The sequence below is a fragment of the Hyphomicrobium sp. genome, assembly GCF_047600905.1.
In the GTDB taxonomy this organism is placed as follows: Bacteria; Pseudomonadota; Alphaproteobacteria; order Rhizobiales; family Hyphomicrobiaceae; genus Hyphomicrobium_B.
In genome coordinates, this window is record NZ_JASGKD010000001.1 from 1,702,705 (window position 1) to 2,164,077 (window position 461,373).

Annotated in this window: 402 protein-coding genes, 8 tRNA genes, 10 pseudogenes and 6 riboswitches (2 of these 426 cut by a window edge); of the genes and pseudogenes, 169 read left to right on the forward strand and 251 right to left on the reverse strand. The window is 59.2% G+C overall.

What is annotated here, in order from left to right; genetic code table 11:
- From QM780_RS08365 to QM780_RS08385, 5 genes are all read left to right on the forward strand, one after another.
- A protein-coding gene (locus QM780_RS08365) for an efflux RND transporter periplasmic adaptor subunit (RefSeq protein ID WP_415070014.1) crosses the window boundary here: on the forward strand, positions 1–279 show its final stretch. 1,041 nt of this gene lie to the left of the window's left edge; the window shows 279 of its 1,320 coding nt (coding positions 1,042–1,320); its start codon lies off the left edge, out of view; it ends in the stop codon at positions 277–279.
- Positions 276–3,425, forward strand: a complete 3,150-nt coding sequence (locus QM780_RS08370; RefSeq protein WP_415070016.1) for an efflux RND transporter permease subunit — start codon at positions 276–278, stop codon at positions 3,423–3,425. The genes QM780_RS08365 and QM780_RS08370 overlap by 4 nt, the downstream gene beginning before the upstream one ends.
- A gap of 4 nt (positions 3,426–3,429) precedes the next feature.
- Positions 3,430–6,552 (forward strand): efflux RND transporter permease subunit, encoded by a 3,123-nt coding sequence (locus QM780_RS08375; protein ID WP_415070017.1) that lies wholly within the window; start codon positions 3,430–3,432, stop codon positions 6,550–6,552.
- Positions 6,497–7,951: a glucosyl transferase gene (locus tag QM780_RS08380; protein ID WP_415070018.1), complete on the forward strand. Its 1,455-nt coding sequence runs from the start codon at positions 6,497–6,499 to the stop codon at positions 7,949–7,951. The genes QM780_RS08375 and QM780_RS08380 overlap by 56 nt, the downstream gene beginning before the upstream one ends.
- Before the next feature lie 99 nt (positions 7,952–8,050).
- Complete coding sequence (locus QM780_RS08385) at positions 8,051–8,815, forward strand: family 16 glycosylhydrolase (RefSeq protein WP_415070019.1); 765 nt, start codon at positions 8,051–8,053, stop codon at positions 8,813–8,815.
- Positions 8,816–8,817: 2 nt separating this feature from the next.
- Here QM780_RS08385 and QM780_RS08390 read toward each other — a convergent pair whose 3' ends face one another.
- From QM780_RS08390 to QM780_RS08400, 3 genes are all read right to left on the reverse strand, one after another.
- Positions 8,818–10,395, reverse strand: coding sequence for a glycosyltransferase family 2 protein (locus QM780_RS08390; RefSeq protein WP_415070020.1), 1,578 nt, complete (start codon positions 10,393–10,395; stop codon positions 8,818–8,820).
- A 45-nt stretch (positions 10,396–10,440) separates the two neighbouring features.
- On the reverse strand, positions 10,441–11,205 hold the full coding sequence (locus QM780_RS08395) for a LuxR C-terminal-related transcriptional regulator (protein WP_415070021.1): 765 nt from the start codon (positions 11,203–11,205) through the stop codon (positions 10,441–10,443).
- A gap of 450 nt (positions 11,206–11,655) precedes the next feature.
- The gene (locus tag QM780_RS08400; RefSeq protein ID WP_415070023.1) at positions 11,656–12,435 is read right to left on the reverse strand and encodes a sugar transferase; all 780 of its coding nucleotides are present in this window, start codon (positions 12,433–12,435) and stop codon (positions 11,656–11,658) included.
- A gap of 418 nt (positions 12,436–12,853) precedes the next feature.
- Between QM780_RS08400 and QM780_RS08405 the strand changes: the two genes are divergently transcribed.
- The 5 genes from QM780_RS08405 to QM780_RS08425 all read left to right on the forward strand — a co-directional run bounded on the left by QM780_RS08405 (position 12,854) and on the right by QM780_RS08425 (position 17,445).
- Positions 12,854–13,906 (forward strand): NAD-dependent epimerase/dehydratase family protein, encoded by a 1,053-nt coding sequence (locus tag QM780_RS08405; protein ID WP_415070024.1) that lies wholly within the window; start codon positions 12,854–12,856, stop codon positions 13,904–13,906.
- 91 nt (positions 13,907–13,997) lie between these two features.
- A complete protein-coding gene (gene rfbC, locus QM780_RS08410) occupies positions 13,998–14,564 on the forward strand; it encodes a dTDP-4-dehydrorhamnose 3,5-epimerase (protein ID WP_415070025.1) in 567 nt (188 codons plus the stop codon).
- Positions 14,565–14,601: 37 nt separating this feature from the next.
- Positions 14,602–15,924 (forward strand): NAD(P)H-dependent oxidoreductase, encoded by a 1,323-nt coding sequence (locus tag QM780_RS08415; RefSeq protein ID WP_415070026.1) that lies wholly within the window; start codon positions 14,602–14,604, stop codon positions 15,922–15,924.
- 43 nt (positions 15,925–15,967) lie between these two features.
- A complete protein-coding gene (locus QM780_RS08420) occupies positions 15,968–16,783 on the forward strand; it encodes a glucose-1-phosphate cytidylyltransferase (protein WP_415070027.1) in 816 nt (271 codons plus the stop codon).
- A complete protein-coding gene (locus tag QM780_RS08425) occupies positions 16,780–17,445 on the forward strand; it encodes a PIG-L deacetylase family protein (RefSeq protein ID WP_415070028.1) in 666 nt (221 codons plus the stop codon). The genes QM780_RS08420 and QM780_RS08425 overlap by 4 nt, the downstream gene beginning before the upstream one ends.
- A gap of 43 nt (positions 17,446–17,488) precedes the next feature.
- Here QM780_RS08425 and QM780_RS08430 read toward each other — a convergent pair whose 3' ends face one another.
- A complete protein-coding gene (locus QM780_RS08430) occupies positions 17,489–19,342 on the reverse strand; it encodes a GumC family protein (protein ID WP_415071991.1) in 1,854 nt (617 codons plus the stop codon).
- A 293-nt stretch (positions 19,343–19,635) separates the two neighbouring features.
- On the opposite strand from QM780_RS08430, the gene QM780_RS08435 reads away from it, so the two are divergent.
- The gene (locus QM780_RS08435; protein WP_415070029.1) at positions 19,636–20,592 is read left to right on the forward strand and encodes a glycosyltransferase family A protein; all 957 of its coding nucleotides are present in this window, start codon (positions 19,636–19,638) and stop codon (positions 20,590–20,592) included.
- 27 nt (positions 20,593–20,619) lie between these two features.
- Here the strand turns inward: QM780_RS08435 and QM780_RS08440 are convergent, their stop codons facing one another.
- From QM780_RS08440 to QM780_RS08450, 3 genes are all read right to left on the reverse strand, one after another.
- Positions 20,620–21,858: a polysaccharide pyruvyl transferase family protein gene (locus QM780_RS08440; protein WP_415070030.1), complete on the reverse strand. Its 1,239-nt coding sequence runs from the start codon at positions 21,856–21,858 to the stop codon at positions 20,620–20,622.
- Between the two features lie 82 nt (positions 21,859–21,940).
- Entirely contained in the window at positions 21,941–23,212 is a 1,272-nt protein-coding gene (locus QM780_RS08445) for an O-antigen ligase family protein (RefSeq protein WP_415070031.1), read from the reverse strand.
- 48 nt (positions 23,213–23,260) lie between these two features.
- Positions 23,261–24,334 (reverse strand): glycosyltransferase, encoded by a 1,074-nt coding sequence (locus QM780_RS08450; protein WP_415070032.1) that lies wholly within the window; start codon positions 24,332–24,334, stop codon positions 23,261–23,263.
- Between the two features lie 212 nt (positions 24,335–24,546).
- Between QM780_RS08450 and QM780_RS08455 the strand changes: the two genes are divergently transcribed.
- Genes QM780_RS08455 through QM780_RS08465 form a run of 3 tightly spaced genes read left to right on the forward strand, consistent with a single transcriptional unit; the run spans position 24,547 to position 27,394 of the window.
- The gene (locus QM780_RS08455; RefSeq protein WP_415070033.1) at positions 24,547–25,587 is read left to right on the forward strand and encodes a hypothetical protein; all 1,041 of its coding nucleotides are present in this window, start codon (positions 24,547–24,549) and stop codon (positions 25,585–25,587) included.
- 35 nt (positions 25,588–25,622) lie between these two features.
- Positions 25,623–26,315, forward strand: a complete 693-nt coding sequence (locus QM780_RS08460) for a class I SAM-dependent methyltransferase (protein WP_415070034.1) — start codon at positions 25,623–25,625, stop codon at positions 26,313–26,315.
- A gap of 26 nt (positions 26,316–26,341) precedes the next feature.
- Positions 26,342–27,394, forward strand: coding sequence for a glycosyltransferase family 2 protein (locus QM780_RS08465; protein ID WP_415070035.1), 1,053 nt, complete (start codon positions 26,342–26,344; stop codon positions 27,392–27,394).
- Positions 27,395–27,469: 75 nt separating this feature from the next.
- Here the strand turns inward: QM780_RS08465 and QM780_RS08470 are convergent, their stop codons facing one another.
- The 6 genes from QM780_RS08470 to QM780_RS08495 form a co-directional block, all read right to left on the reverse strand.
- Positions 27,470–28,942 (reverse strand): lipopolysaccharide biosynthesis protein, encoded by a 1,473-nt coding sequence (locus tag QM780_RS08470; RefSeq protein WP_415070037.1) that lies wholly within the window; start codon positions 28,940–28,942, stop codon positions 27,470–27,472.
- Between the two features lie 45 nt (positions 28,943–28,987).
- A complete protein-coding gene (locus QM780_RS08475) occupies positions 28,988–29,971 on the reverse strand; it encodes a glycosyltransferase family 2 protein (RefSeq protein ID WP_415070038.1) in 984 nt (327 codons plus the stop codon).
- Positions 29,972–30,358: 387 nt separating this feature from the next.
- Complete coding sequence (locus tag QM780_RS08480; RefSeq protein WP_415070039.1) at positions 30,359–31,996, reverse strand: polysaccharide biosynthesis/export family protein; 1,638 nt, start codon at positions 31,994–31,996, stop codon at positions 30,359–30,361.
- A 304-nt stretch (positions 31,997–32,300) separates the two neighbouring features.
- The gene (locus QM780_RS08485; RefSeq protein WP_415070040.1) at positions 32,301–33,317 is read right to left on the reverse strand and encodes a glycosyltransferase family 2 protein; all 1,017 of its coding nucleotides are present in this window, start codon (positions 33,315–33,317) and stop codon (positions 32,301–32,303) included.
- Between the two features lie 421 nt (positions 33,318–33,738).
- Positions 33,739–34,764 carry a glycosyltransferase gene (locus QM780_RS08490; RefSeq protein ID WP_415070041.1) on the reverse strand — a complete coding sequence of 342 codons (1,026 nt, stop codon included), beginning with the start codon at positions 34,762–34,764 and terminating at the stop codon, positions 33,739–33,741.
- A gap of 105 nt (positions 34,765–34,869) precedes the next feature.
- Positions 34,870–35,988 (reverse strand): NAD(P)/FAD-dependent oxidoreductase, encoded by a 1,119-nt coding sequence (locus QM780_RS08495; protein WP_415070042.1) that lies wholly within the window; start codon positions 35,986–35,988, stop codon positions 34,870–34,872.
- A gap of 394 nt (positions 35,989–36,382) precedes the next feature.
- Here QM780_RS08495 and QM780_RS08500 point away from each other — a divergent pair, with 394 nt between their 5' ends.
- From QM780_RS08500 to QM780_RS08535, 8 genes are all read left to right on the forward strand, one after another.
- Positions 36,383–37,204 (forward strand): Stf0 family sulfotransferase, encoded by an 822-nt coding sequence (locus QM780_RS08500; protein ID WP_415070043.1) that lies wholly within the window; start codon positions 36,383–36,385, stop codon positions 37,202–37,204.
- Between the two features lie 229 nt (positions 37,205–37,433).
- Complete coding sequence (locus QM780_RS08505; protein ID WP_415070044.1) at positions 37,434–38,912, forward strand: hypothetical protein; 1,479 nt, start codon at positions 37,434–37,436, stop codon at positions 38,910–38,912.
- Positions 38,913–38,937: 25 nt separating this feature from the next.
- Entirely contained in the window at positions 38,938–40,155 is a 1,218-nt protein-coding gene (locus tag QM780_RS08510) for a glycosyltransferase family 2 protein (RefSeq protein WP_415070045.1), read from the forward strand.
- A gap of 1 nt (position 40,156) precedes the next feature.
- Complete coding sequence (locus QM780_RS08515) at positions 40,157–40,633, forward strand: GtrA family protein (RefSeq protein WP_415070046.1); 477 nt, start codon at positions 40,157–40,159, stop codon at positions 40,631–40,633.
- A 989-nt stretch (positions 40,634–41,622) separates the two neighbouring features.
- Positions 41,623–42,576, forward strand: a complete 954-nt coding sequence (locus QM780_RS08520; RefSeq protein WP_415070047.1) for a GNAT family N-acetyltransferase — start codon at positions 41,623–41,625, stop codon at positions 42,574–42,576.
- Complete coding sequence (locus QM780_RS08525) at positions 42,573–44,276, forward strand: thiamine pyrophosphate-binding protein (RefSeq protein ID WP_415070048.1); 1,704 nt, start codon at positions 42,573–42,575, stop codon at positions 44,274–44,276. Before QM780_RS08520 ends, QM780_RS08525 begins: the two co-directional genes overlap by 4 nt.
- A 218-nt stretch (positions 44,277–44,494) precedes the next feature.
- Positions 44,495–45,748, forward strand: a complete 1,254-nt coding sequence (locus QM780_RS08530) for a hypothetical protein (RefSeq protein ID WP_415070050.1) — start codon at positions 44,495–44,497, stop codon at positions 45,746–45,748.
- Positions 45,749–46,082: 334 nt separating this feature from the next.
- The gene (locus QM780_RS08535) at positions 46,083–47,000 is read left to right on the forward strand and encodes a hypothetical protein (protein WP_415070051.1); all 918 of its coding nucleotides are present in this window, start codon (positions 46,083–46,085) and stop codon (positions 46,998–47,000) included.
- Between the two features lie 123 nt (positions 47,001–47,123).
- Here the strand turns inward: QM780_RS08535 and QM780_RS08540 are convergent, their stop codons facing one another.
- Positions 47,124–48,188 (reverse strand): hypothetical protein, encoded by a 1,065-nt coding sequence (locus QM780_RS08540; protein ID WP_415070052.1) that lies wholly within the window; start codon positions 48,186–48,188, stop codon positions 47,124–47,126.
- A 597-nt stretch (positions 48,189–48,785) separates the two neighbouring features.
- Between QM780_RS08540 and QM780_RS08545 the strand changes: the two genes are divergently transcribed.
- The 3 genes and pseudogenes from QM780_RS08545 to QM780_RS08555 form a co-directional block, all read left to right on the forward strand.
- On the forward strand, positions 48,786–49,517 hold the full coding sequence (locus tag QM780_RS08545; RefSeq protein ID WP_415070053.1) for a hypothetical protein: 732 nt from the start codon (positions 48,786–48,788) through the stop codon (positions 49,515–49,517).
- Positions 49,514–50,116 carry a class I SAM-dependent methyltransferase gene (locus QM780_RS08550; protein WP_415070054.1) on the forward strand — a complete coding sequence of 201 codons (603 nt, stop codon included), beginning with the start codon at positions 49,514–49,516 and terminating at the stop codon, positions 50,114–50,116. The genes QM780_RS08545 and QM780_RS08550 overlap by 4 nt, the downstream gene beginning before the upstream one ends.
- Positions 50,117–50,437: 321 nt before the next feature.
- Positions 50,438–51,138 (forward strand): annotated as a pseudogene (locus tag QM780_RS08555) (transposase); the annotation flags it as partial.
- A gap of 27 nt (positions 51,139–51,165) precedes the next feature.
- Here the strand turns inward: QM780_RS08555 and QM780_RS08560 are convergent.
- Positions 51,166–51,240: transfer RNA gene (locus QM780_RS08560), tRNA-Gln, on the reverse strand.
- 282 nt (positions 51,241–51,522) lie between these two features.
- Between QM780_RS08560 and QM780_RS08565 the strand changes: the two genes are divergently transcribed.
- Positions 51,523–51,599 (forward strand) — tRNA-Pro (locus tag QM780_RS08565).
- A 144-nt stretch (positions 51,600–51,743) separates the two neighbouring features.
- On the opposite strand, the gene QM780_RS08570 is transcribed toward QM780_RS08565, so the two are convergent.
- From QM780_RS08570 to QM780_RS08585, 4 genes are all read right to left on the reverse strand, one after another.
- Positions 51,744–52,724, reverse strand: a complete 981-nt coding sequence (locus tag QM780_RS08570) for a glycosyltransferase (protein ID WP_415070055.1) — start codon at positions 52,722–52,724, stop codon at positions 51,744–51,746.
- A 318-nt stretch (positions 52,725–53,042) separates the two neighbouring features.
- Positions 53,043–55,070 carry a sialate O-acetylesterase gene (locus tag QM780_RS08575; protein ID WP_415070056.1) on the reverse strand — a complete coding sequence of 676 codons (2,028 nt, stop codon included), beginning with the start codon at positions 55,068–55,070 and terminating at the stop codon, positions 53,043–53,045.
- Complete coding sequence (locus QM780_RS08580) at positions 55,070–55,393, reverse strand: hypothetical protein (RefSeq protein ID WP_415070057.1); 324 nt, start codon at positions 55,391–55,393, stop codon at positions 55,070–55,072. Before QM780_RS08580 ends, QM780_RS08575 begins: the two co-directional genes overlap by 1 nt.
- A gap of 16 nt (positions 55,394–55,409) precedes the next feature.
- Positions 55,410–56,183 carry a DUF2793 domain-containing protein gene (locus QM780_RS08585; RefSeq protein WP_415070058.1) on the reverse strand — a complete coding sequence of 258 codons (774 nt, stop codon included), beginning with the start codon at positions 56,181–56,183 and terminating at the stop codon, positions 55,410–55,412.
- 200 nt (positions 56,184–56,383) lie between these two features.
- Between QM780_RS08585 and QM780_RS08590 the strand changes: the two genes are divergently transcribed.
- Positions 56,384–57,391 carry an NAD-dependent epimerase gene (locus tag QM780_RS08590; RefSeq protein WP_415070059.1) on the forward strand — a complete coding sequence of 336 codons (1,008 nt, stop codon included), beginning with the start codon at positions 56,384–56,386 and terminating at the stop codon, positions 57,389–57,391.
- Positions 57,392–57,503: 112 nt separating this feature from the next.
- Here the strand turns inward: QM780_RS08590 and QM780_RS08595 are convergent, their stop codons facing one another.
- Complete coding sequence (locus tag QM780_RS08595; protein ID WP_415070060.1) at positions 57,504–58,286, reverse strand: SDR family NAD(P)-dependent oxidoreductase; 783 nt, start codon at positions 58,284–58,286, stop codon at positions 57,504–57,506.
- Between the two features lie 167 nt (positions 58,287–58,453).
- Between QM780_RS08595 and QM780_RS08600 the strand changes: the two genes are divergently transcribed.
- The 3 genes from QM780_RS08600 to QM780_RS08610 all read left to right on the forward strand — a co-directional run bounded on the left by QM780_RS08600 (position 58,454) and on the right by QM780_RS08610 (position 61,619).
- Positions 58,454–59,359: an AraC family transcriptional regulator N-terminal domain-containing protein gene (locus QM780_RS08600; RefSeq protein ID WP_415070061.1), complete on the forward strand. Its 906-nt coding sequence runs from the start codon at positions 58,454–58,456 to the stop codon at positions 59,357–59,359.
- On the forward strand, positions 59,359–60,621 hold the full coding sequence (locus QM780_RS08605; protein WP_415070062.1) for an FAD-dependent oxidoreductase: 1,263 nt from the start codon (positions 59,359–59,361) through the stop codon (positions 60,619–60,621). Before QM780_RS08600 ends, QM780_RS08605 begins: the two co-directional genes overlap by 1 nt.
- An 89-nt stretch (positions 60,622–60,710) precedes the next feature.
- Complete coding sequence (locus QM780_RS08610; protein ID WP_415070063.1) at positions 60,711–61,619, forward strand: MBL fold metallo-hydrolase; 909 nt, start codon at positions 60,711–60,713, stop codon at positions 61,617–61,619.
- Positions 61,620–61,701: 82 nt separating this feature from the next.
- Here QM780_RS08610 and QM780_RS08615 read toward each other — a convergent pair.
- Together QM780_RS08615 and pdxH are read right to left on the reverse strand one after the other, a co-directional pair.
- A pseudogene (locus QM780_RS08615) lies at positions 61,702–62,505 on the reverse strand (DUF1499 domain-containing protein); the annotation flags it as partial.
- Between the two features lie 67 nt (positions 62,506–62,572).
- Positions 62,573–63,229: a pyridoxamine 5'-phosphate oxidase gene (gene pdxH / locus QM780_RS08620; protein WP_415070064.1), complete on the reverse strand. Its 657-nt coding sequence runs from the start codon at positions 63,227–63,229 to the stop codon at positions 62,573–62,575.
- 157 nt (positions 63,230–63,386) lie between these two features.
- On the opposite strand from pdxH, the gene QM780_RS08625 reads away from it, so the two are divergent.
- The gene (locus QM780_RS08625; RefSeq protein WP_415070065.1) at positions 63,387–63,848 is read left to right on the forward strand and encodes a hypothetical protein; all 462 of its coding nucleotides are present in this window, start codon (positions 63,387–63,389) and stop codon (positions 63,846–63,848) included.
- Positions 63,849–64,124: 276 nt separating this feature from the next.
- Here the strand turns inward: QM780_RS08625 and QM780_RS08630 are convergent, their stop codons facing one another.
- The 5 genes from QM780_RS08630 to QM780_RS08650 form a co-directional block, all read right to left on the reverse strand.
- On the reverse strand, positions 64,125–64,400 hold the full coding sequence (locus QM780_RS08630) for a hypothetical protein (RefSeq protein WP_415070066.1): 276 nt from the start codon (positions 64,398–64,400) through the stop codon (positions 64,125–64,127).
- 25 nt (positions 64,401–64,425) lie between these two features.
- A complete protein-coding gene (locus QM780_RS08635) occupies positions 64,426–65,067 on the reverse strand; it encodes a hypothetical protein (protein ID WP_415070067.1) in 642 nt (213 codons plus the stop codon).
- On the reverse strand, positions 65,064–66,329 hold the full coding sequence (locus tag QM780_RS08640; protein ID WP_415070069.1) for a ParA family protein: 1,266 nt from the start codon (positions 66,327–66,329) through the stop codon (positions 65,064–65,066). The genes QM780_RS08635 and QM780_RS08640 overlap by 4 nt, the downstream gene beginning before the upstream one ends.
- A 238-nt stretch (positions 66,330–66,567) precedes the next feature.
- Positions 66,568–66,708: a hypothetical protein gene (locus QM780_RS08645; protein WP_415070070.1), complete on the reverse strand. Its 141-nt coding sequence runs from the start codon at positions 66,706–66,708 to the stop codon at positions 66,568–66,570.
- Between the two features lie 932 nt (positions 66,709–67,640).
- Positions 67,641–69,080, reverse strand: a complete 1,440-nt coding sequence (locus QM780_RS08650; protein WP_415070071.1) for an ATP-dependent nuclease — start codon at positions 69,078–69,080, stop codon at positions 67,641–67,643.
- 222 nt (positions 69,081–69,302) lie between these two features.
- On the opposite strand from QM780_RS08650, the gene QM780_RS08655 reads away from it, so the two are divergent.
- A complete protein-coding gene (locus QM780_RS08655) occupies positions 69,303–70,190 on the forward strand; it encodes an IS1 family transposase (RefSeq protein ID WP_415070072.1) in 888 nt (295 codons plus the stop codon).
- Positions 70,191–70,205: 15 nt separating this feature from the next.
- On the opposite strand, the gene QM780_RS08660 is transcribed toward QM780_RS08655, so the two are convergent.
- Positions 70,206–70,973 (reverse strand): hypothetical protein, encoded by a 768-nt coding sequence (locus QM780_RS08660; RefSeq protein WP_415070073.1) that lies wholly within the window; start codon positions 70,971–70,973, stop codon positions 70,206–70,208.
- A 228-nt stretch (positions 70,974–71,201) separates the two neighbouring features.
- Here QM780_RS08660 and lexA point away from each other — a divergent pair, with 228 nt between their 5' ends.
- Positions 71,202–71,939: a transcriptional repressor LexA gene (lexA, locus tag QM780_RS08665; protein WP_415070074.1), complete on the forward strand. Its 738-nt coding sequence runs from the start codon at positions 71,202–71,204 to the stop codon at positions 71,937–71,939.
- Positions 71,940–71,962: 23 nt separating this feature from the next.
- Here the strand turns inward: lexA and QM780_RS08670 are convergent, their stop codons facing one another.
- A complete protein-coding gene (locus tag QM780_RS08670) occupies positions 71,963–74,239 on the reverse strand; it encodes a ComEC/Rec2 family competence protein (protein WP_415070075.1) in 2,277 nt (758 codons plus the stop codon).
- Between the two features lie 180 nt (positions 74,240–74,419).
- On the opposite strand from QM780_RS08670, the gene gltX reads away from it, so the two are divergent.
- Positions 74,420–75,949: a glutamate--tRNA ligase gene (gene gltX / locus QM780_RS08675; RefSeq protein ID WP_415070076.1), complete on the forward strand. Its 1,530-nt coding sequence runs from the start codon at positions 74,420–74,422 to the stop codon at positions 75,947–75,949.
- Positions 75,950–76,135: 186 nt separating this feature from the next.
- Positions 76,136–77,446 carry a citrate synthase gene (gltA, locus tag QM780_RS08680; protein ID WP_415070077.1) on the forward strand — a complete coding sequence of 437 codons (1,311 nt, stop codon included), beginning with the start codon at positions 76,136–76,138 and terminating at the stop codon, positions 77,444–77,446.
- On the opposite strand, the gene lpxB is transcribed toward gltA, so the two are convergent.
- The 42 genes and pseudogenes from lpxB to QM780_RS08890 all read right to left on the reverse strand — a co-directional run bounded on the left by lpxB (position 77,443) and on the right by QM780_RS08890 (position 122,133).
- A complete protein-coding gene (gene lpxB, locus QM780_RS08685; RefSeq protein WP_415071992.1) occupies positions 77,443–78,615 on the reverse strand; it encodes a lipid-A-disaccharide synthase in 1,173 nt (390 codons plus the stop codon). The two genes, gltA and lpxB, sit on opposite strands and share 4 nt — an antisense overlap.
- A 483-nt stretch (positions 78,616–79,098) precedes the next feature.
- Positions 79,099–79,908 (reverse strand): annotated as a pseudogene (locus QM780_RS08690) (LpxI family protein); the annotation flags it as partial.
- A gap of 10 nt (positions 79,909–79,918) precedes the next feature.
- Positions 79,919–80,725 (reverse strand): acyl-ACP--UDP-N-acetylglucosamine O-acyltransferase, encoded by an 807-nt coding sequence (gene lpxA / locus QM780_RS08695; protein ID WP_415070078.1) that lies wholly within the window; start codon positions 80,723–80,725, stop codon positions 79,919–79,921.
- A complete protein-coding gene (gene fabZ, locus QM780_RS08700; RefSeq protein WP_415070079.1) occupies positions 80,718–81,221 on the reverse strand; it encodes a 3-hydroxyacyl-ACP dehydratase FabZ in 504 nt (167 codons plus the stop codon). Before fabZ ends, lpxA begins: the two co-directional genes overlap by 8 nt.
- Before the next feature lie 57 nt (positions 81,222–81,278).
- Entirely contained in the window at positions 81,279–82,340 is a 1,062-nt protein-coding gene (gene lpxD / locus QM780_RS08705) for a UDP-3-O-(3-hydroxymyristoyl)glucosamine N-acyltransferase (protein ID WP_415070080.1), read from the reverse strand.
- 192 nt (positions 82,341–82,532) lie between these two features.
- Positions 82,533–82,901, reverse strand: a complete 369-nt coding sequence (locus QM780_RS08710; protein ID WP_415071993.1) for a BamA/TamA family outer membrane protein — start codon at positions 82,899–82,901, stop codon at positions 82,533–82,535.
- Positions 82,786–84,936: pseudogene (bamA, locus tag QM780_RS08715) on the reverse strand (outer membrane protein assembly factor BamA); the annotation flags it as partial. The gene QM780_RS08710 and the pseudogene bamA, both read right to left, overlap by 116 nt.
- Positions 84,937–85,228: 292 nt before the next feature.
- The gene (gene rseP, locus QM780_RS08720) at positions 85,229–86,365 is read right to left on the reverse strand and encodes an RIP metalloprotease RseP (protein WP_415070081.1); all 1,137 of its coding nucleotides are present in this window, start codon (positions 86,363–86,365) and stop codon (positions 85,229–85,231) included.
- A gap of 63 nt (positions 86,366–86,428) precedes the next feature.
- Positions 86,429–87,673, reverse strand: a complete 1,245-nt coding sequence (locus tag QM780_RS08725; protein ID WP_415070082.1) for a 1-deoxy-D-xylulose-5-phosphate reductoisomerase — start codon at positions 87,671–87,673, stop codon at positions 86,429–86,431.
- A gap of 4 nt (positions 87,674–87,677) precedes the next feature.
- Entirely contained in the window at positions 87,678–88,550 is an 873-nt protein-coding gene (locus QM780_RS08730) for a phosphatidate cytidylyltransferase (RefSeq protein WP_415070083.1), read from the reverse strand.
- Between the two features lie 8 nt (positions 88,551–88,558).
- On the reverse strand, positions 88,559–89,317 hold the full coding sequence (locus QM780_RS08735; RefSeq protein WP_415070084.1) for an isoprenyl transferase: 759 nt from the start codon (positions 89,315–89,317) through the stop codon (positions 88,559–88,561).
- Between the two features lie 73 nt (positions 89,318–89,390).
- Positions 89,391–89,954: a ribosome recycling factor gene (gene frr, locus QM780_RS08740; protein WP_415070085.1), complete on the reverse strand. Its 564-nt coding sequence runs from the start codon at positions 89,952–89,954 to the stop codon at positions 89,391–89,393.
- Between the two features lie 81 nt (positions 89,955–90,035).
- Positions 90,036–90,767: a UMP kinase gene (gene pyrH, locus QM780_RS08745; RefSeq protein ID WP_415070086.1), complete on the reverse strand. Its 732-nt coding sequence runs from the start codon at positions 90,765–90,767 to the stop codon at positions 90,036–90,038.
- Between the two features lie 242 nt (positions 90,768–91,009).
- Entirely contained in the window at positions 91,010–91,936 is a 927-nt protein-coding gene (tsf, locus tag QM780_RS08750; RefSeq protein ID WP_415070087.1) for a translation elongation factor Ts, read from the reverse strand.
- A gap of 107 nt (positions 91,937–92,043) precedes the next feature.
- On the reverse strand, positions 92,044–93,033 hold the full coding sequence (locus QM780_RS08755; RefSeq protein WP_415070088.1) for a 30S ribosomal protein S2: 990 nt from the start codon (positions 93,031–93,033) through the stop codon (positions 92,044–92,046).
- Between the two features lie 377 nt (positions 93,034–93,410).
- The gene (locus tag QM780_RS08760) at positions 93,411–93,776 is read right to left on the reverse strand and encodes a hypothetical protein (RefSeq protein ID WP_415070089.1); all 366 of its coding nucleotides are present in this window, start codon (positions 93,774–93,776) and stop codon (positions 93,411–93,413) included.
- A gap of 104 nt (positions 93,777–93,880) precedes the next feature.
- Positions 93,881–94,123 (reverse strand): hypothetical protein, encoded by a 243-nt coding sequence (locus tag QM780_RS08765; RefSeq protein WP_415070090.1) that lies wholly within the window; start codon positions 94,121–94,123, stop codon positions 93,881–93,883.
- 137 nt (positions 94,124–94,260) lie between these two features.
- A complete protein-coding gene (dnaE, locus tag QM780_RS08770) occupies positions 94,261–97,902 on the reverse strand; it encodes a DNA polymerase III subunit alpha (RefSeq protein ID WP_415070091.1) in 3,642 nt (1,213 codons plus the stop codon).
- Between the two features lie 175 nt (positions 97,903–98,077).
- Positions 98,078–98,791, reverse strand: coding sequence for an ABC transporter ATP-binding protein (locus QM780_RS08775; protein WP_415070092.1), 714 nt, complete (start codon positions 98,789–98,791; stop codon positions 98,078–98,080).
- A gap of 5 nt (positions 98,792–98,796) precedes the next feature.
- On the reverse strand, positions 98,797–100,071 hold the full coding sequence (locus QM780_RS08780) for a lipoprotein-releasing ABC transporter permease subunit (protein ID WP_415071994.1): 1,275 nt from the start codon (positions 100,069–100,071) through the stop codon (positions 98,797–98,799).
- A 130-nt stretch (positions 100,072–100,201) separates the two neighbouring features.
- Positions 100,202–101,734, reverse strand: a complete 1,533-nt coding sequence (gene proS, locus QM780_RS08785) for a proline--tRNA ligase (RefSeq protein WP_415070093.1) — start codon at positions 101,732–101,734, stop codon at positions 100,202–100,204.
- Between the two features lie 254 nt (positions 101,735–101,988).
- Positions 101,989–102,213: a DUF1467 family protein gene (locus QM780_RS08790; protein ID WP_415070094.1), complete on the reverse strand. Its 225-nt coding sequence runs from the start codon at positions 102,211–102,213 to the stop codon at positions 101,989–101,991.
- 38 nt (positions 102,214–102,251) lie between these two features.
- Entirely contained in the window at positions 102,252–102,656 is a 405-nt protein-coding gene (gene mce / locus QM780_RS08795) for a methylmalonyl-CoA epimerase (RefSeq protein WP_415070095.1), read from the reverse strand.
- Between the two features lie 47 nt (positions 102,657–102,703).
- Positions 102,704–104,416 (reverse strand): ribonuclease J, encoded by a 1,713-nt coding sequence (locus tag QM780_RS08800; protein WP_415070096.1) that lies wholly within the window; start codon positions 104,414–104,416, stop codon positions 102,704–102,706.
- Positions 104,413–105,243: a biotin--[acetyl-CoA-carboxylase] ligase gene (locus tag QM780_RS08805; protein WP_415070097.1), complete on the reverse strand. Its 831-nt coding sequence runs from the start codon at positions 105,241–105,243 to the stop codon at positions 104,413–104,415. Before QM780_RS08805 ends, QM780_RS08800 begins: the two co-directional genes overlap by 4 nt.
- Entirely contained in the window at positions 105,194–106,657 is a 1,464-nt protein-coding gene (gene nuoN, locus QM780_RS08810) for an NADH-quinone oxidoreductase subunit NuoN (RefSeq protein WP_415070098.1), read from the reverse strand. The genes QM780_RS08805 and nuoN overlap by 50 nt, the downstream gene beginning before the upstream one ends.
- Positions 106,654–108,153 (reverse strand): NADH-quinone oxidoreductase subunit M, encoded by a 1,500-nt coding sequence (locus QM780_RS08815; protein ID WP_415070099.1) that lies wholly within the window; start codon positions 108,151–108,153, stop codon positions 106,654–106,656. The genes nuoN and QM780_RS08815 overlap by 4 nt, the downstream gene beginning before the upstream one ends.
- Positions 108,150–110,108, reverse strand: coding sequence for an NADH-quinone oxidoreductase subunit L (gene nuoL / locus QM780_RS08820; RefSeq protein ID WP_415070100.1), 1,959 nt, complete (start codon positions 110,106–110,108; stop codon positions 108,150–108,152). The genes QM780_RS08815 and nuoL overlap by 4 nt, the downstream gene beginning before the upstream one ends.
- Before the next feature lie 162 nt (positions 110,109–110,270).
- Positions 110,271–110,579, reverse strand: coding sequence for an NADH-quinone oxidoreductase subunit NuoK (nuoK, locus tag QM780_RS08825; protein ID WP_415070101.1), 309 nt, complete (start codon positions 110,577–110,579; stop codon positions 110,271–110,273).
- Complete coding sequence (locus tag QM780_RS08830; protein ID WP_415070102.1) at positions 110,576–111,226, reverse strand: NADH-quinone oxidoreductase subunit J; 651 nt, start codon at positions 111,224–111,226, stop codon at positions 110,576–110,578. The genes nuoK and QM780_RS08830 overlap by 4 nt, the downstream gene beginning before the upstream one ends.
- Before the next feature lie 10 nt (positions 111,227–111,236).
- Positions 111,237–111,725: an NADH-quinone oxidoreductase subunit NuoI gene (gene nuoI, locus QM780_RS08835; protein ID WP_415070103.1), complete on the reverse strand. Its 489-nt coding sequence runs from the start codon at positions 111,723–111,725 to the stop codon at positions 111,237–111,239.
- Positions 111,722–112,768, reverse strand: coding sequence for an NADH-quinone oxidoreductase subunit NuoH (gene nuoH / locus QM780_RS08840; protein ID WP_415071995.1), 1,047 nt, complete (start codon positions 112,766–112,768; stop codon positions 111,722–111,724). The genes nuoI and nuoH overlap by 4 nt, the downstream gene beginning before the upstream one ends.
- Before the next feature lie 166 nt (positions 112,769–112,934).
- Positions 112,935–115,031 (reverse strand): NADH-quinone oxidoreductase subunit NuoG, encoded by a 2,097-nt coding sequence (nuoG, locus tag QM780_RS08845; RefSeq protein ID WP_415070104.1) that lies wholly within the window; start codon positions 115,029–115,031, stop codon positions 112,935–112,937.
- Positions 115,032–115,046: 15 nt separating this feature from the next.
- A complete protein-coding gene (gene nuoF / locus QM780_RS08850; RefSeq protein WP_415070105.1) occupies positions 115,047–116,333 on the reverse strand; it encodes an NADH-quinone oxidoreductase subunit NuoF in 1,287 nt (428 codons plus the stop codon).
- Positions 116,334–116,338: 5 nt separating this feature from the next.
- The gene (nuoE, locus tag QM780_RS08855; protein WP_415070106.1) at positions 116,339–117,550 is read right to left on the reverse strand and encodes an NADH-quinone oxidoreductase subunit NuoE; all 1,212 of its coding nucleotides are present in this window, start codon (positions 117,548–117,550) and stop codon (positions 116,339–116,341) included.
- Between the two features lie 230 nt (positions 117,551–117,780).
- Positions 117,781–118,248, reverse strand: coding sequence for a hypothetical protein (locus QM780_RS08860; RefSeq protein ID WP_415070107.1), 468 nt, complete (start codon positions 118,246–118,248; stop codon positions 117,781–117,783).
- A 112-nt stretch (positions 118,249–118,360) separates the two neighbouring features.
- Positions 118,361–119,551, reverse strand: a complete 1,191-nt coding sequence (locus tag QM780_RS08865; protein ID WP_415070108.1) for an NADH-quinone oxidoreductase subunit D — start codon at positions 119,549–119,551, stop codon at positions 118,361–118,363.
- A gap of 2 nt (positions 119,552–119,553) precedes the next feature.
- On the reverse strand, positions 119,554–120,003 hold the full coding sequence (locus tag QM780_RS08870; protein WP_415070109.1) for a thioesterase family protein: 450 nt from the start codon (positions 120,001–120,003) through the stop codon (positions 119,554–119,556).
- Positions 120,004–120,013: 10 nt separating this feature from the next.
- A complete protein-coding gene (locus QM780_RS08875) occupies positions 120,014–120,343 on the reverse strand; it encodes a hypothetical protein (RefSeq protein ID WP_415070110.1) in 330 nt (109 codons plus the stop codon).
- 170 nt (positions 120,344–120,513) lie between these two features.
- On the reverse strand, positions 120,514–121,116 hold the full coding sequence (locus QM780_RS08880; protein WP_415070111.1) for an NADH-quinone oxidoreductase subunit C: 603 nt from the start codon (positions 121,114–121,116) through the stop codon (positions 120,514–120,516).
- A gap of 73 nt (positions 121,117–121,189) precedes the next feature.
- Positions 121,190–121,777 (reverse strand): NuoB/complex I 20 kDa subunit family protein, encoded by a 588-nt coding sequence (locus QM780_RS08885; RefSeq protein ID WP_415070112.1) that lies wholly within the window; start codon positions 121,775–121,777, stop codon positions 121,190–121,192.
- The gene (locus tag QM780_RS08890; protein WP_415070114.1) at positions 121,768–122,133 is read right to left on the reverse strand and encodes an NADH-quinone oxidoreductase subunit A; all 366 of its coding nucleotides are present in this window, start codon (positions 122,131–122,133) and stop codon (positions 121,768–121,770) included. Before QM780_RS08890 ends, QM780_RS08885 begins: the two co-directional genes overlap by 10 nt.
- 510 nt (positions 122,134–122,643) lie before the next feature.
- Here QM780_RS08890 and QM780_RS08895 point away from each other — a divergent pair.
- Complete coding sequence (locus QM780_RS08895) at positions 122,644–122,988, forward strand: hypothetical protein (protein ID WP_415070115.1); 345 nt, start codon at positions 122,644–122,646, stop codon at positions 122,986–122,988.
- A 181-nt stretch (positions 122,989–123,169) separates the two neighbouring features.
- Positions 123,170–124,381: a DUF2778 domain-containing protein gene (locus tag QM780_RS08900; RefSeq protein ID WP_415070116.1), complete on the forward strand. Its 1,212-nt coding sequence runs from the start codon at positions 123,170–123,172 to the stop codon at positions 124,379–124,381.
- Positions 124,382–124,396: 15 nt separating this feature from the next.
- On the opposite strand, the gene QM780_RS08905 is transcribed toward QM780_RS08900, so the two are convergent.
- On the reverse strand, positions 124,397–125,287 hold the full coding sequence (locus tag QM780_RS08905) for a bestrophin family protein (RefSeq protein WP_415070117.1): 891 nt from the start codon (positions 125,285–125,287) through the stop codon (positions 124,397–124,399).
- 194 nt (positions 125,288–125,481) lie between these two features.
- Here QM780_RS08905 and QM780_RS08910 point away from each other — a divergent pair, with 194 nt between their 5' ends.
- Entirely contained in the window at positions 125,482–125,787 is a 306-nt protein-coding gene (locus tag QM780_RS08910) for a hypothetical protein (RefSeq protein WP_415070118.1), read from the forward strand.
- A gap of 66 nt (positions 125,788–125,853) precedes the next feature.
- Here the strand turns inward: QM780_RS08910 and QM780_RS08915 are convergent, their stop codons facing one another.
- Positions 125,854–126,516: a transglutaminase-like cysteine peptidase gene (locus tag QM780_RS08915; protein ID WP_415070119.1), complete on the reverse strand. Its 663-nt coding sequence runs from the start codon at positions 126,514–126,516 to the stop codon at positions 125,854–125,856.
- Positions 126,517–126,669: 153 nt separating this feature from the next.
- On the reverse strand, positions 126,670–128,253 hold the full coding sequence (locus QM780_RS08920; RefSeq protein WP_415070120.1) for a Na+/H+ antiporter: 1,584 nt from the start codon (positions 128,251–128,253) through the stop codon (positions 126,670–126,672).
- A gap of 114 nt (positions 128,254–128,367) precedes the next feature.
- Between QM780_RS08920 and QM780_RS08925 the strand changes: the two genes are divergently transcribed.
- On the forward strand, positions 128,368–129,108 hold the full coding sequence (locus QM780_RS08925; protein ID WP_415070121.1) for a HugZ family protein: 741 nt from the start codon (positions 128,368–128,370) through the stop codon (positions 129,106–129,108).
- Between the two features lie 27 nt (positions 129,109–129,135).
- On the opposite strand, the gene QM780_RS08930 is transcribed toward QM780_RS08925, so the two are convergent.
- Positions 129,136–129,735, reverse strand: a complete 600-nt coding sequence (locus tag QM780_RS08930; protein WP_415070122.1) for a MarR family winged helix-turn-helix transcriptional regulator — start codon at positions 129,733–129,735, stop codon at positions 129,136–129,138.
- 238 nt (positions 129,736–129,973) lie between these two features.
- Here QM780_RS08930 and QM780_RS08935 point away from each other — a divergent pair, with 238 nt between their 5' ends.
- Positions 129,974–131,875 carry a putative bifunctional diguanylate cyclase/phosphodiesterase gene (locus tag QM780_RS08935; RefSeq protein ID WP_415070123.1) on the forward strand — a complete coding sequence of 634 codons (1,902 nt, stop codon included), beginning with the start codon at positions 129,974–129,976 and terminating at the stop codon, positions 131,873–131,875.
- On the opposite strand, the gene QM780_RS08940 is transcribed toward QM780_RS08935, so the two are convergent.
- Positions 131,872–133,587, reverse strand: a complete 1,716-nt coding sequence (locus QM780_RS08940; protein WP_415070124.1) for a methyl-accepting chemotaxis protein — start codon at positions 133,585–133,587, stop codon at positions 131,872–131,874. The genes QM780_RS08935 and QM780_RS08940 overlap by 4 nt on opposite strands.
- A 482-nt stretch (positions 133,588–134,069) precedes the next feature.
- On the opposite strand from QM780_RS08940, the gene QM780_RS08945 reads away from it, so the two are divergent.
- Entirely contained in the window at positions 134,070–135,221 is a 1,152-nt protein-coding gene (locus QM780_RS08945; RefSeq protein WP_415070125.1) for a hypothetical protein, read from the forward strand.
- Positions 135,222–135,592: 371 nt separating this feature from the next.
- Here the strand turns inward: QM780_RS08945 and QM780_RS08950 are convergent, their stop codons facing one another.
- The 5 genes from QM780_RS08950 to QM780_RS08970 form a co-directional block, all read right to left on the reverse strand.
- Positions 135,593–136,063, reverse strand: coding sequence for a tyrosine-type recombinase/integrase (locus tag QM780_RS08950; protein WP_415070126.1), 471 nt, complete (start codon positions 136,061–136,063; stop codon positions 135,593–135,595).
- A 120-nt stretch (positions 136,064–136,183) separates the two neighbouring features.
- Positions 136,184–136,852, reverse strand: coding sequence for a type 1 glutamine amidotransferase (locus QM780_RS08955; protein WP_415070127.1), 669 nt, complete (start codon positions 136,850–136,852; stop codon positions 136,184–136,186).
- Positions 136,853–136,890: 38 nt separating this feature from the next.
- Entirely contained in the window at positions 136,891–137,829 is a 939-nt protein-coding gene (locus tag QM780_RS08960) for a carbon-nitrogen hydrolase family protein (protein ID WP_415070128.1), read from the reverse strand.
- Between the two features lie 46 nt (positions 137,830–137,875).
- Positions 137,876–139,411, reverse strand: a complete 1,536-nt coding sequence (locus tag QM780_RS08965; RefSeq protein WP_415070129.1) for a glutamine synthetase family protein — start codon at positions 139,409–139,411, stop codon at positions 137,876–137,878.
- A 3-nt stretch (positions 139,412–139,414) separates the two neighbouring features.
- Complete coding sequence (locus QM780_RS08970) at positions 139,415–141,010, reverse strand: APC family permease (protein WP_415070130.1); 1,596 nt, start codon at positions 141,008–141,010, stop codon at positions 139,415–139,417.
- A gap of 305 nt (positions 141,011–141,315) precedes the next feature.
- Here QM780_RS08970 and QM780_RS08975 point away from each other — a divergent pair, with 305 nt between their 5' ends.
- Entirely contained in the window at positions 141,316–142,185 is an 870-nt protein-coding gene (locus tag QM780_RS08975; RefSeq protein ID WP_415070131.1) for a MurR/RpiR family transcriptional regulator, read from the forward strand.
- A gap of 518 nt (positions 142,186–142,703) precedes the next feature.
- Here QM780_RS08975 and QM780_RS08980 read toward each other — a convergent pair.
- Genes QM780_RS08980 through kdpF form a run of 6 tightly spaced genes read right to left on the reverse strand, consistent with a single transcriptional unit; the run spans position 142,704 to position 150,590 of the window.
- A complete protein-coding gene (locus QM780_RS08980) occupies positions 142,704–143,396 on the reverse strand; it encodes a response regulator (RefSeq protein WP_415070132.1) in 693 nt (230 codons plus the stop codon).
- Positions 143,393–146,110, reverse strand: a complete 2,718-nt coding sequence (locus QM780_RS08985) for a DUF4118 domain-containing protein (protein ID WP_415070133.1) — start codon at positions 146,108–146,110, stop codon at positions 143,393–143,395. The genes QM780_RS08980 and QM780_RS08985 overlap by 4 nt, the downstream gene beginning before the upstream one ends.
- A gap of 3 nt (positions 146,111–146,113) precedes the next feature.
- Positions 146,114–146,692, reverse strand: a complete 579-nt coding sequence (gene kdpC, locus QM780_RS08990) for a potassium-transporting ATPase subunit KdpC (protein ID WP_415070134.1) — start codon at positions 146,690–146,692, stop codon at positions 146,114–146,116.
- A gap of 15 nt (positions 146,693–146,707) precedes the next feature.
- Positions 146,708–148,759: a potassium-transporting ATPase subunit KdpB gene (gene kdpB / locus QM780_RS08995; RefSeq protein ID WP_415070136.1), complete on the reverse strand. Its 2,052-nt coding sequence runs from the start codon at positions 148,757–148,759 to the stop codon at positions 146,708–146,710.
- A gap of 10 nt (positions 148,760–148,769) precedes the next feature.
- The gene (gene kdpA, locus QM780_RS09000) at positions 148,770–150,479 is read right to left on the reverse strand and encodes a potassium-transporting ATPase subunit KdpA (RefSeq protein ID WP_415070137.1); all 1,710 of its coding nucleotides are present in this window, start codon (positions 150,477–150,479) and stop codon (positions 148,770–148,772) included.
- A 24-nt stretch (positions 150,480–150,503) separates the two neighbouring features.
- Positions 150,504–150,590, reverse strand: coding sequence for a K(+)-transporting ATPase subunit F (gene kdpF, locus QM780_RS09005; RefSeq protein ID WP_415071996.1), 87 nt, complete (start codon positions 150,588–150,590; stop codon positions 150,504–150,506).
- Between the two features lie 668 nt (positions 150,591–151,258).
- Between kdpF and QM780_RS09010 the strand changes: the two genes are divergently transcribed.
- The 5 genes and pseudogenes from QM780_RS09010 to QM780_RS09030 form a co-directional block, all read left to right on the forward strand.
- Positions 151,259–152,191 carry a transporter gene (locus QM780_RS09010; RefSeq protein ID WP_415070138.1) on the forward strand — a complete coding sequence of 311 codons (933 nt, stop codon included), beginning with the start codon at positions 151,259–151,261 and terminating at the stop codon, positions 152,189–152,191.
- A 363-nt stretch (positions 152,192–152,554) separates the two neighbouring features.
- On the forward strand, positions 152,555–153,478 hold the full coding sequence (locus QM780_RS09015) for a formylglycine-generating enzyme family protein (protein ID WP_415071997.1): 924 nt from the start codon (positions 152,555–152,557) through the stop codon (positions 153,476–153,478).
- Positions 153,479–153,501: 23 nt separating this feature from the next.
- Positions 153,502–154,578, forward strand: coding sequence for a DUF3300 domain-containing protein (locus QM780_RS09020; RefSeq protein WP_415070139.1), 1,077 nt, complete (start codon positions 153,502–153,504; stop codon positions 154,576–154,578).
- A gap of 134 nt (positions 154,579–154,712) precedes the next feature.
- On the forward strand, positions 154,713–156,350 hold the full coding sequence (locus tag QM780_RS09025; protein WP_415070140.1) for an arylsulfatase: 1,638 nt from the start codon (positions 154,713–154,715) through the stop codon (positions 156,348–156,350).
- Positions 156,351–156,419: 69 nt separating this feature from the next.
- Positions 156,420–157,411: pseudogene (locus QM780_RS09030) on the forward strand (HAD family hydrolase); the annotation flags it as partial.
- Between the two features lie 638 nt (positions 157,412–158,049).
- On the opposite strand, the gene QM780_RS09035 reads toward QM780_RS09030, so the two are convergent.
- The 8 genes from QM780_RS09035 to tig all read right to left on the reverse strand — a co-directional run bounded on the left by QM780_RS09035 (position 158,050) and on the right by tig (position 166,037).
- A tRNA-Asp gene (locus QM780_RS09035) sits at positions 158,050–158,126 on the reverse strand.
- Positions 158,127–158,250: 124 nt separating this feature from the next.
- A complete protein-coding gene (locus tag QM780_RS09040; RefSeq protein ID WP_415070141.1) occupies positions 158,251–158,757 on the reverse strand; it encodes a DUF1993 domain-containing protein in 507 nt (168 codons plus the stop codon).
- A gap of 166 nt (positions 158,758–158,923) precedes the next feature.
- A tRNA-Val gene (locus QM780_RS09045) sits at positions 158,924–158,998 on the reverse strand.
- A gap of 93 nt (positions 158,999–159,091) precedes the next feature.
- Entirely contained in the window at positions 159,092–159,370 is a 279-nt protein-coding gene (locus QM780_RS09050; protein WP_013948531.1) for an HU family DNA-binding protein, read from the reverse strand.
- A 251-nt stretch (positions 159,371–159,621) separates the two neighbouring features.
- Positions 159,622–162,048, reverse strand: a complete 2,427-nt coding sequence (gene lon, locus QM780_RS09055) for an endopeptidase La (RefSeq protein ID WP_415070142.1) — start codon at positions 162,046–162,048, stop codon at positions 159,622–159,624.
- A gap of 279 nt (positions 162,049–162,327) precedes the next feature.
- The gene (clpX, locus tag QM780_RS09060; protein WP_415070143.1) at positions 162,328–163,578 is read right to left on the reverse strand and encodes an ATP-dependent Clp protease ATP-binding subunit ClpX; all 1,251 of its coding nucleotides are present in this window, start codon (positions 163,576–163,578) and stop codon (positions 162,328–162,330) included.
- A 346-nt stretch (positions 163,579–163,924) separates the two neighbouring features.
- Positions 163,925–164,578, reverse strand: a complete 654-nt coding sequence (locus tag QM780_RS09065; protein ID WP_415070144.1) for an ATP-dependent Clp protease proteolytic subunit — start codon at positions 164,576–164,578, stop codon at positions 163,925–163,927.
- A 100-nt stretch (positions 164,579–164,678) separates the two neighbouring features.
- Positions 164,679–166,037 (reverse strand): trigger factor, encoded by a 1,359-nt coding sequence (gene tig, locus QM780_RS09070; protein ID WP_415070145.1) that lies wholly within the window; start codon positions 166,035–166,037, stop codon positions 164,679–164,681.
- A 496-nt stretch (positions 166,038–166,533) separates the two neighbouring features.
- Between tig and fdnG the strand changes: the two genes are divergently transcribed.
- From fdnG to selD, 5 genes are all read left to right on the forward strand, one after another.
- Positions 166,534–169,605, forward strand: coding sequence for a formate dehydrogenase-N subunit alpha (gene fdnG / locus QM780_RS09075; protein WP_415070146.1), 3,072 nt, complete (start codon positions 166,534–166,536; stop codon positions 169,603–169,605).
- 11 nt (positions 169,606–169,616) lie between these two features.
- Positions 169,617–170,561 (forward strand): formate dehydrogenase subunit beta, encoded by a 945-nt coding sequence (fdxH, locus tag QM780_RS09080; RefSeq protein ID WP_415070147.1) that lies wholly within the window; start codon positions 169,617–169,619, stop codon positions 170,559–170,561.
- Entirely contained in the window at positions 170,558–171,229 is a 672-nt protein-coding gene (locus QM780_RS09085; protein ID WP_415070148.1) for a formate dehydrogenase subunit gamma, read from the forward strand. The genes fdxH and QM780_RS09085 overlap by 4 nt, the downstream gene beginning before the upstream one ends.
- A gap of 7 nt (positions 171,230–171,236) precedes the next feature.
- A complete protein-coding gene (fdhE, locus tag QM780_RS09090) occupies positions 171,237–172,169 on the forward strand; it encodes a formate dehydrogenase accessory protein FdhE (RefSeq protein ID WP_415070149.1) in 933 nt (310 codons plus the stop codon).
- Between the two features lie 121 nt (positions 172,170–172,290).
- Positions 172,291–173,337 (forward strand): selenide, water dikinase SelD, encoded by a 1,047-nt coding sequence (selD, locus tag QM780_RS09095; protein ID WP_415070150.1) that lies wholly within the window; start codon positions 172,291–172,293, stop codon positions 173,335–173,337.
- Positions 173,338–173,375: 38 nt separating this feature from the next.
- Here the strand turns inward: selD and QM780_RS09100 are convergent.
- The 10 genes and pseudogenes from QM780_RS09100 to QM780_RS09145 form a co-directional block, all read right to left on the reverse strand.
- Positions 173,376–173,471 (reverse strand) — tRNA-Sec (locus QM780_RS09100).
- A 120-nt stretch (positions 173,472–173,591) separates the two neighbouring features.
- Positions 173,592–175,421, reverse strand: a pseudogene (gene selB, locus QM780_RS09105) (selenocysteine-specific translation elongation factor); the annotation flags it as partial.
- 33 nt (positions 175,422–175,454) lie between these two features.
- Positions 175,455–176,888 carry an L-seryl-tRNA(Sec) selenium transferase gene (gene selA, locus QM780_RS09110; protein ID WP_415070151.1) on the reverse strand — a complete coding sequence of 478 codons (1,434 nt, stop codon included), beginning with the start codon at positions 176,886–176,888 and terminating at the stop codon, positions 175,455–175,457.
- Between the two features lie 89 nt (positions 176,889–176,977).
- Positions 176,978–177,307 carry a hypothetical protein gene (locus QM780_RS09115; protein ID WP_415070152.1) on the reverse strand — a complete coding sequence of 110 codons (330 nt, stop codon included), beginning with the start codon at positions 177,305–177,307 and terminating at the stop codon, positions 176,978–176,980.
- 100 nt (positions 177,308–177,407) lie between these two features.
- Complete coding sequence (locus QM780_RS09120) at positions 177,408–178,430, reverse strand: lysylphosphatidylglycerol synthase domain-containing protein (RefSeq protein ID WP_415070153.1); 1,023 nt, start codon at positions 178,428–178,430, stop codon at positions 177,408–177,410.
- Positions 178,430–179,632, reverse strand: coding sequence for a bacteriohopanetetrol glucosamine biosynthesis glycosyltransferase HpnI (gene hpnI, locus QM780_RS09125; RefSeq protein WP_415070154.1), 1,203 nt, complete (start codon positions 179,630–179,632; stop codon positions 178,430–178,432). Before hpnI ends, QM780_RS09120 begins: the two co-directional genes overlap by 1 nt.
- Positions 179,633–179,727: 95 nt before the next feature.
- Positions 179,728–179,937: a hypothetical protein gene (locus tag QM780_RS09130; protein WP_415070155.1), complete on the reverse strand. Its 210-nt coding sequence runs from the start codon at positions 179,935–179,937 to the stop codon at positions 179,728–179,730.
- A 145-nt stretch (positions 179,938–180,082) separates the two neighbouring features.
- Positions 180,083–180,541: pseudogene (locus QM780_RS09135) on the reverse strand (ChbG/HpnK family deacetylase); the annotation flags it as partial.
- 49 nt (positions 180,542–180,590) lie between these two features.
- A complete protein-coding gene (locus QM780_RS09140) occupies positions 180,591–181,892 on the reverse strand; it encodes a protoporphyrinogen/coproporphyrinogen oxidase (protein WP_415070156.1) in 1,302 nt (433 codons plus the stop codon).
- Between the two features lie 212 nt (positions 181,893–182,104).
- A tRNA-Leu gene (locus QM780_RS09145) sits at positions 182,105–182,189 on the reverse strand.
- A gap of 238 nt (positions 182,190–182,427) precedes the next feature.
- On the opposite strand from QM780_RS09145, the gene sseA reads away from it, so the two are divergent.
- Entirely contained in the window at positions 182,428–183,291 is an 864-nt protein-coding gene (gene sseA / locus QM780_RS09150; protein ID WP_415070157.1) for a 3-mercaptopyruvate sulfurtransferase, read from the forward strand.
- Between the two features lie 58 nt (positions 183,292–183,349).
- Here the strand turns inward: sseA and QM780_RS09155 are convergent, their stop codons facing one another.
- Positions 183,350–183,931, reverse strand: coding sequence for a glutathione peroxidase (locus QM780_RS09155; protein ID WP_415070158.1), 582 nt, complete (start codon positions 183,929–183,931; stop codon positions 183,350–183,352).
- Positions 183,932–184,129: 198 nt separating this feature from the next.
- Here QM780_RS09155 and QM780_RS09160 point away from each other — a divergent pair, with 198 nt between their 5' ends.
- The 11 genes from QM780_RS09160 (at position 184,130) to QM780_RS09210 (ending at position 193,451) form a co-directional block, all read left to right on the forward strand.
- The gene (locus QM780_RS09160; protein ID WP_415070159.1) at positions 184,130–184,408 is read left to right on the forward strand and encodes a hypothetical protein; all 279 of its coding nucleotides are present in this window, start codon (positions 184,130–184,132) and stop codon (positions 184,406–184,408) included.
- 257 nt (positions 184,409–184,665) lie between these two features.
- A complete protein-coding gene (locus QM780_RS09165; RefSeq protein ID WP_415070160.1) occupies positions 184,666–185,748 on the forward strand; it encodes an HlyD family secretion protein in 1,083 nt (360 codons plus the stop codon).
- A gap of 317 nt (positions 185,749–186,065) precedes the next feature.
- Complete coding sequence (locus QM780_RS09170) at positions 186,066–186,284, forward strand: hypothetical protein (RefSeq protein ID WP_415070161.1); 219 nt, start codon at positions 186,066–186,068, stop codon at positions 186,282–186,284.
- Positions 186,285–186,307: 23 nt separating this feature from the next.
- Positions 186,308–186,730, forward strand: a complete 423-nt coding sequence (locus QM780_RS09175) for a hypothetical protein (RefSeq protein WP_415070162.1) — start codon at positions 186,308–186,310, stop codon at positions 186,728–186,730.
- Positions 186,731–186,890: 160 nt separating this feature from the next.
- A complete protein-coding gene (locus QM780_RS09180; RefSeq protein WP_415070163.1) occupies positions 186,891–187,409 on the forward strand; it encodes a hypothetical protein in 519 nt (172 codons plus the stop codon).
- Between the two features lie 109 nt (positions 187,410–187,518).
- Complete coding sequence (locus tag QM780_RS09185) at positions 187,519–188,733, forward strand: ABC transporter permease (RefSeq protein ID WP_415070164.1); 1,215 nt, start codon at positions 187,519–187,521, stop codon at positions 188,731–188,733.
- Between the two features lie 21 nt (positions 188,734–188,754).
- A complete protein-coding gene (locus tag QM780_RS09190; RefSeq protein ID WP_415070165.1) occupies positions 188,755–189,495 on the forward strand; it encodes an ABC transporter ATP-binding protein in 741 nt (246 codons plus the stop codon).
- 163 nt (positions 189,496–189,658) lie between these two features.
- Entirely contained in the window at positions 189,659–190,510 is an 852-nt protein-coding gene (fabI, locus tag QM780_RS09195) for an enoyl-ACP reductase FabI (protein WP_415070166.1), read from the forward strand.
- Positions 190,507–191,124 carry a histidine phosphatase family protein gene (locus QM780_RS09200; protein WP_415070167.1) on the forward strand — a complete coding sequence of 206 codons (618 nt, stop codon included), beginning with the start codon at positions 190,507–190,509 and terminating at the stop codon, positions 191,122–191,124. Before fabI ends, QM780_RS09200 begins: the two co-directional genes overlap by 4 nt.
- 516 nt (positions 191,125–191,640) lie before the next feature.
- Positions 191,641–192,729, forward strand: coding sequence for a chorismate synthase (gene aroC, locus QM780_RS09205; protein ID WP_415070168.1), 1,089 nt, complete (start codon positions 191,641–191,643; stop codon positions 192,727–192,729).
- Positions 192,730–192,770: 41 nt separating this feature from the next.
- A complete protein-coding gene (locus tag QM780_RS09210) occupies positions 192,771–193,451 on the forward strand; it encodes an NAD-dependent deacylase (protein WP_415070169.1) in 681 nt (226 codons plus the stop codon).
- On the opposite strand, the gene QM780_RS09215 is transcribed toward QM780_RS09210, so the two are convergent.
- From QM780_RS09215 to QM780_RS09250, 8 genes are all read right to left on the reverse strand, one after another.
- Entirely contained in the window at positions 193,448–194,680 is a 1,233-nt protein-coding gene (locus QM780_RS09215) for a class I SAM-dependent RNA methyltransferase (RefSeq protein ID WP_415070170.1), read from the reverse strand. The two genes, QM780_RS09210 and QM780_RS09215, sit on opposite strands and share 4 nt — an antisense overlap.
- Positions 194,673–195,404, reverse strand: coding sequence for a TlyA family RNA methyltransferase (locus QM780_RS09220; RefSeq protein ID WP_415070171.1), 732 nt, complete (start codon positions 195,402–195,404; stop codon positions 194,673–194,675). The genes QM780_RS09215 and QM780_RS09220 overlap by 8 nt, the downstream gene beginning before the upstream one ends.
- Complete coding sequence (dxs, locus tag QM780_RS09225) at positions 195,404–197,311, reverse strand: 1-deoxy-D-xylulose-5-phosphate synthase (RefSeq protein ID WP_415070172.1); 1,908 nt, start codon at positions 197,309–197,311, stop codon at positions 195,404–195,406. Before dxs ends, QM780_RS09220 begins: the two co-directional genes overlap by 1 nt.
- Positions 197,312–197,466: 155 nt before the next feature.
- Positions 197,467–197,751: an exodeoxyribonuclease VII small subunit gene (locus tag QM780_RS09230; protein ID WP_415070173.1), complete on the reverse strand. Its 285-nt coding sequence runs from the start codon at positions 197,749–197,751 to the stop codon at positions 197,467–197,469.
- A gap of 49 nt (positions 197,752–197,800) precedes the next feature.
- On the reverse strand, positions 197,801–198,745 hold the full coding sequence (locus QM780_RS09235; RefSeq protein ID WP_415070174.1) for a histone deacetylase family protein: 945 nt from the start codon (positions 198,743–198,745) through the stop codon (positions 197,801–197,803).
- A 26-nt stretch (positions 198,746–198,771) separates the two neighbouring features.
- Positions 198,772–199,656, reverse strand: a complete 885-nt coding sequence (locus tag QM780_RS09240; RefSeq protein WP_415070175.1) for an SDR family oxidoreductase — start codon at positions 199,654–199,656, stop codon at positions 198,772–198,774.
- Between the two features lie 168 nt (positions 199,657–199,824).
- Positions 199,825–200,598: a crotonase/enoyl-CoA hydratase family protein gene (locus QM780_RS09245; protein ID WP_415070176.1), complete on the reverse strand. Its 774-nt coding sequence runs from the start codon at positions 200,596–200,598 to the stop codon at positions 199,825–199,827.
- A complete protein-coding gene (locus QM780_RS09250) occupies positions 200,595–202,367 on the reverse strand; it encodes an acyl-CoA dehydrogenase (protein WP_415070177.1) in 1,773 nt (590 codons plus the stop codon). The genes QM780_RS09245 and QM780_RS09250 overlap by 4 nt, the downstream gene beginning before the upstream one ends.
- A gap of 70 nt (positions 202,368–202,437) precedes the next feature.
- Between QM780_RS09250 and QM780_RS09255 the strand changes: the two genes are divergently transcribed.
- Entirely contained in the window at positions 202,438–203,412 is a 975-nt protein-coding gene (locus QM780_RS09255; protein ID WP_415070178.1) for an L-threonylcarbamoyladenylate synthase, read from the forward strand.
- 11 nt (positions 203,413–203,423) lie between these two features.
- Here QM780_RS09255 and QM780_RS09260 read toward each other — a convergent pair whose 3' ends face one another.
- From QM780_RS09260 to QM780_RS09270, 3 genes are all read right to left on the reverse strand, one after another.
- Positions 203,424–203,612 (reverse strand): hypothetical protein, encoded by a 189-nt coding sequence (locus QM780_RS09260; protein ID WP_415070179.1) that lies wholly within the window; start codon positions 203,610–203,612, stop codon positions 203,424–203,426.
- 126 nt (positions 203,613–203,738) lie between these two features.
- A complete protein-coding gene (locus QM780_RS09265; protein WP_415070180.1) occupies positions 203,739–205,454 on the reverse strand; it encodes a Clp protease in 1,716 nt (571 codons plus the stop codon).
- Between the two features lie 179 nt (positions 205,455–205,633).
- Entirely contained in the window at positions 205,634–206,320 is a 687-nt protein-coding gene (locus QM780_RS09270) for an SOS response-associated peptidase (protein WP_415070181.1), read from the reverse strand.
- A 107-nt stretch (positions 206,321–206,427) separates the two neighbouring features.
- Here QM780_RS09270 and QM780_RS09275 point away from each other — a divergent pair, with 107 nt between their 5' ends.
- Both QM780_RS09275 and QM780_RS09280 read left to right on the forward strand, forming a co-directional pair.
- On the forward strand, positions 206,428–206,823 hold the full coding sequence (locus tag QM780_RS09275; protein ID WP_415070182.1) for a TIGR02301 family protein: 396 nt from the start codon (positions 206,428–206,430) through the stop codon (positions 206,821–206,823).
- A 171-nt stretch (positions 206,824–206,994) separates the two neighbouring features.
- Entirely contained in the window at positions 206,995–207,240 is a 246-nt protein-coding gene (locus QM780_RS09280) for a hypothetical protein (protein WP_013948581.1), read from the forward strand.
- 25 nt (positions 207,241–207,265) lie between these two features.
- On the opposite strand, the gene QM780_RS09285 is transcribed toward QM780_RS09280, so the two are convergent.
- On the reverse strand, positions 207,266–207,925 hold the full coding sequence (locus tag QM780_RS09285; RefSeq protein WP_415070183.1) for a LysE family translocator: 660 nt from the start codon (positions 207,923–207,925) through the stop codon (positions 207,266–207,268).
- A gap of 14 nt (positions 207,926–207,939) precedes the next feature.
- Here QM780_RS09285 and QM780_RS09290 point away from each other — a divergent pair, with 14 nt between their 5' ends.
- The gene (locus tag QM780_RS09290) at positions 207,940–208,623 is read left to right on the forward strand and encodes a hypothetical protein (RefSeq protein ID WP_415070184.1); all 684 of its coding nucleotides are present in this window, start codon (positions 207,940–207,942) and stop codon (positions 208,621–208,623) included.
- Between the two features lie 125 nt (positions 208,624–208,748).
- Entirely contained in the window at positions 208,749–209,507 is a 759-nt protein-coding gene (locus tag QM780_RS09295) for a L,D-transpeptidase (RefSeq protein ID WP_415070185.1), read from the forward strand.
- A 5-nt stretch (positions 209,508–209,512) separates the two neighbouring features.
- Here QM780_RS09295 and QM780_RS09300 read toward each other — a convergent pair whose 3' ends face one another.
- Positions 209,513–210,847 carry a dihydroorotase gene (locus QM780_RS09300; RefSeq protein WP_415070186.1) on the reverse strand — a complete coding sequence of 445 codons (1,335 nt, stop codon included), beginning with the start codon at positions 210,845–210,847 and terminating at the stop codon, positions 209,513–209,515.
- An 82-nt stretch (positions 210,848–210,929) separates the two neighbouring features.
- On the opposite strand from QM780_RS09300, the gene QM780_RS09305 reads away from it, so the two are divergent.
- The 8 genes from QM780_RS09305 to QM780_RS09340 all read left to right on the forward strand — a co-directional run bounded on the left by QM780_RS09305 (position 210,930) and on the right by QM780_RS09340 (position 218,355).
- Complete coding sequence (locus QM780_RS09305; RefSeq protein ID WP_415070187.1) at positions 210,930–211,844, forward strand: YgfZ/GcvT domain-containing protein; 915 nt, start codon at positions 210,930–210,932, stop codon at positions 211,842–211,844.
- On the forward strand, positions 211,841–212,446 hold the full coding sequence (locus tag QM780_RS09310; RefSeq protein ID WP_415070188.1) for a DNA-3-methyladenine glycosylase I: 606 nt from the start codon (positions 211,841–211,843) through the stop codon (positions 212,444–212,446). Before QM780_RS09305 ends, QM780_RS09310 begins: the two co-directional genes overlap by 4 nt.
- 38 nt (positions 212,447–212,484) lie before the next feature.
- Positions 212,485–213,051, forward strand: a complete 567-nt coding sequence (locus tag QM780_RS09315; RefSeq protein WP_415070189.1) for a hydrolase — start codon at positions 212,485–212,487, stop codon at positions 213,049–213,051.
- Between the two features lie 108 nt (positions 213,052–213,159).
- Complete coding sequence (locus QM780_RS09320) at positions 213,160–214,212, forward strand: NUDIX hydrolase (protein WP_415070190.1); 1,053 nt, start codon at positions 213,160–213,162, stop codon at positions 214,210–214,212.
- A gap of 187 nt (positions 214,213–214,399) precedes the next feature.
- Positions 214,400–215,458 (forward strand): quinolinate synthase NadA, encoded by a 1,059-nt coding sequence (nadA, locus tag QM780_RS09325; protein WP_415070191.1) that lies wholly within the window; start codon positions 214,400–214,402, stop codon positions 215,456–215,458.
- 36 nt (positions 215,459–215,494) lie between these two features.
- A complete protein-coding gene (locus QM780_RS09330) occupies positions 215,495–217,153 on the forward strand; it encodes an L-aspartate oxidase (RefSeq protein WP_415070192.1) in 1,659 nt (552 codons plus the stop codon).
- A gap of 18 nt (positions 217,154–217,171) precedes the next feature.
- Positions 217,172–218,041, forward strand: coding sequence for a carboxylating nicotinate-nucleotide diphosphorylase (gene nadC / locus QM780_RS09335; RefSeq protein ID WP_415071998.1), 870 nt, complete (start codon positions 217,172–217,174; stop codon positions 218,039–218,041).
- 86 nt (positions 218,042–218,127) lie between these two features.
- Complete coding sequence (locus QM780_RS09340) at positions 218,128–218,355, forward strand: hypothetical protein (protein ID WP_415070193.1); 228 nt, start codon at positions 218,128–218,130, stop codon at positions 218,353–218,355.
- Here QM780_RS09340 and ppdK read toward each other — a convergent pair.
- Complete coding sequence (ppdK, locus tag QM780_RS09345; protein ID WP_415070194.1) at positions 218,352–221,063, reverse strand: pyruvate, phosphate dikinase; 2,712 nt, start codon at positions 221,061–221,063, stop codon at positions 218,352–218,354. The genes QM780_RS09340 and ppdK overlap by 4 nt on opposite strands.
- A gap of 146 nt (positions 221,064–221,209) precedes the next feature.
- On the opposite strand from ppdK, the gene QM780_RS09350 reads away from it, so the two are divergent.
- Both QM780_RS09350 and QM780_RS09355 read left to right on the forward strand, forming a co-directional pair.
- Positions 221,210–222,613 carry a dipeptidase gene (locus tag QM780_RS09350; protein WP_415070195.1) on the forward strand — a complete coding sequence of 468 codons (1,404 nt, stop codon included), beginning with the start codon at positions 221,210–221,212 and terminating at the stop codon, positions 222,611–222,613.
- 56 nt (positions 222,614–222,669) lie between these two features.
- A complete protein-coding gene (locus QM780_RS09355; RefSeq protein ID WP_415070196.1) occupies positions 222,670–223,659 on the forward strand; it encodes a ribonuclease T2 family protein in 990 nt (329 codons plus the stop codon).
- Between the two features lie 24 nt (positions 223,660–223,683).
- Here QM780_RS09355 and QM780_RS09360 read toward each other — a convergent pair whose 3' ends face one another.
- Positions 223,684–224,307, reverse strand: coding sequence for a hypothetical protein (locus QM780_RS09360; protein WP_415070197.1), 624 nt, complete (start codon positions 224,305–224,307; stop codon positions 223,684–223,686).
- A 338-nt stretch (positions 224,308–224,645) separates the two neighbouring features.
- Positions 224,646–225,407, reverse strand: a complete 762-nt coding sequence (locus QM780_RS09365; protein WP_415070198.1) for a TorF family putative porin — start codon at positions 225,405–225,407, stop codon at positions 224,646–224,648.
- Between the two features lie 399 nt (positions 225,408–225,806).
- Here QM780_RS09365 and QM780_RS09370 point away from each other — a divergent pair, with 399 nt between their 5' ends.
- From QM780_RS09370 to QM780_RS09385, 4 genes are all read left to right on the forward strand, one after another.
- Positions 225,807–226,529, forward strand: a complete 723-nt coding sequence (locus tag QM780_RS09370; protein WP_415070199.1) for an SDR family oxidoreductase — start codon at positions 225,807–225,809, stop codon at positions 226,527–226,529.
- Positions 226,530–226,735: 206 nt separating this feature from the next.
- Positions 226,736–228,118 carry a glucosaminidase domain-containing protein gene (locus QM780_RS09375; RefSeq protein ID WP_415070200.1) on the forward strand — a complete coding sequence of 461 codons (1,383 nt, stop codon included), beginning with the start codon at positions 226,736–226,738 and terminating at the stop codon, positions 228,116–228,118.
- A gap of 31 nt (positions 228,119–228,149) precedes the next feature.
- Positions 228,150–228,581 carry a glucosaminidase domain-containing protein gene (locus QM780_RS09380; protein ID WP_415070201.1) on the forward strand — a complete coding sequence of 144 codons (432 nt, stop codon included), beginning with the start codon at positions 228,150–228,152 and terminating at the stop codon, positions 228,579–228,581.
- A 33-nt stretch (positions 228,582–228,614) separates the two neighbouring features.
- Positions 228,615–229,562 carry a hypothetical protein gene (locus QM780_RS09385; RefSeq protein ID WP_415070202.1) on the forward strand — a complete coding sequence of 316 codons (948 nt, stop codon included), beginning with the start codon at positions 228,615–228,617 and terminating at the stop codon, positions 229,560–229,562.
- A gap of 10 nt (positions 229,563–229,572) precedes the next feature.
- Here QM780_RS09385 and QM780_RS09390 read toward each other — a convergent pair whose 3' ends face one another.
- Positions 229,573–230,601: a hypothetical protein gene (locus QM780_RS09390; protein WP_415070203.1), complete on the reverse strand. Its 1,029-nt coding sequence runs from the start codon at positions 230,599–230,601 to the stop codon at positions 229,573–229,575.
- Between the two features lie 135 nt (positions 230,602–230,736).
- On the opposite strand from QM780_RS09390, the gene uvrC reads away from it, so the two are divergent.
- The 6 genes from uvrC (at position 230,737) to QM780_RS09420 (ending at position 238,395) form a co-directional block, all read left to right on the forward strand.
- A complete protein-coding gene (uvrC, locus tag QM780_RS09395) occupies positions 230,737–232,728 on the forward strand; it encodes an excinuclease ABC subunit UvrC (protein ID WP_415070204.1) in 1,992 nt (663 codons plus the stop codon).
- A gap of 120 nt (positions 232,729–232,848) precedes the next feature.
- On the forward strand, positions 232,849–235,515 hold the full coding sequence (locus QM780_RS09400) for a mechanosensitive ion channel family protein (RefSeq protein ID WP_415070205.1): 2,667 nt from the start codon (positions 232,849–232,851) through the stop codon (positions 235,513–235,515).
- Between the two features lie 91 nt (positions 235,516–235,606).
- Positions 235,607–236,194 (forward strand): CDP-diacylglycerol--glycerol-3-phosphate 3-phosphatidyltransferase, encoded by a 588-nt coding sequence (pgsA, locus tag QM780_RS09405; RefSeq protein WP_415071999.1) that lies wholly within the window; start codon positions 235,607–235,609, stop codon positions 236,192–236,194.
- A 7-nt stretch (positions 236,195–236,201) separates the two neighbouring features.
- Positions 236,202–236,480 (forward strand): molybdopterin converting factor subunit 1, encoded by a 279-nt coding sequence (gene moaD, locus QM780_RS09410; protein WP_415070206.1) that lies wholly within the window; start codon positions 236,202–236,204, stop codon positions 236,478–236,480.
- 4 nt (positions 236,481–236,484) lie between these two features.
- Positions 236,485–236,955, forward strand: coding sequence for a molybdenum cofactor biosynthesis protein MoaE (locus tag QM780_RS09415; protein ID WP_415070207.1), 471 nt, complete (start codon positions 236,485–236,487; stop codon positions 236,953–236,955).
- A gap of 165 nt (positions 236,956–237,120) precedes the next feature.
- On the forward strand, positions 237,121–238,395 hold the full coding sequence (locus QM780_RS09420) for an N-acetylmuramoyl-L-alanine amidase (protein ID WP_415070208.1): 1,275 nt from the start codon (positions 237,121–237,123) through the stop codon (positions 238,393–238,395).
- 576 nt (positions 238,396–238,971) lie between these two features.
- Here QM780_RS09420 and QM780_RS09425 read toward each other — a convergent pair.
- The 3 genes from QM780_RS09425 to QM780_RS09435 form a co-directional block, all read right to left on the reverse strand.
- Positions 238,972–239,889, reverse strand: a complete 918-nt coding sequence (locus tag QM780_RS09425) for a diacylglycerol/lipid kinase family protein (protein WP_415070209.1) — start codon at positions 239,887–239,889, stop codon at positions 238,972–238,974.
- A 133-nt stretch (positions 239,890–240,022) separates the two neighbouring features.
- Positions 240,023–240,931, reverse strand: coding sequence for an RNA polymerase sigma factor RpoH (rpoH, locus tag QM780_RS09430; RefSeq protein ID WP_415070210.1), 909 nt, complete (start codon positions 240,929–240,931; stop codon positions 240,023–240,025).
- A 186-nt stretch (positions 240,932–241,117) separates the two neighbouring features.
- A complete protein-coding gene (locus QM780_RS09435; protein ID WP_415070211.1) occupies positions 241,118–242,164 on the reverse strand; it encodes an RluA family pseudouridine synthase in 1,047 nt (348 codons plus the stop codon).
- A gap of 27 nt (positions 242,165–242,191) precedes the next feature.
- On the opposite strand from QM780_RS09435, the gene QM780_RS09440 reads away from it, so the two are divergent.
- The 10 genes from QM780_RS09440 (at position 242,192) to QM780_RS09485 (ending at position 251,095) form a co-directional block, all read left to right on the forward strand.
- Positions 242,192–242,566 (forward strand): hypothetical protein, encoded by a 375-nt coding sequence (locus QM780_RS09440; RefSeq protein ID WP_415070212.1) that lies wholly within the window; start codon positions 242,192–242,194, stop codon positions 242,564–242,566.
- A 153-nt stretch (positions 242,567–242,719) separates the two neighbouring features.
- A tRNA-Glu gene (locus QM780_RS09445) sits at positions 242,720–242,795 on the forward strand.
- Positions 242,796–243,124: 329 nt separating this feature from the next.
- Positions 243,125–243,574: a hypothetical protein gene (locus QM780_RS09450; protein WP_415070213.1), complete on the forward strand. Its 450-nt coding sequence runs from the start codon at positions 243,125–243,127 to the stop codon at positions 243,572–243,574.
- A gap of 22 nt (positions 243,575–243,596) precedes the next feature.
- Entirely contained in the window at positions 243,597–244,178 is a 582-nt protein-coding gene (locus QM780_RS09455) for a TetR/AcrR family transcriptional regulator (protein WP_415070214.1), read from the forward strand.
- 171 nt (positions 244,179–244,349) lie between these two features.
- Positions 244,350–245,768 carry an NAD-dependent succinate-semialdehyde dehydrogenase gene (locus QM780_RS09460; protein ID WP_415070215.1) on the forward strand — a complete coding sequence of 473 codons (1,419 nt, stop codon included), beginning with the start codon at positions 244,350–244,352 and terminating at the stop codon, positions 245,766–245,768.
- Positions 245,769–245,911: 143 nt separating this feature from the next.
- Positions 245,912–246,619 carry a cysteine hydrolase gene (locus QM780_RS09465; RefSeq protein WP_415070216.1) on the forward strand — a complete coding sequence of 236 codons (708 nt, stop codon included), beginning with the start codon at positions 245,912–245,914 and terminating at the stop codon, positions 246,617–246,619.
- A gap of 10 nt (positions 246,620–246,629) precedes the next feature.
- On the forward strand, positions 246,630–247,496 hold the full coding sequence (locus QM780_RS09470) for an alpha/beta fold hydrolase (RefSeq protein ID WP_415070217.1): 867 nt from the start codon (positions 246,630–246,632) through the stop codon (positions 247,494–247,496).
- Between the two features lie 385 nt (positions 247,497–247,881).
- The gene (locus QM780_RS09475; protein ID WP_415070218.1) at positions 247,882–248,430 is read left to right on the forward strand and encodes a winged helix-turn-helix transcriptional regulator; all 549 of its coding nucleotides are present in this window, start codon (positions 247,882–247,884) and stop codon (positions 248,428–248,430) included.
- A complete protein-coding gene (locus QM780_RS09480; RefSeq protein WP_415070219.1) occupies positions 248,427–249,533 on the forward strand; it encodes an HlyD family secretion protein in 1,107 nt (368 codons plus the stop codon). Before QM780_RS09475 ends, QM780_RS09480 begins: the two co-directional genes overlap by 4 nt.
- Positions 249,530–251,095, forward strand: a complete 1,566-nt coding sequence (locus tag QM780_RS09485; RefSeq protein WP_415070220.1) for a DHA2 family efflux MFS transporter permease subunit — start codon at positions 249,530–249,532, stop codon at positions 251,093–251,095. The genes QM780_RS09480 and QM780_RS09485 overlap by 4 nt, the downstream gene beginning before the upstream one ends.
- A gap of 76 nt (positions 251,096–251,171) precedes the next feature.
- Here QM780_RS09485 and QM780_RS09490 read toward each other — a convergent pair whose 3' ends face one another.
- Positions 251,172–251,741, reverse strand: coding sequence for an aldehyde dehydrogenase family protein (locus QM780_RS09490; protein WP_415070221.1), 570 nt, complete (start codon positions 251,739–251,741; stop codon positions 251,172–251,174).
- A 70-nt stretch (positions 251,742–251,811) separates the two neighbouring features.
- Between QM780_RS09490 and QM780_RS09495 the strand changes: the two genes are divergently transcribed.
- Positions 251,812–252,006, forward strand: coding sequence for a hypothetical protein (locus QM780_RS09495; RefSeq protein WP_415070222.1), 195 nt, complete (start codon positions 251,812–251,814; stop codon positions 252,004–252,006).
- Positions 252,007–252,154: 148 nt separating this feature from the next.
- Here the strand turns inward: QM780_RS09495 and QM780_RS09500 are convergent, their stop codons facing one another.
- From QM780_RS09500 to QM780_RS09515, 4 genes are all read right to left on the reverse strand, one after another.
- On the reverse strand, positions 252,155–253,276 hold the full coding sequence (locus tag QM780_RS09500; RefSeq protein ID WP_415070223.1) for an ABC-type transport auxiliary lipoprotein family protein: 1,122 nt from the start codon (positions 253,274–253,276) through the stop codon (positions 252,155–252,157).
- Positions 253,277–253,285: 9 nt separating this feature from the next.
- Entirely contained in the window at positions 253,286–254,077 is a 792-nt protein-coding gene (locus QM780_RS09505) for an ABC transporter ATP-binding protein (RefSeq protein ID WP_415070224.1), read from the reverse strand.
- A gap of 5 nt (positions 254,078–254,082) precedes the next feature.
- A complete protein-coding gene (locus QM780_RS09510; RefSeq protein WP_415070225.1) occupies positions 254,083–255,231 on the reverse strand; it encodes an MlaE family lipid ABC transporter permease subunit in 1,149 nt (382 codons plus the stop codon).
- A 207-nt stretch (positions 255,232–255,438) separates the two neighbouring features.
- Positions 255,439–256,038: a flavodoxin domain-containing protein gene (locus QM780_RS09515; RefSeq protein ID WP_415070226.1), complete on the reverse strand. Its 600-nt coding sequence runs from the start codon at positions 256,036–256,038 to the stop codon at positions 255,439–255,441.
- Between the two features lie 129 nt (positions 256,039–256,167).
- Here QM780_RS09515 and QM780_RS09520 point away from each other — a divergent pair, with 129 nt between their 5' ends.
- Entirely contained in the window at positions 256,168–257,205 is a 1,038-nt protein-coding gene (locus tag QM780_RS09520) for a zinc-dependent alcohol dehydrogenase family protein (RefSeq protein ID WP_415070227.1), read from the forward strand.
- A gap of 40 nt (positions 257,206–257,245) precedes the next feature.
- Here QM780_RS09520 and QM780_RS09525 read toward each other — a convergent pair whose 3' ends face one another.
- The 5 genes from QM780_RS09525 to QM780_RS09545 all read right to left on the reverse strand — a co-directional run bounded on the left by QM780_RS09525 (position 257,246) and on the right by QM780_RS09545 (position 266,111).
- Positions 257,246–258,370, reverse strand: coding sequence for an ABC transporter permease (locus tag QM780_RS09525; RefSeq protein ID WP_415070228.1), 1,125 nt, complete (start codon positions 258,368–258,370; stop codon positions 257,246–257,248).
- Between the two features lie 4 nt (positions 258,371–258,374).
- Positions 258,375–261,131: a ribosome-associated ATPase/putative transporter RbbA gene (gene rbbA, locus QM780_RS09530; RefSeq protein WP_415070229.1), complete on the reverse strand. Its 2,757-nt coding sequence runs from the start codon at positions 261,129–261,131 to the stop codon at positions 258,375–258,377.
- Positions 261,128–262,237 (reverse strand): HlyD family secretion protein, encoded by a 1,110-nt coding sequence (locus tag QM780_RS09535; RefSeq protein WP_415070230.1) that lies wholly within the window; start codon positions 262,235–262,237, stop codon positions 261,128–261,130. Before QM780_RS09535 ends, rbbA begins: the two co-directional genes overlap by 4 nt.
- 188 nt (positions 262,238–262,425) lie before the next feature.
- Complete coding sequence (locus QM780_RS09540) at positions 262,426–264,108, reverse strand: hypothetical protein (RefSeq protein WP_415070231.1); 1,683 nt, start codon at positions 264,106–264,108, stop codon at positions 262,426–262,428.
- Between the two features lie 125 nt (positions 264,109–264,233).
- Entirely contained in the window at positions 264,234–266,111 is a 1,878-nt protein-coding gene (locus QM780_RS09545) for a multiheme c-type cytochrome (RefSeq protein ID WP_415070232.1), read from the reverse strand.
- 570 nt (positions 266,112–266,681) lie between these two features.
- Between QM780_RS09545 and QM780_RS09550 the strand changes: the two genes are divergently transcribed.
- From QM780_RS09550 to QM780_RS09575, 6 genes and pseudogenes are all read left to right on the forward strand, one after another.
- A complete protein-coding gene (locus QM780_RS09550) occupies positions 266,682–267,752 on the forward strand; it encodes a 2Fe-2S iron-sulfur cluster-binding protein (RefSeq protein ID WP_415070233.1) in 1,071 nt (356 codons plus the stop codon).
- Position 267,753: 1 nt separating this feature from the next.
- A pseudogene (locus QM780_RS09555) lies at positions 267,754–268,074 on the forward strand (multiheme c-type cytochrome); the annotation flags it as partial.
- A gap of 178 nt (positions 268,075–268,252) precedes the next feature.
- Positions 268,253–268,825, forward strand: a complete 573-nt coding sequence (locus tag QM780_RS09560; protein ID WP_415072085.1) for a hypothetical protein — start codon at positions 268,253–268,255, stop codon at positions 268,823–268,825.
- Between the two features lie 56 nt (positions 268,826–268,881).
- On the forward strand, positions 268,882–269,787 hold the full coding sequence (locus QM780_RS09565) for a hypothetical protein (protein ID WP_415070234.1): 906 nt from the start codon (positions 268,882–268,884) through the stop codon (positions 269,785–269,787).
- Between the two features lie 8 nt (positions 269,788–269,795).
- On the forward strand, positions 269,796–272,108 hold the full coding sequence (locus QM780_RS09570) for a cytochrome c3 family protein (RefSeq protein WP_415070235.1): 2,313 nt from the start codon (positions 269,796–269,798) through the stop codon (positions 272,106–272,108).
- 190 nt (positions 272,109–272,298) lie between these two features.
- On the forward strand, positions 272,299–273,204 hold the full coding sequence (locus QM780_RS09575; RefSeq protein ID WP_415070236.1) for a tetratricopeptide repeat protein: 906 nt from the start codon (positions 272,299–272,301) through the stop codon (positions 273,202–273,204).
- A 102-nt stretch (positions 273,205–273,306) separates the two neighbouring features.
- Here QM780_RS09575 and QM780_RS09580 read toward each other — a convergent pair whose 3' ends face one another.
- The 3 genes from QM780_RS09580 to QM780_RS09590 all read right to left on the reverse strand — a co-directional run bounded on the left by QM780_RS09580 (position 273,307) and on the right by QM780_RS09590 (position 276,316).
- Entirely contained in the window at positions 273,307–273,498 is a 192-nt protein-coding gene (locus QM780_RS09580) for a hypothetical protein (protein WP_415070237.1), read from the reverse strand.
- Positions 273,499–273,565: 67 nt separating this feature from the next.
- Positions 273,566–274,978, reverse strand: a complete 1,413-nt coding sequence (locus QM780_RS09585; RefSeq protein ID WP_415070238.1) for an ammonium transporter — start codon at positions 274,976–274,978, stop codon at positions 273,566–273,568.
- Positions 274,979–275,290: 312 nt separating this feature from the next.
- On the reverse strand, positions 275,291–276,316 hold the full coding sequence (locus tag QM780_RS09590) for an SH3 domain-containing protein (RefSeq protein WP_415070239.1): 1,026 nt from the start codon (positions 276,314–276,316) through the stop codon (positions 275,291–275,293).
- A gap of 259 nt (positions 276,317–276,575) precedes the next feature.
- Here QM780_RS09590 and QM780_RS09595 point away from each other — a divergent pair, with 259 nt between their 5' ends.
- Both QM780_RS09595 and QM780_RS09600 read left to right on the forward strand, forming a co-directional pair.
- A complete protein-coding gene (locus QM780_RS09595; RefSeq protein WP_415070240.1) occupies positions 276,576–277,475 on the forward strand; it encodes a polysaccharide deacetylase family protein in 900 nt (299 codons plus the stop codon).
- Between the two features lie 224 nt (positions 277,476–277,699).
- Entirely contained in the window at positions 277,700–278,116 is a 417-nt protein-coding gene (locus QM780_RS09600; RefSeq protein ID WP_415070241.1) for a nuclear transport factor 2 family protein, read from the forward strand.
- A gap of 21 nt (positions 278,117–278,137) precedes the next feature.
- Here the strand turns inward: QM780_RS09600 and QM780_RS09605 are convergent, their stop codons facing one another.
- Together QM780_RS09605 and QM780_RS09610 are read right to left on the reverse strand one after the other, a co-directional pair.
- On the reverse strand, positions 278,138–279,871 hold the full coding sequence (locus QM780_RS09605; RefSeq protein ID WP_415070243.1) for a cytochrome c biogenesis protein DipZ: 1,734 nt from the start codon (positions 279,869–279,871) through the stop codon (positions 278,138–278,140).
- 237 nt (positions 279,872–280,108) lie between these two features.
- A complete protein-coding gene (locus QM780_RS09610) occupies positions 280,109–281,146 on the reverse strand; it encodes a glutamine synthetase beta-grasp domain-containing protein (protein WP_415070245.1) in 1,038 nt (345 codons plus the stop codon).
- A gap of 139 nt (positions 281,147–281,285) precedes the next feature.
- Here QM780_RS09610 and QM780_RS09615 point away from each other — a divergent pair, with 139 nt between their 5' ends.
- Both QM780_RS09615 and QM780_RS09620 read left to right on the forward strand, forming a co-directional pair.
- Positions 281,286–281,552: a hypothetical protein gene (locus QM780_RS09615; RefSeq protein WP_415070246.1), complete on the forward strand. Its 267-nt coding sequence runs from the start codon at positions 281,286–281,288 to the stop codon at positions 281,550–281,552.
- 78 nt (positions 281,553–281,630) lie between these two features.
- A complete protein-coding gene (locus tag QM780_RS09620) occupies positions 281,631–281,831 on the forward strand; it encodes a DUF2735 domain-containing protein (RefSeq protein ID WP_415070247.1) in 201 nt (66 codons plus the stop codon).
- 227 nt (positions 281,832–282,058) lie between these two features.
- Here QM780_RS09620 and QM780_RS09625 read toward each other — a convergent pair whose 3' ends face one another.
- Both QM780_RS09625 and QM780_RS09630 read right to left on the reverse strand, forming a co-directional pair.
- Complete coding sequence (locus tag QM780_RS09625; protein WP_415070248.1) at positions 282,059–282,988, reverse strand: glutaminase; 930 nt, start codon at positions 282,986–282,988, stop codon at positions 282,059–282,061.
- Positions 282,989–283,144: 156 nt separating this feature from the next.
- The gene (locus QM780_RS09630; RefSeq protein ID WP_415070249.1) at positions 283,145–283,585 is read right to left on the reverse strand and encodes a c-type cytochrome; all 441 of its coding nucleotides are present in this window, start codon (positions 283,583–283,585) and stop codon (positions 283,145–283,147) included.
- A 189-nt stretch (positions 283,586–283,774) separates the two neighbouring features.
- On the opposite strand from QM780_RS09630, the gene QM780_RS09635 reads away from it, so the two are divergent.
- Positions 283,775–284,035: a hypothetical protein gene (locus QM780_RS09635; RefSeq protein ID WP_415070250.1), complete on the forward strand. Its 261-nt coding sequence runs from the start codon at positions 283,775–283,777 to the stop codon at positions 284,033–284,035.
- An 11-nt stretch (positions 284,036–284,046) separates the two neighbouring features.
- Here the strand turns inward: QM780_RS09635 and QM780_RS09640 are convergent, their stop codons facing one another.
- Positions 284,047–285,705 (reverse strand): alpha/beta hydrolase, encoded by a 1,659-nt coding sequence (locus QM780_RS09640; RefSeq protein WP_415070251.1) that lies wholly within the window; start codon positions 285,703–285,705, stop codon positions 284,047–284,049.
- 161 nt (positions 285,706–285,866) lie between these two features.
- Here QM780_RS09640 and meaB point away from each other — a divergent pair, with 161 nt between their 5' ends.
- The gene (meaB, locus tag QM780_RS09645; protein WP_415072000.1) at positions 285,867–286,868 is read left to right on the forward strand and encodes a methylmalonyl Co-A mutase-associated GTPase MeaB; all 1,002 of its coding nucleotides are present in this window, start codon (positions 285,867–285,869) and stop codon (positions 286,866–286,868) included.
- Positions 286,869–286,932: 64 nt separating this feature from the next.
- Here the strand turns inward: meaB and QM780_RS09650 are convergent, their stop codons facing one another.
- The 4 genes from QM780_RS09650 to QM780_RS09665 all read right to left on the reverse strand — a co-directional run bounded on the left by QM780_RS09650 (position 286,933) and on the right by QM780_RS09665 (position 291,458).
- A complete protein-coding gene (locus tag QM780_RS09650) occupies positions 286,933–287,487 on the reverse strand; it encodes a hypothetical protein (protein WP_415070252.1) in 555 nt (184 codons plus the stop codon).
- A 213-nt stretch (positions 287,488–287,700) separates the two neighbouring features.
- Positions 287,701–288,819 carry an alpha/beta hydrolase gene (locus QM780_RS09655; protein ID WP_415070254.1) on the reverse strand — a complete coding sequence of 373 codons (1,119 nt, stop codon included), beginning with the start codon at positions 288,817–288,819 and terminating at the stop codon, positions 287,701–287,703.
- 147 nt (positions 288,820–288,966) lie between these two features.
- Entirely contained in the window at positions 288,967–289,707 is a 741-nt protein-coding gene (locus QM780_RS09660) for a Crp/Fnr family transcriptional regulator (protein WP_415070255.1), read from the reverse strand.
- Positions 289,708–290,102: 395 nt separating this feature from the next.
- Positions 290,103–291,458: a sugar transferase gene (locus QM780_RS09665; protein ID WP_415070256.1), complete on the reverse strand. Its 1,356-nt coding sequence runs from the start codon at positions 291,456–291,458 to the stop codon at positions 290,103–290,105.
- Between the two features lie 380 nt (positions 291,459–291,838).
- Here QM780_RS09665 and QM780_RS09670 point away from each other — a divergent pair, with 380 nt between their 5' ends.
- The gene (locus QM780_RS09670; RefSeq protein WP_415070257.1) at positions 291,839–292,213 is read left to right on the forward strand and encodes a PilZ domain-containing protein; all 375 of its coding nucleotides are present in this window, start codon (positions 291,839–291,841) and stop codon (positions 292,211–292,213) included.
- Between the two features lie 6 nt (positions 292,214–292,219).
- Complete coding sequence (locus QM780_RS09675; protein WP_415070258.1) at positions 292,220–293,764, forward strand: tetratricopeptide repeat protein; 1,545 nt, start codon at positions 292,220–292,222, stop codon at positions 293,762–293,764.
- An 18-nt stretch (positions 293,765–293,782) separates the two neighbouring features.
- Here QM780_RS09675 and QM780_RS09680 read toward each other — a convergent pair whose 3' ends face one another.
- From QM780_RS09680 to QM780_RS09720, 9 genes are all read right to left on the reverse strand, one after another.
- The gene (locus QM780_RS09680; protein ID WP_415070259.1) at positions 293,783–294,559 is read right to left on the reverse strand and encodes a glycosyltransferase family 2 protein; all 777 of its coding nucleotides are present in this window, start codon (positions 294,557–294,559) and stop codon (positions 293,783–293,785) included.
- Between the two features lie 6 nt (positions 294,560–294,565).
- A complete protein-coding gene (locus QM780_RS09685) occupies positions 294,566–295,810 on the reverse strand; it encodes a class I SAM-dependent methyltransferase (RefSeq protein ID WP_415070261.1) in 1,245 nt (414 codons plus the stop codon).
- The gene (locus QM780_RS09690; protein ID WP_415070263.1) at positions 295,807–296,700 is read right to left on the reverse strand and encodes an NAD-dependent epimerase/dehydratase family protein; all 894 of its coding nucleotides are present in this window, start codon (positions 296,698–296,700) and stop codon (positions 295,807–295,809) included. The genes QM780_RS09685 and QM780_RS09690 overlap by 4 nt, the downstream gene beginning before the upstream one ends.
- An 84-nt stretch (positions 296,701–296,784) precedes the next feature.
- Positions 296,785–297,702 (reverse strand): LysR substrate-binding domain-containing protein, encoded by a 918-nt coding sequence (locus QM780_RS09695; RefSeq protein WP_415070264.1) that lies wholly within the window; start codon positions 297,700–297,702, stop codon positions 296,785–296,787.
- 16 nt (positions 297,703–297,718) lie between these two features.
- Positions 297,719–298,798, reverse strand: coding sequence for a YeiH family protein (locus QM780_RS09700; RefSeq protein ID WP_415070265.1), 1,080 nt, complete (start codon positions 298,796–298,798; stop codon positions 297,719–297,721).
- Positions 298,799–298,956: 158 nt separating this feature from the next.
- On the reverse strand, positions 298,957–299,973 hold the full coding sequence (locus QM780_RS09705) for a cation diffusion facilitator family transporter (RefSeq protein WP_415072001.1): 1,017 nt from the start codon (positions 299,971–299,973) through the stop codon (positions 298,957–298,959).
- A 109-nt stretch (positions 299,974–300,082) separates the two neighbouring features.
- Positions 300,083–301,495 carry a hypothetical protein gene (locus QM780_RS09710; protein ID WP_415070266.1) on the reverse strand — a complete coding sequence of 471 codons (1,413 nt, stop codon included), beginning with the start codon at positions 301,493–301,495 and terminating at the stop codon, positions 300,083–300,085.
- A gap of 121 nt (positions 301,496–301,616) precedes the next feature.
- The gene (locus tag QM780_RS09715) at positions 301,617–302,504 is read right to left on the reverse strand and encodes a DUF1134 domain-containing protein (RefSeq protein WP_415070267.1); all 888 of its coding nucleotides are present in this window, start codon (positions 302,502–302,504) and stop codon (positions 301,617–301,619) included.
- Between the two features lie 151 nt (positions 302,505–302,655).
- On the reverse strand, positions 302,656–303,507 hold the full coding sequence (locus QM780_RS09720; RefSeq protein ID WP_415070269.1) for a 3'(2'),5'-bisphosphate nucleotidase CysQ family protein: 852 nt from the start codon (positions 303,505–303,507) through the stop codon (positions 302,656–302,658).
- Between the two features lie 282 nt (positions 303,508–303,789).
- Between QM780_RS09720 and QM780_RS09725 the strand changes: the two genes are divergently transcribed.
- Both QM780_RS09725 and QM780_RS09730 read left to right on the forward strand, forming a co-directional pair.
- Positions 303,790–304,437 carry a histidine phosphotransferase family protein gene (locus tag QM780_RS09725; RefSeq protein ID WP_415070271.1) on the forward strand — a complete coding sequence of 216 codons (648 nt, stop codon included), beginning with the start codon at positions 303,790–303,792 and terminating at the stop codon, positions 304,435–304,437.
- 144 nt (positions 304,438–304,581) lie between these two features.
- Entirely contained in the window at positions 304,582–304,950 is a 369-nt protein-coding gene (locus QM780_RS09730) for a response regulator (protein WP_415070272.1), read from the forward strand.
- Between the two features lie 51 nt (positions 304,951–305,001).
- On the opposite strand, the gene QM780_RS09735 is transcribed toward QM780_RS09730, so the two are convergent.
- Both QM780_RS09735 and QM780_RS09740 read right to left on the reverse strand, forming a co-directional pair.
- A complete protein-coding gene (locus QM780_RS09735) occupies positions 305,002–305,688 on the reverse strand; it encodes a hypothetical protein (protein ID WP_415070273.1) in 687 nt (228 codons plus the stop codon).
- Between the two features lie 185 nt (positions 305,689–305,873).
- A complete protein-coding gene (locus QM780_RS09740) occupies positions 305,874–306,170 on the reverse strand; it encodes a hypothetical protein (protein ID WP_415070275.1) in 297 nt (98 codons plus the stop codon).
- A 294-nt stretch (positions 306,171–306,464) separates the two neighbouring features.
- Between QM780_RS09740 and QM780_RS09745 the strand changes: the two genes are divergently transcribed.
- Positions 306,465–306,749 (forward strand): hypothetical protein, encoded by a 285-nt coding sequence (locus tag QM780_RS09745; protein WP_415070277.1) that lies wholly within the window; start codon positions 306,465–306,467, stop codon positions 306,747–306,749.
- Between the two features lie 276 nt (positions 306,750–307,025).
- Here QM780_RS09745 and QM780_RS09750 read toward each other — a convergent pair whose 3' ends face one another.
- From QM780_RS09750 to QM780_RS09785, 8 genes are all read right to left on the reverse strand, one after another.
- Complete coding sequence (locus QM780_RS09750; protein WP_013948788.1) at positions 307,026–307,241, reverse strand: cold-shock protein; 216 nt, start codon at positions 307,239–307,241, stop codon at positions 307,026–307,028.
- 239 nt (positions 307,242–307,480) lie between these two features.
- The gene (locus tag QM780_RS09755; protein WP_415070278.1) at positions 307,481–308,323 is read right to left on the reverse strand and encodes a 23S rRNA (adenine(2030)-N(6))-methyltransferase RlmJ; all 843 of its coding nucleotides are present in this window, start codon (positions 308,321–308,323) and stop codon (positions 307,481–307,483) included.
- Between the two features lie 43 nt (positions 308,324–308,366).
- The gene (locus QM780_RS09760; protein WP_415070280.1) at positions 308,367–308,813 is read right to left on the reverse strand and encodes a DNA polymerase III subunit chi; all 447 of its coding nucleotides are present in this window, start codon (positions 308,811–308,813) and stop codon (positions 308,367–308,369) included.
- Between the two features lie 204 nt (positions 308,814–309,017).
- Entirely contained in the window at positions 309,018–310,421 is a 1,404-nt protein-coding gene (der, locus tag QM780_RS09765; protein ID WP_415070281.1) for a ribosome biogenesis GTPase Der, read from the reverse strand.
- Between the two features lie 84 nt (positions 310,422–310,505).
- Complete coding sequence (locus QM780_RS09770; protein ID WP_415070283.1) at positions 310,506–311,852, reverse strand: PQQ-binding-like beta-propeller repeat protein; 1,347 nt, start codon at positions 311,850–311,852, stop codon at positions 310,506–310,508.
- 29 nt (positions 311,853–311,881) lie between these two features.
- The gene (locus tag QM780_RS09775) at positions 311,882–312,664 is read right to left on the reverse strand and encodes a tetratricopeptide repeat protein (RefSeq protein ID WP_415070284.1); all 783 of its coding nucleotides are present in this window, start codon (positions 312,662–312,664) and stop codon (positions 311,882–311,884) included.
- Between the two features lie 170 nt (positions 312,665–312,834).
- Positions 312,835–313,716 (reverse strand): 3-methyl-2-oxobutanoate hydroxymethyltransferase, encoded by an 882-nt coding sequence (gene panB / locus QM780_RS09780; RefSeq protein WP_415070286.1) that lies wholly within the window; start codon positions 313,714–313,716, stop codon positions 312,835–312,837.
- A gap of 94 nt (positions 313,717–313,810) precedes the next feature.
- Positions 313,811–314,311, reverse strand: coding sequence for a hypothetical protein (locus tag QM780_RS09785; protein ID WP_415070287.1), 501 nt, complete (start codon positions 314,309–314,311; stop codon positions 313,811–313,813).
- Here QM780_RS09785 and QM780_RS09790 point away from each other — a divergent pair.
- The 4 genes from QM780_RS09790 (at position 314,298) to QM780_RS09805 (ending at position 317,801) form a co-directional block, all read left to right on the forward strand.
- Positions 314,298–315,506 (forward strand): L,D-transpeptidase family protein, encoded by a 1,209-nt coding sequence (locus tag QM780_RS09790; RefSeq protein WP_415072002.1) that lies wholly within the window; start codon positions 314,298–314,300, stop codon positions 315,504–315,506. The two genes, QM780_RS09785 and QM780_RS09790, sit on opposite strands and share 14 nt — an antisense overlap.
- Positions 315,487–315,828, forward strand: coding sequence for a hypothetical protein (locus QM780_RS09795; RefSeq protein WP_415070288.1), 342 nt, complete (start codon positions 315,487–315,489; stop codon positions 315,826–315,828). The genes QM780_RS09790 and QM780_RS09795 overlap by 20 nt, the downstream gene beginning before the upstream one ends.
- A gap of 264 nt (positions 315,829–316,092) precedes the next feature.
- Complete coding sequence (locus tag QM780_RS09800; protein ID WP_415070289.1) at positions 316,093–317,136, forward strand: sialidase family protein; 1,044 nt, start codon at positions 316,093–316,095, stop codon at positions 317,134–317,136.
- Complete coding sequence (locus tag QM780_RS09805) at positions 317,133–317,801, forward strand: hypothetical protein (protein WP_415070291.1); 669 nt, start codon at positions 317,133–317,135, stop codon at positions 317,799–317,801. The genes QM780_RS09800 and QM780_RS09805 overlap by 4 nt, the downstream gene beginning before the upstream one ends.
- Here the strand turns inward: QM780_RS09805 and QM780_RS09810 are convergent.
- The 4 genes from QM780_RS09810 to QM780_RS09825 form a co-directional block, all read right to left on the reverse strand.
- Positions 317,759–318,352, reverse strand: coding sequence for an NnrU family protein (locus QM780_RS09810; RefSeq protein WP_415070292.1), 594 nt, complete (start codon positions 318,350–318,352; stop codon positions 317,759–317,761). The genes QM780_RS09805 and QM780_RS09810 overlap by 43 nt on opposite strands.
- 73 nt (positions 318,353–318,425) lie before the next feature.
- The gene (locus tag QM780_RS09815) at positions 318,426–319,364 is read right to left on the reverse strand and encodes a 50S ribosomal protein L11 methyltransferase (protein ID WP_415070293.1); all 939 of its coding nucleotides are present in this window, start codon (positions 319,362–319,364) and stop codon (positions 318,426–318,428) included.
- 2 nt (positions 319,365–319,366) lie between these two features.
- On the reverse strand, positions 319,367–320,191 hold the full coding sequence (locus QM780_RS09820; protein WP_415070295.1) for a TrmH family RNA methyltransferase: 825 nt from the start codon (positions 320,189–320,191) through the stop codon (positions 319,367–319,369).
- Entirely contained in the window at positions 320,188–321,195 is a 1,008-nt protein-coding gene (locus QM780_RS09825; RefSeq protein WP_415070297.1) for a class I SAM-dependent methyltransferase, read from the reverse strand. Before QM780_RS09825 ends, QM780_RS09820 begins: the two co-directional genes overlap by 4 nt.
- A 345-nt stretch (positions 321,196–321,540) precedes the next feature.
- Here QM780_RS09825 and QM780_RS09830 point away from each other — a divergent pair, with 345 nt between their 5' ends.
- On the forward strand, positions 321,541–321,885 hold the full coding sequence (locus QM780_RS09830; RefSeq protein ID WP_415070298.1) for a hypothetical protein: 345 nt from the start codon (positions 321,541–321,543) through the stop codon (positions 321,883–321,885).
- A 39-nt stretch (positions 321,886–321,924) separates the two neighbouring features.
- Here the strand turns inward: QM780_RS09830 and prfB are convergent.
- The 3 genes from prfB to QM780_RS09845 form a co-directional block, all read right to left on the reverse strand.
- Positions 321,925–323,059, reverse strand: a protein-coding gene (gene prfB, locus QM780_RS09835; protein WP_415070299.1) for a peptide chain release factor 2 whose coding sequence is annotated in 2 segments (ribosomal slippage) — positions 321,925–322,989 and positions 322,991–323,059 — 1,134 coding nt in all. Because the reading frame shifts where the segments join, the coding sequence is not laid out codon by codon here.
- A gap of 127 nt (positions 323,060–323,186) precedes the next feature.
- On the reverse strand, positions 323,187–325,772 hold the full coding sequence (locus QM780_RS09840) for a penicillin-binding protein 1A (protein WP_415070300.1): 2,586 nt from the start codon (positions 325,770–325,772) through the stop codon (positions 323,187–323,189).
- 154 nt (positions 325,773–325,926) lie between these two features.
- Positions 325,927–327,165: an N-acetylmuramoyl-L-alanine amidase gene (locus QM780_RS09845; protein ID WP_415070302.1), complete on the reverse strand. Its 1,239-nt coding sequence runs from the start codon at positions 327,163–327,165 to the stop codon at positions 325,927–325,929.
- Between the two features lie 792 nt (positions 327,166–327,957).
- On the opposite strand from QM780_RS09845, the gene QM780_RS09850 reads away from it, so the two are divergent.
- From QM780_RS09850 to QM780_RS09885, 8 genes are all read left to right on the forward strand, one after another.
- The gene (locus tag QM780_RS09850) at positions 327,958–330,984 is read left to right on the forward strand and encodes an Rne/Rng family ribonuclease (RefSeq protein WP_415070303.1); all 3,027 of its coding nucleotides are present in this window, start codon (positions 327,958–327,960) and stop codon (positions 330,982–330,984) included.
- Between the two features lie 257 nt (positions 330,985–331,241).
- Positions 331,242–332,651 carry a M48 family metalloprotease gene (locus QM780_RS09855; RefSeq protein ID WP_415070304.1) on the forward strand — a complete coding sequence of 470 codons (1,410 nt, stop codon included), beginning with the start codon at positions 331,242–331,244 and terminating at the stop codon, positions 332,649–332,651.
- Positions 332,652–332,687: 36 nt separating this feature from the next.
- Entirely contained in the window at positions 332,688–333,545 is an 858-nt protein-coding gene (locus QM780_RS09860; RefSeq protein ID WP_415070305.1) for a DsbA family protein, read from the forward strand.
- Positions 333,546–333,708: 163 nt separating this feature from the next.
- Positions 333,709–334,164: a type II 3-dehydroquinate dehydratase gene (gene aroQ / locus QM780_RS09865; RefSeq protein ID WP_415070307.1), complete on the forward strand. Its 456-nt coding sequence runs from the start codon at positions 333,709–333,711 to the stop codon at positions 334,162–334,164.
- Positions 334,165–334,227: 63 nt separating this feature from the next.
- Positions 334,228–334,716 (forward strand): acetyl-CoA carboxylase biotin carboxyl carrier protein, encoded by a 489-nt coding sequence (accB, locus tag QM780_RS09870; protein ID WP_415070308.1) that lies wholly within the window; start codon positions 334,228–334,230, stop codon positions 334,714–334,716.
- A gap of 41 nt (positions 334,717–334,757) precedes the next feature.
- Positions 334,758–336,098 carry an acetyl-CoA carboxylase biotin carboxylase subunit gene (accC, locus tag QM780_RS09875; protein WP_415070309.1) on the forward strand — a complete coding sequence of 447 codons (1,341 nt, stop codon included), beginning with the start codon at positions 334,758–334,760 and terminating at the stop codon, positions 336,096–336,098.
- Positions 336,099–336,158: 60 nt separating this feature from the next.
- Positions 336,159–336,830, forward strand: coding sequence for a leucyl/phenylalanyl-tRNA--protein transferase (aat, locus tag QM780_RS09880; protein WP_415070311.1), 672 nt, complete (start codon positions 336,159–336,161; stop codon positions 336,828–336,830).
- Positions 336,831–336,977: 147 nt separating this feature from the next.
- Positions 336,978–337,223 (forward strand): hypothetical protein, encoded by a 246-nt coding sequence (locus QM780_RS09885; protein ID WP_415070312.1) that lies wholly within the window; start codon positions 336,978–336,980, stop codon positions 337,221–337,223.
- A 58-nt stretch (positions 337,224–337,281) separates the two neighbouring features.
- On the opposite strand, the gene QM780_RS09890 is transcribed toward QM780_RS09885, so the two are convergent.
- Both QM780_RS09890 and guaA read right to left on the reverse strand, forming a co-directional pair.
- The gene (locus tag QM780_RS09890) at positions 337,282–338,577 is read right to left on the reverse strand and encodes an MFS transporter (protein WP_415070314.1); all 1,296 of its coding nucleotides are present in this window, start codon (positions 338,575–338,577) and stop codon (positions 337,282–337,284) included.
- Positions 338,568–340,115, reverse strand: coding sequence for a glutamine-hydrolyzing GMP synthase (gene guaA / locus QM780_RS09895; RefSeq protein WP_415070315.1), 1,548 nt, complete (start codon positions 340,113–340,115; stop codon positions 338,568–338,570). The genes QM780_RS09890 and guaA overlap by 10 nt, the downstream gene beginning before the upstream one ends.
- Before the next feature lie 160 nt (positions 340,116–340,275).
- On the opposite strand from guaA, the gene QM780_RS09900 reads away from it, so the two are divergent.
- Positions 340,276–340,674: an SET domain-containing protein gene (locus QM780_RS09900; RefSeq protein WP_415070316.1), complete on the forward strand. Its 399-nt coding sequence runs from the start codon at positions 340,276–340,278 to the stop codon at positions 340,672–340,674.
- Between the two features lie 8 nt (positions 340,675–340,682).
- Here QM780_RS09900 and QM780_RS09905 read toward each other — a convergent pair whose 3' ends face one another.
- From QM780_RS09905 to QM780_RS09930, 6 genes are all read right to left on the reverse strand, one after another.
- On the reverse strand, positions 340,683–341,270 hold the full coding sequence (locus QM780_RS09905; protein ID WP_415070318.1) for an SET domain-containing protein: 588 nt from the start codon (positions 341,268–341,270) through the stop codon (positions 340,683–340,685).
- Between the two features lie 302 nt (positions 341,271–341,572).
- Positions 341,573–342,865 carry an RsmB/NOP family class I SAM-dependent RNA methyltransferase gene (locus QM780_RS09910; protein WP_415070320.1) on the reverse strand — a complete coding sequence of 431 codons (1,293 nt, stop codon included), beginning with the start codon at positions 342,863–342,865 and terminating at the stop codon, positions 341,573–341,575.
- A 12-nt stretch (positions 342,866–342,877) separates the two neighbouring features.
- Complete coding sequence (locus QM780_RS09915) at positions 342,878–343,300, reverse strand: MAPEG family protein (protein ID WP_415070321.1); 423 nt, start codon at positions 343,298–343,300, stop codon at positions 342,878–342,880.
- Between the two features lie 44 nt (positions 343,301–343,344).
- A complete protein-coding gene (gene guaB / locus QM780_RS09920) occupies positions 343,345–344,859 on the reverse strand; it encodes an IMP dehydrogenase (protein ID WP_415070322.1) in 1,515 nt (504 codons plus the stop codon).
- 322 nt (positions 344,860–345,181) lie between these two features.
- Positions 345,182–345,919 (reverse strand): RlmE family RNA methyltransferase, encoded by a 738-nt coding sequence (locus QM780_RS09925; RefSeq protein WP_415070323.1) that lies wholly within the window; start codon positions 345,917–345,919, stop codon positions 345,182–345,184.
- On the reverse strand, positions 345,916–347,241 hold the full coding sequence (locus QM780_RS09930) for a Ppx/GppA phosphatase family protein (protein ID WP_415070324.1): 1,326 nt from the start codon (positions 347,239–347,241) through the stop codon (positions 345,916–345,918). Before QM780_RS09930 ends, QM780_RS09925 begins: the two co-directional genes overlap by 4 nt.
- Before the next feature lie 197 nt (positions 347,242–347,438).
- Here QM780_RS09930 and QM780_RS09935 point away from each other — a divergent pair, with 197 nt between their 5' ends.
- Positions 347,439–348,218 (forward strand): M15 family metallopeptidase, encoded by a 780-nt coding sequence (locus tag QM780_RS09935; protein WP_415070325.1) that lies wholly within the window; start codon positions 347,439–347,441, stop codon positions 348,216–348,218.
- 168 nt (positions 348,219–348,386) lie between these two features.
- Positions 348,387–348,460 (forward strand) — tRNA-Gln (locus tag QM780_RS09940).
- Between the two features lie 190 nt (positions 348,461–348,650).
- Here the strand turns inward: QM780_RS09940 and QM780_RS09945 are convergent.
- The 8 genes and pseudogenes from QM780_RS09945 to QM780_RS09980 form a co-directional block, all read right to left on the reverse strand.
- Complete coding sequence (locus tag QM780_RS09945) at positions 348,651–350,366, reverse strand: recombinase family protein (protein ID WP_415070326.1); 1,716 nt, start codon at positions 350,364–350,366, stop codon at positions 348,651–348,653.
- Positions 350,363–350,806: a DUF2924 domain-containing protein gene (locus QM780_RS09950; protein WP_415070327.1), complete on the reverse strand. Its 444-nt coding sequence runs from the start codon at positions 350,804–350,806 to the stop codon at positions 350,363–350,365. Before QM780_RS09950 ends, QM780_RS09945 begins: the two co-directional genes overlap by 4 nt.
- Position 350,807: 1 nt before the next feature.
- Positions 350,808–351,167, reverse strand: coding sequence for a DUF3489 domain-containing protein (locus tag QM780_RS09955; protein WP_415070328.1), 360 nt, complete (start codon positions 351,165–351,167; stop codon positions 350,808–350,810).
- Positions 351,168–351,692: 525 nt separating this feature from the next.
- Positions 351,693–352,243 (reverse strand): annotated as a pseudogene (locus tag QM780_RS09960) (IS110 family transposase); the annotation flags it as partial.
- 210 nt (positions 352,244–352,453) lie between these two features.
- Complete coding sequence (locus tag QM780_RS09965; protein ID WP_415070329.1) at positions 352,454–353,815, reverse strand: hypothetical protein; 1,362 nt, start codon at positions 353,813–353,815, stop codon at positions 352,454–352,456.
- The gene (locus tag QM780_RS09970) at positions 353,812–355,719 is read right to left on the reverse strand and encodes an Hsp70 family protein (RefSeq protein ID WP_415070330.1); all 1,908 of its coding nucleotides are present in this window, start codon (positions 355,717–355,719) and stop codon (positions 353,812–353,814) included. Before QM780_RS09970 ends, QM780_RS09965 begins: the two co-directional genes overlap by 4 nt.
- 233 nt (positions 355,720–355,952) lie before the next feature.
- Complete coding sequence (locus tag QM780_RS09975; RefSeq protein ID WP_415070331.1) at positions 355,953–356,291, reverse strand: hypothetical protein; 339 nt, start codon at positions 356,289–356,291, stop codon at positions 355,953–355,955.
- A complete protein-coding gene (locus QM780_RS09980; RefSeq protein WP_415070332.1) occupies positions 356,291–356,686 on the reverse strand; it encodes a hypothetical protein in 396 nt (131 codons plus the stop codon). Before QM780_RS09980 ends, QM780_RS09975 begins: the two co-directional genes overlap by 1 nt.
- A gap of 2 nt (positions 356,687–356,688) precedes the next feature.
- Between QM780_RS09980 and QM780_RS09985 the strand changes: the two genes are divergently transcribed.
- A complete protein-coding gene (locus tag QM780_RS09985; protein WP_415070333.1) occupies positions 356,689–357,390 on the forward strand; it encodes a type 1 glutamine amidotransferase domain-containing protein in 702 nt (233 codons plus the stop codon).
- Here the strand turns inward: QM780_RS09985 and QM780_RS09990 are convergent.
- Positions 357,387–357,872: a MerR family transcriptional regulator gene (locus QM780_RS09990; protein WP_415070334.1), complete on the reverse strand. Its 486-nt coding sequence runs from the start codon at positions 357,870–357,872 to the stop codon at positions 357,387–357,389. The genes QM780_RS09985 and QM780_RS09990 overlap by 4 nt on opposite strands.
- Here QM780_RS09990 and QM780_RS09995 point away from each other — a divergent pair.
- The 3 genes from QM780_RS09995 to QM780_RS10005 are packed head-to-tail and all read left to right on the forward strand — an operon-like array spanning position 357,831 to position 360,761.
- A complete protein-coding gene (locus QM780_RS09995; protein ID WP_415070335.1) occupies positions 357,831–358,883 on the forward strand; it encodes an acetoacetate decarboxylase in 1,053 nt (350 codons plus the stop codon). The genes QM780_RS09990 and QM780_RS09995 overlap by 42 nt on opposite strands.
- 24 nt (positions 358,884–358,907) lie before the next feature.
- A complete protein-coding gene (locus tag QM780_RS10000; protein WP_415070336.1) occupies positions 358,908–359,744 on the forward strand; it encodes an alpha/beta fold hydrolase in 837 nt (278 codons plus the stop codon).
- A gap of 3 nt (positions 359,745–359,747) precedes the next feature.
- Positions 359,748–360,761: an NADP-dependent oxidoreductase gene (locus QM780_RS10005; RefSeq protein ID WP_415070337.1), complete on the forward strand. Its 1,014-nt coding sequence runs from the start codon at positions 359,748–359,750 to the stop codon at positions 360,759–360,761.
- Between the two features lie 86 nt (positions 360,762–360,847).
- Here the strand turns inward: QM780_RS10005 and QM780_RS10010 are convergent, their stop codons facing one another.
- Positions 360,848–362,392, reverse strand: coding sequence for a PepSY-associated TM helix domain-containing protein (locus QM780_RS10010; RefSeq protein WP_415070338.1), 1,545 nt, complete (start codon positions 362,390–362,392; stop codon positions 360,848–360,850).
- Entirely contained in the window at positions 362,392–362,961 is a 570-nt protein-coding gene (locus tag QM780_RS10015) for a hypothetical protein (RefSeq protein WP_415070339.1), read from the reverse strand. Before QM780_RS10015 ends, QM780_RS10010 begins: the two co-directional genes overlap by 1 nt.
- Positions 362,962–363,182: 221 nt before the next feature.
- Here QM780_RS10015 and QM780_RS10020 point away from each other — a divergent pair, with 221 nt between their 5' ends.
- From QM780_RS10020 to QM780_RS10035, 4 genes are all read left to right on the forward strand, one after another.
- The gene (locus QM780_RS10020; protein WP_415070340.1) at positions 363,183–365,495 is read left to right on the forward strand and encodes a TonB-dependent siderophore receptor; all 2,313 of its coding nucleotides are present in this window, start codon (positions 363,183–363,185) and stop codon (positions 365,493–365,495) included.
- A 463-nt stretch (positions 365,496–365,958) separates the two neighbouring features.
- Positions 365,959–366,411 carry a PadR family transcriptional regulator gene (locus QM780_RS10025; RefSeq protein ID WP_415070341.1) on the forward strand — a complete coding sequence of 151 codons (453 nt, stop codon included), beginning with the start codon at positions 365,959–365,961 and terminating at the stop codon, positions 366,409–366,411.
- Entirely contained in the window at positions 366,411–367,112 is a 702-nt protein-coding gene (locus QM780_RS10030; protein ID WP_415070342.1) for an O-methyltransferase, read from the forward strand. Before QM780_RS10025 ends, QM780_RS10030 begins: the two co-directional genes overlap by 1 nt.
- Before the next feature lie 14 nt (positions 367,113–367,126).
- Positions 367,127–367,624, forward strand: a complete 498-nt coding sequence (locus QM780_RS10035; protein WP_415070343.1) for a DUF4405 domain-containing protein — start codon at positions 367,127–367,129, stop codon at positions 367,622–367,624.
- 187 nt (positions 367,625–367,811) lie between these two features.
- Here the strand turns inward: QM780_RS10035 and QM780_RS10040 are convergent, their stop codons facing one another.
- The 3 genes from QM780_RS10040 to QM780_RS10050 all read right to left on the reverse strand — a co-directional run bounded on the left by QM780_RS10040 (position 367,812) and on the right by QM780_RS10050 (position 370,162).
- Positions 367,812–368,411 (reverse strand): glutathione S-transferase family protein, encoded by a 600-nt coding sequence (locus tag QM780_RS10040; protein WP_415070344.1) that lies wholly within the window; start codon positions 368,409–368,411, stop codon positions 367,812–367,814.
- Between the two features lie 79 nt (positions 368,412–368,490).
- Complete coding sequence (locus QM780_RS10045) at positions 368,491–369,948, reverse strand: flavin monoamine oxidase family protein (RefSeq protein ID WP_415070345.1); 1,458 nt, start codon at positions 369,946–369,948, stop codon at positions 368,491–368,493.
- 13 nt (positions 369,949–369,961) lie between these two features.
- Positions 369,962–370,162 carry a hypothetical protein gene (locus QM780_RS10050; protein ID WP_415070346.1) on the reverse strand — a complete coding sequence of 67 codons (201 nt, stop codon included), beginning with the start codon at positions 370,160–370,162 and terminating at the stop codon, positions 369,962–369,964.
- 244 nt (positions 370,163–370,406) lie between these two features.
- Between QM780_RS10050 and QM780_RS10055 the strand changes: the two genes are divergently transcribed.
- Entirely contained in the window at positions 370,407–371,591 is a 1,185-nt protein-coding gene (locus tag QM780_RS10055) for a LysR family transcriptional regulator (RefSeq protein WP_415070347.1), read from the forward strand.
- A 208-nt stretch (positions 371,592–371,799) separates the two neighbouring features.
- Here QM780_RS10055 and QM780_RS10060 read toward each other — a convergent pair whose 3' ends face one another.
- The 3 genes from QM780_RS10060 to QM780_RS10070 all read right to left on the reverse strand — a co-directional run bounded on the left by QM780_RS10060 (position 371,800) and on the right by QM780_RS10070 (position 375,547).
- Positions 371,800–372,822, reverse strand: a complete 1,023-nt coding sequence (locus QM780_RS10060) for an HAD family hydrolase (RefSeq protein ID WP_415070348.1) — start codon at positions 372,820–372,822, stop codon at positions 371,800–371,802.
- A gap of 83 nt (positions 372,823–372,905) precedes the next feature.
- On the reverse strand, positions 372,906–374,549 hold the full coding sequence (locus QM780_RS10065) for an arylsulfatase (RefSeq protein ID WP_415070349.1): 1,644 nt from the start codon (positions 374,547–374,549) through the stop codon (positions 372,906–372,908).
- A gap of 83 nt (positions 374,550–374,632) precedes the next feature.
- Complete coding sequence (locus tag QM780_RS10070; RefSeq protein ID WP_415070350.1) at positions 374,633–375,547, reverse strand: formylglycine-generating enzyme family protein; 915 nt, start codon at positions 375,545–375,547, stop codon at positions 374,633–374,635.
- A 177-nt stretch (positions 375,548–375,724) separates the two neighbouring features.
- Between QM780_RS10070 and QM780_RS10075 the strand changes: the two genes are divergently transcribed.
- Positions 375,725–376,390, forward strand: a complete 666-nt coding sequence (locus QM780_RS10075; RefSeq protein WP_415070351.1) for a Crp/Fnr family transcriptional regulator — start codon at positions 375,725–375,727, stop codon at positions 376,388–376,390.
- 6 nt (positions 376,391–376,396) lie between these two features.
- On the opposite strand, the gene QM780_RS10080 is transcribed toward QM780_RS10075, so the two are convergent.
- The 5 genes and pseudogenes from QM780_RS10080 to QM780_RS10100 form a co-directional block, all read right to left on the reverse strand.
- A complete protein-coding gene (locus QM780_RS10080; RefSeq protein ID WP_415070352.1) occupies positions 376,397–377,287 on the reverse strand; it encodes a bile acid:sodium symporter family protein in 891 nt (296 codons plus the stop codon).
- A gap of 100 nt (positions 377,288–377,387) precedes the next feature.
- Positions 377,388–378,419 (reverse strand): DUF1254 domain-containing protein, encoded by a 1,032-nt coding sequence (locus QM780_RS10085; protein ID WP_415070353.1) that lies wholly within the window; start codon positions 378,417–378,419, stop codon positions 377,388–377,390.
- Positions 378,420–378,440: 21 nt separating this feature from the next.
- Positions 378,441–379,114: pseudogene (locus tag QM780_RS10090) on the reverse strand (DUF1214 domain-containing protein).
- Between the two features lie 93 nt (positions 379,115–379,207).
- Positions 379,208–379,909 carry a DUF1254 domain-containing protein gene (locus QM780_RS10095; RefSeq protein WP_415070354.1) on the reverse strand — a complete coding sequence of 234 codons (702 nt, stop codon included), beginning with the start codon at positions 379,907–379,909 and terminating at the stop codon, positions 379,208–379,210.
- A 189-nt stretch (positions 379,910–380,098) separates the two neighbouring features.
- On the reverse strand, positions 380,099–380,740 hold the full coding sequence (locus tag QM780_RS10100; RefSeq protein ID WP_415070355.1) for a cation transporter: 642 nt from the start codon (positions 380,738–380,740) through the stop codon (positions 380,099–380,101).
- 73 nt (positions 380,741–380,813) lie between these two features.
- Here QM780_RS10100 and QM780_RS10105 point away from each other — a divergent pair, with 73 nt between their 5' ends.
- The gene (locus QM780_RS10105) at positions 380,814–381,221 is read left to right on the forward strand and encodes a MerR family transcriptional regulator (RefSeq protein WP_415070356.1); all 408 of its coding nucleotides are present in this window, start codon (positions 380,814–380,816) and stop codon (positions 381,219–381,221) included.
- A gap of 119 nt (positions 381,222–381,340) precedes the next feature.
- On the opposite strand, the gene QM780_RS10110 is transcribed toward QM780_RS10105, so the two are convergent.
- Both QM780_RS10110 and QM780_RS10115 read right to left on the reverse strand, forming a co-directional pair.
- Positions 381,341–382,318 (reverse strand): inorganic phosphate transporter, encoded by a 978-nt coding sequence (locus QM780_RS10110; RefSeq protein WP_415070357.1) that lies wholly within the window; start codon positions 382,316–382,318, stop codon positions 381,341–381,343.
- Positions 382,319–382,320: 2 nt separating this feature from the next.
- Positions 382,321–382,965 (reverse strand): DUF47 domain-containing protein, encoded by a 645-nt coding sequence (locus tag QM780_RS10115; RefSeq protein WP_415070358.1) that lies wholly within the window; start codon positions 382,963–382,965, stop codon positions 382,321–382,323.
- Positions 382,966–383,456: 491 nt separating this feature from the next.
- Between QM780_RS10115 and QM780_RS10120 the strand changes: the two genes are divergently transcribed.
- Positions 383,457–383,759, forward strand: a complete 303-nt coding sequence (locus tag QM780_RS10120) for a DUF930 domain-containing protein (RefSeq protein ID WP_415070359.1) — start codon at positions 383,457–383,459, stop codon at positions 383,757–383,759.
- A 62-nt stretch (positions 383,760–383,821) separates the two neighbouring features.
- On the opposite strand, the gene QM780_RS10125 is transcribed toward QM780_RS10120, so the two are convergent.
- The 3 genes from QM780_RS10125 to QM780_RS10135 all read right to left on the reverse strand — a co-directional run bounded on the left by QM780_RS10125 (position 383,822) and on the right by QM780_RS10135 (position 386,171).
- Positions 383,822–385,093 carry a sensor histidine kinase gene (locus QM780_RS10125; RefSeq protein WP_415070360.1) on the reverse strand — a complete coding sequence of 424 codons (1,272 nt, stop codon included), beginning with the start codon at positions 385,091–385,093 and terminating at the stop codon, positions 383,822–383,824.
- A gap of 89 nt (positions 385,094–385,182) precedes the next feature.
- Positions 385,183–385,848: a response regulator transcription factor gene (locus tag QM780_RS10130; protein WP_415070361.1), complete on the reverse strand. Its 666-nt coding sequence runs from the start codon at positions 385,846–385,848 to the stop codon at positions 385,183–385,185.
- Complete coding sequence (locus tag QM780_RS10135; RefSeq protein WP_415070362.1) at positions 385,848–386,171, reverse strand: PepSY domain-containing protein; 324 nt, start codon at positions 386,169–386,171, stop codon at positions 385,848–385,850. Before QM780_RS10135 ends, QM780_RS10130 begins: the two co-directional genes overlap by 1 nt.
- A gap of 141 nt (positions 386,172–386,312) precedes the next feature.
- On the opposite strand from QM780_RS10135, the gene QM780_RS10140 reads away from it, so the two are divergent.
- Complete coding sequence (locus tag QM780_RS10140) at positions 386,313–386,597, forward strand: PepSY domain-containing protein (protein WP_415070363.1); 285 nt, start codon at positions 386,313–386,315, stop codon at positions 386,595–386,597.
- Between the two features lie 57 nt (positions 386,598–386,654).
- On the opposite strand, the gene QM780_RS10145 is transcribed toward QM780_RS10140, so the two are convergent.
- Together QM780_RS10145 and QM780_RS10150 are read right to left on the reverse strand one after the other, a co-directional pair.
- The gene (locus tag QM780_RS10145; protein WP_415070364.1) at positions 386,655–388,331 is read right to left on the reverse strand and encodes a Na/Pi cotransporter family protein; all 1,677 of its coding nucleotides are present in this window, start codon (positions 388,329–388,331) and stop codon (positions 386,655–386,657) included.
- A 552-nt stretch (positions 388,332–388,883) separates the two neighbouring features.
- A complete protein-coding gene (locus QM780_RS10150; protein ID WP_415070365.1) occupies positions 388,884–389,771 on the reverse strand; it encodes an SPFH domain-containing protein in 888 nt (295 codons plus the stop codon).
- A 285-nt stretch (positions 389,772–390,056) separates the two neighbouring features.
- On the opposite strand from QM780_RS10150, the gene QM780_RS10155 reads away from it, so the two are divergent.
- Entirely contained in the window at positions 390,057–390,566 is a 510-nt protein-coding gene (locus QM780_RS10155; RefSeq protein ID WP_415070366.1) for a DUF1036 domain-containing protein, read from the forward strand.
- A 12-nt stretch (positions 390,567–390,578) separates the two neighbouring features.
- On the opposite strand, the gene QM780_RS10160 is transcribed toward QM780_RS10155, so the two are convergent.
- Positions 390,579–391,028 (reverse strand): hypothetical protein, encoded by a 450-nt coding sequence (locus QM780_RS10160; protein ID WP_415070367.1) that lies wholly within the window; start codon positions 391,026–391,028, stop codon positions 390,579–390,581.
- A 269-nt stretch (positions 391,029–391,297) separates the two neighbouring features.
- On the opposite strand from QM780_RS10160, the gene QM780_RS10165 reads away from it, so the two are divergent.
- The 6 genes from QM780_RS10165 to crcB all read left to right on the forward strand — a co-directional run bounded on the left by QM780_RS10165 (position 391,298) and on the right by crcB (position 397,676).
- Positions 391,298–392,098: a MotA/TolQ/ExbB proton channel family protein gene (locus tag QM780_RS10165; RefSeq protein WP_415070368.1), complete on the forward strand. Its 801-nt coding sequence runs from the start codon at positions 391,298–391,300 to the stop codon at positions 392,096–392,098.
- Positions 392,095–393,477, forward strand: a complete 1,383-nt coding sequence (locus QM780_RS10170; RefSeq protein WP_415070369.1) for a hypothetical protein — start codon at positions 392,095–392,097, stop codon at positions 393,475–393,477. Before QM780_RS10165 ends, QM780_RS10170 begins: the two co-directional genes overlap by 4 nt.
- 186 nt (positions 393,478–393,663) lie before the next feature.
- Positions 393,664–394,851: a tetratricopeptide repeat protein gene (locus tag QM780_RS10175; protein WP_415070370.1), complete on the forward strand. Its 1,188-nt coding sequence runs from the start codon at positions 393,664–393,666 to the stop codon at positions 394,849–394,851.
- A 482-nt stretch (positions 394,852–395,333) separates the two neighbouring features.
- Positions 395,334–396,143 carry a tetratricopeptide repeat protein gene (locus tag QM780_RS10180; protein ID WP_415070371.1) on the forward strand — a complete coding sequence of 270 codons (810 nt, stop codon included), beginning with the start codon at positions 395,334–395,336 and terminating at the stop codon, positions 396,141–396,143.
- 358 nt (positions 396,144–396,501) lie between these two features.
- Positions 396,502–396,564, forward strand: a riboswitch (Fluoride riboswitch).
- A 31-nt stretch (positions 396,565–396,595) separates the two neighbouring features.
- A complete protein-coding gene (locus tag QM780_RS10185; RefSeq protein WP_415070372.1) occupies positions 396,596–396,898 on the forward strand; it encodes a hypothetical protein in 303 nt (100 codons plus the stop codon).
- A gap of 255 nt (positions 396,899–397,153) precedes the next feature.
- Positions 397,154–397,213, forward strand: a riboswitch (Fluoride riboswitch).
- A gap of 31 nt (positions 397,214–397,244) precedes the next feature.
- Positions 397,245–397,676, forward strand: a complete 432-nt coding sequence (gene crcB / locus QM780_RS10190; protein WP_415070373.1) for a fluoride efflux transporter CrcB — start codon at positions 397,245–397,247, stop codon at positions 397,674–397,676.
- Positions 397,677–397,680: 4 nt separating this feature from the next.
- On the opposite strand, the gene QM780_RS10195 is transcribed toward crcB, so the two are convergent.
- The 4 genes from QM780_RS10195 to QM780_RS10210 all read right to left on the reverse strand — a co-directional run bounded on the left by QM780_RS10195 (position 397,681) and on the right by QM780_RS10210 (position 402,968).
- The gene (locus QM780_RS10195) at positions 397,681–397,953 is read right to left on the reverse strand and encodes a hypothetical protein (RefSeq protein WP_415070374.1); all 273 of its coding nucleotides are present in this window, start codon (positions 397,951–397,953) and stop codon (positions 397,681–397,683) included.
- 159 nt (positions 397,954–398,112) lie between these two features.
- Complete coding sequence (locus QM780_RS10200; protein ID WP_415070375.1) at positions 398,113–399,933, reverse strand: methanol/ethanol family PQQ-dependent dehydrogenase; 1,821 nt, start codon at positions 399,931–399,933, stop codon at positions 398,113–398,115.
- 232 nt (positions 399,934–400,165) lie between these two features.
- A riboswitch (Fluoride riboswitch) is annotated at positions 400,166–400,228 on the reverse strand.
- Positions 400,229–400,396: 168 nt separating this feature from the next.
- Entirely contained in the window at positions 400,397–401,044 is a 648-nt protein-coding gene (locus tag QM780_RS10205; protein ID WP_415070376.1) for a c-type cytochrome, methanol metabolism-related, read from the reverse strand.
- Between the two features lie 106 nt (positions 401,045–401,150).
- Positions 401,151–402,968: a methanol/ethanol family PQQ-dependent dehydrogenase gene (locus QM780_RS10210; protein WP_415070377.1), complete on the reverse strand. Its 1,818-nt coding sequence runs from the start codon at positions 402,966–402,968 to the stop codon at positions 401,151–401,153.
- Positions 402,969–403,192: 224 nt separating this feature from the next.
- A riboswitch (Fluoride riboswitch) is annotated at positions 403,193–403,255 on the reverse strand.
- A 153-nt stretch (positions 403,256–403,408) separates the two neighbouring features.
- Positions 403,409–403,471, forward strand: a riboswitch (Fluoride riboswitch).
- 140 nt (positions 403,472–403,611) lie between these two features.
- Here QM780_RS10210 and QM780_RS10215 point away from each other — a divergent pair.
- Both QM780_RS10215 and eno read left to right on the forward strand, forming a co-directional pair.
- Positions 403,612–404,871, forward strand: coding sequence for a class I SAM-dependent methyltransferase (locus tag QM780_RS10215; protein WP_415070378.1), 1,260 nt, complete (start codon positions 403,612–403,614; stop codon positions 404,869–404,871).
- A 32-nt stretch (positions 404,872–404,903) separates the two neighbouring features.
- On the forward strand, positions 404,904–406,199 hold the full coding sequence (gene eno / locus QM780_RS10220; RefSeq protein WP_415070379.1) for a phosphopyruvate hydratase: 1,296 nt from the start codon (positions 404,904–404,906) through the stop codon (positions 406,197–406,199).
- Here the strand turns inward: eno and ppa are convergent.
- On the reverse strand, positions 406,196–406,738 hold the full coding sequence (ppa, locus tag QM780_RS10225) for an inorganic diphosphatase (protein WP_415072003.1): 543 nt from the start codon (positions 406,736–406,738) through the stop codon (positions 406,196–406,198). The genes eno and ppa overlap by 4 nt on opposite strands.
- A 73-nt stretch (positions 406,739–406,811) precedes the next feature.
- Positions 406,812–406,872: riboswitch (Fluoride riboswitch) on the reverse strand.
- A 240-nt stretch (positions 406,873–407,112) separates the two neighbouring features.
- Here ppa and QM780_RS10230 point away from each other — a divergent pair.
- A complete protein-coding gene (locus tag QM780_RS10230) occupies positions 407,113–407,250 on the forward strand; it encodes a hypothetical protein (RefSeq protein ID WP_415070380.1) in 138 nt (45 codons plus the stop codon).
- Positions 407,251–407,416: 166 nt separating this feature from the next.
- On the opposite strand, the gene QM780_RS10235 is transcribed toward QM780_RS10230, so the two are convergent.
- From QM780_RS10235 to ssuD (QM780_RS10285), 11 genes are all read right to left on the reverse strand, one after another.
- Complete coding sequence (locus tag QM780_RS10235; RefSeq protein WP_415070381.1) at positions 407,417–407,629, reverse strand: helix-turn-helix domain-containing protein; 213 nt, start codon at positions 407,627–407,629, stop codon at positions 407,417–407,419.
- Positions 407,630–408,360: 731 nt separating this feature from the next.
- Positions 408,361–409,776: a phage terminase large subunit gene (terL, locus tag QM780_RS10240; RefSeq protein WP_415070382.1), complete on the reverse strand. Its 1,416-nt coding sequence runs from the start codon at positions 409,774–409,776 to the stop codon at positions 408,361–408,363.
- The gene (locus tag QM780_RS10245) at positions 409,773–410,144 is read right to left on the reverse strand and encodes a DUF5681 domain-containing protein (protein WP_415070383.1); all 372 of its coding nucleotides are present in this window, start codon (positions 410,142–410,144) and stop codon (positions 409,773–409,775) included. The genes terL and QM780_RS10245 overlap by 4 nt, the downstream gene beginning before the upstream one ends.
- The gene (locus QM780_RS10250; protein WP_415072004.1) at positions 410,141–411,526 is read right to left on the reverse strand and encodes a site-specific DNA-methyltransferase; all 1,386 of its coding nucleotides are present in this window, start codon (positions 411,524–411,526) and stop codon (positions 410,141–410,143) included. Before QM780_RS10250 ends, QM780_RS10245 begins: the two co-directional genes overlap by 4 nt.
- Positions 411,527–412,206: 680 nt before the next feature.
- Positions 412,207–412,533 (reverse strand): DUF2924 domain-containing protein, encoded by a 327-nt coding sequence (locus tag QM780_RS10255; protein WP_415070384.1) that lies wholly within the window; start codon positions 412,531–412,533, stop codon positions 412,207–412,209.
- Position 412,534: 1 nt separating this feature from the next.
- Positions 412,535–412,744, reverse strand: coding sequence for a DUF3489 domain-containing protein (locus QM780_RS10260; RefSeq protein WP_415070385.1), 210 nt, complete (start codon positions 412,742–412,744; stop codon positions 412,535–412,537).
- A complete protein-coding gene (locus tag QM780_RS10265; RefSeq protein ID WP_415070386.1) occupies positions 412,741–412,890 on the reverse strand; it encodes a hypothetical protein in 150 nt (49 codons plus the stop codon). Before QM780_RS10265 ends, QM780_RS10260 begins: the two co-directional genes overlap by 4 nt.
- A gap of 498 nt (positions 412,891–413,388) precedes the next feature.
- Positions 413,389–414,774: an FAD/NAD(P)-binding protein gene (locus QM780_RS10270; protein WP_415070387.1), complete on the reverse strand. Its 1,386-nt coding sequence runs from the start codon at positions 414,772–414,774 to the stop codon at positions 413,389–413,391.
- A 23-nt stretch (positions 414,775–414,797) separates the two neighbouring features.
- Complete coding sequence (locus QM780_RS10275; protein WP_415070388.1) at positions 414,798–415,601, reverse strand: ABC transporter ATP-binding protein; 804 nt, start codon at positions 415,599–415,601, stop codon at positions 414,798–414,800.
- Positions 415,602–415,631: 30 nt separating this feature from the next.
- Positions 415,632–416,207: an ABC transporter permease subunit gene (locus QM780_RS10280; protein WP_415070389.1), complete on the reverse strand. Its 576-nt coding sequence runs from the start codon at positions 416,205–416,207 to the stop codon at positions 415,632–415,634.
- 219 nt (positions 416,208–416,426) lie between these two features.
- Entirely contained in the window at positions 416,427–417,593 is a 1,167-nt protein-coding gene (gene ssuD / locus QM780_RS10285) for an FMNH2-dependent alkanesulfonate monooxygenase (protein ID WP_415070390.1), read from the reverse strand.
- A 265-nt stretch (positions 417,594–417,858) separates the two neighbouring features.
- On the opposite strand from ssuD (QM780_RS10285), the gene QM780_RS10290 reads away from it, so the two are divergent.
- From QM780_RS10290 to QM780_RS10300, 3 genes are all read left to right on the forward strand, one after another.
- On the forward strand, positions 417,859–418,836 hold the full coding sequence (locus tag QM780_RS10290) for an aliphatic sulfonate ABC transporter substrate-binding protein (RefSeq protein ID WP_415070391.1): 978 nt from the start codon (positions 417,859–417,861) through the stop codon (positions 418,834–418,836).
- A 635-nt stretch (positions 418,837–419,471) separates the two neighbouring features.
- Positions 419,472–420,545, forward strand: coding sequence for an AAA family ATPase (locus QM780_RS10295; protein ID WP_415070392.1), 1,074 nt, complete (start codon positions 419,472–419,474; stop codon positions 420,543–420,545).
- On the forward strand, positions 420,542–420,976 hold the full coding sequence (locus QM780_RS10300; protein ID WP_415070393.1) for a hypothetical protein: 435 nt from the start codon (positions 420,542–420,544) through the stop codon (positions 420,974–420,976). The genes QM780_RS10295 and QM780_RS10300 overlap by 4 nt, the downstream gene beginning before the upstream one ends.
- A gap of 718 nt (positions 420,977–421,694) precedes the next feature.
- On the opposite strand, the gene QM780_RS10305 is transcribed toward QM780_RS10300, so the two are convergent.
- The 6 genes from QM780_RS10305 to QM780_RS10330 all read right to left on the reverse strand — a co-directional run bounded on the left by QM780_RS10305 (position 421,695) and on the right by QM780_RS10330 (position 427,469).
- Entirely contained in the window at positions 421,695–421,967 is a 273-nt protein-coding gene (locus QM780_RS10305; protein WP_415070394.1) for a DUF4242 domain-containing protein, read from the reverse strand.
- Between the two features lie 142 nt (positions 421,968–422,109).
- Positions 422,110–423,618: an aldehyde dehydrogenase family protein gene (locus QM780_RS10310; protein WP_415070395.1), complete on the reverse strand. Its 1,509-nt coding sequence runs from the start codon at positions 423,616–423,618 to the stop codon at positions 422,110–422,112.
- A gap of 252 nt (positions 423,619–423,870) precedes the next feature.
- On the reverse strand, positions 423,871–424,170 hold the full coding sequence (locus QM780_RS10315) for an EthD family reductase (RefSeq protein WP_415070396.1): 300 nt from the start codon (positions 424,168–424,170) through the stop codon (positions 423,871–423,873).
- Positions 424,167–424,700, reverse strand: coding sequence for a flavin reductase family protein (locus tag QM780_RS10320; RefSeq protein WP_415070397.1), 534 nt, complete (start codon positions 424,698–424,700; stop codon positions 424,167–424,169). The genes QM780_RS10315 and QM780_RS10320 overlap by 4 nt, the downstream gene beginning before the upstream one ends.
- Positions 424,684–426,393 carry an amidohydrolase gene (locus tag QM780_RS10325; RefSeq protein ID WP_415070398.1) on the reverse strand — a complete coding sequence of 570 codons (1,710 nt, stop codon included), beginning with the start codon at positions 426,391–426,393 and terminating at the stop codon, positions 424,684–424,686. The genes QM780_RS10320 and QM780_RS10325 overlap by 17 nt, the downstream gene beginning before the upstream one ends.
- Positions 426,390–427,469, reverse strand: coding sequence for an LLM class flavin-dependent oxidoreductase (locus QM780_RS10330; protein ID WP_415070399.1), 1,080 nt, complete (start codon positions 427,467–427,469; stop codon positions 426,390–426,392). The genes QM780_RS10325 and QM780_RS10330 overlap by 4 nt, the downstream gene beginning before the upstream one ends.
- A gap of 158 nt (positions 427,470–427,627) precedes the next feature.
- Between QM780_RS10330 and QM780_RS10335 the strand changes: the two genes are divergently transcribed.
- The 8 genes from QM780_RS10335 (at position 427,628) to QM780_RS10370 (ending at position 438,977) form a co-directional block, all read left to right on the forward strand.
- Positions 427,628–428,635 carry an Lrp/AsnC family transcriptional regulator gene (locus QM780_RS10335; protein ID WP_415070400.1) on the forward strand — a complete coding sequence of 336 codons (1,008 nt, stop codon included), beginning with the start codon at positions 427,628–427,630 and terminating at the stop codon, positions 428,633–428,635.
- Between the two features lie 104 nt (positions 428,636–428,739).
- Positions 428,740–430,023 carry an MFS transporter gene (locus tag QM780_RS10340; RefSeq protein ID WP_415070401.1) on the forward strand — a complete coding sequence of 428 codons (1,284 nt, stop codon included), beginning with the start codon at positions 428,740–428,742 and terminating at the stop codon, positions 430,021–430,023.
- Between the two features lie 156 nt (positions 430,024–430,179).
- Positions 430,180–431,574: a cytosine permease gene (locus QM780_RS10345; protein ID WP_415070402.1), complete on the forward strand. Its 1,395-nt coding sequence runs from the start codon at positions 430,180–430,182 to the stop codon at positions 431,572–431,574.
- A gap of 672 nt (positions 431,575–432,246) precedes the next feature.
- A complete protein-coding gene (locus QM780_RS10350; protein WP_415070403.1) occupies positions 432,247–433,410 on the forward strand; it encodes an ABC transporter substrate-binding protein in 1,164 nt (387 codons plus the stop codon).
- Positions 433,411–433,416: 6 nt separating this feature from the next.
- Positions 433,417–434,409, forward strand: coding sequence for an ABC transporter ATP-binding protein (locus tag QM780_RS10355; protein ID WP_415070404.1), 993 nt, complete (start codon positions 433,417–433,419; stop codon positions 434,407–434,409).
- Positions 434,406–435,299, forward strand: a complete 894-nt coding sequence (locus tag QM780_RS10360; protein WP_415070405.1) for an ABC transporter permease — start codon at positions 434,406–434,408, stop codon at positions 435,297–435,299. Before QM780_RS10355 ends, QM780_RS10360 begins: the two co-directional genes overlap by 4 nt.
- Positions 435,292–436,107 (forward strand): ABC transporter permease, encoded by an 816-nt coding sequence (locus QM780_RS10365; RefSeq protein ID WP_415070406.1) that lies wholly within the window; start codon positions 435,292–435,294, stop codon positions 436,105–436,107. The genes QM780_RS10360 and QM780_RS10365 overlap by 8 nt, the downstream gene beginning before the upstream one ends.
- 1,382 nt (positions 436,108–437,489) lie before the next feature.
- Positions 437,490–438,977, forward strand: coding sequence for a L,D-transpeptidase (locus QM780_RS10370; RefSeq protein WP_415070407.1), 1,488 nt, complete (start codon positions 437,490–437,492; stop codon positions 438,975–438,977).
- Between the two features lie 485 nt (positions 438,978–439,462).
- Here QM780_RS10370 and QM780_RS10375 read toward each other — a convergent pair whose 3' ends face one another.
- The 9 genes from QM780_RS10375 to QM780_RS10415 form a co-directional block, all read right to left on the reverse strand.
- The gene (locus QM780_RS10375; protein ID WP_415070408.1) at positions 439,463–439,993 is read right to left on the reverse strand and encodes a hypothetical protein; all 531 of its coding nucleotides are present in this window, start codon (positions 439,991–439,993) and stop codon (positions 439,463–439,465) included.
- A gap of 173 nt (positions 439,994–440,166) precedes the next feature.
- Positions 440,167–441,570 (reverse strand): FAD/NAD(P)-binding protein, encoded by a 1,404-nt coding sequence (locus tag QM780_RS10380; RefSeq protein WP_415070409.1) that lies wholly within the window; start codon positions 441,568–441,570, stop codon positions 440,167–440,169.
- The gene (gene ssuD / locus QM780_RS10385; protein ID WP_415070410.1) at positions 441,567–442,778 is read right to left on the reverse strand and encodes an FMNH2-dependent alkanesulfonate monooxygenase; all 1,212 of its coding nucleotides are present in this window, start codon (positions 442,776–442,778) and stop codon (positions 441,567–441,569) included. Before ssuD (QM780_RS10385) ends, QM780_RS10380 begins: the two co-directional genes overlap by 4 nt.
- A gap of 9 nt (positions 442,779–442,787) precedes the next feature.
- Positions 442,788–444,011, reverse strand: coding sequence for an aminomethyltransferase family protein (locus QM780_RS10390; RefSeq protein ID WP_415070411.1), 1,224 nt, complete (start codon positions 444,009–444,011; stop codon positions 442,788–442,790).
- A 59-nt stretch (positions 444,012–444,070) separates the two neighbouring features.
- Positions 444,071–445,579, reverse strand: a complete 1,509-nt coding sequence (locus tag QM780_RS10395) for an APC family permease (RefSeq protein WP_415070412.1) — start codon at positions 445,577–445,579, stop codon at positions 444,071–444,073.
- A gap of 69 nt (positions 445,580–445,648) precedes the next feature.
- A complete protein-coding gene (locus QM780_RS10400; RefSeq protein WP_415072005.1) occupies positions 445,649–446,884 on the reverse strand; it encodes an SfnB family sulfur acquisition oxidoreductase in 1,236 nt (411 codons plus the stop codon).
- 82 nt (positions 446,885–446,966) lie between these two features.
- The gene (sfnG, locus tag QM780_RS10405) at positions 446,967–448,085 is read right to left on the reverse strand and encodes a dimethylsulfone monooxygenase SfnG (RefSeq protein WP_415070413.1); all 1,119 of its coding nucleotides are present in this window, start codon (positions 448,083–448,085) and stop codon (positions 446,967–446,969) included.
- Positions 448,086–448,118: 33 nt separating this feature from the next.
- Positions 448,119–448,706: an FMN reductase gene (gene msuE / locus QM780_RS10410; RefSeq protein ID WP_415070414.1), complete on the reverse strand. Its 588-nt coding sequence runs from the start codon at positions 448,704–448,706 to the stop codon at positions 448,119–448,121.
- Between the two features lie 194 nt (positions 448,707–448,900).
- Entirely contained in the window at positions 448,901–450,022 is a 1,122-nt protein-coding gene (locus QM780_RS10415) for a helix-turn-helix transcriptional regulator (protein ID WP_415070415.1), read from the reverse strand.
- Between the two features lie 345 nt (positions 450,023–450,367).
- On the opposite strand from QM780_RS10415, the gene QM780_RS10420 reads away from it, so the two are divergent.
- Complete coding sequence (locus tag QM780_RS10420; RefSeq protein WP_415070416.1) at positions 450,368–451,690, forward strand: hypothetical protein; 1,323 nt, start codon at positions 450,368–450,370, stop codon at positions 451,688–451,690.
- Positions 451,691–451,856: 166 nt separating this feature from the next.
- On the opposite strand, the gene QM780_RS10425 is transcribed toward QM780_RS10420, so the two are convergent.
- The 8 genes from QM780_RS10425 to QM780_RS10460 all read right to left on the reverse strand — a co-directional run.
- Positions 451,857–452,681 carry an alpha/beta fold hydrolase gene (locus QM780_RS10425; RefSeq protein ID WP_415070417.1) on the reverse strand — a complete coding sequence of 275 codons (825 nt, stop codon included), beginning with the start codon at positions 452,679–452,681 and terminating at the stop codon, positions 451,857–451,859.
- Positions 452,682–452,713: 32 nt separating this feature from the next.
- Positions 452,714–453,793, reverse strand: coding sequence for a dimethylsulfone monooxygenase SfnG (sfnG, locus tag QM780_RS10430; RefSeq protein ID WP_415070418.1), 1,080 nt, complete (start codon positions 453,791–453,793; stop codon positions 452,714–452,716).
- 17 nt (positions 453,794–453,810) lie between these two features.
- Positions 453,811–455,184 (reverse strand): glutamine synthetase family protein, encoded by a 1,374-nt coding sequence (locus tag QM780_RS10435; protein WP_415070419.1) that lies wholly within the window; start codon positions 455,182–455,184, stop codon positions 453,811–453,813.
- Between the two features lie 4 nt (positions 455,185–455,188).
- Positions 455,189–456,457: an SfnB family sulfur acquisition oxidoreductase gene (locus tag QM780_RS10440; RefSeq protein ID WP_415070420.1), complete on the reverse strand. Its 1,269-nt coding sequence runs from the start codon at positions 456,455–456,457 to the stop codon at positions 455,189–455,191.
- Between the two features lie 54 nt (positions 456,458–456,511).
- Positions 456,512–457,756: an SfnB family sulfur acquisition oxidoreductase gene (locus QM780_RS10445; RefSeq protein WP_415070421.1), complete on the reverse strand. Its 1,245-nt coding sequence runs from the start codon at positions 457,754–457,756 to the stop codon at positions 456,512–456,514.
- A 59-nt stretch (positions 457,757–457,815) separates the two neighbouring features.
- On the reverse strand, positions 457,816–459,273 hold the full coding sequence (locus QM780_RS10450; RefSeq protein ID WP_415070422.1) for an APC family permease: 1,458 nt from the start codon (positions 459,271–459,273) through the stop codon (positions 457,816–457,818).
- A 904-nt stretch (positions 459,274–460,177) separates the two neighbouring features.
- Positions 460,178–460,603: a MarR family winged helix-turn-helix transcriptional regulator gene (locus QM780_RS10455; protein ID WP_415072006.1), complete on the reverse strand. Its 426-nt coding sequence runs from the start codon at positions 460,601–460,603 to the stop codon at positions 460,178–460,180.
- A 168-nt stretch (positions 460,604–460,771) separates the two neighbouring features.
- A protein-coding gene (locus tag QM780_RS10460) for a leucyl aminopeptidase (protein WP_415070423.1) crosses the window boundary here: on the reverse strand, positions 460,772–461,373 show its 3' portion. The gene runs 427 nt beyond the window's last position; only the last 602 of its 1,029 coding nucleotides appear in the window; the start codon falls outside the window, past its right edge — the gene reads right to left on this strand; the stop codon is at positions 460,772–460,774.

Below are 461,373 nucleotides of genomic sequence, written 5' to 3' on the forward strand. Positions count from 1 at the left end.
GCCGTCATTGCCGATGGCGTGACGCCGGGCGAGAAAGTCGTGACAAGCGGCTTCGCCCGTCTGAAGGAGGGCTCGACCGTCTCGATCAGCGACGGGACGTCGGCACCTGGATCGCAAAAGCCGCGGCCGGATAAATCCGCCGATGGCAAGAAGTCCGCTTCGGCCAACGGCACCGATCCGTCGGCACAGGCACCGACCGAGGCCGCGCTGGTCACCGGCTCGACCACGAACGAGCGCAAGCATCATTCCCACCATCGGGACAACGGCGCATCGCCATGAGTGTTTCCCGGCCCTTCATCGAGCGGCCGATCGCGACATCCCTGCTCGCGATCGCAACCATCCTCGGTGGCATCCTCGGTTATCTGGCGCTGCCGATCTCATCGCTGCCGCAGGTCGATTTTCCGACGGTTGAGGTGACGACCGAACTGCCGGGCGCCAGCCCGGAGACGATGTCGACGCTGGTGACGGCGTCGCTCGAGCGCCAATTCGGGCAGATACAGTCGCTGGCGTCGATGTCATCGACCAGCTCGTTTGGCTTGAGCCGGATCACGCTGCAGTTCGCGCTCGATCGCGATATCGACGCCGCCGCGCAGGACGTGCAGGCGGCGATCAACGCGGCGGGCTCGACGCTGCCTAAGAGTTTGCCCTATCCGCCGACCTATTCGAAGGTCAATCCGGCGGATACGCCGATCGTCACCCTGGCGCTGACGTCGGACACGCAGTCGCTCAGGTCGCTATCGGATCTCGCCGATACGCTCCTTGCCCAGCGGCTGGCTTCGGTATCGGGTGTCGGTCACGTCTCGATCGAAGGCGGCATCAAGCCTGCGGTGCGCGTCGAAGCGGATGTGTCGCGGCTCGCGAGCTACGGCCTCAGCATGGCAGACCTCAGCGCCGCCATCGCAAGCGCCAACGTCTCCGGTCCCAAAGGCTCGATCGACGGGCCGAAGCAATCCTATACGATCGCCGCCAACGATCAGATCGATCAGTCCAAGATCTACGAAGACGTCATCATCGCCTACCGCAATGATGCGCCGGTGCGCATCAAGGACGTCGCCAAGGTGAGCGACGGCCTCGAAAACACGCGCGTCGGCGGCTGGTACAAGGGCAAACCTGCCGTCATCGTTGATGTGCAAAGGCAGCCTGGCGCCAACGTCATCGAGACGGTCAATCGCATCAAGGCGGAGCTGCCTCAGGTCGAGCGGTCGATGCCCGCCGGCGTCAACCTGCAGATTGTCAGCGACCGCACCGGCACGATCGAAGCTTCGGTCCATGACGTGCAGTTCACACTCGTCTTGAGCGTCGGGCTGGTCGTCATGGTCGTGCTGCTGTTCCTGCGCTCGATACGCGCGACGATCATCGCCGGCGTGGCGCTTCCGGTTTCGCTGATCGCCACGTTTGGCGTTATGTACTTCTGCGGCTTTAGCCTCGACAACCTGTCGCTGATGGCGCTGACGATCGGAACCGGCTTCGTGGTCGACGATGCCATCGTGATGATCGAGAACGTCGTGCGCCACATCGAGAAGGGCGAGAAGCCGATGAAGGCCGCCCTCGAAGGCGCGCGCGAAATCGGCTTCACCGTGATATCGCTCACCCTGTCGTTGATCGCGGTCTTCATTCCGCTGCTGTTCATGACGGGCCTTGTGGGCCGCATGTTCCGGGAGTTCGCATTGACGCTGACGATCGCGGTCGTCGTCTCGGCGGTCGTGTCGCTGACGCTGACGCCGATGATGTGCTCGAAGCTTCTGCGCGGCGGTCACGACGAGAAATCCGGCGTGATCGGCCGTTTCATCGAGAGCGTTATTCGCGCCTACGATCGCTCGCTCGAATTCGTGTTCCGGCATCAGGGCGCGACGCTGCTGGTTGCGGTTCTGACGCTCGCAGTCACGATCTGGCTCTACATCATCATTCCGAAGGGCTTCCTGCCCGACCAGGACACCGGAGCGATCACTGCGGTGGTTGAAGGCGCGCCGCAGATTTCCTTCGACGAGATGACGAAAGTGCAGAAGGACGTCGCAGCGATCGCCGCGAGCGATCCGGATGTCGCGGGCGTCGCCTCGATCGTCGGCATCGGGCAGCTCAACGCCACTCAGAACGCGGGCAGCCTCAAGATCATGCTGAAGCCGCGCGACGAACGCGAGGCCAACGTCGTGGAGATTATCCAGCGGCTGAAACACGCGGTCAGAGCCGTGCCCGGCACGATGGTCTATTTCCAGCCGGTGCAGGACGTCCAGATTTCGACGCAGACGAGCCGCGCGCGTTATCAGTACACGCTCACCAGCACAGACGCCGACGAAGTCGCCGAATGGTCGAGGAAAATGACGGATGCGCTGAAGGCATCGCCATTCTTGCGCGACGTCGCGACCGAGGAAGTCGACGGGGGGCTGATCGCCCGGATCGATGTCGACCGCGTCACGGCCGGCCGCCTCGGCGTGACGATGCAGGCGATCAACGATGCGCTGAGCAACGCTTTCGGCCAGCGGCAGGTCTCCACCATCTATGAGCAGGCGAACCAATATCGCGTCGTTCTCGAAGCCGCGCCGCAGTATCGCAGCGATCCCTCGCGCCTCAACCGGCTCTACGTTGCATCAACGACCGCGGGAACGCCGGTGCTCCTGACGGCCGTGGCGACGATTAAGTACGGGACGGCGCCCCTCGCAATCAGCCATCAGGACCAATTTCCGGCAATCACGATCAGTTTCAACCTGGCGCCCAAGGCGTCATTGAGCGACGCATTGGCTGCGATCGACACCGCCAAAAAAGAAATCGACCTGCCGGCGACGGTGGCTGGAACGTTCTACGGGGACGCCGCGGAATTCTCGAAATCGCTGAAGAACGAGCCGTGGCTTATCCTAGCGGCGATCGTCACGATCTACATCGTGCTTGGAGTCCTTTATGAGAGCCTCATTCATCCGTTCACAATTCTGACGACGTTGCCGTCGGCGGGTATCGGCGCGGCGCTGGCTCTTGAACTGACCGGCAACGACCTGTCGTTCGTCGCCTTGATCGGCATCATCCTGCTGATGGGCATCGTCAAGAAGAACGCCATTATGATGATCGACTTCGCGCTCGATGCGGAGCGCGAGCGTGGGCTGTCGCCGAGGGATTCGATCAAGGAGGCGGCTCTGCTGCGCTTCCGCCCGATCATGATGACGACGCTCGCCGCGCTGTTCGGCGCGCTGCCTCTGGCTCTCGAGAGCGGAACGGGATCGGAGCTCCGAAATCCACTTGGCATCACGATCGTCGGCGGCCTGCTGCTCAGTCAGTTGCTGACGCTTTACACGACGCCGGTCATCTATCTGGCGATGGAGCGTCTCAGAGCGCGGCTCGGCGGCGCGCGGGCGCTTGATGAGCATGGCGAACCCATCACCGTAATGCCGGAGCGCCCTGCTTCCGCAGCGCCGGGCAACCGTGAGGCGGCGGAGTAGACGCATGAACGTCTCACGCATCTTCATCGAACGGCCGATTGGAACGGCGCTTCTGGCGATCGGATTGTTCCTGGTCGGCGCCGTTGCCTATATGGTCCTCCCGGTCGCGAGCATGCCGTCGATCGAGTTTCCGACCATTCGTATCATGGCCTCGCGTCCCGGCGCCGATCCGTCGACGATGGCGGCCAGCGTCGCCTCGCCGCTCGAACGCAGGCTCGGCGAGATCGCCGGCGTCACCGAAATGACATCGACGAGTTCGCTTGGATCGACGTCGATCTCGATGCAGTTCGATCTCAACCGTAACGCCGATGGTGCGGCGCGCGACGTGCAGGCTGCGCTGAATGCCGCGACGGCGGACCTTCCCGGCGATCTGCCGCAAGTGCCGACCTACCGGAAATACAATCCTTCCGGCGCACCGATTCTCATTCTGGCGCTCACGTCCAAGACGATGACGACGAGCGACATCTACGATACGGCGGACACGATCATCGGCCAGCGGATCTCGCAGGTCGAGGGCGTTGCGGACGTGACAGTCAGCGGCGCGGATCAGCCGGCAACGCGAATCCAGATCGATCCGGCGCTCGTCGCGTCGATGGGCATCAGCTTCGATGACGTCAAGAATGCCGTTTCGGCGGCCAATGACCTGTCGCCGATCGGCTCGATCGACACGGCAAGCCAGACGATCGTCCTGCAATCCAATGCGCAGATGACGGACCCTGAAGACTACGAGGATATCGTCGTCAAGAACCTGCCGAACGGTAATGTCGTCAAGGTCGGCGACGTCGCCAAGGTCGTGAGGGCGACGCGCAACGCACGTTCGATCGCGCGCTTCGGCATGGACCCGGCCGTCCTGCTCATCATCACCAAGACGGCAGAGGCCAACGTCATCGACACGGTCGACCGGGTGAAGGCCATTCTACCTCAGCTCAGGGAATGGATCCCGGCGGGCATCGACATTTCCATTCTCACCGATCGGACGACGACGATCCGCGCGTCCGTCCACGACATGCAGTACACGCTCGCATTGACGATCCTGCTGGTGATGTCGGTGGTGTTCGTGTTTCTCCGGCGATCGACGCCGACCATTGCCGCCGGCATTACCGTTCCGCTTTCACTTGCCGGAACATGCGCGGCGATGTGGGTCGCCGGATTCTCGATCAATAACCTGACGCTGATGGCGCTTGCGGTGGCCGTCGGCTTCGTCGTCGATGATGCGATTGTGATGATCGAGAACGTCTACCGGAATATGGAAAAAGGCATGAAGCCGATGGCGGCGGCGCTGGAAGGCTCGCACCAGATCGGCTTCACTGTCATCTCGATCTCGGTGTCGCTCATCGCAGCGTTCATCCCCGTGCTGTTCATGACCGGAATTGTCGGACGGCTTCTGCACGAGTTCGCAATGACGCTGACGTTTGCGATCGTCATTTCCGCGATCGTGTCGCTGACGGTCACGCCGATGATCTGCGCGCATTTCATCAAGGCCGGGGCGGAAGAGCATCGCAATCTCGCCGACCGGATGTTCGAAGGTATTCTGAACCTCGTCGTGCGGGCATATGCCTTCACCCTCAGGATCGCGTTGCGCAATCAGCTGATCATGCTGACGATCTTCATCGCGACCATCGTTCTGACCGTGCACTTCTACGCGGTGCTGCCGAAGGGCTACCTGCCCGAGGACGACACAGGGCTCATCATCGCTGCCACGGAAGCGAACGCGGACGTCTCCTTCGCTGAGATGAAACAGCTTCAGGACGAGGCACTGAAGGTCATTCTGGCGGACCCGGCTGTCGACAACATCGGCTCGTCCGTCGGTGCGGGCGGTCCCAACCCGACGCAAAATCAGGGCCGCATGTTCATCAGCCTGAAGCCGGTCAATGAGCGCGGCAACGTGCCGACCGCTGAGGTGATCGACCGGCTACGCAAGCCGCTCGGAAAAATCGTCGGACTTGCGACACGATTGATGCCGTCGCGCGATATCCGCGCCGGTGCGCGTTCGGGCAAGGCCGATTATCAATATACGCTCTGGTCTTTGAGCGATGATGATCTTTACACCTGGGCGCCGAAGGCGCTGGCCGCAGTACGCGCCATTCCCGGCGTCGTGGATGTGAGTTCCGACCGCGAGGCCGGCGGCCTGCAGCTCAACGTCAACATCAATCGTGACGTCGCTTCGCGCATGAATGTGGCGATTGCCGACATCGACAACGCCTTGTCGAATGCGTTTGCCCAAACCCAGTTTTCGACCATCTATACCGACCGCAATCAATACAAGGTCGTCATCGAAGCCGATCCTAAACTGCAGCGTCAGCCGGAGGATCTAAAGCGGATCTACGTTCCGACGATCGACAGGTCGATGCAGGTCCCGCTTTCAAGTCTCGTCACGCTGACACAGAGCGTCGCGCCGCTGGTGGTCAACCATCAGGGACCGTTCCCGGCCGTGACGATCAACTACAGTCTGAAGCCCGGCGTCAGCATGGACACCAGCCTGCAAGCGATCGACACAGCGTTGCAGAAACTGCACATGCCGGATTCGATCCGAGGCGAACCGGCGGGCGACGCCAAGGCGTTCGTAGAGCAAGCGCGGATGCAGTCGCTGCTGATCGTCGCCGCGCTGATTTCGATCTACATCGTGCTCGGCGTTCTCTACGAAAGCCTCGCGCATCCGCTGACCATCATCTCGACGCTGCCATCGGCGGGGCTCGGCGCACTGCTCGCGCTGCAGATGGCGAGCATGGACCTGTCGGTGATCGCGCTGATCGGCGTCATCCTGCTCATCGGCATCGTCAAGAAGAACGGCATCATGCTGGTCGACTTCGCCATCCATGCCGAGCGCGAGCAGGGCCTCTCGCCCTATGACGCGATTTATGATGCGTGCCTGCAGCGATTCCGGCCCATTCTGATGACGACGCTGGCGGCGCTGCTCGGAGCCATCCCGCTTGCGGTTGCGATCGGGCCCGGCTCAGAGTTGCGTCGCCCACTCGGCATCACGATCATCGGCGGCCTCGTCGTGTCGCAGATCCTGACGCTTTACACGACCCCGGTGATTTATTTGATGCTGGAAAGGGTGAAGGGGCGGTTTGGCAGGGCTGGACCGACGGCACAGATTCCGGCCGCTCCAGCACGGTCGCAGTAAGCAAAACCAAACATATCATTTCGCGCGCCTGGCCTCCGCGCTAGAGTGGAGGTCGCAACGTTCATTCACAAATTCGAAGTATATGGACGCGCTAGCACAGCCCTATCGCAATCCTGGTTCTTCGCGAAATTCCCTCGACGCCCGGAACGCACAAATGAGCGTTGATCAAGCCCAGACAACAGACAGTTCGCCTTCAGACCGACTTGAAGCCGGCGGGATCGCGCTACAACCATTGCAGATTGCGTTTTTCGGTCACGACTGGACGGAAAGCACTATCAGGAAGCGAGTTGATGCGTTCGAACGGCGGAATGCGCGCGTCTCCGGCTTCATGTTTTCCCGCGACCATGACAAGGCTGCCGCGGCGCCGTTCTGGCCCAATATCGATCTCGGCAAGACGCGCGACGGCAATTACGGACGCAGGCTTATTCAATTGCTGGCGGCGTTTCGCACGATCTGGTGCAACCGAGATCGTTTGCGTGCTGCCGATATCATCTATGCCCGCAACATCGACATGCTGTTTATTGCTTTCGTTGCGAAACATTTATGCTGGTCAAAGGCGCCGCTCGTCTATGAAGCTCTCGATGTTCATCCCGCTTTTACGAGGCCTGGGCTCTTCGGACGAATGCTCAGGTTTTCGGAACGCCGACTTCTTTCTTCGATCTCACTTCTGGTTGTCAGCTCACCGACCTTCATGGAGCGCTATTTCGAGCCAGTTCAAGGTTATGCCGGATCGTGGTTTCTCCTTGAGAACAAGGTGTCCTCAGCGCCGGAAATGTCCGCATCTCGTCGACGGGGTGATGGCGCGCCATGGATCATCGGCTGGTTTGGCGTACTGAGATGTCGTCGCAGCCTCCGCGCGCTTCAAGAACTTGCCGCCCGGCCCTCAAGCAATGTCGCCGTTCATATTCGTGGACTTCCGTCCGAGACTGACGGCATTACCAAGAACGTCCTCGAACGAGTGGCCAAGGAAACACCTAACGTGCACTATTACGGAACCTATCAAAACCCGAAGGATCTCGTTGAAATCTACGGCGCGGTCGATTTGACGTGGGCGGTAGATTTCAGTGCGAGCGGAGCCAACTCCGACTGGCTAATTCCAAACCGTCTTTACGAGGGCGGACTGCACGGCATCCCCGCCCTGGCGCGAATGGACACAGCGACCGGCAATATCGTCGCCAACGATGGCCGGGGCTGGGCCTTGGCTGAGCCATTCGAAGACTCGCTTGAGGCTTTTTTCGCTACGCTCAATCTCACTGACTACGATGCAATGGCCGAGCAGGTCAGATCGAAGCCGCGGTCGGCATTCGTCGATACCCTAGATACTAACCGATTGCTTCAGAAATTAGCGCAGATTTGTCGCCGCGACGATGCCCGGCCAAACTGCGACTATGGCCCGTGAGTGCTGAGCGTTAGGGACCATTCCATGCTCCAATCCTTCGTGCGAATTGGCCATTTCTCAAGAATGCTCGGGCGGGGGTGCGTTTTTGGCACCGTGGCTATGGCAGCGGTAGGTATTTCGTGCCTAACCGCTAACGCGCGAGCCGACGAACAAACAGGAAAGTCGTTCGTCGAACGCTTCGACCGGCTGAGCCGCAGTTTCTGGTACGTTGCCGACGGCTGGGCAAACGGCGATTGGCAGGCGTGTACCTTTTCAGACAACAACGTTGCCATCGCGGACGGCGCCTTGAGCGTCGAATTGAAGGCGCAGAAGCTCAAGGACCGCGACTATTCCTGTGCATCGGTCCAATCGACACAGGTATTCGGATACGGAACATATGAAGCCCGGATGCAGTCGGCTGCGGCGTCGGGCACCGTCAGCGCGTTTTTCGCTTACGCCGGCGGTCCGCCGCTCAATCAGCCCGGAGATGAAATCGACTTTGAAGTCCTCGGGCGCGATACCAACAAGGTGCAGCTCAATTATTTCGTCGACGCAAAGCCGCAGGGACCGCAGTTGGTCGACGTAGGCTCCGATTCATCCAAAGGCATGAACGATTATGCCTTCGAGTGGGCTCCGAACGCGCTTCGCTGGTACATCAACGGCAAGCTGGTGAGAGAAGTCATAAAGTCAGACAACATGCCGTTTCCAACGCACAAAATGCGCATCTTCCTGATGATCTGGAACAGCATGACTTTGACGGATTGGCTGGGTCCGTTCAAAGCGCAGTCGGAAACGCTCGCCGCGCGCTTCGCATGGGTCGCCTTCACCAAGGCCGGCGAGAGCTGCCAGTTTCCCGAATCCCTCCTTTGCAAATTGAAACGGTAGCTTCAGCGATAGCGAGATTTGGAATACTCGGCGTAGTTTCGACCGAACGCGCCGGCGAGGTATCCGGCGCCTCTACAGATCGTGAATGCGCTGGCAACGAGACGATGTGCCCGCCCGGGCGTCGCCAACGTCCAGATGATGCGCAAAGCGCCGTAGCCGAGTCGGAGCAAGCCCTTCCCGATATTTTTCAACATCGCCGATGGCCCGCCGGTTCGCAAATTGATCAAGCGCGCTTCCGTTATGCCGGTGCGATACCACCGTCGGAATAGCCAGGGTGGGTGCATGCGCGCAGCCGGGATCGCATCCCAGACGTAGGCGCTCTCGCACCAAGCAATCTTCTGCCCTTTGTCGAGGAGCTGAGCGATGAGGTGCGTGTCTTCGCCGCCTGTCTCGTTGAAAGCGTCGTCGAAGCGGATATCGAATTTCTGCAGCCGAGTGATGTCAACCAACACGTTCGCCGATGATGCGTCGGTGACGAACCGACTGAGCACGGCTGGCCGGTACGTGTAACACTCCACAGGCAGCCAGCTCGGTGGAGGCGCCGCAAACGCCGGCAGGCTCGGTCCTGCAACCATCGCCGCGCCGGTGCAATCCATGGCCTCGTCGAGTTTTTGTAGCCAATCGCCCGACGCCATCTCATCGTCGTCGATGAAGGCAAGACGCGTTGCACCGATGCTGACCGCTTCGGCGATGGCCGCGTTCCGGGCATTCGACAATCCCTTTCGCGGTTCTCCGACATATCGAAACTCAAAGCGTGGACAGTAGGCTTGTCCGATGCGAGCGGCGGATCCGTTGGGTGAGTTGTCGACGACGATCACGGAAACATCGGCATCGACGCGGCCCGCAAGCCGCTGCCGGCCGATCGATGCAAGCACACGTTTCAGTCCACCCAGTCGATTGTAGGTGCAGATCCCAACCGCGAGTTTCGAATTCGAATGCGCAGGGAGGGGAATGAAAGGTGCGATCGCTTCTGGCGTCAACGTTTCCAGAGCGGAGGCGGCGATGAGACGGTCGGCCTTGCCGAAGCAGGACTGCAAAACGTTTTGAAGTTCACGAAAAACTTGGGCCGGAGAGCTTGCGTCGCCTGCCAGGTGTTTGGCGCGGATAGCAACGCGCTGCGGATCCCGCTGCAGCGCCTTACGCAATGTTTCGACATCTGGAATGTCGTAGAGATGCGGGAGCTGCGATCCATTTTCGCCGATGATGATATCGGCGCCGAGCGATTCGGCGCAATCGATCGCGGCAGAGCTCCATACTGTCGCCGCAGCATCGTCGGAGCGAAGAAAGACGCACCAGTCTTTGTCCGTTTGTACGAAATCCGAAATTGGCTTCGATTCATCATCAAGCAACGCGAGGCGAGGAGTGCCCGCGGCTGCTTGGATGGCAGCCGCTGAATCGGTCCGATTAGATGCGTCCGAGACGACGACCGTTGCCGATGTCTTATTCTGAGCGAGAACGGCCCGGGCCGCATCAAGCGTACCACCTGCGGACAACCGTGCCAGAATGAAAACCGTGACAGCGAACGGTCGCGTTCTTCCCTCGGTCACCTCTGGTATCGGATCCGTTTGAAGAACGTTCATCTGATCTGCTTAACCAAGAACGAGAACCGCTCCAGTCCTCGCCGATTAATTCTGAGCGCCCAACAATTCGGAGGCCAAATAGGCGACCTCGGTCCGGTTTTTTGCGTTGAGCTTCTTCATGATATTGCGCACATGAACCTTTACGGTGCTCTCACACATGTTGAGTTCATAGGCGATAATTTTATTGGCTTTGCCTTTCCGCAATGCGTCGATTACGGCAATTTGCCGACGGGTGAATATTCCTTCCCAATTCTTTCCCGTTCGCGGCATTTCTTCCGAAAGCTGCTTCGCGGCCATCCATGGATAAATCGGAAAATATTGGCCGCCCGCCATGACCAGTCGCAGGGCATGCCCGGCCAACTCCAAGGAGATATCGGTCGGCATGAAGCCTTTGGCGCCATTTTCCATCATAGTCATGATGAACGAGCCATCGTCTGAATCGGACATGACGACCAAGGGATCATTGCAGCCCGACGTCGCCAACTGATTGAGCTGAGAGGCGGTTTCGGCAGCACTCATTCCCATGGCGCACAGCACGACGATTGCCTCTCCGGAACGGCTATCGCGCGCCAAATAGTCACGGACGCTCGCCAAACCGATACAGCCGAAGTTCACGATGTTCGAAAAGCTAGAAACGATGCAATTGCGAACGAACCCTCGTGGCTCGATCACGATTAAAAGACGTTCAATTGACGGAGTTAATGGAGAAGCGTCACCCGAATTGGAATTAACTAATCCAATTTTCGGAGGATCGGTCGCCGTCAGCGCAAAACCGGCGACTGCCTCGGTTTGTTGAAAAGGAGTACTCATATTTACACACTCTCCGTTTCAATACATCTATCGACGAGCGGGACTAACCCAGAGGTAAGTAACATCACTTTAGAGTTACAGGTAATTTTTTGTTTGTTTACATCTTATTCTTTGGGACCGCAAATGGGAGGATCTTGCAATATTAATGTCACACCCCTCCGACTTACGTTTGCCGGCCGCTGCATTCACCCCGGGCCTAATTTTGGTGCTTTTTGGATTTGGGAGCGCACCGAATGAGAGATATGCAAGTCGCAGGCCAATAATCCGCCGACCCGATTTCAGACGCTTGAAGGCGCGAACTCGTCGCCGAAGTGCCCCGTCGTTAATCAAGCTGGACAGAAAATTAACTCTGAACTTATGCGTTAACTATAAATGCCATAGTCAAAATGAACGGCAAAGGAACGACACAGGGATGTCCCCTTGCCTCGAGGCGGTTTCGACAGCCGCCTATCAAGCTGCTTGTTCAATTTTCAAAACGGCGGGGAGCGTGCGCACGAGAATAGAGATGTCGCGTGCAAATGACCATTTTCTGAGATACTCAGAATCCAGTTGGACCCGTTCCTCGTAGCTTGCCAGACTGCGGCCACTGATCTGCCAGAGGCCGGTTACACCCGGTCGCGCACCGCAATAATCGTGAGCAAGCTCGCCGTAGCGTTCTAATTCTTCGACGACAACCGGGCGCGGTCCCACGCAGCTCATGTCACCCCGAAGGATGTTGAAGAGCTGGGGCAATTCATCGAGGCTCGTCTTGCGGAGGAAATAGCCCAACTCGGTGACGCGCGGGTCGCGGGTGAGTTTGCGGGTGCGGCGCCATTCCTCGGCGGCGAGGGGGTTATCTTTCAGATACTGCTCAAGCACAGCGTCGCCGTCCGTCACCATCGTCCGGAACTTCAGGCAATCAAAGCTCCGGCCGCCATAGCCGACACGGCGGTGGCGATAGATGACCGGTCCGCCGGTCGCCAAACGCAACGAGACTGCAATCAGACAGAGAAGTGGCGAGAGAGCCACGACCGCAGCTAGCGCAACTAGCAAATCAAACGCACGTTTGAGATGTCCGCCGATTGGCTTGGAATATTTACCGCTGCCGGATTGCAGCAGTCCGAGAAGAAAAGCCTTTGACCCGAACTTCCGATCTAACAGGCGTGGTTCCGATCGCCGCTCCGAAACGACTACAGGACCACCGCCGGTCTGTTCAACGGTCGAGCCTCCAAACGAAGAGAACACCGACATAAATTACAACGCCCCGCTACGCGTAAAATCGAACTCATTGTTACGGCTTTTTTTACTATTTGGGCACTGCACAAAAAAGCCAAGCGAGACAAAAGATGTAAGTCCGATGATTGCATCGCGGCCCTAAGCCGAAGGTATTACGATGGCTGCCGTCACGCTTCGTGTTTTAGCTGCATATCATCGAAGGCACGCGGAATGCATTGGGCGCCAGTCATATATGTCGCGGATTTTTTTCAGAGGTGCTGGTGAGCAACGTCGTTCTTTGTCAAAGATGACCGCGATATTTAGATACGTTCCATTCAATTTGATGAATCGCCAAATTCGATCGCCCTTTTCGGCAATTATTAGGGTTTAGCGGGCACCAACGATCAACCAGGTAGGAGCGCCATCAATCGGCGATCGCGTAGGGAGAAGAATTATGAAAGTGCTGGTGACCGGACATCAGGGATATATCGGCACGGTCATGGTGCCTATGCTTCTGAAGGCGGGGCACGAAGTCTCGGGTTGTGACAGTTACCTTTACGAGCGTTGCACGTTCGAGACCGGAGGCTCGATTGCCGAAGTTCCCGCCATCCGGAAAGACGTCCGCGATTTAACCGTCGCTGATTTAGCGGGATTCGATGCGGTCATTCATCTTGCCGCGCTGTCGAACGATCCGCTCGGCAATATCAATCGCGATCTCACCTTCTCCATTAACCATCGTGGCAGCGTTCATGTTGCAAAGGTCGCCAAAGAAGCCGGTGTAAAGCGCTTTCTTTTGGCGTCCTCGTGCAGCAATTATGGCCAAGCGGGGGATGATTTCGTCGATGAGAACGCACCACTCAATCCGGTGACGGCTTACGGCGAGTCGAAAGTGCTCGCTGAAAGAGATATCAAGCTCCTCGCCGGCGACGGCTTCTGCCCGACATACATGCGTCCGGCGACGGCTTATGGGCTCTCGCCGCGCATGCGCTTCGACATCGTTCTGAATAATCTTGTCGCTTGGGCCGTGACTCGCGGGCTGATCTACCTCAAATCCGACGGCACCCCCTGGCGGCCGATCGCGCATATTGAAGACATTTCCCGCGCGTTCATCGCTGCGCTCGAAGCGCCGGAAGAAGTTGTCTTCAATCAGGCGTTCAACGTCGGTCAAACGGCCCATAATTACCGGATTTCTCAAATCGCTGATATCGTGGCGGAGGTCGTACCCAATTGCCGCGTCGATTATGCCGAAGATGCCGGGCCCGATACGCGCTGCTATCGCGCGAGTTTCGAGAAGATCGCTATGGCGCTTCCGAAGTTCAAACCGCAATGGGACGCGCCGAAGGGTGCTGAACAGGTGTATGATGCGTATAAGCGTGCAGGCCTGACACTCGAGGAATTTGAGGGCCCGCGTTACCAGAGAATTGCCCACATCCGGCAATTGCTGGCCCAGGGCATCCTGGATGAAAATCTACGCGTTAAAAGTCCCGCGGCGGATCTTGTTTCCTAAGCTCGTCAAGGACTGTCCCATTTGGCGCGTTCCCTGCAAAGCAGGAACGTGTCAACAGCGTTTTCCATATTGATTACATTCAGAGCGGATCATGAAATTCACGGAAACCAAGCTTCGAGGGGCATTCGTGATTGACCTCGAGCGGCGAGAGGATTCGCGGGGCTTTTTCGCCCGCGCTTTCTGTCAGCGGGAATTCGAGCAACACGGTCTCAAAACCACGATCGCGCAAGCGAACATCGCTTCAAACCTGAAGGCAGGCACGCTTAGAGGCATGCATTTTCAATATCCACCCGCGGCCGAAACGAAGCTCGTCAGGTGCACGAGAGGGGCAATCGTCGACATCATCGTCGATCTGAGGCCTGAGAGTCCGACATTTCTCGATCATATCGCAGTCGAGCTGAACGAAGAAAACCAAAGCGCTCTCTATGTCCCGGAGCGCTTCGCACATGGTTATCAGGTTCTCAGAGACAACACCGATACAAGTTATCAGGTTGGCGAATTTTATTCGCCGGAAAACGAGAGCGGTTTGATGTATAATGATCCGAGATTTGGATTGAAATGGCCATTACCGGTCTGCGTGATTTCGGAAAAGGATCAGAAATTTCTCTCCTTCGATGAGGTCGAGCAGGTTTTGCGGCAGCGAATGACCGTAAATTAATAGCCAAGCTTTTGTTTGTACCCGTGGGTGAAATCATATGTTTCTCGTAGACAGCGCGCTCAAGCGCAGAGCATCAGAGGGCCGTCCCATCCGCGTCGGTATCGTCGGCGCCGGGTTCATGTGTCAGGGCCTCACAAATCAAATTAATAACAGCGTTCCCGGAATGCGGGTCGTTGCGATCTCCAACCGCAAACTGGAACGGGCGGCGGATGTTTTCCGTTACGCGGGTATCGATGCCACCATGGCCGACAGCCAACGTCGGCTCGACGACACCATCGCGTTGGGATTGGCGGCGGCCACGGATGATCCGATGCTGTTGTGCCGCTCACCGCATATCGACGTCATCGTTGAGGCGACGGGGGCTGTGGATTTCGGGGCGCACGTCATCATCGAAGCGTTCAAGCATGGCAAGGACGTCGTGCTGATGAACGCCGAAGTCGATGCCACGATCGGGCCAATCCTGCAGGTCTATGCCAAAAAGTACGGCGTCATCCTGTCCGCCTGCGACGGCGACGAGCCGGGCGTTCAGCTCAACCTTTATCGCTGGGTCACCGGCCTTGGCCTGACGCCTCGCGTGATCGGCAACGTCAAAGGGCTTCAGGATCCCTATCGCAATCCGACGACGCAAAAAGGTTTTGCCGAGAAGTGGGGTCAGAACGCCGCGATGGTGACGAGCTTCGCGGACGGCTCCAAAATAAGCTTCGAGCAGACGATCGTCGCGAACGCCACCGGTTTTAAAGTCAAATCGAGAGGCATGTCGCGCGGCCTAGAGTACCGGGGCGACGTCATGCAGATCGGCCAGCTCTACGATATCGACGAGTTGAGAGAGATCGGTGGAATCATCGACTACGTCGTCGGGACACCGTTAACGAAAGTTTACGTTCTCGCCGAACATACCGATCCCAAGCAGAGGCACTATCTCGAACTTTATAAAATGGGGCCAGGTCCTCTCTACTCCTTCTTCGTCCCCTATCACCTCGTGCATTTCGAGGTCCCCAATGCGATCGCTCGGGTCGCGCTGTTTCGAGATTCCCTGGCGCCGCCGATCGGCGGCCCGGTGGTCGAGGTCTGCGCCGTCGCCAAGACCGACCTGAAGGCCGGGACCGTCCTCGACAATTACGGGATGTATATGACGTATGGGGAAGCCGTTAACGCCGATGAAATGTCCTCGCAGCGTTATCTCCCCGAAGGGCTGGTGGAAGGCTGCAAGCTTAAGCGGGATATTCCGAAGGATGCGGTGCTGACCTACGACGACGTTGAACTTCCTGGCAACCGGTTTGCGGATAAGCTTCGTGCGGAACAGTACGTGCATTTCCGTGGAGAGGGCTGGCTCGACCAACTCTTGAAAGTAACGGCTTAGAGAAAAAATGCCCGACCACGGTCTGAGTGCTTAGGAGACCAGAATGAAAGTGGTTCTGTTTTGCGGTGGCCTTGGGACTCGGATACGGGAATATTCCGAGAGCGTCCCCAAACCCATGATCCCCGTCGGCCAGCAGCCGATCATGTGGCATCTCATGCAGTACTATAGCCGGTTCGGGCACCGCGACTTCATTCTGTGCCTCGGCTACAAGGCAAACATCATCAAGGAATTCTTTCTTAACTATCGCCCGCAGATTTATGCGGACTGCAGGGTTTCCCACCACGGCTCGGAAATCGAATATCTCAGTCAGCTGCCGGAAGACTGGCGGATTTCTCTCATCGATACTGGCATTTGGCGCAATATTGGCGAGCGCTTATGGGCGGTGCGCTCATACGTCGAGAAGGATGAAATTTTCCTCGCCAACTACAGCGATGGGCTGAGCAACGTCAATCTCGACGACATGATCGACCGGTTCAAGAAAAGCGGCAAGGCCGCCTGCTTTCTGGCCGTCCGCCCTCCGCTTACATTCCACCTCGTCGACATGACGCCCGAGGGTCGCGTGAAGCAACTTCGCCCTTCGGATGCGTCCGACATCTGGATCAACGGCGGTTTCTTCCTGATGCGGCCTTCCGTGTTCGAATATATGCGACCGGGCGAAGAACTGGTGATGAAGCCGTTCGAGCGTCTTATCGAAGCCGACCAGTTGCTTGCTTTCAAACACGAGGGATTCTGGCGCGCGATGGATACGCTCAAGGATCGCCAGGTCCTCGAGGATATGGTCGAGAAAGGATCCATGCCTTGGGCTGAGGTCCCGGAAACGAAGGCAGCCAAGGAGCAGATTCTGGTTCTCGGCGAATGAGGGGGATGACTTTCGCCGGTGAGGGCAGAAAACTCACCGTCCTGTGCATCGGCGCGCATTCCGACGATATCGAAATCGGCGTGGGCGGAACTATTTTATCGTGGCTTCGCTCTGGCGCCGAAATCGACGTGACTTGGTGCGTCGCAAGCGCGCCCGGTGTTCGCCGGCAAGAGGCCGAGGCCTCGGCACGTGATTTTCTCGACGGCGCCAAGTCGTGCAGGCTTGAACTCGCCGAATTCAAAGACGGTTTCTTTCCGTATCAAGGCGCAGAGATCAAGGCCTGGTTTGAAGCCATCAAAGCTCGCAGCGGCACGCCGGACGTCGTCTTTACGCATCGCCGTGACGACGCTCATCAGGATCACCGCGAGGTGTGCAAACTGACGTGGAATACGTTTCGCGATCACGTGATCTTCGAATACGAAATTCCGAAGTGGGACGGTGACCTCGGCCACCCCAATTTCTATGTCCCGGTCGAGGCGAAGTCGCTCGAACGCAAAATCGAACTTCTGGACAAGCACTTCGGCACGCAGCGTTCCAAGGATTGGTTCGATGCCGAGACGTTCCGTGGTCTTGCTCGCCTTCGGGGCATGGAGTGCCGTGCTCCCGAACGCTATGCGGAAGGTTTCGTTGCCCGTAAACTTTACTTCGCGGCGGCGCGCTGAGGCGGCGGATTAGACTTCCGTCAACAAACCTTCGCCGATTAAATCAAAGCCCGGAAATGGCGGCGCCGAGGAGTGGCCGGTTCGCAATGCGAAGATCGGCCGCGATATTTATCAACTCCGGCAGCTTCGTCTTGCGCGCCCTGCTGACGAGGACCATGCCGTCGACGACCGTCGATAGGCGATCTCCGGGATCGGCAAGCGGCAGATGGACGAGGATCAGATCGCACTCGGCGCGCAAGGAATCGATGATCGCACGAAGCCGCACGGTTCCCTCGGCCGCACCGATCAATGGAATCTTCGGAGCGGCGATGATGTAGCTGAGATTGGGCGAACCCTTGGCCGGGATGACGGCTTCGGCAACGCCGATTTTTCCTGCAAGCAAATCCTGAAGCGAACGGTAATTCGTAATCCCCAGCGCGGCTGCTAAATTCGAGTTGGCAGTGTCGACCTCAATCAGCAAAGTCCGGTTGCCGGCGCGAGCATTTAAAAGGGCGATATTGCTTGCGATGATTCCGCTGGATGAACCGGCACCGGCATCTTGGATTCCGATGACGCGGATGTTCTGGGGTTGCGCAACTTCCTTCAACGCCAGGGTTATGCCGATCAATTCCTGCGCGATGGCCGAATTGGGCTCCTGTTCCACAATTCGACAGAGGGCGGACGCCCGGCGTTGAGGAGTGGAGAACGGTCCTCTAAGGAATCTCTTCAGGCGCGGCGCACTCGCGAGCAACCCACCCTCGCCCACCGCGCCGAGCAACGGTACGCCAAGTCCGGTTCGGACTTGACGCGAGGAGCGCACCGTTGGATCGAACGCGGCACGCGCCAGCGCAATTCCAAATCCGAGGAAGGTACCCAATACAGCGGCGGCGGCAATGCTGAGCAATCGCTTCGGACTACTTTTCGTTGTCGGCGGCTCGGCACGGCTGATGACTCGAGCATTCGTGCCTGGATAAGACTGCTTCTGCACAGTTTCGGTATAGATCTGCAGGAAGCTCTCATAAATCCGCCGATAGGTCTGGGCGCGCAATTCAAGCTCTTCGAGCGTGGTCTGCGCCGGCGCGGGTTCGGCCTGGGTCGGCGATTTCTTGACGTCGGGGCCGGCTTTGGGCGCGGCGCCCGCATCCGGCAGTTCCAAGCCGAGCGGATCGTCGGGCTTCACAGTAGAACGATCCGTGCGATCAACGAGACGGTAATCGCGCTTCGCTTTGAATTCCTGAACGTCGATTGCCAATTCATTCATCAGGCGGCGAAGATCTTCGATGCGGCCCTCAAGCCAGCGGCCGCCTTGGCGGGCAATATTGGCGCGAACGTCGAGCACGTCCTGCACGTAGGCGTCGCCAATCGCATTGGCGACGTCGGCCGCCTCTTTCGGATTTCCGGCTCGATAGGAAAGTTCGAGAACGTAAGAGGTCCCCACGCGTCTTACGTCGAGGCCGTTCTGAATCATTGCAATTTCGGCACGCCGTTGAGCGTCGACTTCGCTCTGGCTTTTCTGAAGGGGCGTTCCGAAGAATAGCCGATAGAGCCAGCTGTGTTCGATTTCAGCCTGATCCGGTTTATTGGACGCCCCGATGGCATCAGGCAACTGATGCAACGCCGCAAGGTGATCCAGCGCCTTGCCAACGACCTGCTCTGAATTCAGAACCGCGATCTGGCTTTCGATCTGCGGCGTATCCATCGCAACCAGCGTTCCGGTATTCGACAGCGTCAGGTTTGCCTGCTGCTGTCCCGGCTCGATGAGCAGCTGCGCGGAGGCTGTGTATTTTGGCGAGGCAGTGAACGCGTAGATTACCGCGAGCAGCATCATCACAAGGACGGTGATCGCGACCGTTGGCCAATAATACCGGATAAAAACCGCGACATCATTTGCGGTCAGCGGCTCGCTCGGCTGCGGCACCGACAATGAAATTTCTGCATTTGTCTCATCACGAACGCCGTCCACCACGATTTTACGGATCCCAATAGAAGCCAGAGGAGTGAATCTAGCGTAGCTTAAACTATAATCTGTAGATATTTGATGTTTAGCTAAGCCGTTTTTATAGTCGAAAAATGAAACTAGCCTAAGATGAATTCTCCGTGGACGGCATCCTCGGCATGGAAATTACCTTTAAGAAATTATGCATAAATGGGCTTTATCGGGTGCGGGCCAAGTCGATCGAGCATATATAACGAAAAAGCAGGTCTCACGGCATGGCTCAGGTAGACGTTGTCATTACATGCTATCAATACGCGCGTTATTTGCGGGATTGCGTGTCGAGCGTTCTGGCGCAGGATTTGCGCGACATTCGTGTTTTGATCATCGACAACGCCTCGACTGATGGTAGCGCTGACATCGCGCGCGCATTGGGTAAGGAAGATAGCCGAGTCAGTGTCGTTGCGCGCGAGAAGAATCTTGGACGGCATGCTAGTCTGAATGAAGGAATAGACTGGGCAGAGTCGAAGTATTTCATGCTTCTTGACGCTGATGATCTCCTTGCACCGGGAGCGCTTCGTCGCGCCGCAGTGGTGATGGATCAAAATCCCGATGTAAGTTTCGCTTATGGCACCGAGCACAATATGTCGTTTGGTCCCGACGTCATACCCTCTATTCCAGATCAATCGTCTCTCGCGGTCTGGGAAATTCTGGCTGGGAAGAAGTACATTTCCGACTTGTGCGATGGTGTCCTTCGCTACATCGCCCCGACCACAGTCATTAGACGAACATCTAGTCAGAAGGCTGTGGGGCATCATCGAACCGACCTGGGTTACACTGACGATCTTGAAATGTTTTTGCGCTTGGCAACCGTAGGCGGCGTTGCGCGCACAAACGCCATACAAGGAATTCGCCGAACTCATCCGCAGCAACTCTCGACCGATCTCGCAGGGGCAATGATCCACAAGTACGAAGAAGACGAAGCCGCCTTCGACAGCTTCTTCGTCCACGAAGGGGCGACGCTTGACAATGTTCACGATCTCAGGCGTAGAGCCAAGCATACCCTATCCAATCGAGCTTATTGGTCTGGTATTTCACACGCCCGACGAGGACGTCTCAAAGAAAGCTGGGAATTGCTACACTTCGCTGTAGCGCGCCGGCCGATATCGGCGGTTGTCCCGCCCGTCTACGAACTATTTCAGACGGATCGCCTTTTCAAGAAATCCAAGACCTAAGCGAACCGTCGAAATTCATGCTCTGGTTTAGATTTTGCCTGGTGCTGCTGGCAAAGCCTCAATCACCTTCTCGTCGCCGGCAAGAAATTTAGCTTCTAGAATTGCCTCCTGGCGCTTGAGTTCGGCCTTAATGAACTCGACCCTGCGGCGCATCCCCGGAAGATAGTTCTCTTTGTGAGCTTCGAGTTTTTTAAACTGATTGATCAGTAAATCGACATCGAGCGACTCGACGTCCTGGAAATATTCTCCCAATCCCGCGCCCTCAAGGAGATGCAGATGCTTGCCGGAGTATCCCGTTGCGATAACGGGCACCCCGACCTTGATCGCGCATACGACATTGTGAAAGCGGGTTACAACCGCTATGTCCGTGGTCATTGTCTGGCGCATCAGAGAATCGAGAGAAACAGCGTATTCCGCAATAATCCGCTCGTTCTGAACGAACTGCGGCCGCTGACGTTCGATGGCCTTTATAGTGTCATCTATCGCAATCTGGTCACTGGCTTGACCGGTCAAAAGTCGAACGTTGTAACCATTATCGAGCAGCCAGATCGCAAAGGTCGAAACTTTTTCAATATAGGTCTCGTATATTTTCTCATCGATACAATACCAGCCGCGATAATCCATGAGACCGATTCCTATAACCGGCACGCGATTGCCGACTTCGGCCTTTGGCGGTGTGGGATCCGGAAGGCCAAATGCTATGTCGCCAAATACCAAATCGTGTTTCGCGTTCAAGCCGATCTTCGTCATAAAGTCTTTCAACTCTTGGTTCCGAAACGATCGATACGTAGCCAAGCTTGCGGCTGCGGTTAGCATCCGTCTATTGCCTGCTTTACGGATGGGACCGGCGCCGATGCTGACGAAGCCAAACTTCGTGCGGGTTATTCTCGCTGCCAAGCACCACAAAAACAGAGAAAGCGGGTCACGCCAGGGACTGTCCCCGTAGTCCTCCAGAATGCCCGTGCCGGGTACTAATATGACGTCGAATTGGCTCGCCTGGCGAAGAATCCAAATGCAAAGATCGATGGCGCGCGGCAGCCTCAATAGAAGCGGATCGAGAATTCGGTATATTCGGTTGGTCCTCCCTGGAGGGCGAATAGGAAGACCGCCGATCTGAAAATCACGGCCGGTCTTGACCGGGTTTCCGCATATACATGTAAATTCCGCGTCCGGGACCACACGGCGCAGAAAATTCAACATCGCTTGCAACGAGCCATCGTTGCCGATGTTTCCCACCCCGAACAAGCCGTAAAGACCGATCCTCATTGCCCTCTTCCACGCTACCCTATCCACAGCAGCTTTGATCGACTTTAGCACCAAAAACGCACTGTGTTTTGATACAATTCCTCTATCTTGGTTTAGTGGTGATCGGCTTGCCCATTTTTACGCCGCTGGTTACCGCCGCTGCCAAGGAAAAGAACAGTTGGAATTCGTTATTGTAAAAAATTGGATACTCAGAGAACCCCAAGATCGTAACGTAAATGGTAAATACCAGAGGCCACGCGCCGAGCGGAGATTTGTTGATCCAAAAATAACACCAGGATCGCCAGAAAAGAACGGCAAGGGATGCGACAAAAAGAGAGAGCCCAAGTGCGCCAACGTCAACCAGCCTATCCAAATATATATTGTGGAATGAAACCAATATCTGACCTGTCATAATCCAGATGGATGTCGCCGCCGTTTCGGTCGAATTCCAGAAAGCGTAATAACCAACTCCGAGCCAGGGATATTGCTCGAACGACTTATACGCCTCATTCCAGAGTTCCGTGCGGCCGGTCAGCGTCGCATCTTTTCCGAGCGCGTTCAAAATTGTTGCCGACACGTCATAATTTCCAAGAAGCAGGACTGCGACGGCGCCACAACCAAGGATGAGAGACAAGCCGGAAATGAATGCTGACCAACGGCGGCTCGACGTCAGGATCCAACACGCGGTCATGATCGCGGATACCATGGCGATCATGACCTTTCCGGTCCCGGACTCGGACGCCGCGACACCCATCAATGCGACCAGAGCCCCGGTAGCGGCCAGGGGACGTCGCCAACCGTCGGCGAACAGCAAAACGCCGGTGAAGTAAAGAAGGCAGGCGTGCATCGATAAGGTGTTTTTATGGAGATACAGTCCAGCCGCTTCACCAACAGCATTGAAAGCCCCAGGATATTTTATCGCTACGAGCCCAAGCGACAGAACCTGAATAATAAGGGCGAAGCAAAAGATGAAGATCAGCGTTTTCTTCAGACCTAAGCGCTCTGCAAGAAGAAAACCGACCAGATAGTTCATCAACAACAACCAAGCCGAATACGCACTTAGGCCAGGTTCGATAGACCAAAAGGCCGAGCAGATCGCGAATAACGGCGCCAACAGAAAAATTGCGTTCCGCCGCACAAGCGCGAGGTAAACCTCAAAATTCTGACTCGCCGCCAAAATAAGAAAGACGTAGGCGATCGACCATGACAACCCGGTTGTAGACGGGACGAATTCCAAACCGATGCGGGAGATGCTGCACAAAAACGCAAAGAAGGCGACAGGCAAAGCATATTTGGTGAGAAGGCCTTCGACGACGGCTCCGACCGATCGTTTGCGAGAAGCCCGTTTCACCGTCATTTCAACCGACGTTGCCATTTAGGAATTTAGCTCATTCTTGTTTTTTTGACGGTTCGGCAATAGCCCTTAGTCCGTTTTTAATTCTCGATACGCCTTCAGATACGTGTCCGCGGATCGAGCCAACGATAGTGTTTCAGAGATGTACTGGCGTGGTTGGTAGGAGCCTCGCTTCGACAAGAATTCTTTCAGCACACGCGGAAACTCATCGCGCTTGAACTTCTCGCCGCATCGGCTGTCGAAATAAGGAACGGCGCTGATCACTAGGTCGTCGGTCAAAAATTCTCGCTGGCGTGGATCAACAAGAACGCCTTCGTCCCATGCTAGGACGGGAATATTCGATGCTAACGCCTCTTGATATGCCAGTCCCTGGGTCTCGTGTTCGCAAAGGAAAAGCAGCGCGCGTGATTGACGCAGGCCTGACATGAAGTCGCTATGTTTGTGCTCCCCATATCGCAATATTTGGAAACTCAAGTTGGCAGCTTCCAGACGCGCAACAACATCGTCGAGCAAAGCAGGAACCACAACGTCTCGATTCCAGCGGATTTTGTCGTAAATCAGAAAATCGATGGTCTTGGGGTACCCCGAAATATCTGGATATGCTTCAGTATCAATTCCGACGGGCCATACCATCATTCTAGTCCGACACCCCCATTGGTCGGGATAATAGAGTCCGGCCGCCCAGTCCGATGGCTGTATAAGCTTTCTTATATCCAGACCTTTAATTCGCGAGACCACCTCGTCGGGATACCCATAATCACCCGGCCCGAAGATGATCGGGTTGGGGAGCCGAACATTTTCTAAAACAGATGGGTAGCCTGCAAGCCCAATCGGGTAACGCGGGTTTTGCATTGCCAAATTGAAATCGTTAACGCGGACGTCGCAACCCGCACGGTGCAGAGCGCGTTCCAAGAGCTGAAAGGCCGTGTAGAATCCCGTATTGATCTGAACACCCTTGGCGTACCTGTAAGCCGTTCGAGCCACGCTGCGGGTATTTGAATAGAGCTTTCCCCATCGACCAGGGCGGGCCTTGATTTCAAAACCGTCATAAAACAGCAGCACCAATTCGCCGTATGGTCCGTTTACCGTCGTTCCAGCCGCCTTACCGGCATCGGGTTTCTGAACTTCTAAATTCATATTCATTCGACATTTATCTCTAAGGACGCACAAGCGGCTTTAATAGAAGCGATCGGCTAGACTAGTCCGAAGGACTCCTCAGGTAAATTTAACGCAACTTGTTCAGTATAGATCACGTTCGAGAGCCTGCCGCAGGTTCAAGACTGCATGTTGCGACCCTAAGATGACTGACTCGTTCCTAATCGACCGGGCTCGCCGGGTGTAGCCGAGATATTTTCATGAACAGTGAACTGGTGGCGTGTATTGCGGAAGACCGGCAGAATTTCGAACCGGCATTGCGCATCCTTGTGGCCAGTCTGGCACGGCATTCGCCCGGAATGCGGCTTGAGCTCTTTTGCCCGAACGCCAGTGCCGCCTTTTCACAATGGCTAACGAAGTATCCGCAGGCCAACTTGACGAAGGCAAGTCCTGGCGGGATCGAGTGGCGCAAATACGACATTAAGCCCCATGCGTTGCTTGAACTGCTGAAGGGCGGGTTCGATAATGTCTTATGGATCGATTCAGATATATTGCTGGCTCGTGATTGCCGCATGCTCTTCGCTGGTCTCTCCCGTGAAACGATAGTTGTTAGCGAAGAGGCTTTATCCGGTGGCCGTTCGGATGACGACGGGATCCGCGCCCGGCTCTGGGGGATGGAAGTCGGGAGGATCCTGCCGCTTGCCGCGAATACTTCAGTCGTGCGCGCGACCGGCGCGCACATCCCGCTGCTGGAGCGATGGGCTGAGCTTCTCGCCAGCCCGACCTACCGTAATGCGCAGGATCGTCTCTGGGCAGAACGAGAAATACACACCATGGGCGACCAAGAGGTTTTGACGGCTGTTCTCGCAGGTTCTCAATTCAGCGATGTACCCGTGAAGTTCCTCAAGCGCGGACCAGACATCATCCAATTCTTTGGAATTAATGGTTACACTGTCTCCGAGCGGCTAAGACATCTGGTTCAGGGAATGCCGCCATTCGTGCATTCGCAGGGTTTCCGGCCTTGGCTTTCATCGACTACCGAGAACGGCTTTCCAGCACGCATTCGCATGCTCAATAACGAGCTCTCTCCCTACACCGCACTTGCTCGATCTTATTCTGGCGTTCTCGAAGATACGACATGGCTTCATCCGAAGTCGACTGCCGCGGCGGTTCTTACGATATTCGGAGGTTGGCATGCGCCGTTAGTTGGGTTGCCCATAGCATTGGTAGCCGATGCCGCTAGAACCCTCAAATGCTTGCGGTCCAGCCGAATGAACGAGGTCAAAATTGCGGCGAGTTGATCCAGCCATCCATAAGGACAATTGGGGGACGGACTATGGACATTGAAGCACATCGACTGAATGCCGCCCAATTGTCGGGGGGCATTTCAAACTCCAGTATTTACGCTGCAGCTCTGAGCGCGGCAAAAGCGCAGGGCGGCGAAATTCGCAACATTCTGGATTACGGCTCCGGCGCGGGGCGCTTCATTCCCATCCTCGCCTCAACATTTCCTAGGGCCACCATTGCGGGCGCCGATATCATGGAGCGACCTGATGGACTTTCGGCGGCGGCGAATTGGATTAGAGGCGATCTAAATTATACTCTCCCAGCAGCAGCGAACAGTTTCGACCTTGTCTTTGCCGTCGAAGTGATCGAACACCTAGAGAACCCCAGACAGATGCTCCGGGACATCAATCGCATGCTCACTCCCGGCGGCGTTGCTGTCTTGACAACGCCCAATCCCGGAAGCCTTCGTTCGCTCCTGACCTTTGTCGCGCGCGGTCACCATGCCAATTTCGACGATTCGAATTATCCCGCGCATATTACCGTCATGACTGCGGTCGATTTCAAACGCGCCGGCAATGAAACGGGCTTTGAGCCACCGCAGTTCTTCTACACCAATGTCGGCTGCGTGCCGAAGCTACTGAAGCTGAAATGGCAAGACGTTCCGGGAGTCGGTGGTCTGTTCCGAGGCAAGTTCTTTAGCGACAATTACGGCGCCGTATTGCGCAAGCCGGTCATCTGTTGAAATTTGGCCGATTGAAGATGGGATCGATGGGTGCACCGAATGTCAGCGTTATCATTACGAACTTCAACTATGCAGGGTTTCTGAAGCGCAGTATCGGTAGCGCGTTGCGACAGAACTATGGCGGACACATCGAGATCGTCGTTGTCGACGACAAATCGACGGACAATTCGCGCGAGGTGATCGCAAGCTTCGGCGACCAGATCATTGGCGTTTTAAAGGACGTCAATGGAGGCCATGGCGGTGCGTTCAATAGCGGATTTGCCGCGAGCAAGGGCGATCTCGTGCTCTTTCTCGATGCCGACGACTATATCTACCCGGATGCAATTTCGACCATCGTGGCTGCGATGCGCCCCGAGGCGGCGCAGTATCAATATCGATTGGATCTCGTAGATGGCCAAGGGACAAAGCTCGAAACCTATCCGCCTCCCGAAACCAGAATGCAAGACGGTGATGTCCGTCGCGAGCTTGGTGCTCGCGGAAGGTTCGCGACGACGGTGACGAGCGGCCTAGCTTTTCCGCGTTGGTGCCTAGAGCAAATACTACCGATGCCCCCGGAGGATTTTCGGCAAGGGGGAGACGGTTTTCTGGTCACGGTTGCGCCGCTCTATGGCGATGTCATCACAGTACCTGGCGTGCTAGGCGCCTATTGCCAGCACGGCGGCAATCATTCGCAGTTTGAACTCGCCGTCGCCAAGCGTGCCCGCTGGCGGCTGTTCCATGACGAGATGCGTTTCAAAGCCTTGAGACTGCATGCCTCGAAGCTCGATATTCCCATCGCCGAGTCGCCGGGCCTCGCGGACGTCGCGCACTTGACCGAGCGTCTCGCGTCGCTCCAGCTAGAACCCAAGCTTCATCCCTATAAGGACGATACGGCGGCAAAACTGTCGCGATTCGGCCTTGTCGCCCTGCGAGAGGCGCCGCTTTCTCCGAAACGGCGGCAGATTATGCTCGTCTGGTGGTGGGTCGTTACACACGTGCCTCGTTCGGTAGCGGGTTCGATCATTACCTGGACGCTTGCGGCGGCATCACGGCCCGCGATCATAAAACGGACGGCGCAACTCTTGCGACGGCTGGGATAGCTGCGGGTCGCGCCAGTGGTTCGCTAAGATGTGTGATGGCCAAGTTCGGCGGCAACGCGCGGAATCGAAGCAGGGCTAACTCTTCCGCTCGGCCGGCACCCTCGTGATGATGGCTCTCTGCACCGCTGTAGCGGCTCGCTCAATTTCCGAATGAATCGGATGATTGGTCAACCTGACCGCCAGCAGCCAGCAGAGACCGCCAGCAATTCCTGCAATAATGAATTCCGGAACGCCGATCTGATCGGTTCCGCCCGACAATACCGCGATGGTAGCGGGCGCTATCGCGACAAAAATCGCAACAATGGCGCTTCGCTTCATGCTCGAAAACAATTCCGACCATTTGAAGCCGATGCGGCGGCGAACCATGAACATCGATAAAGCGACGCTATAGAGAAGCTGCGGAAAGAAACTCCATGCGACGGCGTGGACTCCATACAGCGAAGCGACTACCTGAATTGTGACTGTCACGGGGACGACGAGGAGCGCAAGAATGACGGTATCGCGAATGGCACCGACGGCAATCAATGTCGGATTGGGAAGGCTCATCGCAAAACTCAAAAGGTAGGCTCCTGCGATGATACGAACGAGCGGAACCGCGGACGTCCATTGGCTTCCCAGCAATATGTAAACCAGGGGATGAGCGAGGATGATGATACCGAAAAGACAGGGCCAGAGGATAACCGTCAGATATTCAATGCCGATCAAGAAGCTTTCCTTGATCTCATGACCGTCGCGGACTTTCTTGGCCAATGCTGGCAGCAGCACTGGCGTGACGCCCGCCAGGATCGTTCGTTCCGGCAGTCTGCTGACCGTGATCGCACGGTGGTAAAGGCCGAGGCCCTGCGTTCCGAGCGTCTTGCCGAGGACTAGCACCGGCGCAGCCTCGGACAAGCTCATCAGAATATTCTTGGCGGTGTCGAAGATGCCGTAGTTGGTGATACGTCGCCAATCCGTCAGGCTGAAGCGATAGACCGGAAAGCTCGGCCCCCAGAGAATGCAGAGGGTCAGGTAGACGAGGCTGCTCGTCAATTGCGCCCACGCGAAGCTCATATAGCTGAATCCGAGCGAAGCCAGTGTTATCGTCATCGCGCTGTTCAAGATCGTGGTCACCGAACTCATCAGCGCGAGGCGACCGAACTTGAGGTCCCTCTTCATCAGCGCGATGACCGGCGATCCAAATACGCTTAAAAAAACGCATACGGACGTTACACGCAGGTAGTTTACCATGCCGGGCGAGTTGTAGAAGTCCGCGATAGCTCCCGCTGCCAAAAACAGAAGAATGGCGATTGGAAATGCGATGAACAGCATTATGGTGAAAACGGCTTGAGCCCGTTGCGGCGTCACATCGTCGACCTGGACGAGATAAGTGCCGCCGCCGAATTCCCGGAAAATATCGACCAGCGCGAACGCTGTGAAGCCTATAATCGCCACGCCGAAGTCGGCAGGCGTCAACAGACGTGCGGTGACAAGCGTAGTCAAGAAGTTGACCAGCAGAACGCCGTAGCGCTCGGTCGAAGACAGGAAAAATCCTCGGCGAATGTCGCTCATCGTCCCTGCTCTCTCACCGCGCACGCGTCCATCGTTTCCTGTTTCTCACACGCGAGGAGGCGCATATGCCCGTCTAATGCCTGTCAAGTCGAGAAACGTATTGCGAATTACCCTGACGAACCGAAGGCCGAGCTCTGTTGCCCGAAAGCCGACAACGCGATGCAGCCGGCCAAGGAGCCCGTTGTGAGGAATCCGAAATTCGGGATCGAGCCGCTTCACTCTGTCCATAATCTTACAGGCCTCGGCGAGATGGGTGGCGGCGACGCGATGCGCTACCGGCCACAGCGCGTTGGCGAGCGCCTTCTTGCGGCGCGCCGTCAGTTCGCCTGACTGCTGCAGCAGCGTTTCGGCCTTAGTCAGCATTTGAATGTCTTGCCAGTTGGTCACGTCGCTAATCAGTCCGCGCTGAAATTGAATGCGGTCGCGCTCATGATGGCGGTGAATGAGACAGGGAATATCGACATTCGCGACCACCGGCCCTTTGAGGGCAACTTCGATCACGAACATTCGGTCGTCGCGGAAGGCGAATTCGGGACGATGTGCGATGCCGTCGAGAAAAGCTTTGCGGAACAAGTAAGCTGAATAATGCGAGCTGTCGCATTCACCGATCTGTTGCGAAACGAAATCACTGCACTTTGTCCATGGAACCGTGTGATCGGCATTTTCTCTTACGTAGCGCGCAATGTAGCCTGCCGCGACAACATCGGCTGAAGTACGGCGTGCCTCGGCCACTTGTGCTGCGTTAGCCCCTGGAGCCAAAATATCGTCAGAGTCCAGGAAGCGCACGAACTCGCCGCTCGCGATCGCGAATCCGTGATTGACCGCGTATGCCTTGCCCCAGTTCGATTGTCGCAAGGCGATGACGTTCAACTGCTTTTGCAGCCACTCCCAGGTTCCGTCTGTGCTGCCATCGTCAACAACGATGATTTCGATCGCAAGGCCATCGTCCGTATTCCGGCATGATTCAATGGCTTCAGGCAATGCCCAAAGACGATTGAAAGTCGGAATGATGATCGAGACATCTGCCATTGACTCGTGTGCTCCAATGCCGTCCGAACATCGCAAACTTTTCCGGACCCATCGCACTTGGCGAGTAGGCTCGCCATACTAGCCCGTGATGGCTAAAACGCGCGTTAAGTTTCGCAGGCTGCCGTTTCAAAAAGGATGCGTCAAACAACGTCGTACTAAATGCCAATATCCATGTGGCAGCGACGCAATTCCGAACGGGCGTCGACCTCAGGCTTGTGGTCGCGATATATGTGCGAAGGCGTGACTCGGGTATTTGACCGCGTGCCCCAAGTCTTAACGATCCCTTAAATGTAAGCGCTCGGCCGAGCGGCCTGCGGGCACCGCAAAAAACAATTGTGCGGAGCCCGGCGGGCTCCGCACAATATCTTGCGCGATTTATTCATGCCGCTAGGGCTGTAAGACGCTGTCCGCCCGGATCCGCTCGATCGACGCGTGATCGGGCGCGGGAAGCTGCGGCACAACCGGAGTCGGATTGGACGCGCGCGTTGCCGAGGCGTCTGGAGCGGAAGGCGGCATCTGCGAGCGTAGCATCGCATCCAGGGCCTGGCCGTCGGAGCCCGTTGAAGCTGGCATGGTCATTTCGACTTTGATCGTGTCGCCGGGGGCGAGAAGCGTGTTCTCGTCGGCATCGATGTCGATCACGCCGCCATGGATCTGGCGTGCGATCGTGTAATGGATCTTCAGATCCGACGCTGAGCCGTCCTTACCAGATGCCCCCCCAGCAGCTGAAACGAGACGAAGCGGCGACGCAATGGCCTGAGACTTGGTCTCGGCGAGCAAGCGCTCGTTGACGGTCATTTCCTGACCGATCTGCTCAAGGCGTGCTTCGGTGGTCTGAAGCTCGACTGTCGCATCGTTGTCGCGCTTGTTCTGATATTCTATGCGCGAAATTTTGGTGCGGCTGACCTCTTGCTGTGCCCGCGTGCGATCGCTTTCGACGCGCAGCTTTTCGCCGTCGAGCTCCGCCAAATTGCGCTGCAGACCAAGAACGCGCGGCTGCGTTGCGAGACCCTTATCGCTCAGCTGCTTTATGCCATCGTATTCAGAGCGGAGAATATCCATCTGTCTCTGCTGAACGACGACGCGCTTATCTAAGGTTTTGACTTCCTGCTCAAGCGAGTCCTGCAGCTGGTCGAGAGCGAGGAGCTGAGTTTCGTTGGCACGGCGACGCAAATCGAAAACGCTCTGTTCCTTCGCCATCACCGACGAGGTGAATTCAATCGCCCACGGCGCGCTGACGTTCTGCAACTCGACCGGGAACGCGATACGATCGGCGCCGCTCAACTCGGCTTCGAGGCGCGCTTTGCGTGCGAGAAGCCGCTGGCGTTCCTGCTCGAGCCCCTGATAGGTGCCGACGGTCGACACGAACTCTCTTTCAAGACGAAGGCCGGCAAGCGCCGAATTGCGGAACAGACCGCCGCCGAGGCTGATGCCCTGCAGGACGTTCATGCCGGCGGTAAAGGGAAATTCACCGGCCTTTTCGACAGCGCCCGTTACGTAGATCGGACGGAAGTCCGTCACTTCGACAGTGGTGTCGGGCTGGGTCGCGAGGTTCAGCCGGTTCATCAACTGACGCGAGATGATCGTGCCGAGTTCTTCGGTCGTGTAGCCTTCGGCAGGGACGGAGCCGACGAGCGGCATCGAGATCTTGCCGGCCGGATCGACCGTGTAAACTTGGTTGAGAGCGTTCCAGCTATAGACCTCGTCGCGCGACGGGCGCCACTCGAAGACCTGAACGCGAACGCGATCGCGCACGCCGAGCCGATAGTCGTTGGTGGTGTCGGCGATGTTCGCCTTGCCGTTGATCACCGGCTTCACCGGGCGCGTATCTGCGAGAACCCGGGTAACGGGAAAGACAGCAGCAATCGCGAGCATCGCCGCAATGCTCAGTTGCAGACTCGACAAAGCGCGAGGCGTGTCCCGAGACACGTTCAGTCTCTCCCGGAGGCGCGCGACCAAACCGCGCTCCTGGCGTTCGCCGCTATGAAATGCATACAGCGGCCGATAACCGAACTGACGTTTCATGACTCTAAACCTTCTCCGCATCCGATCCCAGAATCTCGCTTCGTTCCAGTTCAGCACGTTGACCGTTCGAAATTAGAACGCGACCGGCACCGATGAACCAACATTCGAGGGTATTCCGAATTTCAATCCTGAGAGACCTCTCCGGGCTTCCAAGTGTACCATGGCGCTGGAAAATCCCTACCAATCCAAAGGTTGGGTCGCCGAGGAAGTAGTTGACCAGCGCTTAATCTACGAAAGGGGTAGCGCCGGTATTAGAAGAGCGTAGTGTCTCTTTCGCTTCAGTGCAGCAATTCGCATGCCAGTGCTAAGCTTCTCCGCTCCGTAGTCTTAACGATCTTTCGCTCTTTGTTTCGAAAGCGCGGCGCAGAAAGCCTGCCGCCCAGCTCAGGTGCATGATGACTGCCGCCAGGCCCGCAAGCGCGAGTTCCGGCTGGCGGAAACGGAATGCCAGAAACACGCCCCAAGTCAGGCAAAGCGCCAGATATCCTGCTGGCGGCAGGAGCGCGATCGCTCCGACGAACGGCCACGCGACGGTGGCCAAGACGAACGTCAGGAGGATGACGACCGGGAGAACCTGACGCAATTTGGGGCGCATCCCGTGCTTGACGAGTGTATTCGCGCGTCCCCACCCGTGACGGTAGTATTGTTTCGCCAATGATGAGAACGAGGAGCGCGGGAAGTAATCGATGATCGAGCGGCTATCGAGATAGATACGGCCACCCGACTGCGCCAGACGGGCATCGAACTCGGCGTCCTCGTTGAAGGGTGCGCTTTCGTCGTAGCCGCCAAGCGAGCGAAAAGTCGCCCGGTCGAACGCGGCGTGATGGCCATGGTCGACGTAGCCGGACTGGGACGCTCCGCGATGTCGCGAGCCGCCATTGCCCAACTTGCTATTCTGGGCGGCAGCGATCGCCTTCTGCACCGGCGTTTTACCGACCGCGCGCATCGAGACCACGACCGACGAACTGGCGGCCGAACCTAGAGCATCGACGCAATTCTCCACGAAACCTGGAGGATAGACGGCGTGACAATCAGCCCGCAGCAATATTGCGGTTCTGGGATCGCAGATTTCGGCGCCGATATTCATCGCGGCAGACTGCGTGCGCCGGGGATTATGAATGAATTTCACGCGCGAATTGGATGCTACGATGCCTTCAACGATGCGGCGGGTACAGTCCGTGCTGCCGCCGTCAAGCACCAAGAGTTCGAAATCCACCGTATCGTCGGCGGGCAGCAGCGATCGTATCGCCTCGGCGATATAATGCTCCTCGTTGAGGGCCGGCATGACGATGGTCGTGAATTGCGAAGGAGACGCCTGCAACGACGATTACCTCAACTGCTGAACGCCAACGCGATGCCCGGCGCGCCAGGCTACCGCATCCCGCCCATCCTGCCCCGGATATGCGTCCGGGAGAATGAAAGCTTTCGCCGCAACCGTTTTCGCCGCCCTACTACAATCGACGGATCCGTCCGGTACCAAAACCGATCAAGTTTAAATGCGAGCTAAGATTTCGCCGCGACACTACAGCCAGCGATCGACATCGGACAGCATGGTTAATTCTCTGGTCTTGCAGCGTCCAGGCCATCAGGCCGGTAACGATGCAACTGCGGTGCCCTCGGCTAGATCTTTGGATTGTGGAGCATGCGTGTGTCGCGGGCTGCGTCAGCGGTGAAGGCCTATCACCGAGCCATTGCGTCAATTGCAAATCTCGGACGCTATTCACGAGAGAGGCGTATTTGTCTTAAGCGCCGCGACCAGGAGTGGCGATGAAAAGCAAATCTTTCAGCGCTCCCCTTGCCTGGAACCGATTATCCGGCACTGTTATATATTTCTGATCGCTTAGATTTCGCAGCCATTGTCCAAATTCACCGATGCGTGACCCAGCGCGGTATAGAGTGTTGCGCGCTTGTTGGTGGGCGACCACGGCATCCCAATACGCTTCGGCGCGCGAGCGATCGAAAAGTGTTTGAGCAGACAAGGGAGACGAAGCAAGTAGGTCGACCAACGCGCGCTGCTCTTTTGCCGAGCGCAGATAGATGTCCGATTCTACGATTACTTTTTGACGGGTCTTGTAATGCGAATTGCGACGGGGGGCCCCAAATAAATTGCCGCCGTGCTGGCGATAATTTACGAGCGGCGCCGCGATTTCAGCGGTGACGCCTGTCAAGTTGGCAAGGAAGAAGATCCAACGATCATGCGCGAGTTTTATGTCCCTGACCATATAATCAATCCCGCGTGCATCCGGAGATACAAGTTCAAGCAGGATGCGATCGAATACCATGGAGAAACCAAAGAACAGGCCCCACGGACCGTATGATAGCGGCGGACGCATTGCATTGCCTTCGATTCCTTGATGGAAACCGCCGATCACGGTGCCGTCAGCACTGACTAGATCGGCTCCGTGAACCGCGAGCCTTACTCCCGGTCGGGTCAAAGCTTCTTGACACCGCTCTATCTTATCAGGCCGCCAAACATCATCTTGATCGCAAAAAGCGATCCACTCGCCCGATGCAAAGGACGCCGCTTGTAGAAAATTCTCGCCAAAGCCCAGGTTGACCGGATTTTGACGAACTTTTATCGGGATCTGGCTTCGAGCAGAGAAGTCGTCGACTATGGATAATGTGTCATCGACAGATCCGTCATCCGAAACGATGATCTCGCAAGGAAGGATGGTTTGCTCAAACAGACTATTCAGTTGTTCTCTTATATAGAGATCGCCGTTATAGGTTCCGAGCACGACTGATGTCCGTGGACGCTTATGCTCCATGCTTTCCCCATAAAATAACGAGAATGGTGCGCGCCAATTGTGATGCGCATTGGAGCGTTTTTTTTGCGCGCAAGCTAGCTTATCGCGACGATCAAGACAGAAATTTCAATCGAGTAATTGCGCCGTGTACACCGCAATTGCCAGCGACGACGTCAGGCCGGGGCTTTCGATGCCGTAGAGCGCGACGAAGCCCGGGATACCGTGCTTGTCCTCGCCGTGAATTTCGAAGTCGGCGGCGGGAGCGCCCTCGGCATAGATCTTAGGGCGAATGCCCGTGTAGGCCGGCATCAGGGCATCTTCGGGAAGCGTCGGCCAATAGCGCTTGATTTCTCGGGCGAAGGCTTTGCGGCGCCCGTCGGGATCGACGAAGGCGTAGTCGAGGTTGTCCTGCCAGTAGATGTCGGGGCCGAAACGGGCGGCGCCGGACATATCGAGCGTCAAGTGCACGCCCAGCGCATCCGGCGACGGCATCGGATAGATCAGATGCTTGAACGGCGCTTTCGCCGCGAGCGAGAAATAATGTCCCTTGGCCGGAAAGAGCCCCGGCACGACGTAATCCGGGTTCGGGGTCGCGATCATACGGCCGATGCCCGAGGCGCCGAGGCCCGCGGCGTTGACGAGCCGCGCCGACGTCAGTTCCGAAACGTCGCCGCCGGAGCGAATAATGAGACGAAATTCGTTTCCGACCTCGACCGATATGCCGGTCACTTCGGAATTGAATGCGATCTGGCCGCCGGCGTTGAGCACGCGGGCTTCGAGCGCCGCCATGAATGCATGACCATCGATGATACCGGTCGACGGCGATAATGTTGCAGCGACACAGTGGACGTCGGGTTCGAGCTTGCGAACCTCATTCGACGTCAACCGCCTGAGATCGGGGACGCCGTTCTTGACAGCTTTGGCTTCGATCGCGGCGAGCTGAGCGACTTCGGTTTCCGTCGTCGCGACGAGGAGCTTGCCGCAGCGGTTGACCGGCACGTTATGCTTTACGGCGAAAGCATAGAGGCGTTCGCGGCCTTCCACGCACAGTTTGGCGCGCAAAGAACCTTCCGGATAGTAGATGCCGGCATGAATGACTTCGGAATTGCGCGAGGACGTCTCGGTTCCGAATGTGCGGTGGCGTTCGACGACGAGAACTTCTTGCCCGCGCTCGGCGAGTTCGGCGGCAATCGCCAATCCGACGACGCCGGCGCCGATGACCACCGTTTCGATATCGACTGACATATTTCCAACGGCTGTGCGTGCCGCCCTCCCCGGGCAACCTCAGGTGGTTCGCGCGAGATTGCAAACGGCTTTCGCAGCTATCGTGAAAGAGCGGCGCAATCCGTTGCGCAGGCTGATCGCGGCGGACCCGGAGAGCTCATCATTTCCGGCTGGCATCCGGATGGGAATTTTTCTCGTCAGAACATGGCGTCGCGTGGATGTTTTGTCCCCAGAAAACGCCGCGCGCCTTGACTCCCGAGGTAGGCAAATGGAACGATGTATTTATAGCCTTGGCCATCCCCCGAAGGCTCTAGGCGGTGGGGAGTTCATCCGATTTGCGCACCGGGCGGGGGGGAAGCCGTCACGCAGGCATTCCGGCAACGGGTTCATCAGCGAGCAGAGTATGAATTTGCATTTGACGAAGTCAAAATTTTCGCTTTGGCCACGACAAAAAGGGGGCAATACGTCGGGGAACGCGCCAAAGATCGACAATCGCCGGAAGCACGTTGAACGGAACGGTCAGCAACGGGGTTACGCCGTCTGCACGCTGCCGCGCTCCGGCAGCAACTTTTTTTGCGATATCCTGACAACCACGGGCGTGCTGGGCAATCCGCGCGAGTTCTTCAATACCGAGGCGCGCCGCATGTATGACGATCCGACCTATCCGGAGGATCGTTTCGCGCAGATCGAGCGGATCCTGACGATGGGCGCGACGGATAACGGCGTCTACGCGATGAAGATATTTCCCGGGCTTCACGATCTGATTGCCCCGACGCTGCGGTGGACCGTCGAGCTGCCCAATCTCTCCTTCGTTCGCTTTCGGCGCGAGGACGTATTGGGGCAGGCGATCTCGTGGGTGCGGTCCGGCCAAACGCGGCAATTTCGCTCGAGCGAGCCAGTCGTCGGAGAGACGCATTACGATGGCCCGGCGATCGCAGGGTACGTCCGCAAAATCTGTCAGCGCAATGCACGTTGGGAGATGTATTTCACCCGAACGGGAATTCAGCCGCTCGATGTTTCCTACGAAGGCTTCATGGCCGACCCGACGGGAACGGTGCAGAAAATTGCGTCGCTGATGAACGTCGAATTCAACGACACGATCGATTTGTCAAAATCCCGGTTCAAGAAGCAGAGAACCGACGAAAACGCCGTCTGGCGCGAGCGGTTCATTTCCGAATACGGCGACCGGGACGACATCGATCCCTTCTGGGAGCCCGCCGATCAAGCGAGAGGGTGATTTGCGAAGGTACGCCACAGGCTACCGGCGTTGACGACGAATATGGCTTGGGCACGGACTGGATGGTCCGGATCCCGCCTTCGAAGTTCTGCTTCCCGTGCTACTACTTTTGACCGAGTAGCTTTTAGCCAATCACGGCAAATTAGGGGGCTTGAACAAAAAACTCCTTTTTAGAATATGTCAGCATGCGGACTCTCTATTGCATCCAAAGCCATTTCAAAGAGAGGCCATGAGAGACTTTTCCGGTGAGAATTTCTCTCGCCAGCTTTCTTTTGCTCTGGCGATGGCGCTATTGGGATCGGCCACGATATTAGCCGTGGTAAGACCGCTAATCGAAGCGGACGCGTGGGAATATCACCTTCCCTTCAGCGCGCGCCTGTGGGACCTTGGCGGTGGAAAAGCGAGCTTCCATCTCAACGCCAAAACCGAGGCAAGATGGGACGGTTTTCCCCTTGCATGGGAATGGGTTCAAGGACTGTTCTGGGCCGCGACCAGTTCATTGCGAGCTACGATTGTTCCTCAGCTAGTTCTATGCTTCGCCTATTTCGCGTACGTAAGACACGTTCTGAATTTTCCGATATTTTGGAATATTCTCGGCTTTTTCGCGTGTCCGATGTTATTCATACATTTTGAATCGACGTATTTCGATTTACCCGCCGGGTTATGCCTTGCCATCGGTTTTTTTGCGTTATTTGCAGTATTACGAGATCTACGGCTTGGAATCTTTAGCCGGATGCACGCGTCGGTGGCGCTCGCAAGTCTTGGATTGGCAGGAAATATCAAATTTCAATCGCTGCTGAGTTGTTATCTCATTATTGGAATTGCAGCGCTGTTTTATTTATTCAATAACGGCCTTAATCGTGGATATCGAGGATACTTTTTGGGATTGCTAGCGGCTTGTACCGTTCTAGCGAGCACTTCAGTAGCATCTAATTTCGTCCGGCATCAAAATCCCTTTTATCCAGCGCAGATCCAACTTGGAAATGCCGTCGTGTTTTCCGGCCCCGAAAACGTCAAGGCGGAATCTCCCTCACCAACATATCAAATATTCCACAAGGTCGTAACGTTGCCCGGACCGATAAATTTCTTCCTGTCGATAACGGAGTTCGATTGGGCTCTCCGTGGAGTCGTTCCATCGTACACGATAGATAGTTGGGGCGGCGACATCCCACAGCGCGGCGGCCCTGGACGCACAGGCGGTTGGGGGTCACTTTTTGCAACGTTGAATTTTTTTATCATCGTCCTTCAAATTTTTATGACTTCGAAAAAAGAGGACGAACGTCAACACCAATTGGCATTGGCGTGTCTACTACTAATCGTCGGAACCTCATTCTTTCCGATTGCCCACGAGCTGCGATATTGGCTTTGCATCCCGCTCATTATGGTGCCGGTGAATCTCAAATTCCTCTACGAACGATTGAACGGGCCAATAACGCTCTCGGCCCTCGGCGCGATGACTGCCTACGGCGTAATGCAAGTACTTTCGTCTCCATTTTCGCACGTTGTCCTCGGTACAGGAAACTTCTCGCAAGAAGCGCCGGCACCACTTATCGCGGCGCTACAAAAGACCGGGCGCTATTGCGCTCCGTACGGCGATTACATTTTTCGTTTTAGCGAAGCAGTGACGGGCCGTCCGGGCCTATTGTCAAACGATCCTAAAGACTGCGAGCAATTACCCCAAGGAAATCGGATGAAGTTCACACAATAACGCATTTGTCTCGAAGGCTGTTTTTATGTCGATAGATAATGCCGCGCATGGAATTGAGGTAGAATTAGAGAGTGATCCCGGCCAGCGAATTGTCGAGCTGACGATTTTAATGCCGTGCCTCAATGAACGCGAGACGATCGTAGGATGCATTGAGGAGGCGATAGGTTTCCTCAAGAAATCCTCAATCGAAGGAGAGATTTTAATCGCTGATAACGGAAGCGTCGATGGTTCAATTGATGCGGCTATCGCCGCTGGCGCACGCGTCGTCTCAGTCCCTGATAAGGGATACGGGGCTGCCCTCATGGGAGGAATTGGTGCCTCGCGCGGAAAGTTTATCATTATGGGCGATGCAGACGGGAGTTATGATTTTGGGAACCTCGAACCGTTCGTCGAAAAACTTCGGCAGGGCTACATCCTTGTGATGGGCAACCGCTTTCGCGGCGGTATCGAGCCGGGTGCTATGCCCTTCCTTCATCGTTATCTCGGAAATCCTGTGTTGAGTTTTCTCGGCGGAATGTTCTTTCAAATTCCGATCAAGGACTTTCATTGCGGTTTGCGGGGCTTTTCGAAGAGCGCTATCCAAAGTTTGGGACTACGAACCACTGGGATGGAATTCGCATCGGAGATGGTCGTAAAGTCGGCGCTTGAAAATTTCAGTATCGCAGAAGTTCCAACCACACTCCGCCCGGACGGCCGAAGCCGGGCCCCACATCTCAGAACTTGGAGGGACGGCTGGCGTCATCTCAAGTTTCTGCTGACGTATAGTCCAAAGTGGTTGTTTTTCTATCCTGGCATTCTTCTGACAATCATGGGTGCCATGCTTGGTGGCGTACTCTTCCGCGGACCTTGGCACATTGGCAGCTTCTTGACTTTAGATCTGAACGCCTTTCTCGGCGCATGTTTGATTTCCATCATCGGCACACAAATGATTATGTTCGGGGCGTTAGCGCGATATTTCGCTACTAAGTCGGGCGTTTTACCTCGTGGCCCCCGAAGCGATTTGATTGTCACCTGGTGCCAAACCGACCGTTTAGCAATCGCTGCGCTTTGCCTCGTCATTTTTGGCTGTGCCTCTCTGGGCGCGGCGGTCATGAAATGGTCTGCCGTAGATTTTGGCGTGTTAACGGATCCGCTAGTGCCAAGGCTGGTTGCGGCGGGGCTTACGTTCGCAGTTGTCGGCATCCAAACTTTATTCGCGTCGTTTCTGTTTGGCATTCTCAACATTCCGATGCGAGCGCAATAGAATGACAGGCGGCTTCCTTTCAGACAGTGACTCCACTTGCTCAAAGATGCTGCGCTTTTTGATTGTCGGTGCCGCCGCAACATGTCTTTACGTCGTTCTCTCGTCGGTTTTGGTCGCAGCACTTCCGGAGCACAAGTTAATCATCAGTATTGGAGTTTATGCGGCTGCAATACCGATCGCATTCTGGGGGCAACGAGATTTCGCGTTTCGGAGCGCCGGCCCGATGGTCACCGAATTCACCAAATATGCAGCCCTTCAACTTCTTGCGATCGGAATAAGCTCGCTACTTCTCCATCGCCTCATCACGGATAGTTTTTTTATGAATCTTTTAGTCTTCACTCTCACGGCGATCGCCGCAACCGGAGTCAACTTCCTGGTTTGCCATTCACTTATATTCCTACCGCAGGCGCACACGGAAGATCGAAATCGCGATAAGCGTTTGCGGATCTTTGCTTGGCAGAGATCGGATCGGAAATGAGAATGCGATGACATGGCTGGATAAAATACTGCAGCGCTTGCATTTTAGGATGGTAGCGCCTTTTCTGCCATCTGGAGTGATGTCGTCGACATCGGTGGCTCAACCGGTTCGCATTGCATGGCCAGACCTCGGTGAGAGACGCTTGGGGATCGATCCAACGCTTCCGGCTGGCGGGACGGATGGGAGGCATCAATTGGTACGGGATTTTTCCCGGACGACATGCAAGGCGTCGCGCCGTTAAACGATATTATGATACTCGCTGAACTTGAGCATTTTCCGAGCACTTCATATCGAAGCATCGCTGAAGGTTGTTTCCGTTTTCTTCGGCTTGGAGGCTGGCTTGTGATCACTGCGCCATCTCCGATTGTCGATGATATTCTTGCCGTCTTACTGAGATTGCGTTTGGTCGAGGGAATGTCGCTCGAAGAGCATCATGGATATGATGTTCGAGAGACCGATCAAATTTTTTTCCTCCTAGATTTGTTTTAAAATCCCATTGGACGTTTCAGTTGCGCCTCAATAATGTCTTTTGAACGGGCGCGTATTTAAGGTGCCAAGGGAAAAATTTTCGCCCGACAAACGGGCAACGGGAAAATCCGATGTGCTTTGGGCGATGTGCAACCGAGAAAATCGCAAGGCAGTTGTCATCGATCGATTGTTAAGCGACGCGTACGGTCAATCTCATGTCGCCGCCAAGTCTCGATCAGGACCTGGGCAACAGACGACATCGACGAGTACGAAATTGACTTTATTTACCCCGACCACGATCAGCTTTCCCGATCGATTTTGGGCCGAGAGCCTCCCGCGAACAAAAAAAATATGACAGAACTTGGTCTCGGCTTAGCTTAATTCCAAGAGAGGGCTTCGCGCGAAAGCGCACGCGAGCATGCTGAATGGAGTCAAAGTACCTTTGCGAGATATTATCTGAGGCGTCGTATGCCGAGTGGCTGAAACTTTTGGTATCCTCGTCGGAGGGATCAATTTACGCCATGCCGAAGTATCTCTCGGCTTTGAGCGAAGCCACCGGCGGAACTTTCAAAATACTTGGCGTTCGGTATGGAGATGAACTCGTCGGCGGAGTCGCCCTCTATGAGGAGAGGACGAGGCTAGGAAGTTTTATATATCCGCGACCTCTCATTTACTACAACGGTATCATTCTACGTCGATATGACACCCGCTATCCGTCTGAACGAACCGCCCGACAGCTCAAAATTCTTCAAGCCATCCAATCTTCGATCGCACAAATGGGCTATGCTCAGCTTATTCTCGCAAGCCCTAGCTCGTTATCGGACATGCGATCGTTTCTCGCTGCGGGTTGGAAGGTCTATCCCCGCTATTCCTATGTCGTCGACATTCGAGACCTTGATGTCGCTTGGAATCGTATAGATCAAAATCTGCGGCGGTTGGTGAAACGCTGCGAGCGCGAAAGCATGAACTTCAACGATCACGGCAGCTTTGATGCATTTCTCGATCTTCATGCGTCGATTATGACTCGCCGCAGTCATGGACTTTACTTGCCGCCGAACTGCTTTCGAGAATTCTACCGCAAACTTAACGATGCCTCGCTATGTGATCTCCATGAAGCGCGTTCGCCATCAGGTGAGGTCATTGCCAGCCAACTTGTTCTTCTCGGCGGAAATTCCGTATGCCACATTGCGGCTGCAGCAACCGCCAAAGAACACCAGAGCACTGGAGTCACGGCGTTTCTTCGGTGGCGATCTTTTCAGGTACTTTCGCGACTGGGCTATAGTGCTGTTGACCTTACTGATGCCGGTCTCAATAGCGTCGCTCACTTCAAGAGCCAGCTTGGGGGAGACCTCGAGACTACCCTTGTTTTGGAAGCCCCTCGTACCGCCGTCTCCCGCACGCTTTCAAAAGTGAAATCTTTGTTCGATCAAACAAAGACGACACTTCGCTTTTTAGTTCGGAGCCAGACGCAATGAGAACAGGTGCTGATGATCTTTGCTCGGCGCTCGTCTCACATGGCATTACACACGTCTTTGGAATTCCAGGCAGCCAAAATCTGGCGCTTTATGATTCTCTGCGCCGTAGCGGAATTCAGTCAATCCTGACAACCAACGAGTTGGCGGCAGGCTTCATGGCGCATGGATTCTACCGTGCTTCGGGCCGAATAGCTCCTCTGATAACTATTCCTGGTCCAGGTTTCACCTGGTCGCTCACGCCAATCGCAGAATCGCTACAGGATTCTGTTGCTCTCCTTCATATAGTTGGTCGTGCGCCTGGTACGGACCACCGACATTTTTTTCAAGCGATAGACCAGAAGGCTGTCGCCGCTCCGCTTGTCAAAGATACGTTTCTCATCGACGACCCTGCAAATATTTTTCCAACGGTGGCGAAGGCCATAGATCTTGCAACCACGGGCGAGCCCGGGCCGGTGATGATCGAGTGGCTGCCCTCCGCACTTGACGCCTCAACCACTTCGAACGCTCAAAAATCTGTTTCCGGTCATGATAACGAGCTATCACTTGATGTGACCGAAGCGGTCTCCGCGTTAATCGCTTCGACACGTCCGATATTGCTTGTGGGCCAGGGCGCGGCTAGCGCGGCTGATGCCCTCACCAAGCTTGCCGAAGCGCTTAGATCACCGGTTTGCAGCACGGCATCGGGACGCGGAATAATTCCCGAGGATCATCCGCTTGCCGTTTGTTTCGATGGCGAGCGCAACAACATCGATGTGCTCAACGAGCTGCTCGACAGCTGCGATCTGATCCTGGTTCTGGGCTGCAAGCTCGGCTCTGCCGGCACCATCAGTTTCCAGATGCGTCTTCCGCGCGAGCGAATCATTCGCGTCGATATGAGTGCGGAAAATATAGCCACTACCTCTCCGTCAAAGCTGTCGTACGTAGATAGTATTTCTAACTTTGTGGCAGGCGTTCTGCCGCAAATTTCCAACGCCTCATCGAAGCTAGCGAGTGCTTGGACGACTGAGGAGATATCCGAATGGGCGAAGCGAATTAGACAGCCCGCGCCCACCGCCGAACCGGTGGTACGCGGAATTTCGCCGGGTACAATCAAGCATTTTATCGGCGCGCTAAGGAAAGTGCTTCCGCGAAACGCCATCGTTTGCACCGACACTGGCTTCCATCAACAAATGATCAGGCGCCATTTTGATGTTCTCGCGCCGGCGGGCTTGCTCTTTCCAAGCGATTATCAATCGATGGGATTCGGTTTGCCGGTGGCAATCGGCGCAAAACTTGCGGTACCCGAACGACAGGTCATCGCGGTAATAGGCGACGGGTCCTTCGCCATGTCGGGCCTTGAAATTCTCACTGCTGTCCGAGAAGGGATTGCCCTTACCGTTATCGTGTTCAATGATGGGTATCTCGGACGCATCCGCTTAGAACAGCTGTCCGCGAACGGCTGGACCAACAGCGTCACTCTCCTCAATCCCAACTTCGAAGACTTTGCCGGCGCAGTCGGTGCACGCTACGCTCTCGTTGAGGGCAATGCCGAAACAGTCCTCCGAAAAGCCATCTCGAATGCCGGTGTTACAATCATAGAAGTAAGGCTCGGTGATAGTGCGCGCTTCGCATCCGTTCGTGCGCAAGCAATGATGCGCAAATCGCAAAGAGGCGCTAAAGTTCTAAAATTTTTGCGCAAACTTGCGCGATGGATCAGATAAGCCACCCCGGCATCAGCCATTAGCAATAGATCGTTTGACCTATCTGGCTATGATTTGCTCTCGTAATCGTATGGCAAAACGCTGATAATCCTATTTTATCGAATTGCTCATGAATTGCCTTCATATGGGTAGAAGAACGCTTCCGAGAACCGCTGCAAACCGCTGCGTCACGTTTCGCTCCAACTAAAAAAATCCCCCAACACACATGGATCGGCTCGATGACCACGATGCCATTAGCGCTCCTAGCTAACGCCGATTGGCTTGGAACGCTTGCAGCGGTCAGAAGCCTTGGCGCCCGCGGCGTATCTGTTGCCGTCGCCGGGCAAAGATTTTTATCAATTGCCCGTTGGTCGCGATATGCGTCCGAGTCGGTTTATTGTCCCACCCTCGGGAAGGCTGAACCCTTCCTCGAATGGCTCCTCTCCTTTGGAGCCGAACATCCCGGATCCGTGCTTTATCCAACAAGCGATGAAATCGCTTGGCTCGTGGCATGCCATGCGACAGAACTCGCGCGTTATTATAAACTCTATACGCCCTCACTCTCATCGTTACTTGCACTTCTCGACAAAGCCAGTTTGGCATCGAACGCTAAACGCGTTGGCCTAGACGTTCCTGATACGTATGCGCCGTGCGATAAATTCAAGATCGACGATATTGCGCACGATATCCAGTACCCCGTTTACATCAAACCTCGGGCTCAGATCTTTGGGGGTTTAGGCAAGGGCATTCGTGCAGACAATTGCACTGAACTGCGTGCTGCATGGGAACGGCGGTGCTCTGAAACAGCCTACGACCCAACAGTTCTGGATCAAGCGCCTAGCATCCGCTTGCCAATGTTGCAGCGTTGTTGTCCAGGCGAACGCATTTATACGGTCGACGGCTTCGTTGATGAGACAGGCGAAGTTAGTGCTATGCTCGCATGCGTGAAGGTGCTTCAGCGACCCCGCGGCAAAGGGCCTGGCATTATCTTCGAGCACGCACCCCTGGATCCCGAAATAGAGCAGGGTTTGCTAAGATTGTTCAGGGATACCGGATTTTACGGCGTTTTCGATGCGGAGTTTCTGGAAGTAGACGGGAAAAGGCTCCTGATCGATTTGAACCCGCGCTTCTATAACCATATGGCGTTTGAAAGCGATCGCGGGTTGGACTTGCCGTGGCTCGCATACCTTGCGGCGACGGGCAATCGCGAAGCGCTGAAGGGCGAAATCGTAAAATTTAGAAATTCTCCGATATCCAAAAACGCTTATGTTCATCCCCTTGCAACACGCCTATTGCTCGCGGTGCAGAGACTGGGTGGACGAATGTCTTCTGAGCAGTATGCGCGATGGAAAAGACAAATACGAAGTTATGGTGAGGGTGCCACCAACCCAGTTTGGACTTCAGATGACCCGATCCCGGCCTTTGTCGAATGCGCTTCAGAAATGCAGGGATTACGATATCCGCGATCGTATTTCAGAGACCTCTTGACCTGAAACGTTGGCGTGCCTTGCGGCTCCATCAGGCGCCCGCGTTTTAGGGTACTTCCCCGGCGAGATGTCGCCTTCGGCGCCTGCATCCCCTCAAAACCGGCCATCCTCCTGCAGACCCGGGCCGGCGAGCGCCGGGAGCATCAGCCCCCTTCCCTCCTCAAGCCTCGGTCACGGCTCTGGGATTTATGGCGGCGCACGATGCCGGCCCCCGACTAAAGGAGGCTTTTGTCATTTACTTTGAATAGCTCAAATTCATGACGATCGCAGTCGCGGCCGGACGACGAAGCAAATGGCATGATACTCTGCGAGGTTGTACTCTGGGAAAGGAGCACCAGGCATGACCGACAGCAAGCCTTCTCCGAAGGGCGACGTCACTAAGGACTGGCAAGCGACGCAGGGGCAGAAATCCGCTGCCACGCGCCTCCGGATCTTTGCTGCACTCGCGTGGGCTGTAGCCATTGGCGGCGAGATCTTGGGGATCATCTTACTTCGCCAGCACAAGTTCGATCACGGGAACATGCCGCTGCTGATCGGCCTTCTGGTCGGGATCGCGGTCTTCGCTATCGCCGGCAGCATGTTGTGGAAGGCCGCGAACCAGCACGACCCGGCCCGAGAATCCGACAAGGCGCGCTTCTTCTTCCAGAATCAGCTCGGCGCGATCGTCACGGTGATCGCGTTTCTCCCGCTGATTTTTCTGATCTTCAACGACAAGGACCTCGACCCTCAGAGCAAGAAGATCGCTGGCGGCGTCGGTGCCGTCCTCGCCCTGATCGCGACGATGATGGGGGTCAGCCTCAAGCCTCCGTCAGTCGAGCAGTACACTCAGGACATGAACGCTTGCGCTACCCAGATCAAGGCGGGACAGCCCACCACGGCCTGTTCGCCCGATGTCGCCGCCCAGGCGCAAGATATCGCCAAGGACTCTGCAGCGGTGGCGGACGCTACGAAGGACGCGGATCATCCCGCTGGTCAGGACGTCGTGTACTGGATCGCGCCGGAAAACGGCGCCAAGAAATCCGAGACGCCGCATGTTTTCCATCTGTGCGAACACGTCAGTCCGCTGAAGGATAAGACAGTCAATCACGGCACCGTGACGGAGGCTTACGCGCAAAATGCCGTCCGCATCACGAAGCAGATCGAGATGGAACAGAAGCAGTGCGGGTTTTCCGGCTCGCCGTCAGCTACGCCTTCTGCTGAACCTGCGCCTTCTGCTGTGCCTGCGCCTTCGCCTCCTGCTGCGCCTGCGTCTCCATGATGAGTGTCGCGGACAATCCGAGTTCACCGGCCAAGACATTCCGAGTCTGTCTGTGGTCGCGTCGCTCCGGACGCCGAGCGCCTGTATGTGAAGCGCACTGCAAGCAGCGGCTGCAGGCGGCCATTAAACGGCAGTCACGCGCCACGCATCATCGAGTTGGGCAAAAGCCGCCCCCGGATCGAAACCGTCGTCAATGCCTCTGAAGTGGCGAACGAGGCGGCCAATGCCATAAATGCCTGCGACAGGCAGCCCGCTGAGCGCAGAGACGCCGAAGCCGAGCGCCCGGAGAAGTCGGCCGCCCCATGAACGGGAGGCGAGCCACGGCATTGGCTCATCGACAATTTTCGCGTATTTGGCGGCCGTCAGTAGGTAGGGTGAAGTCTCCATCCGCATGTACTGCAGATAGCTTCTAAGGTCGCGAATCGAGGGCGCCATCTTCGCGCGCTTCCACGGCTTTTCGACTTGCGGATGAACGAGCGCCGCGGGCCAGACCAGATTGCGCAGCCGCTCTTCGAAAAGATATCCGGGAGGTCCGAAGTCCTGGATTATATGCTGCCCACGTCGCAAGATCTTCACCGGAACGCTTGCGAACTGCGGCGAGCAGAGGAGTGCGGTCAGCACGTCCTGGTCGCCGAGCAAGTGGAAGGGCCGATCCGCGGTCGGAAGCGACTGAGCGTTGCGATAGATGGGGTTGTCGAGCGCTTCGCACCACGCCTCGATCAGGGCGCGATGGATATTCGTAACGCGGACGACACCGGTATTCAGCGTGAAGGGCAATCGCCGTGCGGGCTCGAAACCCCAGGCTTGCGCGCGAAAACCTTCATCGCGATACTTGCCGTAAATCGCGTCTTCCGTCGTGACGAGATCATGCGCGTCCAGCGGCCCGAGCAGCTCGCGGAAATCGGAGCACACCAAAATATCGGAATCGATCCACCAGACGTCGGCATGTCCGGCATCGAGAAGCGAGCGCAACGCAAAGGCTTTAACGTTCCAACCGCGGGCATACGGAACGCCCTCGACGTGAAGCGTCACCTTCGGAAAACGCGCAAGCCAGCTTCTGAAGGATGCATCGACGGGAGGAAAGAAGAGCGCGATGGGAAGGTCGGGTGCGTGGCGGGCGAGGCTGGCGATGCAGAGCTTAATCGGGACGATTTCGCTGCGCCTGTCTTCAGCTATGCACGCGATCACGTCGAGGCGTCCTTTCGCTTTTTCGTTGGCACGGCAAAATACAAATACAAATATTCCGCAGGCAGTGCAATGACGGGGCTTGCTCACCTAATGGCGTACAAGCCAGGCAGAATTAACGACTAAATTCAAAGCGCACGAATATTGCGTTGCGATTGGGTGGCGAACTCATAAAGGATACCCAGATCATCTGGAACGTGATTCAAACTCTGCGTAGGAGATTAAATCATGGGCCGCTACGATCTTACCGACTTCGAGTGGCGTGTATTCGCGCTTTGCTGACGACTGTCCGTCGTCAGAGCTTTCGGGACAGTGGGACGTTTGATCTAAGAGAGTAAGCGGCTCATTTGGTTGAAGTGTGAACCGGCGCAATTTTGACCCGCCTCTGAAGATCATTCCGCTGCAATCGTCGAATACCGAACGCCGCTGCTCACGGAGCTACGACTTCTAACTACGATACGTCGCGAGTACAGACAGATGAAGCTCCCAATCAGGAACGCCCCCAGGCAAGCAGGAGGTTCACCAAAAACAAATTCAAAAGGGACATTGAGATTGTCCTATTGAGCAATGTATGTTCTCTTTAATAGAAATTTTCTTATAATGATTCCAGGCGCGATCGATTTGGTGCTGGCTGGGCGCATGACAATATCTTCTGGTATTGACGAAGAACAACTGCCGGCCGCGCTCGATCCGACGATTTTAATGTCGTACCTCAATGAGACCAAAACAAATGTTGGTTGCATCCTGGAGCCGTCCTCGTTTCTGAAGAGGGCTTCTATCAATTGGGAAATCGACGGCTCTCAAGCGGCTGCCCGCGAGGTCGGTGCGCGTGTCTTCACGGTAAATTCAGGCTGCGGTTGCAGCGTTCCTTTTCGGAATTCTTGGCATACCCATGCGGGGTGTGAAAGGATCAGCGGCGGCAGATCTTTGTCGGACGGCGCGCCGCGACAAAAGATATTTCGATTTTTACTAGTTAAGCCCTTCGCGACAGGAGATTACGTGTTGCTGTCCGTGGTTCTTGTCGCATTTTTCCTCGCCCATAAGTCGGCTATTGGCGTCGGAATTTATGCCGCAATAATTCGTCTCGCATTTTTCGTCCAGAGCGAATTTGCCTTCCGAAACGGTAGCTCATTCCTGCTTGAACTTGTAAAACATATCGGCTTGCAATGTCTCGCAATCGGTCTCAGCACTGATCTCCTGCGCTATCTTATCGCCGATACCATATTCGCGAATTTGCTGATCTTCACGTCCATCGCGTTGCTTGCGGCTCCGGGAACCTTCTTGATCCATTATTTCGTCATCTTCAGCCAGCGACAGGGATCGATCACATGAACTTAATGGCTGCCACACACAAACTGGCGGTCCTTGACCGGCGCGTCAGGGTGCTCGCCGACCAGTTGGCCGATATCATCCCCTCAGGCTCGTCTATATTGGACGTCGGTTGCGGAGATGGCAGCGTCGATAGATTAATCCTCGAAAAGCGCCCCGATTTGGCGATCGAGGGCATCGACATTATGATCCGTCCGAAGACGAGCATACCAGTCAAAGCTTTTGACGGACAACGCATTCCGCACGACGATAATACTTTCGATTACGGTATGTTGGTTGACGTTTTACACCATACCAATGACCCTGGTCTTATTCTTCAAGAAGTATTGCGAGTTTCGCGCTCTGGTATAATCATCAAAGACCATCTTGCAGATGACGTCCTGGCCCGACCGACGCTGCGCTTTATGGATTGGGTCGGCAACGCTCCTCATGGAGTCGTTCTCCCCTACAATTATTTGGGTAAAGCAGAGTGGCAAGAACTATTCCACAAATTGGCTGTTAAGTCGGTCGTCTGGGAAGACAAGCTGGCTATCTATCCTGCGCCCTTCACGCTGATATTCGACAGGGGTCTTCACTTTATCACCCGGCTTGAGAAGCGATGACTCTGTCGCATTTTCCCGACCTGTCGCCGTCTGTCGCTCCCTAGTGCTTTTGTACACGCGGGCGTAATCGATCAATATTGTTTTCGAAAACTGTGTTTGCGATGACGTTGCCCTTCGGAGAAGGCTTGCTGTCGGTCATGCATGGTGCTCCTTTCCCGACGTACAACCTCGCAGATTATCATGCCATCTACTTCGGCCGGCTGCGACCGCGATCGTCGTGAATTTGAGCCATTCAAAGTAAATGACCAAAGCCTCTGACCTTGCCCCTCCTGAGGTACCCGATTTGAGGTAGAGACCGTCAATCCGAGAAGGAGACGGATAATGCGTAAGGGCAGGTTTTCGGAAGATCAGATCATCGCGATCCTGCGGGAGTAGAAAGCCGGTATGGCGACCGCCGAAGTTTGTCGCCGGCACGGGATTTCGTTGGCGACGTTTTACGCCTGGAAGTCTAAGTACGGAGGTCTCGATGTGTCAGAGGCCAAGCGGCTGAGGACCCTCGATAACCGCAAGCTGAAAAAGCTGTTGGCCGAGCAGTTGCTCGACAATGCTACCCTCAAAGAGCTGCTGACACCCCCCCCCCGCGAGGATAACCGCCGTGAGCTGGGCGATCGAAGAGAAGGACTACTCGCAACACCGTGCGTGCGCCTGATCGGGCTCGCGCCGAAGGTCTATCGCTATCGGCGGGGAAGTGATGACGGTGTGCTGCGCACGCGCTTGAAAGCCTTGGCGGCTCAACGCCGCCGGTTCGGCTACCGACGTCTGCACCTGCTGCTGCGACGGGAAGGCTTCACCGTGAACCACAAAAAGCTCTTTCTCATCTACGGGAGGAAAGTCTTGTCAACCGCAAGCGCGCGCTTGGCATACGAGCTCCAGCAGCCGTGCCGCAAGGCAGGAACCAGCACTGGTCGCTGGACTTCGTCTCGGACGCGTTCGCAGACAGGCGCCGGTCCCGCGTCCTGACCGTCGTCGATGACTTCACGCGCGAGTGCGTGGCTCTGGTGGCAGACACCTCGCTGTCGGGCACCGCGTCGCCCGCGAGCTGAAAACTATGGCTGGGATGGGAGGGTTCGAACCTCCGAATGGCGGAATCAAAATCCGCTGCCTTACCACTTGGCTACATCCCACCAGTGCGCCGGAACGACGGCGGGCAACCGTCGAAGGAGCGGCACCATAGTCAGTCGATCGCGGCCCGGCAATGGCGGGCGGCAATTCGCGCCTGTGGCTTCCACAGACGGCTCCCGGGCGAAGCGCCACTCCGGCGGGGGCTTTGCATTGTTGCATGAAGAACCACGAAAATTCGCGGCCCGGAGACGCTTGCGGTATGAGAACGAGGTCGCTATAACGCGCCTCTCCCAGGCCCTCCACAGGTCGCCGGGAGAAGCCTATAATCCGGGCTGACGGTCGGGCGGAGCGTAGCGCAGCCTGGTAGCGCACTTGCTTCGGGAGCAAGGGGTCGGAGGTTCGAATCCTCTCGCTCCGACCAGTCTTTTCAATGGGTTAACGGCCCTCTCTCACGCATTTTTTGAGATATGAAAAAACCTGTGGCCCGCCTCGCGTCGCGGAAACGCCGGAGACTGCCACGGGTTTCCTACCCTTGAGGTCGGTCGCCGCGTAGCGCTCGCGACTATTAGCCAGCGAATTCGTTTGGACGGAGCGCATCACCCTTCAGTACCTTGCGCAATATTTCATCCGTGCGGCGCGCGACAGCATCAAGGCTTAATTTATCGATATAGTCTTGGTGGGCTTGTTGCGTAATTCGTTCACGTAAGGTTGCATCGGAGAGCAGGAGATCGATGCACTCGGCGAACTCGTCCGGGCTAGATGCCAAGAAGCCGTTCTTGCCATGCCTGAAGAACATCGGGTGCTCGGCGCAGTTCGAAGCGATTGTTGCCACGCAGCAGTTCAGATAGCCCAACACTTTGCCGAATGACTTTCCAGCACTGAACTGGGATTGCGCCGGCATTAGCGGCGCAAGTCCAATTGACACTTGCTCGAGCGTGTCGAGGTACTTCTCGTAAGATAGAAAGCCAAAGGTTCGAGTCTGGATCCCCCTATCTGCAAGAGAGGACACTAGCGATAGATTGGAATCGCCATCCTTTACTCCAAAGAGCCAGAACTCCCAGTCCTTACTTTTCACTCGATCAAGCGCTGACTGAATAAGAGCGTGTTCTTCCGGATAGTCGCTTGCGCTCGATATTGCCCACGCAACGACCGGTCGATCAGGTTTTTGCATTGGTACCCCCGACCGTGGACGGGAACCGGTCCAAACGATATCGACCGCGGGGTTGTACTGGCGCGCGTACTCCGCCACGTGCCTACTGCCCGCGATCACACAGGCCGATTCCCTCATACATTCGATCACTCCCTCGCGCTGCGCCGGGTCGATAAAATCAGCATCATCGATATCGAAGACACACTTTGCTCCCGGATAAAAGCGTGGCCGATTCAATGGGTGGTGGCTCTTTTGCAGAACGATGACATCCGGCTGCTCTAGCTTCATCAGCCGCTGTCGTTGGCCAAGTTCGAGTTGCTTGGGAATAACAATCGAACGCCAGCCAAAGTCTCGAAGCTGTTGCGCGACAGCGTATCCCCTCAAACCCGATGCCATGCCATTGTTGCCGTCGCCTACGGAGAAGGCGATTCGTGGAATCCGGCTATCCTGCCGCAAACGATCGAGGTGTACACCGACTTCACGGAGCCTATGTCCGACCCATGACCACACCAAACTTGCTCTCTCTCTGAACGCCCACCTGCGGGGCTCTTCCCATCATAGGGAAGTTGATACCTCTCGCATATATCGAGCATCGTTGGACCGAGCAGCAATTTCTAAAAACGAACCATCATATTCGGCTGGCAAAGATCGCGGACGTGATTAGCCTCGGGAATTGCCGCGACGTTTCTGACCATACGTCGAAGGCTGCACCGCCTAACGGAACGACACCGCGCAGACGGTGAGGCGCGTTCCTGACGTGTTTTCCGTGACGGTGACGTTCGAGGCGCTGGTCGCCGCAGCGACGTTGGAAGCGTCCGCCGCCACCGCCTTGCCGCCGCCGATGCCGTAGTTGGCCCGCTCGACAAATGTCTCCGTGCCGGAAAGCGCGAGCGTGGACGCTGCCGTGCCGGTCGCCGCAACGGCAAGAATAAAGCCGCCTGCCGAGGTCGTCAGGTTGACATCCAAGGTTGTCCCGGCCGTGCTTGAGCCGTTGCGCTGCGCATCGACGGCCGTCGATGAACTGAGCGTCGTATCATCGACCGTCCAGGCGATAACCTCAGGCGTGAAATAGATCGTGCCGGGGAACTGAATATCGACGTTTGCCGTCGTCCCAGTCGGGACGATTGCCGTGTACCACGAGACGACGTTCGTGCTCGAAGGTGTCGGGAAGTCCGATCGGACCGTCGTTACAGCGATGCCGCCGATGGTTATCGAAGTCGGTGCTGACGTGCCATTGGCACCGGTAATTGCGAAGATGACGCGGCGATTGGCGTCCGCCGTTCCGAGCGGTACGTTCGTGGCGCGGTAGAGATTGCTGCCCTGATTGGCTGTTTGAACGTGGCCCTTGTAAGAGGGCGTCGGCAAAGAGACCGAGCCCGCCGCCGTCAGAGTGTCGGGCGAGGAATAGTTGAGCGGTGAGGCGAGCGTGCTGTTGTCAACGACAGCGCCGGATATATCCGGGCTCACGCCGTACTGGTAGCGCACGAGAAGACTTAGGTTTGATGCAACGGCGGAATGCGTCAGATCGATATGCGTCGCATCGACACGAGCAGCCGAGCTCGGGGTGATCGAGGTTGCCCAATTGTCGCTACTGACTTCAAAGCCGGTGATGCCGCTCGTCGGCGTGAAGTCCGTTCCCATCGAATGGGCAAGCGTGACGCGCGTGACCGTCGTGCTCTGCCGGGACACGCCGGTAATAAACCAAGGCGGCGCGGTCGAGACGCTGCCGAGCAACTTCAGGATCGAGCGGGCGTAGCGCTTGCCCGAGCGCCCGTAGCTCGTCGCGTCCATATGCAGGCCGTCAGCGAGCGTCGCATCCATGTTCGAGTGCGAATAGTACATATTGGCATAAGCGCTGTTGACGGTGCGCTGCACGCCCATTTCAGCAGCCCAGTTCGCGCTACCGGAGCCGTCGTCTGTCGTATGCCGTGCGAGGCTCGAACAGAGAAGCGGCATCTGCGCTTTCGTGCGACCCGTCGCAGTCGCCAGCGCGCCGTGGATCGTGTCGAGATTGGCTTGCCAAGTGGTGTAGCCACCGGCGCCGTCGCCCTCGCCCTGGTGGAAACAGATGAACTCCGCATCGCCGCCCGCTGCCGCAAGTCTTGCTGCAAGCGTTTCGTAAAGCCCATAGGGGCCGCCCGGTATCAATGCGTTGATCCCGACGCCTGCCTGTCCGCCCCAAACGAGGCCAACGGGAACGCTTAAGGCAGTGTTGAGGTCGTTCATCAGATTGCGGATGCCGTTGCCGCCTGAGATCGTCGTTCCCCAGGTCGCGGTGTCGCCGTCGTAGACTTTCGTCTGCGCATTCGCCGATGGCGGGCTCCCCGAGGTTCCGACATGACCGAGCCAATTCGATTGCCCGTAACCGATCAGGACCATGCCGACGAAGAACGAGGTTGCGAGCGTGGCGGTCTTCGCCTTCAAGACGCTGTCGCGGACTTTGAGGTAATAGGCGCCGCCTTGTGGGACGGTGACGGTGCCTGAGAAGTGTCCGCCGGTGGGCGCGGCATCGAGCGTCGTCCAATCGACGACGACGCTGTTGTCAGCGGATTTGAGCACCTGCACCTGAATGGCGGTCGCGGTGAAGCTGCCGTAATAGCCCGAGACCGGCATGGCCTTGCTGGTCTGCCCGATATCGCGCTGAAAAATCTTCTGATCGGGGATGCCATCGAGAAAAATGCCGTCGATGGTTACTACTATTCCCCTTTTCCGGCTCATGAACCCGCCGACGCTCTTGATCATCAGGCCGTCACCACTGCGGCCTTGTCGCCGTCCTTGACGTAGAAATATTCGACGGCGCCGGCAGGGATCAGAAACCGCTCAGTATCCGTAGAAGCATTCGGGGCGCTGCCGAAGCTGACGTAAATCTGGGTGTCGGTCGCGACGCGACAGCAGGGCTGGTGGTTGGCGTTGAACTGCGTGCCGTCGGCGGTCTTGGTCGTCGCCGTGCTCGTCGCCGAGGGCGTGATGTCCTGGCAGTTGACAGGCGTCTTCAGCATCGCGGGCGCGCTCGTTGCGCTCTGATTGTTGAGCACGTATCCGAACGCTATCTGTGTCTTGGCCAAAGTGGCTTCTCCTTCGTCAGGTCAATGTGAATGTCTTGGTGGTGCCGCCGATGTGCATCTTGATGTTTGCGCCGTCGAACCAGATGTCGCCGTCGGCGGGCGAAGCGGGCGCGGTTGTGGTTGCGATATTGAAAAGACCGCTGGCGAGCTTGGCGTTACCGGTGTTGCGGTCGATGTGGATTGCTTCATGCCAGGCCGAGCCGTCGGGGCTGACCTTGAAGCGGAAGTCATCGTCGCCCGTCAGCCCCATTTCGGCACGGCCGGAATAGTTGGTTTGGTAGAGCGCACTCGCGGTGTCGCCTGACGCGCGCTTGTTGATCTTCTGCTGATGACCGTTGCCGTCGTTGTCGAACAGGCTTGCCGGGCTTTTCAGCGAAAGGCGATTTGTTGTGTCGGCCGTCGCGTTGACGCCGACGTGCGCGAGGTTGTCGAGGTCGGTGATCGGGCCGCCGCCCGCGAAAGGCGCCCATGCTCCGGCCGAATAGACCTGCAGCTCGTGGCTATCGGCGACCCAGGCGATCCAGCCTTCGTTCGGTTCATAAAACGCCCAGGCGCCGTCCTGGAACGCGGCTATTTTATCGCTTTGCCCGGCCCAGTCGCCGATAGCAGCGGCGGCGACGATATAGCGGGCACCGTCAGCCGGCGTTAATGGCGGCGCGGCGAGCGTGCTGCTCTCGACGGCAAGCTGAACGAGGCAGTCGAGGGCCCGGATCGCCTCGTTGTGCGTGACGTGCTTCTGGGCCTGGGCGGCCAGAATGAAGGGCAGTGCGAGGTTCGGCGTATCGTTCATAATCACGCAACATCCGCAGCAAACCTCCCGGGAATGAAAATACGGCCGCCCGGATGAGCGGGGATAAGTTTTTTGAAATTTATTTTGGGGAGCGGTGCGAAGGGCGTTCCGTCGTGCGCGATTGACACCATCGGCGGAGCGACTAAACCCGGACTGTCGTCTTTGACTGAGGCCGAAAATCCGGGACGGGGGCTGCCGCAATGAAATTTCTGGTGACGGGCGCCGCCGGGTTCATCGGCTTCTACACCGCGCTTCGCCTGCTCGAGCGCGGCGACGAAGTGGTCGGCATCGATAACCTCAATGACTATTACGACCCTGCTTTAAAGAAAGCGCGTCTGGTCAATCTCGGCGGCCGTGCGAAATTTTCCTTCCAGCGACTGGATATTTCCGAGCGCGGCGCCATGGCGGAATTATTCCGCGTGCAGCGCTTCGACAAGGTCATTCATCTGGCGGCGCAGGCGGGCGTCCGCTACGCGCTACATAATCCGCACGCCTATATCGAAACGAACATCGTTGGCACGCAGAACGTTCTGGAAGGCTGCCGCCATACGGGCGTTTCGCATCTGGTGATGGCGTCGTCGAGTTCGGTTTACGGCGCCAACACGAAGATGCCGTTCAGCGTGCACGACAACGTCGATCATCCGGTCAGTCTCTACGCTGCGACGAAGAAGGCGAACGAGCTTGCGGCGCATTCCTACGCGCACCTGTATCGCCTGCCGATCACGGCGCTCCGGTTTTTTACCGTCTACGGTCCGTGGGGCCGGCCGGACATGGCGTACTTCTCGTTCACGAAGAAAATTCTCGCGGGCGAGCCGATCGAAGTGTTCAACGGCGGCAAGCACGCGCGTGATTTTACCTACGTCGACGACATCGTCGAAGGTGTGGTGCGGGTCGCCGACAGGATTGCGGCGCCCGATCCGAATTGGAACGGCGACAAGCCGGACCCCGCCACCTCGTCGGCGCCGTACCGGGTCTACAACATCGGCAACAACAATGCGGTCGGGCTCATGGATTTCATCGCCACGATCGAGAAGGCGACGGGCCGCGAGGCGAAGAAGACGTTCCTGCCGATGCAGCCCGGCGACGTCGAAAAAACCTATGCCGATATCGACGATCTCGCGCGCGATGTCGGCTTTAGGCCATCGACACCGCTTGATGTCGGCATCACGCGCTTCGTCAGTTGGTATCGGTCGTATTACGGGGTTTGATCAATTGCCGTCATGCCGACGAAGGTCGGCACCCAGACAATTATCAGCATTCGGATACTTGACTGGATCCCGGCCAGCGCCGGGATGACGATGTTTACGATTGAGGCTCGCCTCAAAGATTCATGCCGCCGGAGACTTCGAGGCGCTGGCCGGTCATCCAGCGATTCTCGTCCGACAGCAGCACCGCGATCATCGGACCGATGTCGTCGGGCACGCCGACGCGGCCCATGGCGGTGACGGAAGCGACCATCTTGTTCAATTCGGGATTGTCGCGAATGCGGCCGCCGCCGAAGTCGGTCTCGATGGCGCCTGGCGCGACGACGTTGACGGCGATGCGGCGCGGCCCGAGTTCCTTCGCCATGTAGCGCGTCATCGTCTCAACAGCGCCCTTCAACGATCCGTAGACGGCATAGCCCGGCATCGAGAAGCGGGCGAGGCCCGATGAGATGTTGACGATGCGCCCGCCGTCCTTGATCAGCGGCAGCAGTTTCTGGGTCAGGAAGAACATGCCCTTGAGGTGCACGTTCACGAGTGCGTCGAAATCGTCTTCTTTCATGTCCGCGATCGAGCCCGGCGCCGACATGCCGGCATTGTTGACGAGATAATCAAAAGTCTCGCGGCCCCAGGTCTCTTTCAGAGCTCGCTTCACCTCGGCGGCGAAGGCATCGAACGTCGAGGTTTTGCCGGCATCGAGTTGCAGCGGCACGGCCTTACGGCCCAGCGCCTGGATCTCGGCGACGGCGGCATCCGCTTCTGCCCGATTTGAGTGATAGGTGATGATCGAATCTATGCCATGCTTGGCGGCGCTCACGGCGGTGTTGCGGCCGAGCCCGCGGCTACCGCCGGTGATGATCGCGATTTTCTGCTCTGGTTTTGCTGCGTTTTCCTGGCCCATGACGTGCTCCAACGTAAAAATTCCGATGCGCAGGATGTAGGAGACGATGCTTTCCGCTTGAATGCCGGAACTCTCGAATTTCTTGCCTAATCCTCCAAAGCGGATTGGAGGCGGCCCGACGACAGCCTATTATCAACCCGCGCAGCAAACCCTTTCGGAGTTGCACGATGCAGCCGGACCTGATCGCCGCTCTCAACGCTTACGCCGATGCCAACGGCGGAGGCGAAGGCGTTTTCGAAACTCCAATCCCCGGCTTCGGCTTCATGCGCACAGCGCACGAAACGCTGCCGAAGCACATCGTCTACCGCCCCTCGCTCTGCATCGTGGCGCAGGGCGAGAAGCAGGTGATCTTCGGCGAGGCGCTGATGACCTATCGCGAAGGTCAAGCGTTGATCGTCAACGTCGAAATTCCGGCCGTCGGCCGCGTGACGAAAGCCAGCCGCGAGAAGCCGATGATCGGGCTCGTGCTCGAACTCGACGGCGGCATCATGCGCACGGTGATGGAAGACCTCGACCATCCGCCGGTGCCCAACGACGACGTCGGGCTCGGCGCGTTCGTTGCCGATTTCGGCGGCGCGCTGGCCGATTGCGTCGTCCGTCTCGTCCGGCTGCTGGCGACGCCGACAGCCATCCCCGTGCTCTATCCGACGATCATGCGCGAAATTTCATTCTGGCTGCTGACCGGCCCGCACGGCGACGACGTTTCGAAGGTCGTTCGTCCGAGCAGCCGCACGCGACGGATTTCCGAGGCGATCCAGATTTTGCGCAACAACTTCACGCATCAGCTTCGCATCGACGATCTCGCAGCGGCGGCGCATATGAGCCCGTCGTCGTTCCATCAGCATTTCAAAACACTGACTTCGATGACGCCGCTGCAATACCAAAAACAGCTCAGGCTTCTTCGAGCGCGCCAGCTGATGACCGACGATAACGTTCACGTCTCGGATGCGGCCTATCAGGTCGGCTATGAAAGCGCGTCGCAGTTCAGCCGCGAATATTCACGGATGTTCGGGGTGCCCCCAAAGCGCGATGCGATGGAGTTGAAGGCAATGCCGCAGGAGCCCGCCCTCTGATGGCTCAGGATGCTTCACCAGCTTCCGCTCCGAGCTCGATAACGGAGCCAGATATAGCGACGGCGTGCGCTATCGTCGGTGCAGGACCGGCGGGGCTGATGCTTGGCCTCCTGCTGGCGCGCGCCGGCATCGACGTGACGGTGATCGAGAAGCACGGCGATTTCCTGCGCGATTTTCGCGGCGACACGATTCATCCCTCGACACTCGAAGTGATGCACGAGCTGGGACTGGCGGACGAGCTTTTGAAGCTACCCCACACGGAAGCGCGCTCGCTGCACGCCGAGATCGGCGGCAAAGACATCACCATCGCCGATTTCTCGTGGCTGCCGACCAAGAACCGTTTCATCGTGTTCATGCCGCAGTGGGACTTTTTGAATTTCCTCGCGCGCGAGGCCGGACGCTATCCAAATTTCCGGTTGCTGATGCGGACCGAGGTGACGGATCTGATTACCGACGACGGCAGGATCGCGGGCCTTCGCGCGTCCTCTCCCGATGGGCCGATCACGATCCGCTCCTCGCTTATCGTCGGTGCCGATGGGCGCAACTCGGTCACACGCCGCCTCGCCGGGCTCGATGTTGAAAGCTTCGGCATCCCGAGCGAAGTGCTTTGGATGAAGTTTTCGCATTCGACCGACGATCCGCCTTATGTGATGGGGCACGCGGGTCCGAGACAGGGCTTCGTGATGATCGATCGCGGCAATTACTGGCAATGCGGATATATCGTGCGCCAGGGCACGTACGCCGACATCAAGGCAGGCGGCATCGAGGCGTTCAAAAGCATGGTCGCGGCGGTGTCGCCGCTGCCTGCCGATCGCGTGCAGGAGCTTCACTCATTCGACGACGTGCATCTGTTGAGCATCCGCATCGACCGGCTGAAGCGCTGGTGGCGGCCGGGGCTACTGTGCATCGGGGATGCCGCGCATGCGATGTCGCCGATCGGCGGCGTCGGGGTGAACCTCGCGATCCAGGATGCGGTGGCGGCGGCCAACATTCTCGCCGCGCCGCTGATGCGCGGGACTGCGTCCGACGACGATCTGGCCGCTTTCGAGAAGCGGCGGACGTTCCCGACCAAAGCGACGCAGAAAATTCAGCTGATGATGCGCAGCGAGAAACGCAAGCGTGAGGCGAACGAGACAACGCGCTCGGGCCCACCGGGTTTCATCAAGGGCATCGCGCGCTGGCCGATCCTCGCGCATGTTGCCGGTCGCCTGATCGGGCTCGGCTTCCGGCCGGAGCACGTGCGGATTAAAACGCGCGGTTAACCTGCGTCGAATTTCCGGATATTCGTCGTTCGCCGAGGTTTCCTATAACGGGCGTCGATCAACGAGGGCTTGGCGAAGGCATCTGGGGCTTGGACTCGCTCAAATTCAAGACCGACATGGCGTTCACCTATGGCGAACCGTCGCCGATGGGGCCCGGGATCGTGCGCCTCGTCGCGCCGAACCCGAGCCCGCTGACGCACAGGGGCACCAACACCTATCTCGTCGGCTCGACGTCGCTTGCCGTCATCGATGCGGGGCCGGAAAGCGATGAGCATCTGTCGGCGATCCTCAAAGCGGCTGGGTCGCGTCCGATCACGCACATCATCTCGACACACGCGCATCGCGATCACGTCGACGGCATCGCCAAGCTGCAGGCGGCGACGGGCGCCGTCACGGTCGCCTATCCGCGCGATCCGGACGCCAGTCGTGTAGCGCTGGAAAATTCGCCGTCGGGGCGGTACTTCGTCGATTACGATTATGCGCCCGACATTGCGGCCTATGGTGGCGATACGATCGAGGGCGCGGACTGGGCGCTGACCGCAATCCACACACCCGGACACGCGCCCGACCACCTGTGCTTCGCGCTCGAAGGCCGCCGCGTGGTGTTCTCAGGCGATCATGTGATGGCGTGGAACACCACCGTGATCGCGCCGCCCGAAGGACGGATGGCGGACTATCAGGCATCGCTCGAAATTCTTCTCGATCGCAACGATGATGTGTTCCTGCCGGGGCATGGCGACCGGCTCAACGATCCGCAGCGGACGGTGCGCGCATATCTGCTGCACCGGAACTGGCGCGAGAAATCGGTGCTCGATGCGTTGACTTCGGGCGCGACGACTATTCGTCGAATTGTGCCCCAGGTTTATCGCGACCTCGCGCCCCAGCTGATCCCTGCCGCGACGCTTTCCGTTCAAGCTCACGTCGAATATTTGATCGAGAAAGGTTTGGTCGCTTCCGATCTGCCTTTGACCCCTGACCGCGACCTTTCTCCGCTTTGAGCTTGGCCTTGCGGGCTGCCGCCGCTTCCTTGTCGGGATCGGGTACGGAGGCTTCGAAGCGGGCCGCCACTTCCTTCAGGATGGTGCGAACGTGCTCGGCGTTGCGGCCGAAATCGTTCCAGCCGTAGCGCGAGGCGGAACGGACATCGACGCGGGTGTTCTTGTCCTCATCGAGGACACGGATGACGATGTCGTCGACAAGGCCGAGAATTTGCGTGTGCTCGGAGAACTCGATGAAGCCTGGTGAATCGTCTTCGTCGTCGGGCGGGACTTCGAGCGTCGGCTTCATCTTCAATTTGTGGACGGCCTGCAGCACGAGTTCGTACGTGTCGTCGGCCGGGCGCGGGATGAGCAGGCTTTTGAGATCAGGGTAGTCCTGGCGCTGCAGAAGCGAGAAGCGGTCGCCATCATAAGCAACCGCATTGGATTCGGGGCCGCGCAGATCCTTGGCCGCGGTGAACTCCGGCGGCTCGGCGAGATCGGTGGTGACGTCGTAGAGGGCGGGATAGCGCAAGCTCATCGCCCAGACGGCCGCGGGCACGGCGAGGACGCCCAGCGCGACGATCGCGCCGCAGAACACGCGTGCAGCGCCCTGGCGGCCTGTCACCCAGATATCGAGGCCGGCGATCAGCGCCATGACGAGGGCCAGCACCGCACCCGCAATCAGCAAGTAGCCGATCGTCAGCGCCACCGGCGTCTGCACCAGCGAAACCCGGTGCAGCCCGGCAGTGACGACGCCGGCAACGGCGGCGAAAATGGCGATGCGGCTCGTCCACTTGGCGAGGAACGACGGCGGCTGATCGGCGGCGTAATAGATCCGCGACGAGCGATAGCGATCGCGCGGCCGCCTTGCCGGGCGGCGTTCGTCGATGCGATCCATCACCATTCGTGCCTCAAGGCTCCCCGTCGTTTCCGCCTTGTCTACCCCAAGTCGCGCCTTTTTGTGATGCGCTTTAGGGATAGAGACGGGTTTTGTGCCAGGAGTCGCGCGGCGCGTCGCGGCGGAAAACGATGCGATCGTGCAGGCGGAACGGCCGACTGTGCCAGAATTCGATCTCGACGGGGAGGACACGGAACCCCGACCAGTAGGCCGGGCGCGGGATCTCCTCGTTGGGGAATTTCGCTTCGAAATGCTGGACCTTGGCTTCGAGCACATCGCGCGACGACAGCGGCCGCGACTGGTGCGAAGCCCAAGCGCCGATGCGGCTTAGCCTCGGCCGCGATGCATAATAGGCGTCGGCCTCGCCGTGGGACGCCAGCGAAACGGGACCGCGCACCCGCACTTGCCGCTCCAGACTTTTCCAATGGAACAGCAGCGCCGCTTTCGGATTGGCGAGCAGCTCGCGGCCCTTGGCGCTTTCGAAGTTGGTATAAAAAACGAAGCCGCGATCGGACGCTTCCGGCGGATCGACATTTTTCAGAAGCACGACGCGGACGTTCGGCATGCCGCTGGCATCGACGGTTGCGACCGACATGGCGTTGGGGTCGTTCAATTCGCTGTGTTCGGCTTCCGCCATCCAGGTGGCGAACAGCTCAAAGGGATCGGTCGCGCCGGTGAAGTCCGGAGCGTTTTCCGGCGCGGTGGCCGGTGCATTTTCAGTATTGCTCATGTTGCGTGCTCAACGCTTGATTTTAATTGTGGTTGCCGCCTCGTCCGGGGACACGCGGAACTCGGTCTTTAGTCCAAATTAACCATACTAGGACACAGTGATCATGGTCGCCTCGTCAGGCGACGTGTGTGTCAGTCGCGTCAGGGTCAGTCGAGTGATGTCTTCAAATCCGTGTTTTTTCCCCTTAGCCGCGGCCGGCGCAACAGCATTCGCGCTGGTTGCGGCCATTTTCGTCCCGACGAGCGCCGTTCTGGCGGCCGAACACGCGTTCGACCACGGCGCCTGCGCCGACACCTGCCTCAAGCCTAGCGCGACGAGCGCCGATCCGAAATTGCCCGACGTCAAGGACGCCCGGGGTATCCTCGATGAGAGCGACGAATATGCGGCGCTCGAGAGCATTCAATTCGCGCTGACCGAAGTCGCGGACGGCTCCAGCTATGTCTGGCGTCGCGATCATGGCCGGCTGTCGGGCGTCGTGAAGCCGGTGTCGTCGTTCAAGGACACGCACGGAAGCGTGTGCCGCCATGCCGTCGTCGTCCTCAGCGGACTCGCGACGACGAAGAGCACTGAAATTGTCGCCTGCCGTCTGGCCACCGGCATCTGGCAGGTCGAAAGCTGAATTACCCAAACGATCCTCTCCCAGACCAATGAAAAAGGCGGCCGCGAGCCGCCTTTTTTATTGGCGCATGTGGATCCGCTGCGGGGGTCGGCTGCAAACGCGGGGTGTGGTCAGGCACACTTGAGACTTCGGCGCGGCTGTGGAGCCCGTGACTGCCCTTTCCGTCATCCCGACGCAGGCCGGGATCCAGGCAAAACTCTATCGGGAGCACGCTGAAACTCGTCTGGGTGCCGGCCTTCGCCGGCATGACGGTGAGAAGCAGGAGAGCGCGCGACGCTAGAGGATCACGAAGCTCAGGGCGAAGGCGGCGATGGCTGAGAGTGCGAAGCCGAGTGCGAGTTCCGGTCTCGTGCCGCGGATCGTGAGAATGATGGCGGGCAGCACGAACACCAGCCAGATCGCGGCGAGGATCAGCGTCACGCTATCGACGGCGATGTTGGTGATCGCGTTGCTGCGCCCCGGCTGGTGGAAGACAGCGATGTAGAACAGCGCCACTAGCGTCTCGACGGCGACGAGGATGGCAGTAAGGGGGCGGAGTGGCGACGAATTCATCCCGGCCGCCTAACATGAAATCTTACTACCCGGCAATCCGACCCGCTGTAGCGGCTGCTTTTGCTCGACTTGTCATCAGTGCCTGATGCCGCGCCCAGATTTTTTTTAAGGCTGCGGATTTCGATTTCGTGCTTGCAAACGAAAAATGCTTTGCCAAGGCAATGTACTCGTTAGTGCCCAAATTGGGATCGGTTTCGAGCGCCCGAAATGCGGACGTAAATCCAGCATCATCTCCGAGAGCCTGTTCCAACGAGCGAAGATGTAATTGTACTAAATCAGATCTTGGTACGCTAATTTCATGGGCGTTGGATCGCTGCTTCGATATCTTCGCCTTTGCGGTCAAGTCGTCGGGATTGACGACTTCGAGCCGATTGAGAGAAGCAGCAAGTTGCCGGATCTCTTTAACGACTGGCGGTTTTCCTAGTGGCTTCAGAAATAAAGCTATCTCTTCGCAGAGCGCCGATATTTGTTGGACGCTTATCGTTTCCGATCCACCCGAGCAGTTGGTAAGTTTGTCGAGCTTTTTACCGAGCTGCGCAACAGACAGTTCCGGCGCAATCCCGAGCAACTTTTCAAAGTTGACTACTGCTTGTGGTGGGAAGCCGCCGCCAAAGCGATATAGCCCTTCGAGATGCTTTAGAGCGTCAGCTAACTCTATGCACTTCATTCTGCAGCCACCGGGAGAACGAGTTGCAAATCACGCGCGAAGGACGGAACACGAGGAACACAAATCTGAGCAGCTACATGTTCTGCAAGCGTTACAATTGCTTGCTTAGCATTTGCGGCGGGTTGTGAGCCTTGAAGCGAAAAGTATGCGATGCCCTCCTCGGAATTGCGAACCATCGCCACAGTCTGAGGAATAAATGTTTGGCTGGGCAGGAACCCGCATTTTAAATTGCGCAAATTTATCTGGTCCTGAATTTCATTCCGAACGCCGAGCCACGCGTTCTGCTGTGCGGCGTGTCTGCTCGCTACAATTCCGACGTAGCTCAAGTATGGGCAGATACCCGACGCCTTGAGCCCTTCGATCTGATCGCAGAAGGAAACCACTGACTCGCCAGACGGGTGATCCAGGAGAGTGGGAATAAGCACGTGCGAACTCGCGCATAGCGCCTGTATCGTGCCCGCGGTGAGTCTTGGCGGGCAATCAATTATCACAAGATCAAAATTTTCTCGCACCGCTTCCGAATGGAGCAACTTGGCCAAATTGTACCGCATTTCGCTGGGCTGATACGATCGGCCCATGAGCAAATCAGCGAATTTCCTACGTAGATCCCGATGATCCTTATTTTTCTTGTTGAGCAACCACTCAACTAACAATCTATTGTCGGCTTGAGCTAGATCGTAGTGGGCCGTCACCACTTTGAGGCGTGGCTCTACCGGACTCTTTTTGCAAGCTTGCAAAAAGGTGCTGGGAGCAACATCGCCACTCAGAGCAAGTGTCGCCACAGAATCGGTTCCCTTTGGTGGCAGCCACGTCTGACCATCCGGAAATACCATCGACGACAATGAACCCTGGTAATCAAGATCGATTAGGAGGACTCGCTTTTGCCAATTTTCGTCATGGGATAAATGTGCGGCGATGTTTGCTGCGATAGTTGTTTTACCAACCCCGCCTTTCAAATTTGCAATTGCGAGTATTCGAGATCCAAGAACATTATTTTTGTAGTTTTCCGGCGGCGTGATGGGACGCAGCGTCCAAACGCCCTTTCCTTCCCGTGCGCCATCGGGAGTTTGTGTTTGGCCTACTGCCCCAAGCGCCCTTTGCCTGCTTCGCCAGAAATCCCGTGCCTGCAATAATTTGCCTCCGCACCATGCGAGGGACGGCCAAATTATTGCTGACCCTATGATAGCTAGAGCGAATGTCGCTGTTTCGTGGCCGATATGTTCTGCAAGCTTCTGCCAAACGGCCTGAATGAACTCAGTCATAAATACGCCCCACACAATTTACGCCTACCAAAATGCGTTAACTATGCGCAGAGCAGATCGTCTGTATAGGCCCTGCCGGCAGATTTGATCGCGCGCTGCACCGCAAATTGCGGTTGCTTTGATGGCGCACGGCGCCTCCACCGCTGCGGCCTGCCGCCGTTGCGCACGCGAGTTGCGTCGTTCTTTGAAATTGATCTCGGCTGGTTCGGGATGACGAAGAGCGGATTGCGCGTCCGTGCTATCGGCCGCGCCAGCTGTCATGAAAGCCCGGCGCGCCGAGGCGGCGCGTCATGTGACCGCCGGTCATCGCATCGGTGATCAGGCCGCCGATGACGGTGACGATGATGCCGATGACGATCTGCGAAAATAAACCCCTCATGGCGCGACGATGCCCGACCCCGACGGCAAAAGTTTGTGCTCACTGCGTCGAGGAACTGATCGGTTCTGTCTTTTCCGTCGGTGTTTGTTGGTAGTGTCTCAGTTTGAAAAATAAATGAATTGACGCTGAGGTACGGTCGGCCTGATCCCGTGCTATGCTTAGCGCTAGGTAGAGGGGAAGGGTCCGGCGTCCGAAAGGTCGCTTCCAGAGGCCGTAAGGCTGACCGAGCCCAGGGACTTGGGCACCGTCTGGGGAAACAGGATCAGGCCCAGACCTTGCCTCTACTGCAGCCGTCCTCGGGCATGCTTAGCGCTATGGATGACCGGACTAAAGAGACTATATTCGGTGGCGAGGCCCCGAGTTGGCCCGATCTGGGTATTACCGGAACTGGTTCGAGGTGGCCTGCGCGCTTCGATATGAAGGTGCGTATTGTGCGCACAACGAGATGAACCCGTTTCGGCGCGAAGTTTTGGATCGGCTATGCAATGTTGCGCGGGTGCCCGGCGGAGAACTCGGAGGCTGCAATGCCCAAAGAGACGTGCCCTGAATGTGGTGCGGAGTACGAGGTAACTTGGCTCAGTGCGACGGTTCGCGACCGCGATTACTTTGATTGCCAGGACTGGGGACACCGCATGAGGGAATGGAATTCAACGAGTTTCCCTTCCTACAAGAAAACGAAGGCTGGAAAGAAAAAGGATGCCTAAAGGCCCCAAAGGCGAGAAGCGCCCTGCTGACGTAATTGGCAACGCCATCAAGATCGCTCGCATTGCGACGGGAGAAGAGGAGGAGACGTTGACCGAAGATGGCAAGGATGCCGCCGCCGTTAGCCTAGGTAGGCGAGGCGGAAAGGCACGCGCAGCTTCCATTTCTCCCAAGCGGAGAAAGGAAATTGCGGAGCGCGCCGCCGCGAAGCGTTGGAAAAAAAACGAGACTTAAGGAAGACTCTGCTCGATCACATCAACCACAGGTGCAACGGCCGATGTCGATGCTTCTTTGGCCCATTCGGCACACATTGCCTGCCACAATGTATCGCCTCCACACATTAGCGTCGTTGCGGCAGAACGTACCCAATCATGGTGGTCGTTCAAGGTCATGGCGTTATTGCAAGCATCAATAACTGCTGACATATCGCGCCCGATACGTGCCCAGAGGTCACCCCATCTTCGTGCGCGTAGATCTTTAAACACTACTTGTTCCGGAGCATCACCGCCAGGAAGCAGAACACACCCCGGCGTCGGGGCATTGTCACCATCCAGAAACACGCACGTTGGGCGAGGGAACCGTCCCGCAACGACCATTTGTCCAAGCGCAAATCCTACCGATGCGGCGCCAAAAGGAATAATGTCGCAACGAGGAAATAAGTGCTTTGCATGTGCCGCTAATATTTCGGCGAGCAAAACCTTTGCAGCTGCGTCTTCAACATACAATTCGCACTCCGGATGCTGCACGTCATCCATTTGAGTCATCGCGAATTGTGGGCTAACTCCGGCAACTATGCGCTTCGACCCTTCTGTCTCCAGAATATAGATTCTCGATTCCATCGGCAGTTCTTCGAGGACGTAAGGGGAATGAGTAGTCAGGATGATTTGAAGCTCTCTCTCTCTGCACCGATCGGCCAGATCCCTAATCAGACGACGTTGTGTCCGTGGATGTAGAGACGATTCTATCTCATCAATGAGCACCAAACCGTATTTCGGCAGATCCGCCTGGAGAAACTCAGCAGCGACGGTCTCACCTGAACCTTGATGAAAGCCGGAATAAGGTGTTTCGGATTTGCTAATCACAGGGATTAGTCGATTATCGTCTATGCTGCAGAGCGCAAATTTCGCGCCATCGTAAGATCGTCCCATTACGGACGAAAATCGGTTGAGTCTTTCGGTATCAAACGGTGTTGATGAAACTTCAGTGTGTGCGTTTTTTGCGATTTTTGCGTAGCCCACTCTCGCAGATACTGGCTGAATTCGGCTCAGATCAATGTATTCGATCGAACGCACTGGGCGATCAACATTCCCTAGCCAGCGTGTCGTCTGTTTTCTAATGCTGCCGGTCTTGTGTTCGGCGCCCTCTTTGTAACCGAACCGCACTTCGGCCTTTCTGATCTGGTCCCAAGCGGTGTCAGGAAAGAACTCCGACGCGTAACGAGTATCCTCTTGTCCGGCGCCGGATTGATATGCGCACGCGGCCGACTGCAATAGCGTGCTCTTCCCCGAGCCATTTTCTCCAACGATTGCCACGATGGGGAATTTAAATTCTACGCGCTGGCCGGTCCAACCTCGGATTGCCTGAACCTCGATCCAATCTAAGCGTTTCGGCCAGCCGGTTTGACCAGTCCATTTTTTCTGCAGTCTCCGCATCTCGTCGGATAAGGGCATTGGGTCGCTCCACGATGCTTTAAGCGCTAGCATAGGCTAGCGCTACCGCGTCACGCGCGACACGCCAACTCAAAAATAACTTCTCTACAGAAAAATTATATGGCCTTTTAGGTCGCGCAAAGACATGTTCTGCGCGTGCGGCTTTCCTTGGCATTGGAGAAATGAGCTAAATCAAATAACCACATACTTGACGCTAAGCATGAAAGTTCATATGTTATAGATATGAACAAACTGCCTATAGCCAAGCGCGTCCAAATCCTCTCGATGCTCTGCGAGGGGTCTTCAATGCGTTCGGTGTCTCGGGTTTGCGACGTGTCGATCAATACCGTCGCGAAGCTCTTGGCCGATGCAGGCACGTTCTGCGCCGCCTTCCACGATGAGCGCGTTCGGAACCTGACGTCGAAGCGCGTCCAGTGCGACGAAATCTGGAGCTTCGTTTACGCCAAGAACAAGAACGTCGTGGATGCCAAGGCTCCCCCGAAAGGCGCGGGCGACGTTTGGACGTGGACGGCGATCGACGCCGATACGAAGCTGATTTGCAGTTGGGCTGTTGGCCAGCGCGATGCGTATTGGGCGGCGGCGTTTCTCGATGATCTCAAGGGTCGTCTCGCAACCCGCGTTCAACTCACGACCGACGGTCACAAGGCTTATTTGACGGCCGTTGAGAGCGTCTTCGGCGGAACGGATATCGACTTTGCCCAGCTCGTCAAAATATATGGCGACGTTCGTGGCAATGCCGAAGAACGCCGGTACAGCCCGCCGGACTGCATCGGCGTAAAGAAGATGCCGATCGTGGGCAACCCGGACGAAGCCCACATCAGCACGTCTTACGTCGAGCGGCAGAACCTCACGATGCGCATGAGCATGAAGCGGTTCACGCGTCTGTCTAATGCCTTCTCAAAGAAGCTCGCCAGCCACCGCCATGCACTGGCGCTCTACTTCACGTTCTACAACTGGACCCGTATTCACAAGACGCTTCGCGTCACGCCCGCGATGGCAGCAGGCATCTCCGATCGTCTGTGGACGATGGAAGAGATTATCGGGCTGATGGACGAAGCGGCCCCGAAGCCGGGACGGCCGAAGACGTATAAGAAGCGGATTGCCGCGTAATAGCGCGACATGCTCTTATCGCATTCGGTCAATAGCTCGATGCGCAGTCTTGCTGATTGCATCCTGCGAGTAGCTAATTGCAAATCTGAAACTTTCTCTGAGCAAACCAATATTCTGGCGCATCGAATTTAAGCGGTCATGGTACTGGCGAAATTCGTACCTCAAGTCCCCTGGTAGATCACTCAAGCCCGCGATTGGAATTTGGCTGGGATAATAAGGGCTGGTAAGCGAAACGTTCTTATCTTCACGAAAGCAAATCCGGTGCGTGGCATCGCATGCCACTAACGCCTGCGTAAACTCAAACAACTTATTCTCTAGTCGGCTTTTCTGTTCCTCAGATAAATCCGCCATCATCGCGAGCGAAAATAAATCTTCGATCTCAACCGATGCCTTTTCCGCTAACTCTATCTCTTGGTTCAATCTCGGAAACTGCTGCTCATAAAGCCATAAGGCGCATAGATGATCGGCCGCCGTCGGCCGATCAGGCTCAGCAATCGAAGTTTGGCTAACCAGAGAGACTTGTTGGCGCTGTAACTTGGGCAATCCCATTTTATCGCGGATCCAATCCACGAGGTGTCTGCCGCGTGGAGAATCAAGCACGAACTCGATCGCTAACCAGACCGAAACGAAGGCTATTGCGGCCGCCGGGATTGCCCAAAACGACATCTGCGCTAGGCCCCACAGGAAGGTGCCGAGTGCAGCGAGCGCCGCCGCCACCGGAACTCCGCCAAGCGTTTGAAAGAAACCGTTCTTGATGTTTGAGAAAGGTGAGTCGTTTGCCATGCGAACCCCCATCGCGGCGAATCCGTTTCGCGGCGGGGTAAATCTATTCTCGCGTGGGCGCAAATTTCAAACTGAGACACGACCTGTTTGTTGTAAGGACTTGCGGAACGAGACGAGAACGTGTAGGGTACATACACGATTTGTACCGTGACGAGCGGGCGATGCATTGGCGGTCAGCGTTTCGGGCCGCCGCGCTTGCGCAGCCAGGAAAGGCTTGAGACGAAACGCATGCTCACCGAAAAACAGAAAGACCTCCTGCTCTTCATTCACGCGCGGATGCAGGAACGCGGCGTGCCGCCCTCGTTCGACGAGATGAAGGACGCGCTGGACCTGAGGTCGAAGTCCGGCATTCACCGGCTGATCACGGCGCTGGTGGAGCGTGGCTTCATCCGCCGCCTGCCGCACCGGGCCCGCGCGATCGAGGTCATCAAGCTGCCGGACAATCAGGTAGCGCCGCCAAGCTTTGCCGTCGCGCCGGGTTCGACCGCGCCGCAGAGAGGGTTCCAGCCGAGCGTGATCGAGGGCTCAGGACCACCGAAAGCGAATGTCAGCGCGCCGCCGCCGTCGCACGTCATCGATGCGCGGACGGTGTCGATCCCGGTCATGGGCCGCATCGCCGCCGGTACACCGATCAGCGCCATCCAGAACCATACGCACGACATTGCCGTGCCGCCCGACATCCTGACCAACGGCGAGCATTTTGCGCTGGAAGTGAAGGGCGACTCGATGATCGAGGCGGGTATCCATGACGGCGATACCGTCATCATCCGCCGGTGCAATACGGCCGAGAACGGCGATATCATCGTCGCCCTCGTCGAGGGCGAGGAAGCGACCTTGAAGCGGCTGCGCAAAAAAGGGTCGACGATCGCGCTCGAGGCGGCGAACCCCGAGTTCAAGACCCGCATCTTCGGGCCGGATCAGATCGACATTCAGGGCCAACTCGTCGGGCTGATGCGGCGGTATTGAGCAGGGCAGCGTCCGATAGCGGGCTACTGGCCGTCGTCAGCGGCAGCGCTGTTGGAGACATTGTCTTCAGCTTCGATGTCGGCCCCCTCGCCGGGGTCATCATCCGCTGACGTTCTGGGCGCGGTGTCGGCATCTGCCGTGCGCGCGGCTTCGCTCCCCGGTGCGGGGGTTTCAAGGAAGCGCGGCTTCGGCAATTGTGAATCCTTCCGCTGTGTCTCCCTGCCCTCCGGCCCCACGCTCCAGGGCCGCTCGCCGCGATGGGCGGCGACCGTTTCCAGGCGCACATGCGGTTCGGGATCATCGTCGGTGCGGTCGAGGTAGAGGGAGTAAGCGCCGTTTCGCCAGCGATCGAAGACATCGACCACGGTTCGCGGGACCGCGCAGTCGTCGGGCTTGGGCATATCGAGCACGAGCACGTCGGCGTTGAGGCAATCGTCGGTCACGGCGGCGGGATGACGGGCGACGGCGATGGTCGCGCCTTTGACGTGGGCGATGCAGCCGACGGCATCGCATGAGAAGCCTTCGCCGGTTTTCGCGTCGCGCGCGGTGCGTCCGTCGCCGTCGTATTCGAGCCAGCGGTCGAGGTCGTATTTCTCGCTTCGTCCTGGTAGCGCGTCGAGCTTGCCGGAGGCGTCGCGCACTGCGATCAGAAGTCCTTTCTGGCCGATCAGGATATCGGGCCGCGGCATCCACGGAGCAACAAGAAGGCCGGCGCCGACGAGCGCTGCGCCGATGAGGCGAATGCGCGTCCGCCACAACAGGAACCAAAGTCCGCCAATCAGCATCAGCACGAATGCGAGTTCCGGAATGGCTGGGATGTGCCCGACGGCACCGGGCAGCGCGCCGACCTTGTCGGCGCACCACGTCATGCCCTCGATGCCCCAGCCCATCGGCACAAGGCCGATCCATTCCAAACCGAACGGCATCAGCACCATCGCGATCAGCGCCGCCGGCATGACGATAATGTTGCAGATCGGAATGGCGATCATATTCGCCAGCACGGCATACTGCTGGCTCTGATGAAAATTATAGGCCGCAAACGGGGCGACGGCGGCGCTTGCAATCAGAGTCGAGGCGATGATCTCGCCGAAGAATTTCACGATGCGCAGGACCCAATGCGGGTTGGACTCGCGGCCGAGCAGGCGGCTCAAGAATTCGTGCGATGCGATCAACGCCGTGACCGCCGCGAACGACATCTGAAAGCCGGCATCGAGCAGGCTTTCGGGATAGACGGCGAGAATGATGAACGCGGCGAGCGCGACGTTTCGAAGGGCGAGCGCGGGCCGGTCGAGCAAAATCGCGCCGAAGATGATCAGGATCATCAGCGCCGAGCGAACGGTTGCAAACTGCACGCCAGAAATCGCGAGATAGGCGATCGCGCTCAAGATGCCGAGCGCAGCCGCGATCTTCTTGATCGGCATCGTCAAGGCGATGCGCGGGATTGCCGCTAGCAGCAGGCGGATCGAAAAGAATACGGCGCCAGCGGCGATCACCATGTGCAATCCGGAGATCGACAGAATGTGGAACAGGCCGGAATTCTTAAAGGCGTTGTTCGTCTCGGTGGTGATGCCGCCGCGCTCGCCGGTGATGAGCGCCAGCGCGATCTCTCCGGTTTCGCCGGAAAGCGCGGCGCGAATACGAACGGCGAGTGATTGGCGGATATTCTCGATCGTGCGGTGATACCATTGTCCGAATGAATTCGGATCGGCATGGCCTTCGATCACGGGGGCCGCGAAAGCGTAGCCAACGGCGCCGACGGAATCGAACCAGGCGGTGCGCGCGTAGTCGAAGCCGCCGGGCAATGCAGGCTTCGCCGGCGGCGACAGATTGGCCTTGATGCGGATACGTTCGCCCGGCGCTGCGAGCGCTTTCGACGACATCGTACGGATGCGGACCACCGCGGGCGTGCGAGCGGGCTCCAGCCCAGAGATCGTCGGATTTGCAATCGTGAGCCGCTGGCCGCGCGGCAGCTTGGCCTCGACCATCGTCACTGTTCCCGTGACCTCGACGCCGTGAACCGACTTGGCGAGGACCGGCGCACGCACGGTCTCGACCCGCACTTTGATGAGCGCGAAGCCGGCGCCGACAAGAATGAGGGCTGTCGCGAGCGTCGCGGCGAGTGTGCCCGACCGCACGGTCAACCGCAGGATCAGCGCCAGGGCCAGCGGCGCGAAAGCCACGACGAGTGCAGGCTCGACCGGCAACGCGAAATAAGCGGCGACGCCAAGGCCGAGGCAAACCGGCACCCAAAGGAAGAAGCTTTGCCGCTCAGACTCCATGGCAAGGGCGGTACGGCTCAACCCCTGCTCCGGAAACGGCGGAAATGTAACGTCCGGCGCCCTCGCTTCGACCGACATGCCCCGACCATGACGCTTCGAGAGCGGGTTTTCCGCCCTCTTAACTTGTCCCAACTCACATGCTACGAGCGGAGCCTCAATCCCTCAATGGCAGACAGAGCATAAGGTCCTAGACCCGAGACCATGACACCCAGCGCGCCCATCGTTCGATTTGCCCCCTCGCCCACCGGTTTCCTGCATATCGGTGGCGCGCGCACGGCCCTGTTCAACTGGCTCTATGCTCGTGGCCGCAACGGAAAATTCCTTTTGCGCATTGAGGATACCGACCGCGAGCGCAACAACGAAGCTGCGGTGGCGGCGATCCTCGATGGCATCAAATGGCTTGGCCTCGACTGGGACGGCAACGTCGTCTCGCAATTCTCGCGCGCTGACCGGCATCGCGACGTCGCCAATGAGCTTCTGGCTCGGGGCGCGGCCTATTACTGCTATTCCTCGCCCGCCGAGATCGAAGCGGCGCGCGAAAAAGCCAAGGCGGAAGGCCGGCCGCTGATATTCCTGTCGCCCTGGCGCGACCGTGATGCGAAGGACGCGCCGAAGGACGTCAAGCCGGTGATACGGCTCAAGGCACCGCGGGAAGGTGAAACGATCGTCAACGATCACGTGCAGGGGCGCGTCGTCTTCCCGAACAAGGATCTCGACGATCTGATCATTCTGAGATCCGACGGCAATCCGACCTATAACCTCGCCGTCGTGGTCGACGATCATGATATGGAGATCACGCACGTCATCCGCGGCGCCGATCACCTGACGAATTCGGCTCGACAGACGCAGATCTACCAGGGCATGGGCTGGAAGGTGCCGGAATTCGCGCATGTACCGCTCATTCACGGGGCGGACGGCGCGAAGCTCTCAAAACGGCACGGCGCACAAGGCGTCGAGGAATATCGCGACATGGGCTATCTGCCCGTCGCGCTGCGCAATTACCTCGCGCGCCTCGCGTGGAGCCATGGCGACGACGAGATCATTTCGACCGAAGATCTGATCCGCTGGTTCGACATCGACGACATCAACAAGAGCGCGGCACGGCTCGATTTCAAGAAGCTCGACGATCTCAACGGCCATTACATCCGCGCGGCATCCGATGAAGAACTGGCGGCGCACGTGCGCGGAATGCTGCCGCATCTGAATTTCGCGACGCTCGTTGAAATCCCGCCCGATCCCAAGGCGCCGCCGCGCGCGGACATCGCACTCGCGCGTGAAGTGCAGCGGCAGTTGCCGGGTGTGCGTTCGGGAAAAGAACTCGCCGATCTCTTCGCCGGCAAAGGCTGGGATACGTTCGCGCGTGCCATTCCATCGCTCAAAGAGCGTTCGAAGACGCTTGCTGAACTCGTTGGCGGCGCGCTGTTCATCGTGGCACAGCGGCCGCTCGCGCTTGAAGACAAGGCCGCCAAGCTGCTCGGGTCCGATGGTCGCGCATCGAACGCCGAAGTGCTGAAACTGCTCGAAGCAGTACCATCCGACGAATGGCGCTCGGCCCTCCTCGAAGCGAAGGTCAAATCCTATGTCGATGAGAAAGGGTTGAAGCTCGGCAACGTCGCGCAACCGATCCGGGCCGCGCTTACCGGCCGCACGGTTTCGCCGCCGGTCTTCGATGTGCTCGAAGTGCTTGGCCGAGACGAAAGTCTAGCGCGAATTGCCGACGCGGCGGCGTGAGGACTGCCCAGGTTCCCTAACGATCTCTTGCCGCACCGCAAAAAATCCGCTAAATCCTGCAATTGCCGATGGCTTTTGTGAAGGCCGCCGAACGTTTCCCTGGCCCTTTAAGCATACGGGCCGCCACAGGGGAAATGCGATAGTTACTTCAGGCGTCGGTTGTATCCCCGGGGCGAGGTGGCGAGCATGAATATTCACGACAAGGCGGCGAAGGGCACGGTCAAGCCCAGCGCGACATTGACGGTCGAGAACAAGCAGGTCGAGCTGTCGGTACGGTCCGGCACCATCGGGCCTGACGTCATCGACGTCGGCAATCTTTACAAAGAAACCGGGTGCTTCACCTACGATCCGGGCTTCACCTCGACCGCAAACTGCAAAAGCTCGATCACCTACATCGACGGCGACAAGGGCGAGCTGCTCTATCGCGGTTATCCGATCGACCAGCTGGCGGAGAACACCAACTTCCTCGCCGTCTGCTACCTGCTGCTCTACGGTGAGTTACCGACGAACGCGGAATTCATCAACTTCCGCAAGACGATCACGAACCACACGATGGTTCACGAGCAGATGACGCGGTTTTTCACGGGCTACCGGCGCGACGCACATCCGATGGCCGTGATGGTCGGCACCGTCGGCGCGCTGTCGTCGTTCTATCATGACTCAACCGACATCAACGATACCTCGCAGCGCGAAGTCGCGAGCCACCGGATGATCGCCAAGATGCCGACGATCGCGGCAATGGCGTACAAATATTCGATCGGCCAGCCGTTCATCTATCCGCGCAACGATCTCGATTACACGTCGAACTTCCTGCAGATGTGCTTTGCGGTTCCGTGCGAGCCCTACATCGTCAATCCGATCATTTCGCGCGCGCTCGATCGCATCTTCATCCTGCACGCAGACCACGAGCAGAACGCTTCGACCTCGACCGTGCGGCTTGCGGGATCGTCGGGCGCCAACCCGTTCGCGTGCATCTCGGCGGGCATCGCGTGCCTGTGGGGGCCAGCGCACGGCGGCGCGAACGAAGCCGCGCTCAACATGCTGAAAGAGATCGGCACGGTCGATCGCGTTCCAGAGTACGTGAAGAAGGCCAAGGACAAGTCGTCGAGCTTCCGACTGATGGGCTTCGGCCATCGCGTCTACAAGAACTACGATCCGCGCGCCAAGGTGATGGCGAAGACCTGCCACGAGGTGCTCGACGCGCTCGGCCACAAGGACGATCCGCTGCTGAAGGTCGCGATCGAGCTGGAACGCATTGCGCTTCAGGACGATTACTTCATCGAAAAGAAGCTCTATCCGAACATCGATTTCTACTCGGGCATCACGCTGCGGGCGATGGGCTTCCCGGTCGACATGTTCACGGTGCTGTTCGCCGTGGCGCGCACCGTTGGCTGGATCGCGCAGTGGAAAGAGATGATCGAGGATCCGGAGCAGCGCATCGGCCGTCCGCGCCAGCTCTACATCGGACCGGCCCGGCGGGATTTCCCGGCGGCCTAATTTTCTACGACGGAGAGCACTACCGCGGCCGCCGCCTCGCTTGGAGTCGAGGCGGCGAGCCGCAATTTCTCGGGTGCAAGCGCCAACCCCTCAATTTGAGCCTCATAGGCAGGCGTGTCGGCGAAGAGCGGGCGAAGCGCGCCGGTAAGGTTGTCGCTGGTACAGGCTTCCTGCAGATATTCCGGATAGACATTCCTGCCGATGACGAGGTTGGCGAGAACGACGCTCGGCACCTTCAGAAGGAAGCGCAGGTTCGCGATCAGCTTGTCGACTTTGTAGGCGACGACTGCGGGCGTTTGCGCGAGAGCCAACTCAAGCGTGACGGTGCCGGAAGCAGCGAGCGCCGCGCGGGCCAACCGCATGGCGGCGTATTTGTCGTCACCATCGACGATGTGCGGACGCGGCGACCAGGTCGCGGTCTTCGCAACGATGCGGTCACGGACATGGCGGACGGCGGGAATGACGACCTCGATCGGACCGATCTCGACGGCAACGCGCGCGACTGTTTCTCCGAAGACGTCGATCAGGCGTTCGACTTCGGACGTGCGGCTGCCGGGCAAAACCAGGAGAACGGGGCGTCCCGGATCGAGGCCCAAGCGCGAGGCGAGCGCGGAGGCATCGGCATGCTGAATTTGATCGAGCTTCTCGATCAGCGGATGGCCGACGTAACTGCCCGGCGGGCCGCCAAGACGCACGAGAGCTTCCGGCTCGAACGGCAGCAGCGCCAGGATGCGATCGACGTAAGGCCGCATCTTTTTCGCGCGTCCCGGACGCCATGCCCAGACGCTCGGGCAGACGTAATCGACGATCGGGATGTGCGGCGCGCGCTTGCGGATGCGCTTGGCGATCGGGTGCGTGAACTCGGGGCTGTCGATGATGACGACGATGTCGGGCTCGAACGCTATCGCAGCGTCGACCGTCTGATAGACGCGGCGGACGATGCGCGGCAGCTTCGGCAGGATCGACAGCGGTCCCATGACGGCAACGTCCTCGATAGGGAACAGCGAGGCGAAGCCTTCGTGGGCCATGTCTTCGCCGCCGACGCCAGCGAACGAGATCGGGGCGGGATGCAGCGTTTTGAGGGCGCGGATCAGCTTGCTGCCGAGCGCGTCGCCCGAATGCTCGCCTGCGACGAGAAAGATTTTCAGCGGCCGTGAGGCCGTTTCCATCATCATTTTCGCGGCTGCGTTTTTTCCGTGGGCATCCGTTTGCGCATGCGCACAAAATATCCCGTATTCGTTTGCCGAAGCGATGACGGCATCGGTGTCACGATCTGCGGCGGAAGTCGTGACGACACCGCGCAGGCGCGCGGAGTTCGCGGCTTCGACAATCGGCTTGGCGAGATCGGCGCTTGATCCCAGAACGGCGATGCCGCGGCGTTTGGTTCTATTACCACGGAGGCCACCGCCTCGGGCGATAACGTCAACGGCCGGCTCGGACGCGCCGACGGCGAGAACGCGGCCGCCGTCGATGACGACGGCCGATCCGCCGCCAAAGTCATCGAGGATCGACAAAATCGCGGTGGCCCTGGCGACGTCGCATTGTTCGGCTGCCTCGATCGCGACGCGCCCGCGTTGCCTCATTTCGGACGGCGGTGCGTCTGTGAGGGTGCGTAAGTGCGCTTCGCCCTTCACACCCGTGATGAAAAGGCCTTGTGCGTCGGCGGCCGCGATCATGTCCTCGCGGTTGGCGGCAAGGACATGATCGGCCATCACGGCGATTCCAGAGAGACCCGCAGCACGGGCGCTTGCAACCGTCCCGGGCCCGATGGTCGGCAGATCGACGCGCAGGTCCTGACCGGGCTTCGGCCGTTTGACGAGGACGCCGTGGCGTCCGTTCGAGCCGCGAGCCAACCGCGCCGCGGCGACGCGCTTCAGCATGCCGTCGGTGCCTTCGGCGCCCTCGATGGCTTCGATGCGGCCATCGCTGACGACGACTGCCTGGCCGATGTCGTAGCGGCCAAGCGCTGCGACGAGATCGAAACCGCGCTCGATGTCGAGAGTGTCGCCTTCAGAGGGCGCGGATCGCGTCAACTGACCTTCGCCGACAAGCAGTTCCGGCGCGACGTCGCCGACGCTCACGATATGCAGACCCAGCGCCTCGAACTGGGCGAGTACGCCACGCAGCACGGCATCGTCGCCGCCCGCCTTCAACAGCTTCATGACGGCCGGAACGAGACGCAAAAACGTGAGATCGGGACGCGCCGTCGCAAACGACGGCCGGCCATAGCCGCCGAGAAGGACGGCATCAGTGATATCAGCGCGGCGAAGCGCTGCCATTGCGCGTCCGGGCTGGGCCCAGTTGACGGTCGTGTGCGGGAATGCGGAAAGCGCCGGATCGGCGGCGCCTTCAACCATAACGACGTGCACCTCGCCGCCGCACTGCGTCACGCTCCGGGCAACTTCGAGCGGAAGCGAACCGGCGCCTGCGATGATACCGATGCGCTTCTTGGCGTCGCCCATCGCCGCGGGCTCAGTCTTCGGCGCCGTTCTTCGGCGTGCAAAGCGATCGTTTGCCGCCCTGGCGGATAAACGCCAGAATTTCCTGAACCGAGGCGTGGCCAGAGAATTCCTCGGCGACGTCGTCCATGCGTTCAACGAGCGTGCCCTCGGCAGCGAAGAGCAGGCGATAAGCGCGGCGAAGGTCGTGGATGTCGCTGCGCGAGAAGCCGCGACGCTGCAGGCCAACGATGTTGAGTCCCGAAAGATAGGCGCGATTGCCGAGCGCCATGCCGTAGGGAATGAGGTCGTTTTCGAGGCCCGACATGCCGCCGACGAAGGCGTGATGGCCGACGCGGGCATACTGGATCACGGCTGCACCGCCGCCGATGATGGCGAAATCGCCGACCGTGCAGTGGCCCGCAAGCATGACATTGTTGGAGAAGATGACGCCGTTGCCGACGCGGCAATCGTGACCGACGTGGCTATTGGCCAGGAAGGCGCAGCCGTTGCCGACCGTCGTCACCGAACCGCCGCCGGCTGTTCCGGGGTTCATCGTCACGCCTTCGCGGATGATGCAATCGGAGCCGACCGACAGCGAGCAAGGCTCGCCCTTGTATTTCAGATCCTGCGGCTGGTGGCCGATGGATGCGAACGGGAAAATGCGGGTGCCGGCGCCGATGTCGGTGGTGCCGGCGACGACGACGTGGCTGATCAGTTCGACGCGCTCGCCGAGCTTCGCCTCCCGGCCAACGACGCAGAAGGGCCCGATCTTTACACCAGCACCGAGTTGGGCACCGTCTTCGACGATGGCCGTCGGGTGGACTTCAACCTCAGCCATTTTGGCTCGCAAATGCGCGGGCGTCGGCGGTATCGGCCAGCATCGCGCTGATTTCGGCTTCGGCGACGACCTTACCATTCACCTTGGCTTCGCCTTTGAAGCGCCAGACCCGGCCGCGATTGCGGATTTTCTTGACGTGATAGTGGAGTTGGTCGCCGGGCACGACCGGCTTGCGGAACTTGGCATTGTCGATGCCCATGAAATAGACGAGCTCGGCTTTGTAGTCCTGGCCGATATTGGAAACACAGAGCGCGCCGGCCGTCTGAGCGAGGCCTTCGATGATCAGCACTCCCGGCATCACCGGAAACTGAGGGAAGTGGCCCTGAAAGAACGGCTCATTGATGGTGACATTCTTCAACCCGACGCAGCTTTCGTCGGCATCCATGTCGTAGATGCGATCGACGAGCAGGAAGGGATAGCGATGGGGCAATAGAGTGAGTACGCGATTGATGTCCGCGGTCCCAAGAACCTTGTCCGCCGTTACCTTGCCGTCCATCGTCGTCTGCTCCAAAAGAATTGCGGTCGGAGGGGCGCGTTCGCCGCCCCCTAATCGTCAGCCTGCGCCCGACTCCGGCGACCCGTCGTCATAGCTATCTTTGCCGCGCGCGGCGAGCCGCCTGATCAGGGCTTGTTCGCGCGCGGTTTCGCGCAGCGGTTTCGCCGGTGTGCCGAAGTATCGAGCGCCCGGCGGCACATCGTGCGTGGGATGAGAAGCCCCGCCGACCTGCGCACCGCTGCCGATCTTGATATGGCCGACAGTCCCGGATTGACCGCCCATGACGACAAAATCGCCAAGCTCGGTGGAGCCGGAGATGCCGCACATCGCAACAATCACGCTATTCCGACCGATGATGACGTTGTGCCCGATCTGGCAGAGATTATCAATTTTCGTCCCTTCGCCGACGATCGTATCCTTAAGAGCCCCTCGGTCTATGGTTGTATTGGCGCCTATCTCGACGTCATCCTGAATGATGACCCGCCCGATTTGCGGGACTTTGAGGTGGCCCGACCGCCCCATGGCGAAGCCGAAACCGTCCTGGCCGATGCGGACGCCGGAATGAATAATCACACGATCGCCGACGAGGGCGTGCGTCACGGTCGCCAGCGGACCGATAAAGCAATCGCGCCCGATGGTTACCCGGGAGCCGACGACGGCGCCGGCGGCAATGCGGGTGCCGCTGCCGATCTGGGCCTCCCGGCCGACTATGACGCCCGGCTCGATGATCACGCCGTCTTCGAGCTTTGCGGTGGGATCAATCGGAGTCGCGCCTGCAGATGCCACCATCGGCTGCATGGCGCCCGGATAGAAGAGCGCCAGCGCACGAGCGAAGCCATGATAAGGCTGGGGCGTCACAAGGGCAGCGGTTTGCTTGGGGACGCGGCTTGCGAGTGCCGGAATGACAAAGCAGGCACCGGCCGCGGTGGTATCGAGTTGCGGCAGATATTTCTTGTTATCGATGAAGGAGACGTGCGCCGCACCGGCCTCGGATAACGGGCGAACGTCCTCGATCAAAGCAGAGGGATCTGCGCCGTCTGCGAGTTGCGCGCCTGCCGCGTTGGCGACCTCGGACAGCGTATATGGCCCGGCGCGTTCGAAAAACCCGGGATGCTCCATGGCGCCGCCTCCGGCACGTCGATGTTTCGAATGGTTGGTATGGGACGTTGAATGAACGACCTTCGGGACAATGGCAAGACCCCTGGCCAATTTGCCCCTAGGCGCGATGCTTCATGAGCGAAAAGAGCGGTGCTTTCAATGGCACCGCTCCCGTCAAGCTGTCACAATTTGGAACCCACGGTCCGCCAAGGGCTAGAACTTGGACTGGGCACCGAAGCGGAAGAACTGCGTCTGGTCGTAGCTTTCCTTGGTCAGGACCTTGGCGAAGTCCATGCGCAGCGGGCCGACCGGCGAGTTCCACATCAAGCTGCCGCCGACAGAGGAGCGGATCGAAGTCGCTGTCCTGCAGACAGGATTTGCCATTTGTGGTGCAACCACTGAGCGCGTCGTGGGCTCCGCCTGTAGCATCCCAAAGCGAACCGGCATCGGCGAATACCGCACCGCTGAGTCCGATATCCTCAGGAATGAACGGCAGCGGGAAGCGGATTTCCGCGGTGGCCGCCCAGTATTTCTGACCGCCAAGCGCGTCCTTGTTTGAGGATGAAATATCACGAGGTCCATAGCCCGAAACGTCGAAACCACGGACCGTTTCACCGCCTTTGAAGAAGGCGTCGAGCAGTCGTACATCTTCGCCGCCCCAGCCTTGGATCATGCCGCCGACCGCGCGACCTACGAACGTGATCTTGTCGTAGATCGGGTAGTAGAAGCGGCCTTCCGCATTCACGCGCCAGTATTGAGCGTCGCCGCCAAGACCGGCGAAGTCGTTGCCAACTTCGATATAGTAGCCGCGGTTCGGATTGGTCGGGACATTGCGCTGATCGTAGCTGATGGTCGTGCCAATGAGCGACGTCCAGTAGCCCTTGTTATCGCAATTATAGAGCCCAGTGGAGGAATCGTATCCTTGCACTCCGCAAGCTTCTTTAATCGCCAACGAGGCATTGTCTGTCACGCCATAGATCTCGTCACGCGACAACGAGTATAGCGTCTGCATCCAAAGCTTCTCGGCAAGCGGGAAGCCGAGGCGGACGTCGCCGCCCATTTTTCTCTGCTCGAATCCAGAATAGTCGGTGTAGTCGAGCTGTTTGAAGAACAGGTCGAAGCCAGCCGCAAGGTTGCGATCGAGGAAGCGCGGCTCGGTGAACGACAAGTCGACCTGCGCGCGCTCGAACGAACCGGCGAGCTTCAGGCGAATGTATTGACCGTTGCCGAACAGGTTGCGTTCGGAAATCGACACGTCGCCGATCACGCCTTCACTGGTCGAGTAGCCCGCACCGAACGAGAGTTCGCCCGTCGACTGTTCCTGAACTTCGACATCGAGAATGACGCGGTCAGGCGCAGATCCGGGACGGCGCTTGATGTCGACGGTCTTGAAAATGCCGAGAGCCTGCAGACGCTTCTTGGCGCGGTCGACCATCAAAGTATTGAACGCGTCGCCTTCGGCGAGACGGAACTCGCGGCGGATCACGAAATCCTTGGTTCGCGTGTTACCGATGACGTTGATGCGCTCGATGTAGATCCGCGGGCCTTCGTCAACGACGTAGGTGATCGAGATCGTATGGTTGGTCGCATCGGGAATGGGACGCGGCCGGACGCGGGCGAAGGCATAGCCCTGATCGGCGATGTCGAGCGTCAACTGCTCGGAGGTTTTGTCGATTTGCGAAGCGTCATAGACAGCGCCGCTCTTGGTCAGCAGATCGCCTTGCAGCGTGCTGCCATCCACTCCCGGCAGTGAGCTTTCGATATTGATCGCGCCGAAGGAATAGAGCTGGCCTTCATCGATTGCGAAGGTGATGATGAAGCCCGAACCGTCAGGATCGATTTCGGCGTTCGCTGCCGTGACGGACGCGTCGGGATAGCCGTTCTTGAGGTAGAACTGGCGAATGAGTTCGCGGTCGAGGTTCATGCGGTCGGGGTCGTAGATCGACGTTCCCTTGAGGAAGTCGAACCAACCGACCTGCGTCGTCGAGATGATGTCGCGGAGCTGGCTGTCGGTGAAGGCGTGGTTGCCGACGAAGTTGATGCCCTTGACCTTGGTTGCAGCACCCTCGTTGATCTCGAAGACGAGGTTCACGCGGTCCTGCTCAAGCTCGATGATCTTGGGCTCGACGCTGGCGGCAAAAAGACCCTGGCGGCGATAGACGTCGAGAATGCGCTGCACATCGGCCTGAGCCTTGGCGCGCGTAAACACCGAGCGCGGCTTCAGCTGGACTTCGCCGGTCAGCGTCGCGGTGTCGACCTCGCTGTTGCCTTCGAAGGCGACCTGGTTGATGACCGGGTTTTCCTTGACGGTCACAACGATCGTCGAGCCTTTGGAATCGATCGAGACGTCGGCAAAGAGGCCCGTCGCAAACAGCGCCTTGATCGAACCGTCGATCTTTGACGCGCTGTAGGGATCGCCGGCATTGAATTGCAGATACGAGCGGACGGTCTCGGGCTCGACGCGCCGGTTTCCGACCACTTCAATGTTCTTGATCACGCTCTGAGCGAACGCTGCACCCGACGTCCAGGCCGCATCCCCCATCGCGACCACCGGCGAGAGGACAAGAAGCGCCACCAACAGGCGCAGTCCCGCCAAGATGATCTTGAATTTCTGCATACGCGGAATTGCCCCCGTGTGCCGCCGACCCCCAATTTCACATGCGCGCTGTCGGCGGCAGCGACACACTCATGCGTCTTGTTTTGTGCAGTGTTCTTTTTGTTTTTCGGCCCGTTTCTTATCGGTCGTGTTTGTCTTGACGTCCCCGGTCCACGGCAACCTTCCGTCGTAACTTCGTTTCGGCCCCCCGAGTCGAAGTCATAACATGCTGCGCAGGATATCGCTTTTAACGATTCAGAAAGCCCTCGGAAAGTTGTAAGTTTACGTCACTCCACCATGATTCTTCTGAACGTCAGCCGGCCCCCGTCAAACGGCGCCAAACGTTCATAATGTCGTTGAAATTCACAAAAACCATCAACATCATCAGCAACGCCAAGCCGACCTGGAAGCCCATCTGCTGGAGGCGCTCGCTGGCGGGCTTCCGGCGCACCGCTTCGAAGGCGTAGAACATAAGGTGTCCGCCATCGAGAACCGGCACCGGCAGCAGGTTCAGAAAGCCGATATTGGCCGAGATGAAGGCGATCCAGCGCAGCATCGGCTCAAGCCCGAGTTCCGCGACCTTGGCGGTGACCTCGGCCATCATGATCGGGCCGCCCATCTGCTCGGCCGACTGGCGCCGCGTGACGATATCGCGAAGGCCGCCCAAAGTCTGCGTGATATTGCCGTAGGTTTCGCTAATTCCGAGCATTATGGCCTGTGGAATGCCGACGTGAACGGTGCGGACCTTGTCGGGCGCGATGGCGCGCTGGATGCCGATCAGTCCGCGCCGGAACGTCCGACCCATGGCGTCCTTCTGCTCATCGACGTTGGGGGTCGCCTTGAGAACGAGATTCTCGCCGCCGCGGTCGACGGTGAAGGAAAGCTCTTCGCCTGCGCTCGATCCGACGATTCTCTGCAGATCGTCGAAGCGCTCGATTTTGTTGCCATCGATCGCGACGATCAGGTCGCCGGCTTTGAAGCCGCCCCGTTCAGCCGGTGAATTGGGCACCACGGCGTCGACCAGCGGCGGAAGGATATGGAGCCCGACAGTGGCGTTGAGGGCCGAGTAAAGGACGATTGCGAGGATGAAATTGGCGATCGGGCCGGCTGCCACGACGGCGGCGCGGGCGCCGACGGATTTCGACTGGAAGGCTCCCTCGCGCTCGGAAAGGCGGGCGTTGCCGCCGAACGATGCCGGGTTCTCGTCGTCGATGAATTTGACGTAGCCGCCGAGCGGAATCCACGCGAACCGCCAGCGGGTCCCGTGCTTGTCATAAAACCCATATATTTCAGGGCCGAAGCCGATCGAGAATGCCTTGACCGTGACGCCGCACCAGCGCGCGACGAGGAAATGGCCAAGCTCGTGGATGAAAACGACCAGGGTCAAAACCAGCAGGAACATGATGCCGTAATGCCAGATCCATCCTGCAAGTGACGCCAGAAAATCCATGGATGAGTGGTCCCAGTGCTGATTCGGAGTGCCGGTAAAGATTGAGACTAGGCACGATCGGCTTCAATAGCCACTAAGTTTCTCGTAAGCCAAAAAGCGGGCAAGCTCATCGACGGCGAGGATATCTTCGAGGCTTTGGGCGGGGCAGATGGCCCCCTGACGCTCAGCAGCGTTGAGCGTCTCTTCGACGAGCGCGGCAATGTCGAACATCTTGATTTTGCGATCGAGAAAGGCCCTGACCGCGATTTCATTGGCGGCGTTGAGGACCGCCGGGGCCGTGTCGCTGCGACGCAGAGCAGCTTTGGCGACGCGAAGGGCGGGAAAGCGATCTTCGTCAGGCGGTTCGAAGGTCAAAGTGGCAAGTCGGGCGAGGTCGAGCTTTTCGGTCGGGGCGGTCATCCGATCCGGCCACGCCAGGGCGACGGCGATCGGCGTGCGCATGTCGGGCGGCGCCAGCTGGGCGAGTACGGAGCCGTCGACGTAGCTGACGAGGCAATGGACGATCGACTGCGGGTGGACGATGCAATCGAGCTTGTCCACGGACACGGGAAAAAGGTGGAACGCTTCGATCAGCTCGAGGCCTTTGTTCATCAGAGTGGCGCTGTCGATGGTGATCTTTGCGCCCATCGACCAGTTGGGATGTTTCAACGCCTGCTCGGGCGTGGCGGCAGCGATCGCATCCCTCGTCCAGGTGCGGAATGGGCCGCCGGAAGCGGTCAGCACGATCTTGTCGATGGACGCCGGGTCCGCGCCGGCCAAGACCTGAAACGCTGCCGAATGTTCGCTGTCGACCGGCAGAAGTTCGGCGCCAAATCGCGTGATGGCGGCGGTAAAAACGTGTCCGGCCGAAACCAGGCACTCTTTGTTGGCGAGCGCGATGCGTGCGCCTTGCGAAACAGCTGCGAACGTCGGCTTCAGTCCGGCCGCGCCGACGATCGCGGCCATGATGCAATCGGCGGGTTCGAGCGCGGCGTCCGCGAGGGCATCGGCGCCGGCGGCGGCTCTGATGCCGCTTCCCTCGAGCGCGGCGCGAAGTTCAGCGAGACGGGTTTCATCGCCGATAACGGCAAGGCGCGCTTTGTGGTGGCGAGCGAGGGCGGCGAGTTCCTTCACGTTCGATTGCGCGGTCAGCGCGATGATCTCGAACTTTTCTGGCGTCCGCGACACGAGATCGAGCGTACTCGTCCCGATCGACCCCGTGGCACCGAGCACGCTCAGCCGCATGGGGCGCGACGCATCGATTGCACGAGGCTGAGCCGTCGAGGAGCGCTCGGGCAATCGACTGGGAACGCTTGCGGTGACCGCCATGCCGTTATGATCCGTATAAGAGCGCTCGCGCAGGCGCGAACGCGTCGATCGCGAAGCCGATGAGCGCGGCTACAATACTCGCTGTCACCAGGCCGTCCATGCGATCCATGAAACCGCCGTGGCCGGGTATCAGTCCGCCAGCATCTTTCAGACCGAAATGGCGTTTTAGTGCCGATTCAGCCAAATCGCCCCACTGCGCGACGAGTCCCAGGCCAAGGCCAAGACATGAAAGCCAGATCGCGCCGCCTGTCCCGGTCACGAACGAAAAGAGCGCCCCCATGACGGCCGCCGAGCAAATTCCGCCGATCAGGCCCGACCAAGTCTTATTGGGCGAAACTTCGGGCCAGAGCTTGGGTCCGCCTATCGTTCGCCCGCAAGCGTAGGCCGCGATATCCGTTATCACCACCGAGAGGATGACGAACAACGTCGCGAGAAATCCGAGCTGCTCGTCGCTTCTGAGCCATCCCAGCGCGACGACCGGCAACGCTGTGTAAAAAACGCCTGCGCCGGAAAGCCGGGTGCGATCCGAACCGGCCGTCAGAATCGCGACCGCGACCGCACCGATGATCGCAGCGACGATCGCCATGCCGGCCATGTCGCGCGCCGTCAGCACGGCGGCTGCGAGAACGGCAATGATATGGACGATCACGCCGCTATCGGGCATCGGGCCCCTGACGATACGCCCCCATTCCCAGCTCATCGCGGCCGCAACGAGGAAAGTCAGCACTGCGAATGCGGTGGCGTTCCAATAGAGCATCGCGAATGCGACGGCGCCGATGGCCACTCCGGACGCAATGCGCAATCTCAATTCAGCGGGCAAAAAACCAAACAAGCCGTCGAGACGCCGCCGCCAATCGTCCGGGCTCTCTGACGGCATTGGCAACCTCAGGCCATCGAGCGCTTGGAGAGGCCACCGAACCGGCGTTCCCTCGAACGGAATTCCGCGATTGCCGCCTCGAATGCCGACTTGTCAAAATCGGGCCAATAACAATCGAGAAATACGAACTCAGAATAAGCGGTCTGCCAGAGCAGAAAGTTCGACAGTCGCATCTCGCCCGACGTCCGGATCAAGAGATCGGGATCGGGAATGCCGGAAGTGTCGAGTTCGTTCGCTATCGCCTCGACCGTCACTTCCGATGGTGACAGCCTGCCGGCGGCGACCTCCTCGGCCAATTTCCTCGCTGCGCAAGCGATTTCCGTGCGCGAGCCGTAATTGAAGGCGATAACGAGCGTCAGTTTATCGTTGTCGCGCGTGAGCTCGACGGCTTCGTCGATCAGGTTCATCAGCTCGCTGTCGACGTGCGAGCGCTGTCCGATAACCCTTATGCGGACGCCCGCCTTGTGCAATTCCGCCAGATCGCGACGGATGAAACGCTTCATCAGCCCCATCAAGTCGTCGATCTCTTCGATCGGGCGTTTCCAGTTTTCGGATGAGAAGCTGAAGATCGTGAGATAGGTGATTTTGAGATCGATCGCGGCGCGGACGGCCCGGCGGACGGCCTCGACGCCTTGGCGATGCCCGAGCGTTCGCGGCAGTCCCCGTTCGCGGGCCCAGCGGCCATTACCATCCATGATGATGGCGACGTGTGTCGGCGGCGTCAAAGAACCGGACAGATCGTCAGTTGGCTTCGGTAGTGGCGCCACAGTCTAATGGCCCTCTGGGATTGATCTTTACATACAGTTACACGACTTCAAGCCAGCAGAACGGCGACGGCCATCAGACTTTTTGGATTTCGGCCTCTTTTGTAACGAGAGTCGCATCGACCTCCTTGATAAGCCGGTCGGTGAGCTCCTGGACCTTATCGGAATTTCCCCGCTGTTCGTCCTGGCTCATTTTGCCGTCTTTCTCAAGCTTCTTGAGAAGATCCATGGCCTCGCGGCGGACGTTGCGGACCGAAATTTTAGCCTGCTCGGCGTATTTGTGGGCGAGCTTCACCAGCTCCTGGCGGCGATCGGCGGTCAGCGCCGGAATCGGTAGGCGGAGGATCTGGCCGTCCGTGATCGGATTGAGGCCGAGATTGGCTTCGCGGATCGCCTTGTCGACGGCAATCACATTGCCCCGATCCCAAACCTGCACCGTGATCATCCGGGGCTCAGGAACCGACACGGTCGCGACCTGATTGAGCGGCATGCGCGAGCCGTAGACCATGACCTGGACGGGATCGAGCAGATTGGCGCTGGCGCGGCCCGTGCGGAGACCTGAAAACTCTCGTTTAAGGGCGTCGAGGGAAGCGCGCATGCGCTTCTCGATTTCTTTGATGTCGTGAGCTGCTAATGACATTTCCTATTCCTTCCCGGTGCGCCGGAATTCCGACCGACCGCACCCCGATCGAAACGCGGCGCAAAACGGATCAAGCGGCGCTCAGCCGTTTCCCTCGATGAGGGTCTGGCGGGCTTCGCCACGGAGCGCCTTCAAGAGATTTCCGGGCTCTTCGATGGAAACCACAATTAGCGGAAGTCCGTTATCCCGGGCAAGGGCAATGGCCGCGCCATCCATCACTTTGAGATCGTTGGCTAAAACCTCAGAGTAACTGAGCTTATCGTAACGGACCGCATCTTTGTGCTTTTTGGGATCGGCAGAGTAAACGCCGTCCACTTGCGTCGCCTTCAGAACCGCGTCGCAGTTCATCTCGATGCCGCGCAGAACAGCGGCGGTATCAGTGGTGAAAAACGGGTTTCCGGTGCCGGCCGCAAAGACCACGACCTGCCTGCGAGAAAGGTATGCGAGCGCTTTCGGACGTACGTAGCTTTCGCACACCGTCTGCATCGGGATTGCGGAAAGCACGCGGGCCGCAACGCCTTTGCGATCAAGCGCATTCTGAAACGCCAAGGCGTTCATGACCGTGGCCAGCATGCCCATGTAGTCGGCGGTCGCGCGATCCATGCCTTTGGCAGCGCCGGAAAGGCCGCGGAAGATATTGCCGCCGCCGATGACCACGGCGATTTCAGCGCCAGCCGCCACCGCATCGGCGATGTCTTTGGCCAGCCGCTCGGCGACCGACATGTCGATGCCATAGGGCTGCGCGCCCATCAGAGCTTCGCCGGAAAGTTTCAGCAGCAGCCGCTTGTATTTGAGACCTCGCGCGTCCGCCATTGCCTGTCTCTCCCTCTCCCCGTTCCTCCACTCAACGGGGAGAGGGCCGGGGTGAGGGGCCGACGCTTGGCAGTCGCTTAGGCTGCCCCTCACCCTGACCCTCTCCCCATGAAAATGGGGAGAGGGAAATTAAATTCGCACGAAAAACCGGCCAGTCGCGACGACCGGCCGGTTGATACCTAACCCGCTCAGGCGATTCCGGCCAGCGGGATGCCGCGAAAGCCGTTACGCCATCCGGGATGTCAGCGGCCGCCGCTTGCGAGCTTGCGGACTTCCTCGCCGAAATCTTCTTCCTTCTTGTCGATGCCTTCGCCGAGCGCGTAGCGAATAAAGCCGGCGACCTTAATGGCCGCGCCCGCCTTGCCCTCGGCTTCCTTCACCGCCTGAGCGACCGTCTTGGTGCTGTCGTGGATGTACTGCTGCTCGAGCAGGCAGTTCTCCTTGGCGAACGCCTTGATGCCACCCGAGATGATCTTCTCGAGGACGTCCGGCTTCTTGCCCTGGTTCTTCTCGGCGAGGATCGCCTTCTCGCGCTCGATCACTTCGGCGGGAACCGCTGAAATATCGAGAGCAAGCGGGCTCGCGGCTGCAACGTGCATCGCGAGCATGCGGGCGACCTCAAACAGCGTCGGCTCGTCACCGGCGCTTTCGAGCGCGACGAGCACGCCGATCTTGCCGAGGCCGTCGGCGACGCGGTTGTGAACGTAATCGGCGACGACGCCTTCCTTGACAGCAATCGCCGACGTCCGGCGGAGCGTCATGTTCTCGCCGATGGTCGCGACAGCTTCCTGAAGCTGGACCTCGACACTGTTCTTGGTGCCGGGATAGGTCGTGGCCAGAAGAGCTTTCAGATCGCCCTTGGCTGCGGGAGCAAGGCTCGCGATGTCGCGAACGAGAGTCTGGAACTGCTCGTTGCGGGCAACGAAATCGGTTTCCGAGTTGACCTCGACGACGGCGCCCTCGCGGCCCTTGGCGACGATGCCGATCAGGCCGTCGGCGGCGATGCGGCCCGACTTTTTCGCGGCCTTGGACAAGCCCTTCTTGCGCAGCCAATCGACGGCCGCTTCGATGTCGCCGTTCGTTTCGGTCAGCGCGGTCTTGCAGTCCATCATGCCGGCGCCGGTCATGTCGCGCAGCTTTTTCACATCAGCGGCGGTGATCGTTGTCATTCCTGTCACCTATGAGGTTCGAGGCGCCCTGGTGGGGCGCCTCATCAATGTTCATTCACATTCGCGCTTCACGTGCGCGTCAGTTTTGTGTCGAATTGCCAACGCGCTTAGACGCTGGCCGCATCGACAAGCTTCTTGGCCTGGGCGACCCACTCTTCCTTCGAGATCTGACCCTTGAGCTTCAGCTGGCGATCAAGCGCTTCGGCGTGATCGGCATCGAGATCGGCGATCTGCCAGAAGTGATACACGCCGGCGTCGTTCAAACGCTGCTCGACCTTGGGGGTGATGCCGGTGATACGCTTCAGATCGTCGGCCTCGCCGCGTGGCGCTTCGATGCCCTTGAAGGTCACCTTCGGAAGTTCTTCGGCAGGTGGCGTCTCGGAGGCACCGACGTCAACGCCGGCGCTGCCCTGAGAGCGCTCCAGTCCGTCGAGCGCCGCGCGTGCCATCAAATCGCAATAGAGCGTGATGGCGCGACCGGCGTCGTCGTTGCCCGGAACCGGGTAATCGATGCCGTCGGGATCGCAGTTGGTATCGACGATGGCGACGATCGGGATGTTGAGCTTGCGTGCCTCTTGGATCGCGATCGATTCCTTGTTGGTATCGATGACGACGAGGAGATCCGGCGTGCCGCCCATGTCCTTGATGCCGCCGAGCGACTGGTTGAGCTTTTCGCGCTCACGCGTCAGGTTCAGGATTTCCTTTTTCGTGCGGCCCTGCGGGTCGGCGAGAATGTCGTCGAGCTGACGCAGGCGGCGGATCGATTGGGAAACCGTCTTCCAGTTGGTCAGCGTGCCGCCGAGCCAGCGATGATTGATGAAATACTGGGCGCTGCGCTTGGCAGCTTCGGCGATGCCGTCGGATGCCTGACGCTTGGTCGCGACGAAGAGCACACGGCCGCCGCCGGCGACAGTATCAGAGACCTTCAGAAGCGCCTGGTGCATCAACGGCACCGTTTGCGTCAGGTCGAGAATGTGGATTTTGTTGCGCGACCCATAGATGAACGGCGCCATCTTGGGGTTCCAGCGGTGAGCCTGGTGGCCGAAGTGAACGCCAGCTTCCAATAGCTGACGCATGTTGAAGGCAGGAAGTGCCATCGAAAGTTCCTTTTCCGGTTAGACCTCCGCGAGACTTGAGAAGAGAATGGCCAGCCTTTTCATTGGCTTAGCTGTTCTCCACCGGAGCGCGATGCGGGGCTTTTCATCCGCATGGCGCGAGTGTCTCGCGTGTGAGATGGCGGCTATATACGGGGGATCAGCGGTTTGTGCAAGCGCGGCGGATTTCGGAGGGATTCCGCAGACTTGCATCGGCACGGCGGGCGGGTGGAAATACGCTTCAAAAATCGAACGCACCAAGCCCGCGCAGATGTTTGCGGAAGCGTGGTGCGTTGCAACTCTTCTTGGGGATCCGTCAGACCGGCCGGCCGACAGGACTTAGCGAGGGATACGCGGGCGCCAAATACCCGAGCAGAGACTTACTTGCACTTGGCGTCGAGCAGCGAAACAGACTCGTCCATCGCGTTCGCTTCCGGCGAGCCGTCCTTGGAGTCCTGGCCAGAATCCCAGGCGTTTTCGAAATCTTCGCCGAGGATCTTGAAATACCCGTCGATTTCGTCGCCGGCGGCTTCGGCTTTCTTCTCGTCATCGCCGACTTCGTCCATCTTCTTCGACATGGCGCAATAGGCCTTGACCTTGGCCGGGTCCGAGGCAGCGGCTTGCAGGTTTTTCTTGATGTCGGCGGCGCTCAGTTTCGGCGGCTCCTTATCATCGTCCGCGGCATAGGCGGCGGGAGCAAGCAGGAACACACCGACCAAAGCGGCAGCGGCGTAAAATTTGGACATTTTTTGCCTCGTAATTGGCTAGCTCGGGGTGCGGAGCTATGCACTCAAACTGTGTCAGAAGAAGGCAGCGCCGAAGCGCTGCCTTCAATCAAAGCGCCTGTCGCTTAGAAGTAGCGCCAGTAGCAACGACGGTGGCCATGGCGCCAACCGCAGACCCACTTGCGATGCTTATAGTGGCGATGCTTGTAATAGCGCTTTTTGTAATACACGTGCTCGATGGCGGATTTGTCGGCGTGAGTGCTGATGCCGTTGAGGCTGGCGCCTGCGACACCGGCGTTTGCAGCGCTGCCAGCAGCACCGAGTGTGACGGCAGCGAGCACCGCTGCTGCAATCAAGCTCTTTTTCATTGATGGCTCCTATCTTCGAAACAGACGCGGTCTCTCACGTCTTGGAGCCCTAACGCATAAGCGATCAAAAAGCCGTCGTTCATGACGAAAAATATTCGGTGGATCGAGTGTAACTTCGATGCCCGCAACCGGCGGTTTCAGACCTCGATTACTTCAGCCACAATGGGCAAGGCTTCGATGCGAATTGCTTCGCGTGGGGAAACTTCGTAGCGGCCCTGCAGGACAAATTCCATTTCGCGGCCGCGATCTTCGAGCGGCAGCACGATGCGGATCTCTCCGCCGCGTGCATTGGGCTTCAGATATTTGCCGACATCAGACACGGGGGCGGCGTTCGCGACGACCGACTTTCGATCAAGAACAAGCTTGAGATTGCGCGGCACGGCGGACGCGGCCTTATCCAGTTCTTCGATCGACTGCACCCGCATTTTCATCGTTTCGCCGTCGCGCTCGGCCTCGACTGAAACGATCACCGGCGTGCCGGGTTCCAAAAGATCGCGGCTCGCGGCGAGCGTGTCGGAGAAGATGACCGCTTCGAACTGGCCCGTCGCGTCGGAGAATGTCGCGAACGCGAACTTATTGCCTTTCTGAGACCTGCGCTCGCGGGCGGCGATGACGATGCCTGCAAGGCGTCCAGCCGTGGCGCCGCGCTGGACCAATAGCTCGAACTCGCTGAATTTTCTGATCCCGAGTTTTGCAAGAACGCGCTCATATTGATCGAGCGGATGGCCCGAAAGATAGAAGCCGACGGCTTGGAATTCCTCGGAGAGTTTCTCCATCGCGGTCCATGCCGGCGTTGCGCGCAAGACAAGCTCGGCGGGTTTGCCGGCGGTGCCGAACAGATCGGTCGTGCCCTGGGCTTCGTCAGCCGACCGCCGCTGAGCGGACGCCAGAATTGTATCGGCGTTGGCCGCAACGAGAGCGCGATTGGAGTTCAGCGTATCGAACGCGCCCCCCTTGGCCATTGTCTCGATGCCGCGCTTGTTGAGCGCCTTGGCGTCGACGCGTGCGGCGAAATCGGCAAGCGATGCGTAAAGCCCTCCCGAATTGCGCTCGTTGACGATCGTTTCGACGGCACCGGCGCCGATGTTCTTCAAGGCCGCGAGCGAATAGCGGATGGATCCGCGAGGTGTTTCCCTCTCCCCGTTCTTCGCGGGGTGAGGGGCAGCCGTTTGACCATCCTGTTGCAGCCCCTCTCCCCAACCCTCTCCCCGCACGCGGGTCGAGGGAGAAGAGACGGGCGGCTCGACGCCGAAATCGACGCCTGAGTTGTTGACGCACGGTGGCAGCATGCGAATTCCGGACTTGCGGGCTTCGGATGCGAACATCGCCAGCTTATCGGTGTTGCCCATGTCGAGCGTCATCGAGGCGGCGAAGAATTCCTCGCGGAAGTTGGCTTTCAAATAAGCCGTGTGATAGCTGACGAGCGCATAGGCGGCGGCGTGCGATTTGTTGAAGCCGTAGCCCGCGAATTTATCGACAAGCTCGAAGATGTAGACCGCTTCGTCTTTCTTGACGCCCTTCCCCATCGCGCCTTCGACGAATTGCGCCTGCTGCTTGGCCATTTCGGCCTTGTCTTTTTTACCCATCGCGCGGCGCAGAAGATCAGCCTTGCCGAGCGAATAGCCGCCCATCACCTGAGCAATCTGGATGACCTGCTCCTGGTAGATGATGACGCCGTAAGTCTCCTTCAAAATCTCCGTAAGCATCGGATGCAGGCAGTCGACGGGCTCTTCGCCGTGCTTGCGATTGATGTAGGTCGGGATGTTGTCCATAGGGCCGGGGCGATAGAGCGCGACCATGGCGATGATGTCCTCGAAGCGGTCGGGCTTCAGCCGCTTCAAGCTTTCGCGCATGCCCGTACTTTCAAGCTGGAACACGCCAGCCGTATCGGCCTTCGCCAGCATCTCGTAGGTCGGCTTGTCGTCGAGCGGCAGGCTCGCGAGATCGACGGTGATGCCGCGCACCCGCTTGATGAGATCAAGGGCTTTTTCAAGAACGGTAAGCGTCTTCAGGCCGAGGAAGTCGAACTTCACGAGACCGGCCGCCTCGACCATTTTCCAGTTGTATTGCGTGATCGGAAAATTGGATTTCGGATCGCGATAAAGCGGCACGAGCTCTTCAAGCGGGCGATCGCCGATCACCATGCCAGCGGCGTGGGTGGAAGCGTGGCGATAAAGGCCTTCGAGCTTTTCGGCGATTTCCAAAAGGCGCGCGACGATGGGCTCGCGGTCGCGTTCTTCCTGCAGTTTCGGTTCGCCGTCGATGGCTTCGCGCAGCGTGACGGGATTGGCTGGGTTGTTGGGCACGAGTTTGCAGAGCCGATCGACCTGGCCATACGGCATCTGCAGGACGCGACCGACGTCGCGCAGCACGGCGCGCGCCTGCAGCTTACCGTGCGTGATGATCTGAGCGACGCGATCGGAACCATATTTCTTCTGCACGTAGTCGATGACTCGGTCGCGCTTCTCCTGGCAGAAGTCGATGTCGAAGTCCGGCATCGAAATACGTTCGGGATTGAGGAATTGCTCGAACAGCAGGCCAAACTGCAACGGATCGAGATCGGTGATCGTCAGCGCGTAAGCGACAAGCGAGCCGGCGCCCGAGCCGCGGCCCGGACCGACCGGAACGCCATTGGCCTTCGACCACTTGATGAAGTCGGCAACGATCAGGAAGTAGCCGGGAAACTTCATCTGCGTGATGACGTCGATCTCGTAAGCGAGGCGCTTTTCGTAGTCCTCGACGGTGAATCCCTCCGCGGGTCCGTGTGCTTCGAGGCGCCGCTTCAACCCTTCGACGGCTTGGTTCTTCAGCTCCGCGGCTTCGAGGCGGAAATTCTCGATCTCGCTCTGGCTGTCGTCGCCGGGGACGAAACGCGGCAGGATGGGCTTCTTGCCTTCTGGGCGGAAGGCACAGCGGATCGCGATTTCGACGGTGTTCGCCAACGCTTCGGGCAAATCGGCGAAGAGCGACGCCATTTCGTCTTCGGATTTCAGATAGTGCTCGGGGCTGGCGCGGCGGCGATCATCTTCGACGACATAGCGGCCGTCGGCGATGCAGAGCAGCGCGTCATGCGCTTCGTAATCGGCGCGCGATGCGAAGTAGCACTCGTTCGTCGCGACGATGGGCAAGCGGCGGGCGTAGGCAAGCTCGAGAAGCTGCGGTTCGACGTCGGCTTCGTCCGGAAGGCCGTGCCGTTGAATCTCGACGTAGAGCCGATCTCCGAAGATTTTCTCCAGCGTCGCGAGCCGCTCGGTGGCGTGGTCCGCTTGGCCGTTGCGGAGCGCGGTGTCGACCGGGCCCTGCGGACCACCGGTCAGCGCGATCAATCCGGCGGACAGTTCTTCGAGCTTGCCGATCTTGACGTGCGCCGGCTCATCAGGCGCGGGTTCGAAATTCAGGACTTTCGACAGCTTCATGAGATTGGCGAAGCCGTCGGCATTCATGGCGAAAAGCGCGAGCTTGCCCGCGGGCTTGACGCGCGGCTCGTTGCTCATGGCCCGCAGCGCCATCGGGCTGTTGTCTCGATTGTCGCCGAAATCGATATCGAGCGTGGTGCCGACGACCGGCTGGACGCCCGCGCCCCAGAGCTTGTCGGAGAATTCAAGAGCGCCGAACAGGTTGTTGGTATCGGTCAGGCCAATCGCGGGAAGCTTCATCGCCACGGCAAGCTTGGCGAGCTTCGAAATCGGCAGCGCGCCTTCGAGCAGCGAATAGGCCGAATGGACCTTCAGGTGAACGAATTTTGGTCCCGCGACGGGAGGTCGAATCACTTGGTTCATGCGCCTAACTTAGGCAGTCGAGACGGTAAGCAGAAGCCGGGAAGAGGCTTCTCCCGCACCGTCACGGCCGCGGAGGCGGCCGTCCACGACAAATCGCGTCCGATGTCAGCATTGCCGTGGATGGCCACCTTCGTGGCCATGACGAAATGTATGGGCCGTCTCGGATGCGGGGAAATTAGCGCGTCCGCGACAGTGAGATTTCGACGAGTTGCCCTTCGTGGACCTGCAGCACGCGGTCCATGCGGGCCGCCAGGTCCATATTGTGGGTCGCGATCAACGCCGCAACGCCTTGGCGGCGGATCACATCGACCAGCTGCCGGAAGACGTGATCGGAAGTGTGCGGATCGAGATTGCCTGTCGGCTCGTCGGCAAGGAGCAGGCGCGGGTCGTTCGCCAAGCCCCGACAGATCGCGGTGCGCTGCTGTTCGCCGCCCGACAGCTCGGCCGGGCGATGATCGGCGCGTTGCGCCAGTCCGACGCTGGTAAGAAGGTCGAGGGCATGCGCTTCAGCGGCCTTCCGGCTCTTGCCCAGGATCAACTGCGGAATGACGACATTCTCCAGCGCGCTGAATTCGGGAAGCAGCTGGTGGAACTGATAGACGAAGCCGATCTCGCTGCGGCGCAGACGCGTGCGCTCGGCCTCGGTCATCGTGGCGCAGTCGCGACCGTTGACGACGACGCGGCCGCCGGAGGGGGATTCGAGAAGACCGGTGATGTGAAGCAACGTCGATTTGCCAGCGCCGGACGGACCGACGAGCGCTACAGCCTGTCCGGGCCAAAGAACGGCGTCGACGCCGCGGAGGACGACGACTTCCTTTTCGCCCTGACGGAACGAGCGCGTCACGCCTTCGAGTTGAAGAACCGGAGCCAGCGGTGTGGTCATATCCATGAGCCTTACTCGTACCGCAGGGCTTCGACGGGATCGAGCTTCGACGCCTTCCAGGATGGATAGATCGTTGCGATCACCGACAGAAGAAGAGCCATAAGCACGATTCCTCCGGTCTCGTGAAAATCGATCTCGGCGGGAAGCTTGGTCAGATAGTAGACGCTCGGGTCGAACACCGTCGTGCCGGAGACCCAGGAGACGAAGTTCTTGATGCTCTCGATATTCCAGCAGAACAGGACGCCGAGGATAAGGCCCGCCAGCGTACCGACCACACCGATAGAGGCGCCGGTGATCAGGAAAATCCGCATCACTGCGCCCTTGGTCGCCCCCATCGTTCTCAGGATGGCGATGTCGCGGCCCTTGTCCTTCACGAGCATCATAAGGCCCGAGATGATGTTCAAGGCGGCGACGAGGACGATCAGCGACAGGATGATGAACATGACGTTGCGCTCGACTTCGAGCACGTTGAAAAAGGTCTCGTTGCGCTGGCGCCAATCGTTGACGATGATCGTCGGGCCGGCAGTGGCCTTGATCAGATCGTCATAGCGATCGACATTCTCCGGATTGTCGACCACGACCTCGACGACATCGACCTCGCCGGTCTTGGAGAAATATTTTTGTGCTTCAGCGAGCGGCATGAAGATCATCATGCGGTCGTATTCGGACATGCCAAGCTCGAAGATCGAGGTGATCTGATAGGCTTTCGATCTCGGAGCCGTGCCGAAGGGGGTCGATGCACCGCGAGGCGAAACGAGCGTGACGGTGTCGCCGAGCCCGACGCGCAGCTGGTTCGCGAGCCGCACGCCCATTGCAATGCCGTGCTGACTGTCGAAACCGTCGAGCGTTCCCGCCCGCATGTTCCCCGCCACCAGCTTCAACGATTTTAAGTCGCTCTCGCGCAAGCCGCGCACGAGGCCGCCAAGCGCTTGCGTGCTGGAGGACACCATCACCTGCCCTTCGATGACGGGCATCGCGACTTTGACGCCGGGCACCTTGCGGAGCTTGTCGGCGACCTCGTCGTAATTGGTGAAGCGTTCGCTCGATTCCTGCACGATGACGTGGCCGTTGAGGCCCATGATCTTGGCGAAGAGGTCGTGGCGGAAGCCGTTCATCACGGCCATGACGATGATCAGCGTGGCCACGCCCAGCATGATGCCGAGAAACGAGAAGCCGGCGATGACGGAGATGAAGCCTTCCTTGCGGCGTGCGCGCAGATAGCGACCTGCGATCATCCATTCGAACGGCGAGAACGGCTTAGTGCCGCCTATCGGGCCCTGATCCATTGGCCGCCCGGCCGACGTCCCCCCGTGCGCGGTAACAGTCATCGTGGTCTCACTGCCGTTGCCCCAAGTCCGCGCCGCATCGCAATTCCCTGTGTCGCAGTTAAGGCCATTTCACCCGATTGCGGCCGTTTTAATATGCGCGCGCGATCAGCACGTATTCCTTAGCCATTTCGCCGGTAAAAAGGCATTTGCCTTCCGGGTTTTGCTGTCCCAGCGGCGCGTTGCGAATCGTAAGCTTCAAAGCCTTGAGGCGATCGGCGATTTTTTCAAGCGCTGCCCCCTCTGGCCGCGACCACGGGACACGGACCCAGCCCTTGAACGCGCCCCCCTCGTCGTCCGCCTCGCCGGGCCCGAAATATTCGGCAAGCTCTTCGAACGACTTGAAGTTCGTGATGATGTTGTTGTCGAGACGTGCCTTGGCATCGGCGAAGAGAGACGCCTGAATTTCTTTGAGCAATGCAGTCGCCCCGGCGACGAACTCGGCGCGCGGCATCGTGCTCGAAATCACCTTATCGCCGTCGCGAAGGCGGTCGCGGCGCATGAAGGTGACGTTGCCGCCCGAAGCATCGCGGCCGCCGACTTCGACGATGACGGGAGCGCCGCGGCGGACCCAGTTCCAGCGCTTCTCGGCCGATTTGACCGGCTTCAGATCGACAAGCGTGCGAATGCCGGCAGCCTTCAGCTCCTTCTCGATCGACGCGCAGTATTCGATCAGCGCCGCATCTTCCGGCTTCTCGCGCAACATCGGCACGATGATGATCTGACGCGGGGCGATCATCGGCGGCAGGCGCAGACCGTCGTCATCGCCGTGGGTCATGATCACGCCGCCGATCAGGCGCGTGGAGACGCCCCAGCTTGTCGTGTGACAGTATGTGAGCGCGCCTTGAGCGTTCTGGAATTGGATGTTCTGCGCCTCGGCGAAGTGCGTGCCGAGGTAGTGCGAGGTGCCGGCCTGCAGCGCCTTGCCGTCCTGCATCATCGCTTCGATCGAATAGGTGTTGTCGGCGCCCGGGAAACGCTCGTTCGCAGGTTTTTCGCCAGCGATGACGGGCATTGCCAGAACGTCCTCGGCGAAGATGCGATAGACTTCCAGCATCCGCAACGTTTCGGCGACGGCGTCTTCGCGGTCGGCGTGGGCGGTATGACCTTCCTGCCAGAGGAACTCGGCCGTTCGTAGGAACAATCGCGTGCGCATTTCCCAGCGCACCACGTTCGCCCATTGATTGATGAGCAGCGGCAGGTCGCGATAGCTCTTAACCCAGCGTTGAAAGGCATCGCCGATAATCGTTTCGGACGTGGGACGGACGATCAGCGGTTCTTCGAGCTTGGCTTCGGGATCGACGACGAGCTTGCCGTCCTCGTTCTTCAGGCGGTGATGCGTGACCACCGCCATTTCCTTGGCGAAGCCTTCGACGTGCTCGGCTTCCTTGGCGATGAAGCTCATCGGAATGAAGAGCGGGAAATAGCAATTGTCGTGGCCGGTCTCTTTGATGCGCGCGTCAAGATCGGCCTGGATGCGCTCCCATACGCCCCAGCCCCACGGCTTGATGATCATGCAGCCGCGCACAGGACTGGTTTCGGCCATGTCGCCGTCGCGAACGACGGCCTGGTACCATTCGGGGAAGTTCTCGTCGCGGGTGACCGAGAGGGCGCGCTTGCTCATCGCTGCGCCTCGCGTGGACGTGAGAATATCTTCGAGAGAAAGGTGGAAAGGCGCATTACAAGCTCGCTCATCACATTCGCGCGGGCGAGCCGCGCCGTGTCATCCTGGCAGCCCCGAACAGAGCCCCAGCCGAATAGCCGGTCGGCGCATAACTGGCAATGGCGGGAACCACAATTCCCACACATGCCCGGCGCGCCGGGTCAGTCGGGAACATAGCCGATTTTGCAGGCCGGCGGCGGCTGCGGACACCTCGCTCAGAGGTTCGCGATAATCGCATACACGGCGGCGAATGCGATCCCGGCGACGATGGTGTTAACCCAGAATACCTTGAAGAAATTGAACTTGTGGGGCGCGCTTTCAGGTGTGCCGGGCACGACACTTCCGGCTTCCCCTTGCGTCTGCGCAAAGAACGGCAGAACCGCAAACAGCGTGATGAACCACATGCAGAAGAACGTTGCGATCGCGACAGACGTGCGCATTCGACTGTTCCTTACTCAAAAACCACGAACGGTTCGCCTCAGACCTGTTCCAGCTCGACAAGGGTACCGCAAAAATCCTTCGGATGCAGGAAGAGGACGGGCTTGCCGTGCGCGCCGATTTTCGGGGTGCCGTCGCCCAGAACACGGGCGCCCTGCGCCTTCAGCTGGTCGCGCGCGGCGAGAATGTCGTCGACTTCATAGCACACATGATGGATGCCGCCGTCGGGCGATTTTTCAAGAAACTTGGCGATCGGCGAGCCTTGCCCAAGCGGTTCGAGCAGCTCGATCTTGGTGTTGGGAAGCTCGATGAAAACCACTGTCACGCCATGTTCCGGTTGCGCCAGCGCGGGGCCGACCTTGGCACCCAATGCATTCTTGTAAACGCTCGATGCCTTTTCGAGATCCTTGACCGCGATGGCGACGTGGTTCAGGCGTCCGATCATGCTCCGTTCTCCAGCGCGGAATTGAGGATTGGCGATGCGGCGAGGCTTCAGCCCCTGCCATCCACCACGGACAGCAGCACTTTGACAACGGGCTTCTTGCCCCAGGCTTCGTTAATGGCGGAGCGGACGGCTCTTTGCACGGCTTCCTGCACCATTCCATGGTCGGCGCGCCGCTTCGGCGGGATGGAGCGGAGCGTGCCGTCAATGGCATCGAGCACGATCTCGCGCATCGAGTCGCCGTCGCGATCGGCCGCGGGGATGCCTTCGAGCACGACGCCCGGCTCTCCAAGAATTTCGCCGCGCCGGGACAGCGCCATCGCCACGACGGCGATACCGACGAATGACAACTTGCGGCGCGCCTTCACCGGACCTTCGACGTCCGGCACAATCAGGTTGCCGTCGCGGTAAAGGCGGCCGACCGGAGCTTCATCGATAACGGAGACTGGAGCAGGCCAGAGCTTCAGGATCTCGCCATCGATGATGGTGAACGTTTCCTGCGCGCCGCATTCGCGGGCGAGCTTGGCGTGCGCTTTGAGATGACGCGCCTCGCCATGCATCGGCACGGCGATTTTCGGGCGAAGCCAAGCGTACATATCTTTCAACTCGTCACGACGCGGGTGACCGGTGACGTGTACGAGCGCTTCGGCATCGGTGATGATTTCGGTGCCGAGCCGTGCCAGTGCATTCTGCACGCGCGATACCGCCCGCTCGTTGCCGGGAATGGTGCGCGAAGAGAAAATGACGAGATCGCCCTTGTCGAGCGAAATATCGGGATGCTCGTCCTCGGCGATGCGGGCGATGGCGGCGCGCGTCTCGCCCTGGCTGCCGGTGCAGAGCACGACGACCTTATCGCGCGACAGCTCGGAAAAGCGCTGCTGGTCGAGATAGGAAAAGCTCGGCGGCAGATAGCCCGTCTCGATCGCAACTTCGATGATCCGGTGCAAGGCGCGACCGGCAACGACGAGCGTGCGGCCGGCGGCGCGCGTTGCCGCGGCGATCGAGGCGACGCGGGCGACATTGGATGCAAACAGCGTGACGGCGACGCAGCGGGGCGCGTCAGCGATGATTTTCTTCAGCGTTTTGGCGACGTCTTCTTCGGAAGCCGAGCGCCCTTCCCGCATCGCATTGGTCGAATCGCCGACGAGCGCGAGGACGCCTTCTTCGCCCAGCGACTGGAGCTTTGCGGCGTCGTGCGGCAGCCCAACGACGGGGGTGGGATCGAGTTTCCAATCGCCGGTGTGAAAGACGATGCCGGCGGGCGTGCGGATCGCAAGGCCGTTCGGTTCGGGAATGGAGTGTGTGAGACTTACGAACTCGATATCGAACGGCCCGGTCTTGAAGCGTCCGCCGAGCGGCACCTCCTTGATCGGCAACATCGCGGAGCCGCCGAACTCGCCGAGCTTCGTTTTCAGAAATCCGGCGGTGAACGGCGTCGCGAAGATCGGGCATTGCAGCGACGGCCACAGATCGAGGACGGCGCCGATGTGATCTTCGTGCGCGTGCGTCAAAACCAGTCCGAGGAGGTTTTTGCGTTCCGGAACGATAAAACGCAGATCCGGCAAAATGACGTCGGCGCCCGGCTCGCCCTCGTGCGGGAAGGTCACGCCCAAATCGACCATCAGCCACGAGCGCGAACGCGGCGGGCCGAAGCCGTAGAGATAGACGTTCATGCCGATCTCGCCGAGACCGCCGAGCGCCATGAATACGAGTTCGTCTGAGGTGATCTTTGATGAAGGGGACGACGCGGAACGTTCGATCATGAATCCCCATCGCGTCGGACCTCGGCGACCAGAGCAACGTCGCCGTAGTTGAATTCCCGGATCGTCCCGCCGACGTCGGCGAGAAGCGCGCCGGAGTCCGCCAGACCCTGATAGGTGGCCGATACCGGACCAGCCGCCGTGTTGATGACAATGCCCTCACCTATCGGACCGGCGCGTTCCATCCAGGCTTCGCGGATGGCTCGGAAGTTTGCGCCGTCGTTCCAGCGCGCGAGCCAGAAGGCCAGCCGGCGGGCGAGAGCGGTCAGCAGTTCCCGCGGTTCCGGCGGAACGCCAAACCGCGCGAGGCTTGCAACTTCTCGACCTGTAACGTCCGGGGCGATTACGAGATTCAATCCAAAACCCAAAATCGCCAAGAAGCCGGAGCTTTCGCGCAGCGACGTGCTCTCGACCAAAATTCCACCTGCCTTCGCAATACCAATTAAAATGTCATTTGGCCATTTGAGGCGAAGTTCGGCGCCCGGCGCAAGATCCATTGTGTCCCGAATCGCATCCATGATCGATATTCCGGCGAGAAGTGACAATTGTCCCGCCTTCTCCATCGGAGCCATGGAGCGAATCGCGACGCTGGCGTGAAGATTTCCGCGCTGCGACACCCACTTTCGGCCGGAACGGCCCTTGCCGCCGGTCTGCGCGTCGGCGAGGACCCATAGAGGGAGGCACTCGCCCGCCAAAGCCAGTCGCATCGCGTCGGCGTTCGTCGAGCCGGTTTCGGGAACGTGGACGACGCGCGGCGAAGACCCTTCGTCCATCGGACAGCTAGAGCGGATGCGCTGAGACCAGCGCGGCGGCGGCAGCGGTTGCAGCATCGACGATGATGCCGCCGACGAACGGCAGGACGAATGCTACCGTAAATGCGGCCGACAGCGCCATCACCACCGATGTCCGGTCTTCCCGCGGTGCGAATGCCTCTGCCGGTTCGTCGAAGAACATGATCTTCACGACGCGGAGATAATAATAAGCGCCGATGACGCTGCAGATGACGCCGATGACCGACAGCGGATAGAGCCCGGCCTTGATCGCAGGCAGGAACACGTACCATTTCGCCCAGAAGCCCGCGAGCGGCGGGATACCGGCAAACGAGAACATCAAAAGTGCAAGGATCGTAGCGAACGTCAGATCGGAGCGCGCGAGACCGGCGAGATCGGAGATGTTCTCGATGTAGCGGTCGCCACGGCGCATCGACAGGACACAGGCGAACGCGCCGAGTGTCATCGCGACGTAGATCGCCAGATAGATGAGGACGCCGCTCGTTCCTTCCGGACTGTTGGCGGCCAATCCGATCAAGGCGAAGCCGACGTGGCCGATGGACGAATAGGCGAGCAGCCGCTTGATGTTGGTCTGACCGATGGCGGCAAAGGAACCGAGAGCCATCGACGCGATCGAAAGAAAGATGATGATCTGCTGCCACTGCGAGGCGATGCCCGGCATAGCCGCCTGCGTGAAGCGAAGCAGAAGCGCCATCGCGGCGATTTTCGGCGCGCCTGCGAAGAATGCGGTGACCGGCGTCGGGGCGCCTTGATAGACGTCCGGCGTCCACATGTGGAACGGCACGGCGGCGATCTTGAAGGCAATGCCGACGAGGACGAAGACCAGACCGAACGTCAGCCCTATGTTGCTCGTCATGCCCTGCATCTGCACGGCGGAGGCAATGGTTGCATAGGACGTCGAGTCGGTGACGCCGAAAATGATCGAGGCGCCGTAAAGCAGCATGCCGGACGACAGCGCACCGAGAACGAAATATTTGAGGCCCGCTTCGCTCGATCGGACATCATCGCGCTTGAATGCGGCGAGAACGTAAAGCGCAAGCGATTGCAATTCGAGACCGAGGTAAAGGGCGATGAGATCGTTCGCCGACACCATCATCAGCATGCCGAGCGTCGCGAGCAGCACGAGGACTGGGTATTCGAACAGCATCAGCTTCTGCCGGCTGAAGTTGTCGAATGTCATCAGCAGCGTCAGCGCGGCACCAACGAGAATGACGATCTTCAGGAAGCGCGTGAAGCCGTCGGACACGAAGGCGCCGCCAAAGACATTTGCGCTGCCGCTTTGAGCAAATGCCGCCGCGGCGGCCGCGATCAGGACGCCGATCGAGAGCCATGCGACCGTGCGGCCCGCGGTTTCGCTGTTCGAGGTAAAGACGCCGACCATCAGAAGGGCGATCGCCCCGAGTGCCAGGATGAGTTCCGGCAAGACGACGGACAGGACGGTGCTATCGATCATTGGTAGCCTCTTGTCGTCAGCGATGCCGCTGCCGTCGTCTGAGCGGACTGATAATTCTCTACGAGGTTTTTGACAGATGTCGCAGTCACGTCGAGAACCGGCGAAGGATAGATGCCGTAGAAGACGGTGAGAATGACCAGCGGCGTCAGGATCGCAACCTCGCGCGGCGAGAGATCGAGAATGCCTTTAAGGTTCGCCTTTTCGAGCGCCCCGAAAATCACGCGGCGATAGAGATAGAGTGCGTATGCCGCCGACAGGATGACGCCGGTGGTGGCGATGATCGCGACCCAGGTGTTGGCGCGAAAAGCCGACAGCAGCGTCAGGAACTCGCCGATGAAGCCGCTGGTGCCCGGCAGGCCGACGTTGGCCATGGTGAAGACCATGAAGGCGAAGGCGTATTTGGGCATTCGCTCGACAAGGCCGCCGTAAGCCGAGATCTCACGAGTGTGCATGCGATCGTAGATGACGCCGACGCACAGGAACAGCGCGGACGAGACGATGCCGTGCGACAGCATCTGGAAGATGGCGCCGTCGACGCCCTGCTGGGTTGCGGTGAAGATGCCCATCGTCACATAGCCCATATGGGCGACGGACGAGTAGGCGATCAGCTTCTTGATGTCTTCCTGAACGAGCGCGACGAGCGAGGTGTAAACAATGGCCACGATCGACAGCGTGAAGACGAGAGGCGCAAGCTCGGCCGAAGCGTTCGGGAACATCGGCAGCGAGAAGCGCAGGAAGCCGTAGCCGCCCATTTTCAAGAGAATGCCGGCGAGAATAACCGAGCCCGCGGTCGGGGCTTCGACGTGCGCATCCGGCAGCCAGGTATGCACCGGCCACATCGGCATCTTGACCGCGAACGAAGCAAAGAACGCCAGCCAGAGCCACCACTGCATCTCAGGCGGAAACTTCGTCTGCAGAAGGGTCGGAATGTCGGTCGTGCCGGCGTTCCAGTACATCGCCATCATCGCCAGCAGCATCAGCACGGAGCCGAGCAGCGTGTAGAGGAAGAACTTGAAGCTGGCGTAGACGCGCCGCTTGCCGCCCCAGACGCCGATGATGATGAACATCGGGATCAGGCCGCCCTCGAAGAACAGGTAGAAGAGGACGAGATCGAGGGCGCAGAATACGCCAAGCATCATCGTTTCCAGGATCAGGAACGCGATCATGTATTCCTTGACGCGGATCTGGATCAAGTCCCAGCTCGCCAGAATGCAGAGCGGCATCAGGAACGTCGTCAGGATGACGAACAGCATCGAAATGCCGTCGACGCCCATTTTATATTTCAGCGGTCCGAGCCAGGCGTGGTCTTCGACGAACTGAAAACCGGCGGTCGAGCTGTCGAAATTGATCCAGATGAGCAGCGAGACAGCAAACGTCACGAGCGTCGTCCACAGCGCGATCCAGCGGGCGTTGCCCTTCGCTTCCGGATTGAGCGTCGCGATCAGCAGGGCGCCGACGAGCGGCAGAAAGACGATGATCGAAAGTATGTTGCTCATTTGAGCCCCCCGCCGAAGAGCCCGTTGTAGGTCAGCCACGTCAGGATGGCGGCGACGCCGATCAGCATCGCGAAGGCGTAGTGATACATGTAGCCCGTCTGCAATTTGACGACCCGGTCGGTGACGCGGACGACACCTGCCGCCGTTCCGTCGATGGCACCGTCGATGACGGCACCGTCACCGCCCTTCCAGAGCAGGCGGCCGAGCGCGAACGCGGGCCGGACGAACAGGAAGTCGTAGAGTTCGTCGAAGTACCACTTGTTCAACAGGAACAGATAGAGCGGCCTGAAGGCACGCGCCGTCGCGGCGGGCAGCCATGGCGCGCCGATGTAGAAGACCCAGGCAATACCAAAGCCCGCAAGCATCGCCACGAACGAAGATAAGCTGACCCATTCGGGCACGTTGTGCATTTCGTGCAGGATATGATTGTTCTGGCTGGTGAAGAGCGCGGCGCGCCAGAATTCCTTTTCTTCATGGCCGATGAAGAACGAGACGAAGACGACACCGGCGAAGGCTGCGCCGAGCGACAGGACTGCCAACGGTATCATCATGCTCGGCGGGCTTTCGTGGGCGTGATCGTAGGTATGGTGATCGGCGCGCGTCTCGCCGTAAAAGGTCATGAACACGAGCCGCCAGGAATAGAACGAGGTCATCAGCGCCGCGATGACGAGCGCCCAGAATGCATAGTTATGGGGCGTGTCCGCGGCGTAGGAGGCTTCGATGATGGCATCCTTGGAATAAAAGCCGGCGAAACCTGTGAGGTGCGGAATGCCGACGCCCGTCAGGGCTAATGTGCCGACGAGCATGGCGGCGAACGTCCACGGGATCTTCTTTCTGAGGCCGCCCATTGCCCGCATGTCCTGCTCGTGGTGCATGGCGTGAATGACGGAGCCGGCGCCAAGGAACAGAAGTGCCTTGAAAAAGGCGTGGGTGAAAAGGTGGAAGATACCGGCGCCGTAAGCACCGACGCCGCAAGCAACGAACATGTAGCCAAGCTGCGAACACGTCGAATAGGCGATGACGCGCTTGATGTCGTTCTGGACGAGACCGACGGTCGCCGCGAAAAAGGCGGTGATCGCGCCGATGAGCGTGACGAAGGCCAGCGCATCAGGGGCAAGCTCGAAGATCGGAGACAGGCGCGCGACCATGAAGACGCCCGCGGTCACCATCGTCGCAGCGTGGATCAGCGCCGAGACAGGGGTCGGGCCCTCCATGGCGTCCGGCAACCAGGTGTGCAGCAGGAACTGCGCCGACTTGCCCATCGCGCCCATGAAAAGCAGGAGCGACAAGGTGGTCAGAATGTCGACGTTGTAACCGGCGAAATTGAATGTCTTGCCGACGGCGCCCGGCACGGCGACGAAGAGCGCGTCCAGATTGACGGTGTGAAAGACGTAGAACAGGCCGAAGATGCCGAGTGCAAAGCCGAAGTCGCCGACGCGGTTGACGACGAAAGCCTTGATGGCAGCGGCGCATGCCGACGGCTTCGTGTACCAGAAGCCGATGAGCAGATAAGACGCGAGGCCGACGCCTTCCCAGCCGAAGAACATCTGGACGAGGTTGCCGCTCGTCACCAGCATGAGCATGGCGAAGGTAAAAAGCGACAGGTAGGAGAAGAAGCGCGGCCGGGACGGGTCCTCGTGCATGTAGCCGATCGAATAAAGGTGCACGAGCGACGAAACCGTCGTGACGACGACGAGCATGACCGAGGTCAGCGTGTCGATTTTCAGGGACCATGAAACGTCGAGTTCGCCGGAGGTGATCCAGCGCATGAGTGTGACCTCATGGGTTTCGTGGCCGATCGCGACCTGGAAGAAGACGATCCAGGAAAGAACCGCCGCAATCATCAAGAGCGATGTCGTGATGACCTCAGATGGCCGCGGGCCGATGAGACGGCCGAAGAAGCCGGCGATGAGCGCGCCGATAAGCGGCAGGAAAACGATGGCGGCGTAGATCATTTGGAGAACTTCCCCCTCTCCCCGTCAGGCCCTTTGCTGAACGGGGAGAGGGTCGGGGTGAGGGGCGGCAACAGGTGCGCGAGGCTGCCCCTCACCCTAACCCTCTCCCCGCTAACGGGGAGAGGGGACAATTTGCATTTTTGGGGGACGTTGATCACCGCCTCACCCCTTCATCATGTTGATGTCTTCGACTGCGATCGAGCCGCGGTTACGGAAGTAGACGACCATGATCGCGAGCCCGATGGCAAATTCGGCAGCGGCAACCGTCAGCACGAACAGCGCGAAGACCTGGCCCACGAGGTCGCCGTTGAAATGCGAGAAGGCGACGAGGTTGATGTTGACGGCGAGCAGCATCAGCTCGATCGACAGCAGGATGACGATGACGTTCTTGCGGTTCAGGAAGATGCCGAAGATACCGAGCGTGAACAGCGAGGCGGCAACGACGAGATAATGTCCAAGACCGATGGTCATTCGGCAGCCTCCGGATGCTTGACGGCGGGAGGAACGACAGAACCGCCGGTCGGAACCTTGATGACTTCCAGGCCCGTTTTCGGCCCGCGCGCGACCTGCGCTCCGATCGACTGCCGCTTGACGCCCTGGCGATGTTTCAAGGTCAAGACGATGGCGCCGATCATGGCGACGAGCAGGATCAGCCCTGCGCTCTGGAAGAAGTAGACGTATTTCGTATAGAGGATTTCGCCCAGCGCCTGCGTGTTGGTGATGCCGGAACCCGCCGCCGGCACCGGAGAGGCAGGAGTGATCGAAGGCGCGACGGCCAGGCCGCGATAACCGAAGAGGGCGATGAGTTCGAGCAGGACGACGCCACCGATCAGCGCACCGACTTTGGCATTCTTGATGAAGCCGGCTTTCAACTCCGCGAAATCGACGTCGAGCATCATCACGACGAACAGGAAGAGCACCGAGACGGCACCGACGTAGACGATGACGAGCAGCATCGCCAGAAACTCGGCGTCGAGAAGCACGAAAAGCCCGGCGGCATTGAAGAAGGCCAGGATCAGAAACAAGACGGCGTGAACCGGATTTTTCGCCAGGATGACGGTCGCACCCGAGGCGACGGCGAGAACCGCGAAGACATAGAAAAAGACGGCCGATATCATCGCCCTGCCCTCACCGATATTTCGCGTCGAGCGCGATGTTCTTGGCGATTTCGCGCTCCCAGCGGTCGCCGTTCGCGAGCAGCTTTTCCTTGTCGTAGAAAAGCTCCTCGCGGGTCTCGGTCGCGAACTCGAAATTCGGGCCTTCGACGATGGCATCGACCGGGCAGGCCTCCTGGCACAGTCCGCAATAGATGCACTTCGTCATGTCGATGTCGTAGCGCGTCGTGCGGCGCGTGCCGTCGTTACGGCGCGGGCCGGCCTCGATGGTAATTGCTTGCGCCGGGCAGATCGCCTCGCAGAGCTTGCAGGCGATGCAGCGTTCTTCGCCGTTCGGATAACGGCGCAGCGCATGCTCGCCACGGAAGCGGGGCGAGAGCGGCCCCTTCTCATAGGGATAGTTCAGCGTTTTCTTCGGTGAGAAGAAGTAGCGCATCGTCAGGAAGAACGCCGAGACGAACTCCGTCAGAAACAGCGACTTTGCGCCTTGTGCCACGTTCATGAAAGGAAGCCTCCGAATTGCAGCACGGCGGCCGTGATGATGACCATGACGAGCGACAACGGCAGGAACACTTTCCAGCCGAGCCGCATCAATTGATCGTAGCGATACCGCGGCACCATCGCCTTCACCATCGCGAACATGAAGAAGACGAACACCACCTTGATCAGGAACCAGAACAGGCCGGGAACGGCATTGAGCGGCCAGATGTCGAGCGGCGGCAGCCAGCCGCCCAGGAACAGGATCGTCGTCATCGCGCACATGGTGACGATCGCGACGTATTCGCCGAGCATGTAGAGCAGATAGGGGGTCGACGAATATTCGACCATGAAGCCGGCGACGAGTTCGGATTCCGCTTCCACCAGGTCGAACGGCGGGCGGTTGGTTTCGGCGAGCGCCGAAATGAAGAAGACGACGAACATCGGGAAGAGAGGCAGCCAATGCCAATCGAGGAACGAGTTCGTCAGACCGAGGTGCGTGCCGATGCCGGTCTTCTGGGCGTTGACGATGTCGGTGACGTTGAGCGAGCCGACGCAGAGGATCACGCAAATGATCACAAACCCGATCGAGACTTCGTACGACACCATTTGCGCGGCGGATCGCAGGGCGCCCATGAACGGATATTTCGAGTTCGACGCCCAACCGCCCATGATAATGCCGTAGACGCCGAGCGATGAAATCGCGAGCAGATAGAGCACGCCGACGTTCATGTCGGAGATGACCCATTTGCCCCAACCGTTTTCGTTGACCGGTATGACGGCCCAGGCGGCCAGCGCGCACACCGAGGTTGCCAACGGCGCGAGCAGGAACACGGCTTTGTCTGAGCCCGCCGGGATCACCGGCTCTTTGAATACGAACTTCAAGAGGTCGGCGAAGGACTGCAGGAGGCCGAAGGGTCCGACGACATTGGGGCCGCGGCGCATCTGCACGGCAGCCCAGACCTTGCGGTCCATCAGCAGCAGAAAGGCGATGATGACGAGCAGCAGTACCAGAAGCAGCAGCGAAAAGCCGATCAGGGCGAGGATGTGCCAACCGTAATCGGTCATGAATTGGGAAACGGCTTCGATCATGGCGTTTGCCGCCCTTTCCCGTCATCCCCATGCACGCGGGAATCCGCCCAAGTGAAGGTTCGCGACATTGCAGACGCTTGGGTGGATCCCGGCCTTCGCCGGGATGACGTCAGTGGGTGAGTGATCGACGATTGCATACCGCTCACTCCGCTGCGTTGAGTTTCTGGTTGTTCGAAGCTTTGAGTGCGCTCATTCCAGCCATGACGGCGGACGCGCGCGCGATCGGGTTCGTCAGATAGAAATCGGCGATCGCGGGCGTGAACGGCGCCGAGGTCGTGTCCGCCGAAAGCTTGGCGAGCGTTTCCAGCCCGGAAGCGGCACGCGCTTCAATGGTATCGAGCGCGGCGAGCTGTGGGCTCGCGCGGTACATGGCGGCGCGGAGTTCTTTCAGGTTGTCGTAGGGCAGCGTCGCGCCGGCGCGTTGCGACAAGGCACGAAGGATCGTCCAATCCTCTTTGGCGTTGCCGGGCGGGAATACCGCTTTCGCGGTCTGCTGCGCGCGCCCTTCGGTGTTGACGTAAGTTGCGTTCTTTTCCGTGTACGCGGCACCCGGCAGAATGACGTCGGCGCGTTCGGCGCCCTTATCGCCGTGCGTGCCCTGATAGACAACGAACGCCGAGGGATTGAGACGCGAGAGATCACATTCATCGGCGCCGAGCAGATATAGAAATTCCGTCTCGGGCCCAAGGATGCCGGAAGCATCCTTGCCGCCCTTTGCCGGCACGAAGCCGAGATCGAGACCAGCGACCCGCGCCGCCGCGGTCTGGAGAACATTGAAGCCGTTCCAACTGGCTTCCTTGCCAGCCGACGCCGCAATCAGAATGCGCGCAGCAAGCGAGAGCACGGCGAGACCATCGGGACGGGCGAAGGCGCCCTCGCCGACGATGACCATCGGTTTCGCCGCCGATTTCAAAACGTCGGCGAACGGGGGCTTGCCGTTGGCGATATCGGCCAGCGTATCCGGTCCGGCACCAAGATATTCGTAAGGATAGGCGAGATTGACCTTGGCGCCGACGAGGCCGATTTTGGTCGGTGCCGAGCGCCAGCGCTTGCGGATGCGGGCATTAAGAACCGTCGCTTCGACACGCGGATTGGCGCCGACAAGCAGAATTGCGTCGGCCTGCTCGATGCCTTCGATGCTCGAATTGAAGAGATAGCTGGCGCGGCCGAGCTTCGGATCGAGCTTATCGCCCATCTGCCGGCAATCGAAAGAAGCGACGCCGAAGCGGGTCAAGAGATCCTTAAGCGCGAACATTTCCTCGGCGCCCGCGAGATCGCCCGCGATCGCGCCGATCTTGTCGGCCGGCGTCGCCTTCAGCTTTTCGGCGACAAGGTTCAGGGCTTCATCCCAGCTCGCGACTTCGAAACGGCCGTTCTTCTTTATATATGGTTGATCGAGACGTTGGGTTTTGAGACCGTCCGAGACGTGGCGGGTCTTGTCGGAGATCCATTCCTCGTTCACGGCGTCGTTGTTGCGCGGAAGAATGCGCATGACGGCAGCGCCGCGGACGTCGGCGACGATGGCCGAGCCGACCGCATCCATGACGTCGACGGTCTCGACCGCTTCCATTTCCCATGGCCGGGCACTGAAGGCCCACGGACGATGGGTCAAGGCGCCGACGGGGCAAAGATCAACGGCGTTGGCGCTCATCTCCGACATGATACCGTGTTCGAGATAGGTCGTGATCTCGGCGTCCTCGCCGCGACCGATGAGGCCGAGCTCTTCGACGCCTGCGACCTCGGTCATGTAGCGGACGCAGCGCGTGCAGTGGATGCAGCGCGTCATCATCGTCTTGATCAGCGGGCCGATGTGCTTTTCCTCGACCGCGCGCTTGTTCTCGTGATAGCGCGAGCCGCCCATGCCGAAGGCCATGGCCTGATCTTGCAGATCGCACTCGCCGCCCTGATCACAAATGGGGCAATCGAGCGGGTGATTGATGAGAAGGAACTCCATCACCCCCTCGCGGGCCTTCTTGACCATCGGGGAAGAGGTGCTGACGATCTTCGGCGAGCCGTCCTTGTTCGGCGGCAGATCGTTGACGAGCATCGCGCAGGACGCGACGGGCTTGGGCGAGCCCTGAACCTCGACGAGACACATGCGGCAGTTGCCCGCGATCGACAGGCGCTCGTGATAGCAGAAGCGCGGGATGACCGAGCCCGCCATCTCGCAGGCGTGCATCAAGGTCGTGCCGTCTTCGACTTCGATCGGAACTCCGTCGACAATCAGTTGCTTTGGCATTTCTATACCTGCCGCCTATTCTGCCGCCACGCGTGAGTGCTTCGCGTGATAGTCGTCGATGCGCTGTTCGATCACGGGACGGAAATTCTTTATAAGGCCCTGGATCGGCCACGCCGCCGCATCGCCCAAAGCGCAAATGGTATGTCCTTCGACCTGCTTGGTGACTTCGAGCAGCAGATCGATCTCGCGCTTTTCGGCCTCGCCGCGCTCCATGCGCTCAAGGACGCGCCACATCCATCCGGTGCCTTCGCGGCAGGGCGTACACTGGCCGCAGCTTTCGTGTTTGTAGAAATAGGCCAGACGCCGGATTGCGGCGATGATGTCGGTCGACTTGTCCATCACGATCACGGCTGCAGTGCCAAGACCGGAGCCGAGCTTGCCCAGCGCGTCGAAGTCCATCGTCACAGCTTCGGCTTGCTCGGCCGTAATGCAACGGACCGATGAGCCGCCTGGGATGACGGCGAGCAAGTTATCCCAGCCGCCGCGGATGCCGCCGCAGTGCTTGTCGATCAATTCCTTGAGCGGAATTCCCATCTCTTCTTCGACGACGCAGGGGCGTTCGACGTGACCTGAGATCTGGAAAAGCTTGGTGCCGGTGTTGTTCGGCTTACCGAGCGCCGCGAACCAAGTCGAGCCGCGACGAAGAATTTCGCCGGTGACCGCGATGCTTTCGACGTTGTTGATCGTGGTCGGCGCGCCGTAGAGGCCGACGTTGGCCGGAAACGGCGGCTTCAGGCGGGGTTGGCCCTTCTTGCCTTCAAGGCTTTCGAGCATCGCCGTCTCTTCGCCGCAGATATACGCGCCGGCGCCGTGATGGACGTAGAGATCGAAGTCCCAGCCGTGGATGTTGTTCTTGCCGATGAGCTTGGCGGCGTAAGCCTCATCGATCGCGCGCTGAAGCGCCTCGCGCTCGCGGATGTATTCGCCGCGCACATAGATGTAGCTGACGTGGGCGCGCATCGCGAAGGACGCGAGCAACGCCCCTTCGACGAGAAGATGGGCGTCGTGGCGGAGGATCTCGCGATCCTTGCAGGAGCCGGGCTCGGATTCATCGGCGTTGATGACGAGGTAGCTCGGCCGTGAATCGGCCTTCGGCATGAACGACCACTTGAGGCCGGTTGGGAAGCCGGCGCCGCCGCGGCCGCGCAGGCCCGACTTCTTCACCTCGTCGATGATATAGTCGTGGCCCTTGTCGATGAAGAACTTGGTGCCGTCCCAGACGCCGCGGCTCTGCGCGCCTTTCAGGCTGACGTCGTGAAAGCCATAGATGTTGCGGAAAATTCGGTCGCGATCATGCAGCATGCGCGCTACCCCTTCGGCCTTTCGCCGGCTTTGTTTTCAGGACGCCAGCCGGAAGCGAGCTTGGCCGCCTGCTCGATCCACTTGTCCCGCGTCACGCGACCCTTGAAGCCGTCGAGCTGGCTTTCGAACCAGGCGACGTTTTCGGGCGACCATTTGGCGATCTGATCGAAATGCCAAATACCGATGGCGTTCAGCTTTTCGACCATCTTGTCGGCGACGCCCCAGATGAGGGAGAGGTCGTCGGCTGAACCGCGCGGTGCCTTCAGCAATTCCGGTTCGACGGTGGCAACAGCGGCTGCGGCTGCTGCGATAGCCTTGTCGCGGATCATATCGGCCTTGATCTTGTCGAGTTCGCCTGCCGAGAGCGGCTTGCCGTCGCCGCGCGCTTCAAGTTCTTTCACAAGGCCGGCGTTGGCCATTGCGGTGAGGGCAGCTGGGTGAATGGGCGGGGCTCCGCCGGGCGATGCGGGCGACGTTCCCGTCGCAACCTGCTCTTTATGAGCGGGCGAAGCCAGAGCGGACGGCGGGACCGTTTCTTGCGGCTTGTCGGTGGGACCGCCTGAAGTTTCGTCAAAGCGCTTCTTCCAGGCGCCGATCGTCGAACCGTCATAGAGCGTCGGATCGGTGAGCGACGTCGGGCCGGTTATGGGGCAGGACGCCGTCCGGCCGATCTGTGAGCCGGGCTTTGGCGGGCGGCCGGCGAGAAAGCCGTCGATGATTTTCTCGAATTGCTCGGCGGTCAGATCTTCGAACGTATCCTTGTTGACCTGCACGACCGGAGCGTTGGCGCAGACGCCGATGCACTCGACCTCTTCCCAGGACAGGGTGCCATCGGCGTTGGTCTCATGAGAGTGGCCGTTGATGCGGTTCTTGCAGACGGCGATGAGTTCGCCTGAACCGCGCAGCATGCACGGCGTCGTGCCGCAAACCTGAAAGTGAGCCTTGGAGCCGACCGGCGACAGCTGGAACATCGTGTAGAAGGTCGCGATTTCCATGCCTCGGATATGAGCCATGCCCAGCATGTCGCAAACGAGCCTGATCGCCGGCTCCGGCAGCCAGCCGCCGGCTTGCTCCTGCGCTTTCCACATAAGCGGGATGATGGCGGAAGCCTGCTTGCCGTCGGGATATTTCGCGATCGTCTCCCGCGCCCACGCGAGATTCTCGGCGGTGAAGGCGAACTGGGCAGGTTGCTCAGGATTCAGTCGGCGAACGGCCATTCACGGCTCCTCGAACGTCAATCCCATGCCGCCGAACTGTAGCAGGAAACGTCCGCGATATGACGTTTTACCCGCTACGTTCCATTCGATTCAGAAAGCGACATTAACTCTCACTTGCTGAAGCGGTCCAGTACGTGGATCGCGAAAACAAAGCAAGCATTTGTCGATCCGCTGCGGGTGACAAGTCGTGATCGAAGTCTGTGTTCAGGTGCGACGATACGCGCGCCCGGTTATGGTGTCGTGCTTGGGGGGCTTGCGTTCGAATCCGACGGCAGAAGTCCGCGCCGCTGCAAGGTCTCCGTCGGCTTCTCCGTCGCCCATTTGCGTTCGTTGAAACCCAGCGGAACGGCAAGCCACCCGAGCAGCAAAAGGAACGTCGCGAAAGGTGCCAGGAACAGTGCGATCTGCGAACCGACCCGGAGGAAGCCGGTCCAGATCGCCGCAAGCAGAAGACCGAGCACGATAATCACCCAGCCGCCGTCGTCGGCGCCACGCGCGGTCGCAAACAGCAGGGCCGAAAAGAGGCCCACAAGACCAATTGCGACCGGCACGATCGGCAGGTCGGCTTGCAGGGCGCCCATCGGCCAACCGCGCGTGCGGGCGAACAGGCGGTAGGTGGCGAGGCTCAATCCCCACCCCAGCGCGGCGACCGCGAGCAGAAAGAGGTTATCGACCATCGGGGCTGCACCGGGAAGCATCGCTCGATCCTTTTCACGCCACAAAACCGTCACCGACCCCTATCTTACCGCACGCCAGTGAGGCGGGGATAAGTTTTTTTGAGGGGTGCGGGCGGGTGCTCGTGCTTTAGTTCTAGCGGTCGATTTCGCCGAAGACGATATCGAGCGAGCCGAGGATTGCCGAGACGTCGGCGAGCATGTGTCCCCGATTGATGTGATCCATGGCGGCAAGGTGCGGGAATCCCGGCGCGCGGATCTTGCAGCGGTACGGCTTGTTCGAGCCGTCAGCCACGAGGTAGACGCCGAACTCGCCCTTGGGCGCCTCGACGGCGGCGTAGACTTCGCCCGGCGGGACGTGCACGCCTTCGGTGTAAAGCTTGAAATGATGGATCAGCGCTTCCATCGAGCGCTTCATTTCGGAACGCTTCGGGGGCACGACCTTTTTGTTCTGAGCGACGTGCGGCCCCTGCCCTCCGGCGGATTTGAGAAGCTCGCAGCACTGCTTCATGATTTTGGTCAATTCCCGCATCTCCTGCATACGGACGAGATAGCGGTCGTAGCAGTCGCAGTTCTTGCCGATCGGAATATCGAAATCGAGTTCGGCGTAGCATTCATAGGGCTGGGCTTTGCGAAGGTCCCACGCGGCGCCGGAGCCGCGTACCATGACGCCCGAAAAGCCCCAGGCGAATGCCTCATCGAGCGGGACGACGCCGATATCGACGTTGCGCTGCTTGAAGATGCGGTTTTCAGTCAGAAGTCCGTCGATGTCGTCCACGACCTTCAGGAACGGATCACAAAAGGCATAGATATCGTCGATCAGCTTCTCGGGAAGGTCCTGGTGGACGCCGCCGATGCGGAAATACTTGGCATGCATGCGCGAGCCGGATGCACGTTCGTAGAAGACCATCAGCTTCTCGCGCTCTTCGAAACCCCAGAGCGGAGGGGTCAGAGCGCCGACGTCCATGGCCTGGGTGGTGACGTTCAGAAGATGCGACAGCAGGCGTCCGATTTCGGAATAGAGCACGCGGATGAGCTGGGCGCGGCGGGGGACCTCCAATCCCAGAAGCTTCTCGGCCGCGAGGCAGAACGAATGCTCCTGGTTCATCGGGGCGACGTAGTCGAGGCGGTCGAAATAGCCGATCGCCTGCATGTAGGTCTTGTGCTCGATGAGCTTCTCGGTGCCGCGATGGAGAAGGCCAATGTGCGGGTCGACGCGCTCGACGACCTCGCCGTCGAGTTCCAGCACGAGGCGAAGCACGCCGTGCGCCGCCGGATGCTGCGGCCCGAAATTGATATTGAAATTGCGAATCTCGGTTTCGGCCATTTTCAAACGGTCCCGCGCGTGATGGGTGCAAGCCTGGCGATCTTCGCCTTTTCGTTTACCCGCTGCTCGAACTTTTGCCAATCGACGACCATGCGCTGATGCTCGCCCTCGCCTATCAGATCGATGCCGTCGTGGGCTTTGACATGAAAATGCAGCCTGCGGCCAGAAACTTTCGTGCACTCGGCATCGACCGTTACGATTTGTCCCGGGACTGTGGCTGCCAAGTGCGAGACGTTTATATGAATGCCGAGCGAGCCTTCCCCCTCATCGAGATGGGGGGCGATGATGTGGAGACAGGTCCATTCCATCAGGCCGACCATGAAGCCGGTCGCAAACACCGTCGGCATCATCTGAAACTCATGCGCTTCGGGATAGAGGTGCGGCACCGTCTTGGTCGCGGGAACGCGATACGCGAACTGCGTTTTGGCTCCGACCTCAAGCGTATTTTTCATCGTTTCCGCCTCACAGCCGGTCTTTGAGATTGCGGATCGTAACGTAAAGGCCGGACGCGGTTCCGGCGACGGCAAAAAGACCGACGAAGAAATCCCAGAAATGAGGCTCCGTCGTGCGCCCGAACCACGGATAGAGAAATTCGGCGATCGCGGAAACTAGAACCACCCCCAATGGAATGAGGATGGTGCCGTAGGGAAGGAAACGGCAAACAGCGCCAAGCACCAATCCTGCCAAAGCCCGCGGCCAGTCGATCAAGAAGGCGGCGATCATCGCCACGGCAGCAACTGCAATGTTGAATTCCAACTGCATTGCGATGCGCGTCCTTTGAATCACAGCCATCCGGCGCCTCCGGCGGATCGATGGCCGGCGGCACGCAGAAGATAAGCTCTGCCGCGCGCGCGTTCGAACTCAAAATCCTGTTCCGGCGCAAAGGCCCCCGGGAACGCTGCCGAGCGGTGAGACGACAAGACTAGACGACGAACATTCAAAGCGGAACGCCACGCACGCCTTCAAGATTTCGGACCGGCTTTCTCGTCGCCCGGAAGGACATGGCTTGGCCCTTCCCACGGGCTTTCGAAATCGAAATCGCGAAATTCCTGGGTAAGCTTCACCGGCTCGTAGACGACCCGCTTTTTCTCATCGTCGTAGCGAACCTCGACATAGCCGGTCAGCGGGAAATCCTTGCGGAGCGGATAGCCCTGAAAGCCGTAATCGGTCAGGATGCGGCGAAGATCGGGATGGCCGGTAAAGCGGATGCCATAGAGATCATAAGCTTCCCGCTCATACCAATTGGCTGCCGGGAAGACGTCGTTGATACTGGCGACGGGCGTTGCTTCATCGGTCGAAAGCTTGACGCGGATGCGCTGATTGAGACGCGGCGACAGCAAGTGATAGACGACGTCGAAGCGTTCGGTCCGCTCGGGATAGTCGACGCCGCAAATATCGATCAGGACTTCGAAAAGGCACTTGGGATCGTCGCGCAGTTTCGTCAGCACGTCGATGATGTTCTCACGCGCGACGGTGATGGTCAGTTCGTCGTGCGCGATCATGTTCGACAGGAGACCACCTGCGAGCAGCGTTCCGACATGATTTGATTGAGCAGCTAGATCCATCGGTATCAGACTCGCTTAAGGTTTGGCCGCGGCAAGGTCCTCTACAATCGCACGCCAGCGACCATTTTCGTCGTCAGCGTTCGATGGTGCCTGTTCGGCGGATCTTCCGCTGCAGCAGGAGAATTCCGTAAAGCAGCGCCTCGGCGGTCGGAGGACAGCCGGGGACGTAAACATCGACTGGCACGATCCGATCGCAGCCGCGGACGACAGCATACGAGTAATGATAGTAGCCGCCGCCGTTGGCGCAGCTTCCCATCGAGATGACATAGCGCGGCTCGGGCATCTGGTCGTAGACCTTGCGCAGCGCGGGTGCCATCTTGTTCGTCAGCGTGCCGGCGACGATCATGACGTCGGACTGGCGCGGCGAAGCGCGCGGCGCGAAGCCGAAGCGTTCGACGTCGTAGCGCGGCATCGAGGCCTGCATCATTTCGACGGCGCAGCAGGCGAGGCCGAACGTCATCCACATCAATGAGCCGGTACGGGCCCAATTGATCAGTTCATCGACGGTCGTGACGATGAAGCCTTTATCGGCAAGCTCGTTCGAGACATCGGTGAAAAACGGATCGGCGGCAGCCTTCGAAGCAGCCCCCTCGCGGACCCGGTCAAACGTGCGATCGAAAATAAGACGCTCCGGCCCCTCGCCCCTGACGATCACTCCCATTCAAGCGCGCCCTTTTTCCATTCGTAGATGAAGCCAATGGTCAACACGCCGAGGAACACCATCATGGACCAGAAGCCAAAAGCGCCGATGTCCTTGAAGGCGACCGCCCAGGGGAACAGGAAAGCGATCTCGAGATCGAAAATGATGAAAAGGATCGAGACGAGATAGAAACGCACGTCGAACTTCATGCGGGCGTCGTCGAAAGCGTTGAAGCCGCATTCGTAGGCCGAGACTTTCTCGGGATCCGGGTTTCGGTAGGCAACCAGGAAGGGCGCGATCAGAAGCGCAGCTCCGATCAGGAGCGCCACGCCGAGGAAAATCGCGATCGGCAGATAGTGAGAAGTCAGATCCATCATGCGGTTCATCCGCTTATAGCGAGAGAGTCCGAGCGCTTGGGCGCTGTGCGGTGTTAACCCAGTGCGTGCCGCAGCGCAACACCTGCTCGGCCTGATGTGGCAGGACGCGCATACCGGCCAGCGAAGACCTCTTGGCCCCCTGCTTTGCCGCTCGCGACCTCATCGATATCGGCGGCGCGCGTTTCGGATCAGCGCTGCCGTCGACGTCAGGTTGCATGAACCATTGGGGCTTTGCCGTTTCGCGGATTTGCCTTCGCTTCCATTCTGATTTGCCGGGCTGCGTTTCGGCGAACGGGATTGGCAACTGCGATCGAGGTCCGAATTCAAAGTTACAAATGCAGAAAAGCTTCGGTCGCCGGCCGCGAATTCCTTACGAAAATATTTCTACTTGGATTGTTATTTACTGAGCATAGGTCCACGGTGGACGAAATCTTCGAAGACTTGGCCAGTGTTCAGCAACCATTCAGAGGGCGAAGTGTTTTCTGGTCAAAGTCATCGGGAGCAATCGTCATGAAGCCCTTGATCTACGCGCTTTCGGCGCTCGCCGTTGCCGGCCTCGCGCCGCATTCCGTCCAGGCCGCCGATCTTGGCGGATATGATGAGAGTTACGAGGACCGTGGCCCGGTCGTCGAAGGGCCGCCGGTCGTGCGTCGAAGCTACGACTATTATTATGACGAGGGCCCCGTCGTTTCCTATTACGCGCCGCGGTTTTATCGGCCCTATCCCTATTACGCGGGCTATTACCCCTATCGCTACGGCTATTGGGGTGGCCCGCGTTGGGGCGGTCCCCGCTGGGGCGGACGCGGCTATTGGGGCCGTCCCGGCCACTGGGGCGGGCATCGCGGCTGGCGCTGACGCTCAGCGGTGAGAACAAATACTCAATCGAGTTCCGTCGTGCGTGCCGGTCGGTGATCGGCGCGCCAATCGCGTTTCGACAGACGATCAGCTGCCTCGCGTCGGCACAGGTGGCACGGAAATGTGCGCAATTTTGCCGATAGCCTCGCTGTTGCCCCGACTCCTGCGTTAGGGAAGTCCCATGATACCGACCGATCACAAGGCTGGATGGCGGACGCCGTGGGCGTGGGTGGCGATGTGCGCCGGCGGCTCGGACGTGCGCAGGATGGCACTCGCCTTGGTCGCGTTGGTCCTGGCGGCGGTGGCGCCGTTCGTTACGGCCGGGCGTGCCGAGCCGCAGCAACCGTCTGCAAAAGCTTCACAATCTTCGGCTGCCGCGGCCGCCGCGGCGGGGCAGATCGCCGATTTCTTCGGCGAAGTCGGCGACCAGATCTATGAAGACTGTATCTTCGAGCTGTCGCAGGAGCAGATCGAAGTCCAGCAGGCGCTCATCGTGGCCTACATCAAAGCTGGCGCCAGCGCGGCTGCGGCGCGCAAACTAGCGGTCAAGCAAATCCACCCGCCCAAGCTATCCGCCAAGTGCGAGCAGATCCGGCGGATGCCTAAGCAATCCGGCCCGGTGGCGAGCGCCCCGCCGCCGGCCGTCGAATGGCCACCGGCGGTTGTCGCGCCGAAACAGCAGACGAAAGTGCCGGCCGGCCCCGCCATTTCGATCGTCGACAAGAAGACGCCGGCGCAGTGGGACTGCGCTCCCGGCGTCGACTTCGTGACCATTCAGCTCAACGGATATCCGCGGAAGCTCACGGGAGGGGAAATCTGCAACCCCTTCGAGGATGTGGTGCACGAGGTTCCGACCACCACCATCCCGTTCCGGCTTGGCTATACGATCCGGACCGGGCGTCTGTTCGTCATCTCCGGCGATCCACAAGTCAGCGGACAGACGATCGCGTGGGCGATTTCGGGCCGCGAGATGTGCCGGAACAATCCCGACCCCGACTGCTTCGCGACGCGTGCGGTCGGTCCTTTGCCGCCGGGCGAATACAGCTTCGGAGCTGCAAAGCCGGAGCAACGGATCACCTGGGGGCCGAAGACGAAACGCAACGTCGCGGGAATCTATCTGACGAAGCTGTGGGACAAGGAACGGTTCACAGCCCGGCAGACGGCCGCCATTCTGGCACGTGGAAATATCGCAATTCACGAACGGCTCAAGGGTGAAATGTCGGAAGCCTGCCTCGGTCTCGAGCCGAAGGGATGGGCTTACGTCGCCTCGCTGATCAAGAGCGGGCGCGCGGTCGGCGTCAACGCCTATATCGATGAGCCGTACCCGCAGGTCGCAGAGAACCCGCCCGTCGTCGTTGCGTCATCATTCTCGCTGACGTCGCTGTTCAAATGATCGGGCGGCCTCCGTTCACGATAGAACAAAGCCGACAGGCTGCAATTCGTCCGGCAAAGGCGTGACGCCGAGATAGCTCAACGTCTCTCGCTCGATGGTTCTGACCAAAGACTTCACCGGCAGACTGTTGTCGGCGGGCGAGAATGGTTCAGCCAGATCGTCGCCGATCGCATCCAGCCCGAAGAACGTATAGCTGATGAATGCGACGATGATCGGCGTTCCCCACCCGAGCTGCGGCGCGAGCGCAAAGGGCAGCAACAGGCAGAACAGATAAACCGTGCGATGAATGAGCAGGGTGTAGGCGAATGGCAATGGCGTCGTCTTGATCCGCTCGCACGCGGCCTGGACACTGGTGATGGCGTTCATGCGGATAGCGGCGGACGAATAGCGCCAGTCGGACAAGGAGCCAGTCTTGTTGAGCGAAATCAGCTCGGCTCCGATCCGCCGGAGAATTGAATCCGGAACGTTGGGATCGGGAGGGACGTCCGCGTCCCATTGGCGTGCGGCCGAGACTTCATCCTCGCCGCGCAGACGCGCCGACAAGGCGTTCGCATACGCGATCAGCGGCATGAAAATACGCTTCTTGGCTTCCGCATCGAGATCGGAAAGTTCCCGGCAGAGCGAGCGCACCTGAACCACAAGTTCTCCCCACTGCTTTCGTCCTTCCCACCAGCGATCGTAAGCGGCGCTGTTGCGGAAGCTCATGAAGATCGAGATCGCAAGGCCGATCAATCCGAAGGGCGCCGTGCCGAAGTGAGATAGAGAATCCAGGTGAAAGTCGCCCGTCAGGACGATGATGCAGGCCAGCACGGTGATGAACAAACAGCGCCACGCGACGCGCCCGGCAATCGACCCGCGCACCGCGAAGAGAATATCGAAAAGGGTGGCTTTCGGTCGGACGATCAAGTTCTGGTTCTCCCCGATATTTCGTGCGCGGCGGGATTATTCTCTATGCGCGGCCTGAAGAGTTAGCAATTCGATTGCCGTCCTATCCCAAGGATGGAGTCTGCGGTCGAGGAATCGTGGCGAAGTTAGGCTACGCGGCCTATCGCGAGGACTCCATGCCCATGGCAGGTTCGCAGCATTATCGGAGAAGCGCCGTGTACCGCCGTCTTGCGATCGTCATTGCCATGTTGCTGTCGCCGTATTCCTGCTCCGCTGCATCGGCGGCGTGGACGTGCAAACCCGTCTGGAAGTTCAGCGGAATGGGCAACAAGAGCTACCAAGGTTCGGGCGTCAGCGAAACGGCTGCGAAGGACTTGGCGCGAAAATCGTGCGTTGTCGACAATCGCGGGCTCGAGCTCGACGACTTCTGCCTGCCGGAGCCAAACGGGAACGACTGGCATTGCACGCAGGATCAGCAGCAGCAGACGATCAATTCCGCGCCCCTGGATGCAAACCGCTGATCCCGGCCGGCGCATTCCCTCTTCAATTCATCGATTCATTGCCGCCGCTGGGGTGGAGCATCGCTCTCAGCGAGGATGAGTCAGATCGTACAGGAACTGCGGCACAGCGATAGGAGCAGGCATCACATCATCATTCGGATCGAGATCACGCCATATCTTCGGATCGTTCGACGATTGAATCATCTTGTAGCTGTAAGGCGTTTGATACCAGGACCTCAGCTCGTCGGTACGATTGTCGAGGATGACATCTCCGAACCTCGTTCTTGCCGTCAGCACGGCGTGGCCTTCACCGTTTTCGATCCGCACGACCGTCATCAGGAGAGCGCTGGAAGGCCAACCGAGCGAAATCAGGATGTGGCGTTTGAGGAGAGCATAATCTTCGCAATCACCTTTGCCATCCTTGGGGATCGTCCAATAATCCTCGATGCCGTAGTGCTCTATATCCGTTTCGGGCACGATGGCACGGTTGATCCGGCGATTGACCTCATCGAGCTGCTCGAGGCTTTTGGCCAATTGCTTAAAGTCTTTCGCCGGGCTGCGAAACACGCACTCGTCCGGCGTCTCGACACAAAAACGTTTGAACGCTGGCGGTGGCTCGACTTTGCCGTACTCCGGCAAAAACAAGTTCTGCATGACCGGCCGAGCAATCGCACCGGATTCGTCGGCGTGCGCCACCGCCGCGACGAACATCGCAACGCATCCGGCGAAGGCGGAATATAAAATACGCATCGCAATGATCCCCGGGGCCGTACCCGCCGCGAAGAGGATCAATATTGCACATTAAAAGAGCCCTAAAATCTCCGTTCTTGCGGCCCAGCGTCTTGAACTAGCTGATAGGTCTAATCCCATTCGCGAGCTTCGCGCCGACGCCGTCAAGAGGCGCTAAACACGCGCGTCCAGGGCGCCGATTTCCTCGATATCGAGATCGCGTTCGATTGAATGGAGGGTTTCATCGTCGATTTTTCCCGCGCGATGCAGCCGCATCAGCTCCTGCCGACCAGCCGCCACCGCCGCCAGAACGACATCGAAGTGGGCATTGATCCTGTCTTTGTGCTCGCTCTCGTTACCCGCATAGCGCTCCGCCATCGTGGCGCGACGCGTATATTTTTCCAGAAGTTGCGGGTGAACGAGGTTTCCGTTGTCATCATAGGCGAGCTTTTCGACGGTCTCTCTCTGCACGGCTGCCATTGCCGCTTCGGCCTCGGCGCCTGTCAGCTTGGTGTTGCTCGGCTCATCCTCGACGAGGCCCAACGCGCGGATGAGTACGCCAAGCGTCGTTCCCTGCAAGAGCACGGTGACAAGGATTACGGCGAACGCTGCGACGAGCATGAAATCGCGTCCCGGCACGGCGGCGGGCAGCGTCAGGGCAACAGCGAGCGTTACGACGCCGCGCATTCCAGCCCAGCTCAACACGGTCGCGGCGGGCAAGCCCAGCGGACGGGCGTTGCGAAATCCCGATGCTCGCGCCAACGCCAGCACGGCATCGCTGCCGAAGACCCAAAGGAAACGCGCAGCCGTCATCGCCAGCACGATAATCAAAATTGGCATGGCCATCTGCTGCATCACGACCTCGATGCCGCCGACGCGTTCCAACACGCCGCGCAGCGAAAGTCCAATCAGTATGAAGATGAAGGCTTCGAAGACGAAGACCATCACTTGCCAGAACGCGCTCGCGCGCATGCGCACCCTGGCGGAAAAGATCGTGTGCTGAAACCAACCCAAGAGGAGGCCGGCGGTGACGGTTGAGATGACTCCGGACACGTGGACAGCTTCAGCCGCAAGATACGCGGCCCAGCACAACAGAACCGATGCCGTGATGACGAGATATTCGTCATGGAGTCGTTTGAGCAGAACCATCCATACGCCGCTGACCGCCGCACCGACAGCAACCCCACCAAGAGCCAGGATCACGAATTGGCCGAAGGCCGCGCTCGCCGAAAACGTTCCGGTCAGCGCGGCGGCGACGGCAAAGCGGAACAGCACGAGGCCGGTCGCGTCGTTGAGAAGGCTTTCGCCTTCAAGCAGAGTCGAGAGGCGCCGCGGCAGCTTGACGGACTGAAGGACGGCCCTTGCTGATACGGCATCGGGAGGCGAAACGATGGCGCCAAGAGCAAAGCAGGCGGCCCAAGGCAAGTCTGGCAGCAGCCAGTGCGTGACGACACCGACGACCAGCGTCGTGAAAATGACTGCACCGATTGCGAGAGAGAGGACTCCCACCAGGTGCTTCCGGAATTCGGCGTGAGCCGTGAAATAGGCTCCGTCCATCAAGAGCGGCGGCAGGAACAGCACGAGCACAAGTTCCGGGTCCAATTCCAGGACCGGCAGACCCGGAACGAAGGCGAGCGCGCCGCCGCCGACCAATAGCGCGACCGCAGGTGGAAGCTCGAAGCGCGACGCAATCCAATGAAGCACCAGGATCGCAAGGAGCATGACGAAAGTCAGTTCGAAGGCTTGGACGGGGTGCATGCGAATTCAGTTCTCCGATCGTGCCGTGCTCATGCTCAACCGGTCTCTATGGCGGGAGCGGGCACCTTTGTGTAGGTTCACCCGAAAAGACGCAAGTGCAGAGGGATTGCTACCATGGACGAGAAGAAGCGAGATGTGCTGCAACCGGTCGACGACACGGCAAAGCGGCTCGCAAAAACTCTCGTGCGGACTGCCCGTTTCGCGGCGCTCGCGACGCTCGATCCGCTGGATGGCTCTCCTTCCGTCAGTCGCGTCAGTCTCGCGACCGCAATGGACGGCGCGCCGATTTTTCTTATTTCGCGCCTGTCCGGCCATTCAACGAATTTGCTCTCCGACGGGAGATGCTCGCTGTTGGTCGGAGAGCCCGGCAAAGGCGATCCGCTCGCGCATGCGCGCATGACTTTGATCGGTACCGCCAGACAAATTCCGGCGGGCGACGAGCAGACGTCCTATCGGAGCCGGTATCTGAGACGGCATCCGAAAGCGGCGCTCTACGTCGATTTTCCCGATTTCTCATTCTGGCGTTTCGATGTGGCGCGAGCCTCGCTCAACGGCGGTTTCGGAAAGGCATACGCATTGACGGCGGCCGACCTATCGACATCGCTTGCGGGTTCCGAGGCGCTGTCCGATATGGAAGAGGGTGCCGTCACGCACATGAACGCGGATCATCTGGCCGCTATCGAGCGATATGCTGCCAAGATCGGCGAAGATGCCGGAAACTGGCGTCTTGCAACGCTGGATCCGGAAGGCTTGGATTTGACGTCAGGGGATCGTGTTGCCCGGCTCTGGTTCGACGCGCCCCTTGCTTCAGCGGCGGAGCTGAGGCCGGTGCTCGTTGCGCTGGCAAAACCGTGATGCGCAAAGTTCAGGGGCAGCTTAGCTTTACAGCGTCTCAGGCCTTTGTTGCGATGTTACAGCCTGAAAGTTCCTGCACAGGTTGTCGAGATCGGCGGCCAGAAGAGAGAATTTCAAAAACTTGCAGAGGTAAGTGACGTCGGCGTCGGCGCCGACGGATCGGCCGCGGCGCGCGAGCAGAAAGGCGCAATCGCGGCACGTACCGAACGGATGGCTGGGTCGATCGAGACCGACGTTTGCGATCAAAAATCTCAGTATATTGCGGAATTGCACGAGTTCCGCGCCACTCAAGTGTTCGACCTCTTGCGAAAGATGCGCGAGCGGATCTTCTTCCATGACCGCGCGGCCCGCATCGGTCACGGTGAAGACGGAACTGCGGGCATCTCGCAAAGAAATATCGCGCTCTAAGTAGCCAGCATTTTCCAAACTTTTAATCGTTTGAGAAACCGTTCCGGGCGTAGTTGCCTGATATTGCGCAAGTCCCGAAAGCGTGCGGCTGTAGGAATTAGCCCGTGAAAAATAGCGAAGGGCAATCCACTGCGCAGACGTCAGCCGGTCACCGTCGTTCTCTGCAAGAAGTACTCGGCTTAACTGCAGCAGCACATCTACAACGTCTTTCGCAACCATAACTCCCCCTGCAGACGAGCCCGGCATACGAGCATCACTTGTGTGAATGTCAACTTTTTTTTATAAGATTTGGGGGTCACCGCCCGAATGGCGACGACTATTTTTGAACCGAAAGCTTCGGTTTGCAGACCGATGCAAATTATCCGTATCGCCGACAGCAGTGGGCTCAAAATGTCGCATAATTAGCGTTTACTTCACGACTCCGCTCGCAAAATCCGCTCATGCGATTGGGGCTTGCATGAACAGAGAATGTGAGATGGACGGCGGCGGTCCTTCAGAAAATTCAATTAAAAATTTTGATCGGTCTTCGTGCGAGCCAATCCGCGGCCAAACGCTGACAGTCGAGCAAAATCTCGCCGTCACGATCTTATCGTGCACCCAGGAAGCGGTCGTCATAACGGATGCGCGCGGCACGATCCTGACCGCAAACGCGGCGTTTTCCAGGTCCACCGGATATGCGATCGATGAGATCGCAAACAAAAACATGCGTGTCCTGCAATCGGGCGTTCACTCGAAGGCGTTCTACGAAGCCATGTGGGCCAGCATCAACGCCAATGATTACTGGCAAGGCGAAGTTTGGAATAAGCGCAAGAACGGCGAGATTTATCCGGCTCTCCTGACGGTCAGCAGCGTGCGTTCGGCCGATGGGACGCTGACGCATTATGTCGGCAGCAGCGCGGATTTGACATTCATCAAGTCATCGCAGCGCGAGCTTGAACATCGTGCCAACCACGATGATCTGACTGGCCTTCCCAATCGCCGGCTGCTCACATCCAGGCTCGATCAAGCGCTGGCCCGGGCGCGAGCGTCGCAATCGACGGGAGCGGTCATTTTCATAGATCTCGATCGATTCAAGCTTATCAACGACAGTCTGGGGCACGAGAGCGGCGACCAGGTTCTGGTGCGAGCGGCGGAGCGGCTTGTATCCTCGATCCGCGCGTCCGACATGGTCGCACGATTTGGCGGCGATGAATTCGTCATGCTGTGCGAAAACATAAACCGTGCTGCGGTGGTCGAACTCGTCGGGCGAATTCTGACGCAGTTGAGCCAGCCCTATCTTCTTTCCGGAGGCCAGCAGGTCTGCCTCGGGGCGAGCGCGGGGATCAGTCTTTTCCCGGACGACGGCTTTGATACCGCATCGCTCATCCAATACGCCGATTCAGCCCTCTATCACGCCAAGGCCGCAGGAAAAGGCACGCATCGCTTTTTCTCCTCGCGGCTGACGCAAGTGGCCAACAGCCGACTCTCCGCCGATCTGCGGCTCAGGCAGGCGCTCGATCGCGAAGAATTCATTCTGCACTATCAGCCATTTGTTTCGATGCCGAGCGGAGAGGTGACGGGCCTCGAGGCGCTGATCCGATGGAAGACGCCGAACGACAATATCGTGCCGCCGGGAGAATTCATCCCTGTCGCAGAAGACACCGGGCTTATTGTACCGCTAGGCGAATGGGTATTGAAAACGGCGTGCCGGGATATGAAGGAACTGCTCGGCGCCGGAGCGGCTCTGCGAACGATTGCCGTCAACGTCTCGGCGCAGCAGCTCAACAATCCGTGCTTTGTCGATACGGTGCGAAACGTACTCAAAGATTCCGGGCTCGATCCCTCTTTGCTCGAGCTGGAAATCACCGAGAGCACGCTGATGGGACAGGGCAATGCCTCCGTCACCATCCTCGAGGCTCTGAAGGCGATCGGACCGCGATTGGCGGTCGACGACTTCGGTACCGGCTATTCCTCGCTCTCCTACCTGCAAAGGCTGCCAATCGATAAGCTCAAGATCGATCGCAGTTTCGTTTCCGAGTTGGAGGCCGGTGGAGCGGCCCAGATCATCACGGCGGCGATCATCGGCCTGGCGCGCAATCTACACCTGGATGTTCTGGCCGAAGGCGTCGAGAACCGCTTCCAGGTAGATTTCCTGACGAAGAACGGCTGCACTGAGGCACAAGGCTTTTATTTCGGCTTTCCCGTACCGAAGGAAGCTTTGTTCTCCCTGCCCGGAATCAAATGGCGGCATCGAGAGAAACCGGCTCGCGGCGATGGGCGCCGTCAGCCCACATTGCAGGGCAAATCCGACATGGATCGAACTGCTTTTTTCGAGTGGGCCGACGACCGTACGTCGGTTGGGCGGCACGATGCGAATTAGAACTCTTCCCAGTCTTCCTTAGCCTTGTGGGCCCCCGTGCCTCGTGCGGAGGATGCCTTCTTCGGGTCGACCCGCAGGATTTTCGCACCGGGTCTTTGGCCGTGACGTGCCGTCGACATCTCGATGGACGCCTGGCGAAGTGCAGCGGCTGAGAAAGTGTCGTTGACCTTGAACTGCCCGACAAGTTCAGACAGTTGTATCGTCTCGGCAGTGAGCGAATGGCAGGCCGCCGTCGTTTGTTCGACCATGGACGCGTTCTGCTGCGTGGTTTTATCCATATCGTTGATGGCCGTGTTGATCTCCTGCAAGCCACCGGCTTGCTCTTCGGCCGCACTCGCAATCTCGGTGATCAGCTGGTTGATGCCGACGACATGCGCGATAATCTGCTCCAATGTCTTGCCGCTCTCGGCGACATAGCGGGCGCCCTGCTCGACCTGGGCGGTCGAGGTGGAAATAAGCGTTTTGATCTCCTTCGCCGCCTCGGCTGAGCGCTGTGCGAGGGCGCGAACTTCTGAAGCGACGACGGCAAAGCCCCTGCCCGCGTCTCCGGCGCGCGCGGCTTCAACGCCGGCGTTGAGCGCCAGAAGATTGGTCTGGAACGCGATCTCGTCGATGACGCCGATGATTTGGCCGATTTGCGAGGACGATCTTTCGATGTTGGTCATGGCCTCGACGGCCTGACGGACGACCTCGCGGCTCGACTCCGCGGCGTTCTTGGCATCGGCGACGGTGTTGCGCGCATGGACTGCGCCCTCGGAAGACTTTTTCACCGTTTGCGTGATCTCTTCAAGGGCGGCTGCGGTTTCCTCAACGCTCGCGGCCTGCTGTTCCGTTCGCCGTGACAGATCATCAGCCGCGGCGGCAATCTCGCGGGTGCCCATCGTCATTTTCTGAGCAGTCGTTATGACCTGCTGCAGGGTGCCGTCTAACTGTTCGAGAGCTTCGTTGAATTCCTTCTGCAGCTTGCCATAGGCATCCGGAAGATCGTCCGTCAGGCGGAATACCAGATCCTTGGCGGCAAGCTTGCCGACGGCAGCGCCGATGGAACTCGATACCATCGCGCGCTCGCGGCCGATCGCTTCTTCCTCCGCCTTGCGCTCCGCTTCGCGCCTTGCGGCTTCCGTGCGGATGCGCTCGTTTTCGGCATCCTCCTCAAATTTGCGGCGCGCTTCTTCGGCTGCTTCGGCGTAGACCGAAATGGAAAAGTCCATATCGAGCATCATGGCTTTCGCAAGCGCGCCGATGCACAAGCCGACCTCGTCTGCGGTCGGACGATTGCGACTGAGCGACAAGCGTCCGCTCGGCCACATCTGCGTGACGATGGCGCGGACGAGATGCTCGATGACGAGTGCGTAGCCGCCGATGTACCAACGCGGCTCGAGGCCGATACGGGCATGCGTCTGACCGACCCTTTTCACGTTGGAGACGTAGCGCGCATCGAACTTTGCGGTGCTTATCGATGTCCAATGGTTGATCTGCGCCGACTTGGCGGCAGCCATATGAGTTTCCCCGCGGAAGAATTTCAGAGTTTCCGGGGTCTTGCGGATCGTCTCGTAGAACTGGTCGAGCGCGATCGGCAGTTCCCGATCGATGATGGATTTGATTTTGCGAATACTTTCGCAGCGCTTTTCGTCGAGCTGAATGAAATTCAATCGTTCCGTCAGCGCACTGTCGAAATTGTCCGTCGCATTGCCGTGAATGTTTTGAGCCATGTGTATTTCCGCCTGTCGAGGGTGAAGCTTCTGGCAATTCTCACGGAGAACGCATCTTTGCGCTTTGCGGCTTGGACTGTCGGAAACATGAAGCCCGCACGAAAAAACGATTCGCCTCGTCAAGGGTGTGGTGATTCGTGTTTTGACGCAGATCGCGCGCAAGCCACACTCGCGAGTTTATTGCCAAGAAACTGCCGGTCCGCATGCAGATGGGCATGTCATCGAAATTAGTTCGTTTCTGAGTGAGACCTTGTGTCTGCGCAACGCGCGGGTCGCGGATGGCTTGGCGCCTTTCCTTTTGCTCTAGATCAATGAAATTGAACACCGGGCAGACAAGGCGCGGTCGCACCTGATCAACACGAACGTCGTCTGGTATCAATGGGATCTGGTCTGAGTCGCCTGGATCAGAATCGTCCACGCGTTTCGGGCGCCCACCTCAGAGGGATTGCATGGCTTGCCTTGGCGGGCGGAGGAACAGATCGGTGCGCATCTCCGCTTTTGCAGTCGCGATGATACTTGCGAACTTCTGCGTTCACCTTGAAGCGCGTGCGGACACAGCGGAGGTCGATGGCAGCGCTCTTTGGGAAGCCGGCTCTGAGGCGTACGCCGGCGGAGATTTGCCGAAGGCTCGCGATCTTCTGCTGCGCGCGGCGGATGCTGGGAATGCGAATGCCATGAATCTTCTGGGCGCGATCCTGCAAAAAGGTCTCGGCGGCGAGATCGATCTGCCGGGGGCGCGAAAATGGTACGAAGCAGCGGCCAAAAGCGCTGCCCTGCCGGGAGCGATGTACAATCTCGCGATGATGCAACGCGTCGGCGCCGGCGGCCCGAAAGATTTGGCCTCCGCGCGCTTCTGGTTCGAAAAATCGGCGACTGCAGGCAACGTCCCGGCGATGGATTGGATGGGATATCTATCTCAGAACGGAGAGGGAGCGCCGCAGGATTTGGCTGCGGCACGATCGTGGTTTCAGCGCGCTGCCGATCATGGCGATCCGGATGGCTTGGACAGGATGGGCTATTATCTCGATACTGGCACGGGGGGCCCGGCAAATCCGCAGGGCGCGCGCGAGATGTATCGAAAGGCTGCTGAAACAGGCCTCGTTCGCGGCATGAGCCACTACGCCAATGCGTTATACAATGGCACGGGCGGTCCGCGAGATTTGAGCGAAGCACGCGCGTGGGCTCAGAAGGCGGCCGATCGCGGCGATACGGATGCGATGGGCATGCTCGCGACCATCTATGCTTACGGGCAAGGCGTGCGCGTCAATCACGCTTTGGCGCGTACCTGGGCAAAGAACGGTTCAGAAGGCGGTTGTTCGTTTGCAATGCCGCTGTACGGGTATCTGCTCGAAAACGGTTTGGGCGGACCCAAAGATCTTCCTGAGGCGCGACGCTGGTATCAAAGGGCCGCGGAAGCCGGCGATCGCATCGGCATGTACGATTACGGGCTTGCTTTGGTCCGCGGAAAAGGCGGCCCCAAGAACACGGCGGAAGGCCGTGCATGGCTGAAGAAAGCCGCCGATTTGGGAGACACAGACGCCAAGAGGTACCTGGCGCGGAAAGGCGGCGGTCGTAGCCGCGCCGTTCAGCGCCGCCCGTCCTCTTCCGGCTACGGAGCATGGTTGCCGTTCTAACGTGTCGCCGACGATCTTGCGGTTAGCTGAAAACCACAATGCCCGGCTGCCGATCAGTGCGAATGGATCGGATTCTGGTGCTCGGAAAATGGATTGCGTGCCATTTGAGGAAATGGCACGAGAGACGGGACTTGAACCCGCGGCCTCCGCCGTGACAGAGTTCAAATGAAGAGTTTGGCTAATTACCAGAAAACCTCTCTGCATCATCAAGCGGTGCATTTCGCCTTACCTTCGGCACGATTTCTTGCGCTCTGCTTACCGCTGTTTACTGCTGCATACTTCGTAAGAAGTTCCCATTTGCTTCCCAAATTGCCTGCTGACGCCTGACGGCAGTCCTCCAGCGATCAAACACGCCAGCAGGTCGCGATCTTTCACGATCGTAAATTCAAAAATATGCTTTCGATCTTGGAATGCCCGAGCAGGAGCTGGACGGTCCGGAGATTTCCTGTTCGCTGGTATATGAGTACCGTCTTCGTCCGCCGTAACGAATGTGTGCCAAATTTTGCTGGGTCGAGACCGATGCTAGCGACCCACTCCAGCACCAACCGCGCGTACTGCCGCGTTGTCAGCCCACCTCTGTCGCTACGGCCGGCGAAAAGGAACTGGCCCGGCTTGCGCACCGTCAGACGCAGGTATTCGTCGATGGCCTGTCGAGTCTGATCCGTCAGCTCGAAGCGAACCGGCCGCCCCGTCTTCTTCTGGCGGACGGTTGCTCGATCCATTGAGTAACCGCTTGGAGCAACGTCATCGACGCGGACGGCGACAACATCGCAGCCGCGAAGTTTGTTGTCGATCGCCAGGTTGAAGAGTGCAAGATCCCTCTTCTTGCCCTCGATTTGCAACTTGGTTCTAATCGACCAGACATGGCTCGGCCTCAGCGGCGGGTGTGATCATTTCCGCTGTTCAGCCGGAAGCCGACTGCGCTTCTTCCTCCAAAGCCGAGATGAGAAAAATTTCGATTCTCACCTCGTGATGCGACGAAAGATGCCGTCGAACAAATCGAAGGCGCGCTTCTCGATTTCCGTCGCATGCGCGTCCGCATAATGCAGAGCCTCGTCGAGCGCGCCACGATCCTCCTCGCTCATGGCACTTCGATACGCACCCCAGTCCCGTAGGACCGAAGCAGAAACTTCGGGATGGAACTGTACGCCGACTGCACTTCCGTGCGCGAATGCCTGGACTGTGTTGGAATCGCGCGCGAAAACTTTCACATCATTCGGCAACGTGATGAAATCGCCGTGCCAGCGAAGCCATGGCCCCTCCCAAAGGGGCGCGCTCGCGGTCGCATTTTCCATCCAGCCGCGATAGCGATGTCCCATAGGCGCGACCGTTCCGCCGAGCGCAGTCGCCAAGAGCTGTGCGCCGAAGCAAATACCGAATACAGGCACCGAATTCTCGACAAGGCGCTTCATCAGGGCGCGCTCGCGGGCGACCCATTGAACGTGCGTTTCGTAGACGCCGCGTCGCGATCCGAGGAACACAACGGCGTCGTCGACGACGTCAGCCAGATCCGTCGTCACGATGTCCTTCGATGAGATCGTTCGGCGGCACGTCCAATTCTTGGCCGCGATGAATTTCTCGACGAGGCCTGCTTTCCCGTAGGCACTATTTTGAATGACGGTAATCTTCATTTCCCGACCGGCGAACCTAATTTCGGCATTGCCATCGATCAGCGCCGGAGTTTTGCAGCGTCAAAGCGTTCGCTGTTAACGCGGAGATCGAAGATATCCGGGCGATAGTAGTGGCCGGTGACATCGAAGAGCTGGCGATTCTCGTAGACGGTCTTCACGTCGATGGTGTGTGAAATCAATCCTTCGACGCCGGGCGATGGTGGAATGACGACCGTTCCATCGGGCGCCACCAGAGACGAACCGCCATTGAAAATCGTGTCATAGCCTTTCGACATCAGTTCCGCCTTGAATGGAAAGTCGTCGGGAATATCGCTCATGGATAGAAGTCCGTGAACACTCAGAGACCAGACACGTCCTTCACGCGCGGTCGCGGCGACGATCCCTTCCGCGACAACGGCATTGCCCGGCCAGAGGCTGATATGCAGTTCCTCGCCGCCGCAGTAGAGTGCAAAACGTGCCATCGGCATCCAGTTTTCCCAGCAGCACAGCCCGCCGACCTGGACGCCTGAGATGCGATGGGTGCGAAGCTCGTGCGCATCGCCAGCACCCCAGCAGAGCCGTTCGTCATGCGTCGGCATGAGTTTGCGATGGACGCCGAGCAATCCCTGCGTGGCGTCGATCTTCAGGAGCGCGCAGTAAAGCGTGCCGCGGCCGATGCTGCTGCCGCGCTCGTTGAAACCGAGAAAAACGGACACGCGATAGTCGCGAGACGCCTCGACGATCTCTTTCACCTCTTGCGAGTCGGCTTCCATCGACGCATCGAGAAAGCGGGCGTAAGCGACCGACTGCTTGGGATCGCCGAAAGCCGCGGCGTCCGTCCGGCAGAGCCAGAATGGATATCCGCTGACGAACGCCTCGGGGAATGCCAGAAGATCGATCTCCTCTTTGGCCGCTTGCTTGATCGTATCGATGACCTTCGCAACGGTAGCGCGTTTGTCGAGCCAAACGGGCCGTATCTGAGCAGCAGCGATCTTCAAGGCATTCTCCTGCAGGACAGTTCTTGACCGTTGGCGAGCGATCGCCTCAGTACATCTCGAAATATTCCTTCTGCTCCCAATCCGTGACCGCGGCGAGGAAGCGGGCGACCTCATACTCTTTAAGCATGAGGAAGTAGTTCCAGAACTTCTCCCCTACGGCGTCCTTAATGACCGCGCTGCTGCGGAAGCCTTCGATGGCCTCCATCAGGCTGCGCGGGAGAAGCGGCGCATCGGCGAGGTAGGCAGCGGCGGCCGGCTTGCCGGGGTCTTTCTGTGTCTCGATGCCATTCAGTCCCGCAATCAACTGCGACGCGACATAGAGATAGGGATTGGCTGTCGGCTCCCCGACGCGGTTTTCGATGCGGGAGGCCGGATCGTTCGGGCGGCCTATGACGCGGATCATGGCGCCGCGGTTTTCAAGTGCCCAACCGGCCTTGAACGGCGCGAAGCCGTCCGGCCGCTGGCGCTTGTAGCCGTTGATCGTGGGTGTCGTCATCATCGACGTGCCCGTTGCGTTCTGCAAAAGACCACCGACGTAATTCATACCGAGTGCAGACAGCGGGCTATCGCCGCCTTCGGCCATGAAGAGGTTCGTCTTGTCCGCGATGCGCCGGATCGATTGGTGCAGGTGCCAGCCACTCGGAAACACATTCGGCACCTGTGGATTGGCCATGAACGTCGCGTGATAGCCATTGCGGCGGCAGATCTGCTTCACCGCCGAACGGAAGAGAAGCGCGCTGTCGGCGGCTTTCATTGCCGTCATCGGGCTGAAGGTGATCTCGCACTGGCCTGGGCCCCACTCGTCCTCGACGGTTGCGAGCGGAAGGCCGAGTGCTTCGAGATTGGACTGCAGCAGACGCAAAACCGGATCGATCTCGTCGCCGCGATTCTCCGTCAGATATTGATAGCCGTGGGAGATCATCGAGACTTTCGGAGGCTCGGGCGGATAGCCGCTTTCCTCTGGTTTGAGGCTCGGGTCTTCCAGCTTGAAAACATAGAATTCGAACTCCAAGCCGACGACCATCTCGAGACCCTTTTCTTCAAGGCGCTCGAGTTGCCCCCGCAAGATCTGGCGAGTTGATAGCGGGCAGGGCGTGCCGTTCGCAAGATAAGCGTCGCTCAGAATCCAGCCGGTATCCGGGGCCCACGGCAGCACGTGGAACGTGGAGGGATCGGGAACGAGAACGCCGTCGGGAAGGCCGATCATCTCGGGAACGTTGAGCTTATTTGAATCGCCGAACGGTGCGACGATCGGATGGTTGGTCGTGTCGAAAATCGCGGTGACGAGCTGGAAGTCCTTGCCGCTTTTCAGGTTCGAGCGGAATTCGGCCGCCGTGACGGTCTTGCCGCGCACGATGCCGTGCTGGTCACCCCAACCGATGCGGATGTATTTGATGTTCTCGCGCTCGATCCTGTCGAGCAGTTCGGCGGCCATACGCTTCTGCTCTTCGCTCCACAGGCCGTGGTCTTCAATAAAATGGGGTTGCTTGCCCGTCATCGTGTTGCCCTTCGATTGAAACTCGAGATTGTTGCAAGGCGTGTCCGGCGCAGAGCGCCGGAACCACCAGTTTCGTTTGGCCATAAACTATTTCGCCGCGTGTTCGGCGGAGGCGAGCATTCCATCGGGTACGCCCTGATAAATGAGCCTGCCGATCTTTTCGAACTTGGTGGGGTTCGTTGCCTTGATGAAGAATGCGCCGGCTAGGCCAATGACAAAGATCGCGATGTCGAGTGGAATGATCCATTCCGCAAACGCAAACCCGCCACCGAGAAACTCCATGTTCGTCGCGCAAAGGTAGAGTGCGAACGCTTGCGACAGGAACGCCAGGAGCGGTGCGACGAATATCGACCAGCGTCCGGCTTCGCTCGCGTGATTGTTTTTGAAGTAAACGACGACCGCAAGCGACACGATGGCCTGGGCGGATAGCACGAGGATCGTGCCCATCAGCGCCATGAGGCTGAAGAGGCCAGCGTAGGCATCGGTTTTCGGATCATCGGAGCCGATGAAGATTGCGAAGGCCGCGATCACCAGAAGCGCAATGACCGATTGGACGATCGAGGCGACATAGGGCGTCTTGTGGACGACATGCGTGCGCGCCAAGGCCTTCGGGAATACGCCTTCGCGGCCCAAGGCATAGAGATAGCGCGCCGCGGTGTTGTGGAATGCCATGCCGCACGCAAACGAACTCGTCAGAACGAGATAGCTCATGACCGACGTCACCCACGGTCCAAGCAGTTTCGTCGCCGGATCGAAGAAGAACGTGGCGGAGTTGTTCTGAGCGGCATCGATGAGCGAGTGGAAGTCGGGATAGGATGAGACGACCGCCCAAGTCGTGATGGTGTAGAATACGCCGAGGCAGATGACGGACACGTAGAGTGAAATGGGCACGATCTTCTTCGGATTGACCGATTCCTCCGCGTAGTTCGGGGCCATTTCGAAGCCGACCCAGGACCAGAAGGCAAAGAACAAGCCGATGCCGGCTGCGCCACCCAGCAGCTTGCCGTCGGGCTCGAAGCCCTGGAAAGCCCCAATTGGGTTCAGCGCCGATACCGACACGACGGCGCCGTGACCGGCGTGTGCGAAGACACCGATATCGAAGAACAGCAGAATGAGAACTTCCGCGACCAAGGCGATGCCCAGGAGCGCGGCCGAAATCTGCACCTCGAAGTAGGTCAGGATGGAGATCAAGACGACCATGCCGGCGGCAAGAGGCGCCCACGGCACGTTGATGCCGAACAGCTCGCTGAGTTTCAGATTCAGGAAGTACGCGAGGCCGCCAGCGAGGGCTGGTTCGAAGATCGCATAGGCGGCAACGGCGCAGAAGCCAAACGCCATGCCGAGTTCGCGGCCCAGTCCGTGACTGATGAAAGAATAGAAGCCCCCGACGGCGGAAACTTTCGAAGCCATCGCCGCGTAGCCGACCGAAAACAGCAGAAGGATCAAGGTCGCGATCAGAAACGCCGCGGGTGCGCCGTACCCATTTCCGTTTCCGACGACGATTGGAATATTCAACAGGCTCGCGGTCATCGGCGCCGCGCCCGTGAGCGTCAGAAAGAGAACACCGACGAGACCGACGGCTTTGGGCTTCAGAAGTTGAAGGTCTTTTTGTTTCGTCACGTCGAACGACGAGCCGTCGGCCGCGCCGCTGGCGGCCTTGCTACTTTCTACAGACGGATACATGTGCTTTCCCCTGCTCAGCTTGGGGCTCCCTCACGGACCCCTTCCGCCAAGCTCATTGCAAGTGATGTACCAAATTGAACAGAATTGGCAATATGTGATCTATTCTGTTCCATAAATAACAGAAGTCTGTACCAAATTTTCCAAATCGGTTACCGCTAAATGGGAACCAGTTTAGAAAAGCTTTGGCGTCGTCCACCCGTCGATTGCTAGAAATTTGAGCGACCAAGAATGATATTGCCGTACTATTTGGCACAGAACGTGGTGCTTCGCCGGGGGCCTGCGCAGAGCCAGCGAGACGCCGCCCAATGACCAGCCTGCCTCATACGACGGTCGCAGAAATGATCCGGCGGCGGCTCGATCAGCTCACACCCACCGAGCGCAAAGCCGCCGTCATCCTTCTCGGCAATTATCCGGTGCCAGGCCTGCAGACCGTGGCGCAGTTCGCCAAGCAAGCGGATGTCAGCAATCCAACGATACTGCGCTTGATCGCCAAGCTCGGCTTCGGCGCCTATGCGGATTTTCAGCAGCGGTTGCGCGATGAGCTTGAAGCGCGGCTGCGGTCTCCCCTCACGAAAGACATCCTCGCTGCCGACGGTAAAGGCGCGGCTGAAGTCGCCGCGTTCGCCAAGTATTGGGAATCTGTCTCGAGCGCGATGGCGGCATCGATGCATCTGATACGGCCCTCGGAATTCGACGGCGCGATCGCCCTGCTCGCCGACGATAGCCGGCCGGTGACGGTTCTGGGCGGACGGCTGACGTCAAGCCTTGCTCTGCAATCCTATCTTCACCTGCGCGAGTTGCGCTCGAACGTGACGCTGATCGACAGCCAGACTGCGACGTGGGCCGAGCATCTCTTGGGCGTCACGTCCGCGAACACTTACTTGTTGTTCGATATTCGACGTTATCAGGACGACGTCATCCGAATGGGACAAGAAGCGGCGGCGCGCGGAGCGAAAATCATCTTGTTCACGGATGAGTGGCTATCGCCATTGTCTGCGGTTGCAGAGCATGTGTTCGCGCTGCGGATCGCAGTAAATTCGAACTGGGATTTGTTTGCGCCGATCTCGGTTTTGATCGAGGCGATGATCGCGCGCCTCAGCGCGCTGCGTTGGCCGGAAGTGAAGGCGCGGATGGAGGAGCTTGAAGCCATCCGGCGAAGGCTTGATGACCGATAGACATGTGGCGGCTGGATGCCCGGCGTTCGGGCCGACGAGGTAGCCCAAGGGGCTGATACGACGATTTGAGCCAAGGTCAGATCGGTCGATTATCCTTCAATAGCGTAAGTCGGAGTTGATCTCTTTGAGGTCTGCCGACGCCTGTCGATGGCCGCTAATGGGACGAACCTCTATAGTGCTGCGCACTTATCGATAAAGGGTCATTGGCCCGCTTTTGGCCCTGAGCGCCAATAGCCCGAGGTCGGCTTTCTGACCACCGCGACTTCGAACCATTAAACCGGGCCGGTCGTTGGTCGGTCCCAATCGCTGCCATAGTGTAGCAGAGATCGGCGACGTGGGGAGCGCCGTCGACAACGTCGGGTGATGGATGCCGTCCGCAGCATCAATTGCGGACATCGGCCCAAACGTGATCGCAAGCGTTAGGGACAGCACCGCTGGGGCTTTGCTTCAAAGAGTGTCCGCTCAATGAGTCATCAGAGGTTCTCTATCAGACCAAGGCCGAAGCGCAAACCGCTCTCTTACGTCTCGTCTGTGCGTAGATGGTATCCAATACCGGGGTCGGTCAGGATAAGGTCTGGCGCTTCGGGCGAGGCTTTAAGCTTTTGGCGGAGCTGGCCGATGAACACACGAAGATACTGAAGGTCCTCGGTGTGTGCAGGCCCCCAGACGGCGGTTAAGATCTGCCGGTGGGTCATCACGCGCCCGGCGTTGCGGACCAGGACAGCAAGCAGTTCGAACTCCTTGGGCGTCAACTTCAAAGGCGTGCCGTTCAACGTCACGGTGTGCGCGAGCACGTCGACTTCGATAGCTCCCGTCTTGATCCGTGTCAGTTCTGATGCTTGCTGTGCGGAGTGACGCAGCGCCGTTCTGAGCCGCGCTGTCAGCTCGCCTATTCCGAACGGTTTGTTGACATAGTCATCGGCGCCAAGATCGAGAGCATCGATCTTCTCCGATTCCCGGTCGCGCGCCGAAAGCACGAGGATTGGCGTCTTGGACCAGCTACGAAGCTCGCGGATGACGTCCTTGCCGTCCATGTCGGGCAGACCGAGGTCGAGCACAATGACATCGGGTGACCGCGTGGCCGCCGCCTTCAGCGCCTCCGCCCCGCTCAGGGCGACGATGACCTCATAGCCGGCAGCCGTGAGACTCGGCTTCAGAAAGCGCAGAATCTGCGGCTCGTCGTCGACGATGAGGATGCGTGCGCCGGTCATGTGACATCGGTCTTGGTGGGTTGGTTGCCGGGTGCAAGGTCGCCCGCCGAAAGCTGGATCACAATTGCGGTTCCCTTACCACCAGGTGCCGGGCTCTGCGCCACGATAGTTCCTCCCATGCCGGAGATGACGGCCGCCGCGATCGAGAGGCCGAGCCCGGTGCCGGGAGCGCGGCCGTCGCCGCCCGCCACGCGGTAGAACTTGTCGAACACCTTATTTAGCGCATCCGGCGGGATACCGATGCCCTCATCCGCGATGACGATACGCACGCCGGCGGCCGCAAGCGCCGCGTTCACGCGCGTGACCGATTGCGGTGGACTGTATTTGTGGGCGTTGTCGAGCAGGTTGAACAGTACCAGCTCGAGCAGGGCTGCATCGCCGCGAATTAGCGGCAGGCCGGACGCGATTGAAATTTCCGTGCGTCGCGCCGGAACACTCTTGGCAGCACGCGCGACGGCACCGCGTATCGCGTCCCCAACGTCAACCCAATCGCGACGGATGTCGATGGCGCCGGCTTCGAGGCGCGTCATATCGAGAAGATTGGAGACGAAGGTCGAAAGGCGCGTCGCCTCCTCCTCGATCGTCGCCAGCAGGTCGGCGCGGTCCTGCTTGCCCATGCGGTCGCCGAGCTGGCGCAGGCTCGTAGCCGACCCGAGTATTGAGGCGAGCGGGGTTCGAAGGTCATGCGAGATCGACGACAGCAGCGCCCCCCGAAGCCGCTCGCTCTCGGCTGCGGTTGAAGCCTTCTCCGCTTGCTCCACAAGCTGGGTCCGCTCGATAGCGATGGCGGCCTGATCGGCAAAGGATTGTAGAGCGCTGGCGGCTGCAGAGGACACCGCATCATCGATGTCGACCGGCGCCACGCCAAGCACCCCGACCGGGCCACCCGACGAGTTCAACGGGCGAAATTGGTAGACGGCCGACGGCATTGTCTCCGTAAGATGGCCAGCCGGCTCGCCCTTCCTAAGCGCCCATCGCGCCGCCGCCCAATCGGCCGTGCCAAGCGTGTCCTCGGGCGGCCAGCCGCCGCCGATGGAAAGCTCGCCTGAACGCTCCAGAAGAATGATCGATTTGCCCTTGGCGACAGCCGCCGATTGCGCCGCGAGCAGCCAAAGCACGTCGTCGAGCTTGGGGGCTGCCGAAAGCTTTCCTGAGAACTCATAAAGAGCCTGCGTCGCTTCTGCCCGCTCTCGCGTGGCCTGCGCCTGCTCGCGGAGGCGGCCGGCAAGCCCACCCGTCGCAACCGCCACGACCAGAAAGATGAGGAGCGAAAAGAGCTCGTGCGGTGACGCGATCGTCAGCGTGTAGCGCGGCGCGATGAAAAAAAAGTTGTAGGCGACGAACGACATCGCGGCCGCGACGACCGCTGAGAAGGTGCCGAACCTCAATGCACAAACGATGACAGCGAACAGGAACACCATCGAGAGATTGGAAAGCTGCGTGATATGCTCGAGCGCTCTCCCGGCAACAACGCCGACCGCGACCGCCAGGGCCGCTGCGATGATGCCTGTCCAGAGTGCGCCCGCATTTGGCAGCTTAGGCCAGAGGGACCGAGGAGGGGGAAGCGCCTCCGGCGCCACCACAGTGACGGAAAGCCCAGTCGCCTCCGCCACAAGCGTTGCCGACAAAGACTGCCCGAGCCAGCGATTCATGACTCCGGGTTGCGAGCGGCCAACCACGATCTGGGTGATGTTGTTGCGTCTCGCGTAGGCCAGAGCCTCAGTCGGAAGATCCTTGCCATTGAGGCGCACCGTGGTTGCGCCCAGCCTGTCGGCCAGACGCATCGCCTTTTCCATCCGCTTCTGAGCTGTGCGATCGGTTGTCTCGCGGTCGCTTGCGACGAGATGAATGGCGATCCACTCGGACTTCAGCGCCGCCGCCATCCGAGCTGCTGCGCGCACGACCGTCTCGGACAATTCATCGCTGCCGACGCAGACAAGAAGCCGTTCTGCCGTCGGCCAAGGCCCTTCGATGCCGCGCTCTCGTAGCTGCGACAGCATTTGCTCGTCGACGCGATCGGCCGTGCGCCGGAGTGCCAACTCGCGCAGCGCCGTGAGATTGCTCAACTGGAAGAACTTATCGATCGCACGACGTGCGTCGTCCGGCAGATAGACCTTGCCATCCTTCAAGCGCTGGATCAGCTCTTCAGGCGGCAGGTCCACCACGACGATCTCGTCGGCTCGCTCCAGAACCTTGTCAGGTACCGTCTCGCGCACCGTGATCCCAGCAATGCGCTCGACCACGTCATTCAGACTCTCGAGATGCTGGATGTTGAGCGTGGTCCATACGTCTATGCCGGCCTGCAGCGCGCCATCCACATCCTGGTAGCGTTTCGGATGAACGAGCCCCGGTGCGTTGGTGTGTGCGAACTCGTCGACAAGAAGGAGTTGAGGTCGCCGCGCGATGGCCGCGTCGACGTCGAACTCCATCAACGTTCGATTCCGGTACGGCACGGTGCGTCGCGGGAGCACCTCGAGTCCATCGAGCAGGGCGGCCGTCTCCGAGCGCCCGTGTGTCTCAACCACGCCGACGACGACGTCGAGCCCTTCGGCCTTCAGGGCGCGCGCTGCCGATAGCATCGCATAGGTCTTGCCGACACCCGGCGCCATGCCGAGAAATACCTTAAGCTTGCCGCGCGTTTCCTTCGCGGCAAGTTTCAGTAGCGCTCTGGGCGAGGGTCGACGCCTGTCGCCCGTACTCGTCGTTTCGATCATGACCTATCCGGAGGCCGCGCCGAACGAACGGTCAAGTGCGATATTGAGCAGAAGAACGTTAACGCGCGGCTCGCCGATAAGGCCGATGGCTGGATGCGCAGTGCTTTCGACAACCAGTGCCCGGACACGCTCATCCGTCACGCCACGGGCCTTGGCGACACGCGCAACCTGAAGCTCGGCAAATGCCGGACTAATGTCGGGATCGAGGCCGCTGCCAGACGTGGTCACGGCGTCGCCCGGAATGACCGACGCGCCATCGCGACGAAGCTTCGCCACCTCGCCTTTGACTCGGTCCAGAAGCGTTTTGGAAAGCGGTCCCAGATTTGAACCTGATGAAGAGGCAGCGTCGTAGCCTTTCTCCCCGGCGGCCGAAGGGCGAGAATGGAAATACCGATCGGACACAAACCGCTGCCCGATCAACTCGGATCCGATTACGCCGCCGCCAACTTCGATAAGACTTCCGTTGGCCTGGAGCGGAAACAAGCCTTGCGCCAGACCAGTCATGGCGAGCGGGTAAGCGATCCCGGTCAGGACCGTGAAGATCACGAGCAGAACGAATGCTGGGCGAAAATAGGTGAGCATGACGAAAAGGCCTCCTCAAGCCAGTCCGAGTGCCGAGACGGCAAGATCCACGAGCTTGATACCGATGAACGGCGCAACAATGCCGCCGGCGCCGTAGATCAGGAGATTACGGGTCAGCAGAGCCGCGGCGCCGGAAGGACGGTAGGACACTCCTTTCAGCGCAAAAGGTATTAGCGCGACAATGATGAGCGCATTGAAGATGATGGCGGACAGGATGGCGCTCTGCGGCGTCGCGAGGTGCATAATGTTCATCGCGCCGAGTTCGGGATAAGTGGCGACGAACAGCGCCGGGATAATCGCGAAATATTTGGCGACGTCGTTGGCGATCGAGAACGTCGTCAGCGAGCCGCGCGTCATCAGAAGCTGCTTGCCGATCTCAGTGATTTCGATGAGCTTGGTCGGATCGCTGTCGAGGTCGACCATGTTGCCGGCTTCGCGCGCGGCCTGCGTCCCGGTCTGCATCGCAACACCGACATCGGCCTGGGCCAGCGCAGGCGCATCATTGGTGCCGTCGCCGCACATCGCGATCAATCGACCCCGCGCCTGTTCCGACTTGATGTAGGCAAGCTTGTCCTGCGGCGTCGCTTCGGCGATGTAGTCGTCGACGCCCGCTTCTGAGGCAATCGCTGCGGCGGTCACGGGGTTGTCGCCAGTCACCATCACCGTCTTGATGCCCATCCGCCGGAGCGCGGCAAATCGGGTTTTGATATCCGGCTTTACCACGTCCTTGAGGTGGATCACGCCAACAAGCTCCGAACCTTCCGATACCGCGAGCGGCGTACCGCCGGTGCGCGCGATCGCCCCCACGGCCTCGCGGAACGCCTGCGACGTCTGCTCGATCGAACGACCGGTCAGCGCCACGATAGCATCGACGGCACCCTTGCGGATGCTGCGCCCGTCGATGTCCACCCCGGAAATGCGGGTCTGTGCGGAGAATGGGACTGTTTTGGTCGGTGTCGTTCCGACGTTGCCGGGCAGGCCGAAATTGCCCCTTGCGAGCGCTATGATCGAACGGCCTTCCGGAGTCTCGTCAACAAGCGAGGCAAGGAATGCCGCCTCCGCCACATCCCGCTCTGTTCGGCCCGGCACGGGGAGGAACGCCGCGGCGAGACGATTGCCGTAGGTGATGGTGCCGGTTTTGTCGAGGAGCAGCGTATCGACGTCGCCCGCGGCCTCCACGGCACGACCCGATGTCGCCACCACATTGAAGCGCACCAGGCGATCCATGCCTGCGATGCCGATGGCGGAAAGCAAACCGCCGATTGTGGTTGGGATCAGCGTGACGAGCAGCGCGACGAGCACCGTCACCGAGACGACTGTGCCGGAATAGCCGGCGATGCCCCAGAGCGTCACCACGGTGATGAGCAGGATCAGCGTCATGCCCGAGAGCAGGATCGAAAGGGCAAGTTCGTTCGGCGTCTTCTGCCGCTCGGCGCCCTCGACGAGAGCAATCATGCGGTCGAGGAACGAGGAGCCTTGCGCCGCTGTCACACGCACTTTGATCCAGTCCGAGAGCACCAAGGTGCCCCCGGTCACAGCAGAACGATCGCCACCGGATTCGCGGATCACCGGAGCAGACTCGCCAGTGATCGCAGATTCGTTCACCGATGCGATGCCTTCGACCACTTCCCCGTCGGTGGGGATTGTGTCTCCTGCTTCGACCAGCACGACGTCCCCTTCCCTGAGGTCGTGAGCGGGTCGCCTCTCCCACAGATCGTCCTTGGAATCGTCGGGGTGCAGCAGAACCTTCGCCATTGTGTCGCTGCGGGTGCGCCGGAGCGCGTCGGCCTGAGCTTTACCGCGACCCTCGGCAACAGCTTCCGCGAAGTTCGCGAACAAGACCGTGAACCACAGCCACGCGGCGATCTGGCCGGTAAAGCCGACGCCGGCCTGCCCGGTCGCAGTGTCACGGAAAAAGATCAGGGTGACGAGCGCCGCCACAACACCGGTAACGAACATTACGGGATTGCGGACGAGCTTCTGCGGCGCAAGCTTTCGTACGGCGTCAATCGCGGCCCGGCCGAGGATCGGCCCGTCCAGCAGGTTCATGGTTGAGCTTTTGCTCATGTATGCCTCCTTAGAACGTCTTACCGGCCAACATTAGGAAGTGCTCGACGATCGGACCAAGCGCGAGAGCCGGGAAATATTGCAGTCCTCCGAGGATCAGGATCACGGCGGCCAACAGGCCCATGAACAACATGCCGTGGGTCGGGAACGTGCCCGCCGACTGAGCTGTCTTCGTCTTGGCGGCAATCGATCCTGCCATCGCCATGACGGGCACCACGTATGCGAAGCGTCCGAACAACATCGACAAGCCAAGTGTGGTATTGAACCAGGGCGTGTTCGCATTGAGCCCCGCGAAGGCCGAGCCGTTGTTCCCGGCTGCGGACGAATATGCATAGAGGATTTCGGTAAGCCCGTGCGGACCGCCGTTTGCGAGGCTTGACAGGGCGGCGGGAAGCATGGCCGCCACAGCCGCGAAGCCGAGAACGAAGAGCGGCAGTACGATCAGAGCCAAGACAGCGAGCTTCATCTCGCGCGCCTCGATCTTCTTGCCGAGGTATTCGGGCGTGCGACCCACCATCAACCCGGCGATAAAGACCGTCAGCACGGCCATGACCAGGATGCCATAGAGGCCGGAACCGACGCCGCCAGGAAGGATCTCACCGAGTTCGATCATGAACAGCGGCACCAGACCGCCGAGCGGCGTCAGCGATCCGTGCATGGCATTGACAGCGCCGCACGAGAGGCCCGTCGTCGCGACCACATAGAGAGCAGTCAGCGCCTGGCCGAAGCGGATTTCCTTGCCTTCAAGATTGCCCGACGACGGATCGACGCCAGCGGCCGTCAGCAACGGGTTGCCCGACATCTCCGCCGCGTAGACGACGCAGACACCCGCAATCAAAAACGCACCCATCACAGCAAGCAGCGCGAAGCCCTGGCGTCTGTCGCCAACCATGCGGCCAAATGTGAACGTCAGCGTGGTCGATATCAGCAGCATGCTCCAGATCGAAAGTAGATTGGACCAAGCATTCGGGTTCTCGAATGGGTGAGCGGAGTTGGCGTTGAAGAAGCCGCCGCCGTTGGTTCCGAGCTGTTTGATGGCCTCCTGGCTCGCGACCGGCCCGAGGGCAATCGTCTGCTTGGCGCCTTCGAGCGTAGTTGCCTCGACATTGGCCACGAGCGTCTGCGGTACTCCGGTGACGAGGAAGCCGATCGCAACCACGACAGAGAGCGGCAGCAGCACGTAAAGCGTCGCGCGCGTGACGTCGACCCAGAAATTTCCGATCGTCCTGGCACCACTTCTGGCAAATGATCTCGCGACCGCGATCGCAAGTGCAATGCCGGTAGCTGCGGAGAGAAAGTTCTGCACGGCGAGGCCCGCCATCTGAACGAGATTGCTCATGGTCGTCTCGCCGCCGTAAGCCTGCCAGTTGGTGTTGCTGACGAAGCTTACCGCCGTGTTGAAGGCGAGATCGGGAGCGACCGCAGTAAATCCTTGCGGATTGAGAGGAAGCGCTGCCTGTAACCGCATGAGCGCATAGAGAAGCGCGAACCCCAGACCATTCAAGGCGAGCATCGAAAAGGTGTAACGGAGCCAACCTTGCTCGATTTCAGGACGAATATGCGCAGTTGCGTAGAGCCTGCGCTCGACAGGCGCGATCAACGGCGAAAGCAGCGTGCGCTCGCCTACGAACACGCGGCCCATATAGATGCCGAGCGGCCAAGCCGCAGCCAGAACCGCGCCGAGCAATAGCGCGACCTGAAGCCAACCGGTGAATGCCATGAGGATCGGCCCTCCTGGAGCCTCCTAGAATTTTTCGGGATGAAGCAGGGTGTAGACAAGGTAGGCGCCGAGCCCGATGGCCACCACGAAGCCGATAATTGGGTCGCTCATGCGTGCCTCACAGACGGTCGCAGAGCACAGCGTAACCGGCCATCAGCCCGAAGCCGCCGAGACCGAGGATGACAAAGACAAGATCGAGCATTTGATCCGCTCCTTACGTTGACGAGCGGACGGAACATGATGACCGGGGCATCAAATCTCGATTGGGAAATGCGGCGGATAAATAAAGGCGGCATAAAAATTCTGCTGGGGAAGCCAATCGTCCGCATGGTGAAATTTACCCTGCAGAGCAGGGCTGCCTACGTCCGCTCACCGGCTAACAGCCGACACGCAGCCACTGACGTCGAACGATGCATCGGAATTCTACGAGGATGGCAGCTTTCTCGGCGAAGCTGCTGTCGGAGTTGGCTCAGAGATTTCGTACAAATTTCATCCGAACCGTTTTGCCAGTGGCTTCTAAGCCGATAGCCGATCTGCCGAGATAGCCGACATCAGGGGAGGTTGAATTGGTGTCGATCCTGGCCTGAGATACGTTGACCGTTAAACCGCCCAAAACGGACATCGGCCACTCGACGCCATGGGCATGAAGCGAACCTCCACTCCGTGTCGCTGCTCCGACTGCAATCATCACTGTGACGTAGGGGATACAGCGCTTCGACGGCTTTCGGAGTATGGTTGCGGCAAGCGTTGCGTTTTTCTCGGGCGGAGAGGTCTCGGAAATGCGCATTAAATTGCTAAGCTTTGTCCAGCTATCGCTGCTGCTTTGCAGCATGTCGCCGGCGCGCGCCGACGAGTTCGGATTTTCCTCCTACGGTCTTGGCGGCTCTGCGTTCGGCGCCGGTGCGGCACCCCCTCCGGGCACTTATGTGACGACAATCTTTGCCTTTTACGATGCCAAGGTCGGCAATACCGTGACGCTGGGAAATGTCACGCTTGCGGCCGGTGCGCACGTCGAGTTCTTTCAGGCCGCAGTAAACGGTCTTTATGTTCCCGAATGGACAGTGTTCGGCGGACGCCCCGGTCTCTCCGTTACAATTCCCACCGGCCATATCGACCTCGCGGCCAATGTCTCGATTCCGCCAGGCCCTGGCGTCGAGCGGGAAACGAGCGGTTGGGGATTGGGCGACATTACAACACGCGCTCAACTCGGTTGGCAAAGCGGCGAGTTTGCGCATTTGGCCTATGTTCAGGTCGTCGCTCCGAGCGGACGTTACGACGTTGGCTTCGAGCCCGACATTGGATTGCATCGTCCCGGGATCGACACGGGCTGGTCTTTCACGTGGACGGAAAAAACGTCTAAGCTACAATTCAACGGGACAGCAGGCGTCACGTTCAATTTCGAGAACACTACGACCGACTACAACAGCGGGACAGACTTTCACTTTGAATGGGCGGTTGGACGCGAGATATGCACTGGATTGATGATCGGTGTTGTCGGCTATGATTATCGTCAGCTGACGGGAGATTCGGGCGCTGGCGCAAGGCTCGGACCGCTCGAAGGCTCGGTCGACGCTATCGGAGGTGGCCTGACTTATACGACACTCGTTGGGAAAACGCCCGTGGTGCTGAGCGCGCGCAGTTATCAGGAGTTCAACGCCGACAAACGCTTCGAAGGCAATTCGACCCTGGGATCGGCAACGATTCGTTTTTGAACGTATATTTTTTACCAGCCGCGCATAAGTTTCGCGGCGCAACGACGAATTCAATTGACTAAGAAGGTCTGCAAGCGCCCTGTCCCCGACGGACGGGTGGGTTGCTACGCATGCCAGCGCGAGTTCGGCGATGCTAGTGCGCGTCAAGAAAAGACCAGTGGCAAGCTGGCGCGAGGGTGCCCTTGCCTCCCATTTATCATTCCAATCGCTATTGAATTTTTATGCGCCGTCGCCTCACGAAGCTGATCTGCGCTGCTCATCGACCTGCATTTGGAGGATTAGGCAATGAGCCAAAATCCTTTTCCGCGCGACCTTGAAGTTCTGGAGCATAGCGGCGGTAAGGCAATCCAAGCGCCCAACGGCATGGTGTTCGTGCCGGGCGGGACATTCCGCATGGGATCGGATCATCACTATCCCGAGGAGGCGCCCGCACATCGTGTCAGCGTCGATTCGTTCTGGATCGACGAGACGCCGGTGACGAACGCCGAGTTCCGGCGGTTCGTAGATGAGACAAATTACGTTACTTTTGCCGAACAGACGCCAAAAGCGAGCGACTATCCCGGTGCGCTACCGCACATGCTGAAGGCCGGATCGCTCGTCTTCAATCCGCCGACGGGCGAAATCGACCTCCGGAATTGGAGACAGTGGTGGGAGTTCCGCTTCGGTGCGAATTGGCGACGCCCTTACGGGAGAGGCAGTTGGATCAAGGGTCTCGACGATCATCCTGTGGTGCACGTTGCCTATTGCGATGCGGAGGCCTACGCGGCGTGGGCTGGAAAAGAGCTGCCGACGGAGGCGGAATGGGAATTCGCCGCGCGCGGCGGCATCGATGGAGCCGAATTCGCCTGGGGTGATGAGTTGACGCCCGGTGGCCAGTACAAGGCCAACACCTGGCAAGGCATTTTCCCACGCGAGAACCTGAAGCTCGATGGCTACGAGCGCACCTCTCCGGTCAAGGCATTTCCACCAAACGGCTACGGCATCCGCGACATGATCGGCAACGTCTGGGAATGGACGTCGGACTGGTATGCGCCGAAGCACCTGGCGGACGCACAAAAAGCTTGCTGCATCCCAAAGAATCCCCGCGGGCCTCGCGAGGATCAAAGCCTGGATCCCTGTCAGCCTAAGATCCAGATCCCCCGCAAGGTCCTCAAAGGAGGATCTCATCTCTGCGCGCCGAATTATTGCCGGCGCTACAGACCGGCGGCGCGCCACGCCGAACCGGTCGATACATCGACAAGTCATGTTGGATTTCGCTGCGTCGTCCGAACACGTGCTGAAAGCTGATATTTATTTATTTTGGGGTATCGATGAAAACATTTGTCGTGTCTTTCTTGATGTTGCTGATCGTCGCTGCCATCGGTGCCGCGCCATCGCAGGCAGCCGACGAAAAGTTTACAAAGCAGCAGCTCGACCAGATGCTGGCGCCGATCGCGCTTTATCCTGACGATCTTCTGTCCAACGTGCTCATGGCTGCGACGTATCCCCTCGACGTGGTGGAGGCGCAACGCTGGCGAAGCGCGCCTGAGAACGCCAATCTTCAAGGCGATGCGCTCACCAACGCGCTCAAATCAAAGAATTGGGATCCGAGCATCAAGGCGCTCGTGCAATTTCCGGATGTCTTGAAGATGATGAGCGACCAACTCGATTGGACGCAGAAGGTCGGGGATGCGTTTCTTGCCCAGCAGGACGACGTAATGAATGAGGTGCAGTTTCTCCGATCGAAAGCGGACTCGAGCGGACACTTAAAAAGCAATTCGCAGCAGACCGTAACTCAGGATGACGGCGCATACGTCATCCGCCCGGCCGATCCCGATACCGTCTACGTCCCGGTTTACGAGCCATCCGTAGTTTATGGACCGTGGTGGTATCCGGATTATCCGCCATATTATTGGGGTTATCCGGGAGCGGTCTTCAGCGACGGATTTTTCTGGGGCGCGGCAGGCATTGCTATCGCCGGTGGCATTTGGGGCTGGAACCACTGGGACTGGCACAATCGGCGCATCGACATTGATGCCAACCGTTGGAACCGGATCGATGCCAACCGCCGGAACGTCACCAATAACGTTTGGAAGCACGATCCGAAACATCGAGGGAGAGTTCCGCGTGGCGACAAGAACTTCAATCGTGCCGACATCCAGAAGCGGCTGCACGATGGTGACCTGCCGGGCGCCAACAAGTTATTCGATCACGGCGCACAGCTCCGCCATAACGCGAGGAATTTCTCAAAAGACAAAAAGGTAACGGGCCGCTCCGGTCATAGTCGCGGAGGTGGAGCGGCCAAATCGTTTGTGAAGAAAGGTGGCCGCTACGTGGCTCGGCCAACGCGTCACGTTAAGCCCGCTGGGCACCGTCGCGCCGGCGGGCATCGCGGAAGAAGAAGATAACGCTTCAGGAAAATTACACGGGGCGGAGCAGATAAACAAACGAGGGAGTTGAGCGAAGAAAGGATTGTGTAATGGATTCCTCAAACGACTCTGACTCCAAAGACGTGCTTCCGTTCAATCGTCGAAACCTGCTGATGAGCGGGGCCTCCCTGCTCACGCTCGCCGCAACGGGCAGCGGTTCGGCTACCGCGCAAGAAAAAGCACCTGCATCGCCCGCGCCTTCTCCGAGCGCTGGCGGCAAGCCGAATATCCTCGTTCTCTGGGGCGATGATATCGGGCTTGCCAACGTCAGTTGCTATTCGCACGGCCTTATGGGTTATCAGACCCCGAACATCGACAGCATTGCCAAAGATGGAATGATGTTTCTTGACTACTACGCCGAGCAGAGCTGCACGGCTGGCAGGTCCGCATTCATCACAGGGCAGGCAACCTTAAGAACGGGACTTTCAAAGGTCGGTGTTCCAGGCGTCAAAGTCGGCCTGCAAGCGCGTGACGGGACAATCGCGGAGTATCTGAAACCGCTCGGATACGCCACAGGTCAGTTCGGGAAGAACCACCTGGGAGATCGAAACGAATATCTGCCAACGGTGCATGGCTTCGACGAATTCTTCGGAAATCTCTATCACCTGAATGCCGAGGAAGAGCCGGAAAATTTCAATTATCCGAAAGATCAGAATTTCAAGGATACCTTCGGTCCGCGGGGTGTCCTCAAATGTAAGGCAACGGACGCCGATGATCCAACCGACCATCCGCGATGGGGACGGGTCGGGAAGCAAACAATCGAGGATACGGGTCCGCTGACGAGAAAGCGGATGGAGACGATCGACGATGAGACATCGGCGGCCGCAATGGAATACCTCGAGCGGCAAGCGAAAGCCGGCAAACCATTTTTCTGCTGGTGGAACGCCACGCGCATGCATCTTCGCACTCATGTGAAGGCTTCTCACAGGGATAAGCCAGGTTTCACAGCACGCACTGAATATGCCGACGGCATGATCGAGCACGATAATCACGTCGGTCTTCTATTGAAGAAGCTCGACGAACTCGGAATCGCCGATAATACGATCGTTATCTACGGGACGGACAATGGTGTTCACATGAACACTTGGCCGGACGGCGGTATGACGTGGTTCCGTAGCGAGAAGAATACCAATTGGGAAGGCGCTTTTCGCGTTCCGTTCATGATCCGGTGGCCGGGCAAGATCAAGCCGGGTCAGGTGTCACACGAGATCGTCGCTCATCTTGATTGGTGCCCCACACTGTTGGCGGCGGCCGGCGACCCGGACGTCACCCAAAAACTCCTCACGGGCTACGAAGCCGCCGGGAAGAATTTCAAGGTGCATCTCGATGGCTTTAATCAGCTCCCTTATCTCACCGGACAACAGGAGAAGTCCGCGCGCAACAACTTCGTCTATTTCAATGACGATGGCGATCTCGTCGCTTTCCGGCTCGAAAATTGGAAGGCCGTTTTCGAGGAACAGCGGCAGCCGGGCACCCTTCTAATCTGGGGCGAGCCATTCACGAAACTGCGCTTGACCAAGATGTATGACTTGCACGCGGATCCCTTCGAGCGTGCCGACATCACATCCAATACCTATTGGGATTGGGTGATGGACCATGCCTACATTGTTTATGGCGCCCAAGGCGCGGTCGCAAAATATCTTGAAAGTTATCGCGAATATCCGCCCAGCCAGCATCCGGCAAGCTTCACGGTTCAGGGCTTGATGGATCAGATGCACAAAGACGTCGATTCTAAGATTCCGCAGGAATAGCGCGGCGCACCGCATGCCTTGGTGGAAAGGCGCATTGCGCCCCTCCACCAAAAATGCACGGAGATCGATATGCGGATTCCATCGCCGCCCGTTATTCGGCTAGCAGCCATTTTGGCATTCGCCATTGCCAACTACTGCCAAGCCATCGCGGGGGACGACCCGCTTCCGTCCTGGAACGAAGGCGCCACAAAGCAGGCTATCATCGACTTCGTCGTCAGGGTGACGAAGAACGGCGGCGCGGACTTCGTGCCCGATGCGCAACGCGTCGCCGTTTTCGACAACGACGGAACGCTGTGGGCCGAGCAGCCGATGTACGTCGAAGGGCTGTTCGTTGTCGATCGGGTCAAAGCACTCGCGCCGCAGCATCCCGAATGGACCAACAAGGAGCCATTTGCCTCGCTGCTTAAAGGCGATGCGAAGGGACTTGCCGCCGCAGGCGAGTCCGGCATCGCCGAGCTGATCGCGGACACGCACGCGGGGATGAGCACCGACAAGTTTGCGGCGACCGTCAGCAACTGGATCGCGACGGCGCGGCATCCGACGACTGAGCGACTCTACACCGAGATGGTCTATCAGCCTATGCTCGAGTTGCTGGCCTATCTTCGAGCAAATGGCTTCAAGACGTTTATTGTCTCGGGCGGGGGCATCGAGTTCATGCGGCCATGGACCGAGCGCGTCTATGGCATCCCCCCCGAGCAGGTCATTGGGAGCACCGGCGGTCTCAAGTTCGAGATGCGCGACGGATTGCTGATTATCATGAAGACGCCGGAACTCGTGTTGAACGACGACAAGGAAGGCAAGCCCGTCGGCATTCAGCGCCACATCGGTCGCCGGCCCATAGAGCAGCCTTTGGCAATTCCGAAGGCGACCTTCAGATGCTCGAATGGACCTGCAGCCCTCCCGGTGCACGGCTTTGCCTTCTCGTGCACCACACCGATGCTGAACGCGAGTGGGCCTATGACCGCGCGTCTAAAGTCGGCCGGCTCGACAAGGCTCTGGACGAAGCGACGGCCAAGGGATGGACGATCGTCGACATGAAGCAGGACTGGAAGTCGGTGTTTCCCAAGGAGGACGCGATGACGAAGCTATTGCTCTCCGCATTGTCATCGCTTGCTTCGGTTAGCCTCCACAAGGAGTGCATAGGCGTTCGGACAAAACCGCATTTTGTGTCCTCTTCGCGCACCAAAACTGACGGCGGCGTGGCAATTATTATCGCCCCATGATCGCATCAACGAGGGCGCCGCGGCTCGCTTAATTTAAGACTGGGGGTCTCATGCGTGCGCGGTGCGCATACTATGCTCAGCGATTACGGGAGCAAGCTCCGCCCCACAGTCTCCAGTCAGTCTCCAAACCAACGAGAACCGGGCCATCCGCTCTTTGCCTCTAATGGCCTGCACAAAAACATACGTTCTTATTCGCTGAATTAAGGCCCCATTGGGCTCATTGGATAGAGCGGCAAATCTCTCCGCTATCTGAGGACGCAAGCGTAGGCTGTTTCACTCAAATCTGCGGCGATCAGCAGCGAATTCTTGCCTACTCAGTTAGCTCGATTTATCGCGCAGCTTTTGGGCGCCAATAATTGAAGCCATGGATGGCTGTCTAACGAGCGATATTTGGGTCTTAATTGCCCACCGAAATGCCCAGCGCGCTCAGATGGAGACCGTTGTCGTTCGGTAATACACTGATTTTTTTGACGGATTGGCGCGAGAGACGGGACTTGAACCCGCGGCCTCCGCCGTGACAGGGCGGCGCTCTAACCAACTGAGCTACTCCCGCAATCCAGAAAGTGACGGGCGCCGAAGCGCCCGCCGTCACAGGGTCGAAATACGTGATGGGCGCCCCGTCGTCAAGCCGGAGTTCCGAGCCTTAAGGCGGAATTCCAACAGTCGGGCTTTAGGTCTTAACGCCGCGGAACAAAATCGCGTTTGCCGATCTCGATGCCGTTGTGCCTCAGGATGTCGTAGGCGGTGGTGCAATGGAAGTAGAAGTTCGGAAATGCGACATGCAGGAGGTACTCCAGCCCGCTCATTGTGACTTCCTGGCCGCCGACCTTGAGGGTCAGCTCCCTAGTCTCGGCCCCGACGAACTGCTCCGGCTTGTAGGCGGCGAGCAGGGTCTGAATCTTGGCGATGCGGGCTTTGAGTTCGGGAAGGGTCGTCTCGACGTCGGGGAAGCTTGGAACGTCGAGCCCGGCCAAGCGCGCCGGTGCGGCCTTGGCGAAATCGGTCGCGAGCTGAACCTGACGCGTCAGGTTGAACATGTCGGGGTAGAGCCGGGAACCGAGATAGACCGCGAAATCTATTTTCTTCGCTGCGGCCTGCTCAGCCGCCTTGTCAAGGACGGCTTCCAGAGAGGCGAGCTGCTTATGGAACGTCGGAATCGCGATGTCGTAGATTGATACGGGCATGAGCTCTTCTTTCTTCGTTAGTTCCGTTAAACGGAACTTATGTATCTCAGCGATGCTATGGTATCAAGGTAATCTGCTGAAGCGGCACATTCGCGAGAAGGCTAGGGAATCTGTTTGTCCCGAGAGCGCACACGGGTTCCAGGCGCGTCGCCTGACGTCATCCAAATGGTGGGCGGTGAGAGGGTCGAACTCCCGACATCCTCGGTGTAAACGAGGCGCTCTACCACTGAGCTAACCGCCCGACGCGCATTTGCTAGTCGGTCTCTAAGAGACTGTCAAAACAATCACGCGCGCCGCAGAGACGGCGCGCGCGATTTGAAACTCAACGCGAAACTTAGTTGATGTTCAGCGCGTCCTTCAGGCCTTTCGCCGGCGTGAACTTCGGCACGCGCGAAGCCGGAATCTGAATGGTCTTGCCTGTCGCAGGATTACGGCCTTCGCGCGCCTTGCGGGCAGCGACTTTGAAAGTGCCGAAATCCGGGATGCGCACTTCATGGCCGTCTTTCATAGCGGCACGAATGTGGGCGAGAACGGCATCGACGACGCCACTCGCCTTTTCCTTCGTCAGCTCGCAATCGCGTGCAACGGCATCAATCAAATCTTTCTTGCTCATCTCGTCTTTCCTCTAGTGTGGGAGGTGAGGCTTCGGCTCATGGGGCTCGAAACCCGAGGCGGCCATATCGGGGAGTAGCGGGCCGCGCATGACCGGCTACAAGCGCCCAATCGCTTCGCCCGTCAAGCGGAAAAAGCCCGTATTTCCGGACAAAAGCGCATCAAAATGCTCAAAACTCATAAAAGAAAATGCCCCTGCGCGGTAAACGCACAGGGGCATCAGACAGAGCAAATTTACGGTAACCGAAAAAGTCAGTGTGCGGTAATCCGCGCACCACCCTTGCTCGACTCTTTGGCCTCGAGAGCCTCGGCCTCGGCAGCTTCGTCCCAGGTGATCGGCTCGGGCACACGCACGAGTGCGACCTTCAGGACTTCATCGAGGCGCGAGACCGGGATGATTTCCATCTTGGTCTGAACCTCTGCCGGAATTTCCGCGAGATCCTTGCGGTTCTCTTCCGGAATGATGACCGTCTTGATGCCGCCGCGAAGCGCCGCGAGCAGTTTCTCCTTCAGACCTCCGATCGGCAGCACGCGGCCGCGCAGTGTGATCTCGCCCGTCATCGCGACGTCCTTGCGGACGGGAATGCCGGTCAAGACCGAGATGATCGCGGTCGTCATGGCGATGCCTGCGGAAGGTCCATCCTTCGGCGTCGCGCCTTCCGGCACGTGCACGTGGATGTCGCGCTTCTCGAACAGCGACGGGTGAATGCCGAAATCAACCGAGTGCGAGCGCACATAGGCGTTCGCGGCCTGGATCGATTCCTTCATCACGTCGCGCAGGTTGCCGGTGACGGTCATTCTGCCCTTGCCGGGCATCATGACGCCTTCGATCGTCAGAAGCTCGCCGCCGACTTCCGTCCAGGCCAAGCCAGTGACGATACCGACCTGATCCTCGAGTTCGGCTTCGCCGTAGCGATACTTCGGCACGCCGAGGAAGTCGTGGACGTTCTCGGCGGTGACGACGATCGACGTCTTCGACGACGTCAGGATTTCCTTCACAGCCTTACGTGCGAGCTTTGCCATTTCGCGTTCGAGCGAACGGACACCGGCTTCGCGCGTGTAGCGGCGAATGACTTCCTTGATCGCGCTGTCCTCGACCGTCCACTCGCCCTGCTCGAGCCCGTGCGCAGAATACTGCTCGGGGATCAAGTGGCGCTTGGCGATTTCGAGCTTCTCGTCTTCCGTGTAGCCGGCGAGGCGGATGATCTCCATGCGGTCCATCAGGGCCGCAGGAATGTTCAGCGTGTTGGCCGTCGTGACGAACATCACGTTCGAGAGATCGTAGTCGACCTCGAGGTAGTGATCGTTGAACGACTGGTTCTGCTCGGGGTCCAAGACCTCGAGCAAAGCCGCCGCCGGATCGCCACGGAAATCCTGGCCCATCTTGTCGATCTCGTCCAAGAGGAAGAGCGGGTTGGTCCGCTTCGCCTTCTTCATGGACTGGATGACCTTGCCGGGCATCGAACCGATGTAGGTCCGGCGATGGCCGCGGATCTCGGCTTCGTCGCGGACACCGCCCAACGACATGCGCACGAACTCGCGGCCGGTCGCATTCGCGATCGACTTGCCGAGCGAGGTCTTGCCGACGCCGGGAGGGCCGACGAGGCACAGAATCGGGCCTTTCAGCTTGTTGGTGCGAGCCTGGACCGCGAGATACTCGAGGATGCGCTCCTTGACCTTCTCGAGGCCATAGTGCTCCTGATCGAGGACTGTCTGGGCCTCGGCGATATCCTTCTTGACCTTGCCCTTAATCCCCCACGGGATCGACAGCAGCCAGTCGAGATAGTTGCGCACGACCGTCGCTTCAGCAGACATCGGCGACATCTGCTTGAGCTTCTTCAGCTCAGCCAGTGCCTTGTCCTTGGCTTCCTTCGACAGCTTGGTGTTCTCGATCTTTTCCTCGAACTCAGCGATGTCATCGCGTTCGTCGGAATCGCCAAGTTCCTTCTGAATGGCCTTCATCTGCTCATTCAGATAGTACTCGCGCTGCGTCTTCTCCATCTGGCGCTTGACGCGCGAACGGATCTTACGCTCGACCTGGAGAACCGAGATCTCGCTTTCCATCAGCGTGTAGACGCGTTCCAGCCGCTCGGAGATGCTGGCGGTTTCCAGCACGTCCTGCTTGTCGGAGATCTTCACCGCCAAGTGCGAAGCGATGGTGTCGGCGAGCTTGGCATAGTCTTCGATCTGGCCGACGTTGCTCAGAACCTCGGGCGAGACTTTCTTGTTGAGCTTCACGTAGCTCTCGAACTGCGTGACGACCGAGCGGGCGAGCGCTTCGAGCTCGTCCTTGGCGCCGGGCACTTCGGGAACGCGTTCGACTTCGGCTTCGAAGTAGTTTGCGTTCGATGTGTAGCGCGTGATCTTGGCGCGCGCGTTGCCTTCCACGAGAACCTTTACGGTTCCGTCGGGCAGTTTCAGAAGCTGCAGCACGGATGCGAGCGTGCCGATCTCGTAGATCGCATCGGGCGCCGGATCGTCATCGCTGGCGTTCTTCTGCGCAGCGAGGAGAATTTGTTTGTCGGCGCGCATGACCTCTTCAAGGGCCGCAATCGATTTCTCGCGCCCGACGAAGAGAGGAACGACCATGTAAGGAAAAACCACGATGTCGCGGAGCGGTAGAACCGGGAACAGTTCTTTGCCGCCGGATTTTTCCTTGGTCTTTTTATCTTCGCTCATTTCGCTACCTATCCGCCGTGTACGGCAAGTCTTTCACAACCCACCGGCACATTCCACACTCGTTCCACTTTTAGAGCCACGCATCCCGCCCCTTTTTGTGGCGACGGTCGGCATGCTCGTGAGCGCGAGCGCGGGGTGAGACCCAAGCCCTCTTTACCGGTTTTCGGAGAGATACACGGTCGACTGCTTGACGCCATTCCCTCCGAACAAATGGGGACCGGCGCCCCGCAAACAAGGCCCGGGGCAGAGCCCCGGGAAAACGTTAATTGTCGCGTCGAGCTAAGCAGTGGAGCCCTTCTCTTCCGCCCGATCGGAATAGATCCGCAGGGGCTTGGCAGAGCCTTCCACAACCTCCGGACCAATGACCACCTCTTCGACGCCTTTGAGCGTCGGCAGGTCGTACATCGTGTCGAGCAGAATGCCTTCCATGATTGAGCGAAGGCCGCGGGCGCCGGTCTTGCGCTCGATGGCCTTGCGCGAGATCGCCCTCAAGGCGTCGAGGGTGATCGTCAGCTTCACGTCTTCCATTTCGAAGAGGCGCTGGTACTGCTTGACGATGGCATTCTTCGGCTCGGTCAAAATCTGGACCAGCGCGGACTCGTCGAGGTCCTCAAGCGTGGCGATGACCGGCAAGCGGCCGATGAACTCCGGGATCAACCCGAACTTCAAAAGATCTTCCGGCTCGACATTGCGCAGGATCTCGCCCGTGCGCCGCTCATCGGGTCCGCTGACGCGGGCCGAGAAGCCGATGGACGAACCTTTGCCACGACGCGAGATGATCTTCTCCAGGCCGGCAAAGGCGCCGCCGCAGATGAAGAGAATGTTGGTCGTGTCGACCTGCAGGAATTCCTGCTGCGGGTGCTTGCGGCCGCCCTGCGGGGGAACCGAAGCGACGGTCCCTTCCATGATTTTCAGAAGCGCCTGCTGCACGCCTTCGCCCGAAACATCGCGCGTGATCGACGGGTTGTCCGACTTGCGGCTGATCTTGTCGACTTCGTCGATGTAGACGATGCCGCGCTGTGCCCGCTCGACGTTATAATCGGCGGCCTGCAGCAACTTCAGAATGATGTTCTCGACGTCTTCGCCGACGTAGCCCGCTTCGGTGAGCGTGGTGGCGTCCGCCATCGTGAAGGGAACATCGAGGATACGCGCCAGCGTCTGGGCGAGCAGCGTCTTGCCCGAACCCGTCGGACCGACGAGCAGGATGTTCGACTTCGCCAGTTCGACGTCGTTGTTCTTCGAGGCGTGGTTCAGGCGCTTGTAGTGGTTGTGAACCGCGACGGAGAGAACGCGCTTGGCGTGGAACTGTCCGATGACGTAGCTGTCGAGCACGCCGCAGATTTCCTGCGGGCTCGGCACGCCATCGCGGGATTTGACGAGAGTGTTCTTGTTCTCTTCGCGGATGATGTCCATGCAGAGTTCGACGCATTCATCGCAGATGAATACCGTCGGGCCAGCAATCAGTTTGCGGACCTCATGCTGGCTCTTGCCGCAAAAAGAGCAGTAGAGAGTGTTCTTCTCTTGAGCCATGTGTTCTACCTTCCGTGCAAGACACACCAACACGATGTTCTTGCTTTGGCCCTCCGTTCACGCTCAGCGAGGGGCCGATTCTGCGGCGACGTGAACTCCATATCCAATCTGAGCACGCTATCGTTTAGCAGATCAAGATTGGATTAATGGAGCCTACCCGGCCAAGGGTCGCAAGCGGCGCTATTGCCACAGTTGATAAACGAGTTGGCAACACAGACGAGACATTGCGAGGATTTACCTAAACTCAACGTTCTCGATGTGCCGCGTTTGTTCTTTGATGCGGGCGACGAATCGCCCACCCACACCTCACCGGTCCGAAGCCTCCAGGCGTTGTGCCTGCATGCCGTCAGTCGGCAGCCTTGCCAGTCTCGAAGACGCCGCTTTCGACTTCGTCGCGGCTTTCAAGGACCTTGTCGATCAGACCAAAGTCACGCGCCTGATCGGCGGTCATGAAGTAGTCGCGGTCGAGCGTCCTATCAACCGTCTCGTAGGTCTGACCTGTGTGCTTGACATAGGTCTCGTTGAGGCGGCGCTTCATTTTGATGATGTCTTCGGCGTGACGCTCGATGTCAGAGGCCTGACCCGAGAAGCCGCCCGAGGGTTGATGCACCATGACGCGCGCGTTCGGGAGCGCGTAGCGCATGCCCTTCGCACCGGCACAGAGCAGGAGCGAACCCATCGAGGCCGCCTGCCCGATGCACAGCGTGGCGACCGCAGGTTTCACGAACTGCATCGTGTCGTAGATCGCCATGCCCGCCGTGACGACACCGCCCGGCGAGTTGATGTACATCGAGATTTCTTTTTTCGGATTCTCGGATTCGAGGAACAAGAGCTGCATGCAGATCGATGCGGCCATGTGGTCTTCGACCGGGCCGGTGACGAAGATGATGCGCTCCTTCAGCAGCCGCGACGGCAAATCGTAGCCACGCTCACCGCGCGTCGTCTGTTCCACGACCATCGGCCAGAAGGTGTTCGTCAACGTATTGATCGGATCGCGCATCGCCTTCGTCTTTCCTCATTTCGGCGGACGGGCCGCTCGACCCCATCCGCCAGACTCGCACGCATTGATGTCTCAAATCCCTGTCGGGCTCGAAAGGAGATTACTCCTCCGTCGCCTCTTGGACCGCCTTCAGAAGCTCGTCACGCGTCACTTTCTTTTCGACAGGCTTGGCTTGGTCGATGACGAAGTCGATGACCTTATCCTCGAAGATCGGAGCGCGAAGCTCGGCAAGAGCGCCGGGCGTCTTCTCGTAATATTCGTAGACCTGCTTCTCCTGGCCCGGATAGCGCCGAGCCTGCTCGACCAGAGCGCGGCGCAGCTCGTCCTGCGAAACCTGCAGATTGTTCTTCTCGCCGATCTCGCCGATCACGAGACCGAGGCGCACCCGACGCTCGGCGATTTTCCGATACTCGGCGCGGGCCTCGTCCTCGGTTTTGCCTTCGTCAGCAAACGTCTTGTTCGTGGCTTTGAGATTGTTCTCGAGCTGAGTCCATATATTGTTGAATTCGAAATCAACAAGGGACGGCGGCAATTCGAAAGTGTGGGCCGCATCCAACGCGTCGAGCAATTCACGCTTCAGCTTCTGGCGGGCGGCCTGATCGTACTCCCGCTTGATCTGCTCGGCGATAAAGCCGCGGAGCTGCTCGAGGCTTTCGGCGCCGACGCCTTTGGCGAAATCTTCATCGACGGCCGGGGTCCGGGGCTTCGACACGCCCTTGACCTTGACGTCGAACTCGGCGGTCTTGCCGGCGAGAGCCGCCATCGGATAGTCGGCCGGGAACGTCGCGCTCACGACCTTCTCGTCGCCCGCCTTGAGGCCCGTCACGCCTTCCTCGAAGCCCGGAATGAACTGCTTCTTGCCGATCACGAGGCTCTGGCCTTCCGCGGTGCCACCCTCGAAAGCTTCGCCATCGATCTTGCCGACGAAATCGAGCGTGACGAGATCGCCCTCGCTCGCCGCACGGCCTTCTTCGATGTCGTAGGCGGTGTTGCGTTCGGCGAGATTGGTCAGCGCCTTGTCGATTGCGGCATCGTCAACGTCCGCGACCAGCTTTTCGAGCTTCAGCGATGTCAGATCGGCCAGCGGGATCGGCGGCAAGACCTCGAACGACATGCTGTAGGCGAGATCGCTCTGCCCGCTCGCGATCTTTTCGAACGTCTCTTCGTTGAAGTCGACCAGTTCGACCTTGGGCTGCTGGGCCGGACGCTCGTTGCGGTCCTTGATGGCCTGCGCGCTCGTGTCGTTGAGCGTCTGCTCCATCACTTCCTGCATCAGCGACTTGCCGTACAGTTTCTTGAGGTGCGCGACCGGCACCTTTCCGCGCCGAAAGCCCTTGATCTGCACGCGGTCCTTCAACTCGTCCAGCCGCGTTTCGAAGCGCTTGCTCAGCTCCGCTTGCCCGACGACCACCTGCAGTGTTCGCTTCAAACCTTCTCGTGCCGTTTCCGTGACTTGCATCGTCCGTGTCCTGATTGGAGGTCGAAGCTAACCGACAGACCTCACCGACCAACTATTTAGGAGACCGCCGGCCCGTCCACAAAGCGCGAACGCTACCGACCGCCGCAACACTCGTGCGGACGAAAGTTAGCCCCCAGAGATATTGCTTTGAATTTGCTACGTTTTTAAACTGTCGCACGGCACGAATCCGTGGCCATGCCCCGCGGGGAATGCCAGCATCACGCGCCTGGAAGCCTATGGCGAGGCTTAAACAGCCTTTCATTGAGATTGGCAATATGCTGTCGCGCGGCCGTGAAACCCAGCTTCAGAGTTTCGTCGATATTCGCGCGGCGCATGGCTTTGCGCGACGTCTTTCGAAAACGCATGATTATTTCGCTACGGCTATAGCTAAGTTCTTGAAAGACTGCGGCCATTTCCCGGGGTAAGCGCGTTATAACTGTACGCTCGTCATCTGGAACTGTTACAAGCCAGAGACGTGGAATATGGAGCGCCGATCATGGATCTCACGCGCAGAGGCTTCATAAAACTCAGCGGCGCGAGTCTTGCGGCCTCGAGTTTGGGCGCGCTCGGATTTGGCGGGTGCGGAGATGCGGTCGCGGCGTCGGTCAGGCCGTTCAAGCTCACGCACGCCAAGGAAACGCGGAATACTTGCACATACTGCTCTGTCGCCTGCGGGATCCTGATCTACACTCTCGGCGACGGCTCCAAGAATGCGACCTCGGACATCATCCACATCGAGGGGGATCCGGATCATCCGGTGAACCGCGGCACGCTCTGCCCGAAGGGCTCGGCGCTGCTCGACATCGTTCATGCACCGACGCGCCTGCAAGTCCCGAAATACCGGAAGCCAGGCGGCACCGAATTCGAGGAAGTCAGCTGGGATTGGGCCCTCGACCGCATCGCGCGGCTGATGAAGGACGATCGCGACAAGAACTTCATCGCCAAGAACAAGGACGGCGCGACCGTCAACCGGTGGCTTTCGACCGGCATGCTGGCGGCATCTGCCTCGTCCAGCGAAACTTCGTACCTCACCTGGAAAGTCGCCCGTTCATTCGGGATGTTGGTCTTCGATAACCAAGCACGTGTCTGACACGGACCGACGGTGGCCAGTCTGGCTCCAACATTCGGTCGCGGTGCAATGACCAACACTTGGCAGGATATCAAGAATGCCAACTTGGTCGTCGTCATGGGCGGAAACGCCGCTGAAGCGCATCCGTGCGGCTTCAAGTGGGTCATCGAAGCCAAAATCGAGAATGCGGCGAAGCTCGTCGTCATCGATCCGCGCTTCACGCGCACGGCATCGGTTGCCGACTATTACGCGCCGATCCGGCCGGGCACCGATATCGCATTCCTGTCGGGGCTGATCCGCTACCTGCTGGAGAAGGACAAAATCCAACACGAGTACGTTCGCAACTACACGAACGCCAGCCTGATCGTGAAGGAAGGGTTTGGTTTCGAGGACGGACTGTTCAGCGGCTACGATCACGAGAAGGGCCAGTACGACAAGTCGACGTGGGACTACGAGCTCGACGAGCAAGGCTTCGCGAAGGTCGACGACACGTGGCAAAACCCACGTTGCGTGATGAACCTTCTGAAGACGCACGTCGCGCGCTATACGCCGGAAATGGTGTCGCGGATCTGCGGCACGCCGCAGGACAAGTATCTCCACATCTGCGAGATGATCGCCGAGACGTCGGCCCCCGACAAGGCGATGACCAGCCTATTCGCGCTCGGGTGGACACAGCATTCGATCGGCTCGCAGAACATCCGCACGATGGCGATGGTGCAGCTTCTGCTCGGCAACATCGGCGTTGCGGGCGGCGGCATGAACGCCTTGCGCGGACACTCGAACATCCAGGGCCTGACGGATGTCGGCCTACTGTCGAACCTGATGCCCGGCTACATGACGCTGCCGAAGGACAGCGAAATCACGTTCGACGACTACATGAAGACGCGGCAGTTCAAACCGCTCAGGCCGGGCCAGACGAGCTATTGGTCGAACTACAGGAAGTTCTTCGTCAGCTTCCAGAAGTCGATGTTCGGCGATGCGGCGACGGCAGAGACGAACTGGGCTTACGACTGGCTGCCGAAGCTCGACATACCGCTCTATGACATCATCAAAGCCTTCGAGATGATGAACCAGGGCGAGATGAACGGTTACATCTGCCAAGGCTTCAATCCGCAGCAGGCATTTCCGGATCGCGGCAAGATCCGGCGTGGGCTTTCCAAGCTCAAGTTCCTTGTCACGATGGATCCGCTCGACACCGAGACGTCGCGGTTCTGGGAAAACTTCGGGCCGCAGAATCCGGCCGACTCCGCGGCAATCCAGACCGAAGTGTTCCAGCTGCCGACAACGTGTTTTGCCGAAGAGAATGGCTCGCTCGTCAACTCGGCGCGCTGGCTGCAATGGCACTGGAAAGCCGCGGAGCCGCCCGGCATCGCCAAGTCGGACATCTGGATCATGTCGGGCATCTTCCACCGGATGCGCGAACTCTACCGCAAGGAAGGCGGCGCGTTCCCCGATCCGATCCTCAATCTGACGTGGAACTACACCGATCCGACGGATCCCAATCCGGAGGAGCTTGCCAAGGACATGAACGGGCGGGCGCGCGATGATCTCAAGGACGCGACGGGAGCCGTCATCAAGAAGAAGGGGCAGCTTCTGGATGGATTCGCCCAACTCAAAGATGACGGCACCACGGAATCGGGCTGCTGGATCTTTTCCGGTTGCTGGACCGAGAAGGGCAATCAGATGGCGCGTCGCGACGCGTCCGATCCGCGCGATGCCGGCATCGCACCGGACTGGGCGTGGGCGTGGCCCGCGAACCGTCGTATCCTTTACAATCGCGCCAGCGCCGACCTTCAGGGCAATCCGTGGAACCCGGCGAAGCCGCTCATCCAATGGGATGGCTCCAAATGGGTCGGCGTCGATGTGCCGGACTATGGGCCGACGGTGAAGCCGTCGGACTCGGTCGGTCCCTTCATTATGAACGCCGAAGGTGTCGGGCGGCTGTTCGCCCGCGACCAGATGGTGGAAGGCCCGTTTCCGGAACACTACGAACCGTTCGAATCTCCGGCGATCAATGTGCTGCACCCGAAAGTTCAGAACAATCCGGCAGCGCGAGTCTTCGCCGACGACCGGAAAGATTTCGGGGCGCCGGCAGATTTCCCGTACGTCGCGACGACCTACCGGCTGACGGAGCATTTCCATTTCTGGACCAAACACGCGCGCATCAACGCGATCCTGCAGCCGCAGGAGTTCGTGGAAGTCGGCGAAGCGCTCGCCAATGAAAAAGGCATCCCGCAGAACGGTTGGGTGCGTGTTGCGTCCAAGCGCGGCTTCGTCGTCTGCAAAGCCTACGTGACGAAGCGGATCAAGCCGTTGATGGTCGACGGCAAGCCGACGCATGTCATCGGCGTGCCGCTGCACTGGGGCTTCACCGGGCAAGCGAGGAAAGGGTACGGCGCCAATACGCTGACGCCCTCGGTCGGCGACGCCAATACTCAGACGCCCGAGTTTAAGGCGTTCCTGGTCAATATCGAACGTGTCGACGGACCGTTGGTGTGACGGAGTAAATGATGTCGAACCTTCAGTCACAGGACTACATCCGGATCTCGGCGACGACCACGACGCCGCCGTCCGCGCGGACGTGGGAAGACCAGGTCGCAAAGCTCATCGACGTTACCCGCTGCATCGGCTGCAAGGCGTGTCAGGCAGCATGCATGGAGTGGAACAACCTGCGCAACGAGGTCGGCGAGTTCCACGGCACCTACGACAATCCGCTAGATCTCGATCCCCACACGTGGACCGTGATGAAATTCACGGAATACGAGAACCCGGAAGGCAATCTCGAATGGCTGATCCGCAAGGACGGCTGCATGCACTGCGAGGATCCGGGGTGCCTGAAGGCGTGTCCGGCGCCCGGCGCGATCGTGCAGTACGCCAACGGCATCGTCGATTTCATCAGCGAGAACTGCATCGGTTGCGGCTATTGCGTGAAGGGTTGCCCGTTCGACATTCCGCGCATCAGCCAGGTGGATCACAAGTCTTACAAATGCACGCTCTGCTCCGATCGCGTTGCCGTCGGCCTCGAGCCCGCCTGCGTGAAGGCATGTCCCACTGGCGCAATCATGTTCGGTTCGAAGGCTGACATGAAGGAGTGGGCGGGCGAACGCATCGTCGATCTCAAATCACGAGGCTTCGAGAACGCTGGTCTCTACGATCCGCCGGGCGTCGACGGCACGCATGTGATGTATGTTCTGCATCACGCCGACAAGCCGGGAATTTATGCCGGGCTGCCGCAAAATCCGAAGATCAGCGCCGCGGTCGAATTCTGGAAAGGATTGATCAAGCCCGTTGCTCTCGTTGGAATTGCGGCGGCGGCTGTGTCTGGCTTCCTGCATTGGATCATCGCCGGTCCGAATGAGGTGCAGCCGGAGGATGAGATCGACGCAAAGCGCTTGCTGAAAGCCAATAACTTTCCGGAGGACGAAGGCCCCCATCGAGCGGAGCATCAGTCATGAGTCGGCCATATGGAACGCTCACGCGCAACAGCACGATCACCCGGCTCAATCACTGGCTGACTGCGGCTTGCTTCATTCTGCTGATGCTGTCGGGTCTCGCGATGTTCGATCCGCTGCTCTACTGGCTTTCGAACCTGTTTGGCGGCGGAGCGTGGACGCGCATGGTGCATCCGTGGATCGGATGCGTGCTGCTTGTCAGCTACCTTGGGCTCATCATCCAGTTCTGGCGCGACAATCTTCCGACGAGAAGCGATGTCGAATGGATGAAGGCAATCGATAAAGTCATCGCGAACAAGGAAGAGGGCGTTCCGGAAGTCGCGCGCTTCAATGCCGGGCAGAAATTCGTCTTCTGGTCGATGACACTGCTCGTGCCAGCGCTCTTCATCACGGGGCTAGTGATTTGGGAGTATTATTTCGGCGAGGCCACCTCGATCCCGGTGCAGCGGGCGGCGCTTCTCATCCATTCGCTCTGCGCGGTTGCTGCCATTATCGTCTGGATCGTACACGTCTACGCGGCGATTTGGGTGCGAGGGTCGATGCGAGCGATGACGCAAGGCTGGGTGACGCCCGGCTGGGCGTGGCGGCACCATCGCAAATGGTTCCGGTCTCTGGCGGCGACCGGTTCTACAGGTCCCGATCCCAACGTGGACCGTCATACGCACAAATGAGGATCGTGTGAAACAGGGCGGAACGCCTCCAACGGGCAAATGGATCGGCAGTCCGACGGGCGGCGTCACAGCTCCCGAGCCGCTGATGTTGCCGGATTTGACGAGCCGCTTTTCAGCGACAGCTGCACGTTTGCGGGCCCTCGCCGATGGCCATCCGATGGAAAAGTGGCTTGATTTTATGGCTCTTCTATCAGACGCCCAGCACAATGCCGCTATGGCACCGGCAGCGATGCCCGCAACCGATCCATCGCTCATCGCGCAGAGCGTCGAGGCGCGAATGCCGCCACTCGCGGCCGACGGGCATCAGCGGCATAGCGCGTGGCGCGATGGGCTGACGACGCTGCTCGACGAGCTGGACGGCGGCGATATTCCCGCTCCCGCTGCAGCCGTGATTGCCGATGTGCGGCTGCACTCGGCCGACGACATTGAAGACCTCGCGGACCGATTCTTGCGGGGATCACTCGATCCTGCCGACGTCGGCCCGGCGCTTTATGTTGCAGCGGCCCTACAGGTCTATTTCACGCGCCTTGCAGCGAGCTTGGATGCTTCGACTTTGCGCCTGCTGCCCCAGCGCGGACTTTGCCCGTGTTGCGGTTCGACGCCCGTGTCTGGACTGATTACGGCATCGGGGCCGACGCCCGGAACGCGCTATCTATACTGCTCACTCTGTTCCACAGCATGGAACCACGTTCGCGTGATCTGTATCACATGCGAGGGCTCCGGCGCGCTGACGCTCAAGGGCATTGAGGGTGGATCCGCCGCCGTCCAGGCTGAAACTTGCGACGACTGCCGCACCTACGCGAAGATGCTCTACCAGGGCAAAGACACGAAGGTCGACCCTTACGCCGACGATCTGGCGTCGCTCGGGCTCGACATCATGGTGTCGGAGGCCGGATGGGCGCGCCACGCGCCGAACCCGCTGCTCCTCGTTGTCGCCTAAAAATCGTTACGCCCTGCCGGGCATGACGCGGCTGCCGTGCATTTTGATAAATCGCCGTGGCAACAGCCGCCGCGCCAACCTATATCGGTTCGAGAAAAACCTCGCGATATAGGCGCAGAACATGTCCGCCCCGACAATTCGCTTGACCGATTTGGCGCATGGCGGCGGGTGCGGTTGTAAACTCGCGCCGTCGGTGCTGCAGGAACTCCTGTCAAAGCAGCCGACGGCTTCACCGTTTTCACATCTTCTCGTCGGCACCGAAACAGGAGACGACGCCGCCGTCTGGCAGATCGACGACGAGCACTGCATCGTTGCGACGACCGATTTCTTCATGCCGATGGTCGACGAGCCACGCGATTTCGGACGGATCGCGGCGGCGAATGCGATTTCGGACGTTTACGCGATGGGCGGCCGGCCGATCATGGCGCTGGCGATCCTCGGCATGCCGCTCGGCAAACTGCCGGTCGAAACGGTCCGCTCCATCCTGGACGGCGGCGCGTCGGTTTGTGCGGAAGCCGGAATCCCCGTAGCGGGAGGACATTCGATCGACTCGCCTGAACCGATTTATGGTCTTGCGGTCATCGGTTTGGTCAAACCTGAAAACATCCGTCGAAATGCAGGAGCGAAGCCCGGCGATAAGCTGATCCTCACCAAGGGCGTCGGCGTCGGCATCTATTCCTCGGCCTTCAAGAAGCGCGAGCTTCCTGAGGACGGTTACGCGGAAATGATGGCGTCGACGACTTTGCTCAACCGGATCGGGCAGAAGCTCGGTGAAAACGCCGACGTGCACGCAATCACCGATGTCACGGGTTTCGGTGTTCTGGGGCACGCCCTTGAGGTTGCGCGCGGAAGCGGTGTCGGCATCGAAATCGCGTTCGACGATATCCCGCTGCTTCAGCGTGCCGAAGCGTTGGCGAAGTCGGGTTTTGTAACCGGTGCGTCGGGCCGCAACTGGGCGAGCTATGGTCAAGATGTCGTGCTGGCGGTGGACTTTCCGCAATGGAAACGAGATCTCTTGACCGATCCGCAAACTTCGGGCGGCCTTCTCGTCGCGTGCGCCGCGGATCAAGCCGAGCGCATTCGCGCCGGGATCGAGAGTGCCGGATATCCGTCTGCGCGTATCATCGGATCGGTCACCGACGGCGCGCCGCAAATTCGCGTTCGCTGAGCCAGCGGCAGCTATGACGATCGCTTCTTTGCCAATGGTGGCGGAGGAGAATGGGAGTCGAACCCACCAAGAGCAGTCTCGCTGCCCCACTCGGATTTGAAGTCCGAACGCCCCACCGGGGACGATTCTCCTCCATCGGCTTCGGCGGACGATTGCCCGAGGGAGCCAAACAAGTCCAGGCGATGCTTGTTGATGCGCCGCAAGTCGCCCTTGCGAAGCGTTATGCCGTTGCGATCGAAGAATTCGAGAATTTGGATGGCGACCTTGCGGCCATTGTCGAGCCGATCGCGGAAATCGGCGGCGACGAACCAGCCTCCTTCCGCATTGTCGGAAAGGTCCGCGGCAACGGCGACCATCTCACGCACGGTCGGACGCAGAAAGAAATGGTCGTGTGCCACCTCATCCGCGCGGCCGAGACGGCCGGCGAGCTTCATCAGCCTGCGGACGTCGCGTTCCGGGCTTCTGGTCAAAGCCGCGATGTCTCGCACGCGCGGAGGGCGAAAACGTTCCTCGCCGCCGAGCCTATGGGCGATGATTTTCCAGGCGTCTTCGTCCGCGGGCGAAAGCCGAACCTGATGCGACGAAAGACGGACGAATGCGCCGTCGAGCGCGATCTCGCCGCCGTCAGAGATTCTTTGCAGCGCGGCATTGAAGACGGGTTTGGCAAGACGTGGCTCGAGCAAGAGCCGGAGCTGCTCGCGTCCGATGCCCTGGACATCCGGGTTGTCGGCATTAAATTTGGCAACGCGTTCGATGAGGCCCGAGACGAATGAACGCCAGCGTTCCGACGAAACGCCAGCCCGGGTGTTCTCTGCTTCCAGCACGACGAGACCAAGATTGGATGCGATGCGATCCATTGGCGCGGACGATAGCGCGCGGTCGCGGGCGAAAGCGACAATGTCAGCCGTGAATGGCGGAACTTCGATCAATGCCGCGAACGCCGCGTCCGGCTCGTCGATCGAAAGCGCCGCCCGCTGGGCGCGTCTTTCGGGCGTCCGACGCTTGCGCGCAGGCGCGCGCAGATCCATGAACTTGCCGCCGCCGATCGTACGTTGCGCCGATACGTCCCGGATGACGAAACGATCGGGTACCGCGGCGGCGATCGGCGCATCGAGAACGAGCTGTACGTCGGCCGTCGTGCCAGGCTGAATGGCTTTATCATCGAGAAGCACGATGCGAGCCCCGACTTCGGCCGAGGCGTGATGCAGGCGGACGGGGAACCATTGCGTGACCGGCTTCGTCTCCGACGGCAAGACGCGCAGAACCGCGTCGATGCGATCCGTTGGTGCATGCAGAACGGGGCTCAAGACGACATCGCCTCGGCGGATCGCATCCTTCGCGATCTTCGGGCCTGCGAGATTGAGAGCGCAGCGGTCGCCCGCCCAGCCTATTTCGGCCGGGCGATTCTGTGCGTGGATCGAGCGGACGCGTGCTTCCAATCCCGCCGGACTGACCACGACCTGCGCGCCAACGCCGACAAAACCGGAAAGCACCGTCCCAGTGACGACCACACCAACCCCGGAGAGCGTGAACACGCGATCGACGGCCAAGCGGAATCGCCCCTCGGACGAGCGCGCAGGGATTTCTGGCGCGAGCGCGATGATGCGGGCTCGCAGGTCGCCGATGCCCTGCCCCGTCGTCGCAGACACGGAAACGACATCCGCCTTTTCGAGCGCGGTCCCCGCGACGGCGGCTTCGATCTCGGCGCTCACTTCAGCCAAGCGATCGGCGGCAACGAGATCAGCTTTCGTAATGACGATCAGTCCGCGCGCGACGCCAAGCAGATCAAGGATTGCGAGATGCTCAAGCGTCTGCGGCTTAATTCCGTCGTCGGCGGCCACAACGAGGAGCGCCATGTCGATGCCGCTCGCGCCGGCAAACATCGTGTGCACGAAGCGCTCATGGCCGGGCACGTCAATGAAGCCGATGATGCGATCGGGGGACGCCGGCAGATAAGCGAAGCCGAGATCGATCGTGATCCCGCGCGCCTTCTCTTCCTTCAGGCGATCGCCGTCGACACCTGTCAGGGCTTTGACCAGGGCGGTCTTGCCGTGGTCGATATGGCCGGCGGTACCGATGATCATCGCGGATTCTTATCGGGCGTTGGTAGGCTTACTTCAATTCGAGCCGTCCGGGCTCAGTTTTGCAAGGACAGATAGAAATCCGGACTCGTCGGTCAAGCATCTGAGATCGAGAATCAAAGCGCCATCATCCAATCGACCAACAACCGGCCGCTGCAGGGCGCGCAAGGCGGATGCCAGCTTTTCGAGTTCGACGCCGCCGGAATTGGAGCGGATCGCAACACCCGCGCTTTCGATGGTGTCGAGCGGCAGCGCGCCTGAGCCGATCTGGCTTTTGCATTCGACAACCTCGACAATGAAAGCCGGGCCGACGGCGGACTGAATATTTGGCAGGATGCGCCGGGCCTGCGCCTCGATATCGACGCGTGTCCGGGCGAGCAGACGCAATGTCGGCAAACGTTCGACGAGCCGATCGGGATCGCGATAGAGCTTCAGCGTCGCTTCGATTGCGGCGAGGCGGATCTTGTCGACACGCAGGGCGCGCTTCATCGGATTGCGGTTGATCGCGTCAATCAGATCGCGCTTGCCGACGATGAAGCCTGCCTGAGGTCCGCCGAGCAGCTTGTCGCCCGAGAATGTCACGATGTCCGCTCCGTCCGCCACCGCTTCGCGGACGGTCGGTTCCCGCTGCATTCCGAACGGAGAAAGATCGATGAGCGAACCGGAGCCCAAATCGTGCATCAGCGGGATTTGCGCCGCGGCGGCGATCTCCGCGAGTTCAGATGCGACGACCTCTTTCGTAAAACCGAGAATGCGATAGTTCGAGGTGTGCACCTTCAGGATGACGCCGGTCGCGCCGGAAAGTGCGGCGCGATAGTCCTTCGGATGTGTGCGATTGGTGGTGCCGACTTCGATCAGCTTCGCGCCTGCGCGAGACATGATGTCGGGCATGCGAAAGGCGCCGCCGATCTCGATCAGCTCGCCGCGAGAGACGATCGCCTCGCGCCCGCCGGCCAATGTGTTGAGCGCAAGAAGTACGGCCGCAGCGTTGTTGTTGACGACCGTTGCATCTTCAGCGCCGGTCAATTCGCGCAGCAGATCGCGGATGTGATCGTCGCGCTCGCCACGTTTGCCGGTCGTGATGTCAAATTCCAGCGCCACGGGATCGCGCATGGCTTCGACGGCGGCGTCGATAGCAGCTTCGGCGATCAGCGCGCGCCCGAGGTTTGTATGAAGCACCGTGCCGGTCAGATTGAACAAGGGGCGCAATGAGGAGGCATCGTCTTCGGCGAGACGTGCAAGCGCAGCAGCGACCAGACTTTCCGTCGTCGGCACGGACGACGTTCCGGTTTTGAGGGTCGCGCGCGTTTCGGCGAGCACATCTCGTATGGCACGCGTCGCGGCTCGGCGGCCAAAGCGTTCCACAAGTGCGGATGCGACGCCGCTCTTCAAGACGGCATCGACGGACGGCAGGTCCCTGAGAAGCGCGGCCTTCGAAAGTTCCAATCGGGCCTCGGCTAGCTGGCTCATGTTTTCGGCATGCTAGCGACTTTCGCGCCTGTCGGAAGGGTCGAGTTATCGAAAATGCACGGCGGCCTTAACGATCGGCTGCCGCCCGATCAAAAGCGGAGCCGTATGCCGCCGGTTCCGGCGTCGATCTGGAAGATCGCGTAGAGTTCTTCGCAAGCCGGGTGGACGCGAATATCGGCGTCGAGAAAGCGGCAGAGCTCTTCGGCGTCGGCGGGGTGAGCCAGAAGCGCTTCGGCGGTGGTGTGCTGTCCGGCTTCACGGGCAACGCGGGCGATCTGGTCGGCGCGGCAATAGGGCGTCGAAACCCAGCCGCCTCTGACATACTGGAAATTTCCATCGCAGTGCGGCGCACGCTTGGCCTCGGCCACGGGCGCCGCGAGAGTCAGGACAAACAGGCACGCTGAGGCGAGACGTTTCATGGCGGCGTCCGAAATCGATTTGGCTCCCAAGCTAACCGGATAGGATGCCCATATGAAGCTTCGATGTTGACGCGCAATCAGAGAAGGTCTCGGCTGTCACTTACGTGACGCGGCGAGGCGGCCCTGCCAGAAGCGCCGGCCTTCGGTGAAGTGCCAGGCGAGCAGACCGGGGACGCCGGCGATGACCTCTCTGACGCGCTTCAGCAGCGACAACGCGAGCGCAACGTCTGGGCTCAGGCCAAACAGGGCGCCGATAACGACATAGCCGCCCTCCTGCACGCCTGCCGCCCAGGGAACGACAAAGGCGACCGTCCTCAGCGCGAAGACGAGACTTCTCGAGAGCGAGGACGTCTCCCACCGAGAGTTGGTGTCCCATGAAGTAGAGCGCGAGCCATGTCTCCACGGCGCCAGACAGCCAACCCAGGAGGTGCAAGCCGATCGACGCGGCGACGGCCTCTTTGTCGCGATAGATCTGCTGGATGGCGGTGTGGATGCTGCCGGCGTCGGACGTTCCCTCCCAGGGCCGCGTGAAGCCGAGCTTGGCGGGAAGCGCTTCCAGAAAGAGAATCAGGCCATTGCGCTGAGCGATCAGGAAGCCGACGACGGCGATCGTCGCGACGAGCAGGCCGCCGGCGGCCCACCACGCCGCCGACTGATCGGGATGGTAGGCAAAGAGAAATGCGAGTCCCATGAAGGTATAGATCAACTGACTCAGCATTTCGGTCGTCATGTCGACGATGGTCGTCGCTGCCGCGACGTTGACCTTTAGGCCGTTCTTCGTCAGCTCGCGCGCGCCCGCCGCCTCGCCGGCGCCAGGGACGATGGCGAGCAGATTGCCGACGCTATCGCGGATCCATCGCGCCCAGAGGAACAGCAGGCCCCGGCTCTGCGGAAATTTTTCGACCAGGAGGATGCGCCAGCTCCAGGCACAGAAAAACAGCGACGAGAGATAGGCGCACATGATCGCCAGGATACCGCGCCAGCTTGCCGTCGCCAGCGAATCCCAGACCTCGGAGATGCCGAAATAGATGATGAGGCCGATGGCGAGCAGCGCGCCGCCAGACGCGGCGATGAACAGAGCGGTGCGCGAATTGATCTGCGGCGAGGCGTCCTCGGCACTCATTACTTGTCTCCGAGCGTCGTGGCGAGGCGCTGATTGCTGCCCGCGCCGACGTTGCGTCCATCGGCGATGAGCTTGCGGAAGGCTTCGTAGGTGAAGATGTTCTTCCCCCACTTCACCTTGTTACCGAACAGGCCGAACGCCCAGGCGAAAAAGCAGACGCATTCGCGAATGGGGACGAGCCATGGTTGTGCCGGCGTGTTCATGCGGAAGCTGCTGCGGACCTGATAGTGAAGGGCAATGCGCAAGATGATCTCGGCCGCGATGATCGACAATCCGAGCACCGTCGGCCACGGCAGCAACAGGGCGAGAAGCAGCGGCAGCGGCCAAGTGATCACCGACATGAAGTGATCGCGCGGACGGCAGAACCGTTCCATCCGCTGCCACAGGATCTCATGGCGGAAGAGTTCGGCGAAGCTTGTCTCGGCGACGATGGTGTCACAGCAATAGGGCGACAGCTCCACCTTGTAGCCACGCTGCGCCACGAGATTTCCGAGCGCGAAGTCGTCCGGGAAAAAATTCGAGAGATGATTGAACCCGCCGAAGGAATCGAGCGCTTGCCGGCGAACGCTCGCCATTGCGAACACGAAATCGATGCCGCGCAGACCGACGTCGACGAGAACGGACGGCGCGAACCAGTCGCTGATGTTCATCGCGCCGAAATCCGCAGCCGCGGCGCCGCCATAGGGCAGACCTTTGTAGATCGACGCCACCGCGCCGACCTTCGGATCGATAAACGGCGCTGCGAGCGAGGCGATGCAGTTGCGATCGACTTTCAGGTCGGCATCGGCGACGAGAAGGATATCGTAGCGGGCGGCTTTGTAGATGTTGGCAAGGTTCGATGCCCGCGGATTCGGGCCGGCGAAGCTCGCATCGACCACGAGACGCAGATCACGGTCGGGAAATTCGGCCATCAGGCGTTTCACGACGGCGACCGCCGGGTCGGTCTCCGAATGCGCGCCGAAGATGACTTCGTATTGCGGCCAATCCTGATCGCAGAAGGTGCGAAGGCAGTCGTAGAGGAACGGTTGCGCGCCGTGGACCGGCTTCAACACCGAGACGGGCGGCCGATACCCCTCGGGCGCCGCAACCGGCCCCTCGCGAAATCGCGATGTGAAGTAAAGCGCCAGCACCAGATAGGCGAGCGCCGCAAGACCGATAATCACGCCGGTGATGACAAACGGATTGAGAACCACGAAGGGCATTCGGCAGACGTCTCCAGGTCTATCGTCGCGGCGGCTATGGCCCGGCCGCAATCAGGCAACACCCGCGTAGCATAAATGCGGCAGCTTTCGACATCTCAGGCGGGAAATGCGGCTTTGAATGTCAGGGGGTGCAGCCCAAGTGCCGCAACCTTGTCCCGAACGGCCGGACTGACGAGCCCACGGTATTCCTCAAAGGAGGGATAAGATTGGGGGCGCCCGTCGCCTCCCATGGCCGGGTGGGCATAGAGTTCGGTGACGCCGTCGGGCAAATGATCGAGGTAGGCGAGGATACGGGCTTCCGTCATGCCGCCGGTGTCGGTGACGCCGAAGACGTAATCGTTGAGCGTCAGGCCGGCCGATTTCGAGCTTCCTGCGCATGCGGTGGGTCAACCCGGCATAGAACGCCCAATTGAAGAAGCGCCGGATTGCCTTGTCGCCCCCTGCCTGCAACGACGGCCCGAACGGCTCGACGGGAAAGCGTACCGGAGGGGAACCGAACTTCGGCGCAAGCTTGGCGATCGCGTCTGTGACGACGGGATGCATATGGAAATGGTGGTGGCCGTTGACGTGGTCCATCACCAAGCCTGTTTTTTCGAAGCGCTCGAACTGGGCCGCGATCTCGGCTTCGGCCTGGCGGCGCATCTCGGGCGAAAAGAACAGCTTGAAACCGAAGAGCTCGGGATTGTTCGAAAAGCTTCCATCAGGACCGACAAGGTCGGGAATGTGCTCCGGCGGCAGCACCGGGCGGCTATCGACCAAATGAATGTGAAGCCCAATGCCGAGCGCAGGCGATGCGCGGGCGCGATCGACGGCATCGTCGAAGGCTTCGCCGCCGGTCATCAGGCTCGTCGCCGACAGGATGCCGTTTTTATGCGAGGCCTCGATGCCCTCGTTGACAGGGAGCGACATTCCGAAATCGTCGGCGGTCACGATCAAGGACTTCAAATGCCGATCTCCTTCAGAGTTCGCCCTCGACTGTCGTCAACGCCGAGCTGATCGAATCTTCCATGCCGACATAGTCCCATAGCCCATAGCGGCCGATCGGGTGAACTCCGAATTCCTTCAGACGTGCGAGGATTTCGCCGACGAGACGGTCGCGCTCGGGCGTGTGATGGACGTAGGCGCAGCGTATGACGTGCGTGACGGCGCAGATGATGTCCTCGCTTTTTACCCAGCCGAGAGTTTCCAGCGCGGCGATGACGTCTTTCTGCGTCTTGCTTATGATATCGACGTTATCGATCTCTTCGCCGGGAACGCCGACCTCGACGTAGACCGCGCTCAGTCCTGGCGACGCCATCGCGGGGCTGATGTTGGAATAGCAGCCGAAACGGTAGAACGGGATGTCGCGATCCGGCACGTAAACCCAATGCGCGTCTTTCAAGGCGCTCGGCAGTTTTCCGCGCACGCCGAAATTGAAGCTTATCGTCGAGCTGTGGCTGAGGCGGGCGGCGGCGTTTCTAAGGTCGGCGTCGTCCGTCAGCAGGCAAAGGGCTTTGAGGGGAATGCTGGGAAACATCTTTTCCCACGCCACGTTTCGGCCGGAGCTTGTCGTCGCGATGCGACGCTGCAGATCAATGGCCGTGATTTCCTCGGTCGCCGAAGCGCTTTTCAGGCCGTGGGCGAGGCCGCGTGTCAGAACGTCGATGCCGTCGCGCTTGGGATACCAGAATGTCGTGTTGTATTCCGCGAAGCGTTCGCCGGTGTTGGCAAGGCCGGCGCGGATGCGGGCTTCATCCGGCGGTGGAAAGAACCGTTTGACGGCGCCGATCGACAGGCGGTTCAGCGGCGTCGCCATCGTCTTTTCGTTCTGGGGGATGAGGAAGCGGTCAGCGACGACCTGGCCGAAGCCCGAGACGATGAATTCGCGAAAGCCGGTAACGTCTGCCTCGGCTTTGGGGCGCGCGTTGTAAGATTTTTCGCACTCGTCGCGCAGGCCGTCCGGAAGTTCGCCCAGATGGTATTGAACGGGAGCCGTAATCAAGCGGCCGCCGGCGAGAAAATAGGATTTCCGCTCGACCGTCTCCCAATCATCGTTGCTGAGGTGGCCGTAGGGAATTTCGGCGGGCGACGGATAGCGCCGCAGATGCAGAAAGTGGCCGGTGTAATCAAAGCAGAAATCTTCGACCTGAGTCGTGCGCGTCAGGCCGCCGAGCGCGGGACAACGCTCGAGCAGCAGGTAATCGCGATTATTGGCCTGAAGACATTGAGCGGCCGCCAAGCCCGATATGCCGCCGCCGGCGACCAGCCACTTTCGAGACATCACCGTCTGTTTCCGAATCTTTGGGCCGGTTTGAGCACTTCAGACCGCAACGCGAAAAATGCGGAAAACTCCCGTTCATTCGCCCGGACCGGCTGAACCGCGGTTCCTTTAGAGGCGGCATTGGGAAACCGCAAGCGCCACAGCGACGCTAGCCCGAGGCGATTGGGCCCGACGATTCTGGTTTTATTGTTCAATCGCTTATCGGACATTCCTGGTGCGAGCAGAGGGATTTGAACCCCCACGCCTTTCGGCGCTTGGACCTAAACCAAGTGCGTCTGCCAGTTTCGCCATGCTCGCATTTCCTGATCAGCCGGTGATAACGCCGTTTGCGTCTGCCGACCGCTCAAGGAGGGCGTGTCATACTGAAATGTCCTGCCAAAAACAACGCGTAAACGTCCGGTTGCAGAGGCTGTCAGGCGACTTCACGTTTGTTTGGCTCTGCCATATGCCGCTCCGTCTTGCGGTCAGAGTGAGTTTTGCCTATGTGCACTCAACCCCCGACCAAAGTCATGTTCGATAACCTGTAGGACTTTCCTTGCCTGATTTAGCCAAAAACTGGATCGTCGAGACGGACTGGCTCGCCGATCATCTCTCCTCGCCCGATCTGATCGTCCTGGACGGAAGTTGGCATCTGCCGACCGAGAACCGAGACGCCAAGAAGGAATATCTGGCCGAACATATTCCAGGCGCGCTGTTCTTCGATATCGACGACCTTTCGGACGAAAAATCCTCGCTGCCGCACATGCTGCCGTCGACGGTCAAATTCGCGTCGCGGATGAAGAAAATGGGCATCGGCGATGGTGCGCGGATCGTCGTTTACGATACCACGGGCATTTTTTCCGCCGCGCGCGTGTGGTGGACCTTCCGTGCGATGGGGCATCGGGATGTCGCTGTTCTGAACGGCGGCTTGCGCAAGTGGAAGGCCGAGGGTCGGCCGCTCGAAGACGGTCCCCCTCCCAAACGTTCGGAACGGCATTACTCGCCGCTGCAGAACACTGAGATCATTCGCGATCTGGAAGAGATGAAGGCGTTGCTCGGCAAGAACGGCGTGCAAATCGTCGATGCCCGGCCTGCCGCCCGTTTCGAAGGCTCGGCCGCGGAGCCGCGTCCTGGCTTGAGAAAGGGCCACATTCCCGGCTCGAAGAGCTTGCCGTCACAGAAGCTTCTCAATCCGGACGGGACGTACAAATCTCCTGAAGAGCTCAACAAGCTGTTCGCCGACATCGGCATCGATGTGACGAAGCCTGTCGTGACGACCTGCGGGTCGGGCGTGACGGCGTCGATGCTGGCGCTGGCGCTGGCCGTTGTCGGGCAGACGAACGCGGCTGTTTACGATGGCAGCTGGGCCGAATGGGGCCAGGAAAACGGCCTGCCGATAGAGACAGGCCCGGCGAAATAGCTTCGCGGTCATGCAAGGCGCCAATCTGAAGCGCCTTGCATTCGCTGCCGATTTGCGCTCAGGCCGCGGCGGGCACGGGTTCCGCCAGCGCTTTTTCGATCCAAGAAACGATCTCGGGCGACGTCGGCGACAGCTTTGTCGAAAACGATCGGAGCAATTGGCCATCACGGCCAACGAGATACTTGTGGAAGTTCCACGTCGGGATGCCGCTCTGGCCCATGGCATCGGCTGCCCATTTATAGAAGGGATGCGCGGCTTCTCCGACGACCGATTGCTTCGTGGTCAACGGGAACGTCACGCCGAAGACGCCCTGGCAAAATGTGCGGATCTCCCCGTCGGGCGAGGGTTCCTGTTCGCCGAAATCATTCGACGGCACCGCAATTACGACCAGACCGTCGCGCTCATAGCGCCGCCAAAGCTCTTGCAAGCCTGTGTATTGCTTGGTGAATCCGCACAGCGAGGCCGAATTGACGATCAACAGCGGCTGTCCGCGCCAATCCGCGAGCTTCATCGGTGCGCCGTCGATGCCGACAAACTCGAAGTCATAGGCGGACCCCGACACCGGATTGCTGGGCGCTGAACTCTTGTTTGCGGTCAGCATCGAGAAAATGTTCAGGCCTTTATTCCAGAGCTTTTGCACGATCGCCTCGTTAGTTCAGCGGGTCAGGCCAAGATTTTTGCAAGAGATTTTTATATATTAATCGCGGGCTTGGCATCTTCAAGGCGTGGCATCTTCGCTTGCTTGTTCCGGCTGGAACAGCCCGTCGGGCCACGAGGTTCTACCTTTCCTCCATCGCACAACATGAGCGCTAACGCTCACCTCAAGGAGGATTTAGACATGACGACCATCAGCAAAACATCTTCTCTCGCCGCAGCATTCGCAGTCCTCGCAAGCACGCTCGCAATCGGCGCATCTGCAGCTAACGCCGGGGGCGCGGCCAAGGAATTCTTCGTGCAGGATTATCAGTTCGCCAAGCCGATGCACGGCTACTCCGGCCACTCGGGCAACTACTATTGCGATTATCAGCGGTTGCCGAACCGCGTTTGCGTCACCAACGCGAACGGCTCCGAGAGCTGCCGCATCGTCGGCTGGGTGCTGCGCGAGATGTGCCAGTAGGCGTTCAGAAACATTGTTTTCAAGAATACGATCCTGCCCACAATTCAAAGCTCCGGTCCCCCCGGAGCTTTTTTATTTTTGGCGTCAAAATCCGTTTGCCGACGTCATTCCTCAGTGATCAGATCGTCATTCTTCATCACAATTCGACCTGTTCCGGCCGAAACAGCGAAGTCAGCATAACATCCCTACTGTCGCCCGTGAGGTTGGTTCGCGCATCCGCGCCAGCCGACAACTGCATCTTTAAGGAGGATTGCGACATGAGCACTGAAGACGATTATCGCCCGCGCAGGGGCGGCTTTTTGCTGAAGACACTTTTACTTCTGGTGGCCGCCGGCGCCGGAGCGTTTGGCGCCATCGCCGTTTCGCGGAGCGATCTGCTCAGCGCGAAATCGAGCAACGAGGACGTCATTCAAACTGAGGACAACTCGGCGAAGATCGACTGGGTGGCCGCAGCACCCGGGCGCATCGAGCCGAAGTCCGGCCTCGTCCGCGTCGGCGCTCAGCTTCTCGGCCGGATCGCCGAAGTCAACGTCAAGCTCAACGACAAGGTCGAGGAAGGCGAACTGCTGATCCGTCTCGACGACGATGAGGCGCGTGCCCGTCTGCAGGCTGCCGAAACGGAAGCCGCGTCGCGCAAACGCGAACGCGATGCGCAACCGCTCGACAAGGCACGGGATGATCTTCGCGCGGCGGAGGACAACGTCTTTTCCGCAGAGCGTGCTCTGACGAATGCGCGGTTCGGGCTTGAGTATGAACTGCAGGCCGAGCGCCAGGGTTCGGGCAGCGCCGATCGCGTTGCGGACGCCCGTAACGAACTCGCAAAAGCCAAGACCAAGCTGCAGAAAGAGCGCGCCGCCTATGCAACGGCGCAATCGAAACCCGATGTTCCCGCGCCCAACCGGCTGGAATCGGCGTTGCAGGCTGCCCGCTCGGATGTGGCGGTTGCCGAGGCTCTTTTGGAAAAAACGCGGATCCGCGCTCCGGTAGCTGGCACCGTCCTGCAGCTTCCTGCCAAGCCCGGCGAGATGGTTTCGCCGTCGCCCGAACAGTCATTGGTCGTGCTCGGCGACATGTCGGTTGTCCGCCTCAAGGCGGAAGTCGATGAGATCGACGTGTCGAAAATTAAGCGCGGCGGCAAGGTAACCGTGAAGAGCAACGCCTATCCAGGCAAGGAATTCGACGGCACCGTCGCCGAACTCGCCCCGGCGCTCACCTCTCCGCAGTTCTCGCTGCGTGGCGCACGCCGGCCGACGGACGTCGAAGTGCTCGAGGTCACCGTCGATCTCGAAGGCAATCCCCCGCTGCTGCCCGGCATGAGAGCCGACGCTTTTTTCAAGTAAGCGGGAGGGACGACATTCCTTCGGGGTCGATACCACGCATCATGCTGGCATTGCCCTGAAGGTTATTGGAAGGCCAGCGGCGGCTCGCTTCCTCCTTAGTGAAGCTGCCGCCGGTCCCGGAGGCGGGAGAGAGGCGATAGACGGGGATGCGGTCCCGTTGCGCACCTCTCCCGCCTTTTTCATGTCCGCGGTCGAGCCAGGGCACCTATCGGGCCTCAAGATCGTCCGCTTACGTTGTGTCTCTCCTGGAACAGCGAAAAACAGCGCCTTCCTGCATCTTTCGAGCATCGAAACATTCGCTGATCGAGGAGAGAGAGATGTACGGAGAAATCAAGAAATTTCGGCGCGATCTGGGTGTCGGCATCATTCGAGCCGAGGACGGGCGCAGCTTCCGCTTCGAGGGTGGAGCAATTCTCAACCGGCTCGAGAATCTCGAAGGCCACGAAGTTCACTTTGAACTCGGCGACCTCAAAGCCCGCGACATCATCGTTCTGGCCGGTTCGCCCTGGGCGGCGTTCGGCGGCATCAGCATCTGATCAAATCGGTGAGGAGTGACGCTATGGAAGGCAATTTTGATCGTGCCGACGTCCCGACGGTCGCCGCTTCGGATCTTGGCTTTGTTCTGCAGCTCCTGATCGATCAAGGCCAAGGCCTGGCGTTGCTGCGCGGGATGAATGAAAATGAAATTCGGGAGATCGAGAATCGGATCTGGGCAGAATTCCAGGGTTCGCGGGAAACGCGCCTGGCCGTAGCGCTTCGGTTCCGCGCGCTGCTTGACGTGTTTACCTGCCGGCGGCTCAAGGCGCTGTTCCTGGACCGCGGTTTCCGGACCCTGGCGGCGGCGGCGAGCGTGGCAGCGACACGGCCATTGAATGTTCGTTTCGGCTTCAATCCGCAAAGGCTGCTGATGGCGCTCGAAACGATGACCGCCCCGGCGCTGACGAGCACTTGGGAAGAGGCGGCGCTGCCGCTGGCGGCCTAAGCGATCGTCTCGTAAATATCTGAAAAATAACGCCATTATCATCGACATCCGCATGTTCCAGCAGGAACAGCGGTGACCGCACGCCCGAGGCATTGTTCCGTCATGGCCGGCTAACCCCGGTAACAAGAATTCAAACAACGAACTCCTGCTGGAGGCTACGATGACCAAGATTACCCTCGCATTCGCCGCCCTTCTCGCCGGCACCACGATGACCAGCGTTGCAAATGCCGACGCGGTTCGCGTTGGGTTCGGCTTCCCGCTCGGATCATTCGTCGCGCATTCGAACCAGAATTACAGCGCCCGCGATTTCGCCCGCCCTGAGCGTCCGCGCTATGTCCGCGCCGCCGATCAGGACGATGCCCCGGCTCGCAAAATCGCCAAGGTTAAGCGTCCGGTGGTGGCAGAGGCTCCGGCGGTGCAGACCGCGAAGCTCGAGAGCAAGACCGAATCCGATCCGGCGACGACGACGGTGATTGAAAAGACGCCGGTTGCGAAGAGCGACGCGACCCCGGCCAAGACCACCACAGCTTCGATCGCCTCGGCCGAGGTCAAACCGTCAGTGAACAGCGAAAATGACGCCGCCAAGACAGATGCGGACACCGCAACCGCTGCCAGCAAGCACGTCTGCCGGCGCTATTCGCCTGCCATCGCCGCGCTGGTCGATGTTCCTTGCGAATAAAGCCTAATTCGAATGCCTTAGGGCGCGGAATGATCTGTGCCCTGGGAAACTTTCAACCTGGACGCTATCGTTCAAAATTCGACCAACGCCTCAAGGAGGGGAACAGGTCATGGAAATCGCTGCAACAGCTCCCGCAATCGCCAGCCAGCGGACGACAAAATCCCGGCGGCCGCGCTCCGGCGGATACCGCCTGCCGATGGTCGTGAAGCTCGCCTATCGCAATCTTTTCCATGACCGGCTGAGTTTCTTCGTGACGGTGGTCGGCATTCTGTTTTCGGTGGTGCTGGTGGCTGTGCAGTCTGGCATCTACCTCGGTTCTGCGAACAAAATTGCGACGATCATCGATGCAGCTCCCGCCGATCTGTGGGTCGTTCCTCTCGGCACGAAGAGCTACGATGATCCCTCGTTCCTATCGGGCCGCGAACGCTATATGGCGCTATCGGCGCCGGGCGTCGCAGACTCGGAAGATATGGTCGTTTCGTTTGCGCGGTGGCGTAAGCCGCTCGGCGGCGAGACGACCGTTCTGCTCATCGGCACGGCTGGAGACAGCCCCAAGGCGCTCCCCGCCAACATCATCGAAGGAAGCCGCGCCGCTCTCGAAGGGCCGAACACGGTCGCGATCGACCGCAGCTACTTCAACGATCTCGGCGTCAGCCATCTGAACGATAATGCCGAGCTCAATGGCTCAGCGGTCAAACTGGTGGCGATCACCAAGCGCGTCCGTTCGTTCACGACGCTGCCGTTCGTGTTCACATCGATCGACGAAGCGCGCAGGTTGTCCGGCGCCGACCAGGAGCAGGCGAGCTATCAACGCGTCACGCTGCTTCCCGGCGCAGACATCGAGACCGTGCGCAAGGAAATCGGAGACCGCTTGCCTGACACCGAAGTGTTGACCCAAGCCGAGTTCCGCACGCGCAGCCAGGACTACTGGCTGAAGCAGACGGGCGCCGGCGCCGCGCTTGATGCGGGCAAGCTTCTGGGTCTGATCGTCGGCATTGTTATCGTCGCGCAGACGCTTTATTCGAGCACGAAAGACCACATCAACGAGTTCGCGACCCTGCGCGCTTTGGGCGCCGGAGCGGGTTACATCGTGAAGGTCATCCTCATTCAGGCCGTGCTTTCGGGGTTAATCGGCTATTGCCTGGGCATGGCGCTCGCCTTGACCGCAATTCACTTCGCACAAGACACCAAATTGACAATCATCATGACGGCACCGCTGGCTGCTCAGCTCTTCGCGATAACTATCGGGATGTGCATCTTCGCCGCCATCAGCGCCATCATCAAAGTCGTTCGCATCGATCCGGCCGTCGTGTTCAGCCGCTAACCGAATTCCAGGAGACTTAACATGAGCGAGCCCAGCAACAGCAAAGTGATCGTCGAAGCCGAAGGCATCGTGAAGATGCTCGGCACGGCGCCGAACGAAAACAAGGTGCTGAAAGGCATCGACCTTCAACTCCATACCGGCGAGTTGACCTTGATGATGGGTCCGTCGGGCTCCGGCAAGACGACGCTGCTCTCGATCCTCGGGTGCATCCTGTCGCCGACGCAAGGCAAGCTGACGATCTCAGGCATGAAGACGCAGAGCATGAGCAAGGAGCAGCTTGCCAATCTTCGTCGCAAGCACGTCGGGTTCGTGTTCCAGTCTTACAATCTCGTGCCGACGCTGTCGGCGGTCGAGAACGTCATGCTGGCGCTCGACCTGCGCGACCTCAACGGTCCGGACGCTCACGATTATGCCATCGACGCGCTCGAAGCTGTCGGCCTCGGGCACCGCATTCACGCCATGCCGTCGAAAATGTCCGGCGGCGAGAAGCAGCGCGTGTCGATCGCACGAGCGCTTGCCGGTTCGCCCTCGGTCATCCTGGCGGACGAGCCGACGGCCGCGCTCGATGCCAAGAACGGCATGGCGGTGATGGAACTTCTTGCCAAGGTTGCGCAGGACACGCGGCGCGCGGTTCTCGCCGTCACGCATGACCACCGAACACTTCAGTACGCCGACCGCATCATCACGATCGATGACGGCAAGATCGCCGGCTCCGAACGGCCGAAGGTTTCCGGGCAGCCGGTCGCCGTGGCGGCGCATTAAGCCGCAGATCGGGCTGCCGGGCAGTGGTGACTAGTCCTTAACCGAGCCTCGGGCCAATGGCCGCGCACTTCGCCCCTCCTGGCATCTGGACCGGGAGGGGCATTTGTGTAGGATGCGGCCAACTCACCAATCCCAAATTGGAATAATTAAGGAAATAGCGCCCATGGCGGGGCCTCAGGCGAACACGTCCACATCCCCAGGCACCTTGATGGCCGGCAAACGGGGCTTGGTCATGGGTGTCGCCAACAATCGATCGATCGCCTGGGGCATCGCGAAAGCATGCGCGGCGCAGGGGGCTGAAATAGCGCTTACCTACCAGGGGGATGCGCTGAAAAAGCGGGTCGAGCCGCTGGCTGCGGAGCTTGGCGCCAAGTCGGTGCTCTATTGCGACGTGACCGATGCCGAGTCGATGGACAATGTGTTCGCATCGCTGGAAAAAACCTGGGGCAGCCTCGATTTCCTGGTGCACGCCATCGCCTTTGCCGACAAGAACGAACTTGACGGCCGGTACGTCGACACGACCGAAAAGAACTTCACGCAGAGCCTGCTGATCTCCTGCTATTCTTTCACCGCGCTGGCCCGGCGGGCCGAAAAACTGATGCCTAACGGCGGCTCCCTGGTGACACTCAGCTATTACGGCGCCGAAAAGGTCATGCCGCACTATAACGTGATGGGCGTCGCCAAGGCGGCGCTGGAAGCGAGCGTTCGCTATCTGGCATCGGACCTTGGCCGCAACGGCATCCGCGTCAACGCAATTTCGGCGGGTCCGATCAAGACGCTCGCGGCTTCGGGGATCGCGGATTTTCGCTACATTCTGAAGTGGAACGAATACAATTCAGCGCTGCGCCGGAACGTGACGATCGACGATGTCGGCAACGCCGGACTTTATCTGCTGTCGGACCTTTCGCGCGGTGTGACCGGCGAAATTCATCACGTCGACAGCGGCTATCACGTCCAGGGCATGAAGAACGAAGAAGCGCCGGATATTTCCGTCGTCAAGAGCGAAGACGCTTGAGCAACGCGGCGAAAGCCACCGTCTCTTTGAAGCCTGGGATCTTGCTCTATCTCATCCGTCACGGAGAGACGGATTGGAACAGGGAGTCCCGCTACCAAGGCCAGCGCGACATTCCACTCAATGCCGTCGGCCGCGAGCAGGCGCGGCGCCATGGCGAGATCCTGAAGCAATTCATGCCGGCAATCACCGCCTTCGATTTCGTGGCAAGTCCGCTGCAGCGCGCGCAAGAGACGATGCGGCTCGTCCGTGGCGCCATCGGGCTTGATCCCGATGGTTTCCGAATTGCTCCTGAGATCGCGGAACTGAGCTACGGTTATTGGGAGGGCGAGCTTGCCGCCGAGCTGCCTCTGAAAGATCCCGAGGGCGTGGCCGGGAAAGCGTCCGATCCTTATGGATGGCGCCCGCGCGACGGCGAAAGCTATCAGGATCTGGAGCAGCGCGTTTCGGGTTGGCTCGCGACGCTTTCGTCGGACACCATTGCGGTCAGCCACGGCGGCGTCAGCCGTGTCGCGCGAGGTGCGCTGCTCGGCATCGACAGAAGCGTCGTGCCGTTTCTCGAGGTTCCCCAAGACAGGATCCTGGCGCTTTCCGACCGTAGGCAGCAGTGGCTTTGAACGCCGGCGGGCATATCAAAAGCAAAAGAGCCGGAGATGCGGCTCTCCGACTCTTCGGCACTCGATGAAGAGTGCATGCTGAAAGGCCTTTCGACCCGGGGCTCAATCCGGGAAGAACGGTCTTTTTCAAGCGCCGACAGATATCTCTCGCCCTGCAAGATATTGAGACCGGGCATGGCGCGGCCGCCTGGTAGACGACCGGTCCGTATCGCCTTGCAACGTTCGATCCCTCGATGCGCCGCAGGCTGCGTTCAGGCAGCGGTTACGGGCTCGGCCGTGTTGCTGATCAAATACGGATGTATGCCTGCCTTGTCTCACCGCAGACGCGATAAAACTGCCGACAAACGCGGTACTCAGCCGAGTTAATCTGCGTCGCCGAAGCTTGTCACGCGGCTTTGCCGCCGATGCGGACTTGCCGCCTTCCCGCCGTCCACCTAAGAAAGGCGGTGACGCAGCCCGGCAACAATCGTTGCAGAGCCATCAAGCGCTCATCGGCCCCACTCCGCATTTCAGGCAATGTCTCACAACACCTTCGGCCATCTTTTTCGAGTTACGACCTGGGGCGAAAGCCACGGCCCTGCCATCGGCGCCGTCGTCGACGGCTGTCCGCCGGGCATCGCGCTCGAAGCTGCCGAGATTCAAGCCTATCTCGACCAGCGAAAGCCGGGACAGTCACGTTTCACGACTCAGCGCCAGGAAACCGACGCGGTCAAAATCCTGTCCGGTGTGTTTCCCGACGACACCGGGAGGCAGGTGACGACGGGCACGCCGATCGCGCTCGAGATCGAAAATGTCGATCAGCGGTCGAAAGACTACAGCGAAATCAAAGACAAGTTTCGTCCAGGCCACGCCGATTTCACTTACGAGGCGAAGTACGGCATCCGCGATTATCGCGGCGGCGGACGGTCGTCGGCGCGCGAAACGGCATCCCGGGTCGCGGCCGGCGCGGTGGCGCGAAAAGTCGTGCCGGGCGTCAAAATCCGGGGCGCGCTCGTGCAGATCGGTGAGATGACGATCGAACGCGATCGGTGGGATTGGGACGAAGTCGGCCGCAATCCGTTTTTCTCGCCCGATAAGATCACGGCCGAGCGATGGGCGGACTATCTCGACAAGATCCGGAAATCCGGTTCATCGGTCGGCGCAATCATCGAGGTGGTGGCCGAGGGCGTGCCCGCCGGTTGGGGCGCGCCGCTTTACGGTAAGCTCGACCAGGATCTTGCCAGCGCGATGATGTCGATCAACGCGGTCAAGGGCGTCGAAATCGGCGAAGGCATGGCTGCAGCGGCGCTCACGGGCGAGCAGAACGCCGATGAAATTCGCATCGGCGCCGACGGCAAGCCGCATTTTCTGTTCAATCACGCAGGCGGCATTCTCGGCGGCATCTCAACGGGGCAGCCGGTCGTCTGCCGGTTCGCAGTGAAGCCGACGTCGTCGATTTTGACGCCGCGCCGGACGATCGACAAGCAAGGGCATGAAACCGAAATCATTACCAAGGGCCGGCATGATCCGTGCGTCGGCATTCGGGCGGTGCCTGTCGGTGAAGCGATGATGGCGATCGTGCTGGCCGATCATTTCCTCAGGCATCGCGGCCAGGCGGGCGCGTAAAATCCGGGAGCCGGACGCCCATCGCCAAATTCAAAAATATCGTGGTCCTGACCGGCGCTGGACTGTCCGCCGAAAGCGGCGTGCCGACTTTTCGCGATCCGGACGGCATCTGGTCGAAGTACGATTGGCGGGACGTTGCGACGCCCGACGGCTTCCAACGCAATCCGACACTCGTTCTCGATTTCTACAACACGCGTCGGCGCGCGCATCGCGCCATCAAGCCCAATGCCGCACATATCGCGTTGGCGCGGCTTGAAAAGGAAAATGGCGGCGTGACCATCGTCACCCAGAATATCGATGCGCTGCACGAGGCGGCCGGATCGACATCGCTCATCCACATGCACGGCGAATTATTCAAAGCGCTCTGCACCTTCTGCAAGCATCGGTTTCCATGCCACGATGACCTGCACGTCAATTCCTCGTGTCCGTTCTGCGGACTGCCGGGAGGCATGCGGCCCGACGTCGTCTGGTTCGGCGAGATGCCTTACCAGATGGGACGGATTACGGGCTTGCTCGGAAAAGCCGATCTCTTCGTTTCGATCGGCACAAGCGGGCATGTCTATCCCGCCGCCGGGTTCGTCGAAGAAGCCCGCGTCCACGGCGCGCACACCGTCGAACTGAATTTGGAACCCTCGGAGGGGGCGAGCCTGTTCGACGAAGCGATTTACGGCCGGGCGACCGAGGTCGTGCCGGCTTTCGTCGAACGTCTTCTCTTAGCCTAGCGACAGAACACCGCCACGACTTCGACATGGGCGGAATAGGCGAACTGATCGACGGGCGTAACCGATTCAATCTTGTAGCCACCGTCGATTAGGTGACGCGCGTCGCGGGCGAGCGTGGCGGGATTGCACGATACCGCGACGACTGTCTTCACCTTCGAACGCGCCAAGCGCTGCGATTGCGCCTCGGCGCCTGCTCGCGGCGGATCGAAGACGACCATGTCATGCTCGTTGAGTTCGAGCGGCGACAAAGGCTCGCGAAACAAGTCACGCGCGACGGCGGTGATCGGCTTCAGCCCGGACGTCTTTTTTGCGGCACCCGCCAGTGCTGCGATTGCCGCTTGGCTGCCATCAAATGCGGATACGCGGGCTTTGGAAGCGAGCGGAAAGGTAAAAGCACCAAGCCCGCAGAAAAGATCCGCGACTTTCTTGGATTTGCCGATCACGGCGAGAATGCGCTGAGAAATTTCGATCTCGGCGGCTTCGACGGCTTGAACGAAGACGCCGGGAGGGAGAGCTACCTCGACGTTTCCGAACGCAAGGAAAGACGGCAGGGTTTCGACAACGACGTCGCCGCCAACAACGAGACGCGAAATGCCTGATGCGCTTGTGCTCGAAGCAAGCGAGGTGCGGACCTCGGGCGTCAACTTTCGCTCCGCGCCATCGACCTCGACGTCGAGCCCGGACTTCGTAAGGGTGATCGTGATGCGCATCTCGCCGCGTTTCGAAAGCAGCGGCGAAATCAGCTTTGCGACTGCAGGTAACGCCGCAACGATCTTCGGCTCCAACACCGGGCATTCTTCAATCGCAATCAGATTGTGCGAGGCCGCTTCGTGGAAGCCAAGAGCAGCACCGCCGGCTTCGGATCGAAAGGCGACAAGCACGGCACGTCGGCGTTTACCGTCAGGCATCTGGAGGGGATCGACGTCGATCTCCAGTCCCCGCGCCTTAAAGGCATCGATGACCAGCCTGCGTTTCCATTCAGCGTAGGGAGCCGAGGCCATCTGCTGAACGCTGCAGCCGCCGCATTTGCCGAAGTGCTTGCAGAAGGGCGCGATGCGATCGGGGCTCGGTTGCAATATTTGCAGCAAGCGCCCGCGTTCCCCCTCGACGTCGGCGACGACGACTTCGCCAGGAAGCGCGAACGGCACGAATATGCTCTCATCGGCGAGCCTGGCGATGCCGTCGCCTTGGGCGCCGAGACGATCGATCACGAGTTCGCGCTCAGCCATCGTGGCGCGCTCCAAGCAGAAATTCGGCATTGCCGGAGCCGCCGAGAATAGGCGACGGCATGTCTCCGACAATCGTCCATCCCGTTTGCCCCGTGAGCCAGTCGCGAACGGTATCGACTGCACCTTGGCGGGCGGCTTCATCGCGCACAATACCGCCGCTCCCGACGTTTTCGCGACCGACTTCGAACTGCGGCTTCACGAGAATGACGATCCAGGCACCGGGCGCGGCGAAGGACAGGGCGGCGCTCAACGCTTTCGTCACCGATATGAAGCTGACATCGACAACCATCGCGCCGACGGCTTCCGGGATTTCGGCTTTTGTCAAAGTGCGCGCGTCAATATTTTCCAGCGAGACCACTCGGGCATTGTTCTTCAACCGAGGGTGCAATTGGTCCGTGCCGACATCAACCGCGTAAACGCGGCGTGCGCCGCATTCGAGCAAGACTTCGGTAAAGCCGCCTGTAGATGAGCCGATATCGAGAGCGATCCGGCCGGTTGGATCGAAGCCGAACCGGTCGAGGGCGGCGGCGAGCTTTTCAGCGCCGCGGGAAACGTAATCTGGAGCGTCAGACGCGACGATGATCGCCGAGCCCTCTTTCACGTCGAACGCCGGTTTGTCGCAAACGGCGCCGGAGACCGAGACGAAGCCACGTTTGATCAGATCCTGCGCACGGGCGCGCGACGGCGCCAATCCGCGTGTCACCAGCATCTGATCGAGGCGCATCAGGCCCGTTCGCTCAGTAAATCCGCGCGACCGAGAGCGGCAAAGACCGTTTCGACGATGCCTGACGCGTTGAGCCGCGCGGCCTCGTACATGGCTTCGGGCTTGCCGTGGTCGATGAAGACGTCGGGAAGGACTTTGGCTCGGACGCGCAGCCCGCGATCGAGCAGGCCTTCGTTCGACAGGAACTGCAAAACGTGACTGCCGAAACCACCGATCGAGCCTTCCTCGACCGTGACCAGGACTTCATGGTTGACGGCGAGATCACGGATGAGGGCTTCATCCAGCGGCTTGGCAAAGCGTGCATCGGCGACTGTCGTCGAAAGACCGAAGCTTGCAAGTTGGTCGGCTGCCTTCAAGCATTCGGCAAGACGCGTTCCGAGCGACAGCAGCGCGATTTTCGATCCAGTACGAACGATGCGGCCTTTGCCGATTTCGAGCGGAATGCCGACTTCCGGCAATTCCACGCCGACGCCTTCACCGCGCGGATAGCGCAGCGCGCTCGGACGGTCGTCGATTTGCGCTTGGGTCGCGACCATGTGAACGAGTTCGGCTTCGTCGGCCGCAGCCATGATCACGAAATCCGGCAGGCAGCCGAGATAGGCGACGTCGAAGGATCCCGCGTGGGTGGCGCCGTCGGCTCCGACCAGCCCGGCGCGATCGATGGCGAAACGCACGGGCAACTTCTGGATCGCGACGTCGTGCACGACCTGATCGTAAGCACGCTGCAGGAAGGTCGAATAAATCGTGGCGAACGGCTTATAGCCTTCGGTGGCGAGGCCCGCCGCGAACGTGACTGCGTGCTGTTCGGCAATGCCGACGTCGAACGTCCGGTCCGGAAACTCCTTGCCGAATTCGTCAAGGCCGGTGCCAGACGGCATCGCGGCGGTTATTGCGACGATGCGCTTATCTTTTCGCGCTTCGGCGATGAGGCTGTCGGCGAACACCTTGGTGTAGTTCGGCGCGTTGGGCTTGGGTTTTACCTGGGCGCCAGTGACGACGTTGAACTTGTTGACGCCGTGATACTTATCGTCCGCGGCTTCAGCCGGAGCGTATCCCTTGCCCTTTTGCGTCACGACGTGGACGAGGATCGGGCCCTGATCGAGATCGCGCACGTTTTTCAGAACCGGCAAGAGCTGCTCGAAGCTGTGACCGTCGATCGGGCCGACATAATAGAAACCGAGTTCTTCGAACCATGCGCCGCCCTGCCAGAGATGACGCGTATATTCCTCGACGCGTGCGGCGCGACGCTCCCATGCTTTCGGCAACATCCGGGCGAGTTGCTTCGCATAGTCACGCAAGTGGACGTATGTGCCGCTCGACGTGACGCGCGCGAGATAAGCCGACAGCGCGCCGGTCGGCGGCGCGATCGACATGTCATTGTCGTTCAGGACGACGATCAAACGTTCGTTGCGCGCACCGGCGTTATTGATCGCTTCGTACGCCATGCCGGCGCTCATGGCGCCGTCACCAATGACGGCGATGACGTTGTTCGATTTACCGGCGAGATCGCGCGCGACGGCCATGCCGAGGGCAGCGGAGATCGACGTCGAGGAATGGCCGGCGCCGAAGGGATCGTAAGGGCTCTCTTCGCGATTGGTGAAGCCGGCTAGACCTCCCGGCTGGCGCAGCGTGCGAATGCGGTCGCGACGAGCGGTCAAAATCTTGTGCGGATAGGCCTGGTGTCCGACATCCCAGATCAGGCGATCATCCGGCGTATTGAAAATCCTATGCAGCGCTACCGTCAGCTCGATAACGCCAAGACCCGCGCCCAAATGGCCGCCTGTCACGGACACGGCATCAATCATCTCATCGCGAAGCTCGGCCGCGAGCTGCGGCAGCTGATCTTCGGACAACTGACGCAGATCGTGAGGGGTATTGATTTGATCGAGTAGCGGTGTCTTGCTCACTGTAGAACCTTGATGCGGCGGTGCCTGATCGGCAGGCTAGCATGCACAACGGCGATCTTCGATCCCCATGAGCATCGCAACCACCGCCTTATCATGCGCCCGCGTGCCGCAGACGTTGAAAACCCATAAAAGCGCGCGTCGTGATTGTGAGGCGTTCAAAACGGCGCGTCACCGTTCTTGTCGAGCGGAGCGGTGCCCGAGGGGGCGTCATCGGCGCCGAGCGTCAATTTCTCAACCTTGGCTTCGGCGGCCTTCAAGAGCCGGTCGCAATGGTCACGGAGGGCTTCGCCGCGCTCGTAAATTTCGATGCTTTCTTCAAGCTCGACGTCGCCGCGCTCGAGCTTGCCGACGATTGCTTCAAGCTCCTTCAGTGCGCGTTCGAAGGTCATGTCCCTGATGTCGGCGAGGTTTTTTGCCGGAACCGGTTTGGTAATCGTCATATCGTCCTCATTTCGTCACGCTCGGGTGCGGACTGGATGATTTTGCCGCTCAGGCGGCGGCGTCGGACAATGCCTTTACGTGGGCCGCGACCGATAGGGCAAGCCCCCGCAAGTCGTAACCACCTTCAAGCATCGACACAATTCGCCCTTTTGCGTGGCGGCGCGCGACTTCGGCAAGCGCTTCCGTCGCCCAGCGGAAATCATCTTCGACAAGCTCGAGCCCGGCGAGCGGATCTCTCTGGTGGGCATCAAAGCCCGCCGAAATCAGCAGCACATCGGGGCTGAAATCGTGAAGCGGCGCGAGGATACGGCTTCTGAAGGCTTCCTCGAAAGGTTCGCGTCCGTCGCCGGACCGCAGCGGCGCGTTAAATATATTGCCGACCCCCGTCTCGCGCAATGCGCCGGTGCCTGGATAAAGCGGCATCTGATGCGTCGAGCCGTAAAAGAGATCCTTGTCGGACCAGAAGATCTCTTGCGTGCCGTTGCCGTGGTGGACGTCGAAATCGACGACGGCGACGCGTTCAGCCCCGTATTTCGCCCGGGCATAGTGGGCGGCGATGGCAATATTGTTGAAGAAACAAAACCCCATCGCGCGGTTGCTTTCGGCATGGTGGCCGGGTGGTCGCACCTGGCAGAAGACGTTGCCGGTTTCGCCATTCATAACGAGATCGACGGCGTCGAGGCCGGCACCCACGGCGCGCCGTGCGGCCTCCCATGTGCCCGCCGACGCAACCGTGTCGGATTCGATGTGCTTCGGCGGTCCCTCGAAATGCTCGATCGCATCGGTGATGTTTGCCAGATGCTGCGGACCATGAGCGAGGGCGATGTAATCGCGGTCGTCGTCACGCAGCGGCGCATCGCGGCGAACAAGCCTTGAGAAAATGTCGGATGAGAGCGCCTTGTCGATCGCGCGCATCCTGTCCGGCCGCTCAGGATGGTGCTCGCCGGTATCGTGATCGAGAAAGGCCGGATGCGTGATGAGGACGGTCGTCATTTATCGCCCGCGCGGCTCCGGATGAATCAAAGAGTGAGTTCCGATAGGCGCGCGATCTGAACGCCAGGAGGGGGCTTGCTATCGGTCGGGACGAAGAAATCCGGCGCCAGCGGCAGAGATTTATCGACGCGATATTTTTCGAAATCGGTGACGCCGCCGACACCGTGAAGGAAAGTATCGTCGATGAGGAAATTGCCGGTGAAAGATTTTGCGGGCTGGTTAAAAACGAGATAGGCGGCATCTGCGACGATATCCGGCGTCCGGCTCATCCGCATGAGCTTGTCACCGCCCAAGATATTCTTCACGGCGGCCGTCGCGATCGTGGTCCGCGGCCAAAGCGCGTTGACGGCGATGCCGTCCTTCTTCAACTCGTCGGCGAGGCCCAGGACGCACAGGCTCATGCCGTATTTCGCGATCGAATAGGCGACGTGCCCGGAAAACCATTTCGGATGCATATCGAGCGGCGGCGACAGCATCAGGACATGCGGGTTTGCAGCCCGTTTTAGATAGGGCAGGCAAAGTTTGGTCGTCAGAAACGTGCCGCGCGCATTGACGCCGAACATCAAGTCGAAACGCTTGATCTCGGTCTTTTCGATCGGTGTCAGCGAAAGCGCGCTGGCATTGTTGACGCAGATATCGATGCCGCCGAAGCGTTCCACTGTCTGCTCGACGGCGCGCTGAACATCTCCTTCGTTACGGATATCGCATGGGATGGCGAGCGCTGCCCCGCCTTCTGCAGTGATCTCTTCGGCGGCAGTATGGATCGTGCCTTCGAGCTTGGGGTTTGGATCGGAGGTCTTGGCGACGATGGCGACGTTGGCTCCGTCGCGGGCCGCCCGCTTGGCGATCGCCAACCCGATTCCGCGGCTGGCGCCCGTTATGAATAGGGTCTTGCCTTTAAGTGCCGCCATTCCGCTGCTCTCATTCCGCATTCAACGACGGACGGCAGCCTAATCGCTTATAAGCGATAAGGTAAGGGGGACTAAACGTGGCTCAGCAGGAACGGGCGCCTGATCCACCGAAAACAAGGCGGGATCATCAAGGCAATTGTAACCTTGCTCCCAAAGCGAGCCCACAGGCTAAACGGATTTGCGGAAATTCGGCGGGCGCTTCTCAAAAAAGGCCGTGAACGCTTCGATGGCTTCCGGCGAACGGAGGCGTTGGCGGAAAGCCGCCACTTCCTCGTCCATGCGCGATAGAACGTCCGCCGGATCGCCACGCATCAAGCGACGGGCGATGGCCAGGGCCTCGGGTGGCTTTGCGGCCAAGCGATTTGCCGCGTCGAGCGCGGTTGCCTGCAGACTATCCGCGGGCACGATCGCGTTGACAAAGCCGGCGGCAACGGCGTCATCGGCCGACAGTGGATTTCCCAGCGCCAACACGGCGAAGGCGCGCGCGTAGCCCATGCGCTGCGGCATCAGCAGGCTCGAAGCCGCTTCCGGTACGACGCCAAGGTCGAGGAACGGCGTCGCGAACATCGCGTCCGGCGACGCGTAGACCAGATCGCAGTGAAACAGCAACGTCGTGCCGATGCCGATTGCGTTGCCATCGACAGCGGCGATCAACGGCTTCTTGACGACGGGAAGCAGCCGGATGAAGCGCACGACATTCTTATCGAGACCGCCGGTTCCGCGCGCCGTCGCGAGAAAATCGCCTATGTCGTTGCCGGCTGTGAAAATGCCATCCGATCCGGTGATGATATGCGCGGCGATTCCATCATCGGCGTCGCCTGCTTCGAGGGCGTCGGCCAGCGCGCCGTACATTGCGCCGGTCAGCGCATTCTTTTTTTGCGGCCGGGCAATGCGGAGGATCTGGACGGCGCCGTCGCGCCATACAGCTATTTCTGAGGTCATGCGAAAACGGCTCCATGAGCGTCGACAAGAACGGCATCGGCTCCGTGTTGCACGGATTGAGAGAGACTGCCGGCTTCCGGCAGCAAGTTCTCGGCAAAGAACCGGGCGATGCCGACGTAAGGCGACGCCGCGTCTTTAGTCAGCGCGCCTTTCGCCAAATAGGTGCCACCTGTCACAAGGCTCATCAGGCGCAGATAGGGCGTGGCCGAAGCGAGCGCCTTTTCAGGATTGCCTGGCAGCGTCTGAGCCATCCACAATGTGGCCGATTGCAACGCGCTCAGGCCTTCCGCCAGCCGCTCGGAGGTGTGACCGAGATCGCCGCGTTTTGCGGCACGAACGCTTGCGATGATGCCACCGAGTTCGCCGAGCATGCCCGTAACCGGCGCGCCGCCGTCGAGCGTCAGCTTACGGGTGACAAGGTCGATGGCTTGAATGCCGTTGGTGCCTTCGTAGATCGGCAGGATGCGCGCGTCGCGCAGGAATTGGGCCGCGCCTGTCTCCTCGACGAAGCCCATGCCGCCGTGGACCTGGACTCCGAGAGACGCGACCTCGTTAGCAATATCGGTGGAGAAGGCTTTGGCGAGCGGCGTGAGCAAAGCGGCCTTGTTGCGAGCAGCGTCACGCTCGTTCTCGTTCGACGACCGGTGGGCGACGTCGAGCTCCTTGGCCGTGGCGTAGCAGATCATGCGCGCGGCTTGCGTCAGCGCCTTCATCGTCAGCAGCATGCGGCGCACATCCGCGTGCTCGATGATCGGGCTCATGGCGGCGGCGTTCCGAGGCGCGGCAAAGCTTTTGCCTTGGCGGCGCTCTTTTGCATACGCAACGGCATGCTGCGTCGCGCGCTCGGCAACGCCGACACCTTGTGCGCCGACGCCGAGGCGCGCGGCGTTCATCATGACGAACATCGTCGCCAAGCCGCGATTTTCTTCACCGACGAGATAACCGATCGCACCGCCGTTCTCGCCGAACTTCATCACGCATGTCGGGCTCGCCATGATGCCGAGCTTGTGCTCGACGCCGGCACAGATGACGTCGTTGCGGACGCCGAGAGAGCCGTCGTCGTTGACAAGAAATTTCGGCACGAGAAAGAGCGAGATTCCGCGCGTGCCGGCAGGCGCATCGGGTAGGCGCGCCAAAACGAGATGGATGATGTTCTCGGCCATCCCATGCTCGCCCCAGGTGATGAAGATCTTCGTTCCTGTGATGCGATACGTGCCATCATCCTGTCGTACGGCTCGTGTTGAAAGCGGGCCGAGATCCGATCCGGCATGCGGCTCGGTCAGGTTCATCGTGCCGGTCCACTGGCCCGCGACCATCTTGGGCAGGTATTTTGCCTTCAGCGCCTCACTGCCGCCCACCTCGATGGCATGGATGGCGCCCTGCGTCAGCAACGGGCAGAGGCCAAATGACACGTTCGCCGCGTTCCAGATTTCGCCCACGGGAGTTGATGCGATTTCGGGAAGGCCTTGTCCTCCATATGCTTCCGAACAGGGCAATGTGCTCCAGCCGCCGGAGACGAACGACTTGTAGGCCTCACTGAAGCCTGGCGGCGTCGTCACGTTTCCTTCAAGAAGCTTGGAGCCGACGCGGTCGCCTATTGCGTTCAAAGGTGCTAGGACCTCGGCGCCGAAGTTACCCGCCTCCTGGATCACGGCGACAATCGTCTCTTGATCAAGGCCCGGATAAAGTCCGTTCGTGCCGACTTCCTTGAGGCCCGCAACCGTCTCGAGCGCAAAGACAATGTCGTCTATCGGAGCCTGATAGGTCATGGATCGTCTCTCGATGCCGTTCGGTTTTGCATCTGGACACTAAGCCGAACGAAAGCACAAGCAAACCCAGATGACACAACCGAACCAGGGCCGGATCGTCCCCGCAAATAAAGAGTGGATCGCCGAGGCCGGACAGATGATCCGCGCGGGCGCGCTCATCGCGTTTCCGACTGAGACCGTCTACGGGCTCGGCGCCGACGCGACGAATGGCGAGGCCGTCGCTCGTATTTTCGAAGCGAAAGGAAGACCGATCTTCAATCCGCTGATCGTGCATGTCGTCGGATTGGAGCAGGCGCTCATATATGGGGCTTTCACACCGGAAGCTCGCAAATTGGCGAACGCATTCTGGCCCGGGCCGCTGACGCTCGTGCTGCCGCGCACCGAAACTTGCGAAGTGAGCCAACTCGTTTCGGCTGGTCTTCCGACCATCGCGCTTCGATCACCCAGCAATCCCGTGGCGCGCGCGCTACTGTCGGAATGCGGTCGTCCGCTCGCGGCACCGTCGGCAAATCGGTCAGGGCACGTGAGCGCAACGCGGGCGGAACACGTTGCGGCCGACATCGGCGGGAAAGCCGCACTCATTCTCGATGATGGTCCGACGATGCTGGGCCTTGAATCGACGGTTGTGAGCTTCGTCGGCGACTCGCCTGTTCTGTTGCGTCCCGGGGCCGTGACCGCAGAAGCGATCGAAGGGATCATCGGTGCGCCATTGATCCGACGCGCCGAAGCAAATGATCATTTGACATCTCCCGGACAGCTTGCGAGCCACTACGCTCCGAAGGCGAGGCTCCGGCTCAATGCCTACGATTGGCAGCAGGATGAAGCGGTGCTGGCGTTCGGTGCAATTCCGCAAAGACCGGCGCGTGCGTTCATCAACATCAGCGAAGCAGGTGATCTGATCGAAGCCGCGGCCAACCTGTTTTCGGCATTACGGCAACTCGATGCTTCAGGCGCCGCGTCGATCGCCGCCACACCAATCCCTTCGAACGGCCTCGGCGAGGCGATCAACGACAGATTGGCGCGGGCCGCAGCACCACGCTGCTAAATCTTAATCGCCTAGAGACAGCTCACAACCAAAACGATCTTGTTGACGATGGGTCCGAAGATCGGGCTTTGCGCCAGGTATTGATCGAACATGCCCTGAGCGGACTTGATGACGCCCATCATCGGAGCGAGCGCGGCGTAGATGCCGGCATACAGCATCGCGGTCGTAGTTCCGTTGACGATCAGATAGCGACGCAACATCCCTTTTTCCCCGACAAAGCCTGTTAACGCTTCATTAAGGAAAGCACGGACGCAGCGGAGCGCTCAAGGCCTTTGCTTAAGAAATGGTGAATCGTCGCGGATGAGGATGGAACTGTCGCGAAACGATCAGCTTTCGGGTTGTCCGACGACCTTGAGGCGGTGCTGGTCGTTTTGAATGGAAGCCTTGGACGACGGCCAGCTTGCGCTGATCCAATCGTCGGTGCCGAACAGCCAGAACATGAAGCGATGGCGACGATGGTACCGCTCGATGATGAAGCGGTTCATCGCATCCATATGTGCGTTGAGGGCATTCAGTGTTTCGGCGGGGAGCGCCGTATCGCGGTCGATGGTGGCAAGACGATTCATGATACCGGCAACGTCGTTGGCGGAATCGGTTCGCCACTGGTCCATCGATCCGGCAAGCGTATGCTGGTTCTGGTTGACCTTGAGAAGCGCCTCGTGGACCTCCGTCAGATCCTGCGTATAGGCCTGATGCTTGGCGGCCGATGTTTCGATTTCGGCGGCGACGGCGCGCTCGGCAGCAGTGACGCGTTCGGAAAGCGAGGTGACGAGTTCCGACAGCGAGCCAAAATGCGTGTCGGCCTTTCCCGAAAGAGCGTCGAACCTTTCCGACAGCCCGTCGATCTTGTCGAGACCGCCGACGAATGCATGTGTGCCGCCGTCGCCAGCGGGTGCGGCAAGGATCTGGCCGATGCCGTCTTCGACGCGCGATAGGCGGTCGCCGAGGTCGCCGAAACCGTGGTGATCGCGTCCGAGCACGGCTTCCTCGATCACATCGAGGCGATCGGATATCGGCTTCAGATCGACGCCGATGCTGCCCTCCGCCGCGACGGGGCGTTCGCGTATCGATGCTTCGAGTTCCTGTAGCCTATTGGAGAGGACGGCCCAGGACTGAGACATTTCCTGCAACCGTAATTCAAGCGCTGCTTCGATGTCGCCGAGCTTGGCGACAAGTGCGGAGGGCTCAGCCGAATTCGGCGCGCCGCCTTCGCGAAATGCCGATTCCAGGGAGCCGAGACGATCGATCAAAATGGCGTGCGTGCGACCTTGATCGTCCTGGTGGGCAACCGTATCGCGCGCCAAGTCCCGCACGATGCCGGCGATGGCGTGACGCTCGTTGGCAAGATCCTGACCGAGTGCGCGCACGGACTGCTCCAAACTTTCGATGCGCGAGTTCTGCAATGCATCCGTCGATGTGCCGAGATACTCCGGGCGGTACGCCGGGCGTGGGTAGTCGACCGCATAACGCGTTGAGACGTAGCGCGGCTCGGCGCGGGTCAAGGGCGGCAAAGGCTCTGCGACGCGAGAGGCGAAGCGCAAAAGTACTTCCGAGGCCGCGAATTCCGAACGGTGATCGAACAGCACTTGCAGAAGGTCATCGACCGTCACCGCGGTCTTGCGGCGCGCCGCAAGCGATGTCGCGAGCTTCAGGACTTCGGCCAAGTCCTCCGACCGGCGCGGCGAAGCCGCGCCGGTGCCGGGAAGAGAGGGAATGTCGCCGGCGATGATCGTCGCCGTCTCGCGTTTCAGGGCGACGACGCGAATGCCGTGCAGCTCGAGCGAAGCCGCGGCTGCATCGAGGCGGGTCATGGCGTTGAGGAGATGCTCGATGCGGACTTCACTGGCGCGATGGGCCGACGCGATGTCGTAGGCTTGATTGAAACAGGCGAGCACCGTTTCATCGACGAGCACGGGACCGGCGAGCAACGAACCACGCTTACCGTTCGACAGCGTTGCGTCGCCCGGCGGAATTACGTCGGCAGCCACGGACGTCCAGGTCTGCGGTGTCCTGAGGTCGAGATCCTCACCGTGATACGCCATGTGGTCGTCTCCCCTCTGTCCCTTCGGCACCTCGACCGGTGCCGCTCACCCAACTCGCCCCAGAAAAACCCGGCCAGGATCTATCAGCACGGGATAGAGGCAAGGTCTTGACTTTCAAGCTGGCATTTAGGTTAGCGCCGTTTCATTCCCGCCGCGAGTCGGAAGGCCCGCCCGGCCGCCTACAAGAGAAGGCCCGAAACGGCCGGATCGTGCAGGTCCGGGCCTTCGGCGAGGGGGTCGTTCAAGCGCGGATTGACGGCGGCAAACGTCAGGCTTCCGGCGGCGGCAGGCTGCAAAAGGTCGGCAATCCCTTCGACGGTGCCCGAGCGGCAGTCGAGCCAGCGAGCGAAATCGTGAGGTTCGACGATCAGCGGCATGCGCTCGTGGATATGAGACATTTCCGCATTCGCGGCGGTCGTCAGGATCGCCATGGTCTCGATTTCGCTGCCATCGGCGCCGAGCCACGTTTCCCAAATCCCGCCAAGCGCGAAAAGATCTTGGCCTTTCAGACGGATGAGGTGCGGCTGGCGCGCCGAGCGCTTGCCGGTCCATTCGTAGAAGCCGGTTACGGGGATGAGGCAGCGGCGATGACGCATGGCACCGCGAAAAGAGGGTTTTTCGGCCGCGGTCTCGGCGCGTGCGTTGATCAACGGCGAACGCAGGGTCGACGGATCCCGCAACCAGGATGGAATGAGGCCCCACTGGACCAGTTGAAGCTCTGGTTCGCCTCTGAGGCTGTTTCTTGCAATCAGAACGGGCTGCGACGGCGCGATGTTGTAGCGCGGCGGGAAATCGTCAACGCCGGGTGCGCGGAAGAAAGCCCTCACCGCTTCCGGTGGAGATGTCAGGCTATAACGCGCGCACACTCGGGATCGTCCTTTTGATGCCTTACGATTCCAGAATATAAGTCTGGCGGATTCGCCGCCAGGATGTGCTTTGACCGGGCGCCAGCCAGAAACTGCCGGACGAAAACGTGAAACGCTGCTGCAGCATTGTTTGCCGACACATCATTGTACTTGCACTGGTTTTCGGGACTGCAAGCGGCTCCGCGATGGCGACGTCGGATGCCAAGCCTTACGACGATCGCTTGCTGCGGCTGTCGGAAATCCTCGGCGCCATTCACTATCTGCGCGAGCTTTGCGGCGCCAATGAAGGCCAGTACTGGCGCGACCGGATGCGCGACCTGATGAATGCGGAAGGGTCAACCGCGCTTCGGCGGGCGAAACTGACGCGCGCGTTCAACCAGGGGTATCGAAGCTACAGCCGCACGTACAATACCTGCGGACCTTCTGCACAAACGGCGATCACTCGATTTCTCTCGGAAGGGTCCGCGCTCTCCGACGGCATGCTTAAAGCTTTTCCCAATTAGAGCTTTCACCCTGATGGGGTTCCGGCGGCTCGTCGGTCGCCCTCATCGTTTCCCGCCGGTTTACTGTGAATAGTGGCAGCTACGACCTATCGGGAAAGGCCGTGCTAGGTGACAATGAAAGGGGGCCCCGTAGATGCGGAGGTCAGGGTTGAGGGAAGGATTGTAAACGGTATGCAGTGTTTCGAGGATCTCGATACGAAAAACCCGACGTTGAAGGCGCTCGATCTCATCCTCGCTGCGTGGGACGAAGGCGTCGACACCGGTGTCGAGCCGCAGCAGATGGCTTATGCCGCGCTGTTTACCGCGCTCACCGATCTCGTCGCGATCTACGGCGAGGATGCCGTCATCCATCTGACGCGTGGGCTTGAAAAGCGCGTCGTCGAGGGGGAATTCACGCTGGCGCGCCGCGACCAGTAACGCCTGCGAAACGTCGCGAGCGGGATCAGAAATGTCCCGCCTTCCAGATCACTTCAGCGATCAGAACCGCTCCGAAGATTGCGAGAAGCATGCCGGCAACGCGGTTGACGACGTTGAGCATCCGCAGATCGATGCGGTGGCGATAGCGGCCTATCAGGTTCGAGAGCGCCACCCACCACAGCATGCTCCCGCTTGCGATCGCGGCGACCATCAGAAGCACATCAATCGTCGAGTGCACTTCGACAAACGTGCTGACGCCTCCGAAGACCGCAAAGAGGCCGAGAACCGCGCCGGGGTTGGTGATCGTCAGGAAAAAAGTCTGAGGAATATCCCAGACGAAATCCTTGAGGCGGGCGGGCGATCCGTCCGTGTCGAGCTTCAGCCGTGGGGCGCTGAAATAGAGGCGCAAACCGAAAGCGACCAACGCCAGACCTCCGACGACCTGGATCACGGCCCGATGCGTCTCGACGACACCAGAGACAGTGCCAACACCGAGGCCGGCGCATAGAGCGATCAGCGCGTCGCCCATCACCGATCCAATGCCGGCCGCGATGCCGCCCCAAAATCCGCGCTCGATCGCGCGCTGGATGCACAGGACGTTGACAGGACCTACCGGCGCCGCGATGAGCATTCCGACGATCAGACCGACCGGAATGATGAGTGGGTTGGGGATGTAGGTCAGCAAAGTGGGACGGCTCGATGTCGGAATTGAAAGCTGCCAATGCTCGGCGGCGCGAGCACATCATCGACAGCTACATGGATCAGCGGATGGCGCAAGACCAGCGGCGGGCATTCCCCCGGGCGGTTTCGAAAAGACATCAGAGTTCGGTCCCGTCGTCATTCCGGAAAAAAATCGGTTTCACTCTAGTCGTAGTGGCGGCTTTGACGCTTGTCCATGTTTCTCAGGCACTTGCGGAAGATCAGAGCGCCACGACAAAATTACCTCCGCATGTGGCCGATCTTCGCGACGTCATTCTGACCGCCGCTCGGTCCGGCAATATCGACGAGTTGAAATCGGCATTTGAAGTCAGCGGCAATGTTCCCGATCTCGGCATCTCACCGCGTTCGGATCCGATCAGGGTGCTGAAGGACAGATCGGCGGATCCGCAGGGACGGGATACGCTCGCGGCGATCGTTTCCATTCTGGAACTGCCGCCGGCCGCGCTTCCGCTCGGCAACGACATCGAGAACAACCTGATCTACGTTTGGCCGGGGCTTTCAACGCGTCCGATCGAGGGGCTGACGCCGCCCGAGCAGGTCGATCTCTATCGCCTCGTTTCGCCCGAACTGGTTGCGGAGATGCGGAAAAAGCGGCGCTGGCTGTGGTGGCGTCTTGTGATCGCCGCGGACGGCTCATGGACGCTGTTCAGGAAGGGCGATTGAATCGCCACGCGTTTCCGGCACTCTCGACTTGCATATCCGCCAATTGCCGCATCCGGGTGGTCAGGCCTCCCGCTTGACGGTATTTCGCTCGTCACAGTTCACGCGAAGAGCGAGGGTTTAGTTCAATGAAGAGTTTGTTGCTTTTTGCAGCCGTCATTTTTGGCTGCGCGATGTCGGCTCCGGCTTTTGCATTTCATCCAGCCGACGAAACCTACGGATACGTTCCGCCGAAGAAGTTCGATCGCAAGCATGGCGCAGAAGCCAAGGCCGAGGACAGCCAGCCGCTGTTCGGCATGGGCTGGGACTGGTCCAGCCCGCAAAAGAAGAAAAACGAGCAGGACGAGGACCAGCAGGCGGACAACAAGCAATCCCTGACTGGGGGCGGCCAGCCTCATATCTCGGCGAAAGCGCCGCCGAAGGTTTCGTTCCGCAGCGGCTATGCACCGGGCTCCGTCATCATCGATACGGCGGATCGCCGGCTATACTACGTGCTGACGTCGAGCACGGCCTACAGCTACCCGATCGCGGTCGGCAAAGAGGGCTTCGCGTGGACAGGCACGGAGAAGATCTCGAAGAAAGTGGCGTGGCCGGATTGGATTCCGCCCGCCGAGATGCGGGCGCGCAAGCCAGGGCTTCCTGAGAGAATGTCCGGCGGCGTGCGCAATCCGCTCGGCGCGATGGCCCTCTATCTCGGCAACACGCTCTATCGGATCCACGGAACGAACGATGCGTCATCCATCGGGACGGCTGCCTCATCCGGCTGCATCCGGATGACGAACGCCAACGTCGTCCATCTCGCGAGCCTGGCTGACATCGGAACGACCGTTTATGTGCTCAAGCGGTTGCCGGCGAACGTCGCGCGCCTCGCTGATCGCGACGGCTGAGCCGTTCAGCCGGCATAGCCTTCCAGGAAGCCCACCGGGCTGCCGTGAGCGGGACCGATGATATCGCCTTCCCACATGACTTTCCGGCCGCGGACGAATGTCCCGACCGGCCAACCCTTCACTTTCACGCCGTCGTAGGGGGTCCAGGCCGCGCGGCTTTCGATCCAGCGATTGGTGATCGTTTCAGTGCGGCTGAGATCGACAACGGTCAGGTCGGCGTCATAGCCGACGGCGACGCGTCCCTTGCCGCGGATGCCGAAAAGGCGTTGCGGGCCGTGACTGGTCAGATCGACAAAGCGCTCCAGCGATAAGCGGCCGGCATTGACGTGGTCGAGCATGATGGGCACCAGCGTTTGCACGCCCGTCATACCGGAATGCGTGTCGGGATAGACGTGATCCTTTTCTTCACGCGTGTGCGGCGCGTGATCGGAGCCCAGGACATCGACGACGCCCGATTCAAGCGCCGCCCAGATCGCGGCGCGATGACGGGCGTCGCGAACCGGGGGATTCATCTGCACGTAGGTCCCGAGCCGCTCGTAGCATTCGGGCCCCTCGAGCGTCAGGTGATGAGGCGTGACTTCGACGGTGGCGTAATTCTTGTGATCCTTGAGGAAGTCCATTTCCTCGGCGGTCGAGACGTGGAGGACATGAACCCGCTTGCCGTGCTTTTCAGCGAGGCCGATGAGCTTTTTCGTCGCGATCAGAGCCGCCTCGGGATCTCGCCATTCGGGATGCGAGGACGGATCGCCTTTCCGGCGCAAATGCATTCGGGACTTGAGGCGCGCTTCATCCTCGGCGTGAAACGAGGCGCGCCGCGAGATGCGCCCCACGATCTTGTCGAGCGAAACGCCGTCATCGACCAGCAGGTCTCCGGTCGAAGAGCCCATGAAAACCTTGATGCCAGCCGAGCCTTCGAGCTTCTCGAAGATGGGGATGTCGGCGATGTTGTCGCGCGTTCCACCGACGAAGAAGGCGAAGTCGCAGAACATGCGGTCTCGCGCTCGGCGGACCTTGTCGGCCAGCATCTCGGCGCTGGTCGTCAGCGGCTTGGTGTTGGGCATTTCGAAGACGGCAGTGACGCCGCCCGCTACAGCGGCGCGGCTGCCGGTCGCCAAGTCTTCCTTATGCTCCAAGCCGGGCTCGCGGAAATGGACCTGCGTATCGATGACGCCGGGAAGGATATGCAGGCCGTCGGCCTCGATAATTTCCGGCGCCGAGGCGTTTTTCAGGTCGCCGATGGCGGCGATCCGGCCAGCCGAGACCGCGATATCGCGCTTTCCGCGGCCGTCGTGGTTGACGACGATCGCGCCGCGGATCACGAGGTCGAACGTCTCGGCCATTTCGGGAAGCTCCTCGGTCTTGCCATCAAGCGGAACCCCGCATACGTAACTCTCTCTCCGTTTGCAACCAAGGCGTGAGCCGATGTCTGCCGCGAACATAGCGCGACTTTCCGACCGTGGGGTCGTCCGCGTGACGGGCGCCGACAGCGAGAAGCTGCTCCAGGGGCTGGTGACTAACGACGTCGCCAATCTTGCCCTCGGAGACGCTCGTTATGCGGGGCTGCTTTCGCCTCAGGGGAAAATCCTCTTCGACTTCTTCGTCGTCCGGCAGGGAGACGGCTATCTGATCGACGTCGCTCGGGCCAAGGCCGGCGAACTCGTCAAACGGCTTTCGATGTATAAGCTGCGTGCTGACGTATCGATCACGGACGTTTCCGATTCTTTCCACGTGTACGCATCGTGGGGGCCTGATTCGAAAACGGAGGTCGAAGGGCGCGGCATTTCGTACACCGACCCGCGCCATCCGATGATCGGCCTAAGACTTTTGTGCAAGGCGGATGAAAATATTTTACCCGCCAAGCGCCAGGCCCCGAGCGGCGATTCGCGCGACGCCTACGACACGTTGAGGGTGCAATTGGCAATTCCGGAAGGCGGCAGGGATTACGATTTCGGCGATACTTATCCGCATGAAGCCGATTTCGATCTACTCCACGGTGTTTCTTTCACCAAAGGTTGTTACGTCGGACAAGAAATCGTGGCGCGCATGCAAAACAAAACGCTTGTGCGCAAACGCGCCGTAAAAGTCTCCGGCAACGATGAATTGCAATCCAATTCGGATATTCTTCTCGGCGAAATTCCCGTTGGACGTATCGGCACCGTCGACGGAACGGATGCTATTGCGATACTCCGTCTCGACCGTGTCGTCGAAGCGGAACAGAAGAAACAACCTCTCACGGCTGGCGGCGTCGCGATTACTCCGGACGAGGATGCTGTCGATCGCTATCGTGCTTCGGCTGCCCAGCGATCCGCCGCTGCAGCGCTTCCAACATCGCGATGACATCGAAAGAGATCAAACGCTGTCCATGGGCCGGGGCGGATCCCGACTACACGCGCTATCACGACGTGGAATGGGGCGTGCCGATGACGGACGATCGCGCGCTATTCGAAAAGCTCACGCTCGAAGGTTTCCAGGCCGGCCTGTCGTGGATCACGATTTTGCGCAAGCGCGAGAATTTCCGGTCGGCGTTTCACAACTTCGATTCCGAGCGGATTGCGCGCTACACGGCACGCGATGTCGATCGCCTGATGAAAAACGAAGGGATCATCCGAAACCGAGCGAAGATCGAAGCGACGATTTCCAACGCTCGCGTATTTCTTGCTCTTTCCGAGCGCATGCCGTTTTCGCAGTATTTATGGGGATTTCTTGAAGGTCGTCCTATCATCAACGAGATAACATCGATGAAGGACATTCGCTCCGAGACGGATATTTCCAAGAAGATGAGCAAAGCGCTGAAGGCCGACGGCTTCCGCTTCGTCGGCTCGACCACGCTTTATGCCTTCATGCAGTCGACCGGCATGGTCAACGATCATCTCGTCAGCTGCTTCCGGCACGCGGAGTGCGCAAAGTTGCAGAAGAGACTGAAGATCGCCGGGCTATGACTTCACCTCGCAATCCATCGGCGCGAGCATGGCAGAGAATGCTCTCAGGCCGCAGACTCGACCTTCTGTCGCCCGATCCCAAGGACATCGAGATCGAAGACATCGCGCACGGCTTGGCGCGCGTTGCGCGATGGAACGGGCAGACGAAAGGTGCACACGCCTTCTCGGTTGCTCAGCATAGTCTGCTCGTAACCGATATCGTTAACGCGCTGCATCCCGGCTTCTCCGCGAACGAGCTTCGTGCTGCACTTTTGCACGATGCGCCGGAATACGTGATCGGTGATCTGATAAGTCCTTTCAAAACGGCGATCGGGCTGGACTATAAATCGTTCGAACTCAATCTCCTCCAAGCGATCTATTGCCGCTTCGAGATCCGAGATCTAAACGTCGCCGCGTCGGCTGCGATTAAGGAGGCCGATATGATTGCGGCCTTCTACGAAGCGACAGGTCTTGCGGGATTCGAGAAATCCGAAGCCGAACTTTTTTTTGGAAAACCCAATTTGCCGACGGAACTACATCGTGCCTTGGCCGTATTGGAACCGTTAGCGGCGAGTGATGCCCAAACACTCTTCCTTGCCAAGTTCGCGGATTTGTCGCGGCACTGACAATCGGGCGTTTTTGGGGCTGTTTCGCGGTCTCGTTCCTGAGGCTTATCTGAAAATCGCCATGATCGGCGAATAGCTCGCCTCATGGGGAGCACGGGGAAGACACACATGAACATGGAACTTTCTGGCCGGAGAAAGCCGACGCCCGACAAGTCTCAACGAGCTCCTGGTGAAGAGCACGATTATGAGCCTTCCGTCGGGATCGGCCTCAACGCGGCGATCGTCGCCGTGTCCGACAACGAACCTGTGGCGTTGGTCGTCCGTGGTGAACCGGACAGCATAGGCGCTACAGACATGCTGCCATTCGGGCCGTTCAATCCGCGTGAGCACCGTACGCTCGAAAGCGGCCTCAGATCATGGGTCCAGGACCAAACCGGCCTGGAGCTCGGTTATGCCGAACAGCTCTACACATTCGCCGACCGCGGCAGAAACGCTGACCCGGACGATACGGCGCCGCATTTCGTCTCGATCGGCTACCTGGCACTGACCCAGGCTGTCGGCCATCATGGATTGACCGACGGTCTGTGGCGCAGCTGGTACCAGTATTTCCCCTGGGAAGACTGGCGCCGGGGACGGCCGGAGATCATCACGCGTGAGATCGAGCCGCGTCTCAAAGCCTGGGCCGAGAAATCGAGCGCGACGTCGCCTCAGGCGACGGTCGGGCGTGCCGAACGGGCACGCATTTGTTTCGGCCTCGACGGGACCGCCTGGGACGAAGAAAAGGTTCTCGAACGGTTCGAGCTTCTCTACGAAGCGGGACTAGCGGACGAAGCGAAGCGGGACGGCCGCGCCGCAGCCCGGGAATGGACCGAGAGACCGAAACTCGGCCTTCCGATGCAAGCCGATCATCGGCGGATCATGGCCACGGCGATCAGCCGGACGCGCGCCAAGATCAAATATCGCCCGGTGGTGTTCGAACTGATGCCGGACGAGTTCACGCTGTATGAACTGCAGAAGACGGTGGAAGCGATCCTCGGGCCGCATCTCCACAAACAGAACTTCCGCCGGCTGGTCGAAGGCGCGGGCCTTGTCGAGCCGACCGGAGACGTGAAAACTCGCACGGGCGGACGTCCGGCGAAGCTGTTCCGGTTCCGCAGAGAAGTTCTTCTGGAACGTCCAGCTCCTGGCGTCAGAGTTTCCGCACCACCCAGCCGGAACTAAAGTCCAGCTCAGTTTCCCTCCAGGGCGGAACCACTGCCCTGGAAATTCGTTCTCAACTCCATTATCTTAAGATCGTTCAGGAATGCTCAAGTTGAGCATTCTTGTCGGTGGGGCGTGCGGCAGGTTTGCCGGCGCGTTTCATAAACTAAATATGCTCTACTAGAGCATATGTGGGAGGGTCGGAACGATGGTTTCTGCGGTTTCAACGTTGGCGCCGGTCGCGACAGCGCGGGTCGGAAGCAAGACACCGCTGGCTTATTCTTGGTCGCCGGCCCTCGAGAAAGAGATGGCGCCGCTTTATGCGCGCGTGAAACACGTCATCACGCCGATGGAGTGGCCGCACTACGCGCCGCTGATCAAATCGATCAATGCGCTGAAGGCGCAGCGCAACGCCGTCATCCTCGCGCACAACTACATGACGCCCGAGATCTTCCATTGCGTCTCGGACTTTCGTGGCGACTCGCTGCAGCTCGCGAAGGAAGCCGCCCGTACCGACGCCAAGGTGATCGTTCAGGCCGGCGTTCACTTCATGGCGGAAACTTCCAAGCTGCTTTCGCCGGACAAGACGGTTCTTATCCCCGACATGCGCGCGGGCTGTTCGCTGGCGTCGTCGATCACGCCGGAAGATGTCCGCATGTTGCGCGAGGCCTATCCGGGCGTGCCGATCGTCACCTACGTCAACACGTCGGCAGCCGTGAAAGCCGAATGCGATATCACCTGCACCTCGGCCAACGCCGTCAAGGTTGTTGAAAGCCTCGGCGCGCCACGCGTTCTGTGCATACCAGATCAGTATCTTGCGAAGTGGGTACAGTCGCAGACGAAAGTCGAAGTGATCGCCTGGAAGGGCGCGTGCGAAGTGCATGAGCGTTTCACCGGCGAAGAGCTCAACGCCATGCGCGAAGCCGAGCCCGGTCTGAAAATCATCGCGCATCCGGAATGTCCGCCCGACGTGATCGCGGCGGCGGACTTCACAGGTTCGACTTCCGGCATGATCAAGTGGGTGAAAGACAAGCACCCGCGAAAAGTGATGCTCGTCACGGAATGTTCGATGGCGTCGAATGTCGCCGTCGAGGCGCCGGACGTCGAGTTCATTCGGCCGTGCAATCTCTGCCCGCACATGAAGCGCATCAGTCTGGAGAACATCTACGACAGCCTCGTGCACATGCAGTACGAGGTGACTGTCGATCCGGATGTCGCGGAACGGGCGCGGCGCGCGGTCGAGCGGATGGTCAACCTCACGAACTGAGGCGCTTTGGTTCATTCTGCCCAGGAGGGCAAGCCTATGGCCGTTTCAAAAGTGCGCCGCAGCTCGCCGGAGTTCATCGGCTTCAAGGGTGAACCCGGTCCCGGTGACGTTGTCATCATCGGCGCCGGACTTGCTGGACTTTTCACGGCGCTGAAGCTCGCGCCGTTGCCGGTGACTGTGATCGCCGCTGCACCACTTGGCGAAGGCGCGTCGAGCATGTGGGCGCAGGGCGGCATCGCGGCCGCAGTCGGCGCCGGCGATAGCACCGCCAAACACGCCGCCGACACGATCGAAGCGGGCGCGGGCATCGTCGATCCCGAGGTGGCGCAACTCGTGGCCGACGAAGGACCGGACCGGATCCGCGATCTTCTCGAATACGGCGTGCCGTTCGATCGCGACCTTGAAGGCCATTACGTTCTTTCAAAGGAAGCGGCGCACTCTGAAAAGCGCGTGGTGCGCGTCTCGGGCGATAAAGCCGGGGCCGCGATCATGCAGGCGCTGATCGCCGCCGTTCGCGCGACGCCGTCCATCCGGGTGCTCGAAGGCTATGAAGCCGATGATCTCATCGTCGCGAACGATCGCGTCGAAGGTGTTCGCCTGATCCGACCGACGGCGCTCGGCAATGGTCGATACGCTTTTGTTCCGGCGTCTGCGGTCGTGCTTGCGACCGGCGGCGTCGGAGCATTGTTTGCTCTGACGACCAACCCCTCCTACGCAAAAGGCGAAGCTCTGGCGATGGCGGCGCGCGCCGGCGCAGTGATCGCCGATCCGGAATTCGTGCAGTTTCATCCGACGGCCATCGATGCGGGAATAGACCCAGCGCCACTCGCAACGGAAGCGCTGCGTGGTGAAGGCGCCGTGCTCGTCAATTCCGAGGGCGAGCGCTTCATGCTCGCGATCGATCCGCGCGGAGAACTGGCGCCGCGCGACGTCGTCGCCCGCGGCGTCTATAACGAACTCAATGCCGGACGCCGCGTCTACCTCGATTGCCGCACGGCGATCGGCGCGCACTTCGAAAAAGAGTATCCGACGGTTTGGGGTCATTGCCAGCGCGCCGGCATCGACCCATCCAAAGACCTCATTCCGGTGGCGCCGGCCGAGCACTATCACATGGGCGGGATCGCGACCGACAAGCATGGCCGCACCAGCCTGACGGGACTGTGGGCGGTCGGAGAAGTTGCGTCCACCGGCCTGCACGGCGCCAATCGTCTCGCATCGAATTCACTGCTCGAAGCGGTGGTGTTCGGCGCCCGAGTGGCCGACGACATTCGCGAGTTGTTGCCGCACGATCGGATCGGGCACTTCGTCGTCCCGCATCGCATTGCTGGCAGCGGCCGCGCGGCAGATACGGCATCCCGCCAGGAGGCGATCAATTCACTTCGGTCGATCATGACGAAGTACGTCGGCGTGCAGCGATCGGGCAAAGGCTTGAAAACCGCACTTGCCGAACTCAAGGCCTTGAGCGCGGCGAGCAGCAACGATCGCGTGCTGTCGAACATGCTGCTGGCGGCGCGGCTGATTACGGCCGCGGCACTGATGCGCAAGGAAAGCCGCGGCGGGCATTACCGCACGGACTATCCGCAAACGGATCCGGCGCTCGCGCATCGAACGTTCATTACGCTCGCGGATCTCGACGCCGTCGAGGCCGCACGGACGCATCGCGCGGCGGTCCCACTCGCCGCATGCGGCTCTTGAGAAGCGAAATTTTTGAATATGCTTCCGCATAATCTCGTACTTGCCGCAGTCCGAAATGCGCTCGATGAAGATCTTGGTCTCAGCGGCGACATAACGACGAACGCGACGGTTGGCGCAGACGTCAGGTCGAAAGCTCTGCTCGTGGCGCGAAAGCCAGGGGTGGTTTCGGGCCTCGCGCTCGCCGAAGCAGCGTTCCGGGAACTCGATCCCGATTGCTCGTTCGAAGTCGATATCGCTGACGGCGGCACTATCGTCGGCGGCGATACGATCGCGCGGATCGGCGGCAATTCCCGAGCAATCCTCTCCGCCGAACGGGTCGCCCTCAATTTCATGGGCCGGATGTGCGGGATCGCAACGCTGACACGGCGCTATGTCGACGCCATCGCAGGCACAGGCGCCAAGATCGTCGATACGCGCAAAACGACCCCGGGCCTCAGAGTGTTCGAGAAATACGCCGTTCGTTGTGGTGGCGGGCATAACCACCGGTTCGGGCTGTTCGACGCCATCCTCATCAAAGACAACCATATCGTGGCTGCCGGCGGCGTCGCCGAAGCGGTCAGGGCGGCGCGCGAAGCTGCCGGGCACATGACGAAGATCGAGGTCGAAGTCGACACTCTCGATCAACTCGACGTCGTCATGCGGGAAAAAGTCGATTGCGTGCTGCTCGACAACATGAGCCCGGCAGACCTGCGCAGCGCCGTGAAAACCGTTGCGGGTCGATGCCTTACCGAAGCTTCGGGCGGCGTTAACCTTGATACCGTGAAGGCCATCGCCGCCACCGGCGTCGATTTGATTTCGGTCGGCGCGCTCACCCATTCGGCTCCCGTCCTCGATCTCGGGCTCGACTTCGTCGCGCCGCCAAAAAAGAGTTCGGCCGGCGCTGCTTGAATTCGCCACAGTCGGCTCGCATCTGGCAGTTCGTGGTAGAAGAGCTTTGAGTCTCTAACGCTGGTTGGGGAGGGTCGGGATTGTCCATGGCAATGCAGTGGATCGTGCTTTGGGGCGCCGTCGCCATCGTCGCCTCGATTCTCGCGGCCTTTCTGGCAGGCATCAAAAATCGCGACTATTCCTACTGGGTTGCATGGAGCTTCCTGGTGCCGCCGTTCGTCGTCTGGCTGTTGCTGCTGCCACGAAACAAAGGGCCGCGCCCACGCCAGCCGAGCCTTGATGATATCGACCGTCGGGAGAACGGGCCGCTTTAAGAGGGCTTTTGCTCGCGCCGCTTGCGTCGGATGACGGCCTGCGCGGCGGCGAGGCGGGCGATAGGCACGCGGTAGGGCGAGCACGACACGTAATCGAGGTCGACCGTCTCGAAAAAGAAAATCGATCGCGGATCGCCGCCATGTTCGCCGCAGATCCCGGTCTTGAGGCCAGGCTTGGCGCTGCGGCCGCGTTCGACGCCGATCCTTACGAGTTCGCCGACGCCGGCTTGATCGATCGAAACGAAAGGATCGGTCGTGATCACCTCGTGCTCGAGATAGTTCGACAAAATCGGTGCAGCGTCGTCGCGCGACAGGCCAAGGACGGTTTGCGTCATATCGTTGGTGCCGAATGAGAAGAAGTCGGCGCCTTTGGCTCCGGCGGCGATATCGGCGGCTCTGAGCGCGGCGCGCGGCAATTCAATCATCGTGCCGATGTCGTGGGGAATGGCGACACCGGTTTCCTGTTCGACGGCTTTGGCTGTCGACGTGATGACCTCGCGCAGGATATCGAACTCGCGACGGTAGGCGATGAACGGGATCATGATTTCCGGGCGCACGGCTTCGCCGGTTTTCTTCTGCGCATTGACGGCGGCCTCGAAGATGGCGCGGGTCTGCATGCGCGTGATTTCAGGGAACTTGATGCCCAGGCGGCAGCCGCGGAAGCCAAGCATCGGATTGAACTCTTCGAGTTCGGCGACGCGGCCTTTGAGGCGCATCAGATCCATGCCGAGCGCGGCTGCGACTTGGGCCGCCTCACGATCCTCGTGCGGCAGGAATTCGTGCAGGGGCGGATCGAGCAGGCGGATCGTCACCGGCAGTCCGGCCATGATCTCGAACAGTTCCTCGAAGTCGTCGCGCTGGACCGGAAGTAATTTGTCGAGCGCCTGCTGCCGGCCCTCCTCGTCTTCGGCGCAGATCATCTCGCGGACGGCGAGAATGCGCTTTTCCTCGAAGAACATGTGCTCCGTTCGGCAAAGGCCGATGCCCTCGGCGCCGAACGAGCGCGCCTGACGGGCATCGCGCGGCGTATCGGCATTGGTGCGGACCTTCATCCGCCGGGTTTTGTCCGCCCATTCCATCACGGTCGCGAACGTTCCGGAAAGTTGCGGCGGCAGCATCTTGGCTTTGCCGGCATAGACGCGGCCCGAACTGCCGTCGATCGAGATGATGTCGCCGGATTTGAACGTTCGCGCGCCGGCCCGCATGGTGCCGGCATTGACGTCGATGCGGAGCGTGCCGGCACCGGAGACGCAGGGGCGGCCCATGCCGCGGGCGACAACGGCGGCGTGGCTGGTCATGCCGCCGCGCGCGGTCAAGATGCCGACGGCTGCGTGCATGCCGTGAACGTCTTCCGGGCTCGTCTCGGAGCGCACGAGGATGACGTCCTTGCCCTTGGCCTTCAGCGCTTCGGCCATTTCGGAATGGAAAACAATTTCGCCCGATGCGGCGCCCGGGGATGCGGGCAACCCTTTCGCGATGAGGTCGTGGTCGGCGGAAGGGTCGATGGCGGGGTGGAGAAGTTGATCGAGCTGGGCGGGCTCGACACGGAGGATGGCTTCATCCTGCGTGATCAGACCCTCGGCCGCGAGATCGACGGCGATGCGAAGCGCGGCTTCCGTCGTGCGCTTGCCGGAGCGCGTCTGCAGAATCCAAAGTTTTCCGATCTGTACGGTGAACTCGACGTCCTGCATGTCGCGATAGTGACTTTCAAGCCGGTCGAAGATTTTCTTCAATTCGGCAAAGACGTCGGGCATCGCGACTTCAAGTGAGGTCTCGGGCCCGTTGCCGGCACTTTTTTTCGTCAAAGAATGGGGCGTGCGGATGCCGGCGACGACATCTTCGCCCTGAGCGTTGGGAAGGTATTCGCCGAAAATTTCCTTCTCGCCCGTCGAAGGGTTGCGCGTGAAGGCGACGCCAGTCGCGGAATTGTCGCCGAGGTTGCCGAACACCATCGCCTGAACCGTGACAGCGGTGCCCCAATCGTCGGGAATGTCGTGCAGCCGGCGGTAGGTTTCGGCGCGCGGGTTGTGCCAGGAATTGAACACGGCGGCGATGGCGCCCCAAAGCTGCTCGTTGGTGTCCTGCGGGAATGGCGCGCCGTATTCGCGTTCGATCGCCGCCTTGTAATCGGCGATGATCTCGCGCCAGGCTTCGGCGTCGAGATCGGTATCGGCGGCAAAGCCATTCAAATTTTTGAAGTTCTCGAGAATGTCCTCGAAGGCGCCGTGATCGACGCCGAGGACCACATCGCCATACATCTGAATGAAACGTCGGTAGCTGTCGAAGGCGAAGCGCGCATCGCCCGTCAGCCGGGCCAGACCTTCGACTGTCTTATCGTTGAGACCCAGATTCAGAATGGTGTCCATCATGCCGGGCATCGAAGCCCGGGACCCTGATCTGACCGAGACAAGCAGAGGTCGCGCGTCATTGCCGAATTCGGCCGATACGGTATCGCCGACGGCGCTGAGGGCCTGCATCACTTCGCTCTTCAGCTCTTCCGGAAGCTTGTTGCCTGCGGCGAAGAAAGCATCGCAGACCTCCGTCGTGATGGTGAAGCCCGGGGGCACCGGCAGGCCAAGCGCCGCCATTTCGGCAAGGTTCGCGCCCTTGCCGCCAAGCAATTCCGACATCTGCGCGCTGCCTTCGGCCTTTCCGGGCACGAAAGCGTAAACCCATTTCCTTTTGCCGTCGGCGTTCGGCTGTGCCATCAGACCTCCGATGCGGTCTTCTTGCTGCCCATCAATTCCGCCAGGGGTGATGGGCACGGGGAGAGGTGCCATAGCAAATGGGGCCCGGCATTCCTAGCACCGCTTCAATCCTGCCAATTCCGGCAACGCGTCGAAAGTCTAGCACGATGAGCAAGCTCGAAACCGTTCTCGATCTACTGGGCCAATCCAAGCAGGCCGGCCTAGACCGCCTGTTCGAGCTTTTGCGCATTGACAGCGTCTCGACCGATCCGCAGCACAAGGGCAGCTGCGTCAAGGCGGCGGAATGGTGTGCCGCGACGCTCAAGGATATCGGGTTTGTGGAAGCCAAGGTTGTGCCGACAAGGGGCCATCCCATGGTTGTCGCGCATGACCGCGCGCATCGCGAGGCGGGTGTGCCGCACGTGCTGTTCTATGGCCACTACGACGTCCAGCCGCCTGATCCGCTGGAACTGTGGAAATCGCCGCCGTTCGAGCCTCGCATCGAGAACGATGCTGCCAACGGCGACGTGATCGTGGCGCGCGGCGCGGAAGACAACAAAGGTCAGCTGATGACCTTTCTCGAAGCGGCGCGGGCGTGGAAAAAAGTCGCCGGTGAACTGCCGGTCGCCGTCTCGGTGCTGATCGAAGGCGAAGAGGAGTGCGGGTCGCCGTCGCTGCCGGCGTTTCTTGCCTCTCACGGCGAAGAGCTCAAAGCCGATCTCGTCCTGGTGTGCGACACCGGGCAATGGGACAAGGATACGCCCGCGATCACGACGATGCTGCGTGGCCTCGTCGGCGACGAACTCGTCATTACCGGTCCGAGCCGCGATGTTCATTCCGGCATTTACGGAGGGCCGGTCGCCAATCCCATTCGCGTGCTCGCGAAAGTCATGGCGGCTCTGCATGACGACACGGGCAAAATCGCGGTTCCGGGTTTCTACGACGGCGTTCAGGAGCCGACAGCAGATCAACTTGCGCAATGGCAATCGCTTGGCGTCAGGGCGACGTCATTTCTCGGATCTGTGGGGCTTTCGCAGCCGGCAGGAGAAAAAGGCCGCTCGGTGATCGAGCAGCTTTGGTCACGGCCGACGCTCGAATTCAACGGTGTGACGGGCGGCTATCAGGGCATCGGATCCAAGACGGTGATACCGGCGAAAGCATCGGTGAAGATCACGTGCCGGCTGGTTTCGGGGCAAGATCCGGAACACGTCATGAAAGCGATCCGCGACTACGTCGCGACGCTCATCCCGACGGACTGCAAGGCGACGTGGCTCGGCCACCATGGCTCCGGCGCGATCATGTTCGATACCAGCGATCCGTCGATGCGCGCCGCCGCCAAAGCGCTTGAAGAGGAATGGGGCAAACCGGCGGTTCTGATGGGAAGCGGCGCGTCCATTCCGATCGTCTCCTCCTTCCGCGATGCGCTCGGCATGGATAGCCTGATGGTAGGGTTCGGTTTGGACGACGACCGCATCCATTCGCCGAACGAGAAATACAATATCCGGAGCTTCGAAAAAGGCGCCCGCAGCTGGGCGCGCATCCTCTCGGCGTTTGCGAAAACCGCCGCCTGAAGGAGGATTGATGCTCCCTACACATCGCATCCCGAAATGCCGGCCGAGATGACGACATGCTCAGACCTCACATTCTTCTGACCCTCTTGGTGTTCGTCGCTCTCGGCGCCTACGTTGCCCACTTTATGAGCGAGCAACGGGTCGCGTATCCGTTGCCGGACCGCACCGCTACCGGTGGCAAAGGGACCACAGGGGCGAGTTCCGGCGCGAGTGGAACCGGCAATACCAATGCGCCGAAAGCGGGCTATCACGACAAGCAGGCCTACAACGACGACGATCGCGATTGGAGCGATCGATCGGACGACAACGACGATCAGGGTCAGCAGAACGTCCCTGGTCAATTCGATTATTACGCGCTCGTTTTATCGTGGAGCCCGACCTATTGCTCGGATCAGGGCAGCGACGACAACACGCAATGCAACCGGCGCGACGGGCGGCGCTATTCGTTCGTGTTGCATGGTCTCTGGCCGCAATATGACAGCGGCTACCCATCGAATTGCCGGATGCAGAGGCGTCCGTTCGTGCCCGAGCCCATCATCAGCAGCATGCTCGACATCATGCCGAGCAGAGGTCTGGTGATCCATGAATATCGTCAGCATGGAACCTGTTCGGGGCTCGACGCTGTACAGTATTTCGCATTCGCGCATAAGCTTTATGACGCAATCAACATTCCTGAGCGCTTTCAGAATCCGTTCGAGTCGCAAATCCTGTCTTCCCGCGACGTCACGAGGGAATTCATACAAGCCAATCCCGAGTTGCAGCCCGACATGATCGCGGTCGTCTGCGGCGGGGCGGGCGGCATGCTTCGCGAGGTGCGGATTTGCCTGACGAAAGACGGCGTTCCTCGCAGTTGCGGGCAAAACGAGACCCGGCGAAATCTCTGCTCGGCCAACCAGGTTTTCGTGCCGCCATCGCGTTCGACCGCGCGAAACCCGAGCGCTCAAGAGCAAATACAGTTGCCAAGTCTACCGAGGAGCGGCTCAACGGGCGTTGACCATCTCCCGGGACCGCAAATGAATTTCGACTTCCAGCGAAATGCACGCTGAAGGCAGGTTCTTTCAGCGTGCCTGCTAGGCGACCCTGCGAACCCGCTCGGGGCGCCAGGAGCGAGGGGCATCGGCGACCCAGCCGACGCCTGCGGGGGCGCGCAGGGTTTCGATTGCCATCGGGTTGATGCTCCAGCCGCCGGCAATGGCATAGACGTGATCTTCGGTTGGATAGAGTTGCAGTTCCCCTCCGAGATCACCGTGACGCTCGCGGATCCCCCTCACCTCGATGAACGAAAGCCCCAGTTGGCGCTCCTCCTGAGAGGGCTTGCCATTGTTCCAGATCACGCCCCCGTCGGCCACCGCGAAGGCCCTGACGCGTCTCCCCCTGTCGAATCGGGCCCATGCGTAAGAATTGATGATCGGGAAGGAGGCGAAGCACTGAACCGATTGGAATTCGATGGCGAGGTGACGCAGAAGCGGGGTCATCTTGTCGATGAATGCGTCGCCCGCAGGAATTGGCAGCGATTCCGCGGCTACCAGGGTCCAGCCTTTTATCGGCGGGGCGATGAAGACCAGGCCGTTCGAAATCTCGGAATCATAAATCGCGCCGACGCCGGACGTCCAATTGGCAGGCCGCAGTCGTGTCAGCCCGAGCGCGGCGGCAACGGCCGTCGGATCTTCTGAGCGGATCGCGAGCCAGGCCATGTCCTGTCCGAACGCGCGAGGGCGGTCAGGTACGTCAGCCAAGCGAACATGATGAGGCACGAGTTCTCGGCACCACGATTGTCGCGGCAACGAGTATGGTTAGACAAACGAGAGCGACGACCGAGAAAACCACGGCTCAGACCGAACGACGGCGGCAAACAGGAGTTCAAATTTCTGAGCCTAGTTCCTGCAATTCTCAAGCACGCCCTGCAAATGGCCTGGTGAAAACCCTTGCCGACGCAAAAAAGGAAATCCCGTTGCAAATAGAACCGGGGCCCTGAGGGAGGCCCCGGTCATCTGCGACGGGATTATGGGATTTTTGTCTGTAGGTTATGCGATTACGGGAGGTTCACACCCGCCGTAAAGATGAACTTGTTCGAGTCAACATCCCGTCCGCCATCAGCATCCGAAATGTTGGTATCCCAGTAGCGGAAGTCCATGAAGTACTTGTCGATCGACAGCTTCAGACCAGCGTTCCAGTAGACGTAGCCATCTGTGCCGCAGGCGCAGGCGGAGAAACCACCCGTGCCGTCGGTGTAACCAATCGCACCGCTGATGGTCGGCGTAAAGCCGTGGAATTCCGGCAGCGCGTAGCCCAAGTCGCCTTCGAGCGTATAGGTTTCACCGTAGTTGGCCTGGTCAGGCGTGTAGAAGGCCAGCGCCGTGGCGGTGAGGTTGGTGATCGGAGTGATCGTCGCGGCGATCTTGAATTCTACGTAGTCCGTCGCGCCCCAGCCCAGGCTGTTGTCGGGGTAGGTGTAATAGAGAACACCGAGATCCCAGCTGACCGGCCCCGTAACAGGACGAACACCGGCGTAGATGTCCATTTCGAACGGCTCGAAACCTTCACCCGAGATATTGGAGCCCCAGAAATCCAAGTACCAAGTCAGGTTCGGATTACCGTAGGTGAATTCGATGAACGGCTGGAAAGCCGGATCATTGCTGTTGAATGTCAAACCGCGGAAGACGTAGTCCGATGCACCCGAGATCGTGATCGAGTAACCGAATTTATCTTCGTCGGCGAGCGCAGCCGTCGACATTCCCAACGCAGCGACCGCCGCCACGCCTGCTGCGCCCAAGAAACTTCTGATATTCGTCATAAGACAACCCCCGTCCCAGATCTGCGGCTCGCAACACCCGCTCTATGCGGAGAACGCGACTCTCAACCGCTTCGAACGTAGGAAAACTTTTTTGGGGGGCAGGCACAAGCGATTAGGCGTCGCGAGCTGTGACTTACCCCTCCGCTGTTACCTCATGGCAACGCTGCTGGCATAAGAAGCCCATCCGGGGACGATTTGCCTTGTATTTAAGCAGATCAATGCTCGCGCAAGAGCCAAGTTATAGGCAGTTTGCGAAATAAAAGTGGCGGTACTGAACACCAGTAATCTATCGCTTTCGCGGACCGCCTTGCCAAGCGTTCTTCAAAACGCTCCTGTGGCATCCACAACACACATTTTCGTTCGACTCGAAGCGCGCAAAACATGACTTAGCCGGAAACCTTGAATGGCACTGTCCTGATCACTGGCGCTGCCCGCCGCATCGGGCGCGCGCTCGCGCTCGATCTGTCCCGGGCCGGCTGGACAGTCGCCATCCACTATAGAAGGTCGGTGTCGGAGGCCGATCGACTTGCAGACGAGATCGAGGCCAAGGGCGGGAAGGCCAAAGCCTTCAAAGCCGACCTCGCCGAACCGGACGCCGCGCGTAGCCTTCTTGCCGACGTCGTCCGCGAATTCGGCGCCCCCAGCGTCCTCATCAACAATGCGTCTGAGTTCCAGCCGGACACCATCCAGTCGCTTGACGACGAGACATGGGATCTGCATCTCGGCATCAATCTCAAGGCGCCGATGTTCCTGGCGCAGGCGATGGCGGCTGCCCTTCCCTCACATTCTGAGGGAAACATCATCAACATCATCGACCAGCGCGTCTGGAACCTAACACCTGAGTTTTTCTCCTACACGATCTCGAAAGCCGGTCTTTGGACGGCGACGCGGACGCTTGCGCAGGCGCTTGCGCCGCGAATCCGGGTGAATGCGATCGGTCCTGGGCCTGTGCTCAGAAGCATCCATCAAACCAACGATGAATTCGAGCGCGAGAGCCGCTCGACGTTGCTCGGGCATGGCGCTTCGACCGATGAGATCGCAGCGGCGGTGAGGTTCATTCTCGCGACTCCGTCGCTGACCGGGCAGATGATCGCCCTCGACGGCGGTCAACATTTGACCTGATCGACGTCCGATCGCCGGGTGGTATCGGCGATCTCTGCCGCAATCTCTCCGCGCGCTGTTCTCAATACCGCCTAAAAGCTTGGCGAACCTATAAACGGGTCCAAACGGGGGGCTCATCAATACTTTTTTAACGTTAAGCGCCTACGAACGTTAATAGTTCTGTTGGGCGCCTTCATGGGGGGTGCCGCGTGCTTATGGGTGTAACCATGCTTTGCCGCGTACGGACGCATGTTGCGTTCGCTTTGGCAGCAGCCGTGCCACTGGCTGCCGCATCGCTGCCCGCCGAGGCAGCTGGCCTTCCTCAGGTCGAACTCAGCGCCAAGAACAAAGTCCCGGCGTGCGCTACGCCCGGACGCCTGATGGGCTTTCTCGAAAGTCGAAACTCGGATCTTGATCCGAAATTCCAAACCATCGCGGCCGATTACATGCGCATCGGCAACGAACTCAAGATCCGCTGGGACATCGCCTTTTTCCAGATGATGTTGGAGACGGGCAACCTGACGTTCAAAGGCGACGTGCAGCCCCAGCAAAACAATTTCGCTGGCATGGGCGCCACCGGCAATCATGTTCCGGGCGAGAGCTTCCCGAATGTTGCCACCGGCGTCAAAGCCCATCTGCAGCACCTTTTGATGTACGCCGGCGAGCACATCGACGATCCGGTCGCCGAGCGCACGCGCAAGGTGCAGGAATGGGGCATCCTGACCGATTGGCAGAAATCGCTACATGGCCCTGTCAGCTACGATCAGCTCGCCAAGCAATGGGCGCCGACGTCGCGCCGCTATGCGCGCGAAATCGCGGCGCTCACCGAAGCCTTTTATGGAAGTCCGTGCAAGGGCAGCGATCCGAAGCCCGAGCTGATGGCGCTCGCGAAGCCCGGTGCTAAGTCGACCAAGGTCGCAGCCGTCGTTCCCGCCGCGCCCGCGGATTCGACTGACGCATCGGCGAACGATGTCGCGTCGACGCAGACGGCGTCCGCCGATAACGCTTCCGGCGACACCGGCACGTATATTTCCGGTGCGGCTCTCGCAAAGCGGGCTGTAGAAGAAGCGCAAAAGTCGGGTTCATTCCAGCGTTCGGGCCTTGGCGCTGAATCGCTCGTTCCGTCGGCGGACAACGCTCCGGCCGTCGGCGAACCGGCTGCAGATACGGCTCCGACTTCGTTCAAGATCATCAACGCATCGACAACGCCGGACGATGAAGCCTCGGCAGCGGATGCCTCACGACCGGCCGATTCCGCACCGGTCGAACCGCCCGCCAAGAAGACGTCGAGCAAGAAGTCTCAGGCGGCGACGAACAGCGCGAAAGCTCCCCTCGCCAACATCAAGACGGCGATGAACATTCCCGGAGCAGGCGTCAAGCCGAAGTGCAAGGTTTGGACTGCGAGCTACGGCGGCGGTCATTCGGTGATCATTCGCGCCCGCGCCGACGCTCAGGACAACTACACCGTTCTCGACGTCAACGAAGGCTCGGAAAAGCGCGAGGCAGCGGCCTATATCTCGGCCTATGCCAAGGGCGGTGAGACGGTCGGCGAATTCTCGAACCCTTCGCAGGCCCTGGATAAGGCATTCGAACTCTGCCCAGACGGTTGATCCAAAAAAACCGTCGCAGAGGGCCTGTCCGATGGCAAAGGCTACGCCGATCGCATCCCGGAATCTGACCGCAGCTCTGGCGTCGGCGCTGTTCGTTCTCGGCTTGAACAGCGCCAAGGCGGCGCCTCCGATCCGCACGAATGAGCGAAATCAGGTGCCAGCCTGCGTCACGCCCGAACGGCTGATGACCTTTCTCGCTGAGCGCAATCCGCACGTCGATCCGCGCTTCCGCGAAATCGCGCGATGGTACAAATACTACGGCGAAGGCTGGCGCGTGCGATGGGACTACGCGTTCTATCAGATGGCGCTCGAGACGAACTTTCTTTCCTATCGCCGTGGTGATGGCCGGCACGGCGACGTATGGGAGAGCCAAAACAATTTCGCCGGCATTGGCGCGACCGGCGGTGGCGTGCGCGGCGAGCGTTTTCCCGATGTTAAAACGGGCGTGCATGCGCAGATTTAACATCTCGTCGCCTATTCGGGTGAGCGTCTTGCGATGCCCGTCGCAAAGCGCACGCGTGATAATCAAGATGACATTATAAAGTTGTCGGTTCGCCTCGGACGGCCGGTTACGTTCGGCGACCTGGCGCGCCGATGGGCGACCGATCGCAGCTATGCCAAGTCGATCGACTACCTCGCTGATCTCTTTCAGACCCGCTATTGCAGTCCGCCGTCGCGCGCGGCCGAGGGAGAGATTGCTCCGCCGGCGCCGCTGCAGATGAGGCGCGAGTGGCGCTATCCGTTCCGGCCGCCGTCGGGTCTCGGTGGTCCGGTGCCGGATGACGATGCAGCTGCCGGCGCAGAGCCCGCAAAGAAGCCGACGGCGCCCTCGCCTCACGATCGGCCTGCCGCAGTGGTGCCGAAAACATCGATGCTGAAGACACCGAAACACACCGCGAAACTGCCTAAGGCTCGCAAGCCAGCGCGACATTCGAAGCAGGTCAAGCACGCTTCGACGCCAGCGCACACATCGACATCCTCGTGGGTTTCCGCGACGGCGGTTGAGGCGGCGGCGCCTGCGCCGGAAACGGCCGATGTCGAGCCTGCGCCCCCGGCTGAGGCGGCCGCGCAGAAAACTGAAAGCGCCGGACTACTGCCGTGGCTGCCGACATTCCGGATTGCTCCCGAACCGCTGGAGCCTGCGCGCCTTGGCGGTCCGCTGCCTGCGGATCTCGAAGCCGCCGCGAAGGCTGCCGAGCAGGCGCCTGCCGGTCCATGCCGCGTTCTCACCGCAAGCTACGGTGGCCGCAAAACACTGCTCATCCGTTCACGCTCGGGCGATCATGTCCTCTACACGGCATTGACGATCATGGACGGCTTCGAGAAGCCGATGTTCGATGCCTATGCACGAACGGAAGCGGTCGGCGCCGAAATCGTCGGCGAATATTCCTCGCCCGAGTCCGCTCTGATCGATGCCAGGGTCAATTGTCCCGACGACAACTGAGCGTCGCGCGCTAAGGCGTCGATGACGGCGCCAGATATTTCAAGGCTGCCGTCGATGCAGCGCCACCGATCACGCACGGAATGCCGACCTCGACCTGCCCCAGCGCGCCGGCCGCGACGCAGCCCAATGCGAGGACGGTTTGGCCTGCCTGTCCCCACCAGTTGTAATTACGCAGGCTTTCCGGGCCTCTCGCTTTCAACTCGTCGATGGAAGCCAGCGCGTCCTTGCGCAGCTTGGAGAGTTCAAGGGTTTCTGCGGCATCGATGACCTCCGCCAAAGGCTTGCGCACGTCAGGATCGGACTCGTTCGAAATCTTTTTCAGCATCGACAGGAGATCGTCGTTGCGTGCCGCGTTCTGCGCCAGCGTCCATTTCGCCATCGCGCCAATGGTCAGATAATCGACCTTATCTTTGTCGAGCGACAGCCCGAGCGCGGCCACGATGCGTCTGACCGGGGCTTCCCAACCGGTGGCAAAATAGTAGCCCCAGTTGAGATCGATCACGCTTGAATCGTCCTTGATCGACATCTCCGTCAGGATCGGCTTGTTGCCGTAGAGATATTTTTCAATCAGCACGCGGCGCGCCGGCATGCGCTCGACGAATTTCGCCAGGGTGTCGCGCCAGCGCGGCATCCCCGAGTAGGCGATGGCCTTGATGACGATCACCTGATCTTCCGGCGGGAGCGGAAACATCTTCGTTATCAGATCTTCAGCGACGCGCGGATTGGCGCCCAAGACGCCCGCAACAAAGCCGATGTAGACACCGGACTGCTCGGTATCCCTCGCGACGCCGAAATCCGACATTGCCTTCACGGCATTGGGCAAGCGTTGGGGATCAGGGTTTTTGCGATAGTCGTTGATCCACTTGAGAAGCTCTTGTGAGTTCTCAAACGGCTTCGAAGCCTTGGCTTTGGTACGTTTCGCGGGCGTGTAGTCTTTCGCGGGCCTCGCCAGGGTGAAGTCCTTCACCGGTCTTTCGGCAGCGAATGCCGACAAGACAACAAGCGGTATAAGGCCAAGAACGGCGATGACGCGACGCATGACACCCCCCTCGGCGCATCGATAATTCCCCGGACTTTCAATGGATTTGGACACCACGCCCTCGGCGTGGTGATTTTGTGGCGCAGCAGCCAACGCCTTGCTTGACCTTCGCGCCCGCCCAATTTTAGGTGCGCCATGAGCGATGAACCCACGACATTGAAATCCACCTCCGAAACGCCCGCAAAAACGGGTCCGGAAGTGATTTCCGCCTACCTCAAACTGCTACCGCAGAGCCCCGGGGTCTACCGAATGCTCGATGCGGCCGGCGAGGTGATCTATGTCGGAAAGGCTCGATCGCTCAGGGCACGGGTTTCGAACTACGCACGGCTCAATGGCCATACCAACCGCATCGCACGGATGATCCTGGCGACGGCGTCGATGGAATTCGTCAGCGTGCGCACGGAAGCCGAGGCGCTACTGCTCGAAGCGAACCTGATCAAGCGCTTCCGTCCGCGCTTCAACGTCCTGATGCGCGACGACAAGTCGTTTCCCTATATCCTGATCGGGCGCGATCACGGTGCGCCTGCGGTGATGAAACATCGCGGGGCGCGAAACCGCAAAGGCGAATATTTCGGGCCGTTCGCGTCGGCGGGGGCGGTAACGCGTACAGTCAACATGCTGCAGCGGGCGTTTCTTCTGCGCTCGTGTTCGGACAGCGTCTACGACAGCCGGACGCGGCCATGCCTGCTTTATCAGATCAAGCGCTGCTCGGCGCCTTGCACCGGCGAGATCGGCCTCGATGAGTACGGCAAGCTGGTCGACGAGGCAGAGCGTTTTCTCAGCGGCGAAAGCCAGACGGTGCGCGAGATGTATCAACGGCTGATGGAGGAAGCGGCCGAAAAACTCGAATTCGAGCGGGCAGCGATGTACCGCAATCGTCTTTGGGCGCTGGCGCACGTCACCGCCGACCAATCGATCAATCCCGATGGCGTCGAAGAAGCAGACGTGTTCGCGGCCTATCAAGATGGCGGCCAGACGTGCATTCAGGTCTTCTTTTTTCGCACGGGCCAGAACTGGGGCAACCGCGCGTACTATCCAAAGGCCGACCGTTCGCTCGACGTCGAAGACGTGCTCGATAGTTTCATCGCGCAGTTCTACGACGACAAACCGGTGCCTCGACTCATCCTTATTTCACACGACGTTCCCAACCGCGAGCTGCTGGCAGAAGCGTTGACGACAAAAGCCGAACGCAAAGTCGAAATTCGCGTTCCGACGCGTGGGACGAAGTCGGCACTTGTCGATCATGCGCTCGCCAACGCGCGCGAGGCGCTCGGCCGGAAGCTCGCCGAAAGCTCGTCGCAAGCTAAGCTTCTCGAGGGCGTCGCGGAGCGTTTCGGCCTTGCCGCCGTACCAAGACGGATCGAAGTGTTCGACAACAGCCATATCTCCGGAACCAACGCCGTCGGCGGCATGATCGTCGCGGGGCCGGAAGGTTTCGTCAAAGGCCAGTATCGCAAGTTCAACATCAAGTCGCCGGAGACGACGCCGGGAGATGACTATGCGATGATGCGCGAAGTGCTGACGCGACGGTTCAAACGCATCGCAGAAGCGGAAGTTCTTGAAGAGATCGAGACGACGGTCGACGAGATCTCTTCGGACATCGGCGGCGGCCCGCTTTCGCCGACCGTGATCGAAGATGACGACACGGCGGAGGAACGTGCGTTCCCGGACAAGCCTGATCTCGTCCTTATCGACGGCGGCCTTGGTCAGTTGTCGGTCGCGCGGGAAGTGCTGGCGGGATTCGGGCTGCACGATATCGCGCTGATCGGCGTCGCAAAGGGACCCGATCGCGATGCGGGCCGCGAACACTTTCATATTCCAGGGCGCGAACGGCCGATCATGCTCGAAGCCAAAGATCCGGTTCTCTACTTCGTTCAGCGGCTGCGGGATGAAGCCCATCGATTTGCGATTGGAACGCATCGGGCGAAGCGGGCGAAGTCGCTCGGCGCCAATCCGCTCGACGAAATCGACGGGATCGGGCCGACGCGCAAGCGTGCGCTGCTGAAACACTTCGGCTCGGCCAAGGCCGTATCGCGCGCCGGAGTTGAAGATTTGAAGACAGTCGATGGAATTTCCGCCGATATGGCGAAGAAAATCTACGACTTTTTCCACGACCGAGCGGGATAGCCGCGGGAACTTTTTTAGAGGCTAGCCAGCCTTATGGTCGCTGCCCTATTTTCGCGGCACTTGGGGGCGAAGGGCCTTCCGTCATCTCATTTTTGCAATTCAAAGGCTCCTGAAGTGCCGATGTTCAGACGCGCAGCTAAGATCATTGTCCTTGCCGTTCTTTTTGCGATGCCGCGTGCGCACGCCGAAAACGCGCCGGTCAGCGGCTGGACACCGGTTGCCGAACCTGCTGCCGCAGCCACGCCTTCGACGGCGAATAGCAGTGCTCAGGCGCAGCCGACCACGCCTGCGGCGGCGCCCGCGCAGCCTGCTCCGGCGGCTGTTCCCGCCGCACAGCCCGCCCCGGCCCCCTCGCCAACACAGACGACCGTGCCGGCACAGCAGCCCGCGGCTCCTGCAGCGGCGTCGCCTGAACCCGCAGCAGTGGAGCCAGGCACGGCCCCCGCGGCCGCGGCGCCTCCTCCACCGCCAGCCGCCCCATTACTCTCGCCTGAGGTCAATTCGACGATCACCAACGTCGTCGGCCAGATGGACGGCGCAGAGAAGGCTCTGACCAATATCTCCGACGTCGATACTGATCTTGGACGTTTGCGCGACAAGATCGACGACGTGATCTCGAAGACAACGCAGACGGCCGATGGGCTTCGTCCGCGCCTCTCGGATCTTCAAGGGCAGATCAAACGGCTCGGCGCGCCACCGGCAAAGGATGCGCCGCCAGAAGCGCCGGCGGTCGCGACGGAGCGTGCTCGCCTCGATGCTCAGGAGGCCGAGGTTTCGGGTGCGATCAAAACCCTTGAAGTGACGTGGTGGCGCGCCCGGCAGGCGATCGACAAAATCACGGATCTGCGTCTGAAGATTTTCGTGCGCAGTCTGACCGAACAGATGTCCAGCCCGATCTTTCCCGACTTCTGGCAGGATTTCCAGCAACGCAAAGCGAGCGTGCAATGGCGGCTCGACTATAACGCCAGAGACTGGTGGAGCGCGGTCACGCGGCAAAAGGCCAACGTGTTCATGCTGCTCGCCGCGGTGATCGGCGTCTATCTGCTGCTGAAGACCATCGTCATTGCCGTGACACGCTACCGGCCCGGGCCGAACGCGACGCCACCGAGCTTTTTCCAGCGCGCGGCTTCGGCGGCCTGGATCGCCCCGGTGCGCGCGATCCCCGGGGTTGCGGCGGCGGTGCTGGCCTATGTCGGCCTCGAATATTTCGGACTTCTCTATTATCCGACCGCCGCCCCGGCCGGTGTCGCTCTGCTGCAATCGGCACTCGCCTTTGTCGGCGTATCGGCGCTGATCGTCACGGTGTTCGCGCCGCGCAGTCCCGAACGCAGGCTGATGCAGCTTTCCAATCGCAGCGCGCGACGCATCAGCCGGCTGCTGGTGATCCTGGCTCTCATCTTCTCCATCGATCTATTTCTCTCGAAGTTTGCGCAGATCCTCTACTTCCCGCTCGCGATGAGCGTGGCGCAGTCGCTGTTCACCAGCCTCGCATTCGCGCTCGTACTGATCGGACTGCTGCTGACGCCGTTCGAAACCAACGAAGCCGTGCCGACGCGTCCTGTGACGCGCAGCGAGCCGATCTGGCTCAAGGCCCCGCTGTGGGTCGCAGCATTCAGCATCATCGGCCTCTGCCTTGTGGGCTACATCGCCATGGCGCGGTTCCTGGCGCAGCAACTGGTGATGACCGGCGTCGTGGGCCTCGTCGGAACACTTCTGTTCCTTGCTATCAGGGCTTTCACGCGCGGCAGCACGACGTCCCGCGGGCACATCGGAGAACTGCTCGAAGCGCACATGGGCTTCGACGAAGTGCGCCGAAAGCAGCTCGGTTGGCTGGTGGAGGTGACGCTGACCTTGTGTCTGGCGCTGGTCGCTGTGCCTCTCCTGCTGCTGCAATGGGGTTTCTCGGCGCCCGACATCCGCGACTGGATGACCCGTGCCTTCTTCGGCTTTGAAATCGGCTCGATCCGGATATCGATCGTCCGAATTCTGCTCGGCATAGCACTGTTCATCGCCGTCGTTTTCGTCACGCGCCTGCTGCAGCGCCGGCTACGAGACAACGTCCTGATCGCGCCGCGGATGGATCCGGGCATCGCCAATTCGATCGACACGGCGGTGGGATATGCGGGAACGGCACTCGGCGCGGTGATCGCCATTTCCTATGCCGGCTTCAACATCACGAACCTCGCGATCGTCGCCGGCGCGTTGTCGGTCGGCATCGGTTTCGGCCTGCAGTCGATCGTCAACAACTTCGTGTCTGGGCTCATTCTGCTGATCGAACGGCCGATTAAGGTCGGCGACTGGATCGTGGTCGGAAGCGAGCAGGGAACGGTCCGAAGCATCTCGGTCCGCTCGACGGAAATCGAAACGTTCGACCGTGCGAGCCTGATCGTGCCGAATTCCGAGCTGATCACCGGCCGCGTCCTCAACTGGACGCACCGGAGCGCTCTCGGCCGTGTGGTCTTGAAATTCACGGCCGGTCCGGACATCGATCCGAGGCGCGTGCTCGCCATCCTTACGGAATGTGCGAACCGTCACCCTACGATTCTTCGGGAACCTGCACCGATGGCGACGTTCGATGGCTACACGCCGTTGACGACGGAATATACGCTGCGCGTGCTGGTGCCCGATATCACCCACTCGCTCAGGGTGCAGTCGGATCTCCGCATCGCCATCTACGAGGCGTTCCGGCGGTCGGACATCGTCAGCAGGGATGCCTTCGCACCCCCCGCGGCGGTGCCTCCGGCGAGCCTCCCTCCCCCTGCTCCGGCCGCATTATCCACGTCGTGACTGCGGCTTTCTGCCCTGAGACGTTCACCAACCGCTTGCGATGAGCGAGCGGGGGATTGACGGGCTGCGGCTGCTGCGGCTACCCAAAATCATGGATCACGTCGCGCACCGCTCGCTTTCGATGAGCCTGCCCAATATCCTAACTTACGGCAGGATCGCGGCCGTGCCCGTGCTCGCGGGCGTGCTGTTCTTCGGCACGGGCGAGTTCGCGCGCTGGCTGGCGTTCGCAATTTTCGTCGCCGCGTGCGTGACCGACTGGCTCGACGGTTATCTGGCCCGGATCTGGGAACAGCAGTCGAATCTCGGCCGGATGCTCGACCCAATCGCCGATAAGCTCTTGGTCGGGGCTACTCTGTTGATGCTTGTTTATGCAGGGACGATCGGCGGATGGTCGATCTGGGCAGCACTCACCATCCTGTCGCGCGAGATTCTGGTTTCCGGGCTGCGCGAGTTTCTGGCCGAGCTCAACGTCAAGGTTCACGTGACGCAGCTGGCGAAATGGAAAACCGCGGTCCAGTTCGTTGCGCTCGCGATGCTGCTGGCGGGCCCGGCGGCAGAAAACATTCTCCCAGGGACGACAACGACCGGTGTCGTTCTGCTCTGGATTGCGGCGCTCCTTACACTGGTCACCGGCTATGACTATTTGAAAGCCGGCATCCGGCACGCGATTTATCGCTGAGAACCACATGACAGAACCATCGGCCAACGCCGAAGTGACGCTTCGCTATTTCGCATGGCTGCGCGAGCGCGTCGGGGTCAGCGAAGAGCGTCTCAAGCTCCCATCCGAAATCCGGACGGTCAGCGACCTGCTGGCGTGGCAGTCGCGCCGCGGCCCGCCCTTCGATCATGCCTTTGCAAAGCCGGATGCGATCCGCGTTGCGCTCGATCATGCTCATGTGAAGCCGACGGCCGCGATCGGTTCGGCGCGGGAGATTGCGTTCTTTCCACCCGTCACGGGAGGCTGATCTCGTGGCCGTCCGGGTTTCGAGCAACGATTTCGATATCAGCGCCGAGATGGCGAAGCTCTCTGCAGGCGATACTGCAATCGGGGGCGTGGCGCTGTTCGTCGGCAAGGTTCGCGGCTCATCGCGCGGGCAACCGCTCGTCTCGATGACGCTTGAGCATTATCCGGGCATGACCGAAGCCGAACTCGAACGCATCGAGGCCGAGGCACGTGCCCGCTTCAGGCTTTCGGGTTCGCTGATCGTCCATCGGGTGGGAGAACTCAAACCCGGCGATAACATCGTCCTCGTCATCGCCTGCGCCTCGCACCGGCAGGATGCATTCGCTGGCGCCGAATACCTGATGGACTATCTGAAGACCCGGGCGCCGTTCTGGAAGAAAGAGACCCTCGCCGACGGCAGCGCCGTTTGGGTCGAAGCGCGCGAATGCGATGAGGACGCGGCGGCTGCGTGGGGATCCAAAAGCGACCGGCCTTAGCGCTGCCTGCGCCGAGATGCGGGCAATTAACGCGCGCTTAACTGCCTGGGCCCGATAACCTTAACCCTTGTGCCACTTTGACCGCCAAAACGCCATCTTCCGTGGGCAAAATATTACGTGTGTTCGCACGGGTTGGGTGGGCGCGCATTTGGGGGAAATGGACGTATGCGTAGCTTGGCTCGACGCGCATTAAGCGGCGTCATCGTGGCGGTTGTCGCCACGGCAGCCCTGTGCGCCGCCTACGCCGACGAGTTGCGGGTCGCAGCGACCGACGCCGCCGGGGTGCCTTCGCCCGTCCCTGTTCATCGCCTCACCGGCACACGCTTCGTGATCGGCCTCGACAGCAAAGTCGAATTCCAAATCTTTTCGCTTTCGAACCCCAACCGCGTCATCATCGAACTGCCGGAGGTCAACGTCAGCCTTCCCAAGCTCGATGGCAAAACCCCGGCGGGACTGGTGAAGACAGTGCGCGCCGGGCTCGCGGCAGCCGGCAAGATGCGCGTCGTGATCGGGGTGACGCAGCCGGTCGTCGTCGAAAATGCGAAAATGGCCAGCGACGGGATCGGAAAGTATCGCCTGTCGCTCGCAATCCTGCCTGCGAATGCTGCGCTCAAGGGTGACGGTAAGGGCTTGGCCTCCCCCATCGCATTGAGCTCCGGCGCATTGCAGCCGCCACTCCCGCGCCTCGCCGAGAGTCCGAAGGAACGCGCCGCGCGCACGTTCAAGCCGATCATCGTGCTCGATCCCGGCCACGGCGGCTACGACTCGGGCGCTGAAAAGTTCGGGACGGTAGAAAAGGACGTCGTGCTGGCGTTCGGCCTCGTCTTGCGCGACCTGCTCGAAAAGACGGGCCGCTACAAGGTCCTGATGACGCGCAGCGACGATACCTTCATTCCGCTCGATGAGCGGACAAAGTATGCCGAGCGCAACAAGGCGAACCTGTTCATCGCGATCCATGCCGACTATTCGGACGAAGGCTCACGGGCGCGGGGCGCCACGATCTATTCGCTGCGCGACGGGGTTGCGAAATCGCTCGAGCGATCGGCAAAAGGCGAAATCTCGCGCAACATACTGACCGAAGATGAGATCGATACGGTCAAGAGCGTCAACGGCGACGTCAATACGGTGCGAGACATCCTAGCGGATCTCGCCGACCGCGACGTCGAGCTGACGCACCAGCGCACCGGCATGTTCGCAAAAACGGTGATCGAGAACATGGGCGAGAGCACGCCGCTCAGAAACGAACCCGAGCAGCAGGCCGCATTCCGCGTTCTCAAGACCGCGCAATTTCCCTCGGTGCTGATCGAGCTTGCCTACGTCACGAACAAGTCCGATGCGCAGAACCTCAAATCTGACGAATGGCGAAGCAAAGTGGCCAATTCGATCGCGGCCGCCGTCGACAATTACTTTTCACGCGATATCGCCAGATTGCCGATGTAGCCCGGCAAAAAAGAAAGGCCGGCTCATCAAAGCCGGCCTCGTATCTCAGTGTGGCGGGAGATCGTCGCACCGATCTCCTGCAGTGCATCAGTTATCTCCTACATGGAGGATGCTTGTGGTGTTGTCGCCAGAGCAGAACGAGCCAACGTTTTCTCGACATATCCCGCGAAGGATGCGCTTCGCTGGATCGGAGAAACTCGCTTGGTCGGTGACAGCGCTTCTGCATGAGGCACTCCATCTTCCAGGTAACCGCCAACTCGTCCGATGGGACGAGTTCCTCGATAGCGAGACAACGCACGCACTCGCTCAGCACTCGGGCTCGCTGAGCTGTGCGCTAACGTTCTGGGTTCGGTATCAAAGCGGCGGGGAGGGTTGGACAGAGACGTGAAGCCGCCGAGCCTGAGCACGAACGACGCTCCCTCGGGCAGCCCTGTCCATTGCTGCCACGCGCCGTTCGAAGCCATCTGCCGGTCCATCAGGATCCGGTTCAGAGAAGAGAAGGGCATCGACCCTTGGTTCTCGCTCTGACGCTCGCACAATGTTGTAGAGCCAGTTCAACACCCGCCCGACAACGCTTCACGATTCATAGGCTAAGCGATTCGCGGGCCGATTCGTGAGATCAGCAACATATCGAGCCGGGACGAGGATTCGCACGGAAGGGCCGGACGCGCTGATCTCCACGGGCGAGACGCCGCCGGCATCGCCGTCAATCTCGATCTGCGCCGTGGATAGTCGGCCGATGCGGGCGACATTGACCGGCAGAACGTGCACACCGGCAGGCCGCGTCTCCGGCCGGGCCAACCAACCCAATGCTAGCGAGACAAGGTGATTGGCCGTTGCGCGCCGCGTTCCCGCTTCCATCACGACGGCCATGAGACGGTCGCGCCCGACACCGGCATCCTGCACCAGTTCGAACATGCTGGCATAACGTCTCGCGAACGAGAGAACCGTCCAGCTGGCGTCGAACCTACGGCCGTCGATTTCGACGTCAAAGGTGCGCGGCCCTTCGGCAAGCGTCTTCAGAACCGGGTAGACATAGGCGGCGCGGCCGAGGATGCGCTTTGTCTGATAATCGAGCTTGGACACGACCCTGGCATCGAAGCCCGCGCCGATCATCAGAAAAAACGGCTCGCCGTTGACGAGCCCGCCGCGAACGCCGAGTTCGTGCCCGGAAAGGAGCACGTCAGCAACCGTCCGGGCGCGCTTGCGAAGAGCGATCTCATGGGCGAGGACGTTGCCTGTTCCAAGGGGAATGATGCCGACAGGCAAAGTGGTTCCGGCGGCCCCGCTCGCGACCGCACGAAACGTGCCGTCGCCTCCGGCAGCAATGACGGCATCACAGACATCTTGCCGTGTCAGCTCCCTGACGCGATCGGATGCCTCTCGCGCAGAACGGGCCGGAACCTGAAAGACCTCGGCCTCTGCCGCGCGCAAAGCCGCGAGGACGCCGTCGAGCAATCGCGGCAAGGCAACGCCGGCGGTCGCGTTGAACACAAGTGCAAACCTGCGGCGCATCGGCGAGGCGAAACCTCATAAGACAATGGCGGCGCCGGTGGGCGCCGCCAGAGAACTGATGAGACAATCGCGTAAGGGCCGCGGGAATTGGCGTCAAGGCTGCCGTTTCGCGTCAGCGATGCGCCTCAAGCGCCGCGGTCGGCGTTTCCGCCTGCCGGGCCGTCGACGTCACCGCCTTCTGGACCTTCTCGAAGGCCCTGACCTCGATCTGGCGGATACGCTCGCGGCTGACGCCGAACTCCTCCGACAGCTCTTCGAGTGTCGCCGGTTCCTCGGCCAGACGCCGAGCCTCGAAGACGCGGCGCTCGCGATCGTTCAGAACCGACATCGCCGACGACAGATACGACTTGCGCCGTGCGAGTTCTTCGTCCTCGACGAGGCGATCTTCCTGCGTCGGAGTATCGTCGACCAGCCAATCCTGCCATTCGCCCGATTCCGCTTCAGCGCGGATTGGAGCGTTCAGCGACGCGTCGCCGCCCAACCGGCGGTTCATGTTGACGACGTCTTCTTCCGGAACGCCGAGCTTGGTCGCAATGGTCTTGACGTGCTCGGGCTTCAGGTCGCCGTCATCAAGCGCCTGGAGCTGGCTTTTGGCGCGCCGAAGGTTGAAGAAAAGCTTCTTCTGAGCAGCTGTCGTGCCCATTTTCACGAGGCTCCAAGAGCGCAAAATGTACTCTTGAATGGACGCGCGGATCCACCACATCGCGTAAGTAGCGAGGCGGAAGCCTTTGTCCGGATCGAAGCGCTTCACGGCCTGCATCAAGCCGACGTTGCCTTCGGAGATGACTTCGCCGATCGGCAAGCCATAGCCGCGGTAGCCCATGGCGATACGCGCGACGAGCCGCAGATGCGACGTCACAAGCTTTTCGGCGGCGTCCGCGTCCTGGCGTTCCTGCCAACGCTTGGCGAGCATGAATTCCTCGTCAGGCGCCAGCATCGGAAACTTGCGGATCTCTTCGAGATACCGCGTCAGGCCGAGCGAGCCGCCCGCCAGGGACGGAAGTCCTTTTACTGATGCCATTGCCCTCTGCGGACCTTCACCCGTCTCCGGTTCGGTCCGCGCTCCCTTCTGCAAGTTGGGAGTCGATGTACGCCCCCCAACGTCGGGTGTTACATAGTAGTGAAATTCAAAATTTCATCAGAGGTTCCGGTCATTTCCACTTGAAGGCTCCGTTACTGAAACCCAAGTTCAAATGCTTTGCCTGTTTCAGGAACGCTTTCGTCGGCGGTTTTCCGTCGGCTTGACAGGGATAGGCTTCAACGCCTCTCCAAGTCGTTCCAAGTCCGGTGGCAATTTGCTGTAAAAATTGAGCTTTTTGCCTGTAACTGGGTGCTCGAAGGCTAATCGTTCGGCGTGAAGAGCTTGTCGCATCAGCGCGCTTGCGCGGTCTTTCGCGTTTGCACGAACCGATGCGAGACGCGTCTTAAACCCTGCGCCGTAAGTCGGATCGCCTACAACCGGATGGCCGATATGCGCGAGATGCACGCGTATCTGGTGAGTACGTCCGGTTTCGAGAACGAGCCGCAGCAATGAGATGTCGCCGGCCGGCGTTTCGCCCGGAAATACGTCGAGCACCTCGTAATGCGTCCTGGCCTCACGGCCGACTTCGCCGCGGGTTACCGCGATTTTCATGCGGTTGGTCCGGCTGCGGCCGAGACGAGCATCGATCGTTCCAACAGGCCGCGGGAGACGGCCCCAAACGAACGCGAGATAGCTTCGATGCAGACGCCCGTCGCGGCCGTGGCTTTTGAATTGTTCCGCGAGCCCGGCGTGGGCCGCATCCGTTTTTGCGACGACGAGCAGGCCTGAGGTGTCCTTGTCGAGGCGATGAACGATGCCCGGGCGTTTGACCCCACCGATGCCAGACAGGCTTTCGCCGCAGTGAGCGATGAGGGCATTCACAAGCGTTCCGGCGTCGTGCCCGGCCGAAGGATGCACGACCAAGCCTGCCGGCTTATCGATGACGATCAGGTCCGCGTCCTCGTAGACGATGTCGAGGGCGATACTTTCGCCTTGGACATTCGAATCCTCGGGTGGCGGCAGGTTGACTTTATAGGTCAAGCCCGGTTTGACCGGTGTGCGCGGCTCCCGTATCGTCGCGCCCGCGCTGACGTGGCCATCGCGAATGAGCGCTTGGACGCGAGCGCGGCTGATGCCATCAATCTTTGCTGCAAGCCACCGATCGACACGCTGGCCAGCATCTTCAGGCCCGGCGACAATGGTGTGGCTGGCGATTTCTTCGTCGATCGGCACGTAATCACCGGAAAGAAATTATAAGAGATGACCCATCCAGAGCCGCCCTCGGACGACTTGATGCGCGAACGGCGGCTTCAGCGCAATCTGAAGATCGTCGTCGGAGGACTTGGCGCCCTCATCCTTTTCGGACTGGGGGCCGTGGCGGTAAAGGTTGTCGGGCTCGCGACCGGTCCAAACGGCGGCGCGCTGACTTCGCGGTCAGCCGGAACCGGCTCGGCCGCCGCCAAGGTTTTATTCGAGCTTCCGAAAGGCGCGCGGATCGTCTCGATCTCGCTTTCCGGCGATCGGCTTGCCGTTCAACACGATGGTCCCTCGGGCCCCGGTATCGTTATCCTCGATGCGGTGACCGGGCGGAGGATCGTCGATATGAAGCCGGTCGAGGCATTGCCGAGCAATTAGTTCGGCAGATCGCGGTGTTTGAATGTTCGAGTTGCTACACCCACACCGTTCGGGGCGCTGACCTTCTATCCTCGTCCGCGACATGAAGACGGCCTGCCTGCGCTCGCGGGGCTTGATCCCCCGCCGACACTCGACTACACGTCCTGTGCGCCTGCCCCGTTCGTCTAGTGGCCCAGGACACCCGCCTCTCACGTGGGCAACAGGGGTTCGAGTTCCCTACGGGGCGCCATAAGGCATTGCCGAGATTAGCTAAAAATTGGCGCTTGGATCGCGAAGATGGCGAAACGCCTCGCGAGCCGAGAGTGCCGTCAGGCCGTCTTGCAGGTCCAGACGACGAGGTCGCCCACGACCTTGTCGAAGGCTTCATTGAGTGCTGCAGCGGCGCTCGTCTCGTCGGACAATGTGGCTGGCACGCTCGCGGTGAACAGCTTCGCGCCTAGGATTTGACCACTTTCGCCGACAATTTTTGCGGAGAATGCGACGGAACTCCGCTACAAAGGGAAAGACGTTGAGCGTCTGAGCCCGCTCACAATCAATGACAAGATCGGATCTGTTTCGTTGTTCTTTGAGTGGGCCAAGACGCGAACCGTAGGCGTTGCAAATCCTGTTGCCGACCAGGGCATCAAACGTCGCAAGAACAAACGTCAGGGGAAGAAGGTACACCCTTGGACCATCGATGAACTCAATCGGATGTTTGGTGCTCCAATTTATGTTGGCTGTCAGTCTGAAATCCATTGGAAGCAGCCGGGCCAAACAATCCTTCGACACTCGGCGAAGTACTGGGTTCCACTAATCAGCCTCTTCTCGGACATGCGTCTGGGCGAGATCATCCAGTTGCAAACAACAGACGTCAAAGAGAAGGATGGAATTCACTATTTCGATCGCCTGTACTACACGTCACTTTTTTCCCATCGCCATTGCGGCGCACCCGACCTCCAATCTCGCTATATCAAGTCAGGGCTGCCCCCTATGGCTATGGACAACCATTTCCGACATATTTATATATGACCAAACGTCTTAACTGCGTGATATGCCCAGACCGAGCCTCAAGAAGAAAATCTTGGACGCTGCAGTGGATCAATTGACCGCCAAGGGCTTTGGCGCGACCAGCGTTCAGGACATAACGGACGCGGCAGGCGCTCCCAAGGGCTCGTTCTACAATCATTTTAAAAGCAAGGAGCAACTTGCGACGGATGCCCTTGCCCTTTATTTGGCGAATCTCGGCGGCGGATTGGAAGGCTCTTCTCGGCCGCCGCTGAGCCGTCTTCGCAGCTTGTTCGAATCCTTGATTGCTTATGCAGAAAAAGGTCGGTTCGAGCACGGGTGCCTGATGGGCGGCCTCGCTGCTTTTGTTGACGAAAGCCAGCCCCTCATTCATCAGGCGGTCGGGTCCGCTTACACGGATGTAACAAGCGCGATAGCAGCCCTACTTGGCGAGGCCAAGGGTAGGGGCCAGCTGGCCAAAAATGCGAATATTGCCGAGTTGTCGACCGTAATATTTGATGCCTATGAAGGCGCGTTTCTGCGCGCTCGCGTCGAGGGACGCAGGCGCCCGTTCGACGCCTTCCTTTCGGTGATTTTCGGCCAGTTGCTGCCGAACCTTGCCCACTAAAGTTCCGAAGCTCACGAAAATTTAAAGTCTCACGTCCCGTCAGTTGTGCAGCCCAAAAGTTGACTAAGACGACCGGTCATATTAGATGTCAACGGCGGGCAGTTGCCGTTCTGCGGCGCGCTTCACCTTGAAAGCGGCTGGCCCGCCAGCGCGAACGAGAAGGACATCTCAATGCTCTACCAAAGCATCAATCCTGCGACCGGCATGGTTCTTCGGACGTTTCCCACGATCGGCGACGATGAACTTAAAGCCGCGGTCGAAAAGGCCGACGCTTGCTATCGGGATGACTGGAGCCGCCGCTCCATTTTGGACCGGGCCCGCGTTATCTCGCGCGCGGCCGCTATCCTTCAGGAAAATGCCGAAGAATACGCGCGGTATATCGTCGAGGACATGGGCAAGCTCGCGGGCGTTGCGGTTGTCGAAGTGACCCTCGCCGCATCCATTCTTGAGTACTACGCTAAGAACGCAGAAAAATTTCTTCAGCCGAAGCACTTTCCGGGATTTCCGGGCGCGGCGCTGGTCGCGAAACCTACCGGCGCAATTCTCGCGATCGAACCTTGGAATTTCCCCTACTATCAGGCCGCGCGTGTCGTCGGTCCGCAGCTCATGGCGGGCAATGTGGTGCTCCTCAAACACGCGGAAAGCGTTCCGCAATGCGCACTCGCATTCGAGCGAGCGCTGAAGGCCGCGGGAGCGCCGGAGGGTGCCTACACAAACATCTTCGCAAATCACGAGCAGATCGGCCGTTTGATCGCCGATCCGCGCATTGTCGGCATTACACTCACGGGAAGCGAGCGTGCAGGTTCCGCGGTAGCCGAACAGGCCGGCCGTCATCTCAAGAAGGTCGTGATGGAACTCGGCGGCAGCGATGCTTTTATCGTGTTGCCCGATGCACCATTGGACCATGCGGTGAGCAGCGCATTGTCGGGACGCATGTTTAACTGCGGTCAAAGCTGCGTCGCGTCGAAGCGTATCATTGTCGTTGGCCGGGAACGAGGATCTGCCTTTATCGACAAATTTGTTTCGGCGGCGAAGGCACTCAAGGTTGGCGACCCGGCCGACGCTTCGACCGAGTTGCCGCCATTGTCGTCGGAGCGGGCGTTGACCGGTCTGCTCTCCCAGATCGAAGGTGCGCGCAGCGCAGGCGCAAAGGTTCTCGCCGGTGGCAAACGCGTCAATCGTCCGGGCTTCTTCCTTGAGCCGACAGTTCTTACGGAGATCGACGAAAAAAATCCCGTCTACCGAGAGGAGCTATTCGGTCCCGTAGCATCAATCTATGTCGCTGACACCGAAGAGGATGCGATCAGGATAGCCAACGACACGCCTTATGGACTCGGCGGCTCCGTGTTCGGTGCGGATCTCGATCGCGCGCGGCGCGTCGCCGACCGCATCGAAACCGGCATGGTGTTCATCAATCAGCCTGCGTGGGTCGCTGCGGACTTGCCTTTCGGCGGCGTTAAAAATTCAGGCTTTGGTCGCGAACAATCCGAATTGGGTTTCGGCGAGTTCATCAATCACAAGCTGATCAACCTCGCCCCCGCAGGCGCTCCCGTCTGGGGTCCGGTCGAACTGCGGAATGCTGCCGAATAGAAAATTTTGACGGCAAGACTGCCGCGTAGGCAACGCGGCCGCGGCAGTCCTGCGAACGACAGCCCGCTCTTCGAGGGGCATCCGACTTTTCCCGAGGGGACAGAATGGCAGATCAAAACTATATCGAAGACCCAATCGAGCCCGTGCTGCCGGAAACCGGGTTCCAACTCGACGTAGCGCGCGCCGCGCTGGTAGTCGTCGATCCGCAGATCGACTTTTTGAGTCCCGCAGGTGTGAGTTGGCCGCTTTTCGGTGAAAGCATTACCGAAAATAAAACGGTCTCCAACATCGGCCAATTGTTTGCTGCGGCGAAAGCTGCCGGCATCGTCGTGGCAGTGTCTCCGCATTATTACTATCCGTGCGATCATGCATGGCGCTTTGGCGGTCCGCTCGAAAAGGCTATGCACGATATCAAAATGTTTGATCGCGCGGGGCCGCTGGTCTTGGATGGATTTGAACATTCGGGCGCCGACTTTCTGCCAGACTACAAGAAATACATTTTAGATGGGAAAACCATCATCGCGTCTCCGCATAAAATCTATGGGCCGGAGACAAACGACCTCGCCTTGCAATTGCGCAAGCAGGGCTTGTCTCAGATCATCCTGGCGGGAATGGCCGCCAATCTGTGCATTGAGTCGCATTTGCGAGAATTGATAGAACAAGGGTTCGAAATTGCCGTCGTTCGAGACGCGACTGCGGGGCCTAAAATTCCCGAAGGCGACGGTTACCTCGCCGCGATCATAAACTTTCGTTTCCTCGCGCATGCGCTTTGGACAACTGCTCACGCTGTGACGCGCTTGCAGTCATCCAAGGATTCGCGTCTCACCATTCGCGCTCACCAGCAAAATTAGGATCCAAGTGATGGACCTGCCGTTTGATGTTCCTTATGAGCTATTCCCTGTTGAGCACAAATTTTTGGAGATAGATGGCGCGCGTCTGCATTACGTCGACGAAGGCCAGGGCGAGGCGCTTTTACTGCTTCACGGAAACCCTACGTGGTCGTTTCTTTATCGAAAAATCATCCGGGTTCTCCGCTCCAATTTTCGCTGTGTAGCGTTGGACTACCCCGGCTATGGTATGTCGTCGGCGCCTCCGGGTTATGGATTCACGCCTCGCGAGCATAGCGCGATAGTAGAGAAGTTCGTCGAAACTCTAGGGCTCAAAGATCTGACCGTCATGGTTCAGGATTGGGGAGGTCCCATCGGTTTGGGGTTCGCCGGGCGCAGGCCCGAGCTTATACGCAGGTTGATTATCGGGAACACATTTGCGTGGCCGCTCGATACCGATCCGCGAATTCAGCGCTTCAGCTCCCTTATGGGAGGCACGATTGGTCGGTCATTGACCTACGTCTTCAACTTCGTCCCGCGAGTGTTTTTTGCGAGAGGATTCGCGAAGAAGCCCAATCCTGACGTTATGAGGATGTATCTTGTGCCTTGGCGAAAACGGCGCCGGCGCAAGCCTGCCGTTATCGCACCAAAAAATCTGATCTCGGCATCGGAGTACTTGAGCGAAGTCGAAGCTGGGTTAAAAAACATTGCCGACCGGCCCACCCTGATTGTTTGGGGCACCAAAGACTTTGCATTCCAAGAACCATACCGCCGTCGTTTTGAGGCTTATCTGCCGAGGCATGAGACCGTTGTGCTCAAAGAGGCGTCCCATTTCGTCCAAGAAGATTCAGGCGATGAGATCGCACGGGCGTTTGAAAAATTTGCGGCCCGGTCAAACTAACCTGTATCCCGTCGCCCTGGGTATGCTCGGGGCCGCGATGCGATGCCCGAACATTCACGACGAATAAACAATGAGCGTTGAGCCGACCACACCACTCCGCTAAGCAATGATGCATCCACTGAAACATCGCCTCGTTCGCGATCAACGGCGTCATTCGAAGGGGCGTTTCCAGCATCAAGCCGACAAGGCCGCAGGCGGCGTCTGCTTGCGATAAAACAGATGCAGTCTTGTGCAGCGCGCTTGCGGTTGTGACATTGCCTTTCCCGGTTCCGTGAGCGTCTTGCGAGAGCGAATGCACGACGGCTGCCCGTTCTATCCGTAGGCGACCAGATGAAAGCATTCTATATACTTGCATTATGATAGTCACTAGGCGTAAAGTCGCCGGATGCATCATAAGAGCTTTGCAAATCTCAGTTGTCCCATTGCCCGCAGCCTCGAGCATGTCGGCGAATGGTGGAGCATCCTGATCTTACGCGATGCGTTCCGAGGGCTAACGCGCTTCGATGAGTTTCAAAAAAACCTCGAGATCGCTCCGAACATGCTCGCGCGGCGGCTTTCAGCGTTGACGGAATCAGGTCTTCTTGAGCGACGCCTCTATAGCGAAAAGCCAGCGCGCTACGAATACCTGCTTACTGAGCGTGGTCGCGACTTTCGTCCGGTCATGCTGACCTTGCTCGCCTGGGGGAACAAGCATTTCTTTCCTGAAGGCCCGTCTGTCGCATTGGTCGATACGAAGACCGGACTTCACGCCGATCCGATCGTGATAGATCGCATCAGCGGGCGGCCAATTCTGGGTTTGGACTTCAAATCGGTACCGTTGAAAGGCAAGCGCACGGCTTCGAAACATCGCAAGGCAGACGTCAACAGCCGTTCGGCAAAGCCGCAGTCCATCCGGGCGGCGACCAAGATAAAACTTGGAGCGAAGGGCCGATGAGCACGACGACGTTCGATCGGCCGCAGGCTGAGGTCACCACATCTCCGGCCCGACGACCTTCCAGGCGCCGTCTGTTTTTCGGGCTAACTTTGCTGCTTGCTGTGCCAGCGCTAGCATGGTTCGGGTACGATTGGTGGACTGTCGGCCGCTTCATGGAAGAGACCGATGATGCATATGTGGGCGGGAACGTCACTGCACTTTCACCGCACGTCGATGGTTTCGTTTCCGAAATCCTCGTTACCGATAATCAGCGCGTCACGGCCGGCCAATTGCTCATCCATTTGGATCCGCGCGATCTCGAAGCTGCGCTTCTTCGCGCGCGCGCGACTTTTAATCAGCGCAAGGCCACCTTGGCGAGTCTCAAAGCACAGCTTGAATTGCAACATTCGAACATTGCCCAGGCCTCCGCCGATGTTGACGCAAAGACCGCCCAGGCCGCATTCGCGAGAAAAGACTCCGAGCGCTATAGCCGACTCGCAATCACGAGTGCCGGATCTGTGCAAGATTCCGAGCGAACAAGTTCCCTTGACCTGCAAGCCCGTTCCGCGCTCATCGCATCGAAAGCCGCCTACGCGGCTGCGAAGCAGCAGCTTACTGTGCTTGATGCCAACATCAGTCAAGCGACCGCAGCGGTTTCGGCGGCCGAGGCCGATGTCCGGATCGGTGAGCTGAATTTAGGCTATACCGAAATACGCTCGCCGGTCGATGGCTATATCGGCAACCGCGCCGCCCAGGTCGGCAACTACGTCAAGACAGGCAGTTATCTACTAACAGTAGTGCCCGCGAATGGTCTTTGGGTCGACGCCAACTTCAAAGAAGATCAGCTTGGAGCCATGTCGCCCGGGCAGGCCGCGAGCATCGTACCCGATGTGATGCCTAACCACGAATTTCATGGTCACGTTGCCAGTCTTGCACCCGGAACAGGTGCCATCTTCAGCATCATTCCGCCGGAAAACGCGACAGGTAATTTCACCAAGATCGTCCAGCGTGTCCCGGTTCGCATCGTACTCGATGCCGGCGATGCGAACCTGGGCCAAATCCGTCCGGGCCTGTCAACCACCGCGACAGTCGACACGCGCCGCAGCTCAGAGAACAGGCCGTGAGCGAGGCGGACTCGACGAGCTCTTGGCTCAAGAGCATTATTCCCTTCGTGGTGATGTGCGTGGGCATGTTCATCGCCCTGCTTGATATCCAGATCGTCGCGTCATCACTTCAGGATATCGGTGGCGGATTGTCCGCTGCGCAAGATGAGATCAGCTGGGTTCAAACGGCTTACCTGATCGCTGAAATCATTGTGATCCCGATGTCGGGATGGCTGACGCGTGTTTTCTCCACCCGATGGCTATTCGCAGGTTCAGCGGCCGGCTTCACGGCATCGAGTCTCCTCTGCGGCATGGCGTGGGATATCAAGAGCATGATCGTGTTCCGTGCGCTGCAGGGATTTTTGGGCGCGTCGATGGTGCCGACCGTCTTCACATCCTCGTTTCATTATTTTCAAGGTCCACGCCGGGTTTATGCAGCAGCAGTCGTCGGAACGATCGCGTCGGTTGCTCCAACTCTCGGACCCGTCATCGGTGGATGGATCACCGATACGCTCAATTGGCACTGGTTGTTCTATGTCAATCTCCTTCCTGGCATCGCCATCACGATCGCGATTCCTTTTCTGGTGGACATCGACAAGCCGGATCTCTCACTTCTGAAAGACGCCGATTATCCCGGTATTTTCTTGATGGCCGTCGCACTCGGCACACTAGAATATGTGCTGGAGGAAGGCACGCGATGGAATTGGTTCGACGACAAGACCATCCGCTACTGCACCTATCTTTCGGCCGTGAGTGGTGTTCTGTTTGTCACACGCAGTCTTACTTTTCCGCGTCCCGTTGCCGATTTGCGCGCGTTCGGGAATCGCAACTTTCTGATCGGCTGCATCCTGTCGTTCATTACCGGCATCGGCATTTTTTCAACGACGTATCTGACCCCGCTTTTTCTCGGCTATGTCAGAGGCTTTAGCGCCTATCAGACCGGAACCGCGATCTTCTCGACGGGCGTGGCCTCCATGGTCGGCGTTCCGATATACATCTTCCTTGCCAAGCGCTTCGACACGCGTTGGCTCATGATGGTTGGCATGGCCTTCTTCGCGCTCTCGATGTGGTACTTCAGCTTCATCACGCACGATTGGGGTTCGGACGAGCTGCTCTTTCCCCAAGTGCTAAGAGGCTTGCCTCAGGTTTTCGCCGTCGCGCCGAGTGTTATGCTAGGCCTTGGCAGCCTTTCCCCCGAACGTCTGAAATATGCGAGCGGTCTTTTCAACATGATGCGCAATCTGGGCGGTGCTGTCGGCATCGCAGTTTGCGCCGCAATCTTGAACGTTCGTACCAATTTTCATTTTCAAGCTATCGCCGCGCATCTCACGCCGAGCAACGTTGCCATGACCAATCTGGTCGACGACGTGAGCGATCGCTATGGCGCCATACCGGGAAGCGTTCAAGAAGGAATGACTGCCGCGTTGAAGCAGCTTTGGAATTTGACTTATCGCGAAGCATCGACCCTTGCATACGCCGACGCCTTTCGCGCTGTGATGATTGCCTTCATTATCGCAACGGTGCTCGTACCTCTTCTGCGCAACGTTGCGCCGGGGAAGGCCCCAAGTTCCGGTGGGCATTGAAGAAATTCGAACGTATCAGCCAGTGGTCATGGTCGATAGACCACGCCTTGCGGCGTGGTCCAAAGCTTTCTTCGGGTTAGCGAAGGAGAAACTGCGTGATGAACCCGAAAATGCGCCCGTAAGGCGGATGCAGCGTCCAACCGAAATTCAGATTGCTTTGTTCGAAAATGCCCTTTGCGTGGCTTAAGGACTTAAAGCCTTCGATGCCGTGATACGCGCCCATGCCGCTTGGTCCGACGCCACCGAATGGTAGATCGTCTTGAGCGAAATGCAACATCGTGTCGTTGATCGTCACATTTCCCGACGTGGTTCGCTCAAGCACCTTTTGGCGATCCTCATTGTTGCGGCCGAAATAGTACAGAGCCAAATGCCTGGGCGCGGAATTAACGTAAGAGATAGCGCTTTCGATGCCCTCGTAGGGCACGACGGGAAGGATCGGACCGAAGATTTCCTCCGATAGCAATCCCATGTCGCGAGTGGCGTCGACAACGACCGTTGGCGCCATGGTGTGGGGCCGTCCCGCTGCGGTCTCGGGTTTTTCACCCACCTCAATGACTTTCGCGCCCTTCGCTCGAGCCTCGTCAAGCAATGACTGCAAGCGATGATAATGGCGCTCGTTGACAATGGACGTGTAGTCCTCACTCATCGGACCGATGCCTTCGTCCGTTCTTTTGATAAGGCGGTGCGTTTGCTGTTTCCTACCGGGCGCAGCAATCGTGCAAGCGATCAACTATCAGGGTAACAAGAGCTGCATCGATAGGCTTAGGTCCGACCTTTTCAGGAAGCAGCTGACTGTCAATGGCGAGCATCGCAAAGCCATGAAAAAGCGACCAGGTGGCTACGGCCTGACCTTGCAAGGACTGATTTTTGAAGGCACCGCAGCGGATTTTGTAAGAAAAAACCGCTACTAAAGATAGCAGCAGCGGTCGAAAAAATCATTTAAAATCAATGCATTATTCCCCGTCCCCTACGGGGCGCCATAAGGCATTGCCGAGATTAGCTAAAAATTGGCGCTTGGATCGCGAAGATGGCGGAACGCCTCGCGAGCCGAGAGTGCCGTCAGGCCGTCTTGCAGGTCCACACGACGAGGTCGCTGACGACCTTGTCGAAGGCTTCATTGAGTGCTGCAGCGGCGCTCGTCTCGTCGGACAATGTGGCTGGCACGCTCGCGGTGAACAGCTTCGCGCCCAGGATTTGACCACTTTCGCCGACAATTTTTGCAGAGAAAGCGATTTCGGCCGTGGGCGATTGAGACGCCACGATCTGAAAGCTCCGCAAGTCGATGATGAGCTGGTAGTCGACTTTGAGCGTATCCGGCTGATGGCCGAGAACCTTCATATAGCCAGCATTCTCAAAACTCTGCACAACGCGCGATTGGACGACCCGGCTTAGCGTGTCGGGCCATTTGGCGACGATGGCCGTCGAGCGGTCGCCCGTGGGCGTGACGACAGCGACCTGATCGTTGAATACGCTGCCGACGACGTCGGGCTCGGGGACGACGAGCTGGCCCTCCGGGATTTTCGGAATTTCGGGGAATTTCGCGACCGGATTCAGGTCGACGATGGGCGCGCTCGATTGCTTGCCACCGCCCGTCATGCGCTCGAGACCGGAAAGAATGCCGTCGACTTTATCGGAGTTTTTCGAAAGCGCCGCGGAGAACGTATTGATGTTCGCAATGAGCGTCTTCAGGGGTTCGCGATTTTCGTCGATGACGCCGTCGATGCGGTGCAGAACGCCGCGCGCCGACTCGGTAAGGCTCTGCGTGGCGTCGGCGTCGACCGTCAACAGCGGCGGCTGATTGTCGGTCGAAGCCACTGACGCCGCATTCGGCGCGCCGCCGCGTAACGAGAGCACCGGCGAACTCGTCAGACCCTGAAAATCGATTCCGACTTTCGTGTCGGATCGGACGGGGGTGCTGCGATCGACGGACATGACAGCCGTGACCTGCTTCGGATTGTCGGGATTTAATTCAAGCGCAACGATTTCACCAACGCGGATTCCGTTGAACAGCACGGCGGAGCCCTTGATCAGCCCCGACACCGTCGTGTCGAACCGCGCGCGATAGAGCGCCTGCTGCGTAAGGCCGCCGGCGTGGTTCAGCCAGTAGACAAACGCAAACACCGCCGCGACGGTCGCGAGGGTGAAAAGCCCGATCAGGGTATAGCGAGCTCGAATTTCCATGGCAGTGCCTCAAGCCGGTGTTTGTGTGCGAGATTGTTCGAGAAGCCGTCCGCGCTGACCGCGGAAGTAGGCTTTGACCCACGGGTGCTCGCTCGCGAGCATCGCAGAGATCGGGCCGTCGGCGACGATTTTGCCTTCGGCCAGAACGGCAATACGATCGCAAACGGCGTGCAGGCTGTTCAGGTCGTGCGTTATCATGAAGACCGTGAGGCCAAGCGTTTTCTGCAGCGTGGCGATGAGGGAATCGAAGTCACCGGCGGAAATCGGATCGAGACCCGATGTCGGCTCGTCGAGGAACAAAACCTCCGGATCAAGCGCGAGCGCGCGCGCCATCGCGACGCGTTTCGTCATGCCGCCCGAAAGCTCGGACGGCAGCTTGTTGCCATCACGCCGCGACAATCCCACCATTTCGAGTTTCGTCGCGGCAATGTCGTCGAGCAAGTGTTCAGGCAGATGCAAAAACTCGCGCATGGGAAATTGAACATTTTGCAACACCGTCAGCGAGGAATAGAGGGCCCCATTCTGAAATAATACGCCCCACCGCCGCTGAAGGGCGCGGCGTGTCTCATCATCGACGGTGTCGAGATCCTGACCAAAAACTTCGATCGTGCCGGAACGCTTCGGCAATAAGCCTATGATCGTGCGAAGCAGTACCGATTTGCCGCTTCCCGAGCCACCAACCAAGCCGAGGATCTCACCCGGAGGCACGTCGAGGGACAGGTGATCGAGCACGTTTCGATCGCGAAATCCGACGACCAGATCGCGGACGCTGATAACGGGCTGCCCGGCTGAAGTTATCATCCGTATCACATCCCGATCGAAGCGAAGAAGACGGCGAACAGTCCGTCCAGCACAATGACAAGAAAGATGGAGGTGACGACCGACGACGTCGTTCTGAGCCCGAGCGACTCGGCACTGCCTCCGACCTTGAACCCTTCGGTACAGGCGACCACGCCGATGACGAAGGCCATGAAGGGCGCCTTGATCATGCCGACCTTAAAGTGCGTGAGAGAGATCGCCTCCTTGAGCCTCGCGATGTAGATCTCGGGGCTCATACCGCCGTAGAGCCACGCCACCAGTTCGCCGCCGTACAAGGCCGACATCGAGCCAATGAAGGTGAGAAGCGGGAGCCCGATGACGAGCGCCAGAATGCGCGGCAGGACTAGGACATCGACCGGATCGAAGCCCATCGTTCTCAATGCGTCTATTTCCTCGCGCATTTTCATCGATCCGAGTTCGGCGGTGTAGGAACTTCCCGACCGGCCGGCGACCATGATGGCAACGATTAGCACGCCGATCTCGCGGAGAACGAGAATTCCAACCATATCGACGACGTAATCGTCGGCACCAAATTTGCGAAAGTGAAAGAAGCCCTGTTGCGCGATGATGCTGCCGATCAAAAAGGTAATGAGCAGGATGATCGGTATCGCCTGCCACGCCACACGATCGAGCTGATTGACCATAGACGTCAGGCGGAATGTCGATGGTTTCAGAAGCGCGCGAAACGCCGAAGCACAGACGGCTCCGACCATGTTCAAAAGCAGGAGAAATCCATTGCCGGATTTCACGACAGCCTCACCGATCGCCGCTGGACCCGAATATTCTTGGCGGGGCTTTGCTTCGGTGGCCTCGGCGCGGTCGCTTGCTTCCTGCACGGCGCGAAAGAGATCGGCATAACGCCGCGAAAGTCCGACGATCTTAACATCACGTCCCTTAGCCTTCAGAGCGTGATCTAGCCGCGCCAGCTGCCAGGCACCGAAGGTGTCGAAAGATCGAACCGCGGTCATGTCGATGGTGGCGTTTGCCGAGGGATCGGCGGCCTCAAGCAAGCCGCCGACGATCTTATCGAGGCGCGCGGCGTTCGATGCGGTCCAGCTGTCGCGAGCGACGAATGTCGTTGAGGATTGCTGCGCGGAAGCGGTCAGGAGGGTCTCTTGGGTAAGTTCGCCTTGCACGTCTGCTTCCGCCCAATTTCAATAGCGCTCACGAGACATTGCCGACAATGCCCGCGCCGTTTGAGCATTAGCATCAGCGCCTGAGCGAATGCTGATTTAAGTCAAAGCCCCCTCTGGTTTGCAAGGTCCGAAATTGAAGACCGGTGCCGTAGAACGTGCGCGTGCTCGTTCGATCGGCCAAGCCGCGATCGATCAAGATAGCCGCAGTCAGCCTTTCGACAAAAAAGAAGCGATAAATTTTTCGAGCGCAACCCAATCCGTGAATTCGTTCGCGTCGTCACGTTTCGGCGTCAGGCCGCGGGCTGCGAGAATATGCTCCAGCACTTGCCGCTGAAAATAATCACAATCCGCCCATTGCAGGGCGCCTGCTAGCAACAGAGTGCTTGCCGGGTGCCAACCGGTGGTCGCGGAAAAATGATCAACGTACTGTTGCGCCTCCCTCAGCCCATCGGCGGTTGCTGCCGACAGACTAACCGATATAAGCGCCGTCTTCTTGCGGCCGAGTTGATCGCGATGCGCAATCACAAAATTCGAGGCGCTCTCTTGATGTCGATCTTCGTGAACGGAAGCGGCAACGATGATCGGGTCAAACGCATCGACATTCGGGACGTCCTCGATCGCCGACGTGTCATACAGTTCGACTTCAAGCCCTTTCGCTCGCGCCAACGACGCCGCACGCTCGGCGATTTTGCGGGTCTGACCTTCCGTGGAAGCAAATGCGATGAGCAGCATCGGACTGTCATCCTCAATTGAGCTATCAGTGTTGCATTTCAATGAAATTTTCAGCGCCGGTGCATTGATGCTCATCAAACTTGAGCGAATGCATCCGACTTCGGAGCCTCGATGGAGGTCGGCAAATGACTTAGGTCAATGGCCAATCGGGCACGAGTTCTAAATTCGAGCATGGGTTTTGTCGCTGGAATTTGCGAGGTTGAAATGAAAGCGCTCGTTTACAACGGTCCCGGCCGGAAAGCCGTCGAAGATCGTCCCGTTCCGCAAATCAAGGACGCAACCGATGCGATCGTCAAAATAACGAAAACGACGATCTGCGGAACCGATCTCCATATTCTGAAGGGCGATGTTGCAACGTGCAGTCCCGGCCGCATTCTCGGTCATGAAGGCATCGGCGTTGTCGATGCCGTCGGCGCAGGCGTCACGACTTTCAAGCCGGGCGACCGCGTATTGATCTCGTGCATCTCCGCCTGCGGCCGGTGCGAATACTGCCGGCGCGGAATGTACTCGCATTGCACGACAGGCGGCTGGATCCTCGGCAATGAGATCGACGGCACGCAGGCGGAATACGTCCGTATTCCTCATGCCGATACGAGCCTCTACCGGATCCCGGATGGCGTCGAGGAGGATGCGCTCGTCATGCTCAGCGACATTCTGCCGACAGGGTTCGAGTGCGGCGTCCTCAATGGCAAGGTTGCGCCGGGCAGCACGATTGCGATCGTCGGAGCTGGACCGATCGGATTGGCGGCGCTGTTGACGGCGCAATTCTATTCGCCGGCTGAGATCATCATGCTCGATCCGGACAGCAATCGCCTCGAAGTTGCCAAGCGTTTCGGGGCGACCAAAAGCGTGAATGCAACGGGTGCCAAAGCTGCCGAGGCCGTCATGCAGTTGACCGGTGGTCGCGGTGTCGATACGGCCATCGAAGCCGTGGGCGTTCCTGCTTCATTTCTGACTTGCGAAGACATCATCGCGCCGGGAGGCACGATCGCGAACGTCGGTGTGCATGGCGTCAAGGTGGATCTTCACCTGGAAAAGCTGTGGAGCCAGAACATCAGCATCACGACGCGCCTCGTCGATACCGTCACGACGCCGATGCTTTTGAAAACGGTCGCGGCGCATAAGATCGATCCGACGAAGCTCATAACGCATCGCTTCAAACTCGATAAAATTCTGGACGCTTACGACACGTTCGGCCGGGCGGCCGAAACGCGCGCCTTGAAGGTCATTATCGAAGCTTAAACACGGCTTGAGTTGCGCGGCCGGCGGAGTGCCGCGCCGTTCAAGCCGAATAATCGGCAGTGCTGCGGAATCGCCGGATCGCGATCGCAAGAAGCAGTGCGCCCATCAGGGCGACTGCCACGAACCGCGGCCAGACGACGTCGATTCCGGCGCCACGGTAGAGAATGGCTTGAGCGTAGGCGACAAAGTGTGTCGATGGCGATGCCTTCATGATCGTCTGCAGCAGCGGCGGCATACTTTCGATCGGCGTGTTGGCCCCCGATAGCATGTTGAGCGGAACAGCGACGAGAATATATAGCAGCCCTAACTGCGGCATCGTCCGCGCGATCGTCGCCAGCAAAAGACCGATGGCTCCGGAAAAGAACAAGTAGATTAGAACGCCGACCATAAAGAGCGGCACCGAGCCGGCGATGGGTACGCTCAGCAGTTTCTCGACCACGAAGAAGAGCGATAAGCCGACCGCGCCCGTTATCACGACCGCGTTGGCCCAGATTTTCGACATCGCGATCTCGAATGGCGTCACCGGCATGACGAGCAGATGATCCATCGTACCGTGCTCCCGTTCGCGCACGACGGCCGCACCAGCGAGGATGATCGCGAGCATGGTCACAGAGTTTATGATCCCCATGACCGACGTGAACCAACCCGTCGTCACGTTCGGATTGAAAGCGATGCGCGTCGACAGCGTGACCGCCGGCACAGATACGGCCGTCGATCTTGAGACAAAATCGGTAATTTCGGTCGAGATGATCTGCTCGGCGTAACCCGACCCAATTCCGGCTTGCACCATTGCCGTGGCATCGACCGCGACTTGCAGGGTTGGCTTCCGTCCGCCCAGAACGTCGCGCTCGAAATGGGGCGGGATATCGATGACAAAGGTATATCTCCCGGTGTTCATCAGCCGATCGACATCGCGTTCCTCAACGTATTCCGGTGCTTTGAAATAGGGCGGGAGGAAAGCCGCCGCGATACGGCGGGAGAGTACGGAATGGTCTTCGTCGACAATTGCCAGAGAAGCGTTGTGAAGCTCCTGTGAATTGCTTTGCGCCTGCGCGATGATCGCCAGCGAAAACGAGTAAACGACGAAGCCGAGCAGGATCCAATCGCGAAAGAAGCTGCGCAATTCCTTGGTGCCGAGCCAGAAGATGTTCTGCAGCGTGGTCATGGCGTCACCTCTCCTGCTTTGCGAGCAAGAGGATGCTCAAGAGGGTCAATGCCGGAATGAAGAGCGACAGCGTCAACAAGTTTGCGGCGAGGTCGGAGAACCAAAGACCTTTGGTGAAGGTGCCGACGCTGATCGGAACGAAGTACGTCATCGGAAAGAGCCGCCCCAGAACGGCTCCAAATCCCGTGATGGATGAAATCGGAGTCATCATTCCGGAAAACATCGTTGCCGGGAGCACCGTGAGGATCGCGGTTCCGAACAGCGCGGCGATTTGCGTCCGCGTAAATGAAGAGATGAGCATGCCGTAACCGGTCGTCGCCGTCACGTAGATCAGAGCACCGAGCGCGAGCGTGAAGAAGCTGCCCTTTAGCGGCACGTCGAAAATGAAAATCGCCATCAGAAAGAGGATCAGGAAATTCGCCATCGCAACGATGACGTAAGGAATTTGCTTGCCGAGCAGGAATTCGAGCCGCGTGACGGGTGTAACGTAGAGATTGGTGATCGATCCCAGCTCCTTTTCCCTGACAATGGCGAGCGCCATCAGTATGGCCGGGATCAAAGCCAGCTGCATAGCGATCGTCGATGGCGCCATCGCATAGATGCTGTCGAAGTCCTGGTTGTAGCGGAAGCGCGTCGCGATATTGGCGGGTACTGTCGTGCTCGCGAGCGCTCCATGGCCACGGATCGCGGGGTCGCTCAGAAATTGCTGGTGAACGCCCTGAATGTAGCCGCGCATGGTTTCGGCGCGAAAAGGCATGGCGCCGTCGATCCAAACGCCAACCTCGGTCGGGCGCCCGCGCCGGATATCGCGGCCGAATCCCGGCGGAATTTCGATGGTTGCATTGACCTCGCCATTCTTGAGCCGAGACTGAAGTTCGGCGACGCTTTTTAGGGGCGCCTTTTCGACGAAGTAAGCCGATCCGCGAAGCTCACCGAGATAGGAACGGCTTTCAAAGCTGTTGTCCCGATCCAGCGCGGCAAACGTCAGCGAATTGACGTCCGTCGTTATTCCGAAGCCGATAATCAACATCAGAAATGCTGTTCCCGCGAGCGCAAAGCCCAAGCGGATCGGATCGCGGACAAGCTCGAGCCATTCCCGGATCGTATAGGCGAACAGACGGCGGAAAGAGAACGATTTGCGTTCGACGAGCTCGGTGCTCTCGCGTGCGAACTGATGCGCCGACGATGGCATAACATCCACGCTCGTCGAGGGCTTCGCAGATGCTTCATTATCTTCGAGATAGTCGATAAATGCCTCTTCGAGCGTCGACGCCCCCCTCGCGCGCACGAGATTTGCAGGCGTATCCATCGCAAGGACACGGCCGGCGTTCATCAGCGCCACGCGATCGCAGCGCGCCGCCTCGTTCATGAAATGGGTCGAGACAAAAATCGTCACGCCGCTTTTCCGCGAGAGATCGATGAGCAGTTCCCAGAAGCTATCGCGCGCGATCGGGTCGACGCCTGACGTCGGCTCGTCGAGGATCAAAACTTCGGGCTGATGAATGACCGCGACCGCCAGCGACAGACGCTGACGCAGTCCGAGAGGGAGATCGTCCGCCAGCTTGTCGACGTGGTGGGTGAGGCCAAAGCGCCAGAGAAGATATCGGACGCGCGCCTCCATCTCTTCCGCAGGCAAATGAAAGAGCCGGGCGTGAAGTTCGAGATTTTGCCTGACGGTCAGTTCGCTATAGAGGGAGAACGCCTGCGACATGTAACCGACACGCTTGCGCGAATTTACATCGGTGGCATCGATCGGCCTGCCAAGCAGCAGCGCGCTTCCTTCGGTCGAAGGGAGCAGGCCAGTCAGCATTTTCATCGTGGTCGTTTTTCCGCAACCGTTCGAACCAAGAAAGCCGAAGATTTCTCCGCGTCCGATATCGAAACTGACATGATCGACGGCGGTAAAATCGCCGAATCGGCGCGTCAGCGCGCGCGCGACTATGACGGGTTCGCTGTCGTCGTTATTGCGCGGTGGAATTTTAAGCTCGTGGTAGCCGATCTTCTGCGAAGCAGGCAGGAGTTCGACAAACGCCTCTTCGATCGATGTCGTCGAGGTTTTTGTCTTGAGGTCATCTGGCGTGCCGACGGCGAGAATGCGACCGGCATTCATGGCAATGAGCCAATCGAATTGCTCCGCCTCTTCCATATATGCGGTCGCGACGATCACGGTCATTCCTGCCCGGCGCGCGCGCATTCGTGCAATGAGCTGCCAGAACTGACGCCGCGACAGCGGATCGACGCCTGTTGTCGGCTCATCGAGAATGAGAAGATCCGGGTCGTGAATAAGCGAGCAGCACAATCCGAGTTTCTGGCGCATGCCGCCGGACAAATTCTTCGCAGCCCGGTCGGCGAACGGCGTCAATCCCGTGCTTTGCAAAAGATCGGCAATGCGCGCGCGCCGCTCGGCGCGACCTTGGCCGAACAGCCGCGCGAAGAATTCGATGTTCTCTTGCACGCTCAGGTCTGGATAGAGGTTCTTGCCGAGCCCTTGCGGCATGTAGGCGACACGAGAACAGATCTCTTCGCGGTCGGATGCCCGTGACATGTCGGCGTCGAGAACGTCAATCGCGCCGGTCTGGATGCGGCGGGCGCCCGAAACCAACGAGAGCAGCGAAGATTTTCCCACGCCATCCGGACCGATGAGGCCGACGAGGCGAGATTTCGGAATGCTCAAGCTGATATGGTCGAGCGCGAGAACACGGCCATATTTGTGCGTCACGTGATCGAGCCGAACCGCGCTGTCGGGCGGCAGGTCAGTCACTGCGCAACCTGCAGGCGGGCAGGCCAATCGACGGCATCGGTGCGCACGTACGCCATCGCCGGCAGTCCACTTCTGACGGCGTCGGCGTGAGCCTTGAGGCGCTCGGGGTCAATGCGGACGCGAATGCGAAACATCAATTTGTCGCGCTCGGTTTGGGTTTCGACCATTTTCGGGGTGAACTGCGCTTGATCGGCGACAAAGGTGACTTTGGCAGGGATCGGGTGGTCAGGATACGCGTCAAGCACAATGCGCGCATCGTTTCCGATCTTGACCTTTCCGGCGGCGAGGGTGGGCAGATAAAGGTCCATGTAAACATAGCCAAAGTCGAGCATGGTGAAGACCTTGCCGCCGGCAGCAAGCACTTCTCCCGTGTTGGCGATGCGATAAGCGATCCGGCCGTCGCGCGGGGCGACGAGCGTATTGTCGGCGATATTCACACGATAGTAATCAGCGTCATGATTAGCGGCGTCGAGTGCGTGCTCGGCCTCCGTGATCCGTTCTTGCGCGGCGAGTTCGCCGGCGACGGCGCCCTGGAGCGCCTGCTGCCGCTGGTCGAACACTTCCTTCGTTACCCAACCATCTTTAAGCAAAGCGCTGGCACGGTCCATTTGCTGCTGAGCAAGAACGACCTGCGAGTGCATCTGATCGGCATTAGCGCGGGCCTCGGCAACAGCCCTCTTTGCCGATGCGGCCTGGGACTCGGCTTTGCTCAGCGAGGCCTGCATATCGCGCGTATCCATGATCGCGAGGGTCTGGCCGGCGGCGACACGATCGCCTTCGTCAACCTTCAGTTCGAGGATACGGCCGGCGAACTTGGTCGCGATATCGATCGGGTCAGCCTCGATGCGGCCGTTACCCGAATAAATACCGGCAGGAAGCGGAGGTGGTTGATTGATCCACCAGTAAACTCCGCCACCAATTCCTACGGCGACGACGAGAACGGCGAGCGCGACCCGCCGCCAGCTGATCGATTTCTTGATTTCGACATCGGGCACCGTCGCGGGAACCTGCTCATCGGCGGGTTTCAAGCCGGGCGGAGCGGGCTCGGGCGCGAGGTCATCGACGGTCCGTCGGGATTGGTCTTGGATGTCGCTGCGCTTTGTCATTCCATCCTCTGAGCGGATCTCGCATCCACTCTCTTCCTGCGCGGCGACGACAAAGCATCGTCCGGAACGAGCGACAGACGGCAGATTGAACTCGTATCACACGATCAACCATGATCGCCAAGCGAGCTTTGACGCACCGCAAACGTACTATCATATTGAACCGTGGGTTTTAACGGGGGTGCCGAACTTCAGAATTTTCTGCGAAGCTCGGTGCGTATGCCGAAATTGTCATCTTCGCCGTCACGGATCTGATAGGTCGCATCGGCTCGGAACAGCCAGGCGCGGGTGAGGGGAATTTGATATCGGACGCCGAAGCCATACTGCGGTCCCTTCGCCCCTACGACGTTGTTATCATCGTACGGCTGCACTGTCGCGACCTCGAACACAAGTTGCTGGTCCAGGTTGAAGAGATACTCAACGCCGATGGCGCCGCCGACCGCGTTGGAACCGGTATCATCGAGCTTGGGATAGCCGGTCAGAGCGTCAGTTTCAAAGTTGATGCCGACGTTCTTCAAAATACCCGCGTTATTGCCGTCGACGAGCGGCTCCGGGTTACCAAATCCAACGAAGAAGTTCGCATATGGCAGCAGCGTGCTCGGCAAGGGTGAAATCAGGCTGTTCTCCGAAATGATGGCGAGGCCGTCGCCGTTGCCGCGATCGTCCTCTCCGAAGTTTGCGAACACGCGCGTCGAATTCGATATGGTGTTGGCATAGCGCCTGCTGTATGCGGCCGTCAGGAAGTGCTGCTGGACGTCCTCGCGATTGCCGACGCCCTGAAGGAAGCCGTAACCGGCTTCGATGTATCCGCCGAAAGCATCAACGAAGGTCGTCACGCCATAAAGGTTGGCGTCGTGATTATCGACCTTGCCGTTCGCGCCGACGAGGCTTGCATTATCGACATTGTCGAATGCCGTGAAGAACGTGATGTCGTAATTCGACAGGCCAAGCGCCGGCGAGTTTTGCGCGGGCAAGGTGACGGCGCCGCCGAGAATGGCGTCGTTGGCCCAGATGCCGTTCTGCAAGAACAACGGAAAGAGGCCGACGGTGAACGGCAGATCGAATTTGGAATACTGGCCGCTCAAACCCGAATAGATAGAACCAACGTCGCCCTCGAAAAACAGCGTCTGCGGATTGAGGTCGAATTCGTCATGGAAGCGCTGATCGCCATCGCCGCCGCCAAATTCAAAGCGAGAGAAGTTTGCCGCGCCGTCTTGTATGGGCGTAAAGAACGCATGAATGCGCTCCGTCCCGGTGATCTTGAAATCGACGTCGAGATTGAGACGCGTCGCGATCTGGGCAATGTCCTTGCCGTTGTTGCTATTGTAAGCGACTGCGGTCCGCCAATCGCCGTAAACCGATAATCCCGGAAGCAGCGGGTTCAACTTGCCGAGGATCGTGCTGCTCTCATCGTAGGGACCGGATGTGTATTGCTCGCGGCCGAGTTCGAGCAGCGGCCGCGGCGGCTCGACCGCATACTTGCCGCCGTAGATATCGGCCTGCCCATCTGCGTCATACTTCTTCGAGTATTTCGGGTCCGGGCGGAAGGCGCCCTTCGTCGACGCCGCTTTTTTATCGGTTTTCTTCTTCTCTTTGGGCGACGCGTCCTGGTCGTCCGCGCTGTCGACGTTCGCGCCCAGATACTGCTTCGAGACGATCGTTTCTGTTTTCACCAGCGACTGTGGATCCGTTGCAGGCTCCGCGAGAGTCGTTGCTGCCCAGCCGTCTGTCTTGGCAATTTCGGTCGTGTGATCGTTTGGCTCGGTTCGTGCCGTTGTCCCCGACATCGTGAGGTAGCTGCCGGCGATCAATGCAATAACGGCTGTCGTGGTCCCGGCACCGAATTGAAGAGTGCCTTTCACGTCGCGAGTCATACTGAAGCTCCACTACGCGCCTCCGACTTTCGCTTTCGCTCGAGCGCAAGAGGCATGAGAGTTGCTTCGGACCCGCTTTTTGGACCGTGTGGCGATCCAAATCCGAAACGCTCGGTTGTTCGGCGTTACTCCTTGACGTCGACATCCACCGCGAATTCGTGGAAGTTCATGATCCGCTCGTTCATGCTCTGCTCCATAGCTTTGGTCGAGCCGACGAAGCGCATGAAATAGATGGGCTCGGCGCGACTGCGCATGCGGAAGGCGAGGCGGTATTTTCCGGGCTTGCTGATCAGATTTCCCGGCACCTGATACTTTGCCATGCGCACACCCAGAGGCGTCAGCGAGTGGTTTTCCATACGCACCAACGGCGGATGATTGAGAACCGTCGTCGGGATGCTGGGCGGCCGAAGCTGCGGCAGCGGATCGATGTCGAAATTGACCGGCAAGTACATCTCGCGATCGGTTCCCTTGACGTTGGTGGTCAGGAACTTGGTCTGGAAATTCACGAGCATCTGATCGGTGTCGATCTTGCCCGCGGCCACATCCAGACTGTGCAGATCGGCCATGTCGCCGTCGCTGTCGACGTAGCCCGACTCCCAGACGTTCTGTCCATCGGGGTCGACGAGAGCGACATTCACCCAGAGCTGCGGCTGTGCACCCAGCGAGCCCGAAGGCAGGTTATGCCCCGTATTCGTGTTCTTGATCTTATAGGAGAACACCAGATCCGATCCGACCTGCGGCGTGCCGTCGATGTTGGGACCATCGATGCTGCTGCTGTTCTCCATGACCTGACGGCGAAGCTTGTCGCGCTCATCGAGCTTCTTGATATTTTCGTCGATGATTTCGCGCGCGTCCTCGCGATCGTTGGCGTCGGCCCAACGCTTCGGGAAATTGACCTTGATCTTGCCATCCGCGACTTTGTCTTCGAATTTGGACGTGCCCCAGCCGGAGCGCCAATCGAACTCCATCCAATCTTTGATGGTGTAGGCCTGCGCTTTGACGTTGTGCGGAAAGATGCCGGGGTGTGCGATCGAATAACCTGGGCCGATAAAGCGGTGGTTCGCGTGTTTGCGGCCGGGGTTCACTTCCTTGCCCCCGACGATGGCAGACGGCGCGGTCGCGTAGCCTTTCGGCTGGCCCGGAACTTTGCCCATGTGGCAGTCCTGACAAGTGACTCCGGCCTTGCGAGCGGGGCTGTCGCGATACTGATCCCAGACAATTTCGAGCTTGATGCCGAGGTTGACGGCAACCTGGTGGCAGCTGACGCAGAACTCCGACTTGGTAATCTGGTCATTGGTGATCATGCCGGCGTGAATGTCGTTGCCCCGGCCATCCTTGCTGGTCTTGACCGAGTAGGTGTCTTTCTTGGCCAGAACGTCGTTGATGACGCTCTGTTTGCCGCTGCCATACACCGGCTCGTTGATGGTTCCCGGCTCGACCCGGCGTTCGCCGTTGACCTTGCCATACTCCTCCTTGACGCGATGGCAGGTGATGCAGGTCACGCCTTCACGCGAAATCTGACTGCGGGCCCAGAGAGGTGCGTCGCGTGCTTCTCCAAGCTGAGTGCCAACCTGCTGGTGGCAGCGCACGCAGAACGTCCCGACCGTTCCTTGCGTGAGCGTTTGGAACTTTTGCTCGAATTTGTGGAACATAGGCGAGATCGACGCATAAGCGTGCTGTGACGACGACCATTCTTCATAGATCTGCTTATGGCACGTGCCGCATTGCGCCGCCGTCGGATATAGAGACTCGTCCGTCATCGCCGAGTCGTGACCGGCCGGCTTTTTGTTGTCGGATTCCGCAGCTTTGGCCTTCTGCGCGTCGCTTCTTCTGACGACGCCGGTGTTTTCAGCAAGTTGCAGCAGCGGTTGCGCTTGTGCTCCGTCGCTGCCGTTCGACACACGGCCGTTTGCAACAGCATTTTGGCGACAGAACGCTGCCCCCATCAGAAGGATGCCGACGACTGCGAAGGCAAGCGTCGCGATCCCGGAAAGTCGTTTCATCGCCCTACCCCCATTCCCATTGTTTCCAGGGCGGCTCAGAATTGCATCGCTTACGAGAAGCGGCGCGCGAGCACTGCTGATCACTGGACGGACGATTAATTATTTGCGGAAATTGGCCGCGATATGTCCGCAATCGATTTCGTTCCAATGAAATGCCAAAAAACTTTCGACCATTTTGAAAAAACACTTTCAATCAAAGCCGAATTGCCGCGCAAATTTCGCCGCCCTCGATCGACTTAACCGCGAACGCAACGTTCTGTTTTTGCAATGTTTACCGGCTTATTTTCGCGGCATCCAAACGAACTGCAGCGCAACTTTCTTAAAATAGAGATGCTATTTGCTCCTATATAACAATTCTCTTGCGATCATTTTTTTGTCCTATTGGGCAGCCATCAAATGAAATTAGCCGAGCATTCCAATCCGATCGCAATCGCAATATCTCAAACGTGGCCATATCACAGCATCGATTGTCAGCATGGGGATTATTACGCTGATCGCGGTCGACGCCGCGGCACAAGCATGGAGCGGTTCGGAGCACATCAAGAACCTCAAGCATTTCGGAAAGAGCTGATGACAAGACGTCACCAAATCACGATCAATGGAAAAGCATTTCGTGCACGCAGCGGCGAATTGTTGCTCGATGCGGCTCTGAGCAACGGCATTGATCTGCCGCACGATTGCCGGTCCGGCCATTGCGGCACCTGCTGCGTTCGCCTGGTGCAGGGCGACGTTGAAGGTGGCGAAGGCTCGGAACCTTCTATCGTTCATGCCTGTCAGTGCCGGGTTGTAGCTGATGCAGTCTTTGAAAGCGACAAAGCCCCGGACGTGCGGGCTGTTGATGGATTAGTCAGCTCATTGCGACCTTTGTCGGCGGACGTCATCGAGGTCGGCATCAGAACAAGCCGTGCGCTGCCCTTTCACGCCGGCCAATATACTCAGATACGCTTCAGCGGCTATCCAAGCCGGCCCTACAGCTTCACGCTTCCCCTGCACAGCAACCCAGACGGCCGATCGGTGTGGTTTCATATCCGGCGCATGAAGGGTGGTCGCGTCAGCTCATCGCTGGGCAAGCGTATCAAGACCGGCCACCGTGTGCAGCTCACGGGCCCTTATGGATCGGCCTATTTCCGAAATGAAACCAGAGGCCGTATGGTCCTCGTCGCGACCAACACCGGCTTTGCGCCGATCTGGTCGATTGCCGTTGCCGCTCTCCGAGAAAATCCGGAGCGTAGAATGATGATCATCGCGGGCGGGCGCAGCGTCGAGTCATTATATATGGGCCCGGCTCTTTCGCGGCTCGCTCAGTTTCCCAACGTCCTTGTCGTTGCCGCGTGCAGCGCGCCCGAAATCGTGCCGGGCGTCATGCAGGGCCGGCCGACCGACTTCCTGCCGCGCCTCCTACCGAGCGACGTTCTTTATGCGTGTGGAGCGCCGGAAATGGTCAACTCGGTCAAATCGTTCGCGGCACATGCGGGCGCGACCTGCCATGCAGACCCCTTCATGCCAACGATCGAAGGCAACACCGGAGCGGGTGTCGTGTCACGCGTGATCGGGCTCCTCGCCGCCCCCATCGCACGACAGGCGAAGCCGTCTGCATTCGATCACGCGGGCGATCGGCGCGAACAGATTTTGCGGGCATGAGATGCTTGGAGCCGTCGGTGTGCGTAATCTTGTTCCGAACTTATCCCGAGCGAGACTATTCCTCAGCTCTGCCGCGCTTGTTCTTTCCGGCGTTTCTCTGATTTTCTGCGCGACCGTCGGCCGTGCGGTCGCGGCCGATCCGGCCAAAATCGTCGGACCGAATGCCTGCGCGGAATGCCACAAACAGGAAACGGAAGCGTGGAAAGGAACGCATCACTTCAAAACCTTCCGCGATCTTCCGCGCGATCCGAAAGCCAACGAGATCGCCAAGCGAATGGGTGTCAGACGTATCCGGTCTGAGAGCTTGTGCCTGAATTGTCATTACACTGTGCAGCGCAAGGACGACAAAGACGAGCCGATCGCGGGCATCTCATGCGAAGTCCTGCCACAGCGGCGGGAAAGACTGGATCAAGGTTCACAGCGGCTACAGCGGCAAGACTGCAAAGACCGAAACCAAAGCCGAAAAAGATCAGCGGTGGAAACTCGCGATCTCAAAGGGAATGATTGGCCCTCGCCTCATCTATCAGCTGGCGAAAAACTGTTACGGCTGTCACGTCGTCCCGAGAGAAGACCTCGTCAACAAAGGCGGCCATCGCGCCGGGAGCGCCTTCGAACTTGTATCCTGGTCGCAGGGCGAGGTGCTGCACAACACCTGGTATTCCAAAGGGAAAGCCAACGTACCAGCCGACGCAGCGCGCAAGCGCATGCTTTATCTCGTCGGTCTTGGAGTCGAACTTGAAACGGCATTGCGCGCGGTCGGAAAAGCAACGGCGAGAAAAGCCTACGCGTTCGAAATGGCGAAGCGTGTCGATCGGGCGCGAAAGCAACTGGCTGTTGCCGCCAAGGCAGTCCCAAATGTGCCGGAAATAGCAAAGATGGTCGAATACTCGCATTCGGCCGCGCTGAAGCTCAACAACGAGCAGCTTCTATCGACGGCCGCCGATGGCGTCTCGAAGGAACTGGTGAGCATCAGCGAAAAGTACGACGGCAGCACGATGTCCGGTCTCGACAGCTTCATTCCGGGACCGGACAAATACAAAGGTGCAGCAAGGCCGGCCGCTGCCGTCAATTAAGCCGCGCGAGAAGGGGCGTGAGGGGAAGCAAACATGAATGATTTCGGAAGCTGGCGGTGAGACAGGCGCACTCACGTGCGGCGGGCGGCTCGTTCGGGTTCGTTCCGAGCTTCACCGGGTTGCTCAACGCCACGACGATTGGAGCGCTTTCGATTGCGGCCCTCTCTGCGGGCATGCTCTGGCTCGTCGGAATTTATGCGAGCGGGCTGCGCGATCCTCGATATTTGGACGGCTGGGTGCTTGCAGGCGGCATGGCGTTGCAGCTGCTTTTCCACGTTGCCATCAAGACATCGGTGTTCGCGCCAAAGTCGATCGTGCGCTGGCGGAAGGTCCATATCTTCATCGGCTATCTGCTGATCGCGGCATTCGTTTCGCATTGTGGGTTCTCTTTGCCCGACACCACATTCGAATGGGCGCTTTGGTCCGGCTTCGTCGTCATAACTTTGAGCGGGGTCTTCGGCACATATCTCAGCTGGTCGCTGCGGGCCAAGGGTGGGATCGATGAGCATATCAGTTTCGAACGCATCCCAACGCGGAGGGCCGAGCTTGCCGACGAGATTGCCGGGGTCGTCGCGTCGCGCGTTCCGGACGCAGCCGCTGCGCTTCCCTTGCCGGCGCCGCCCTATGAAGCGTGGATCGCCGATCTCTACACAAATCATCTCAGAGATTTTTTTGTCGGCCCTCGCAATTTCACCGGCCATCTGATCGGCTCGCAGCGGCCTTTGAAGCAGTTGACGGACGAGATCGATAGCTTGACGCGCTACGTCGATAGCCGGACCCAGCAGAAACTTAACGCGATCAGAGCGCTCGTCGTCGAGAAGGATCAGCTCGATTTCGCACGTGTCCATTATGGCCTGACCAAGGGTTGGCTGTTCGTGCATGTGCCTGTCACTTATGGATTGATCGTGCTGAGTGTGATGCACGTGCTTGTCGTCTATTCGTTTTCGTCCGGGGCGGGATGATGTGGCACTTGCTTTGGCCAGTAGCCAATTCATCGCCCGGCGTTTGGCGCGACCGCATCGCGAGGCTCGCTGCGTTCACAACGTTGATCTGCGTCTGCGTTGCCTTGCTGCTGACCAAAGGCACGCAGTTCCTGATGCCAGGACCAATGACGAGCGCTCATAGCGCGATCGAAAAGTGTTCGACGTGCCATACCAAAAATGGAACCGGCAAACTCAGCTGGGTCCACGGTCTCGTCGCGGGAGATCCACTCGCCGACAGCAAGGCGTGCCTCACATGCCATAAAATGCCGGCAACGGCTTTCAATCCGCATGGCGCTTCGGGCGACGCTCTGAAACAGAGCGGTAGCCGCTTGATAAAAATCGCAGCGCAAACTCCGGCACCATTATCGGCGCGCGCGCAGGACCGGGTTTTTCCGACGCGCGATATTATCAAGGGTGGCCTTTATTGCGCGACCTGCCATCAGGAACACCAAGGTGTCAATTTCAATTTGGCGAAGATCTCCAACGAACAATGCCGATCTTGTCATGAGGTGAAATTCGACAGCTTCGACGGCAACCATCCAGCGTTCGACAACTATCCATTCAAGCGGCGCACGCGGATCATTTACGACCATGCCGGACACTTCGATAAGCATTTCCCGGAAGTCGCCAAGAAGGATGCAGCCAAGCGTATTCCGGCAACCTGCTCCACATGCCACGACAGCAGCAAAGACAAACGCATCATGGCCGTTGCGCCATTCGAGCAAACTTGCAGCGGCTGCCATCTCGATCAGATCAAAGGCAAGGAGCGCGCTAGCGGTCCGAAGGGCATCGCGTTTCTGTCCTTGCCTGGGCTTGATCTGCAGACTCTGAAAAGCAGGAAGGCAGCAGTGGGTGAATGGCCCGATGCGTCCGAAGCAGAGCTCTCGCCATTTATGAAGGTCATGATCAGTCGGACGGAACCGGGCCACGCTGTCGTCCGGACCCTCGATGGTTTGAACCTCCAGGATCTGAGCAAGGCGAGCGACGTGCAAATCAACGCCGTCAAGGATCTGGTTTGGGAGATCAAGCGACTGTTCTTCGCACTCATATCCGGCAAGGCGACCGATGTTCTCGCCGACATCAAGATCGGCAATGGTGTGAAGCTTAGCCAGATGCAGGTCGCGGACCTGACCGCGAGCATCCCGCGCGATGTCATCATCGGCGCGCAGCAACAGTGGCTTCCACATCTTGCCAAGGAAATCTCTGGTGGGCCCATCGCGAGCGACGCGAACCAAGGCGGTTCGCAATCGCAGGCGACCGACGCAAAGCCGGCCGCGGCTGCGCCAGAACGTGAGACGGAAGAAGAGCGGGACTCGTCGGAAGCCAAGAAAAAAGACGAAGACACTGCGCCAGTCAAAACGGTCAAGCGCGATCCGCCGGCATGCGTCGTCAGAGTTTTTGGGCAATGTCTGCTGAACAACGGACCGGCCGAGGCGAGCCAATCCGAAGATGACGCCGGCAAAGATGGTGCTGCGCGCGACACCAACCTGCCGGCGGCGATGCAAGCCGGTCTCGGCGATCTGGCGCAGCCGGGCGCGCGCGAAGACGTGGTCGCGCAGGTCGACGGTGGCGGGAGCCAACCCAAGGCGACGAACCAGTCGGATGACTTGCTTTTTCCGACGGAAGAAGAACTTCGCGAAATGAAAACTCTCACCAAAGGAGCGGCTGGCGGCGCGGCGACTTCAGATACGGCGGCGACGTCGGCGCCCGCCAGTGCCGCGGCACCGACCGGCATCGAAAGCGGCATGGAAGCGGAAGATTGGGCCGACGACGGCGGCTGGTATCGGCAGGATTATGCGATCTTCTATCGCCCGGTCGGGCACAAGGATAAATTCATTTATTCCTGGCTCACGCTCACAGGTCCGTCGGCACCGAAAGGCGACAGGAGCCCCACCGCAGCGGTGTTTGATTCACTTACCGGCAAGGATGCCCAGGGGTCGTGCACGAAATGCCATAGCATTGATGTGAGCGGCCGAGGCCGTGTCGTCAATTTCGCGCCGGCTTCCGCCGCGACGAAGCAAGGTCAGTTCACGACCTTCATTCACGAACCGCATTTCGGCGTGATGGAAAATCGCGGCTGCCTGACGTGCCACAGCCTCGAAAAACAACAGCCCTATCTGATGAGTTATGTGCAGGGGAATCCGCTCAAATTCACATCGAATTTCGGCGTGGTGAAAAAGGATCTCTGCCAATCCTGCCACGCGACCAACGCGGTGCGCCAAGATTGTCTGACGTGCCATAAGTATCACGTGAACGGCGTCGTCACCCCGATCATGAACACGAAAATTCCGATGCAATGAAAGATGACGCGAACGAAAGATATGACCGCGCTGAACCGGCATCGTTTAGGCGGGAATTGTCGGTTGGACGCAGCAAGTTTTAGCGCAGTTGATCATTACGCGTTCCATTTACGGCCCGCTGCTTTGAAGAGCTCAAATCCAATTTGCGTCCGATTTTCTTGCTAGAAAAAAGCCTCGCGAGGATCTGGATATGACACAGCTTTATGCGACGGTGAGTTTCGGCACGACGGCGGCGCTGCTGGCGATCATCCTCGTGCTGCTACGGCTTGAAGTTCATGGCCGCTTGCCGGTTCTGGCTCTCGCACGACGATGGACCGCGATGAGCAACAGGATCTCGGCGCCGATACTGATGCTTCTTTTTGCGACCTCGATCGGCTGTCTCGCGTTCGCCGCTAGCGAAACGCATCCTACGAGCGCTGACATGGCGCTCGGCAACTCGGCAGATGCTTCATCCGCAAGTGGTGCGGGCTTCGATCCGGACACATCGCAGGCGCTCGATTCCCTTCGCGCGTATGCGGATTCGATCGATGACAGGCAACCAGGGTCGGCAACTCAAACGTCGGCACCGAATTCCGCCGCACTACCGGATGTCGACACCATGATCGCGAAGCTTCTTGCCCGTCTTGAAAAGCAGCCGAACGATGTGAAAGGCTGGAAGATGCTCGGCTGGTCTTACCTCAACACGGATCGGGCAGAGGAAGCGGTGCAGGCCTATGAAACAGCGCTGAAGCTCGATCCTGCCGACGCCGAGATCGGGAAGGCGCTGGCCGCTGCGAAATCGGCGCAGACTGCTACTGCCTCGGCGGCACCGACCGCCGGCGATGCGATGACACCCGCGAGCGGGCTTGATTCTGCAACGGCCGAACAGCGTCAGAACATGATCCGCGGTATGGTCGATCAGCTCGCGGCCCGTCTCGAAAAAAATCCGAACGATGAAGAAGGCTGGGCTCGTCTGATGCGCTCGCGGGTAACGTTGGGCGAGATGGATGCCGCGAAAAGCGCGCTATCGAAAGCGCTCGCCACGTTTGAAGCCGACGCGCAAGCGAAGACCAGATTGAGCGAAGCGGCGCGCGAACTCGGCATTCAGAAGAATTAGCCGAACCCTCAAAGAGATAAGATGTTGCTAAAAGCGAAGAGGCCCCCGCAGGCAGGGGCCCCTCCTTAAGCGCCGTCAGGGAACAGCGCGTCTCGCGGAACTTTACTCGGCCGGACTTGCCGTGAAGTTGCCGATGATCGTTTTGTGATGTTTCGCTTCCATGCCGATCTGGAAAATGAAGAAGGCGATGAAGAACGCCAGGATGGCGAGAGAAAACAGTATTTCATCGCCATGGAACGGATAGATCGCTCCCATCTCGGTAAGCTTGGATAGGCTGGTGACACCGGTGTTCATGGGTTTCTCCTGTCGGATCTCATGACATGACGACCGGCGGCAATAATATCGCCGCCGGTATGAGGACCTAGATGCGGACTTCCTTACGCTGCAGCGCTTCGAATGCCGCTTCCGCTCCGGAAATGTTTGGATAGGTGGATTCAACGTGCTCACCGTCGAGACCGGTCAGCTCGACCTTCGCATCGACGCGAAGCAGACCCAACATCTTCAGAAGTTTGCCGATGATGTAGCCAGGCACGAGACCGAACCCGATCGCAAAGACGAACGAGACGATGGCATTGCCAATCGGAGTGACGATCGGAAGATTTTCGGAATTGGTACCGAACCAGCCGGCGCCTTCCGAGAGACTGACTGCGGTGCCTGCGCTCGGCAGGATCGCTGGGTAGCCCCATAGTGCAAACCCGGCAACGATGCCGCCGAACAAGCCGCAATAGCCATGCACCGCCACCGCGCCGACAGCGTCGTCGAGCTTGAATTTCTTCTCGACCCAGTTGTGGGCGTAGTAGGCCATCACCGTTCCCGCGACCGCAATCGCGAGCGCGACGACGGGATGGTAGAGGTCGTTACCGGCGCTCGCGGAGATGAGACCTGTGAGGCCACCCGAGAACGTCCAGAAGGCATTGCCGTTCGATACGAGATAGGCCGTCATCATGCCGCCGAAGAGGGCGAGCAGGAAGTTCATCGTGACACCCGAGAGCGTGATCGGGAAGCCGTAGATGTTGGTCGCGGTCCAATAGGCCGGCTGGCCTTCGGCCGCGACGTTGGCCATCGGGATGTGGCACGCGGCATAGAAACCGAAGAAGCCGACGTAGATCATGAAGAGACCGACGGTGACCATCCACGGATTATGCGCCGGGATCTCGCGCGGCGTGCCGTCCGGAGCGAACTTACCGATGCGCGGGCCGAGGTTGAGCAGAATACCGAGCGCAGCAAAGCCCGACACCGAGTGCAGCACCGCCGAGCAGTATTGGTCGTGGAAGCCGAGATACTGCGTCATCCAGCCGTTGCCGGACCAGCCCCAGGCGGCGGGCAGAACCCATGCGACCGCGCCGACATAGATGGCGATAATCAAAAACCCCGATGTCTTGGCGCGTTCGATGATCGAGCCGGAGACGATCGAGGCCGCCGTCATACCGAAGAGCGCGAAAGCGCCCCAGAAGACGCCGGAGATTCGATCGGAAAGGTTCGGAGCGAGCTTATCGGACCAAGGTTCGAAGCCGGTTGCAAAGCTGACGGCCGTCGAATTCACCGGCCATCCCTGCAGGCCAATGTAGATCCACATGCCGAAGAGGAAGAAGGCGAGGCCGACGACAGGAATGGCCATCGCGTTTTTCAAGAGCGTGTGTTGAACGTTTTTCGTTCTCGCAACGCCGACTTCGTACATGCAGAAGCCGATGTGGATGAAGAACATCAGAACGATGGTCAGAAAGAAATAGAACTCCGTGAAAATCGTCAGCATTGCCGTTGATTGATCGGCCATGAGTGACTCCCCTATTCACGCCTGCCCCGCCGCAAAGCGTGCCAAGGCGTCGCTACCTTACGAAAATGTAAAGCGCAGGATTCATGCCAATCGCCGAGATCGCCGTTCGCTGCGTTCTTGCGAGGAAATTCAGCCTATTCTCTAGAAAGTAAGATCGCGTTTTTGCCCAGAATTTGGGCTGCCGCCCGACATTTGAGCGCAAAAGCCCCGAGTTACGGAGCGACCATCGCTTTCGAAAACGATGTTTTCAGGCGAGCGTCACAGAAGGAGGAGTTCAAGTCGGCGGGCAGTGCCGAACGGACGCCGGTGCACCTATTTCGCGCCGTCGTCCCAATAGTTGAGATCGGAAGCTGCGGCGGTGTTCGCGGCAGTCTCCTCGGCGAGATAACGCCGGTTCACCCAACCGACCAATGTCCGGTGTCTCACGGGGCACCAGTCGTTCAGGCACGCGCCCGTAATTGCTATGCCGTGGCTGTTCGGCGGTATCCTGCCGACCGTCTGATAATCCGGCGACGGGCCGGTGCGAATGTTCAATACGTCGCTCGGATCGACACCGGCGACGCGGAATGGCTTACCGACGGTCTTTGGAGCTTCAGCCTTGGCAACTTCCACTTTTGCGGGCTGGACCCTGGAAGCTGCGCTTTTTGGGGTCTTGAAGAACTGCGGTTTGACCGAAGCGATGGCGACACTATCGCTATGATGTGGCCGAACAGCCGGATGCGGCGCCGGCACATTAAGCGCCACAGCAGTCATAGGCTTTACGGCAGGTTCTGAGGCATCCGAGGCCGTGGCCTTCTCGGCCGAAGCTAGAGACTTATGCTCTTCTGCCTTCGCCGCGGCTTCAGCCTTGCGTTCGCTCGCCGCCAGGACGACGTCCTGCTTTCTCTCCGCCACTTCATGCGCGGGCGCGGCTTTCTTCACCTCGGCGACAATCTGAGCGGATTTCGAGACAGGTCCGCCCAGTTCGACAATGGTGCCAGTACCCGTATCGCCGTCGTCACGTCGCCAAGTGAAGCGCTTGCCTTCGACACTGATCGTTGCGCAGCGCTGCTCAGCGTCGAACCAACGAAACCATTTGAAGCAGACCCGATCGTTAGCGACCCACCAGCGGCCGCGATCCTTTGCAGCGCCCAAGACGGCGCCGAGGGCCGTGCCTGCTTCGCCCTCCATCATGCCGTCGTGGCCGATGCGGACTGAAACCGTGCTTCCCACCGGCGTATCGAGCGCCAAGAGGGAACCGCTCAGCGTCGTTTTGATCACCTCGCCCGTGAGTTTTCCGTCGGCGGCAGCGACGGGGCCCGCAGCAAAACAACCGAGCAACATTACGAGCTTACGCACATCCGCTCCTGGTAGGGACTGGTTAACCACTTTGCTAGCCAAGTGTGGCAGAGATTCGATTGCAGGCTGGTAAATGGACGTGCCTATACGACCAAGGCTCTATGCGGCCTGTTGGCCCGCTGGCCTCAATTCAGCTCGACCGCGCTTTTTTGCGTTCCAATGCGTTGTATTGACGGTTTGATAGCGATCGAGACGAGGCTCTACCGCGAGCAAGCCTTGGTCTCCGAACGAGTGATTTGGTCCTTCGGGGGAGGACGGCATGCAGCGCCGTTGGAAACTAAGCTTTGCCGTTTCGAGCGCCCTCTTGCTCAGTCTCTCAGCGGCGCATGCGCGCGCGGATGAGACGTGCGCTGCCGGCACGCTCGGTGTGTCGCGGACGATCGAAGTCGATACGACCGGCGGACCATGGTTCGGCGAACCTCACGGCGATCGCGACTTTCTGAAACCGGGCGAAGTGGTTCTGACGTTCGACGACGGCCCCTCTCCGGCCGATACGCGGGAAATTCTCGCGGCGCTGGCGAAGCAATGCACCAAGGCGACGTTCTTCATGGTCGGCGAGATGGTTGCCGTTCACCCCGAAATCGTCAAGGAAGTCGCATCACAGGGACATACGATCGGAACCCACACTTGGTCTCATCCCAACGTCGCGCGCTTGACACTGCCCGAGATCCAACACGAGGTCGAAGCGACCTTCGATATCGTGCAGAAGAACAGCCCGGAGCCCGTGGCGCCGTTTTTTCGCTATCCATATCTGAGCAGCAGCAAGCTTTCTGAAGACTATATGAAGAGCCGGAACATCGGGCAATTCGCGGTCGATATCGACTCGTCGGATTGGCGCGTTCGAGGGTCTGCGCCCGTCATTTCGCGCGTGATGGCCGGTCTCAAAGCGCGCGGCCGCGGCATCATCCTGATGCACGACATTCACAAGTGGACCGCGGACGCCGTCGGCCAACTTCTGACGAAGCTCAAAGCCGGTGGATATAAAGTCGTGGCGCTGAAAGCCAAGACGCCTGTTCAGATCATTGCCGATGTTACGCCACCGGCACCGAAGCCGGCGGTAAAGTATGCTTCCCGCAAAACCAAACGTGCCTATGGGAAATATTCCCTACGGGGACGCAAGGCGGCGCACTTGTCTCGGACGCGCGCTGCCGTCGAGTGATGCGAGAATTATCATTGCGACCTTGACCGCTCGAACTCGCCCTCAGCAAATCTGGCAAGGCCTGAAAATCTCACGATCGGCCGATGTCCTGCTGGCTATTTCGCCTATGTCTCGTATATAGTTGGTTTCGTTGTGTGCCGCTGTCGTCAAAGCCGTGCGCGACGTGTGGGGATGCGTTCAGCAGAGATCGTTCGAACATCAACATCGATACAGTCATCGCGATCTTGGAATCCGCTCAGGAGGCATGGAACTCCGGCAGCGTCGAAGGGGTGCTGGATAAATACGTCGACGACATCGTCTACACTACGAATACCGGTGGTCCGAACGGCGAATCTTTGACAATTCGGGGCAAGGAAAACGTCCGGCTTCGCTTCCAGAAGGCGATGGAAGTGATCGACAGCCGCTCACATCTGGAATCGGCGCGATGGGAAAACGGCCTGGTCCGGACACGGCTGACCGCTGAGTTGCGTCATCGCGCGACCGGTCACTGCCTACAGCTCTCTCTGCGTCAGGTTCTTCGCTTCCGGGGTTTCAGGATCGCCGAAATGCAAGATTTCCATGACGCTGCGAAGCTCGCTGCGTTCTGGCGACTGATCGGCGACCCTCTCTCCAGAATTAAAAACAGCGCGGAGTCGGTCTAGCGGGCGGCTCAGAACGAGACGTCAGCCGAATGTGAATGCGTAGGCCTGAACCCCGGGATCGAGAAATCTGATTTCGAAAGTGCGATCCTCGATCGGGCCCTGCTGGCGAACGAGCTGGTAGAGCCGTTGTGTCGTAACAGTCCCTTCGCCGTCGGCAGAAACATCAGCGCCGTGGCTATCTCCTGGAGCGTGGCCATCGATGGTGATCTTGAACCGTACGGGCTTGCCGTCAGAGCCCGGCGCCAAAACAAGATGCAGATCGCGCGCGTGAAATTTGTAGCTGATGGAGCCGTTCTCCGCGTTGAGCGCGGCGTGCTCGGGCGTGATCGTCCAGTTGCCGGACAGGGCCCAGTCGTTGAGCTCGGCAGGCGCGCCAGTATAATCGTGCGAGGCGTCATGGACGGCTCCGCCAGGGGAGACGAAATTTTCAGCGCGCCGATAACCGACGTAGGTCTCGGGTGATCTGACCGTGTCGGATGCACCGGCCTCGATGCCTTTGGTGTCGACGGCAACAGTTCCCGTCGCTATGTTCTTATGGCCGGCCTCTGCGAGCAGCGCTTGAATGACGCGCTCGGAGCGATCGTAACTGCCTTCGCCGAAATGGTGATGCCGGATGTTTCCGTCGGCATCGATGAAGTAGTGCGCGGGCCAATACTCGTTATTGAAGGCGCGCCAGATGGCATAGTCGTTGTCGATCGCCACCGGATAGGTGACGCCAAGGTCGGTCACGGCGCGTTTGACGTTGTCGATGTTCCTCTCGAAAGCGAACTCCGGTGTGTGTACGCCAATCACGACGAGGCCCTGATCCTTGTATTTGTCGGCCCAGGCTTTGACGTACGGCAGCGCACGCAGACAGTTTATGCAGGAGTAGGTCCAGAAATCGACCAGAACGACCTTGCCCTTCAGCGCCTCGCGCGTCAGCGGTTTCGAATTCAGCCACGCGACAGCGCCATTGATTGGCGGCATCTTGCCTTCGACCGGGAGGCTAGTGTCTTCGCCCGCAAGAGAGACATCGGGCATCGATGCATGGCCGCGGAATGAATCGATCAGGCGCTGTTCAATCGAAGCGGTGCTCGCGAGCGACAAGCGCGTCAACGCACCGGTGTCGGCGCCGAGCGCTATCGCGCCAGCCGACAGAAGAACCAGGACGCCAATGCCGCGGCGGAGCCATTCGCCGACACCGAGCGATCGCTTCATGGCGGCAAAAACTTTGCCGCCGGCAAGAAGCGCCAACGCCAGCGAAGTCGCCGCCCCGGCCGCGTAAGCCGTGAGCAGCAGCGTCGTCGTCGCGCTCGCGCCATTGAGTGCGGCGCCCGTCAAGATAAGCCCGAGCACCGGGCCTGCGCAGGGAGCCCACAGGAGGCCGATCGCAACGCCGAGCAGGAGCGATGGCCAGATCGTGGCGTGACCCGCTGCTGCGGTGTCGGCCCTGCGAGACAGCCTGTCGCCCAGCGCCACGAGGGGTTGTGATAGGCGTTCGGAGAGTTCGGGGAAAATCAATGCGAGGCCAAAGAGCGCGACGAGCAGGAGGGCTGCGTAACGTCCGTATTCGTTGGCGGCTACGGCCCAACCGCCCCCGACGGCTGCCAAGGTTGCCACAACGGCAAATGTCGCTGCCATGCCGATAAGGGTGGGCAAGCCATTTTGGAGGAACGGCCGGTCGGCGCGCGCGAAGACGAAGGGCAAGACGGGCAAAATACAGGGGCTGACGATGGTCAGCACGCCGCCGAGGTATGCGAGCAGGAGAAGGAGCATTTCCGATCTCTAACGTGGACGAACTGTCATCGGCCAGCCTATTTGCTAGGCCAAGCGCTCATGCCGAACAGTACGCGGCGTCGAAGTCGGACGTTACAATGTTCACGGATTTGCGGGCGCACCCGCTCCGCCGGTTGGAGCGCGTTCGAGGCACGCCGAAAGGCAAGTCAGGGCGGCAGGGTCCACCAGATAAACTCATGGCGCCGACTGGAAAAGCCGGCGCCATGATTAGAGAGCTTAAGCAGCCTTCGCAGCGGCGCCGGCCGGCACTTCCGAGATCGTCTTCAGGATCTGCGAAGCGATGGCGTATGGGTCACCCTGCGAGTTCGGACGGCGATCTTCGAGGTAGCCCTTGTAGCCGTTCTTCACGAACGAGTGCGGGACGCGGATCGAGGCACCGCGGTCGGCAACGCCGTAGCTGAACTTGTTCCACGGCGCGGTCTCGTGCTTGCCGGTCAGACGCTTGTCGTTGTCCGGGCCGTAGACGTTGATGTGGTCCATAAGGTTCTTATCGAAGTTCTTCATCAGCGCTTCGAAGTAATCCTTGCCGCCGACCGTACGCATGTATTCGGTCGAGAAGTTGGCGTGCATGCCCGAGCCATTCCAGTCGGTATCACCGAGCGGCTTGCAATGGAATTCGATGTCGATGCCGTACTTTTCCGTCAGACGGAGAAGCAGGTAGCGCGCCATCCACATTTCGTCAGCGGCCTTCTTGGAGCCCTTGCCGAAAATCTGGAATTCCCACTGACCCTTCGCCACTTCGGCGTTGATGCCTTCGTGGTTGATACCAGCAGCCAAGCACTGATCGAGATGCTCTTCGACGATCGCGCGGGCAACGTCGCCGACGTTCTTGTAGCCAACGCCCGTGTAGTACTCGCCCTGCGGAGCGGGGTAGCCCTCAGACGGGAAGCCGAGCGGACGGCCATTCTTGTAGAAGAAGTATTCCTGCTCGAAGCCGAACCAGGCGCCGGCGTCGTCGAGAATGGTCGCGCGCCTGTTGGAAACGTGCGGCGTGACACCATCCGGCATCATGACTTCGCACATCACGAGAACGCCGTTGGTACGGGCGGGATCGGGATAGTGGGCGACGGGCTTCAGAACGCAATCGGAGCTGTGGCCCTCAGCCTGCTGGGTCGACGAACCGTCGAAGCCCCAGAGCGGGAGATCGGCGAGATCGGGGAATGAGCTGTATTCCTTGATCTGCGTCTTGCCGCGCAGGTTGGGCACCGGCTTGTAGCCATCGAGCCAAATATACTCAAGTTTGTACTTCGTCATTCTGGACTGCTCCCTAAGTTTGACGTCTGTGAAATTCCTAGTGCGTGCGCGGCCGCCGATGGCGCAGCTGGCCACGAAGGCCCGAAGGCGCGGGGGGCGCGGCAAACGCGCTCCGGCATCTGGGAGAAATGGCGATCACATGGATGCCGCCGTGACGCCGCCGGGCGGCGCTTCTCACGGCTTTGAAAATGCCTCCAGACACATTCCCGGTGCTGAGGTGATTAACCTCGGCCTGGGAACTGGCAGTCAGCATCCGACCTCCTTATGTGAAGCATCCCCGACAGAGCCAAAAGGCGATGCGGCGGAACACGACGGCAGCAATAAGCGTTCACTACCGCGACGGATGCTACCGAAAGATGCAAAAGCTGGCATGCTCATAATATGGGCAATTGCTGATTTTAATTGAGGCATCAGGAAAATCAGGCCACCATATGGGACGAGCCGGTAAGCTCAAGCGCCCGGCGAAGCGAAACGAGAGGCTAAAATGGAAGAAAGGCAATTAAGACCCACTGCGAAAATCTATCAGTTCCCCAAGGGCGGACGTGCGTCGTTGCACGGAGAGCGCTTGGTGAAGACGGCCGCTGCGATCTTGCCGGCATGGCATTTCCGCAAGGTCGGGTTTAGCGACTGCTGGTATCATGAAGAAGCAGTCGAGGAAGACGCACGCGTGGTGCGTTGGAGCTGATGCGCCACATCATCTTGGTGGCTACAAACTTCACACAATGTCCGGCGATGGTCGCGCGAAGGGTTGATTGAACCTTTTGCGCGAATTGGCGTTTCTGCGTGCAGTCGCCAATCATCGTTAATTTCCGGATCATTTCACGGTAATCCGCACCGAATTGGAAAAAAGCGCGTCGCGCGGCCTGTGCTTAGGCGGACGAAATTCGAGACGCGCGGTTCTATCGGTTGGCGTCAGGCGCCGAAGACCGACCACCCCATCTTCATCGCCAGTTTCTCAAGCGCCATCTGGCCGAGGCGAGAGTTGCCCGACGGATCGAGGCCCGGCGACCAGACCGCGATAGAAGCCTTACCCGGCGCGACAGCCAAGATGCCGCCGCCGACGCCGCTCTTGCCCGGCAGACCGACTCGGTAGGCGAATTCGCCCGAACCATCGTAATGGCCGCAGGTCAGCATGAGCGCGTTGATCCGACGCGCTCGCTCGGGTTGAACAACGGGCAGTCCGGTCGAGGGATTGCTGCCAAATTGTGCAAGAAAGCGTCCTGCCATCGCCAACTGGCGGCATGACATGGCGATGGCGCAATGGTGAAAGTAGACGCCGAGAGTAAAGTCGACCGGGTTATCGAGGACGCCGAAGGACTTCATGTAATTGGCCAGAGCAGCGTTTCGGAAGCCCGTCCGATGCTCTGAGGCCGCGACCTCATGGTCGATCATGATGCTCGGGTCGTCGGCGAGAAATTGCATGAACCTCAGGATTTCGCCGAGCGCCTCACGCGGTAGATGGCCGGACAGAATCATGTCGGTCACGGCGATCGCGCCAGCATTGATGAATGGATTGCGCGGAATGCCCTGCTCACGCTCGAGCTGAACGATCGAGTTGAATGGGCTACCCGATGGTTCGCGGCCGACGCGCGTCCAAAGCCGATTGCCGAACTTCCCCAGCGCCAAGGTCAGAGTGAAAACCTTCGAGATGCTTTGAATGGAGAACGGCACGTCGCCGTCGCCACCGACGACAACGTTGTTGTCGCTGTCGATGACGGCGATGCCGAAATATTTCGGATCAACGCGTGCGAGTTCCGGAATGTAGGAGGCGACGGTGCCGCGTTCGGCCATGCCGCGCATATCATCGACAATCTCTTCGACAACCGTCTTGAGCTTGCTCACCGGCCTTCCAATCGTGCTGTTGCGACCCCGTCGACTTTCTAACGGGCCAGCACCAAATCGCACAAGTTCCGGTGACGCAGTGGCATCGTTTTGCGGCGCGACGACGCAAGACGGCACATGCGTCGAGCCCAGACGAAACGTTGCCCGCGGCGCGAGTTACTTGCTTTGGATCGACTGAATATAGCTCTTTAGCTCGATGACTGCGCGTCGCGAAAATGCAGCGCCGCCCTTGCCAGTGCCGCCTTCCAGGCTGAAGACCTTGCCCCAAATCGGCATTGCCCGCTCGCCGTGCGCCTGAATATCTCCGCCGTAGCGAATGATCTCGGCGATACGCTCGGCCGGAAAGGTTCCGCCGTTGCTCTTGCTGATGGCGGTCAGGTTGGCCGGGTGGACGGTCAGGACCTTGGCCATCGGGCCATCGCCCGTGCCGTCGGCGCCGTGACACTGGGCGCAGTGCTCACGATAAAGCTCTGAACCTTGGGGCACCTTGATTTGGGCCAGCGTGTCGGCGGAGGCTTTGCAAAAAAATGGAACCGGCCAAGCGACCAACGCGAGAAATCCAAAAATGACTGCCGCCGGCATCTGCCTATCGATCATCTGAGCACCACCGCATCTAAATTTTTCCGTCCCATTCCGCACGTTCCGCGAGCTTGCGCTTTGACGACGGACAAATTGCCCTGTTGCAAGGGCGCAGGCGGCCTGCGGAGGACCGGTCTCCATCCATAGCACAAGGGAACTTTCGCAACTCCCCTCACGTTCTAATTTGGATTTTAGGGAGTTTGCGTCGTGGACGGATTTTTAAGCGACATTCTATTGATTTTGTCGTTGATCGGCGCGCCGATAATTCTGCTTACCCTGCTCTACTACGGTTTAACGATTTCGGAGCGCCGCCACCACGGCGGCGATGCGAGCCGAGAGCCTTCATCCGGCGCGCGGCAGCCAGCGGAGCGAGGGCAGGAGGAAAAGAAATCGGCCCGGCGGACCAGCCACCTTTTCGGCTTTCTGGAACACCGAAACGGGACGCCCGGAAGCGGCGCCAGCGGCTAGCGTTCCCTTACCTAGTTCGACGCTTCGAAACGCCAGAATGTGCCTGCCGCCGATTCCACCGCGACAATGCTGTTCAAGCGCTTGTTCGGAGGTCGAATACCGTATTCGACCAGCGCTTTGACGTCGCTAAGCAAAGCCGGGTTCTCGGCGTAGCCGGAGTGATTGAGGCCGAGGGCATCGGTCGAAACGGCCGAGACGTCGATGGTGTCGACCCCCGGGACGATCAACGGACCATCCTTGGGAATGTCGCCGGCGCGCGGCACGCCGCCCCAGAAGCGTGTCGAATAGCCCAGCGCCTTGTCGTTTGACGCCGCATAGAGCGTCACGCCCTTGGCGAAGTTCGTGATCTCGCGCGCGATGATATTGAACTTGTCCCGGTCGACGTCGGGCGCGGCCAGGATCACCTGGCTTATGACCACACCCTTGGGAATCTTCGGCCTCAGGCGTTCAAGCACGCGGAGCAGAAGCTCATTGCCCATCGAATGCGCTATGAGGCTGATGGATTTTGCGCCGCTCTTCTGGATGACCATGTCGAGAAATTCCGCGAGCATCGGCTCGGCCTGCTCGACGCTGCCGTGGTCGTAAGTGTAGCTCGCGACGTTGCCGCCCGAGGGCCAGCTATAAAGGAACGGAACGCCGTCGAAGCCCAAGTCGTAAGCGATTTGCGCGGTCCGATAGAGAGCGCAATCGAACGATGTGTTGAAGCCATGGACGAAAACGAAGGCGTGGTCTTTGAAGGTCGATGATTTCGCGATCTGCTCCCTGACCAGGGCGAGCATCTGATCCTCGGTGAGGCTAGTGATTTCCTGCACCGTGAAGTGCTTATCGGGGTCTTCCTTCTCGGCGTAGATCTTGATCTTGAAATAGGGGATCTCGATTTCGCGCGGCCGCTCGATCTGCGGAACCTTATGCACGAATGGGACGGTTATCAGCGCCCTGCCAAGCTGTAGCTTATGTCCGCGCTCCGATCCGAACTGCAGGCGCGCCGGGTCGGGTTCGACGGCGCGGTCCGTGCCATAGAAAACAGGGATGACCTTATATTTCTTGTTCGGGTCCGCCTCGATGGCGGCGCGAGCGGCTGTGGCTGGTGCAGCGGGCGGAGGAGCAGCGGCGGCGGGCGGCGGTGGCGGAGGGGGCATCGGAGCGGCCGTTTCATCGACCGGCGGAGCCGCCTCGACTGGCGCCGGTGCTTCAGCTGTCGCCGGCTCTTCGGGTGCAGGTGCCGCCGGCGCATCGGCCTCGCCTGACGCGCGTGGCTCGTCCTGTGCTGAATCGGGCGCGGCTCCGCCTCCGGCTCCTTGCTCGCTTTCGGTTTCTTCCGTCGGCGGCGGCGCGGCTTTCTTCTTGCGATAGGCGTGTCTCTCGATCCCGGGCTGCTCTTCGGACGGCGCTGTCTGCTTTTGATCGTTGTCGCCGAACGAAGGCTCAGGCGAAGGTTCTGCCTGCGGCTTAGGAGCGGATGCCTGCGGGGCTGGCGAAGGCGGGGGCGCAGCGCCACCTGCCGGTTCCTCGGCGACAGACCGCGATTGTTCTTCGGGGGCTTTGGCCAACTTAGGCGCTTGGGTACAGCCCGCCAGCAATGCCGATGCAATGACTACGGCCAATCCTGCGCGCACGAGCGATGCTGGCCGGCGCCAGCCTTTGGCTGCGGAAATCACGTTCCCCTCCATTGACGCGGCCCTCCCCAAAAGGCGACGGAGCTTGAGCTTAGCAAGCAACCGGCTCTATGGCATGGGAATGTGACGAGGAAGAGCGAAAATCCCGCCTTGCGGTGAAGCGGTTTCCTGTCCAGGGTCGCGTCGTAGAAAGAACAGGATTCAGCATCTGCATCATGGCCGTAACCGCCCTTCCAGCACACAAAATTTCAGTTACCGACTATGTCTCGGGCATAGCCGCGGGCGATCGGGCCATGCTCGCGCGCGCCATCACGCTTGTGGAAAGCTCGAATCCCGAACACGGACGGTTGGCGCAGAAAGTACTGCAGGAGCTGCTGCCCAGGACCGGCAAAGCGGTCCGGCTCGGTATCACTGGCGTGCCGGGTGTCGGTAAATCGACGACGATCGATCAGCTCGGCATGAACCTGATCTCCGAAGGCCATCTCGTGGCCGTGCTCGCGATTGATCCGACGTCGAAGCGGTCCGGTGGGTCGATCCTCGGCGACAAGACACGCATGAACGAGCTTGCCCAGCAAAAGAATGCGTTCATCCGGCCCTCGCCATCATCCGGGACGCTTGGGGGCGTGACGCGGCGCACGCGCGAGACGATGGCTTTGGTCGAGGCGGCGGGTTTCGACGTCGTGATCGTCGAAACGGTCGGCGTCGGGCAGTCGGAGGTTGCCGTTGCCGACATGGTCGATTTCTTCCTCGTCCTTCTGCTTGCTGGCGGCGGAGACGACCTGCAGGGGATCAAGAAGGGCATTATTGAGCTTGCCGACATGATTGCCATCAACAAAGCCGACGGCGACAACATCAAGCGCGCGCAGAGCGCGGCGGCCGACTACAAGAATGCGTTGCAGATCTTCACCCCGCATGGCGCGACCTGGTTTCCGCCGGTGCTGACCGTTTCGGGACGTGACAATCGCGGCCTCAAGGAGCTGTGGGAGAAAGTGCTCGAACATCGCAAGACGATGAGCGAGACGGGCGAATTCACGAAGCGTCGTCAGATGCAAGCGGTGTCGTGGATGCGCGACATGCTGGAAGATCGGCTGATGAGCGCACTCAAGGCGAACCCGGACGTCGGCGCGGAGCTGCCGAAGATCGAAGCGTCGGTGCGCGAGGGCACCCTGCTGCCGACGTTGGCCGTCGACAAGGTCATGGCGATGATGGGATTGTGACGAACAATTGCGCCCCGGATTTCAGTCCCCGGGGCGCATGTCGTGTTCGTCCGCTTGGGTGCGATTATCGCGAGATGCTGCCGGTTTCGATCAGGTGCCGCTCGGAAGTCACCGCGGACAGCGAAATTTCGATTTCGGCATTGCGTGCCGCCGCGAATTGCTCTTCCTGGCGTGCTGCCGCGACGGCGGCCAACGATCGTTCGATCTCGGCATTGCGTGCCTCGGCGAACCGGACCGCTTCGTAGACTGCCATGGCGGCATCGATTTCCTGATTGCGCTCTTTTTCGAACTCGGCGAGCTGGATGGCGGCGACGCGCGCCATCGATGCATCGGCGAGCGCGTTCTGCTCGCGTTCGAGGTCGGCAACGTCCGATTGCTGCGCCTCTTCGGCGCGCGCCCGGGCGACGGCGGCGAGAGACGCGTTGATCTCTTCGTTACGTTCGCGATCGAATTTCGCTTGAGCCGAAGCAGCGAGCGCCGCATCGATCAGTTCATTCTGATGCCGCGCGAACTCAGCGTCCGAGATGGTCTGAGTTTCGTCGGCAAAAGCGGAGTTCCCCTCGGCGGGGAATGCAAGTCCCGTCAGGACAATTGCAAGCAAAATGCGCATGTACGACATCTGAGATTGATCCTCGCTCGAAAAAATCTATTCGCGGCTTTCACCGCCGGCAGGATCGAATTTGAATCCATTTTGCTTAAAATTGCGTGCACCTTGGGTGCTAAAAAACCAAGCATTTCCCTCACTTTAGCATGCCGCGAGCGTAAGCAATCGTTATCAACTGCGATGGTTTTATTGCAGTCGTCCGAAAAAGGGATTGTCGGCGTCGGAATATTAAGAAGACAAATTCGCATCGAAGAAATGCGCGATCTCGCCGAATGCTTCAGTGGTCTCAGGCACGAAGGGTGTCAGGAATTGCGCGTGGCTTTCCCCTTCAAACACCTGCAGACGCGCATCGACGTGGGCTTGCCGAAGTTTGCGATGGACCCGAACTGTGTCGCTCAGAAGCAAATCGCGCGTGCCGGACGTCAGGATCGCCGGAGGAAAGCCGGTGAAGTCTCCGAAAATCGGGGAGAGTTCGGGATTGGTGAGGTCATGTGTCCCGGCGTAGAGCGTGGCGGCGGCGCCGACCCATCCGGTGTGAGCGACAAGGGAATTATCGACGTAGGCGTTGGCCTCGACGGTATCTCCTGCCCACGTGAGATCGGCGCACGGACTGCCGGGCGCAATTGCTGCCGGTAGCGGCAATCCTTCGGCCTTGGCGCGCAAGATTGTTGAGAGTGTCAGAGCGCCGCCGGCGGATGTCCCGAAGATCGCCATTCGGCTCGGCTCATAGGACGCCAACAGCACGCGCCAAACGGCGGTGACATCCTCGAGCGCAGCGGGAAAGGGGAAATCCGGGGCCATTCGATAATCGATCGAGACGACGCGGAATTTGCCATAGCCCGCCATCATCATGCCTTCGCCGGCGCCGGCCTCGCCGGGAAACAATACGAAGCCTCCGCCGTGAATATGGAGCAACAAACGATCGCGATTGGCGGGCGCGATCTCCGGAGGGGTGATGACGAAAACCGGAACCCCGGCCATCGCGGTTTTTTCTATCTGCAGGTCGAAATGCTTTCCGATTGCGGCAATGTCATTGGCGACCGAAGCGGCACTCTTGAATGCAAGGTCCTTCCAGGCGGTTGCGTCTTGCGGAATGTCGTCCCACCCAAGCGGATACGGCGCGCCGATGACGGCCTGTAGTTCGCGGCTAACCGTTTTCGGGACGGGCAAGTCGCGAGCGGGAATGCGGCGGGAGTTCAGACCCGAAGCCGCGGAAGCCGTCGCGGGCGGCGCATCTTCGGCCCGGGCAGCGGATGGCAGAGCTGCTGCAGCGAGGGCGCTTGCCAGAAGCGTTCGCCGCGTGACGGTGTCTCGTTCGGCGCTCGCGGAATTTTGTTCTAGGGCCATGGCAGCTCCTCTCGACTTGCGAACTGCAGCATTCGCATTCGTCTCTATTGGTCAAGACGTTATCGAGAAAGGGCGCGAGGCGACGCAATAAAGGAACGGCGAGGCTCATTGAGCCTCGCCGCATGAAGCGCAGTTCGCTTTATTGGATTATTGAAGGGCTGCGCGCAGCTCTTCTTCCGAGGACCGAGCCCATAACGCAGGCACGTTATCCCGCTCCATCGCGATGTCTTCGAGGGCGGCGATATCCTTAAGCCGGAGGCCATGAGGGGGCGCCGTCTCGACCAGTCCACGCATCTCGAGCTGGACTAGCGCCAGCGCCAGAAGGTCGACGCTCAGCCCGAGGAAATCAGCGATCACGCCGCAATCGACCGTATCGTCGACAAAGCTCGGGTCGCCGCCCTCCTCGCCGATGCGATTGGAGACCGCGACCAGGAACGAGGCAACCCGGACCATCGGCCGTTCGCGCGACGCGTTGGAGAGGCTCTCCCGCCGGAACGCAAATTCGCGCTCGATCGCATCGTGATAGCGGGCCCTGTTGTGTGGGTCGGTCTCGATGAGTTCGTCAACGGCATCCAGATCGATGCACCGGACCTTGGTTTCGACCGTCGCGCGGGCGCTGTCCGTGTGCCGTTCGAGATAGCCCATGCCGACGAGCTCGCCAGCCAGAACGTGCTCGACGATCTCGACCCGCAGGTCGGGATGCGTGCGATAGATGCACAACGCGCCCGACTCGACTTGATAAAGCTTTGATTTGATATCGCCTGCTTCGAATAGCAGTTCATTCTGGGCGAGGGTCCGGCTGGCGCCGTTATTCGCCTGAGGATTGAGCGCGGCGACGTCGACGGCCAGCGCCCCCTCACTATAATCAGCAATCCCCGTCCGCAGCATACTCATACTCCGTACTGCAGTTTTTATGTCCCGCCGCACCTGAACACGCGGTGTCGATCAATATCTTTCCGGAATGAATGGAATTGTCGGGGTGGCCATACCGATCCCGTGAGAATTACGCAATAGACGTGTGCACACATTTTTGCCGCAGTTTAGCGTCGCCGTCCAGCCCAGGACGATCGGCAATTCGGCTAGTGCCCCGAATTCAAGATATTGAAAACGACGATTCAATTCGAAATCCGTCGGCCCGATTTCTATTCCTCGGAAGGATAAACTGCGTGATTGCCACGCCGGTTCCGAATGCCAGTCATACGCTTCCCGTATGAGCCGAAGCATTCCAAGGGATATTTGAACGCCGAATAGAAAGGGTGATGCAGTTTTATGCTGCGACGCAATCAGATCGGATTAGATCCGGGTCTCTCGACGGGCATCGGAGCGATCGGATCGTTTTGAAGCGCCTGCCATGCTTGGCGAATAGCGGTCCGGTCGACGCGTTCCCCAAATAAGACCATGCGGACGGTATGGGCGAGGATCTTCAGGTCAAGCGCGCACGAAGCGTTTTTAATATACCAGAGATCGAGCGCCGCCTTGTCCTCGCTGGAAATATGACGGCCACCTTTGATTTGCGCCCAGCCGGTCAATCCCGGGCGAAGCCGCAAGCGGGCCGACGGTGCCGACGGCTGATCAACCGGCAGCAGCGGTCGGGGGCCGACCAAAGACATATGGCCGAGAAGGACGTTGTAAACTTGCGGCAGCTCGTCCAGCCGGAGCCGTCGCAAAACACGGCCCATGTTCGAAACCCGCTGATCGTCCGTCAATGTCCGACCTTCGCGGTCTCGTGCCGGGCCCATCGTGCGGAATTTCAGCACCTTGATCGGGCGGCCGAGTGCGCCAGGGCGTTGCTGCCAGAAAATCACAGGGAAGCCGACGTCGAGCAAAACAGCCAGGAAGACGATCAGCATCGGCACGGCAAAACAGATAATACAAAGGAGCGCCACCGAGGCATCGATCAGGCGCTTCCAGCGCAAATATGGATTGGGCAAAGGTTCAGCTGGCCCGCAATTTCCTCCGAACCCAAACTCACGCCGGCCGCTTGCATCGCGCCGGTCGCTGGGAGCGGACAGATATTCGAGGCGAATGGATCCGCTCTTTTCCAATTCGAGGAGGAGCTTTTGCGTATTCTTCGGCAAGTACTCAAGCGGAAATGCCATCACCACGCGATCTACGAATATGCCATGAACGGAAAGATCGTGAAGTGCCTCGCAGATGGCGTCGGGCGGCCCCAGAATTTTTCGTGATCTCAGCAAGCGGCCGTGGTGGCGCTCAATATTCGACAGGATACCAACAATATTGATGCTTGCATTGCTGCCGGTCGTTGCAGAATGAATGAAAAGATCGGTCAGCGGACCGACAATCAACACATTCTCCGGCGCGCTGCCGATACGGACGCGCGACTGCCTTGCCTGCCTGCGGCGGTCGTGCCGGATGCGCATTGCAACACGTGCGCCGCCAAGCGTGGACAACATCAATTGCGCCTGCAGGAGCAGCATGAGCCGCGGCAAGCCGGACATGGCGCCAGTGAAATGGGCCAGCACGGCAGCGAGTATCGCGATTGTCATCACCGCCCCGGCGACATTCAGGATGTCACCGAGCGAGGTGAAGCGCCAAACGGGGCGATTGAGGCGAAAGATCAGCACGATCGGAATCGCAATCGCCAGGGTGCAGGCTTCGTAGCCTGCGACGGCTGCCATCTGCGGAAGCGTTCCCTCTGGGACGCTTAGACACGCGGCAGCGAGAGTCGAGGCGGATATCAAGGCGAGATCCACAAACAGCAGAACGAAGCAATGCATTCCTATGCGCCTCGGGGTCTTGGGCTGGCTTAAAAGAAAACACTTCGAGCAAATGAACTAGTCCTTTATAGGCGATGTTATACTTGACGTACCACAGGCGGCCGGAGGTCGGTTTCCAGCGCTTTCGGGGGAGATCTTCGGCGTGGCGAGCCATTCCGAACAATTTGATTAGAGTACTGATTGATCGGCATGGCCGCGATTAGCCGCGCAGATACTCTTTTCTGCAAACCATCCGTCGCGAGCGCTTTCCTCACGCAAGGTGCGAAGAATTTGGAGGCGAAATGCCAGCATCTATTTTATCGCAAAATTATTTGCGGCGGCGCGACCCGCGACGGCGCGTTATGCTTGGGGCTATCGTCAATTGCCGCGGCGTGACGCAGAAGGTTCGCGTCGTCGATTTTTCTGTATCGGGAGTACGGCTCGACGGCATCAAAGGCCTGGCGGCGGGCGATCCGATCCAGATTTCGCTTTCGCCCGAGTTGACCATTGATGGTCAGGTCGTTTGGTCCGTTTGGCACAAGGCAGGCGTAAAGTTCGTCCCGGCTCTGAGCGAAGAGCATCCGGCGTTCGTTTTTCTGGCCGAGCAGGCATCGGCCATCGATCGCACACGGACGCTTGCGCTTGCGTCGCTGGCAAAGGATCACGCGCGCGATTGAGCATTGATGAGTTCTAGCCGCAACCGCCACGGGATCGCCAGTCTCGCGCAGGCTTGTTGGGATAGCGAGATCATGGGCTGGTCTCTCGTCCATCCGGACGCCGGACTGCAGGTCCGTTCGGAGATCTCGTTCGCAATGAACCAACAATGGCCGTCCCTTGCCGATCTTCCGGATGAGGCGGAAGCGCCGCAGAACGCGGTCACAGCGCTCGATTTCGAAACGGCGACGGCGACAGACCTGCTGTTGGCGGGATTGCAGATCGCGCGCGCAGGCGGCCTCAACGAAGCCGCAGAGATCTTCGCCAAGGCCATTCTCAAAGAACCCCAGTGCGCCGAAGCCTACGAGGCGCTGGCGACAGTTCTCGTTCCGCTCGGACAGCTCGAATTCGCAAGCCGAGCGAAGGCCAAGGCGATCAGCCTCGGCTATAATTCGGCGCCATCTTGGGAAATGCTGGGCGACATGCTCTTCGGGCTTGGCAAATTCGTCGACGCCGCGGAGGCGTTCCACACCGCCGTGGAACTCGATCCGGCGGCGAACGACGCGAAAGAGAAGCTCGCTGCGGCGCTTGCACAAAGTGCACCGGAGACACACGGCGCGGCCTCGGCCGCGGGGGCATCACGAGCCAAGGATGATGCCGATCTTTTCGGACCGGATTTCCTCAGCGCCGAGCCGATTTCCGCGCCATGGCAGGACGTCAACATCGTCACCATTACGCCGGACGGCAATCCGCATTCCGCGGCGTTCGCCGATCTCGCTGCCGGACTCGCAAGCGCATTGCAATCGCTCGGAGTTCGCGCGACGCGACGCAGCAATTCGTTCATGCCTTCAGGCGTCAATCTCCTGCTCGGGGCGCACCTCGTCGGCTCGCAGGAAATGGCGGATCGGATTCCCGGCAATACGGTCGTTATCAACCTCGAGCAGATCAGCGGGTTCGATGTCGGCGGCCGCCCGGTCTATCTCAGCCTACTGAAGCGGCTGCCGGTCTGGGATTACAGCATGCGCAATATTGTCGAGCTTCGCCGCATGACGCAGAACCCGAACATCCGGCATTTCAGCATCGGCTATGTGCCCGAGATGCGGCGCAGCCTGCCGCCGTCGGAGCAGCCGATCGACGTGCTCTTTTACGGCAGCACGAACGAGCGGCGAAGCGCAGTTTTGAAAGCGCTGGCTGAGGCTGGCCTCAACGTAAAATATCTCTTTAGCGTCTACGGCGACGAACGCGAGCAAGCCATCGCCGACGCGAAAGTTGTTCTCAACATGCACTTCTACGAGGACAGCATCCACGAAATCGTGCGCACGTCTTATCTTCTGGCGAATGGAAAAGCGGTCGTCTCGGAGTGCGGCCCGAAAACGGAAATCGACGAGGATATCCGCGCGGCTATGATCGCCGTTCCTTATTCGGAGCTGGTGCGGAGTTGCGTGGCGCTTGTGCGCGACGAGCCGCGGCGGCGGATGCTCGAGCGCAAAGCGTTTGAGATCTTTGCCAATCGCGATCAGGGACAAATCCTGCGCGATACAATCTCGGCGACGGAATTTCCGATAACCGTGTAAGCGCTGACGGCGCGGCGTTCAGGCGGCTTTGACGAGGGCGCCGCTCAACGGCGCGAGCTTCGACCAGCGACCGTCAAGCTCGGCGATGTCGGCCTGATGCTGCGCGCCGAAACCATTTTTCACGTCAAAATTATCGCGCTTGGTCGAGATCTGAAGCTTGCGCGTCTTGAAGGCGTTGCACCACGGGCTGAAGCCATACCAATGGATTGCACCGAGATCGCGGCTGCCGTTGCACTGGCGGGGCAGATGCGAGCTATGGCGTCCCGGCGTATAGGCGCCGATGTCGTAGCGGTGATAGAGCCGGCTGCGCGTCGGAAATGTCAGCCCCGGGATCGCGAGCGCCTGAAAATCGATCTCGTCCTCCCAGATGCCCGTGGCTTTTTGCTCGACGAGCGGCTTGTCGGGATCGGGCGGATTATCGGGATTGGTATCGACCATAATGGCGCCGGGCAGTCGCGCGCCGATAAGATCGTGCTGCTCCATCACGCGTTCCATTTTCGCGAGGCCAGGCGCGACGAAGAATTCGGTGGTGTTGAGCGCAAGCTTCCAGGCTCCGGGGAAGCGCTGCTCGTGTTTCATCACTTCGAAGTCGCACAGGAAAGCTGCGAACTTGGCGTTCTCCGACGTCACGACTTCCCAATGGGGCACGAGTTCGCGGCAAATCTCGATCGAGTTATCGGTCGAGTGGTAGTCGATCAGGACGCCGTGATCGAAAATCTCGCGATGATGACGGAGCCACCAGGGGAGCAGATAAGATTCGTTGAAGAAGTGCGAGATGACGACGCGTTTTGGCATCGCGGCCTATCCGATCTCGACCAGTTCCGGGAAATAGACGACAAACTTCGGCGTGGTGCCGCCGCTGAGCTTCCTGATCTTCTGCATCAGCTCGTCGGCGAAATTCCAGGCGCCGATGAGGAACGTCGTATCGGCCGCCATTTCCCCGGCTTTCTTGAGTGGCTCGATCGGCTGGCCGGTGCCGGGAATCGTCAGCCCGACTTTCAGCTGCGCTTCGTCGAGGTAGGCATCGGGAACGATGCCGGCGGCACGAATGAACGTCAGCGCTTTCGCCGCGACGCCCACGAGAGCAACCTTCCTGCCGGATGCCTGCTGGCGATGAACGGCCTCGGCCGCGGCGTGCATGGCGTGCTTGGCGCCGTCGGCGAATTTAGCGTAAGCGTCGGAAGCGTCAGCACCGGCGAGCGTGCGCGACAACGATGGGGGTATCGGCGCGGGCCACGCGACGCTGAACGGCGGGCTCTCCTCGAACGCGAATGGCGGAGCATCGTCGTCGGCGCGGCGGAGGAACGACAGGAGGCTCGTGCCGTGGACCGACGTGAGCTTCGAGGCTTCGACGCGCAGGCCGCTCTTCTGCGCCAGTCTCGCCATCGAAGCAACGGTATAGAACGAATAGTGCTCGTGATAGACGGTGTCGAATTCGCCGTTGGCGATCATCAGCGCCTGGCTGGTCTGGATGATGGCGACACCGTCGGGCGCCAAGCAGTCGCGCACGCCTTGCATAAAGGTCGACGGATCGGGCGTGTGTGCAGCGACGTTCATCGCGACGATGATGTCGAACAACCCTTCTGGACGCGCGGCCGGAAAAAATCCGGTGACGACTTTTCTTCCCGCCGCAGCAGCGACCTGATTGAGATTTTCGGCGGGATCGACGCCGATGGCGTCAAAGCCCCGGGATTCGAGAATGCCGAGAAGGCTGCCGTCGTTAGAAGCGATCTCAAGGACGCGTGCGCCCGGCCGGCTGGCACGGCGCAGTGTGTCCGCGAACCATTCGAAATAGGCCTTAAGCGTACCGCTCGTTCCGCTGGCGTAGAGATAATGCTTGAAGAGCTTAGCGGGATCGACGAAATGCGTCAGCTGCCCATGCGTGCACGACGGACAGCTCGCAAATCCGAGCGGAAAGGCCTCGTAGGCATCGCCGGAACTTGCCAGAAGCAGGTTCGCGGGTGGCTGGACATCGAGATCAAGCAACGGTTCGACGGCGCTGCCGCAAACGATGCAGGTGCGTTGGGGTTCGCAGGTGATGGTCATGAGGCCACTTGCAGCTCGGGGCGGAATTGCTCGCGAAAGCGGGCGCATCGCTCGGCGATCGTCATCTGGCGCGGCGCGCCACACAAGGATTGGATGCGCGCACAATTCATTTGGAATGAATAGGTCACGGTATTGCCGTGATCGACGACGGGGACGCCGTGATATGCGGCGACGGCATCGGCAAGCTCGCCGATGCTGGTGTTGAGGGTGCCCGTGTTCAAGATTGGCGGCAGATCCTCGGAAAGCTCGATCAAGCGCAAAAGATAGTGGCCCAGATCTTCAAGGAACAGAATGTTGCGATAGGAATTGCGATTGCGTAACTGGACGAAGCCGTCGCGCATCGCGGCGATGTTCATGGCGTTGAAGATCAGCTCGCTGCGCAAGAACGGACTAGTCCCGCAGACCGTGCCCAAACGCAATCCGGTGATGGCGTTTGCGAAGCAGCGGGCCAGCGCGTCCATCGAAATCTTGGAGCAATCGTAAGGGTTGACCGGATCCAGCCGCGTCTCGGATTCATCGAGCGGCGTCGGGGCGGCGCCGTCCTCAGGCTGCATCACGGAGTAGACGCTTGCCGTGCTGGCGTAGATCAGCCGGGCGTTCAACTGCTTGCGGCGCGCGAAGTGCAGGAGATCGAGACAATTGTTGGCGAGCGCGCCATCGGGATCGCGCAACGACATCGGCACGCTCGAATGACCGGCGAACCATAAAATAATGCGGAAATCGGCGAGGTCGGCGATCGTCAATTCCTGATACCGGCAGCGCATGGCGTTGCGTACGCCGCCGAGGCGATCGACGTTCTGATCGCAGACTGAAACGTCGTATCCGGCGCGGGTCAGGACGGGCAGCAGGAATGAGCCCACGTAGCCATGTCCGACGAGAAGAATTTTCATGGCCGCCTCTCACCACGTGCCTCGACATCGATGGTGTTTCTGCTTCGGCTTGCGTGTGGCTTGTGTGGCGACGCTGGCCGCCCCCTAGACGGCTTTTTCGCGAGGGCGAGCGGTCGGACTGGCGCTTGCGCCGACGAGTTCGAGGAGCGCGGTGGCGGCGTGGCTCAAATAGCGTTCCTTGTGGCGGAGCGCATAAAAGGGCCGTCGCGGCAGCGGAAAATCAAGCGCGACCAGCCTGCCCGAAAGCAGCCCGGCTTCGGCCGCGAGATTGGAAATCGCGGTCGCGCCGACACCCGCCTCGACCGCGGCGCATACGGCCTCGTTGGATGGCAATTCAAGCACGACCTCGAGGGCGGATGGTTCAACCGCATGCGACTTGAGCGCCGCCTCGAATTCCGCGCGGGTGCCCGACCCCTGCTCGCGAAGAACCCATTTCATGGCTTTGAGGTCTGCGGCATTGACGCGTTCCTTGCCAGCCAGCGGATGGTTCACGGCGACGACGACGATGAGGTGGTCGCCGTCGATCTTGCTGACCGATAGGTGCGGATCGGCAATCGGGCCTTCGATAAAACCGATGTCGGCTGCTCCGTCATGGGTTGCCGCTGCGACCTGCTGCGTGTTCGCCGCCTTGACCTTCAAGTCGACATCGGGATAGCGGTGATAGAAGATTGCGAGGAAGGGCGGCAGCCAATAGTTGACGATTGTCTGGCTGGCCCAGATCGACAGCGATCCGCACTTCAAGCCGGCGAGGTCGGCAAGGGCTTTTTCAGCGGCCGTCGCGCGCGCGAGAACGGCGCGGGCTTCGATAAGGAACGTGCGGCCAGAATCGGTCAATTCGATGCGTCTGCCGATGCGATCGAACAATTTCACAGCGTAGCGTTCTTCGAGGGCGGCAATGGCGGAACTCGCAGCAGACTGCGTGAGATTGAGTTCATGCGCTGCTTGAGTCATGTGCTGACGCTCGGCAACGGCGACGAAGATACGAAGCTGTTCGAGCGTCATGGCAATCTCCGAGCTTTCAAGCCGTCAATTTGATGAGAGACAGACTGAAGGTCGCGATGAACAGGGAAGACGCGGCCCCGAGCGCCAGCGGCCTCAGGCCCTTGGCCTTGAGCTTGGAGAGGTCCGTCTCCAGGCCCATGGCCGCAAGCGCGACCGACAACAGGAATGTCGTGACCGGGACGATGACGCGCTTCACGTCGGGCGGCACGACGACAAGGCTGTTGACGGCGACGAGTGCAATGAAACCGACGAGGAACCACGGCGTCGGCGCCTTCGCGGCTACTCTGTCGGCATCATGATGGGCGTGTGATCGGCGGCGCGCGGCCATCAATCCGAGCGTAATCACGACCGGCGCAAGCAGCATCACGCGACTGAGCTTGGCGATCGTGCCGTATTCGCCGGACGCCTGCCCGTCCTGGAACGAGGCGGCAACGACCTGTGCGATTTCGTAAATCGACGCGCCGGCCCAGAGTCCGAAGGCGTGTGGATCGAGATGAAGGACCGCCGGAAGGAGCGGGTAAGCGAACATCGCAATCGAACCGAAGATCGTCACGCAGGCGACGGCATAGGCGACGTCCTCGTCGTGACCCTTGGTGACAGTATTGGTCGCGATGACGGCGGACGCGCCGCAAATCGAGGTTCCCGCGGCAATGAGTTGCGTCAGCTTACGTTCAACGCCCATGGCGTGGCCCAGCCATGTCGTAAAGGCGAACGTGGCGACCAGCGTCGCGACGATGATCGCAAACCCGGACGGGCCGACTTCGACGATCTGCTGCGCCGTCAGCTGGAAGCCGAGCAGAATGATGGCGAAGCGCAGGATGCGGCGAAGCGAGAACGTCACGCCTTCCTTGGCGCGGCGCGGCGTGCCGACGATGTTGTGAAACGCGATGCCGATAATGATGGCGAGGATCATCGGACTGAAGGTCCCGCCCCCGGGCACCTGGCGAAGGGCAAAGGCGAGAGCGGCAATCGTCGACGTCAGGAAGATTCCCGGCCAAATTCCCTGGGCGTAGACCGCCGATAGGTCCGCCTTCTTCCGCGGAGGGGCCGTGTGGCGTGGTGCAGCAGAAGAGGCCGCCGGATTTGCTGTCGGCATGACGTACTCCATTCAAGTTCTGCCGCAGCATGATTTCCTCCGTTGGATCATTCCAACGCAAAATTTTTGTTGTTTCAATCGATTTTTCTTATCGAATATGACAAAAGTCGTCGAAAAGTGGATTTTCGACGTATCGGCAATCAGAGATTGAGGCAGTGTCAGGCGCGGCCGGAGGCGGCTTTGACGTCTTCGGTCAGGCTGATGCAGCCGTCGCCCATGCCGCAGGGCGTGCCCGTACCGACCTCAAACTGCAGGGTCGTATGACGAATTTCGAATTCGTCGTGCAGCATCTTGGCGGCGTTCTCGATGAATGCATCGCCCGGGTGGCCGCCCGGCATGACGAGATGACACGTCAGTGCCGTTTCGGTGGTGCTCATCGGCCAGATGTGGAGATCGTGAATGCTTTCAACGCCGGGCAACGCCGAAAGCCGCGCCTGCACTTTGGCGGCATCGATGTTGACGGGGACGCCATGCATCGCGAGACGCAGGGAATCGCGCAGCAATCCCCACGTGCCCCACACGATGACGGCAGCGATGATGAGACTGACGAGCGGGTCGAGCCAATTCCAGCCCGTGAGCAGCACGCCTATGCCGACGAAGACCACGCCCAACGACACTGCCGCGTCGGCGACCATGTGCAGATATGCGCCGCGAATATTCACGTCGCGCTCACGGCCCGACATGAAGAGCCACGCGGTAAAGCCGTTGATCAGAATGCCGATCGCAGCGACGATGATCATGGTGCCGCCGAGGACAGGAGTGGGTTCGATCAGGCGCTGCACGGCTTCGAGCGCGATCGCGCCGACCGCGACGAGCAGCAGAACGGCATTGGCGAGGGCGGCCAAGATCGTCGACGAGCCAAAGCCGTAAGTGAAGTTGAACGTCGCGCGGCGCTTGACCAGTGTGCTTGCGCCCCAGGCCATCAACAGGCCGAGCACGTCACTCAAGTTATGGCCGGCGTCGGCGACCAGTGACATCGAATTGGCAACGAATCCGGCAATACCTTCGACGATGACGAAGCCGACGTTCAGCGCCGTCCCAAGCGCGAAGGCGGGGCCGAAATCCTTCGGTACATGACTGTGACTGTGGCCAGCGTGTCCTCCGCCGCCATGAGTGTGGCCGGCGTGATCATGGCTGCCATGATCGTGGTCATCGTTGGGGTCGTGGGAATGCATCATGATCCGGTGCTTGCGTTTGCTTCAGGCCATCAGCGTAAGGCTTCGGCGTCGTCCCTAAAATGGGAATTTCGAGCCATGCTGCAACGGCCGCCCGGCGTCAGCGGCGTTAACGCTTGTCGATGCCGCTGATGCGTTCGAGCAGGCGAGGCCGACGCGCGGGCTTTTTGTCGGAACCAGACCCGCCCTGTTTTGGCGGGAGCGGCGGCGGCCGATCGGAATCGGCTTCGAGCGGCTCGCTCGCACCATTCGTCGCGGCGCCGTTCAAGGCGCGGAGGTAGGAACCTTGTTGGCGCGGCTCGCGGGCGCCGTCGTCACCGGCAGCGCCGTTTTGGGTATCGTTGGCGGCCGGCTTAGGCGCGCGCGGCGCCGAAATGCGCTCGGCAAGCGATGGACGCGGCGGTGGCGGAGGTTCAACCTCCGTAGCTTCGACCGAGTTCGGTGTGAGCCGCCGCATCTCCTCGTGAAAGCGGATGGCTTGTCGTGACAGGCGCTCTTGCGCGGCCGCGACCTCGGCCCGAAGCTCGACGATGACGCGGCGCTGGTGATCGACTTCCGCCTGCAGTCCGCCCATGTCTTCCTTCTGAGCGAAATCGGCGGCCGGTTGATTTTTTTCCTCGTAAGCCTGGATCATGGCTTTCAGCTTGGCGAGCTCGGTCGACTTGGCATCGCTCGCCACCTGAAGATCGGCGATGCGATCTTCCAACGCCATGCGCTCCGCATCTTCGCCGCCGATGCTCGATCTCAGGCTGGCAAGTTCGCCTTCGGTCTTGGCGAGCGCAAGCATCAAACGCTTGATTTCGGCGTCCTGGTCTGCGTTCGAGGTCGCCATTTTCGCCGCGGCCTGGAGCCGCTCGATCATGGAGGATTGCTCGCGGGTTTTTTCACGCAGCGATTCAAGTTCTGTTCGGAGAGCGACATGGGCGTCGGCGGCGGGATCCTTCACACCTTCACGATTGCGGACGGCACGCGTGTCGAGCGCGGTCCGCAACTGCGCAAGTTCCTTCTCGCGCTGCCTGTTGAGTTGCGTCGCCTCTTCCAATGCGGCGGCCTGCTTCGCCCCCGTCGCGGCAAGCGCCTTGATCTCGCGGTCGCGCGTGGCCAAGAGCTTGCGCGTTTCCGTCAGCCGCTGTTCGACTTTTGGAAGACGATCGAGAATCGCCTGCTCGAGCACGCGCCGGGCGTTCTCATGCTCCTCGACGCTCATCTTCTGATCGGCAATGGCCTCGGACAGCTCCTGTATTTTGGCGTCGCGGCGGTTGACCTCGATTCGCTGCCGAGCAGCCAACAGGCCGGCATCCTCGAGCTTGGATTCGAGACGATGGATCTCCATCGCGAAATCGGCGCGCAGGCGATCTTTGTCGGCGCGCATTTCTTCTTCGGTGAGCGGAAGGGTTCGCTTCAGCGTTTCGCTTGTGAAGCGCGCGACGCGACGCCGATATGCCGGCAAAAGAACGACCACGATCAGGGCCGCGATGAGGAAGCCCAACGTGACGAGCATCGCGGCATAAAGGGTGATCAAGAATACGCGTCCTGAAATGAAGGGCTTAGCGGCCCCCGCCGCCTAAATAATTCGTCCACCGACAGAGGAACCCGGTTTCTTGCTTCCCCGCAATATCGAATCCGCGTTGTGCGCGTCGCGATCAGAACGGGTTCCATGTCGGACTTCTCGTATACTTCAAATAGCCGACATTGGCACCGAGTCGCAGCCCCACTCCGGCCCGAATCGGGGCCAGTGTGACATGACCGGCCTTCTGAAGTTGCACACTTACACCGCCAACGAGATAAGCCGAGCCCTCGACGCCGCCAAACCGCTCATAAATGTCGGACGGATCGCGCAGGTTGTAGACGAGCGTCATGACTTTCGAGCCGTTGCCGCCGAAATCGTAGCCGACCGACGGACCCTGCCAATAGACTTTGAAGCTGCCCGCATCCTTGGTGTAGAGGGTGCCTTCTCCGTAGGCCAGACCACCTATGAAAGCGCCGCCTGCGTCTTCGCCGAGGATGTAGCCGTTCGGCCGTCCGGCGTTCTGAAAGGTCCATTCGATCGCCGACGCCAATCCGCCGCTGATCTTGCCGAAGAACTTGTTGCCGGCGCGAACGATCTCATCCTGGGAATAGGAACCACCGCCTTGTCCGCTGTCGCCCGGGGGCGGTCCGTAGTTGTCGTAACCACCGCCGTCTCGGCTTGCGTTGGGGGGCGTATAGGGGGCGCCGTAGCCGCCCGGATCGCTGTCGGGCCCGCGGCCGCTGTTATAGGGCTGATAGGCGCCGCTCGGCGGGGCCTGTGGCGGAGGTGCCTGATAGGAATTTTGGTAGCCGCCATTGGATTGGGGCGGCGGCGAACCGTAGGTGTCAACGCCGCTCTCGCCGGAATAGGTGTCGGACGGCGGCCTGTACGCGTCGTCGACGGCGTTGGCGTTCGAGCCGCCAATCACCATGCAGGCGACCATCGCCAGCGCGGGCACGCAGCGGTGGCCCCGAAAAGCGGTTGCCGCCGTTCGCGATATTGCATCAAAGCCGAGACGCATCGGCGAGTTCCCTCTGTCTTTAGCGTTCGAGGCAGAACTGCGCCCGGCCATCCGCGCACGACGTGTGCGGGCCACCCATGACCGAGGCACTCGAATCCCAGGATACAGATTCGCGAGTATTCGTTGCTAAAGTATGGCCGATTCGCGTTGCCTATGCGCCCGTTCGTGGCAATTCGGCCAGCACCCCGCGCCACAGCGGCTGCCTGCCCCAAGCAATGAAGTATGGATTGCGGAACTGGCGTTCGTAATGGCCGTAAGTCAGCGGTGAGCCATCCAGATTCGTGACAGAACCGCCGGCGGCTTCGAGGATCGCCTGTCCGGCTGCGGTGTCCCACTCGCAGGTTTCGCCGAAGCGGGCATAGAGGTCTCCCTCACCCGCCGCGATCAAGCAGAATTTCATCGATGACCCGAGCGGCTTTGCTTCATGGACGTTGAGCAAAGCCAGCAGGTTTGAACTCGCAGCGCCGCTGCTGCGGCTATTGAAGGCGACAAGCGTCCGCGGATCGGGCGTGCGCGTCGACAGGCGTTTGAAGTTCAGGTCTTCGTATTTCACGTCGCCCTTGATGGGTACGACCGCTTCGTAGGCACCGTCGGCACGCGTCACGAACAGGCGCTCGGACGGCGGCAGGTAGATCAACCCGAATTTGGCGACGCCGTCCTCGATGCAGGCAACGTTGATCGAAAACTCCGGCTTGCCACGAATAAACAGTCGGGTTCCGTCCAAGGCATCGACCAGGAAAAAGCGTCTGGCATAGGTGCAGGCGGCGCCGGCGGCGATCTCTTCCTCGGCGACGACGGCGATGTCCGGCGCAAAACTGCGAAGCGCACCAACAATTACCGCTTCGGCCTCGCGATCGGCTGCCGTGACCGGCGTGCGATCGGCTTTCTGCTCGAAGCTCACGCCGTTGGCAAAGTGCGACATCTCCAGGCGTGCCGCCTCGAGAACCGCAGGAAGCAGAGCCGCAATGAAAGCGTCGCGTTCTTTGCCGTCGATCGGGTTCATCGCGTGCCTAAAAACCTCAATTCGAATCATTCGGTGCGGCGCGATAGCGAGCCGCCAATACGTTGGTTGCGCCGCGGTCCAAACCGTTGCGCGCAAGACTCATGTCTTCCATGAAAATCGAGGCTCAAAGAGCCCACCGGCTACAAGACTTGGCAACCGTCTTGCGGCGCATGTATCAGAGCATTGGGTATTGTCGCAAGCGGCCTTGGCGTCTTCGCGTCGCGCTGTCGCGCATGAACTGCCGCAATCAAGCGACATGAATGATCTCGAAAAGGGCTAATGATGAACGAGCGCGTTCCTCCGACCGATCTCGAACTCGCCGCGCTGATTTCAAGCAGAATATGCCATGACATCATCAATCCGGTCGGCGCCATCATCAATGGCCTGGAGATTCTCGACGAGGACGACGACGCCCAGGCCCGCGACTATGCGCTAACGGTCATCCGCAACGTCACGGAGCAGGCATCGGCACGGCTGGAATTCGCGCGCTTTGCATTCGGCGCCGCCGGTTCTGCCGGCAGCATGATCGACCTGACCACGGCTGAGAAAATTTCGCGCGGCTTCGTCAGCATTACCCAAGGGAAACACAAACTCACGTGGCGCGGCGCGCCTGGCCTCGTCGTCAAGGACAAGGTCAAGCTTCTGCTCAACTTGATCGCTTCGGCGGTGACGGCGCTTCCCCGGGGCGGCGAGATCGACGTTTCGATCGGCGGTTCGTTCGAGCAGCCCACCTTCCTTATTCGCTGCAAAGGCACCGGTGCGCGGCCGCCGCAATATCTGACCGACTTCGTCGCGGGCAACCCGCTGGCGCTCGATGCGATCACCATTCAGGCCTATTACACATGGCGCATCGCGCCGTCGGCCGGGATGCGGCTCGAAATCCTGAAAGATGGCGCTGATATTTTGCTCGTCGCCAAGCCTGCCGTTTAAGGGCCTTTGCATTTCGGCATCGGCGGCTGCCATACGTCTTAAGCCGCCTTTAATATTTTATAGTCAATTTTCGCGGTATCGGTTCGGGTTTCCGGTTGCCCCGCTGTCGTACAGACAGCGCTCCTTCTGCGAGAAGCTCATAAAATGCTTCATTGCTTCGTTATCGACGACTCTGAAATCATCAGGAAGTACACGCGCCTGATCTTCGAGAACTTAGGCTTTCGTGTCAGCGAAGCCGATAGTGCGGTCGCGGCGATGGAGCGGCTGAGATCGGAAGAACCGGACTACATTCTGGTCGACTGGCGCCTGCCCGATACGAACAGCATCGAACTCATCGAAAAGATCCGGGCACTCCCAGCGAAGAAGTCGCCCTGCATCATCTACAATGTCACCGAGAACGAACCGCTCGAGATTCAGCGGGCGCTGGCGCGCGGGGCGGATACGTTTCTGCTCAAACCCTACAACCGTCAGATCATCGAGACGAAGCTGCAAGAAATTCGCGCCGCAGCGTGAACGGCAGCGGCGCGACAATTCGATAAGCAGTGAGCGTCGAGGCGCGTCGATTTACTGATTCGCGCGGCCGTCAGCGGGTGCCTCGGGTGTCGGATAGCCGCCGTCACTCGATGACGATGGCTCGACCGGGGCGATGCTGTCGGACTTGTGGACTTTGTGCTTAGACGCGCTCTCGCTCAGCGAGCCGGTCTCGACGGTGGACGCAGCCGACGCTTGCGCGCCTTCGGCGGGCTTCTTCACTTTCTTCAAGACGACCGATTTAGGATCGGGCACGCTTTGAGCCGAGGTTTTCACGATGGCCGGAGCGGCAGCGGGGTGGACGCTGGCTTCCTTCACGGCCTTTTTCTTCGAGGGCTTTTCTTCCGCGGCGGTTTCAGATGCCTTTGCGGGCTCGGCGTCATCGGCCGATGCCTTTTCAGAACCCGGCAGCGTGGAGCCACCCCAGCACACGGTGGCTTCGGCGGTGCAAGTATGCTCATCGAAGACGATGAAGTTCAGAAAGAGTTCGCACGAGACGCTCTTCTTTCCGGTTTTATAGTCGGAAACGCCTCGCTCCGTCATCTTCGAGGCGATGAGCTTGTCGAGAAGATCCTTGGCGTCCTTCGTCGGTCCGTCCTTGCCGTAGTCATTGACCGTGAAGCCGTAGCGCTTACATTCCGCATTGGCGGAAACCGTGGTGGCGGCGGCAATGGCCGCGGCCAAGCCTAATGCGGCAATAAATTTGCCTGAAAAGCGCATAACTTAAGTCTCCCTCAAAGCCCACCCTGGGATCAGGCTGTCTTTATATTGTCAGCACAATGGCGACATGAGGGCGAGTGGCGCGGATGCACCAGTTGACAGGATTCGCCTGTGGACGTCGGAAAGTCACAGATATCAAAAGGCCGCGACGATGCGCGGCCTCTGCCCGAAATGGCGAAAAGATCTCAGTGCATGTAGGGCGAATTTCCGCCGTACAGACTGCCAACGCCTGAGTCGAAGAAGAAGCTGTTATCGAACGGCCCGGCGATGGTCTGGTCGCGGAAATCAGGCGGGCCCGGAGGCGCTTTCCTCTTGTGCTGCGAACCGCCGTACGTGTTCACCGAATCGGACTTATCGTAGGAATAGCCGCCCTTCTTGCGATGAATCGAATAGTCTGAATTGTCTGGGTCGGCGAAGGCAGGCGCGACCAGCCCGACGAGGCAAATTCCCGCCACGAAGGCTGAAATCAATTTAGACATCATTCGTTTGGCCTTTCCGCCGTGGTTCGGTCCGCCGCTGAAAATACACTATAGCGCATAGTCTCGAAATTTATCGTTGCGCTGCCTCAAGAAAAGGTTTCCGGCCACATTTCGGTCCGGGATGTCACTTCTAGACCACGCATTCCCCAGCACAACCTTCTGAACGCCCCTCAATCACGCGCGAGAGTGGCGAGTGTGGTATGATTCTTAGTGTGGAAGCCCTCCGGGGTGCGCAGTTTCAAGATGCAAATAACGCACGGCTCGCCATTGTTCCAACCCAGCTCGTGGAGACGTCACATGGAATATCTTCCCTTAATTATCCAGCTCATCAGCGGTGCTCTTGGCGGCAATATTGCCGGTAGTCTGATGAAGAACATCAGCCTCGGTACGCTCGGCAATTCGATTGCCGGGATCGTCGGCGGTGGAATCGGAGGACAAATCCTCGAGCAGGTCTTCCATACGGCGGTGGCCGGCGGGACGTTGGACCCGGTTTCGATCATCACGCAAATTCTCGGCGGCGGCGCGGGTGGCGGCATTCTGCTCGCCATCGTAGGCGCTATTCGCAACGCGATGGCGAAGTAGGGACGGCGCAAACGTCCTTTCGATGTCGAGAAAGCTCGCTAGGTTGACGCTGGCGAGCTTTCTTTTTGAGCATCACTCTTGTCGAAAAAAGCAGCGACGAAGAGGTGATTTTTCTGTTCCCAGGATGCGGCGCTGCGAAAGCCGCATAGCCAGCCTGCCGCGCCGAGGGCCAGCGATCAAATCAGTGAGTGCATGCACCATTCAACGCGGCGGCATGAATTAACTCGCCGCCGTGACCGTAGTCACAGCGTGGGCAAGATCCCGTCGCGCAAAACTTCAGCCGGCTCTTTGCAGATCGACGGCCTTGGGACCCTTGCCGCGTTTATCGGGCTCGGTTTCGAACGAGATCCGCATTCCCTCGTTGAGTTCGCCGATCCCCGATCGCTCCACGGCCGTGACGTGCACGAATACGTCATTGCCGCCGGCGTCCGGCTTTATAAAGCCATAGCCTTTCTGGGAATTATAGAACTTCACGGTACCTGTCTGGCGCATGCATCGTCTCCTGGCAGCCCGGCTCACGATGAAAGCTCAACGCTTCGCATCGACAGCCGTGACGGGCCGCGGAGCCGGAAAATTCCAAGCGCCTCCCTACCGGATCGTACGAACACACGCCGGTTACGTCGAACGCGTCGGGAGCTCCCGTGCCGTTGCCCGCCTTAGCGTGCGGCAATTTATCCTGTAAATAGACGCACCTTGCAAGGCGAAATGCTGCAGAGCAACGACGTTGGCGGTTATTGAACGTCGGTCCGCAACCCAAAATGGCTGCCCGGACCCTCGGCCAGGTGGCGCTCCAGGGCGGGCATCACTGTCTCCAACTCGGCCTTCAGGACGAACGGCGGGTTGAGAACGAGAACGCCAGTGGCGGTGAGCCCAAGGCCCGGAAACGGCTTCGCCACCTGCAGCCGGACATCAAGGAATTCCATGCCGGGTCTGGAGGTCGCGACGGCAACGAAGCGATCAGCGGCCGCTTCGTCCTTGAGCGGATACCAGATGATGTAAGTCCCGGTCGCGAAACGCGCCAGGGCGTCGTCGATCGCCGTCGCCAGGTCCTTGAATTCGTTTTTCTCCTCGAACGGCGGATCGATGAGGACGAGGCCACGACGCTCCTTCGGCGGCAACAGCGATTTGACCGCGTGTCGCGCATCAATGTTCAGCACAGTGGTTGACTTGGCGCGCCGCAATTCCTGCTTGAGGCGCTGAAACTCTTCTTCGGCAAGTTCATTTGCGACGAGGACATCGTCGTCGCGCATCAGGTGGCGGGCGATCAACGGGCTTCCCGGATAGTGCTTGAGGCCGACGCCATTCACGGCTCGGACGGCGTCGAGATACGGCTGCAATAGATCGGCGACGTCCTTCGGCATATCGGTGTCGAAGATGCGCGCGATGCCGTCGCGCCACTCCGCGGTCTTGGCAGCTTCTTCGCCTTCGAGATCGTAAATGCCGCCGCCGGCGTGGGTGTCGATTACCCGGAACGGCTTCGGCTTCTGCGTCATGTAGGTGATGACGCGCGCCAGGACGACGTGCTTCAGGACGTCCGCGAAGTTTCCTGCGTGATAGTCGTGATGATAGTTCATCGGGAAGCGAACATCTTCTTGATGGGCGTGTAATCGGGATCGCTTAAGCTTTTTGTTCCCATCGCCCACTCGGGCTCTGCTGCCAATAGGTGACGGCGCAGCCGGCCGCCTTTGCAGCCTTCCACTGATTGCGCGCGGACGCCACGGCATCCGTGTCATGGCCGTCAAACACATAGACGAAGCGCTCGGCGCCGGAAAACTCGCGCGCTTCGGCGCCATCGACGAGAAAGCGGACGCCGGCACCGTTCGGCGTTTCGTCGGTGAGCGTCAGATAGATGGGCTGATCGCCGGAGTGGCCGATCCGAGCCGTGCCGTGCGGCAGGAAGCTGTCATCGGCATATGTCCAAAGCGCCTGGTCGAGCGCATCCAGGCGCTCTTCGTTTCCGACCTGAACGACGGCGCGCCAACCGCGGGCCAAAGTCTTCTCGAGAAGGCTTGGCAGAACGCGCTCGAGCGGCTGATGTTCGAGGTGGTAGAAGAAGACATCCATCGCTCTCGCATCGCCCAGAAAGCCGCGAAAAGCAAGACAATGGCGGAGGCCTTGACGCGCGGGCGACGCTTCCTATCTATCGCTGTCCGGAGCGGCGCCAGTTTTGATCGGCTGACGCCCGTGCGGGCGGTGAGCGTGGCGGATCGAGGTCAAACTCGCTGCTGTTTGCTCCCGCCCGCTGCGACTTTCCTCTACCGCAATCCGCTATTTCTTCGAGAACGGATTTTCGCCTTTGCGAAGGCTGAAGCGGATAGGCACGCCGGGAAGATCGAACGTCTGACGCAGAGAGTTCGTCAGGTATTTCACATAGGATTGCGGCAGGGCTTCCGCGCGCTGCGAAAAAGCGACGAACGTCGGTGGCCGTGTCGATGGCTGCGTGACGTAGCGGATCTTGATGCGCTTGCCATGGACGGCGGGCGGCGAATGACGGCTCATGGCTTCGTCGAGCCAGCGGTTGAGCTGCGGTGTCGAAACGCGCCGGTTCCAGGTGGCGTAGACCTTCGAGATCGCGCTCATGAGCTGGTCGAGGCCGGTTTCCGAACGTGCCGAGATGGCGATGAAGGGAACGTCGGGAACCTGGGCGAGACTTTCTGCGACGGTCTTTTTCAGATCGCGCAAGGTTTTCTGCTTTTCGGGAACGAGGTCCCATTTGTTGACCGCGACGACGAGTGCGCGACCCTCTTCGGTGACGCGATGGCCGATCGTCAGATCCTGATGCTCGAAGGGATGTTCGGCATCGATCAGAAGCACGACGACCTCGGCGAAGCGGATAGCGCGGATGGCGTCGCTCGCCGACAGCTTTTCCGCCGTTTCGGTGATCTTAGCTTTGCGGCGCAGTCCGGCGGTATCAAACAAACGGATCTGCTGACCCTTCCATTCGAAATCGCTCGACACGCTGTCGCGCGTCAGGCCGGGCTCGGGTCCGGTGATCATGCGGTCTTCGCCGAGCAGGGCATTGACGAGCGTGGATTTGCCGGCGTTCGGTCGACCGACAATGGCGACGCGGATCGGCTTCGGCGCCCGCGCGCGATCTTCGGTTTTCTCGTCGTCCGCCGTCTCATCGCCCTTACGGCGCTTCTTGACGACAGGCGCTGGCTTCAATCCCAGCGCCGCCAGAACATCGTCGGCAAGATCGCCGATGCCTTCGCCGTGCTCAGCCGAAATTGCGATCGGAGCGCCGAGACCGAGCGAGAAGGCGTCGAGCACGCCGTCGGTGCCCTTGCTGCCCTCAGCCTTATTCGCAACCAGCACGACCGGCTTGCCGGAATGACGCGCGATGCGGGCGAAAGCAGTGTCGGCCGCGGTCACGCCTGCTCGTGCGTCGATGACGAACAGCACGAGGTCAGCGTCGGCGATGGCCTGTTCCGACTGCTTGCGCATACGGTCGGCAATGGACCCGCGCTGCGCTTCCTCAAGGCCCGCCGTATCGACGAGACGGACGTCGACGCCGAGTAGATTGGCGACGCCTTCACGGCGATCGCGGGTCAAGCCGGGCAGGTCCGAGACGAGAGCCGCGCGCGACGCGGTCAGGCGGTTGAACAGCGTCGATTTGCCGACATTCGGACGGCCGACAATGGCGACGACGGGATTTTCAGTGGACGACGACAAAAGAGGAACCAGGCTGCGAAAATGGGGGGATGGCGGCTTCTCCACGCGTGGCGGCGAGCCGTGGATGCCCTCCTAGCCGAATTCTCAGTTGAGCGCGATGAGTTTTGCGGAATCGGTCAAAACGTACATGTGGCCCTGGGCGACGATAGGGGGAATGTAAACCGTCTCTCCCAGTTCCAGCGTGCCAGCGACCTTGCCGGTCGCCGGTTCGACACTGACCACCTGACCGGTGCTCGACACCAGCCACAGCGTGTTTGCCGCCATGATTGGGCCGGCGTAGTTTTTTGCCGCCGGCAACTGCGTCAGCCAGCGGGTCTTGCCGTCGGTTCGCGACAGCGCCATCAGCCGCCCGCCGGTATCGACGACGTAAACCGTATCGCCTGCTACGCAGGGCGGCTCGGATCCGGGGATGCTCAACGACCAGAGGCGATCGCCGGATTTCGCCTGGGCGGCGATCATGCGGCCGGCATGTCCAATGGCAAAGACGATGCCGTTGTCGATTGCCGGACGAGCAACGTCGCTCATGGAGGCGATTTGCGACGTCTGGCGGGTGCGCGAAAGGTTTTCGGTCCAGACCGTCGAACCGTCGGACAGCTTGAACGCCATGATGTCCCCGGAAGGATACGGCACGACGACGACATCGCCATCGACCGCGGGGCTCGTCGACGTCATCAGGCTGGCGCTTTGCGGCAGGCCGCGCGAGGTCCAGAGCTCGGATCCGTCGACGCCGCTCAGGCAATAGAACTTGCCGTCGATGGTGATGACGTAAAGCCGATCGCCTGCAGCCGTCGGCGCTGCGCGCACCGGCACATCAAGACTTTTCGACCAGATCGATTTTCCCGTCGCCGGGTCGAGGGCCGATACGACTCCGTAACCGTTAGCCACATAGAGGCGGCCATTTTCAGCGGCCAGACCGCCGCCGTAGCCACCGAGGCCGACGGTCGTCTCGGGTTTGGTCGAGACCGAGAAGACGCTGCTGCCTGACGGCGTGAAGGCGGAAACGTTGGCTGCCGCGTCGAGCGTATAAATACGACCGTCGAAGACAATCGGGCTGGCGGTGACGCGACCCGTCTTCGATGAGCCTGTGCCGGCGCTGGCGCTCCAAAGCTGATGCACGGCACCGGTGAGCGCAAGATTGCCGGGGGCATTGTTTGCGTCGCCGCCGGGCTGCGACCAGGCATCGTTGGTGCGCGGCGACGGGACGACGATCGGCTTACTGGCGTCGGCCAGATTGGAGGAGATGCTCTCGGTCGTCTCGACGATCGGAATGCGGCGGCCGGGAAGCGGAACTTGCTTTTCCTTAAACGGATTGAGTTCGCTGATCTTGGGAAGGGAAGGCCCATCGCCGGCGCAACCGCCAAGCCAAAGCGATGCTGCGACCGCCAGAAGCGACGCCGCGCACAAACCTATCTGCCTTCCCCCTCGCTTCAACCCCGTCTCCCTCGCACCGCTGCGCGGTTTTACTTTTTATCGGTGCTCGCAGCCCCACCCGCCGTAGGCTGCGCTTCCGTCTTGCCCGGCTCCGACGGCGTTCCCGTCGAGGCGGCCGGTGCCGGAGCCGGAGCTGCCGGTTTGGCCGCGACTTCAGCGGCGGCTATCTCTCCCAAAACGATCTTAACACGATCCTGAATGTCTTCCGACGCGTTCGGGTCGATCAAGAGCGGTTCGAGATACTTCCTCGCCTCGTCGTAATTCTTCGCCTTGTAAGCGGCGATTCCAAGGAACTCGCGCGCCGTGTTTGCAAACGGAGCGCCGTCCGCAGCGAGAGGTGTCAGGCGATTTTGGAGTTCCGTATAGTCGGCATCGGCCATCCGAAGCGATGCGGCCTGCAGTTCTGCAAAGCTTTTCAACAGGTCATCCCCGCCCGACTGCTTTGCCAGGGAGTTGTAGGTTGCAACAGCATCGGCGGTTTTGCCGTCTTTAGCTTCGGCACCGGCGAGGCGGAGCTTGGCGAGAGCGGCGTAACCCGCGGGGCCGTCATCGGCGATGGCCTTGAAAGCCTTTGCGGCGTCATCCTTTTTCTTGTCGTCGCTCAACGTCTCGGCTGCCGCGAAGCTGGCTCCTGCCGCTTCCTGCGATGCAATCCGCGTCGTCTCGAAATACTTATAGCCGGCCACCGCAAGGACGATCAGCGTGGCGCCACCGAGGATCAGGCCGCTGTACCGCTGCCAAATTTTCTGCATCTGCTCGCGGCGGATTTCTTCCTGCACCTCGCGAAGCAGACTGTCGTCGTTCTCGGCCATTGACCTCAATCACCTCATTCAGACGCCGGACCTCGGAACGAGGGGTTTTTCCCACGGCCGACCCGGGCGCCGGGCATAGATAGCTGAGCGGGCGCTGCGGGCAAGCCCTGGCCGCAAGTTTCCCTGACGTATCGCGGCCGGTTTCTCGTCCCTTTTCGGCCGCGAGCGAGCTAAGTGCTCGTAGTCTTGGGCTTTTTCGTGGCTCGCACGGGCGAGATCGAGGCTTCGAGCTCGGGGCTTTTGAGCGCGTAGGTGTGTTCCGGACCGGGGAACGTGCGACCACGGACTTCGTCGGCGTAGGAGGCGATGGCGCGGTCGATCGCGGCACCGATGGCTCCGAACTTCTTGACGAACTTCGGCACGTTCGGGGACAGGCCGAGCATATCCTCCATGACGAGGATCTGGCCGTCGCATCCGGCGGAGGCTCCGATACCGATGGTCGGGATCGGGATGGCTTTAGTGATCCGCTCGGCGAGAGGCGAGGTCATCGCCTCTAGAACGACTGCAAAAGCCCCGGCTTCCGCGACGAGACGGGCATCCTCCTCGATCGCTTGCCACTGATCGACGGTTCGCCCCTGGGTTTTGAAACCACCCAAAACGTTGACCGACTGAGGGGTGAGGCCGATGTGGGCCATTACCGGAATACCGCGGTCGACGAGATAGCGGATGGTTTCAGCCATCCGGCGGCCGCCTTCGAGCTTGACGGCGCCGCAATCGGTTTCCTTCATCACGCGCGCAGCGTTGCGAAACGCTACCGAGGGACTTTCCTCGTAGGTCGCGAACGGCATATCGACCACGACGAGCGCCTTTTTCGAGCCGCGTACCACGGCCTGGCCGTGCATGATCATCAAATCGAGCGGAACCGGCACAGTCGTCTCGAAGCCATGCATCACCATGCCGAGGCTATCGCCGACGAGCAGGAAATCGCAGTGATTGTCGGCGATCGCCGCGGTGTGGGCGTGGTAAGACGTGAGCGCAACGATGGGTTCGCCACCTTTGCGGGCGGCGATGTCTGGCGCCATAAGCCGGCGGCGCTTGACGTGAATAGACATTTTTCTCCGATCGGCACGAGCCGCGCTTGCGGTTCAGACACTGAACAACCGCTGTTGCGCCCCGATGTGGGGCTTCGAGGCGTCGCTGTCACCCTCAATCAGCTAAACACAGTTTATGAAAATAGCAGCGATCCCGCCAGCTTTCAGGGCGACCAAAGACCACTTGCATGGTAAATTTTTCCACGGGCCGTCCACAAATATTTCCATCGCCGGAGTAAAAGCGTTGAATTGGCGCAACATCGCTCACGTCGAATGCTGTGGGCGAAGGGCACTTCAGTTGCGTGCTCGGACCTGCCTCTGTTAGCCAATTCTCAGCGCATAACTCGAAGGCCACGTTACGGCCGGGCGGTGTCGCTGCGACGGTTTTGCTTTTTTGGCGTCGGGTGGGTTGCGTGCGTCGTTCCGAGAAAGTCAGCGGCAGTCTCTCTCCGGCGTTGCGTTCGATCGCGGCCAGCGCGGTCGTCGTCGGGATGCTGGCGGGTACGCTGCCGGCGAATGCAAAATCAAAAAGCGGGCTGCTCAGGCTTAAATCGCAGGCTGAGGCGACGGTCGCGGCGCAGACGAATTCGCCGTTGCTGATCGTGGTTTCGATCAAGAAGCAGCGCGTTCGTGTTTTCGACATCAATGGCGAGGTCACGTCGTCGCGGATCTCTTCAGGCAAGCCCGGTCACGATACCCCGCAGGGCGTGTTCTCAATCCTCGAAAAGAACGTCTATCACGTCAGCAATATCTACTCCGGCGCGTCGATGCCGTATCAGGAGCGCATCACCTGGTCGGGGATCGCGTTTCATGCTGGCGACGTACCGGGTTACCGCGCATCGCACGGGTGCATCCGGCTGCCTTACAGCTTCGCCCGAAAACTTTATGGGCTGACCAAGATCGGCAACCGGGTGGTCGTGTCCTACGACGATCCAGAGCCGATCGCATTCGATAGCCCGAAGCTGTTCCAGCCGCTGCCTCTCGAAGACGCGACGGCCATGAAGTCCGACCCGACGCGGCCTCAGCTGATCGCGGTCAATGACCGGACCGACGACAATTCGACGACCGACGCTTTGCAGGGCGTTCCGCGGCTGATCGGCGTTTCGCCGGCGCTTTTGCGTGCGGTCGCGGAAATGCCGAAGGATCCGCAGCGGCGTCCGACGACGCGCACCGAAGCTGACCAGATCATGCAGGAAAAGCTCGATGGCGCGCGCAGCGCCGTCAAAACGGCAGAGGCGGCGCTGACCGCAACCGACGAAAAATCGAAGTCGACGGCCAAGGATTTCGCGGACGCCAGCGAGAAGTTCGAAGCGGCGCGTCGGTCGATCGAACCGCTTCGCAACGCCGTCAAATCGGCGGAAGCGCGGCAGAAGGATGCTATCGCTGCTTTCGAAGCGTATATGTCCGGCCCCTCGGACAATGCGAAAGGCGACGCCGCGCAAGCGTCCGCGCAGTCCGACGACAGCGAGATGGATCGCGAGGCCGAGCTTGAGGGCGCGGTGCTCGATCTTACGATCGAAGCCGACAAGGCGCGGGCGGAAGCCGCAGCAAACGAGATACGCTTTGCCGAAGTCCAAGCCGCGTACTCGGCCGCCCAGAACGCCCGCGACGACGCCATGGGAGCGTTCCGCGACGCGCAATCGGATCTGGCGTCGGCTCAGGCCACACTGACCGATGCCAACAAGGCGATGCGGCTGCGCTCGAAGCCGGTTTCCGTGCTCGTCAGTCTCAGAGCGCAAAGAATTCTACGTCCGGCAGGGTGTCGAGCCACTGCTCGAAGCGCCGATCGCGGTGTCCCCGCTCAAGCATAAGGTCGGGACGCATGTGTTCACGGCCATGCGCTATGGCAGCGACCCCAATACGTTCGACTGGCGCCTCGTCAGCGCGCAGACGCCCTCGCCGGGCCAGCCTTTCGAAGAGGGGCGGAAGTCGAAACGAACGGCGTTGGCGCAGGGCCAAGTGCTGGACATCCAGATGGCCAACGAAGCGCTCGAAGCCTTCACCATTCCCGACGACATCCGGCAAACCATTACCGAGCTCGCGCGTCCGGGATCGTCGCTGATCGTTTCGGATCGCGAATTGCCAGTCAACGAAAACGGCAGCGGGACCGAGTTCGTCGTGCTGACACGATAGCAACACCGGCGCGTTCATATTCGCCATGCACGCCGGAATTGCTGGTTCTCATCGTTCATCCCGCTGTTGACAGTCGTCCGCGTTGCTCTATTCCCTCCGCCAACACAGACGTGGTGAAAAAATTTGCTGACCAATGGCGGAACACGTGCCCTCGCTCGCTGGGCTTTGGTCTTTTCCTCGGCGGCGCTGGTTGTTCTGCTTGTTTTCAGGATGGCGCCGAGGACGGAACCGTGGACGTTCGCCGTTTCGGTGCCCGAGCAGCCGATGAACGGGCCGCCTCAGCTTGCAGCAGATATCGTAACGCCTGCGAACGAGGCGGATTTCGTTCATGCCCCGTCAGCCGTGACAGTCCCGAACGGCGTGCGCGCATTCTGGTATCGCGCCGTTTATGAGGGCGCGAACGACGCCGAACTCGTCTCATCGACATTCGACGGCACACGCTGGTCTTCGACGCACGTGGTGACGAACAGCGAAAGCGTAAGCCGCGACCTCGGCATCACGATCAAGTCACTCGCCAATCCAGTTCCTTTGCGCCGCTCGGATAATGAGATCTGGCTTTTTTTCTCGGCGTCGCGCCTGAGCGGATGGGCGACATGCGAAATCGGGCTGATGCGCTCGTTCGACAATGGGGCGACATGGGGTCCGGCGGAACGGGTTTATGCGTCGCCGTTCTTCAACCTGTCCCATCTGACCAAATCGCCGCCCATTCTATTTTCCGACGGGCGCATCGGCCTCCCTGCCTACGAAGAAATGAACAGGAAATTTCCGGTTCTCTTGGTGCTCAATTCGGACGGGCATGTCATCGACCGGCGGCGCATGGGGCACGGCGGCAAAGTCGGATATCAGCCAATGATTGTGCCAACAGGCCCCTCGACGGCCATCGCCTTCGTGCGTCCGCTCAAGAGCCGGAAACCGCGGACGGTGCTCATTACCCGTACAGAGGACGGCGGCCAGAGTTGGTCGCCCGTTCGTCCGATCGATTTGCCGAACCCCGGCGGTCCGATTTCGGCCGTCCGCTATGACGCCACGCATATTTTGATGGCCTTCAACGACGACGCGGACGTCGAGAGCAACATCACGCTGGCGCTGTCCGATCTCGAGGGCAAGACTTTCAAGCGCCTCGGCGTCGTCGCCCGTATGGAGGATCGCAACAACGACGCCATCCTCGCCTATCCGTATCTAATCCAATCGGCGCCCGGTCAGTTTGACGTTTTCTATTCGCGGCCGATCAAGACGATCAATCATGTTCGCGTTTCGAGCGCTTGGCTGCAGCGCAGCGCGCAGCAGCAGACGGCGCAGCAACGATGAGCAGCAGCATCAACACGATTCTGAACAGTTCGGGCACGGCGCTTATCATCTTCACGGTATCCGCAGCGCTGGCGGGGATCTGGACGAAGAGCGCTGCGACGCGCATCGCCGCTGGCCTCGCGGTTCTGGTCGCCACACTTTTCCTCTCTATATCGACGCGTTCGCTTTTTGCGTGGACCGTTTCGGGGGTCGAACGGCCGTCGTTTCCAGGATTTATGCTGCTAGCGGTGCTGGCGGTCGCGACGATTACCCGTAGACCGATCGCAGCTTCGGCGGAATTCCGATTTGCAACGCTGGTCCTGGCGGTCGCGGGCCTTTTCCTTTATCCGGCCGCCAACGGTTTTCTCAATCGGGACCCTTACGTCGCGGGTTATAGCGGCTATCTGCTTTGCGCGGCTGTCGCTGTCGTCATCGCGTATGCGTTGTTCCGCGGTTATCTCCTCACGGCATTTGCTTTGAATGTCGCGATCGTCGCGTTCCTGCTCAACGTCGGCGCGAGCCGGAACCTATGGGACTACGTCATGGACCCCGTCGCGTGGCTCATCGGCTGCGGGACGTGGATCGCGCTCGCTGCCGGATTTGCAATCCGGGCGATCGCACCGGCAAAAATTCAGCCGGTGTCTCAGCCGAGCTCAGGCATTGGCGAGACGCCAATCAGCCATTGATGGCCGCCAAGCAGTAGCGCCGCATAAAGCCCAACGCCGATGACAACGACAAGAACGTCATTCAAGGCGCTTGCCGGCTTGGCATTGCCGAGCGGGCCGGCGGCCCCACGCTTCTTGACCGAAATCCGATCATAGACGGCAAACGCAAGGAACGAGCCGAACAGAAGAAGCGCCGCGAGATCGCCATTGGCGAGAAGATGCGCGAGCGCCCACGTCTTGATCGCAATCAGCATCGGGTGACGCGTCACGGTGCGGATGCGCGACGGTATCAACGACGCTACCAGCAGGATCATCGCGGGCAGCATCAGCGCCACAGCGATATGACGAGTCCAAATCGGAGGATCCCAAAGGATCGGGTTCTTGCCAGGATGAATCTGCAGCTTGTGAAAGCCGAGGACGATCACGACGAGGCCGGCGAGCGACAGAAGCGAGAAGAGAATTTTATAGGGTGTCTCGCCGATACGCTCCTTCAGGGCATCGCGGAGTTCGGGCGATGTGGGCAGCAGGTGGACGCCGAGAAACAAGATCAGACCGACGATCAGCACCATCATGGCATGCGCCTCCCCTCAAAACGGCTCGCCCGAATAGCATCATAAATGGGCGCGGACCAGCCACGCTCAAGACCTACGGCAGATAGCCCTTGTCGAGATCGTGGACTTGTCGCGACAAAATCTTACCGCCGGCGTTTTTGTGAACGGCTGTCCAGGCGAGATGCGTTCCGGCTTCCTCCGACGAGCTCGAACGCAAATCGATCCCGACGACATCGCTGGCAGCGGCATTAATCGGCGCGGACAGCGGAAAATAGAGCTGTTCCCAGTGCGTGCGCGGCGACAGCGGCCCGGTCGAAAAGCCGATTCCGGGCACCAGTTCGACCTTCCACCACGTGGCGAAGCCATAGATTTTGGCCGGGCGCGGCAAGCGCCATTCGGTTTCGCCATGGCGTTTCGACTTCGTTTCCGACGTCAGATCGATTTCGTCCCACACCTTGGCGCTTCGGCAACCGTCGAGGATCTCATCGGCGTGCAGGGCGCGGACGTAAGCGTTGTTCAACGACATGGTCTGCGCGACGGAAAGATCGAGGCCGTGCCCGACACGTTCCCAGGCGCGAAGTTCATCGTCGATGCGTGGCGCGACGACAGGGGCAACGTATTGGATGATATGATGCGGAATGACCGTTCCGCCCGGCTTCAGGAAACGCCGACGCGCGTCGGCAAGCGTCGCGATGATGTTTTCTTCAAGCGCGTAGTTGCCGAGCGTTTCGGAGACGATGATGTCGGCGGAAAGCTTGTCCTGAAATTCGGTCGAATGGCACGGGATCAGGTGGCAGCGCTTGGCTTTGTTGGCTTTGAGCACGGCGGCCGCGACGCCCGCGACCTCGGCGGTTTCGAACAGAAACACATCCTTGGCTCCGAGCTTCGACGCCATGAGTCCGAGCAATCCGGTGCCGGCACCAATGTCGGCGACGATGGATTTGCCGGGCACGATCGCGGCTTTCAGCGCGGCGAAGAACGCTTCGTTGCGGACCTGATCGGCGATCAGCGTGCGGTGGTATTCGATGCGCATGATCAAAGCTTCAGATGAGGGCCGCGGACTTGATAGAGCATCAGGGCGGTCGCTATCGCGAGATTGAGAGAATCGAGCGCGCCGGCCATCGGGATTTTAACGAGCGTCGAGCAGACGGCGGCGGCGCCGCCTGAAAGTCCGGGGCCTTCGCTGCCCATCACGATCAGCTCGCGGCCAGCGTAAGTCATCGCGCGGAAATCCTCGCGCGCGTCGAGATGCGTGCCAATCACTTCGCCGGGCCAGGCTTTGGCGAGCGTAAAGAAGCTGTCGCGGTCGAGCTTCACGATCGGCACGGCAAAGATCGAACCCATCGTGGCGCGGATCGATTCCAGCGCATAGGGGTCGCAAGTCGTGCCGACCATAATGATGCCGGATAGCCCGACGGCATCGGCGGTGCGGATGATGGTTCCGAGGTTGCCGGGATCGCGGATCTCTTCGAGCGCGAGCCAGGTATCGGCGGCCGTCACTTTCAGAGGATCGGGCGGCGGCGAAAAGCGCTGGCGGAAAACACCGAGCAGCGATTGCGGATTGTCTTTCGACGCAAGCTTGGCAAGGACGGGTTCGGAGACTTCGAGGACTTCCGAGCCAGCTTCGAGCGCCGATTTCACCAAGCCGCGCGCCACCCCGCCTGCGGCTGCGCCCGTCTGATAGACCAGCGTTTCCGGGATGAAACCGTTATCGCGTGCGGTTACGAGGAGCGACGTGCCTTCGGCGACGAAGAGGCCGGTTTCCTTGCGCACCTTTCGCATTTCAAGCGCGCGGATGGCCTTGATACGATCATTGGTAAGGCTCGTTATGATCTTCGGCGTATTGGCTGCGGGCTTCATGGCGATGCCGCCCAGCGCACAAAAAGCGAGGTCGGGACAAGCGGTCCTGCGCGCGATTTAATCGCAAGCTCGCCGCTATCGAACGAGCCTCCGCGTTCTGCGAGCGCTTCGCGCATCAGCTGATCGAAGGCGAGTGACGAGGCACGGATGGCATAGATCGTCAGCACCATCGCGGCGTTTTCGGGCGCGAGCAACTTCGCGAGATCAGCCAGCAACGACGGAAGATTCTGGAACAGATCCCAGATCTCGCCCTCGGGGCCGCGCCCGAACTTCGGCGGATCTACGAGGATCATGTGATAGGTCTTGCCGCGGCGAACGTCGCGGGCGGCGAACTTGGCGGCATCATCGAGCAGCCAGCGGATTTTCGCAGCGCCGAGCTTGGACGCTTCCTGATTTTCCTTGCCCCATTGAATGGCTTTCTTCGACGCATCGACGTGCGTGACCTCGGCACCGGCTTGCGCGGCGAGCAGTGAGGCGGCGCCCGTGTAGCCGAAGAGATTCAAAACGCGCGGCGTCTCGCCTTTCACCTTGGCGAGGTGGTCAAGCATCCACTGCCAGTGCGGTTCCTGCTCGGGAAAGAGGCCGAGGTGCCAGAGCCCTGCGAGCTTGCAGAGCATGGTGACACTTGCATTCCCTCCCCCCGCACTCGCGGGGAGAGAGCCAGGGTGAGGGGCCGCAGCAGACGACACTGCGTGTGGCCGCCCCTCACCCCATGAAGAATGGGGAGAGGGAGAAAGGCTCAATTTCACCGGCCAGGCATCAGGCACGGGCTTGTCGATGCGCCATTTGCCTTTTTCGTCGTCCTCGCCCGAGGCGGAAAAGACGGCGTTCGCCTTCGCCCATTCTGATTTTGTGAGCTTCGGCTGCCAGAGAGCCTGCGGCTCCGGGCGATCGACGATCACCTTGCCGAAGCGCTCGAGCTTGCGGCCCGAACCGCAATCGAGCAGCGCGTAATCAGCAAAGCCTTCTGACGTAATCAGGTGCAAATGGTCGGGCGGCGGCATCGGTGGCGGACGGTTCGAAAGGAAAGACGGGTCCGCGCTTTAACACGCCTGTCGCTCATGTCGAGAAATCAAACGTCCGGCGGGCATCGGGAAGGCCTAACCGCGGCCCCCCCCCGGGAGTCGAATGAGGCGGCAGGGACTGCGAACGCCGCTCGTTACCGGGCGGCTTTAACGGGGCCGGAGACGCCGATCGTGTCGCGCCCGGCCCCGACCAGCGTGCCCCGTCATCAGGTGCATGCCCGCAACACATGATCAAAAAGTGTGATATCGCCTAGATCCGTCCGCAAATCGGCGTTACGGCAAAGTGCCAGGGTACGCGTTGAGGGACGTAACCGGAGGTTTCGGATGCTGATTTATCGAGCTATGGCGGCCGCCGTTATTTTCTCGGCGCTCATGGTGTCGGGACCTGCGAACGCGTTCGAAACGACCTCCATCGGCGGCACGAACACGGACGGATCCGCAAAATATCAGGATCCGGACGAACTGGGCGCCGCGACGGCGCCTTCGACATCATCATCGCCGTTCGGCAATTTCAATTTTCAGGTCGGCACGCCTGCGAGTTCGGATCAGTCCGGGACGAACTGGCTGAACGGTCCGGGCTCGTCCGCATTGGGCTTCACCGGGTCGCAAAGCACATCCGCCGGCCCTGCATCGCCGTTCAACACCCCGATCCTGCGCGACCGGAACTGATCAGGTTCGTCCGATCTGCCCGACGATCGCAGCCGGGTTTTAGTCCAGATCCTCGACTGTCACGGGTTCGGCGCCGCCCTTGATGCGCTGTGACAAGGCCGCCTCGATGAACTGATCGATATCGCCGTCCAAAACTTCGTCGGGATTGGTCGACTGGGCGCCCGTGCGCAAATCCTTCACCAGCTGATAGGGCTGCAAGACATACGAGCGGATCTGGTGCCCCCAGCCGATGTCCGTCTTTGCCGCCTGCTCGGCGCTGGCCTTCTCTTCGCGCCTCTTCAATTCCATTTCGTAGAGGCGTGCCTTTAGCCGCTTGAAGGCGATGTCCTTGTTCTGATGCTGCGAGCGCTGCTCCTGGGCGAAGATTACGATCCCAGACGGCTTATGGACGAGGCGGACCGCCAATTCCGTCCGGTTGACGTGCTGGCCGCCGGCTCCCGAGGCGCGGGCATACGAAATATCGACGTCGGACGGATTGATATCGACATCGATCGTATCGTCGATAACCGGATAGACGGTGACGGACGCGAAGCTCGTGTGACGGCGCGCGTTTGAATCGAATGGCGAAATGCGAACGAGGCGATGAACGCCGGCTTCGGTTTTCAGCCAGCCGTAGGCGTTCTCGCCTTCGATCTCGAAGGTCGCCGACTTGATGCCGGCTTCTTCGCCCGGGCTTTCGTCAACGAGCTTCACCTTGTAGCCACGACGCTCGGCCCAGCGCACGTACATGCGGGCCAGCATCGACGCCCAGTCCTGGCTTTCCGTGCCACCGGCGCCCGCGTGAACTTCGATGTAGGTATTCATCGCATCGGCTTCGCCCGACAGCATCGCTTCGATCGAGCGGCGCTGCGCTTCGTGATCGATGCGCTTCAGGGCATTTTCGCCTTCGCTGATGCTTGCGTCGTCGTTCTCGGCCTCGCCAAGCTCGATCAACGTCAGCGCGTCGTCATAGTCACGCTGCAGGCGTTTGAAGTCGGTGACGGACCGCTCAAGCGAATTGCGCTGGCGCATGACCTTCTGCGCGTTCTTGGCATCTGTCCAAAGATTGGGGTCTTCAGCTTTCGCATTCAGTGAAGCGAGACGGTCTTCGGCCGTCTCCCAGTCAAAGAGACCTCCTCAGGAGGGCGAACGCCTCCTTGATGTCATCGGAAATTTTTTGCGCTTCTGCGCGCATGGGAGCCTCCGAAACCGGCGGGGCCGGCAATGCTGTTCGAATGGAGAAAATCAGGAGCGGACGTATAGTGACGCTCGGCTGTCATGTAAACGCGCGCAATTCCCGGCGCGGCAATCGGCGCGTGCCACTACCATAGTCCGTTCGGCGTCAAAGATCCGCCGTCGGGCCGGTTTGCCGGAGATACCGGGCGCGCCACGCGCTCGGTCGCCGGCTGGCCCGAGACGGCGGGAGATGCCGACGCATCGGCGGTTGCGCCGTTGATGCCGATCAGGCCGTAAGCGTCGTCGGGTTCTTCGTCGGGCTTGAAGGCTTCCATGATGGCATTGGGATCATCGGCCGAGGCACGCAGCCCCGTCTTCAGATCGACGCGCACAAACTTGATGCCGGGCGGAACGCGGAACGGCGCGGGCGGAGTGGTGCCCAGCGCATCCTGGACGAATTCGCCGAAGATCGGCGCGGCGATGGCGCCGCCGGTGTTGCCTTTGCCAAGCGGCTTGGGCGTGTCATAGCCGACGAAGACGCCAACCACCATGGTCGGCGTGTAGCCGAGGAACCAGACGTCCTTCTCTTCGTTGGTCGTGCCTGTCTTGCCGGCAATCGGGCGATTGAGCGACTTCAGAACGGTGGCCGTGCCGCGCTGGACAACGCCTTCGAGAATGTGGGTGATCTGATATGCGGTCAGCGGATCGATCACCTGACGGCGGCTGTCGACAAGTTGCGGCTCGGGCTGGTCCGCCCAACGGTCGGCCATGCAGCCCATGCACTGGCGCTCATCGTGCCGCCAGATGGTATGACCGTAACGATCCTGAATGCGGTCGATCAGCGTCGAAGTCACTTCCTTGCCGCCGTTCGCCAGCATGCAATAGGCCGTCGCCATGCGCAGCAGCGTCGTTTCGCCGGCGCCGAGAGACATCGACAGCACCGGCAAGAGATCGTCGTAGATGCCGAAGCGCTTGGCGTATTCGGTGATGATCGGCATGCCGAGGTCTTGCGCCAGGCGCGCGGTCATCTGGTTGCGCGAGTGCTCGATGCCGAAACGCAGCGTCTCGGGGCCGGCAGTATCGTCCGTTTCATAGTTCTTCGGCTTCCAAACGTCCTGGCCGGGTCCCTGATCGATTTCGATCGGCGCATCGAGAATGATCGAGGTCGGCTTGTAGCCGTTGTCGATGGCGGACGCATACACGAACGGCTTGAAAGACGAGCCGGGCTGGCGCTTGGCCTGAATCACGCGGTCGAATTGGCTGAGATCGTAGGAAAAGCCGCCTGCGATGGCGAGCACACGGCCGGTGTAGGGATCCATCGCGACGAGGCCGCCGCCGATCTGCGGGACCTGCATGAGAGACCAGGCGCCCTGGACGTTATTGGGATCATTCGGAGATACGAACACGACATCGCCGGGAGACAGAATGTCGGCCGTCGTCTTGGGATCGATACGCTTGCCGCCGGCTTTCTTGGCGGCCCATTTCATGTCGTCGAGCGAGACTTCGACGGCCTCGCGATCCTTGGCAAGCGTCGAGTCCTGCTGCCGCGGCGGCTTGAAGCCAATGATCGCCTTCTTCTTCTGCGTTTCGAGCACGACGCCAAGGCGCCAGGGCTGAATGTCGGACGGGCTCGAAATCTTGCCCAATGCGACGCCCCAATCGCCGGAAATATCGATATGCGATACCGGCCCGCGCCAGCCTTGCCGGCGATCGAACTTCACCAGGCCGTCGGTCAAAGCCTTACGCGCATATTGCTGGAGTTGGGGATCGAGCGTGGTGCGGACCGAGAGACCGCCGCCGTAAAGCTTGTCCTCGCCGTACTTGGCAAGCAGGGTGCGGCGAACTTCTTCGGCGAAGAATTCGGCGGTTTCGATGTGGACCGTGTTGGGCCGCAGGTTGACTTCGAGCGGCTTCTTCTTTGCTTCCTCGGCCTGCTCTTTGGTGATGTAGCCGTTTTCGGCCATCTGACCGATGATCCAATTCCGGCGCTCAGTCGCCTTCGCCTTCTGACGGAACGGATGGTAGTTGTTCGGGCCTTTCGGAAGCGCCGCGAGATAGGCGGCTTCCTCGATCGTGAGATCCTTGAGCTCCTTGTTGAAATAGGTGAGCGCCGCAGCGCCGACGCCATAGGAGTTCATGCCGAGGAAAATTTCGTTGAGGTAGAGTTCGAGGATGCGATCCTTCGAATAGGCGCCTTCGATGCGGATGGCGAGAATGGCTTCCTTGATCTTTCGCTCGATCGAGCGCTCGTTGGTCAAAAGAAAGTTCTTGGCAACCTGCTGAGTGATGGTCGAGGCGCCCTGGGTCCTGCGGTTCGAACCGTGAACTTTCGACTCCACCGCCGTAAAGACGGCGCGAAGCACGCCTTGCAAGTCGATGCCGCCGTGTTCGTAGAAGCGGCGGTCCTCGGCCGACAGGAAGGCGCCGATGACGAGCTTCGGAACGTTGTTGATCGGAACGAAGATGCGCCGCTCGCGCGCGAACTCGGAGATCAGCGAGCCGTCATGCGCGTGGATGCGCGTCATCACCGGAGGCTCGTACTTCGACAGGCTCTCGTAATCGGGCAGGTCGCGGGACGCTTGCCACAGCAGAAATCCTGCCCCGGCCGAAGCGGCGAGGAAGACCAGTACGAACGTGCCAAAGGCGAACCCAAGAAAATTGAGCAGCAAGCTTCGGCGCCGCTTTTTCCTTCTCCTAGGTGCCTTGGGCGGCGGCAGCGTGGGCGCGCGCATCAAATTCGAGATTCCGTCAGTCTGTCGCTGGCTTTAATGCTTTAATCGAGGCGGCTTACGTCTATTGCCGCGCCGCAGCAATGGCAATCCCCTCAGAACATTCGCACATTAGCACGGAATGTGGCAGCACGTCGTCCGAGGGCGAGCGCCATCCTCAGCGTTGTGAGGCCGTGCGCTTGTTGAAGTAAATTTGCACCGCCCCGGCGATCGCGTCTGCGACGTTCGACTGCCAAGCCTCGGTGAGCATCTGCTCTTCGTCGGCGCGATTGCTGATGTAGCCGAGTTCAACCAAGACCGAGGGGGCATCCGTCTGCTTCAGGACCTTGAACGCGGCGGAACGGCGCGGCACGCGCGACATCGCGATGGTCTTGCCAAGGCGCTTGGCCAGAACTTGCGAGAAATCGGACGAAAAGTTCGACGTTTCCCGTTTCATCAGGTCGATCAGGATGTTCTTGACCTGATCGTCGTTGCCGGTTTCCAGGCTCTCGATGCCGGCCAAAAGGTCGGACGCATTCTCCTTCTCGGCGGCAATGAGGGCCACCTTGTCGGATGCCTTATTCGACAGCGTGTAGATGGTCGCGCCGCGAATGTTTCCGGCGGCGGTTTTCTCCTCGATGGAGTCGGCGTGGAGCGAAATAAAGAGATCGGCAGCGTTCTCGCGTGAGAACTTGAGGCGGTTGTCGAGGGAGACGAAGACGTCGTCGGAGCGCGTCAATTTCACGTCGTAAAGCGCCGTTTTCTCCAGTGCAGCCTTGAGTTGCAAGGCGACCGCAAGGACGATCGTTTTCTCGTTCACGCTGTTGGCGCCGATGGCGCCTGGATCGATGCCGCCGTGGCCGGGATCGATTACGACCACCGGCCTGCCGTGGGGCTTGCTGCGGCCGTCCGAAGGCTCCAACGGCATCATCGGGTCGACGGCCGTTTCGTCGGCCGCCGGTGCCAGCCCTGCGCCGGTGCCCCCGCCGAAAGACTTGGAATCGGTCGGCATAAGGGCGACAGCGAGTTTAACCGCCGATGAGCCCTTGAGCCGGGTCATGTTGGCCGAGTGGATGACAACCGGCCCCTGGGTATCGATGACGATGCGGGATTTGTGGCGGGCGAATAATCCGTAGCGGAAGGCCTTTATCAGACCTGCACCTTTCTGGCCGACAGCCGGATCGAGGCGGAAGGCGACATCCGGCAGATCGAGGACGACCCGATAGGGACTGGCGAGGGTGAAAACCTGGACAGTGACGCCTTCGCTCATCGTCAATTCGAAGATGGTCGAACGGCCGGTAACCGTCAGATGCGTATCGAGTGCCTCGGCGGCACCGGCCCGATGCGGAAGCATCACGCACAAAACCGCCGCTACTGCCGCTAGAAATTCCAGCAAGCGCTTGCCGGGACGCCACATTAACAGACTTCCCCCTCCATTGCCGTTCGACGCACTATCCCCGCCACCGCGTTAAGGCTTTGTTTTCATTCGTTATATATATGGACTATAGTTGCCTCGCGAAGTCGTCTGCCCGGCAGTTTTATAGCACTTGCCAGCAACGGATCGACCTCGTACAGTTTGAAATGTATTCGGTGGCGCTTAAGACACACGCCTAAGTGGTGTTTGTTGCATAGGCGCCTGCGGAACCCGATCGGCCTGCTGCGGGGGCAAAGCTCTGCTTTCACAGGTAATCGGGTCAAGCACGGATGGCACCTGCTCGAGGCGAGCGCACGGGGAGTATCACGTCGCTCAGCAGGTTTCGTAGCTTTGACGCCTGAGCCCCCGGCGGCTCTTTGTCGAGGCATTAAAACTTGTGCCGGTCGCTCCGGTTTGTCGGGTCGGGTAAAAGCACGAATTGCTGGGCGACCATAATTTGATCCACCGCGACGCCGGACGGCGTCATAATTTCCCAGCCAATCGTCCCCTCATTCCGGACATGCAGCTGGGCCATAGACGACAGGCCATGACGATAGCTCGCTCCGTCCAATCCAGCGCCAAGGGGATTTCGGTCCCAACGGTGCTTCAATCCGTTCCCGCGTGGCGTTCGCACGCCGCCGGAACGCGGACGGCGCGCAAAGCGGCGCGGCCGCCAACCCTTTCATCACAGCAATCAACCAAAAGAACGCGCCGCCGCGCGAACCTCGCAATCCGCTCCAACAGTTCTGGTTCGAGATGCGAGCCGCCGCCACGGCGTGCCAAGGAAAATAAGCAATGTCGAACACGAAAATGCTCATCGATGCCACGCATCCCGAGGAGACTCGGGTCGTGGTCCAGCGCAATGGCCGGGTAGAGGAATTCGATTTCGAAAGTGCTGCCCGGAAGCTTCTCCGCGGCAACATATATCTCGCCAAGGTGACGCGCGTAGAGCCGTCGCTACAGGCGGCTTTCGTCGACTACGGCGGCAACCGCCACGGATTTCTGGCATTCAACGAAATCCATCCTGATTACTATCAGATCCCGGTCGCGGACCGGCAGGCACTTCTCGACGAAGAGGCTGCCGCCGAAGCCGAGTTAGAGGCTGCCGCCGACAGGCGCGCAGAAGCTATGGCTCGCCGGAGTGCGACGCGAACAAGCGCCGGGGCGGCTCCCGGGGGCGATAGCGAGCCGTCATCGGACGACGATTTCGGCGACCAGTCGTCGGACGAGGGCGAAGAGACGGCGCATATCGTCGACGTCGAGGAAGACGAGCACATCGAGGAAATCGGTGGCGAAGAAGGCGAAGAGCCGGTCAAGGTGATCGCAGTCGCCGTGCCGATGCCGGACGAGGATGCGATCTCGGAGCCGGTCGAAGCCGAGACGCCGGAGCCCGAGAGCACGGCGTCCGCCGATACCGACACCATTCCGTTAGCCGAAGGCCCCGAGGAAGCGGCCGTCGCTGCCGACGACGACGCAGACTCTGGCGATGCCGATGCGGAAACGCATCATGGTCACGCGCATGACGACGAACAGGCGCATTCCGATCAACCGCACGTGCACGACGATCACGCCGCCGATCGGGACGACTCTTCGAGCGGCGAATACCACGAAGAGGCTCAGCAACGGCCCCGCCGCCGCCCCCGCAGCTACAAGATTCAGGAAGTCATCAAGCGCCGACAGATCATCCTGGTTCAGGTTGTCAAGGAAGAGCGCGGCAACAAAGGCGCGGCGCTGACGACGTACCTGTCGCTCGCGGGACGCTACACGGTTCTGATGCCGAACACCGCGCGCGGTGGCGGCATCTCGCGCAAGATCACCAATCCGCAGGATCGCCGCCGCCTCAAGGCCATTGCGCAGGAGCTCGAGGTTCCGGAGGGCATGGGCCTTATCATCCGCACCGCCGGTGCAGCGCGGACGAAACAGGAAATCAAGCGCGACTTCGAATATCTGCTGCGGTTGTGGGAAAGCGTGCGCGAACTGACGCTGCAGTCGACGGCGCCAAGCCTCGTTTACGAGGAAGGCGACCTCATCAAGCGCTCGATCCGCGACCTCTATAACAAGGACGTCGAAGAGATCGTGGTGGCGGGCGATGCCGGGCATCAGGAAGCCACCGACTTCATGAAGATGCTGATGCCGAGCCACGCCAAGAACGTGGTGGCCTACCGCGAGCCGACGCCGCTGTTCACGCGGTACGGCGTCGAGCGCCAGCTCAACGCCATGTTCCAGCCGCAGGTTACGCTGCGCTCGGGCGGCTACATCGTCATCAACCAGACGGAAGCGCTGGTCGCCATCGACGTCAACTCGGGCAAATCGACTCGCGAATTCTCGATCGAAGAAACGGCGCTGGCGACGAACCTCGAAGCGGCCGATGAAATCGCGCGGCAATTGAAGCTCCGCGACCTCGCGGGCCTCATCGTCATCGACTTCATCGACATGGAGGAAAAGCGCAACAATCGCGCCGTCGAACGTCGCTTGAAGGACGCCCTGCGCTTCGACAGGGCGCGCATTCAGCTTGGCCGCATCTCGCATTTCGGTCTGATGGAAATGTCGCGTCAGCGGCTGCGGACCGGCGTGCTCGAAGGCTCGACATCGCAGTGCCCGCATTGTCAGGGGACCGGCATCATCCGATCGACGGAAAGCATTGCGCTCGCGGTGCTGCGCGGACTTGAAGATGCCATCACGGCAGGGGCGTCTGGTGCGCTGACCGCAACGACGACGTCGCCGGTCGCGCTTTACATCCTCAACAGCAAGCGTGCCTACATCACCGACATGGAGCATCGCCACGGTTATTCGGTGACCGTGCTCGGCAGCGACCGCGTGCAGGGCGCGAACTTCACCATCGAGCGCGGCGGCGCTGCGGCTCCGGTTCGCCGCGTTGAGCGCGCCGCCGTCAACATGGATTGGGGCTTCGACGGCGAAGAGGAAGCGCCGGCTTTCGAGGGCGGCGAGATCGAAACCGTCCAAAACGTCGATGATGCGGAAGACGGCGTCGGCGCGCGCGAAAATGGGCGCGGCGGCGATGGCGACGAAAATGGCGGCCGGCGCGGTCGCCGCAGACGCCGTCGCGGGCGCGGCGGACGTGAGCGCGGCGAGCGTTTCGGCTTCGATACGCGTGGTGAGCAAGGGTCCGATCTTGCGTCCGCGCCGCAGGCCAATAACGACGATGATGGCGACGCGGGTCCGTCCGATGACGAAGACCTCGATGCACAACCCACCGTCGGCGAAAGCGGTTTCAGCGAGGATGCGGAGAATGGCGCCAACGGCGACAAGCCCGCGCGGCGGCGCAGACGCGGACGCCGGGGCGGCCGTCGCGGCCGCGATCGGGGTCGCGATAACGGTGACAATGCCTCGATCCATGCCGAAGGACACGATGACGAAACGGCTGGCGGCGATGATCTGCCGGAAACCGAAAATGGTCTTAACGACAGCGACGTCGAAGGCGGTTCGCAGGAAGAAGCCAACGGCAGCCATTCGGCTGAGGCGCCCGCATCAGACGATGTGAGCGTCGCCGATAAGCCGGAAGTGAAAAGTCCGCGCCAGCGAATCTGGGATGTTGCCGCGAAGGCGCGCCCGGCCAATGAAGAAACCGCGGCGGTGGTGGAACCTGCGGCAAGCGAACCTGTGCAGGATGCGATCGAAGCGCCACCTATTGCCAAGGAGAGTGTCGCGGCTCAGAGGCGGCGACACGAAGTGGGCTCGAGCGAGCCGCGCATCGAACGGGTTGTCGTTCGCCCTGGCGAAGAAGCCGAAGCGCCGGCCGCCGAAGCCCAAGCTGCGCCCCAACGCAAAGGCTGGTGGCAGCGCAAATTCGGCGGCGAGTGACCTGTCAATTCCGAGAGGGATCGCGACACGTTCGTGTTGCGGTCCTTTAACTTTGTCATCACGGCGTTGCAGAGCAAAATTTTTGCCGCGCGTTTCCGGCTTGTGAAGGTTCGGCAATGCCAACCGCCACGCTGACGCCCCAAAATAGTGAATGTTCGTAACGTATCGTTGCAACGCATTTGACCCGAGCGGGGGTTGGCGCATAGTTTGACCGTGCGTAGCGTCTCGAAACGCTTGTCGAGATCAGGGCACTGCGAATGCCAATAATTTGGAAGTCGCTTCCGGCGCCTTGGAGCGCCAGACGTTCGGTAATTCTGGCTGCTACGCTCATTGCTTCGCTGATGACGTCGGCTGTCGGCGTGCGCGCCCAAGGACTGCCGCTGATCCGCGACGCCGAAATCGAAGCGCTGCTGCAGGACTATTCGCGACCGATCTTCGAGGTGGCGGGTTTCGGCGGCGGCCGCGTTACCGTTCGCATCATCAACAGCGATACTTTCAACGCCTTCGTGATCGATGGCGCCAACGTGTTCATCAACACCGGAACACTCATGCAGGCCGGTACGCCGAATGAAGTCATCGGCGTCCTCGCGCACGAGAGCGGTCATATCGCCGGCGGCCATATGGCGGCTCTGCGGTCGCGCATCGCCAAGGATCAAACGCGAGCGCTGTTGACGCAAGTTCTCGGCATCGGCGCAATGGTGGCCGGCGGCGTGACCGGCGGAGACGGCGGCCGCGATACAATGCAAGGCGGCGCGGCCCTCCTGCAGGGCGGCAGCAGCGTCATCATGAAGGGACTTCTCGCGGAGCGGCGATCGCAGGAGTCAGCCGCCGATCAGGCGGGCATCAAATATCTCACCGCCACCAAACAGTCGGGCAAAGGCATGCTCGACACGTTCCAGCGCTTTAAGGAACAGGAATATTTATCCGATCAGTTTCAGGATCCGTTTATACGGTCGCACCCGCTGTCGGCTGAGCGGTTGGCGCGGCTGAGCCAGCTCGCAACGACCAGCCCCTATTACAACAATGTCGATCCCCCCTCGCTGCAACTTCGCCACGACCTGATGCGAGCGAAGCTTTCCGGCTATCTCGAAACGCCGGCGGCGGTGTTCAACCGATATCCCGACTCGAACAAGACGCTGCCTGCCCGGTACGCCAGGGCAATCGCGACGTTCTTTCGCGGCGGCGGCGGAGCATTGGAATCGGCGCTGCAGCAAACCGACTCCATGATCCGCGAGAATCCGTCATATCCCTACTTTCATGAGCTTCGGGCAGATTTCCTGATGCGATCCGGGAAGCTCGCGGCGGCGGTACCAAGCCTGCGCCAGGCCCTCAAACTCGCGCCTAACAGCCCGCTGATACGCGTCGAGCTTGCAACCGCGGTACAGAGCCTCAACGGCGAGGACGCCCAAAAAGAAGCTATCGACCTGTTAAGGAAATCCCTGGTTGAAGATCCTGAAAACGGACACGCTTACAGGCTGCTTGCAACCATCTATTACAAGCAGGGACGCGGCCCGGAAGCCGATGCTATGACGGCGCAGGCCTTTTTCAACGAAGGCGACGTTAAGCAGGCGCAGGTTTTTGCCAAAAGGGCGCAGCTTAAACTGCGCTCGGGGTCTCCCGAGTGGCTGAAAAACGACGATATCATCAACTACAAGCCGCAAACCTAAAACGGCTTGAGTTTCACCGAGAGAACGAGATCATCCATGACCCTTCAGTCTCCAGACAGTAATGGCGCCCGCGCGGCCTCGGCCGGCAAAAAGCTTTCCGTTCTCGCGTTCGGATTTGCGTTCCTGGCGTTTGCCGTGCTCGCAGCGTCGCATTTCGGCAATGGCGCTGCGCGCGCCGATACGGTTGCGCCGACAGCCGGAGGAAAAGTCTTCACGGATGAGCAGAAGAAGGCGCTCGGCGACATCATCAAAGACTATCTGGTGAAGAACCCCGAGATCATGTTCGAGATCCAGAATGCGCTCGATGAGAAATCGCAGAAAGAGCAGGACGCGAAGCTGAAAGCCTTCATGGCGACGAACGCCAAAACCATTTACCGCTCGGCTGGGTCATCCGTCGCGGGCGATCCTAACGGCGACGTAACGGTCGTGGAGTTCTTCGACTACAATTGCGGCTACTGCAAACGCGGCCTGCCGGAAGTGCAAAAACTCATCGAGGGCGACAAGAAGGTCCGGTTCGTGTTCAAGGAGCTTCCGATCCTTTCGAAGGGCTCGGAAGAGGCGGCGCGCGTTGCCCTCGCCGCGAAGCTGCAAGGCAAATATTGGGAGTTCCATCAGGCCCTGCTGGGCTCGAAGGCCCAGGCGAACGAGGCGTCCGCCCTGAAGGTCGCGGAGTCCCTCGGCCTCGACATGAATAAGATCAAGGCGGATATGGCGAGCGATGCGGTCAAGAACGAGTTGCAGAGCGATCTTCAGCTCGCCAAGCAACTCGGCGTCAATGGAACGCCGCACTTCCTCGTCGGCGACAAGTCGATCCCCGGGGCGCCGGACGACCTGCACGACCAGCTTGAAGGGTTGGTTTCAGGTTACCGCAAGACCGGCTGCAACATCTGCTGAGACCCGGCCGAAAATAACGAAGTTGGCCAAATATTTAGCGTAGAGATCAGATCCGGGTGCGCGGCCTTCGCCGCGCACTTTGCGCATTCGACGAAAGCTGGTAGACCCAGGGCCTTCGCAACCGGCGCCGGGCCTCAAACCGGTGCCTTAACGGCCTCCAAACATGACTTCCCTCGTTTACGTTCTTAACGGCCCCAACCTCAACATGCTCGGCGTCCGAGAGCCGGAAGTCTACGGCACGGAAACGCTGGATGATTTGCGCGTGCGCACCGAAAAGGCGGCCGAAAGGAACGGGCTCGCAGCCGACTTCCGGCAATCGAACATCGAGGGCGAGATCGTCAACTGGGTACAGGAGGCGCGCGGCAGGGCCAAGGGCATCATCATCAATGCCGGCGGCTATACGCATACCTCCGTCGCCATTCTCGATGCCCTGCAGGCCGTCAGCCTTCCGGTCGTCGAAGTTCACCTTTCGAACATCTTCCGGCGCGACGAGTTTCGTCAGCACTCTTACATTTCGCTGGCGGCGACGGGCGTGATCTGCGGCTTGGGCGCCAAGGGCTACGAACTTGCCATCGAGGCGATGGCAAACATCCTGAACAAATCAACAAGCAAAGCGTGACCTAATCGCCGAAGCTTCGGCTATAAGACGCACGCCAACAAAATTATCGAGGACACGGGACTTATGACCGCAAAAGACCAAGGGCCGAAAGTTGGAAGCGCCGAAGGTCAGATGATCCGCGAGCTCGCCGAGCTTTTGAACGACACTGGCCTCACGGAAATCGAGATCGAGAAAAGCGGGCTCAAGATTCGCGTGGCGAAGAAGATCTCGATCACGGCTGCCGCTCCGCAGGCCTATGTCGCCGCTCCGGCCCCGACTGCCGTGGCAGCGACCGATGCGAAGTCCGCCGCTGCCGCGCCGGGCGATCTGTCGAAGCATCCGGGCGCGGTCAAATCGCCGATGGTCGGGACGGCTTACCGTTCGCCGGAGCCGGGGGCGGCTGCCTTCTGCGAAGTGGGCTCCAAGGTCAATCAGGGCGATACGCTGCTCATCATCGAAGCCATGAAGACGATGAACCAGATCCCGGCCCCGCGCGCGGGAACCGTTAAGGCGATCCTGGTCGAGAACGCGCAACCGGTCGAGTACGGCGAGCCCCTGATCATCATCGAATAGAGCGCACGCTGGAGATGACGGCGAAAGCGCCTGGAGTTCAAATGTTCGACAAAATCCTGATCGCCAACCGAGGAGAAATCGCGCTTCGCGTTCAGCGCGCCTGTCGCGAACTCGGGATTGCGACGGTGGCGGTGCATTCGACCGCGGATGCCGATGCGATGCACGTCCGGCTGGCCGACGAAAGCGTTTGCATCGGGCCGCCGCCCGCGCGGGAAAGCTATCTCAATATTCCGGCGCTCGTGACGGCTTGCGAGATCACCGGCGCCGACGCCGTGCATCCGGGCTACGGCTTCCTCTCGGAGAATGCGCGGTTCGCGGAAATCCTCGAAGAGCACAAGATCACGTTCATCGGCCCGACGTCCGAACACATCCGGATCATGGGCGACAAGATCGAGGCGAAGGAAACCGCCAAGAAGCTCGGCATTCCCGTCGTGCCCGGTTCGGCCGGAGCGGTGACGAGCGAAACCGAGGCGATGAAGGTCGCCAAGGATATGGGCTTTCCGGTGCTCATCAAGGCCGCCGCGGGCGGCGGTGGACGCGGAATGAAAGTCGCGCTGTCGGCCGCCGACCTCGGCATGGCGCTTTCGACGGCGCGTTCGGAGGCGAAGGCGGCGTTCAACGACGATTCCGTCTACATCGAAAAATATCTGCAGAAGCCGCGTCACATCGAAATCCAGGTCTTCGGCGACGGCAAAGGTAACGCGGTACATCTGGGCGAGCGCGACTGCTCGCTGCAGCGGCGACACCAGAAAGTGCTGGAGGAGAGCCCGTCGCCTGCTCTCAATGCGGCTCAACGGCAGAAAATCGGAAGCATCGTTGCCGACGCGATGCGCAAACTCAAATATCGCGGCGCCGGTACGGTCGAGTTCTTGTTCGAGGACGGCGAATTCTACTTCATCGAGATGAACACCCGGTTGCAGGTCGAACATCCCGTGACCGAGATGGTGACGGGAACGGATCTCGTTCTGGAGCAAATCCGCGTCGCCGCCGGGCTGCCGCTGAGTTTCACGCAGGACGACATCGAGCTTAAAGGGCACGCCATCGAGTGCCGCATCAATGCCGAGAATCCAAAGGATTTCAGGCCGTCTCCGGGCCAGATCACCTATTGGCATCCCCCCGGCGGCCTCGGCGTCCGCGTCGACAGCGGCGTTTACCAGGGCTATCGAATTCCGCCCTATTACGACAGCCTCATCGGCAAGCTCATCGTCAGCGGGAAAACACGGAACGACGCGTTGATGCGATTGCGCCGCGCCCTGGCCGAGTTCGTCATTGACGGTATTGAAACCACGATCCCGTTGTTTCAGGATCTCGTGAGAGAGCCTGATATCGTGGATGGAGCCTATGATATTCACTGGCTCGAAAAACACTTGGGGATGAAGTAGACTTTGCCTCTGCGCGACATGTTCCGCGCGCGTCCGAGAGTTCGCTTGGCAAGTGGTGGCATGGCGTCGCGCGACGACCCGATGTTCGAGATTACGCCGCAGGTCCTTCTGAAGGCCTATAGTTGCGGCATCTTTCCGATGGCCGAAAGCGCCGACGACCCGGCGCTTTATTGGATCGAGCCGCAGCAGCGCGGCGTTCTCCCGCTCGATGGGCTGCACGTTCCGAAGCGGCTCCTGCGCACGGTGCGGACGACACCTTACCGGGTCAAAATCGACAGCGATTACGATGGCGTCATCGACGGATGCGCCGCACCGCGTGCGGGCCGGATGTCGACATGGATCAACAGCCGGATCAGAAGCCTTTACCGTGAGCTGTTCGAACTCGGGGCGTGCCATACGGTCGAGGTGTGGAACGGCAATAAGATGGTCGGCGGCCTCTACGGCGTGGCGTTGAAGAGCGCGTTTTTCGGCGAGAGCATGTTTTCGACCGAGCGCGACACGTCAAAGATCGCGCTGGTGCATCTCGCGGCGCGGCTGATCCGCGGCGGCTTCACGTTGCTCGATACGCAGTTCGTCACCGATCACCTGCGCCAGTTCGGCACGATCGAACTCGACCGGATGACATTCCAGCGCGAGTTGGAGCGCGCCTTGAGCAAGGACGCCAATTTCTACGCGCTTCCAAAAGATGCGACGGGCGCCGACGTCGCCGCGATCTTTGCGGAAGATCGCTGAAGCGTCGAGCCAACTCCTCGCCGTGTTCCTGCCGGAACATCGCATGCTCCTGCGAAGTGTCAGTTCTCTTGTCCCCCAGACTTTGCGGTTTGGGCCGCCGACGGAAGTCGCCGGCGGGACAAGAAACCTGATCCAAGGAGATCATGAATGCCCAAAACGTCTTTGATGCTTGCTGCGGCAGCCGGCCTCGCCATGTGGGTGACCGGCGTGTCGTCGGCAAGCGCCAATGGAATGCACATGCACAATCACTTCTTTCATCATCGGCCCGCGCTCGGACTCATCATCGGAAGTGCCGGGTACAGCAGTGGCTGCGGATATCTCTACGACCGGTGGCTCTATACGGGCGACTATTACTGGAGATTCAAATATCGCCGCTGCCTCAGCGGTTGGTGACGGCTTGGCGCCATTGCCGGATCGCCTCGCGGGCGTGAGCTTCGAGGCGATCCGCCGTTCAGCTTAAGTCCAAGCCGACGGGCGCCACGATTCTTCGTCGCGTCATCAGCCAATAGATGGCGGCGCAGACGAATGCGATTGCGCCCGCGAGTACGAATGCGGGCACGAACGAGTTGGTCCGCTGGAGGAGGACGCCGCTCACATAAGGCGCCAGCGCTCCGCCGAGCGAGCCGCCGACGTTCTGGATGGCTTCGAGCGTCGCCACTGTATTTACCGGCGCAATCACGGCAGCGAGCGCCCAGCCGCAGCTTGAAGAAATGTTGGCGGCGAAGAGGCCAAGCGACATAAGCGCAATGGCCACACTCAAGTCATCGGCGAAAACCGCGGCCGCCGTCGCAGCACCTGCCACCAACAGTCCCCAAATCACAGGCAATCGGCAGGCGGCGACGGGGCCCATGCCAAATCGCGCCAGCCGGTCGGAGATGATGCCGCCGGACAAAGCACCGAAGAACCCCGCCGCGAGCGGGATCGCCGACCAGATCCCAGCATTGGCGATGCTCTGGTGGCGCGCGATCTCGAGATATCCCGGCAGCCAGGTGGCGTAGAGCCATGAGATGTAGACGACGCCGAAAAAGCCGAGGAACATTCCCCATGCGGTCGGAAATCGCAGCAGCCAGCCGACCTGCTTCCATCCGACATGTTCGATCGGGGCGCCGTCATCGCGATGGATTTCGGCGAGATCCGCGGCGGGAATAGCGGCAGCCTGCGGAGAACGATAAATGATCGCCCATAGCGCCGCGACGACGAGGCCAGCCAGGCCGGCGATGATGAACATTACGCGCCAGCCGTGCGCGATCATCAGCCACGTCAGGATCGGCGGGGCAAGAGCCGGTGCGAGCGCGGAGGACGAGTTGAATATCGCGATTGGGAGCGCGCGTTTGCGAAGCGGATACCAATCGGCGCAAACTCTGGTCCCGCCGATGTACATCGGGGATTCGCCGAGTCCTAGGGCGACGCGTGCTACGAGGAATTGACGAAAAGACGTCACGACGCCGGCGGCGAGTTGTGCGAACGACCACACGATCATCGCGAAGCCGAGTGATCGGCGAACGCCGAAGCGATCGACCAGAACGCCCGCCGGTATTTGCGCGAAGCCGTAGCTCCAAGCGAACACCGAGAGCAGCAAGCCCATGTCCTCGTAGGACAGGCCGAGTTCGGCGCGGATTTCAGGATTGCCGACGGCGAGCGCCGAGCGGTCGAAATAATTGACGCATCCGGCAAGAACCAGGAGTGCGACGGCGGCCGACCGAAGGCGCCGCGTGCGTGGTGAAGCGTTATCCCGCTCTATTCCCACTCGATCGTGCCGGGAGGCTTTGACGTGACGTCGTAGACGACGCGATTGACGCCCCGGACCTCGTTTATGATGCGGGTGGCGACACGGCCGAGGAAGGCCATGTCGAAGTGGAAGAAGTCGGCCGTCATGCCGTCAACGGACGTCACCGCGCGCAGGCCGAGGACGTGATCGTAGGTGCGACCGTCACCCATGACGCCGACGGTGCGGACAGGCAGCAGAACGGCGAACGCCTGCCAGATTGCATCGTAAAGGCCGGCGCGGCGGATTTCGTCGAGATAGACGGCATCGGCCTTGCGCAGAATGTCGAGCTTCTCGCGCGTGATTTCGCCGGGAATGCGGATCGCCAGGCCGGGGCCTGGGAACGGATGACGGCCGACGAAGGCTTCCGGCAGGCCCAGTTCGCGGCCGAGCGCGCGGACCTCGTCCTTGAAAAGTTCGCGCAGCGGCTCGACGAGCTTCATGTTCATGCGCTCGGGCAGGCCGCCGACGTTGTGGTGCGACTTGATCGTGACCGAGGGGCCGCCGGTAAACGACACGCTTTCGATAACGTCCGGGTAGAGCGTGCCTTGGGCTAAGAATTCCGCGCCGCCGATTTTCTTGGCTTCGGCCTCGAAGACGTCGATGAAGTGCTTGCCGATGGTCTTGCGCTTGGTTTCCGGATCGGAGACATCGCTGAGCGCCGTCAGGAATTGCTCGGAGGCGTCCACGTGCACGAGCGGGATGTTGTAGTGATCGCGGAACAGGCCGACGACTTCGTCTGCCTCGCCGAGCCGCATCAGACCGTGATCGACGAACACGCAGGTCAGCTGATCGCCGATCGCCTCGTGGATCAGCACGGCCGCCACGGCGCTGTCGACGCCGCCGGACAGACCGCAGATGACGCGGCCCTTGCCGACCTGCTTTTGGATCTTGGCGATCATCTCGCGGCGGTAGGCCGACATCGTCCAGTCGGATTTGAGACCGGCGATGTTGTGAACGAAATTGGCGATCAGCTTGGCGCCGTCGGGCGTGTGCACGACCTCGGGGTGAAACTGGACGGCATAGAAGCCGCGCTCCTCGTCGGCGACGGCGGCGAAAGGAGCGTTGTCGCTGGTTCCGATGATCTCGAAGCCGTCCGGAAGCCGCGTGACGCGGTCACCGTGGCTCATCCAAACCTGATATCGCTCTCCTGGAGCCCAGACGCCTTCGAATAAAGGGCTTCGTTTCGCGATCGACAGGAAGGCGCGGCCGAACTCGCGGTCGTGACCGCTTTCGACCTTGCCGCCGAGCTGTTCGGCCATGGTCTGCTGGCCGTAACAGATGCCAAGCACGGGGACGCCAGCGGCGAAAACGGCATCGGGGGCGCGGGGCGAGGCAATCTCGGTTACGGATGCCGGCCCTCCGGAGAGGATCACAGCCTTTGGCTTCAGCCTATGGAACGCCTCGGCGGCATTCTGGAACGGGTGGATTTCCGAATAGACGCCCGCCTCCCGCACGCGCCGTGCGATAAGCTGCGTCACCTGGCTTCCGAAATCGATGATGAGAACGGCGTCGGTCAAAGTTCGCGGGACCCTTTCTTCAGGGCCTTCCCCTACGCGAAGTCGGCGCCGGCTGCAATGTTGCCTGCTGCGGCAGGCGCGCCGTGTATGGAGAGGCCGTCTTGGAAGCCCTGGGCCCTTGAGTTAAGCATCGGGCGAGAAAAGAGAAGGTGACGCCGGCATGCTCATGGTCAAGACGCGGCTCGGATTGAGCGATATCGCGGGAATCGGCCTTTTTGCCGCCGAGGACATTCCGAAGGGGGCCGTGACGTGGCGATTCATGGGCGATTTCGATCGGCTTTTGACGGCAGCTGAGATCGACAGGCTCCCGGAACCGGCGCGGTCCGATCTACTCAACCACGTCTATCTCAATGCTGCGAGCGGGCGTTTCGTGCTCTGCGCGGATAACGCCCGCTTCATGAATCATGCGGACGATCCCAATACGGAAGGCGTGCACGAACCAGGCGCCATCGAAGGATATGACATCGCCACGCGCGATATTCAGGCGGGTGAAGAGATGACGTGCGACTACCGCACATTCGATGCGCACGTTGATGTGAAGCTCGGGAGCGGCAAGTAGCCCGCCTACTATTCTCCGGGCACCAAGACCGGCTCGGCGCCCGACTTGCGGAGCACGCGCCGGCGCTTCGCCGCCAGCGAGCGCAGTGCCTGAATCGCCAAGATGCGGCGCTGGAGGTAGGGCGAGAAATATCCAGCGTACCGGCGCCAAAGGTCCGTCCGCATCCAGTCCTGACCCGACACGTGCCCACGACAATGCGGCGAGCCGCACGAGCACGTGAACTCATCGTAGGGCGAGCCGTCGCTCATGGCGTAATCGTAGGTGATCTCTTCGCCGGGCGAGATATCGCGCATCGCCACCAGCGTGATTTGGCCGGACAAACCGGAGTTCGGATCACAGCAATGGTTGACGTAATCCGGCGGTTCGCAGTCCGACAGCGAAACCAGATACTGGTTTTCCTCGACCTGAAGGGAATATCGCTTCACGGACGAGGGCATTTCATTCAGTTCCTCGCCGCTCACGAGCTTGCCGCTCCAGACCACGATCAGCTCGCCTTTGGCGATGGCTTCGCGCGCAACGACGGTGTGGCCGCCGCGGTCGGGAGTCGGATGGACTTCGCATTTCGGAGAGAGGAAGGAGTGGGGCCTACCGCTCATTCATTGACCTCAATTGGCCTCACGAGCGTGGGCGGAGTGCCGCAATAAAATGCTTCCCATGGCACCTGTCCCTCGATCTGCCGCGAGCCAGCGGCAAACGCCTGATGAGATAGTTTGATGACGCGTGATGTCAACGATGAAATATGGGCATTTACGCGAGAGGCCTCGCTCACATTTTGTGTCTGAGCGTAACGAGGCAAGAGAAAAATTCCGGCGCAACGCGGTGTGCTGATGAAATCGCGCGCTGCGCAAAACCACGACGCGCGGTGTGTCCGCGAATCTCAATCCACAGAAAGTTTCGATTATGCCTTTCGGCCTAACGCGGCGATGAAGAAGCCGTCGGTGCCATGACGATGCGGCGTCAGCAGAAGGGAGTCCGGGCGGCCGTCGGCGGAAGCGGGCGGCTCCGTTTCGAAAGCCTGCCTCCAGATTTCGGCGGTCGGCATGACGAAGAAATCCGCGTTTTCTTCGAGAAAACGCGAAATCTGGGCGGTGTTTTCCTCGGGCAGGATCGAGCACGTCACATAAAGCAGACGGCCGCCCGGTTTGACGAGACTTGCCGCCCGCTTCAGAACCGACTTCTGTTCGGCCATACGCGCTTTGAGCGCCTCGGGCTTAAGCCGCCATTTGGCATCGGGCCGGCGGCGCCACGTTCCGGTGCCGGTGCAGGGCGCGTCTGCGACGACGACGTCGAAGCGGGGACCGAGGGCATCGACGGCAGCCTCGTCCCCGGCCCGGAGGACCTGGACGTTGCGGACGCCCGCCCGCTTGATGCGTTCGAAGATCGGCTTCAGCTGGTTCCGGTCGGCGTCGTAAGCGTAAATCTGACCCGTGTTCTGCATAAGCGCGGCGAGCGCCAGCGTCTTGCCGCCCGCCCCGGCGCAGAGATCGAGAACCTGCTTGCGTGGGCCGGCGCCCGACAGCAGCGCGGCGATCTGAGAGCCTTCGTCCTGGATTTCGAACCAGCCCGCTTGGAACGCCGCTTCGGCCTGAAGATTCGGCGTGCGCTGCGCGCCGACGGGCGGCGGCACACGGACGCCGATAGGCGAGAGATCACACGGCTCGGCGCCGAAACTCGCAAGCGCCTTCAGGACCTTTTCGCGAGTCGACTTCAGCGTATTGACGCGAAGATCGGCGGGCGCGCGGCGGGCCATCGCTTGGCCTTCGGCGACGGCGTCGGCGCTGAATTGGCTGGAAAAGGACGGCCAGAGCCATTCGGGAATGTCGGCTGCGACCTGATCCGGCGCGTCGTCCAGCGACCGTGTCAGGCCGGATTTTTCCGCCTCCGACAATGGCGAGGGAGCGTGATCGGCACCGTCGCAGGCCGCGATGACGGCATCGGGCGTCAGTCCGAGCGCCGAGGGCGCGGCGCCGATGGCAAGCGCGCGGGGCGTGTCCGCACCCAGCGCCCAGGCTATCGAACCGCGCCGGCGCATGGCGTCATAGACGAGGCCGCCAATGGCGTTGCGGTCGCCGGAACCGGCGAAGCGGTGCGCCTTGCCCCAATCGGTCAAAGCGATGGCGACCGGCTGATAGCGAAGGATGATCGCTTCCAAGACTTCAATCGCCGCGGCGATGCGGGCACCGGCTTTCATCGGGATGACATCTCAGGCGCCGGTAAGGATCTTGATCGCGAAGATGATCCACATCGCAATCAGCACGACAAGGCCGCCGCCGTATATGCGGCCGCGAACTCTGACGTTGTTGTTGGTGGTATGAACGTAGGCGTGGGCGATGCGCAAGATGACGAAGGCCCAGGCCAGCACCAAGAGCAGAATATCGCCGACCTTCGTGATCAGGATGAAGGCGACGAGAACATAAAAGAGTACCGGGAGTTCGAACTGGTTCTTGAACGCATTGGCGCGTTGCGTCGTCTTTGTCGGCCACCGCGGTTCACCGAGAGCGATGTCCTGGGTTCTAACCTCGCCTAGTTGAAAGTTCGAGAGGCGGGAAATCGCCGTCATGACGATGAGAACGAGCGTCAGTCCAACCTGGACGAAAACAGGCAGCAGGAATTCAGTGACCGTCATGATTGGGCCTCGCGGATAGGCGCGCTCGCACTCGTCTCAATAGACTACCGGCCGACGCCCGGATAGTTCGGGCTTTCGCGCGTAATCATGACGCCATGAGCATGGCTTTCCTGAATGCCGGCAGGAGAAATGCGCACGAACTTGGCGCGCTTTTGCATCTCGGGGATGGTCTTAGCGCCGAGATACCCCATGCCGGCGCGAAGGCCGCCGACAAGCTGGTGAACGACGGCTTCCATCGGACCCTTATAGGGGACCTGGCCCTCGATGCCTTCCGGAACGAGCTTCAGCGTATCGCGAACTTCTGCCTGGAAGTAACGATCGGCCGAGCCACGCGCCATCGCGCCGACCGAGCCCATGCCGCGGTAGGACTTGTAGGTGCGGCCCTGGTAGAGATACGTCTCGCCGGGCGCTTCATCGGTGCCAGCTAGAAGCGAACCGATCATCACACAGGACGCGCCTGCGGCGATGGCCTTGGCGATATCGCCGGAAAAGCGGATGCCGCCGTCGGCGATGACGGGAACGCCGTGGCGCGAGGCTTCTTTCGCGCATTCCATGACGGCGGTGAGCTGGGGAACACCAACGCCTGCAACGATACGCGTCGTGCAGATCGAGCCTGGACCGATGCCGACCTTCACGGCGTCGGCGCCGGCGTCGATCAGAGCCTTCGTGGCGTCGGCGGTGGCGACGTTGCCGGCGATGACCTGGGCGCTGTTCGACTGCCGCTTGATGCGGGCAACCGCGTCGATGACTTTCGCGGAATGGCCGTGGGCCGTGTCGACAACGATGACATCGCAACCGGCTGCGATGAGGCGTTCGGTGCGCTCGAAACCATCTTCGCCAACGGTCGTGGCGGCGGCGACGCGAAGCCGACCCTGAGCATCCTTCGATGCGTTCGGATGCTTGGCTGCTTTCTCGATGTCCTTGACGGTGATGAGGCCGATGCAGTTGCCCTGTTCGTCGACGACGATCAGCTTTTCGATGCGGTTCTTGTGCAGAAGCTTCTTGGCATCATCCGGCGCGACGTTGCGCTTGACGGTGACCAGGTTTTCCTTGGTCATGAACTCGGAAACCGGCCGTTCCAGGCTCGTCGCAAAGCGGACGTCGCGGTTGGTCAGGATGCCGACGAGCTTGCCTTTGCCGGCGCTGCCGTCGGGCGCTTCCTTGCCACCTGAAACCACCGGGACGCCGGTGACGCCTTTCTCGGCCATCAGCTTCAGGGCTTCGCCCAGCGATTTGTGGGGGGCGATCGTAACCGGATCGAGGACGATGCCGCTCTCGTAGCGCTTAACCTGCGCAACATGGCGGGCCTGCTCTTCAATCGTCAGATTGCGATGAAGGACACCGATGCCGCCTTCCTGCGCCATGGCGATCGCGAGCCGCGCTTCGGTGACGGTGTCCATTGCCGAGGACAAAAGCGGAATGTTGAGCCTTACGGACTTGGTCAACTGGGTCGCGACGTCGGTCTGGCCCGGCATCACGTCGGAGGGACCCGGCACGAGCAAAACATCGTCGAAGGTAAGTGCGATCGCCGAATCGAGCGCCGATAGGCTCGAAGTCATGCCGACTTCTCCAGATTTTGGGGGGCGACACGTTCAGGCCCCCTGGGGCGGAACATTGTCGCGGGGTCTATATCACCAAGGTTTCGCCGTTGGAAGCGTCCCGTGCCGCGTCAAATGTGGCGGCTGGTAACCAATTCAAGAACGTCGCGAAATCGGCCTGAAGTCGTCATCACGATGTCGCGGAAGTCTGCGAAACAGGCGCCACGGGGTTCATAGCCCCCATAGGTTTTGCCTCTCGAGTCGGGGCCGTCGGCAGGTGGTGGAGCGTTTTCCCTGCCCTCGGCGCGATGGGAAGCAATCCCGGCGACCGGCCTTTCTGGCCTCAGGTCGACCCTCCCTCACCTCGAAATCCGGTTGCCAGCACATAGAGTTCGGAGCTTTCGGCTCGGCTGGCCGGCGGCTTGACGTGGCGCACGGTCTTGAAATCGCGCTTTAGCATGTCGAGCAAATCGCGCTCGGTGCCGCCTTGGAAGACTTTGCAAAGGAAGACGCCACCGGGCTCCAGGACGTCGGCTGCAAACGCGGCGGCAGCTTCGGCCAATCCCATGATGCGGAGGTGATCGGTCTTGGCGTGGCCGACGGTGGGCGCCGCCATATCGGAAAGGACGACGTCGGCGCGGCCGCCACGAAGGCGTGACTTCAATAATTCCTCGGCGCCGGGAGCGGTGAAATCCATCTCGATGATGTCGACACCAGGGATCGGCTCGAAAGCCAGATAGTCGATGGCGACGACCTGGCCCTTGCCGTCTGCCGCCTTGACGCGTTCGGCCGCTTCCTGCGACCAGCCGCCGGGAGCGGCGCCGAGATCGATGACGCGCTGGCCCGGTTTCAAGAAGTGATATCGCGCATCGATCTCGCGAAGCTTGAAAGCCGCACGCGAGCGAAGACCCTCGCGCTTCGATGCCGTGACGTAGGGATCGTTCAGCTGCCGCTCGAGCCAGCGCGCCGACGAGACCGAACGCTTGCGGGCCGTCTTGACCGTGGTTCGAAGCTGACGCTGGCCTCCGCTCAAACTCGAATGGCTGCCGCCGGCGCCGCCTTTGTTGCCTTTGCCGCTCACGATGCCTGGGCTCCCTTCGCGCGCCTGCCGCGTCCACGACGGCGGCGGCCTGCCCTCCACACGCCGTCTTCCATCATCAGGCGCATCAAGATGCCTTCGCGCAGGCCGCGATCGGCGACGCGCAGCCTATCAGACGGCCAAAGCCGCAGAATGGCGTCGAGGATCGCACAACCCGCGAGCACGAGATCGGCGCGTTCGCGACCGATGCACGGCTGCATGATCCGCTCCTCGTAGCTCTGCGCAAGGAGATCCGAAGTGACGTCTTTTATATCTTCGGTGCCGAGCCAGATGCCGTCGACACGTTTCCTGTCGTAACGTTCGAGCCCGAGCATGACGCCAGCGATCGTCGTGACCGTGCCGGAAGTGCCGAGAAAGTGCATCGGCTTGCCCGCCGTGCGTGAGCGAAAGTCATGCTTGGCTTCGAACGGCAGCAATAGTTTGGTCACCGCGTCCGACATGGCAGCGAAGCTTTCGGCCGTCACCTCTCGGCCGCCGAAGCGTTCGGCGAGTGTCACGACGCCGACGGGAAGCGATTCCCAAGCGACGATGGCGTCGTCGACGTCGCCACGTCCGGTCAAAACGTCCTGCCTCACGCCGAGGCGCGTCATGTCGAGCCAGATGATCTCGGATGAGCCGCCGCCGATGTCGAATACGAGCACGTAATCGGTGGCCGGATCGATCAGCGTGGCGCAACCGGCGACTGCAAGATGCGCCTCGATCTCCGGGGTGAGGATTTCAATATCGAGATTGAAGTTGTTCCTGACCCGATCGACAAACGCCGGACCGTTGGCGGCGACGCGGCATGCCTGGGTGGCAACGAGCCGTGTCCGCGAGACGCTGTGGCGCTGCAATTTGCCGGCGCAAACTTTCAACGCCTCCATCGTGCGATCCATCGCAAGTTCCGAAAGTCGGCCGGTTTGGCTGACGCCTTCGCCCAAGCGAATAATGCGCGAGAAGGCATCGACCACGCGAAAGCCGCGACGCGAGGGCCGGGCCAGCAGCAGACGGCAATTGTTGGTTCCAAGGTCGAGCGCGCCGTAAATCTTCTCTCCGCCCAAATGGCTGAGCCCATTCGAGAACGGCGCCGCGTCTTGGCTCCGGTATCTCCCAGTCGAGCTGCCGTCTCCGTTCGGGCGCGACGCAGTCCTGTCTGAAACCTGTGTCGATGCTGCTGCGCCGTGAAGGAGTTGCTGCCCGGTATCGCGGCCGTGATGCGACTGTGAAAGATCGCTCAAATCGGCGGGATCAGTGATCCCATCATCGGACTTATCCGGGGGGCCCGCCGCGTCACACGCGTCAGGCCCGGAGTTTTCGGGCGTCAAATTTTCTCTCCAGGACCTGGTACGACAGCAGCTCGCCGCGAAGCGCCGCGCTCTTCAGGCCATTGATCTGGACCTCAGTTGGAGGGAAGTGTATCAGGTCGCGCCCGCCCGTAAAGCTCTTGTGGATGCTTAACATCGCACCGAGCGTAAAAGCCTCAACTCGCATCCGGTCCGCAAGCGCGCGGCGCCTGGTTGGCTTGAGTTTTCTGGCGTTTGCAGCGTTGGGCCCGGGACCCGTTGCCGGTCCTTGTGTTGCTGATGGTCTGCAAAATGCCGACATCGCCGCACGTCTCAAGGCCGGCTATCCCGATTATGTCGCGGGCCTTGATGGTGACGACTTGATTTTCAAGGACGGGACGAGGCTCCCGCTCGGAGACGGCCAGCCAAAGGCGTTCGAAGCATGGCTTGCGCATCCGAGCATCAAGGACATGTTCCGGCTTCCCTATCCGCAAGGCGAAGCCGCGACACCGCCGACGCCCGATTTTGATCCGGGCCGGGCGCGCAACGAAGCTTTCTTCACGAAGGTTTACGGTGACTGCCGGAAGCCAGGGTTCGCTGACTCTTTGACGGCCATCATCTGGTTGCCGCGAAAATCCGGGCAGCGAATCATGATCTCGAAACGCAACGGCGTCGCCGAGCACCTAGAGGCCGTGAGCCGCGAACTCGATGCGCTTCCGAAAGCTTTCGACATTTATCTCGTTCCCTCCGCGGGAGGCTATCTCTGCCGGACGATCGCGGGCACGACGCAGCGCTCCGGTCACGGCTACGGGATTGCGATCGACATTGCGACGAAGCATTCGAATTATTGGCGGTGGGCCAAAGGAGGTCCGAATGCGGAACCCGTCTACCGAAATGAAATCCCTCGCGAGATCGTCGACGTTTTTGAGAAGCACGGCTTCATCTGGGGTGGACGCTGGTACCACTTCGACACGATGCATTTCGAGTACCGGCCTGAGCTTCTCGGGGCCGGCCGGTAAGACGCGCCGCTTGGATTGGCGACGCCTCCCTTCGAGGCAGGCTACCCGCTGCCGCATCGTCATTTTTGGGGGGCCGGATGCGGGACTTTGGCCTGAGCTTGCGAATGCGGGTCGCTGCTGCTATGACGCGCGCTCCCGGCGGCCGCTTGGCTCGCCTGATCCCGGCTTTGGGGGATCGTCTAATGGTAGGACTGCAGACTCTGACTCTGCCTGTCTAGGTTCGAATCCTAGTCCCCCAGCCAGCGACTAAGTTATTGAAATCGCTGCATATTATGCGATTTCTGTACGCGGAATTTCGCCGCAAAATCCGCGGCTTGTCAACCCACATTTTGGGATCTCGTGCAGCAGGCCGCGTCTCTGGGAGAGATTCTCGCGCTTCGAGGCCTATTTATCTCTGTCGGCATTTTTCGGCCGGTCAAACTCGCATCGTTTTTAGGCGCCACCGGCATGCGGCTGCGTCTCAAATCCGAGAACTGCGCGCTGAAGCTCCCAGTCGTGCGGCAGGTCTTTGCAAAGAGAGAGCAGACGCGCCGGTGTCAGCTCGGGTGGATATCGTCCTGACACGAACGCGCGCACTATATCTGGCGCGAGATACGTCAGGCGCATGTGCGCCGACAAATAGTCTCGCCTGACCCCAAGCCGCTGTCCCATCGCGTCAATGGTCGCGTCGCGGCCTGTCATCAGGGCATCGCGGGTCGCGTATGCGTCGCGCAATAAGGCCACCATCTGCCCATCAGGCTTTTCGGCAAGGCCGCCGCCAACCACCAAGCGGATGCCCTTCCCTGCGCGACGCAGCTTCGCCCCAATGCACAGTTCGAATGTTTCCGGCACTGAAATCGCTGGCAGACTGCAAGTGCCGCCGAGTAGGTCGGACGCAACTCCCTTTCGCTTCAACGAAACGGTGACCTTTACCTCATGGATCTCGACATTCTCGACGACCGATCGGACGAGTTCTCGTATCCTGATCGGCGGCAGTGTCGCCCACTCTTCAGCGAGTTGCGTTGCCTTCGAAAGTGCCAAACGCAATATCGAGGCATCCAGATCAAAGCACGACAATGCTTCTCCAACGTCCGGCTGCGAGGCAAAGAATGCGCGGAGCCGATCAAGGACCAATGCCTCAACATCGCCCGCGGGGAGGCGCCAACCCTTGGCGTGGTCCGAACGGATGCCTGTGATCAATGACGTCGAGACATAGTACCGGTAGCGGCGGCCCTTCTTGACAGCATGGGTCGGTGTCATCCGCTGTCTTTCACCGTCCAAGATCAATCCTGAAAACAAGCTCGGATCTTCAGCATTCGCGCCAAGCACCCGCGCCTGTCGGTTCGCTGCGAGCTTCTCTTGCACAACTTCCCAGAGTTCAGCGTCAATGATCGCCTCGTGCTGACCGGGATAGATGTTGCCCTGGTGTGCGATCTCACCGCGATAGAGGTGGTTCTGCAGAAGCGTATAGAGGGCACCGCGAGAGAAGCGGTTCCCGCCCGACAAGACGCCAACTGCGCCTTCGCGGCACTTGCTGACAACACCCAGCCGGTCAAGTTCATGTCCGAGCGCTCTCACCGATCCGAGTTCCGCATAGCGCCGGAAGATCATGCGGACGGTTTCGGCTTCGACCTCGTTCACGATCAGCTTGCGATCCTGGACATCGTATCCCAGCGGAACATTGCCGCCCATCCACATACCCTTGGCCTTGGATGCCGCAATCTTGTCGCGAATGCGCTCGCCGGCGATCTCACGCTCGAACTGCGCGAATGACAGAAGCATATTGAGCGTGAGCCGGCCCATGGACGTCGTGGTGTTGAACTGCTGCGTCACCGAGACGAACGAGGCGCCGTGCGCGTCGAACACATCGACGATCTTGGCAAAATCAGCGAGTGACCGCGTCAGCCGGTCGACCTTGTAGACAACGACGATCTGGACCTTCCCGGCTTGGATGTCGTTCAGCAGCCGTCGGAGTGCCGGCCGGTCCATCGTGCCGCCCGAAAGGCCTCCGTCGTCGTAGAGGTCGGGAAGGCACGCCCAGCCAGCATGCTTTTGGCTCAGGATGAATGCAGCGCAGGCCTCTCGCTGTGCGTCGAGCGAGTTGAACTCCTTTTCAAGGCCCTCTTCTGAGGACTTGCGGGTATAGATCGCGCAGCTCAGGCGTTTCATTTTGAGCGCCCGTCCAGACCGAAGAAGCGCGGGCCGGACCAGTGCGCGCCGGTAATCTCCCGCGCGACGACCGAGAGCGACCTATAGCGCTTGCCACGCCACTCGACGCCGTCCGCGTGGACAAGCACGGTATGTGTCTGCCCATTCCACTCGCGAACAAGCCGTGTGCCTGATTTTACGAGGGCCGGGGCGGCTTTGCGAATAACACCCTGGGGTGCCTCCAGCACCGCACCACTTAACTTGCGACGGACAGATTTGGAGAGGCCGCCGAAAGCCCTCTCCTGGATTTTGTAGGTGATGCCGTGAAGCAAGAGATCGCGGGAGAGGCTCTTCGGCGGCTGCATGGAATGCAGCCGCCGCCACTCGCCACGCAGCTCGAAGTTGGTCAGGCCTTCGAGCCGCGATAGCTCGGCCGCGATGTCGAGTGATGTGCTTTTCACGTCAGCGACCGCGCTTGGTTTCGATGCGATAGCGGCGAAGCTCTCCGTCGAGCTTCTTCGAGGTGAGGTTAAAGCCAAGCTTCTTTTTAACCGTGCCGGCGAGGAAGCCACGGACACTGTGTTGCTGCCAGTCGGTTGCTTCCATCATCTCCTGGATGGACGCTCCCTCGCGTCGACTAAGCAGCGTCAGAACGCGATCATGCTTTGTGACGCGTGCCGTGTGCGATCCGTCACCGATATCGGCTTTACTTGCTGTCGGCGCTGCTGATGGCTGCTTGGCCGCCGGCTTTGCTTTGGCGGCTTTATTTCGTGATGTGGCCTTCGAGGCCTGCGCGGATGAGATCGTCTCTACTGATGTCATTTATGGCTCCTGGGTTTAGGGCGCGCCCCTATTGGCGCCCGCACCACCCAAAGCCCCGCTTTCCGCGAGGCGAGCCCTAAAAAACTCGGCGCCCCTTAACGTCGGCGCTAGTCACACCCACCAATGCGTCCTTTGCGGCAGAAGTCGAGGGCTGTTCTCGCTGACAATGTGCGAATTCGGGCACTCAGTTAAAAATTGCGATGTACGGTTACGGACGACAAGCGGACTTCAAACGACTGGACGCGAAACGGCTCTTTTTGACCCAATATATGGACCGGCTGCTGATCGCAAGAGAGTTCGGCGCACGTTTCGGACATCGCTGATATGTATCTGGCCTGTTTATCGGCTCGCGGGCCGTGGCCTCGATGGGAATACGCAACGCGTCTTTGGTCTCATTAGCGGATAGGTCGCCAGCCAACCATTTGGGTCATCAGAACTCTGGGCGCGCTCGTTGATCCGTTCCATGCTGCTGTTCTCAATCGCGAACTCCTGTGATGGCCGGGCGACTAGATCCACGACCTCGTGTCGATGGGCATCGAAGGCAGTATTGTGCCTCAGCACGCTCCAGGCGATGCGAGCAAGCTTATTGCGAGCGCCGTTGCCAGCTTGTTGCGATGGAGGCGCGGCTGCGCCGCCTTTAGCCAAGCCCCGAAGCTGAAGCGCTCCCAGGTTGGCGGACGCATCAGAATGACGTTGGCCGCCTGGATGAAGAGCGTGCGCAGGTACCGGCTGCCGCGCTTGGGCCGCAGAGCCGCCTCGGCGATGGCCTCGGCATCGGTGTAGTCGTTCTTCTGACCCTTGATGAACGGCTTGACGTAGATCGCCGGGATGATGCGTGGCGTGTGTCCCAACCGGCGCAGCGTGCGGCTGACGAAGTGGGCGCTAAGGCAAGCCTCGAGCCCGACAATGCTCGGCGCCAGCTTGGCGAGTTCGCTCTCCAGCGCCAAGCGCTTGAACTTCTTGCGCAGGACGATCTTCCCAGCGGTGTCAAAGCCGACGATGTGGAAGACATCCTTGCCGATATCGATGCCGATGGATGCGAAGGTCTGGGCGGTCTGGCCGTGATTGCTTGTCATGGGACTGCTTCTCCTGATTGGGGGTTAAAGCCTCTCAGGCTAACCCGCCGTTTCGGTGAAGCAGCCGGTCCATTCCATTAGCGGACCTTGGCGATCGCCTAGTTGCCGCGAACCGAATCCCAGCTGTGCAGAGAAATCGGACACCACTTCAGTCCGCACTGGAACCGGCATGCCGTGCAAGCCTTCGTATTTTTCCACGCGTACCGCTCTTTAGCGATGATCCGAGAGCGTGGCTTGAACGATGTGAAAGGCTAAGTTGAGAAACAACAACCAGAACCACCAACTTTTAAATATTCCTCTGCCATCGAGAAGCGTAAGCGACATTGCAAAGAACGGCGCACGTCGCTTGATGAAATTTGTCCGAGCTGCTGGAGCGAACAGTCTCTTTCGATCGGCGAGGCTCGAAAGGCTTGCGACACGTTTGAGCTCGAGAAAATCCTTGTTGCGCGCAGAGTATATATGAACCGCGACGATCGGAATTAGCAGGAGCGGCGTCCATGCTATGAGTTGATCGCGCAGCGCATAGTATTCGGAACTCGTGGTCCCCAACGCCGTTCGATAGCTACTTAGATATTGGTCCCTGGCATTTGTCGTTTCTATTATGAAGATGAGGGCGATGAGCCACGCAGCAAGGACCTTGAACTGTTTCGCGGCAAGTGCCCAAACGGGACATATTAAAAGGATCAAAGGTCTCCAGGTCGGTCTATGCTTTTTTTCCAGAATAAAGCGACCATAGATCTTTGCGTAGAACTCATAGCTTCTTCCGAAGTATGCACGCATGTCCTCGGCATCCAAAATGGGAAGTCCATCTGCATCCCATCTCGATTGCACACCGTCAAATTCGGCAAGTTTTTCGCGTCGCAAGGCTTGCAGACATCCAAGAAGGCGCAGCGCATCTTCTCGGCCGACGGCTTGAAAGACTCTGCGGTCACTATGTGTCCACCCGAACTCTTCGTCCAATGCCAGCAGCAGGCGCTCGCGCGGCAGATCATGAGCTCTCTCTATCGTCACGAACCCGAGCCAGAGGGCGATTCGTCGCCACTTCGACATCGGTGCTTGCATGACCTGCTGGACGAACGGCAGCTTTGCTGCGCCTTGCAGTATTTCCTGCTCCAAGTAAGCGCGGGTTGAAGCAGGCGCATTGGCCAAAGCGAGCAATAAGGCGTCAATCTTCTTTGCATCGATTTCTTCCCTCGCAGCGGACAGGCACGCGCGGCACTCGACCACAATGTTCGAAATGTTTGGCTGCGTGGGTGCGTCTACCTTTGAAGAGAACCCCTCGCGGTCTAAGGCCGGAAGACGTATTGGCACCTCTTTGGATCTGACATCAGCGTTGTCTTCCTGCACAAGCCGTTGCGGATGAAAATCGATGTCTGATTGGGCTGTGTCTTTCTTCACCCGCAAGATTTCCAATGCGGCCGACCGCGCCTCAACGAGCTTTTGAAATGCGGCTTGATCCGCGTCTGGCCGAACATTTTTTAACTTGCGCGCGTAGGCGCTCTTGATTTCCGCCTCGCTTGCGGGCCCCTCCAAACCTAACACCGACCATGGGTATCGAGCCATAGCGCTCATGAATCCCAGAATGGCGATGTTTCAAAAGCATCGAGCTGCGCCGAAAACCAATCGCGCACTTTTCGGAACTCTCGCTGCGTTTGATCGTCGATCGCTTTTTCGAAGTTCGCGATCAGGGTTCGCAGTATTTCGCGATTGGTACCGTTCTGTTCGGCATACAGTCGCTCCGCTCGCGCCAGGAGCGTCTTGTTTTCCTGCTCATCACGCGGCAGCAGCTTCATGGTCGATAGCGACTTGAAACGTGCGATCAATTCTTCCTCGGATAATCCCGAAGCATTGCGGAATACTTTGGAGATGATCGCTTTTGTCGAGACGACGGTTGCCTCGACTTCAAGCGCGCCGTTGATGTCGTAGGTGAAACGGACGGCGATGCTTTCCTGCCCTTTTGGTTTCGGCGGAACAGCCACCTTGAAGGAACCGAGAAAGACATTGCTTTCGGGCCGCAAGTTCTCGCCTTGGTAGACTTCGACTTCGACGTAGGTTTGGTTGTCCACAGCGGTACAAATGACGATCGATCGAGAGATCGGAACGATTGCATTACGGTGAATGACGGGTGAGACGTACTTGCTTCGCTCTCCGATATTCTTTGTCGTGTTCCAATCCAACAAGGCGATGCCAAGCGTGTAGGGACTGACATCGGTCATGACGACGTCGCGCAGGCCGGCATCGCGTCCGACGAGCCCCGCTTGGGTTGCCGCCCCCAAGGCGACCGTGGTATCGGGATCGATATTGACGAGCGGCAATTTTTGAAAAAGCCGACCGACTAGCGAGCGCACCATCGGGCTACGCGTTGCACCCCCCACCAGCACAACCGCATCGAATTCCGATGGAACCATTTTGGCATCGACTAGAGCGCGTTCGGTCGGGCCTCTCAGCCTTCGCAACAAACTCATGCATTCCTGTTCATAGCTTGCACGCGCGATCTCACCCTCGATAAGCGCTTGATTAAGCTGAAGCGAATAGGAAGCGGTGTGGGACGTTGATAGATTGACCTTCAAGGTCTCCGAGACCCGGGTTAAGCGCGCCCGTTCTTCGCGCGTAAGCACCTTGATGTCGAGCTTGTTCTCCGTCGCAATCATCATCTCCACGATGTTTGTGAAGTCTTCGCCACCGAGCCTCGTGTCTCCAGTGGTGGCGCGGATCTCAATTACCCCCTCGTATTTGTCGAGGATCGACACATCGAACGTGCCGCCGCCAAGGTCAAAGACGAGGTATTTGCCTTCCGGCACGTCACCGAAGCCGTAGGCAAGAGCTGCCGCTGTCGGCTCATTCACAAGGCGATCGACCTTAAGTCCCGCCAAACGTCCGGCATCGATCGTCGCTTTACGTTGATGGTCATTGAAATAGGCCGGGACCGAAATGACTGCATGCTCAATCGCCCCCCCCAGAAAGGCGTCGGCATCGGCCTTAAGCGCGCGCAGTACGAAGGCGGAAAGTTCCTCCGGACGAAAGCTGAAACGTCCCAAGGAGGTCGCATGCGATGACCCCATGTACCTCTTGAACGACGCGGTCGTATCAGCAGGGTGTGTGATCAACCGTTCCTTCGCAGCTTGGCCGACGATAATTTTGCCGTCGTCAGAAACACCCACGGCGGATGGCGTCAAAACTTTACCAAGTGCGTTGGGAACGAGCGTGGGAACACCGTCGATGAGCACGCTGATCAGAGAGTTTGTCGTGCCAAGATCAATACCGCAGCTAGTCATGGGATCCGCCGAGTTGTACCCTGCTGCGCCTGGTTTTAACGGGCAGATGGACGGTGACAACCTCGTCGATGTCGAGCCTTGGCCGAGTGTTCTTTTTGGATCACACAGAAATCCAATAAGGGCCGTTTGGCCACGCAGGTTTTTGGCGAACCCCTCGCTTCGCCGCCCTTCTGGCTGCTGATAGCGGTCAAGGCAATGCAAGCTTGGCAGCAGCTTGATATGCCTCGTTCGCCGATCGCTGGGAAGAAGATAACCGCATGAAGCCAGCTGGATGAGCTTCTCGTCACTGTGAGCGCAGAAAGTTCGTAAGAGCCCACGGACGGTCGTCGGTCTGAATGCCGGATAGTTAGGCGGACAACTGCATGGTCAGCCGACTGGACGCACCAATCACATGCGTGATCTCGCGGAGGCTGACCCACCTCTTCAGCTGCCCATCATTCTTTACTCGTCACCTGGCGCGCCCCGGTCGGGCCTTTGCCGTTGCCCTTCAATCTCAGCACCGCCACCACGCTGACCAGCGAAACAGCGGCACGGCGCCTTTCGCCCGACAACAGCAGAGTAAGTTCATCCTTGAGGCGCATCCAATCGCAGCCCTCCGCGGCTTCGCACCTCAGGCGGAACTCCCCGTCCCGATAGCTGCACGCGACGTCCCTCACGCTGAACTCTTCCGCGAAATGCCGGACGATTTCGTCTGCGCCGCAAAGCAGCGAAGGCACCTCGCGGGCCTTGAGGGCGATCACGTGGCGGACAACCCCCGCGCCAAGCGCGACCATCAGCCGAGTCCCGCCGGCGTGCGAGGCCGCCTCTGCTCGATGAGTGCGCGCACGGCGATGATACCCAGCACGGGAAGAAGCGCGGTGGCCGCGATTTGCGGCAGGGCGCGCAAGACAGCGAAGAAAGCGTAGTTCACAGGTTGGCTCCAAACAATGGGCGCTTCTGGCATGATCAAGTTGAACGAAGCCTGACTATACGATCTCTCAAGAATGATGCCGTAAAAAACTCCGGCAGCAACATCCCCTGCGAGGCATCGCGCCATCACGCCATAGGTGCTCCAAGCCACCGCACGGTGCTTGATGCGCACATACTTGACCCTAAACTTCGGTTTAAAGTTATGGTGCGGAACGCAAGGACCGAGCCGCAGCTCGCGCATCTTGGTCCAGGAAAGCAATAATGAGCCCCCGCATTCTCCATGTCGTCAGCAACGTCGCCCACTACGACGATCCCAACCACCCGACGGGGCTCTGGCTGTCGGAACTGACGCATGCCTACCATGTGTTCGAGGCGAAGGGCTTTGATCAGAGGATCGTGAGCCCGAAGGGCGGCGTTTCTCCGCTGGAACCGCGCGCGCTCAAATGGCCCCTCCTCGATGCATCCGCCCGAGCGTGGCTCAACGACAAGAGCCGCATGGCGCTCCTTCAATCCACGGCGCGGCCCGCAGACATCAACCCCGCCGATTACGACGTCATCTACTTCACCGGCGGTCATGCCGTGATGTGGGATTTTCCCGACAGCGAAGGGCTGCAGAGGATTACGCGCGAGATATGGGAGCGCGGCGGAATCGTCTCGGCGGTCTGTCACGGCTACTGCGGGCTATTGAACACGCGCCTCTCCGATGGGACGCTATTGGTCAAAGGTAAACGCATCACCGGCTTCTCGTGGGCGGAAGAGGTATTGGCCGGCGTCGCGAGGTACATGCCGTACAACGCCGAAGCGGAGATGAAGAAGCGCGGCGCGCTCTATGAAAAGGCGCTTTTGCCGTTCGTCTCAAACGTCGTTGCTGACGGACGGCTTATTAGCGGACAGAATCCATTTTCCGCCAAAGCAACGGCCGAGAAGATCGTGTCCGCCCTTGGCCGAGTTCACCCCTTCTAATTCGGCTTGGGCGTGCGGCGTTGCCGGGTGTCGCCGAGCAGCCGCACGTCGCGCGCTCTTAATTTTGGCTTCTCGATCTGTCCCTGCTGTAGTTGCCTTAGGACACGCCGCGCGTTCGTCGCGCAGTCCATGCCGGCGGGCTTCGCCTCTATCTCATCGAGCAGTTTGATGAGGCTTTTCTTGCTCTGCGCGAGCTTGGTTTGCAATGCTTCGACATCGGCGATTTTGGCGCGCAGCGTGGCGACAAGCTTGCCGTGCTTCCAGTTGGCGAAGTCTGGGGGCACCAGGGCGCGGATCTCATCGAGGCTAAAGCCCGCGTTCTGAGCGGTCGCGATCAGGTCGAGCATCACCACCGCATCGCCAGAATAGGTCCGATAGCCGTTCGGGCGTCGGTCGGCCGTCTTCAAAAGCCCGATCTTCTCGTAGAAGCGGATTCTGGAATGGCTGACGCCGCTGCGCTTGGCCAGTTCGCCGATATTCACCTCTGTGACCCTCCAGTTCGTTGGCGAGACGGGTTGACCCTCAAGTTAGGTTCAAGCTTAGGGTCTGCCGCAAAAGACGTCAAATGCAGCGACGAGGCGCGGAGGATGGCAATAGGCTTCACGGAAGTTGAGTTCGGCGGCCACAAAGTCGAGGTGCCAGCGGGCGGATACTATGACCGGTTTCGCTCGAACCCCGATCTCGATGAGGTGGCGCGCGACCCTGCCGCCGGCAATATCGACTGGTTTCGGCGCATCGCGAAGCAGCTTGTGACCTCGCGCGTCGGTCCGACATGGGCACCGAACTTTTACTACCGCAGCAGCAGTATCCAGCTTCTCTTCCTGGCACCTTTTAACCGGCTGGCGCCGATGCTTCCGTTGCCGCTGGAACCGTTGCGGGCATTCCCTGGCCACGGATTGGTGGCGCTCACGTTCTTTTCCTACTGGGCCTGCGACAACGACCCCTACAAGGAAGTTTCCGTCGCCGTCGTGATCCGCGAACCTAGCGCACGCGGCCCCCACTCGCTGGAGCTGATGCGCGACCTGCGCCGCAGAACCTTCTTCGCCCACGTCCTGGCGTTGCCCGTCGACACCGAAATCGCGCGCGTGCGCGGACTCTACGGCTACCAGCTCCCTAAGTGGCGTACTAGCATCGACCTCAGCCTCGGCGAAACCGCAACAGCGCGGATCGACACGACCGACGGCAAGCCGGATCTTTCGCTAAAAGCACCGGTTCCGAAGCTGCGCACCGTCGCATCGCAGTCGCACATGGCAACCAACATCCTGGTCAACCGCATCGACGGCACCTGGAACCAAACTCTTGTCCAATCCAACGTGCTGACGTTCGGCGAGCGCTTGTTTCCACGCGACGTTAAGTTGACGCGCAGTGGTGGACCGATCAGCCAGTTGCTCGACGGCCTCGGCGTTTCCGCGATCCTGCGGATGGACGTGATCAAGGACGGGCAGATCATCCTCAACATGTCGGTGCCTTTGAAAGCCCTTGCGCTCTGCTAACCCCACGACAAGGGAGATCCCACAATGAGCTTCGTCACCACGCCCGATGGCGTCAACATCTTCTACAAGGACTGGGGGCCGACATACGCGCAACCGCTGCATTTCCATCACGGCTGGCCCCTCAGCGCCGATGACTGGGACACGCAGATGCTGTTCTTTCTTTCGCAAGGGTTCCGCGTCATCGCGCACGACCGGCGCGGCCACGGCCGGTCCAGTCAAGTCAGTGATGGCCACGACATGGACCACTACGCGGCCGACGCGGCGGCAGTGGTCGAGCATCTCAACCTGACGAACGCCATTCATATCGGCCATTCGACCGGTGGTGGCCAAGTGGCGCGCTATGTCGCCCAACATGGCCAACCGCAAGGCCGCGTCGCCAAAGCCGTCCTTATCAGCTCGGTGCCGTCGCTGATGGTCAAGACCGAAAATAATCCGGGCGGCACGCCGATCGACGTGTTCGACGGCTTCCGCGCGGCACTGGCCGCCAACTGCGCGCAATTCTACCTCGATGTCCCAGCCGGTCCGTTCTATGGGTACAACCGCCCCGGCGCGAAACCTTCGGACGGGATCATCTGGAATTGGTGGCGGCAGGGCATGATGGGCAGCGCGAAGGCGCAGTACGAAGGCATCAATGCGTTTTCAGAAACCGACCAGACCGAGGACTTGAAGGCGATCACGGTGCCCACCCTCGTCATGCAAGGTGACGACGATCAGGTCGTGCCCTACAAGAACGCCGCATTGCTGCAGGACAAGCTGCTCAAAAACAGCCAGCTCAAGATTTACGCGGGCTTCCCCCACGGCATGCCCACCACCAACGCCGACGTGATCAACGCCGATCTTCTCGCGTTCATTCGGGGCTAGAAGATGCGTGCCTATGTCATGACGGGATACGGGAAGGTGGCCGACGTCGTCCGGCTGGTCGAGAGACCAGAGCCCGTCGTGGAACCCGATGATGTGTTGTGCGAGATCGCGGGCTCAGCGCTCAATCCGATCGATCTCAAAATCATCGAAGGCGACATGAAGCGTGTCGAAAGGTACGAATTTCCGCAAACGATCGGCTTCGATGCCAGCGGCACCGTGCGCGCGGTGGGCAAGAACGTTCGCGCCTTGAAGCCTGGCGACGCGGTCTTCGTCCGCGCGTCGCGCAATACCATCGGCACCTTTGCCGAGCGCATTGCGCTGCCGCAGTCGTTCTTTGCGTTAAAGCCTGCAAAGCTTTCCTATCAGGAGGCCGCGTCGCTCCCCCTCGTTGCCTTGACCACCGTGCAAGGGTTGATCGACCGCGCCCACGCCCGCGCCGGTCAGCGCATACTCATCCACGCGGGGTCGGGCGGGGTGGGGTCATTCGCAATCCAGTTCGCGAAAGCCAAGGGGCTTCATGTGACCACGACGACGAGCAGCCGCAACGCCGACTTCGTGCGCGCGCTCGGCGCCGACGTGGTCATTGCGTACGATAAGCAGGATTACCTTTCCGAGCCCGGCGCCTACGACATCGTCTTCGATACGCTTGGCGGCCGGTACACGCTCGATGCCTTCAAGGTGACGAGGCGCGGGGGATCGGTGGTGTCGATTGCCGGGCCGCCAGACCGAGACTTTGCCGACCAGATCGGCGCAAGTTTGCTCGTTCGCACCGTCATCCCCTTCCTGTCATGGCGGGTCTTCGCCGCCAGTCGCGCGACGGGCGTGCACTATTATCGCTTCCTGACGGAATCCAATGGTGCGCAACTCGCCGAGGTTGCCCAGCTCGTGGATCAGGGGTCCATCAAGCCGGTCATCGACCAGGTCTTTTCTTTTGAGAACTTAAAAGATGCATTCGCGCGCCTCGAGAGTGGCCGGGCCAGGGGAAAGATTGTGCTGAAGGGCCCTAATCCGTTCTGATACAGCGGGAGGAACGACCGACAAACTGCAACCTAGATTGTCGGCTTATGGCCCAAAGCAGACGTGATTGATGCCGAAGCTCGGCGCTATTTTTCGCGCAGAATTTTTGGAAGCGTGACGCGTTTGAATGTAGAATAGATCGACGACGTTGTGATCACTGCCGCGATACCTAACAATACGACGCTGACGGATAGAGCGATTGGATCAGACAATCTGCGCCACCAAATCCAAGCGTGGACGAAGACAAGAATTGCCAATACCAATCCTGTAAGCAGTCTTAGACGATCCGAACAAATCTCGCGATTTTCAGAAGCGAGCATCACCGTTGTGCTTAAGGCCAGTGCGGCGATGTAAGTGGCAGGCAAGGTTTCATCATCGATGCGCAAGGATTGAAGCGCGACGAGCGCAAACGCGAACGGTTGGCTCCAGATGATGGTCGGCCACAGCCGCTCTGCCAGCAGGCTCGGCCGGCCCTTGGCACGGCGGCGTGCGAGCCAGACAGCAACCCCGCTTTGAGTCACGATCACGAGCGCGAAGCCCAACAGTCCGTAGACGACTTTCGTCCCTAACCCACCGAACCACCCGTAGTGGGCAGGCTGAAGTGCCCCGAGGATCTGCTGCCCGACGCTGCCCGTTTCGAGCCCGGCATCGCCCAGAGATTTGCCGAAACCATCGAAAAAGAACGTGTTTCCGAATGCGAGATGGTGGGGCGTCCGCATTCTGACCCGAATAACCTCGCCGGAAGTTCCCGGCCGTTCGATCTGGGCGCTGACGAAGACGGCACCCGGGTTATCCCTCCGCACGGAATCGATCATCGCGGGAATGTCAGGAACGGGACCTGATTTGTTCGTCACCCGCGCGTGAGGGCCGAGGATGACGGCATAGGCTTGCTCCGGTTTCCCCTGGTACGCGGCCGCGGCCAGAACGCCAATAATCAACGTCGACAATGCGAGAAGAGCGCCGGTGGTGGAAACGAGAACGTGGAACGGCAGTCCCCACACCGCGAGCCGATTATGAAGGTCGGCATACTGAAGCCGCTCCGATCCGCCCCATCGAAGCTGAAAGGCATCCTTGAACATTCTCGGATGTGAGAGGAGCCCCGAAATCAAGGACGAAAGAAGCGCGACCCCGGTCAATCCGACAATGAAGCCGCCCAATCCCTGCGGTAGGTGCAAGCTCGTGTGCAGACCTTCCACGAACTCGGCAAAAGGCGCGCGCTGCCTTGTCACGAAATGTCCGTTCGCATCAACGATCCAGGCGCCTTCGTTTCCGGTACTCGAATCGAAATAGCTCACCACGAACCTCGGATTGAGAGGACTAGGTGCGATGAGGGAGAGCTGCTGTGCCGCGTTATCGATGAGCGCTTGCCCGTAACCATTCCAGACAGCCTCCTGAATGGGCTGCGGTGTTAGCGAGGCGCCGACGAGAGGCGCGTTGGGCTGCTCCCAACGTTCGATCTCGTGCTTGAAGACGGACATCGTGCCGGTGAGACAGACGATATAGATGAGCGCCGCGAAGGCGAGGCCGAGCGCCGAGTGCCCCGCGAGCATGGCCTCGACGAAGCGCGGAGACAAAAAAGATTTCCATCTTCGATTAGCGGGCTTCTTGAGCCGGCCTACGATATGATCCATCAGTCCAATGCCCTCGGCGCGAAAGCGATGGCGTAGCTGATGAAGGCGATGACACTCAGTGCCACGGCCGCTCGCAGCAGCTTTCGATCAGCTAAAGTCCAGGCCATTCCTGCGCCCCAAAGAACAGGAACGAGCAAGCCGCCGAGGACGAGCCGATCCGGCGGAGCCAATGGCACGGCAATGGCAAAAGCCTCACCCAATCCAAACGCCGCAACACCGGCGATAACGATCGAAAGCAACGCCTTCGCACCCGCCCGCCGCCAGTTTGTGGGGCGATCTTCCGGTTCCGCCGCCGGTGGCGCGACGTTCCGTGGCGGCGCCTGCCGCAGGGTGATCCTGGACCCGACGGCGACATAACCGGCAAGCGAGAACGTCAGAAGGGAGTAAAGAAGGCCGCGAGCCGCGCCATAACTCGCGGCAAAGATCGCGGCGCCCGCGACGATCGCGACCCATGCGAACGGGAGTGTGGGAAGATCTTGCGTGGTCGGAGGTCGCCCGCGCTCGGGGCGCAGTAGCCATACGCCGATCGCGACCAGCAGGGATGCTCCAAGCCCGGGAACAAAGTCCAAGTTGATCTCCACAACGCCGGAGCAGCCGAGTACCCCAGGTCGTCGTTGTAGCGGCTTTGCAACGTCTTGCTCGATCAAAGATGAGACGCGTCCGCGGAACCCTTGCGACTGCCTGGGAAATATGTTGCTTGGATAAAGAATACGAAAATAGTAAGGAATATGCAAAAGTGCCAGCGCGAAAAGGATATCGTGGACCGAGATACTATATAGTATCTCTTATAATGCGGTCGACGGGTGTGGCCGCTCTCCTCGTGGCGTTTTGCCTCTTCGCTCCCCTGGTCAATCAAGCGACTGCCCAATCCGCTACCCCCTCCCAATCGCCGGAGGGCCAAACACTTCCCCCTGTTGTCGTTCAGCAAAGCCCCCCGCCACAATCGCCGAAAGTTACGTCAAAGAGGAAAACCGCTAAGGGAATCCGGCAAAAAACGGCCTCATCTAAGTCTACGAAACAGGCGCCTACCGAAACAGACACCGGGCCCAAATCTCCGCAGCAAGAAACGGCGACAAGCCCCGTAAAAGGAATTGTCGCCAAGGTTAGCGGTACCGCGACCAAGACCGACACGCCGCTTCTCGAAACGCCGCAGTCCGTGTCTGTCGTCACGCGCGCGCAGATGGACCAACAGGGCGCACAGACAGTCGCGCAGGCGCTGAACTACACAGCAGGTATTGCGGCAAACTCACGTCAAGCTTTCACCGGTTACGATCTCGTCTATTCGCGCGGCTTCATTCTCGATCGCTTCGTCGACGGCCTCAAATATCCAAGCGGAGCGAATTACACGGCTCCCCAGCTTGAGCTTGACAGCCTGGAGAGGCTGGAAGTTCTTCATGGCCCGGCGTCGATGCTCTACGGTGCCTCATCGCCGGGCGGCATCATCGACGCGATCAGCAAGCGGCCTCTGGATGAGCCCTATCACGAGGTAGAGTTTACGTTTGGCAATTTCGATCACGTCGAGGCGGCGTTCGACTTCAGCGGCGCGCTCGACGCTGACAAACATTGGCTCTATCGGCTGAGCGGCGTCGCCCGCGATTTTGATTCACAGGTCGACTTCAACTCGCAGGAACGTTACGAGATCGCGCCCGCTTTGACGTGGCGGCCCAATGACGGAACGACACTGACGTTCCTTTCAAATATTCAGCACGATCCGCACGTCGGTCTTTACAGCCAGATCCCGTATGACGGCTCCGTCGATACCTCGATTGGCCGGATCTCGCGAAGCACGTTTCTCGGGCAGCCCGACTACAACAAAAATACGCGCGACCAGCAGTCGGTGGGCTACGCTTTCGAAAGCCATATCGACGACACGTGGACCGTCAAGCAGAACCTCCGCTACATGCACGTCAACGGAGATGTCGATCAATTCTTGCCGCTTTCAGCCGACGTTGTGCCGCCCCCCTTTGGCGGCTTGGACGGCACGATGCTTGGCCGCTATGTCGTGACTCAGACTTCCGATCAGAATGATTTTGCCATCGACACGAACGCCGAGGCGAAGTTCTGGACCGGTCCTTTCGCCCACAAGATGCTTTTTGGCGTCGACTATCAACGCACGCAGGAAAAGGCTTACGTCGATCAATCGCTCGGAAATCCGATCGATATTTTCAATCCGGATTATTCGGGCTCCTTCATCATCCCCCTGGGGATCACGAGCGATACGAACCAGGTTCTGAACCAGACCGGCCTTTACATTCAGGACCAGATCAAGTGGGACCGCTTGATCCTGACGCTCGGCGGCCGCCAGGACTTTTCGGATACGGCCACGGATGATCTTCTTGGTGGATCGAAAGCCGACCAATCCGCGCAAGCCACGACGGAACGGTTCGGCATCACCTACCTGCTCACCGACGAGCTGGCACCCTATGTGAGCTACGCAACGTCGTTCCAACCGAACCTTGGAACGCAATTTGGCGGTGGCGCGCTTGCCCCGACGACGGGAGAGCAATATGAGGTCGGCATAAAATATCAGCCGGTCGGATATCGCGCACTCTACACGCTTTCCGCTTACAATCTTACTCAGCAGAACATCGCGCAAGCTGATCCCGACCATGCTGGATTCAGCATGTTGACAGGCGAAATCCGATCTCGCGGCGTCGAGGCCGAAGGCAAGGTGAGTGTTACGGATAATTTCGACGTCATCGGCTCATATACTTACGACGACGTCGCTATCACGAAGGACGCCGATACCACACTGATCGGCAAGCGGCCTCTCAACGTTCCGACACAAACGGCGGCGCTTTGGGGCTTCTACACATTCCACGACGGCGTATTCAACGGCTTCGGCCTCGGCGGCGGTGTGCGCTATGTGGGGGACACGGCGGGTATCCAAGACAACAGCCTTATCGTGCCCGACTACACGCTTTTCGACGCCGCGGCGCAGTACGATTTCTCGAAGTTGTCTCCGCACCTCGACGGCATGTCAATTAAACTCAACGTGCTCAATGTCGCCGACAAGACCTACGTTTCCCAGTGCTCGAACGAGGTCACCTGCGTCTACGGCAACGGCCGCACGATCCTGACGACGCTGAAATATCAGTGGTGAATACAGCAGCCAACCCGTTTGGCTTGCGCTTGAGCTGACGCGCGACCTGCGCCGCAGAACCTTCTTCGCCCACGTCCTGGCGCTGCCCGTCGACACCGAAATCGCGCGCGTGCGCGGGCTCTACGGCTACCAGCTCCCTAAGTGGCGTACCAGCATCGACCTCAGCCTCGGCGATGACGCGACAGCGCGGATCTTCGGCAAGCAGTCGCCGCCGCCCATAGAGAGGGCGCGGTAAATCGTATGCAGTTTCAAACACCTAAGCAACGTAAGTAGAAATAAATCTCGATACATCTTGAAATTCGATATATCTAAATTTATATCACACGGCATGAAAGACAAGCACAGAGACGGCAGAGGCCGTCATTTCGGATCCCCCGACAATCGATCGAGCGATCACCCACACCACCACCATCATGAGCACGGCCGGCACCACCGCCATCGCGGCGGTCGACACGGCGGCCGCATGCTGGATTACGGCGAGCTTCGGCTCTTGCTGCTTTCGAGCATCGCCAAGCAGCCAAGCCACGGTTACGAACTCATCAAGGCGATCGAAGAGCAGTTTGGCGGCAGCTATAGCCCAAGCCCGGGTGTCGTCTACCCGACGCTCTCCTGGCTCGATGACATGGGCTACGCCAATGTCGAAGCAGAAGACGGCGGTCGCAAGCGCTACCGCATCACGCCGGAAGGCAAAGCGTTTCTCACGGCGAACCGCGCTGCGATTGATGAACTTGGAGTTCGCGCAGGCGAAGCCGCATCCGAGGGTCCATTCTCGGCTCCCGCTCCAGTCATTCGCGCGATGGAGAATCTGAAGCTAGCGATGCGACTTCGGATGAAGCGCGGCGCGATCGATCAGACAGCAGCCGAAGCCATTGCAACCGCGCTCGATGCGGCGGCGCAGGCCGTGGAGCGTACCTGATGAATGACCAGTCCCCGTTGAACAGCCAACCCGAGCGCTTGCGTGACCGGCGGCCATCGCCTTCCCTTAACCCCTTTGGTCCAATCCGCGATCCCAAAGTCCGGGCCGTCATCGAGACGATGAACGGCAACCGGCGTTTTCCTCAGCGCGTCGAGTCAAACCGGCAACAGGGATACAAGGCGGAAGATTTTGCCGATTACGGCTTTTCCATCCATCCCGACCAGGGCGATCTCATCTATTTGCTCTGCCGACAGATGAGTGCGCGACGCGTCGTGGATTTTGCAACATCGGTCGGCATGTCGGCGATCTATTTCGCCGCTGCGATGCGTGACAACGGCGGTGGCGAGGTTATCGGCTCCGAGCTCGTTGCAGCAAAAGCCGAAACCGCATACCGCAATTTGGATGCTGCTGGTCTCAAGAAGTTCGTCGATATCCGCGTCGGAGACGCGCGGCAGACACTTCACGACATCGGTGGTCTGGCGGATTTTGTCCTGATTGACGGCTGGCCCGCACCAAGCGGTCCGTCGCTCGCCCGCGAGGTCATCGAAATCGTCGCTCCGCAGCTGCGGGTCGGTGGCTATGTCATCAATGACAATGCTGAGCCGGACTTCCTCGAGTTCATTCGCGATCCCGCGAATGGATTCATATCAATGACGCTGCCAATCAAGCGCGGCACGGAACTGGCCGTCAAAATCTCCTAAGACACGGGGCTTCAATGAAAACTTTTCGCGAATGGGCAACGCCATTCACCATCGGGGCCTTCGCCTTCATGAGCATCACGGGCGTGTTGATGTTCTTCCGTCTCGACAGCGGCCTCAATAAGCTCGGGCACGAATGGCTTGGATGGGCCTTCATTATGGGCGTTGCCCTGCATGTCTTGGTCAACTGGAAGCCGTTCACGCGCTACTTTCTTTCGAGCGGGATCGCCCGCGCGGTCATTGGGGCATTCGTGATCGTGCTTGCCGGGTCGTTTTTCTCGCTGTCGGGTTCTCGCGGCGAAGGCGGCCCACCCCCGATGCTCGCGATGAAGGCCATCAGTCGAGCGCCAATCTCAAATGTCGCTATCCTCGCCGGCCGGCCCGCAGCGGAGATCTTAGGTGAGTTGCGGAATGCGGGGATCACTCTGCCGACGGAGAATGCCAGCATCGACAGCGTTACGCGTGGTGACCGAGACCTGGAATCGAAAGCAATGAAGGTGCTGTTTGAAAGATAGCAAAGCCGCGAGTGGCTTCGGATCCCACTCAAATGCAATTGGGTTGCGCTTCCCACTAGCGGACATGGGTGAAAGCGCGAACGAACTCCAACGCATTTTCCCTCGTTCTGTTTCAATCCCAACGTAACGTTGTTATCGATCGAGCCGGATTGTTGCCAAGGCACCAGTTGAGAAGATCGCAGCCGGTTCAAAGGCCCGGCATTCCGGCGAACCCCGGCAACGCCTTCACCCGATCGACCCAGGCAGCGACGGACGGATGACCCCTCAACGTCAAGCCGCCTTCATGGATAAGCGCGACGTAGGGCATGCAGGCAACGTCTGCGACCGTCGGACGCTCCAGTACCAGCCACGAGGAAATCCTAAGGCGGCTCTCCATGAGATCGAGGATGCGTACCGTCTTGGCGCGCGCGAGATCTATATCGACGGCGTCGCCGAATTTCTCATACAGACGGCAATCATTCGGCCCGCGTGCTATTTCGTTTTCGGCAACCATCAACCATTCGCAAACATGCGCCAAGCCGGCCGGATCGGTGGGGAGCCAGGCCTCACCACCCCATTTGCGTGCGATGTAAACAAGTATGGCTTGGCTATCGCGCAGGACGACGTCTCCGTCCTGCAAAACGGGCAATTCCCCGAAAGGGTTCAAGTCGATGATCGGCGGCCTGAGATGATCGCCTGCGGCGAGGTCGACGGGAACGATAGTTAGGGGAACGCCGAGAAGCGCAGACAGCAGGCGGACTTTGTAGCAGTTGCCCGATAGGTCCATATCGTAGAGCGTCAATGACATAGACGATGCCCTGGGTCATTGTCAGCCAGCCGGCCAAGCCGCTTGCATATCTTATAGGAGCGCAGCTTCGCGCTGAACGTCAATGCGCTCGCCACTCCCGATCGGCGAGTGCGTCCATGGAACGTCTCGCGGTCATGGCGCCTGCTCGATCGCTGCGACCCTGCCCTTCGTGTCCGAGCCCGATCAAGCGCGCAGCTTCGCGGATGCCTGACGCGTAAGCGCCGTGCATGCACGCTCGATGCATGCGCACCGTCGCTTCGCCCGCAAAGAGAACGCGTTCACCTACGGGAGCCGCCAGAGCGTCTATATCCTCGGGCGTCGCACCCACCGCCATGAAGCTATACGCGCCCCGCGCGAAGGGATCGCTATTCCATTTGGTCAGTCGGATCTCGCGCGGCAGCGGGACGCTCTCCCCGAACATGTCCCTCAGACTTTTCATCGCCCATGACGATAGAGCCTCTTGAGACCAGTTCTCGAGCGCGCCGCCTAAGCGCCCGCCGATCTGCATCATCAGGATCGGCAATCGATGCGTCTTCCACATGTTTATGACCGTTGTCGGCGCATCGCCGACATTCCTCGCCAAGTGCCCAAACACATATTGGTCTTCCCGCCAAAACGGACGCTCGAAAATAAGTATGACTTTCGTCAGGGTCCCCATGCCGAGCTTTGAGATCGCTCTTGTCTTTCGGTCCGGCAACGAGGGAACGAAGCGCACCGCTTCGCTTTTCAAAACCCCGAGAGGCAGCGTTATAATGACAGCTTCCCCGTCGAAATCAGAGAAATCGGTCGAGACAACCACGCCGTCATTTCGATCCGTGATCGTTCGGACGACTTGACCCAATCGAATATCCAGTCCCTGCGCGAGTTGCGCTACGAGGTCACCCGCGCCATTGAGAAACACGCTATCGCCACCATCGTAAGGCGCGAGACCATCGTCCGCCGAAAGCGTCGAAAGCTCGTCCGCATCGGCCGCCCAATCGTCTCGGGTCACGACCGCCAGGTGCCAGGCGATGCGCGCTCGCATTTCAGCGGAGAGGTTACGTTCCTTCATAACGGCGGCGATCGCACTTGCCAAAGGCATGTCGACCGCACGTTCGCGTTTGAGCTTGAGCCTCAGCGACGCGACATCCAAAAAAATTTCGTCGACCAACGCAAAGCTCTGATCCTTCAATTTGGAACTGAGACGCCCGCCGGCACAGTACAGAGCGAGTTGCTCCCGGCCGCCGGCGTAGCTGCTGTCACCACCGACCAACAGCATAGGCACGCCGAGATCGCGCGCCAACTCGGCGATCGGGTTGCCTCGGGTCCCATGAAGCCAATGGGCGCCGAGATCGATGTGATTCTCAGTTGAAATCCTGCCGCCGATGCGTTCTCGCGCCTCCAGCACCACGACGCGGAGACCATGCGCCGACAACGCGCGTGCTGCTCCAAGCCCGGATATCCCGGCCCCGACGATGATGGCATCGTATCTCGCCAGCCGCTGCTGAGCGCCAACTTTGCGCCCGGTGCTCCTGACATCCATCCGCTTGCGGGCCATAGTCCGGAAAGCTTCAAGCATCGATATCCCGCTCCTCTTCAATATCGGGCCGACCGCGGATCGACGGCTCTTGCTCCAGCCACGCCGCCGCGAGCTGAGCCAGGATGCGATCGACCTTATGGGCCTCGGCCAAAAGCTCCTCGATTTCTGCCGCGGTCAGCGCGGTCGTCGAGTTGGAAGCACCGGTCGTCGGCGGAGGGGGTTTGGCGGTCACCTGTCGCTCCGAAATATCTCTAAGGCGTTGGCTCGTTGCGCTCGGCGTCCGCGTTCGGATGCGCGCGATCTCGCGTGATCCAACGAACCTGGTTCGACATGCAGTACGGGTTGTGCGCGACGAAGAATGGGAGGCCGTCGCTTCGGGTTTCGCCCGCACATTGGGTCAGGTCCCGGGCCCGGTTCCCTCGCCGCCAGGCGGCGAAGCGCCCGATTAGCTGGCGACCAAGGAGAAAGGCGGAACGATGCTGGCTGCGCAGAAATGCTTTGGCCGACCAAGCTCCGGTGCGGCCCGTTTGCGCATTCAAGTCGCCTTCGAAGAGGACGGAAGCGCGGTGAACGTCGTTGCTTGCCATGAGCACCTTCTCCGACACCCCGCTCGACACGACATCGACAACCCGAAGAACGAGGCAACTGAATTTCGGAACGAGGCCAAGCTAATTCCGATGCGCCGACTGAGAGAACCAGTTAAGTTCGGACAACACTGTTTCAAATTGCGGAAGAGTGCCGTGGACAAATTACAGAACATGAAGGTCTTCGCGGCGGTGGTTGAGCTTCGCGGCTTTTCGCAAGCCGCGCGCTCCCTCGGCCTCTCTGTGCCGACCGTCAGCAGGAAGATTGCGGAGCTTGAGGACCACCTCGGCTCGCAACTTCTCATGCGCACAACGCGCGCGGTCTCGACGACCGACAACGGCCAGCGATTTTATGAGAACGTGCGAAAAATATTGGATACCGTCTCGGAGGCCGAGAGCATGGCTTCAGGCGAATCCAAAACTCCGAAGGGCCGCCTCGCGATAGCCGCTCCGTATTGCTTCGGGCACCGGCACATCCTCCCGATCGTCAACGATTTTGTCGGGCAGTACAAAGAGGTGGCTATTCGATTGCAATTAAGTGATGTGCCGGTCGAGATGACTGAAGGACGGGTCGACCTCGGCATTCGCATCGAAGCTCCGCTCGACCCGGCCATGCGATACCTGAGGCTCGGAACTTTACGCCAAATCATATGCGCAAGCCCGGCTTATTTGGGAAAAAACGGCAAGCCTCAGACGCCACGCGACCTCGCCAGACATCAATCGATATCTTTCGCAAGATCATCCGGGCTCGAGGCCCCTTGGGAGTTTCGGGCAGGATCGGTCGTGCAAAAGCGATCGATGCAGAGCCGTTTGGTGATGAGCACCGCAGACGCTGTCGTCGAGTCGGCAGTTGCGGGGCATGGACTGGCTCAGGTCTATGCCTATCACGCCTCCTCGGCGATCAATCGCGGCAGGCTTGAGATTGTGCTCGAGAACTATGAGATCGCGCCTGTCCCCGTAGATATCTATTACTCATCCAGACGGCCCACGCTGCGGAAAGTCCGTGTTTTCCTCGACTATGCAATTCCCCGCCTGAAAAGAGAGCTCGCGGAGATCGCGCGCAAATGCGCTATATAATTTGAAGTTTGATTGGCCGCTTCATCCCGTAAACCGACATTAGCTTGATCTGCGACAAGTCAGCTTGCGCACGACGACAGATGCCTGCTTACATGAGTGATGCGGAAACATTTCAGGCCGCGTTGTCGATCGCTTCTGATCCCGAACGGATAGTAAGTTGGCAACAGCCACAGCACGGCCGCAGTGCCAGCGGCGGTCGCTTTTGGCACTATCTTTTCTCTGGAAAAATTGTCCTCCAATCCGCTTTCATGTCGACGACCGACCAGCCGCGGGTGACCGCTTCGCTCAATGCTTTGTCGAGCTTTCCGATGTGAGACGCGCGGTCGTAGGCCCACTCCCGATCGGAATCGGTGTGGTGGACGATGCCTGCGAACCGCGCGCCGTTACCCGCTGCCGTGTACTGTAACATCTGCAGATCGCCGTCGGAGTTGCCGAAGGCAAAGATGGGGCGCCGACCGATGAACCGGTTGATACCGACGGGCTTGCCGCTGCCGTCATCCACGAACTCGATCTCCGGTTGCTTTATCAATTCAGGTTTGCCGCCGTCGCCGATCTCGAACGTTACGACGCCTGATGAGCCGACAACCTGCTCCGGCGGAATTCCATAAACGTCCTCGGCGAAACGGCGCATGAATTCGACGCCGCCACCAGAAACGATGTACGTCTTGAAGCCGTTGTCGCGCAAATACAAAAGCAGCTCCAACATTGGCTGATAGACCATTTCGGTGTAGGGGCGTTGGGTCTTGGGATGTTTCGCGTTCGCAAGCCATTCGTCGACGACCTCGCCAAATTTCTCGGTTGTCATGCCGGCGTGTGTCGCGGCTACGATCTGCGCGACGCCCTTCTCTCCCGTGGCAAGCGCGGTCTCGACATCGCCTGCGAGTATGCTCTTGAAGGGCTCGGTCGTAGTCCATCCGGGATGTTCCGGCGCCAGCGATTTGATGCGGTCGATGGCAAAGGCAAGTTGAAAGTAAAGCGGTTGCTCCGCCCAGAGCGTGCCGTCGTTATCGAAAACGGCGATACGTTGTGCCTGAGGCACGAATTCCGCGCCGCCGTCTTTCGTCACCCTGACGACGAAGTCGATGATGGCGCGTTTGGCTGCTCCATCGTTCCACGATTCGAGGACGCCCGCGTTTCTTTCTTCGGATAGTAGAGTGGCCGCCCCGAAGGTGAGCGCGATGAGTGACAGCACCGTTGCGCGTGCGATGAGCGCTGTAAGACCAATACGCATTGCAGGTCTCCACTGTCAGGCTGAATTTCGCAAACGGGACCGGCCGGAAGGCCAACGAATGCCCGACCGGTCCAAGCGATCGATCAGTTGGCGACCTTAGCGCCGGCATCGAGCGACATCATAACCTGGTCGATCGAGAAGCTGCCCGGCTTCTGGCGAGGTGGGAACTCCTTGAATGTCGCCAAGAACTTCGCGACGTATTCCTGCGCCGGAACCATCACAAATAGATGCTCGACACGCCAGCGCTCGTAATCCATGCCCTCGTGGTCGGCGGTTTCGAATGGATCGGATCGCAGGTTGAAGAGCTTTGGCAGCCGCAGCGCGACGAACGGCTCTTCCCAGACATTCATGCCGTGTTCGCGCTGTTCCGCGAACACGATCTTCCACTGGTCGAAGCGCAGGCCGGTCAGCGTGCCATCATCCACGAAGTAGAAGAAGTCGCGACGCGGGCTGCGGGTCTTGCCGGCCAAGGCATCGGAGATGTCATAGCCGTCGAGGTGCACCTTGAACGTCTTGTCGCCTACCTTCATACCTTTGAGCAGCTGCTCCTTGACGTCGGGCACACCGGCGGCGGCGACCAGCGTTGGCAGCATGTCTTCATGTGCGAATATGTCGTTGAAGACCGTGCCGGGCTTAATAACGCCGGGCCAGCGGATGGCGCAGGGCACGCGATAGCCGCCTTCCCAGTTGGTGTTCTTCTCGCCCCGGAATGGCGATTGCCCGCCGTCGGGCCATGTGAACTTCTCCGCGCCGTTGTCGGTCGAATACATCACGATGGTGTTGTCGGCGAAGCCTAGTTCGTCGAGCGCATTGAGCATTTCGCCAACCTGGCCATCATGCTCGACCATGCCGTCCGGATAGATGCCGAGGCCGGTCTTGCCCTCGCTCTCCTTTTTCAGGCGCGTCCATACGTGCATCCGGGTAGAGTTCCACCACAGAAAAAATGGCTTATCGGCCTCCTTGGCGCGCTTCAGGAAGTCCTTCGCGGCAGTGGTGACCTCAACGTCGATCGTTTCCATGCGTTTCTTGTTCAGCGGACCCGTCATCTCGATTTTCTGGGTGCCGTCTGCATTGGCCCAGGTATGGAGAACTCCGCGCGTGGCGTATTTCTTACGAAGCTCCGGATCCTTGAAATAATCCGGGTGCTCCGGTTCGTCCTCGGCATTCAAGTGGTAGAGCGAGCCGAAGAACTCGTCGAAGCCGTGCGCGGTCGGGAGATGCTCATCGCGGTCGCCGAGATGGTTTTTGCCGAACTGGCCGGTCATGTAACCCTGGGCTTTGAGCAGGTCGGCAATGGTCACGTCCTCTGCTTGCAGGCCCTCCTTTGCGCCTGGTAGCCCGACTTTGAGCATTCCCGTGCGATAGCCGACCTGTCCCGTGATGAAGGAGGCGCGACCGGCCGTGCAGCTCTGCTGGCCGTACCAGTCGGTGAACAGCGCGCCTTCCTTGGCGACGCGATCGATGTTGGGAGTCTTGTAGCCCATCATTCCTTGATTGTAGGCGCTGACGTTCCACCAGCCGATGTCATCGCCCCATATGATGAGGATGTTCGGCTTGCCGGATGCCGGCTGTTTCGGTGTGGCGTTGGGCTCTTGCGCTTCCGCCGCACCAATCCCAGCGGTAGCCGCAAGCGCCATCAACGATCCGCCGCTCATGAGAATGTTGCGCCGGTTGCAGTCGAATTGCGATTGGCGTTCGGGGCCCTGCTCTTTCCCTTCAACTTTCATGGACGACTCCTCTAGTGTTTTTGAATTTTAGTTGTTGCTCTTCCGTCGTGACGTCTCCTGCTTCACATCGAAGTGTAGGTTGGCTATGAATTTCCCGATCTGATCACGCACCGAAATCCGACGTGGCTTGTCGACGTATCAATGGGTTCTGCATGGCGCGCAGCAGGGCGGTAACGCCGGCAATAATTTGGCGCGCAGAGATGCGAACCGCCTTTGAGAACCTTGCGAGGAATTCGAATGTGCGGTTGGCAGGGATCGTAACTTTGGTCGACCGAGGGACCGCGTGGGTCCGCTGGAATGCAGCAGGCCTTTCGAGCGTCAGCAGGATGGGATGGGGCGTACCAATCGGTCGTCCATTCCCACACGTTGCCGATCATGTCGTAAAGGCCATAGCCGTTCGGCGGAAATGCTTTGACGGGTGAGGTGCGCTCGTACCCGTCGAGCTTGAGGTTCTCGTGCGGAAAATTGCCCTGCCAGGTATTGGCCATCTGACGGCCGCCGGGCGTCAACTCATCTCCCCAGGCGAACTCTGCACCGTCGAGACCGCCCCGCGCAGCGAACTCCCACTCTGCCTCCGTAGGCAATTCCTTACCGGCCCACTTTGCGTAAGCCTCGGCGTCTCGGTAAGCGACGTGCACGACGGGATGATCGCCAAGGCCCTTGGTCCAGCTACCGCGGCCGTATGGGTGACGCCAGTTCGCGTCGAAGCGAAACTCCCACCATTCGCTCCAGTCGCGCGCGTTAACTGAGGCAGGGCGGAAAACCAGCGATCCCGCTCTCAGCATGTGGGGCAGCGCACCGGGGTAATCTTTTGCTCTCGGCGGAATTTCTGCGAAGGTGACGTAATCCGTCGCCTCGACGAAGTGTCTGAACTGCAAATTTGTGACCGGTGTTTCGTCGATCCAGAATCCATCGACGGTCACACGATGGACAGGGGCTTCCTCCCGGTAGTGCTTGTCTGAGCCCATGGCAAACGTACCGCGGGGAATAAAAGCCATTCCCTCTGTGGTCGAAGCCCGTCCTAGACTTGTGGTGTCAACAGACATCGTTTGCCATCGATTTTTAAGCAGGCAACGAAACGATGCGCTCGTTCTAGCGTCTCAATGCGCTAGATTGGCTAGCAAGAAACAGTCGCTCGAAATGGCCAATTCGAATCAATTGTGGGCAGAAAATTCGTGAACACCGAAAATATTGCGCCGCTTGATCAAGTCGGCTGGCTCGCGGGCCAATCACAAGACTTCCGAGAATGGGCGACCCAAGTTGGTCGGTGGCGTCCGTATGGTGCGGGACAGTTTGTTTACCAGGCGGGCGACACTGCAGACGGGCTGTACGGACTTGCAGAAGGGGGCCTGGAGATAACATTTCCCCTTGTCGCCGAAGAGCCGGTATCGATCTATCGAGCTGAGATTGGATTTTGGATCGGTGATGCGGCGGAGTTGGCTGATATTCCGCGCATCGTTTCTTTAATGGCTGTAACTGAGAGCAAGTTGCTGCATCTCCCTAGTCACGCCATTCAACAACTTCTTTCGAGTCGTCCCGAATACTGGCGAGCGTTTTATCGGCTTGCTGCCTTGAACTCTTCGACTGCAGTGGCGCTTCTCTCAGAAGTCTTATCACTGACGGTTCGCGCTAGGGTCAGCCGGCGCCTTTTGCAGCTCACCGAGCGATTGCAGGAAGCCCCGATTACTCAGGATGATCTCGCAAAGCTTGTGGGTGTCACGCGGGGCACCTTGCGACGATGCCTCGATGACCTTGCGGCTCGCGGCGCTATTGAGATGCGATATCGCAAGCTGCGTGTGCTCGATTCAGGTATTCTCACCACTTTTCGAGATGAGCAATAGCGCCGGTCAGTTGGAATTCGGAAATTTCGCCGTTTCAACGCTCGAACGCCGCGCCTGACAGTGCGCATAAGGCAGCATAATGACTACTTCTACGATGAAATACCCTGTTATGAAACTTGCGAGGGCGCCAAAGGTTTCCGGTGCTACCACCGTCCGCCCCAGGAGCAGCGCAACGCCAACATTGCGGACGCCGGCCTCAATGGCAAGGACGGGCCGATCTCTGTCGTTAAGCCCGCGGCCAAACAACCATCCGACAGTCATGGCAGCAATGATAAATAGAGCAGCAGTCATTACGATGCTGAGCATGAGTTCCGATAGATTGGCGCCGACTGTCGCCACCGCCGACGCGAGAATGATGGCGACGAAGCCGATCGATAGCCATCGAAGCGCCTTGGTGGCGCTCGCTGTCCACTTCGGGTATTCGCGCCTCACGAGCCCGCCAATGCCTATGGGCAGGATCATCAAGACCAGAAGCTGAGTGACGACTGTCCGCGAAGGAACCTCGAGCAGGACGACGTTGAAATCTCGCGCACTGGGAATCAACGTGAGCCAAGCCGGAATAGTTACTAGACACAGCGCGGTTCCCACCGCCGTTATCGTCGCCGAAAGGAGCACGTTGCAGCGAGCGAGGTAACAGTACGAGTTGGATATTCCCCCATTTGGACTGAGGGACAAGATTATCAGGCCGGCGGCGATAGTGGAGGGCGGCGAAGAAACGGCAATGATGGCAAGCGCAATCGGTGGAAGTGCGAGAAGCTGGCCTGCCGATCCGAGCAATACAACGCGGGTGTTTTGGGACAACCTTGAAAAGTCGGCGCGCGAAATTTCCGTGCCGGCAACCAACATCAGGAAAAACACACAGACCGGAATGGCTTGATCAGCCAAGAACTGCAACATAAGTTGGCTCGCGGACGCGCGGAAGAATGTGGAAGCAATGCGGGGTTTCGAATTCTAACACCCGCGCGGCCACTTGTCCGCTTCTGGCCCGAAGCGGACGTCATGTTGTTGGTCGCGCGTCGGGAAATTTCCAAGTTCCGTTTAGAATGCTGGCGCGCGGCCGATACAGCCGAACCGTGTAGTTCCAGCCCTTCATGATCGGCAGGCAGTTCGCGATCTTTCCGTCGCAGCTGCCAAATTGAATGTCGACCGAGCTTTCGTCCCCCTTCTTTGCCGTGATGTTGTTAATCGAATAGGCATCGTAGTCGTTCTTCTGAAAGTAGCCGTTGGCATTGTAGAGGCTGACCGACCAGAAGCCATCGACTGGCACGTCGCCTGGCACATGAAGTGTATGGATCGTTGTTCCATCATTCTTCGGAGGCACGACGGAGATACAAAGCGCGGCATTCTCGGGATTGCCACCCCAGCCGACCGCTGTCCCAATCAGATGCTTGATCGGATCGACCTCCTCACGCGGTCCGAACATGCGCTTCGAGTTCATGCCTTCCGCGAGGGTCAGGAGGGCGCTCCGGACCTTGAGACGGCTTGCCTCATCCCAGTTCGGTACTTCGAAGTTGCCCGGGCCACCGGGTTGTTCAGCTTTGATAGCGTCCTGCAGCGCGTGCACCGCCTCAAGATCCTTGGGATCGCTGGGGTCGACGAGCGTCCGAACCGACGCGAGGATATAGCGGGTTCCGATCTTCTCCTTGGTGAGCGGATAGCTTCCAGCGCCATAGTAGACCGCTGGCGAATACCGATCCTCGTCGATAATCTGCAGGGACATGAAGCGTGTTCCGGCATCCGGAATCTTGATCGTCACGGGGCCGGCATCGAGATCGAACACCGCATTTGAGTAAAGCGTGTCGCGGTTCGGGCGAATGACAAACTGCTTATCGAGTGGTGTGGGGAAACCGGCGTGCTCGAATTTGCCAAAGCCGCCCGATTTGACGATCCCGGCCAAGCTAACATCCGACTCGGCACGGTTGTAGTTTTCAACCGTAACTTTGACCGGATCACCTGTCTGCGCAAGCACCGCGCTTGTGGCGGCAAGCGCCGCGAGCGCGGAGAGGACGGGCCTAACGAGTTTGTACATCTGCTACTCCGAGAAACGACGTTACTCCGCGTGTTCGAAATCCGGCATCTTGAACGTCTTGTTGTATAGTGGGTCGGTCGCGCCGTAGAAGCGGAGCATCGGAAAGGGCCGCCTGCCCCGGGCCGGAATCCAGTTCGATTCAAATCCCGCCGGTGCCTCTGGACCGATATAAAGTGTGACACTGCCGTCCGCGTTCGTCTTCATCTTCGGCAGATCCAGGGACGACAGCGTCGTGCGTTCGGAGTCCGTATAAATGAACGCGAACGTTGCGCGGTCGAGACCGTCAGCGCCCAGAACTGCTTCACCGGCATGTCCTTCGGCACCGTGATCTTATAAAGCGTACCCCCTTGCAAGGGGTGGCCGTTTTTGTCCGCGATCGCGCTAAGGTACTCGTTGGTGGGCTTCTCGACGTCTTTTCTCGGAACGAAGGTCGCGAAGAAATACAGCACGGCTCTTGGAATGAGATCGATGCGATCGTCGTAGACGTAGGTGAAGGTGTGGTTAGCATCCGGAAGCGCAACCTGCGCATAATGCCGATCCGGCCAGTAGGTCTTCGCAGCAAAGACGGCGTCGACTTGTGACTGGAGAAAGAACCAGGCGTCGATCGCGGCATTGTGCATTGCACGCTTCGCTGTCTCGTCAGGGCTGAAAGGCTTGCCCTGCTGAATGCCAAGCGACGCGAGCATGCCCATCATCACCTTGTCTTCTTCCTTGACCGGCTCAACACTCACGATGTCGTAGATGTCCTGGAAAGCGCTTTCGTCGTAGCGCGGTAACGTCGCGTAGCGCTAGTCGACGGCGTCCACGAAGCGCTGTTTCGGAGGATCGGCCTGGCTCAGATAATACATCCGTAGCTTCTGCGCGTAGGCATGCGCATCGGCCGCCGTCTTGCCTGGCGCGGCGATTGCGCGAAACGCCAATGCAATCCGGTAATTGGGCGAAGGCGCGTGAATGTAGCCGGCCGGAATTGCTTCCTTATAGCCGGGCGGTGTGAAAAGGTATTTGCCACCTTTCCCCTTGTCTAAGCCGGCTGGTCCGACGTCTGCGATCGTGAACTGCCAGGCGTCGACGACTTGACCGTAGAGGCTGGCATCAGGTCCGGCGGCGGGCAACTCTAGCACCACGGGGCCGTTCCGCAGATCGCTGAACGCGGCGATGTAGGGCGTCGTGCTGTTGGCCGTCAGCGCTTCGAGTTTGGGTGTCGCACCTGCTGAATTGGCGATGATGTCGTTGTCCACCATTCCGAGGTCCTGGAATGCGGAGCGGCGGAACGAGTAGATCGATGTGGCCGGCATGCTCCACAGCATCGCTTCGAAGGCGCGCTGATATTTGATCTGGTAATCGAAATCTTTTACCGAGGGCGTGCTGCCGGCAGGAGGCTGCCCACCCAGAGGCTCGTTCGACATTCCGGGCCCGGCAATCGTCGCACTCTGCGCCAGCGCGTTGACCGTTGCTGCCGCCAAAAAGATAACCATGCATAAAATGCGCATGTCCAGCTTCCTGGCACGCGTAGTGACCGCCCGTCGCTGCAAGAAACTCTAGTGGCAGGCTTTGATAGTCAAACGAATACGTTGTTGCGTCGCGTCACGCTCTCAGGTCACCGCTATCCCGCCAACAACTCGGCGGTCCGACACTCAACAATGCTCCCGCATTGCCGCTGTCAATGGTCGGAACCATCTTCAAGACGCCGAAGCAACGGCAATCGCTTTCCCCCCGCGCAACTCGGACAAGGCGTGGCGAAGCACGATGATCGCGCCCTGCAAGGCAAGGGCGGCCATTATGGCTGCGACCACGACGTCCGGCCAGCCGGTTCCGGTTCCGAAAACGCCGATGGCGGCCAGAAGAACCGCAAGGTTTCCTATCATGTCGTTACGCGTGCAAATCCATGCTGACCGCATGTTGGAATCACCGTCGCGATAGGCCCACAGCAGCGCAAACGAGATAGCGTTGGCGGTCAGCGAGGCAATTCCGACCATGCCCATGCTGAAGGCGTATGGGAGCGTGCCATGAACGGCATGCCAGATCGTCACGCCGATGACCCAAAGCCCAAACGCAAACATCGTGGCGCCCTTGGCAACCGACGCCATCGCACGGTAACGCAGCGCCATGCCCGCTACGAATAGGCTGATGGCATAGTTCGCCGTGTCGCCCAGGAAATCCAGAGCGTCGGCCTGCAAGGACGCCGAACCAGCGGCAAGCCCGGCTCCAATCTCGACCGCAAACATCACGGCATTGACGATCAACACCGCCCACAGCACGCGCCGATAACTTGTGTTTTGGACCTGGCCCGCGGAGCAGCCTCGGCAGCAGCTGTCGCTCATGAACGTTCCTCTAGCCTTGAACATCACTCCTGAGATAGCATCTACAGTGGCTGTAGGTTCAAGAGGCAATGCGATGGATTACGCGATCGGCGAATTGGCGCGAAGGGCCGGATATGCAGTCCAAACGCTGCGCTATTATGAGCAGATCGGCTTAATGCCGAAACCAGCCCGAAGCGAGGGCGGACAGCGACGCTACACGGATGTTTTGTTGAAGCGTCTCTTGTTCATTCGACATGCGCGCGATTTGGGTTTTTCTATCGACGATATTCGCAGCCTTCTCGATCTGGCCGCAAGGCCGGACCAGTCGTGCGGTTCTGCCGATGATATCGCCACCACCCATCTTGAAGCAATCGACGCAAAAATTGGCTCGCTCAAAACTTTGCGCCGCGAGATCGCCCAGATGCTTAAGTGCTGCACAAAGAAACGCATTTCTGAATGCAAGGTCATAGGCACTCTGGCAGAACGAGGAAATGCACGCTAGGCGCTACGACTGCTATTGGCCCTAAGCGGAAATCTCAGCGCGCATTTGTAACTTCGAACAGTGAACGCCAGCCCGGCAGCTTTCGATTGTCCGGCAAAGGCGCTTTCGTTTTGTTGCGGCTAAGACACGAGGCGGGCGGCCGCGTACGACGCTGCGAAGCATACGGGAAAGGTAATTATCCAGGCGAGCACGATCCGGACAAGAACAACCCAGCGAATGTCTGACGTCCGGCGGCTCGCAGCAGCTCCCGCAATAGCACTCGTGATTGTATGCGTAGTCGAGAGCGGAACTCCAAACTCTGACGCACCGAAGATCGTGATCCCTGCGGCTGCTTGAGCGGCAAAACCTTGCCAACTTTGCAGTCGCGTCATGCGCCATCCAATGGTGCGGATGATCCGCCATCCGCCCGCCGAAGTTCCAGCCGCCATTGTCAAGGCACACATGATGATCACCCACCACGGGATCGTGAACGTAGTGGCTGCACCGCCTATGAGCAATGTCGTCGCAAACACGCCCATAAACTTTTGGCCATCGTTCAATCCGTGATTGAAGGCTAGAAAGCAGGCAGCGGCAATCGACAGTCTTTCAAAGATCCTTTTAGCCGGGCCGGGCTTGGCGCCCCCGGCGATACTCACGATGGCGGAACCAATCGCGTAAGACGCAACGCCGCCAAGCACCATCGACATCACCATGCCGATAATCACCTTTTCCCAACCCGACCATTGCAGTGCTGACCAACCTCCGCCTGCGTAGGCCGCACCGGCAAGGCCTGCAAGGAGCGCGTGCGACTTGCTTATAGGAAGTCCGGCGCGGGCCGCGAATGTTCCCCACGCGATGATACTCAGCATTGCTGCTGTAATCGAATGAAGCGTAAGCGCACTTGATTCAACTATGCCTTTGCCGACAGTCTCAGCGACTGCCGTGCCAGACATGGCTCCGACGGTATTCATGATCACCGCCATGATGATTGCTGCGCGCGGCGACATCACTCCTGTGGCAACGACTGTCGCGATCACATTGGGCGCGTCAGTCCAGCCGTTAACGAACTCGGCAGCAAGGATTGTTGCGAGAGCCACGACGAGCGCGATCGAAATCACGCTCAAGCCTCCTTGCGGATAAGGGAGACAATCAACTTACCACATCGTTTCGCGTCGTCGGTTATTTGTTCAAGCATCGAATAAAGCTTTTCGAGCGCGATGAATTCGAGCGTGTTTTTTTGCGTCGTCGAGAACTCATCAACGAGATTGCGTTCTGCCCGTGCAATAATTTTATCGGCATTCGCTTCGGCTTCATTAATGGCCCTGGCGCCTTCGCGAGCGCGATTTAATGAGACCGGTCCGGCACTCACCGCAGCAACGAGATCACGCAGGGCTCGGATTGCGCTCTCCCCTGCAATAATGAGCTCTTCCGCTTCGGGCCGCAACACCCGGAGATACCTCTTGTATATATCGACGTGCGTGGCGGCGCCCCGCATGCCATCGATCACGTCATCAAGAGCATCCGTTAGGCGCACGGCATCGGGAGTGTCGAAGCGCATGATAAAGGCATTGTCGAGCAGTTCATGTATCGCATCGACGATCTTATCCGCACTCTTTTCTAACGACACTACGCCCGGCAAATCCTGACCATTGGTTTCGCGAAAATGGGTGGCACATGCGACTCCAACGTCTGCCAAATCAAGAAGGTGCCTTCCGAAAGCTTTGTTGGGATTATCGCCCAACAGCCGAGCAATTGCATTGGCCACCAGTAACTCCCTAAACGACTCCGTTCAGACTAATCTGGCATTGAGCGACATGCCAACCTACGACAAAAAAATTCCTGTGGTTGCGCGGCTATTGCCGGAGTTCAGTTGAAGCCGAAAGTGCCTGTTCAATTGGTAGCCGATGTAGCGCCTCCGGCTGTGCCTCCTCCGCCGTTCATGAAATTCCCCGGCAGGAAAACCAAGCGCCGAAGTCTGAGATTGCATGCGCGCCGGCGACCTCGTCTAAACTCTGTTTCGAATACCGTCTGGTGACCGCGCCGTTGGGGCCAGCTCGATACCGCGAACAAATGGAGCATAAGCTTTTAAAAGCCGACATCCGGCAGGTTCGAAAACTTGGAATTTGTATGCGCCAAAGCACCATGTTAAGTGCCTCCACTGCATTTGAGCCGGAGGAGAAATGAAGTTCGGGGATTGCTTTGTTGTTCGTTGCCCTATCGTCATGCAAGGCGGCCGCAAGTACTCCCGAAGAATCCTTGCTCAGACTTAAGCCGGAGGAGCTCGCGCCTCAAGCCTGCATTGCAAGAAGTATCGACGAGATCAAGCGCGAGAACAAAAAACTTCGAGTTGACCGGCTCAAGACAAGCATATTCTCGCGCGCGAGGTTTGATGGAAAGACCGTCACCTCGACCGGGGGTGCGTTCCGCAATCACCGCTGGTACAAGTTAAAGTTCACATGCACCGTTAACGACAACCGGACGAAGGCGAAGACGTTCGTTTACGAAATCGGCTCAGAAGTTTCGAAGGAAGATTGGGAAGACCTGGGCCTATGGCAATGAGAAAGCGCCTCAACTGAGCCTCCCGGCATCGTCTCGTCGCCATGGTCAAATGACGAACGACTTCAGGGTTGCGGATCGCTTTTCACAGCGGGAATTCGGAGCGTCGCGATCAAGCCGACCGATCCGTTCTCGATCGTGAGGCTTCCTCCCGACGCCTCCACAATGTCAGTCACAATAGCCAACCCAAGTCCGGCTCCCCCAGACTGCGTATCGAGCCGTTTGCCGCGAACTAGCATTGCCGCCTGGTGATCCTTCTCAATTCCGGGGCCATCGTCAGAAACTGAAATAGAGATGCCCTGCATCTCGGCGCACGCCGTCACGGACACTTTTTTGCTTGCATGCCGCGCGGCGTTATCGAGCAAGTTGCCGAGGGCCTCGGCCAAGTCGACCGCATCAATTCGTGCTGTCAAATCGGCGGGGGCTTCGACCAGCCAGTTTAGGTCTTGCCCACGCGGCGTTCGCTCAACGACACGTATGATCTGCTCCACCGACGTCTTGATATTGGTTGAGGCATCGCTGCTGGCATAGGAAATGCGAGCGCGTGCGATCTGACGGTCGATATGGCGCCGCATGAGATTCACAAGATAAGAAATCTCTGAAGCGGTGCTTGCATCGCCTTTCTCCTCCAGCCGGATTATCTCTCCGTTGAGAACCTGCAGCGGCGTTTTGAGCCCATGCGCCAGATCTGCGGCGCGCCCCCGTGCTTTCTCGATCGCCTTTTCCCGTTCATCGAGCAGCGCATCGATTTCTTCGGCAAGCGGCGTTACCTCCTTGGGAAAGTTACCGCCAAGACGACGTTGCTTACCCGAGCGTATGCCCGCAATTCGCCCGCGTATCGTCGAGAGCGGCTGCAAGCCGACACTGACTTGCACCCACGATGCAGCGCCAAGAAGTGCACCAATGATCAGCAGAAACGGGACGAGTTCCGACGTAAAGCTTCGCACGGATTGCCTGACTTCCCGGGCGTCCACGCCAACGGCGATGCGCACTTTGGAGCCTCCGATATCTTCCGGCAACTCGATGTATCGCTGGAGAAGATAGAGACGCGCATTCTGGGGACCGGGGATCTCGTAATGATGGGATGCGCTACCGGTGCTAGTTTCGTTTGGCAGAGAAAGAGCCGTGTCCCATAGTGATCGGGAGCGCAGGACATCAGAAGATACTCCCGCGATTTGCCAGTAAAGTCCCGAGAAGGGCTCCTCAAATCGCGGATCCGATGGCCGATGTGCCAACGCCAATTCGCCCGACGGTTTGCGTGTTATGTTCGCGGCCAGTTGGTTCAAGTATACTGTCAGTTCCACATCGACGCGGCGCTCGACATGACGCTTGAACAATTCCGTCAGGCCAAACGCCGCAATGCCAAGCGCGATCAGAATCGATAGGACACCGGCAGCAAGCAATCTCAGACGAAGTGAGCTGGTATTCATGCCCGCAAATCCGAGACGATGTAGCCGAAGCCGCGGCGCGTCTCGATCAGGTCCTGCCCGAGCTTTTTGCGAAGGCGCGTTACCACGGCTTCGAGCGCGTTGGCATCCCGCGCGTCGTCGTCGCCGTAAAGATGCCCGATCAACTCTGTTGGCGGGACGACTCTCCCTTTGTGGTGGATGAGATAGGAAATCAACCGGTATTCTAATGGAGATACGGCCACGGGAACGCCGCCCATCTGGATGCGCATCTGCCGGGTGTCAACCGCCAGGCCGCCCGCCGTCAGAAGAGCCGACCCCTGACCGACGGAACGGCGAATAAGCGCGCGAACTCGGGCAATTAATTCCTCAATCTGAAACGGCTTCACGAGGTAGTCGTCTGCTCCGGCATCAATTCCTTCAACTCGCTCCATCCATGCGCCACGCGCCGTCAGAACAAGAACAGGCATCGTCCGCTCCGCCGTGCGCCACCGTTTGAGCACGGAGAGGCCGTCCATCTTGGGCAGGCCGAGGTCCAGTATCACCAGATCATAATTTTCCGTATCGCCGCGGAACCACGCCTCTTCGCCATCAGACACGGCGTCGACAGTGTAGTTTGCGGCGACCAGGGCGGCAGCAACGCTTTGCGCTATTTTCAGTTCATCTTCGACGATGAGGATGCGCATCAATCATCATCCTCAATCTTCAGGATCTTTGCCGTGACCGCATCGACCTTGACTTCTTTGAGCTTGCCATCCGGCGCTAAAACCTTGAACTCGTAAACGAAGGTGCCATTTTTTTTCGACTCAAGCTCGACGCCGATAATTTGGCCGGGAAACCCAGATTTCAAAGTATCGATGATTTCCGTCAACGGGCGGATATGCCCTTTACTCAGCGCTTTGCGCGCAATCTCATGATCACGATCGTCGCCATCGTCGGCGGAAGCGGAGACAGATCCGGCAGACAGCAGCGATAGGCAGATCAGGGGCGGGACAGCTAAGCGTTTCATGATGAAATCCGTTGCGTCGGGCAGTGTGGCGTATCGGAACTGACAAATCGCTGACGTGCACCATCAGATCGCCGTCAGAGCGCCTCGGGCAAGTTTACGCGTGACCGATAGCGGTTTGACAAAAATAGAGGAGTTTTTCCAATGCTGATGGCCCGCAATCTTGTCCTTCCTTTCGCTGCGATCCTTTTCGGTTTTGCCGTATCCGCCCAGGCCGACGACCATTCGAAGCGGCTCAATATTCCGGCGGATAGGTGGCTTTCGCTGTCCGACGTAATTCAGAAGCTCAAGGCTCAAGGCTACAATGTGACGAAGATTGAAGCGGACGACGGCGCGTACGAGTTTGCTGCGACGAACGCAGATGGAGTGCGCATCGAAGGACACGCCAATCCGACCACCGGCGAGGTCGTGACAGGCTACGACGATTGATAACGACAGACCTACCTCTGGCGTCGTGTGTTCGACATGCGGCCAGAGGTCTTTAAGCTACTCTGATTTGCTCTTTCGATCGAGTCTTGCGATTCGGCTGGGAAGCAAAGCACCGGAGCGTTCGAGGACGGGATACGCCGCAGCGGCTACGATATAGCCATTGAGGAGTTTCATATCTCTGAGGAGATCAATGTGCAGCGCGGTGGCCTGAACCATATCCAAACTCCCGGTCCGCATTTTATCGACATGAGCCATGGTAGCGCGCGCCTCTACATTCCGGAAGACGACTTTTTCGTCCGCAAGCCGATGCGCAGTTCGCTGGTCGTCGGTCATGAACAAGGACGCGGCCAAGCCGACGTTTGCACATAAGCGCTGAGTCAATCGAACCAACTCGGCTTCGTCTTCCTTCGCAAGAACGAGGCCGCGCTTGGAGCGCTTAGCAATGTGGGGAAGGAGGCTGCGGTCGATAACATCGCCCGCTTGCTCGATGTTCATCGCGAATACGATGATTTCATTCAACCGTCGTTGGTCGGATTCGTTGAGTTCGTCGCGATCTATCGACGTCAAATAGGTCTTGATCGCGGTATTCAGTCGATCGATCACGTCATCTTGCCGGCGCGTCTCGACCATTAGGCGCCGATCGTTGGTCACGAGGCAGTTTTTGACGCCTTGAAGCATGTCGGTCAGGACGTCGGCAAGCCGCAGCACCTCTCGTGAAGCGGCTCCCAGAGCAACGATTGGCGTCTCCCGCGCAGCTGGATCCAGATACCGCGGCAAAGAGGGATCCTTCGGATCGACACGAGCAGGCAACCAACGTTCCAACAGCCGTGCATAGGACGTCAAAAAGGGAAAAAAGAGAACCGCGACGGCGACATTGAAGAAGGTATGAAACGCCGCGACCGCCCGCGCATTATCGGGAATGACAGTAACCACGAGACGCGAGATCGGTGAAAGTGCCGCGAAGGCTAGGGCTACACCGGCAATGCGGGTCAGGAGATTGCCCAGCGGAACGCGTTTCGCGACCGGATCATCGGTCGGCGGTCCCTCGATGAGCGGATTGATGGCCGTCCCCAGATTGGCGCCGAGGACGAGTGCGAAGGCGGCATATGGTGGAACTGCGCCTTTTGCAGCGAGCGACATGATCAGCAATACCACCGCGACACTCGAATGCACTGCCCAGGTGAGACCGGCCGCGAGGACAATGTCGAGAAACGGCGAGGTGGAAACGGCACCCAGAAGCATCCGGAGGTTTGGGGTATCTTCATAGCCCGTCATTAGGTCGAGAAGATTTCGCAGCGCAAGCAGCATCAAACCGAGCCCGATGAAGACGCGCCCCAGGTCGTGCGCCTGCGAGCTCGAATCACGGCGAAACATGATGACGCCAATAAGAATGAGAACGGGCGCCAGCACACCGACATCGAACGATAGGATTTGAATGATCAGCGTCGTGCCAACATTGGCGCCCAGCATCACCGCAAGCGCCGGTGCGAGCTCAACGAAACCAGCGGCCGCAAATCCCGCAATCATCAGTCCGGTCGCAGTGCTGCTCTGGAGGAGAGCTGTGACGCCGACGCCGGCAACAAAGGCGCGTAAGCGGGTCTGCAAAGCCGCACCCAGGATGGCACGGAGATTTGCACCGTACGCCCGCTGGACGCCGGTCTGCACCATATGCGTCCCCCACAGGAGGAGCGCGATGAAGCCCGCCATTTCGATCAATGGATTAGCAGATGTCATTGCGGACGAATTTCCAACTTATTGAGCGCCTCATCGAGCAATTCATCATTTTGCCGAAGGCAACATGATGCGATGTAATCTAACAACATTTTTGCGCATCTCGTCTGTATTTCAAGCGCGCAGTCAATCTATTGCGGCGACCATAGGGAAGCATGAAGGGTGTCCGCTATTTTATGCTCCTATCGTTGATGTCACTAACTTCGCATGAGCTCTTTCACCGACGACCCCCACTAATTCTGCTCATCCGATGAGCAGCGCCGCTTCCACGTGAGCCAATGCGTTGTGGTGTCCGAAATCAGCGAATTGCAGACGTGTCTCCATAAGCCTAATCCAACCGAATGCGAGCTTCGCTGAGGTCCGAAATCTCGCAATGCTACGATTGCGGCACGGTCGGTCCGTCCCATAAGCGGAAGTCAACGACCGTGCCGATGCTCGCTCTGATCGCCGGATCGTTTTGTCCGCTGTTCGCTGTTGTGCGGACTCGGTCGCCCGCCGAAGAACACACGTGACGGTACGTGATCATTCCCGTCTTCGACGTCACCTACCGCAAGCTCAGCCTTTGGATTGCGGGCTCACCCCCGCATTGACGATCGGCTGGGTGTCGCGCTCGCTGCACAGCACAACCATTAGGTTCGAAACCAATGTCGAGCGGCGCTCGGGATCGAGTTCGACGATCTCCTTCTGTGACAGCATGTCGAGTGCCATCTCCACCATGCCCACGGCACCTTCGACCAACGTCTTGCGCGCCGCGACGACGGCTTGGGCTTGTTGGCGGCGAAGCATGGCCCCGGCGATCTCTGACGCGTAGGCGAGATGGGTGAAGCCGCACTCGTCAACCGTGATGCCAGCCACCTGCAGCCGGCTTATTAGCTCGTTGCGCAACTCCGACTTGACCTGATCGCTGTTGCCGCGAAGCGTGATTTCCTGGTGCTCGAAGTCGTCATACGGGTAGTGCGATCCGATGGCACGCACAGCAGCCTCAATCTGGACCCTAACGAACGCCTTATAATCCTCGACGTCGAACAGCGCTTGCGCCGTATCAGTCACGCGCCATACGACCTGCGCCGCCATCTCGATTGGGTTGCCGCGCAGATCGTTGACCTTGATCGTCTCCGAAATGATGTTGTTAGCGCGGATGGAAAGTTTCGCCTTGCTCATCCACGGCCAGACCCAGCGGAGGCCAGTCCGCCGATCTGTGCCGATATAGGTGCCAAAAAGCAGAATTGCTGCTGCCTGGTTGGGCTGCAGCATGTAAAATCCTTTGGCGATAAAGAGGAAGGCGAGCGCGCCGACGATCGCAAGCCCGGTAAAACCCGAAAATGCAGACAAGATCGTCAATGCTACGACGATCACCAGTGCGGCGAGCATGACGTAACCGCTTGACGTCTGTGCAACGGATTCCTGGCTCGGAATGAGTGACGCGGCCGGCTTGTCGTTCATATTCGCTCCTTCACCTGCTGATGCGATGAATTCCATTAGGCTTACAGCCGCCAATTCGCTGGCAAAGACCTTGAATACATGTATCGGTCTCTCGGCGCGCATCTAGGACAGCTGTCGTTTCGACCGTAGACGCTTTGGACTGCCCTGTATCGAGGATCGCTATTGATCCATGGCGGAGGAAACGACCGCAATACACGATGAGCACTTTTCTGGTATTTGATCACATGGATCTCGGCAGAATCGCAACTGCGGCCATAAGCAAATCGATCTCCATGGGGTGGGAAAATGAAAAGATCGATGTTTCGAGTTGCTTGGCTTGGTGTCAGCATCTCCCTGCTGCTGGTGGGAAGTTCACCCGCTTCTTCTCACATCATATTCTGCAACGAGTTCACCCAAGAGATTTTCGTTGCGATCGCTTATGAACAGTTCGATCGAAACGGCAAGCATTCCGGCTGGATTGGCCGCGGCTGGCTCTGGCTCCGGCCCGGAAAATGCAACGATTTCGACAGTGCGCTCGCCGTACCAGAATTCTATTGGCGCGCCGAGACGAATTTGTATCAAGTCGGCGACAAGATGCACCGCTATAACTGGCCCCACGCAGACGGTGGCGACAAGTATTTCTGGGACCTGACCGAGGACTTCAATCTCTATGATACGGACCAGCGTCCGACGAACTCCAAGCCGACGCTGAGTGCTTATCGGAAATCAGCTTTAAGCGCTAATGGTCCTATCAATGTCGAGTACACCTTCACCAAGGATGCGGAGGTGTCGATTTCCTATCAGGGCTTCAAGTAGGGAGGCCGCGGACTAACGGCGAGCGGCATCAACGAAGCTCTGGCCTTCCGCAGCCGGGGCGAAGCAAGCGTCGTCGTCGCGCTTGGCGATGAAAGCCATGAGATGATCCCCTGTCGCGATAATTCGGATGGGTGTACCGCCCGGCAAGAGATCGTCCGCATTCCATAGGTCGTAATGGATGCAGATGACGGCTCCGGGCTTAATGCCCGCTTCGGTGCGCTCGACGGTCAGCACTTTTGCCTTCGCTTTTATGTCGAGGTGGCGACCAACTTCGTTTTTAGCGAGAACATCGGACGTGGCCGACACGATCTTGATTTCGGCCGCGTCGGGTGCCCTGTCCTGCCACTGCCGGATCCAGGCGGCAACCTCGGCCGAAGCGCCTGAGCAGAGCGCGGACCCGAAGGCGGCCCATACAAACGCTTGCCATCTCCCTTTTTTGCCCAAGCGCAATAGATTCACCATCATCGACCTCCGGCGACAGACAAAGGCTGTCACGGTCTGTTCGTCGTAGCATCGCGGAATTGTCCGAGGAAGATTCCGATGCCGTTTTGTGCCGAACGTTGCTGGCCGATGCAGGATCGTGCGTGCACCGGTGCTGCAAAGCAGCGCAAGCCGTATTGCTCTCACCGCATCTGCGATTTATCGTAACGATATCTACACTGATCGCTGTTTTTTAAATCGACCGCGGCACGCGTCGCGGTGGCAATCACCGGGCGGGGGCTCTCGTTGTCATGGTCGGAAAAGTTGTGCCACGCAGGCTGCCAAATGCTGGCCTCGTGACGGGGATCGCGCTGGCGATCACGGTAGGCATCATCGCCGTTCTGTCATTCGTGCTGCCGATGAATTCAACAGCGGCGGCGCTGCTGCTCGATCATACCCAATACAGCGTATTTCCCTATCCGTTCACCATCCAGAACGCCACCTATGTGATCATGGCGGCCGGTATCGCAGACCTCTACGTCCGCTGGCGGACGGCGAAATACGAAACGGCATTCCTCAAGCAGCATTTTCTTCCCGAGGACGATACCTCCGTTCTTCAGCTCAAGGACCTCGGTCCCGTGCGCGCCAAGGTGGTTTCACTCTACGATGGCGACAACGGCTTTCTTCCTTATCTGATCGACATTTCCATTACGCAGCTGCAAGCCAGCCGGTCGGTCGATCAAGCTGTCGCGATTCTGACATCGAGCCTGGATCTGCTGATGCACAGGCTCGATCTCCGTTATCAGAACGTGCGTTATATCTCGTGGCTCATTCCGACCATCGGCTTCATCGGCACCGTCGTCGGTATTGCCGTCGCGCTGGAAGTCATCAATCCGAAAAACCCGGATATTGGCAAAGTAACTGGCGCAATGGCGGTCGCCTTCTACACGACGCTCATCGCGCTCATTGTCAGTGCCATCATCGTGTTTCTGCAGCATGCGGTGCAAAAAAAGGAAGAAAGCGCACTGAACTCCGCCGGGCAGTACGTTCTCAAGAATCTCATCAACCGGCTCTACATTCCAGATGATGTTGGCCAGGGATCGCAAAAATGAAGCGGCCCCGGCGCGAGGCAGTTGGCGGCGAGGTCGCGCTCATGGCCGTCATCACGAAGGCCATGGGTGCCTTCCTGATCCTGGTCGTGATCATGTTGCCGCATTACGTGCTTTCCGTCTCGAACAGCAAGACGGCGGATCAGGCCCAAGAAAGGGCCGATAACGCCTCGAAGATGGCCAACGAGATTTCCGATACGCTCAAGAAGGGCCGTCTCACGGATGAGGAAATAGACGCGCTTCTGCGCAAGATCGAAGCGCTCAAACAGGAATTGGCGACGCTCAAAGACGAGATCGCGCAACTCAAGAACGAACTCAATCAGGCGCTCGCCGAAGTCGATCGGCTAAAGAAGGCCAAGGAAGAGCTCGAAGCCGAAGTTGCAAGGCTGAAGAAGGAACTCGAAGAGCTTAAGCGCAGCACGCGGCCGTCAACCATAGTAGTCGCATCCTGGGCGAACTGCTCCGGCTCTGATTTCGATCTCTATGTCTGGTCCGACGCCAAGGGGCAGCCGACCGCGAATGAGAAACCTATAATCCAACCGACCGTTACTCGCAAAGTACAGAGCGCGTTCTGGCCGGGGGAAGCGAAATCGTCTCTGCTGCGCGGCGGCTTCCGGGACTACGGGAGTATCTGGTGGCGTACGCCTGAAAGCGGCAAAAAAGAGACTTTTCTTATTTGGGTGAAACTATTGAATCCGGTCTACACGGCAAAGTCCAAGGCGCGAAGTTGCTCGGTCGACATAGCGGCGACGTCCAGCCGCGGCGAAACCGTTGAGGGTGGATTTGGCACGGGGGACAAGTGGCCCTACGGACTTGTCGTTTTAGAGAGAGGTGTTGACGGTAGCCTGTCAACCAAGACGCTCGACGAGAGTACACGAACAAAACTTCGCGACGAATATTTCGCCTCTGCTTGCGACGGCTTGATGTGCTTCGCGAACATCGAGCCGTCGCCGAACAGCGATCTTGCAAAGCTCAAAGCAACCTTCGTCGCCTACGTCGCGGGAAAGATATCGGGCAAGGAACAGATATCGGGAGCCGTGTTCGATCAAATGGCATCTGGGGCGATCACGGTTGAAGACGGCTATCGCTGGCTCAGGCCGGCTTTCGTCTATGCTCCGCCCGGAGTATTTAAATCCGCCTCAATTGACGACATTGCAGAAGGCAAAAAGCTCTTGAAGCGGAAAGGAGCGGCTGTGGCCGTTGAGAGCGAATATATCGCTGCACTTTCTGATGGGCGGCTGCATCTCAACCAGTTGGAGGGTGAACTCGAAAAGGTTGCGGATACGAAAGATCTTGAGATGAAGCCGCCGGAAGCCAAACCCGCACCGATATTTTCGCCAAAACAACTCGAACCCGACATCATGAACGAGCCGCCGCATTAGCGAACCGATGAAATGAACTCAAAACTTGTCAGATGCCCTCAAGGCCACTTCTTCGATCTAGCCGACAGCCAAACCTGTCCGGTTTGCGGCGAGGGCGTCGCGTCGACGCCGAGCCCCCGGCCAAATCCGGTACCATCCCCCGTTAAAGATAGAACAGCGCTATTCCTCGGCGCCGGCGGAGTTGGCGTGGCGCTTCTCGGTCTGGTGATTTTTCTTTTCTGGCCCTCGCCGCCGGCGCCCGTTCCACCCCCACATGACGACGGCGAAAAGACTGAGACCGCGCAAGACAATAAGACTGCGGAAAATCCATCCGTACCCGCGAGCGGCGCTCCGCCTGCGAAAGGAGTTTCAACACAGGGCGCGGACAAACACGACGATACGAAGAAGACTGAGGTAACGCCGGCACCTGCTCCGCCATCGCCCGCGCCTGACCAAACTAAGCAGGTCTTGCTTGAAAAACCTCCCGGTCCCGGACCGTCAAATGGCCAGGAGCAACCGAATGCAGATATACGCGATGCGATCGCGCTGAACTTGGAAGAGAAATACAAGTTTTCGCCGCTTGGTCGCGAACTCTTGGCAACGACGCGCGGATGTTATGCCTTTCTTCGGCAAGAGTATGCGCTCGCCAGATCGTGGATGAGATCCGACATCGCCAAAGCTAATCCGGCATCGATGTACTGGTACGCCTTGATGGTCGAAAAGGGCGAGACCGTGCCGCAAGACTATGCGGTGGCATTGGCTTTGCTGACCTCATCCGCCAATGCCGGCTTCTACTATGCGCAATTTCACCTAGCGGAAATCTATTTGAACGGGCTTTATCCCTTGGTGCCGACCGATCCGGCAAAAGGGAAAATTTGGCTCATCAAGGCAGTCAAGGAGTCACGGCCCGAAGCATTGCGCCTTGCGGCCGAGATCGGGTTGAAGAGCAGCGATTACGATCCGACTTTCAACACTCTCAATGAGGCGCTCGGCCGATCATATCAGGACGCATTCAAGGTTGCGTCCGCGCTGCTCCAGGACAATACGACCAGCGGCATCTTTTGGACCGGTACCCTGACCTTTTACGGCCAGGGGACAATTCGCGATCAGAAGCAAGGTCGAGATCTCATCCTGAGGGCTGCTCGCCTCTATTCGTGGCCGGCGCTGGTCGACGTCGCCAATTGGTCGGCGGATGGATTCGAAACTGAAAAGGGTCCGGTCGAAGCCGCCGCCATTGCGTATATTGCACGCGAAAACACTTCTTCACCTGATGAAGCCCAGATCGTCGACAAGGTGATTGCGCCCCTGGTAACTGCGCTTTCGGCCGAACAGTATCAGGATCTCGGAACCCTGCTCCGAGGCGTGACCTCATTACCAGTCCGGAGGAGCGATTAATATGTCAGCAAGAATGATCCGCTGCCGGCAAGGCCACGTCTTCGATGCCGACGCTCATGCGGTCTGCCCGATCTGCGGCGTCGGAGGGGAAGTGGGCGGCGCCGCAATTGATGCCGTAATAGTGCCATCAATCTCCCGAGTTTTGTTTCTCGGCGGAGCAGCGTTTCTTGCGATCGGCACGGCTGCCGGAGCTTGGATCTTTCTCCAATCGCGGCCAGACCCGGTACCGATCGTAATCGACGATAAAACGAAAGGAGACCCTCAGGCCAAAGCGGAGAATTCCGCTGCGGATAAAGACAAATCAGCGACTGCTTCCGAATTCAGCGGTTGCTGGTAACGAGTCTGTCGCCGAAACCAAACCATCTACTGTTTCGGTGAAGCCTGCTGCGGCCGATGAGGCGCCGCAGCCACGCGACAGCGCGAGCAAAAACGCGAACCCGGCCCCGGTCCGGGACTTCAAGGAAATTTCCACGTTACTTGGGGTGAGCGAACTCGTCGTCGATATGACGGCATTCTTCACGCTGAAGAAAAAGGGCGGGACACAGCCGTCGCCGGAAATTATTGCCGCTCTCGATGGTCTGTCGAAACGAGGCATTGGACCGGCATCTACTGAACTCGGCATCAATTACCTCTACGGAACCGGCGTTCCGCAGAACGATGGCATTGCGATTTCCTATCTCAAAACAGCGGTCGAGCAGAGGCAACCGGCTGCCCGCTTCATCCTCGGCCAAATTTATCTCGACGGTAAGCGCATCATGGCTGATCCCGTGAAAGGGAGCGAGCTTTTGACCCTCTCCGCTCGGGAAGGTTTTCAGCCCGCAGTGCAACTCGCGCAGAAGTCCAAGATCAATCCGTCGCGCATGGGCATGACGGCAAGCGAACTCATCCAGTTGGCCGTCAGAGGCAATCGGCAGACCGTTGACGCATCCAACGCATTCATCAATGAAGGCCTCGCAACGGGATACGCCGCGTTGGCATATTACGCCGTCATGTACTCGAAAGACGAGGCGTTGAAAAAGCAGGCGACCGAATTTGCCGCGAATGCCGCCCGCACCGGACTTGATACGGGTTTCGGGGCGCTTGCCGTCATCCACGCCAATCCAGACTTTGGGAAGCCCAATTTAAGCGAGGCGGCCATGTGGCTCGCGCTCTCCGCCAAGATTTGCGGCGAGCCCGCAGCCTGCGCGCCAGCGGAAGCAAATTTGACGGCATTGAAGAAGAAGCTCGAACCCAGTGTCGCAAGCTATCTCGATCACATCGATGAGCATATTCTTGCGGAAGTGAATGACTAGTCATCTCTTGATCGCGGCGCGCAGTGCTCGCGATTAAATTCTTATTTCGATCCTGAGCGTGGGACGGCTATGTCCGCTTTCTGAGGTTCCGCGTCACGAGGCTTCTCGCTTGGGCGAGTTCAGCCATTAAGGTCTGCAAACTCGGCGAAGCCGACTTAGAAATTGACTCAAAGATTCGTACAAGTTTTTCCCGAACCGTTTTACCGGTGGTCTCCAAGACGGCGGCCTCGCAGAGAAAGCGGTCTTGAGCCACCCGATCGTTGTGAATTCGTCGATCTGCGAGGTGGCGGTCTGCTTGGTAAAGCGGCTATTGCTGACTCGGTGGTTGACCGGCTGATCGGCCGCCTCTAAACCGATATCGAAAGACGGGGATGGAGTTCCCCGCAAACTGCCAATTTCGGCTGATGACTCCTGTCTCGCAGCGCCCATCTGGGTATGAGAGAGGTTGTCGAATGAAAACCCCCGAGCCCTATAAACCCATCGACTTGGCGGCATCGCGACGTGAGAAGCGCTTGCGCACGCAACTGCTCGCGCTTCTTTTCGAACCGGAAACTCAACTGTTGATGCGCGCAGACAACGTGGACGCGAATGAATTGTTGAAGCTTTTGTTGCGAACCGCTGACGGTCTCGCCGTCCAGAAAGCACCTCATCCGACGCGCAGTTACCCTTCGCAGCGGCATGTCAAATGCTGTGCCCTCTCGCTGCTGAAGATATTGGTCGACTTGAAGCGGCGCTTCGACAAGTCCCTCGGTTAGATCTTCCTAACCGCCCTTTGCGACGCGTTCGCCGCCACGCGCGTATGTCTGCAATGTTTTTGATACCGCCGTTGGCGATGTTCGTAAGGACACCAGCCACGTTGATCTTACTCCTGCCGCCGTTGGGTCGGCTTGCCCGGCGTGATGTCGAGAAGGATAGCGATCTTCAATTGGCAACGGAACGCGGCTGCCGCACATTTCTCACCATCGTTGGGACATTCCGAATTAAAGCGTTTCGACGAGTCGATTAGTTATGCAAGTGATGGGGATGGAGTTCCCCGATAAGCGCCTCTGGCTGATGACTCCTATCGTGAAATCGGAAACGAAAGCGTAGAAGGAGTCTTCCATGTCGTTCACATCCTGCCTCATTATCATGCTCGGCGGCGCCCTCGGAACCCTGATGCGCTACACCGTGTCGATGTTGGCCCTTCCCATCAGCGGTGATCTGCCCTGGGGAACGATCATCATCAACATCACGGGCTCTTTTATCATTGGCTTCTTTGGCACGCTCACACTTGCGCACGGCCGGTACCCGGTGCCCGAGGAACTGCGGATTTTTGTGATGGTGGGGATTTGCGGAGGTTATACGACCTTTTCCGCCTTTAGCTTGCAAACCTTGGATTTGTTGCGGAGTGGCTCCGTCACGAGGGCCGCGATGAATATCATTCTCTCGATCACACTCTGTATTCTGGCCGTTGCGGCCGGGCACTACATCGCGGCTTACCTCAACGGCGGCGCGGAGCAGATCGCCCAGACGACGCTGGAGGAAGACGCCTGACGTTTCAGTACTGGCGAACCTGGAAGCCGGCCTTTTCTCGCGGGCGAGCAACCATCGCGCGGATTAGTCCTCCCAGATAGAATGCAACGTAGAGTGCCACGAAAAGTCCGAGCAATGCTCCCGCCAAGACAGTCGTGGGTTCGTTCCAGAGAAACGCGAGAACCAGCGGCGCGGGTACTACGAAAAGAACGCCGGGTGCGATCCAATGGGATTCGACGTAGCCAAGAAAGGCCAGAAGAAGAATGACGAGGCTAGCCCCTATCACGATGATCATCATCGCCGTCACCGCGCTGTATGATTTCGTTTGATTTGTTTTGTCAAACCAACCAAGCCCTTGCGGGCTTGGCTGAATTCCTTTCCAAAAGGACCGGCACGTCGTTTTCACGCGCCGGTCAAGTTGCTCGCAGCCTATAACGTTTCTTTCACGGAGGAAGCGCTAGGGCAGCGAGAAGACAGTGAGCGAGCCACCAAGGTTGGTGTACTCCGACAGGCCCGAATAGCCGCCGACGGCGCCGAGACCGTCGGTCGGATTCGTCAGACCCGCGGCAAGACCGATACCGGCCCATCCGCCAACACCCGACAGCACGGCGACGTACTGCTTGCCGTCGTGCATATAGGTCATGGCGTTGCCGATGATTCCGGAAGGCGTCTTGAACTTGAACAGTTCCTTGCCGGTCTTCTGATCGACAGCTTTGAAGTAGCCTTCGAGCGTGCCGTAGAAGGCAACGCCGCCAGCCGTCGTCAAAGCGCCCGACCACACCGAGAATTGCTCAGGATCGGACCACACGATCTTGCCGTTGGCACCATCCCACGCAATGAAGTTACCCATGCGCTCCGGCTTATCCGGACCCGGGAACATGGACAGCGTGGCGCCGACGTAGGGCTGACCAGCCGTATACGAAACCTTGAACGGCTCATAGTCCATGCAAACGTGGTTCGTCGGAACGTAGAACAGGCCAGTCAGCTCCGAGTAGGAAGCCGGCTGCTGGTCCTTCGTTCCGAGGGCCGCAGGGCAGATGCCCTTCGTATTGAAGTCCGTACCGTTGGCGAAGGTCGAATACTTCTTCACGCGGATCGGTCGGCCGTAATTCGGGCTCGACTTGTCGAGATCGATGCCGGTCGCCCAGTTGACGATCGGATCATACTTCTCGGCAACAAGAGGCTCGCCCGTGACGCGATCAATCGTGTACGCAAAGCCGTTGCGGTCAAAGTGCGTCAGCGTTTTGCGCTTCTCGCCCTTGATCATCAGCTCGGCCTGGATGTTCTCGTTGATGCCGTCATAATCCCACTCGTCGAACGGCGTCATCTGATAGGCCCACTTGGCGATACCGGTGTCGACGTCGCGAGCGAAATAAGTCATCGACCATTTCTGATCGATCGGCTTACCTCCCGGTCCGGCACGCTGAGCCGCGTTCCAAGTGGAGGGGTTGCCCGTCCCGTAGTAGACGAGATTGAGTTCCGGATCGTAGGACATGTAGCCCCACGTCGAACCGCCACCGATCTTCCATTGGTCGCCGTTCCAGGTCTTCAAGGACGAATCCTTGCCGACCGGTTTGCCAAGCGACATCGTCTTCTCCGGATCGACGAGAATGTCCGAATCCGGCCCCATCGAGTAGGCGCGCCAGACTTTCTTGCCTGTGTTGATGTCATAAGCGGTCAGATGGCAGCGCACGCCGAACTCGGCGCCCGAGATGCCGATCAGAACCTTGTCCTTGACGACGATAGGAGCACCCGTGCCCGTTTCGCCTTTCTTCGGATCGCCGTCGACGACCTTCCAAAGCTCTTTGCCGGTTTTGGCGTCGAGGGCGACAAGTGACGTATCGGCCTGATGCAGGAAGATCTTGCCTTCCGCATACTGCACACCGCGGTTGACGGTGTCGCAGCACATGACGGGGATGACTGAAGGATCCTGCTTCGGCACGTACTTCCAGATGATCTTTTGATCGTCGGCGAGGTTCAGTGCGTATACGATATTCGGGAACGCGGTATGAACGTACATGACGTCGCCGATCACCAGCGGTCCGCCTTCGTGACCACGAAGAACGCCCGTCGAGAACGTCCACGCCACTTTCAGCTGGCCGACATTGTCGGTGTTGATCTGGTCGAGCTTCGAATAGCGGTGGCCCGCATAGTCGCCCGACTGTATCGCCCAGTTATTGGGATCGCTTGTCAGTTTGATCACGTCCTCGTTGGCCCAAGCCGGCGAAGAGACAGCCAGCAGAGCAACAGCGGCCGTGGAACTAGCCCACTTCCTCATTACTTCCTCCATGTGCTAGCGTCGCGCGTACGCGACGCAGCTGAGCCCACTCAGCCGTCGCCGGGAGGATGAAAGGATTTCAGAAGAGAGGGGTTGCAAGCGTGGAAAGCTCAACCGCTCAACTGTCTCCTTCATCCCCCCGACTTCTGAGTTGATGAAAGAGACACGCCTCTCCCGCAGCAGGAACACGAACAGATCCCTACTGCAGCCTCACTCGAAGAATGAGGACATCAACGCAGTAGGAATCATCAGCCATCGGGGCGGTTATACGGGAGATTCCATTCCCAGTCAGGAACATTGAGCAACGCCTTCACGAAGTCAACGCGAATTTTCACGCAATCGAGAGCTTTTTTGTGATTGACAATTTTTCCCGATTTTCGCACGCGCGCGGATCTTCTTGATCCGCCTGCTGATAACTGAAGAGTCCTGCGCCTGTCGGTGCCGGACTCAAACATCCCCACGTTCATCCTGTGCAGTCGTCGGCGGCCTTGCGCGCTTCGGGAGAAATATCTTCGCGGCCATTCGGGCGGCCGGGCGGGAGCACGCCGAGCGATCTCGCCTTGATGTAGGTGTAGATGTCGTCGATGTAGCACATGATATTCTTGTCTTCCCCGAACGACGGCATCACGAAGTCGGTGCCGCCCCGGTTTTCTCTCTTGCCGCCCGACACGGTGGCAAGGAACGTGTTGTAATCAATTGTTTTGAGCGATTCAGCGAGGGCTGGTGCGAACGTGCTGCCTAGCGCGTTCGGGCCGTGGCAGACATGGCACGCGTCGTGGTACCGCCGGAAACCGTTCCACGTTCCCCAATCAACTATGTAGTCCTTAGTGACGACGGGCTGCGGATCGCTGTCCTTGTTTCTGTAACGACCGTCCTGGAATTTCACATCGGGCATCGTCTTCGCGAGTTCGCTGACTGGATTGGAATACACGGCATCCCCGTCTGCCTTTCGCGAACCTGGCGGCGGCGCATTTGGATCGTCGGGATTAGGAGCCGAATCCGCGACGGAAAACGATTTTGCGGTTTCGCTGGATTCGGCCGCACTCGTAGTGTGAGACGAAACGCAGCCGAGAACGACCGCACACGCGGCGAGGTTCGTAAAAAACTTCACGAGATGATGACTCCGTTTTTTCTTACTCAAAAATGGCCGGCAAGAGCGTGTTCTTGCCGGCCAAGTCCTCGTGCATAGCTTGCGTGGCTTCTTAACGGAGGAAGCGCTATGGCAACGAGAATACCGTGAGCGAGCCGCCTAACTCGGTATATTGAGAAAGACCCGCATAACCGCCAACAGCACCAAGACCATCGGTCGGGTTCGTGAGGCCCGCTGCGAGGCCGATACCGGCCCAACCGCCAACCCCCGAGTAAACGGCAACATACTGCTTGCCGTCGTGCGCATAGGTCATGGCGTTGCCGATGATGCCGGACGGCGTTTTGAACTTGAACAGTTCCTTTCCGGTCTTTTGGTCGACGGCTTTGAAGTAGCCCTCGAGCGTGCCGTAGAAGGCAACGCCGCCAGCGGTCGTCAGAGCACCCGACCAGACCGAGAACTTCTCGGGATCCGACCAGACGATCTTACCCTTCGCACCGTCCCAGGCGATGAAGTTACCCATGTCATCGCCACCGGGAGCCGGATACATCGACAGCGTTGCGCCGACATAAGGCTGACCAGCCGTGTACGAAACCTTGAATGGTTCGTAGTCCATGCAGACGTGGTTCGTTGGCACGTAGAAGAGCCCGGTCAGCTCCGAATATGACGCCGGCTGCTGATCCTTCGAGCCGAGAGCCGCAGGACAGATGCCCTTCGTGTTGAAGTCGGTTCCGTTCGCAAACGTCGAGTACTTCTTCACGCGCACCGGACGGCCGTAGGTCGGGCTCGACTTGTCGAGATCGATCTTTTCTGCCCAGTTGACCTTCGGATCGAACTTTTCGGCGACCAAAGGCTCCCCCGTAACGCGGTCCCAAGTATACCCGAAGCCGTTGCGATCCCAATGGGAGATCGTCTTGTGCTTCACGCCGTTGATTTCAAGCTCAGCCTGGATGTTCTCGTTAATGCCGTCATAGTCCCACTCGTCGAATGGCGTCATTTGATAGATCCATTTGGCGATGCCGGTATCGACGTCACGCGCAAAATAGCTCGTCGACCATTTCTGATCGATCGGCTTGCCATCGGGTCCGGCGCGCTGAGCCGCATTCCACGTCGAGGGGTTGCCCGACCCGTAGTAGATCAGATTGAGTTCCGGATCGTAGGACATGTAGCCCCACGTCGCGCCTCCGCCGATCTTCCACTGGTCGCCATTCCAGGTCTTGAGAGATGAATCCTTGCCGACCGGCTTGCCGAGCGACATCGTTTTTTCGGGATCGACGAGGATGTCCTTGTCGGGCCCCATCGAATAGGCGCGCCAAACCAGCTTGCCGGTATTGATGTCGTAAGCATCGAGATGGCAACGCACCCCGAACTCACCGCCGGACACGCCAACAATGACCTTGTCTTTTGCCACGATGGGAGCACCGGTCCCCGTCGCGCCTTTTTTCGCGTCGTCGACCATGGCCTTCCAGAGCTCTTTGCCCGTCTTCGCGTCGAGGGCAACGAGCCCGTTGTCGGCCTGGTGCAGGAAGATCTTGCCTTCGGCGTACTGTACGCCGCGATTGACCGTATCGCAGCACATCACTGGAATGACCGACGGGTCTTGTTTCGGCGTGTATTTCCAGATGATCTTCTGGTCGTGCGCGAGGTCGAGCGCGATGACCGTATTGGGGAACGGCGTCGTGATGTACATTGTATCGCCGATGACGAGCGGACCGCCTTCATGGCCACGCAGGACACCTGTAGAGAAGGTCCATGCGACCTTCAGCTGCCCGACATTATCGGTGTTGATCTGATCGAGTTTGGAATAGCGGTGGCCAGCGTAGTCACCCGATTGGATAGCCCAGTTATTCGGATCGCTGGTAAGCTTGACGACATCATCGTTCGCCAATGCTGGGACTGCGTAACAGAGCGCAGCAACAGCTATAGTGGAAAACGCCCACTTTCTCATCGTTTCCTCCATGTGCTAGCGTCACTGCCGTGACGCAGCCTAAGCAACAACTAGGCTGTCGCTGGAGGGATGAGGGAGGTCCGTTTAGCGTTAGAGAAGCGTGCAAAGCTTCGCTAGCCGGCCTCTTTCATCCACCAACGTTCTTCGATGTTGAAAGAGGGCTTTCGCTCTCTCGAGGCTGGATCTTTTAACGTCCCTGCCCCGGTCACCTCACGGTGATCAGCATCGAAGCAGGAATCATCAGCCATCAGAGCGGTTTTACGGGAGATTCCATTCCCGGACGCGGAACATATGCTTCTGCATTCGGCTGTCAATCGGAATTTTCACAAACTCTCGATTACTTCGTGAAGACTCCGCGAGGTCGGCGATAACGACCATTGCGTTAAAGAAACCATTCGACCGCGTCCATTGTTGACGAACCAGCCAACTCAGATTTTACTAGTCGGAAAGGGGATGGAGTTCCCCTCATAACCGCCGACGTGGCTGATGACTCCTGCTTTCGACGTTTCGTCCGGAGCAGGAACTATGATCTCAGCATCATCCGAAAAAACTTCGCAATCCTCCAAAAAATCGAGATCGCGGCTGATTTTCTGCGTAGCCGACTTAGCGCGCGATGACGATTTCAATGCCGATGGAGGACGCCATGAGTGAATGGCTCCTGCGCATCGTCGCCTCTCGACTGATCACCGATGGACATCTCGAAATCGCGTTTCCCAGCGGGCGATTTGCGATGTTCGGAAATGGGACGGGCGAACCCGTCTACTTCCGTCTCACCGATAGAAAAGCGGTCTGGCGTCTCGCTCTTCATCCAAGCCTCGCACTTGGCGAGCTGATCACGGATGGTCGATTGCAGATGCTTCACGGCAGCATCTACGACCTCCTCGACCTCGTCTGCCGCAACTTTGCAATCAACGCTTTGCCGAGCCATTCATGGCAGAATATTTTGCGGCGGCACATCGCTTCCGTCGTTCATCGGCGCAATTCTTCGCGACGTGCCAGGAAAAACGTAGCGCATCACTACGATCTCAACGCCGCACTATACCAACTCTTCCTCGATGAAGATCAGCAGTATTCCTGCGCATATTTCAGCACTCCAGACGGCGATCTCGACCACGCACAGCTGAAAAAGAAACGGCATATCGCCGCCAAGCTGTTGCCCTTCCCTAACCACAAAGTCCTAGACATCGGGTGCGGCTGGGGCGGCCTTGCCATTTACCTCGCGAAATGCTGCGCGACGTTCGTCACTGGCATCACGCTTTCGAAGGAACAACTGGAAGTGGCCAAGGCGCGCGCCAACCTCGACGGCCTTCAGGGTCAAGTTGAATTTCGGCTTCAGGACTATCGCGATGTCAACGGATTATTCGATCGCATCGTCTCAATTGGTATGTTCGAGCATGTGGGTCTGCTCGATTATCAGCGGTTCTTCGCAAGCATTTGTCGATTGCTTGATGACGACGGCGTCATGCTTCTCCACACAATCGGCCGCCTGGACGGACCGGCACCGACCAACTCGTGGCTCGAGAAATACATATTCCCAGGCAGCTACGCGCCGGCGCTATCGGAGATGCTGCCCGCCATCGAACGATCTGGCCTGCTCGTCACCGACGTCGAAGTGTTGCGTCTGCATTACGCTCAGACGCTCCGCGCTTGGCGACTACGCTTCATGGAGAACCGTGACACGGCCCTTAAGCTCTTCGACGAACGTTTCTGCAGAATGTGGGAGTTCTATCTCGCCGGATGCGAGGCGAGTTTTAGATACTGCGGCCTCGTCGTCTTCCAGCTCCAGCTTGCAAAGCGCATCGCGAGCGTCCCGCAAACCCGCGACTACATCGTACGCGCCGAGGACGCGCTCACGCGCGCTGAAGAGCGCGAACATCTCGCACTGCCTGGCGCTGCCGAATAGCCGTGTCGGAATATAAAAAATCATCATCGACAATGGAGAAACGTGTGAACACAGCAATACGTGAAATTGATGCGTTCGAAATATTGGACTCGCGAGGCTGGCCGACGCTTCGCGTCAAGGTCACCCTGGCGTGGCGAAACGCGGGCGTCGCTTCCGTTCCAGCGGGCGCGTCAACGGGGCAACTGGAAGCCGTGGAACATCGCGACGGAGATGCACAGCGGTACTCGGGGAAGGGAACGCTCGCTGCAGCTAGGACAATCCGCGAGGTCCTATCGCCTTTGCTTGCGGGCACGGATGCGAGTGATCAGGTCACACTCGACCGAATGTTGATCGGATGCGACGGCACATCCAATAAAGCCAGAATTGGGGCGAATGCGATCCTCGGCGTGTCACTGGCAGCGGCGCGCGCAGCCGCCGCAGCGTCCAGCGTCCCGCTTTACCGGTACCTTGACGATGTCGGGTCAAATCGCATGCCGGTACCGATGGTCAACGTGGTCAATGGCGGCAAGCACGCCAATAATTCTCTCGATTTTCAGGAATTCATGATCGTTCCTCATGGCGCACCCAGTTTCTCTGAAGCCATTCGTTACGCGGCGGAGACCTTCCATGCGTTGGGCCGCCGCCTCGCGGGTTGCGGTTATCCGACCTCTGTTGGCGATGAAGGTGGTTTTGCGCCTACGCTTCAAAGCAACGAGGAAGCGCTCGAACTGATCTCCAAATCGATTGAGGATGCGGGTTACGAGCCAGGCAGACAAATTGCGATCGCCCTCGATCCGGCTGCAAGCTCGTTCTTTAAAGCTGGCAGCTATCACCTAACCAAATCAGGTGAGGGCGTCCTATCGCGTCAGCAGTTGCTCGAACGCTACAAATCACTTTGTTCGAAATATCCCATCGTCTCTATCGAGGACGGTTTCGCTGAGGATGATTGGGAGGGATTCGAGACGCAAACCGCGGAGATGGGGTCGCGTCTGCAGGTCGTCGGTGATGATCTTTACGTCACCAATTCCCGTCTGATCGCGGGGGGCTTGCAACGTCAAGCCAGCAATGCAGTGCTCATCAAGCTAAACCAGATCGGCACACTCACCGAAACTAACCATGCCGTCGGACTCTGCCGGACGGCCGGATGGAACTGGATCATCTCGCACCGATCCGGAGAGACAGAAGACACGTTCATCGCGGACTACGCCGTCGCGAAAGGTGGCGGCCAGATCAAGACCGGATCCATCTGCCGAAGCGAACGCCTAGCCAAATACAATCGGTTGATCGAAATCGAACGCGAGCTCGGATCTTCCGCAGAGTTTACAAGCCCATTCGCCAAACACTTCTAGGCAACGTGATTGCGGCACGTGAGGCGGTCGATGGCTTTGGTGATGAGCTCTCGCGCCGCCTCTGCATCTCCCCATCCATCCACGCGAACCCACTTGGAGGACTCGAGCTCTTTGTAGTGCTGGAAGAAGTGAACGATCTGCTGCAGTTGAATCTCGGGCAAATCTTTGTAGTCCTTGATACCTTTGTAGATGGCGCTTACCCGCGTCGATGGCACGGCCACGATCTTCTCGTCCGGACCTGCCTCATCGTGCATCAAAAGAACGCCGATCGGACGGCAGTTTACGACCGACGCGGGCACGAATTGTTGGTGCGCAACAACCAGGACGTCAATCGGATCGTTATCTTCAGCCAGCGTTCCAGGAACAAATCCGTAATTTCCGGGATAGCGCATCGAGGTAAACAAAATGCGGTCTACAATCAGCCGGCCAGTGGCCTTGTCCATCTCGTACTTCACCGGCTCGCCGCCCGACGGCACCTCAACGATGACGTTGATGTCCTCGGGAGGCTCATTGCCGATACCGATTTCCTGAATGGTCATTGTCATTCCTTTCGCTTCCAAATTGATCTCGATGCGGAAGGAAAGGAGCTCGAGGCGCACTTCCACCGCTACGAGCGCGGTAGAAGTCATCAGCCTGCGGCGGTTATACGGGAGACTTCATTCCCTTGGGAATGCTGAATCAACCCCTCGACGTTGTCAATTGTGGAGCCCTGGAACACCTCGCCGCAGCACTGCGAAACCTAATCAACTTCAAACGAGAGTTCCGCTCCAGGCGCTCGGGGCGGCCGTCACCAGCGCCGCAGCTCGAGAAGCCAACTCCCCACTCCAATTCGGCCAACGGCACGATCAACTATGTGTGCGCGACATCTTCGGCAATATCATCGCCGAGGCTGACAACACCGGCGTCGCGGCGCGTGAGTACATCTGGTTGCTTGAGACCGAGATCGCCGACGAAGGCGTCACGCACGCAAGTCGACCGGACCATTGCCGTCGTCGATGCCCTCAACACGGCCTCACCCGCGACCTACTTCTTCGTGCACGTCGATACCTGAACCGTCCTCCCAAGATGACCGATGCCAGGAAGGCCTCGACCTGGGATGCAAGTTGGTCACTGTGGAAGGGCCTTATGCGAGCGGCTCGGTTGGCCTCGACGTGCGTTTTCCTCGGCAATCGTACCAGCACGAGCCAGGGCTGAATTACAACGAGCGCGCCACGTAGCTACTTTTTTTCCTCCAATAATTCAGAGGCAGATATTTTCAATGCCTTGGCGATCTTCTCCAAAATCAGCACAGTGGGATTGCGAACTCCCCGTTCAATCCCGCTGATATACGTGCGATGCAAGCCGCATTGATCGGCGAAGGCTTCCTGGGAAAAGCCCTTCTCCTCCCGAAATCGCTTTAGATTGAGGCCGACCCGGCGCCGCACGTCCATGGCCTGAAGGGAACGGTGGCGCGGACGATTGATCTACAGACTATGAGTCTCAATTTGCTGGACTTCTGAGTCCAACTCAGCGATCGATTGCACCCACGTAGACTATGAGTCTCAAGCCAAATCGATCTAGCAACGAGTTGCCGTTACCATAACGGAGGGACAATGAACGCAGAAGGTAGACTGACTTCCAGCCAATTAGGGCGAATTGCAGAATCGCTTGTGGCGAACACGTTGATGCTGGCTTCCCATGGGCGCCTCTCGCCCTTTATCGCTCATACGGACGATTGCGGGGTAGATCTAATCGTGCTCGACAAAAAGACATCCCGAACACTTTGCATCCAGGTGAAGAGCCGAAGCGAGAATGATCAAAGGCGGCCCCGGCATTTCGGAATACGGCAAGCGTCATTTCGGGCGGATGTGGGGTGCTTCCTGTTGGCGTTCCTATTTGATCCGAAGGAGCCGGCCATTAAGCAGTCCTGGTTTATCCCGATGTCCCGAGTCCCAGATCTATCGGTCAAGAAAGCAGATAGATACACGGTGTCGCCTTCGAGAAGTATGCGTTCGACCGATCGCTACAGCAAGTATCGATCGGAAAACGCCAGTGATTTGGTTGCGGCAATCCTGAGAGCGCTGAACGCAGGCTCTGAGTTTGACAATCCCACCCATTCTCACAGTCTCAATGCGCACTAGTCATTTTTCCACGAGGTTACCTCGTGGAACGACGCTTGGCCTCAAAATAGGACGCCAACTCTCTTTTTGGAGCGCGTCTCAGACCAATTGAGCATTTGAGACATGCTGTCGACCTGGTCGTCGTTTCGACCGTTCGGAAATACCAATATTTCATTGTGGAATGTATCCAGCCATGGCGCTCTGCGCGGTAAGAGGACCGCCCCAGCTTCGATGATCGCGGATTGCGCTGCGGCTCGATCGACTTTCGATCCTTCTGGCCGGATTCCGATGGTTCGAATTCTGTTCCGCTCGGAGCGCAGTTGCTGGATCATACCGAGCCCAATTCCGGCTTCTTCGATAAGAACAACCTTGGCATCGAATTCTTGCGCATGGCTCAAAATCTTTCGCCGGAGATCTGGAAACTGCATTCTCTCGCGAAGGACGTCTCGCAGGTAATATTGCTTTTGATGAACGAGCCAAGTGGTACAAACAGACCAATCAGAGGCGCCGCTGATTGTCGTCGCTAAATCCCAACTTTGCACGATCTTAACGTTGTGATCACGCGGTGGCAAATTATCATAAGAGCGAAACCAGCTCCACTTGAGTAGATTACCCTCCGCCGGAACTGGTGACTGTTGATACTGAGCGGAAAACTCAAAGGAGCTCATTGACGAGCGAGTTCGCTTTAGCACCTTCAGTGGTTCGCGCTCTGCATGAAGTGCCTCTCCGGCGCTTCGTCCCACAACACGGCCGTTTGAGAGCTCGTATGCCTCATCTTCCTCGGCGATCGCGGGGAGTTTAAGATATTCCCACTCCTCTTTTTCCATAATGTGTGCAACGAGATCGTCGACGTGAACACGTTGCATAATAACGATGATGACGTCGTCTTTTTTGTTGTCGAGGCGGGAGTAGAGGGTCGAATCGTACCATTGCTTGACTGACTGACGTCGTGGCTCTGACTGGGCCTCTTGGGGTTTGATCGGATCGTCAATGACGATGAAATTACCCCCTCTTCCGGTCAATGTACCTCCCACCGACGTTGATAGGCGATAACCGCCGGCTGTTGTCTCGAATTCTCCTTCGGCCGTCTTGCTGGGATTGAGCGCTGCATATGAAAATGCTCGGCGATACCAAGGTGATGACATCACAGTCCGGCAATCACGCGCCAGTTTTCCTGCGAGATCTTGAGAATAGCTTGCACAGATAAATCGCAAGCATGGGTTCTTCCCCAGCGCCCAAGCCGGAAACGCTACTGACGCTGAGATGGACTTCAAATTTCGCGGCGGAAGCGCAATGATAAGTCGCTTAATCTCACGCCGATAGGCTCGCATCAACCGATCAGCGATTACTTCTATGTGCCAATTGGGGGAAAACTCCTGACCCGCATCCACTGTTGAAAACGTTTTGCCGATGAAGGCGGCGAGGTCTTGTCGGAGCATGGCATTGAAAATTTCGGCTTTGTTCGGCTTCAAGATCATTTGCCACCACGTTTGTTACGTCGAGCATAGTCTTCCAGAATGAGTTGATCGAATTGCTCGAGTTCGCGAGGTGGCAACTCAGCCCTACCCGTAAAAAGTTTGCTATGACCGACAATCAGTTGAGCCGCTTTACAATCTCCTCTTAGCGCCTTAGCGAAAAGGGCTTTTATCATCGCTCTTTGCTTGCTGACTTTTCGCGTACGGCCACCTTCAGTGACCGAGATCATTTGCTTCATTTCTTCAGCCAGCTCCACGCTAAACTCACGAGCCCCTTTTGGTCGCCCTTTGGGATTGCCAGACTGACCAGGCTTAAAGCGGGAATATTTGGGTGGTTTGCCGTAGCCAACCGTGTAGGTAGGTTTTCTCATGAGCGAGCCCTCTTATATGAGGGTATGTTCTCGACTCCTCTCGCACGGATTTCTGAGAATGGACGACCAGTATCGCCGTTGACTGCTTTCAGACCTGTCGCTTTCTGCCAACGCATGACGGCGACATCGACATAGCGGGGGTCCAACTCGATCAAACGCGCCCGTCGTCCGATTTTCTCGGCAGCCATCAGAGTAGTACCGGCTCCGCCAAATCCATCGAGGACGATGTCGCCACGGTTACTGGCATCTTGCAGAGCATCGGCGACAAGCAATACAGGTTTGACGGTTGGATGGTCTGATAGATCCTGCTGCCTCCCTTTGCGCCAAGTGTTGACGCCGGCGTACTCCCATACGTTCGAACGATAACGACCGAACCGACCGAGCTCGATGTTATTAATATGTTTGGCGCGACCACGCTTATAGATGAGCACGAGTTCATGTTTTGAACGATAGAAGGAGCCCATGCCGCCATTGGTTTTGTTCCATACGCATAGATTTTTCATCTCGGTATAGACGCTCTGCCCAGCGCTCATCAGTTCGCCGAGGTGCCGCCAGTCCATGCAAATATAATGTAGAGCCCCATCGGCGCTCGCCGCGGCAAGGTTTGCTAAAGATGCTTTGAGAAAGCCCGTGAATTCTTCGGGTGTCATTTCCCCACTGGCGACCGCAAATTCACGATGGTGCTGGCGCCCAAGACCCGACACATGCCCACCGATTGGAACGTTGTAGGGCGGGTCAGTGAATACCATTCGCGCCCTTTCACCATCCATCAAGCGCTCAATAGCTTCGCGATCGCGAACGTCTGCGCAAATTATCCGATGAGGCCCGAGCTGCCATAGGGTACCTAAACGTGTCTCCGCCTTATCTGCTGCTGGCACATCCGGGATCTCATCGGCCGTATCTACGACATTGGTCTGCCCCTGGATTGTGAGGTCGATTTCGGCGTGATCGAACCCCGTTACCGAGACATCAAAAGCGTTGTCGATTGTAATGAGATCGGCAAGTTCCAGCGCCAAGATATCTTTGTCCCAACCCGCCAATTCAGCGAGCCTATTGTCCGCGATCGCATATGCGCGTAATTCTGACTGGTTGAGATGGTCCAGACAGATCACTGGGACCTTGTTCAACCCTAGTTTGCGCGCTGCTTCGGCCCGACCGTGGCCGGCGACGATGTGACCATCGATGTCTACGAGTATTGGGTTCACGAACCCGAAGGTTTCAATGCTTTTGGCGATCTGACTGAGCTGCTTTGCCGAATGGGTTCGTGCGTTCCGTCGTGCAGCTTTGAGTGCAGAAAGGTTTCTGAGCTGAATTTTGGGATGTTCGAATGCTGGTGTCTGAAATCCGTCCTTCGGATTTTTTCGACATATTTTAGCCGCGATCGGGTTCGCGCCTCCAATATGCGCACGCTATCGAGCGAACGCGAACGCGAAGGACGCAACAAACAATGCTTCGCGGCGACAGGCGGCCATCGCGTGATGGCACCCGCCTTCTGTGTCTATTTTTCCCCCTGTTTTCGAAAATCCCGGCCCCCTGTTATTGGGAGCGAATTCCCTGTTCCTTAGAGCAGGGAAAACGTGCGGGTTAAGCCCGTATTAACGGCGCAAAATGTAAATCAATTGTAAATCTTGAAACATATTTTTTCTAATTTCCCTGTAGTTTGGGTGTTTGCAGGGAATTTTGCAGAGACGAGTTCGCGTCAGACTGCCAACACAGCCAGCAACTAAGTTATTGGTATAGCTTCATATTATTCGATTTCCGTAGGCCGAATTTCGTCGCGAAATCCGCGCCTTGTCGACCCACATTTTAGGTTCTCGCGCAGCGGGCCGCGTCTCTGGAGATATTTTCGGGCTTCGAGCCTCATTTATCTCTGTCGGCATTTTTCGGCCGGTCAGAGTCGCATCGCTATGAACCTCGGTATCGAGCCTCACACGACGCGGTCCTGAGTGCCCCTACGCGACATCTTTCGTGTTTGTCGCGTTCCATGCGACGCCCTCACAGTACCTAATGGCCAAATCGTCTTGTGAAAGCTTCGAAAGTTCATCGTACGCCGCAGCCCCCTTCAGCCACTCCAGCAATTTTTCGCGGGGCGTATGCCGATAGGTCTCGTACATAAACTTTGCCATATCCAACCAGTTTTCGGATTTATGCGTGCCCATTGGTGTGCCTCCGGCGCCGCACCACTTAACCTGCGAAGGACAAGTTTGGGGAGGCCGCCGAACACCCTCTCCTGGATTTTGTAGGTGATGCCGCGAAGCAGGAGATCACGGGAGAGGCTCTTCGGCGGCTGCATTCCATGCAGCCGCCGCCATTCGCCACGCAGCTCGAAGTTGGTGAGGCCTTCGAGCCGCGACAGCTCGACCGCGATGTCGGGTGATGTGCTCTTCACGTCAGCGACCGCGCTTGGTCTCGATGCGATACCGGCGAAATTCGCCCTCGAACTTCTTGGATGTCAGCGTGAAGCCGAGCTTCTTTTTGACCGTACCAGCAAGGAAGCCGCGGACGCTGTGTTGCTGCCAGTCCGTTGCCGCCATCATCTCCGGAATGGTCGCGCCTTCGCGCCGCGTAAGAAGCGCGAGCACGCGATCATGCTTTGTCACACGCGCCGTGTGCCGTCGCCGTCATTGGCTTCACGTGCGGTCGGCGCTGCAGGTGGCTGCTCGGCTGCCGACTTTGCTTTGGCGGCTTTATTTCGTGATGTTGCCTTCGATGCCTGCGCGGATGAGATCGTCTCTACTGATGTCATTTATGGCTCGTGGGTTTAGGGCGCGCCCCTATTGGCGCCCGCACCACCCAAAGCCCCGCTTTCTGCGAGGCGAGCCCTAAAAAACTCGGCGCCCCTTAACGTCGGCGCTAGTCACACCCACTAATGCGTCCTTTGCGGCAGAAGTCGAGGGCTGTTCTCGCTGACAATGTGCGAATTCGGGCACTCAGTTAAAAATTGCGATGTACGGTTACGGACGACAAGCGGACTTCAAAGGGCTGGACGCGAAACGGCGCTTTTGACCCCAAGCGGACTTTGCGGGTTGCTCTGCGCATCGTCTTGGATCTTCTGCACTGCCGAGAAAGCGGACCTTCACCGGCGGGCAAGCGATACATTTCAATTCCATTGGACAATGGTCCCTGTTCGGCCGTAAGCGGACCTTGCCAAATTTCGTTTCGGGTCAAAGCGAACATTGGCCTAACGCGCGCGAGAATCTGCTCCGGTTTCTTATAGCGAAAATATGGCTTCGCCGACTGTCCGTTATCTAATCGCGCCCCTTTGAGGTGCCGTCGGACGAGAAGCCGCTTCCGATATTTGATCGGTAAGGCACTCGCATTGCGTTCGAATATCCGGGATTCCCACGATTTCCCAAAACGCGCCTCGCGTCAAAGGACCGATCGCAAAGATATCCGGCGCGGAATGGCCGTGATTATCGATCAAGGCGCCCGCGCCGTCGACGTCGATCCCCAGTCCCAGGCGGTCGGGTTGGGTGAAGCCTTGAGCAAGAAGATTGCGAATGAGCGGGTTCTTCATTTTCGCCACATCGATGCTGAAGCCGGTGCAATCAGTGACGCCATGAACCATGAGCGTCTCTACCGTGAACTTTCCCCGACGGCGATAGCGCACCTCGATGCCACCCTCCGTCTCAGGAGCGATCGAGACGATCTTGGCCGCGATGATGACCAGCCTCTTACTGGCCAGAAGGTCTTCGATGATCGAAGCAACTCTCGGCGCCATGCGGTGACGGCGAACATCCCACCAGGGCCGCGCGTGTCGAACGAACCGCGATTGATCGTCGAGAGAAAAGCCTCGCCACAGCTCTTGCACGTGCGGGCGCAAGCCATCGAGAACGGCGCGCCAATCGGAACCTTCGCGTTGCGCTTTCTCTGCCCGCGCACGAAACCAGCGAAAAACAGTCACGAGACCTTCGCCGAAGGGCACGTCGCTGGAATCGATGACGGCAGGTTCGATCGGGCGATGCGGCTGCGGAAGCAGGCCCCGGCGCGAGAGGGCGTAAATGGTTCCCTGGTAGCCGGCCGCGATGAGGGATTGCACGTGATCGACCATCGAAAGGCCCGTCCCGAGAAGAAGGATGCTTTCGAGATGCTTGAGCGTCGCCCGATCCACCGACAACCATGGCGTCACGTTTGGCGGCATGCCTTCGATCTCCGGCGGCTCGTAGCCCGTGGCAACAACGACAAGATCTCCGCCGACGCGGCGGAAATTGTCGAGTGTCACGATGACGCCGTTTGAAGTTCGCGACAGCGAAACGGCTTCGCCTTGAATATGCTTCAACCGGCCGGTCGCGTCTTGAAGCTCGCGTAGTTGGCTCGTGAGGTAATTTCCGAATGCGGCACGGGAGGCAAAACGGAAGCGGTCGTTCCCGTTGCCGTCCCGCTCGGCGTCGTTTTCATCGAGCCACCGGACGAAATGATCCGGTAGATCGGGATAAGCGCTCATGTTCGCTGCGCGGACGTTCAGAAGATGAATGGGATGCGCCGAGCCGTAAGCGATCCCTTTGCCGACCGCGCTCGTCCTCTCGATCAGCGTGACTTTTGTTTCGGTCTTTGCACACAGGAGATGGATGGCGAGCAGCGTGCCGCTCGCACCGCCACCAAGGATCAAGACATTAAGCGGCCTTACCAAAGGAAACGTTCCGTTCGCTGTCTCTAGACTTCTCCGAGGATGCGCGCCTCAAGCGCGGCGAGTTCTGGATCGGCCCTTCTGCGAGGCCTTGCGGCGGTCACTTCGACATCGAATGCAACTCGACCCTCCCGCAAAACGACGACCCTATCGGCAAGCGCCACGGCTTCGGCGACGTCATGAGTGATGAGCACGGCCGTGAAACGATTGCCAATCCATAGCTCTTCGAGAAGAACGTGCATGTCCCCGCGCGTCAGCGCATCGAGCGCGCCGAACGGTTCGTCGAGCAGCAAGACGCTGGGTTCTCCGACGAGAACGCGGGCCAGCGCGACCCGTTGCCGTTGTCCTCCTGAGAGGACGGCCGGCCAATCCTTATGCCGATCCGCAAGACCGACGTCGCGCAGCGCATTCATCGCCGTCTCGCGCCATCCCGGCGTGCGCGCTATTCCAACGTTGCTGAGAACCGTCTGCCAGGGCAGCAGGCGTGCGTCCTGGAACAAAAGCTTGACGGACTTTTGCAGGCCGCGGACGGGTGTTCCATCGATCCGAACGACACCGCTGGTCGGCTGATCCAGTCCCACGATCAACCGCATGAGACTAGATTTGCCGACGCCCGAACGGCCGACGATCGCAAGAAACTGTCCGGCCGGAACTTCGAGATTGAGCCCTCGAAGGACATGCCGTTGTGCAAACGAGAGACGGAGATCTTCGAGGCTCAATGATTTGCCCGCGCGCGAGACGGGCGCCTCGATGGGCGTGTCCCGCGCCTCGCGCGGCGGTCTCGATCCATCGAACGAGGCGCCTTCGGCAATGTCCAGTCGCCTCAACATGAGAACACCCAATGCGGCAATGCCTTCGGCTCAGCGGGACGCGGCGTTCGAATGATAGGCGGGATGCCAGGCAAGGACCCGGCGCTCGATCAATTTCGTGGCCGTATCCGCTGCCTTTCCGAGGAGGGCGTAAAGAAGGACGCCAAGAATGACGACATCCGTCTGCAGGAATTCGCGGGCGTTCATTGTCATGTATCCGATACCCGACGAAGCCGAGATCGTTTCCGCGACGATGAGCGTCAGCCACATGATGCCGAGCGCGTAGCGAAGCCCGACGAGCACCGACGGCATCGCGCCGGGAAGCAGCACGCGCCAAAAGATCGCTAGTTTCCCGAGCCCATTGACTTCGGCCATCTCGATCAGCCCGCGGTCGATGGTACGGATACCGTGAAAGGTGTTGAGGTAGAGCGGAAAGAGCGTTCCGACGGCGACGAGGAATATCTTCGCCGTCTCGTCGATCCCGAACCAGAGGATGACCATGGGAATGATCGCGAGATGCGGCACATTGCGAAGCATCTGAAGGCCAGAATCGAGCAAGAGCTCCGCCTTCCGCGACACGCCGGTCAGAACACCGAGCATGAAGCCAAGGCCACCGCCGATGGCCAATCCCGTGATCGCGCGCTCGAAGCTGATGAGAACGTTGCTCTCCAGTTCGCCGCTTTTCGCGGTTTCCCAAAACGCAGTGACGACCTGGCTCGGCGCCGGCAGCGTGCGCGAACTCGATAAGCCCCGATCGCGAACCCAGTTCCCATAAAATCAGGACGCCGATCGGAACGAGCCAAGGAACGATCCGCTCGATCGAGGCGCCAAAGCGCTGAGATCCGATCATGATTGACCCCGCCGACGTTCAGCAGGCGCGAAGTCGTTGGCGATTGCTTCGCCGATGGGGCCATGCCTGCGTGAATGACCGCGATCATGGGCCAGCGGCAGAAGCGGGAAGACGAGTTCCGCAAACCGGTAGGCTTCTTCGAGATGCGGATATCCGGAGAAGATGAACGTATCTATGCCGACCAGCATATATTCCTTGATACGTTCCGCGACAGTCTCTGGATCGCCGACAAGCGCCGTTCCCGCGCCTCCGCGCACGAGGCCGACGCCTGCCCAAAGATTGGGACTGACTTCGAGCTTCTCGCGGCTTCCACCGTGCAAAGCGAGCATGCGCTTCTGACCAACGGAATCCATGCGCTCGAATGTCTTCTGTGCTGACGCGAGTGTCTGATTATCAAGGTGCTTGAGAAGATCGTTGGCGGCGCGCCACGCTTCGTCGTTCGTCTCACGCACGATGACATGCAGTCGGATGCCGAACGAGAAGCTTCGGCCTCTCGCGTTGGCCACTTTCTGCGCTGCTTCGAGCTTTTTCGCAACTTCGCCTGGCGGCTCGCCCCAGGTCAGGTATTTGTCGATCGTCTCGGCGGCGACCGCGATGCCGGCGTCGGAGGAGCCCCCGAAGTAAAGCGGCGGATGCGGCTTCTGAAGCGGTGGAAACATCAGCCGGCCGTCTTCGATCTGGATGTGTTGGCCATTGAAATCGACGCGGCCACCAGCCAACAGCGCTTTATAGACTTCGAGGAATTCCTTGGTGACGGCATAGCGCTCGTCATGCGAGAGGAAGACACCGTCGCCTTTGTTCTCGACGGGATCGCCACCGGTCACGACATTGATCAGCAGCCGGCCGTCGGAAATCCTGTCGAGCGTTGCCGTCATCCGCGCGGCGACCGCCGGAGACAGAAGCCCGGGCCGAACCGCGACGAGAAATCTGAGATCTCGCGTCTGAGGCAGAAGCGCGGATGCGATCACCCATGAATCTTCGCAGCTTCGCCCCGTGGGCAGCAGCACGCCGTAATATCCGAGCCGGTCGGAGGCTTCCGCAATCTGGCGCAGATAGCTGAGATCGACGTCCCGTCCGCCGACGGAGGAGCCGAGATATCGCCCATCACCGTGCGTCGGAAGAAACCATAAAAAGTTTGCAGTCGTCGCGGGTGCAATCGTCACGGCGAAGACCATCCTTGGTTCTGTCCGACAAGCCAACCGCGATGGTCAACGCAGAACGTGCCGGACGAGCATTCGCCCCGCCGAGCGCCCTAAGCGTTGACCACCACTGTCCGATATCTTGGACGAGGCATATCCCGACACCAAACAAGAAATAGCGATTAGCTTTTCTGTTTTTCGTATTGGTCATCAGAAGCAGACGAGCCAACTACTGACCGACGGCATAAACGCGCGGCGAGAGTAGCCGCGAAATATTCAGGGGCCCTCTATGGATCGTCGTCATCTCATGAGGGGCGTGACCGCCCTCGGCATCGCGCTCTTTTCAGTAACTGATATTTCCGCCGCCGCGGAACAACCGGCAACCGTTCGCATCGGCTTTCAGAAGTCGTCAACGCTCATCAATATTCTCAAGGCTAACGGGGATCTCGAGAAGGGGCTTGCCGGTCTCGGCGTCACGGTGAAGTGGTCCGAGTTCTCGAGTGGACTGCCGCTTCTCGAAGCCTTGAACGTCGGCGCAGTTGATATCTCGGGAGACGTCGCAGACACGGTGCCGATCTTCGCCCAGGCGGCGGGCGCCAAGCTGACGTATATAGCGGCCGAAGCGCCATCTCCCACGGCTCAGGCGCTCCTCGTACCAGCGAACTCGCCGATCCACTCCGTCGCCGAGCTTAAAGGCAAGAAAGTCGCCGTGACGAAGGCGGCAGGCAGTCATTATCTCTTGATCGCAGCACTCGCCCAGGCCGGCCTGAAATTCAAGGACATTGAGCCTGCTTACCTCACGCCCGCCGACGGTCGCGCCGCCTTCGAGAAGGGCGCCGTGGATGCGTGGGTGACGTGGGACCCGTTCGTCGCCGCCGCCCAGAAGCAGGCCAACGCCCGTGTCCTCGCCGACGGCACGGGCATCGCAAGCTATCAGCGCTACTATCTGGCTTCTTCGGGCTTCGTGGCTTCGCGCCCCGACGTCGTGAAGCTCATCTTTGCGAAGCTCAAGGAAACGGGCGAGTGGGTCAAAAAGAACCCCGACGCCGCGGCGAAGATCTTAGGTCCGGCATGGGGGCTCAACCCCGAGATCGTAACGCTCGCCAACAGCCGCCGCAGCTACGAGGTGCGCTCCGTGTCACCTGCAAACTTGGTGGAAGAGCAGAAGGTCGCCGACGCTTTCTTTTCCGAAGGCGCGTTGCCGAAGCCAATCAATTCGAAAGACGCGCAGATCTGGTCGCCGGACAAGCAAGTATCGGCGCAGTGAAACGCCGGCCGATTGCCGGTCGCAATCACTTCCGCTTCTCATGCGGAAGCAGCCTTATTAGAAACATGCTCGCCACCCCTGCGAAGCACACCGTCAATGTCGGCTATTGGGACCGAGCAACAATCTTGCAATGCGGCAGCACGATCGTCTCAGTTTCCGGAAATGGCCCGATGCGGAATATCCTGACGTTCATTTTCACGTCCGCACCCTGAGATGAAGCGGGCTTCCGGAGTCCTCGGGTTCGGAGAGAATGCTGAAAATTAAATTGGTGTTTCAATAACATAAGTGTTCGTCCTTTCATCTGTCCGGTGCGCGCCGGTTAAATAAATAACTTATGGGTTCCCGCCTTGGCGCCCACGGCGGCCAAGGTAACGCCTAGGGAATACGATCGCGCATTCTTGAGCGTCCGGCCTAACTCTCGATTGACGCCATGACAAATGCTCCGATAGCGTTAATTGGGGTTTGGCGTTGGGGGTTTTGCGATCATGGGTGCCCTTCCATTTGATTTTCCATTTTTCAAAGAAACTGTCGCTGCATTGGTCGGCGTTCCGAGTTTTGCGTAAACTTGCTATCGGTACGGGAGATACGTTGGGAGCAGTGGCGACAAAGCGATCATTCAAAATCTTGAAGCGCAAGTGCGTACCACCGAAGAACAACGCAACGTTTTGAAAACCAGATTCGACGGTCTTCAGGCGACGGTGAAGGATGCCCGCGATTTTTGGATTCGCAATCCGGCGCAGAACGTCCTCCACGAACATCAACAGGCGCTGCACAACAGCGTGCCAATCATTACCGTCGTGAATTTCAAGGGCGGCGTAGGCAAAACGACCATTTGTTCGAACCTAGCCGCCCATTTTGCTGAACAGGGAAAACGCGTCCTTCTCATCGACTGCGATTATCAAGGTTCACTCTCGGATACCGCCCTGTCGCATGGCCGTGTTGGAAATTTTTCCGCTACCGCGCAACTGCTGCTTGAGCCAGGCCACGACAGTGTGGCATTGCGAGCGGCCGCCGAACGTCTTTCCAAAATCAACAGCAATCTATGGATTTATCCAGCGTTCTACGACTTCAGCCGCGCGGAAATTCAAATGATGTTTCGTTGGTTGGTAGGTCAAGAGCAGGAAATCCGCTTTAACATGGCGGATTATCTTCAGTCGCATGCTTTCAAAGAAGACCCCTCATCGCGATTCGATATCGTGCTGATCGATTGCCCGCCGAGACTGCTTACAGGCGCCGTTACCGTGCTGACCGCCAGCACGCATGTTCTTGTACCAACAATTCTCGACGGTGCGTCGCATATCGCAACCCTGAATACACTATCCGCCATCCAACAGTTTCAAATGAAATTGAATCCGAAACTACGCATCCTGGGCATCGTCCCCTCGATGGTGAGCGTTGCGGGTTCGTATAGCGCCAATGAGCAACACTTTATCGCCGAGATTGAACGTCAACTTCCCGAACTTTATCTGGGGCTTGTCCCTGTTTTGAAGAACTATCCAATACTCCGGCGCCAGGAACTTGCGAAAGCGGGCGGTAGTGAAATCTTGGTGGCCGCCGACGGAAACAATGCCAATATTCGGCAAGCACGTGAAATGTTTGGAGCCCTCGCGGGATACATTTCCACGTCGGTCCAATGGCGCCGACCTGACGGTCAGGACGGACCGATCATCGCGATGCCTGGACGGGAAAACAGGAGAGTTGCGTCTTGAAGGTCGCGCTAATTCGACAATTGCTAGCGTCATCGGGCGCCGAGAAAGAGCTTGTAGATCTCCTCGCCTCGGTGGATGACGCTGAGGAGCTTCAACTTGTCGAGGTGATGCGCCCAGGGGTGGCGAAGCTTGCAAAGACACTGGCAACCGAACGAACCAGAGTGAGCAAGCTAAATCAGGCTGCCATCTCGGCGCTCCTCGACGAACTACAAAACACCAAACATGATAACGCGACGTTTGAAGACGTTATCAAACGCGCAACTAAAGACCGCGCCTTGAAAGTGGCCGACGCGGTTGAGGTCGCGAAACTTTTTACGGGCGAACCGCGTAAATTCAAATCCAAGCCAGAGGCGTTTGACGCGATCTTGAAAAGACAAATCGCGGACAAACGGGGCGCGGCACGGAGTTCTCAAATCTCTGGTATATTCTGACTGCTCATGTCGGACGATCTCATCGAACGATAGAAAGATCTTGTTATGCTGGTAGCCCTTGGCAACCAACATGCTGCGCATGAAGACTGACGCGAGCTTGATGAGGCAAGACATCCTACGCCCGCACGTCTGCTTGCGGCCCATAGAAACGCTTCTGCTCGAGGCCAAAAATGTACGCCCTTGAATACAGAGGTGGTTTTCGCGGACGATGCTGTTGCCTGCTCAGGTTCGAATCCTGATTGCTCAACAACTTACTAACTCATTGAAATAGCTATGTATTATTTGATTTACGCGGACGGAATTTCGTCGCAAAATCCGCGCCTTGTCGACTACCATTTTCAGCTCTCGTCCACCTGGCCGCGTCTCTGGAAGATATTTTCGGGCTGCAGGCCCCATTTATCCCCGTCGGCATTTTTCGGTCGGTCGGAGTCGCATCGTTTTTTATGCGTCACCTGCGCGCTACCGCGTCCCCAACCCGAGAATTGCGCGCTGAAGCCGCCAGGCATATTTCAGGTCTTTGGAAAGAGAGAGAAGGCGGACCGGCATCAGGTCGGGTGGATAAGCCTTCGAGCCGCGACAGATCGGGCCCCGATGTCGAGTGAGGTGTTCTTCACGAATAGCGGTACGAGAATGGCTTCTTCTGTACCGTCATTGGATTGACGATCGTTTGGACATGCGTTCGTTGACTGAGACTGCTGAAAGCAGTCGCAGCATGCGGCTACCCACCCGCCGAAGGATCGATCACGGTTTTTACCTCGATGATCCTATTGGCCGGAAAACCGCTTAGTTCCGCGTGTTTCCGGATAGCCTCCTCGTCCTTGGCAAGGTAGACACAGAAGGTGTTGTCGCCGGCGATATACGAATGCAGCCATTGCACATCAGGAGATAATTTCGCCAGTGCAGCGTTTGATGTGGCAGCTGCTTGCTTGAGCTGCTCGGCTGTCGAATCGCCGATTGCTGGGATATTGCGCTCAATGATGTATTTCTTCATCGCGTTTCCTCTGCCCTTTACTCGTACTCTTTTCGAACTGGCGCGCAATTGACCGACTGTTTTGTCTGCATGGCTTCTTGCTGATATCACCGAGAGACGATATCCATGACGCGCCACCGCCATGCAGTGTCAGCGGCAAACGCTAGCGGGCGTAGTTGACCCACACAGTTTTCGTCTGGAGGTACTTGTCAAGACCTTCGCGACCGTTGTCCTTGCCGTATCCCGATTGCTTGAAGCCTCCCCAACCGACGGCAGCATCGAATTGATTGTAGGTATTGACCCAAACGGTGCCGGCCTGAATTGCAGCCGCCGCTGCGTGCGCCTTTGCGATATCGTGCGTCCAGATTCCCGCAGCTAAGCCGAAGCTGCTCGCATTTGCGCGCTTCACGAGGTCGTCAAAAGATTCGAACGCCTGGATCGTCAGAACCGGCCCAAAGATCTCGTCGGTGACGACACCGTCGGTATCTCTGGCTCCGGTAAGGACCGTCGGTTCGTAAAATGATCCCGAAGCGAGTTCGCCTTTGCCGCGGCGTCCGCCGGTCACGACATCTATTCCCGTTTCGCGCGATCGCTCAACGAAACCGTTGACCCGCTCGAGTTGGTCTTCCGAAATCAGGGGCCCGAGTGTGGTCTCTTCGTGAAGACCATGCCCCATCTTGAGCTTGCGGGCTTCAGCGACGACCCGATCGACAACCTGGTCGAACGCTTTCTCCTCGACCATCAGACGGGAGCCCGCGGAACAAACTTGGCCTGTATAGAAGAAAATGGCGCCTGCCGCGGTAGCAGCGGCGGTATCGACATCGCTGTCGGCGAATATGATATTCGGATTTTTACCACCGAGCTCCAGCGACACATGCTTCAATGTCTTCGATGCCGTTCGAGCGATATGCTTTCCGACCTCTTCCGATCCGGTAAATGAAATTTTAGCGACGCCCGGATGCTCAACCAGCGCCTGCCCAGTCGTGGTGCCGTCTCCGGTCAAAACATTGAGCACGCCCGGGGGAATTCCAGCCTCCAGCGCGAGCTTGCCTAAGATCAAGGCTGAAAGAGGTGTTTGCTCGGCCGGCTTCAGGATGACGGTGCACCCGGCCGCGAGCGCCGGCGCGATCTTGAAGCAGGCTTGGCACAATGGGAAATTCCACGGCACGATCGCCGCGACCACACCGATAGGCTCCCGACGCGTGTAGACGAGCATATCGGGCGAGCTTGCCGGAATCGTTTCGCCTGCGAGTTTCGTGCACCAGCCCGCGTAGTAGCGAAGAGCACCGACAGCAAGCGGCACGTCGACAGCGGCGATGTGAAGTTTCGGCTTTCCGCTGTCCAAACTCTCGACCTCGGATATCCACGACGCATCGCGCTCGATCAAATCTGCCAGCCGCATCAGAACTTGCGCGCGATCGCTCGGAGCCATCTTTTGCCAGGGGCCGGCGAGCGCCGATCGAGCAGCGGTGACGGCAGCATCGACGTCCGTCTGTTTGGCATTGGGAACGGATGTCAGTGTTTTCCCGAGCGCGGGATCATAGGTTTCGAAAGTTTCCCCCGACGCACCATGAACTTCGTTGCCATCAATCAGCAGTTTGTGAGTTGAAGAGAGAAAATCGATTGTTCTATCCGACGCCGATGGTGCGCCATTCGGTGACTGATCGAGCATAACCGGACTAACCTCTCTGGTTGAAAACTATCGAATTCCGCGCGCCGACATTCATGGCCAACGCCAACCCCATATCAGGACACCGATTGGCAGGAGGACGCCGAGGGCGACCAGCGCAGCCCAATCCCGGGAAGAGAAACCTGCTCTCCCTTCGACTGGATTTCGAAATGCCTGAATGCGCCGTTCGAGTTCAGGTTCGAGACCCATAGATTACTTCCCCTCGTGACGCCGAGCGTCTCACATCCTGGTCGCTCAAATTTCAGCAGTCAGAATTGTCACGCCGCCGTCGGCGAATTTGGCCAAGTCCGCGACCGCGGCTTTCCCTTCCTCCGAAGCCATTGAAGCATCGAGGTCAGCTTTCGTGTCGTAATCGAGAAAGGCGATCAGATGGGCCGGCTTTGCGTCATCGCTGCTGGCTACAGCACCACGGCTAAACGAGAAACGCTTCAGGCGAGGCATCTTCTCGACAAGCTTGGTGTGAACGTCTTCATAATGGGCGTTGAATGCCGCATCGCTGGCTGGCGGCCCATAAATAACGGTAACTCGGATCATTGTTTCGCTCCGTCGACTTCGAAGGGAAGCATCTTTTTGCGCGCGTAGACGATCGGATTGAGATCGTGTCCGCGTTCGACCTCGACGACCCTGCCGATGACGATCTTATGATCGCCTGCCTCTATGATCTGATGGAGTTCACACGCAACGGAAGCAACGCAGCCGTCGATCTCGGGAAGGCCCAACGCACCAATCTGCCAATCGACGCCATCGAATTTGTTGCTGGCTTTGGTCGAGAAACGCATGGCCATGTCTTGCTGACCGTGCGCCAGGACGTGAACGAGAAATTTTCCTTCGGATTGAATGGCGCCAAGCGTCGTCGAGCCCTGGTCGAAACACGCCAGCATGAGCGGCGGATCGAGCGAGAGGGAGACGACAGCCGAAAGCGTTGCGCCGCTCGGATCACCCGCCGCGGTCCACGACGTAATCACCGTGACTGCGCCCGGCAGATCACCCATGGCCGACTTGAAAAGTCCGGGATCGACCGACCGGAACCTCCTCATCGTCAGATCTTCAGCGGACTGTCTCATGCTGGCTCGCTCCTGTTGCTCCATTCCTGAGCCAAATTTCTCTGCCATTCTTGAAAACGTAATCGACTTTGATCTCGGGCAATTCGTCCACCGCCACGGAATGCGGGTCACGATCCAGAACGATGAGATCGGCGAACTTGCCAGGAGCCAAACTGCCGCGAACGTCGTCCTCGCCAAGCACCGCCGCCGCATCGATCGTGTGAAATCTCAAAGCTTGATCGAGTGATATTGTCTCTTGCGGGTCCAGAGGAACACCCGAGTATGTCTGCCGCTTCACGCAGCACCACACACCGAACAACGGGTTCGTGGCGCTGCTTTCCGAACCGACCCAGACGTCCGAACTTCCTGACAGTCGCCAGCCTTGCTTGAGCAGTGTCGCAAATGAGAAGCGGCCAAGCTTTCCGTAATCGCCGAGATAGTCGGGAAAGTACTCACCGAACGTGTAGAGAAACACGGGCTGAGGAACGGGAATGATGCCTGCCGCGGCCCACTTGTCCGCGGTGACCTCCGAAGGCATCAGATTGCCGGCGTGCTCGATCCGCGTGTGGAGACGTCCCGTCGGTGCGCCGCCGATCTCGAGTAGGGTGTCGCATACCCACTCCTGCGCTCGATCGCCGTTGGCATGAACGGCCAATTGCAAACCGGCAAGCTGAGTAAGCTCGATTGCGCGTTGGGCATACTTCTTGTCGAGAGCCACTTCGCCCCTGAAGGTATGGCCACCCCGACACCCACAGGTGAGATACGCAGATTTGACCGCAGCGCTCTTGGCTGAGAAGCCTCCATCAGCGAACAGCTTGACCCCCTGAATCCGAAACAGATCGTCAGGAGCCGAAACCGAGATCGAATTCTTCCAACCACACGCGGCTTCGAGCGTGAGTGTCCCAGGCGCCCAGAGGTAGGTCCGAACCGACACCGGCAATTCATCACTGGCAGCAAGATCATTCATGATCTGCAAGCCCGCGACGGTTTCCGAAATCTCGCCAATGGTTGTGACGCCGTACTGCGTGAAGAGCCTTGGGATTCTCTCAACAAGGGCCGCCTTCAGCTGCTCTTTCTCCATCGCCGAGAACGGCAGAAGATTGTCCATCTCCTTGACGATGCCCGTCGGCTCGCCGGACGCATCGTGCTCAACGCTCGGCAATCCGGTGATCGAATACGGTGGCGGTGAATAATGACGGTCGATCAAGCAGACCGCGAGCGCTTTGGAGTTCAGGATTGTCAGATGGCCGCCGGCGCGCAAAGCCACCGGATGAGAATTGCTCACACGATCGAGTTCAAAGCGGGTTGGAAAGCGCTTCTCCGCAAGCTTGCGATCAAAAAACAGGTTCGCCTGACCGACGACCCAATCGCCGACCGGAGTTTCAGCCGCCTTTGCTGATAGCGCGGCGATAACATCATCGATCGTCTGGCATTGCGGCGCCCGGCAATCGACGACGCCAAACGAGGCGCGGCACGCCACCTCAATATGGGCGTGAGGATCGACGAACCCCGGCATTATGGGCCGCTCGCCGACATCGATAACGCGCGTGCTCTCGGACGTCGCCGCCGCGACTTCGTCTCTGCGCAGAAGTCGCAAGATGCGCTTTCCGCGCACGGCGACGGCTTCTATCCTGGGATCGGTATCCCGCTCCATCGTGATGACACGACGGCTGATGACAATGAGATCAGCCGGTTCGGGTGCGCTGTCGGTCATTCGGCCGCGATCTTGCTGTAATTGGGATCAACGACCGGAACGACTTCGGTGCCGATCAGCTGAATGCTTTTCATGATTTCTTCGTGTGGCACACCGTCGATACGCAACAACACCTCATCGATGCCCATCGACTCGAGCTTGCGAAGCCGTTCAATGAAGTCGGTGGGCGAGCCAATCATCACCGACGGCGTTTCGCTGATGAGGAAGTCGAGATTCTTCTCGTTAGCCTCGAGGAGCTGAATCCGCTCCAGATATTCGTAGCTGCCCTTCTTCGACAGCGGCACGTAAAGATCGAGAATGAACTTGAAATAGCCGAGCGCGACGTCGCGCGAAACTCGTGCTGCCTCCTCGCGCGTCGGTGCGCAAAAGGCCGTTGCAACGTAAAGCCCCATGTAGGAATTGGCCCTGGGCATGAGGGCTTTTCCGACGGGGTATGCCGCGCGGTATGCGTCGATGCATTCCTGTAGATAGTCGAAGCCAAAGTAATTTTCGAAGCACATGACCCCGATCTGCATCTCGCCGGCGGACGTGTGGGTCTTGATGCTGGACGCCGCGACGGAAACGGGAGGATGGGTCTGCTTCTCGAAGGACGGCACGATCGTCCTCTCGGGAATCTTCCAAACGGGCCCATTGTGTTCGAGATGATCACCAGCAAAGATCTTGGCCAGGACATCCATCGAATCAGACCACTGCTCGCTGGTTTCCGTCGGCTTCACACCGAAAGCTTCGAGCGTCGTAAGATTGTTCGAACGCGCCGTGCCGATCTCGGCCCGTCCGTTGGAAACGATGTCGAGCGTCGCCAAGCGTTCGGCGACGAGGATGGGATGGTTCCACTTGAGAAGCACAGAACACATCACGCGGAACTTGATCCGCTTGGTGTGCTGCGAGACGGCGGCATAAAGCACTTCAGGGGCGGAAACGGTGAAGCGCGGAGGACTGAAATGCTGTTCCGACGTTCCCCAAGTCGAAAACCCGAGCTTATCGGCAAGAGCAACCTCAGCGATCATCTCTCGATAGCGCTGAGCGCAACTCACGCCCGGCATCACTTCGCCTTCTTGCAGAATGCCAACTTTCACTTGAGATGGTCCCTATAACCGTAATTCGTATTTTTTACCGCATATAAATGCTGTAATTCGTATTTATGTCTAAGTCAAGAGTGTGAATCGTTATCTGGGCTTGAATCTCTTAGCGGCTTAGTTTGAGGTTGCGCGTCGTGTGCCGCTGGGAGGGACGGATGAAGGATTTACTGACGACGCCGGATTATCTCCGGCTCGTCGCATCTCTCGACGATCTCGATCGCAAGATCGTTTCGCTCCTTCAGTCCGACGGACGCATGCCGTTTTCACGTATCGCTCGCGAGGTCGGGGTCACCGAAAAAACGGCACGCAGTCGCGTGCTCGATTTGATCGAGCAGCGCGTCATGCAAATCACCGCCGTCACCGACCCTTCCGTGTTGGGCTATGGAACGGCTGCCCTGCTCGGCATCACGACCAGACCGAACCGCCCTGCGAGCGAAATTGCGCAAGAACTGCAAAAGATTCCCGCGATCGACTACGTCGTCGTTTCAACCTCTCGGTACAACCTTTTTGCCGAACTCCTTTGTCGCGACCGTGCTGCCCTTCAAGCCACAATCGAGAACGAAGTCGGAAAAGTCGATGGCATCCAAACTATCGAGGTGATGCCTTACCTCAGTCTCCACTATCAGCTCGCCCATTTCGAAGCGGCGCAAAACAAGGTGCCGGACGAAACGGGCGTACGCCCTCGCGAAATCGACGCAATGGATGTCCGCATCATCAGATCTCTAAGCGAAGATGGCCGCAAGCCTTTCTTGCAGGTCGCAGAAGAACTCGGAGTATCCGAAGGACAGGTGCGGTTAAGATTCAAGCATTTAACCGATACCGGCACGGTCCACGTGATTGCTCTGATCAATCCGATGGGTTTGCAATATCGTTCAATGGCGTGGATCGCGATCAACGTAGCATCCGGCCATAGCGCAATGGATGTCGCGGATGATCTCGCCCGCCTTCCGAACACCACCTACATTGCCATTTGTGCAGGTCGATACGACATTCTCACCGAGTTCATCTGTCAATCGGATCGCGAGTTGCTGGAGGTGATCGATCGCAATGTTCGCATGCTACCCGGCATCGCTCGCCTCGAAATTTCGATCTACAGCGACCTCTATTACAAACGCCTCACGCCGATCCGCGACGAGGCCGTCGCGGCATCTGCTGCGATCTGACAGACTCGCAGTCTCATTCCAATTCTGCTAACGAGCCCGCCCTGTTAGCTGCGGAGGTCTTTGCTTGTGCAGCGTTTCATCCGCCGGAACAGGATGTTTTGCGTATGCCGACCACGCTCGAACAAACTCTCGCAAAAGTGCAGTACCGCCTCTTGCCACTGCTGATCGCAGGTTATTTCTCGGCTTACCTCGATCGCGTCAACGTCAGCTTTGCCGCGCTTCAAATGAATGCCGATCTTTCGATCGGACCTGAAGCATTCGGCTTCGTCTCAGGCATCTTCTTTCTCGGCTATTGCCTGTTCGAGGTCCCAAGCAACATCATCATGACACGGGTCGGGGCGCGGCTTTGGCTGGCGCGCATCATGGTCACATGGGGTCTACTCTCTGCGGCGACGGCCTTCGTCACCGACGTATATTCGCTCGCGACCGTCCGCTTTTTGCTTGGCGCTGCCGAAGCAGGCTTCTTCCCCGGAGTGATCTATTACCTCACCAACTGGGTGCCTTCAGCCAAGCGAGCGCGCGTCGTGTCGATGTTCATGATGGCCATTCCCGTCTCTACGATCATCGGCGCACCGATATCCGGTACGATCCTGGATCAATGGAACGGCGTCATGGGCTTCCACGGATGGCAATGGCTATTCATGCTCGAAGCACTACCCGCCATAACTCTTGGCATACTCTGTTTTTTCACTCTCACAGAGCGCCCGTCCGATGCCACGTGGCTTTCGAAGTCGGAGCGAGAAGAACTTCTCGCACATCTCGTTGCCGATCGAGAACTTCATGTTCCAAGTCATAGCCATTCGATACGCGACGCCCTCACAGACCGACGCGTCATTATCCTCGCGATCGCATGTTTTGGCGTTGGAATCGGCCTCTACGGGCTCGGCTTCTGGATGCCTCAGATCGTAAAAAGCATGTCGCTCAGTAATTCCGCAACGGGCTGGATCGTTGCGGTGCCGTACGCGATTTCTGCGCTTTTCATGATTTTCTGGGGTCGCCATTCCGACCGTTCAGGCGAGCGGATTTGGCACATCGCGATCCCCAGTCTCGTCGCCGGCGCCGCATTCGGACTTTGTGCATTCGTGACGTCCCCGGTGCTTCTGCTCACTCTTCTGACCATCGCCTCGGCATGCACCTTGTCGATCTTTCCCGTTTTCTGGACATTGCCCGCAACAATGCTCATGGGTCCAGCCGCGGCGGCAGGCATCGCCCTGATCAATTCGGTCGCGAACTCGAGCGGCTTCTTTGGGCCCTATCTGATCGGATTTGCCAAACAGCACGGCGCATCATCTCAAACTGCGATCGCATTGATGGCGATCTTCATGTTTGCGGCTGCAGCTTTGATCCTTTCTATGGAGTTGGAGGCGAAGAAGAGACTGCCGACTTGAATCGCCACTCGTTGGCGATGCCGCCCTGCGACTCGTCCATCGATTTCCGGGACCTCTTGTAACGGTCCGGCTTGTCCAGTTTATTGGCGGAGTCATTTGCGCCAGGCACGGCGCAAACGAAAAGCAGCAGAATATATCGGGGGGATGAGATAAATAATGAGTTCAGACCGCGACAGCATCGCCGAATCCGGTTGGCCCCTGACAGTATCCGACAAGAGCTGGACGACACGACAATTGACCGTCGTCCTGCTCGTCACTGCTTGCGGAAACTGGTCCTATCTCATCGGGCAGTACGTTGCGTTTTACCTGGACTTCAGGATGGGCGTCGCGGCGCTGATCGCCGGCTCGATGATCGGCATGCTGATGCTGACGCTTGCCGTCGTGCCCGCTTCGGCCAAATACGGAATCGATTCCATCGCCGCTTCGAAGCCTCAGTTCGGAAATCGCGGCTGGCTTCTCACAGTCTTCCTCCAATACGCATCGATCATCGGCTGGAATGCCTTGCTGCTCGTATTCTTCGGCAAAGCGGTAGCACAGGCAGGCATCACGCTGGGATTGGTTGGCCCTGAACATTCTCTCGATGTTGTAAGGGCCGTGTCGACCGTCACGTGCGCCGTCGTCTATACCGTCCTGTTACGGGGTCTGAAGGGACTTGAGGCTGCATCGAACATACTGTTCTTCGTCGTGGTCGGGATCGGCGCGTGGATGCTCTACATGCTGCTTTCCCAGCAAGCCGGCGCGCTCGCAACTGCAAAGCCGTCGATGCCGTCGCCGAGCCTTGCGTGGAACTACGTGACCGGCGTCGAGATCAGCATCGTCTCGTTGCTGGGCTTCTGGGCATATTTCGGGACGATCGTCCGCGAGGCGCCCTCTCCTTCCAGCTCCGTTCTTCCATCCATGCTGGCGATGGGACTGTCGCTGCCGCTTCTCAGCATCGTCGGACTCGCTGCAATGCTCGTCTTGCAGGTTCCGGATCCGACGGCTTGGCTGGTTTCACTGGGGGGACCGCTTTATGGCCTCGTCGCGCTTCTGTTTGTCATGGCCGCAAATCTCGGCCCATCGCTCGCAGGCGTCTATTCCACGGCAATAGGTTTGCGCCGCGTCCCGGCGTTGGAAAAAGCAAGCTGGAATACGCTCATTCTCATGGCAATCGTACCGGTCGCGGCCGTTGGCGTTTTCATTCCCGAAGAGTTTTTTTCAAGCTTCGGAACGTTCCTCGCCTTCATCGGCATCTTCTTCGCACCACTTTGCGCGATTCAGATCGCCGATACATTCCTGCTGCGGAAAAATGTCCTCAACATTCGCGGAATCTACCAGGACGGCGTCGGCACTCCGTACGAATTTTGGTTTGGGTTCAATCCGGCGGCATTCCTCGCAATGGCTGCTGGGTTTTTCACATATCTCTATCTCTTGAATCCCGTAACGTACGAAAGCCGGTGGCCTTATGAATACGTCACCGCCTCGCTACCGGCCGCTCTTGTCTCTGGAATAGTGTTTGTTCTTGCGACGCGCTTTTGGATTATTCCGGCGGGCAAAGGCGATTACGTCTAACGCGACTTCGAAACTGCTGCGCGCGTGACCGTTGCGAATGCGGCGGCACGCTCGCGTGCGAACTCACTCGACTTCAATGGCAATCGATGAATATCGCGAGAGGGGCCTCTCGCGCGTCGAGCGCCGCTGCCAACGTTCCTGATGCAATTGATGCGGCGGCACGAGCCAGCAAACTTTTCTGGCACTGTAAAAAAAAAGCGCAATCGAGCGGAAATAGGTCATTGACTTAGATCAATCTACGAAATACGGTCATACAATCATCTGCATATACGCTTTACGGTATGTAGCTGCTTGCGCAATGCGCAGACCGCCTCGATCTTGGGCAATGTCCCGATCGGAAGCTCCAAGAGAAGGATGCCATGCTTCTCAGCCGCTCGCAGAAACGACGTGCACGGCCAACAGCGCAATCCGAAGGCCGCGGGGAACCGACTCTCCTCCGTTCCGCAGAATTGTGGATCTGCTCGAGGCTCGGCCAGTTGCTCGACTATTTTCCAAACCGAACGGCGCCGATCTTCACCATTTGCGATGGACCGGATGGCCCTCGCCTTTCGACGACTTGCAGCTCATTCCTCGACAATGAGCGCAGCCACTTCGTTCTCGTTCGCGGCAATCGAAAAGAACGCCGAAACGATCGCAGTTCGTATCAGCACCAGCTAATTGGGAGTTTCTGAAATGAGTGACGGGGTTGGCAACGATGGCAAGCGGGGAGTCTCTCGTAGACAAATTTTGCAAACCGGAGCGCTCTTGGCGGGCGCGGCCACACTCCCGCTACCTGCAATCATCGGCAAAGCACGAGCCACCGACGCAAAAGACGCATTCAAAGGCGAAGAATTGACCGTCTGCGCTTGGTCGGGCGGCTACCTCGATTCGTTCAAAACCGCGATCTCTGATCCGTTCAACGAAAAATACGGCACGAAAGTCTCGCTGGTCGGCGGCTGGGATCAGATGGTCGCTCAAATGAAGGCTGCTCCTCCGGGAAAGCCTCCATTCGATATTACCGTGTCGGAAGAATATACGACGCTCGGCGCGCTGGCGGAGGGCCTTTACGCGAAGTCCGATCGCTCCAAGTTTCCACAGCTTGCCGATGTGCAGCCATTCTTCCTGACGGCGCGCCCGGAATCGGCGCGCGACTACGGCGTCCCGCTCGGGTTGGGATTCTCGCTCCCGATGCTGAATACAGCCCTCACCGCCGAGAAGCCTCTGAGCTGGGCGACGATGTGGGACAAGGATCTCGAAGGCAAACTGGCGCTCGATTCCGGTGCCTATTGGTGGATCATCGCAATCTCGGCGATCTGGGGCGCCAAAAAAGATTTCAACGCTTTCTACGATTGGAAGCCCGGACAGGCGTCCGATCCGATATTCGATGCGCTCGATCGGCTGCGTCCGGCCAAATACTACAAGGACGGCGCGGAATTATCGTTCCTGATGTTGCAGGAGCAGGCATCGTTTGCACAGATCTATTCCTCCGATGCTCTGGGTCTCATGCAGAACGGCGGCCCGACCTACAAAACCGGTATTCCCGCCGACGGTACGGTCGCGTACGGCGACTGGTACATCAAGGTCAAAGGGACGCAACACGATGAGCTGGCCGATGCCTTCCTTGGCTATCTGCTAGAGAAGGAAACGCAAAACAGCTTCATCAAGGTCCAGATGTCGGTGATGTCGCGAAAGGACGTTACTGTTCCATCCTTCTGGCACAACTATCCTGTGACCAACGACGACTTGGTGAAGAATGTTCGTTTGATGACGATGGACGGCCTGCAGCGTCTGCTGCCTAACTTCGATGCGATGGGAGAGCGCTTCCAGAAATCGGTACTGAAGACGTCTAAGGGCTAAGGCGGAATGGTTCGCGCCCTTCGATTGGAACGTGTCGTTAAGCGTTACGGGAATCATGCCGCGGTCGACGAGATTGATCTTCTCGTCGAGCAGGGCGAATTTCTTACCCTGTTAGGCCCGAGTGGATGTGGAAAGACCACCACACTCCGCCTTATTGGCGGCATGGATCGTCCCGACAGCGGCGTCATCGAAATCATGGGGCGGAGAGTAGACCGTCTGCCGAGCTATAAGCGCGATACCGCTACCGTCTTCCAATCCGGTGCGCTTTTTCCGCACCTGACGGTCGCAGAGAACGTGGCCTATGGACTGAAGATGCGCGGTGTTTCGGCAGGCGAGATCGGGCCGCGTGTCAATCGCATACTCGACATCGTCCGGATGGGGGGGTTCAGTGAACGCTATCCGGCCGAAATGTCGGGAGGCCAGCGCCAACGTGTGGCGTTGGCCCGCGCCATGGTCGTCGAGCCGAGCATCCTGCTTTTTGACGAACCAATGAGCGCGCTCGACCTGAAATTACGGTTGGAGCTGCGGACTGAGATCCGCCGCTTGCACCAAGAGCTGGGCTACACCGCGGTTTTCGTGACCCACGACCAGAGTGAAGCGATGGCGCTCTCGGATCGCATCGCCGTCATGAACAAAGGCAAGATCGAGCAGATCGGGCCGCCGATTGAAATCTTCGAGAAGCCCGCCAGCGAATTCGTCTATACGTTTGTCGGAGAATCCTGCTCGCTCGAACTGCCGCATCAAGCCGCGATCGGCGCCCGAGGCCGCTTGTTCATTCGTCCATCGAACCTCGGGCTGGTCAACGGAGCCGGCGCCGAAAATGTGCTGATGGCGCGTGTGGCATCGATCGAATATCTCGGCGGTATCTATCGAATCCACGCCGAAACGGACCACGGGACCATTTTTTTCGATAGTGCGAAGGCGCCGACTGTCGGACCGGATCACATGATCAAGATCGGCTGGAAAAGCGCCGACGCAACCTATTTTCCCCTGTCATGACTGTCGGCGCCGACATTCTTCCGCGTCGCTCCGCGTGGTCCGCTCTGACAGCTAACATTCCCTGGCTGCTGGTGCCGGCACTCGCCTTCATTGTTTTCGTCTTTGGCTGGCCGCTCCTTTATTTGTTGCGCATGAGCTTCAACGAGCATCCCGGCCCGTCTGTCTATGTCGAAGCCTGGTCGCTGAGAAATTATCTCTACATTCTCACCGATCCGGGCATGCTCGAGGAAATCGCCAAGACCGTCTACATCTCGCTGGTCACCGCCATCGTCACAGTTGTCGCGGCATTTTTCTTTGCGCAGTTCGTTTGGCTTCGCGAAGGGCGCAGTCGCCTCATGCTGCTTGCCGTTGCCCTCGGTCCGATGCTGATTTCCGAGGTCTCCGTCATCATCGGATGGCGCATCTTCTTTCCTTCTAACGGCTTGCTTTCCTATGCGCTGATGTCTGCGGGTCTGAGCGAGCGAAAGATCAATCTCCTTGGAACCGAGCTCGCCGCCGTCGTGGGTCTATCGTACATCTCGGTCTCTTATTGCTTCTTCTCGATTCTGAGCGTCCTGAACGGCATCGATCGCGGGTTGCTGACTGCCAGTGGCGATCTCGGTGCGTCGCCAGCGCGAACCTTTTTCACTGTTCTCCTTCCGCTGGCCAAAGGCGGCATTGCCGCTGCCTTTACGCAGGCGTTCGTATTCACGATGGGAATTTACGCGACGACCAACGCACTTGGACCCGACTCGCTCTGGACGATGCCCTACGAGATTCAGCTCCAAATGCTGACGCGCCGGAATTGGCCAATGGCCTCCGCACTATCTGTCGTCCTCATTGCAATAATCGCGGTCGCGGCACTCGCTGTGCAGTGGCTGCGGCATAGAAAGGGAAGGCGCCGTGTTTGAGGAGCGCGTGTTTCGTTATCTGCATCGAGCTTTTGCAGGCCTTTTTGTGCTCTATGTGCTCGTTCCTCTCACGATCACAGCCGTTATGGCGTTCAGTGATGACAACGTCATCCGCTTTCCGATACGGGGCTATTCTCTTCGCTGGTTTGGAGAGTTCCTGAACGATCCACAATGGAACAACGCCGCTTGGAACTCTCTCGAAATTGCTCTGCTCACAACAGTGATGTCGATGGCTCTCGCTCTGCCGACTGCTTACGCGCTCGCAATCGGATCGCGGAACCGACCGGTTCTTCAGACCTTGTTGATCTTGCCGCTGTTCGTCCCCGGCGTTGTGTTGGGAATATCAGTTGCCATGGGGTTCGGCTCCATCACCATTTTCGGCTCAGAACTCTTCGGCTCCAGGCTTCTCGTTGCCTTCGCCCACACGCTCTGGGCACTACCGCTGGCGATTACTGTGCTCGTTCCAACATTTGAGACGCTGGACAGAAACCTGATGGAAGCCGCTGGCGATCTCGGTGCCCCGCCGCTCTTTGCATTCTTCAACGTCATTGTTCCCGTCGCGATGACCGGCATCGTATCTGCCAGTCTGTTCGCGTTCATCACATCGCTCAACGAATTCATCATGGCGCTGTTTTTGACGACCCGCGATACGCAAACGTTGCCTGTAATGCTTTGGTTGTCTCTACGATCGAGTGCTTCTCCTCAGATCGCTGTCGCTTCGTTTGTATTGGCTGGATCGGTCTTCACGGCCGTCAGCATTGCTTATGCCTGGTATGCGGTCTCGCGACGCGGGCAAGGCAATGTGTGATACTGCTGAAACGATCATCGGTATGCAGGCGCAGGATTTTTCAAAGTACCCTCACGATCCACAATTGATCCGGGCGAAAATGGAAACGCCGTTCGCATGGCCGACACGATGACTAAATTGAAAAAGTTCGCAAGCCGCGGTTTGTCGTGACTCTGCCCACCATCACAGTGAAATAGCCGCAAGATCTCAACTGCCGAAATTTCAGCGTCGATACCCAAAGCCCGGACCCACCTGCCGCGTCGGTGGGAGGGCGGATGCTTCCGCAGATCCAGACCCCGCTGCTCGAGCAATTTGTGTTAGCTAGGCCCAATCGTTTTTGGGTTGCTCAGATCACTTTGTCCTTTGCTGGGCCTCGCTCCGAACCCCCAATCGGCAACTTGGATCGGGGATTTACGAAGGAGGATTTCCGCGGCTCACACTGATCGGAGCGGGCTGGTGTTATCGAACCGGACCAACTCCGAGGACGGCTTCGATCCTGTTTTTTAGCCGCGTCGCGAGGTCCGTCGGATCCAACCAGAAAATGCTATTGAACTGGCGAATGTCGAAATGGACTTTGTCGTTTCGAGGTTGCTGCACGTATAGAAGACTGGGAGGTTCAACCCGCGTGCGAAGCCGGCCTCGTAGTCTACGCTTGGCCGTTGTCCCGTGAGATCGGCAACGAGACGCTTGGACCGGCGTATCTCTCCGATGATGACGTCGTCGATCTTGTCAATGTGTTCCGCCTTGTCGACGCGGCGGGGTTTGTAACCAGAACTGATAACCCCAGGCTCCAGACCATCCTTCCAAGCATCATTCATGCTCCCATCGAACCACATTGCGATGAAAGCCTGAGAGGAAGCGGCGAGCTTCGTACGAAGCCCATCACAATACATGAACCCATCGGCGGTAAGCCGAACGAGGTCCTGACCTCGACGCTCGAGGTAGCCTTTTTCTTGAGCCAATCGATAATGGGCACAAGCTGGTTGGCGATGAGTCAATAGGCGGCAGAAATTAGGGAAGGGCTAGTTGTGTCAAAGGACCTATTGAGGTCGTAGGCGTCTTTGGAAGCTTGATGCAAAAAACCTTCGATGCGCTCCTTCAAGGTGGGCAACGGAATGAACATTTTCTCGGGACGCAACGCGCAAGCGGAAACTCTTTGGGAGCGACTGCCTGAGCCCGCGCTTCGTAATCATCCAGGAGATTGATGCGCTTGCCAGGTTTATCGACGCCCAGGTATTACTAGTGGCAGTTCATCCTCCATATGCGAGACCCCCAATTCTCGATGAATCGCAATCACACATTTGTCGGTTTGGTCGGCGAAACGTAATCTCGCCGTTTGACACATGAGAGAAATGTGCAAGGCCGAGTTCTATACGCGGAGTAGCGCAGCAGGTTCGTTAACTATGTATCAATCGCTTATTCGGCGTCGCAGGGATCTCTACATTGTTGCAATCGCGGTCGTCGCCACCTTGATGGCGATGACCTGCGGCGCTCATGCGAAAGAGCGGGACCAGTCGCCCGCGGCGGCGCCTCGAGATGCGGGAGAGCCGATCATGGCAATCGTTTCGATCAGATCTCAGCGAGTTACGTTTTACGATGCCGACGGCTGGATTTTCAGCGCGCCGGTATCGACAGGTGTCAAGGGACGTGAAACACCAGCGGGAATCTTCGCTGTAATCGAGAAAGACATCGACCACCACTCGACACTCTACGACGACGCGTCGATGCCCCATATGCAGCGCCTTACGTGGAATGGGATCGCCCTGCACGGGGGGCCGTTGCCGGGTTACGCCGCTTCGCACGGTTGCGTACGGATGCCCTACGGCTTCGCCGAGAAACTGTTCAATAAGACGCAAATCGGAATGCGAGTGATTATTTCTCCAAACGACGCGACGCCGGTCGCCTTTTCCCATCCGGCGCTATTGATTCCGAATGCGGAAGCTGTCGCCGCCGCTCCGGAGCGTGCCGAGACCCTTGACCGTGAGGCCAGTGAGGCCGCTGAAATCGCTAAAGAGACGAAAAAGTCGGCGGTGAAGGCCGCGCGCGAAGCCGCGTCTTCGAAAGCATCCCTACGCAAGCTGGAATGGCTGAAGAAGGACGCTGACTCCGACCTCCGTGATGCCGATAGGGACGTGGGCGCCGCGAAAACCGACAAGGCAAAGGCGCGCGCCGAGGAATGGAAGGTCAAGGCCGTCGCCAAAGCCGGGGAACGGGCCACCAAACTCGACACCGCTAGAGCTGATGCGACGTCGAAGGTCGACCTCGCAGCCAAAGCAGCCGATGCCGCCAAATCGGCTGCAGCAAAGAAGATTGAGACGGCCAATGCAGCGAACGAAGCCAAGCTCGCGCTCGAACCGGTCTCGATTTACATCAGCCGCGCGACCAAAAAACTCTACGTTCGGCGGAATACGCATAAGCCCTGGCCGGACGGAGGCGAGGTCTTCGATTCAAGCATTGAGGTCCCGGTTGAGATCCGGGATCCTGACAGGCCGATCGGCACCCATATATTCACGGCGATGGCCAGCGACGGGGATGCCCTTCGATGGACTGCTGTCACGATCGATCACGGTGATGATGCCAAGGACGCGCTCAATCGGGTCAATTTTCCAAAGGACGTGCTCGATCGCATCGCGCCGACTGCACTCCCCAGATCTTCGATCATTGTTTCGGACGAGCCGCTGAGCCGGGAGACCAACTATCGCACCGAGTTCATCGCGGTCTTGAGCAACGAACCCCAGGGTGGTTTCAAAAACCGACGGCCGACGGTGCTGCCCGCTCCTCCTCAGGTCGTTAAATCATGCGGGTTCTTCGGCCTCTTTTGCAAGCCGAGCGCAGCCCCGAAATCTCGTCGACGACAAAACCGCAACGACCAGGCGCAACGGGACCGGTAGTCGTAAACTGCGGCAGAGAGACTTTGATTTGGTGGCAATCAAGCGTCCACATCAGATCGGTAAGCGGGCGAACTGTAGGTGGCGCGATGGCGACCGCGCTTCAGGTTATGTCTGCTATCGGGATTGAAGCAGACATCGCGAAATGTCCGAAAACCGAGAAAGCGGACGAAGAAGTGCAAGCGCATACTGCGCCGCAGTCGAGTGAAACATCCCAAAAGCAGTCATTGGCCCATCTTTCGGAGAAATCGCCATTCGCGTGGCTGGCCTTTCCGCTTTCGACGACAAAGCAGAAACCTTACTGGCCGCGCCGACGACCATTTTGGGTCCCCAATCGCGCTTGTCACGGACGCGCAACCAGGGCGTTACGTTGGCTAGTACCGACCGGTGATGAGTTTTAGTGTGCGGTACAAAGCAAGACGCGTTGAGCTGTCCAAAGACCGACGCCTTGCTCCACAAGACTGTTGCCATGCACATTATCGGTACAGTCAATGCTGCTCAAGGTTGCCGTTGGCGGCCGCAGGTGGTTGAAGACCAAAAGCGGCGAACATTACATCGTGATGTGGGAAATCTCTGGTCCGTCCACCAGCTGCTGGAACAACGAGTTCAGCGACCTCCGGATCGTCGGCAGCTCGCGACAGGGCCATGACGCTGAGAACCAAAAGCTCAATCGGCAATCCCATGTGGGCAGCGCGGCGACAGAGTTGAGGGCAGCACTGCGTGTCTATAACACATTTTCTCACTTCAGGAGCGAGACTGTTCACGATTTTGGGCCAGTCAACATCACCATTCCGCAATGCGTCGCCGATTGTTGGCCCGCAGAGATAGCGCATATCTGCGGATAAACCTGCTCGGATTGCAGGTGAGCTCCAGTCGGAGCTGCGGGCAATCTTCAGAATTCTCTGACCGAGCTCGAGAGGATCCAACGTTCGCTGCATACTGGGGTCCGGCGGAAGCGCACCGGTGCGACGCGACTGGCGAAGTCCCATTTGCTCTGCAAAGTTCAGCAGCAACAGCACATGCCGCGATCTGGAGTAGGGCGCGTCCGATATGGGAGTTGAGGATGGCCTTGAAGATCGACTTGAAGAAATTGCCGATGGCATGGAACAGGCCTAAGCAGCCTGAGGAATTGGTGAAGGACAATGGGTTGTTCTTGACGTAGGAACAGGCATTGAAGGCCTGCAGGTTCGATTCAGTGGAGCGCGAACTCTTCTGCGCCCTCACGGATGCTTCCTGCGACGGTCGCTGCAAATTCCGTCACTTGAGGAAGGCCCATCAGCTCGCCGACGCTGGCCCGAGCCAGCGGTCCGGCGATCCAGAGCCTATCGACGGCTTTCCCATCGCTATCGAGTGCGCGGCCCTGCCGATCACAGTCGATGCCGAGATGCAGAGGATCCGGTCGAACGTAACCTTGGGCTTTCAACTCAGTGAGAAATTGTTGGCTTGCAAGAACGCGCCCATGGTCAGGGCCAGTCGCAAGAATAACTGAGTCAACGACGCGTGCGAGCCTGCGGTCAGAGCGAGACAACCGTAGCAGGACGTCTAGGCGGCCGTCTCGGCTACTCAAATTCTCGATCGCGGCTGCCATGAATTGCAGCGCTCCCGCTTCGACACGCCGCCGGATGATGGACTCGAGCTGAGGCGCAATTCGGAAGCGGTGCACGTCCCAATATGGCCGGAGACGTAGAGCAATCCGACGGCGCTCGGCGAGAGAAAGTGCGGGCCAGAACGATTTGGCTTGTGCGCGAACGGCATCAATGACGGCGTGCCAGGATAGTCCATTGGCTTCGGCATCGGCGATTGTTCGCCGGGTGCGTCTCAGGAGGTCGATGGCACTTTGCGGCAATGGGTCGGTAAAATTACCGTATGGAACCAAGGGCAATGGCGCGTGGCCCTTCGAGCGCAATCCATGGCGCGAGATTGCAGTTATCTTTCCATAGTGGCCGCGAGCATCGAGCGACGCGACGATGTCTGCCATTGTCAGTCCGGTGCCGACGATAAGGATTTTATCATCGGGTCGCAGATCGCCTAGCGCACCAGTGGTCGTGGCATCGGTGATGATCCTGGGGTCATCCGACAGGACTCCGGAGAGCGCATCGGGGACGCGCGGCTCGGGGTGCGTTGTTGCGATCACGGCGAAATCAGCTTGAACGCTTCCGTGCTCTGCCCGAATGACCCAGCCGTTATTCGAGCGCTGTATGGAACGAACACGACTCTGAATATGCTCGATAGCGCCGCTCGCGAGAAAAGGTGCGATCTGATCGTGCACGTAGCGTCCGAAGATGGATCGTCGAGGATAGGAAAACCCATCCTCGGCAAAGGAGTCCGGGTCGTTGGCCAGGGCGTTGGTGCGATCGATCCAGTCGAGGAAATGCGTTTCCTTATCCGGAAGCAGGCTCATCTTCGCTGCGGGGACGTTCGTTCGGTGTTGCGGATCTTCGCTGCCATACGCAAGTCCCGCGCCGAGCAAGGGCCGGGGCTCGAAGATGACGATTCTGGCGAAATTTTTATGTGCAGCCAGATGATAGGCAACGGCAGCACCAGAAAAGCCACCTCCGATGATCGCAACGGTCGAACGCTCGCCGAGTTCGTTCACGATTGCCCCGCTCGCGCTGCCGGCCGGTGATCACCCGCTATAGTCTCGCCGAAGGGGCCCATATTCACGACGTTCGCGCTTGGTCGCGTCGCGTGTGCCAGAGGCAGTTTGGGCAGAAGAAGTTCCGCCGCGCGATAGCATTCCTCTAGATGCGGGTAGCCGGACAAAATAAAAGTATCGATGCCCAACTGGCGATATTCGTCGATGCGTTCGGCGACGGTATCTGGGTCTCCGACGAGCGCAGTACCGGCACCCCCGCGTACGAGTCCTACTCCGGCCCAAAGATTGGGACTGACTTCGAGCTTGTCACGCCGGCCGCCATGCAAACTGCTCATGCGCTGCTGACCGACCGAGTCCATACGGGCAAATACCTTCTGCGCGGCTTCAATCGTCGCATCGTCCAAATGCTCGATAAGCGCCGCTGCCGCCTCCCATGCCTTTTCCGTGGTTTTGCGCACGATGACATGAAGCCGGATGCCGAATGTGAGTTTGCGGCCAGCCGCTGCCGCCAAATGCTTGACATGCTGGATCTTCTCCGCGACCGCGGCTGGCGGCTCACCCCAGGTCAAGTATTTTTCGATCATTTGCGCCGCGACGCTGTTCGCCGCTTCAGACGAACCGCCGAAATAAAATGGAGGGCGTGGAGTTTGTATGGGCGGGAAAAGAAGACGAGCATCCTCGACGCTCACGTTCTTGCCTAGGGTGGTTACGTTTTCACCCCGAAGGAGGCGATCGTAGATGTCGAGAAATTCACGAGTTAGCTCGTATCTCTCGGAGTGATTGGAAAAAAGACCGTCGCCCCTGTTCTCCGCAGGATCTCCTCCGGTCACCACATTGATCAAAAGCCGGCCGTTCGAGATTCGATCGAGCGTGGCCGTCATCCGCGCGGCAACGGTTGGTGACTGGAGCCCTGGCCGCACGGCGACCAGGAAGCGAAGCTTCTCGGTAAGCGGCGCTAGCGCTGCGGCGACGATCCAACTATCCTCGCAACTTCGCCCGGTCGGAAGCAAAGCCCCATAGTAGCCGAGCGAGTTGGCCGCCTGCGCAATTTGCCTCAAGTACGGAAGGTCGACCGATCTGCCGCCAAGCGAGGTGCCGAGGTAGTGGCCGTCCCCATGAGTTGGAATGAACCAGAGGACGTTGATCTTCTTGGGCGCTTCATCCACGTCCGCATGAGCCAATTGATGATCGATTGTGCGCAGTGTCATAGCTAGGTCTCACTCTAGGATTGGGAGGCTAACCGGCGTCCGTAGTGCGACAGGTGGCCGTTCGGGAATGTCGACCGCCAAACCGCGCGGGATTTTTTTTTCCTTGTCATACAAGGGGAGATTTGAAAGCACGGCTGCGTGGGGCTTGAGATCGCGGCCAGTGACCGTCACGCGCCTGTCTTCGTCAATGGGTTCGTTCAGTCGGACGATCGCGATTCCCGCATCGAGATACGGCGAATAGGCCGCCGCCGTAACGAAGCCGAGGACTTTGCCGTTCGCCGTTACGTGAGATTGGCGCAACGGTTCGCCCGATTTGCTTATGAGCCCAATCAGGCGCGGTTCACGGCTGGCGGTCTCAAGAGCCGATCTTCCAATGAAGTGATCTTTCGAAAAGTCGACATAAGCGCCGAGCCCCGCGTCGAACGGCGTGAAGGAATTGTCGAAGTCCGAACCATTGTTGAGAATGCCTGCTTCGATCCGGCGGATTTCCATTGAATCGAGGCCACTCACTTGCAATCCGTGAAGGCGGCCCGCTTCGAGCACGGCGCCCCATAGCGCTTCTCCGTCGTAGCCAGGCTCGTCCGGCAAGGTGTAGAATTCAAAGCCCAGTTCGTTGGTCCAGCCGGTTCTCGTTATAACGACGTTCTGTCCTTTGATCCTTGCTCGGCGGACTGCGAAATATTTGAAATCGTCGGGAATGCCGCCGTCAACGAGTTCGTTCAAAATGTCGAGAGATGCCGGGCCTTGAACCTGTGCGACCCATGAGCGGGGATCGGAAATTTTAACGTCCAGGCCTTCGCTCTGAGCAATGAGCCAGGAAAATACCGGTCCGTCAGCTTGAACGAACCAGAAGTGGTCTGCCGCAAAGCGCAGCAACACACCGTCGCAGAGCAACGTGCCGTTCGGATAGCAGAGCAGAGAATAGGCAGCGCGTCCGGGCTTCAGATTCGAAATGTTTCGTGTGAAGACCTTGTTGGCGAGCTTTTCGGCTTCGGGTCCCTTGATTTCGATCGGTCGCTCGCCGGTATCGAACAGAGCTACCTTCTGCCGAAGCGCCCAATAGCCGTCGATTCGATCGATCTTCTGCGTCACCGGCATGAGGCGATTGTTATACACGCAGTACTTGGCACCGTTGGCGAGGTGGAAACTGGAATACGGCCCGCGATCGGTGCCGTAGTCCCAACCACCGTCCTCATCGGCGGCAACAACGAGGCGAGTTGTGTTGAGAGACATCTAACGTTCCTGCTTTAATTTTCTCGGATTGATCTGGCTGACTTGAGCGTTTGGGTCCTTTATTGGATGCTGAGATCCTTCTTTGCGCGCTCCGGCCACTCGCCTTTATCCACGATGTAGTGGCGATAGACGAAGAGGAGCACGACGATGACCAACACGCCCAAGCCATAGAAAAGCGCGTTGGGTGCGAAGGTGTTGGCGCCGAACAAGATGAGCCCGAGGTTGAAGAGGGCGAGAGCCGGCCCGACATAATTTACGAGGAAATCAGGCGCTCGAAAGTGGCGCTCGCTCGTCGGATATTGGCTGCGCAATAGCTTGACGGCGACGAGGTCCATCGAAATGCTCAAAAGGTAGGAGACGGCTCCGGCCGCCAGAACGAACAGCGGCGCGCCGAGCAACATCAGAACTCCGTTGACGACGATGTCCGCCCACATTCCAGCGACAGGGGCGCGGTGACCGTTGAGCCGTGAGAGAAATTTCGGAAAAACGCCGTCAACTGAACCCTGATATAGAGTTCTCGAACTGACAGCCAACAGCGTTCCGACCGACAGCAAAAGTGCAAGGATCAGAACGATGGTCACAACCTCGGCGGCCTTGCTGCCAAAGGTCGTGGTCGCGAGTTCGGCGACCGCTTGCTGCGTATACCCGGCAACGAAGTCGGGTTGGGTCAGAGCCTTAAGACCGAGCACTCCGAGAAATGTGAACGGCAACACCACGTAGCACACGAAGGCGATCAGCCCGGTCGACACGATTGCCCGAATGTTATCGCGATGAGGGTCCTTGAATTCACTGACAAACGAGACTGCCTGTTCGGCACCGTAGGTGCTCCATCCTGCGATGAACAAACCGCCGGCCAAAAGCGTCAGACCCTCTTTGCTGAACCAGTTCACGCCTCCCTTCAGTTCGAACGGCTTGAAGTTCGCGTAGTTGATCGTGCCGTTAAAAAGCGGAACGATGGCGATCAGGACCAGAGGTATCAGCGCAAAGAGCGCAATGATGTGCTGAATTTTCGCCGCCCGGAGAATGCCTGTGTGCTGAAGCGCAAATACGAACAGCAGAACAAGAATGCCGGTGATGATCGTCGCGTTCAGTTGGAATACGATCCCCGGCAACACCGACGACAGGTCGAGCAGAGTGACGGAGAAGGCTGCGAACGAGGTGCCTTGAAGAAAGGCCGAGATGATGTAGCTCCCGCATAGCGAAGCCAGAACGGTCAACGACGTTGAGGTTCCGAACCAGTAGGCGCCCATGTTTATCGGAGCGAAGAACTTGCTGTACTTGATCCACGCGACTGACGCATAGACGGACCCGCCACCTGTCTTGTTGGGAAACACGCCGGCCAACTCAGCGTACAAAAAGAGCTGCACGAAGCCGATGACCGATGAGATAGCCCACACCAGAATTGATGCCGTGCCGAGCGTGTCGGCCATGGCGCCGATGGAGAAGAGAATCCAAGGCGAGGCACCAGCCGTGATCCAGAACGCATCTTTCCAGGTGATGACACGGCGCATTTCTGATTGAGAACTTTCCGCAGAAATCTGCGGACTTTCGAGGGTTGAAATGGACATGGCTGTTCCTTTGGGGCGATGGGCCTTAAATCGATAGTCAGTGGATTGTGGTGCGCGAAGGACTGGTGCCTAGCTCCAGGCGTGGAGCGGCGGTTTGATATCGTTAAGGAAGTAATCGCCCAGGATCGCGTACTTCCAGCGAACCGGGTCGTGCAGCGTGTGCGTCCGCGCGTTCCGCCAATGACGATCGAGATTGTGCTCGGCAAGTGTCGACCGCGTTCCCGCAAGCTCGAACAACTTGTTCGTTGCCGCGATCGCGATCTCTGTACTCAGGACCTTTGCCTCGGCAACAGCGATCTGAGCTCGAGCAACGGTGTCCGCTGTTGCATTGGCGACCGCTTCGTCGACGGTGTGACCCGCCTTCTCGAGAAGCGCCTGGGCGGCATGCAATCGCAAAACAAGATCGCCCACCGCATGAATGGTATAAGGGTCACGCGAGGCTTGATCGATGCCGCTATCAACCCACGGGCGTGATTTCGTTCGCACGAACGCGATCGTGTCGTCGATCGCCGCCTTGGCAATTCCCGTATCGACGGCGACCTGAATGATCTGAAAAATCGCGCCATCGGCGGTGGGCTTGTCGTAGCCCTTAAAGCCCGGCACGAGGAATGCCTTCGGCACGCGCACATCGTCGAGGGTAACGGTGCCGCTGAGTGTGGTGCGCTGTCCGAAGCTGCTCCAATCGTCGATGACGGAAAGTCCCGGTGCATCCCGTCGAGCGATCGCGTACCAGGCACGGCCTTGATCGTCCAAAGCGACGATCGGAACGAGATGGGCAAGAAGAGCGCCGCTCGAATAGAACTTTCGTCCTTTGACGATCACATGGTCGCCGGCGTCGGTAAACTTGGTCTCGAATTCGGCCGCCTTCTTTGAACCGAACTCCGAAAACGCATTGCCGAACCGCACGCCGCGCAAGGCCAGATCGAACAGCAAGCGCTGCTGGTCCTCGTCGGAAACCGTGCGAATGGCTGCGAGAACGCCGAGATGGTTTTGTGGGATCTGCCCGAGCGACGGATCGGCGGCCGATATGATCTCGATCACCTTACCCAACGTCACGTACGAGACGTCCGGCCCGCCGAATTTCTTCGGAACGTTGATGGACCAAAGACCGCTCTGCGAGAAAGCGTCCAACTCCTGAACTGGCCAGCGCCGCGTTCGATCGCGCTCGGATGCGCCTTGAGAAAATTTCGCCGCCAGCTCTTGCGCGATTTGAATTGCTTCCTGGTCGGACTTGATGACGTGGGCGACTTTTGTCGGCCAAGGCAGCGCAGTAACGGCTTCAGGGTTGGTTTTGGGTACGTCGATGACATCTGCTGCGTTCATTTTTCAATCCTATCAGATGGCCTTTGGGGCGCTTTCATTGAAATTGAGTTTCGATGGTCACGGGCTATTGAGCGGCCTCAAGGACGCGCCGAGAGGCCTCGAGTTCGCGCACGATCGGAATGACGTGGCGCCCAAAATATTCGACTTCTTCCTGAAAATGGAGGAAGCCGAGAAGGATGAGATCGGCGCCCGCATCCTTGAGCGCGATGATGCGTTCCGCCACCTGTTGTGGCGTGCCGATGAGATTTGAGCGGAACCCGTCGTTGTACTGGACGAGATCTTCGAACGTCGACTTCGCCCAATTCCCTTCGCCTTCGGGCGATGCCTTGCCGGCATTCTTCACTTCATGCGCGAACGCTTTGACAGCTTCTGGATCCGCGCCCGCGATGATTTCTTCGAGAACCTGACGTGCTTCCGTTTCGGTCTGGCGCACGATTGCGAATGCGTTGAGTCCGACTTTGACCGATCGCCCGTAAGCGGTCGCCTTTTCGCGAATATCATCGACCTGCTGCTGCAGCCCCTCCGGCGTGTTGCCGTTGGTGAAGTACCAGTCGGAAACACGCGATGCCATATCTCGTGCGGCGCGCGAGGAGCCGCCTTGGAAGATTTCCGGCTGGGGATCAACCGGCTTCGGCTTCATGCTGAACTTGTTGAAGCGATAGAAATCGCCGCGCAGAGTGAAGTCGTCTTCCGTCCATATTCCGCGCAAGGCGCGAATGAATTCTTCAGACCTGCGATACCGCTCGTCGTGGTCGAGCCAGTGTTCGCCGATGGCTGCAAACTCGCCACGGAACCAGCCGCTGACGACATTGACCGCGATACGACCGCCATAGAGATTGTTGATTGTCGCAATCTGCTTGGCGGCGACCGCAGGCGTCCAAGGTCCAGGAAGGAGCGCTGCGATCACCTTGAGGCGTTCGGTTGCACCCAGAAGCGCCTGGCTGAATGCGACGGGCTCGTGCTGAAATTCGGCACCATAGCCGGCCGTGAAGCGAATTTGGCTGAGCGCATAGTCGAAACCGGACTTTTCGGCGATGCGCGCGAGATCGCGATTGTACTCATAATCCCATCGCGTCCGCTGCGGGACCTTGCTGATAACGAGGCCACCCGAAACATTGGGCACCCAGTAGGCAAACTTGAGCCCATCGCGCGGCTGGGAATTTTCACGTTGCAGGGTCGTCATTTCAAAAACACTCCAGTGCAATTGCAGCCGTGATTACGCGTTCGAAACCGCGACGACTGATGCAGAAATTGATTGCGGAGATTGGTAGCGAGCGAGCTGAACTACAGCCTCTGCAACCGAGCGATCGATCCGTTCGCGGACCGCGTCGTTCGTGAGGAGATAATTCGAGAAGTCGCTCTCGACGGCATAAATAGCCGTCGGCAAGGTGAGCGCGTTAAGAAAGCCGAACAGCGGTCGCAGCTGATGTTCGATGACGAGGCCATGCAGCGGGCTTCCGCCGGTCGCTGCCAAAATCACCGGCTTGCTCGCAAATCGTTTGTGATCAACGAGATCGAAGAGGTGCTTCAGGGCGCCGGTGTACGATGCGCGGTAGACCGGTGATCCAACGACGAGTAAATCGGCATCTTCAACGGATTCGACGATGGCGCGCGCATCTGCGCTCAACTTTGCGGGGCTGCTTGCTGCAAACAGCCCGGCACTGGACGCCGAAAGATCGATTTTTACTGTATCGAGGTTCGTCTCCCTCGCTATCGCGTCGAGGATTGCGGACACCAACCCCGACGTGCGAGAGGGCTCAGAGAGACTTCCCGATATTCCCACAACAGATAGTGACAATGGCATTTCCTCTTTGCTCTTGCAAACGCGGCGCTTGATGCGCTGAGTTAGGTAAGAGGATTTAATGTCTCGGAGCGGGCAGGAGGCAATGATGCCGAATGGCACTTGCAGCGAAAACGCCGGTAAAACCGGCTTATATTATGTTCGTATATGAATTTCAGAGTATGGCTCGTGTGCACGAACTGTCTGCGGCGATGGCTTCACAGCCTTATCTTAGCCAACAGCCCGATGAGTTCGCGCTCGGAATTGACGGCGAACTTTCGATATAGTCGCAGCTTGTAGTTCTTGACCGTGCCTTTTGCGATTCGAAGGTCGCTCGCGATTTGGCCGGATGATTTTGATAGCTTAACAAGAGAAAGCACGTCGCGCTCCAATTTGGTAAGCGGGGAAAGCGACAGCTTTTCCGCTTCCGCGGCGAATTCATTTGGATCAGCTGGCTTCCAATCCAAAGCGCACAATCGTCCTCCTGGCGCGATTGCGAAATCGTCGAGGAGTGGGATCACCCGCAGGCGCATGCTGTCGGAAACGCGAACGTAAGCTCGGCCGGAAGTTCGAATGTCATTTTTCAAACGCGCGAGTTTGTGTTCGGCGGCTTCAGCCTCCCGCCAACTCGCACTTTGGTAAATTGCATTTCCATGCCGATCGAAAATGGCAATGGGAAGCACGTCGACGCTTCGATTGTCATTCGCGATACTGCTTAGCTTTCCATAGGTCCGCGCCAAATGGGCGTGATGAAGACCCTCGATCGCCGGGAACAATTCGTCGATACGAGAGCCAATACCTTCCGAAAAGCCAATCGACTTGCTCTCGAGAAATAGCGCAATGCAGGAACCTCCGGGCGCCGGGAGGACGATGCCAACTTCATCGATGATTTTCGCGCGCTTTAGAAATACGCTTGTGTAAAGACGGGTCTCCGCCGTGTCGTTGATCACTTCGGAAGACCTTACAAAGCCCTTCCTGCTTGTCTTCCGCCAGTAGTTTCCGAACGGGTCGACCTCGTGAAATATCGTCCGATATTGTTCGACGATGAAATCAGGATGCCCGGTCGTATGGAGCACATCGGTTGTATTGGCTTTGCCGTAGCGAACCGCGAACACGTAGTCGTGCTGGATTGCGCAACCCAACAACCTCAAAAGCTGTCTATAGAAGTCGGACGATCCTACGGATTTCGCCGCCGCTCCGAACGTGGCGTACCAGCTAGCTGTTGTTGAGGTGCCGGACGCCGTCATCATTCCATAGAAGCGCAAGTTGGATGGTTGCTGGTGGGACCACCAACCGCCAAACTCGCTCAATCCCTTCTTTGATGGCGAATGCTGGGCCATAGGAGCTAGCAGCTTCGCGGGACGGCGCGAAATAAGAAATTTTCAGTTTGTTATTCGTAGGGAGGCATTGGGCCTCCGCATATAAATGAGATGCGCCCCCGCGCGCTTTCCGAGGTTAAAGACACTACGCATTGTGCATCTTGAGAATTTATCAGGTGGTTTCCTAGGCAGCGGCCCTCATATTCCGCGCCTGATGAGAGTGCTTTGCAGTATTTCTTCGTTAGGGTCTTTGGCGCCGATCTCTAGTTTATCTCGATACGTCTCTAGCGCAGATACAGCCTCTTGCCTGGAAGTCAGGGCGGAATAGGCATTGCAAATATGCCCTCAAACTCAGTTGAAAATGACATGCAAAGATCTGTCGACGAAGAAATACTTCATATCGCGGACCACGAGCGCGAAGCATTGCGTGAACTTGTCCGCTATCCTCTGACATCAGCGATTTTCGAGCGTCGTTCGCGTCGGTTTTTTCGTGGAGCGGAAATTCCGGATGGCACGCTCAAGTACAAATCCCGTTTTAAACCAGAACCTCTGTCGGAACTTGAGAGGCTGTTACTTGTCACAACGGTCGCGGGGAAGACGGGATGGCATGAAAGCGTTACACGCCATGATCGTTATGCGCCGCATCTCTCAAACTATCCCGGTGCAGCAGGTGGGAGAACCTTCCCTTCGGCGGCAGGCTTTCATACCGCCGAAGTATTTTTTACAGATGACAGTGGCACTTACATCTTCCAGACGCGAGATGGTGCAGTTTCCGTCGAACGCGGCGAAAACGGAAACGTTGAACTCGAACGCTTGCTAGCGGCCCACAGGTCTCAAATTCGCAAGTTATCAGATAAGCGAATTTATATCCCGAACCGCGAGCCATATATGGAAGGTCATAATACATGGGTAGGTAATGCACCGGGCTCGCTCCTGATTTTTCCCGTGGGAGATCTCGCCCAACATGTCCTGCTGAACATTGCGTTTTATGCTCAAAACGGTTTCACGATCTACGACGATATCAACAAACGGAAGATACCTGGGATCGAAGAATTCCGAGACATTGTCGATGTCGACAATCCTTATCCTCTCTCTTTCCTTGATCAATATTCGTTGGCTGAGCTTTCGGCTGAATTGGCGATTGGGCCATTTGCCGGCCAACTACTATTGCAAGCGCTCGGTCTTGGGGGATGGATCTACGATGGAATCGACCGCCTGACTATTCTTGGTGCCAGCGGAGATCCGGACGTTCCGGGACTTGGCTTTCGTTTCGATACTGATCCGAGATGGCCGCAACCAAATCCAACGGGCCTCGAAGGCGTTTTTCGCGCGTTTACGCCTCCGCACTACAAAGACCTACGCCAAGCAGTCGAAGCACTCGTGGCTCGCAAATTCGGTCCAGGTGGCCCATTCAATCCAGAAACGCCCGGACCTTGGAAGGACAGCCCGACTGTGCGCGCCAGCGCGCAGCTCCATGATGAACGCTTTAAGCGTCTCGTCGCATTACAGGCGCAATATATGTACGATACGTTTGGAAAGTTCCCAGCGACGGTACCGTCTGTCTACATCCTGATGTACCTGCAGGCTCATCATCTCGATACCGAATACTATGATACGCTGTTCAAGCCCGGAGCATACCTCCCCACGCATACCCACCATCATAAAAAGTGGCATGGCGAAGATCTATAAAATCAGCCGTTGGGTTCAGGAAAGTTGTCCTTTCCAAATACGAGAGCTCTCTTTGAAATTTGCGCCGAATCCATGCGCATTCAAAACGTAAAAGGTGCTCGAGATTTCATGGGCTCTTGTTAGGTCACGGTTCTTTAATCTCGGGTGGCTAGGCACAATCAGATTTTCATACGGCCGATAAAAACTTGTCGATATCGGCAGCGACACGCTTCGGAAACTCCCAATGCGGCGCGTGACCCGCGTCCGGATATGTGATCAGCTGATAATCAGCGATGACATTCGCCAATTGCGCCTGTTCGGTTGCACCGAAGATACCGTCATTCGCGCCCCAAAGCACGAGCGTCGAGGCATCTATGGCCTGCGCCGCATCGGCCGGTTCATCGACAAGTCCGGTGAGCGCACCGCGCCACGCGCTGCTAGCGACCTTCAGGCTTTGCTCGATGTAGCCCAGGATGACGGCTTCCGGCACCGGCGCGTGAACGGTGCTGCACTGGAAGGCCTCGACAAACTCGCGCGGCACGCTATCTCCAAATCGCACGATCTCGGCTCTAAGCTCCTTCAACCCTAGATGCCTGGCAGCCGTCGGCGCGGCACCAATCAAAACGAGCTTTGAGATGAGATCCGGACGGAGAGACGCGACCCGCTGCGCGACGATACTCCCCATCGAATGACCGACGACATGCACCGGTCTCGTGATCACGCGAGCGATGAACTCGATTACGTCGGCGGTCAGATCACTGATCGAATACTTGCTTGCGGCGTCGCTATCGCCATGCCCCCGGAAATCCAGATTGAAACTCGGTCCATCGTATCCCAATGCCTCTATCAACGCTGCGAAGCTATGCGAGGAATCAGCATAACCGTGCAGAAAAAGCACCGGCGTACCTTTCCCGTCACGCTCCCGATAGTGATAGCGAAGTCCACTGCTCAGCCGAACAAACTGTCGATCCGTTTCGATCTCGGTGTCGAGTTCCGCGAGGGATGTTGACATCGTTTCTACCTGCTTGCGATTTTCGAGCCTGCTCATGTTGAAATTGCTGCCGGCGCTTCGTTCCGTACCGAAGCGCGCGACGGATTAGACGTTATGACGGCGGCACCAAAACGCGTTGGCTCCTCCAGAAAATCGAGAAAACCGCATAAGATCAAATCTACGCCTGCGGCCTCGAGCGCTCGAACGCGTTCGCGGATTTGATCCTCCGTTCCGATCAATCCAGTCTTAAAGCCGTCGTTCGGCTGCACGAGATTGGCGAAGTTTGAGTTCGCCCACATTCCGATGCGATCCTTCGTCGAGGAACCCGCACCTTGGGCGTGAACGCGAAACGCCTCGACAGCATCGGAATTGACCGCTGCAATGATGTCTTCCAGGACCTTGGCCGCTTCCTTCTCGGTGTCGCGCAGAATAACAAAGGCGTTGACCGCGAAACGGGGCGAACGGCCCAACGGCTCGGCGAGCTTCCGGATTTCAGCGATCTGCCGGCTTACTCCTTCGATGTCGTCGCCATTCATGAAGTACCAGTCCGTCTGCCTAGCGGCGAGAGCGCGGGCTGCCAGCGAATTTCCACCTTGAAAGATCTCGACTGGGCGCGGTGGGCTCGGTCGGAACGTTAGATCGCGAACGCGGTAGAAGTCGCCTGAAAAAGAGAACTTCTCGCCGGAGAGCAGGCCTCGGAGGATTGCAACGAATTCTTCAGACCGACGGTATCGCTCGTCATGATCGAGCCACGGCTCGCCGAGGCGTATGAACTCGTCCTTGAACCAGCCACTGATGATGTTGACGTGAAATCGCCCCTTCGTCGCAGCCGACACGCACGCGGAAAACTTTGCGATCATCGCCGGATGCCAAAGCCCCGGATGAATAGCGGCGATGACGTTCAGCAGATTTGTCGAAACGGCGATAGCCGTGCTCGAAGCCAGCGCATCGTAGAGATCCGGGGCCGCGCCCGTGGTCGACAGAAACCTCGCAGCCACCAACGTATAGTCGAAACCCGCAAGTTCTGCGCGCCGTGCAACCTCAATCTGAGTCTGCAAATCAGGATCGGCATTTTGGGGAGTGGAACTGAATAGAACGCCGCCGAGGTTGGTACTCCAATATGCGAATTTCATCGTGGCGATTGCCTCAACTAAAGGACGTTGGCGAATTCGGCGAGTTCCCAAGGATCGACTCTGTCGTGAAACGACTCTTCGTCGAATCCGCTAACCGCTCGCCGCGCTTTCGCGATTTCGTGACGCTTGACCGTGGTGAAGACCTGCACGAATTCTGCGCCCAGCGATGCCGCGAGAATTTCGTCAGCTTCTAGCGCCGCAAGTGAACTTTCGAGGCTCGTCGGCAATGTCGCAAAGCGCGTCGTCTCATCTCCGGCGTCCCTCGTCAGGGGCGGACTCAGTTTCCGGCGGATTCCGTCGAGCCCTGCAGCCAGGGTTGAGGCCGCCACTAGATAGGGATTGGCTGCGCCGGCCCCGAGCCGATTTTCAACATGGACATTTTCACCGCGCGCGCCCTTGACGCGAAGAGCCACGGTTCGGTTATCGAACGCCCAGTCGGCTTCAAACGGCGCGAACGCATGCGGTCGAAACCGCTTGGCACAGTTGACTGTCGGCGCGAACAGCGCCGTCAATGCCGGCGCATGATGAAGCTGCCCAGCGATGAAGTGGCGCGCGATCACCGACAGTCCGTCCGCGCTCGATTTATCGGCGAAAGCATTCCGTCCGTTACTCCACAACGAAAGATTATAATGGAGGCCGTTGGCACTGCGATCGATTGCGGGCTTGGTGATAAAGCTCGCAATCCGTCCCGCTTTGGCGGCGATTTCCTTGACAGCTGTCTTGAATGTGTACGCCTGATCGGCAGCGCGAAGCCCCCAGCCCGGCGCGAAATTGACCTCGAACTGGCTTGGTCCGTATTCGAGATTGAAGGTTGTGACGTCGATCCCGAACGCCGACAGCGCATCTGCAATTTCGTACAGAAGCAGGCGATCGCGCTCGTCGAATGAGGCGAACTGGCGAACCGACTCGGTTACAGGCGCGAACGTCTCCGCGTCGAGCAGATAGAATTCGTATTCGAAGCCGCTAAGTACGTCGAAACCTAAAGAAGCTGCTTTACTGAAAGCTCTCGATGCGACGGTCCGCGATGCCGCCAATACCGGCTCGCCCGACCCGGCGTGATAAGGATCCGCAATCACTCTGGCCGTTCCGGGTACGTAGGGCAGAACGGCAAAAGTCGTAAAATCCGGATGCAGAGTGACGTCTGGATAGCCCCGCTCTTCGAGGTACCCGGTACCCTGCACTGCCTCGCACTGGACGTCGAGCGCGACTGGCGGCAACGGAAAATTTAGACCATTCCCCGCCAGCGGCCGAAGCCACTTGATCGGAACCGTCTTTGAACGCGCGATCCCATGCAGATCGGGAGTTTCGACGCGTAGATAGTTGATGCCTCTATCGCGCACGACATTTTCCAACTCGTCGAGCGGACGTGTGATTGGACTGTGCTCCGTCACTGGCTTAAATCCACGAATGCAACGGCGGCTTCACGCCGTTGAGATAATATTGGCCGATCGCGAACGGTTTCCACCGGACCGGATCGTGCACAGTGTGAGTTCGCGCATCGCGCCAATATCGGTCGAACCCATTCTCCGCCAGCGTGGCACGCGAACCGCCAAGTTCGATGAGTTTGTTCGCAGCCAGGATAGCGATCTGCGTCGTTAGCACCTTCGCTTCAGCGACGGCGATCTTGGCGAGCGCAATGGTGTCTTCGGTCGTATCGACGAGCGTCGCATCGAGCTGAAGGCCGGCGCGCTCGAGCAGAGCGTTGGCAGCATGAAGTCGGATCTTGAGATCGCCGATGTCCCGTAACGTGAAGGGATCATCGCCTGCCTTGTCTAGGCCGCTATCGATCCACGGTCGCGCGCGACGCTTGATGAAATCGATCGTTGCTTCTATCGCGCCTTCCGCGATTCCAAGATCGATGGCCGCATGAATGAGCTGACTTTGTGGGCCTGCAACGCTCGGCTGTTCGTAAACGAGGTGCGCCGGAAGAACGCGTGATGCCGGAATTGGGACGTTTTCGAGGGTCACAGTCCCGCTCGCGGTCGTGCGCTGCCCGATGCCTGACCAATCATCGACGACGGTCAACCCCGGGCTATCTCGATCAGCGATAGCGACCACCACATGACCGTCCTCGCCGAGGGCGACGATCGGAACGAGGTGAGCGAATAGCGCTCCGGTCGAATAGAACTTCTTGCCATTGACACGGTACCCGCCGCCGTCGCGCGTGAGCCGCGTCGAGAAGTCTTCGACGTTCTTGCCGCCCGACTCGGAAAATGCGTTGCCTAGCCTATAGCCGCCGAGAATGGCGCCCAAAAGGTCGGCCCGCTGCTCTGGGCTCGCCGTCGAACGAATAACATCGACGAGTTCAAAATGATTTTGTGCGATCTGCGTCAGCGATGGATCCGCTGCCGCGAGGATAGAGAAGATTTTGGCAACCGTCGCAAGCGAAACTCCGGCTCCGCCGTCAGACTTCGGAATGGTGATGCCCCAAAGACCGCTCTCGGAAAACAGATCCAATTCCTTCAACGGATAATGCCGAAGGCGATCGCGCTCTGCGGCGCCTTCCGCTAAAATCGGCGCGAGGCGTTTCGCGACCGCGATCGCCTCGGCATCGTCCTTGATTACAGCAGCCTTTCTGGCGGGACGAGCGGATACCGGGCCTGCAAGGTTTGTCGGATGCGGGCTTACGCCGTTCAGTGCGGAGTGGGGCTGAAATAGCGTCATGTCGTGTATTCTCGCTCTGTTTGTTGCCGTGTGGCGCTTCTCGGCAATTGTCGCCTAGATCCAGGAATGCCGAGGCGGATGCGCCCGATTGAGGTAGTAGTTGCCCACGATTGGATATTTCCAACGCACCGGATCGTGGACTGTATGGACGCGGGCATTGCGCCAGTAGCGGTCCAGCCCATGTTTCAAAAGCGTCGAACGGGCCCCCCCCAGTTCGAAAATTTTGTTGGTTGCGAGAAGCGCAATCTCGGTCGTCAACGCCTTGGCCTCCGCGACTGCGATGGATGCCGCTGCCACAGTTTCCTCAGTCGGATTGGCAACTGCCTCGTCGAGGATACGCCCCGAGCGCCACAGCAGTGCTTCGGCCGCATGCAATCCGATCTTCAGCTCACCGATGTCGGAAATCGTATATGGATCGTCCGTTGCGCGGTCCTTTCCGCTGTCGATCCAGGGCCGCGACTGCGTCTGCACGAACCGGATGGTCTCGTCGATGGCGCCTCGCGCAATTCCGACATCAACTGCGGCGTGGACGATCTGGCAAACTGCGCCATTAGCGCTTGGGCTATCTTGAGATGCATACGTCGGCAGGACTCTCGACGCCGGCAGCACCACATTGTCGATGATGACAGTTCCACTCGCAGTCGTCTTCTGTCCAAAGCTCGACCAATCGTTGATGATCGTTATTCCCGGCGTGTCGCGATCGGCAACGGCGATGTGCAGTCGGCCTTCGTCATCGACGGTCGTAATAGGAATGATGTGTGCGAGAAGTGCGCCGCTTGAATAGAACTTCTTGCCGTTGACGACGTAGTCGCCGCCGCGGCGAGTAATCTTAGTCTCGAAATCCGCCGCGGTTCGGCTGCCGAACTCCGAGAATGCATTCCCGCTTCGTGCGCCAGAAAGGATTGCACGGAAGAAATCGGCCTTTTGCTCCGGTGTCCCCGTCGTCCGTATCGTATCAATGAAATCGATATGATTCTGTGGAAGTTGACCAATCGAGGGATCGACCGCCGAAACGATCGCGATGACCTGGGCGATCGTCGAATAGGATAGCTCCGGGCCGCCAAACTCACTAGGAACATTCAGCGACCAGAGGCCGCTGTTCGTAAAGTCGGCGATTTCGGCGACGGGCAGACGCTGGTCTCGATCTCTTTCGGCAGCTGTATCAGCAATGCGTGCCGCAAATTCTCGCGCGATCGCGATAGCTTCGTCGCTACTTTTGACGACGTGGGCGCCAATTGGCTTTTCGAGCACTGGCAGCTGCTCGGGTTCAAGGTCTTGAACATTGAAGAGTGGCGACATTTTTTGATCCTACTGATGGCGACCGACCCAGGCGCACGCCCAGGTCGGTTCGTGTCGTCTCAGGTTCGGGCAGGGTCCGTCCCAAGTAGATCGGCTTCGACAGCAACCAGCCGATCCGGCGCCGCAACTCTGAGAAAGAGGAAGTAAGCTACTCCAATGCCGAGGAGTGCGAGGAACACATAAGGCAGGATGTTATAGGGCCACGCCGGTAGCGGGTAGACCGTACCGAATAGGACCACGGCCAGAAGGGCGATCGCGATCCCGGAAGAGAGGACGTGATGCCAGCGCAGCTCACCCCTTTTTCGCAGATAGAACGGCGCTCCAAGCGAGACCAGAAAATAGGAGACAAGGAAGCCGTAGGTCGCGATCGAACCCAGGATCCCATAACCGTCGAGAAGCGCCCACCCACTGAGGGATTGCGCGAGCGCCAGTCCAAGGGCGATAAGCGCGACGAGAGTTACTGCGATGTGAGGCGTGCTGTTGGAGACATGCGTCGAGCCCGCGGAGCCATGAAAGAGTCCGTGATTGGAGAGCGTATAAAGCACGCGCGCTGCGGCATTGATGCTGCCGAGAATGCAGGCGAAGAAGCTCAGAGCCACGCCGATCGAAACCAGCAACCCAATCGCACCGCCGCCAAACGTGTTGGCGAGCGTCGTGAGCGGCGCTTCAGCGGTGCTCAGGGGTGGCTCAACGCCCCGGAAGCCTGATGTCAAAGCATAAGCGCTGACGATAAAGAGTAGACCCACTCCGACGACGCTGACGATGACGGACCGCGGAATAAGCCGATGGGGCTCCTTCGCTTCGGCACCGAGCACTGCTGCGCTCTCGAAACCGACAAACGAAAAGAACGCAAGGACCAGCCCGAGGCGAAGCTTCTCGAAGTCAACGCCTTCTAGATGGAGCTGAGCCTCATCCACGATGCCGCCCCGATGCAGAAAGTAACCAACAACTACTGCCAGAATAAGAACGATCGTCGCGAGTTCGATCGCGAGAGTCGTGCGCGTGGAAAGGCGAATGTCCCGATAGGCAAGCCACCAAGCGACAATGGCAGCAACAATCGCGATGCCGAACGTCAGCGCATGGTCGCTGGCTGTCAAACCCGCAGCGTGCAACACGCTGAGGGTCGTGTAAACCGTACCGTTTACGACCGCGGCTGCAGTGAATACATAGCCGATCAGGAGCGCCCATCCAGAAACGACACCCGCAAAGGGCCCAAGCCCTCGCCCTGCATAGACGTAAAGCGCTCCCGGAGTTGCCACGCGCGTGGCAAATACATTGATTTGAAGTGCCACAATCAAAAGTGCGATCGTCGCGAACACGTACGAAAGCCAAGTGCCGTTCCCCGCCGTCGCAAATACGACGGAAATGACGAGCCCCGGCGTGCCCGAAGGCGCGATCGTGCCGATCGATTGTGCTGCTATCTCCGGAAAGGACAGATAGTTTTTCTTAAGCCCACTTCCGGTACGTGTTGCGACGGTCTCGAAGTGTGCTGTCTGCGTGGTCGTTGCGGTCGTCATGCCGATTGTTCCCTTGTTCGCTTTGCTGATGGGCCGCCTTGCAGAGCCACTTCGAGCGCGCGCTAGACATCCGATTGCGCTGAAGGACAGCTATGACGGGACAAAGCTTCAAACATCGCGTGCCGCGCATTCGGACAACTGTGCGCAGCATCGGTAATCTCCGAATGGCCTAATTTTCGTTGATGGCTCTCGGCGACCCAACCAAGAAAAAATTGGAACCTTATTCGGCGGCAAGTGTCCCACTGCTCTGAAACCTTAACGAAGGGAAGCTGGCTTCATCGAGCTGGCCTGCCCCCGTTCGATCCAACCAAAATGGAAAGTACGTTATGATGGAGGGACACCTCCGTTGAGGCGTGCGAGAACATTCACTGCCGACGGCGCCGGCAATGTCCTAACCGACACACGGTCGGGCATCTTTATAGCTTCACCTATAACAACGCCAACTGGTTGAAGACGGTCTCTTTGCAGACGAACTTGGTCGAAACCTACACCTACAATTACTTCGAGCATCTGATTACGCGGGTGATCGCCAACTCCGGCTCGGCCAAGGGCACAAATATTTGGCGCCCGCTATCATTCCGACTGCAAGTAATGCCGGATCGCAACTCATTGCGTTAAAGAAGCTGAAGGGCGCGGCGTTGCGCACCCCAGCTACCGATTCCGTCGTGACCCAGGCAATGGGCCGTGGGACGATCGTGCTGGTTAGCAGCTTATAGCGAATGTCCGGGGAGATCGTCGGAAAATCGAATTCCATATCTTTGAAGGTCTCTCCCTGTTTCGATACGTCTCTACAGAAAAAGAAAAGCGAAACAGCCGTTCGTCATCAGGTGAGCGGGGCCGCAGCTCACAAAATGCCGACCAATCTATTCGAGGATGAATTGCGGCTCAGCATCGGCGACAATGCTCATCCATCGATGATCTTCTGAAGCAGATAAGTGAAGGCCATACGCTCCGCAGGGTTGAGGTTCGCGACAGTCAATTCGCTAATGCGGAATGCCCTCGGATACATGTCATCTAAAACGGCCTCGCCGGCGGGCAACAACGACATGATGACCTTGCGGCCATCCTGCACATCTTTCGTCACCTTTATGAGGCCGCGAACTTTCAGCCGTTCGATAATGCCTCGTATCGTCGCCTGATCAATCGCTGTCGCCTTAACGAGCTCAGCCTGAGAGCTTGGTCCATTGTCCCGAAGCGCGCATAGCGTGGTGAACTGCACAGCCGTCAAATCGGGATCGCTGGCATTCTCCTGAAAAATCGCGAGGTGGCGCTGATACGCTTTGCGCATCAGGTGCCCCACCTGTTCAGTGACCCTATACGACCCCAGCATGCGCCGCTGCGCGCCAGGCTTCTCTTTCGTCACTTCCGCCTCCAGCTCATTTTCTCCTTTGCGTTACCGTTCTTTGCAGAGCGTCGCAACTGAAGTGATGCTAAGAAGTGGCTGAAAGGAGGACAGCAGAGTGTTCGTCACGACAGGGCGTTGTGCGCCGTTCACGGCTTAGCCGAAGACATGCTGCATCTCTTTGACGGCGATCTGACCATCGAGGACCATTGGCTCATCGTCCAGGAAGAGGCTGCAGTTCCGCATTGGAATGTCGAGATGGCACGCAGTATTGTTTGGGCCTCCCAGCTCGTTGTTCGGGCCGGTCGAGAACATGACATTGCCGTAGAACGATCGAAGTTCCATACCCATGCCCCCGGGGAACTGCGTTAACCCATGCCAGTTGGCTCTGTGATCCAGGCCCCAGCCGACGTGCGACATGCCAAAGCCACGCGGATCGTTAAATGTCGCCATGTAGGATTTGATCAACTCCGCATCGAGGCCGCCGCGAATATCGCGGATGAAGCCTTTTTCAATCGTATAAGTCACAGGTTCGCGGACGTACGTATTGAAAGGGAGAAGTACGTCACCCGGAGCCAGCACGATCGTACCATCTACGCCATCGTCTGCGCCACCTGTAAAGACGAAAGCTGCCGGCCAATGATCCCACCGGCCCGGCTGATCGGTGTAGCCATATTCGCTCATCGTCGGATAGACGCCAAGCTTATAGACGACGTCGGTGCCGTGCTTGCTCGTAATCCGCATCGTCTTGGCTTTGG

Bases quoted from the DNA above. Each gene is read 5' to 3' on its own strand.
- QM780_RS08975 (WP_415070131.1), top strand. From the start codon at position 141,316: ATGACCAGCCTGCCTCATACGACGGTCGCAGAAATGATCCGGCGGCGG.
- QM780_RS10160 (WP_415070367.1), bottom strand. From the start codon at position 391,028: ATGGTGAATCTATTGCGCTTGGGCAAAAAAGGGAGATGGCAAGCGTTT.
- QM780_RS08390 (WP_415070020.1), bottom strand. From the start codon at position 10,395: ATGAACGTTCTTCAAACGGATCCGATACCAGAGGTGACCGAGGGAAGA.
- QM780_RS08395 (WP_415070021.1), bottom strand. From the start codon at position 11,205: ATGAGTACTCCTTTTCAACAAACCGAGGCAGTCGCCGGTTTTGCGCTG.
- QM780_RS09830 (WP_415070298.1), top strand. From the start codon at position 321,541: ATGCTGATTTATCGAGCTATGGCGGCCGCCGTTATTTTCTCGGCGCTC.
- QM780_RS09255 (WP_415070178.1), top strand. From the start codon at position 202,438: ATGACACAACCGAACCAGGGCCGGATCGTCCCCGCAAATAAAGAGTGG.
- QM780_RS08495 (WP_415070042.1), bottom strand. From the start codon at position 35,988: ATGTCAGTCGATATCGAAACGGTGGTCATCGGCGCCGGCGTCGTCGGA.
- QM780_RS10055 (WP_415070347.1), top strand. From the start codon at position 370,407: ATGCTGGCTGCGCAGAAATGCTTTGGCCGACCAAGCTCCGGTGCGGCC.
- QM780_RS08605 (WP_415070062.1), top strand. From the start codon at position 59,359: ATGGCTCAGGATGCTTCACCAGCTTCCGCTCCGAGCTCGATAACGGAG.
- rseP (WP_415070081.1), bottom strand. From the start codon at position 86,365: ATGGATTTTCTGGCGTCACTTGCAGGATGGATCTGGCATTACGGCATC.
- QM780_RS09330 (WP_415070192.1), top strand. From the start codon at position 215,495: ATGGCCGTTTCAAAAGTGCGCCGCAGCTCGCCGGAGTTCATCGGCTTC.
- aroQ (WP_415070307.1), top strand. From the start codon at position 333,709: ATGACTTCCCTCGTTTACGTTCTTAACGGCCCCAACCTCAACATGCTC.
- QM780_RS09855 (WP_415070304.1), top strand. From the start codon at position 331,242: ATGCCAATAATTTGGAAGTCGCTTCCGGCGCCTTGGAGCGCCAGACGT.
- QM780_RS09825 (WP_415070297.1), bottom strand. From the start codon at position 321,195: ATGCCGCCGCCCGACCATTTGCACCTGATTACGTCAGAAGGCTTTGCT.
- QM780_RS09375 (WP_415070200.1), top strand. From the start codon at position 226,736: ATGCTTTGCCGCGTACGGACGCATGTTGCGTTCGCTTTGGCAGCAGCC.
- QM780_RS08550 (WP_415070054.1), top strand. From the start codon at position 49,514: ATGAACTTAATGGCTGCCACACACAAACTGGCGGTCCTTGACCGGCGC.
- QM780_RS09260 (WP_415070179.1), bottom strand. From the start codon at position 203,612: ATGTTGCGTCGCTATCTGATCGTCAACGGAACTACGACCGCGATGCTG.
- QM780_RS09620 (WP_415070247.1), top strand. From the start codon at position 281,631: ATGGAAGAAAGGCAATTAAGACCCACTGCGAAAATCTATCAGTTCCCC.
- QM780_RS09630 (WP_415070249.1), bottom strand. From the start codon at position 283,585: ATGATCGATAGGCAGATGCCGGCGGCAGTCATTTTTGGATTTCTCGCG.
- tsf (WP_415070087.1), bottom strand. From the start codon at position 91,936: ATGACAACGATCACCGCCGCTGATGTGAAAAAGCTGCGCGACATGACC.
- QM780_RS10060 (WP_415070348.1), bottom strand. From the start codon at position 372,822: ATGCGTATTGGTCTTACAGCGCTCATCGCACGCGCAACGGTGCTGTCA.
- QM780_RS09175 (WP_415070162.1), top strand. From the start codon at position 186,308: ATGGAAGGCAATTTTGATCGTGCCGACGTCCCGACGGTCGCCGCTTCG.
- QM780_RS10185 (WP_415070372.1), top strand. From the start codon at position 396,596: ATGAAAACCCCCGAGCCCTATAAACCCATCGACTTGGCGGCATCGCGA.
- QM780_RS08425 (WP_415070028.1), top strand. From the start codon at position 16,780: ATGAGGGGGATGACTTTCGCCGGTGAGGGCAGAAAACTCACCGTCCTG.
- QM780_RS09365 (WP_415070198.1), bottom strand. From the start codon at position 225,407: ATGACGAATATCAGAAGTTTCTTGGGCGCAGCAGGCGTGGCGGCGGTC.
- accB (WP_415070308.1), top strand. From the start codon at position 334,228: ATGACCGCAAAAGACCAAGGGCCGAAAGTTGGAAGCGCCGAAGGTCAG.
- selD (WP_415070150.1), top strand. From the start codon at position 172,291: ATGTCCGCCCCGACAATTCGCTTGACCGATTTGGCGCATGGCGGCGGG.
- QM780_RS08760 (WP_415070089.1), bottom strand. From the start codon at position 93,776: ATGTCCAAATTTTACGCCGCTGCCGCTTTGGTCGGTGTGTTCCTGCTT.
- QM780_RS10360 (WP_415070405.1), top strand. From the start codon at position 434,406: ATGACTGTCGGCGCCGACATTCTTCCGCGTCGCTCCGCGTGGTCCGCT.
- QM780_RS09350 (WP_415070195.1), top strand. From the start codon at position 221,210: ATGAGCAAGCTCGAAACCGTTCTCGATCTACTGGGCCAATCCAAGCAG.
- QM780_RS09885 (WP_415070312.1), top strand. From the start codon at position 336,978: ATGCCCAAAACGTCTTTGATGCTTGCTGCGGCAGCCGGCCTCGCCATG.
- lpxD (WP_415070080.1), bottom strand. From the start codon at position 82,340: ATGGAGCATCCCGGGTTTTTCGAACGCGCCGGGCCATATACGCTGTCC.
- aat (WP_415070311.1), top strand. From the start codon at position 336,159: ATGGCGTCGCGCGACGACCCGATGTTCGAGATTACGCCGCAGGTCCTT.
- QM780_RS09400 (WP_415070205.1), top strand. From the start codon at position 232,849: ATGTTCAGACGCGCAGCTAAGATCATTGTCCTTGCCGTTCTTTTTGCG.
- QM780_RS09685 (WP_415070261.1), bottom strand. From the start codon at position 295,810: ATGACCATCACCTGCGAACCCCAACGCACCTGCATCGTTTGCGGCAGC.
- QM780_RS09740 (WP_415070275.1), bottom strand. From the start codon at position 306,170: ATGATGTCTAAATTGATTTCAGCCTTCGTGGCGGGAATTTGCCTCGTC.
- QM780_RS09500 (WP_415070223.1), bottom strand. From the start codon at position 253,276: ATGGAAATTCGAGCTCGCTATACCCTGATCGGGCTTTTCACCCTCGCG.
- QM780_RS09295 (WP_415070185.1), top strand. From the start codon at position 208,749: ATGAAGAGTTTGTTGCTTTTTGCAGCCGTCATTTTTGGCTGCGCGATG.
- QM780_RS08470 (WP_415070037.1), bottom strand. From the start codon at position 28,942: ATGAGCGACATTCGCCGAGGATTTTTCCTGTCTTCGACCGAGCGCTAC.
- nuoL (WP_415070100.1), bottom strand. From the start codon at position 110,108: ATGATCTACGCCGCCATCGTTTTCCTGCCGCTTATCGGCGCGCTCATC.
- ppdK (WP_415070194.1), bottom strand. From the start codon at position 221,063: ATGGCACAGCCGAACGCCGACGGCAAAAGGAAATGGGTTTACGCTTTC.
- QM780_RS08890 (WP_415070114.1), bottom strand. From the start codon at position 122,133: ATGATGGATCTGACTTCTCACTATCTGCCGATCGCGATTTTCCTCGGC.
- QM780_RS09915 (WP_415070321.1), bottom strand. From the start codon at position 343,300: ATGACGGTCACTGAATTCCTGCTGCCTGTTTTCGTCCAGGTTGGACTG.
- accC (WP_415070309.1), top strand. From the start codon at position 334,758: ATGTTCGACAAAATCCTGATCGCCAACCGAGGAGAAATCGCGCTTCGC.
- QM780_RS09585 (WP_415070238.1), bottom strand. From the start codon at position 274,978: ATGGCCGATCAATCAACGGCAATGCTGACGATTTTCACGGAGTTCTAT.
- selA (WP_415070151.1), bottom strand. From the start codon at position 176,888: ATGAGCCAGCTAGCCGAGGCCCGATTGGAACTTTCGAAGGCCGCGCTT.
- QM780_RS09735 (WP_415070273.1), bottom strand. From the start codon at position 305,688: ATGCGCTTTTCAGGCAAATTTATTGCCGCATTAGGCTTGGCCGCGGCC.
- kdpA (WP_415070137.1), bottom strand. From the start codon at position 150,479: ATGGCATTCACCGGTTGGCTTCAGGTCGCGCTATTGCTCGGCGCGGTT.
- QM780_RS09705 (WP_415072001.1), bottom strand. From the start codon at position 299,973: ATGCATTCCCACGACCCCAACGATGACCACGATCATGGCAGCCATGAT.
- QM780_RS08405 (WP_415070024.1), top strand. From the start codon at position 12,854: ATGAAAGTGCTGGTGACCGGACATCAGGGATATATCGGCACGGTCATG.
- QM780_RS09945 (WP_415070326.1), bottom strand. From the start codon at position 350,366: ATGAAACGCCTGAGCTGCGCGATCTATACCCGCAAGTCCTCAGAAGAG.
- QM780_RS08755 (WP_415070088.1), bottom strand. From the start codon at position 93,033: ATGGCACTTCCTGCCTTCAACATGCGTCAGCTATTGGAAGCTGGCGTT.
- QM780_RS08460 (WP_415070034.1), top strand. From the start codon at position 25,623: ATGGACATTGAAGCACATCGACTGAATGCCGCCCAATTGTCGGGGGGC.
- QM780_RS08635 (WP_415070067.1), bottom strand. From the start codon at position 65,067: ATGAAGTGCATAGAGTTAGCTGACGCTCTAAAGCATCTCGAAGGGCTA.
- QM780_RS09025 (WP_415070140.1), top strand. From the start codon at position 154,713: ATGAGCGGGGCCTCCCTGCTCACGCTCGCCGCAACGGGCAGCGGTTCG.
- QM780_RS10455 (WP_415072006.1), bottom strand. From the start codon at position 460,603: ATGCTGGGGTCGTATAGGGTCACTGAACAGGTGGGGCACCTGATGCGC.
- kdpB (WP_415070136.1), bottom strand. From the start codon at position 148,759: ATGAGCAAAAGCTCAACCATGAACCTGCTGGACGGGCCGATCCTCGGC.
- QM780_RS10035 (WP_415070343.1), top strand. From the start codon at position 367,127: ATGAAAACTTTTCGCGAATGGGCAACGCCATTCACCATCGGGGCCTTC.
- terL (WP_415070382.1), bottom strand. From the start codon at position 409,776: ATGATCTTGAAGCCGAACAAAGCCGAAATTTTCAATGCCATGCTCCGA.
- moaD (WP_415070206.1), top strand. From the start codon at position 236,202: ATGACAGAACCATCGGCCAACGCCGAAGTGACGCTTCGCTATTTCGCA.
- QM780_RS10370 (WP_415070407.1), top strand. From the start codon at position 437,490: ATGTATCAATCGCTTATTCGGCGTCGCAGGGATCTCTACATTGTTGCA.
- QM780_RS09015 (WP_415071997.1), top strand. From the start codon at position 152,555: ATGGTGTTCGTGCCGGGCGGGACATTCCGCATGGGATCGGATCATCAC.
- QM780_RS10420 (WP_415070416.1), top strand. From the start codon at position 450,368: ATGCAAAGATCTGTCGACGAAGAAATACTTCATATCGCGGACCACGAG.
- QM780_RS10045 (WP_415070345.1), bottom strand. From the start codon at position 369,948: ATGGCCCGCAAGCGGATGGATGTCAGGAGCACCGGGCGCAAAGTTGGC.
- QM780_RS09010 (WP_415070138.1), top strand. From the start codon at position 151,259: ATGCGCATTAAATTGCTAAGCTTTGTCCAGCTATCGCTGCTGCTTTGC.
- QM780_RS10345 (WP_415070402.1), top strand. From the start codon at position 430,180: ATGAGTTCAGACCGCGACAGCATCGCCGAATCCGGTTGGCCCCTGACA.
- QM780_RS08885 (WP_415070112.1), bottom strand. From the start codon at position 121,777: ATGGGAGTGATCGTCAGGGGCGAGGGGCCGGAGCGTCTTATTTTCGAT.
- QM780_RS08455 (WP_415070033.1), top strand. From the start codon at position 24,547: ATGAACAGTGAACTGGTGGCGTGTATTGCGGAAGACCGGCAGAATTTC.
- eno (WP_415070379.1), top strand. From the start codon at position 404,904: ATGGAGAAACGTGTGAACACAGCAATACGTGAAATTGATGCGTTCGAA.
- QM780_RS09115 (WP_415070152.1), bottom strand. From the start codon at position 177,307: ATGAAACGTCTCGCCTCAGCGTGCCTGTTTGTCCTGACTCTCGCGGCG.
- ppa (WP_415072003.1), bottom strand. From the start codon at position 406,738: ATGACCATTCAGGAAATCGGTATCGGCAATGAGCCTCCCGAGGACATC.
- lpxA (WP_415070078.1), bottom strand. From the start codon at position 80,725: ATGGCTGAGGTTGAAGTCCACCCGACGGCCATCGTCGAAGACGGTGCC.
- QM780_RS10130 (WP_415070361.1), bottom strand. From the start codon at position 385,848: ATGCGCATCCTCATCGTCGAAGATGAACTGAAAATAGCGCAAAGCGTT.
- QM780_RS09845 (WP_415070302.1), bottom strand. From the start codon at position 327,165: ATGTGGCGTCCCGGCAAGCGCTTGCTGGAATTTCTAGCGGCAGTAGCG.
- QM780_RS09215 (WP_415070170.1), bottom strand. From the start codon at position 194,680: ATGGCTGAGCGCGAACTCGTGATCGATCGTCTCGGCGCCCAAGGCGAC.
- QM780_RS08710 (WP_415071993.1), bottom strand. From the start codon at position 82,901: ATGGACCTCGTGATATTTCATCCTCAAACAAGGACGCGCTTGGCGGTC.
- QM780_RS10145 (WP_415070364.1), bottom strand. From the start codon at position 388,331: ATGACATCTGCTAATCCATTGATCGAAATGGCGGGCTTCATCGCGCTC.
- QM780_RS08475 (WP_415070038.1), bottom strand. From the start codon at position 29,971: ATGGCAGATGTCTCGATCATCATTCCGACTTTCAATCGTCTTTGGGCA.
- QM780_RS08935 (WP_415070123.1), top strand. From the start codon at position 129,974: ATGAACAGAGAATGTGAGATGGACGGCGGCGGTCCTTCAGAAAATTCA.
- QM780_RS08525 (WP_415070048.1), top strand. From the start codon at position 42,573: ATGAGAACAGGTGCTGATGATCTTTGCTCGGCGCTCGTCTCACATGGC.
- aroC (WP_415070168.1), top strand. From the start codon at position 191,641: ATGTCTCACAACACCTTCGGCCATCTTTTTCGAGTTACGACCTGGGGC.
- QM780_RS09190 (WP_415070165.1), top strand. From the start codon at position 188,755: ATGAGCGAGCCCAGCAACAGCAAAGTGATCGTCGAAGCCGAAGGCATC.
- QM780_RS09525 (WP_415070228.1), bottom strand. From the start codon at position 258,370: ATGACCACGCTGCAGAACATCTTCTGGCTCGGCACCAAGGAATTGCGC.
- pgsA (WP_415071999.1), top strand. From the start codon at position 235,607: ATGGATCACGTCGCGCACCGCTCGCTTTCGATGAGCCTGCCCAATATC.
- QM780_RS09235 (WP_415070174.1), bottom strand. From the start codon at position 198,745: ATGACGACCGTCCTCATCACGCATCCGGCCTTTCTCGATCACGATACC.
- QM780_RS09160 (WP_415070159.1), top strand. From the start codon at position 184,130: ATGACGACCATCAGCAAAACATCTTCTCTCGCCGCAGCATTCGCAGTC.
- QM780_RS10315 (WP_415070396.1), bottom strand. From the start codon at position 424,170: ATGATCCGAGTTACCGTTATTTATGGGCCGCCAGCCAGCGATGCGGCA.
- QM780_RS08515 (WP_415070046.1), top strand. From the start codon at position 40,157: ATGACAGGCGGCTTCCTTTCAGACAGTGACTCCACTTGCTCAAAGATG.
- QM780_RS10020 (WP_415070340.1), top strand. From the start codon at position 363,183: ATGCGGTCGACGGGTGTGGCCGCTCTCCTCGTGGCGTTTTGCCTCTTC.
- QM780_RS08965 (WP_415070129.1), bottom strand. From the start codon at position 139,411: ATGGCCAAACGAAACTGGTGGTTCCGGCGCTCTGCGCCGGACACGCCT.
- nuoI (WP_415070103.1), bottom strand. From the start codon at position 111,725: ATGAACGTGGCACAAGGCGCAAAGTCGCTGTTTCTGACGGAGTTCGTC.
- QM780_RS08585 (WP_415070058.1), bottom strand. From the start codon at position 56,183: ATGAACGATACGCCGAACCTCGCACTGCCCTTCATTCTGGCCGCCCAG.
- gltX (WP_415070076.1), top strand. From the start codon at position 74,420: ATGACACCCAGCGCGCCCATCGTTCGATTTGCCCCCTCGCCCACCGGT.
- QM780_RS10415 (WP_415070415.1), bottom strand. From the start codon at position 450,022: ATGGCCCAGCATTCGCCATCAAAGAAGGGATTGAGCGAGTTTGGCGGT.
- QM780_RS10030 (WP_415070342.1), top strand. From the start codon at position 366,411: ATGAATGACCAGTCCCCGTTGAACAGCCAACCCGAGCGCTTGCGTGAC.
- QM780_RS09675 (WP_415070258.1), top strand. From the start codon at position 292,220: ATGAGTTCTAGCCGCAACCGCCACGGGATCGCCAGTCTCGCGCAGGCT.
- panB (WP_415070286.1), bottom strand. From the start codon at position 313,716: ATGTCTATTCACGTCAAGCGCCGCCGGCTTATGGCGCCAGACATCGCC.
- QM780_RS09490 (WP_415070221.1), bottom strand. From the start codon at position 251,741: ATGAGTGAGGACTACACGTCCATTGTCAACGAGCGCCATTATCATCGC.
- QM780_RS08925 (WP_415070121.1), top strand. From the start codon at position 128,368: ATGGACGAGAAGAAGCGAGATGTGCTGCAACCGGTCGACGACACGGCA.
- lpxB (WP_415071992.1), bottom strand. From the start codon at position 78,615: ATGGAAACGGCCTCACGGCCGCTGAAAATCTTTCTCGTCGCAGGCGAG.
- QM780_RS09420 (WP_415070208.1), top strand. From the start codon at position 237,121: ATGCGTAGCTTGGCTCGACGCGCATTAAGCGGCGTCATCGTGGCGGTT.
- QM780_RS08985 (WP_415070133.1), bottom strand. From the start codon at position 146,110: ATGATCGAAACGACGAGTACGGGCGACAGGCGTCGACCCTCGCCCAGA.
- nuoE (WP_415070106.1), bottom strand. From the start codon at position 117,550: ATGGCCGTTCGCCGACTGAATCCTGAGCAACCTGCCCAGTTCGCCTTC.
- QM780_RS10155 (WP_415070366.1), top strand. From the start codon at position 390,057: ATGAAAAGATCGATGTTTCGAGTTGCTTGGCTTGGTGTCAGCATCTCC.
- QM780_RS09385 (WP_415070202.1), top strand. From the start codon at position 228,615: ATGCCCGTCGCAAAGCGCACGCGTGATAATCAAGATGACATTATAAAG.
- QM780_RS10210 (WP_415070377.1), bottom strand. From the start codon at position 402,968: ATGAGAAAGTGGGCGTTTTCCACTATAGCTGTTGCTGCGCTCTGTTAC.
- msuE (WP_415070414.1), bottom strand. From the start codon at position 448,706: ATGCCATTGTCACTATCTGTTGTGGGAATATCGGGAAGTCTCTCTGAG.
- QM780_RS08970 (WP_415070130.1), bottom strand. From the start codon at position 141,010: ATGTATCCGTCTGTAGAAAGTAGCAAGGCCGCCAGCGGCGCGGCCGAC.
- QM780_RS08895 (WP_415070115.1), top strand. From the start codon at position 122,644: ATGAAGCCCTTGATCTACGCGCTTTCGGCGCTCGCCGTTGCCGGCCTC.
- QM780_RS08640 (WP_415070069.1), bottom strand. From the start codon at position 66,329: ATGACTGAGTTCATTCAGGCCGTTTGGCAGAAGCTTGCAGAACATATC.
- QM780_RS09455 (WP_415070214.1), top strand. From the start codon at position 243,597: ATGCCCAGACCGAGCCTCAAGAAGAAAATCTTGGACGCTGCAGTGGAT.
- QM780_RS09575 (WP_415070236.1), top strand. From the start codon at position 272,299: ATGACACAGCTTTATGCGACGGTGAGTTTCGGCACGACGGCGGCGCTG.
- QM780_RS09775 (WP_415070284.1), bottom strand. From the start codon at position 312,664: ATGGCCGAGAACGACGACAGTCTGCTTCGCGAGGTGCAGGAAGAAATC.
- QM780_RS10005 (WP_415070337.1), top strand. From the start codon at position 359,748: ATGCGTGCCTATGTCATGACGGGATACGGGAAGGTGGCCGACGTCGTC.
- QM780_RS08870 (WP_415070109.1), bottom strand. From the start codon at position 120,003: ATGAAAAATACGCTTGAGGTCGGAGCCAAAACGCAGTTCGCGTATCGC.
- kdpC (WP_415070134.1), bottom strand. From the start codon at position 146,692: ATGCTCACCTATTTTCGCCCAGCATTCGTTCTGCTCGTGATCTTCACG.
- QM780_RS08530 (WP_415070050.1), top strand. From the start codon at position 44,495: ATGACCACGATGCCATTAGCGCTCCTAGCTAACGCCGATTGGCTTGGA.
- QM780_RS08535 (WP_415070051.1), top strand. From the start codon at position 46,083: ATGACCGACAGCAAGCCTTCTCCGAAGGGCGACGTCACTAAGGACTGG.
- clpX (WP_415070143.1), bottom strand. From the start codon at position 163,578: ATGGCTCAAGAGAAGAACACTCTCTACTGCTCTTTTTGCGGCAAGAGC.
- QM780_RS08730 (WP_415070083.1), bottom strand. From the start codon at position 88,550: ATGCCGTCAGAGAGCCCGGACGATTGGCGGCGGCGTCTCGACGGCTTG.
- QM780_RS10000 (WP_415070336.1), top strand. From the start codon at position 358,908: ATGAGCTTCGTCACCACGCCCGATGGCGTCAACATCTTCTACAAGGAC.
- lon (WP_415070142.1), bottom strand. From the start codon at position 162,048: ATGAGCGAAGATAAAAAGACCAAGGAAAAATCCGGCGGCAAAGAACTG.
- QM780_RS10305 (WP_415070394.1), bottom strand. From the start codon at position 421,967: ATGAAGAAATACATCATTGAGCGCAATATCCCAGCAATCGGCGATTCG.
- QM780_RS10100 (WP_415070355.1), bottom strand. From the start codon at position 380,740: ATGAGCGACAGCTGCTGCCGAGGCTGCTCCGCGGGCCAGGTCCAAAAC.
- QM780_RS10200 (WP_415070375.1), bottom strand. From the start codon at position 399,933: ATGAGGAAGTGGGCTAGTTCCACGGCCGCTGTTGCTCTGCTGGCTGTC.
- QM780_RS09580 (WP_415070237.1), bottom strand. From the start codon at position 273,498: ATGAACACCGGTGTCACCAGCCTATCCAAGCTTACCGAGATGGGAGCG.
- QM780_RS09305 (WP_415070187.1), top strand. From the start codon at position 210,930: ATGTCTGCCGCGAACATAGCGCGACTTTCCGACCGTGGGGTCGTCCGC.
- QM780_RS08915 (WP_415070119.1), bottom strand. From the start codon at position 126,516: ATGCGTATTTTATATTCCGCCTTCGCCGGATGCGTTGCGATGTTCGTC.
- QM780_RS09535 (WP_415070230.1), bottom strand. From the start codon at position 262,237: ATGACAAAGCGCAGCGACATCCAAGACCAATCCCGACGGACCGTCGAT.
- QM780_RS09165 (WP_415070160.1), top strand. From the start codon at position 184,666: ATGAGCACTGAAGACGATTATCGCCCGCGCAGGGGCGGCTTTTTGCTG.
- QM780_RS08450 (WP_415070032.1), bottom strand. From the start codon at position 24,334: ATGAATATGAATTTAGAAGTTCAGAAACCCGATGCCGGTAAGGCGGCT.
- QM780_RS09660 (WP_415070255.1), bottom strand. From the start codon at position 289,707: ATGCTGCGGACGGGGATTGCTGATTATAGTGAGGGGGCGCTGGCCGTC.
- QM780_RS09290 (WP_415070184.1), top strand. From the start codon at position 207,940: ATGTCGGAATTGAAAGCTGCCAATGCTCGGCGGCGCGAGCACATCATC.
- QM780_RS09505 (WP_415070224.1), bottom strand. From the start codon at position 254,077: ATGATAACTTCAGCCGGGCAGCCCGTTATCAGCGTCCGCGATCTGGTC.
- QM780_RS08725 (WP_415070082.1), bottom strand. From the start codon at position 87,673: ATGGCGGTCACCGCAAGCGTTCCCAGTCGATTGCCCGAGCGCTCCTCG.
- QM780_RS08980 (WP_415070132.1), bottom strand. From the start codon at position 143,396: ATGACCGGCGCACGCATCCTCATCGTCGACGACGAGCCGCAGATTCTG.
- QM780_RS09550 (WP_415070233.1), top strand. From the start codon at position 266,682: ATGACAAGACGTCACCAAATCACGATCAATGGAAAAGCATTTCGTGCA.
- QM780_RS08655 (WP_415070072.1), top strand. From the start codon at position 69,303: ATGAACAAACTGCCTATAGCCAAGCGCGTCCAAATCCTCTCGATGCTC.
- QM780_RS08780 (WP_415071994.1), bottom strand. From the start codon at position 100,071: ATGGATCAGGGCCCGATAGGCGGCACTAAGCCGTTCTCGCCGTTCGAA.
- rpoH (WP_415070210.1), bottom strand. From the start codon at position 240,931: ATGGCATCAGTAAAAGGACTTCCGTCCCTGGCGGGCGGCTCGCTCGGC.
- nadC (WP_415071998.1), top strand. From the start codon at position 217,172: ATGCTTCCGCATAATCTCGTACTTGCCGCAGTCCGAAATGCGCTCGAT.
- QM780_RS08480 (WP_415070039.1), bottom strand. From the start codon at position 31,996: ATGAAACGTCAGTTCGGTTATCGGCCGCTGTATGCATTTCATAGCGGC.
- hpnI (WP_415070154.1), bottom strand. From the start codon at position 179,632: ATGCCCTTCGTGGTTCTCAATCCGTTTGTCATCACCGGCGTGATTATC.
- QM780_RS10340 (WP_415070401.1), top strand. From the start codon at position 428,740: ATGCCGACCACGCTCGAACAAACTCTCGCAAAAGTGCAGTACCGCCTC.
- QM780_RS09610 (WP_415070245.1), bottom strand. From the start codon at position 281,146: ATGACGAAGTACAAACTTGAGTATATTTGGCTCGATGGCTACAAGCCG.
- QM780_RS10245 (WP_415070383.1), bottom strand. From the start codon at position 410,144: ATGAGAAAACCTACCTACACGGTTGGCTACGGCAAACCACCCAAATAT.
- pdxH (WP_415070064.1), bottom strand. From the start codon at position 63,229: ATGAGCAATACTGAAAATGCACCGGCCACCGCGCCGGAAAACGCTCCG.
- QM780_RS08465 (WP_415070035.1), top strand. From the start codon at position 26,342: ATGGGTGCACCGAATGTCAGCGTTATCATTACGAACTTCAACTATGCA.
- nuoH (WP_415071995.1), bottom strand. From the start codon at position 112,768: ATGACCGATTACGGTTGGCACATCCTCGCCCTGATCGGCTTTTCGCTG.
- QM780_RS09065 (WP_415070144.1), bottom strand. From the start codon at position 164,578: ATGCGCGATCCGATCAATACGTTGACGAACACCTTCTGGCCGATGGTC.
- QM780_RS09315 (WP_415070189.1), top strand. From the start codon at position 212,485: ATGCTCTCAGGCCGCAGACTCGACCTTCTGTCGCCCGATCCCAAGGAC.
- kdpF (WP_415071996.1), bottom strand. From the start codon at position 150,590: ATGAGCGACCCAATTATCGGCTTCGTGGTGGCCATCGGGCTCGGCGCC.
- QM780_RS09540 (WP_415070231.1), bottom strand. From the start codon at position 264,108: ATGACTCGCGACGTGAAAGGCACTCTTCAATTCGGTGCCGGGACCACG.
- QM780_RS08815 (WP_415070099.1), bottom strand. From the start codon at position 108,153: ATGAGCAACATACTTTCGATCATCGTCTTTCTGCCGCTCGTCGGCGCC.
- QM780_RS10085 (WP_415070353.1), bottom strand. From the start codon at position 378,419: ATGTACAAACTCGTTAGGCCCGTCCTCTCCGCGCTCGCGGCGCTTGCC.
- QM780_RS09085 (WP_415070148.1), top strand. From the start codon at position 170,558: ATGAGTCGGCCATATGGAACGCTCACGCGCAACAGCACGATCACCCGG.
- QM780_RS10445 (WP_415070421.1), bottom strand. From the start codon at position 457,756: ATGTCGCCACTCTTCAATGTTCAAGACCTTGAACCCGAGCAGCTGCCA.
- QM780_RS09245 (WP_415070176.1), bottom strand. From the start codon at position 200,598: ATGACCTCAGAAATAGCTGTATGGCGCGACGGCGCCGTCCAGATCCTC.
- QM780_RS08520 (WP_415070047.1), top strand. From the start codon at position 41,623: ATGCCGAAGTATCTCTCGGCTTTGAGCGAAGCCACCGGCGGAACTTTC.
- QM780_RS09545 (WP_415070232.1), bottom strand. From the start codon at position 266,111: ATGAAACGACTTTCCGGGATCGCGACGCTTGCCTTCGCAGTCGTCGGC.
- QM780_RS08370 (WP_415070016.1), top strand. From the start codon at position 276: ATGAGTGTTTCCCGGCCCTTCATCGAGCGGCCGATCGCGACATCCCTG.
- dnaE (WP_415070091.1), bottom strand. From the start codon at position 97,902: ATGAACCAAGTGATTCGACCTCCCGTCGCGGGACCAAAATTCGTTCAC.
- QM780_RS09360 (WP_415070197.1), bottom strand. From the start codon at position 224,307: ATGGCCTGGCTCGCGATCCGCTCAGAAGATCCGACGGCCGTTGCCGCC.
- frr (WP_415070085.1), bottom strand. From the start codon at position 89,954: ATGTCATTAGCAGCTCACGACATCAAAGAAATCGAGAAGCGCATGCGC.
- QM780_RS09665 (WP_415070256.1), bottom strand. From the start codon at position 291,458: ATGGCAGCCGTCGCAGGCTACGAAGCCTGCACCCTGGCGATTGCGATT.
- QM780_RS10065 (WP_415070349.1), bottom strand. From the start codon at position 374,549: ATGAAAGTTGAAGGGAAAGAGCAGGGCCCCGAACGCCAATCGCAATTC.
- QM780_RS09320 (WP_415070190.1), top strand. From the start codon at position 213,160: ATGAACATGGAACTTTCTGGCCGGAGAAAGCCGACGCCCGACAAGTCT.
- QM780_RS08650 (WP_415070071.1), bottom strand. From the start codon at position 69,080: ATGCCCTTATCCGACGAGATGCGGAGACTGCAGAAAAAATGGACTGGT.
- QM780_RS09300 (WP_415070186.1), bottom strand. From the start codon at position 210,847: ATGGCCGAGACGTTCGACCTCGTGATCCGCGGCGCGATCGTCGTCAAC.
- QM780_RS08375 (WP_415070017.1), top strand. From the start codon at position 3,430: ATGAACGTCTCACGCATCTTCATCGAACGGCCGATTGGAACGGCGCTT.
- QM780_RS08860 (WP_415070107.1), bottom strand. From the start codon at position 118,248: ATGCTTCCCGGTGCAGCCCCGATGGTCGATAACCTCTTTCTGCTCGCG.
- QM780_RS09220 (WP_415070171.1), bottom strand. From the start codon at position 195,404: ATGCGCCTCGATCAGATGCTGGTGACACGCGGATTGGCGCCGTCGCGC.
- QM780_RS09670 (WP_415070257.1), top strand. From the start codon at position 291,839: ATGCCAGCATCTATTTTATCGCAAAATTATTTGCGGCGGCGCGACCCG.
- QM780_RS09750 (WP_013948788.1), bottom strand. From the start codon at position 307,241: ATGCGCCAGACAGGTACCGTGAAGTTCTATAATTCCCAGAAAGGCTAT.
- QM780_RS08590 (WP_415070059.1), top strand. From the start codon at position 56,384: ATGAAATTTCTGGTGACGGGCGCCGCCGGGTTCATCGGCTTCTACACC.
- QM780_RS09560 (WP_415072085.1), top strand. From the start codon at position 268,253: ATGATTGGCCCTCGCCTCATCTATCAGCTGGCGAAAAACTGTTACGGC.
- QM780_RS09900 (WP_415070316.1), top strand. From the start codon at position 340,276: ATGCTCATGGTCAAGACGCGGCTCGGATTGAGCGATATCGCGGGAATC.
- QM780_RS09515 (WP_415070226.1), bottom strand. From the start codon at position 256,038: ATGAGCATCAATGCACCGGCGCTGAAAATTTCATTGAAATGCAACACT.
- QM780_RS09985 (WP_415070333.1), top strand. From the start codon at position 356,689: ATGAGCCCCCGCATTCTCCATGTCGTCAGCAACGTCGCCCACTACGAC.
- fabI (WP_415070166.1), top strand. From the start codon at position 189,659: ATGGCGGGGCCTCAGGCGAACACGTCCACATCCCCAGGCACCTTGATG.
- QM780_RS09520 (WP_415070227.1), top strand. From the start codon at position 256,168: ATGAAAGCGCTCGTTTACAACGGTCCCGGCCGGAAAGCCGTCGAAGAT.
- QM780_RS09120 (WP_415070153.1), bottom strand. From the start codon at position 178,430: ATGAGTGCCGAGGACGCCTCGCCGCAGATCAATTCGCGCACCGCTCTG.
- QM780_RS10290 (WP_415070391.1), top strand. From the start codon at position 417,859: ATGGATCGTCGTCATCTCATGAGGGGCGTGACCGCCCTCGGCATCGCG.
- crcB (WP_415070373.1), top strand. From the start codon at position 397,245: ATGTCGTTCACATCCTGCCTCATTATCATGCTCGGCGGCGCCCTCGGA.
- QM780_RS10140 (WP_415070363.1), top strand. From the start codon at position 386,313: ATGCTGATGGCCCGCAATCTTGTCCTTCCTTTCGCTGCGATCCTTTTC.
- QM780_RS09240 (WP_415070175.1), bottom strand. From the start codon at position 199,656: ATGGCGGCACTTAAAGGCAAGACCCTATTCATAACGGGCGCCAGCCGC.
- lexA (WP_415070074.1), top strand. From the start codon at position 71,202: ATGCTCACCGAAAAACAGAAAGACCTCCTGCTCTTCATTCACGCGCGG.
- QM780_RS09265 (WP_415070180.1), bottom strand. From the start codon at position 205,454: ATGGCGTATCACGGTGAGGATCTCGACCTCAGGACACCGCAGACCTGG.
- uvrC (WP_415070204.1), top strand. From the start codon at position 230,737: ATGAGCGATGAACCCACGACATTGAAATCCACCTCCGAAACGCCCGCA.
- QM780_RS09720 (WP_415070269.1), bottom strand. From the start codon at position 303,507: ATGAACCCGATCGACGGCAAAGAACGCGACGCTTTCATTGCGGCTCTG.
- nadA (WP_415070191.1), top strand. From the start codon at position 214,400: ATGGTTTCTGCGGTTTCAACGTTGGCGCCGGTCGCGACAGCGCGGGTC.
- QM780_RS08630 (WP_415070066.1), bottom strand. From the start codon at position 64,400: ATGAATTCGTCGCCACTCCGCCCCCTTACTGCCATCCTCGTCGCCGTC.
- QM780_RS08625 (WP_415070065.1), top strand. From the start codon at position 63,387: ATGTCTTCAAATCCGTGTTTTTTCCCCTTAGCCGCGGCCGGCGCAACA.
- QM780_RS09050 (WP_013948531.1), bottom strand. From the start codon at position 159,370: ATGAGCAAGAAAGATTTGATTGATGCCGTTGCACGCGATTGCGAGCTG.
- QM780_RS09810 (WP_415070292.1), bottom strand. From the start codon at position 318,352: ATGATGGTGCTGATCGTCGGTCTGATCTTGTTTCTCGGCGTCCACCTG.
- QM780_RS10320 (WP_415070397.1), bottom strand. From the start codon at position 424,700: ATGAGACAGTCCGCTGAAGATCTGACGATGAGGAGGTTCCGGTCGGTC.
- QM780_RS10165 (WP_415070368.1), top strand. From the start codon at position 391,298: ATGGTCGGAAAAGTTGTGCCACGCAGGCTGCCAAATGCTGGCCTCGTG.
- QM780_RS09380 (WP_415070201.1), top strand. From the start codon at position 228,150: ATGGCAAAGGCTACGCCGATCGCATCCCGGAATCTGACCGCAGCTCTG.
- QM780_RS09640 (WP_415070251.1), bottom strand. From the start codon at position 285,705: ATGGAGGGGAACGTGATTTCCGCAGCCAAAGGCTGGCGCCGGCCAGCA.
- QM780_RS09250 (WP_415070177.1), bottom strand. From the start codon at position 202,367: ATGACCTATCAGGCTCCGATAGACGACATTGTCTTTGCGCTCGAGACG.
- QM780_RS10080 (WP_415070352.1), bottom strand. From the start codon at position 377,287: ATGTTGCAGTTCTTGGCTGATCAAGCCATTCCGGTCTGTGTGTTTTTC.
- QM780_RS09815 (WP_415070293.1), bottom strand. From the start codon at position 319,364: ATGCGCATCGAATACCACCGCACGCTGATCGCCGATCAGGTCCGCAAC.
- QM780_RS08595 (WP_415070060.1), bottom strand. From the start codon at position 58,286: ATGGGCCAGGAAAACGCAGCAAAACCAGAGCAGAAAATCGCGATCATC.
- QM780_RS08800 (WP_415070096.1), bottom strand. From the start codon at position 104,416: ATGATCGAACGTTCCGCGTCGTCCCCTTCATCAAAGATCACCTCAGAC.
- QM780_RS10010 (WP_415070338.1), bottom strand. From the start codon at position 362,392: ATGGATCATATCGTAGGCCGGCTCAAGAAGCCCGCTAATCGAAGATGG.
- QM780_RS09280 (WP_013948581.1), top strand. From the start codon at position 206,995: ATGCAGTGTTTCGAGGATCTCGATACGAAAAACCCGACGTTGAAGGCG.
- QM780_RS09695 (WP_415070264.1), bottom strand. From the start codon at position 297,702: ATGACGCTCGAACAGCTTCGTATCTTCGTCGCCGTTGCCGAGCGTCAG.
- QM780_RS09955 (WP_415070328.1), bottom strand. From the start codon at position 351,167: ATGACATCAGTAGAGACGATCTCATCCGCGCAGGCCTCGAAGGCCACA.
- QM780_RS08920 (WP_415070120.1), bottom strand. From the start codon at position 128,253: ATGCACCCCGTCCAAGCCTTCGAACTGACTTTCGTCATGCTCCTTGCG.
- QM780_RS08600 (WP_415070061.1), top strand. From the start codon at position 58,454: ATGCAGCCGGACCTGATCGCCGCTCTCAACGCTTACGCCGATGCCAAC.
- QM780_RS09725 (WP_415070271.1), top strand. From the start codon at position 303,790: ATGAACGAGCGCGTTCCTCCGACCGATCTCGAACTCGCCGCGCTGATT.
- QM780_RS09965 (WP_415070329.1), bottom strand. From the start codon at position 353,815: ATGAGCGCTATGGCTCGATACCCATGGTCGGTGTTAGGTTTGGAGGGG.
- nuoG (WP_415070104.1), bottom strand. From the start codon at position 115,031: ATGCCAAAGCAACTGATTGTCGACGGAGTTCCGATCGAAGTCGAAGAC.
- QM780_RS10450 (WP_415070422.1), bottom strand. From the start codon at position 459,273: ATGACGACCGCAACGACCACGCAGACAGCACACTTCGAGACCGTCGCA.
- QM780_RS08400 (WP_415070023.1), bottom strand. From the start codon at position 12,435: ATGTCGGTGTTCTCTTCGTTTGGAGGCTCGACCGTTGAACAGACCGGC.
- QM780_RS09755 (WP_415070278.1), bottom strand. From the start codon at position 308,323: ATGAACTATCATCACGACTATCACGCAGGAAACTTCGCGGACGTCCTG.
- QM780_RS09180 (WP_415070163.1), top strand. From the start codon at position 186,891: ATGACCAAGATTACCCTCGCATTCGCCGCCCTTCTCGCCGGCACCACG.
- QM780_RS08805 (WP_415070097.1), bottom strand. From the start codon at position 105,243: ATGCTGCAACCGCTGCCGCCGCCGCGCTGGTCTCAGCGCATCCGCTCT.
- QM780_RS10395 (WP_415070412.1), bottom strand. From the start codon at position 445,579: ATGTCCATTTCAACCCTCGAAAGTCCGCAGATTTCTGCGGAAAGTTCT.
- nuoF (WP_415070105.1), bottom strand. From the start codon at position 116,333: ATGCTGCATGATCGCGACCGAATTTTCCGCAACATCTATGGCTTTCAC.
- QM780_RS10135 (WP_415070362.1), bottom strand. From the start codon at position 386,171: ATGAAACGCTTAGCTGTCCCGCCCCTGATCTGCCTATCGCTGCTGTCT.
- QM780_RS09595 (WP_415070240.1), top strand. From the start codon at position 276,576: ATGCAGCGCCGTTGGAAACTAAGCTTTGCCGTTTCGAGCGCCCTCTTG.
- QM780_RS09820 (WP_415070295.1), bottom strand. From the start codon at position 320,191: ATGAAGCCCGCAGCCAATACGCCGAAGATCATAACGAGCCTTACCAAT.
- nuoK (WP_415070101.1), bottom strand. From the start codon at position 110,579: ATGACCATCGGTCTTGGACATTATCTCGTCGTTGCCGCCTCGCTGTTC.
- QM780_RS09850 (WP_415070303.1), top strand. From the start codon at position 327,958: ATGTCGAACACGAAAATGCTCATCGATGCCACGCATCCCGAGGAGACT.
- QM780_RS09310 (WP_415070188.1), top strand. From the start codon at position 211,841: ATGACATCGAAAGAGATCAAACGCTGTCCATGGGCCGGGGCGGATCCC.
- QM780_RS08575 (WP_415070056.1), bottom strand. From the start codon at position 55,070: ATGATCAAGAGCGTCGGCGGGTTCATGAGCCGGAAAAGGGGAATAGTA.
- proS (WP_415070093.1), bottom strand. From the start codon at position 101,734: ATGAGCAAGCGCGCCCTCTCGGTCACCCGCGACGAGAACTTCCCCGAA.
- QM780_RS08865 (WP_415070108.1), bottom strand. From the start codon at position 119,551: ATGGCCGAAACCGAGATTCGCAATTTCAATATCAATTTCGGGCCGCAG.
- gltA (WP_415070077.1), top strand. From the start codon at position 76,136: ATGAATATTCACGACAAGGCGGCGAAGGGCACGGTCAAGCCCAGCGCG.
- QM780_RS09680 (WP_415070259.1), bottom strand. From the start codon at position 294,559: ATGCCAAAACGCGTCGTCATCTCGCACTTCTTCAACGAATCTTATCTG.
- QM780_RS09040 (WP_415070141.1), bottom strand. From the start codon at position 158,757: ATGCCCGTATCAATCTACGACATCGCGATTCCGACGTTCCATAAGCAG.
- QM780_RS08940 (WP_415070124.1), bottom strand. From the start codon at position 133,587: ATGGCTCAAAACATTCACGGCAATGCGACGGACAATTTCGACAGTGCG.
- QM780_RS09910 (WP_415070320.1), bottom strand. From the start codon at position 342,865: ATGAAAGCCGGTGCCCGCATCGCCGCGGCGATTGAAGTCTTGGAAGCG.
- QM780_RS08955 (WP_415070127.1), bottom strand. From the start codon at position 136,852: ATGAAGATTACCGTCATTCAAAATAGTGCCTACGGGAAAGCAGGCCTC.
- tig (WP_415070145.1), bottom strand. From the start codon at position 166,037: ATGCAAGTCACGGAAACGGCACGAGAAGGTTTGAAGCGAACACTGCAG.
- QM780_RS09745 (WP_415070277.1), top strand. From the start codon at position 306,465: ATGGAATATCTTCCCTTAATTATCCAGCTCATCAGCGGTGCTCTTGGC.
- QM780_RS09840 (WP_415070300.1), bottom strand. From the start codon at position 325,772: ATGCGCGCGCCCACGCTGCCGCCGCCCAAGGCACCTAGGAGAAGGAAA.
- QM780_RS08775 (WP_415070092.1), bottom strand. From the start codon at position 98,791: ATGGATATGACCACACCGCTGGCTCCGGTTCTTCAACTCGAAGGCGTG.
- QM780_RS08385 (WP_415070019.1), top strand. From the start codon at position 8,051: ATGGCAGCGGTAGGTATTTCGTGCCTAACCGCTAACGCGCGAGCCGAC.
- QM780_RS09355 (WP_415070196.1), top strand. From the start codon at position 222,670: ATGCTCAGACCTCACATTCTTCTGACCCTCTTGGTGTTCGTCGCTCTC.
- QM780_RS09460 (WP_415070215.1), top strand. From the start codon at position 244,350: ATGCTCTACCAAAGCATCAATCCTGCGACCGGCATGGTTCTTCGGACG.
- QM780_RS09730 (WP_415070272.1), top strand. From the start codon at position 304,582: ATGCTTCATTGCTTCGTTATCGACGACTCTGAAATCATCAGGAAGTAC.
- QM780_RS09800 (WP_415070289.1), top strand. From the start codon at position 316,093: ATGAACGGGCCGCCTCAGCTTGCAGCAGATATCGTAACGCCTGCGAAC.
- QM780_RS08875 (WP_415070110.1), bottom strand. From the start codon at position 120,343: ATGGCTGTGATTCAAAGGACGCGCATCGCAATGCAGTTGGAATTCAAC.
- ssuD (WP_415070410.1), bottom strand. From the start codon at position 442,778: ATGACACTGCGCACAATCGATCATCAATTGGCTCATGCGGACGTGGAT.
- QM780_RS10265 (WP_415070386.1), bottom strand. From the start codon at position 412,890: ATGACATCAGTAGAGACGATCTCATCCGCGCAGGCATCGAAGGCAACA.
- QM780_RS09170 (WP_415070161.1), top strand. From the start codon at position 186,066: ATGTACGGAGAAATCAAGAAATTTCGGCGCGATCTGGGTGTCGGCATC.
- QM780_RS09340 (WP_415070193.1), top strand. From the start codon at position 218,128: ATGGCAATGCAGTGGATCGTGCTTTGGGGCGCCGTCGCCATCGTCGCC.
- QM780_RS09390 (WP_415070203.1), bottom strand. From the start codon at position 230,601: ATGCGTCGCGTCATCGCCGTTCTTGGCCTTATACCGCTTGTTGTCTTG.
- QM780_RS10070 (WP_415070350.1), bottom strand. From the start codon at position 375,547: ATGGCTTTTATTCCCCGCGGTACGTTTGCCATGGGCTCAGACAAGCAC.
- QM780_RS09140 (WP_415070156.1), bottom strand. From the start codon at position 181,892: ATGTCTCGAAAGTGGCTGGTCGCCGGCGGCGGCATATCGGGCTTGGCG.
- QM780_RS09475 (WP_415070218.1), top strand. From the start codon at position 247,882: ATGCATCATAAGAGCTTTGCAAATCTCAGTTGTCCCATTGCCCGCAGC.
- QM780_RS08830 (WP_415070102.1), bottom strand. From the start codon at position 111,226: ATGATATCGGCCGTCTTTTTCTATGTCTTCGCGGTTCTCGCCGTCGCC.
- QM780_RS08790 (WP_415070094.1), bottom strand. From the start codon at position 102,213: ATGCGCACGTCTGTCGCGATCGCAACGTTCTTCTGCATGTGGTTCATC.
- QM780_RS10105 (WP_415070356.1), top strand. From the start codon at position 380,814: ATGGATTACGCGATCGGCGAATTGGCGCGAAGGGCCGGATATGCAGTC.
- fdxH (WP_415070147.1), top strand. From the start codon at position 169,617: ATGTCGAACCTTCAGTCACAGGACTACATCCGGATCTCGGCGACGACC.
- QM780_RS10325 (WP_415070398.1), bottom strand. From the start codon at position 426,393: ATGACCGACAGCGCACCCGAACCGGCTGATCTCATTGTCATCAGCCGT.
- QM780_RS08490 (WP_415070041.1), bottom strand. From the start codon at position 34,764: ATGGAGCATAAGCGTCCACGGACATCAGTCGTGCTCGGAACCTATAAC.
- QM780_RS10425 (WP_415070417.1), bottom strand. From the start codon at position 452,681: ATGTCAACATCCCTCGCGGAACTCGACACCGAGATCGAAACGGATCGA.
- QM780_RS08545 (WP_415070053.1), top strand. From the start codon at position 48,786: ATGATTCCAGGCGCGATCGATTTGGTGCTGGCTGGGCGCATGACAATA.
- QM780_RS10275 (WP_415070388.1), bottom strand. From the start codon at position 415,601: ATGTTGAGGCGACTGGACATTGCCGAAGGCGCCTCGTTCGATGGATCG.
- nuoN (WP_415070098.1), bottom strand. From the start codon at position 106,657: ATGATCGATAGCACCGTCCTGTCCGTCGTCTTGCCGGAACTCATCCTG.
- pyrH (WP_415070086.1), bottom strand. From the start codon at position 90,767: ATGGCGGACGCGCGAGGTCTCAAATACAAGCGGCTGCTGCTGAAACTT.
- QM780_RS09440 (WP_415070212.1), top strand. From the start codon at position 242,192: ATGACCCATCCAGAGCCGCCCTCGGACGACTTGATGCGCGAACGGCGG.
- QM780_RS08900 (WP_415070116.1), top strand. From the start codon at position 123,170: ATGATACCGACCGATCACAAGGCTGGATGGCGGACGCCGTGGGCGTGG.
- QM780_RS10235 (WP_415070381.1), bottom strand. From the start codon at position 407,629: ATGGACGTGCGGCGCCGGGTCGGCCTCAATCTAAAGCGATTTCGGGAG.
- QM780_RS08505 (WP_415070044.1), top strand. From the start codon at position 37,434: ATGAGAGACTTTTCCGGTGAGAATTTCTCTCGCCAGCTTTCTTTTGCT.
- QM780_RS09905 (WP_415070318.1), bottom strand. From the start codon at position 341,270: ATGAGCGGTAGGCCCCACTCCTTCCTCTCTCCGAAATGCGAAGTCCAT.
- QM780_RS08440 (WP_415070030.1), bottom strand. From the start codon at position 21,858: ATGAGGATCGGTCTTTACGGCTTGTTCGGGGTGGGAAACATCGGCAAC.
- QM780_RS10350 (WP_415070403.1), top strand. From the start codon at position 432,247: ATGAGTGACGGGGTTGGCAACGATGGCAAGCGGGGAGTCTCTCGTAGA.
- QM780_RS10440 (WP_415070420.1), bottom strand. From the start codon at position 456,457: ATGACGCTATTTCAGCCCCACTCCGCACTGAACGGCGTAAGCCCGCAT.
- QM780_RS10355 (WP_415070404.1), top strand. From the start codon at position 433,417: ATGGTTCGCGCCCTTCGATTGGAACGTGTCGTTAAGCGTTACGGGAAT.
- QM780_RS08765 (WP_415070090.1), bottom strand. From the start codon at position 94,123: ATGAAAAAGAGCTTGATTGCAGCAGCGGTGCTCGCTGCCGTCACACTC.
- QM780_RS09715 (WP_415070267.1), bottom strand. From the start codon at position 302,504: ATGCGTCTCGGCTTTGATGCAATATCGCGAACGGCGGCAACCGCTTTT.
- QM780_RS08445 (WP_415070031.1), bottom strand. From the start codon at position 23,212: ATGGCAACGTCGGTTGAAATGACGGTGAAACGGGCTTCTCGCAAACGA.
- QM780_RS08510 (WP_415070045.1), top strand. From the start codon at position 38,938: ATGTCGATAGATAATGCCGCGCATGGAATTGAGGTAGAATTAGAGAGT.
- QM780_RS09605 (WP_415070243.1), bottom strand. From the start codon at position 279,871: ATGCTCCTTCTCCTGCTCGCATACCTCGGCGGCGTGCTGACCATCGTC.
- QM780_RS10040 (WP_415070344.1), bottom strand. From the start codon at position 368,411: ATGTCATTGACGCTCTACGATATGGACCTATCGGGCAACTGCTACAAA.
- mce (WP_415070095.1), bottom strand. From the start codon at position 102,656: ATGATCGGACGCCTGAACCACGTCGCCATCGCGGTCAAGGATCTCGAA.
- QM780_RS09995 (WP_415070335.1), top strand. From the start codon at position 357,831: ATGGCTGACGCCGCTGCGCTTGGCCAGTTCGCCGATATTCACCTCTGT.
- QM780_RS10195 (WP_415070374.1), bottom strand. From the start codon at position 397,953: ATGATGATCATCGTGATAGGGGCTAGCCTCGTCATTCTTCTTCTGGCC.
- QM780_RS10390 (WP_415070411.1), bottom strand. From the start codon at position 444,011: ATGTCTCTCAACACAACTCGCCTCGTTGTTGCCGCCGATGAGGACGGT.
- meaB (WP_415072000.1), top strand. From the start codon at position 285,867: ATGGCCGTAACCGCCCTTCCAGCACACAAAATTTCAGTTACCGACTAT.
- QM780_RS09860 (WP_415070305.1), top strand. From the start codon at position 332,688: ATGACCCTTCAGTCTCCAGACAGTAATGGCGCCCGCGCGGCCTCGGCC.
- QM780_RS09185 (WP_415070164.1), top strand. From the start codon at position 187,519: ATGGAAATCGCTGCAACAGCTCCCGCAATCGCCAGCCAGCGGACGACA.
- QM780_RS10170 (WP_415070369.1), top strand. From the start codon at position 392,095: ATGAAGCGGCCCCGGCGCGAGGCAGTTGGCGGCGAGGTCGCGCTCATG.
- QM780_RS10095 (WP_415070354.1), bottom strand. From the start codon at position 379,909: ATGCGCATTTTATGCATGGTTATCTTTTTGGCGGCAGCAACGGTCAAC.
- QM780_RS08570 (WP_415070055.1), bottom strand. From the start codon at position 52,724: ATGGCATCGGGTTTGAGGGGATACGCTGTCGCGCAACAGCTTCGAGAC.
- QM780_RS09650 (WP_415070252.1), bottom strand. From the start codon at position 287,487: ATGTCGTACATGCGCATTTTGCTTGCAATTGTCCTGACGGGACTTGCA.
- QM780_RS09760 (WP_415070280.1), bottom strand. From the start codon at position 308,813: ATGGATGTCTTCTTCTACCACCTCGAACATCAGCCGCTCGAGCGCGTT.
- QM780_RS09020 (WP_415070139.1), top strand. From the start codon at position 153,502: ATGAAAACATTTGTCGTGTCTTTCTTGATGTTGCTGATCGTCGCTGCC.
- QM780_RS09470 (WP_415070217.1), top strand. From the start codon at position 246,630: ATGGACCTGCCGTTTGATGTTCCTTATGAGCTATTCCCTGTTGAGCAC.
- QM780_RS10215 (WP_415070378.1), top strand. From the start codon at position 403,612: ATGAGTGAATGGCTCCTGCGCATCGTCGCCTCTCGACTGATCACCGAT.
- QM780_RS08415 (WP_415070026.1), top strand. From the start codon at position 14,602: ATGTTTCTCGTAGACAGCGCGCTCAAGCGCAGAGCATCAGAGGGCCGT.
- QM780_RS08645 (WP_415070070.1), bottom strand. From the start codon at position 66,708: ATGAGGGGTTTATTTTCGCAGATCGTCATCGGCATCATCGTCACCGTC.
- QM780_RS09655 (WP_415070254.1), bottom strand. From the start codon at position 288,819: ATGGCCCTAGAACAAAATTCCGCGAGCGCCGAACGAGACACCGTCACG.
- QM780_RS09700 (WP_415070265.1), bottom strand. From the start codon at position 298,798: ATGCCGACAGCAAATCCGGCGGCCTCTTCTGCTGCACCACGCCACACG.
- QM780_RS10310 (WP_415070395.1), bottom strand. From the start codon at position 423,618: ATGCTCGATCAGTCACCGAATGGCGCACCATCGGCGTCGGATAGAACA.
- QM780_RS08420 (WP_415070027.1), top strand. From the start codon at position 15,968: ATGAAAGTGGTTCTGTTTTGCGGTGGCCTTGGGACTCGGATACGGGAA.
- QM780_RS08435 (WP_415070029.1), top strand. From the start codon at position 19,636: ATGGCTCAGGTAGACGTTGTCATTACATGCTATCAATACGCGCGTTAT.
- QM780_RS10335 (WP_415070400.1), top strand. From the start codon at position 427,628: ATGAAGGATTTACTGACGACGCCGGATTATCTCCGGCTCGTCGCATCT.
- fabZ (WP_415070079.1), bottom strand. From the start codon at position 81,221: ATGGACGGCAAGGTAACGGCGGACAAGGTTCTTGGGACCGCGGACATC.
- sfnG (WP_415070413.1), bottom strand. From the start codon at position 448,085: ATGACGACCCTGCAACGTGAAAATTCCCAGCCGCGCGATGGGCTCAAG.
- QM780_RS09805 (WP_415070291.1), top strand. From the start codon at position 317,133: ATGAGCAGCAGCATCAACACGATTCTGAACAGTTCGGGCACGGCGCTT.
- guaB (WP_415070322.1), bottom strand. From the start codon at position 344,859: ATGACTTCGAGCCTATCGGCGCTCGATTCGGCGATCGCACTTACCTTC.
- QM780_RS09480 (WP_415070219.1), top strand. From the start codon at position 248,427: ATGAGCACGACGACGTTCGATCGGCCGCAGGCTGAGGTCACCACATCT.
- QM780_RS09615 (WP_415070246.1), top strand. From the start codon at position 281,286: ATGGATGCCGCCGTGACGCCGCCGGGCGGCGCTTCTCACGGCTTTGAA.
- QM780_RS09230 (WP_415070173.1), bottom strand. From the start codon at position 197,751: ATGACGATTACCAAACCGGTTCCGGCAAAAAACCTCGCCGACATCAGG.
- QM780_RS08930 (WP_415070122.1), bottom strand. From the start codon at position 129,735: ATGGTTGCGAAAGACGTTGTAGATGTGCTGCTGCAGTTAAGCCGAGTA.
- QM780_RS08880 (WP_415070111.1), bottom strand. From the start codon at position 121,116: ATGGATCTAGCTGCTCAATCAAATCATGTCGGAACGCTGCTCGCAGGT.
- QM780_RS09975 (WP_415070331.1), bottom strand. From the start codon at position 356,291: ATGGTCGCGCTTGGCGCGGGGGTTGTCCGCCACGTGATCGCCCTCAAG.
- QM780_RS08660 (WP_415070073.1), bottom strand. From the start codon at position 70,973: ATGGCAAACGACTCACCTTTCTCAAACATCAAGAACGGTTTCTTTCAA.
- QM780_RS09130 (WP_415070155.1), bottom strand. From the start codon at position 179,937: ATGACGGAAGCCCGTATCCTCGCCTACCTCGATCATTTGCCCGACGGC.
- QM780_RS10025 (WP_415070341.1), top strand. From the start codon at position 365,959: ATGCTGGATTACGGCGAGCTTCGGCTCTTGCTGCTTTCGAGCATCGCC.
- sfnG (WP_415070418.1), bottom strand. From the start codon at position 453,793: ATGAAATTCGCATATTGGAGTACCAACCTCGGCGGCGTTCTATTCAGT.
- QM780_RS10150 (WP_415070365.1), bottom strand. From the start codon at position 389,771: ATGAACGACAAGCCGGCCGCGTCACTCATTCCGAGCCAGGAATCCGTT.
- rfbC (WP_415070025.1), top strand. From the start codon at position 13,998: ATGAAATTCACGGAAACCAAGCTTCGAGGGGCATTCGTGATTGACCTC.
- QM780_RS09690 (WP_415070263.1), bottom strand. From the start codon at position 296,700: ATGAAAATTCTTCTCGTCGGACATGGCTACGTGGGCTCATTCCTGCTG.